Source organism: Brucella intermedia LMG 3301 (assembly GCF_000182645.1).
In the GTDB taxonomy this organism is placed as follows: domain Bacteria; phylum Pseudomonadota; class Alphaproteobacteria; order Rhizobiales; family Rhizobiaceae; genus Brucella; species Brucella intermedia.
Genome location: NZ_ACQA01000001.1, coordinates 628,562 through 1,089,934 on the forward strand (window position 1 = coordinate 628,562; position 461,373 = coordinate 1,089,934).

Genomic DNA, 461,373 nt, shown 5'->3' on the forward strand with positions numbered 1-461,373 from the left:
GATCAAATTTCATAAATCTCATGGTAAAATGGTAACGGTTACGGCCGTACGGCCGAGCGCGAGATTTGGTGAACTTCAGATTGAAGACGGACTTGTTACTGAATTCATGGAGAAACCACAAGCAACTCAGGGGTGGATAAATGGTGGCTACTTTGTCATGAATCCCGAGTTTCTGGACTTCATTGAGGGGGATGAGACAATTCTGGAAAAAGATCCATTGGAAAATGTGGCTCGCGCTGGTCAGCTTATGGCGTATCGACATGACGGTTTTTGGCAATGCATGGATACAAAAAGGGATGTAGAAGCCTTAGATGCTTTGGCTAAAGCAGGTGAAAAGGCGCCTTGGTATGTCTAAGGTCCTCGTGGTAGGGGGAACGGGATTCATAGGGCGGAGCCTGTGTCGCCACTTTGCAGAGAGAGATTTTGAAGTCTTTTCTTTATCTCGACGATCTCCTGATAACCCATTGCCTAAAGTGCGTTATCTCGTTGCTGATGTAAGGAATAACGAGAGTCTTAGAAGTGCGTTCGATATATCGGATGACCCTAGTATTGTAAGATTTGACTTTGTCATAAACTGCGGGGGAACTGTAGACCATAGGCTGTTCAGCAATGGCGGAACAGAAGTTATCGACCAGCACTTTGTTGGCGTTATTAATTTGCTGAATCTGCTTGATCGGTCGTCAGTTAAGCGGTGGGTGCAATTTGGTAGTAGCGACCAGTATGGAGCATTAAACGCTCCACAAAGGGAATCTGTACGCGAAGAGCCATTTTCGCCGTACTCGTTCGCTAAAACAGCGGCCGACCATTTTCTACAGATGCTTTGGCGCAGTGAGGGGTTCCCTGCTGCGTCTTTGCGACTTTTCTTAGCTTACGGACCAGGTCAGAACATACAGCGCTTTATCCCACAGATCATTACAGCCTGTTTGGCGGGAAGAGAGTTCCCAACTTCTGAAGGCGCGCAAATACGGGATTTTTGTTATGTTACAGATGTCGTGGCTGCTGTAGAGCGTTGTCTAATTCGTGATCAGTCAAATGGCGAGATATTGAATTTGGGTTCTGGTACTCCGGGAAGATCAATCCGGGAAGTTATTGAGACGATTCGATCGATTATAGGACGAGGTGAAGCAGATTTTGGAAGTGTTCCATATCGAAAGGGGGAAAATATGGAGCTAGTGGCTGATTTGAGTAAAATCCGTACAGTTCTCGATTGGGAGCCGACAGTGGATTTTGATGAGGGAATATTGAATTGTATAAATTACTATCGTGCTTAGTATACGACGTTTGCTCAGCGGGATTTGGAGGTTAAGACGTGTTTGTTTGGGTCTCTGAGTGTGCTTAATATCGGTGTGGATGCAAGAAATCTAATCGTACGCCCTACCGGTATAGGGCGCTATATAATAGAATCGTGTAAATCTCTTATCGACTTAGGGCATACTTTACATCTTTATCTTCCAAGCACGCCGGTTTCTTATGAAATATTACCTGATGGTGCGCAATTACATGTGTCTCATTGGCCCGGTTCAGTTTTGCGCATCATTTGGGGGGGGCTGAGGTAGGTCGTCTTGCCAGAAAAGATAATGTAGATGTTTTTTGGGGCCCCGCTCATAGATTGCCTCTTCGCGGGTTTGCTCCAATGCCAACAGTATTAACAATTCATGATCTTGTTTGGCTTGTGGCATCGGATACCATGAGGGCTAGGAATTACTACGCAGAAAAAGCTCTTATGCTGCCAGCTCTTCGAAATGCGACTAGAATAGTTTCGGTCTCTGAGGCAACGCGTAAAGATATTGTCACATATTTTCCAGAGGTGGCTTATAAGGTCCACCATGTTTATCCTGGATGGGTGTCCAACTTGGCTGGTGTTGGTTCCATTCCTGTGAAAAATTTTCTGTCCATGCCACGCTACGGACTATTCGTCGGTACATTAGAGCCTAGGAAGAATCTTCTCAATCTCCTTGAGGCTTATGCATTGTTGCCCGAAAAATTAAGGCACCAGAATGGGCTAGTTATTGCAGGCGGGCAAGGATGGCGGATGCCGAACTTGAGAAGAGAGATTGCACGTTTGGGTTTAACGGATTGTGTGCAGCTTCGAGGATATGTTACCGACGAGGAATTAGGCGAGCTATATAGACATGCTCGGTTTCTTGCCATGCCTTCTAGATTTGAAGGTTTCGGTTTGCCGATAATTGAGGCTAATAGCTTCGGGGTGCCTGTTATCACTTCCAATCGCTCTTCAATGCCAGAAGTAGTAGGAGAAGCCGGTTTGCTCGTTGATCCTGATAACGTGGACTCTATAAAGCAAGCGCTATTGAACATCATGATTGACGATGCCTTACACTCCTATCTTTGTGACAAAGCCAGAAAGAACATTTCCAGATTCGATTGGCAGAAGTGTGCAGAGGGGCTTACAGAGGTCTTTGAAAGGGCCATTTCGGAGTATAAGGGAGGACATTGATTTAGGTATCAGTTGTCCACCGTTTATCAGCCGGGTACAGCCCTGTCGTGACTGACCTGCCTCTGAATTTTCATCCAACGGCGATTAGAGCCTCAGCGTTTTTTGATACGCCATTTGGTGCGGTTGGAGCAACCGGCGGAAACGCGTAGCCTTCATCTTGCGCAGCGTTGGAGCCGGTTGCAGCGATGGTTCCGGCATAGCTGGCCGGGGTCTGATATCCGAGCGATGAGTGCGGCCGGGAATGGTTATAATCGTCGGCCCATTCGGCGATGGCGCTGCGGGCATGATCGAGACCGAAGAACAGGCTTTCGTTGAGCAATTCGTGTAAGCCCACGGTGAAGGCCGTCTTGCGATGACGGCCTTCTGACTGCCAGTCCTAGTGGTAACACTAGGAGTAGTCATATGACGAAGTATCCAGTTGAGGTGATCACGTCCGTAAAGCGCCGTCGTCGTTGGTCACGCGAAGACAAAGAGCGCCTCGTCGCGGCCTGCTTTGAGGCGGACGCGGTGGTCTCCGAGATTGCCCGTGCGGCCGGTATCCATGTCAGCCAGTTGTTCCGTTGGCGCAAGGAGCTGTGCCGGATCGAGGAACCGGAGACCGAGACGGCAACCACGTTGGTACCGGTGATCGTGTCGGAGACCGCGCCGGCAGTCTCTCCCCTTCAACCGGAACCGCCCACCACATCCCATCCTCGTCGGAAGCGCAGCGATGTAACGATTGAGCTGGGTCGGGGCCGTCGTGTCCGCGTGGACAGCGATATCGACACGGATGCGCTTGGCCGGATTCTCGATTGTGTGCTGGGGCTGCGATGATTCCGGTTCCTGCTGGCGTGAAGGTCTGGTTGGCGACAGGCCATACCGATATGCGCAAAGGCTTCCCCGGTCTGTCCTTGATGGTGCAGGAGGCGCTGAAGCGCGACCCGATGTGCGGTCACCTGTTCGTATTCCGTGGCCGAGGCGGCGGCCTGATCAAGGTGATCTGGCATGACGGCCAGGGAGCCTGTTTGTTTACAAAGAAGCTGGAGCGCGGCCGCTTCATCTGGCCATCAGCGGCCGATGGCACGGTGGTGATCACGCCTGCGCAGCTCGGTTATCTGCTGGAAGGTATCGACTGGCGGATGCCGCAAAAGACCTGGCGGCCGACGTCGGCCGGATAAGCAAAAACACTGGAATGACAGGGTCGAATGTGATTCCATCCCGTCATGAGTAATGCGACCGAAGAGCTTCCGGACGACCTTGCCAGTGCGCTCGCACTGCTGGGCCAGGAACGCGCTCGACGGATCGCAGCCGAAGCAGAAGCGGCGACCGCCAAGGCAGAAGCCGCCAGTGCAAAGGCACTCGTATCGCATTCCGAGGCGCTGATCGCGCGGCTAAAGCTGGAGATCGACAAGGTTCGCCGTGAACTCTACGGCAGTCGGTCCGAGCGTAAGGCGCTGCTCCTTGAGCAGATGGAACTGCAGCTCGAGGAGTTGGAAGCGGACGCCGGTGAAGATGAATTGGTCGCGGAAATCGCAGCCAAAGCCTCAGCCGTCAAAGCCTTCGAGCGCAAGCGCCCATCACGCAAACCGTTTCCTGAACATCTGCCGCGCGAACGCATCATTGTCGCCGCTCCCACGAATTGCGCCTGCTGCGGATCGGCTGAACTGTCAAAGCTCGGTGAGGACATTACCGAGACCCTGGAGGTCGTTCCGCGCCATTGGAAGGTTATCCAGACGGTGCGAGAGAAGTTCACCTGCCGCGAGTGCGAGAAGATTACGCAGCTACCAGCACCCTTCCATGTGACGCCCCGCGGTTTTGCAGGGCCGAACCTGCTGGCGATGATCCTGTTCGAGAAGTTTGCCCAGCACCAGCCGCTCAATCGCCAGAGCGAGCGCTACGCCCGCGAGGGCGTCGACCTCAGCTTATCGACGCTGGCCGATCAGGTTGGAGCATGTGCCGCGGCATTGAAGCCCATTCACTCCCTGATCGAGGCGCATGTCCTTGCTGCCGAACGTCTGCATGGTGATGACACAACCGTGCCGATCCTGGCCAAGGGAAAGACCGATACCGGTCGCATATGGACCTATGTCCGGGATGACCGACCATTCGGCGGGCTCTCACCGCCGGCCGCCCTTTATTATGCCTCGCGGGATCGACGGCAGGAGCATCCGGAGCGCCACCTGAAGACCTCCACCGGCATTCTGCAGGCGGACGCCTATGGCGGCTACAATCCGCTGTTCAAGGTTGATCGCGATCCCGATCCGCTGACCCAGGCACTCTGTTGGGCACACTCGCGGCGCAAGTTCTTCGTGCTCGCCGACATTGCCGCAAACGCCAGGCGTGGAAAGAACGCCGCGCCGATCTCACCCATGGCGCTCGAAGCTGTCAAACGGATCGACGGCCTGTTTGATATCGAGCGGGAGATCAACGCGCTTACGGCCGATCAACGCCTGGATCGTCGCCGCAAGGAAAGCCGGCCGCTCGTTGATGATCTTCAGGCCTGGCTTCAAGCCGAGCGGGCAAAACTCTCACGCAGTTCCCCGGTCGCTGAGGCGATTGATTACATGCTCAAGCGATGGGACGGCTTCACGTCATTCCTGGACGACGGCCGGATTTGCCTGACGAACAACGCCGCCGAGCGAGCGCTCAGAGGCTTTGCGCTCGGCAGAAAGTCGTGGCTCTTCACCGGATCAGACCGCGGTGCAGATCGTGCAGCCTTCATGGCCACGCTAATCATGACGGCAAAGCTCAACGACATCGATCCCCAGGCGTGGCTTGCCGATGTCCTTGCCCGTATCGCGGACACGCCGATGACCAAGCTGGAGCAACTGCTTCCTTGGAATTGGACGCCTCCGACAGTCAACGCTCAAGCGGCCTGACCTGCGGCCTTCACCGGAGGCTTACCAATTCGTCGCGCATCCGACCGTTGAAGGATTCAACATAGCCGTTCTGCATAGGCTTTCCTGGCGCGATATAGTGCCACTCAACCTTGTGATCCTTCGACCAGGCCAGGATGGCATTCGAGGTGAATTCCGTGCCGTTATCGGAGACAATCATTCCGGGCTTGCCGCGTCGTTCGATCAGTGTCGTCAGCTCCCGTGCGACACGACGGCCGGAGATTGAGGTGTCCGGGATTGCTGCCAGGCATTCCCGCGTCACATCATCAACGATATTGAGGATCCGGAACCGTCTCCCGCATGCAAACTGGTCGTGTACGAAATCGAGAGACCAACGGGCATTTGCTTTCGCCTCGACCAGGATCGGCGCACGCGTGCCGACGGCCCTTCGTCGAGCCTTCCGCTTGCGAACCGAAAGCCCTTCCTCGCGATACAGCCGATAGATGCGGTTGACGCCGGATGGCTCTCCGTCCCGCCTGAGCAGGACGAACAGCCGTCGGTAGCCGAAGCGCCGTCGCTCGTTGGCGAGATCGCGCAACTTTGCTCGCAATTCGACCTCCGGCGGTCGGCAGGACCGATAGCGGATCATCTTGCGATCAGCCGACACAATCTGGCAGGCCCGCCGCTCCGAAAGACCCATTATATCCTTCAGATGTGCAACTGCGTCACGCTTGGCGGCAGGCCCTACCATTTTTTTGCGAGAAGCTCGCGGAGTGCGGCGGCATCGAGCATCTGCTCGGCCAACAGCTTCTTAAGCTTGGCGTTCTCTTCTTCGAGTGCCTTCAGGCGCTTCGCCTCGGACACCTCCATACCGCCGTATTTGGCTTTCCAGTTATAAAATGTCGCGTCCGAAATCCCATGCTTGCGGCAGAGGTCGGCCACCTTCGCGCCAGCCTCCTGCTCCTTCAGCACCGCTATAATCTGCTCTTCAGTAAATCTCTGCTTCTTCATTCGTCCGTCCTTTGTGGGCCGGACTCTAATCCAATCTGGAGGAAATTACCCGTGGCAGGTCAATGGAACTCTCCTTCTCCCAGATAAGGGATCATAAGTGGAAAATTCCAGTTCTGAATGGCCTAATTTAACGGGGGCACGTCAGAACTTCAAAGCCTGCTCGCCGACATCAGTACGTGGGACGGCGGTATCCGCGAGTTTCTCATCGACACACAGTGCGATCCTAAAATAATCGACCGCATCATCGCCGATGAGATGAAACGCGGCCTAAAGTTTCTATCTCTCGACACCCGAAAAAAGCCTTCGCCGGACGCGCACTTTCGAAGCAAGTCCATATAACTTTCCAAACGATCTGACCATCGCGCAGTGTAGATCTTGGAGTGCTCCCCATTTCACCGGACAGGTCGGCTAGTTTGATTTAGCCCTGATGAACTGCCGAGGGGAAGCCATCTTGAGCGCGGAATGTGGATGGATTTCATTATAGTCCTCGATCCATCCGTCGATGAACTGGAGCGCTGTTTCTGCGTCCGGTAGTGCTGCGATGCGAATATAATCCCGCTTCAGGGTTTTGACGAAGGCCTCCGACATGCCGTTCGACTGCGGGCTGGCGACCGGCGTGAAGCAGGGTGTCAGATTGAGTGCTTGCGCAAACAGCCTCGTGTCCCTCGCGGTGTAAGCAGAGCCGTTGTCCGAGAGATGCTCGATTGCATGTGGGGCTCTGGTTCCATTGAAGCGTTTCTCGACCGCCTCCAGCATCATGTCGCGCACGTCTGAGCCGGAGATGCCCGCGTTGGCGACCGCCGTCCAGGCAATGATCTCGCGGTCGAAGGCGTCGATGATGAAGGCGAGACGGATGACCTCGCCGTTCCAGCAGGTGAACTCCAGCCCATCCGAGCACCAGCGCAGGTTGGAGCGCATGACCATGACCTTGCCATCGTGGAGGCGGCCCTTGCGAACGGCTGTGTGCTTTTCCAGCAGCATGGCGTGGTTGCCCATGATGCGATGGACCCGTTTGGCGTTGATGACAGGCTTATCGGCGGCTCGCCTTTCGCGATTGAGGAGCGCGGCGATCCGCCGATAGCCATAGGTTGGCCTTTGATCTACCAGCCTGCGAATGATGGGCAAAAGCTCTGCATCCTCGGCCTTGTGATAGGAGCCGCGCGGCTTCGATCTGCCTTTCAGCCGCTCGTTGAGGTTGGAACGGGATACGCCCAGCGTGTCTGCGACGGCCTTCATCGCGAACCGTCCTTCGGCAACAAGATCGGCCGCGATATCCGTTTTTTTGAGTCTGCTTTGGACAAGGCTTCCCGAAGGATTTCGACCTCCATCGTCTTGCGGCCGAGCATGCGCTCCAGCTCGCGGACGCGATCTTCCAGCTTCTTCACTTCCGAATTGCCGACCACCGGCTCGTCAGAATCCACAGCTGCAGCACCTCCCTCGCTCAAGAGCCTGCGCCACCGATAAAGCAGATTGGGCGCGACGCCATGGCGGCGAGCGGTGGACGATACCGTCTCGCCTGGTTCGAAACTCTGCTCAATGATTGTCAGCTTTTGCTCGGTTGTCCACCGCCTGCGGCGAACATCACCCGTCAGCAATTCAACGTGTCGATACTCGTTAGACATAAGCCTATACCCAAGCCTGTGCTTGAGCCTTTCTGCTTATGCCGACTGTCCGGTCGAAATGGGGGGCAGTTCAGGTACTAATCATCTCGGCGGCGGATCAATCGTGAAGCAACAATCTGCAACGTTTGATAGAAGCGTTGAAGTTTCTGTAAAGCGTCTTGATGATGTTCTGGCTGAGGTTGAAGCAGTCGATCTGATTAAGCTCGATGTTGAGGGTTTCGAGCCTCAGGTCTTGCGAGGTGCAGAAGCAATAATATCGCGCTCGCCAGATGCGGCTTTTCTGATTGAAATTTATCGCCGAGATTGGCTCCAGCACGGAGATATTGCTGAATTGACTATTCCATTAACCCACGGAAGAAGGATGTTCGCTGTTGAGATAGATGGAACGCTGATAGAAATTTCTCCTGCAATTCTCGAAAACTATCTCCTTTCCCGTTCTGATGAAATTGCTGACGTTTTCTTTTGTCCCGTCAGTCGAATTTGGCATGTTGAGCATTTAATAAGCGATCGCATCTTCTAAAAATGATGAACATTTCTGCCCACGCATGAGTAGGGGCAGGGAAGTTAGCAACTCGCGTCTTCCGATTGTAATGATCTACGTGCTATGGGTTTTGGCTCTGGCCCGGCACTCTTGTCGTAGTGTTTTCTCTCCAGTGGCATCCCAACTGAGGGCACACAAAATTTCAACACTCAACCCCTTCAAATTTCCCGAGCAGTTTTGCAAACTACTGGTCGTTGCGCCCCCGGTGATGATAAAGATACGGATCTAGGCTGGACGTCCGTTTTAAGAAATATTTTTTGGCGAATAATCTCACCAATTTTTCGCTCCAATACTACCGCACAAAAAACCGAAAATATCGTAACAATGATTGCTGCTGTAAATAACGAAAGAATGACCGGAACACCAGCATTAGTCATCCAAGCTACTAGCGGCATTCCGAGGGGCTCATGAATAAGGTACAACGGGTAAGTGGCAAGAGCGATATTTCTTACCCATTTGTGCATGGTTTCACCGCGTACAAAAAAAACATCTTTTTGATGCATAGAAATGTAAACTACCACCAATAATATCAATGCACTAACTGACTCTCTTTCAAAGATGAAATGGTTGCCGTTATATCTAGCTTGCAGTCTGACCCAGGCAATAGAGAATCCAAAAATAATAAGCGGAAGATTTTTTTTGAATTCTTTTGTAGATGATGTAATTCCTAGAATAATACCAAAGCAAAAATAAACACCATAATCCGGCATAACTAGAAAATTCATCTGTTGAGAATTCAGGTTTGGAGTTAAAATTAAAAAAATTGCCCATACTATTGCAATATTCTTCATCTTCCTAATATCGATGTCTCGGAATATTGCGATCATAATGGCAATCATAATATAAAATCGAATTTCAAAGAAAAGCGTCCAAGCTGGACCGACAATCGTAGGATAGCCATAGAACCATTGCAACCCCGTGAGGGACATGACTAACTGAGATATAGGTGGATGATCCAGCATGGTGATTGGAGCAACAGCAATCGCTAGCAGCGTTATAACAAAGTAAGCGGGAAACAGCCTAATAAATCGTGATTGAGAAAAATCTACCCAGTTTCGGTGTATAGCACTTTTACTTATAACGATGCCGCTCAAAATGAAGAAAATATCTACGCCGAGATAGCCGCCAGCCAATACCTCTTCTAATATAATCGGTAAATCAGGAATAGTATACTTCTGTTTCAGATGAATCATGAATCCGTCTGTGGCAGTCCAATGGTGAACGAGCACCCAATAGGCTGCGAAAATACGCATCAAATCAAGTAAAACGTAACGCGGTTTAGCCAACACAGATCCATCCTCGTGATAGCCTTGGTTATAGGCGAGTCTGCGAATACGCAAGCTTTAATCGAATAGAGGCCGCGTAAAGAAAAAAGAAACAATGCCAAAACCGCAATGCCGCGGCGATGGCTGAAGTGCTGTTGCTCCATGTGCATCGGGGCGTGGTCGTCAGTCCCAAACGGGTATATAATCGCCCACGCGAAGGTTAAGACTGATTTCGGCCGATGCAACTATCCTCGCGAAGTTCCAAGCCTCCAGCTCTCAACCGAAGGTCGGTGTATCGGACTCGGAAACGCTTGCGCTTCGACGGAAGGTTGCCAGCCAAACGCAGTTGGTCCGCCAGCGTTTCCGGAAGAAGAACCGGATCGAGTCGATCCTCCACGCCAACCTGTTCCCACCGTGTTTCGCTTGGCAATCTCGATTGGATCAGCGAGTGCAAACGGCTGGCGAGACTGATATTGCATGGTAACGAGCACGCAGCCATCGATCGTCATCTCAGCTTAATTGATTCGATCAACGAGGCGTTGAAGGTAGTTGATGGGGATGTAACTCTGCACGGCCTCTAGGATCCGACTGCCCGCAGCCCACAGCCCCAGGACGTCGCCAGGGTTCGACGTGAAACTGGCGAAGAGCAGTATGGAGGTGATTGGTAATATTCGCCTCATCAGCGGCCCACAACGACTTGTCGCCTATATTGGCTTCAAATCTCAGCGTACGGGAGTCGCGGTGAGGTTCCGGCCTATGAAGAACGTATTACGAAACCTGAAGCGGTCTTCTACCGCCGTGATGACACGATCCTGCGCATCTTCGCTCTTGATGCCTTCTGTCGTGGCCACATGAGCGGTTGCTTCCGGGCCACAGCAGTCGAGCGCCAAAGCAACGCGGACCTTTTCCCTGTTGTCGCACGTGATTTCGAAGCCGTCGGAGCACCATCTGGTATAGGAGCGCTCGACGGTGACTTGCCCGTCGTGTCTGCGTTCACCGGCAGCTCTGGGATGGCGCTGAAGGAGCAGATCATGCTGCTTCATCACGCGATAAACCCGCTTGGCATTTGGCCATGAACAGCCCTGTTCACGGGCCTTGCGCCTTAGAATGGCATGAACCGCCGATAGCCATAGGTCGACATTTCTTCAATGACCGCCTTGATCTGAGCAACCAGATCAGCGTCGGGAAGCGGAGGTCTCCCTCGGGCTCTGGAATGGTGCCTGTGGCGCGTGCAGCGATATTCGACCGGGCAACGCCTAGCGTCTCGCATACCGCCTTCATCGCAAACGTCCTTCGGCAGCGAGATTGAGTGCAGCAGTCATTTTTTTGGGCCGTTGGCGATTTCGAGGGCCTCCTTGAGGATTTCCCCTCCCATCGTCTTTTTGCCCAGCACGCGCTGTAATTCCTTCACCTGAGCCTGAAGCGCCCGGTATCCCGAGGCAAGGACAACCTCCTCTTTGGCTGCCGTTGCAACCAATGCACCCTGTGAGGCAAGTTTGCGCCACGCGAACAGCTGGTTAGGCGCAATGCCATGACGACGGGCGACCAGACTGACCGTAGCGTCCGTCTCGTAGGTTTCGTGGACAATCGCAAGCTTCTCCGCTGTACTCCAGCGTCGACGCCGCTCAGGGCCGGAAAGAATTTCCATCTTAATGCTATTACCAGTCATAATGTGAACAGTAGTCCTATCACTTATTTAAGTGGGAGAAACTGTCCGGGCAATTAGGGGGCTATTCCACAGGGCATGCGCGATGAATGCTGGTGGAAGTAGTATACTCGCTGCTGGCTCCTTGGGCCATCTGAGCCTTCTACCGGCGGATCGCCGCGCGTCGAGGAAACCATTTCACAGCTTTCGCGACCGTGCGGAAAGCTTGCGATGTTCATTTGGCATATGCTGAGCAAGGATGCCTAGACTACATCTAGGCCCGACCTGCTGGAAAGCCGTACGGTCTTACGGAGATTCACGTTATGAAGAGGTGTCTTCACGAGGGTGGATCCAATGCCTGATCGGTAGGTGTTGTAATTGCGGACAATTGTATATGGACATGTTTAGCTTTAAGCAACAAGGTGGTCTGAAAATGGCAGTTACTTTTGGAACGTCTGGTCTACGGGGCCCAGCAATTGACTTCACAGATGAGACTTGTGTTGCCTATGTCGTTGCCTTTTTGCAGCACATGTCGCGTAATTTCGAATTTCACCATGTCTATGTTGCCGCTGATTTGCGCGAATCCAGCCCTCGGATTGCTGCTTCCTGCGTGGCTGCAATCGAACTGGGCGGCAAGAATGCGATATGGGCCGGCAATATTCCGACGCCCGCACTCGCAGCTTACGCGATGGCTCGCAACGCGCCCGCCGTCATGATTACGGGAAGCCATATTCCGGAGGCCTACAACGGCATTAAATTCTACCGTCCTGACGGCGAGTTCTTGAAGGACGACGAGGCTCCTGTTCGCAGCTTTGCGGAAGAATTGTTGAACAAGGATATTGAGGGCCAGCCCATCGACATGCCTGCGCCTCTGATCGATGTGGCCGAGGAATATGTGGACCGCTCTATCAGTTCTTCAGGTTCAGACGCGCTGACCGGAATGAAAATCGGTATTGATCTTCATTCTGCCGTTGGGCGCGATCTTCTTGTTCGTATATTTAAAGGGCTCGGAGCGGAGGTTTATCCATTCCGCAGGATGGAAAAATTCGTCGCCGTCGATACAGAAGCGCTTGATCCCTCGGATCTATCTCGGGCGAGCGCGTTCATCGCCGAACATGGGCTGGATGCAGTTGTGTCGACAGATGGAGACGGTGATAGGCCTCTGGTCATCGATGATCAGGGAAGACAGGTAAATGGCGATATATTGGGTATCCTGACGGCTCACTATCTCGGCGCGAAAACAGTCGTAACGCCGCTTAGCACGACCAGCGCGCTGGAAGAAAGTGGCTGGTTCGAGAACATCCACAGGACACGGATTGGGTCGCCCTATGTCGTAGCCGAAATGGCGCGCGCCGGGGCGCATCCAGTTGTTGGTTTTGAGGCCAATGGCGGCTTTCTGCTTGGCGATGATGTGACGTTGAAGTCAGGCTTGTTGGGTCGCCTTCCAACGCGCGATTCCGTTTTGCCAGCGGTGGCTGTTCTAGTGCAGGCTAAAGAACAGGGGGTGAGGTTGAGTCAGTTGGTTGGAACACTGCCTGCTCGATGCATGAAGGCCGATAGGGTCAAGGAAGTTCCCGCAGATCGCGCCTCTTCATTTCTGCGCGCTATAGAAACGTCACAATCATTTCGTTCTAGTTTCTCCCCCTTGATTGCTGAGCCGGAATCAATTTCGACAGTCGATGGCGTGCGAATGGCGTTTGCCAATGGCGACACTGTTCATTTCCGTCAATCCGGCAATGCGCCGGAAATGCGGATTTATATTGAAACAGGTTCAGTGGAGAAAACAGATCAGATGCTGAGTGAGTTCGTTGCAAAACTCTCCGAGACGATCTGAATTCTGCTCATCGAAAGGAAGTTAAAGTGCGTGAAATGTTGATCAGGCCAGTGGTGTTGGCAGGCGGAAAAGGTACGAGATTGTGGCCGATGTCACGCTCGCAACGCCCAAAACAGTTTCTGGCTCTGACTGGCGAACTCAGCCTCTTTCAGATGACTTTGAAACGATTGTCGGACCCGAAGCGTTATTCCAAGCCGATTATCATAACGAACGCTGACTATCGGTTTTTGGTGGCGGAACAGGCATTGGAATGTGGCGTCGAACTTTCGGATGTTATCTTGGAACCAGTCGCTCGCAACACAGGGCCGGCAATTGCCGCTGCGGCTTTGATCGCTTCCATAGAGGAGCCGACCCTTATCCATGTCGTGGCATCTGACCACAACATTGAAATGGATGATGCATATTTTCAGGCTGTCGACACGGCGAGTAATGCAGCTCGTATGGGGCGTCTTGCCACTTTTGGCATTACGCCGACGGAACCGGCAACCGGTTTTGGTTACATCGAAGCAGGTCAGCTGGAAGAAAGCGGAGCCTGTGCAATTAAGCGCTTTGTTGAAAAGCCGAAGGAGGAAGTTGCGCGGGAAATGCTTGCTGCCGGCGGCTTCTACTGGAACTCAGGGATGTTTTTGTTCCGTTCGGACGTCTTCCTCGATGAATGCAAACGTCACGCACCAGCGGTATATGAAGCTGCTCAGGCATCCGTTGCGACTGCACAGCGGGATCTCGATTTTGTGCGTCTGAACAGCGCCGAATTTGAGAAGGCGCCGGATATTTCCGTCGACTATGCGATTTTCGAGAAGACAAAGCTCGCTTCTGTTGTTCCGTCACCAATCCACTGGTCGGATCTCGGCTCGTGGGATGCTGTCTGGAAGGAAAGCAAACAGGATCTGGCTGGAAACGTTGCACGCGGACCTGTCAGCTTGCACAACACCAATAATTCGCTGGTCTTGTCTGAAGGCGTTCATGTCGCGGTCAATGGTGTCGATGATCTGACGATTGTGGCCTCGGAAGATGCGTTCTATGTCGGCAAGCTCTCAGAAGCGCAAGGTGTAGGCGCGATCGTAAAGGCGCTGATGAAACAACCAGCTACGGCGAAGCTTGCCGAGGAGCACCGGACCATCTATCGCCCTTGGGGCGGCTACACCCATTTGCTTTCGGGCGATCGGTTCCAGGTAAAACGTCTGTTCATCAAGCCCGGTAAACAACTCTCGCTCCAAAAGCATCACCATCGTTCTGAGCATTGGGTGGTTGTTCGGGGCGTGGCCGAAATCGTGATCGATGACGAGAGCCTTTTCCTGTCAGAAAACGAATCGACATATATTTCTCAAGGTACGGTACACCGTGTCTCAAATCCGGGTAAAATTCTGCTTGAACTGATTGAAGTTCAAACTGGAGCTTATCTGGGCGAAGACGATATTGTGCGCTTCGAGGATGATTTCGGACGTGTTTGATCGTTTGATTATTTCAGCATGAAAGCCGTGCAATGAATGATGTGACACGTAAACTTCGGGCGGAAGTCGAACGCTTATCGTCGTGGCTCCATAACCACGCGTTGCCTCTTTGGTTGTCGGCCGGTGTGGATGCACCGAATAACGGCTTCTTTGAACGTATTGGCCAGGACGCCGTCGCAACGTATGCAGATAATCGTCGTTCTCGCGTGCATCCGAGACAGATTTATTGTTTCGCTAAGGCTGGTGCCACGGGCTGGCATGGCGAATGGAAGCAGACCGTTGAAGCCGGAATAGAATATTATGATCGCGTCTATCGGCGAGAAGACGGCTTTTATGGCAGTCTTGCCAGTCAAAATGGCGAGATGATCGATCACACGTTCGATCTCTACAACCAGGCTTTTTCCGTTTTTGCGGCCGCTCAGATCGCGGTTTCCATACCGGATCGGTTTGATGAAATGCGTCAACGAGCGCTTGGTCTGATGAATTCGCTCGTGGATGATTATCATCATCCTCTTGGTGGATTTGAGGAAGCCAATCCGCCAAAGCTTCCTTTGTGTTCAAATCCGCACATGCATTTGTTCGAAGCAATGCTTGCTTGGGAGGCAGTAGACCCACAAACAGAGTTCTGGTCGATATATGCTGATGAGATCGCAAATCTTGCATTAACGAAATTCATTGATGGTAAGACCGGTGCGTTGCGTGAATTCTTCGATCATGATTGGCAGCCATATCCAGGTGAAAAGGGTAGGGTGGTCGAACCGGGACATCAGTTCGAATGGTCCTGGCTGATGGGCCAGTGGGCGGATCGGCGACAGAATCACGATGGCATGCGGGCCGCCAAGCGTCTATTCCAGATTGCAATAGCTCGTGGTATATGCGAGCAGCGCAAAGTGGCCATCATGAGCTTGTATGACGATTTTTCGGTTCACGATGGTCTCGCGCGTCTGTGGCCACAAACTGAATGGATAAAATCGGCTCTGTTATTTGCTTCATTGAGCGAGGGCAAAGAGCGAAGTTTTTATCTGGAATCAGCATTGCGAGCCTTTGACGCCCTACGGCCATTTCTTGAAACGCCGATCAAAGGGTTATGGTACGACAAGTGGCCGGAAGGTGGTACGCTCATCAATGAGCCCGCGCCCGCGTCGACCTTTTACCATATTCTCTGCGCCTGTTATGAAGCAGAGAAAACAATATCCGCACTTTAGGCTGTCATGACATTTTAGTTGTCGTCGCTGATGACGAACGATCAGATGTGCCGATGATGATGTATATTGGAGAAACATGCGAGTTCTGCATTTTTTTAAGACCTATTGGCCAGATACATTCGGCGGTATCGAGCGAACCATTCATGCGATCGCAAAAGGCGCGGCTGAATACGGTATTGCATCGGACGTTTTGTCCTTGAGCGCAAAGCCGGAAGAAAATACCCGAAATTTTGATGGTCACATGGCATATAAGGCCAGGCTCGATTTTGAGTTTGCATCAACGGGATTGTCGCGTGATGTGTTTTCCCGGTTCAGGGAGTTGAGCAGTCAAGCTGATATAATACACTATCATTTCCCCTGGCCCATGAGCGATATCGTACAGGTCGGCGTTCGTCCGGAAAAGCCAACCATTGTGACCTATCATTCGGACATCGTTAAGCAGAAACTACTCCTTCAGCTCTATCGCCCTTTGATGAACCGCTTTCTCGGTAGTGTGGATAGGATCATTGCCACCTCTCCGAATTATCTGGCGACGAGCGATGTTCTGCAGCGGTTTAGCGATAAAACGGCGGTCATTCCACTCGGCTTGGACGAGGCCGATTATCCTGCTGCCGATGCCGCAACCAAGGCGCGCTGGCACGAGCGGTTTCCTCGCCCTTTCTTTCTCTTCGTCGGTGTGTTGCGCTATTACAAAGGTTTAAGAACGCTGCTGGCTGCAGCACGAACTTCCGATATTGATATTGTTATTGTCGGTGATGGCCCTATGAAACCCCAGCTCACCGCGTATGCGAACGAGCATGATCTGTCGCACGTTCATTTCGCCGGAGCGCTGCCGGATACGGACAAGACTGCGCTTTTGGAGTTGAGTTCCGGGCTGATTTTTCCCTCGCATCTACGTTCTGAAGCGTTTGGACTGTCGCTGGTGGAGGCGTCTATGTTCGGAAAGCCGATGATCTCGTGTGAAATCGGCACCGGTACAAGTTATGTCAATCTGAACGGACAAACGGGAATTGTGGTGCCGCCGCAGAACCCGGAAGCGCTGTCAGCTGCAATGCGAAGCATTGCACGCGACCCGGAGCACGCCAAAATTTTTGGAAGGAATGCGCGGGCGCGATATATCGAGCATTTCACAGCTGATAAAATGGCGCTAGAATATGTGAAAAATTATACCTCACTGGTGCAGTGACAAGAGGTTGTCACTGCTATTCGGACAAGCTTTACTGGCGCCGTTTTCAATACCTCGTACCTTCATGATGATGATGAAGTTAGTAATGGAGCGTAGATGAAAGGCATTATCCTGGCCGGTGGCAGTGGTACGCGTCTTTATCCCCTGACGATAGCCGTTTCGAAGCAACTTCTTCCGATCTATGATAAGCCGATGATCTATTACCCGCTGAGCGTATTGATGCTGGCGGGAATCAGAGATGTTCTGGTAATCTCGACGCCGCACGATCTGCCTCTTTTCCGCAAGTTGCTCGGAGATGGCAGTGAGTTCGGCATGGACTTTTCCTTTGCAGAACAACCGCAGCCAAACGGTCTGGCGGAAGCTTTCATCATCGGTCGCCATTTTATCGATAACGACCATGTAGCAATGATCCTCGGCGACAATATCTATTTCGGCGACGGCCTGTCGCAGTTGTGCGAAAGCGCTGCTTGTCTAGATAAGGGTGGCTCGGTATTCGCCTATCGGGTCGAAGACCCCCAACGCTATGGCGTGGTTGAGTTCGATAAGACAACCGGCAAGGCGATCTCCATCGAGGAGAAGCCGATTAAGCCCAAATCCTCCTGGGCGGTGACCGGACTGTATTTCTACGACAATGATGTCGTTGATATTGCTGCTTCCCTCAAGCCTTCTGCGCGCGGCGAATTGGAAATCACGGCCGTCAACAATATCTATCTTCAGCGCGGAGATTTGAAAGTCCACCAGTTGGGGCGGGGCTATGCCTGGCTCGATACCGGAACGCACGACAGTCTTCAGGATGCGTCGTCCTTTGTGCGCACGATCGAGAAGCGGCAAGGTATCAAGATTGCCTGTCCCGAGGAAATCGGGTTTGAAAAAGGCTGGATTGACGGAGATGCCGTGCTTGAACGGGCGGATAAACTGGGCCAGACCGAATATGCCGCCTATCTGCGGCGTCGCGTCGAGGAAATCGGCAACGAAAGATGATAGTTCGCCGGTTGGAACTCGATGGTCTGTTGGAAATCAGCCCGCGTAAATTCGGTGATGACCGTGGCTTTTTCTCCGAGACCTATAATGCGAAATCATTCGCCGAAGCCGGTATTGATCTGACTTTCGTTCAGGACAACCATTCCTATTCGGCGGCCAGGGGCGTTGTGCGCGGCCTTCATTATCAGTTGCCGCCATTTGCGCAGGACAAGCTGGTGCACGTCACGCGCGGTGCAATTCTGGACGTTGCAGTCGATATCCGCAAAGGCTCACCCACATTCGGCAAGTGGGTGGCGCTGGAAGTCTCGGCTGAAAAATGGAACCAGATTCTTGTGCCGAAGGGCTTCGCACATGGCTTCATGACGCTCGTTGAGCATACCGAAGTCATCTACAAGGTGACCAATTATTATTCCCCTGAGCACGACCGCTCGATCCGCTTTGATGACCCGGCAATAGGCATAGACTGGCCGATAGCCCCATCAGGCGTCCAGCTTTCGGACAAGGATCAGAAAGCGCCGATGCTAGCCGACGCAGACGTTTTTGCTTGAGGAAATGATATGAATATTCTCGTTACGGGTGGAGCGGGCTTCATTGGCTCTGCGGTATGCCGGCATCTGGCTTCCGATCCCAGGATCAATGTCGTCAATCTCGACAAGCTGACCTATGCAGGCAATCTGGCGTCTCTCCGGCAGATTGAAAATCATCCGAATTACAGCTTCCTCCAGGCTGATATCTGCGATGACACGAGCGTTCTGGATGCTCTGCGCGCCAACGAAATCGATGTGGTCATGCATCTGGCGGCAGAAAGCCATGTCGACCGTTCAATCGATGGTCCGGGTGCTTTCATTGAGACGAATATTGTCGGAACGTTTCGCCTGCTGAATGCGGCACTTGCCTATTGGCGGGAACTGCCGGAACCGCGCAAGTCCTGCTTCCGTTTCCACCATATTTCGACGGACGAAGTGTTTGGTGATCTGCCTTTCGACAGCGGTATTTTCACCGAGGAAACGCCCTATAAGCCTTCGTCGCCCTATTCGGCTTCAAAAGCGGCCTCCGACCATCTGGTGCGCGCCTGGCATGAAACCTATGGCCTGCCGGTTGTGCTATCGAATTGTTCGAACAATTACGGCCCGTTCCATTTCCCCGAAAAGCTGATCCCGCTCGTCATTCTCAATGCGCTCGATGAAAAGCCGCTGCCGGTTTACGGGGCTGGGGCGAATGTGCGCGACTGGCTCTATGTTGAAGACCATGCGCGGGCCCTCGCTCTGGTTGCGACGACGGGCAAGCTGGGCGAAAGCTACAATATCGGCGGGCGCGCGGAACGCACCAATCTGAATGTGGTGGAAACCATCTGCGCCATTCTGGACAAGAAGCGGCCTCGCGCAAACGGCAAGAGCCATGCCGACCTGATCACCTTCGTGACAGATCGCCCCGGTCATGATCGCCGCTATGCGATCGACGCTTCGAAGATCGAGCGCGAGTTGGGCTGGAAGCCGCAGGAAACTTTCGAGACCGGGCTGGAAAAAACCATTCAATGGTATCTGGATAATGCATGGTGGTGGGAGCCGATCCGCAGCGGTACCTATGCCGGTGAGCGCCTGGGCAGCACGGCAGTAAAAGAGGCCAAGGCATGAAAATCGCCGTCACCGGGAGGGAAGGGCAGGTTGTGCAGAGCCTTCTTGAGAAGGCGTCGCAGCGTGCGGACCTCGAGGTCATCGCGCTGGGCCGTCCGGAGCTGGATCTGGCAGAGCCGGGAACCGTGCGCAGTGCCATTGAAGCGATCAAGCCCGACGTCGTCGTCTCTGCCGCCGCTTATACGGCGGTGGATCTGGCCGAGGATGAGCAGGAACATGCCTTTGCGGTGAATGCAGCAGGCGCCGGGGCAGTTGCGCAGGCAGCGGAGAACTGCGGCGTTCCTGTCATTCATCTGTCCACGGATTATGTTTTCGCGGGCGACGCTGACAAACCCTATGTTGAAACGGACGCGACCGGCCCTCGCAGTGTCTACGGAAGCTCCAAGCTTGAAGGTGAGCGTCTCGTAGCGCAAGCCAACCCGCAGCACATCATTTTGCGGACAGCGTGGGTCTATAGTCCTTTCGGCAAGAATTTCGTCAAGACGATGCTGAAGCTCGCGGAGACGCGCGACGCTCTCTCGGTTGTTGCTGACCAGTGGGGCAATCCGACCAGCGCGCTTGATATCGCTGATGCAATTATCCGGGTGGCGGATCATCTGGCGGCGGCACCGGAGTTTTCAGCTTATGGTGTTTATCATCTGGCCGGAACGGGTGATACGAACTGGAGCGGCTTTGCGCGCGCCATATTCGGGGAAAGCGCCAGGCTTGGCGGGGCGACAGCGACCGTTACGGATATTGCGACCGCCGATTACCCGACCAAGGCCCGGCGCCCTGCCAACTCCCGCCTGTCGACGGCCAAATTCCAACAAGCGTTCAACTGGTCGGCACCCCATTGGCAGTCGTCGCTGCGGGACGTCGTGTCCCGGCTGGTATAGAGCATTTCCAGCAAAAGTGCGAAGCGGCTTTGCGTAGGAGAATGCGTGAAAACAAAGAGATGGAGCGGTTCCCCGATTCCGTTTCAACTGGAACCGCTCTAGTATTCAGCCAAAGAAGCAAAACAGCAATTATTAACGCAGTCTGCGTTAAGGATTTGATATTGCCCGCCTATATGCATTATGACCCACAATAAGGTGCATGGGATTGCACCATTGTGGAGATGATGATTTTCGGATTCACGTTATAAGATGGCAAGACTTTTAAGCCCGGCGGGCGCTTGCGGGCGTCGCCTCTTCGATACTGGAAAATCTGGCGGGAAGCATGAGCGGTACATCGCTTAAATTTGGCACGAGCGGTCTGAGGGGACTGGCGGACGAACTAAATGGCCTGCCTGCCTACGCCTATTCCCTTGCTTTCGTCGGAATGCTGTCGGAGGCCGGAAAGCTGCACAGGGGCGACAAGGTCTTCGTCGGTCGCGACCTTCGCCCGTCCAGCCCGGCCATCGCGGCGCTGTGCATGGCGGCAATCGAGGATGCGGGATTTCAGCCGGTTGATTGCGGCGTCTTGCCGACCCCGGCGCTGAGCAATTATGCAATCTCGCAGCAGGCGCCGAGCATTATGGTCACTGGCAGCCATATTCCAGTTGACCGCAACGGGCTCAAATTCTATCGCGCTGACGGTGAAATCGACAAGAATGACGAGAGCGCCATCAGTGCCGCCTATGCGGCCTTGCCTGCAAATCTTGCCTTTCGTCATCTGCGCGATGCACCCTATGGCAGCGATGCGATCGACCTTTATGTGAAACGCTATGTCGGATTTCTGGGGCATGAAAGCCTCCGGGGTTTGCGGGTCGGGGTCTACCAGCACTCGTCCGTAGCGCGTGATCTCATCGTTCGCATCCTTACCGAACTCGGTGCCGAAGCCGTACCGCTCGGACGGTCCGATGTGTTTGTGCCGGTCGACACCGAGGCCCTTCGTTCCGAAGATATTGAGCTTCTCGACCAATGGGCGAAGGAAAGCCGTTTTGACGCCATCGTGTCCACGGATGGGGATGCCGACCGCCCGTTGATCGCAGACGGGAAGGGCCGCTTTGTCCGGGGCGATCTGGTCGGGGCAATCACCCGCACGATGGCTTGGCGTCAAGACGATTGTAACGCCCGTGACATCCAATTCCGCGCTGGAAGAAAATTTCGAGCGTGTCATCAGAACTCGCGTGGGGTCGCCCTATGTCATCGAAGGCATGACGCAGGCTGTCGCCGGCGGCGCCCCGGCTGTGGTTGGGTTTGAGGCCAATGGTGGCGTGCTGCTCGGCACGGATATAAACCGGGGCGGTCATGTGCTGGCCGCGCTTTCGACCCGCGATGCGCTGCTGCCAATCCTGGGAAGTCTCGGTTCCATCAAGGAAACGGGGAAGCCGCTGTCTGATATCGCGGCAAGCTTTCATTTCCGCACTGCGCTGAGCGACAGGCTCCAGAACGTCCCGCAGGAAAAGAGCCTCGCCTTTCTGTCCCTCCTCAAGAACGATGCGACGCGAAGCGCATTGTTTCAGATGGACGAGCCGATCGTCCGGACCGAGGTCATTGACGGTGTGAAACTCTTCTTCCATTCAGGCAATGCCATCCACTATCGTGCTTCCGGCAACGCGCCGGAATTGCGGTGCTATGTGGAAGCCTCAGGCGAGAGCCAGGCAAAAACGCTTCTGGAAACGGGACTTGCCATCGCCCGCAACGCAACGAAGGACAACTGAGCAATGAGCTTTATTCCTGTCATCATCAGCGGCGGTTCCGGTTCAAGGCTATGGCCGCTTTCGCGCGATGCGCACCCGAAGCCATTCATCGAGCTGCCGGACGGCAGCACCCTAATAGGCAAGACCTACAAGCGCGCGGCGCGGCTGGGCGGTGTGGACCATATCCTCACCGTCACCAATCGCGACTTCCTGTTTCTGACGCTTGACGCCTATGCCGATGCGAAGGCGCCCAAGGTCGATAACGCATTTCTGCTGGAGCCGCTCGGACGCGATACGGCGCCTGCCGTTGCCGTCGCCGCACTCCATGCCGCCGCCACTTACGGCCCTGACGCCACATTGCTCGTCATGCCCGCCGATCATCTGATCGAGGATGAGGCCGCGTTCGCCGAGGCCGTTTCCAAGGCGCGCCCGCTTGCTGAAACGGGCCGCATCGTCACCTTCGGCATCGTGCCCGATCATCCGGAAACCGGCTTCGGCTACATCGAGGCCGAAGGCATCGACGTGCTGCGCTTTGTCGAAAAACCTGACGCCGAGACGGCACAGGCCTATGTCGAAAGCGGCCGCTATTTCTGGAACTCCGGCATGTTCTGTTTCACCGCCGGAACCATGCTCGCAACGATGCAGCGCCACGCGCCGGAAATCTTCGCCGCCGTTCAGGCTTCGCTCGAACATGCCCGGCGCGGCGTCAACGGCGAGACGAAGACGGTCGAAATCTCCAAGGACGATTTTGCGGCGGCGCCAGCGATTTCCATCGATTATGCCATCATGGAAAAGGCCGACAACATTGCCTGCATTCCGGTGTCCTGCGGCTGGTCCGATATTGGTTCCTGGGCGGCGATGGCGGATCTGATCACGCCCGACGACGAAGGCAACCGCCTGCGCGGCGAAACGGTCATCGAAGACACGACCAACAGTTTTGTCCTGTCTGAAACACGGTTGGTCAGCCTTGTCGGCGTCCACGACCTTCTTGTGGTCGACACGCCCGACGCGCTGTTGGTCGCCCATCGCGACAAGGCGCAGGAAGTGCGCAAGGTCTTCAACAAGCTGCGTGCCGATGGCCATGAAGCTGCCAAGCTTCACCGCACGGCCCATCGTCCATGGGGCACCTATACGGTGCTTGAGGAAGGTGACGGCTTCAAGATCAAGCGGATCGAAGTGAAACCGGGACGACGCTTGAGCCTTCAGGCACATCATCACCGTTCCGAGCACTGGATCGTCGTTTCCGGCACCGCGAAGGTGACCAATGGCGATCGCGAAATTCTGCTTACGACGAACCAGTCGACCTATATCCCCTGTGGCTTCCGTCATCGGCTGGAAAATCCGGGCATTCTGCCGCTCGTGCTCATCGAGGTGCAAAGCGGCGAATACCTCGGCGAAGACGACATCGTGCGTTTCGACGACGTCTATGGACGCACCTGATATCAAGGTCCTTGAGCGGAACTCGTTGGACTTTGATTAAGCCCGGATGGTGATTGAATTTTTTCAAGGCGCGGCGCGTCAGCATCCCGGCGCCTTGTCAATTACTCGGAAACCGCCGGGCGCGGCATTTAATCGGGAACCATTCGCCGCCGCGAATGTTTGCCTCCTATGCCCAGTAATGAACAGGATACGGCTACCGATCTGATCGGCATGCCGGTCGTCGATTTTCAGAACCACGCGCTTTTTTTCGACGTCGATGGAACGCTGCTCGATATCGCCGCCGATCCCGACGGCGTGGTCGTTTCGACCGGCTTGCAAAAATCCCTCTCGGTTATTTCCCGGCATTTGTCCGGTGCGATGGCGCTCGTCACGGGCAGGGCCATAAGCTTCATTGAGGAACGCTTTCCCGATTACCACGGGCCGATAGCCGCGCTGCATGGCGCTGAATTCCGGCACGCATCCGGGCTTGTCGAACTGATCGAGCCGGGCGAACAATTCCAGACCGCCAAGAATTTTCTGCGGCAGGCAGCGCTTCGCGTCAGCGGCCTTCGTGCCGAGGACAAGGGAAGTGCGGTTGCGCTTCATTATCGCGCCGCGCCCGAGAAAGCCGAACTTGCCCATGACCTCGTGGACAAGGCGTGGAAGCTCGCCGGGCCGGACTGGACCGTGCAGGGGGGCAAGATGGTTTTCGAGCTGCGCCCCGCGCTCAGCGACAAGGGCGCCGCCTTGCGCCGTTTCATGCGGGAAAAGCCGTTTGCGGGCAGGGTGCCGATCGCATTCGGCGACGATCTGACTGATTTGCCGATGCTCGAGGCGGCGGAACAACTGGGCGGAACGGCCGTGGTGATCGGACGAGCGATCGACCGTCCGGGAGCTGCGCGCTTTGCAAGCCCGGATGAGCTTCGCCTCTGGCTCTCCCGCATCCGGGACAATGGACAGCAACAGCAATGAAAGGATTTGGTGTATGGGTCGGCTGATCGTGGTCTCCAATCGTGTTCCCCTGCCTGATGAACAGGGCAAGGCACCAGCGGGCGGTCTGGCGGTCGCGTTGCAGGCGGCGCTCAACGAACGCGGCGGCATATGGCTCGGTTGGTCCGGCAAGACGCTTCCCGCGCGTCAGCCGCAGGAACTGACGATCCGGGACGAGGGGCCGATCCGCTATGCGCTGCTCGATCTCCACAAGAAGGATATCGACGAATATTATGCGGGCTTCGCCAACCGCATGCTCTGGCCGCTCTGCCACTATCGCCTTGATCTCATCGATTACACGCGCAAGGACATGGCGGGATATTTCCGGGTCAATCGCCTGTTTGCAAAGCATCTCCTTCCGATGATCCAGCCGGATGACCTCATCTGGATTCACGATTACCATCTCATTCCGCTGGCTGCGGAACTGCGCAATCTGGGCGTCACCAACCGCATCGGCTTCTTCCTGCACATTCCCTGGCCGCCCGCTGATATAGTTTTCACGCTTCCCGTGCACGAAACAATCATGCGCGGCCTTGCTTCCTACGATGTCGTCGGCTTCCAGACCGAAAACGATGTCGACAACTTCATCAGCTGCCTGCGGCGTGAAAAAATCGGCAAGCCGCTCAGCGATGACGGGCTGTTTGAGGCCTTCGGCCACCGGTTCCGCGCCGAGCGCTTCGGCATCGGTATCGAGACGGCCGCATTTGCAGAGATAGCCAACAAGGCGGACGGCCATTCGACAGTGCGGCGCATGCGCGAAAGCATGCTGGACCGCAGCCTCATCATCGGTGTCGACAGGCTCGACTACTCGAAGGGCATCACCAATCGCATGGAGGCTTTCGAGCAGTTTCTCAATGTCGATCCCGGCAATCGCGGCAAGGTTACCTTTCTGCAGGTCACGCCGAAATCCCGTTCCGAGGTGCCGGAATACAAGGACATGCAGCGCGCGGTGGCCGAACTGGCCGGGCGGGTGAACGGAGCGAACGCCACGGTGGACTGGACGCCGATACGCTACATCAACCGGTCCCTCAATCGCGACGTGCTGGCCGGACTCTATCGGCTCGCCGCCGTCGGTCTGGTCACGCCGTTGCGTGACGGCATGAACCTCGTCGCCAAGGAATATGTTGCCGCCCAGAACCCCGAAAATCCCGGCGTGCTGGTGCTCTCCCGCTTTGCCGGCGCCGCGCAGGAACTGGACGGCGCGCTTCTGGTCAATCCCTATGACACGGAAGCGATGGCCTATGCCATGGCCCGCGCGCTGGCTATGCCTCTGGAGGAGCGCAAGGAGCGGTTTGAAAGCATGATGGGCTTTCTCAACACCCACGACGTCAACCGCTGGTGCGACGACTTTCTGAAGCGCCTTGCATCGGGCTGATGTCGGCTCATGGCTTGATGATGCCCAGTTTGGCGACTTCTTCCGAAAGGTGAATCGTGTAGTCGAACTTGTCCAATACCGGCGTCAGCAGATCCGCCTCGCAATCGCGAGCGTCCCTCGGCAACATGCCGAAACGGGCCTTGAATGCCTTGGTGAATTTCGTGCCATCATGAAAGCCGAAACGATAGGCAATTTCCTTCAGCGATACGTGCCGCCCGCGTTCATCGACAAGAATGCGATAGGCACGGTCCAGCCTCTTGTCGCGGATGATCTTTGCAATTCCGCCTTCCATCTCGAATGTCCGGTAGAGGCTCGAGCGGGAAATGCGCAGGTTCTTGGTGATAAGGCATGGCCCCAGCACTGGATCGGAAAGGTTCTCGTCGATATAGGCGAGGATGCGCTTGCGCACTGGGAGGTTGGCTGGAAGGCTTTCAATGACGCCGCCCTCGGTGCCGTTGATGCTTGCGCCGAGAAGTATGAACATCGCATCCAGCGCTGATTGTGCTTCCACCCTGTCCAGTGTGCCGCTCAATGACTGTAGATTCTGGAGGTAGCTGAAGAGCACCCGTGTCATGGGGGCAGTTGCAGGCATAACGAGGCCGTGCAGATTGCGCCAGCCGACGATCCTCTCCAGCTCCTTACGCGGAATCAGCACGGTGATGCGGGAAGTTGGATGCGTGGCTTTCCTCCGTCTGGCTCAAATCGATAACGACGATATCGCCCTGTTTCGCTTCGACATCGACACCATTGAAATCGCCGTGCAGATCGCCGCCGGTGATGAGTTGCAGGACATAGTGATTCAGCCCGCTCTTGGCGATGAGCTTTCGCGCACGCGTGTAGCGCTGTGAATTGAAGGAGGTTGCTCCAATCTGAATGGAGCCTATGGAACGCGCAACGATTGATCCTGAAAACTGGTAATCGTCGCTGTCGCCCGTGATTTCATACATGGGCTACAGGATGGCGCGCCAGAATTCATTGCGCAGCCGGTCCTCTATCATGTCTGTTGAAATTGTTGTCTCGTTGCTCATTGCAAATCGTCAAGCCAAAGATCATGAACATTGATGTGGGGAATAATCATTCATTAGAAATAAATAATATATATCCATTGGCATATGCTCATTTGTTGCCAGCCAATAAATAGGAGTTGTATTCTTATTTCCGGTAAATAGGATTGTCTATATAACTTTCCATGATTACAGTTTCATTATTTTGTAATATATAATTGCAACCTAATATAATTGTAGTTTTTTCTATAAGGTCAGTTATGGTGCCGTCCTGCAAGGTCAGAAATCGTTTCACTAATAGCTATTAACAGGTAATCTCGCCAAATATGTTCGGCTCTTTCCGCAGGCTATTTCTATAGAGCATTCATTGAATATGAGAAGGTTTGAAACTATTTATTGTGTTTGAAAGTTATCGCAATATGAGGCTGGTTTTTACTTTTTTGCTCGCCCTGTTCGGCTGCACTCACGTTGCCTCCGCAACAGGGCTGCAGAGCGATTTCGGGCTGGAATGCCGGCGCGTGCCGATGCAGGGAACGGGCGCTCCAGATGCAGCTGCACGGCCCGGCTGGGCCATGCCCTTGGCAAACCCGGTGGGCCAGCCGTCACGGCGCGCCATCGTCTATCCGCGCGCGGTGCCATCGCCACAGCTCTACCGTTATGACTGCGCTCCCAAGTCCGCGGGACCGGTTTCGGTTCCACGGACCCGGTTCAGCGATCAATAAGGGCTGTCGACCTTGCCCATCTCCACATAGACGGTCTTGATCTGGCTGTAATGCGCCAGAGCGGCGATGCCGTTCTCGCGTCCGATGCCGGACTGCTTGTAGCCGCCGAAGGGCACTTCCACCGGCGTCAGGTTATAGGCGTTGATCCAGCATGTCCCGGCCTTGATCTGGCCGATGACGCGATGGCCCCGTGCAATGTCTGCGGTAAACACGCCCGCCGCCAGACCGAATTCGCTATCATTGGCGCGGGCAATCACCTCATCCTCATGGACAAATTCCAGCACGCTCATCACCGGCCCGAAGATTTCCTCGCGGGCGATGGTCATGTCGTCTGTCACATCCGTGAAGATGGTCGGCTCGATGAAATAGCCCTTATCGAAACCTTGCAGCTTCGGTATGCCGCCGCCATACGCAAGGGTTGCGCCTTCCGCCTTGCCCTTTTCGATATAGGAGAGAACCTTCTCGCGCTGGGCTGCATTGACGAGCGGCCCCATCTGGGTCGCTTCGTCCAGCGGGTCGCCAATGCGGATTTTGCGTGTACGTTCGACCAGCCGTTCGATAAAGCGTTCGCGCACGTTCTTGTGGACGAAGACGCGGGTGCCGTTCGAGCAGACCTGACCCGTCGAATAGAAATTGCCGAGCATCACGCCGCCAATGGCGCTTTCAAGGTCGGCATCGTCAAACACGATGATCGGGGACTTGCCGCCAAGTTCCATCGTGACGTTTTTCAGATGTTCGCCCGCTTGCGCCATGATGCGCTTGCCGGTCGGCACGGAGCCGGTCAGTGAAACCTTGGCCGTCAGGCGATGGTTGACGAGTGCGGCACCCACATCGCCGAAGCCCTGCACGACATTGAACAGCCCGTCGGGCAATCCGGCTTCCTTGTAGGCTTCGGCCAGCGCCAGAGCCGAAAGCGGCGTGTTTTCTGACGGCTTGAAGATGAAGGCATTGCCCATGGCAAGCGCAGGCGCGGATTTCCACGCGGCGATCTGGATGGGATAGTTCCACGCGCCGATGCCGACGCAGATGCCGAGCGCTTCGCGGCGCGTATAGGCAAACGAGCCGCCCAGTTCCACGAACTCGCCGTTGAAACCGGAAATGATGCCGCCGAAAAACTCCAGCGCATCGGCGGCTGAAGCAGCATCCGCCACCAGCGTTTCCTGAAGCGCCTTCCCAGTGTCGAGCGTTTCGAGCTTCGACAGTTTCTTGTTCTTCTCGCGCAGGATTTCCGCCGTGCGGCGCAGGATGCGTCCGCGCTCGACGGGCTTCAGCGCGGCCCATTCGCCTTGCGCTTTCAGCGCCGCCGCATAAGCTGCCTCGATCACGCCGGGCGTGGCGGAATAAAGCTTGGCGATCTCTTCACCCGTCGCCGGATAGATGACCGGCAAAGGCTTTCCTGCCTTGTCTTCCACGAATGCGCCGCCGATGAAGTGCGAGGCTTTGGGTTGTGCTTTCATTTCTGGTTCCTTGTTTAAGGGAATAGGGGGTAGGGCAGTAAGGCAGTAGGGCAGTATGTTGTTAAGCGCGGGAACACGAGCTGACATATTCCCCTACTGCCTTACTGCCCCACTCGTTGGACCGCGTCAGCGGTCCGCAACCTGCCACCTCGGGTTGATCCATGGTTCCTGATTGGAGCGCGCCAGCGGCGTGCGGCCAAGAATATGATCGGATGCCTTTTCGCCGACCATGATCGACGGGCCGTTGAGATTACCATTGGTGATGCGCGGGAAGATGGATGAATCCGCAACGCGCAAGCCTTCGACACCGATCACCTTGCATTCAGCATCGACTACGGCCATCGGATCGTCAACCGCACCCATTTTGCAGGTGCCGCACGGATGGAAGGCGCTTTCGACATGCTCGCGGATGAATTTGTCGATTTCATCGTCGCTCTGGACCTGCGCGCCCGGCTGGATTTCCGCGCCGCGATAAGGATCGAACGCCGCCTGTCCGAAGATTTCCCGCGTCAGCCGCACGCAATGGCGGAAATCGGCCCAGTCGTCCTCATGCGACATGTAGTTGAACTTGATGACCGGCTTTTCGCGCGGATTGGCCGAACGAAGCGTCACGCTGCCGCGTGATTTTGATCGCATCGGCCCGACATGGGCCTGAAAACCGTGCGACTGCGCTGCCGCCTTGCCGTCATAGCGGATGGCGACCGGCAGGAAATGATATTGGATATCGGGATATTCCACGCCGGCCTTCGAGCGCACGAAAGCTGCGGATTCGAAATGATTGGTCGCGCCGTCGCCCGTCTTGAAGAACAGCCATTCCGCGCCGATCCTGGCTTTCGAAAACAGGTTCAGCTTGGAATAGAGCGTGATCGGCTGCGTGCATTCCTGCTGGATATAGACTTCCAGATGGTCCTGCAGGTTCTGGCCGACGCCGGGACGGTCGGCAACCACTTCGATGCCATGGTCTTTCAGATGCGCGGCAGGCCCGATGCCGGAAAGCATCAAAAGCTTTGGCGAATTGATCGACGAGGCGGCAATGATGACCTCGCGCCGCGCACGGATGGTCGAAAAGGTGCGGCCTGCCTCGATCTCGACGCCAACCGCACGCTTGCCCTCAAGCACGATCTTGCGCGCCAACCCCTTGACCAGCCTGACATTCGGGCGCTTGAGCGCGGGCTTCAGATAGGCATTGGCGGCGGACCAGCGACGACCATTATGGATCGTCTGCTCCATCGGGCCGAAACCTTCCTGCTTCTCGCCATTATAATCTTCCGTCACTTCGAAACCCGCCTGATGACCGGCCTCGACAAAGGCATGAAACAGCGGATTGTCGCGCTTGCCGCGCTGGATATAGAGCGGGCCGCTGGTGCCGCGCCAGCCTTCCTGACCGCCGCTCGAATTTTCCATGCGCTTGAAATAGGGTAGCACATCGGCATAGGCCCAGCCGCGCGCACCGCTTTCCGACCAGTGGTCGTAGTCGCGGGCGTGGCCGCGCACATAGACCATGCCGTTGATCGAGGACGAACCGCCCAGCACCTTGCCGCGCGGCGTCACGAGGCTGCGCCCGCCAATATGCGGCTCCGGCTCGGTGGAAAAGCCCCAGTCATAGGTCTCCATGTTCATGGGGAAGGACAGCGCCGCCGGCATCTGGATCAGCGGCCCGACATCCGGTACGCCATATTCGATGACGATCACCGAATAGCGGCCGTCTTCCGACAGGCGATAGGCCATGGCCGATCCGGCGGAGCCGGAGCCGATGATGACGAAATCCGCTTCCATACTCATTTCCCCCCCGAAGGCCCTTCCAGAAGTGGGCTTGAAAGCTGAACCGCGATGTAATCTTCCACAAGTGCCGTGGCCCTGGCTGCATCCGGCGCATCGGCGCCGAGCGCATGGCGGATATAGAGGCCGTCGATCATCGCTCCCGCGCCCTCGGCGATGCGGTGCGCCTGTTCGCGGCTCGTGAGCTGCTCCAGCGCGAAAACCAGATTCGAATGAAGGCGGCGCGCATAGATGCGCAAGAGTCGCCGCGTATCTTCCGACTGCTGCGCATGCACATAGAAGGTCAGCCAGGCTGCAATCGTTTCCTGCGTGAACTGCGAGGCGGAAAAATTGACTGCGATGATGGCGGCGATACGCGCCTGCGGCGTCTCCGCCTGTCCGATGGCCGCGTTGAGATCCTGCCCCAGTTCGCGCAGCAGATGCCGCATCGTGGCCAGAATGAGCTTGTCCTTGCCGCCGAAATAATGATGCGCAAGCGCGGGCGAAACCCCCGCCTCATGCGCGATCTGCGCGACGGTCACATCCAGCGAACCGCGCTGGCCGATTGTGCGGATGGCGGCATCGATCAGCTCGCGCCGCCGCAAGGGCTCCATCCCGATCTTGGGCATAATTCTGGTCCGTTCTCAGGCTAATTCCAGTGCAGTCTATCTTTGATTGACTCATCAATCAATAAAAACCCGCCATGCAAATCATGCGTTTACGCGTCGCAGAAGCGGGCGGGTAATGGGGGAGGCTTGCCGGACGGGGTGCGCTTGCTTACATTGAAATGATGAGCAGAGCTTTCACCAAAGAACAGGATGATGCGCCGACCGACCTTGGCGAGCGCCCTGTAAGCCCGTATCGCAACCTCGTCACGCCGACGGGGCTGAAGATGATCGAGGATGAAATCGCCCGGCTGCAACGCGAGCTGGCGGATGCCAATGTCGCCGGCGAGCGTTCAGCGGTTGCGCGCATTTCGCGTGATCTGCGCTACTGGACGGCGCGGCGAGAAAACGCCGAGCTTTCGGTTCCCGCTGCCGATAGCGATGTCGTGCGTTTCGGCATGACCGTGGAACTGGAAAATCTGGATGATGGCAAGGTCCGTCGCTGGACCATCGTGGGCGAGGACGAGGCCGACCCGTCAAACGGCAAGATCTCCCATGTCGCGCCTGTCGCCATCCTGCTGTTCGGCAAGCCGGTCGGTGATGTCGTGAAAATCAACAATGTCGAATGGGAAATCCTGTCGCTGACGACAGTTTAGACTTCTTCTATCGCGACTGTATGGTCACGGAAAAAAGCGGTCGCGCCAGCTTCATCAATCTCGCCGGAAGCAATGCCCATCGTGAAACTGTAAAGCAATCCGTCGTCTGCGGTCAGTGCATAGCCATTGACGAGCAGAAACGTAACAGCGGTAACGATAGCGGTGCGCTTGTTGCCATCTACGAAAGCATGGTTGCGGCCTATTCCGAAAACATAGGCTGCTGCGATTTCCGCATGATCAGGTTGGCCATAAACCTGTTTGTTCTGCGCGCGAGCCAGGGCAGACTCAAGAGCATTCTCATCACGAAGCCCTTGAGCGCCGCCGTGGCGTTGCAGTTGTTCGATGTGGATTGCCTCAACGACGCGTCGCGAAAGAAAACGCCAGTTCATTCGGCGAGCTTTTGCAAGGCGACCTTGTACTTGTCCATCACTTTACGGGCAGCTTCCATCTGCCGCTCGAAAGTATCGTCAACAGGCTCCAGCGTCAGGCCGTTCGGTGTTTCGATCACCTGGAGCTTGTCTCCGGTCTGGAGGTTGAGCCGCTCCAGCACTTCCTTAGGCAGGATCACACCATCGGAATTGCCGATCTTGCGCAGGGTCACATTCATGGCGGTTCTCCTATGTTATAACGCTTGATATAACATGGCGTGCGCCTCTTGTCACTACAAGCTACAGCCAGCCTTTGCGGCGGAAATAATAGAGCGGTAGCAGGGCAGAGGCGACCATCAGGATAAGCGCCATCGGGTAGCCCCAAGGCGAATGCAGTTCCGGCATGAAGGAAAAGTTCATGCCGTAGATGGAAGCAACCAGCGTCGGCGGCATGAAGCCAACTGCCGCCACCGAGAAAATCTTGATGATGGCGTTTTGCTCGACCGAGATGAGGCCGACGATCGTATCGAGCAGGAAGGTAACCTTGTTGGATAGGAAATCCACATAGGCGGTCAGCGATTGGGTGTCGCGCTCCAGCGACTTGATCCAGCTGCGCGTTTCCTTCTTGCCCGAAGCCGGATTGCTGGTGGCCGACAGATAGACCAGCATGCGGCTGATGCCTGCAAGGCTTTCCCGCATCCGCGAGAGAAAGGTTCCCTGTCCGCCGATCTGGGTCAGTATATGCCGGAAGTCCTGCGTCGTCATCGGGCGCGCCTTGGGCTGGCGGCGGTAGATGGAATGCGAAGCCGCATCGATCTTGCCTGCCACGCCTTCCAGAATATCGGCCAGCCGGTTCGTCGTGGCTTCGGTGATCCCGAGCATGATCGAAAGGCCCGAGCATTTGGCTGAAATGAGGCCGTTGCCCGGTTTGGTCGAGCGCAGAATATAGGTGGTGAAGGATTTTGGATTGGCATAGCGCACGGTTATCAGTCGTGAGCCGTGTAGGATGAAGGTGACGGGCGCCAGCTCCCGATGATCGAGATCGACCGCGTGCAGGATCGGAACGGTCAGATATTGCGCGCCGGTTTCCATGTAGAAGCGGCTCGATTCCTCGATTTCCGTCATGTCCTCGCGCGTCGGGATCGAAATGCCCGTCCATGCTTCGACAATGCTGTCCTCGTTGACGCCGGGAGCGAACAGGTCGATCCAGATCACATTCTCGGGCAAGGGGGTGCCCGGCTCGACCTCCACTTGTTCGAGGTGGTCACCGGAAAGGCTGTAGAGTGTGATCATACTGGCACCTGGAGTCTGGCCCGAAATTTCGGGCAGCTGAATTATGGGCACTGTGCGCGAAAATTGTTAACGGAATGCGGCAGCGGTTTCCAGTCCGCAATCGGCTTTCTGCATGACGGTTGACAGCTTCCTTCCGCAGGTCTAATTCATCAAGTCATCAGATGACTTTGGTGGAGCTATGAAGGCAATATCCCGCAAGACCCTGACGGATTCGGCCACGCAGGCATTGCGTGCGGAAATCATGTCGGGACGCTGGTCGGTCGGCGACCAGCTGCCCAATGAAGCGGCACTTTCCGCAACGCTCGACGTCAGCCGCGGCACGGTGCGCGAGGCCGTGCGGGCGCTGGTCGCGCAGGGCATGCTGGAAACCCGGCAGGGCTCAGGAACTTATGTCCGCTCGACGGCGGACACGGCTCGCAGCCTGGACCGCATTCGCCACACCAGCCTGCGCGACCGTTTTGAGACCCGGGCAGTTCTGGAAACCGAAGCGGCCCGTCTTGCCGCCTTGCGCATCACGCGGAAGGGGCTTGCGCATCTTGAAAAAATGCTGGCGCAGCGGGGCAGTCGCGACGAACTCGACTGCGAAACTTTCGTGGCGCGAGACTTTGCCTTCCATGAAGCCATCGTCGCGGCCTCGGGCAATAACGCCCTCATCGAGGTCTATGCCTTTTTCTCCGCCTCCATTCGCGAATCCATAGAAGCCACGCTCAATGGCGAACTGCCCGAGCCGAGCGATGAAGCGCACCGCCAGATCGTCGAGGCCATCGCTTCGGGCGATCCCGACAAGGCCGGAGCAACCGTTCGCCGTTTCATGGCGCCCCTGATTGAAGAACTTGAAAGGTTGCTCGCATCATGAGCCACACAAATACAGCCCTGTCGGACACGGCAGAAAACGAGGCAATGCAGCCGGATGCGCTGGTCGATGCGGAGGCGGACAGCGTCCCGCCGCCGCCCGTCCAGCAGCCGCCCAGCAAGGCGATGCGCATCTTGCTGGGCTTGAGCCTCGTGCTCATCGCCGCCAATCTGCGGCCGGTATTCTCCAGCGTTTCCGTGCTCTTGCCAGAAATCATTGAGGCGACGGGCATGTCGTCGGTCGCAGCCGGCATATTGACCACGCTGCCGGTCATCTGTCTCGGTGTCTTCGCGCCGTTTGCGCCGCGGATGGCGCAGCGCTTCGGTGCGGAGCGTGTCCTGCTTGTCGTGCTGGCCGTGCTCACAATCGGCACCGCCATTCGCGGCTTCGGTCCCTTCTATTGGCTCTATATCGGCGCCGCGCTCGCTGGTGCCGCCATTGCCACAGGCAATGTTCTGCTGCCGGGCGTCGTCAAGCGCGACTTTCCGAAGACAGCCGCCATCATGACCGGCCTTTATACGATGGCATTGTGCGGCGGCGCTGCATCCGCAGCCGGTTTCACCATTCCCATCAAGGGGTTGCTCGGCGGCTCGTGGAACCTCGCTTTGGCATTCTGGGCCGTTCCGGCGGCACTTGTGCTGCTTCTGTGGCTGCCGCAGGCCTTGCGCGCCAGGCACAATGTGGCCCATTCGGGCTTCCGCGTGATCGGGCTCTGGAAGGACAGGCTGGCTTGGCAGGTGACGCTGTTCATGGGGTTGCAATCCTCCACCGCCTATATCGTTTTCGGATGGCTGGCGCCGATCCTGCGCGAGCAGGGCCTGAGCCCCAAGGCGGCAGGCGGCCTCGTTTCCTTTTCGATCATGGTGCAGGTGGTGACCTGTCTCGCCGTGCCTTCCATCGCCACGCGTCAGAAGAACCAGAGCTGGCTCAATGTCGCTCTCTGCGCTTGCGCAGCCTTGCCGCTGATCGGATTTCTCTACCTGCCGCAATGGACATACTGGGTGCTGGCGGTCATTCAGGGCATCGGGCAGGGCGGTCTCATCGCAGCCGCGATGATGGTGATCGTGCTGCGCGCCCCGGATTCGCACACGGCGGCACATCTGTCCGGCATGGCGCAATGCGTCGGCTATACGCTGGCCGCGATCGGTCCGCTGATCGTCGGCATGATCCACAGCGCGACTGGCAGCTTTGCTGCTTGCGGGGCGTTCTTCGCCCTGCTGGGACTGGGTGCCGCCATCGCCGGATGGGGTGCGGGACGCGCACGGCATGTGGGCGTGCAGGTGATCAAGGACTGAAGGCAACAAAAAACCCCGGCAAAACCGGGGTTTTTCTTATTCTCACAGGAAAGGCATCAGGCCTTTTCATACAGCTCTTCGACGAATTCCCAGTTGATGAGATTGTCGACGAAGGCTTCGAGGTATTTTGGACGCAGGTTGCGATAATCGACATAGTAGGAGTGTTCCCACACGTCGACGCCGAGGATCGGCGTTGCGCCGTGAACGAGCGGGTTTTCGCCGTTCGGGGTCTTGGAGATTTCGAGCTTGCCGTTCTTGACCGACAGCCAGGCCCAGCCCGAACCGAACTGGCCGACACCGGCGGCGATGAAATCTTCACGGAACTTGTCGTAGCCGCCAAGATCGGACTCGATTGCCTTTTCAAGCTTGCCCGGCAGCTTCTTGCCGCCGCCGCCCTTCTTCATCCATTTCCAGAACTGGATGTGGTTGTAGTGCTGGCCGGCATTGTTGAAGAGGCCCTGGTTCGTCCCGTAGCTTTCCTTGACGATCTCTTCCAGGCTCTTGCCTTCGAGGCCGGAGCCTTCGAGCAGCTTGTTGCCGTTTGTGACATAGGCCTGATGGTGCTTGTCGTGGTGAAGTTCAAGCGTCTCGCGCGACATGAAAGGCGCAAGGGCGTCGTAGTCATACGGCAGGGCGGGCAGTTCGAAAGCCATTGGAAACTCTCCTCTTGTCATTCGGCTTACATGGGCAGCCAGCGGCGGGCCGAACAGATGCTGCCTCAAAACTTGTGTGCGGAATCTACATAGGCCGCATCGGTGCGGGCGGCAATGGCGTGATTGAGCAATTCAGCTTCAAGACAATGAATTATTATTGAAATCACAGTAGGATGGCGTAATTCTCGATTTAGAGCGCATCCCGAAAAGTGTGAAACGGTTTTCGGATAAGATGCGGGTCAAAAACAATTGATTAGAGCGCCAGTCTGATCCAATCAGATCGAAACGCGCTCTAACGCTTCGCGATGCGGGCGGACCCTCACAGGAGGAAATGGTGTCCCACAGTTCTTATGTCTTCGACGCTTATGGCACATTGTTCGATGTCCATTCGGCGGTGCGGCGGCATGCGGAGAAGGCCGGGCCGGACGGACGGGCATTTTCCGAACTGTGGCGCGCAAAGCAGCTCGAATATTCCTGGGTGCTGAGCCTGATGGGCGCCTATAGCGATTTCTGGAAACTCACCGAGGATTCGCTTGATTTCGCATTTGCGCGCTACCCTTCCGTCGATCCCGGGCTACGCAATGACCTGCTCGATGCCTATTGGAAGCTTGATTGCTATCCGGAAGTGCCCGCGGCCCTCAAAGGCCTGAAAGAGAAGGGCGCAAGGCTCGCCATTCTCTCCAACGGATCGCCCGCAATGCTGGAATCCGCTGTCCGTTCGGCTGCGCTCGATGTTCTGCTCGACGACGTGATTTCGGTCGATGAAGTCAGGAAGTACAAGACCGCGCCGGCAGTCTATGAACTCATCACCCTCCACTGGCGGCTTTATCCGTCGGCCATCTCGTTCCAGTCTTCGAACCGCTGGGACGTGGCGGGCGCGGTGCGGTTCGGCATGCGCGGGGTCTGGATCAACCGTTCCAACCAGCCCGACGAATATAAGGAGTTCGCTCCGGCGCTCATTTTGCCAAGCCTCCAACTGCTCGATTGAGTTTTCACTAAAATTTGAACTTGCCGAATTTATCGAAAGCTGGCCGCTGCACCCAAAATTGTGTCGCGGCTGCAACACGAGCCATGCTGGTGGGCCTTCGCCACGATTAGGCCGCATTAAGAACGGGTGTACGCCACAATTTTCGGGCGTTTTCCGTGCAACCAAACACCGGAAACAGCCGTTTCAGGCCGTTTTCACCGCCCACTGCGTATCTGCCACAATTTGGTCGGGTCGCAATTCGTTAACCCTGAATGTGTATCTGTAACTCCTCCCGTCACTAAACTGGTTTTCATATGCAAACGACCCTTACCCGCCGTTCCTTTCTGACGGCAATGACAGCAACAGCGGCCGCCGGCCTGGCCGGTTGCGCTCAGTTGGGGCAGAATGTTCCAATTATCGATGTGGATCAGTCGGGCAACCCGATTAACCGCACCCCGCAGGCCAATGTCGATTCATCCTATGGCGGCTGGGCGCAGATGTACGCCGCCGTTGAAGATGGCGGCTTCATGCTTCCGGCAATCCCGATCCAGAAGATGGACAAGCGCTTCCTGCGCCAGGTGGTGCAGGATCCGACCGGCGAACTGCCGGGTACGATCGTCATCGATACGGCCAACCGCTTCTGCTATCTGGTCCTCGAAAACGGTCAGGCAATGCGCTACGGCGTCGGGATTGGCCGCGAAGGCTTTGCATGGTCGGGCCGCGCCGTGATCCAGTACAAGCGCCAGTGGCCGCGCTGGACTCCGCCGGATGAAATGGTCGCCCGCCAGCCGGAACTGGTGCAGTACAGCGCCAAGAATGGCGGCATGGCTCCGGGTCTCAAGAACCCGCTTGGCGCCCGCGCGCTCTATATTTTCCAGGACGGCAAGGACACGCTGTACCGCCTGCACGGCAACCCGGAATGGTGGTCAATCGGCAAGGCAGTCTCTTCGGGCTGCGTCCGCTTCCTGAACCAGGACATCATCGATCTCTATGATCGTGTTCCGGCAAAGGCACCCATTCTGGTGATGTAAGGTTAGGGGAATAGGGCAGTAAGGCAGTACGGCAATATGTTTGCTTGACTGAAACCTTCTGCCCTATTTCACTTACTGCCTTACTGCCTTACTGCCTTACTGCCTTAAATTACCTCTTGAAGCTGCCGAGGATCCCGCGCACGAGCGCACGCCCGAGCGAATTGCCGACCGAGCGGACGACGGATTTCATGGCTGCTTCCGCCACCGTCTGGCGGCCGGAGCGGCGACCGGTGCCGAGCACCGTACCGGCGAGCTCACCAAAGATGCCACTGCCGCCTTCTTCCTCTTCCTTGGTCTTTTGCTGGGCTGCCGCTGCATTCTGCGCCTTGCGGGCCAGCATTTCGAAAGCGGAATCGCGATCCACGGCCTGATCGTACTGTCCGGCGACCGGGCTCGCCGCGATGATCTTCGCACGTTCTTCCGGCGTCAGCGGCCCGATGCGTGAAGAGGGCGGGCGGATGAGCGTGCGCTGCACGATGGAAGGCACGCCTTTTTCCTGCAAGGTGGAAACCAGCGCTTCACCCGTGGCAAGATTGGTGATCGCCTGAAATGTGTTGAAATCCGGGTTCGGGCGGAACGTGTCTGCTGCGGTCTTCACGGCATTGGTCTCGCGCGGCGTATAGGCGCGAAGCGCGTGCTGCACGCGATTGCCAAGCTGCGCCAGGACGGTTTCCGGCACGTCGAGCGGGTTCTGCGTCACGAAATAGACGCCGACGCCCTTGGAACGGATCAGGCGCACGACCTGCTCCACGCGATCGATCAGCGCCTTGGGCGCTTCGTCGAACAGAAGGTGGGCTTCATCGAAGAAGAAGACCAGCCTCGGCTTGTCGGGATCGCCGATTTCGGGCAACTCCTCGAACAGTTCCGACATCAGCCAGAGCAGGAAGGTGGAATAAAGCCGCGGGCTCATCATCAGCTTGTCGGCGGCGAGCACGCTCACCACGCCGCGCCCGTCGGTGGTGGTGCGCATCAGGTCCGAAATCTTGAGCGCCGGTTCCCCGAAGAATTTCGAGCCGCCCTGCTGGTCGAGAACCAGAAGCGAACGCTGGATCGCGCCGACCGAGGTCTTGTTCACATTGCCGTACTTTCCGGAAAGCTCTGCCGAGCGCTCCGCCATCTCGGCAAGGATCGCCTGCAGGTCCTTGAGGTCCACAAGCAACAGGCCTTCTTCGTCCGCCAGACGGAAAGCGATGTTCAGCACGCCTTCCTGCGCGTCGGTCAGGTTCATCAGGCGAGACAGCAGCAGCGGTCCCATTTCGGAAATGGTTGCGCGGACAGGATGACCCTGTTCGCCGAAAATATCCCAGAAGATTACAGGGGCTGCGCGCATTTCATACGGGTCGAGCTTGATCTCCGCCGCACGCTTGAGGAGCCCGTCATTTTGAACGCCGACCGCGCCGATGCCGGAAAGGTCGCCCTTGATGTCGGCGCAGAAAACGGGCACGCCTGCCGCCGAAAAGCTTTCGGCCAGAACCTGCAGCGTGACCGTTTTGCCGGTGCCGGTAGCGCCGGTGACGAGGCCGTGACGGTTGCCGTATTTCAGCGCTAGATATTCCGGCTGCTGGTAAGAGTCGTCTGGCTTGCGGCTCGCGCCAAGAAAAATAGCGTCTTCGGCAGTCATCAGGCGGCTTGCTCCCTCTGTTCAACTCACTTTAGAGCATAATCCGATCGGAGTGAAACGAGGATCGATAAGATTATGCTTTCAATAAAAGAGTTTAGAGTTCGTTTCGATCTGATTCAATCAGATCGAAACGAGCTCAAGCATATAAACACCGCTTGTCGTCACGACAAGGAAAAGCCCTGAACGAACTGACGGGCGCAGCTTGCAATTGGACCTCAGCGGGCCGGATAGCCGTTCGGATGCGCCGGAATGGCTTTCAGATAGGCGGCAATGGCATTGCGATCCGCCTCGGCGAGATGGGCCATGTTCGCAACCACATCGGTCATCGATCCGCCGAGCGAATCGAAATCCGGGGTGAAGCCGCTCTGCAGCGCATAGGCGATGTCTTTCTCGCTCCAGCCGCCAATGCCTGCTTCGCCCGGCGTGATGTTCGGCACAACGCCTCTTTTCCCGTCGCTGCCGGTCTCGGGCGATAATGCCCCTGCGAGCCACTGGCCCTTGTCCAGCCCTCCGATGACATTGCGCGGCGTGTGGCATTCACCACAATGGCCAAGGGCCTCGGTCAGATACTGGCCGCGCTTCACCTGATCGGAGGCATTTGCGATTTCCACCACGGGCTGGTCTGACAGGTAAAGCTGTTTCCAGAGGCCCAGCCCGCGCCGGATATTGAACGGGAAAGAAAGCCTGTGCGGCGCCGTTGCATTGTCGGACGGCGGCAGCGTTTTCATGAAGGCGAAGAGATCGGCCACGTCCTGCGGCTGCATTCTGGTATAGGATGTGTAGGGGAAGGACGGATAAAGATGTTCGTTCTGCTTGCCGACGCCTTTCAGCATCGCATTGGCGAAATCATGGATCGTCCAGGTGCCGATCCCCTGCTCGGACGGGGAGATATTGGGCGCGATGAACGTCCCGAAATCCGAAACCAGTTCGTGCCCGCCCGCCAGAACCTTGCGCGCATCGCCGGTTGCACCGGGGGCCGCGTGGCAGGAGGCGCAGCCGCCCGCCCAGAAAACCTGTTCGCCCTTGACCGGATCGCCCGGTTCCATCGCATCCAGAACGGTTTGGCTCACCTTCTGCGGCGTGGTCAGAATCCAGAAAGCTGCGGCTCCAAGGACGACCACGGCGCCTGCGACATATGCCAGTTTTCGGACCATTTCATCCGTTCCCGTCTGGCGGTTCCGACGATTGCGGACCGCTCTTATGGCTGTCATTCAGCACGCCAGCCTCAATGCGCGAAGGCGCCGGAGCAGCACCGCGCTCTGCTGGAAATGCTTTTGCGCACCGAATGTTTCCGTCCGGTGCGCGCGGTGTCAACCGTGAAGATCAGTTCTTCTTGACGCGATAGACCTGATGGCAGGAACCGCAATTGGCTGCAACCTGCTGGAAGGCGGACTTCAGCGCATCCAGATCCTGCGGCTTGGCAGCCAATGCAGCCGCGGCGTCGGTGCGGAATTTTTCAACGTGCTTGACGAAATCGTCCTTGTTTTCCCAGATTTTTGGTGAGGCTTCCGTGTCGCCCTGATCCGAACCCGCAGGGAAAAGCGTGTCCACGTCCATTTTCTTGGCGTCGGCGTCGATCTTTTCCAGCGCGGCAAGTGCGGCGGCGGCGTCGAAAGGCTTCTCGCCCTTGACCATGGGAGCAATCGAGCCGACAGAACGGCCAAGGTCCTTCATGATTGCCTGACGATCGGCTGTGACGTCAGCCTGAGCTACACCGGCGACCAATACAGCAGCAGAACTGACAGTCAGGAAAAACAAACGCATGCGATCCTCCGCGTTTAAAAATTGAACAGATTTCGTCCCTTGGTTCAAATATCCGATACAATCCGGGACATTGCAATCATCGCACCGGTTAAATCGCCAATGCGGCAAGTATCATCCAGAATTTAGTGGGATTATTACATGGGCTTCACGTTATCGTGAAAAACATGACTTAATTACTATTGTTTTGTATTGGCGTGTGGAGATTGTGGGACCTGCGGCGAAGGATGGTTCTGCCGGGAGTAATGATGCAAAAAGGCCCCGGAAACCGGGGCCTTTATCGAAAAATGCAAGGTTGGTCAGACGAACTGGCCGAGGCCCGGGATCGCGCCGATAACGGCATCGACGGGTTCGTCGCCGGCCTTTTCCTTGGCAAAGCGGATGGTCTCCTTGGCGACGCCGGAAATCTCGCCCATGCCGAGGCCAGCGCCCATGAGCTGCGAGCCCAGACCCATCACGCCGCCCATCAGACCGGACAGGAAGCCGCCGCCCTTGACCTGCGAAATCGCTTCTTCAGCGCCCGGAAATGCTGCGAGAAGCTTCTGGACTTCTGCCTCCGGACCTTCCTTCTGCAGGAAGGCGAGGATCATGCCGACTGCCTTTTCTGCCGTTGCCGCATCGATGCCAACTTTGGAGGTGATGCGTGCGATCAGTTCTTCCATGGAAACTCTCCCAAAAATCTTACGTTTACGTAATATGCATTCTCGGTTTCGCTTTGCAAGCCGGCGGGAGCGAAAATATTAGAACATGGTTCCGAAAAAGTGGGAGCGGCTTCGGACATGATCATATTCAGACAAAACCTGGGAGCGGGACGGCGGGACAACTTACAAACATCCCGCTCCTGGAGAATATGACTCCGGACACGACGGCATAATTACGCCGTTCTAATTTCCTGCAGTTCCAGTTCTTCTATCATGGCCTGTCGCATGACGAATTTCTGGATTTTGCCGGTCACGGTCATCGGAAACTGATCCACGAAGCGGATATGCGCCGGAACCTTGTAATGCGCGATCCGCTGCCGGCAATATTCGCTGAGGTCCTCTTCGGACAGTTGTGCGTCCTTGTGCAGCTTGACCCAGGCGCAGATGATTTCGCCGAACTTCCGGTCCGGAATGCCGAATATCTGGACGTCGCTGATCGCCGGATGGGCAAACAGGAACTCTTCGATCTCACGCGGGTAGATATTCTCGCCGCCGCGAATGATGAGGTCCTTTATGCGCCCAACGATGTTGCAATAACCTTCCTCGTCTATGGTCGCGAGGTCTCCCGTGTGCATCCAGCCCGCATCGTCAATGGCGCCGGCTGAACTTTCCGCGTCGTTCCAGTAGCCGCGCATGACACTGTAGCCGCGCGTCAGCAATTCGCCCTTTTCGCCGCGCGGCACGACCTTGCCATCCGCATCCACGATCTTCACCTCCAGATGCGGGTGAATGCGCCCGACCGTGGAAACGCGCCGCTCCAGCGGATCGGACGTCGAACTCTGGAAACTGACCGGGCTCGTCTCGGTCATGCCGTAGGCGATGGTGATTTCGCCTTGATGCATCTCGCTCACGACACGCCGCATGACTTCGATGGGGCAGGGCGACCCGGCCATGATGCCGGTGCGCAGGCTCGAAAGGTCGAAGCGGCTGAAGTCCGGATGATCCAGCATCGCGATGAACATGGTCGGCACGCCATGCAGGCCGGTGCATTGCTCCTCCTCGACGGTCTGCAGCGTCAGGAAAGGGTCGAAACTGTCATTCGGGATTACCATGCAGGAGCCGTGAGTGACGCAGGCAAGATTGCCGAGCACCATGCCGAAGCAATGGTAGAACGGCACCGGGATGCAGAGCCGGTCCTGTTCGGAAAGTTGCATCGCCTCCCCAACGAAAAAGCCGTTGTTGAGGATATTGTGATGCGAGAGCGTCGCGCCCTTCGGGCTGCCGGTCGTGCCGCTGGTGAACTGGATATTGATGGGATCGTCGAATTGCAGTTCGTCCGCAAGCTGCGCCAGTTCCTGCCTGGTGACTTCATCGCCGGATTGGGCCACATCGTCGAAATTCAACATGCCCGGCGTCTGTTCCGTACCAAGCCGGATCACGCAGCGCAGCGAGGGAAGCCGCCCGGACATCAGATGCCCCGGCCGGGCCTCATCGAGTTGGGGCACGATGCTGCGCAGGATATCGATATAGTTGCTGCTCTTTAGCGACGGCGCGAGGATGAGCGCCGCGCATTCGACTTTCCCCAGCACATATTCCAGTTCATGCGCCCGGTAGGCGGGGTTGATGTTGACGAGGATCAGGCCCGCCTTGGCGCTCGCGAACTGGGTGAGAATCCATTCGAGATTGTTCGGCGACCAGATGCCGAGACGCTCGCCGGGGCGCAGCCCTATGGCGAGGAAGCCTTCGGCAAGCTCATCGGTCCGCTGCCTGAGTTCGGAATAGGTCAGCCGGATATTCTGGTGGCGGATGACGACTGCGGGACGTTCAGGATATTTTTCCGCGATTTGGTCCAGATGCCGGCCGATCGTATTGCCGATGAGAAGCTTGTCGCTCGCGCCATGCACATAACTGGGAACAGAGCTGGCCTGCTGCATTTCCGATCCTCCCAAACCGAAGATGACGCCCGAAGGCGATGCATCAAGTGGTGAGAGGATGCCATCCGCAGCGCTTCATGAAAACCGCAGATTTTTAAGGCCGGGTTCAGCGTTTCATGCAGCGCACCAGCGTGGCGGCTCCGGCATTGGTGTATTTGCTCTGCATCGTATAGAGCCAGCCCTTGCATTCGGACATGCTGCTGAAGCAGCGGATACGGTCGATCGGAACCAGCCCGTCGCCGCCGGTGATGAAGGGTGAATCGTCCACGCCGCTGAACTGGCCGACGATGATGCCGCTGCCTCTTCTCGGCACGCTGCAGCGCTGGCCGGCAAATTCACCGACATCCTTGCGCACCTGAGCCTCAGCCGACATGGGCAGCGCAACAAGGCCGGAAACCGCAAGCGATGCGGAAGTGAGGCAGACAGCAATGACCTGACGCAGCATCGAACTCTCCTTCAAAAGAATAGTTACAGAACAATAGTATAAGGGAAATGGCGCGTTCTTCCAGAGCATGCCTCCCGAAAGCGGGACCGGTCGGGAAAAGGCATGCGTAAGAGGAAGGCATCGCGCCCTTGAAAACTGGACGCGATGCTATCTGGCGGGAGCCGGAACAGGGCGGCTCTGGATGAGGCTCCTAGAGCGTGCCGCCCGCCTTGCCTGTCACCTTGAGCGCGAAAGCGTAAGTGTAGGCGACTTCTTCCAGCCGCGAGAACCGACCCGAGGCCCCGGCATGGCCTGCATCCATGTTGATGCGGAACAGGACAGGGTGGTCATCGGTCTTCAGTTCACGCAGCCGGGCGACCCATTTGGCGGGTTCCCAATAAGTCACGCGCGGATCGGTAAGCCCCGCCACCGCCAGAATGGCGGGATAGCCCTGACGGCTGACATTATCGTAGGGCGAATAGCCGGCAATGATCCGGTAATCCGTTTCCGATGTGATCGGGTTGCCCCATTCCGGCCATTCCGGCGGGGTGAGTGGCAATGTGTCGTCCAGCATCGTGTTGAGCACGTCGACGAAGGGCACTTCGGCGATGATGCCGCCGAAGGCGTCGGGCGCCATATTGACAATCGCGCCCATCAGCATGCCGCCCGCCGAACCGCCATGGGCGACGATGCGGTCATGGCTGGTAAAACCTTCGGCAACAAGGTGCCGTGAGGCGGCGATGAAATCGGTGAAGGTGTTCACCTTTTTGTCGCGCTTGCCGTTTTCATACCAGGCAAAACCCTTGTCCTTGCCGCCGCGGATATGGGCGATGGCATAGACGAAGCCGCGATCCACGAGCGACAGCCGCGAGGTGCTGAAGCTGGCCGGAATGGTGATGCCATAGGAACCATAGCCATAGAGCAGGCAGGGCGCGGAGCCGTCGAGCCGGGTGTCCTTGTGATAGAGCAGGGAGACCGGCACCAGTTCGCCATCCGATGCCCTGGCGAACACGCGGCGCGTGACGTAGTCCTGCGCATTGTGGCCGGACGGAACTTCCTGCGTCTTCAACAGCTTGCGCTCGCGCGTCCGCATATTGTAGTCGAAAAGCTGTTCCGGCGTCGTCATGGACGAATAGGAGAAGCGGATTAAATCCGTATCATATTCGGCGCTGCCATGAAGGCCGAGCGAATAGGCTTCCTCGTCAAAGGCAATGGCATGTTCCTCGCCGGTTTCGCGGTCGCGGATCACGATGCGCGGCAGGCCGTTATCGCGTTCCATCCAGACAAGGTGATGCTTGTAGGCCGAATGCGACAGGATCAGCCGTCCCGGCTTTTCCGCCACCACCTCGACCCAGTTTTCCGGCTGCGGGGCGCTGGCGGGCGCCTGGCAGATCTTGAAATCCTTGGCGCCGTCGGCATTGGTCAGGATGTAGAACACATCGCCGCCCGGCGCGATGTCGTATTCCGTGCCGGTCTTGCGCTTCATGACGAGCTGCGGCTTGGCCGCCGGGTCGCTGGCGGGAAGGAGCCAGCATTCCGATGTTTCATGGTCATGAATATCGATGAAGATATAGTCGTCCAGCGCCGAACCGCCGACCCCGAGGAAAAAGCCGGGGTCTTTCTCCTCATAGATCAGCCGGTCATCCGACTGCGCCGTGCCGATCCTATGATAGAAGACCTTGGATGGCCGATGGTTTTCATCAAGGCGCGTATAGAAGAAGCCCTCGCTTTGTGCATCCCACGCGCCGCCGCCATTCGTGTCGGTGACGATGTCCTCAAGGTCCTTCATCGAAGACAGGTCGCGGACCTTGAGCTTGTAGAATTCCGATCCCTTGTCGTCATAGCCCCAGATCAAAAGCTTGTGATCCGGCGCGTGATCGGCGGAAGCGAGGCGGAAATATGCCTTGTCCTTGCCCTCCACGTCACCGTCGAGAAGGATGGTCTCAGCGCCGCCATCGCGCGGCGTGCGGATGAAATAGGGCTGTTCACCGCCGGTGCGATAGGACACGCCATAGGCATAGGGACCATCCTTGGAAGGAACGGACGAGTCGTCTTCCTTGATGCGCGCGCGCATTTCGGCAAACAGGCTTTTCTGCAGCGCTTCCGTGTCCTTCATCAGCGCTGCCTGATAAGCGTTTTCCGCCTCCAGATGCGCGCGGATTTCGGAGGAGAGAACCGAGGGGTCCTTGAATACATCCTGCCAGTTATCTGCGCGCAGCCAGGCATAATCGTCGGTGCGGGTGATCCCGTGACGGGTGTCATTAACCGGATGTTTGGTTGCGTGCGGCGGTTGAATTTGCAAGAAGCTCTGAGACATCCACAATTCCAATGAATACTGTTTCGATTTGCTGCAAGGCAGGTAAGTAGTGCCTTCTAGTGGATTGATTTTGAGGATGAATCCCGGCTGACATAGATGCTGTTTCGAACGTCAAATTCGAAAAATCCACCAGATACATATACTTCCTGACGGTCTTTTGAATACCAACATTTGCTCAGCGCTTGAACCAGGGGAGGCAAATGTTGGAATCAGACCAAGAGCGGGTGACGGTGATATTTATATAGTCGGCTGAAAAGGCGAAAGCGAGTTCAATCCGTGGAAATATATTTGAACAATGCCATTTTGAGGCCCGATTCTGCGCCCAAAAGCTACGTTACGGAAGGCAGTTAGTCTTGAGTCGCGTACAAGAAAACTTGAGGGAGAAAACTATTGCTAACGATAGCTCGGCAAATTAAAGGAAGCAACGCAGTGAACTGCGGCTCCACCCATATCCTGTAATAAATGACAGGGGCGGCAACGCCAACACATTGTGATTCAAAGTTTCCATATGTTGGCGCGGTTGCGATCCGAATTTTTGTATTTGACGATTCAAGAAGAAAGACTTGGTATTAATGTAATGTGGTTTGACAATTCTATTGCAAATGACATTATCAACTGATATTCGCAGTCGGGAATGGATGGGGCAGAGTTGGAATACGTAACGGCGATGGCAGGCGGGGATCTCCAGTCGTCGATTGCGCAACAATAAGAAGTAAAAAAGGAAATCTGATGGAAAATCTGGACACGCACGACGAGAGCGCAGAACTGCTTCTGAGCCTTACTGCAGATGTTGTAGCTGCATATGTCGGCAATAATTCGATTCGCGCTGGCGAGTTGCCGCTGCTGATCGCCGAAGTACATGCCGCGTTCAAGCGTCACGTCGAACGCGAAGAAGCGCCTGTCGTCGTTGAGAAGCCGAAGCCTGCCGTCAACCCGAAGAAGTCGGTTCATGACGACTACATCATCTGCCTCGAAGACGGCAAGAAGTTCAAGTCGCTGAAGCGTCACCTCATGACCCATTACAACATGACGCCGGAACAGTACCGCGAAAAGTGGGATCTCGACCCGAACTATCCGATGGTCGCCCCCAACTACGCTGCTGCCCGTTCGCGTCTTGCGAAGAAGATGGGCCTCGGCCGCAAGCCGAAGGAAGCTTGAGCGCTCTGACTTTCGAGCGCACTGCGCTTTGCCACATCTATTCTTGAGCGTTTGTTGAAATGGCCGTTATCGTAAAGCGCAAGCTCGACGATAGCGGCCATTTTGCTTGGGGTGCCATTTCCGAAATGCTGGCCCCGTCAGCCGATCCGGTCGAAAGCCTGTTTCAATGCGATGTGTCGGTTCAGGTCATAACTCCAGTGACCGCACATTCCTTTCAGGCGCTCCCTTTCCATAAGGCGCGTCAGGCGCCGCTTGGTCCGTTCCTTTTCTTCCTGCGGCGCCTTGAGAACTTCATCCAGATCGATCCCGGCGATGATCTGCAAGGCGATGCGTTGCATCGCCGTCAGTTGATTCTCTTTTTTTCGGGCAAGGAATAATTTGCGGGCGTGTCTGATATCCGCATCCATCGTCACAATCCTCATTTCTCGGTGTGAACGAGCATGAACCTCGTGAGATGCCGTTGGATAATATTCCTAGATTTTGGCGCAGTTTTCTGTAAAATAGCGAGTAGCCGCACCCCTTTGGGTCCCGTTAATTCCACGCTTACAAGGCCTTAGCCTATCTTAGAAGTGTCGAAATTAACCGCGAAACACAATCCATTCTACAAAACTTATCCACTCTTGCATTTTTCTCCGTATAAGAAGATATTCCTATTCTGGCGAGGGAAGATGAATGTCTTTGGAACTATCGGATGTCATTCACACGCGGGCGGAAGCTTTCGAAGCATTGAAGCTGCTGGCAGCAAGGCATGGTCGGAACCTGAGCCTCACAATGGAGGAGGGCTGCGCCGACCGGTTGCGGCAACGGCGGAATGTGGCGCTGTGCGACGCACTGATCGATTTGCTTGTGGCCATGTTCGGGGTTTCCGGCACCGAATTGCGGTCCCCATTGCGTTGCAGGCGGGAGGTCGCGCGGGTCCGGCAGATCGGCATGTATGTCGCGCACACGGCTTTCGGGCTGGCCATGCGGGATGTGGCCGCGGGCTTTGCACGGGACCGCACCACGGTAATGCATGCCTGCCATCTGGTGGAAGACATGCGCGACGATACCGAATTCGATGCAATCGTCTCGACCTTCGAGCGCATTGCGCACAGTGCTTTTGTGGAGTGGAGGATGGCGGCATGACCACCCAACTGTCAGTGTCCGAAGCGAGGATCATGCGCTTTCTGAAAGGCGGAGCCTGCGAGGTTCAGGATTCGGTCCGCGCGACGCATGTATTGCTGGCGGCGGATCGCGGAACCATCGCCGCTTCCCGCGCCGAACTGGAATCCATGCATCGGAAGGGGTTGCTGCGCTGGGAGGATGAACGGCTTGTTCTGGCGCCGCACGGTAACAGATGCCTGAAGCAGAGGGGCAAGCCGCTGCCTAGCCCGGCAAGAGCCACGCTGACCGTCGAGTATGAGCAGGGCGAGAAGGTTGAAATCAACCCTGAAGAGTCGCCGCTTGCCATGCTTTACCGGCGCAAAACCGCAAGCGGTTCTTCGTTTATTTCGCAGAACGAGTTTCTTGCAGGTGAAAGATTGCGCGCCGACTTCACGCGCGGCTCGCTGATGCCTTCCATCACGATGCGTTGGGACAAAAGCGTCAGAAGCAGGGCGAGTGGGTCGGGCGGGCCGGGCGGCATGGCCGAACTGACGGATATTGCGCTTGCCAGCCGCATCCGGGTCGAGCGGGCGCTGGAAGCGGTAGGGCCGGAATTGAACGGCGTTCTGGTCGACGTCTGCTGCTTCCTGAAAGGTCTTGAAACCGTGGAGCGCGAGCGGCAATGGCCCGCGCGTTCGGCCAAGATGCTGCTCAAGGTCGGCCTGGCCGCGCTCCACCGGCACTATAATCCGCAACTCGAAAAAGAACGCGGCGGCGGCGCTGTCCTGCATTGGGGAGCCGACGACTATCGTCCCCGGATGCAGCCGCTGAACAAGTGAAGCAATCTCCCGGATTGACACTCCACTGGGGCGGGTCTATCGCCTGTGTCCCAAACAAGCCTGACAGGCCTGATGGGGAAGTGGGAGAAATCACATGAATTCGGTACGGGATCGGCTGGAAAGCATCCTGTCGCGGCTGGAAGCGCGGGCAGGCAACGAGCGCGTTTTCAGCAAGATTTATGCACGGCAGGCGCGTGCCGAGGCGGATGCCGCCGATGCGCGTCTGCGCGACGGAGGCGCTGTCGGCCCCCTCGACGGGCGCATCGTTTCGATCAAGGATCTCTTCGACATTGCCGGAGAACCGACGCTGGCCGGTTCGGTCATTCGCCGTGACGCGGCGCCCGCGACCAGAGATGCCGCGATTGTTCGCCGTCTGCGCGAGGCGGGTGCGGTCATCGTCGGCAAGACCCATATGACGGAATTCGCCTTCACGCCGGTCGGTCTCAATCCGCATTATGGCGAGCCGGGCAACGCCATTGATCCCACGCGCATTCCGGGCGGTTCGTCATCGGGCGCTGCCGTTTCGGCGGCGGAAGGCACCAGCGAAATCGCCATCGGCTCGGACACGGGCGGGTCGGTGCGCATACCGGCGGCCCTGAACGGCCTTGTCGGCTTCAAGCCGACGGCGCGGCGCATTCCGCTCGACGGTGCTTTTCCGCTGGCGCCATCGCTCGATTCCGTTGGTCCGCTGACCAGAACCGTCGCCGACGCCATTCTGACCGACGCGATCATGGCGGGCGAAACGCCGGTCCTGCCTGAAGCCCTGTCGCTGAAGGGCCTGCGCATCGCGCTGCCCAAGGGCTATCTTCTGGCCGATATGGAGCCGGACGTGGTGAAGCACTTCGAGGCAACGGTCGCGCTTCTTGAAAAGGCGGGTGCTGTCATTGCCGATCTGGGGGTCGATGACCTGATCCAGCGTCTGCGTGAGGCAACCCGCGTCGGCTCCATTGCCGGGATCGAGGCAAGCCATGTCCACGCATCGACCTGGCTTGGCGATCCCGATGCCAATGTCGATCTTCGCGTGAAGCGTCCGCTCGCCGTGCGCGTCAAGGTGCCGATGGAAACCTATCGCGGCATTATGGAAACGCGCGCGGCGCTGGTGCGGGAAATGGACGAACGCCTGAGCGAGTTCGACATGTTCGTGACACCCGCCACGCCGATCGTTGCCCCGACGATTGCTTCGGTCAGCAATGATGAGGCCGAATATGACCGTGTGGAAGGGCTTCTGCTGCGTGATACGCAGGTTGGAAACCAGTTCGACCTGTGCAGCATCACCGTGCCGATGCCGGGCATGACCCTGCCGACCGGCTTCATGCTCACCGCACGCGGCGGCAACGACAAAAGACTGCTGGCGGCTGCCTTGTCGGTTGAGAAACTTTTACGCTGATTCTTTCGCCAGCTCTGCCTCACGCCGTATGCGCGCCACCATGGCGCGCAGGCCGTTGGAGCGTTGCGGCGTCAGATGTTCATCGAGGCCGAGCTTTTTCAGAATGGCTTCCGGCTCAATCGTCAGGATTTCCGACGCCTTGCGGCCCGAATAAAGCGCCAGCACGATGGCCACCAGACCGCGCACGATATGCGCATCGGAATCGCCCAGAAACTCCATGACCGGATCGTTGCCGCCTTGCGGCAGCGTCTTCAGCCAGACCTGGCTGACACAGCCCTGCACCTTGTGCACGGCATCGCGCGCATCGTCGGGATAGGGCGGCAGTTCCTTGCCGAGATCGATGACATAGCGATAGCGGTCTTCCCAATCGTCGAGAAATTCGAAATCGGACATGATGCTATCGATGGTCGTGGTCATGGTACTCGCCTGAAAAAATTTCTTGCCGCTTATATAGTGATGAAACGCCGCGAGGTCACGGAAAACCAGAGCATGAATCCGAAAAGTGGCAACCGGTTTTCGGATTCATGCTCCAATAAAAGCTTGAACCATGATGACGTTTCAACTTGAAAAAATCCCGCTCTAACGCCTAATCGCGCCGGTCGAGCGGCGATCCAGTGCGCGAAGGGCTTCTTCCCGCGGTGTCGGGATGGGAATGCCGGTTGCCCCCTGCACGGCTGGGGATGCCGCCGGTTCCGCTTTCGCCGGCGGTTGCGGCTTGGTGCCGAAGCGGTCGCTCAGGTATTCGAGCGCAACCCGGCTTCCTTCCAGAAGGCCGCTTCCGGCGCTGGACACAAGCGACGTTCCGTTCTGGCAGAAGGAAGGATTGTCGATGCAAAGCTTGCCCAGTTCCACGGCGGTTTTGCCGTTGGCGAGAAGCTGGTCGATGGAATCCGGCTCCCGCCTGGTGCCCGTCATGGCGGGCTTTTCCTGCGGGGTGTTCTGCTTATCCGCGGGGAAGATGCGTGGCATCACGAGGAATGCCAGCGTCAGCCAGAATGCGGATTTGATGAGAAAACGGATCATTGCCTTGCTTCGGTTGCGATGTGTCGCCGTCAATGTCCGATGAATTCGAAAAGATTCCGTAACCGTTCGGTCTGAACGTTAAAATTGCATCGGCCAGCAATGGCGTCTCGCCGATTGCTACTCTCTGTTTACCATAGACAGAAAAGCAGACCCGGCATGTCACTTATCCGCTTTGGGCGCTCCCGCTTTATCGTTTCTTTAAAGCCTCCGCTGCAATCTGTTGCTGGCTGGGAATGCGTCGCCACGGCGAAGGGTTTCCAGTTCGGATCATGCAAGAGTATTGAGTGAGTAGGGCACGTTGAACGCCATTCTTTTGAAAACAGCCGATACCGTCCGCACGAGCGTGCAGGCGATCAGCCGTTTTTACGAACGTTTCTGCTGCCGCTGGGTGTCCACACCCGACGCGGCCTCCATACGTGTCATCGGCTCGGTTCTCACCGTGCCGGTCCTGCTTTGTGCTGCGGTGCTCGGCTCCGGTGTAACGCCGGGCTTCACGGAATTTGCCATTCTCGCCGCCAGCTTTGCAGGCGTGGCCATGATCCTGTGCGCGCTGTCGCTGATGGGCGTTGCCGCGCCCGTTCTGGCGGGCCTGAATTTCGCCGCCTATGGCGCGGGTCTCGCTGCCATTGGCGCCTTCTCGCATGGCAATGCGGTTCTGTGGCTGATGGCGGCAGGCCTGCCGCTTGAAGTCTGGTTTGCGACCCGCCGACCGGGCGCTGCCGCAGCAGGCGCTGCGTTCGCCGCCATGATTCTGGCTTTCCTCGCGACCGCAAGCGGCGGCGCTGTTTCCGGCGGCAGCTATGCGTCTGTCGCGGTTCTTGTCCTTTATGCCGCAAGCCTTGTGGCGCGTGGCTTTGTGAACGCTGCCAAACCTGCCGAGATCAAGGTCGGCGCACCGCAGATCGCGGTTGCTGCCGGTGACGTGCAGTTCAGCCTCGACATGGAAGGCGTGGTGTCTTCGGTCGATGCAAATTCTGCCAAGCTTCTGGGCGTGCAGCCGAAAATGCTGGAAGGCACGGCCCTGATCGACCGCGTGCATGTGGCCGACCGCGTGGAATATCTTTCGCTTCTGGCCGATCTACGCGCCGGTGCCACGGTACGCAAGATCGACGTGCGCCTGCGCTCCATCGAAAATGGCGAGACCATCTTCCGTACCTATCGTCTCGAAGGAGCTGCAAGCGCCCACGCTATCACGCTGATCGGCCGTTCGCTGGAAGGCGAGCAGAAGCTTCTGGAAGAGATTGCCACGCTGAAAGCGGAGCTGGAATCGGAGCGCATCGGCAAGGGCCGTCTGCTTGCCGCCGTCAGCCACGAACTGCGCACGCCGCTCAATTCCATCATAGGCTTTTCCGACATGCTGTCGCATGAAATGGGCGGCAAGCTCGCCAGTGAAAAGCAGCGCGAATATGCGGGCCTCATTCACCAGTCCGGCCATTATTTGCTGGAGCTTGTTAACGCCGTTCTCGACAATTCGCGTCTGGAGACCGGCAATTACAGCATCGATCCGCAGACGCTCGCTTTCCGCGAAGCAGCCGAAATGTGCACCGCCGTCATGCTGCCGCTGGCTGAAAAGAAAGGCGTCGCCTTCTGCCATCGCGTCGGCAACGGTATTGGCGAACTGGTGGCCGACCGCCGCGCCGTCCAGCAGATCCTGCTCAACCTTGCCGGAAATGCGGTGAAGTTCACGCAAAGCGGCGGCTGCGTCACCATCGATGCAGCGCGCGTTATGGCCGAAGGCCGTGCTATGCTGGAATTCAGCGTGTCGGATACCGGCATCGGCATCGAGCCGGAAGACATGCAGCGCATCGGCACGCCATTCGTGCGCGCCAACAACAATTATGCGCGCGCGCAGGAAGGTAGCGGCCTCGGCCTTTCGGTGGTCAAGGGGCTGGTGGAACTGCATCAGGGAACGATGCAGCTGAAAAGCTGCCCCGGCGAAGGCACGGTCGTCACGGTCCGCCTTCCGGTGGCGGGTCCGCAATTTGTGATGGGAGAAGACGAATATCAGGAGCTTGGCCCAGAGCTTGGCATGGTGATCGACATGCACCGTCACCACGGAGAAAGGCGTCATGACTGGCAGAACGACGAAATCCGGGAGCAGAAAAATGCGCAAACCCGCAAAACGGCGTAGTCTCGGATCGCGGCTCCTCCATTTCTTCTTCACCTCGGCCTCCGCGCTGGCAATTGCCGCCGGAGAGTTCATCGCGCGCAACCCCGTCCTCACCGGCGGGGCAACCGCGTTTCTGGTGGTCATGAGTTTCGTTTCGGCCAATGCGCTCTGGTATCAGCCGGAGGCGCATAATGCCGTGTTCTTCCGCACAAGGCCGGATTTCGTGTTCAACCCAACGCCGCGCGCGGTCCTGCCGGGAACGGCGGCGGCGAGCGACAACGCTCCGAAACCGACCGAAAGCGCTTCCGCAGCGGAGGTGAACAACGAGCCAGCCCAACCGCTGGGAACCCGCCAACCTGTCGGCTGACCGGCTGAATATGAACGCCTCGGTGGACGATATGCTGCCGGCGCTTGCGCCCAATGCCGATCTGGAAATCGCGCGGCTGCAGTATCGGCTTTCGACGCTTGGAATCTACAAGGGGCCGGTGGACGGTTTCACCGGGCCGCAGACCCGCGAAGCGGTGGAACGCTGGCGCGCCTTGCAGCAGAAGCTCGGCGTGCAGGAGGCCAACATCCCGCCGCAATTGCTGGCCGACACCCAAAACGGTAACCCGAACCGCACTCCGGCTCGGGACGATGTGGCAAAAGCCATCGAGGTCGCGGTTCCATCGCCGCGTCCGCAGCCCGCTGTCCTGAAATCGGAAACAGTTTCCAAACCGAAGCCGGATCTTGCTTCCTATGAAAAACCGGCGCCGAAAAAACAGGTCGCGGCAGCACCCGCCGGTCAGTCGGCGAAGGTGAGTTCGCAGGATATCATCCGCGTGCAGGCCGGGCTGAAGGCATTCGGCAACGACACGGTGCCGGTGAACGGACAGCCGGGCAAGTCGACACAGGAAGCGGTGCGCGAATTCCAGAAACTGTTCAGCCTGCCGGTGACGGGCGAAATCGATGGAACGCTCATCGCCAAGATGCGCGAGATCGGCCTGATCAGTTGATGGATTTGCGATGCGCCTGACATCCGATTTCTGGGTTTCAGCCTTGATCCGCAAGGTGCAGGGCGAGGGCGGCTTTGCCTATCTCGCCCGTCGCGGCTCGCCGGAAGCCGGCGCGATCTTCATCAAGGTAAGCTCGCGCTTCGGCACCTGCGATCTCTATTCGCCAGCGCCGCAAACCTCCTATGAAGAAGATCATGACGGGGAGCGCATGTTCCTGCGCATTCTTCATGACGCCGATGACATGGCGGCAAGTGACCGCATGGCGCGGGAAACCCGCTTCGACCCCGACCTGTGGCTGGTCGAACTGGAAGATATTGCCGATGCTTCGGCGCTGTTCTCGATTTCGCAGGACGGAGAGGCGTTCTGAATTTTTTGATGCGCTTATTTCGCCAGCCGCTGGCGGGAGGGATGATCGGAATTGGCCGCATCCACGAGCGGGGTATCGTCTTCGGCTTCCGCCATTTCGCGCAGTTTGCCGCGCAGCATGGCCGACATGTCTTCAGCCTTCCAGCGCCGCACGAGCGCCATCGCCTTTTCGCGGTCGATGGATCGGTAGATGTGGACGAACTCCCGCAGGCTGTCGCGATTGGTGTCGATCGGTCCCAGAATGGCTGTCATGGTGAGATAGCATTCCGCAGGCGACAATCCCAGCGCCTTGAGCGCAATCGGCAGATGTGAATCCGGCCACTGGCCGATGATCGCATCGGCCCGCTCGAACGAAATGTCGAGCGCATCGGCCAGCGCATTGCGAAAGAACTGGCTGTCGATCAGAAGCGCGGTATCGATGAGATGCTGCGCGCCGGTGGCCGCACCTGTCTCGTAGAAAGGCTGTTGCAGCGCGCGCGCCAGCCGCTCGGAACTGCCTTCCTTCATCAGCGGCGTTCTGGCGGCCGAAAGGTCGGGTACATCCGGCTTTTCCAGCGGTTCGGCTTCCATATTGGCGAGATTTTCCTGAAGCGCCAGCGTGCGGTCGATCACCGGATCGGCAAAACTGCGCAGCACGCCTTGCAGAAGCACATCGCCGGACTGACGCCGTGCAACAGCGCGCGCATGGGCAAGTCCGTTCCTGCCGATGATCTCGATCAGGTCGGACGGGCGCAGAAGGGGAGAGCGCAGGAGAATAGGCGCGGAGATTTCCACGGGCTGGTCGGCCAGCGCCAGAATGAGGCGGCGTGGCGCGTCTTCCAATTGCGCCAGTGCATTGGCTGCGTGGCGCTTGCCGCGGGTGGAAGCGCATTGCAGAAGGGGCATGGCAAGATCTTCGAGCTGCTGCATATCCTGCCGTCCGGGGCGCGTGATACCCGCGAATGCCGAAATGGCGGCCGCCAGAAGGTCGTCCGCCTTGCTGCTCCCCGCTTTTGAATTCGACGGGCTCCGGTGGCCTGAAATATCCTCCAGGGCGCGGAACTGATCATTTGTCACGCAGAATACTCCGGTAGGCACACAACTCACCCGCCCCAAATCGCAGATCACGCCTCCGGCAGCGGCCGGCTTGCGCGCAAATGCACCCCGCATGGGTCGGTGTTCCGGATAGTAGCGTTGAAGCGTTAGCAACTCATTAACCGTGCCAAAAAGAAACAGCATCGCTTCAGGCTTGGAGAGGTTCCAGTCGAACCGGGGTCGTCGGAAACGCATTAAGGCGGGACGCCGGGATGCCAACGCATCACGCGCTGAAAATGCCGGGCACGGGTATTAGAGACCCTCAAACGGCGCACAGCGCGCTTCGGTGAAGAAGCGCTGCACTTGCCTGTTCCACGTTCCATCGGGCACGAAAGCGCGCAGCACGGCGACGCCTTCGCCGATATTCTGCTCGATCAGGATCGAACGCGCATCAGCCTGCGAACCATCCGAGCGCAGACTTGCCATGCCGATGGGATCGGCAAGGATCAGGTCGAGCTTGCGTTCGTTGGAAACGCTGTCGTTGAGGCTGTAGAGATTGTCCCCGTTGGGCGCGTAGATCGAGAGCGACCAGTAAGGCACGTTTGCGCCTGTCGTGATGTGCACGGGGCCGTCGGCAAGATCAAAGCGGCAGGTGGCTTCCTGTATCAGCGGGTCGCTGTCGCTGACCGGACCGGTCTTTTGATCCAACCGCTGGAAGCGGTATGGCTCGCTTCCGGTTTCGATCCGCGACCAGGCATTCTTGTCGGAATAGAAGGGAACGAGGAAGAGAACCGCGATATGGACGATCGCCGCGCCGATGATGCCGAGAAGGACGAGGCGGAAAATTCTAGCCACGGCACGCTCCCGGATTTGCTCCCGCAATACGCACCAGCCCCGGCATGACCAGATCGGAAAGACCCGAGGATGATGCCGCAGGCGTGTCGTAGAGCGTCATGACGAGAACGAAATCGCCGCCGCCTTCGACGGGAAGCCAGTTGCCGGGCGCGGCATCCGGGCCGATGGTGATCGTGACGCTGCCGTCATCGCCATAAAGCACCTCGCGGGAATGCAGCGCTTCCAGCAATCCGTCGCGCGGCGTGATCGGCTCGAGATCGGGCGTGGCCGGATAGACCGTCCAGAAACGGGCGGGCGGGGTTAGGCCGCTGAGGCGATAAGTGCAGCCGCGCTGCAATGTGCGCCCGCCATTGTCGGTACGCGCATAGAAAGGCAGCCCTTCCGCCGTTCCAAGCGCGAGATAGGCTTTGCGGGCCGCACGGGCCTTGGAATAGGGATCGGCATCCGGCGTGCCAGCCGCCGGATAGGCGCTCCAGGCCCCGACGCGGAGTTCACCGAAACCCTCGAACCGGTCGAGCACCTTGTCGACGCTCCAGATGCCGCCGCCGAGCGCCAGCACAAGCACAATCGCCGTGTTGAATATCGTCTTGAACATCGCCCCTCAGAGTACCGATACTTTTGTGCGCCCGGCGATCTTAGGCAGAGGCGGTGCCGCAAGGAAGCGGTCATGCAGTTCCTTGATGACTTTTGTCGACATGGGCGAGAGCACGCGCGGCGGCGCGGCCATGACTTCTTCCGGCTTGGCGTTGGCCACTTGCGGCTCGCTCTTCTTGGGCGGCGCGGGGAAGGGCGGCGTCACGCCCGGTATGGGCTTCAGTTCGATGTTCTGATGCGCATAAGCCATCATCCGCTGCCAAGCCATGGCAGGCAGGACACCGCCGGTCATTTCCTTCATCGGGGTGAAATTGTCGTTGCCGAACCACACCGCCGCCGTGAAATTGCCGGTGAAACCGACAAACCATGCGTCGCGATAATTCTGCGTCGTGCCGGTCTTGCCGCCAACGCGCGTCGTCGGCAGTGCGGCGCGGCGTCCGGTGCCGCGTTCCGGCACCTGTACCAGCATGGAGTTCATCTCGAGCGCCGCTTTCTCCGACAACGCCCTGTGCGGCTTCGGTGCATCGCGACCGAAATCCCACAACACCTTGCCATCCGATGAAACGATCTGCGTGAAGGCGTGGCGGTTACCGGCCATGCCCGTATTTGGAAACACGTTGAAGCCGGTAGCCTGATCCATCACCGTCATTTCCGATGTGCCGAGCACCATGGTCTTGTGCGACGAGATCGGCGATTCCACGCCCATCGCCTTGGTCAGCGCAACGATGGGGGCCGTGGTCAGATAATCGCGCGCCAGCCGCACCGGCACGCTGTTCAGCGAACGGACAAGCGCGGTGGTCAGGTCGACGCGGCCCGCAAAGCTGCGGCCATAATTGCGGGGCGACCAGTTGCCCCAGCTGATTGGCGCGTCCGAGACTATGGTGCTGGGCGTCAGCCCCTTTTCCATCGCCGCCGCATAGACATAAGGTTTGAAGGACGAACCGGCCTGCCGCAATGCCTTGGTGGCGCGGTTGAACTGGCTTTCGCCATAGTCCCGCCCGCCGACCAGTGCGCGCACGGAGCCGTCATTGGCGATCACAACGGTCGCCGCTTCCGAGACATTATAATCCTTGCCGAACTGGCGCAGGTGATATTCCAGCGATTCCTCCGCCGCCTTTTGGATGTTGCGGTCCAGCGTCGTGCGCACGATCAGCGTGTGCTGAGGAATATTGGCGGCGACCTTCTTCACCTCCTCGAAAGCCCAGTCGAGAAAATAGTCGGGGCTCTCGTTCTTGGCGCGGTCGATGACGCTTGCCGGATGGCGGCGCGCAACGGCGACTTGCCCTTCGCTCAGGAAACCGCTTTCAACCATATTGGACAGCACGACATTGGCGCGTGCACGCGCCGCCGGCAGGTTGACATGCGGGGCGAATTTGGCAGGCGCCTTGAAAAGACCGGCCAGCATCGCGGCTTCCGCAAGCGAAATATCCTTCACGTTCTTGCCGAAATAGAATTCCGATGCGGCGGCAATACCGAAGGTTCCGCCACCCATATAGGCGCGGTCGAGATAAAGCTGCAGGATTTCCTTCTTGCTGAGATTGCTTTCCAGCCAGAGCGCGAGAAAGGCTTCCTTGATCTTGCGCTCGATGGTGCGCTCGTTGGAGAGAAACAGGTTCTTGGCAAGCTGCTGGGTGATGGTCGAGCCGCCCTGGACAACGCCATTGGCGCGCATGTTCTGGCTGAAAGCGCGGGTCAGGCCCCAGAAGTCGATGCCGTAATGATCGAAAAAGCGCCTGTCCTCGGTGCCGAGCACGGCCTTGATGACATGGTCCGGCAATTCATCGATGGGCACGGCCTGACGATGCAGGATGCCGCGCTGGCCGATCTCATTGCCGTAGCGATCAAGGAAGGTGACGGCATAATCGTCCTGCGCGCGCCAGTCCTTCTTGGTCTCCTCGAAGGCGGGCAAGGCCAGCACCAGCATCAGCACCGCTCCGGTAACCCCGAGCGTAAATCCCTCGTCGAGAACCTCGACGACGAAACGCCGGAACCCGCGCACGCGAAAACGCCGGGAGAAGATGGTGATGTTTTCCCACCACTCGCCGAGACTGTAGCGCAGGCTGTAGAGGGTGGAATCGATCCACGCGTCGAGCCCGATCAGGCGCGAAACCCTGAACGGTTTACGCTTCTCGCTTCCCGGTTCTTTTTCTGCCGTCTTACGCATTCACTAACTTCGGCACGGTTGGTTGTCGCAGACAGATGGAGTGTCTATCATAGCAGATAAATAAGCCACAGCTCATGTGAAATGGTTAAGGCCCTGGCAGCTTTATATGGATAGGAACAAAATCAAATTATAGGAAAATAGTCCTTGACGGCGTAACGGTGCTTTGCTAGGTTTTATCTACGGTCGACAAAGTGTGACTGTCGCCGGTCCCTGCTATATACCCGGCAGATACCGGTGTGCATAACCCTGAGAGGCTATAGCGGCTTTTCAGGGTTATGTCTTTTAGACAATTGTAAAAATTGTGATGGTACACCCTAAAATTGTGGATAAGTTAGCACGTGGCGAAGCACGCCTTCGTCTGACGCACCAATTGCAGGTTGCACACGGCATCGACCCCGCGGATATCGCGCTATTGCTGTCTGTTCCGGTAAGCCAGTATCTCAACCGTCTCAATCGCCTCAATCTGGACTGTTCATCCGCTGCGGCTGATTCGCAGGTGAAGACGCGCGATGCAATCCTGGCGCGTGCAAAAATTCGGGCGTGGGGGATCCTGGACGGCAGGCCTGACGCCGCAGCAAGTGGAAGCAGCGGAGGAGGAATGGCTGTTTCAGGCGCGTGATGCGCAATTGTCCCCTATGGTTACCTGGCGCACCTGAAGGAAACCTGGGGCATGCTGCAATTCGACTTGCGTCTGCGCGCTTCTCCAAGACAGGTCGTGACAATGACACCGCGAGCGGTTCCGCTGCTGAAAGCGTTGGTCCGCGACGCCTCGGTTTCGATGACGCCCATGCGCACGGACGAAAACTCCGCGAATCTGGCGCAAGGCTCATGCAGACGATCAGCGACCGCTATGGCGAGATGCCTCTGGGACGGCGGGAACTCGACGGCGCGCATTTTCGATGCCTCATTTCTCAGCGACGAAGAAGAAACGCGATGCGGTGGGCTACCAACCGCATTCAGCCAGGAGGTCATCATGACGAACTTCACCGATGCAGTATTTACCTCGGAGACGACGTGGATATGGTTCGCCAAGATGGTGGGCGCGATGGCAGGTTCTGCCGTATCGCTCGCCTATATGCTGCCGCATGGAAAGCGTGAAGCGGCCATTCGTTTCGCCGTCGGCATCATTTGCGGCATGGTTTTCGGAGGAGCGGCTGGCGTCAAGATTACCGATACCCTTGCTCTCAGCGGATTGCTTGGCCGGGCCGAGCTGATGCTGATGGGATCGGCTGCAGTAAGCATTACCGCCTGGTCGGCGCTTGGCATCTTCAAGCGCTTTTCTGAACGGCTGAAAAAGGCGCCGATCCCTGGAATCCTGACTGAGGAAAGGGAAAGCAATGGCGATGCTTGATATGCGGCCCGAAACGATGCAGCCCGCTCTCGCCATCGAGGATGTGGAGCTGGCCGGTAGCCTTTCCGGCTATGCCAGTGTCTTCGGCCTGTCCGCTCTGCGCAAAGACGTCGTCAAACGGGGGCGATCGCCCGCTCGCCCGCCAAGGCCGCGTGTCGGACGTGCGGATGCTCTGGCAAGCATGATGCGGCGGAGCCAATCGGCATGTGGACGGCAATCTGCGAGGATGCGCGCGGCCTTTATGTCGAGGGCAGGCTGGCGCGGATGCGCGATGCGCTGGAACTGATGCGCGGCGGCGGCTGGAAGGCTTGTCCATCGGCTTTCGCACCGTCAAGGCGCGCACGGATGCCCGCACTGGCCCGCGCCACATCATCAAAGCCGATCTTTGGGAAATCTCGGTCGTCACCTTTCCGATGCGGCCGCAGGCGTGTCAGCAGCGGCAAGGCGGGGACTGCCGACGATCCGTGAATTCGAACGCTGGCTCACGCGGAATACGGGGCTGAGCCGAACTGCCGCGAATACCGAATTTGCCACGGGCTTTGCGGCGTTCGCCGGTGAGGGAGAGGGACAGGGGCGGGACGCTCGCCTGTCGTGGCGGGAAACAAGCCTCGCCGAGAGCTGGTTCGACGTCGGCATGGTCTGGGGGCGGATCGAGCCGCTGTCTACGTCGCAGAAGGATTTCGGCACGATCCGCGGACCGTTTCAGATAACGGCGCCCGAACATGGTGGCAATCACGATGCCGAGGTGACCTTCGAGATCGCACTGGAATCGGCAAGCCAGGCGCTCCAAGGGGAAGGGTGGTGGAGGGGCAATCGGTTGAGGTCGCACTTCATTCCGACGAGATGCAATCGCGGCCAAGGGCGCAGATATTGAATGGCGCCAATACAGGCCTGCTGCTCGTCCAATGGAGAAGGGAGGGTGCTCCTGTTTTGGATGAGGAGGAAATCGGTCTAAATCGCTGGAAACTCACGCGCGCCTCACGCGGGCATTTTGAAACAGAGCAGGCCGCGTCGGTCGTGAAGAATGCCGAGACACCTTTCATATGGCTGGACGGTGCGGTTGTGGCTGCCAGTCTGCAAGCGTCGGAAGTCGGATTTGAACTCAATTGGCGTGTCGGCAACTGACAGGAAAAAATATGAACGCAGATAAATCATGGTATCTTTCGCGCACGGTCTGGGCTGGTCTGGTTGCGCTTTTTCTATCGCTTGCGGGCGTTTTCGGCGTGGCGACGGATCTTTTCGACCAGGGCGCGCTAACGGATGTTTTGCTGCAACTGGCGACCGCAATTGCCGGAATTGTTACGATTATCGGGCGCATCGGGGCAACATCACGCATTTCATAATTACACAAACCGTGATAGTCAGATGCTGATTTTTCCTTTGGGCCCGCAAGAAGTTTGGTTGTTCATGCATCATTCAGCTGTTGGGCGCTATATAAGGCGGCATGATGAAACAGAACCCTGCACTCAAAGTTTTCGCGCTTCTCGCCGTTAGTATTGGCTTGCTGCCGGTCAGTGCCGGTGCCTTGCCGATAACCGCGCCGCAGAAGTCCAATCTCATTGTCGCTGCCGCTGGTGATTGCGCCGCGGTCGGCGAACAGGTGGCCGCCCAGCAGGGTGGCCAGCTGGCCAAGGCAACTGCCACGACGCAGAATGGCCGCCCCATGTGTGTGGTCGTCGTGCTGGTGCCGGGCCGTGATGGCGAACGTCCGCGCCGCGTTGAAGTGGCTGTTCCCGCTCAATAGGGCGGTTTCGTCAGACTGAATCGTCGAAACCGCTCTGCCAGTTTGTCTTGACGCGCATCTTCCTCCGAAAACCGCTTCGCTTTTTCGGGATGCGCTCAATGACAACGGCTTTCACCGCCGTTCGGTTATGGATTGAGGGAGAATGTCCGCTTGCGTATCCTGATCGTTGAAGACGACAAGGACCTGAATCGGCAGCTTGCGGAAGCAATGGCTGCTGCCGGTTATGTGGTCGACCGCGCCTATGACGGCGAAGAAGGCCATCATCTGGGCGACACCGAGCCTTATGACGCGGTCGTGCTCGATATCGGCCTGCCACGCATGGACGGCATCAGCGTCGTGGAGCGCTGGCGGCGCAGTGGCCGCGCCATGCCCGTTCTCATGCTCACCGCCCGTGATCGCTGGAGCGACAAGGTTGCCGGCATCGACGCCGGTGCCGATGACTATGTAGCCAAGCCCTTCCATATCGAGGAAGTGCTGGCGCGGCTGCGCGCGCTGATCCGCCGTGCGGCTGGCCATGCATCGTCTGAGCTTGTCTGCGGGCCGCTTTATCTCGATACGAAAACATCGAAGGCCAGCATTAATGGCGTCGCGCTCAAGCTGACCTCGCATGAATACCGGCTTCTGTCCTATCTTATGCACCATATGGACGAAGTGGTGTCACGCACCGAACTGGTGGAACACCTTTACGATCAGGATTTCGACCGCGATTCCAACACGATCGAAGTCTTTGTCGGTCGCCTGCGCAAGAAGATGGGCGTGGACCTGATCGAGACCGTGCGCGGCATGGGCTACCGCATCCGTTCGGAAGGCGGGGGCGAAACGAAAGGCAACGACAGCTGAAGCTTCTTCGCGTCTTTCCTCCGCTGCGTTCGCTCGCGGTCCGCGTCGTCACCCTCTCAACGATCTGGGTCATCGTGGCCCTTGTGGTGGTCGCGACCTTTATCGGCTCCCTATACGGCGAAGCTGCGCGCAGCAACTTCGAGCGGCTCCTGACCGCCCATCTGTTCAGCCTTGTCGGCGCCGTCAGTACGTCGGGCGAAGGCTTTTTGCAGGGGCGGCCTGAACTGGGAGAACTGCGCTATTCCAGCCCGCTCTCTGGCTGGTACTGGTCTGTCGACCCCGTCACGCCGAACCTGTCCGGAAAACTGCAGTCACCTTCGCTGCTTGGTCGCATCGTGCCGGAAATGCCGGTCTCGCAGGCCCCTTTCGACAGTTCCTTCATGCGCAGCTACACCTTGCCCGGTCTCCATGGCGAGGAACTTTTCATCGTTGAAACCGAAGTGGTTCTGGACGCCGCCAATCGGGTTGCGCGTTTTCGCGTGATGGGCAATCTCAGCGAAGTCCTCAAGGAAATATCCGATTTCAGAACCAGCCTCGCGACCTATCTGGCGATCTTCGGCATCGGAAGCATTCTCATCAACGCGGCCGTGATCCTGTTCGGATTGCGCCCGCTCGACAAGGTGCGTCAGTCTTTAGCCGACATTCGCGAGGGGCGTTCGTCAAAGCTCGATACGTCGCTGCCTGTGGAGATCGCGCCGCTCGCCAGTGAAATGAATGCGCTGATCGAAAACAATCGCCGCATCATGGAACGGTCGCGAACACAGGTCGGCAATCTCGCCCACTCTCTCAAGACACCGCTTTCGGTGCTGGTCAATGAAGCACGAAGCATGGGCGGCGAACATGGGCGCATCGTCCAGGAACAAAGCGAGGCGATGCAGGTGCAGATACAGCATTATCTGCAACGCGCCCGCATTGCCGCGCAGCGCGACAGCGTTGTTTTCCGCACGCCTGTGACCCCGGTTCTCGAGCGCATACAGCGGGTAACGGCTAAGCTCAACCCGGCTTTCAAGGTCATGTTCCGCAACGATTTGCCTGACGCGGTCTTCGCGGGGGAACGGGAGGATTTGGAAGAAATCGTCGGCAACCTGCTGGAGAATGCGGGCAAATGGGGCCGCAAACGCATCAATATCGGGCTTTCCCCCGTTTCCGGCGAGCAACGCCAGTTCGAAATCCTGATCGAAGACGACGGGCCGGGGCTGGCATCGGACAAGATCGAGGCGGCGCTGAAACGTGGCAGCCGCGTCGACGAAACGAAACCGGGAACCGGGCTGGGACTGGCGATCGTGCAGGATACCGTCCGCGAATATGGCGGCGGCTTGCATCTGGGCAAGAGTTCGTTCGGCGGACTGGGAGTCCGTGTCCTGTTGCCCCTGACAGAAGATTGACGGTTGTTTTTGGCTGAAAGCGAACTAGAAGATAAATTGAAAAGCCGCATGCCGTTATAGTATGCGTGCTAATTGTTCATGAAGGCTGGTTGTTATGGTAATGGTATCCAGGTTGTCTTCTCACCCGGTTTCAGTTGCTTCGACGATGTTTGCCGTGGCGCTTGCATTGTCAGCTTGTGGCACGACCACCGGCAAGGGGATCGGGCTTGGCTCGCTAGGCGGCGGCTCTGCGGCGCAGAAGCCGGAAACCAGCCTGTTGACGCCGCTCGGCAATGGTCTTCTCGGCAGTTCGGCAAATCAGCTGAATGCAGCCGACCGAAAGAAGGCGCTTGAGGCCGAATATCGCGCGCTCGAATATTCGCCCGCGGGCAAGGTCGTATCCTGGAGCGGCAGCGGATCGAATTCCGGCGATGTGACTGCGGCGCAGCCTTATCAGGTCGGCTCCCAGAATTGCCGCCAGTATTCGCACAGCTTCACCATCGGCGGATCGCAGCAGACTTCGCGCGGAACGGCCTGTCGCAATCCGGATGGCAGCTGGACGCCATTGACCTGACATCCTTTGCGGCGAATTGCCCTAGGCAGCAACTTACTGCAGGTAGTGGTTGGTTTTTCCCTTGGCTGCGCTTAAGTCGTAGCCATGGGATTCTGGCTTATTGCAGCATTACTGACATTGGCAGCCACTCTGGTTGTTTTGTTGCCTCTCACGCGGCGCAGCAGGCGTTTTTGCCCGCTGAAAAGAACGACCTTGAGGTCTATCGGGACCAATTGCGCGAGGTCGAAGCCGACGCTGCCCGAGGCATGATCGACCCGCAAAGCGCCGAACAGGCGCGCATCGAAATTTCACGTCGCATTTTGAACGCCGAAAAGTCAGCGAGGGAAGCTGCCGAAGCCGCAGGCAAGACGACACCGGGCCGGTTGCTCGCTTTTCTGGCGGTGCTTGCAGTGCCGCTGGTCGCCTGGGGCGTCTACCCGCTGTTCGGAAAGCCGGACATGCCGTCCATGCCGCTCGCCGAGCGGCTTTCGGCAAGCGCGGATCGTGGCTCTGTCGATGAGCTGGTAGCGCGTGCCGAAGCGCATCTGGCACAAAATCCCGACGATGTGCGTGGATGGGATGTGCTGGCGCCGATTTACTTGCGGCTTGGCCGCGCTGCCGATGCCGTCAATGCATATCGCAGCTCCATTCGTATCGCGGGTGAGAATTTCCCGCGCGTTCTGGGGTTGGGTGAAGCACTGGCAACCGCTTCAGGCGGTACTGTTACCGCCGAGGCCGAAGGTTTCTTCAGGAAGGCTGCCGATCTCGAACCGAATGATGTGCGCCCGCAATTCTATCTCGCGCAGGGTGAGATGCAGGATGGTCGCATGGATCTGGCGGCCAACCGCCTGCAGGCGTTCCTCGACAAAGCCCCCGCCGACGCGCCGTGGCGCGGCCAGATTGAACAGGCCATCGCCCGGCTTCGCGATCCTGCTGCTGTTCAGCAGCAGCCGAAGGGGCCAACGGCTGACGATGTCGATGCCGCTTCGTCGATGAGCCCCGAAGACCGGCAGGCGATGATCGAAGGCATGGTTCAACGTCTCGATGAAAGTCTTCGCCAGAATAGCGGGGATGTCGAAGGCTGGAAGCGCCTTGTGCGCTCCTATATGATCCTCAACCGCCGCGATGCAGCGCTCGACGCTCTCAATCGCGGAATGACAGCCCTTGAAGGCGAAAGCCGGTCGAACCTTGAGAGTTTCGCAGCCGGTCTTGGACTAGATCTAAAGGCAGGGAACGCACAAAAATGAGCGCGACCGCAGACGACAACGCACGCAAAAGCAAACCAGCGGCCAATTTCGCCCGTACCGTAAGCCAGAGAAAGCGCAAGCGCCTGTTCCTGATCGGCGGCGCGCTGGCAGTTCTGGCTGTGGCGGTCGGGCTGATGCTGATGGCTTTCAGTCAGGACATTCGCTTTTTCCGCACGCCAGCCGACCTGACGGAACAGGACATGGCCTCAGGCGCGCGGTTCCGTCTCGGCGGTCTCGTCGAGGAAGGGTCGGTCAGCCGCCAGGGCAGCGAACTGCGTTTCACGGTGACCGATACGATCAAGACCGTGAAGGTCGTGTTCGAGGGCATTCCGCCTGATCTCTTCCGCGAAGGGCAGGGCGTCGTCGCCGAAGGGCGTTTCGGTGATGGCGGGGTTTTCCGCGCCGACAACGTGCTGGCGAAGCACGACGAAAATTACATTCCCAAGGACCTTGCCGACAGCCTAAAGGAAAAGGGCGTCTGGGAAGGCAAGTAACAGTTGGGGCACTCCAACCGGCGATGTCCGGTTGCGTGCCTGATGGAGACTGCAGATGAGCGTCGAGATAGGCCATTTTGCTCTGGTTCTGGCACTGGCACTGTCGATTGTCCAATCGATCGTGCCGGTGGTCGGCGCGCATCGTCGCGACCCACAGCTCATGTCAGTCGCCGCCCCGACTGCAATTGCAGTCTTTGCGCTGATCTGCCTTGCATCCGCCGTGCTTGTCCATGCCTATGTCGTGTCGGATTTCTCGGTCCTGAATGTGGTCGAGAATTCTCACTCGCAAAAGCCGCTTCTCTACAAGATCACCGGCGTCTGGGGTAATCACGAAGGCTCAATGCTGCTGTGGGTGTTTATTCTCACCTTCTTCAGTGCGCTGGTCGCGGCTTTTTCCGGCAACCTGCCTGAAACGCTGCGCGCCAATGTCCTCGCCGTGCAAGGCTGGATCGGGGTGGCTTTTCTGGCGTTCATCGTCTTCACCTCCAATCCTTTTACCCGTATTTTTCCGGCTCCGATGGAGGGCGGCGATCTCAACCCGATCCTTCAGGATATCGGCCTCGCGATCCACCCGCCGCTGCTCTATCTCGGCTATGTCGGGTTTTCGGTTTGTTTCTCCTTTGCCGTGGCGGCCCTGTTGGAGGGGCGCCTTGATGCTGCATGGGCGCGCTGGGTGCGCCCATGGGCGCTTGTCGCATGGATGTTCCTGACCGGCGGCATCGCCATGGGTTCCTACTGGGCCTATTACGAGCTTGGCTGGGGCGGCTGGTGGTTCTGGGACCCGGTTGAAAATGCATCCTTCATGCCTTGGCTGGTCGGCACCGCACTGCTCCATTCAGCACTCGTCATGGAAAAGCGCTCGGCGCTGAAAATCTGGACCGTGCTGCTGGCGATCCTCACCTTTTCGCTGTCGCTGCTCGGCACCTTCCTTGTCCGCTCCGGCGTTCTGACTTCGGTTCACAGCTTCGCCACCGATCCGGGGCGCGGCCTCTTCATTCTGGCCATCCTTGCAATCTTCATTGGCGGTTCGCTCTCGCTTTTCGCGCTCCGGGTGCAGAGCCTGACGGCAGGCGGCATCTTCCATCCGATTTCGCGCGAAGGTGCACTGGTCTTCAACAATCTGTTTTTGACGACCGCCGCTGCGACCGTGCTGATCGGCACGCTTTATCCGCTGCTGCTGGAAGTGATGACCGGCGACAAGATTTCCGTTGGCGCACCGTTCTTCAACATGACGTTCGGCCCCCTGATGATCCCGCTTCTGTTCGCGGTGCCCTTCGGCCCGCTGCTCGCCTGGAAACGCGGCGATCTTTACGGCGTCTCGCAGCGGCTGATGACGGCTTTCGCGCTCTCGCTCGTGGCTGCGGCAATCGTCCTGTGGAGCACATCGGCGAAATCGGTTCTCGCCGCCTGCGGGATCGGGCTTGCGGCATGGCTGATTTTCGGCAGCCTGACGGACCTCGTGCTCAAGGCTGGCATAGGCAAGGTCTCCGCGAGCAAGGCGTTTGCGCGCTTCAAGGGTTTGCCGCGCTCGGTTTTCGGTACCGCACTTGCCCATATCGGGCTCGGCGTGACACTGCTGGGCATCGTGAGCGTCACCACTTTCGGCACGGAAAATGTGCTGATCATGCGTCCGGGCGATACCGCCAGGGTACAGGATTACACGCTGCGCTTTGAAGGCCTGCGCCCGCTCACTGGCTCCAACTTCACCGAAAATCGCGGTACTTTCACGCTGCTCGATTCCAGCTCGCGCAGTCTTGGACAAATCGAACCGTCCAAGCGGTTTTTCCCGGCTCGCCAGATGCCGACAACTGAATCAGGCATCAAGACGCTATGGTTCAGCCAGGTCTATGTTGCGCTTGGCGACGAACCGGGGGACGGATCGGTCGTCGTCCGTATCTGGTGGAAGCCCGATGTGACACTGATATGGTACGGGGCTCTCGTCATGATGGTGGGTGCACTGTTTTCTCTGGCTGACCGGCGCCTGCGGGTGGGTGCGCCTTCGCGCAGCCGCAAATCGGCTCGCCAAGAGGCGGAGGCCGCGGCATGAAAACGCGCTCGGCATTTGCGGCACTTCTGCTTGGCGCAGCCCTGGCCTTTCAGGGAACTGCAGCGCTCGCCGTCAATCCGGACGAGGTTCTCTCCGATCCAGTGCTTGAAAAGCGCGCCCGCACCATTTCCGGCGAACTGCGCTGCATGGTTTGCCAGAATGAATCCATCGACGATTCCAATGCCGAGCTTGCCCGCGATCTCCGCATTCTTGTCCGTGACCGGCTGAAAGAAGGCGACAGTGACGAACAGGTGATGGACTTCATCGTCGACCGTTACGGAGAGTTCGTGCTTTTGAAGCCGCGTCTCAACGCGCGCACCGTACTCCTGTGGGGATTTCCGGTCGTCATATTGCTGATCGGTGCTGTAGCGCTGGTTTTCGCCTTTCGCGGACGCAAGCGGGTGGGGGAGGCGCCCCAGCCGCTTACCGAAAGCGAAAAGGCGGAATTATCACGCCTGCTCGACGGAAAATAGGCGCCGGTCGCCGGTATTTGTTATTCGTAACCTTACGAAACTTTCATGTGGTGGAAACGGAGCGGTAAGGTAGCCCTGACTATCTTACGCTCTATAAAGGTTTCACAGGTCCACGTTTCCTGAATGATCAGGACCGCGGCCGGATTACTGCTCGTAAGGAGAAATACATGTCCAGAGCCAGGATTTCCAACTATCGCAAGAGCGTTGCCGCGATCGCATTGTCGGCCGTTCTCGCCGGTGGTTTTGTCGCGACCGGTCCTATCGGTGCGCTCAATGACGCCCGTGCGGATGCCGTGCAGGTAACGCCGCCGCCGCAGGCTGCGGGTTTTGCCGATCTCGTTGAGAAGGTTCGTCCGGCTGTCGTCAGCGTCCGTGTCAAGAAGGACGTGCAGCAAACCGCTGATCGTGGGGGTGGCCAGTTCTCCGGCCCTCAGGGCTTCTATCAGCTTCCGGACGACCATCCGCTCAAGCGCTTCTTCCGTGATTTTGGCATGGACCCGCGCGGCGATGCACGTCCCGATGCGCGCCCTGATCGCCGCGGCCCCGGCAAGCGCGGTCCTCGTCCCGGCCACGAACGTCCGGTTGCCCAAGGTTCCGGCTTCTTCATCTCTGAAGACGGTTATGTCGTAACCAACAACCACGTTGTTTCCGACGGCGATGCCTATAGTGTGGTCATGGACGATGGCACGGAACTCGACGCCAAGCTGATCGGCACCGACCCGCGCACCGATCTGGCCGTGCTGAAGGTCAACGATCCGAAGCAGAAGTTCACCTATGTCGCATTCGGCGACGATAACAAGATCCGCGTCGGTGACTGGGTCGTGGCTGTCGGTAATCCGTTCGGTCTCGGCGGTACGGTGACCTCCGGTATCGTGTCGGCCCGTGGCCGTGATATCGGCGCTGGTCCTTACGACGACTTCATCCAGATCGACGCGGCCGTGAACAAGGGCAACTCCGGTGGTCCCGCCTTCAACCTGTCGGGTCAGGTCATCGGTATCAACACCGCCATCTTCTCGCCTTCGGGCGGCAGCGTGGGCATTGCCTTTGCAATCCCGGCCTCGACCGCAAAGCAGGTCGTTGACCAGCTCATCAAGAAGGGCTCGGTGGAACGTGGCTGGATTGGCGTACAGATCCAGCCGGTGACGAAGGATATCGCGGCTTCGCTCGGCCTTGCCGAAGAGAAGGGCGCACTCGTCGCTTCGCCGCAGAAGGATGGACCGGCTGCCAAGGCTGGCATCCAGTCCGGCGACGTGATCACGGCAGTCAACGGCGAAACCGTGCAGGACACTCGTGATCTGGCACGCAAGGTGGCGGGCGTTGCTCCCGGTGAAAAGGCGGCTCTGACCGTCTGGCGCAAGAATAAGGCCGAGGAAATCAGCGTCACCATCGAAGCTATGCCTGGCGATTTGGGCAAGTCGGCCAGCCCTTCGACCGACAATGGCGGCGGCCAGAACGAGACCCTCGACTCCTATGGCCTCACCGTGACCCCGTCCGAAGACGGTAACGGCGTGGTGGTGACCGATGTCGATCCCGACAGCGACGCCTCCGACCGCGGTATCCGTTCCGGCGACATCATCGTCAGTGTCAACAACCAGACGGTGAAGAGCGCCAAGGACATCAACAACGCCATCAGCGAAGCCGAAAAGTCGGGTCGCAAGGCGGTGCTGCTGCAATTGCAGAGCAACGACCAGAGCCGCTTCGTGGCCCTGCCGATCGATCAGGGATGATGACCGGCTGCTCAAGGCTCTGAGAAATTCGATGCCAGGCGGTGCACCGCCTGGCATCGCCTTATCCTCAAACACTATTATAGTAGCGCCATGAAGATTCTCGTTATCGAAGATGACCGCGAAGCGGCCCGCTATCTGGAGAAGGCCTTCACCGAGGCCGGACATTCCGCCGATATCGCCGGTGACGGCGAGACCGGCTATGCGCTGGCCGAAAATGGAAGCTACGATGTTCTCGTAGTCGACCGCATGCTGCCAAAGCGCGACGGCCTGTCCGTGGTGGCAGGTTTGCGCGCCAAGGGCATGGAAACGCCAGTCCTGGTTCTTTCCGCGCTGGGCGAAGTGGATGACCGCGTTACGGGCCTGCGCGCCGGCGGCGACGACTATCTGACCAAACCTTATGCATTTTCGGAACTGCTGGCCCGCGTCGAGGTTTTGCAGCGCCGTTCCAGCCCGCGTGAGGCGGATACGATCTACCGTGTCGGCGATCTGGAGCTTGACCGGCTTGCGCACACTGCGCGCCGTCAGGATGTGGACATCACCCTCCAGCCCCGCGAATTCCGCCTGCTCGAATATCTGATGCGCCACGCCGGACAGGTCGTGACGCGCACCATGCTGCTCGAAAATGTCTGGGATTACCACTTCGACCCGCAGACCAATGTGATCGATGTGCATATCTCGCGTTTGCGTTCGAAGATCGAGAAGGGCTTTGACGTTCCGTTGCTTCACACGGTGCGCGGCGCCGGTTACATGCTGAAGGCTGGCAAGTCGAAACAGTCCACAGGCACCAAGGTGGATTGAGCATGTCTCCCAAAAGTGGCAACCGGTTTTGGGATAAAGACATGCGTAAAAACAAAAGGATAGAGCGTGTCCTATGATTCAGTTTAAACAAGAAATGCTCTAATGGGCCGCTTTTCCGCGCTCATGCGCACCACCGCCGTTCGATTGTCGACGCTTTATCTGCTGCTCTTCATTGTGGGTGCGGTGGCGCTGGTCTTCTATATGACCAATCTGTCCGCCTCCATGCTGGCTGCACAGACCCAGCAGTCGCTCGGCGAGGAAATAGGCAGCATCGGCAAGAGCTATGCGCGAGGCGGCATTCCGCAGCTTGTGCGGACCATCGACTATCGCTCGCGACAGCCGGGCGCCTACCTCTATCTGGTCGCTGATCCGACGGGCCGCATCCTTGCGGGCAATGTCGAGAGCGTGGAACCCGGTGTTCTGGACACGAATGGCGTTATCGAACGTGATTTTAAATATCGGCGCTACGGCGAGCAGGGGCGCCGAGACGGAACACCGCGCCATTGCGGTCGTGATCGCCTTGCCGAACGGCATGCGGCTGCTGGTTGGCCGTGATCTTGGCGAACCGGAACGGTTCCGCGATGTGGTCCGCCGGTCGCTCATGCTGGCGCTGGGCATCATGGGAATCGGGGCGCTGCTGATATGGCTGTTCGTGGGGCGGCGCGCCTTGAAGCGCATCGATGAAGTATCGAAGGCCTCACAGCGCATCATGGATGGCGACCTGACGGGCAGGCTTCCGGTCAACGGTTCCGGCGATGAATTCGACCGCCTGTCGGGCAATCTCAATGTCATGCTCGGCAAGATTCTCGAACTGAACGAAGGGCTGAAACAGGTCTCCGACAATATCGCCCACGATCTCAAGACACCGCTTACGCGCCTGCGCAACCGTGCGGAAGAAGCCCTTTCCGGTAAGAAGGCTGGCCCGGAATATCGTGAGGCTCTGGAAGACATCATTGGCGAGTCGGATCAACTGATCCGTACCTTCAACGCAATCCTCATGATCTCGCGGCTTGAAGCGGGCTATTCATCGGAGAGTCTCGAAAACATGCCGGTGGCGCCCATTCTTCGGGACGTGGCCGAAATGTACGAACCGGTCGCCGAAGATGCGGGCGTGAATCTCACGCTTGGCGATCTTGATGAAGTTGCGCTTCACATCAACCGCGAACTGGTCGGGCAGACGATTTCGAATCTCGTTGATAATGCGATCAAATATGCGGGCGGTGATGAGCGGACCGCGACCGTCAGTCTTTCGATGGAACGTGATCCGAACTGGGTCCGCATCATCGTTGCCGATAACGGCCCCGGCATTCCGGAGGAAAAACGCGAACAGGCGACGGAACGTTTTGTTCGCCTTGAGGAAAGCCGCACACAACCCGGCTCTGGACTCGGTTTAAGCCTTGCCAAGGCTGTGATGAAATTGCACGGTGGCGCACTTCGACTTGAAGGCAACGATCCGGGCCTGCGCGCCGTTCTGGAGTTCCCGTTGCCGTCGGAGAAGGTGGAATAACGTGACGTAAGAGGGGATCATGGCGGCAGAAAACGCAAAGGCACAATTTTTCGGCAGAGATATTCGTGCTTTGACGCCGCTTGATCCCGCAAGGGCGGAAGGTTTTTTAGCCGACCTTGCAGCACGCGCCGGAGAAGAGGAGCTTACGGGCGTCGTTGCCTTGCTGCGAAAGGCGGAAGCCGCCCGTTTCCTTTCGGCTGTTCTCGATCTCTCACCGTTCATTCGCGAAGCTCTGACCCGCCATCCGCGCATTCTCGACCGCATCGTCGCAAAAACGCCCGAGGCGGCGTTGAAGGATATTCTGTCGGAAATATCGGCCAGCGCTGCAAGCGACGCCGTGACGGAAGCCTCGCTCATGACGAGCTTGCGCGTTTTGAAACGCGAAGCACATGTCCTGATCGCCCTCTGCGATCTCGCCGGTATCTGCGACACGCAGGCAACGACTGGTTGGCTCACCGATCTGGCGGAGGCCTGCACGGGCGCTGCCGTTCACTTCCTGCTGCTCGATGCGGATAGCGCGGGCAAGATCAAACTTCCTGACCGCAACCATCCCGACAAGGACAGTGGCTGGATCGTGCTCGGCATGGGCAAGTTCGGTGCGCGTGAACTCAACTACTCGTCCGATATTGATCTTATCGTCTTCATTGATGAAACCCGACCGGCTATCGGCGATCCTTATGAATGCGTCGAGACTTTTTCACGGCTGACGCGCCGCCTTGTCCGCATCCTGCAGGACCGGACGGGTGACGGCTATGTCTTCCGTGTCGATCTTCGCCTGCGCCCCGATCCCGGTTCCACGCCGCTGGCCATTCCTGTCGGCGCGGCACTTCACTATTACGAAGGGCGCGGCCAGAACTGGGAACGTGCTGCCATGATCAAGGCGCGGCCGGTTGCCGGTGATCGCGAATCCGGAAAGCAGGTGCTCGCGGAGCTTTCCCCCTACGTGTGGCGCAAATATCTCGACTATGCGGCCATTGCCGATGTGCACTCGATTAAGCGGCAGATTCACGCCCATAAGGGCCATGGGGATATTGCCGTGCGCGGCCACAATGTGAAGCTTGGACGCGGCGGCATCCGTGAAATCGAATTCTTCGTCCAGACGCAGCAGCTGATCGCTGGCGGGCGCTTTCCTGAACTGCGCGGCAACCAGACGGTGCCGATGCTGGCAAGACTGGCGGAGCGGGGCTGGATCACCGATAAGGCCCGCGATGCTCTGGCGAAGGAGTATTATTTCCTGCGCGATGTGGAGCATCGCATCCAGATGATTGCCGACGAACAGACGCACATACTGCCGGAAGACGATGAAGGCTTTGCGCGTGTCGCCCATATGATGGGCTATACTGATCCGGCAGTCTTCGCCGATGCATTTCTCGACGCGCTCAGGGTTGTTGAAAAGCACTACGCGGCGCTGTTCGAACAGGCTCCCGAACTTGGAAGCTCATCCGGCAATCTGGTCTTTACCGGCGATGTGGACGATCCGGGTACGCTGGAGACACTCGCCGCAATGGGCTATGAGCGTCCGAGCGATATATGCCGCGTGATCCGTACATGGCACTTCGGGCGTTATCGCGCGACCCAATCTGCCGAAGCGCGTGAGCGTCTGACCGAACTTACGCCGGCCCTGCTCAAGGCTTTTGCCGAGACCAAACGTGCCGACGAGGCGTTGCTGCGTTTCGATGGCTTTCTGAAAGGCCTGCCGGCGGGCATCCAGCTTTTCAGCCTGCTGCAATCCAATCCCCGCCTCCTGAACCTCCTCGTGATGATCATGAGCGCCGCACCCCGGCTTGCTGAAATCATCACGCGAAATCCGCATGTTTTCGACGGTTTGCTTGATCCGGCGATCTTTTCCGAAATGCCCACGCGTGCCTATCTGGAAGAGCGCCTTCGCGTGTTTCTGGGGGCTGCGACCGACTATGAGGAAGTTCTGGACCGACTGCGCATCTTTGCCGCCGAGCATCGCTTCCTGATCGGTATTCGCTTGCTCACAAGCGCCATTGACGGCGTGCGGGCTGGCCGCGCTTTTTCCGATCTGGCCGAACTGATGATCGGCAAGGCTTTCGAGGTTGTCGAGGCTGAACTGGAACGGCGACACGGCAGGGTGAAGGGCGCAAAAGTCGCCCTTCTGGCGATGGGCAAGCTTGGCAGTCGTGAGCTTACCGCTGGTTCTGATGTCGATCTGATCCTGCTTTACGATCACGACAAGGATACGGATGAATCCGACGGCGAAAAGCCGCTGGCTCCGTCACAATATTATATCCGCCTGACGCAGCGGCTCATTGCAGCACTTTCCGCGCCAACGGCGGAAGGGGTGCTTTACGAAGTCGATATGCGGCTGCGCCCTTCCGGCAACAAGGGACCGGTTGCGACCCATATCGAGTCCTTTGGCAAATATCAGCGCAGCGAAGCATGGACATGGGAGCATATGGCCCTGACCCGCGCGCGCCCGATCCACGGCGACGCGGCCTTTATGGAGCACATCAGGAGCGAGATAGACGAGGTCCTTTCAACGCAGCGTGATGTAAAGAAGATCGCCAAGGATGTGCGTGAGATGCGCGATCTCATCTATCAGGAAAAACCGCCTGCCGACGATTGGGATTTCAAGCTCAAGCCCGGTGGCATTGTCGATCTGGAGTTCATTGCCCAATTTGCCGTGCTGGCGAACAAGCTTGACCGGAAGCCGCGCCCCCTGGGTACAGAAGAAATCCTTTCAGCGCTCGACCCGTCCTTTGCCGATCCGGCGCTTGCCGACAATCTGGTGAGTGCACACCGCCTCTATACCAATCTGAGCCAGACGATCCGCCTGTGCCTTGGAAGCGACGCCAAGCGCGAGGAGTTCATTCCGGGCATGATCGATCTGTTATGCCGTGCGGCAGACATGCCCGATATAAAGCGTGTCGAGCATCATCTGGCGGAAGTTGCCACTGACGTACGGACAGGTTTCGAGAAGCTCTTGAATATCTGATCAAGCCGCGTGAGTTTCTGCGCCATTTCCAACGAGACCGCGCTTGCGGTCAGGAATGCAGACAGAAACCACGGTGCCGACGCCTTCGGTCGAGCGAATGCGAAGCCAGCCGCCGTGAAGTTCGGCGAGAGAGCGGGTGATGGCAAGCCCCAGACCGGAACCGGTGTGGGTCTTGGTGAACTGGTTCTCCACCTGCTCGAAGGGCTGTCCGATCTTCTTGATCGCCGATTTCGGAATGCCGACGCCGGTATCCTGAATGGTCATGAACAGGGCCGAGCCGGTCTTGCGTGCCCGCACCGTGATCTGCCCGCCATAGGACGTGAATTTCACCGCATTGGAAAGAAGATTGATCAGCACCTGCTTGATCGCACGCCGGTCGGCATAAAGCTGCATCGCGTCTTCAATGCGCGTATTGACCGCAATATTCTTCTCATCCGCCTGTAGCGAGATCATGCGCACTGTCTCGTTGATGAGCGGGCAGAGATCGATCTCCTCGCGGTCCAGCGAGAAATGTCCGGCCTCGATCTTCGACATGTCGAGAATGTCATTGATGACGTTGAGCAGGAAGTTGCCGCTCGTATGGATGTCGTTGATATATTCTTCGTAGCGATCGGAGCCGAGCGGGCCGAATGTACCCGCCTGGATCATTTCCGAGAAACCGATGATCGCGTTGAGCGGCGTGCGCAATTCGTGGGACATATTGGCGAGGAATTCGGACTTGGCGCGGTTGGCAGCCTCGGCGCGTTCCTTTTCCTGACCATATTTGCGCGCTAGCTCGGACAGCTCGCGCACACGGTCGCGCTCGCCCTTTCGCGCAATCGACAGGTCGTGAATGGTCGCCATCAGGCGGCGTTCGCTATCGACCAGACGTTCCTGATGCAGCTTGAGCTGGGTAATATCCGTGCCGATGGAGACAAGGCCGCCATCCTGCGTGCGCCGTTCGTTGACCTGAAGCCAGCGTCCATCGCTCAACTGCCGTTCAAATGTCTGGCCACCGGCGCGGTTATGCTCATTGGCCATGCGGCGCTCGAAGGTGAATGGGCGCGTATGGGCGTCGACTTCGTTGCGTGGCACGCCGGGTTTCAGCGTCCAGACCGGAAGGCCTGCATATTCGCTGAATTTGGAGTTCGCCATGACGAGGCGATTGTTGGAATCCCACAGGATGAAGGCTTCCGAAATGTTCTCGATGGCTTCGCGGATGCGCATGTCGGCTTCCGCCGTCTGCTGTGCAAAACGGTGCTGTTCGCTGACGTCGAAGGCAATGCCGACCAGATGGAGGTCGCCTTCGCTCGCAATTTCTGCGCGGACACGCATCCACACCCATGAACCATCGGCATGACGCATGCGGAACACACGATCAACATGCGAAATATCGCCCGCAGCTGCCTGTTCGGCGATGGAATAGAGGTCGCCGTCTTCCGTATTGATGATTGCAGCCACATCGCCGAATGGCAGCACTGCGTCCTGCGCTTCATAGCCCAGCATTTCATACATCGAGCGCGACCAGTAGATACGGCCCCGCGCCATGTCCCAATCCCACAGCCCGCAACGGCCGCGCGCCAGCGCCAGATCGATACGCCGCTGGATCTGGCCGGAAAGATCGTCGGCCTCGCGAGCGCGCGCCGCCTGGCTGAAATAGGCGTAGAGAATGGCGAACATGACGCCCGTCGTACCGGCAAAGAGTGTCACATTGAGCGACACGGCCCGGCGCCATTCCGCAAAGATCGTGCTTTCCGGTTCCACGGCGATAATGGAATAGGGCAGGGACAGCGGCTTCGACAGGGCGCCGAATGCCGGTTCGGCCTGCAGCGTGACTTTCAGCACACCTGCACGCTCTGCAAACAGGAACAGCGGCTGCGCATCCGACAGGATTGTGTCGAGTGGTTTGCCGGAAATATCAGGGCCCGGACCCGATGCCGCCACCACGGATGATTGCCCGTCAATGACTGCAAGCGTCATGCCCGGGGATGACAGCCCGCGAGAGCGAAACTCCGCCATCGTGTCCTGAATGTCCTTCGCGGATAACTGCGCACCGGCATCGGTGCCATTGGCGGCGCGTTCGATCATCTGTGCAAGATTGGCCGTTGCAGCCGACAGAAATGCCTTGTGCTGCTGCTCGATATCGTCGCGCCACGCCAGCATCGAAAAGACGCGCGCAACGCCGAGAATAATCAGGAAAATGATGATGAGTGCAGGTACGAGACGTCGCAGGATAGGCTCGATCGAGACGAATTTGCCATAGGCCGGACCAGCAAGAAGACTGACATGGCCCGAAAGCTTGCCCTTTCTTCTTTTCCGACCGGATTCGCAACGCGTCCCCGCCGGCGCGCCATACGCGTCGGTGCTCGCCATATAATGGTCCCTCGTGAATTCCCTGCGAGTGAAGTGATTCGGAATACGCCACCTCCGAATGATATCAATGAATCAAAAGTGATTCGCGCTGTCCAGCGAATTCGTTAACGAGGCGTAAAAATCGGAAATTCACCGGCCAATTTATTCATGAATCTCAAGCTGTTAAGTGGAATCTGCGTGGCATTTGATTCGGCTAAACGCATGAAAAGACTCATGAAAGCTGACTGCCTCGCCACCTTTGCCCTGGCCCGCATGAAAAGCTCCGTTCCGGTAGCATATCAGCAACCGGAACGGGCGAATCATCACGATGGCAGGATGGAACGCGAATCAGGCGAGAGTGCGGTCCACGATGTCGCGCAGGTCGGTCGACAATTTGCCCGCGCCGGAAATGCGCGCCAGCGCTGCCCTGGCATGTTCACGGCGGGTATCTTCGAGCGAGCGCCAGGAACGGAGCGCAGTCAGAAGCCGCGCCGCCAGTTGTGGGTTCTCCGGGTCGATGGACAGGATCGTGTCGGCAAAAAACTCGTAAGCCGCACCATCCTTGCGGTTGAAGCCGGTCGGGTTGGACGCGGAGAACGAACCGATCAATGAACGGACGCGGTTCGGATTGTCGAGCGAGAAGAGGGCGTGTTTCGTAAGGTCGCGCACGGCCTGCAAGGCTACTTCGCCGGGACGGCTCGCCTGCACGTTGAACCATTTGTCCATCACGAGCCCATCCTTGCCGAACTGCTGTTCGAAGCTTGCCAGTGCGTCCTTTGCTTCGCGCGTATCGCCAAAGCGATGCACCAGCACGGTCAGCGCCGCGAAGCGGTCGGTCATGTTATCGGCAAGGGCGAACTGGTCGGCGGCGCGTTGCTGGCTTTTTTCATGACGGCTCAGATAGTCGAGCAGCGCGTTTCGCAAGGCGCGCTTGCCCGCTGCATCGGCATCCGGCGAGAAGGCGCCATCCTGTTTGAGGGCATCGTAGAGCTTCGCAAATTCATCGGCATAGCGGGCGGCGATGGCATCGATGAAATGGTTCCGGCTGGCAAGGATCGCGTCCGGATCGACATTGCTGCCCATTTCGCGCGCGATATCGCTTTCGGTAGGCAGCGTCAGGCAGAGCGCGCGGAAGGCCGGATCAAGCGTCTCATCGGACGCCACCTTGCCCGCAAGTTCCACATTTCTCTCATCAATCGCCGGTGCATGATCGCCGCGAACGCGCTTGGCTCCTTCAAGCAGGACCTGGCTGAAAATTCCGGTCAATGCCTGCCAGCGTGCGACCGGGTCGCTGTCGTTCAGGGCAAGGAATGCGCGGTCATCATCCGATAACGGCGCCGTCAGGTTAACGGGAGCCGAGAACCCGCGCAGCAGCGATGGCACGGGGCGTTCCTTGATGCCATGAAAGACAATGGTTTCCGATGCGCGATGCAGATGGATGACATCGCCGCGCACATCACCGCCTTCAATGGAAGCTGGAGCCATGTCCTTGCCGTCTGGCCCGACAAGGCCGAAGGCGATCGGAATATGCATCGGCTTCTTGACCGATTGCCCCGGCGTGGCTCCAAGCGACTGCGAAAGTTCAATCGTGTAGGTTTCCTTTGCCGCATCATAGGCGAAGGCGGCTTCTACCTTCGGCGTTCCCGCCTGATCGTACCAGAGCGCGAACTGTGAAAAGTCCTGGCCGGAAACATCAGCGAAAACCTTGACGAAATCCTCGATGGTTGCAGCGTCTCCGTCATGACGCTCGAAATAGAGGTCCATGCCTTTGCGGAAGAGATCGGGTCCGATGATCGTGCGGATCATGCGCACCACTTCCGAGCCTTTTTCATAGACGGTCGCCGTATAGAAGTTGTTGATCTCACGATATTCACGCGGGCGCACCGGATGGGCGAGCGGCCCCGCATCTTCGGGAAATTGCTGCGCTTTCAGAATCTTCACTTCGGTAATGCGCTTGACCGGGCGCGAACGCTCGTCAGCGGAAAATTCGTGATCACGATAGACCGTCAGGCCTTCCTTGAGGCACAGCTGGAACCAGTCTCGGCAGGTGATGCGGTTTCCGGTCCAGTTATGGAAATATTCGTGCGCGATGACCGCCTCGATACCTGCATAGTCGATGTCGGTTGCTGTCTCTGGATCGGCCAGCACATATTTGTCATTGAAGACGTTGAGCCCTTTGTTCTCCATCGCGCCCATGTTGAAATCGGACACGGCAACGATGTTGAAGACATCGAGATCATATTCGCGACCGAACTTCTCCTCATCCCAGCGCATGGAGCGTTTCAATGCATCCATCGCATAGACTGCGCGGCTTTCCTTGCCATGTTCGACATAGATCGCCAGATCGACCGGTTTTCCCGACTGCGTGGTGAAGTGATCCTTCACGACGCCAAGCGATCCGGCAACGAGCGCGAAAAGATAGGAAGGTTTCGGGTGCGGATCTTGCCAGACGGCGAAATGCCTGTCGGGCTTGCCTTCGACCGATCCGCCATCGACCGGATTGCCGTTGGACAGAAGGATTGGAGCGGCTTGCCTGTCAGCGTCGATGTGGACCGTATAGACTGACAGTACGTCCGGGCGGTCGTAATAATAGGTGATGCGGCGGAAGCCTTCGGCTTCGCACTGGGTGCAATAGACACCGCTTGAGCGATAAAGGCCGGACAGCTGGCGGTTTGTCGTCGGATTGATTTCCGTCACGATTTCAAGCGTGAAGCGCTTTCCCTCCGGCAGGTCGCTGATTTCCAGCTGGTCGGGCGTTGCGACATAGCTGTTATCGGCGAGCGGCTTGCCATCAATGGCGATGCTGACGAGTTTCAGTTCGTCGCCATCCAGCACCAGAGGCGTACCGGCGGGGGTGCCATCGCGGCGTTCGATAGTGAGGGTCGCACGGACGATGGTTTTTTCCGGTTCCAGTGAGAAATCCAGTTTCGTCTCGGGTATGGCGTAAGGGGTCGGACGGTAATCTTCGAGACGAAATGTCTGGCCGGTTTCAGTACGCATAGTGGAAACTCTCTCCCTGAACTCACGTTGAACTCACGATGCTGGATTCGTACCCGGAATTGCTGCCGAGGGAAACTTAATTCCAGAACAACCAGCCCGGCTTTGCAGCAGGATGGATGTTTTACCAAATATTTTTCGACTTGACCTTTGAGCTACTGGTGCTGTGTCACAAACAGGAATAAGAAAGACGGGCACGCGAATATTTCGGGTGTAGCTGCGCATCATATTTTAAGGAATTGCGTTGTGAACGCTCATGCGAGCGCGCCTGTCGAGGCTGCCCATCTTGAAACGAACCCGATGCTTGGCATCGGTCTCAAAATCGCTTCCGTTGCTGTTTTCGTCGCCATGTCCACCTTGCTGAAGGCGACTGATGGCGTGCCGGTCGGGCAGTTGATCTTCTTCCGATCTTTCTTCGCAATCTTCGCGATATTGCTCTATCTGGCGTGGCGCGGGCAACTTTCGGGCGTATTCCGCACGCAGAACGGTTTCAGCCATTTCTGGCGCGGATTGGTCGGCGTCTGTTCCATGTCGATGAGCTTTTTCGCTCTGACCAAGTTGCCGTTGCCGGAAGCAATCGCCATCAATTACGCTTCGCCGCTGATCAGTGTCATTCTTGGCGCGGTCGTCCTGCACGAAGTGGTGCGGCTTTATCGCTGGAGCGCGGTGCTCATCGGGCTCGGCGGGGTAACGTTCATCTTATGGCCGCGGCTGACGGTGTTCTCTGGTGGCGATATAGGGTTTGAAGAGGCCGTAGGTGCCCTTGCCGCCCTCGGTGGAGCGGTCATGTCCGCAGTGGCCATGATGCTAGTGCGCCATCTCGTGCAGACGGAACGCACATCGACCATCGTGATCTATTTTTCCATATCCGCGAGCGTCATCTCCCTGGCGAGCTTTCCATTCGGCTGGATCGTACCAAGCTGGCCGCAGCTTGCCATGCTGATAGGGGCCGGCTTTGCCGGTGGGGTCGGGCAGATCCTTCTGACCGAATGTTATCGCCACGCGCCCATGTCGACCATTGCCCCTTTCGAATACACATCGATGCTGCTGGGGCTTGCCATCGGGTTCCTGCTGTTCGGCGATATCCCGACACTGGAAATGCTGGCAGGCAGCGCCATCGTCATGGCGGCTGGCGGTTTCATCATCTATCGCGAGCACAAGCTTTCCATAGCGCCGCACAAGGTGAATGCGCCGCAAACGCAGTAATCAACTCTGGCCAGGTGCGCCTTCTGCGCGAGGGTCGAGTTGCATGGTCTCCGGCGTGGACTGGCCGTCCGGCGTATGGAACTTGTATTCGGTCTTCTGGTCGCTGATGGCCGGACGCTCGAAGCGGCGGATGCGCCAGAACGCGTGCAGGCCATATAGGGCATAAGCGATAGCCATGGTCACGAAGAAGCCCGAAGCGCCGATCAGATCCATCAACGGGCCGGAAAGCGCGGGGCCGATGACACTGCCCCACGCCGTAGATGATCAGCAATCCACCGGAAACCTTCACGAATTCGCTGGCGTCTGCATAGTCGTTGGCATGGGCGACGTTGAGGCTGTAGATCGGATAAATCACCGAACCGAACAGAAACATCATGATGTAGAGCGCTGTGGGCGAAGTGGGATGGAACAGCACCATCACCAACGACAGGACAAAGCCGATGATCCCGGCTATCACCATCACATAGCGACGGTCCACGAAGTCTGATCCCCGGCCAAGCGGATACTGGAAGATCGCACCGCCGATCATGGCGCAGGCAAGCATGGTCGCAATGCCGAAGGTGGAAAGGCCATTCATCTCGCCGTAGATGGCGGCGAGGAAATTCCACGTGCCCGCAACGATACCGGCGATCAGCGAGCCGACCGCCGCAGCCGGCGACCGCCGGTAAAGCCCCTTGAGGTCAAGCGAAACCTGCGTCAGCGGATTGGGCGATTGCGCGCTTGAAAGGGCTGTTGGAAGCAGCGCGCTGGCATAGATGATGGCGCAGATGATGAAGAGCGTCTGGGTTCCTGCGTCGCCGAACGGCAGGATATACTGTCCGCAGAGCAGGCCGAGCATGGTGATGATCATATAGATCGAGAAGATGCGGCCGCGCGATTCATTGGTGACGCGCTCGTTCAGCCAGCTTTCGATAATCATGTAGCTGCCAGCGAGTGAAAAGCCGGCGACGCCGCGAAAGATCATCCATGCGACGGGGTTGACGAGCAGTGCATGCAAGAGAAGCGCCATCGAAAGCAGTGTCAGCAGCGCGGAGAAAACCCGAACATGCCCCACGCGCCGCACCAGATGCGGCACCACGATGCAGCCAATCGTGAAAGCGAAGGAGTAGCTCGTGCCCATCCAGCCGATGGTCGTGGTCGACCAGCCTTCAATGCCGCCGCGCAAAGGCAGAAGAATGCCCGCAAGACCGCCTGCAAGCAGCATGAGGAAGGTGCTTGCAAGCAAAGCGGCTATGGGCAGGAGCTGGCCAGCCATGAAAAACTCCACTCGAGCATTTCCAGCAAAAGTGCGAAGCGGCTTTGCGTCGGACAATGCATAAAACAAACAGATAGAGCGCTTTCCGCTCTATGAACCAGAATTTAGGGCTACATGTCGCCGATAGGCGCTTTGGCAAGCGGCGGAATAGACCATGTTTGCGGCATGTTGGTGACAATGCCGCCCGGGTCCTTGTCGATGCCACTGAAATATCCGGTTATCAACTCGTCAATTCGGCCAATTTCAGCTTCACGGCCAGAAAATCACGCCAGGCGAAACGTTTCTGCGCCGGAGTGCGCAGAAGATAGGCCGGATGCAGCGTCGGCATGACGGGGATTTCGATGCCGGATGGTGTCCGATGAATCTTCCAGTTGCCGCGCAGCCGCAGGATGCCTTCCGTCGCACCGGTGAGCGCCTTGCCCGCCGGTCCGCCCAGCGCAACCAGAACCTTGGGTGCGGCAAGCTCGATCTGCCTTTCAATGAAAGGCCGGCAAAGCTCTGTTTCAAGCGGCGTCGGTGTACGATTGCCCGGCGGACGCCACGGGATCGTGTTGGCGATATAGACGCTTTCCCGCTTCAGACCGATGGATTCGATCATACGATTGAGAAGCTGGCCGGATTTTCCGACGAACGGCAACCCTTCCATATCCTCATCCCGTCCGGGCGCTTCGCCGATGAACATGATGTCGGAGGATGGATCGCCGTCGGCAAAGCAAAGGTTCTTCGCCGTGAATTTCAGATTGCAGCCATCGAATGCGGCAAGCTTTTCCCGCAGTTCGTCCAGCGTTGAAGCCTGCGCCGCCGCTTCGCGCGCAAGCGCAATCTGGGCCGTATCGGGAAGATCGGCCGCAGCTTGAACAGGTCTGCTGGTGGGGGCAGGCGCTGGTGCGGGGCGAGGCTGCTGCCGGGGGCGTTCAGGCGGGCTTTGCGTCTGCATGGCGGGCTGGGCCGGGGCAGGGCGCTGCGGCTCGGCAAACCGATCTATCGGCGTTTCGGAAAGCGGCATGTCGACGCCCGCTTCTGCATAGAAGCGTAGCAAACCTTCAATATCCAGCGTTTCGCGATTTTCAGCCATTATCTACCTCACCTTTGAGGTGGCGAATTTTGCAGGTGAATGCAATAGCCGTGTTCAGATTTCGGGGGTGTTTGGCCCATTAGTTCCGGTTCGTACCCTGTTTCCTGCGCCGGCTTGATCAGAACCCTCAATATGACATGAAGTTATGCTTCCCTACCGTTCGGACAAATGCTCATCGCAGCTTCTTGAATGGAGTAGATTTGACGTTTACGTTAAGGTAAAGATAATTGAGGACGTAAGACGCCCGTTTTGGACAATTGGACGCATTTGCGACAGTCTCCAACTCTGCGACAGGGTAAGGCGGAATACGGGGAAACGGCAGGTCTTTCGTGTGCCGCCAGTGCTGACGGGCAGTCGGTTCATGGATATTCGCGATCAGATCATGCACAAAAACAATTGGATGTGTCGTCTGGGCTATCTTAGTGAGAAGACGATATTACACCGGACGGAGGGATGAATGTCTGAAGCCCCAGAATATGCAAATCAGGAGCTTCCCGAACGCGAGAGCATGGAGTTCGACGTTGTGATCGTCGGCGCAGGCCCGGCGGGCCTTGCTGCGGCAATCCGTTTGAAACAGGCGAATCCGGAGCTTTCCGTCGTTGTCCTCGAAAAGGGCGGGGAAGTCGGCGCGCATATTCTTTCCGGCGCTGTCGTCGATCCCGTGGGTATCGACCAGCTTCTGCCGGGCTGGCGCGAGGAGGAGGGACATCCGTTCAAGACGCCGGTGACGGCTGATCATTTCCTTGTTCTGGGGCCTGCTGGATCGGTGCGCCTGCCAAATTTTGCCATGCCGCCTTTGATGAACAATCACGGCAATTACATCGTGTCGCTCGGCAATGTCTGCCGCTGGCTTGGCACGAAGGCCGAAGAACTGGGCGTGGAAATCTATCCGGGCTTTGCGGCAACCGAAGTGCTTTATAATGATGAAGGCGCGGTCATCGGCGTCGCCACGGGCGATATGGGCGTTGAACGCGACGGAACGCACGGGCCGAACTATACGCGCGGCATGGCGCTGCTCGGCAAATATACGCTGGTCGGCGAGGGCGCACGCGGTTCGCTTGCCAAGCAGCTGATCTCGAAGTTCAAGCTTGATGAAGGTCGCGAACCGGCCAAATACGGTATCGGCCTCAAGGAATTGTGGCAGGTTGATCCTTCCAGGCACAAGCCGGGTCTGGTCCAACACTCATTCGGCTGGCCGCTCGACATGAAGACCGGCGGCGGCTCGTTCCTTTATCATCTGGAAGACAATATGGTTGCGGTCGGCTTCGTGCTGCACCTCAACTACAAAAACCCGTATCTGTCGCCATTTGAGGAATTCCAGCGCTTCAAGACGCATCCGGCTATTCGCGACGTATTCGAGGGCGGCAAACGTCTTTCCTACGGTGCACGTGCGATTACCGAAGGCGGTTTCCAGTCGGTGCCGAAGCTTTCGTTCCCGGGCGGTGCGCTCATCGGCTGCTCGGCTGGTCTGGTCAACGTGCCGCGCATCAAGGGCAGCCACAATGCAGTTCTGTCGGGCATTCTCGCCGCCGACAAGATCGCAGAAGCAATTGCAGCGGGCCGCGCCAATGACGAGCCGGTGGAGATCGAAAACAACTGGCGTTCGAGCCTGATCGGCAAGGATCTGAAGCGCGTGCGCAACGTCAAGCCGTTGTGGTCGAAGTTCGGCACGATTGTCGGCGTGGCGCTCGGCGGCCTCGACATGTGGACCAACCAGCTGTTCGGCTTCTCCATCTTCGGGACGCTGAAACACGGCAAGACCGATGCGCAGTCGCTGGAACCGGCCGCAAAGCACACGAAGATCGACTATCCGAAACCGGACGGTGTTCTGACGTTCGACCGGCTGTCGTCGGTGTTCCTGTCGAACACGAACCATGATGAGAACGAGCCCGTGCATCTCCAGGTCGCTGACATGAAACTGCAGCAGACTTCCGAGCACGATGTTTTTGCAGGTCCGTCGACACGCTACTGCCCTGCGGGCGTCTATGAGTGGGTGGATGCGGACGGTAACGCCGCTGCCGATCCGCAGGCAAAGGACGTGCGGTTCGTCATCAACGCGCAGAACTGCGTGCACTGTAAGACATGCGACATCAAGGACCCGAACCAGAACATCAACTGGGTACCGCCACAAGGCGGCGAAGGACCTGTTTACGTAAACATGTGATGTTTGCGGAAACGGCGTCCGTCTCGTCCGCCGGCCGGGCATTTCCAGCAAAAGTGGGTACCGGTTTTGCGTTTCGGAAATGCGTTTAAGGGAGTGTCGGCGAAGGACCGGTTTACGTGAACATGTAAAAGAAAAAGGCGGTCCCGGGCCACCTTTTTTATTGCAGCATCACGGATTGCGTTTCCGGTTCTTCTTCATCGGGGCGGACAGGCGGCGGAACGGAAAAATCGAGCCGCACCGGCAGGTGATCGGAGCCGGCGTCCTCGCGGGACGAAACCCTCGCCCCTCCGATTTCGGGGCTTACAAGTATCTGATCAATGGGTAAGCCAATATAAGGCGACAGCGAAACCGGCAGCAGGTGCGTCATCCAGGTGCCGCCGATACCGGTCAAGTGGCGGGTTCCGGAGGCGTACTCCACCCGGCGAACGGCATTGCTCCACGGAGCCGCATTGAAATCGCCGGCAATGATCATTGGACCGTTCAGCTTCTGCAATTCCGGTTCAATATAGCGGAGCTGATGCGGCTGCCAGCGCGGCCATGGCCATGAAAAGTGAATGGCGGCCACGTGCACGGTGGTTCCGCCGAAGTTGATCGGCGCGATTGCCAGCAAGCCGTCGCCGACGCAGGCCGTCTGCGCCTCTTCGCTGAAAGGTCGCTTGGATAGGATACCCACGCCCCAGGTATTGGGGTCGTCAGCGCAATTAAGATGATAGGGATAAGAACCCTGGAGGATGGTGAGCCATTTCGACCATTGGTCGCTCGCTTCCTCATAGGTGATGACGTCGGGCTTCTCCCGCGCGATCATCTGGAGAATGCGTTTCGGCTCAGGATTGTCTTCGCGCAGATTGATCTGGACGAGGCTATAGCGTGCGCCAGCCTGTTCGTCTGCCTGTGCGCCGGTGGACCCGCTGAGGAAATCGCGTGCGGCACCGATAGTCGTGCTGAGAGCCATGACCGCAAAAAGCAGGAGCATAGCCGCTTCACGCCGCATCCTGGTGAAAAGCAAGGGCAAGGTCAGCACTGCCAGCAGGACGGCGATATGGGCTCTGAAGTGCGAGAAGGAATCGAGAGCCGGATGCACTGCCCCCAGAAATCCAAGCACGAGCGGGACAGACAGCGCAACGGCAGCCAGCAGCAACAGGAATGAAAGGTTTTCACGGCTTTTCGACATGAAAATTCCCATAGGTGTCGATTGCGGCGTGATGATGAAGGCAAAGGGAAGGGAATAGGGGAATAGGGGAATAGGGGAATAGGGTGCTAAACGGATGTGGGCTAGGCAAGAAAATATTTGCCATGCACGACAATAATGATCCTCTTCCCTTACTCCCTTACTCCCTTACTCCCTTACTCCCTTACTCCCTTACTCGCCGGCCTCACTGGAAAGCCGTCTCATAGAAGCTGCGGAGCTTGCGGGAATGCAGCCGCTCATCCGGCATGGCCGCAATCTTTTCCATCGCCCGGATGCCGATGCGCAGATGCTGCGCCACTTGCCGCTTGTAGAATTCGGTCGCCATGCCCGGCAGTTTCAATTCGCCATGCAATGGCTTGTCGGAAACACAAAGCAAGGTGCCGTAAGGCACGCGGAAGCGGAACCCGTTCGCGGCAATCGTGGCAGACTCCATATCGAGTGCGACCGCGCGCGCTTGCGAAAGGCGCTGCACCGGGCCGCGCTGGTCGCGCAGTTCCCAGTTGCGATTGTCGATGGTCGCGACCGTGCCGGTGCGCATGATCTGTTTGAGGTCATAGCCTTGCAGGCCGGTGATTTCCTCTACGGCTTCTTCAAGTGCGACCTGAATTTCCGCAAGCGCCGGCAAAGGCACCCAGACCGGGAGGTCATCGTCCAGTACATGGTCTTCACGCATGTAGGCATGCGCCAGAACATAGTCGCCGAGTTGCTGGCTGTTGCGCAGTCCCGCGCAGTGACCAAGCATCAGCCACGCATGCGGGCGAAGCACCGCGATATGGTCGGTAATGGTTTTGGCATTGGACGGGCCGACACCGATATTGACCATTGTGATACCCGAATGGTCTGCCCGCTGCAGGTGATAAGCGGGCATCTGGGGCAGGCGCTGGAGCGGATTGCCGTTGCTGGGCGCGGTTTCTCCCGCCAGCGTGACGATGTTGCCCGGCTCCACGAAGCGTTCATAACCCCCGCCGCCCTCTGCCATCAATTCGCGGGCATAGGCGCAGAACTCGTCCATATAGAACTGGTAGTTGGTGAACAGCACGAAGTTCTGGAAATGCGCGGGGCTTGTCGCCGTATAATGCGCCAGCCGATGCAGCGAATAATCGACGCGCTGGGCGGTGAATGGCGCAAGCGGCATCGGTTCGCCCGGTGCGGGCTCGAAGTCTGCATTGACGATCTTGTCATCCGTTGCAGCCAGATCGGGTACGTCAAACAGATCACGCAGCGGATGCGTGAAGGCGCTCGCGACAGAAGCCTCGACATAGGTGCCTTCCTTGAAGGCGAAATGGATCGGGATTGGCGTCGAAGATTCCTTCACCGTCACGGTCACACCATGATTGCGCATCAGAAGGCGAATCTGTTCGTTCAGGTAATGATCGAACAGATCGGGGCGCGTGATGTTTGCGGAATAATCGCCCGGCGTCGAGACGTGCCCATAAGCCAGGCGCGAGTCCACATGCGCGAAGCTGGACGTCGACAGACATATTTCCGGATAATAGGCGCGGTAACGCTGCGCCGGGACCTCGCCGCGCGCAACCTTCTCGAACGCATCGCGCAGGAAGGCCGTGTTGCGATCATAGAGTTTTTGCAGGGCGGCAACCGCCGCACCGGCATCGGTGAAAACCTCCGGGTCAACCGTCGGCGGTGTTTTGATCTCGGTCAGAAATGGATGTTCGATTCGCTGTGTCATGGCCTGGTGTCGTGATCTCGAAGTTCGCCTGTGTTTCGATATCGTCGTCGCAACCGAACTTCGAGATCGAAACGACACTAGGAAACCACGCTGCTAGTGTCCCTTTGCTTCTGAAATTTGCATCCCGCTGGATATATCAGCCCAATGCAAATTTCAGAATCAGGATGCCAGTATAGCAAAGTCTGTGACCATGACATGACCCAGTTTATGCGGCGCGCTGCAGGCTAACGTAAAGTACGAGGCCGATGCCGCTCATCTGAGAATGTTGACCGATCTGCGTATAGGCGAAGGTGGCTGCCGGACCCGTGAAAATGGCCGTGAAAAGGAAAACACGAAGCGCGATTGCGGCGATGGCCCGGGTTCGCCTCATGGCCGTTCTCCGGCGTGCTTCTGGGTGAATGCGGCGACAGGCCCGATCACCGGCTGGTCCCGATACACATTGTATCGCTGGTCGACGAAAATGCTGGCGACAGCCGCAAAACCAGCGATCATCAGGCAGACAATTGTTAAACGACGAAGCATACCACTGACCCCAAAGCCGTTCTGATTTCCGTTCTCCCTTGCCAATTTAGCGACCACGCCTGAACCGCCCCTGAGAGCGTCGTTCATGCGGCGTTCAAAAATATTGATGTTCCGTTTATTGCGGCACGGCGCTCTTGTGCCTGTTCGAAAGGGTCTTATGTTTCCCATCATTGGAATGCGGGACCGTGTCCCGCGCAACTTCAGGATCAGCGGGAGAGAGCCCATGGCCCAACAGACCAAGCCCATCGAATTGTACTACTGGCCCACGCCGAATGGCTTCAAGATCAGCATCATGCTGGAAGAATTGGGCGTTCCCTATGAGGTTAAATATGTCAACATCGGCAAGGGTGATCAGTTTCAGCCCGACTTTTTGAAGATTGCTCCGAACAATCGCATGCCCGCCATCATCGACCCTGAAGGTCCGGGCGGCGAACCGATTTCGGTTTTCGAGTCCGGTGCAATCCTGCAATATCTCGGGCGCAAATTCGGCAAGTTCTATCCCACTGACGAGCGCAAGCGCGTGGCCGTCGATGAATGGCTGATGTGGCAGATGGGCGGCCTTGGCCCGATGTCGGGGCAGGCGGGGCATTTCCGTATCTACGCGCCGGAAAAGGTTCAGTACGGGATCGACCGCTATACCAACGAAGTCAATCGCCTCTATGGTGTGTTGAACAGGCAGCTGGAAGGCAAGGAATATATCGCGGGCGAATATTCGATTGCCGACATGGCCTCGATAGGCTGGATCAACGCCTATAAGAACTATGACCAGAACCTTGATGATTTCCCGAACCTGAAGCGCTGGCATGAGACGATGAACGCTCGTCCGGCAGTGCAGCGCGGCCTGCTTGTGGGAAAAGAGGAGCGGGAGAAATCCAATCTGGCAACCGACAAGGAAGCCCAGAAAATTCTCTTCGGCCAGAAGGCACGCTGAGGCGAACATAGAAAGGGCGGCCCCGGGCCGCCCTTTTCGATTCCGATGCCGCCATTACTGGCGCGTGAGGCTCTCGCTCTTGCAGATCAGCCCGCCCATCACGCAGCCGGAAAGTGAGAGCGTGTTGCCTTTGACACTGGCCTTGCCGGTATAGGTCTTGCCTTCGTCGAGCTTGTTGACTTCACCCTTGTAGCTGCCCCCGGTGCCGGACATCGTGCCGATGGACTTGCCCTTGTACTCGCCCGTCTGCACCGTACCGCAAAACTTGTTGGCGCCGCAGGATGCATAGCTGATGATCGTACCGTTGGGGCGCTTCCACGTGCCGACAATTCCCTCCTCGGCAAGGGCAGGAGCGGCAAAAGTAGCTGCAAGCGTCATTCCAAGAATAAATGTGCGGATCATTCGTTCCTCCCAAGTCGCCGCTGGCCCGGCATTGCCGGTTGCAGCGGTGAAACCGCTGTTCTGCGCTCTGAGGTTTGAAACAGAAGCCTCCTCGACCACCTGCCAAACTTACGCAAACGTAAACGTAATATAGTTTTAGACCGAGCGGAAGAGGATAGTTGCACCTGCAAATCATCCGTGAAACAGCCTGCTTCTATACGGATGGCTGCGTTTGAATGTTGTCTATAGTTAGCAACTGGTTTCGTTCGACGAAGAGCATTTGAATCGAATTTTTGCAAAAATCCAGCAATCGGCGGCACTTGCATGTTTAACAAAATCCCAAGTTTACCCCTTGTTCGGATTTTGTTGGTCGCTCGTTAAGCATCCGATTTAACGTGCATTTCAACCCTTTCCCGTAGATTTGAAAGCATGAACGGAACGACAGAGACGGCAGTTTCAAAGCAATGAAATCAAGCTTTGAAAATAAAGACCGGACGGTTCTCGGGATTTAACAGGGACAAAGAAAATGGCACAGTTTCAGAGCTTTACGAATAAGAACAGCGCAGTTGCACAGGATCGCATTCTTCTGGAAATGGGCATGAAATACGCTATCGGCCGTGATTGCGAGATCGACGTTGTGGAAGCCCACAAGTGGCTGAATATCGCCGCCATCCGCGGTAGCGAAAAGGCCGCCCGCATGCGCAATCAGGTAGCGGCCACGATGAGCAAGGGCGAACTGGCTGCAGCCCTGCGTGGCGCGCGCGAGTGGATGACCACCCACTGACGAGTTATCTTTCGTGACAAAAGCCGCCTTTCGGGCGGCTTTTTGTTGTTCAGCTTATGCCGAGATATCTACCGGGCTTGTGGTTGATCGCGATGATGAGGTTCATCGCAATGGCGCCGATCAGCGAAAGCAACATATTTTCCCACGGAATAAAGAACAGCGATGCCAGCATGATCACGCCATCGAGGCCGAGCTGAAACCAGCCTGCTCTTATCCCATAAGTATCCTGCAGATAGAGCGCGAGAATGTTGACGCCGCCGACGCCGGAACGATGCCGGAAAAGCGCCAGCACGCCCATGCCAATAAGCGTGCCGCCCATGAGTGCCGCGAAAAGCGGATGGACGCTTGAGAAATCGACGCTGAGCGGCATCAACCGGGCAAAGCCAGACATCATCGCCACCGCGACGAAAGTTCTGATGGTGAACGCCCAGCCCATCCGCCGCACGGCGAAATAATAAAACGGCAGATTGATCAGGAAATAAAGCAATCCGAATTCTGCGCCCGTCGCATACTGGATGAGCAATGCAATGCCGGCGGTGCTGCCGGTCATCAGCGTGGCCTGGCTGTAAAGTGTAATGCCGAGCGCGATGAAGGATGTGCCGATCAGCATCGCCATCGCATCTTCATAGAGACGGTGACGATCGGGCGCGGCGGATTTTGACGCATCGATGAGCGGGGCGGCGTTATCAGCGATATCGGCCACGGGTAAACTCCAGAACAGCGAAAAGCCGGCAGGCCGGCAAAAAGATTACGAGGCCGGAAAGAAATCCGGTGTGGCATGCATTCGCGCTGTGCAGATGGCGAGGCCGTGGCACGCAGCGTAAAGTCTTGGGAGACGGCCAAATATAACAGTCGCCTCGGCCCTTCGCACCGCTTGAAAAATTGTTATTTCGCGGTCGACTTTGTGGATTTGTCGCTATCGGAGGGGGCGTTTGTTTTATTTTATTTCGCGCTTCACCAGCGACAGAAAGCGTTCCACTTCACGCGGGCTGCGCAAATGGTGCTTGACGAGGTGTGGGGGCGCCTTGTCTAGAAAGGCGAGCGCACGAATGCGACCGTTCTTGCGATAGCCCGCCACCCATTTCAGGAAGTCCCAGTCGAAACGCTCCACGCAGCCTCGCGCCATATCCGGACGGGAGCGGCCATAATGCTTCAGCGTCCTTTTCACCACCCGCCACAGCCGCCGCCCGGTCGATATATCGAGAAAAATGAGCATATCCGCTCGTGAGGCTCGATAATTCATAGTTTCGCTATGATTTCCCTCGAATATCCATGCATCCCGATCTGCCGCTTCGATGGTGAGGCGACCGATCTCGTCACGCGGCCGCATCACCCAGCCGGGCTGCCAATAGAGGGTGTCGATATGAACGACCGGTAAGCCGGTAATGTCGCCGAGCGCACGCGCAAGGCTTGATTTTCCGGAACCGGCACCGCCAATGATCATGATCCGCTTCATCACCTGTCTCGTTCCCGGATTTTAACTCTGTTCGAATAAAAATCGGACATGAGGAGCGAAGTACTATAATTTTACTTCATGGCACCCGAATGACCATAACGAGCAAAGAAAGTCCGTTAGAAAATTTGTATTGGAGTTGAGGGTAATATTGCCCAGATGATTGACAGTCAACTTTGCGAGGCGCAATGTTGACGTATAAACGGAACGGGTCAGAGCAACGATGACGTCTGCCGTTTTTCTATATTAGCAAGATCGCAAGGCATGAAACATGCCGGGTGATTGCAAGAGCTGCATTCGACAGGAGTGACACGATGTCTATTCGATCCATCACAGCTATGGCCGGCACAGCCATTATCATGAGTGCCGCCGCATTCGCTTTTTCTTCGCCTGCCAATGCGCTGACGATGAAGGAATGTAGCGCAAAGTATCAATCGGCCAAGGATGCCGGTACGCTTGGCAACATGAAGTGGAACGATTTCCGCAAGGCTCAGTGCGGTGACGCCGCGGATGCCGCCGCAGCTCCGGCTGCGCCCGCAGCTGCTGCTCCAGCCAAAAAGGCCGCCGCTGCACCTGCAGCAGACGATAGCGCCAAGGGCCTGACGATGAAGCAGTGCAGTGCCAAGTATCAGGCGGCGAAGGATGCCGGCACGGACAATGGCGCGAAGTGGAACGATTTCCGCAAGGCCGAGTGCGGCCCGGGCGCCGATCCGGTTGCGCTCAGCACGGACGGTAATTCCGAACCTGCGGCGCCGACGGTTGCTGCGCCGAAGGGCGTGAAGTTCCCGACCGCCGTATCGGCGAAGTTTTCCAGTGAATCCGCTGGCAAGGCTCGTATGCACACCTGCCTCGAACAGTACCACGCTTTGAAGGACGCCAATGCGCTGGGTGGCCTGAAGTGGGTGCAGAAGGGCGGCGGTTATTACAGCCTCTGCAATGCACGCCTGAAGGGTAATTCCTGATTTTCGGCGCATGAGAACGAGAAGGGGCCTTTCGGCCCCTTTTTATTTGGTTCTTGAGAACCAACTGGCGACTGCGACGACCAGCCAACCAAGAATCATCAATGATCCACCGGTCGGTGCGGCCATCGGAAAAAGCCGGTCACCCGTCATGTCGCGCATGAAGAGGTCACCGCAGAACAAGGCGAGGCCGAGAGCGAGCAATGCCCCGCCCAGATAAGCGACGCGGCTTGCCGGTACAATCAGCGACAGCGCGAGGAAGGCAGGCGCATGGCCGAGAAGCAGCGGAGCAATAGTGCCCAGGTGGTTCTCTCCTCCGTGTGCAGCACCTGCATAAGCGGCAATCGCAAATGCGCCGCACAAGCCGGCAAGCGTGCTGAAAAGAATACTCTGAGGCCAGCTATCGGATCGTTTCTGCAATTTGGACCTCCACCGTTCGGGCAGTTTCGCGAATGTCTGCGTGCTTGCGGGCATCTTCCAAAGCTGCAGGAAGGGCAGCCTCGAAGAGATCGAGCTGCTCTTCAACGCCGACACTCACGCGAATGCAGCGTTCCAGAATCGGAGCTCCGGGTTTGCGGACAAAAATGTCCCGCGCAATGAGCCCGTTGAGAACTGCCGTGGCAAACGCTCCATCCCTGCCGCAATCGACGGCGACAAAATTGGTGGCGGATGGAATGGCTGAAAGGCCATTGGCCTCGGCGATTTGAGCGATACGGTCCCGCCCGGCCTGTATTCTCGCAACCACGACGTTCAGGTAGGCCTGATCCTTGAGGGCAGCTATAGCTGCCGTCTGTGCAAGCCGGTTCACCGCGAAATGATCGCGAATCTTATCGAAGGATTTGATGGCTTCGGCACTGCCCACAACATAGCCGCACCGAATCCCGGCAAGGCCATAGGCTTTGGAGAAGGTGCGCATACGAAGGACGTTCTGGCGGTCGGTTTCGAAGGGCGGGAAAGCGGATGCAGGCCCTGTTTCACAATAGGCCTCATCGAGAATGAGCAGCGTGCTTTCCGGCACACGCTCGATGAAGGACTGGATATCCGAACCCTCATGCCAGGTCCCCATCGGGTTATCAGGGTTGGCGAGATACAAAATCGCTGCATCTTGCTTGCGCGCCGCATCAAGCAGGCCGTCAAGGTCGGACTTGTCATCGATATAGGGAACAGTGACCAATTTGCCGCCATAACCGGCAACGTGGTAGTTGAAAGTCGGGTAGCCACCAAGCGAGTTGATGACCCTGTCGCCTTCCCGAACATATTGCCTGACCACAAGGCCAAGCAGAGCATCCACGCCGGCTCCCGGCATGATATTTTCGGGCTTTACACCGTGATGTGCCGCAATTGCGTGACGCAGCTCATAATTTTCAGGATCGCCGTACTTCCATATCTCGCCTGCTTCAGCTTGAATGGCTTCGAGAACGGAAGGCGCAGGCCCAAAACTGCTCTCATTCGCGCCGATTCGCGCTTTGAATGGCTTTCCACGCTGCAACTCAAGCGTCTCGGGACCTGTAAATGGAACGGTAGACGGCAGGTTTGCAACGAGCGGTGTAAGGAGAGGCGATCCCATGACGATTTCCAGTCGATTCTCAGTCCTGTAAATGCGGACAAGTCGAGCGACCGATAATGCTGTCAGTCACCGCGCCTGTTCCGGTGAGAAAGGCATAGCAACTTGTATTGGCCGGTGCCATCACAATGATTCTGCGTCGACTGAATTATCAAGCAACGATCAGGCTGGCAGTCGTTCGAACGGAGTGAACTCGAGATCCACCCAAACTGAATGATCCGGACGTGGGTCCGAATATGGGCATCGCCATTATCACTGCCGCACCAACCCAGTTGGCCGTCAAATCCCCCACAGTGTTGAAGTCGCACCGGACGCATTTTGATCAGTTCGACGGAATGAATTCCAGCCGATAGCCGTCTCACATCTTCCGAAAACCGTTTCGCAGCTTTCCAAGGTGTTTCAATGGACTTCGAGCACTTTCACGCATGAATCGAGATCGTGTGTCGCCAAATGCGCATAACGCATGGTCATCTGCAGGGTCTGATGGCCCAGCCACATCTGAACGCGACGGATATCGATCCCGCCCCGGACCAGACGGGAGGCACAGGTATGACGCAGAATATGCGGAACGACCTGATCGTCGGTGCCCAGCCCAACCTCCATCTTTGCTTCATTCCAGATCTGGCGGAACCGGACCTGATTGAGCATCGAGAAGGGACCTTTGAGCTTCTCATGCGGGATATGTGCTGCTTTTCGTGCACGCCGGGTGAGGGGGACAGTGCGACTACGATTCGACTTGGTGAGCCAGAAGGTAACCCGCTGATCCTGAACATCGTTCCAGGTAACGCCGATTGCTTCACCGAGACGGCAACCCGTGTCGACAAGGAATAGGGAAAGCCGGTAGCTATCTTCGCATCGCGATTTGATCGCGGCGAACAGGCGCTTCTCTTCCTCATATTCAAGGAATCGGATGCGTCCGACCCGTTCTTTCTGCCGGACGAACTCCGGTAAATTGAAGATATCTCCCATCTTATGCGCCTTTCGCAGCAGCTTGCTCAGCGCAGCCATCTTTCTATTGATGGTTGCATTGCTGTTGCCGCGCTCACGGAGCGAACCGATGACGGAGTCAAGCATTTCCTGATCGAAACCTGAAAAACGCTCGCCTTTCAGAATCTCGTCAATTTCGCCGAGAAACGACTTCACATTATACTTGTGTGATCCATCATCCCACAGGATGTTGATGTATTTCCCCGTCAGTTCCGCCACCGAAAATTGTTCGACAAGCCGGTGGTTCGGACTTTTGCTGGATGTGTACTTTAAGTGGTAGTCGACTATCGGCGTAAACTTGTCGCCCATGTCGATCTTCGTTTCCCCAACGACGATCATTGCACGCCCCCCATAGCTTTATGAGACGCACAATTAATGAAATAATTCTCAGAGCACAAGATAAGTGAGCTAACTTTATGCGGAGACATGCTCGGACCTTTCTAAAAGACCGTATTTGCCCCCAACTTTTTGTCGTCCCCCGTCACTCCCCTCGGTTTTCGATCCTTTTCGAAATCCCCATTTCTGAAGGATCAAAATTCACGCGTTCGTGAGCATCGTTTCAAATGAATGTGCGCCAACGGTTTCCCGTTGGCGCTTTTCGCCTAAGCGTCGACCTGATTAGAACGAGCGCTGGAAGCGAAGCATGCCCTGGAACGCATCTTTGGTGACACGCAGCGGATGGTCATCATCCCAACGGGTGTAGGAAACTTCAGGCGTAATGGTGAAGCCTGGAACCAGCTGATAGGCAACGTTTGCTGTAACTGCGGTCTTGCCCCAGTCTTCATATGCAGCCTGAACGTTGATGACAGCCTTTTCAGTGGCCTTGTACTTCAAGCCACCCCAGACGGCCCAGTCACCGCCCCACTGACCATACATCTGATCGTTAGACTCTTCCGAGGAATATCCAGCCTGCACCCAGACAGAGAACTGGTCGGTGAGGTTTACGTCACCGCGAACCTTGGCTGCCCATTCTTCAATTACGGAGTCATAAGCTACCACAGCTGCGATCGCGCCCCAGCCACCGGCGTACTTCACGCCACCAACGACATGCGGAACATAATCATTGACGACATAGCCTTCGCCGCCTTCTTCCAGAGCAACAGTCGCTGAGAAACCGTTGCCGCCGGTGAAGGTGTAAGAAATCTTGCCCGTACGATAAGCACCCGCAGCTACAACGTCGTCGTTGATGACATCGCCAAGATAGCCGGTGAAGGTATGGAACGACGATTCGTCGAGACCTACGCGCAGGCCGCCCAGTTCGATATAAGCGAATTGCAACGTCGTCGACTGACGGTCAGCGCCATAGCCTTCAAAGCCGGTGTCACCGAGATTGCCCGGAACAGCGTCCCACTGAAAGCGGTTCTCGGTAAACGTACGAAGAGTACCCAGTTCCGTTTCAGTCGCAGTATGGGTGCGCAGCGCGAAACGTGCACGCTTTACCCAACCACCCAGTTCAACGCCGGAGTAGGCATCATCGCCACCCTTTACGTCGTAACGAACGTAACCGGAAATACGCAGGCAGGTTTCGGTGCCTGGGATGTAGAAGTAGCCGGCGCCGTAAGCATCGCAGACGCGGACATATTCAACGGCTTCTGGCTCTGGTGCGACGATTGCGTCGGCAGCCTGAGCGCCGGAAGCTGCAACCAGAGCTGCAGCGGAGCCAAGGAGAAGGCTCTTGATGTTCATTTCTGACCTCCAGTCAAGAATCGGAGGTTTTGGAAATAAACTATATATTTCAAACGGTTGTCGGATTTCGGAAACCAAGGCGCAAAAAGTCAGGAAATCGGCTGCCAGTCGATCGCGCGGCTGATACGGTGCGAAAAGGCGCATAATCGCACGCGAGGAAGCGAATCTGGATCTGATCTTGTGAGGGAATGTGCGTGGAGCAACTGGCGGAGAGGATGGGATTCGAACCCACGAGACCCTTATGAGGTCTACTCCCTTAGCAGGGGAGCGCCTTCGACCACTCGGCCACCTCTCCGGTAAGGGCGAGATAGCCGGTACGCTTTGTCATTTCAAGCGAATTGCGCGCCAACTGGCAAAATTTCCTGCGAATTATCGCACTTTATATATACGCGATCAGGAATGTGCGTGGAATCATCGGCTTTCGTCCGGCCCGGCGCTGTCGTTTTGCCTCGCATAAGAAGGAAAGATTCGCCCTGGTTTCGACCAATGTGGCGGCCCATGACGATAGTCTGACATATTCTCCGCCTGGAACGCCAGAAGTCGTGGATTCGCTTCCCTGAAGTGGGGGCGATGCCAAAAAACGCGTGTTTTCAAGCGTTAAGACCCGTTAATTCCCATTTACTCATGTTAATAAACCCTAAACTCCCTGCCCGGAAACGGGCAATTTCGTGTCTTTTCTGCAACAGAGCTCCCTCATAGAAGCACCAGAAAGGTTGGGAGAGTGCATTCGATGTTGAAACGAGAAAGCGGGCGAGTATCTTCACATCCAGAAGAAGGAGCGCTTCGGGGTGACTTTTTCAAAAGGGGATGGGGACAGGTTGTCCTTCAGCCAAATCAGAATGCCCAGACCCATTTTTAACTTTGACTGGAGGTCAGAAATGAACATCAAGAGCCTTCTCCTTGGCTCCGCTGCAGCTCTGGTTGCAGCTTCCGGCGCTCAGGCTGCCGACGCAATCGTCGCGCCAGAGCCAGAAGCCGTTGAATATGTCCGCGTCTGCGATGCTTACGGCGCCGGCTACTTCTACATCCCAGGCACCGAAACCTGCCTGCGTATTCATGGCTATGTTCGTTACGACGCTACGGGCGGCGATCGCGTTTACGCTCGTTCGCTGGGCGACGTCGAGCGCGACACCTGGGGCAAGAACGCCCGTGCAACGCTTCGCTTCTCGACCGCTTCGGAAACCGAACTCGGCACCCTGAAGACCTTCACCGAACTGCGTTACAACTGGAACGGCGGCGGTGACGGCGAAGAATACGCTTACGGTTCGAACGAAAACAGCTCGCTGCGTTACGCTTACATCCAGCTCGGCGGCCTGCGCGTTGGTCTCGATGAATCGGCCTTCGTGACCTTCCCTGGTTACCTCGGCAACGTCATCAACGACGACGTGATCCTCGCTGGCGGCTACCGCACCAACCTCATCAGCTACACCTTCACCGGCGGCAACGGCTTCTCGGCCATCCTGTCGCTCGAAGAAGGCGGCAACGGCGACTCCGACGTTGACGTAACGCTCAAGGACTACACGCCGCACGTCGTTGGTGGCCTGAAGTACGCTGGCGGCTGGGGTTCGATCGCAGGTGTTGTCGCTTATGACGCCCGCAACGAAGAGTGGGCTGGTAAGGTCCGCGCTGACGTGAACATCACCGACCGTTTCTCGGTCTGGGTAATGGGTGGTTACAAGTCCAACGACGACAACTACTACGTCACGCAGGAATTTGCTGACGGCAGCTGGCGCGGTATTCGCCGCATCGACTCGTTCTACGGCACCTGGGGCGGCGATTGGGCCGTTTGGGGCGGCGCAGCGTTCAAGGCAACCGAAAAGGCTACCTTCAACGTTCAGGTCGCTTACGAAGATGCAGAAACCTTCGCTGCAACCGCAAACGTTGCTTACGAACTGGTTCCTGGCTTCACCATCACCCCGGAAGTTTCCTACACCAAGTGGAACGACAAGCACTCCGAACTCAAGGGTGAAGACGCCTGGCAGGGCATGGTTCGCTTCCAGCGCTCGTTCTAATCCTTCGGGATTGTTCAAAAAGAACCCGGCAGCATCGCTGCCGGGTTTTTTGTTTATTGATTTTCACGGTTGTGATCTTGCTTTCACCGAAAACTCGGTCTTTGTACGGAGAAGGAGACGATACGTGTTTCGTCGCTACACCTCCCATCATTCCCAGCGTGGAGATGCCCCGATATGTTCAAATGGTTTTGGCCCGGCATGACATGGACCGCAGCGCTGACAGCGCTTGCGCTCTGGTTCGGGGCCGACCGGGTCGAGACGGATATTGCGACGCGGACCGGCGCAGCACTTGCTCCATTCGTGTGGACGGGCTTGGATGTGGACGGCCGCGATGTGACGCTGAAGGGCATTGCTCCCGATCCAGAGGCTCAATCTGCGGCGCAGGATGCGCTGGCAAATGTATGGGGGATTCGCGAGATCACCGATCTGACGAGTGTTTTGCCGCTCGTGTCGCCCTATGCGTTGCAGATAAGGAAGAGTGCTGACGGAATAATCCTGTCCGGTTCAGTTCCAGATAATGATGTCAGAGACCGAATCATGACTGCCGCCGAAAGTGCGGCTCCGGGCATTCCGCTTGATGACCAAATGGCAATGGGTCGCGGCAGCCCACCGGACTTCGCTGATTCGGTGGAGTTTGCCTTGCAACTTCTGTCGGGATTGCGGGAAGGGGAGATCGGGATTTCTGATCGCAATATTTCGATCAAGGGCAGGGCAGCAGACACGGCGAGCTATCAAAAGCTCGAGTCCCGATTGAATTCGCCGCTCCCTTTCGGCCTGACGGCCGGACAGGTTGAGATTGGCGAAGCCGAGCTTCAGCAGTGAGGCAGGCTGATCTGATTTGGAGTTCATCTCCGCCAGTTTTCTGTTCGGAATTGACAGCTCGCCTGTTCGGGCCTTTCCTTTCGCACTATGAATAGACATAGCGGAGCATATGTTCCGTTTCCGGAATAGAAAGCGGACCTGACAATGCTTTATCTAGCTGTATCGTTTTGGCCGGTTCTCGTCGTGTCGGTTCTGATCGGCGCGGTCGTGGGCTGGCTGACCGGTTCGAAGTAATGGTTGCAAATTTGGGGCAGGGAAAATTGACGGCGACTATGTTCGTCGGGCTTGAGTAATTTGGAGTACGAGGAAACCATATGCCGTTGCTGATTGTTCAACTGGCTGTTCTTGTTGCCGTCGCTTTTATTATCGGGTGCCTTCTGGGCCGCTTTCTGAGGCGGAGAAACGCTGCTGTCCCGGATAGCGAACGCACAATCATTGCCGCAGCACGTGCTACATTGCCTGTCGACGAGAAGCCGGAAACGCCCAAGGAAGCTGCAGCACCGGCTGAAGCTGAAGAGCCCAAGGCTTCAACACAGCCGAGCGAGCCGGAGACGATTCCGGTCAAAGCTGTACCTGAGGCAGAAGTGGTTGGAAGTTGGCCCTTGGAGGCCGAAAGCCCTGACGCAGATGCGGAACCGGTTCTCGATCCGGGCCGTCCGGAGCTTCTTGAAGCTGCGCGTCGTGGAAAAGCCGACGATCTCACCGTCATAAAAGGTATCGGCAGGGCTGTTCAGGGTTTGCTCAACGGTATCGGCGTATTTCACTATGACCAGATTGCCAGCTGGAACGATGAAGAGTCGCGCTGGATTGAGCGAAATATTGGCTTCCCGCGCCGCGTGGAGCGCGAGGATTGGGTCGCGCAAGCTGCAAAACTGGCAAATGCAGCGAACAAAGCGAGCGCCAAGCAGGCGGACAAGCCCCGAAAGGCGCCGGCCAAACCCAGGCCGCGACGGACAAAAAAAGCAGGCGAATAGCCTGCTTTTTCTTTGTCTTGTATTTTCGCTTGGAGCATTTCCAGCAAAAGTGTGAAACGGTTTTGCGTTGGATAATGCGATACTTCCGGCGCTTCTGTTAAACAGGACCAACTCTAACGCCGACCGTGGATCAGGTCAGCCTGGATATCGGCGCTCCCGGTCAGGCGAGCCTTATATACCTCGTAGTTTTCCATCACGCGCTGAACATAGTTCCGCGTTTCCGAATAGGGAATGCGTTCAATCCAGTCCACGACCTGATCGATAGGCTTCCCACGCGGATCGCCATATTTCTCGACCCATTCCGATGCGCGGCGAGGGCCGGCATTGTAACCGGCGAAGGTGAGCACATAGGAACCGTTGAAGCGGTCGAGCTGTTCTCCGAGGAAGTGGGCGCCAAGCGTCGCGTTGTAGCCTGCATCCGTGGTTAGACGCGGCGCGGAGAAGCTCATACCGTTACGGGTCGCCACGCTTTTCGCTGTTGCGGGCATCAATTGCAGGAGGCCGCGTGCACCGGCCTTTGAAACGGCACCGACGTTGAATTCGCTTTCCTGTCGCGCGATTGCATAGGCGAGGGCCTTGCCGGACCCGCTTATATTGGCGGTAGCAGGAATTGCACCGAGCGGATGTGACAGAGCGCCGACATCGAGACCGCGCAATGCAGCGGTTTTGCCGACGCGCAGCGCCAGATAATGATTTTCGTTGCGTTCGGCCATGACCGCCAGCAGGGCCAGTTCGCCCACGCTGTCGAGTTCCTGCGAAAGCTGGTTAAAGAGCGCAGTTGCACGATTGCTGTAACCGACCTGTTCCAGCCGCTTGATTGCCTGCACAGCAGGGCGACCGGCAAAGCGCGTACGATCCGCGTCGGTCGGTTTCGGATAAATGAGTTCCGGTGCCCTTTCGTTCAGCTTGGCTGCTGAAAGTTGTCCGTAGAATGTCGTGCCGAAATGAGCGGAGCGACGATAAAAGTCGCGCGCATCGCCGCCGCTGCCCGCCTCAGCCGACCTTCCGAGCCAGTAGAAAGCCCGCGATGCGGAAATGGGACGCGAGGAAATTTCCGCGATCCTTGCGAAATGCGGTGCAGCAGTCTTTGGCTGGTTCAGGGCGCGGAGCGCATACCACCCGGCATGAAATTCAGCTTCTGCCGCCATTGTCGGGGATTCGGCTGCGTGGGTCGAAACCACCTTGTAGGCGAGTTGCGGCTTGCCCTGATCAAGCAGTTCCCGCGACAGGATACGCCGCTCCACCCACCAGGCATCCGGATCGACCAGTGCCGAGGCCTGACGCGGCGCTTTCAGCATGAGGTCCGTGGCTTCGTTGAAGCGTTCGGCGCGACGCAGATAGCGAATCTTCAGGAACTGGTAGGCGGCATTGCCCTGCCAGCTGCGGTCGACATCCGCTATCGCCTTGGCTGCGTTCGGAGATTTTTGTGCAACTGCCGCAAAGGCGTTGTAGAGCGATTGAGCCTGCGCCGGACCTGCAAGTAATTTTGCCGATTGCATACGGTCATTATAGAGCGAGCGCAGAATACGGCGCTGATGGTCCTCACGCGTCAGGACGCCCGAGAACTCTTTCAGGATCTTTTGCTCGTCATCGGCAGAAAGGCGCTGCGTAGCCCACCATGGTGAAAGTAGTTCACGCGCTTTGCCAGCATTGCCGGAGCCGACATAGGCGCGGGCGAGAACGATCATGCCTTCGGTCGTTTGTGGACGCCTGTTGCCAAACGTGGCGATGACCGTGGCGGGCGCCGGATTTTCCTTGAAGAGGGCCCGTTCCGAATTGCTGCGCAGAGCCGACATTCCGGGCCAGCCGCGAAGATCCGTCGCTGCTGCAGCGATTTCCGCACTCGGCACACCGTCGAGGCCCGAAGTGGCAATCGCCCAGGTCAGGATTTGACGGTCAAGCGACCCATGCGGCATGGCGTTGCGAAACGCGATCGCACTTGCTGCATCACGAGAAGAAAGAGCATCGAGCCCGCTTTTCAGCGTTCCGCCGATGGTGGCCGGATTTTCCATGCGTCCGACCGCCGATGTCACAACCGGGTCGGGCGTAGCCGGACGGGGTTTCGGCGTCACCAGATTCATCGGCGACTGATGTGTCGCGGTCGGTGCAAATGGGCGCGCGAGCGGGGTTGGAATATCCGACGGCAGCGACGATTGTGCAAGCGAAATCACCGGCTGCAAGGCAACCGCAATAAAGCAACTCGCGAGGAGTGCCTTTTTCGTCAGGGATATCGCTGCGGCTTGTTTTAACATTGGCTAACTAGAACAAAGACTTGGTTGATGCGCAATATGTTGTTGAAATCAGGCTTTTCTTAGCCGGGCTTTAGGCCGTCGATTTCTCCGTCGAGGTTAGGCTCAAGGAATGAATCTCTCCTTAACAAAGCGTTATCTACAACCTCTGCGGGGCGCGGCCACTGCGTGACGCTTGATGTTCCTTTAATCAATCCCGGCGTATCATTGGCAGCGCACGGAACCGGCAACAAATTTTGCCGCAAAACTGCCGCATTGCGCCTGTTTTGCCAGCATACCCCGCTTGCTCCACTCGTGCTGCAAGACTATTGTGCAACGCCTCGACCCGGTCACATGCCCAAGATGACTGCGGAATGAGGTCCCGTCTTTCTTTTTTCAGGAGTTCACTAATGCTGAAGGGCTCAATTACCGCGCTTGTCACGCCATTCGATTCCGAAGGAGCGTTCGACGAGAAAGCCTTTCGCGCATTTGTAAACTGGCAGATCGAAGAGGGTACCAAAGGACTGGTTCCGGTTGGCACGACCGGCGAAACGCCGACCCTTTCGCATGACGAGCACAAGCGCGTCATCGAGGTTTGCATCGAAGTTGCGGCTGGCCGCGTTCCGGTCATTGCCGGTGCCGGCTCCAACAATACGGTGGAAGCGATCGAACTGGCGCAGCATGCCGAAAAGGCCGGTGCCGATGCCGTTCTCGTCGTCACGCCTTATTACAACAAGCCGAACCAGCGGGGTCTTTACGAACATTTCTCGCGCGTGGCCCGCTCAATCTCTATTCCGCTCATCATCTACAACATTCCGGGGCGTTCGGTCATCGACATGACGCCGGAAACGATGGGCGCCCTTGTTCGCGACCACAAGAACATCGTGGGCGTCAAGGATGCTACCGGCAAGATTGAGCGCGTTTCGGAACAGCGCGCAGCCTGCGGCAAGGACTTCATCCAGCTTTCCGGCGAAGACGCCACTGCGCTCGGCTTCAACGCCCATGGTGGGGTAGGGTGCATTTCGGTGACGTCCAATATCGCGCCGCGTCTTTGCGCCGAATTTCAGGATGCATGTCAGGCGGGCGATTTCGCGAGGGCGCTTGAATTGCAGGATCGCCTCATGCCGTTGCACAAGGCGCTCTTCATCGAGCCGAATCCCTCGGGTCCGAAATATGCCCTGTCGCGACTTGGCCGCGTGGAAAATGCACTGCGCTCGCCGATGGTGACGGTGGAAGCCGCGACGGCAGAGAAGATCGATCAGGCCATGAAACATGCGGGTCTGGTCAACTGACCTGCAAACTTTGCCGCTTTCGCTGATTTTTACGCTCCCGTAGCTTCGGGAGCGTTTTCATTTCAGGCATTGCACATTATATGGTGCCATCATGAACAAGCCTAAGAATTCTCCCGTGCGCAAGATCATCGCGGAAAACCGCAAGGCGCGCTTCAATTTTGAAATCCTCGATACGCTCGAAGCCGGTCTCGTTTTGACAGGCACCGAGGTCAAGTCGTTGCGCGCCAATCAGTCCAACATAGCGGAAAGCTATGCGAGCTTTGAAAATGGCGAGTTCTGGCTCATCAATTCCTATATTCCGGAATATACGCAGGGCAATCGCTTCAATCATGAGCCGCGGCGCCTGCGCAAGCTGCTCATCAGCAAGCGTGAAATGTCCCGCCTCTTCAATTCCGTGTCCCGGGAGGGGATGACCGTGGTGCCGTTGAAGCTCTACTTCAATGATCGTGGCCGCGCGAAGCTGGAACTGGCGCTGGCGCGAGGCAAGAAGACTCACGACAAGCGCGAGACGGAAAAGAAGCGCGACTGGAATCGCGAAAAGGCTCGCTTGCTGCGGGACCGCGGTTGAGCACCGGAATGTAGAAAGAGCGCCTCAGGCGCTCTTTTGATTCAGATAATCCCGCACATTCCGGAACACGGTGCGGAACATGGCATCCGTCAGTCGCCCGGTATTCGTATTATAGCGTGAGCAGTGATAGCTGGAAAAAATACGCAAGGTGCCAATGTCGCTTGCCCTGTCGTGGCCGAAGGGGTGCCGCGCAACCGGCGCGCCGAGTGCACGAACGGTTGATTGATGCGCGATCGTTCCAAGCGTAACAACGGCTTGCAGATTGGGAAACCGGGTCAGCATTGGCGACAGGAACTGGCGGCAATTATTGATCTCGGAGCCGATTGGCTTGTTTTCCGGTGGGACGCAGCGTACCGCGTTGACGATGCTGGCATCCAGCAGCCGCAGGCTGTCGTCCGGACGCGCCTCGAACTTGCCGGTCGCAAATCCGAATTCGGACAGAGTGCTGTAGAGAAGATCGCCGGCATAATCGCCGGTAAAGGGACGCCCGGTCCGGTTGGCGCCGCGCAGGCCCGGTGCCAGTCCCACAATCAGGAGCCGGACATCGGTGTCATCTGCCGGAAGAAACGGAGGAACCGGGGCGTTGTGCCATGACGGCTCCTTGCGCCGCCATTCTTGCAGAAAGGCGTGCAGCCGCGGGCAGATGTGACAGTTGGGAGATGGTTCGGAAATCATGCCCTTGCATGAACCGGCTCGACGATGGCGTCAATAGCTCTCGTCGAGATCATCATCCTGGCGGCGCGGGGGACGTTCTGATGGATCGCGGCCGATCTCGGCCTTGAGCGAGACCAGATCGATGAAATGATCGGCCTGGCGGCGCAGCTCATCCGAAATCATGGCTGGCTGGGTGGTGAGGGTTGAGACGACCGAAACCTTGCGGCCCTTGCGCTGGAGAGCTTCAGCGAGCGACCGGAAATCGCCATCGCCGGAGAAAATAACGAAATGGTCGACTGTATCGGTGAGCTGCATGGCATCAACCGTCAGTTCGATATCCATGTTGCCCTTCACTTTGCGGCGTCCGGTGGAATCGGTGAATTCCTTGGCAGCCTTGGTGACGACCTTGTAGCCATTGTAATCCAGCCAGTCGATCAGCGGGCGGATCGAGGAATATTCCTGATCTTCAACAAGGGCAGTGTAATAATAAGCGCGGAGCAGATAGCCACGCTTTTGAAACGCCTTCAAAAGCTTCCGATAATCAATATCGAACCCCAAGGTCTTGGAGGCGGCGTATAAATTGGCGCCATCAATAAAAAGCGCAATCTTTTCACGAGAATCGAACATCGTGCAATATATCCACTCTACGGCCGGACGGGAGTGGACCGGCGACCGCTTATTCAGTTTGTTTTCTAAACGGCGGGTGGTATCGAAATTTACCAGTGCGTTTATTGCCTTCTAAGGACATATCACAGAAAAACAAGCAACCATTGGTTGTTATTTGCCCCCGCTAAATTACCAGTAAGGGAGTCTTGTCTCAGTAATCGCGTTCGAGATTATAAAATATTGTGCCGTTTTGACGCGCCGCCGTGTTTTATGAGGCGAATCCATGAAATTGACGTTGTTTTGGCAGATTTCATGCGGCGATGCACGAGCAATTCCGCTTTTGCTTGTAATTTGGCTCCACACGCGTTATGTGGGGAAAAATCCATTAAAGTTCGAGAAATGAAAGGGACCGCGCATGGCCCGCGTCACTGTTGAGGACTGCGTAGATAAGGTCGAGAACCGTTTTGAGCTGGTTCTGCTGGCTGGTCACCGTGCTCGCCAGATTTCCCAGGGTGCACAGATCACCATCGACCGCGACAACGACAAGAATCCCGTCGTTGCCCTGCGCGAAATCGCCGACGAAACCCTGTCGCCGGACGATCTGAAGGAAGACCTCATCCACTCGCTGCAGAAGCATGTGGAAGTCGATGAGCCGGAAGCGGCTGCACCTGCACAGATCGCCTCTTCGTCGGAAGACGTCGCGGAAGGCATTGCCGAAGCCGCTGAGGAAGATGTGGTTACTTTCGACCGCATGTCGGAAGAAGAGCTGCTCGCCGGTATCGAAGGCCTCGTTGCGCCAGAGAAGAACGACGATTTCTGATCGTCTTCTGGATTAATTCTTTTTGCATGCGCTGCGACTTTCCGGTCGTGGCGCATGTTTTTATGCGCCGGTGACAGCTTGAACTATCGGTTGCGATTTTCGGAAAGGCAGGCGCGCAGTTTCGGTGGGTGGAGGCATCCTTTGTGGGTCGAGTGGATGCGCACCCCTTTAATGACGGGCCATTTCCGCCGGAAATTAATATTGTCGGCAGAAAATCAAACCTGAATGTCGAGAATTGTTCGATTTTCGGCGATTTTGGGTCAGAATGCCCGATACGTTTGCCGCGTATGCATGCAAGTATCGGTTTCCAAAGGGAGTTTTCGTAGATGATGCGCCAATATGAGCTTGTGGAGCGTGTACAGCGATACAAGCCTGACGTGAATGAGGCGCTTCTTAATAAGGCATATGTCTATGCCATGCAAAAGCATGGCAGTCAGAAACGTGCTTCCGGCGATCCCTATTTTTCCCATCCTCTCGAAGTCGCCGCGATCCTCACCGATATGCATCTCGACGAAGCGACGATTGCGATCGCCCTTCTGCACGATACGATTGAAGACACGACAGCAACCCGACAGGAAATCGATCAGCTTTTCGGCCCCGAAATTGGCAAGCTCGTTGAAGGGCTGACCAAGCTCAAGAAGCTCGACCTCGTTTCAAAGAAGGCTGTGCAGGCGGAAAACCTCCGCAAGCTGCTTCTGGCGATTTCCGAAGATGTCCGCGTGCTTCTCGTCAAGCTGGCGGACCGTCTGCACAATATGCGCACGCTGGGCGTGATGCGGGAAGACAAGCGCCTGCGCATCGCCGAGGAAACGATGGATATCTATGCGCCGCTTGCTGGCCGCATGGGTATGCAGGACATGCGCGAAGAGCTTGAAGAACTTGCTTTCCGCTATATCAACCCGGATGCATGGCGCGCCGTTACGGATCGTCTGGCAGAACTTCTGGAAAAGAATCGCGGCCTGCTGCAGAAGATCGAGAAGGACCTGTCCGAGATTTTTGAAAAGCACGGCATCAAGGCCAGTGTGAAGAGCCGCCAGAAAAAGCCCTGGTCCGTCTTCCGCAAGATGGAAACAAAGGGGCTGTCGTTCGAGCAGCTTTCCGACATTTTCGGCTTCCGTGTCATGGTGGATACGGTGCAGGATTGCTATCGGGCGCTTGGTCTTATCCATACGACCTGGTCGATGGTCCCGGGCCGGTTCAAGGATTATATCTCCACGCCAAAGCAGAACGATTACCGGTCGATCCACACCACTATCATCGGTCCGTCGCGCCAACGTGTCGAGTTGCAGATTCGCACGCGCGAAATGGATGAGATCGCCGAATTCGGTGTCGCCGCCCACTCGATCTACAAGGATCGCGGCAGCGCGAACAATCCGCACAAGATCTCCACCGAGACCAATGCTTATGCATGGTTGCGTCAGACGATCGAACAGCTTTCCGAAGGCGACAATCCGGAAGAATTTCTCGAACACACCAAGCTTGAGCTTTTTCAGGATCAGGTCTTCTGCTTCACGCCGAAAGGCCGTCTCATCGCCTTGCCGCGCGGCGCGACCCCGATCGATTTCGCCTATGCCGTTCATACCGACATTGGCGACAGTTGCGTCGGGGCGAAGGTCAATGGCCGCATCATGCCGCTGATGACCGAGCTGAAGAACGGTGACGAAGTGGATATCATCCGTTCCAAGGCACAGGTTCCTCCTGCCGCCTGGGAATCGCTTGTCGCGACCGGCAAGGCGCGCGCCGCCATCCGCCGCGCAACGCGCTCGGCAGTCCGCAAGCAATATTCGGGACTGGGCATGCGCATTCTCGAACGCGCCTTCGAGCGCGCCGGAAAGCCATTCAGCAAGGATATCCTGAAGCCGGGGCTGCCCCGTCTGGCCCGCAAGGATGTCGAGGACGTGCTGGCCGCAGTCGGCCGCGGTGAACTGCCGTCGACCGATGTCGTCAAGGCTGTTTATCCCGACTACCAGGATACACGCGTGACCTCCCAGAACAACCCGGCCAAGACCGGCGAGAAGGGTTGGTTCAACATTCAGAATGCAGCCGGCATGATATTCAAGGTGCCGGAGGGCAGTGAGGACGCGACAAAGTCCGATGCCGACACCGCGCCGAAACCGGGGAAAAAGGCATTGCCGATTCGCGGTACCAATTCGGACCTGCCGGTGCGCTTCGCCCCGGAAGGTGCTGTGCCCGGCGACCGTATCGTCGGTATTCTTCAGCCGGGCGCCGGCATCACGATCTATCCGATCCAGTCGCCCGCGCTGACAGCCTATGACGATCAGCCGGAGCGCTGGATCGATGTGCGCTGGGACATTGACGAGCAGATGAGCGAGCGTTTCCCTGCGCGCGTCAGCGTGTCGGCCATCAACTCGCCGGGCTCGCTGGCCGAGATCGCGCAGATTGTGGCGGCCAACGACGCGAATATTCACAATCTTTCCATGGTGCGCACCGCACCGGATTTCACCGAGATGATTATCGATGTCGAGGTTTGGGACCTCAAGCATCTCAACCGTATCATTTCCCAATTGAAAGAAAGCGCGAGCGTCAGCGGCGCGAAACGCGTGAACGGATAGGACTAAGATGAACACCGAAGATGTGCTTGCCGTCTTCCGCGAAGCGGGAGCGATCCTTGAAGGCCACTTTATTCTCACATCAGGCCTGCGCAGCCCCGTTTTTCTTCAAAAGGCGCGCGTTTTCATGCACGCCGACAAGACGGAAAAGCTCTGCAAGGCACTGGCGGCAAAAATCGAGGCGGCCAATCTCGGGGCCATCGATTACGTGGTCGGCCCGGCGATTGGCGGCCTGATTCCTTCCTATGAGACCTCGCGTCATCTGCGCGTCCCGTCGGTCTGGGTGGAGCGCGAGAACGGGGTGTTCCGCCTGCGGCGTTTCGATGTGCCGAAAGGCGCGCGCGTCGTCATCGTGGAAGATATCGTCACGACAGGGCTTTCCATTCGCGAAACCATCGACTGCATGAAGAACCTCGGTATCGAAGTCGTGGCTGCGGCCTGCATCGTCGACCGCTCGGCGGGAAAGGCCGATGTCGGCACGAGGTTGATTTCGCTCGCCGAATATGAAGTTCCAGCCTATCCCGCGGATAAATTGCCGCCGGAGCTTGCTGCAATACCGGCTGTGAAGCCCGGTAGCCGCAACATTTAAGCAGGCCAGCCGACGGCTTTCCACACGCTGCAGGGGAGGATACACCCCTGCGGCGAAATTCCGCTTTGCGGGACGCGTTCTAGTTACCTATTTAGGGGGTGTCGCGAAGACACCCTTCCGGCCCCGTAAACAGGATTCCATCGTGAGTGTAGCGCCTATCATATTCGATCCCAGGTCGCCTTATCGTGCGCCATGTGGGGTATGCGTGGATTGCGATGTTCGGCGGATGGCGGTTTGTGCTGCGCTGGACGATGGGGATCTCGGCGCTCTGGAAGCAATCATGACCTCCAAGCGGCTTGATGCCAATGAGCAGCTGGTGGAGGAGGGCGAGCCGAAGCGTCGTGTCTTCAGCCTGACTTCCGGTATGCTGCGCATCTATACGTCGCTTCCCGATGGGCGTCGGCAGATTGCGGGTTTCCTGTTCCCCGGCGATTATCTCGGTCTGGCTGACGACGAGACTTACTCCCAGTCGGTCGAGGCTGTGGTGCCATCGGTCCTGTGCGCCTTTTCCACCAGGGAAATGGACGACCTGATGGAGCGTTTTCCCAGGCTGAAGGAGCGCCTGCATCAGATGACGCGGGCCGCACTTCGCACGGCGCGCGACAACCAACTGGTTCTCGGTCGCCTTGCGCCGGTGGAAAAGCTCGCGAGCTTCCTACTGGTTCTTTCCGCCCGTGCGGAAAAGCGCGGTGAGAAGCCCAACCCCGTTCATCTTTCGATGAACCGTACCGACATTGCCGACTATCTAGGCTTGACGATCGAAACCGTCAGCCGCAGCTTCACAAAGCTGAAAACCCAGGGCCTGATTCAGTTGATAGACGCCAATACGGTGGAAATCCTGTCCCGCCGGTCGCTGGCGGCTGTTGCGGGAATGGACCCGGAGAGCCTTTAGGGCTTTCCAGCAAAATTTCTGAGAAAATACTCTGATTTCGAGCCATCGCCGGGCCTATTTGCGTTGATTCAAATCAATGCGGAGTCCGGCGGAACAGCCTATTCCTGACCATGGAAGTTGACGCGGCCTTGAGGGTCGCGCCGTTCAGAATGGGGAAAACAGGTGCTGTTGTGGCTGGGAATTGCAATATCGGCTGTCATGCATGCGGGCTTCCTTGCCGCATCATGCCGTCTTGCCCCGCAGAATGTCGCCCCGGTTCGGGTGTGCGTATCCCCGGACGGGCTTCGCCGGAGCGCCCAACGCTTAAGGTGGACGCGCTATGCATGAAGAAGCGATAAGACGCTACGCGGCGTTGGCGGTTCCCAGATATACATCCTTTCCAACGGCTGCGGATTTCATACCGGTAGGTGTCGAGACGACGCATCGCTGGCTGCGCCAGATCGGGCCGGAGGAAAGTGTCTCCCTTTACATCCATGTGCCTTATTGTCGGCAGTTGTGCCATTACTGCGGTTGCCACGCAAAAATGGCTGTCCGCAACGATGTGGTCGAGAATTTCTGTACCGCTCTGCTGAGCGAAATCGAGACCGTCAGCAAGAGCTTGACCGCGCGGCCGAACGTCGTCCATCTTCATTGGGGCGGGGGGACGCCCTCGATCTTGAACCCGCGCCAGTTTACCAGCATTCTGGCTGCACTGCGCGTGGCGTTCGACTTTTCGCCCGAGATGGAACATGCCATCGAGCTTGATCCGCGCACCGTCACGCCACAGCTCGCCCGTACGCTTTCGCTCATGGGCGTCAATCGCGCCAGCCTCGGCGTGCAGGATATCGACGCCGAGGTTCAGAAAGCCATCGGTCGCATCCAGCCGATAGAGACGGTTGCCAAGGCCGCGAGCCTTCTGCGCGAAGTCGGTATCGATCGGCTCAACTTCGATCTCATCTATGGCCTGCCGTTGCAGACGGTGGAGACATTGCGCGAGACCTGCGAAAAGGTTGCCGCGCTCAAGCCTGATCGCGTTGCCTGCTACGGCTATGCGCATCTTCCGCAGCGCCGCGCCAATCAGCGCCTCATCGATGCGAGCCTCCTGCCGGATGCCGATGAACGCTTCGCGCAGGCGCGCGTCGTCGCGGAAAGCTTCATCGGTTTCGGTTATGAACCTGTGGGGATCGACCATTATGCATTGCCGGACGACAGTTTGGCCGTTGCCGCGCGCAACGGCACGCTGCACCGCAATTTCCAGGGCTATACGGATGATCGCTGCCAGACTTTGATCGGCCTGGGTCCGTCATCGATTTCGCAGTTCCCCGGCGGCTATGCCCAGAATATCTCGGACGTGACGCAATATTCAAAACGCGTCCAAGCGGGTGAACTTGCAACGGTTCGCGGCTATGCCATGCGCGAAAGCGACCGTATCCGCGCCGGTATCATCACAGCGTTGATGTGCAATTTCCGGGTCGATCTGAACATGACGGCGCCGGGCGTGGAGTTTTCCGACGAAATGGCCCTGTTGCGCCCTCTGGTCGCGGACGGATTGGTGGAAATCCGTGGCGGGGTCATCAGCGCGACAAGCGACGGCAAGCCGCTGATCCGTCTGGTTGCTGCTGCTTTTGATGAATTTCGCAGGGAGACGATGCACGGCTTCAGTTTTGCCGTCTGAACTTGCGCTGGAACAAAGAGGTAGAGCGAAAGAAGCTCTATCAAAAGAATGCTGCTGCACCGGGCCGTCAAAAGGTCAGTGGCATGGGAGCACCGCCGTTGGGGGACGTGCGGTGCTCCACTATTTTAGAGCACAGCCCGGAAGCCGGAGGGCTTTCGGGCTGTGCGTTTAAGGGTCAGGCTTTGCGGTTCTTTTCGAGCTTTGGCAGGAAAATCGTCAGCAACCCAAGCAGGGGCAGATACGAGCAGATGTTGTAAACATACTCGATGCCCTTCTGGTCAGCCACGACGCCGAGGACGGCGGCTGCAATACCGGCCATGCCGAATGCGAAGCCGAAGAACAGGCCCGACACCATGCCGACGCGTCCCGGCAGCAATTCCTGTGCGAATACCACGATGGCCGGGAAGGCCGAGGCGAGGATCAGGCCGATGATGACCGTCAGGACAGCCGTCATTTCGAGGTTGGCATAGGGCAGGGCAAGCGTGAACGGCAGGACGCCGAGGATCGATGCCCAGATCACCTTGCGCGCACCGATCTTGTCACCGATGGGGCCGCCGATGATCGTTCCTGCGGCAACCGCGCCGAGGAATAGGAACAGAAGCAACTGCGATGACTGCACCGACACGCCGAAGTGGCTGATGGTGTAGAAGGTGTAATAGCTCGTCAGGCTGGCCATGTAGATGTACTTGGTGAAGACCAGCATCGCCAGAACGCCAATCGAGACGAGAACCTTGTTGCGCGGCAGCGGAAGGGTCTTGTCCGGCTTTGCCTTGCTGGCATTGGCAATCCGGTAGCGATTGTACCAGTTGCTCACATACCAGAGCAGCATCATGCCGATCAGCGCGGCAACGGAGAACCAGGACACGCTGATCTGGCCGAACGGCAGAACGATGAACGCTGCCAGAAGAGGGCCGATCGACGAGCCGAAATTACCGCCCACCTGGAACAGGGACTGCGCAAAGCCATGTCGTCCACCCGAGGCGAGACGTGCGACACGGGCCGCTTCGGGATGGAAAACAGATGAGCCGAAGCCGACGAAGGCCGCACCCAGAAGCAGGATCGAATAATGATGCGCGGTCGCCAGAAAGACGAGGCCGACAAGCGTGCAACCCATGCCGAAGGGCAGGGAATAAGGCATCGGCTTGCGGTCTGTGTAGATACCCACCAGTGGCTGCAGGATCGATGCCGTCATCTGGAAGGTGAACGTCAGAAGTCCGATCTGCCAGAATGACAGGCTGTAATTGTCCTTCAGCATCGGATAGATGGCCGGAAGGAGCGACTGCATCATGTCGTTCAGGAAGTGGCCCATGCTAGTGGCCAGAATAATGGCGAGGACAGTATTGTCCGCGCCGCTGTTTGATGGCTGCTGTGCAGCACTCATGCTCATACTGCTACTCCGAAGATGGAAGTCAGTCTTCTGGTGTATTTCCTGCCGATACTATCTGACAGCTGGAAACGAGACCTCAAGGAAATTGCGGGGCTTTGATGAGAAACCAGCGAAAATTTGCGAATTTGATGTCTGAACAGGCACGTGTCCTGCTCAAACGTCAAATTCATTCCGCCAGCGAATGTCGCGACCCATTCTCAGCACGCTATTAATAGGACTATTGCCTCTCGCCCGCTTTCGTGATTTGGTCCAATAGTTTCGAGAGTGGGCCAAACAAGGGGCAGAGCTGCAATGAAACCGAAGTCGCCGCCGGGCCTGCTGCTTCCGGGAAGCGAGGAACTGCAGAAGTTCCACGAGCAGCGCATTGCCATGCTGGAAGGCATGAGCGGGCCAGTGATTGCCCTGCCGACGCGCTATCCCGATGGCTATTTCGTGCCGCGCCACCGTCACAGCCGGGCGCAGCTTCTTTGCGCTTCCCAGGGGGTGGTGCTGGTGACGACCGACGCTGGACGCTGGATGATCCCGAGCGATCACGCCATGTGGATACCGGCGGGTGTGGAGCATTCGGTCGAAATCCTCGGCGAAGTCTTCATGCGGTCGATCTATATCTGCGTCGATGCCGTGTCCGGCGTGCCGGATTATCTTCATGTGGTCGGGCTGACCGACCTGATGCGGTGCCTCATAACCGATGCAACGGCGCAGGACAGCACGCCGGAACCGGACAGTCGCGATGCTCTAGTGATCGAGCTTATATTGCGGGACCTTCACACATTGCCGCAGCGCTCGTTGGGGCTGCCTTTTCCATCCGATCCGCGCTTGCAGAAACTATGCCGGGAATTCGTGAAAAAGCCTTCTTCACGCGCCACAATTGACGACTGGGCGGACAGAATGGCGATGAGCCGACGCTCGTTCACCCGGCATTTCCAGCGGGAAACCGGCGTAAGCCTTTCGGTCTGGCGCCAGCAGGCATGCCTCTTCGCTGCGGTCCCACGCCTCACGGAAGGGGAAGCGGTGACGAGCGTGGCGCTGGATCTGGGATATGACAGCGTTTCCGCTTTCACGACGATGTTCCGCAGGATGCTCGGAGTTTCGCCGCGGTTCTATCTGCCGCGGCTGGATACTGTTCCGTTTGAACGCAGCGATAGCGTCGCGGCGGAATAATAACAATTGTCTCTGCGATTGGAGCGCATTAATAGGGCCACATGCTTTTTCAACGCCGTAATCCCCCGACCAGAAAAGAGCGCCTGAGGCTTCTGGTCTGGCCGCGCCGCTCCTTCTCCCGTTCCCTCCGGTACGGTGGCAAGCGGATTCTGCGCATCACTGCCTCGCCCCATGCCGTGGCCGCCGGCCTGGCAGTCGGCGTGTTCTCGGCCTTTACGCCCTTCTTCGGCTTCCATCTCATCATCGCAATCGTGCTGGCTTATGTCCTTGCCGGAAATATCGCGGCTGCGGCCCTTGGCACGACACTTGCCAACCCCCTGACGCTGCCGTTCATCTGGGGGAGCACGTTCGAGCTTGGCCGCTTCATCATGAATGGAAGCATCGATGATGCGCCGCCGATCCATCTGGGGCGGGCCCTGGAAACCATGCGTTTCGATGAAATCTGGACCCCGCTCCTGAAGCCCATGCTGTTCGGTTCCACCATTCTGGGTGCTGCATTCGCCGTCGTGGTCTATTTTGTCACCCGGTTTGCGGTTTCGGCTTTCCGTCGCCGCCGTATCGAACGTCTTGCGGAAAAGCACCGCCTGCACCGCGCACAGGAGCCCCAGAAAGTATGATTGTCGGGATTGGCAGCGACCTCATCGATATTCGCCGTGTCGAAAGTGCGCTTGAACGGCATGGCGACCGTTTCCGCAACCGGGTCTTTACAGAGGTCGAGCAGAAGAAATCGGATGGACGCAAGCAGCGCGCCGCATCTTATGCGAAGCGTTTCGCGGCGAAGGAAGCCTGCGCCAAGGCGCTGGGAACCGGAATAGCCCAGGGCGTGTTCTGGCGCGACATGGGCGTGGTCAACGCTCCTTCCGGAAAGCCCACGATGCATCTAACCGGCGGTGCGGCGAAACAGTTGCAAAAACTCTTGCCCGCTGGAACGCGCGCCGCCATACATCTGACAATTACCGATGATTTTCCTCTCGCTCAGGCCTTCGTTATCATCGAAGCCCTGCCTGAGACGGAATAATTGTGATTGTGGCAGATAACTCCTGCTCATAATCGTGCGATAAACCCGCGTTCTGCGGGCGGCGTGATTGCGTCATCCATTCATAGTCGTTATTAGATCGCGTTATCGGAAGCGGAGATACAATGAGCGTGTCCAGCAAGAGTGAGACAAAAAAATCCGGCGGCCTTGGCGAAACCATCAGCGTTATCGTGCAGGCGCTGCTGCTGGCACTGGTCATCCGCACCCTTCTTTTCCAGCCTTTCAGCATACCGTCCGGCTCGATGCGCCCAACGCTTCTGGAAGGCGATTATCTGTTCGTGTCGAAATATGCCTATGGCTATTCGCGCTATTCGCTTCCGTTCGGACTGGACCTGTTTTCGGGCCGTATCTGGAGCGCGGAGCCGAAGCGCGGCGACGTGGTGGTGTTCAAGCTGCCAAGCGACCCATCGGTCGATTATATCAAGCGCGTGATCGGCCTGCCGGGCGACCGCGTGCAGATGCGCGGCGGCGTGCTCTATATCAACGATCAGGCGGTCAAGCGCGAGCGGATCGGCACGATCGATAATCCCGATGTGACCGAGCAGAACCGTCCGGTCGATGTCTATCGGGAAACCCTGCCGGAAGGCGTGACCTATGATACGCTTGATCTCGCACCGAATTCCATCGGTGACGATACGCGCGTCTTTGAAGTTCCCGCCGGTCATTTCTTCATGATGGGCGACAACCGCGACAACTCGCTCGACAGCCGCTTCAGCGTTGGCTACGTGCCGTTTGAAAATCTTGTCGGACGCGCGAACATCATCTTCTTCTCCATCGCCGACAAGGCGAGCCCGCTTGAAATCTGGAAATGGCCGACTGAAGTACGCTTTGGCCGACTGTTCAGTTCAGTTGCAGGCACACCGCATACAGCCGTAACCGGAAATTGAAATGGCTTCGGCAAATCAGGCAGCAGCAATTCTGGAAGAGCGCACTGGACACCGTTTTCTCAACGTGAAGCGGCTGGATCGTGCGCTCACCCACTCAAGTGTGCAAGCGCCCTCGCGGGCAAATTATGAACGTCTCGAATTTCTCGGCGACCGCGTTCTGGGACTGACGGTCGCGGAAATGCTGTACGACGAGTTTCCGGAAGCGTCCGAAGGCGAATTGTCGGTTCGTCTCAATGCGCTGGTGAACGCGGAAACCTGTGCGGCGATTGCCGACGAGATCGGGCTTGCCGATCTCATCCATACGGGTTCCGATATAAAATCATTGAATGACAAACGCCTTTTGAACGTGCGCGCCGATGTCGTGGAGGCGCTGATCGCCACGATCTATCTGGATGGCGGACTGGACGCCGTGCGTCCCTTCGTCAAGCGCTTCTGGAAGAAACGGTCTTTGCAAACCGGGGCCGCCCGCCGCGACGCCAAGACGGAATTGCAGGAATGGGCGCATCAGCAGGGCAATGTCCACCCTGCCTATTCGATCATCAGCCGCACCGGCCCGGACCATGATCCGCTGTTCATGGTAGAGGTGACGGTCAAGGGCTTTGCTGCGGAAACGGGCGAGGGCCGTTCAAAACGGATAGCCGAGCAGCACGCGGCGGAAGCGATGCTTTATCGTGAAGGCGTCTGGAAGCGTGACAATCCGGCTTGATGCAAGAATTGGCAAATTTTAAATCGTGATCGGTTATAATGGTCTGATACGGATAATGCCGCTTTCACGAGCAGTTTTGTCGTATCTGGGACGTCGTGCGCTGGAGGACGGCGGCGTTCCGCAAGGAAATATCGTCTGGAAGGATAAACAATGAATAATCGGACGACGCCGGCTGACGGCGAAAACGAAGCAGGACAAACCCGTTCCGGCTTCGTGGCGTTGATAGGGGCGCCGAATGCGGGGAAATCCACACTGGTCAATCAGCTTGTGGGAACAAAGGTTTCTATCGTCACGCATAAGGTGCAGACCACACGCGCGCTCGTGCGCGGCATATTCATCGAAGGTCCGGCGCAGATCGTTCTGGTGGACACGCCGGGGATTTTCCGCCCGAAGCGCAGGCTCGACCGCGCCATGGTCACCACGGCCTGGGGCGGCGCCAAGGATGCCGACATCATTCTGGTCCTTCTCGATTCGCAAGGCGGCTTGAACGAGAATGCCGAAGCGCTGCTTTCGAGCATGAAGGATGTGCGCCAGAAGAAGGTTCTGGTGCTCAACAAGGTAGATCGCGTCGATCCGCCGGTTCTGCTGGATCTCGCCCGCAAGGCCAACGAGCTTGTCGCATTCGACCAGACTTTCATGGTCTCGGCCTTGAACGGCTCCGGCTGCAAGGATCTGGCGAAATATCTGGCCGACAATGTTCCGAATGGTCCATGGTACTATCCGGAAGACCAGATCTCCGACATGCCGATGCGCCAGCTCGCAGCCGAGATCACCCGCGAAAAGCTTTACCTGCGCCTGCACGAGGAACTTCCCTATGCGTCGACCGTGGAAACGGAGCGCTGGGAAGAACGCAAGGACGGTTCCGTTCGCATCGAGCAGGTCATCTATGTCGAGCGCGAGAGCCAGAAGAAGATCGTGCTCGGTCACAAGGGCGAGACGATCAAGGCGATCGGACAATCCGCACGCAAGGAAATCTCCGAAATACTGGAACAGACGGTTCATCTCTTCCTTTTCGTAAAAGTGCGTGAGAACTGGGGTAACGACCCGGAACGCTATCGCGAGATGGGTCTTGATTTCCCAACCTAGATTATAACACTGGTGACCATGGAATGGCGCGATGAAGGCATAATTCTCGGGACACGACGCCATGGCGAGACAAGCGCCATCGTGGAAGTGATGACCCGTGAGCATGGCCGCCATATGGGAATGGTGCGCGGCGGGCGTTCCCGCCGCATGCAGCCTCTGCTGCAACCGGGCAATCATGTGGATGTGACATGGTGGGCGCGGCTGGATGAGCATATGGGCAGCTTTACCATCGAACCGCTGGAGTTTGCTGCCGCCCGCCTCATCGAAACGCCAGTGGCGCTTTACGGCATCCAGCTTGCGGCTTCACACCTGCGTCTTTTGCCCGAGCGCGACCCGCATCGCGGTCTTTATGAGACGCTTCGGCTCATCATCGAACATTTCGACGATCCGCTTGCGTCAGGCGAACTGGTATTGCGCTTTGAAGTTATGATGCTGGAAGAGCTGGGCTTCGGCCTAGATCTGAAGGAATGCGCCGCGACCGGCGTCAAGGAAGACCTGATCTATGTCTCGCCAAAATCGGGGCGTGCGGTCTGCCGCGAAGTGGGTGCGCCTTGGGCCGACAAGCTCCTGCTTTTGCCGGGTTTCGTCAACAATACTGCCGTTCGCGCAGCATCCTATGACGACATAGACCATGCCTTTACGATGACAGGCTATTTTCTGATGCGGCACGTCTGGGAACCACGGGCGATAACGCCACCCGATGCGCGGGGCGGGTTCCTGAACGCCCTCGGTCGGGCGATCAATGCCTAGAGCATTTCCAGCAAAAGTGTGAAACGGCTTTGCGTTGGATAATGCGATAAAACAAATAGTTAGAGCGGTTCCGGCGATTCTGTTAGAACAGGAACCGCTCTAGTCGCCTGATTCCGACATTTGCATCCCTCGAATATGAGCGCTGAGCAAATGCCGGAATCAAAAAGACCACTAGTAACTTTATGAATCTGGTGGATTTACAGGCAGGCTGAAAACCTCGCCTTCAAAGGCATCTGCTCCGCGCCCGATCGCGCGTATGGCTGCAACCATCCGCCCCTGACGCCCCAAAATTTCGTCTGCGAGCGCCACCAGCCGGATATTTGGCGTCGCGGAAGGAGAGAGGCTGCGAATAATCGCGGCAAGCTCGTTTTCACCCAGTTCCGGGTTCAAAGCGGAAGCTGCGATGTAAGCCGCCGCCGTGGAACGGGAAATACCAGCATAACAGTGGATGAGCAACGGCGCATCCATGGGCCAGACCTTTGCGAAGTCGAGAAGCGCACGCACATGGCTTTCATCGGGGGCAACCAGTCCCTCGCGCGGTTCAACAATATCGTTGAATGTCAGCGTGAGACGGTTGGCATCATGGCCATCAGGCAAGGCTGCCGGGGCCTCGCTTCCCAGCGTCACGACATGGCTTGGCCGGTGCAATGCGAGTTGCGCCGCCAGTTGCGACAAGGGCGTCACGACGATCAGACTCATCGGTTCTGCCGTGCTTCTTCCAGTGCCGCAAACCGTGCGAGGAAATCCGTCTGCACCTCCTGTGTGGGGCGGGGTGTTATGTCCAGCCCTGCCGGATCGAAACCGCGCGGACGGCCGAAATATTTGACGGCTTCCGCCTCGGTGAAACCTGCGAGCCGCGTGGCCTCAAAGAAGGCTGCGACCTGATCGGCGCGCTTGATGAGCGTCTTGAGTTGGGCGGGAACGGTTATGGGTAGAGAAAAACGCAGGTGAATGGCGTTTTCCAGCCGCGTTTCGATCATCTTGTAGTTGCCGCCCATCACCGCCTTGAAGGGGGAAATCATGTCGCCGATCACATATTCCGGCGCGTCGTGCAGAAGCGAGAGTAGCTGCCACTCGATGCTGGCGTCAGGCACCAGTCGGGTGAATATCTGGTTCACCAGCAGCGAATGCTGGGCAACGGAAAATGCGTGTTCACCGACAGTCTGCCCGTTCCACCGCGCCACGCGGGCGAGACCATGGGCTATATCCTCTATCTCGACATCGAGCGGCGACGGGTCTAGCAGGTCAAGGCGCCGCCCCGACAACATGCGTTGCCAGGCGCGCGTCTTGCCGGAAGATCGGTCGGCGCTTGCCATCAGGCGTTACCTGCTTCGGCTTCCGGAAACCCGAACCGCACATGCGGCGGCAAGGTGAGCGTTACGGGCGTCTCGCCCGCCAGAACGGTGCTGCCGGCATCCATTGCATCCTTGACGCGATCAATGCGCACAAGTGCGATGCCGACCATATCGGCCGAACTTCCCATCGTGCCGATCTCGCGCCCGTCCACAGTAATCGGTGTGCCCATTGGCGGAAGAGGGACTTCGGAACGTGCCACCAGAACGCGCCGTCTGGCCGTGCCGCGATGCTGCATCCGGGAAACGACTTCCTGTCCGATGAAACAGCCTTTCGGAAAGGAGACGCCGCCCGTCTGGTCGAAATTGACGTCATGCGGGAAGACGTCATTGTAAGCGAAATCCGTTTCACCTTCCGCTATGCCATGTTCCGCCCGCAGCTTTGTCCACGCGCTCTGGTCGGTCGTGCCATCTGCGCGGCCATAAATCCGGCGGACATTCAGTTCAGCCGGAAAGCGGCTGTCGCGCTTGATTGAATCATCTTGTGAAGGCGGTGAATCACCTTGCCAGGAAACGCTGACAAGTGATTCTGGCTGCTGGGTTATCTCGGCTTTCGCGCGCAGCCTGTAGAGGGTGATCCGCTTGATGAAATCGGCGGCAACGCTTGCCGGAAGATCGAAGCGCAAGCCGCCATCGATGCGTGAAACGAGAAAATCGAACAGGATTTTCCCTTGTGGAATGAGCAATGCTCCGGGTTTCAGGTCGTCCGGTCCGAGTTTGTCGAGATCGGTGGTGATCACCGCCTGCAGGAATTTTTCCGCTTCCTCGCCCGTGATATGAACCAACGCCCTGTTGGAAAGATTTACCGTTTCAGCTGCCGTCGTCATCGCTTCGTCCTTGCCTTTCGCGCCCTCGTTACGTAAGCCCCAATGGACAGGCTCGCAAGTCCCATCAATCTGGCAGGAGACAACCATGGCCGAAACATTCGATACGATTTTGAAGGGTGCAACCATCGTCAACCACGACGGTATAGGCCAGCGAGACATCGGGATTCGGAATGGTCGCATTGCTGCCATAGGCTCCCTTTCCACCCATGCGGCGGGTGAGGTGATCGATTGCACCGGCCTGCATATCCTGCCCGGTGTGGTCGACAGTCAGGTGCATTTCCGCGAGCCGGGCCTTGAGCATAAGGAAGATCTCGAAACCGGTTCCCTTGCCGCCGTGCTGGGTGGCGTGACCTCTGTCTTCGAGATGCCGAACACCAAGCCCCTCACCACTTCCGCCGAGACGCTGGAAGACAAGGTGAGACGTGGCCGCCATCGCATGCACTGCGATTTTGCCTTCTGGGTTGGTGGCACGCGCGATAATGCGAAGGACGTTGCCGAACTGGAACGCCTGCCGGGTGCTGCCGGCATCAAGGTTTTCATGGGGTCGTCCACCGGCGATCTGCTGGTCGAGGATGACGACGGCGTTCGCTCTATCCTCAAGAACACGCGCCGTCGTGCGGCTTTTCACTCCGAGGACGAGTTCCGGTTGGAGGAGCGCAAGGGTCTGCGCGTAGAGGGCGATCCGTCGAGCCATCCGGTCTGGCGTGATGAAATTGCAGCGCTTCAGTGCACGGAACGCCTTGTGCGCATCGCACGCGACACTGGCGCACGCATCCATGTGCTGCATATCTCGACTGCCGAGGAAATCGACTTCCTGAAAGATCATAAGGATGTCGCGACGTGCGAAGCAACACCGCATCATCTCACCTTGTCGGCCGATGACTACAAGACGCTCGGCAATCTCATTCAGATGAACCCGCCCGTTCGCGACAAGCGCCACCGCGATGGCGTGTGGAAAGGGATCGATCAGGGTATTGTCGATGTGCTCGGTTCAGACCATGCTCCGCATACGCTGGAAGAAAAGCAGAAGCCCTATCCGGCTTCCCCGTCCGGCATGACGGGCGTGCAGACGCTGGTGCCGATCATGCTCGATCACATCAATGCGGGCAGGCTGACACTGGAGCGCTTCGTCGATCTTTCCAGCCATGGCCCGAACCGTATTTTCGGCATGGCCCGCAAGGGGCGCATCGCGATCGGCTACGATGCAGACCTGACCATCGTGGACATGAAGCGCCGCGAAACGATCACGCATGAACAGGCCGGTTCGAAAGCTGGCTGGACGCCCTATCACGGCAAGACCGTCACCGGATGGCCGGTAGGCACTTTCGTGCGCGGGATCAAGGTGATGTGGGAAGCGGAAATCGTGAACGCCAGCAAGGGCGAGCCGGTGGAGTTCCTCGAAGCGCTGCCGCATCGCTGAAGGTCGTCTCGTGTTCGTTGTCAACCTGACTTACAGCAAGCCTCTCGAAGAGATCGAGAGGCATCTCGAGGCGCATCGGGATTTTCTGAACCGGCAGTATGCGGAGGGTATTTTTCTCGCTTCCGGACCGAAAAATCCACGCGACGGCGGCGTGATCCTCGCAAGCGGCAAGATCAGCAGAAACGAGCTGGAAGCGATACTGAACCTGGATCCTTTCAGGCAGTACGGGCTGGCGACTTATGATGTTACCGAGTTCACCCCCGTGAAATATGCTCCGGCTCTGGCCGAGGGCTGCGGGCCCCGCGCGTTGGCGTGATCTGTCCGCTCTTTGTCCGCAAGGTGGCTTTCGGTCCGGGTTGCAAGGCGTATTTTCTCCCTATAGTTTTTTCATAGGGAGAACGAAAATGTCCGCTCACGATACAGCCCTGCTGGTTATCGACGCTCAGGAGTCATTCCGCCATCGGCCTTATTACCGGGACGAAGAGGTGGGTGCCTATATTGAACGCCAGCAGGCGCTTATAGACGGCGCGAAGCGTGCCGGCATTCCGGTGGTCCAGATTTTTCATGTCGAGAATGAAGGCCCGTTCTCAGAAGCCTCGGGTCTGGTGAAGCCGATTTCGCCGCTATCCATTGAACCCGATGCGGTTTTCCGCAAGCGTCGCCACAGCGCGCTGGTCGGAAGCGGGCTCGACGTCTGGCTGGTTGCCAATGGCATCCGCCGCGTGCTGGTTTCCGGCATTCGTACAGAACAGTGCTGCGAGACAACCACGCGGCAGGCATCGGATTTTGGATATCAGGTCGATTTCGTGAGCGAAGCGACGTTGACCTTCCCGATGACGGACGCAACTGGCCGGGAATGGAGCGCTGCGGAAATCAAGGCTCGTACCGAACTTGTGTTGGCCAATCGCTTTGCCCGTATCGTAACCGTGGAACAGGCGTTGGCCGCGCCCGGAGAACGGAAGGCGGCATGAGTGACCACGCGGACATTGCCCGGCTGATCCCGGTTTATGTCGTCATCCCGCCACGCGTGCTTCTGCTCGACGTGGCGGGACCGCTTGAGGTTCTGCGCAAGGCAAATCTTGAACAGAACAAGGTGCGGTTCGACGTTCATTATGTCGGGCCCGCACCGACTGCGATCAGTTCCATCGGCCTGTCGGTCGCGGGCGTGGAACCGTTGCCGCAGGCGCTGCCGGATGGCGCGCTGGTCATTGTTTCGGGTGCAGCCGATGTGCCGCTCGGAAATGCGGAGACTGACCGGTCTACCGATGCCGCGCTGGAAAAAGACATTGTTGTATGGCTTCGGCGGACGGTTCGTCCCGGCGTGCGGCTGGTGACGATCTGTTCCGGCGCGCTGCTTGCAGCGCGTGCGGGACTTCTCGACGGCTACTCATGCACCACCCACCACCTGACGATCGGCGAGCTTGAGAGGCTGGCGCCCGCCGCGCGGGTGCAGGAAAACAGGCTCTTCGTGGAAGACGGCGAGCGGCTGACGAGCGCCGGCATCACCGCCGGGATCGATCTGATGCTGCACATCGTTGCGGGGCTTGCCGATCACGCCACGGCGCTGGCGGTCGCGCGTTATCTGGTCGTCTATCTGCGCCGCAGCGGCAGTGATCCGCAGCTATCGCCCTGGCTTGAGGGGCGAAATCACATGAACCCCGTCGTGCACCGCGCACAGGATGCCATCGCCGATGATCCGGTGGCGGACTGGTCTGTGGAGCGGCTGGCGCATATCGGCGGGGCAAGCCCGCGCAACTTCTCGCGCCTGTTCAATGAATATGCCGGAATGACGGTGACGGATTACGTCAACAGGCTCAAGATCAGCCTCGCACGCGAGATGCTTCTGAATTCCGAACTCGATATCGAGAATGTGGCGACAAGGGCTGGCTTTGCCTCCGCGCGGCAATTTCGCCGGGTCTGGCAGCGCATCTACAACGAGCCGCCGAGCCGGGTCCGCCTTGCGGTCTGATTATTCGCCAGCGGTGAAAAAGCGCCAGCTCCCGTCCGGTCCGATGCCGATACTGTAGAAGATGTAGCCGCCCGCCTTCTTCATGTCCTCGAAATCGCCTGCGGTGACGATTTCGAACAGCTCGACGATCTGCGGCGGCGTCAGCCTGTCGAGCGGCATGGCGTAGAAATAGGGCCAGACATAGACCTCGTCGTCCTTGCCTGCATTCAGGTGCACATAGCCCGTATCCAGCAGATCGACAATGATCGCCAGCACCTCGCGGCCTGCCTCGTCGCCCGAAAGCGATTTGAGGAAATCGATGACATCTTCCTCGTGGTCTTCCAGCGACAGTTGTGTAGCCTTGTCCTCGATACCGAGAAGCGGACGCAATTGCTCTATGTCGCCGGAACGGGCGGCTTGCAACATGCGCTTGCGCATCAGCCTGACAGGCTCAGGTAGCTTGTCGAAGTCGCGGTGGATTTCCGGCATGGGCTTCGCGGATGCTGCCGGGGCAGGTGCGTTGTCCGGTGAAATTCTCGGCACAGCGCGGGGAAGCGCGCCGGGCAAGGGAATGGGGGAAGGGTTGTCGTCTTCATCCGCCGCAACGCGGGCGCCGGGACGTTGCAGGAAATCCGACTGATCCGCCAGCGCGACGTCGAATGCGTTTGCCGCCGCCGCGGGCAAGGCAATGCCGCAGGCAAGGAATATCCCTGCCAGTAGATTTCGGGGCGAGGCGGAGTTCCTGATCGAGAATGACATTTGGCGCTGGAATGGGGGACGCCGGAGGGAACCGCTGCGCCGGTCTGGTCCCGCGACCGGCGTTATATGGAATGTTTACTGAAGAACGCGCTGCGGCAGGAAGGTTCCCGCCACGATCTGTTCACGCATTTTCTCGATCAACTCCAGTGCACAGTCGTCACCGGCTTCGCGGATCAATTCGGTAAGCGCGGTCGTAAAGGCCGCTTCAGCAAGGATTTCCGGTTCGATACCTTCAGAGATACCGTCTGCCCAGGCCTCGTTATGATATTCGATTGCGACGAGCTTTTTCTCGCGCGCAATCATTTCGTCCAGATCGGCCGGTGCATGTTCCATAGACTTCATCCTGGCTTTCGCCTTTCTGTTGCGCTGTCGGTGTCTCACCGTTTTGCGGGAGCTCAACCACCTGGCAACGTGACTGCCTTCTTAAGACAGTGTTAACAGATTATCACGGATTTGAATGAACTAATCCTGTCAATCCGCACAAGAGTGAATGATTGGTTAATTTCCATAGCGTGAGATGATCTCGTTCGACAAGTCCCCGCCTTCCTTCATGTAGCGATCTATCGCCGCAAGCGCCGAGGGTGTGCAGCGGGTATAATTGTCGCTGAACACGCGATAGCCGTGGTTGAAGCTTGAAACGAGCCGCACCCGTTCGGCTTCGGAAGGCTTTTCCGCCGTCACTATCGCATCCATCCGATCGCGCCATTCACTGCCGGCTTCGCCGCACAGATTGCGCAGGTAATGAAGCGAACCGAGAATTTCGGCGAGCCGCAACATCTTCCCTTCATAGGGCGCGTCCTGAGCGAAGGCCGGAAATGCCGCCCCGACCCACAAAGCAATCGAGAAGCAGGCAGCCGGTCGAAAAAACGGAATGCTCTTCAATCGAAACCTCTCACCTGAAATGAGCTATTGCCACAAATAGGGGCCGCTTCAAGGCAGATCGCTAAACAGGATTAATATCCGGACATTTGTCTTCTGTCTCCGCCACCGACCGGGCGACATCGAGCGTGCTGTCCGTCACCTTCGCGACGGCCATTTCTTCTATCGTCAGCCAGTGGATGGAAGCGGCGTCGTCCCCCGCTATCTCCCGGCCCGACACGTGCAGGGCGCGGAAGACGGACAGGTAATAGCTCCTGGCATAGGCCTTGCCCTCAAGCGCCAGATCCACGGTTATGACATGCGACAGGGCCTTTGCATCGAGCGCGGTTTCTTCCTTCAGTTCACGAATTGCCGCTTGTTCCGGCGTTTCGCCTGCTTCGATACTGCCACCCGGAAAGGCGAGCCAGCCTTTCCACGGTTCTTTCCCGCGCTCGACCAGCAGGAAGCGCCCTTCGCGCCGGCAGATCAGCGACACACCATGAACCTTGGCGGGAATCGGAAATACGGGAACTGTTTTCATCATGCCCTAGCTATGATCGTGCAGACACTGGTTGGCAATGGCAAAGCGCCCCTTGACCGCTTACCAAAAAGCTTGAACATGCCCACTATGTGTGGACGTTTTTCATTGACTGCAAGCCGGGAAGAGCTGGAAGCCTTCGCGGCCGCATTGATCGCAGAGGATTTTCCTCCACGATATAATATCGCGCCAACGCAGCCCATATTGACAATTCTGGGCGGGGAAACGCCGCCCCCGGGCAGCAACAGGCCGGATCGCGTCGGGTTGCTGGTGCGTTGGGGATTTGTTCCGTCCTGGGTCAAGGACCCGAACGACTGGCCGCTCATGTTCAATATCCGCTCCGAGACCGCTGCGGAGAAGAATTCGTTTCGCGCAGCCCTGAACCACCGGCGCGTTTTGATCCCGGCATCGGGTTTCTACGAATGGCGTCGCGAGGGAAAGAACAAGGCGCAAGCCTATTGGGTGCGCCCGCGCGGGGGCGGTATGGTGGCTTTTGGGGGCCTGGTCGAGACGTGGAGCAGTGCGGACGGATCGCAGATCGATACCGGAGGCATATTGACCACGAGCGCAAACGGCCTGCTGCGACCGATCCATGAGAGGATGCCCGTTGTCGTGCAGCCCGAGGATTTTGCCCGCTGGCTGGACTGCAAGCGGTTCCTGCCGCGTGAAGTGGCGGATATAATGCGCCCGGCTCAGGATGATTTCTTTGAAGCCATTCCCGTGTCGGACAGGGTCAACAAGGTGGCCAACACGACGCCCGATTTGCAGGATCGCGTAGAGGAACAGCTAGCTTTGGAGCGTGCAGTGCCAAAGCGAAAGAGCAAGCCCGATTCCGATAACGGCAATGACGGGCAGCTTTCGATGTTCTGACAGCATTCGCCAGTCTTTCCGGACTGGCGCCGTTTATTACGCATCCACCAACTCCGGGCGCCTCACTTAAGGGCGCTCCGGGCGCTGAACCGGACCAGCTTTCTCAGCCTGTCTTCTTGACGGCGAGAATAGAACGCCGGCGATTGTCGTTGCGACCGTCGCTGCTGCGCCGCGTTGCGTTCAGCAATGCTGCAACAAGCACGGCAGGCCCGATCTCGCGGTATTTGTCAACCAGTCGGTCTTGGCGGGGTTGCAGTTCACTCTTAGACATTTGTCCTTCCTTTCGATAATGCCTGATCACCATTTTGTGATGGATTGAGACCGAATGAAGGCTGTTTGGAGCCGGTTTTGGGGTTTTCCGGTTAACGCCGGAAAGGACAGTCGCGGGTTGCAAAAATACAACATTTCCGGCGCTGTGATTGGGACCTGCGAGGACCTGGCTCCAAAACTGCTTCTCGGCAGACGCTAAACTATCAGTCATCTCGTGAAAGTTCTTGACGACGGCACCTCCACTGAGGATAAGTGCTGGCATGAAAACGCCGACCACGATCATTTGTATTTGTGCGATTATTATTGGCTAGCAGCTTGCTGGTCCGGCCGTTTTCGTCTCCCTTCATAAAAATTGGATGATAACGCCCCGGCCAGTCGGCTGCAGTCAGTCGCGCACTGATTTCACAGGTCTTTTTGGGGAATATTTACAATGGCTTATGCGCCGCAACTGCGTCTGTACAACACGCTGACCCGCACGAAGGAGGATTTCTCCCCCATCGATGCCGACAATGTGCGCATGTATGTCTGCGGCCCCACGGTTTATGATTTCGCGCATATAGGCAACGCCCGTCCGGTGATCGTTTTCGACGTGCTGTTCCGTCTGCTGCGCCATGTCTATGGCGCAGATCATGTCACCTATGCGCGCAACATCACGGACGTCGATGACAAGATCAACGCCCGCGCGGCCCGCGATTACCCTGACCTGCCGTTCAATGAAGCAATTCGCCGGGTGACGGAAAGCACCAATGCGCAGTTTCAGGCCGATGTGACGGCGCTGGGCAATCTGGCGCCAAGCGTGCAGCCGCGGGCGACCGAGCATATGGACGAGATGCGCGCCATGATTGACCGTCTGGTGAAGCTTGGCGTAGCCTATGTCGCCGAGGATCACGTCCTCTTCTCGCCATCCGCCATGAACGAGCGGAAGGGGCCGCGCTATGGCGCGCTTGCCCGCCGCTCGCTGGATGAGATGCTGGCCGGTGCTCGCGTCGACGTGGCATCCTACAAGCGGGACGAAATGGATTTCGTCTTATGGAAACCGTCGAAGGAAGGGGAGCCAGGCTGGCCGTCTCCTGCTGGTATCGCGGTATTGGGCCGCCCGGGCTGGCATATCGAGTGCTCGGCCATGTCGATGGCCAAACTGCTTGAGCCGTTTGGCGGTGGCCTCAAATGCGATGATCCGCTGAAGAACCAGTTCGACATTCATGGCGGCGGTATCGATCTCGTCTTCCCGCATCATGAGAACGAAATTGCGCAATCATGCTGCGCATTTGGGCACGGAGCGTATGGCGAGCATCTGGATGCATAACGGCTTCTTGCAGGTCGAAGGGCAGAAGATGTCGAAATCGCTTGGCAATTTCATCACCATTCGCGATGTGCTGAATGATGGCTTGCCGGAACTGGGTGTCTGGGACGATGTTGATGTGCGTGACCGCTGGGTCGGCCTGGCGGCGCGCCTGTCGATGTTGCAGACGCATTATCGCGAGCCGATCAACTGGACGGCGCAGCGGCTGGCGGAATCCGCCGAGGAGCTGCATCGCTGGTACGGCCTGCTGCGCGACAGGAATTTCACGGTGCCGGAAAAGCTGACGGCGGTCGGCGAAGTGGTCGAGGCTCTGTCTGACGACCTGAACAGCTGGACGGCTATCACGGCCTTGCGCAAGGCTTTCAAGGCGCGGGATGTCACCGGGTTGGGCGAGGGCATGGCGCTGCTGGGCTTTTTCGATCCGCATTTCGTGACGGCGGATGACGTTCCGGTCTTTGCAAAGGCAGAGGTGGATAGCGAAGCCGTCGAAGCACGTATCGCGGAGCGTTTGCGCTTCATAAATGAGAAGAACTGGGCCGAAGCTGACCGCATTCGCGATGAACTGCTCGGCGAAGGTATCCAGCTCAAGGATGGCAAGGACCCGGCAACGGGCGAACGCATAACCAGCTGGGATGTGGTAGGCTAATGCCTGGAGCGGTTCCCGCCATTCCGTCTTAACCGGAACCGCTCTGGCAGGCTTGTGGAACAGGGAGAATAATATGACGCTTGATATTAAACCGGTCTATACTGGCGGATGCCAGTGCGGTGCGGTTCGCTTTAGGGTCGACGGAGCGATGGGCTCCCCATCGATCTGTCACTGTCGCATGTGCCAGAAAGCGTTTGGCAATTTTTATGCGCCGCTGGTCTCCGTCAGCAAGGCGAAGCTCGAATGGACCCGCAACGAGCCGAAGCGCTTCCGTTCGTCCAATCACGTGCAGCGGGGTTTCTGCCCTGAATGCGGCACGCCGCTTACCTATGAAGCGCCCGACGGAATCGCGCTTGCCATCGGCGCTTTCGATGCCCCGGAGGAAATCGAGCCGACCATTCAATGGGGGATCGAGAAGCAACTGCCCTATGTGCCGAAGCTTGCGAGTCTTCCCGGCTATGTAACGGAACGCGATCCGGAGAGCATCGAGTTTGTGAGAACGATGGTTTCCTACCAGCATCCCGATCACGACACTGAAAGCTGGCCGCAACAGCAAGGTTGACCGGACCGCAGCATACCCACCGACAGGCAGGCACAATGGCACGCGAACGCATCTACATCTATGACACCACCCTGCGGGATGGGCAGCAAACACCCGGCGTTGATTTTTCCGTGGAGGACAAGAAGTCGATTGTCGTGCTGCTGGAAGAGCTGGGCGTCGACTATGTGGAAGGCGGCTATCCGGGTGCCAACCCGACCGATACGGCGTTTTTCAAGCGCCGCCAGACTGCTCGCGCCAAATTCGCCGCTTTTGGCATGACGAAGCGTGCAGGCGTTTCGGCGTCCAACGATCCCGGCCTGTCCAGCCTGCTACAGGCTTCCGCCGATGCCGTCTGCTTTGTTGCCAAGAGCTGGGACTATCATGTCCGGCTCGCGCTTGGCTGCACCAATGAGGAAAATCTCGATTCAATCACTGCCTCGGTCACTGCTGCGCGCATGGCGGGGCGGGAGGCGCTGGTCGATTGCGAGCATTTCTTCGATGGATACAAGGCCAATCCCGAATATGCGCTTGCCTGCGCAAAGGCCGCCTATTCGGCAGGCGCGCGCTGGGTCGTTCTTTGCGATACGAATGGCGGCACGCAGCCATCGGAGGTGGCCGAAATCATCGCTGCCGTGACGGCTGTGGTTCCCGGCGAGAGCCTTGGCATCCACGCTCATAACGATACGGAACAGGCGGTTGCCGTTTCGCTTGCTGCCATCGATGCGGGCGTGCGCCACGTGCAGGGGACGCTCAACGGCATCGGCGAGCGCTGCGGCAATGCCAATCTTGTTTCGCTGATCCCGACCCTTGCGCTGAAGTCCTATTGGGCGAAACGTTTTGAACTCGGTATCAAGCCCGCTGCACTGAAGAGCATCACGCGCATTTCGCGTGCCTTCGATGACATCCTGAATCGTCCCCCAACGGAGCAGGCGCCCTATACCGGCACTTCCGCTTTCGCGACCAAGGCCGGAATTCATGCCTCCGCGCTGCTCAAGGAGCCGCAGACTTATGAGCATGTGCCGCCGGAATCGGTTGGCAACAGCCGCCGCGTCATGGTGTCGGATCAGGGTGGAAAATCCAATTTCATCGCCGAACTCGAGCGCCGGGGCATTCGCGTCGCGAAGGACGATGTGCGCCTTGATACGCTGATCGCGCTGGTCAAGGAGCGCGAGGCGGAAGGCTATGCCTATGAAGGTGCTGATGCGAGTTTCGAGCTTCTGGCTCGCAACATGCTGACGCCGCAGCCGGAATTCTTCAAGGTCGACTCCTTCCGTTGCCTCGTCGAGCGGCGCTTCGATGCCAACGGCATGTTGAAGACCGTTTCGGAAGCGGTGGTCAAGGTGGAGGTCGATGGCGAGGTTCGCATGTCGGTGGCCGAAGGACACGGCCCCGTCAACGCGCTCGATATTGCATTGCGCAAGGATTTGGGGCGCTTTCAGGCCGAGATCGAGGATCTCGAGCTGGTGGACTTCAAGGTGCGCATCCTCAATGGCGGCACGGCGGCTATCACCCGCGTTCTGATAGAGTCCGGGGATGCCACAGGCGCGCGCTGGCGTACAGTGGGCGTGTCCGACAACATCATCGATGCGTCCTTCCAGGCGCTGATGGATTCGGTCAATTACAAGCTGATGAAGAACCGCTCGATGGCGGGGCTGGCCGCTGCCGAGTGAAGTCATCCGTTCACAACAATTGATGCTTCGATCAGTTTAATTGAATGGATTTTATGAATTGTTGGGCGCATAGCAGGTGAAGTTCGATGCTTCGCCTGCCTCATCCGGCGCGCGAACAATTGTGATTTCGCCGAGGAGAGAGGCATGTCCGACCAGACCATCACCGATATGCGCCTTTCTGACGGCGCGCGCGGATTCCTGATGGCGCTGGGAGCATACGGGCTCTGGGGCGCGCTGCCGTTCTATCTCAAGGCGCTCGGTCATATTCCGGCGATGGAAGTGGTTTCGCATCGCGTGATCTGGTCGGTTCCGGTCGCGCTTCTTCTTCTTCTGGCCCTTGGACAGTTCAGGGATATACTCAACGCCGTGCGCCAGCCGCGCATGCTGGCAATGGCTGCCCTGACAGCCGGGCTCATCACCATCAACTGGTCGATCTATGTCTGGGCCGTTGCCCATGATCAGGTGATGGGCGCCGCGCTTGGCTATTACATCAATCCGCTGTTCAACGTGGTTCTCGGTGGTCTTTTCCTCGGGGAAAGACTGACCAGGGTTCAATATGTCGCCGTCGGGTTTGCTTTCGCAGCGGTGCTGCTTCTGACCGTCAACGCTGGCGGTTTGCCCTGGGTATCGCTGGTGCTGCCGCTGACTTTCGGTCTCTATGGCTTCTTCCGCAAGTCACTGCCGATGCCGCCATTGCAGGGCTTCACGCTTGAAGTACTCATTCTGTGCATCCCGGCGCTGGGCTATGTGCTGTGGCTGGCGGCGACCGGTCAGGATCATTTCTTCACCGGCCCTGCATTCAACGTCTCAATGCTGCTTCTGGCGGGGCCTTTCACGGCCATCCCGCTGATCCTCTATGCTGGCGGCGCGAAGCTGCTGCGCTATACGACCCTGGGCCTCATGCAGTACATGACGCCGACGATGTTGTTTTTCTTTGCGATTTTCATCTTCAACGAACCGTTCTCGGCAGCACAGCTTGGTGCGTTCGCGCTGATCTGGGCAGGGCTTGCGCTCTATACCTGGTCGATGCTGGTCGAACATCGCCGGGGCCGGGCGAAGGCCTGATCTTCACAATTCGCTGAATGTGGTTCTCTTCCGGTGGATATCGCAACAGCGAGCCTTATTTTAGCCGCTCTCTCTCCCGCTTATCCGTCAATAATCCAGCGGTAGAGAAATATAAGAATGGTCTTCGGGTCAGCCCAACCAAGCGCCCCGGCAAGCGAAACGCAGTCTGCTGAAACGGCGGAGCGAGAACTTGCGGCCTTCGGCGTTGCCCTGAAGGGCGAACCGCTTTCCTCCAAAAGCCTCAAGCCATTCCGGCAGGTCCGTTTTTCCCTGCACACTCATCTGCGGTTTTGTCTGGCGCTGATGGCCGCTACCGCCATTGCCGGTGGGGGATTGCTGTTTGCGACAGGGCTTCTGGTACGTCACGGCCATGCCGCACAACCCGTCATGGTCAATCCGGCAACCCTGGTTCACACTCACGCCGCACCGAAAGAGGCGCGGCTGACGCCCGCAATGGGCGGTGATCCGGCGAGCAACGTATCGCGGCGTATCGATATCGCGGAAGGTGTCGAGGACGGCGACGCTCGCCTTTACACCTACCAGCATGTGGTTCTTGACCTGAAAGGCCAGAGCCGGGCCCAGATCGACGACACGCTTCGCGGTGCTGTTTCCACACAGAAATCTCTTCCAAAACGGCCCGAGGAAGAACTGGAGCGCGGCGTCCCAATCAATGTCAGCCTCGCCAAACCGGCTTCCGCTACCGGTGCAAAGGTTCACGAGATCATCGTCGCGCCGCAGTCACGTGAGCGGTTGGGCGCGTTGCTGCAAGCGGCCGGTATCGCAGTTGAAGACAGCAAGCGTCTGGAAGAAGCGCTGGCGCGGACGGAACTCGTGCCCGGCGACAATCTTGAACTGCTGGTCGATAAGTCCAGACAGCACACCAATGGAGAACAGCACATCGCTCTCGCCCGTTTCGAGCACGGTGATATCGGCAAGGCAATCTATGGACGGGCCGACGATGGCGTTTTTCGCGCCACGGGCGATGAACGTCTGTTTGCACGCCTCTCACGTGACGCCATGCTTACGGCCTATAGCCCGCAAGGTGCGCCGGACAGCAGCGGCTCCATTGCCTCGCGTCTGGGGCAAGCAGGAGCGCCGAAGGCGATCGTCGACGAAGTTGGGAAGCTGGCCGCGCAGAACGGCGTTTCGCTGGATGGCGCCGGAAAGCCGGATTTGATCGACCTGCTGTTCCGCAGGAGCGCCGAGACGGAACCGGAACTGGTTTTTGTCGAGTTCACGACCGGCGATAATAGTCGCCGCCTTTACCGTCATGAAAGCGAAAATGGCACCGGCTATTTCAATGAAGACGGTTCTTCCATGGCGAAATATCTCATGCCCAAGCCCCTGCCGAATGGCCGTCTCAACGATGGTTTCGGCTGGCGCGTTCATCCCGTTCTGCATGTGCGCAAGCACCACAATGGCGTCGACTACGACGCGCCAATCGGCTCGCCCATCGTGGCGGCGGGTGACGGTGTCGTGGAGCTGATTTCCTATCAAAAGGGATATGGAAAATATGTCCGCATACGCCATCAGGGCGGCTACAGCACGACCTATGCGCATCTTTCATCGGCACGAAAGGGCTTGAAGCCCGGCGAACATGTCAAGCAGGGGGATGTGATCGCCTATGTGGGATCGACGGGCTACTCGACCGGCCCGCATCTTTATTACGAACTCAAGGTCGGCGATCAGTATGTCAATCCGCTGACAGCGCGCCTCAATGCTGGCGAAAAACTGACGGGCTCGTCCCTGAACAGTTTCCGAGAGGAAATCGACCATGTTGGGCAGATCGTCAACGAAATGAAGCTGCCCGTCATTCCGAATGCGCCCGAATCCACGAAGCCAGCTCCAGGGAAGGGCAGCCGTCACCGCTGATTATCTTGGCGGGCGATAGGCATTTGCCAGGGCGACAAATTCTTCCACACTCAGCGTTTCAGCGCGGCGTGTCCCGTCGATGCCGGTCTTGGCCAGAAGCTCGGCACCGCCAACCGGTTTCAGGCTCTGGCGCAACATCTTGCGGCGCTGCCCGAAAGCGGCTTGCGTGATCTGACCAAGCGCATTTGCATCGCAGGGCAGCGGGTCTTCACGCGGGATGATATGGACGACCGACGACATGACTTTCGGCGGCGGCGTAAATGCCTGAGGCGGCACATCGAAGCTGATCTTTGAAACGGTTCTCCACCCGGCAAGCACGCCCAGGCGCCCGTAATGATCGGTGTCGGGCGTCGCGACGATACGTTCGGCGACCTCGCGCTGGAACATCAACGTCATGGACGAATAGAAGGGCGGCCAAGGCTCGACCAGAAGCCAGTTGAGCAGCAACTGCGTGCCGACATTGTAAGGCAGGTTGGCAACGATGCGCGGCTTCGGCCCGTCTGGAAACAAGGCCGAAAAATCCTGCTCAAGCGCGTCGCCGGAGATGATGCGCAGGCGACCCGGATAATGCGCCTCGATTTCCGCAAGCGCATCCAGGCATCGTTCGTCGCGTTCGATTGCGGTGACATAAGCGCCTTGTGCAAGGAGCGCGCGGGTCAGGCCACCGGGCCCCGGACCCACTTCGATCACGGGCTGCTCCTGCAAACTGCCGGCCTGTCGGGCAATCTTCGATGTCAGGTTGAGGTCGAAAAGGAAGTTCTGGCCGAGCGACTTCTTCGGCATCAGATCATGCCGCTCGATCACTTCGCGCAGTGGAGGAAGGTTGTCTATGCTCATGCGTTTCCGTTCGCTGCGTTTTCCGCCAGTCGCCGCGCCAGGCGAATCGCGGCCACGAGACTGTCTGGACGGGCAATGCCCTTGCCCGCAATATCGAAAGCCGTGCCGTGATCGGGCGATGTGCGAATGAAGGGCAGTCCGAGCGTCACATTCACCGTTTCGTCAAAAGCCAGCGCTTTGGCAGGAATAAGGGCCTGATCGTGATACATGCAGACCGCCGCGTCATAGGTTGCGCGGGCGGATGCATGAAACATCGTATCGGCGGGCAGGGGACCGCGAGCGTCAATCCCTGCGCGGCGCAGCACTTCGATTGCAGGCAGGATGATGGCGTCATCCTCCTGGCCCATTGCCCCGCCTTCACCCGCATGCGGGTTGAGGCCGGATATGGCTAGACGCGGTGCAGGAATGCCGAAGCGTTGCTTCAGTTCGGCGGCGGTGATCCGCGAAACTTCGATGATATCGGCAGTGCTCAGACGGACCGGCACTTCGGCTAGCGGGATATGGATAGTGACCGGAACGGCGCGGAGCTGCGGACCGGCCAGCATCATGACCGGCGTTACCGGTTTGCCCGTATGCTGGCTCGCGAGTTCCGCCAGAAATTCCGTATGGCCGGGATGCCGAAACCCGGCTTCATAAAGCGGCTTCTTCGAAATCGGGCAGGTAATGACCGCCGAAGCCTCACCTTTCAGCGTCAGTTCGACCGCTCGTTCTATAGCTTCGATGATGCCCGCAGCGTTTTCCGGCAAGGGCTTGCCGACGCTGTCCGTCAGTGTGTTATTGAGCGGAAGCACCGGCAAAGCATGCGCAAAGACGTCGTTTGCGGCAGAAATGGTTGGGATGACTTCGATCTGGACTTCAAGCCCCAGATGCCGCGCACGCGCGGCAAGCTGCTGTGGGTCCGCCAGCAGGGCGAAAGGCGGCAGTGAAAGCTCGTCCCGCCGCAGCCAGGCCGCAAGCGCAACATCGGGGCCGATACCGGACGGGTCGCCAATGCTGATGGCAAGAGGAGCAAGCGGTGCTGCGGACATCACTTCAATATTCCACTGAATACGGATGAGGGCGTCCAGAGCGCATCCCCAAAGCGGTAGTCCATTTTCGGGAAAAGATGCGCCCAAAACAAACAGTCAAAGCGGCAGTCAATCAGATCGAAAGATGCGCTGACTGTCAGCGATTGATGATTTTCGCCTTCTCGCGCAGTTCGCCCAGATATTTTTCGCTGAGCTGTTCGGCCTTCTTTTCCTGTCCGGCAGGGGAATCCGCCCCCTCCATGGAGAAAACCAGCTGCGCAACGCGATCGTCAGATACCTGTCGGGTCGAGCAGACAGCCAGGAATTCGACGCCCTTTTCGGTTTCCTGCGGGGGGGTGGTGCCGCCGACCGAAGTGGACTTGATCGCTTTCGACCATTCGTTCGGCAATTGCTGCTCGATGATGCGGCCGAGATCGCGAACGGTCACGTCAAGAATGCCCTTGGCCTGCTGGCGGGTAGCGTCGCAATTCTGGAAGCGCGAACGGAGCGCGTTGGCCTCCTGCTTGCGCTTGGCAAGCAAGGCAGGGGAGCGCTTCGAGGCAGGCACCACGAAAATGACCTGCTGCAGGCGATATTCGGTTGCGACAGGCTTCTTGCCGCCGTCCTTCAACATGCGCTGGACGGCTTCCTGCTCGCTGACCATGCCGGTTGCGCGGAAGCGTGCGCTGACGAGACGGCCCCAGCCCATCTGCACCATGATGTATTTCTTGAAATGATCCGGCGTCACGCCCGACTGATTCATCAACTGGTTCAGTTGCGCCAGGCTCATCTTGTTGCGGGTGGCAAATCCTGCATAGGCCTCGTCAACCTGCCGGTCGGAAATGTCGATGCCGCGCGACTTCATTTCGATGCGCTTAAGCATCTCGTCGGTCAGCTCTTGCTTGGCGACCTGAGCGAGATTGCCGCCCTTGCGCTGCAACTTCAAGAAGGCCACGCGGTGCTGGATATCGCTGTTGGTGATGGCATTGCCGGAAACGATGACCTTGACCTCAGAACCTGCGCCAGCCGCAAATGCGGGAGCTGCAACCGTCCCAAGCGTCGTCAGGCAGACTGCGGCGCTCAGCATGGAGGCGAAGAGAGGTCTTGCAATCATCATCTTTCTTTCCCGATTCCTTCCGGTCGACGAACGACAATCCTTACCGGACATATCCCATCATGGTCATTGCCGCTATCCAGCCGAGCAAAAATCATATCAGCGGCTGATCATAAGCTGCCTGTATAGATGAGCTAGTGCGGCGAAACAATGACCCAAAAACTATTTTGCGAAGCTTGCATCCTCTGAATACTGCAAAAAGGACGCCGGATTAAGCTGTGAAGTGTAAAATTTCTTTGTCGAATGAAATGGAAAGACCGGAAGCATTTCCAACGCTTCCGGTCCCTCAAGTTTAGAATGTCTGGTTACCGCTGCCTATATCACCCAATGTGCGCAGCGAAATATTGAACCCGACGCCATGGGACGCCTTGTCATCGCCCGGGTTACGGGTCTGGACGTAATTCATCGAGTAAGTGAAGCACTCGTCATCATAGGCAAGGCCAGACGATGCGCGCACCAGCGTTTCGGAAACCAGATCATAGGTGCCCGAACCGAAAACGCGCCAGTTCGTGTTGATGCGCGCTGTGGCCGCACCCGTGACTTCCTGACGGAGATCGTTATATCCGTAAGCAGGCTGAGGCGCGATATAGGCATATTGCGCGGAGATCGTCAGCTTTTGCCAGCTCTGCTGGGCTTCAAGTTCGCCGCGACGAACCGAGAAGCTGTCCTTGTCGAAGCGTCCGCGGGCAGCGAGGGCGAGACCCGTCGAGTTGGACGTGCCGATCATGGCAACATAGTCGGAGCGTGCATCCTGCAAGCCGGAATCTGCGCCGACATTCAGGAAGTCGCTTGTGCCAAACGAATTGACGCCACCCAGCTGGAACGACTGGCCGCCGAGGGCGTAAAGAGCCCAGTCGCTATTGTTGAAATTGCCCGAATAGCGCAGACCGAGATTGGCGCGCGTGCCACCTTCAACACGGTCATAACCGGAGAACTTGTCGCGCGAGAACAGGTTGGTCGCGTCGAAGACGAAGCTCTGGGCGTCTTCATTCGGCAACTCACCCGCATAGCGTTCGTTGTTGCGAACATAAAGCTGCGCGATCGGCTCGATAATGTGGGTCGAGCTGGTGGACGAGAACAGGATCGGCCAGCGCAGTTCAAGCCCGGCTGTCGCCATGGCGCGAAGCGCTTCCGAACGCACGACCGCATCCGTATAGCCGGCATCCGTCAGGTTGAAGTTCGTGTTCGCGCCAATCGCATCACCGCGCAGTGCCAGCAGGGGCGTGATGACCAGACCGGCAGGCGTGATGAAAGTGCGCTTCCATTCCGCTTCAGTGGTCAGGCGCGCATTGGTACCGTCAAAGCCGGGAACGCGGGGATACGGATTGGGTCGCTGAACCCAACGGCCATCTTCCAGAACGTTAATAAACCTTCCGGCGTAATTCGCATTCTGCCGATAGAGAACCTGCAGATTGGTATTGAAGTTCAACTCGCCGCCATAGACCGGTTCCGGCAATGTGTAGGAGTAATCGAGGCTCGGGAATACCCACGGCTGCTTCGAGTGCATCTCATTAGGATTGTTCGACAGCAGCGATTCCTGCACATTGAAGCGATAGAAGTTCAGGTCGAAATAATTGCGATTGCTGATCCCCTGCAGATAAATCTTGGAGACCTGCGTGCCTGCATTATAACCGTCAATGCTGTAGGTACGGCTGAAGTTGCGGTCGGTCTGCGCCATCACATCCCAACCGAAGCGCCAGCGCGAATTCAGCTCGAAATCACCCTTCGAGGCGACCATGCCACGATTGTCTTCTTCGCGGTCAACGGTGTTGACATCAAACTCACCCGGCTTGTTCTGATGAATGCCCGCGATGCGAAGATTGTAGGTGCCGTTTTCCAGGCGGTGACGCCATTCGGCTTCCGTCAGGAAGCCCTGCTTGGTGTAGCCAGTCGTGGAAAGCGTCAGGTCGTAATTCGGGGCGAGCGCCCAGAAATATGAATTCTTGATGCCGACGCCCAGATCGTCCTTGTAGGAGAAGCCCGGAAACAGGAAGCCGCTCTTGCGCTTCACCGTTGGGTCGGCCATTTCGAATGCCGGGAAATAGGCAAGTGGCATGCCGAAGAATTCAAAGCGGCCATGTTCGAAGCGGACCGTCTTGGTCGTGCTGTTCCAGATGATCTTGCGCGCCTTGATCTGCCAGAGAACAGGCTTGTCAGGATTTTTCGCGCAGGGTTCGCAGGCCGTATAGACGCCGTTGTTGAACGTCGTGATTTCGCCATTGCTGCGTTCGGCACTTTCGGCGGCGAAACGGGTGTTATCCGTCGTCTCGACGCGCAGGCCGTTCACGAAGCCGTCGCGGAAACTGTCGGTGACGTCCATATGGTCGGAGTAGATCTTGTTGCCGTCGCGTTCGACGATCTCGACATTGCCCGTCGCGGTCATGCGCCGCGTCTGCTGGTTGTAGGTCACCTTGTCGGCGACAAGATGATTGCCGTCATATTCGATGCGCACCTTGCCCTGAGCCGTGACGGTATTAACGTCACGATCATAGACGAGTTCGTCGGCCTGCAGGAGCATGCGCGCATTCGGATCGCTCTGGTAATTGGCGCCGAGAGCGTCCTGTGCCAATGCGGGTGAGGGCAGGGCTGCGACAGAAATGAAAGGTAAAGCAAGGACGCACGCCAAGGCCGTCCCGCGCGTCAGGCGTGAGAGCGAATGGGGCAATACCATGCGGGCGTTACTCGAACCCACTAACCATCCTCCTTATGCAACAAAAAGGAGACACCAAAAAATGTCGCGATAATAACCGGTACCCAGGCAGCCACGAATGGCGGAACGAATCCCGCATTCCCGAATGCCTTCACCAGCACCGAAACGACATAAAGCATGAAGCCTGCGATAACGCCACCCAGAATCATAGCTCCTGACTGACCAAATCGCACAAATTTCAACGACACTGTTGCAGCAATGAGAGTCATCGCCATCAGCAATGCCGGCAAAGCCAGAAGTGACTGGTATTGCATGTCAAATGCGTTTGCGGAGTACCCGAAGGAACGCGCGACCTCGATCTTGTGGCGCAACTGCGTGAACGGGATCGTGTCGGGCGTCGCGAGCTTCTCTTCCACATATTCGGGACGCAGCTGCGTCTCGATCTGGAAACTCGCCATTTTCTGTGGCTCTTCGCCGCGCGCGAATCGCGTCACGTCGGTAAGTTCCCAGTGACCGTCCCTGAGCTGCGCCCTGCGCGCGTCGAAACGTTCCCTGATGTTCTTTTTCTCATCGAACTGGATGAAAGTCGCGTCGGCCAGCGTCGCGCCCTGATCCAGAATGCTTTTCGCGCCGATGATGGTCTCGCCTTCATCGGTCTTCTGGCGCAGCCACGGATCGCGCAGCGCGGAAACGTCGGTAGTCTTACCGGTCTTCCATGTCGATGCGATTTCATCGGCCTTGGCGAAGCCATAGGCGGCGAAGGGATTGAGAATGAAGATCGTGGCGAGGCCGAACAGGAACGCGCCGAAACAGGCGGGCAGAAGGAACTGCCAGGCCGACACGCCGACGGAGCGTGCGACGACCAGCTCATATTTTCTGTTGAGCGAAATGAGCGTCGCCATTGCCGAGAACAGGGCGACGAAGGGGATCATCTGCTGCATGATGAAGGGCACGCGCATGGCGGAAAGGCCAAGCGCCGCCCACACGGAATAGTCCGGCAGGTTTGAAAGCTTGCTCGCATTCTCGGTGAAATCGAGCAGCAGCGACAAGGCGAAAATGCCGAGCAGAAAATAGAAGGTGATCTGCACATAGCGGATGAAGAAATAGCGCCCAAGCGTCCAGCCGATCATGCCTTTCCTCCGGCATTATTGCGCGAACGTCCGGTGAGGCGGGCATAGAGCGCCGAGCCCCGGCGCCTCAAACTGTCGAAACCGTCGAGAATGCGGTCGTTCCATTTGTCCGGCAGGCCGATCCGCCGCCCGGTGGCGAGCGCGAAGCCCGTCACGAGAATGACGGCGGCCGGAACCAGATACATGAGGACGATATAGCCTGCATCCTTGTCGGCGCGGTCAGAGGCGAAATAGCCTGCCCAATAGACGAGAAGAGCGGTGCTGATCGCCGAGAAGGACGCCGACACGCGGGCTTCGCGATGCGAGCGGGAATCGCCTGCGAACGCCAGCGCAATCATCGCAAACACAACCGGATAGAGCCATTGCGTCAGCCGCCGGTGCAATTCGGCCTTGTAGCGCAGCGGCCGCGTCTGAAGAATCGGGTCGTTCGGGTCCGGGTTCAGCAGATAGGAAAGCGGACGGTCCTTGGCATAGATGACGAAATCATCCCCGGCCGAGGCAAACTGGCTGAGGTCGAACGCATAGGAATTGAACTTGATAATCGAAACCGTGCCATCCGACACGTCACGGCGCTGCACCTCGCCGTTTTGCATCAGCAGCATGTCGCCGGTCGGCGTCGAAGCAATCGCGCCATCGGCGGCATAATAGATGAGATCGAGCGCCGGATCGCGGGAATCGGCGATGAAAAGCCCGCCAATGCTGCCATCGGCGCGTCGTTCCGCCACCTGGATATAGAGATTGTCGGCAAGTTTGCGGAAATTGCCTTCCTGAACGATGACATTCATGAGGTCGGCGCTGGCATTGGCGATCATGGCGCGCATGTTCATGCGCGCATAGGGATCGACATAGTTGGCGACCAGAAACGACACGACGGAAATGACGGCGGCAAGAATCAGGATCGGGCGCATGACCGCGCTGCGCGGTGCGCCGGACGCATTGATGACGACCAGCTCGGAATCCTGGTTCATGGTAGACAGCGTTTGCGTGATCGCAATGATCAGCGCAAACGGCATCACGAGCGGAATAGCCGATGGAATCAACAGCGAACTGAACTGAACGATCGTCTGGAATGTCTGGCCGCTTGTGGTCAGGAAGTCGATGCGCTGGAGCACCTGCACGGTCCAGGTGATCCCGACCGCAGCGCCAAGCACTGCGAGGAACATGATCGCCACCCGGCGCAGGATGTACAACTCGATCAATCGCATAGGTGGAGTCTACATCCCGGTTCCGTTGAAGGAGCGCGCATCCGAAAAAGGCTGCGGCACTCGTGACAATGACTAAACTTAATGACGCTTGGCTAAGATTGACCCAATAAACGCGGTTAACAGACTACTAAAACCATCACGAAGATGCCAGCTCTCGTGTTCCTGTTGACGGTCCCGTTAATGAGCGATGAGTCGGCTCAAGGCAACCAGTTTTTGCATGGAGCGGGTAAGACAGGCTCGCAATTGTGTCTTGCACGGTTTTCCTCGGCCTAAAACTGGAACAATCTTGGTTCCACTCTTGCTGTTTCGCCATATTCGTCTCACATGAGTGGGGAAAAGTCGCGACACAATCGTGTCATTCTTAAATCGACATCAGGTTTGGAGTTGTCATGTCTAAACGTCCTTCGATCTCTTTCAGCGAATTTGCAGTGCCGGAAAGAGGCGTGTCCATCGTCCTCGTCGCCAAGGGCGGCGGCTTTGCGGACGAGGCGGCCGCGGCTGCTGGCGGTGCGGAAAAGATCAAGCGTATTGCTGAAATTTCCGGGTTCACCGGTGCTTTGGGCAAGACGGCGGAAGCGATCGAGACGACTTCCAGCGGTGTCGACAAGATCGTTCTGGTCGGCGTCGGCGAGCCGGGCAAGCTTGGCAATGACGACTGGCTGAAGATCGGCGGCGCGGCATTTTCACGAATCGGCAAGGCGGAGCGCGCAACCGTGACGCTGGCACTGCCTGAAACCACCATCGCCGGTGATGAAGCTGCCGATCTGGCGCTGGGCATGATGCTGCGCTCCTACAAGTTCGAACGCTACAAGACGCGCAAGAACGATGAGGAAAACGGCGATCCGAAACACGCCGCGAAGATCAACATCTGCGTTGCGGATGCCCACACTGCGAAGCGGGCCCTCGAAGTCGCCGAAGCGGTGGCGGACGGCGTTATCCAGGCGCGCAATCTCGTCAACGAGCCTGCCAATATTCTGGGGCCTGTGGAGTTCGCGCAGGAAGCCGAAAAGCTCGAAAAGCTTGGCGTCAAGGTCGAAGTCCTCGGCGAAAAGGAAATGAAGAAGCTCGGCATGGGCGCGCTTCTCGGCGTGGCGCAGGGCTCTGTCCGCCCGCCGCGTCTTGTCGTCATGGAATGGCAGGGCGCGAAGAGCAAGGAAAAGCCGGTCGCGTTCGTCGGCAAGGGCGTGGTGTTCGATACGGGCGGCATTTCCATCAAGCCTGCCGCTGGCATGGAGGACATGAAGGGCGACATGGGAGGCGCGGCAGCCGTCACCGGATTGATGCGCGCCCTGGCTGGCCGCAAGGCGAAGGTCAATGCAATCGGCGTTATCGGTCTTGTGGAAAACATGCCTGACGGCAACGCCCAGCGTCCGGGCGACATCGTTACCTCGATGTCCGGACAGACGATTGAAGTCATCAATACTGATGCGGAGGGCCGTCTCGTCCTCGCCGACGCACTGCACTATACGAACGACCGTTTCAAGCCGCGCTTCATCATCAATCTGGCCACCCTCACGGGTGCGGTCATGGTCGCGCTCGGCCAGTATCATGCCGGTCTCTTCTCCAACGACGACGAGCTTGCGGACCAGCTTTACGATGCGGGTCAGTCGACGGGTGAAAAGCTGTGGCGCCTGCCGCTCGGCACCGAATACGACAAGATGATCGATTCGAAGTTCGCCGATATGAAGAACAGCGCTGGACGTTACGGCGGATCGATCACGGCGGCACAGTTCCTCAAGCGCTTTGTCGGTGAGACCCCTTGGGCGCATCTCGACGTTGCCGGAACGGCCATGGGTTCGCCTGCAAACGAATACAGCCAGACATGGGCTTCCGGCTATGGCGTCCGCCTGCTGGACCGCCTTGTCCGGGATCATTTCGAAAGCTAAAATCTTTTCTGAACAAAGGGATGGGTGGAGAAGCGGAATCAGTTTCTCCACCCGTTCGCGAAACGGATAGTGCATGGCGGAAATCCTCTTCTATCACCTGACGGAATCGACACTTGATGAAGCCTTGCCCGGCCTGGTCGAGCGGTCGCTCGCACGCGGCTGGCGCGTCACGATCCAGACCGTCAGCGAGGAAAGACGCGATGCGCTTGACGGCTTGCTCTGGACCTTTTCCGACACGTCCTTCGTGGCGCATGGCACCGACAAGGAGCCTCATCCCGAACACCAGCCGGTATTGCTGACCACCAGTGAAGCCAATCCGAATGGCGCGACTGTGCGCTTTCTCGTCGAAGGCGCCGGGCTGGAACAGGCGGACGCCTATGAACGCCTTGTGGTCATGTTCGACGGGCACGATCAGGAGCAACTCGATATTGCCCGGGGGCAATGGAAAAGTTTCAAGGCGGAGAACCACGATTTGACTTACTGGCAGCAGACGCCGGACCGCCGCTGGGAGCGCAAGGCATAATGAGGACGCTATTCATCTTGATGGCCGTCGCCGGCTTTGGTCTTGCCATTGGCTATCCGTGGTATGTGCGCCATTTCACCGGCAGCGAAATTGGCCGCTGGACCATGCTGGAAAACCGGCAGAGCGGTTTTAAGATTCAGGAAGTCAGGCTGTCGGCGGCTGATGGGCCGGTGCGCGTGTTCATCGATGCCACGCCTCTGCCGGGTTATGTGCCTGCGGAACGGCGCTCGGCGGTGACGCTTGCCGTCAGCCGTGACGGACAGCCGGTTCTCTCGCAGGGGCTCGACTTTGCCTCGACCACCGGTTCCATCAACACGGACCGCCCGCAGGATGGCAGTGTTCTGCGCCAGAGTGCCGGGGACATCGATCCCGTCATTCCGGGGCTTTATGCATTTCGTCTGGTGCAGGGAAATACAGACGGGCTTCAGATTTCAAAGGCCGATCTGGTGTTGCGGCGAGGGGCGGAAACGCCCAACGAGGTCTATACGACCATCGGCCTGATCCTCGGTGCCTTCGGGCTTTATGCATTGATGCGCACGCGCCTGCGTCCTCAAGGCTGAGGAAGCGCAGATGGGCGCTGCGATTTTCGACCGCATTCTGCTGTTGCTGCTGTCCGCACTTGCCGCCTTTGTCGCGCTCGTTCCGATGGCGGAATTGGGCTGGTTCGGTTCGTCCTTTGAGGGATCGAGCGGCTATCTGGCCATGTTCGTGGCTTTTCCGATTCTGACCGCCATTCTCGCAGTTCTTGCGGTGCGGTACGCACCGCGCCCGTTGCCGAAGGCACTGCGGATCGCTGGCGCGTCGATCATCGGTTTGGTCTATATAGTTTTCTTCGTGCTGTGATTGCCACTGCAGCGCAATGACTTGCCAGCGGTGGCGGATCAGTCCGCCATCGCTTCTTCATATTCGGTGGAGAGTTCCAGCCATTTGTCCTCTGCATCCGCAAGGGCGGAGCGTGCATCGCTCATCTTCTTGTTGATCCGGATCGCCTTTTGAGGCTCTTTCTCGTAAAGAGCCGGGTCTTCGAGCTGTGACGAGAAGACTTGAATCTGTTTCTGCAGCTTCTGGATCAAGGCTTCGGTTTCCTTGATCTTTTTTTGCAGCGGCGCCATGGCTTCGCGTTTCTGGGCGGCGAGTTTTCGCTGCTCGGCCTTGTTGACCCTGGCGTTGTCGTCGCGGTCGGAAACCGGTTCTCCCTTCGCGTCGGCCAGAACGATCTGCCGGTACTCGTCGAGATCGCCTTCAAACGTCTTCACGCCGCCCTCGCGGACCAGCCACAGCCGTTCCATTGTGGCTTCGATCAGATGGCGGTCGTGGGCGATCAGGATCACCGCGCCGTTGAAAGCGTTGAGCGCATGCACAAGCTCTTCGCGGCTGTCGATGTCGAGATGGTTGGTCGGTTCGTCGAGGATGAGCAGGTTCGGGCCGTGAAAGGTCGCAAGTCCCATCAGGAGGCGCGCTTTTTCACCACCGGAAAGATCCTTGGCTGGTGTCAGCATCTTTTCGGTCGAAAGGCCCATCTGCGCAACGCGCGCGCGGACCTTGGCCTCGGGTTCCGTCGGCATCAGCTTGCGCACATGCTCGATGGCGTTGTCCTCCGGAACCAGATCATCAAGCTGGTGCTGGGCGAAGAAGGCAACCTTCAGATTGGGCGAAACCGTGAGCGTGCCCTTTTCGGGCATCAGGCGACCGGCAATCAGCTTGGCCAGCGTCGACTTGCCGTTGCCGTTGGAACCGAGGAGCGCGATGCGGTCGTCATTGTCGATGCGCAGCGTCACATTGCGCAACACCGGCTTGCCCGGCACGTAGCCCACATCGGCATTGTCCAGCGCGATGATCGGGGAGGCGGCCTTCTTTTCCGCATCCGGGAAGCGGAACGGCTGCACATTGCTTTCGACATAAAGCTCGATTGGCTTGAGCTTTTCCAGCGCCTTCATGCGCGATTGCGCCTGACGGGCCTTGCTGGCCTTGGCGCGGAAACGCTCAACAAAGGATTCCATGTGCTTGCGGTGGGCTTCCTGCTTGGCATGGGCCTTCTGCTGCAATTCCAGCATCTCATGCCGCTGCCGCTCGAACTGGTCGTAATTGCCGCGCCAGAAGCTGATCTTCTTCTGGTCAAGATGCATGATCGACGACGTGGCCGAGTTCAGGAGATCGCGGTCATGGCTGATGATAATGACTGTGTACGGATAGCGCTTCACATAATCGACCAGCCAAAGCACGCCTTCAAGGTCGAGATAGTTGGTCGGTTCGTCGAGCAGCAACAGGTCCGGCTCGGCGAAGAGAACCGCAGCCAGTGCGACGCGCATGCGCCAGCCGCCGGAAAAGGCCGATGCCGGCTGGCGTTGCGCTTCCGCGCTGAAACCGAGGCCGGACAGAATGGCGCCGGCGCGCGCTTCCGCGGAATGGGCATTGATATCGGCAAGGCGCGTATGAATTTCGGCGATGCGATGCGGATCGGTCGCGGTGGCCGCTTCCTCCAGAAGCGCCGCGCGCTCCTTGTCCGCCTTCATGACGATTTCGATCAGCGCTTCGTCGGTGCCGGGCGCTTCCTGCGCGACCTGGCCGATACGAGTGTTCTTCGGCAGGGAGATGCTGCCGGTTTCGGGTGCGAGATCGCCCGTGATGACGCGAAACAGCGTGGATTTGCCGGTGCCGTTACGGCCGACGAAACCCGTCTTCGATCCCGCCGGCAGCGTTACGCTGGCGTGGTCGATAAGGAGGCGTCCGGCAATTCTTACGGAGATGTCGTCAAGGATAAGCATGATGAAAGCGCTTTTGCACGGCTTGAAGCGTTTCCGCAAGTATCAACATCAGTCAGGCGAAACGCCGCCCGCCTTCCGTCCGCAGGAAATGCATGAGATCGAGCGACGGCGCTTCCGTTCCCAGTCTGGTAAACGCGGTATGGATCTGTCCGCGATGGTGTGTCTGGTGGTTGAACATATGGGCAAGTGACGGCATGAGCCGCTGGCTTATCGTGCGCATTTTATTGAGTTTAGTATAGCTGAAGCGACCGCCGAGCTTCTGTGTGTCGAGGCCGTCCGCATAGCGGCATATGCGCGCGTCTTCCGCCTGCCGCAGATCGCGCAGCATGATGAAATTGTCGGAAACGATCGCATCAAGCGTCTTCGGATGATCGCCTTCCGTGGTGAAGCGTTTCATCCAGATGCGGTCGGCGACGAGCAGATGATTGAGTGTGCGATGGATGGAGCCGAAGAAGAGACCGAGATCGAGCCTGTATTCCTCGTCGCTCAACTGGGCAGCGGCGGCATAGACCAGTTCATTTGCCCATCGGTTGTAATAGGCGAACATTTGAAAATGCTGTTCCACGAGAACCCCCTGACCACCCGTCGGCGCCGCTTCTGCGAGGCTGAATCGGCGCGGCATCATCTATGCAATCAATTTTCTGTCGTCTCAAGGTGCTAATCGGTTCGCCTCTTGGCAATCGGGCCTATCGACGGTATAGAGCCTCACTTTTCTGAAAATTCCAGCACAAGGTGTCATAATGGCAATCGAACGTACCTTCTCCATGATCAAGCCCGATGCGACCCGCCGCAACCTGACCGGCGCAATCACCGCCAAGCTCGAAGCAGCTGGCCTGCGCGTCGTCGCTTCGAAGCGCGTCTGGATGAGCCTGCGTGAAGCTGAAGGCTTCTATGCTGTTCACAAGGATCGCCCTTTCTTCGGCGAACTGACCGAATTCATGTCTTCCGGCCCGACGGTCGTTCAGGTTCTGGAAGGCGAAAACGCCATCGCCAAGAACCGCGAAGTCATGGGTGCGACCAACCCGGCAAACGCTGACGAAGGCACCATCCGCAAGGAATTCGCCCTGTCGATCGGCGAAAACTCCGTACACGGTTCGGACGCTCCGGAAACCGCTGCGGAAGAAATCGCATACTGGTTCTCGGGCACCGAAATCGTCGGCTGATCCCAACGAGAATATAAAGAAAAAGCCCGCCTTCCCGGCGGGCTTTTTTGTTGTCTGGGCGATGCGTGGAAACAGGTTTCAAAGGCTCTGCGCGAGCCTTGCCACTTCCTTCCCTTCGTCGTCGAAGAGAACGAGCTTGCCCATATCGATCTTGTAGGACCGGGTCTTGCCGAGCACGTCGAGGAACTTGCGTTCCTGGTTCATGAGGGCAGGCGGGCACTGGACATAGGTCGATCCGATCTCGGCGAAGGAAATATTTTCCCCGGTCACGGTCGCCTTGCTGAAATAGCGGTTGCAGCCGCCCGACCCGCTGACCGCGCCATCGGTCGAAACCGTCAGGGTTGTCTGGGCATTGTCGATCACGCCGCCGCCTTGAATGTCCTCCGCGAGCCAGTCCTTGCCCTCGATGCCGATGGCAGCGCCTTCGTCACCGCTCTTGCGCACCATCACAACCTTTATTTCCGCAGGTTCGCCGGGGTTTTCCGGATCGATCGCATAGCGTTCGTCATTGACGAACCACAGCGTGTCGCCCGCCGAAATGCGCGCCTGCAAGGCATAGCTATGGCCGGGCTGGATCTGGTCCATATCGAAATTGATGGCAAACGGGATCGGCGATCCCTGAACGGATTCGATCCGCGTTTCGCCGATGACCTTCGAGGGGGCGTCGGCCAGCGAGACGTCGGAAAGCTGGACCGTCAGGCTTGCTTCCGGCGGCAGCGCGATCCGCTCGCGATACACGACCTTGCCGCTGACGGTCTTTTCCGCCGCCAGGCTGCTTGTCGGCATCGAGGTGGTCAGGAACAAGGCAGCGCCGCCAAGCGCGCCAATGCCGACCACAAGTGCCGCCGCAATTGAAAGGGTTTTCGCCAATCCATTTCGCATCGTTAAAGCCCGAAACTTCCGTTCCCGCATGCGTTGTTTGTTGCAAGACAGATGGCGCTGATGCGGATTCCAGTCTGTCTGTCATCATCGCCTGTCGGCATCTGATTCATGATATCGACAATAGCGAAATCTTCGTGTGAAAATTGTGGCGGCGCAAGAACACGCCAGCTAAATTACCCACTATTCTAGGGGGTTAAATAGTTAATTCGCGATTAAAATGAAAAATTGAGATCAATAGCGAACCCCCTGATCGGAAGATCATGACTGTTTCCAGCGTTCGCGTATCTTCTCGTCTTCCTCTTTGGACGATACCCATCCGCCGACAGAACCGTCGGCGAGATGCTCCCTTTTCCAGAACGGAGCATCGGTTTTCATGTAATCCATCAGGAACGACGCGGCCTCGAAAGCCGCGTGGCGATGCGACGAGGCCGCAGCCACCAGAACGATGTTCTCGCCGGGCCTGATAAGCCCGTAACGGTGAATGATCGTAAGCGCGGTTATCGGCCAGCGCGCGATGGCCTGTCGGGCGATGCGGGTGATTTCCGCTTCGGCCATGCCGGGATAGTACTCCAGTTCCAGCGCGGAAAGCGTGCCGCTTTCATCGCGGCAAAGACCGGTAAAGGTGACAATGGCGCCTATATCCGTGCGCCCCTGTTCGAGCTTGCGCAGTTCCGCCGCCGTGTCGAAATCTTCGCTTCTTATGCCGACGAACAGTGGGCATGGAGCTTGCCCGCTCATCTCATCCTCCCGTCATGGGCGGAAAGAGCGCGACTTCGTCGCCGTCATTCACCAGTTCATCATGCTCGGCATGTTCCTGATTGATCGCGGCGCGAATGACATGCTCATGCTCGAAAGCGGCATCATATTCCGGCCCAAGCGATTTCAGATGGCCGATGAGATCACCGACGGTCGTTTTGGGTGAGGGGAGTTCGATAGTCTCCTCGCCCTTGCCAATTTTCTCGCGCACCCATGCGAAATAGACGAGTTTTACCGCCACTGGATCAATCCATCACGTGTTTCAGGCCCGCCTTGAAGTAATCCCAGCCCGTGTAAAGCGTCAAAAGGGCCGATACCCAAAGCAGGACAATGCCTGTTTCCGTTACATAGGGCATGATCTTGTCACCGGCAGGGCCTGCCAGCAGGAATGCAAGCGCGATCATCTGTGCGGTCGTCTTCCATTTGGCGAGGCGCGAAACGGGCACGCTGACCTTCAGCTCGGCAAGATATTCGCGCAGGCCCGAAACCAGGATTTCGCGGCAAAGGATGATGATGGCGGCCCAGAGCGTCCAGCCGGCAATCGTGCCGTCAGCGGCGAGCAGCAGCAGGATGGCCGATACGAGAAGCTTGTCGGCGATCGGGTCGAGCATGCGGCCGATGGTCGATGTCTGTTTCCATATGCGGGCGAGATAGCCGTCGAAAAAGTCGGTGATGCTGGCGACGGCGAACAATCCGAGAGCTGTCCAGCGGGCGAAATCGCTCGACTCCAGCCGTCCCTCGATAAAGAAACACAACACCACAAGAGGCACGGCGATGATCCGGCCATAAGTGAGGATATTGGGTAGGGAGAGGGTATGATTCTTCTGCATTCGTTCCGCCGCATGTTTGTCAGTCGCACATCAACAGGGATATGACATAAAATCAACTCCCGCTAACATGTTCGCCCGCGACTTAGAGCGCGTTTCGATCTGATTGGATCAGATCGGCGCTCTAATCCTTTGTTTTGACGCGCATCTTATCGGAAACCGTTCCACACTTTTCAGGATGCGCTCTAATGACGCTTGTAGATGATTCCCGGACAAGTTTGTGTCATCGATCCCGGAAATGGTCGTGGATCGTCCGCGCCATGGCTTCCGAAATGCCGTCGATCTGCATGAGGTCCTCGACCGCAGCACGCGAAACCGCCTTTGCGGTCCCGAAATGATGCAGGAGCGCACGCTTGCGCGACGGGCCGATTCCCGCGATTTCATCGAGCGGATTCTTGACCATTTCCTTCTTGCGCCGGGCGCGGTGCGTGCCGATGGCGAACCGGTGGGCCTCGTCGCGCAGACGCTGGATGAAATAGAGCACCGGATCGCGCGGCGGCAGCGTGAACGCCTGCTTGCCTTCCACGAAGAAGCGTTCACGTCCCGCTTCGCGGTCGACGCCCTTCGCGATGCCGATGGCATTGACAAGATGGCTGATGCCAAGCTCGCCAAGAATTTGCCGCACGGCGCCCACCTGGCCTTGCCCGCCGTCGATCAGGATGACATCGGGCCAGGCTGGAAACGTATCCGTTACTTCGGTGTCGGCGGGTTCTTCCGGCGTGCCGTGTTCCTTGACCAGCCGCGAGAAGCGACGCTCGATCACTTCTCGCATCATGCCGAAATCGTCGCCCGGCGTAATGTCGGTCGAGCGGATGTTGAACTTGCGGTACTGATTTTTGACGAAACCTTCCGGCCCGGCGACGATCATGCCGCCGACAGCGTTCGTGCCCATGATGTGGGAGTTATCATAGACCTCGATCCGGCGCGGCGGTTGCGACAGGCCGAAGGTCTCGGCCATACCCTGCAAAAGACGGGCCTGCGACGATGTTTCGGCAAGCCGCCGCCCAAGCGCCTCGCGCGCATTGGTGAGCGCGTGATCGACAAGGTCCTTCTTCTCGCCGCGTTGCGGCACGTTGACCTGTACCTTATGGCCCGCGCGCGTCGAGAGTGCTTCGGCAATAAGCGATTGCTCCTCAACCGTCTCGGACAAGAGAACCAGCCGCGGACTTGGCTTGTCGTCATAGAACTGGGACAGGAATGCCCCCAGAACCTCCGCCGGGCCGAGCGAACTGTCCGCCTTGGGGAAATAAGCGCGATTGCCCCAGTTCTGGCCGGTACGGAAGAAGAAGACCTGAATGCAGGTCATGCCGCCTTCCTGATGGATGGCGAAGACGTCAGCCTCTTCAACCGTCTGCGGATTGATGCCCTGATGGGATTGCACATGAGAAAGCGCCGCCAGACGATCCCGGTAAACGGCTGCATGCTCAAAATCGAGGTCCGCCGACGCGGCCTGCATTGCCGTTGCGAGGTGGTCCTTTACCGACTGGCTCTTGCCGGACAGAAACGCCTTGGCCTCATTGACGAGTTCGGCATAGTCCTCATCGCTGATCTCGCGCGTGCAGGGGCCGGAACAACGCTTGATCTGAAAGAGAAGGCAGGGACGGGTGCGCGTTTCAAAAACCGAATCCGTGCAGGTCCGCAGCAGGAAGGCACGCTGAAGCGCGTTGATCGTGCGACCGACAGCACCGGCAGAGGCGAAGGGACCGAAATAGTCTCCCTTGCGGGACCGCGCACCGCGATGCTTGAAAATGCCGGGTGCCCGATGGTCGCCGGTCAGCAGAATATAGGGAAATGACTTGTCGTCGCGCATCAGCACGTTGAAGCGCGGACGCAACCTCTTGATGAGATTGGCTTCCAGCAACAAGGCTTCGGTTTCCGTCCGGGTGACGACGAATTCCATCGTCACCGTTTCGCGGATCATCCGCGTGATGCGATTCGAATGGCCGATCCCGCGCGCATAGTTGGACACCCGCTTCTTGAGATTGCGCGCCTTGCCGACATAGAGCACGTCACCATCGCCGTTGAACATGCGATAGACGCCCGGATTGTTCGGCAGGCGCTTCACGAAAGCATTGATGATGTCCTGACCGCTCAGGCCTTCAATATCCGGCAGGCCATCCGAGGAATCCCATTGAATGGAATCGGCAGCGGACGGAGAGGCCGGAACATCGGCTATATCGTCGGTCTCGTCATCCTCTTCGGTCTCCGCGTCGCCAATGATGATACCGGCCACATCCTGCTCGTCATCGGACGGCAGGTTTGCAACGGCATCCTCATTGTTCTTGCGGTTTCCAGTCATTCCGTAATTCCTGCAATATCCGGGGTTTCCCATGCCAGGTGCTGTCCGCCGTCAAGGGCGATCATCTGGCCGGTGACGGAGCGGCTTTCCCAGAAATAGCGAACAGTACGCCCAAATTCCGACAATTCCGGCGCGCGCTGCAAAAGAAGTTGTTCGACCTGCTGTTCAAAATCGCCCGGCTTCTGCCGTTCGCTCGGCAATGTGGGGCCCGGCGCGATTGCATTGACCCGGATACGCGGCGCGAGCGCCTGCGCCATGGTTCGGGTGGCATTCCACAGCGCCGTCTTCGAAAGCGTATAGGAAAAGAAGTTCGGATTGAGCTTCCATACGCGCTGGTCGATTACATTGACGACAAGCGCGTCCTCGCCGTCGGGCAGGGCATTCGCCATTTCCTCGGCCAGCAGGACCGGCGCCTTAAGGTGGATCGCAAAGTGCTTGTCCCACAGTGCCATGTCCAGTTGCCCGATACGGTCGTCTTCAAACAGCGATGCATTGTTGACCAGAAGCCGGATCGGCCCGAGCTGCTTCGCTGCATCCCGGACAAGGTTGCGGACATCGGTTTCCGAGGCAAGGTCGGCGCGCACGACACAGGCTTTTCCGCCTTGTTCGTTTATGGCTGCGGCAAGGGCCGCGCCGTCATCGACGGAGTGATTGCAGTGTATGGCGACCGGGAAGCCATGGGCGGCAAGGTCTTCGACGATTGCCTTTCCAATGCGCCGTGCGCCGCCGGTTACCAGAACCGGACATTTGGCAAGCAGGCGAGGCTCGTGATCATTCAACACGGTAAACACTTTCTTATCGAGATTCTTCAATCGATTTCATGCCACTTCGGTCGGAAAATTGCAGCTAAAAATAGCATCCGCAACATTCATAGCTGACAAAATTGTAGGGATTTCAGCGACTTCGTTTCGTCTGGCCGGGCGGCGTGCGGCGCCACCGACACCATCCTCCCACTATATAGGTGCCAGCAACGGGCGTTGCGATAATGCAACATCGCAATTTTGCCACGTTCTCGTCAGGTTCTCTCCACAGAAGCGGGCATTTCGTGCCGCAATTACCGTCGATATGTCGGTCCTGTCAGCGCGGCATGGACGATTACTCCCAATGTCGCCCGCCCGATAAGGGACCGCGCAAAAGGTAATTTGTGTAAGGAGAATGCTATGCGCACTCTTAAGTCTCTCGTAATCGCCTCGGCTGCGCTGCTGCCGTTCTCTGCGACTGCTTTCGCTGCTGACGCCATCCAGGAACAGCCTCCTGTTCCGGCTCCGGTCGAAATGGCTCCGCAGTACAGCTGGGCTGGCGGCTACACCGGTCTGTACCTCGGCTACGGCTGGAACAAGGTCAAGACCAACACCGACGGCAGCATCAAGCCGGACGACATGAAGGCTGGCGCTTACGCTGGCTGGAACTTCCAGCAGGACCAGTTCGTATACGGTGTTGAAGGCGACGCCGGCTACTCCTGGGCCAAGAAGTCCAAGAACGGCCTGGAAGTCAAGGAAGGCTTCGAAGGCTCGCTGCGTGGCCGTCTCGGCTACGACCTGAACCCGGTCATGCCATACATCACCGCCGGTGTTGCTGGTAAGCAGGTCAAGCTCGACAATGGCTTTGACGACGAAAGCAAGTTCCGCGTTGGTTGGACTGCTGGTGCAGGTCTGGAAGCCAAGCTCACGGACAACATCCTGGGCCGCGTTGAATACCGTTACACCCAGTTCGGCAACAAGACCTATGATCTTGGCACCGAGTCGGTCCGTAACAAGCTCGACACCCACGACATCCGCGTCGGCGTTGGCTACAAGTTCTAATTATCTGATAATTGAACACGGAAAACCGGGCAGGCAACTGCCCGGTTTTTTGTTGCGCCGTTTTTGGGCTCAGTTGGTCGCGGCATCTGTCAGCCAGCCGCGAAAAGCCGACATCGCTTCGGTTCCCGCCCGCGATTGCAGCCGCGTCAGCCAGTAACTGCCCATCGTCACCGTCGTTTCGAATGGCTGGACGATGGTTTCCGACAGCAATTGCCGGGAAAACATCAGCGGCGGCGCAAGCGCAATACCCGCTCCCTGCATGGCGGCTTCCATCATCGCAAGCGACGAATCGAACATGATGCTTCGGGGCAGGGGCATGTCGCCCGTGACGCCTGCCGCCAGAAACCACTGCGTCCATTCATCGGCACGGTAGGAGCGCAGCAACGTGTGGCGCGCAAGATCGGCCGGTGTTCGCAATTCGCGCGCAAGTTCGGGAATGCAAAGCGGCGACAAGGGTGCTTCCAGCAATCGCGTTGCATCGATGCCGTGCCAGGCGCCGCTGCCGAACCGGATGGCGTAATCCAGCCCCTCCGCCGCAATATCCACCCGGTTGTTGTTGGTCGAAAGCCGCAGGTCGATGAACGGATAGCTTTTCTGGAAATCTGGCAGGCGTGGCAGCAGCCAGCCCACCGCAAGCGTCCCCACCGCGCCAACCCGCAATATTTCCCGGTAATGCCCCGCCTCGAAACGTTCGAGCGTTCCGGCAATCCTGTCGAATGCGTCCTTCAATGTGGGGAGCAGCGTTTCCCCTTCGCTGGTCAGCATCAACCCGCGCGGCAGGCGCTCGAACAGCGTCACATTCAGCCGGGTCTCAAGGCTTTTGACCTGATGGCTCACAGCGGCCTGCGTGACGCAAAGCTCGATCGCGGCCTTGGTGAAGCTGAGGTGGCGCGCCGACGCTTCGAAGGCGCGTAGCGAATTGAGCGGGAGATGCGGACGAACCATGGAGACCCAAATTTTTCTAACGTCAAATGCTAGATAACGTCGTTTGTCGCCGCAGCGCAAGCATCGTATATCAGCAGGGCCTGAAAGGCTTATATCCCGTGGGAAACGGGTTTCAGTATAATGGATCGCGCAGCGACGGCTATGTCTCGGTTGAGAGGCAGCCGAATGCATAATCATGAGGTTTATTCATCTGTCATGAGAAAATATACGACGCTTTTGATTGGTTTCCTTGCTGGTTCAGCCATCATCCCCGCCGGCGGCGCGCTGGCGGCAGGCACTATAAATGATGAGGAACTTCGCCGCATTGTCGATGAAACCGTGCGCCCGCTCATGGCCGGGCAGAAAATCCCCGGCATGGGCGTTGCCATAAGCATCGATGGCAAAAGCCACTTCTTCGGTTACGGGGTGGCGTCGAAGGAAAGCGGGCAGAAAGTCGATGAGGATACGATTTTCGAAATTGGCTCGATCAGCAAGACCTTCACCGCGACGCTTGGCGGCTATGGATTGGCGACCGGCGCATTTTCCCCGTCCGATCCCGCGACCAGATGGGCTCCCGAACTTGCGGGCAGCAGTTTCGACAAGATCACCATGCTGGATCTTGGAACCTATACGCCGGGAGGATTGCCCTTGCAGTTCCCCGATGCTGTCACCGACGACAGTTCCATGCTGGCCTATTTCAGAAAGTGGAAACCGGGATTACCCGGCGGGCACCCAGCGCCGTTATTCGAACCCCAGCATCGGGCTGTTCGGTTATCTCGCAGCGCGCAGCATGGGCCAGCCGTTCGATGTGTTGATGGAGCAGAAGCTTCTGCCCGCATTGGGTCTGAAGAACACTTTCGTCCATGTGCCGGAAAGCCGGATGAAGGACTATGCCTATGGGTACGCCAAGGCCGACAAGCCGACCCGGGTGGCAAGCGGCACGCGGGATGCGGAGGCTTATGGCATCAAGACCACGGCGCCCGATCTCCTTCGCTTCGTGGAGCTGAATATCGACAGCGCCTCGCTTGCGCCCGACTTCCAGAAAGCCGTCGCCGCCACGCATACGGGTTATTACCGTGTCGGGGCGAACAATCAGGGCCTCGGCTGGGAAATCTATACCTATCCGGTCACGCTCAAGACGCTTCTCGCTGGCAATTCGTCGGATATGGCGTTGAAATCGCACAAGATCGAGAAATTCGATCCCCCACACGCGCCCTCGGCGGATATGTTCATCAACAAGACCGGCTCGACCAAGGGTTTTGGCGCCTATGCGGCCTTTGTCCCCGCGAAGAAGACCGGCATTGTTTTGCTCGCCAACCGGAATTATCCAAACGATGAGCGCATAAAGGCCGCTTACCGCATTTTGCAGGCGATCGATAAAAGCGAGTGATCCGCAAAAGAAAACCCCGGAAAATCCGGGGTTTTCTTCTTTTAAAACCAATCAGCCGCGCGGCAGAAGTTCGGTCAGTTCCGGGTGCAGTTCCTGAAAACGCTTCATCCAGCGCTTGAGCTTGGAGCGGTTGCGCTCCCACTTGCCTTCAAAGCGCAACGACAGATAGCCAAGCGCTGCGGCAACGGCGATATGTCCCACATGCAGCTTGCCCGCAAGGCGGGGCGGCGCTTCGTTCAGAAGGTCGAGCGCCCGCTCGGCCTTGCGCCATTGCAGGTCGAGCCAGGGCTGGTGGACCTTCTCTTCGGGGCGCATCCGCCGTTCATAGACATGGGCCAGCAGCACGTCGCAAAGACCATCGGCGATGGCTTCATAGCGCTCGGCATCGGTACGCTTTTCCGCATTGCGCGGGAAAAGCTTGTTGCCCGAAACCCGGTTCAGGTACTGGGTGATCGCGCGGCTGTCGAAGACGGCCTTGCCGTCATCCGTCAAAAGCGTCGGAATCTTTCCGAGCGGATTGGCCTGAATCAGATCCGCCGGTTCCGCCGAAGTGTTGACGATGACGCTTTCAAACGAAATGCCGGCGTGATGGGCGGCCATGCGAACCTTCGCGCTATAGGGCGAGGCGGGTGAATAGAGAATCTGTGTCATCGTAATTTCCTGAACAGGCTATGTAGGGTCTATTGCGTGGCGGGCATCATCACGGACCGGCTTGGGCAGGCATTGGCGTCCACCTCATCGCAGGAACGGAATTGCAGGTCCTTTGTCATGCAGATGCGGACTTCCTGCAGATAATTCCGCTTGCAGCTGATCGAAATACCGTCCGGCTTCATGCCGGGATTGGCTGCGATGAAGGCTTTTTCGACAAGGATAGGGTCCACGCGTCGCCCGCCCGCCGTCCCGCTGGCCAGACTGCGCAGGCTGGGCGGAATGTTGACCTGATCGAAAGCGTTGCGCAGCGTGGCGAAGTAATCATTCTGTGAAAGGCCCGAGCAACTGCCGTGCTTGCGCCATTGATAGGCGACGAGGCCCGCAGCAGGCATGATGTCCGACAGGCTGGAAATAATCCGCCGCGGCACATAACTGCCGCCGCTTCGGTTATTGTCCACCTGACAGTTCGCCGGATAACCCCATTCGTTCTGCGGCCAGAGGCCATGCACCACGAAACCGAATGGCCGGCTGGTGCCGCATTGCTGCTTGTTGGCGCGCGGACCTTCCGATGCGCAATAGCTTGGCGACCAGGAAAGGGCGAGGACGTAGAAATCGAACTCGCCCGGAATATCATCAGCGCGTGCAGGCAGAGCTGCCAGAACATTCGCCGTTGCCGCTGCAAGCAACGTAATCGCAGCAGCGCCAAACTTCCGCAGCATGTGCCCTCCACTCAATCGTTGCTCAAGGCGTCAGTGTCTGAATCAAAAAAGCGGGAGACCGGCATGGCGATTCCAAGAGCAGATACCAGTGGTCTTTTGGTTCCGACATTTGCTCAGCGCTCATATCCGAGGGATGCAAATGTCGGGATCAGACCACTAGCGAAGAACGCGGCACCGGGCGTCGTATACATACCAGCGGTCGAAACCGTCGACGCAGAACTCGACGTTGCGGCCCATGGAGGCAAAGCCCTGGCCTTCCTCGACCATATACCAGACCGAGCGATACTGACCGTCGCTCAGAACGGCGGTCGCCTTGCAATAGGTGCGCTCAATCTGGGCAGGGTTGGTCTTCGGCTCATACCGCGTCAGCTGAACGTCGCTCATGGCCGAAATGCCGACCTGCGGCAGGTTCGGGACGTGGCGCACCTGATAGCCGAAATCGGAAACCACGGAGCGCAGCACGCTCTGCTGGCTGCACGCACCCGCATCTGCAACACCTGCGGGTGCCGGGGCAAGATAGTCTGCGGCGCTCGCTGGCAGGGAAGCCAGCGTCAGGGGAAGGACGGCTGCGGCGAAAGCGGCTGCGCGTGAAAACTGTCCGATGCGATCCAGGGTTCGTTGCATATCTCTATCCTGTCCGAAATTGCGAGCCAGCTCGCTGAATTCTGTGATGACCGAAGCCTCGTCGAGGCGCAGTTTCTGCTAGCAATTTCTCCGGGTCAAGTGCGATCCGTCTCGCTGCGCACCCACTTGAGGCTGAAATTGCTCCCCTTTTCCTCGGCCAGAAGCTTGGTAAGGCAGGGAAGCAGGGTTTGCATCTCACTTTCGAGTGTAAAAGGCGGATTGACTACAATCATGCCCGTGCCATCGAGGCGCGGTTCTGCAGAAGGCGCGCGAATCGCAAGCTCGATCTGCATGATCTTGGGAATGCCGGTTTCACGCAGGCGTTTGGTGAACCGTTCGGTTTCCCTGCGGTCCTTCACCGGATACCACAGCGCATAGATGCCGCCGCCGAAACGCTTGTGCGCCTTGGCCAGCCCGTCGACCAGACGGTCGAATTCGCCTTCCTTTTCAAAAGGCGGATCAACCAGCACCATGCCGCGCTTTTCCTTCGGCGGAAGGTGCGCGCCAAGCGCCAGCCATCCGTCGAGTTCGGTCACGCGCACCTGATAGTCGCCATCGAAGAGTTTTGCCAGCCTGGCCGAATCCTGCGGATGCAGTTCCAGCGCGGACAAACGGTCCTGCTTGCGCAGAAGATGCCGCACGACAAGCGGCGAACCCGGATAATGACGAAGCTTTTCGCCTTCGTTGACGGCGCGGACGGCGGCGAGATAGGGCTCCAGCAATTCCAGCGCTGGCTGCTCGATCTGCCCTTTCTTCACCGCATCCACGATGCGGTCGATGCCACCTGTCCATTCGCCGGTCTTCCCAGCCTCGATACCTTTCAGGTCATAGAGGCCGATGCCCGCATGGGTGTCGATGACGCGAAAGGCCTGATCCTTGCGCTTCAGATATTCGACAAGACGGGTCAGGATGACGTGCTTGACGACATCCGCGAAATTTCCGGCGTGATAGGCGTGACGATAATTCATGGCTGCGCTTGTTTCATGTCGGCCTGTTTTCGGCAAGAGGCAGGGAATGGCAAAACGCCCCGGTGTCTCAATCAAAAAGCGGCAGGCCGGTTTGAAAATCGCGACTTCTGGAGCGGGTACTGCGTCGTTGCTGCAATATCTCTCCTGTCACAAATGTGACATACAACCTTCAACATCTGCTCCTTATCCTCTGAGTCGAGTCCCGAAATGTCTGGTGGCGTCCTTCTGATCGTCCTCTTTGGCGCGTTCCTCCACGCGAGCTGGAACGCAATCGTAAAGGGGAGCGGAGACAAGTTCTTCAGCGCCGCCAGCGTTACCGGCGCTGCCGGGCTGATCGCTCTTTTCATCGTGCCTTTTCTGCCGCTGCCGAACCCGGCGAGCTGGATTTACATGCTTCTGTCGACGGTAACGCAGACCTTTTATATGTCGCTGGTGGCAGCGGCCTATAAATCCGGCGACATGAGCGAAGCCTATCCGATCATGCGCGGCACGCCGCCCTTGCTGGTGGCGCTGGTGAGCGCGCCTCTGGTGGGCGAGATCATGGGCTGGCAAAGCTGGCTTGGCATCATCCTTATCTGTTCCGGCGTGCTGGCGATGGCGCTTGATGCCCGGCGCAGAAATCGCGGTGCTTCAAGCCGCACGGCCTTGCTGGCTCTCACCAATGCCGGTTTCATTGCCAGCTATACGATCATCGACGGCCTTGGCGTCCGCGTTTCGGGAGAGCCGATTTCCTATACGCTGTGGCTGTTCCTGATGAACGCCATACCGCTTGCCGGCTGGGCATTCTATCGCGAGCCGGACCGCTTCATCCATTACCTGCGCAATCACTGGCGACCGGCCATGATCGGCGGGGTGGGCACATTGGGGTCGTATGGCCTGGCGCTCTGGGCGATGACCATGGCCCCGATTGCCGTCGTGGCGGCACTGCGGGAGACGGCGATCCTCTTCGGCGTGCTCATTTCCTTCGTGGTACTGAAAGAAAAAGTCGGCCTGCCGCGCTTTGTAGCTGCCGGGCTTATTGTCTTCGGCGCGATTTCATTGCGCCTGTCGTGAAAATTTATTTCGTCACAGTTACAATCTTCCGGCAGAAATTCGTTTCTGCGGCAAGTGGCTTGAGCTAATAAAGTAGTATGAACCAGCACGCTCCCATTTCGAATATCAAGATCGGTCATTCGGCCTGTCCGCATGATTGCCCGTCAACCTGCGCACTCGACGTGGAAATTCTCGACGAGCGCACCATCGGGCGCGTGCGCGGCGCAAAGGACAACAGCTACACCGCTGGCGTCATCTGCGCCAAGGTGGCGCGCTATGCGGAGCGTGTGCATCACCCCGACCGCCTGAAGCACCCGCTGGTTCGCGCCGGTGCAAAAGGTGAGGGGCAGTGGAAGCAGGCTTCGTGGGAAGCAGCCCTTGATCTCATCGCAGAGCGTTTTTTGAAAGCCGAACAGGATTATGGCAGCGAAAGCGTCTGGCCCTATTATTATGCAGGCACGATGGGGCTGGTGCAGCGCGACTCGATCAATCGTCTGCGCTTTGCCAAGCGTTATTCCAACCAGTTCGACAGTTTCTGCACCAATATGGCTTGGACCGGCTATTTCGCCGGAACCGGCAGCCTGACCGGTCCCGATCCGCGTGAAATGGCCAAGGCCGATGTCGTGGTCATCTGGGGCACCAATGCCGCCGCAACGCAGGTCAATGTCATGACCCATGCGGTCCGCGCGCGCAAGGAACGCGGTGCCAAGATCGTCGTCATCGACGTTTATGCCAATGCGACAGTCCGGCAGGCGGATATGGGCATCGTGCTGAAGCCGGGAACCGATGGCGCCTTTGCCTGCGCGGTCATGCATGTGCTGTTCCCGCGACGGTCTGGCTGACTGGGATTATCTGGAGCGTTATACCGACGATCCGAAGGGGCTTGAAAAGCATCTTCAGACCCGCACGCCGGAATGGGCGGCTGCGATCACCGGCCTGTCCGTTGAAGAGATTGAGGCATTTGCTCATCTCGTCGGCAAGACCAAACGAACCTATTTCCGCCTCGGCTATGGTTTCACCCGCCAGCGCAATGGCGCGGTCAACATGCATGCTGCCGCTTCGATCGCCTGCGTGACGGGCGCTTTCCTTCATGAAGGCGGCGGGGCGTTTCATTCCAATTCCGGCATCTTCAAGATGGACAAGCGCGAGATCGAAGGTCGCGCCATGCAGGATGTGAGCCTCCGCTTTCTCGACCAGTCGAAGATCGGACGCATCCTGACCGGTGACCCGGAAGCGCTTTATGGCGGGCCGCCCGTCATGGCCATGCTGATCCAGAACACCAATCCGATGAATGTGACGCCGGAACAGCGGCTGGTCCGCAAGGGCTTCGCGCGCGAGGATTTGTTCGTTGCCGTGCATGAGCAGTTCATGACGGATACGGCGAAGATGGCCGATGTCGTCCTGCCTGCGACCACATTCCTCGAACACGACGATATCTATCGCGGCGGCGGGCAGCAGCATGTCGTGCTCGGGCCGAAGCTGATCGAGCCGCTTGCCGATGCGCGTCCGAACATCTTCGTCATCAACGAACTGGCGAAACGGCTTGGCGTAGGGCATCTGCCGGGCTTCGACCTGGACGAGCGCACGCTGATCGACAACATGAATGCCAATAGCGATCTGCCGCATTTCGACGAATTGAAGGAAAAGCGGTTTGTCGATCTGCAACCGCCCTTCGAGGAAGCGCATTATATCAACGGTTTCAAATGGCCGGACGGCAAGTTCCGCTTCCGCCCGGACTGGACGGGAAGCCCTTCGCCCAACAAGCCGCCGGAAGTCATGGGACTTCAGGGGCCTCATCATTCCATTCCGGAATTTCCGGACCATTGGGAAGTGATTGAAACGGCGGATTCCGAACATCCATTCCGCATGACGACCTCACCGGCCCATAATTTCCTGAACTCGACCTTTGCCGAGACGCCGACATCGCTTGCCAAGGAAATCCGGCCCGAACTACTGATCCATCCCGACGATGCGGCAGAGCTTGGCATAGAGGACGGCGAGCGCATCGAGATCGGCAATCATCGCGGCGAGCTGGTGCTTTATGCCGTGCTGCGCGCGGGGCAAAAACGCGGTGTCGTTGTTTCCGAGGGCATTTTCCCCAATTCCACCTTCGAGCGCGGCGAGGGGATCAACATCCTGATCGGCGCCGAACCGGCAGCTCCCTATGGCGGGCTTGCGGTGCACGATACCAAGATCTGGATACGCAAAATAAATGCATAAATATTAATCCAACAACGCCGGGGCGCATATATAAACTATATATGCGCCCCGGCGTTGTTGTTTATTCGCGCTGCCCGTTAGCCGGCGTAACGCAGTTTCAGCTTGGAAACACCCACGGCGGCATTCAGGCCGCGCTGGCCCTGAAGCGAAATCGGCTGAAGCGAAATCGTCTTCCACGAACCGCCCGTCAGGATATTGGTGCCGAAGCCGACGCCGATGGCTGCATTGGCGGAAGCACCGACATAACGGCCCTGAAGCGCGCCTTCCGGACGAACGCTCGGAGCCCATACGGCCCAGGCGACACGGCCACCATTGATGAAGCCGACATCGACGCCGAGCTTGGTGATGGTGCCGGTGTAATGCTCAATCGGGCCGCGACCGCGGGCAGGCCGGAATACGCAATCCACATCCTGCTGGCTGCCGATGATTACGCCGATAGCCGGGGAGATGTCGCAGGACAGCATACCGACTTCCGAGCGTGGCTGGGTACGACCCGAAGCGGGAGGAGCTACGAAGTCGGCTGCGAGAGCTGGAGCCGTAACCGCAAGGCCGGAAACCACGGCCATTGCCGAAAGGAAGGAAGTCGAGAAACGGAGAGACATGTCTTTGTCCTCTTCTGAAAACATATTGAAAGAATCGCTTTCCACGACTCTTAACGGGGTTTGCCGAAGCAAGTTCCGTTACGAGGGGGAATTAGAGCTTTTTGCGGGAAATTAAAGTTTTGTTAACAAAAAACTTCGTGTGTGATGATTTTGCCGCGGATCAGACGCTGACAATTACGCTATCTGCCTGAATCTCTGCCCGATCCCCTGCCTCTCCGGCGGCGAATTTGCGAAGGGCGGCGGCATAAAGCTGGTGCTCGGCCTTGAGGACGCGCGCTGCAAGTGTTTCAGCATCATCTCCGGCGCGCACCGGCACTGCGGCCTGCGCCAGGATTGGACCCTCATCCATCCCCTCGGTCACCAGATGAACGGTGCAGCCTGCGACTTTCATGCCCGCATCCAGCGCCCGCTGATGGGTGTGCAGTCCGGGGAAGAGCGGCAGCAGGGAAGGGTGAATGTTGAGAATGCGGCCTTCATAGGGAGCGATGAAGCGGCCCGACAGAAGGCGCATGTAACCGGCAAGGCAGATGATGTCCGGCTGCAACGCGGCAAGGGCTTCCAGAATGGCATCTTCATGCTCATCCTTCGAGGCGTAATCCTTGCGCTTGAAGACCTGCGTCGCAACGCCTGCGCCTTGCGCCCTGGCAAGACCGCCAGCTTCTGCCTTGTCGGAGAATACGGCCACTATTTCGGCTGGAAAATCCGCAGGTTGCGCGGCGCGGATCAGCGCTTCCATGTTGGAGCCGCCGCCCGAAATGAAGATGACGACCCGCTTGCGGCTCATAGCGCAAGCTGGCCCTTGTAGACGACGCCATCCTTTTCGCGCTTGACCATCTGGCCCAGCGTGACGACCTTTTCGCCTTCGGTGGCAAGCGCTGCCACGACTTCATCGACCTTTTCAGGCTTCACGACAGCGATCATGCCGACGCCGCAATTGAAGGTGCGCAGCATTTCGTTCGGCGCGACGCCGCCGGTTTTGGCAAGCCATGAGAAGACTGGCGGAACGGAAATGGAGGCAAGGTCGATTTCGGCGGCAAGACCTTCCGGCAGGACGCGCGGAATATTGTCGGGAAAACCACCGCCAGTGATGTGCGCCAGCGCCTTGATGCCGTCCGAAGCGCGGATCGCGGCGAGAAGCGGCTTCACATAGATACGCGTCGGGGTGAGCAGCGCTTCACCGAGCGTCGCGCCCGGCTGGAACGGCGCATCGGACTTCCAGCCGAGGCCGGAAAGCTCGACGATGCGGCGCACCAGCGAAAATCCGTTGGAATGAACGCCGGACGAAGCCAGACCGAGAATGACGTCACCTTCGGCAATGTCGCCGCGCGGCAGCAGGCGGTCGCGCTCAGCCGCGCCAACCGCGAAACCGGCAAGATCGTAATCGCCGTCGCGGTACATGCCCGGCATTTCAGCGGTTTCACCGCCGATCAGCGCAGAACCGGCCTGACGGCATCCTTCGGCAATGCCCGCAACGATGTCCACGCCCTGGTCCGGCGAAAGCTTGCCGGTCGCAAAATAATCGAGGAAGAAAAGTGGCTCGGCACCCTGAACAACGAGATCGTTGACGCACATGGCAACCAGATCGATGCCCACCGTGTCGTGCTTGTCGGCGTCGATGGCGATCTTCAGCTTGGTGCCGACGCCGTCATTGGCGGCAACGAGCACCGGGTCCTTGAAGCCTGCGGCCTTGAGGTCGAACAGGCCGCCAAAGCCGCCGATCTCTCCGTCCGCACCGGGGCGCCGCGTGGAACGCACGAGCGGCTTGATCTTCTCGACCATCAGGTTGCCGGCATCGATGTCGACGCCAGCCTGCGCATAGGTCAGGCCATTATGGGCGGCAGACTTGTCGGCGGGCTTATTGGCGGGCTTGTTTTCCATGGTCATGGCCTGCTCCTGAAATGGGCGCTTATCCACGCAGTTGTCTAATGCATTTTCGGCAAAAGCGTATAACGGTTTTGCTCAGGAAAAATGCGATAAACAGAGAATGTGCGCGCAATGCCATGAGACGGCGCTGCCTGCAAGGCCACAAGGCCCGAAAAGAGTGAAACAGCGCAGAATTCCGACTAAAATTGTAAAGCGCTGCCCATCATCCGACAGAAAGGTTGTGTTTCGTCAGGCCTTTCGCACAGACATTGCAATCCTCGGCAACCGTTCTAACTTGTCCGCGACTGCAATAAGACATCCGTAACGCCGTTCTGCTATCAGGACTGGTTCTATCCAACAGTTTTCCTTTAAAATGGACGCACATGGTCAAGAAACCGACACCCACGCGCACCACCGCCAGCCGAACGATCCGTCAATCGGAAGCGAAGGTTCGCGACGGCGACATTCACGTCAATGTGGAAGTCGGTGCGCTGACCGGCTCTTCGGTGCGCCGTCAGGCGATGTTCTGGGTGGGCGCAGTCGCGGTCTTCGTCCTGTTTCTCGTCGTGTTCAGTTCCGTCCTGCTGCCTTTCGTGGCCGGGATGGCGCTGGCCTACTTCCTCGATCCCGTTGCGGACCGGCTGGAGCGCCTCGGCCTTTCGCGGCTTGCCGCCACGGTCGTCATCCTGCTCATCTTCCTGATGGCGCTGGTCCTCGGCCTGATGATCGTCGTGCCGATCCTCGCAACGCAGCTTGCGGATTTCATTTCCAAAATCCCCGAATACATCACCCAGCTGCAATCGCTTCTGGCGAATGAGGATTCGCAGTGGCTGAAGAAATATATCGGCATTGACAGTTCCGTCATTCAGCAGAATCTGAGCTCGCTGCTCCAGCAAGGCGCCGGTTTCCTCTCGACCTTGCTTCAGTCCCTGTGGAATTCGGGGAAATCGCTGATCGATATTGCGGGCCTTTTCGTCGTCACACCGGTGGTCGCATTCTACATGCTTCTGGACTGGGACCGCATGGTCTCGAGCATCGATTCATGGGTACCGCGCCGCCAGCTTCACACCGTGCGCCGCATCGCACGCGAGATGAACGCCGCCGTTGCCGGTTTCATTCGCGGGCAGGGAACGCTCTGCCTCATTCTTGGAACCTATTACGCCATCGGCCTTACGCTGACGGGGCTCAATTTCGGCCTGCTGATCGGCTTTTTCGCCGGTCTCATCAGCTTTATTCCCTATATCGGCTCCTTTGTCGGGCTGGCGCTCGCCATCGGCGTGGCGCTGGTCCAGTTCTGGCCCGACTGGATCATGATCTGCGCCGTCGCGGGCGTGTTTTTCCTTGGCCAGTTCGTGGAAGGCAACATCCTCCAGCCGAAGCTCGTCGGCTCGTCCGTGGGCCTGCATCCGGTCTGGCTCATGTTTGCGCTTTTCGCCTTCGGCTCGCTGTTCGGCTTCACCGGAATGCTGGTGGCGGTGCCTGCCGCGGCGGCGGTCGGGGTGCTTGTGCGGTTCGCATTGAATAGCTATCTCCACTCACCGATGTATGATCCTGCCTACCATCAGCCGGACCCGGATGCGGGGCCGCTGATCGAGGCGGGCGAGAGTGCGGGCAGAGAGAAATGAAATTGGGTCGTGACGGGCCGGGCGTTACAACAGGATGTGCAGGAGGCTGCGATGCGTGAGGCACCGCGCCAGATTCCGTTGAACCTTGAGCATCAGCCCGGTTACCACCGGGAGGACCTGATCGTCACGGGCTCCAACCGGGCCGCCGTCGACCTCATCGACCGCTGGCCGAACTGGCTGTCGCCCGTCACCATCCTTGCCGGACCGACCGGCTCGGGCAAGACGCATCTGGCGGAAATCTGGCGGGCCGGAACGGGCGCGCTTCTGGTCGACCCTTCCAGCATCACCGAAGAAGCCGTGAATGGCGCTGCCGAATATCCCGTGCTGATCGACGATATTGGCGCCACGCCTTTCGATGAAACGGGGCTTTTCCACCTCATCAACAGCGTCCGGCAGAATGCGGCGCAGGGAATTGGACCTTCCTTGCTCATGACCTCACGGCTGTGGCCCGCGAACTGGAACGTCAAGCTTCCCGATCTTGCGTCGCGCCTCAAGGCTGCGACCGTCGTGGAAATCGCCGAACCGGACGACTTGCTGCTTTCAGGCGTCATTCACAAGCTCTTTGCTGACCGGCAGGTGAGCGTGGAGCCCCATGTCGTCGCCTACCTGGTCAGCCGGATAGAGCGCTCGCTTCTGTCTGCAATCCGCATCGTCGACAAGCTCGACCGCGCGGCGTTGGAGCAGAAAAGCCGCATCACGCGCACGCTCGCCGCACAGGTTCTGGCCGACAGCGAACAGCCGGAACGCTGAGGATGAGGATAGCGGTCACAGGGGCAGGCGGTTTCATCGGAAGCGCACTGACGCAAATGTTGGCCGGTGAGGGGCACGAAGTGCTGCCTCTGTCCCGAAACGCGCTGTCCGGTCCGGACCTTTCAGGCGTGGAAACAGTCGTCCATTGTGCGGCACTCGCGCATCGGACGGGCGCGGAACGTCCCGATGCCGCAACATTCGATGCGGTCAATCATCGGCTGGCGGTGGAACTTGCCGCCAGGGCAAAGGCGGCCGGTGTAAAGCGCTTCGTTTTCGTATCCACGATCTATACGGTCGCGGGAAACCCGTCGCCCTTGACGCCGGACATGCCGCTGAAGCCGCGTGACGATTATGGGCGCGCCAAGGCCAGGGCCGAAACCCGATCTGCGGGAACTAAGCGGGATAGAGATCGTCATCGCACGTCCGGTTCTGGTCTATGGCCCGAGAGCGCGGGCGAACCTGAAAGCGCTGATAAGGCTCTGCGACAGCGGATTGCCGCTGCCTTTCGGTCTGGCAAACAACCGGCGCAGCTTTGTGTCGCTGGAGAATGTCGCGCGCGCGCTGACATTTCTAAGCGTTGCGCCTGCGCAAAAGGTTGCCGGGCGCGTGTTTCACCTTGCTGAACCACAACCACGTTCCACGAAGGAACTGGTGACGAAGCTGCGGGCTGCCTTGGGAAAGCCTTCGCGGCTTGTGCCGGTTCCGCCGGTCGTCATGCGGCTCCTGCTTTCGGCAGCGGGCAAAAGCGGGCTTTACGACCAGCTTTATGGCGATCTGGTCGCGGACACTTCATCGCTGATTGAAGCAGGATTCGATTATCTGCCGGGTGACCGACAGCTTGAAGCAATGGCGCAGGCGGTCTGATCCAACATTCTGGATCAATTCTTCTGGCCGACAGCTTTTGGCGGCTCCATGCGGGAATGCGCTGGACGCGGAGCCTGTCTGGACGGCGCTACGGTCGCGGTTTGCTGCTTCTTGGCAATCGAGCCGGTTATCAGGCTGGCGCTGTCCGGCTTGTTGCGTCCGCCGATAAGCTGGTCCTCATGCACCCAGCCGATCATGTTCGTCTTCGGGACGATCACGCGATGCCAGCGTCCGGTCTTTCCATAAGAGCGCATCTCGCGGCCTTTTTCCACGACGCCGATGGATGGCGACTTGTCCCAGGCATTCTTGTGGATGGTGAGGCGCGCCTTGGCGTAGATCACCGAAGGCGAGCTTGCCGGTGTGTTGACGCCGCGCGGCGGCATTGAGCGCAACGCAGCCGCGGGCGGCTGGGGCGCAACGACCTGATTTGCGGGGCGCGGTGGGGTGGCGGTCTGGATTGCAGCCTGCTGCACCGGCTTTTGCGGAGCGGGCGCCGCAACGGGCGCGGACGGGCGTGGCACCGGGCCGACCGCAGCGCCATAATCCTTCGACGGTGACTTGCTTTCAGGGGCCTTGCTGGTGACGGTCGCCTTCGGTTCCGTTTTCGCGGCGGGCTGCGCAACCGGCCTGGACACAGGGCGCTGGAAGAGCGCTGTTATCGCAGCCTGTGGGCTCTTGTGCTGGGACGTCGCCCAGAGGCTGAAGGCACCGAGACCCAGAATGGCGGCCAGCGCGAGCAGGGGAGTGGACGAGCCCGAAGATTTGGCTGAACGCTTGGTGGAGCGCTTGGGCGAGCGGGTGGTGCGTTTGCGTGCAGCCATCGTCTGTCTCCTGTTCGAATCGCGATGGGGAGACGCTACCAATTGTTCCTTCGCATTTGGTTACCGGGGCTTGCCGCCGGTGCTGCCCGAGCGCTGCCCCAGCGCTGCCCGAGCGCTGAGACGGCAACAAAAAACGCCGCTTTCGCGGCGTTTCGAGGCAGGGTGGCAAGACTTACTGGTGGCCAGACGTCTTATGATCGCAGGAGGTCTGGCCGGAAGCCTTCTCCTGCTGCCGTTGGTTGGCTTCGCTTGCTTCAACCGCGTTGCGCAACTCCGCCCATTCGCGTTCATGACGACGATAAAGCTCATCGGAAACAGTCTGGATACCCATTTGGTCCTCCGTTTTATCTGGTGCCCCAAATAACATGGCGAGGGCGAAAACGTTGCATCACAAAGCGTAAGCGCTTGAAATCTTAATCGGTTTATATGTTTATAACTTGAATTCGATTTCAATTTTCCTGAATGGAAATGCCGCCTTCTCCGATTTTCATCTCGATCCCGGCGGGTTTGGTCTCTTCGCGATAGACATAGATCGCCAGACCTGCGGCCACGACGATCAGCGCGCCAATAATCAGATAAAGCCCGTTTCTGTTCACATTCAGTCTCCAGCTGGTTGGTAGTGAAGTGAGAACGCCAGCGCGTGGGGTTTGGTTCCGGAAGGAACTTTCTCAAAACAAAACCCACGCAAGCGGGGGCTCGCGTGGGTCTGCCTTCCGGTCGATCACGTCAATGCGTGATGGCCGGCAGTGTTTCTGTCGGGACCATGGAGGTAAATGGCGGCAGGTAGGCCTGTGCCATCACCAGAAGGCCGACGAGGGCGGCAAGCGCCACGGAATGGAAGAACACATAGCGCAGGATCTTCGATTCATGCCCGTACCACTGCGTTGCGGTGGAGGCGACGACGATGGACTGCGCGTCGATCATCTTGCCCATCACGCCGCCGGACGAGTTTGCCGCAGCCATCAGGACGGGTGACAGGCCGAGCTGTTCCGCCGTGATCTTCTGCAAGCCGCCGAACAGCACATTCGATGCCGTGTCGGAGCCCGTCAGCGCCACGCCGAGCCAGCCGAGCATCGCACCGAAGAACGGATAGACCCAGCCGGTCTGCGCGAAGGCGAGCCCGAGCGTCGCGTCGGTTCCCGAAAAGCGCGTGACATAGCCGAGCGCGAGCATGGCCGAGATCGTGATCAGCGAGAAGCGGACCACATAGGCCGTCCTGCCATATTCCTTCAGCAGCCGGAGCGGGTTGAAGCCCAGCACCAGCCCGCCCACCACTGCCGAGAGAAGGATGCCGGTGCCGGTGGCCGAAAGCAGGTTGAGCGTATAGATCGCGGCCTCCGAATGCGCTTCGGCCACCACCGGCGGAACCTTGAACACCATGTTATGCAGATAGGGGATCGGCATTTTCCACACCCACAGCGAATCGAGCCATGTCCGGAACTGCGGCGTGCCCCAGAGGAACACGAACACCGAAAGGATAAGCCACGGGGTCCATGCCCGGAAAACGGTTCCGGTGGAATGTTTCGGCGGTGCGGGCATGGGGCCTGCATCCACTTCGCCTTCCTGTCCCGTCGACGTCCATATCCGCTTCGGCTGCCAGACCCGCAGGAACCCCGCCAGCGCTGCCATCGAACAGATCGCAGCCACCACATCCACCAGCCATGGCCCGTGGAAATTGGAGACCAGATATTGCGGAATGGCGAAGGCCACGCCCGCCACCAGCAGCGCAGGCCAGACTTCCAGCATGCCCTTGCGCCCGGCAAAGGCCCAGATCAGCCAGAAAGGCACGAGGACGGAGAAGAACGGGAGCTGACGCCCGATCATCCCCGACAGCTGCATCAAGTCTATCCCCGTCACCGCCGAAAGCGCGATGACCGGCGTTCCAAGCGCGCCATAGGCGACCGGCGCGGTGTTGGCGATGAGCGAAAGCCCTGCTGCGGGCAGGGGCGCAAAACCCAGTCCCATCAGCATCGCGGCAGTCACAGCGACAGGCGTGCCGAAACCCGCGGCACCTTCAAAAAAGGCGCCGAACGAAAAGGCGATAAAGAGAAGCTGGAGACGGCGGTCCGGCGTGATGCCCGCAATGGAATCGCGCAGGATGTTGAACTGGCCGGTCTGTTCTGTCAGCCGATAAAGAAAGATGACGTTGAGAATGATCCAGCCAATGGGCAGAAGTCCGTAGGCGGCACCGTAAACGGCAGTGGCGCCTGCCATGTCGGCGGGCATCCCGAAGCCGACAACTGCAATCACAAGCGCTGTAAGAAGACCAAGTATGGCTGCGGTATGCGCCTTGATGTGAAAGAAGCCGATACCGCCCAGCAGGACGACAATCGGCAAGGCGGCAAGCAATGTCGACAAGAACATGCTTCCCAAAGGGTCATAAACTTGATTCCAGGGCATCAGTCCTCCCTTCCTGGATATGCGTTCCTTTCCTTGACATGAAATACGCCGCCGCAATTTCGCCGACGGTTATGCAATGAACGGCCATTCTCTCCCCGAACGGCAGTCATGTGGTGCGTTGCTAATTTATGTAGGCAGATAATTGGTAAGCTTACTTTACCAGCGCTGTCAATTCGGTGATTCTGCTACTTTCGGACGGAGAATGGCTTTATCCGTTGCAAGCGACCCGGTTTCTGCTGCCGGAGGTTGCGCTCATGCTGGCGGGACGTCGAGGGCGGCGAGCGAAATACTGCGAAAACCCGCTCTTCCCGCCATCCTGTTCGGATTGAAGGGAAAAAGCGCAATCTGACAATTTTGCCTCTTGCTTTATCTCGTTTGATTATCTAGTGAAGCCGCACCCGCTTGAAAGCGACGGAGCGTAGCGCAGTCTGGTAGCGCACCTGATTTGGGATCAGGGGGTCGCAGGTTCGAATCCTGCCGCTCCGACCATCTTCCCCAAGGTTTAAATGGTCGACACTTTGGATGCCCCGGCAGAGGCTGTGGCGTGCGTCTTTATCGCGTTGACATGCATTCACGTGTAAACTATTGCCTTGGTGGATTTTCAGCTCCCCGGCGGAGCAAAGCAGTTCAGGGTTCTTCAAATGGTTGCACGTATTTACCGTCCAGCTAAGACTGCCATGCAGTCCGGTCAGGCCAAGACAGACCAGTGGCTTCTGGAATATGAGCCGGAAAGCCCGCGCATGGTCGAGCCTTTGATGGGCTACACGTCTTCCGGCGATATGAAGAGCCAGATTCGTCTTTTCTTCGCCACCCGGGAGGAAGCCGTCGATTATGCGAAGCGCAATGGCATCGCCTATCGCGTTTTCGAGCCGAACGAGCAGAAGCGCCGCAAGGTTTCCTATTCTGACAATTTCCGGTTCGACCGGACGATGCCCTGGACGCACTGATTGCCTGTATGGCCTGACAATTGCATCAGGCCCGGCAATAGGTTAGTTCGGCAGGGCTTTGCCATCAAAGCCTTGCATTCATTGAATATCTTCGATCTTAATCGAAAGATCAGGTCCCGTAGCTCAGCTGGATAGAGCACCGGCCTTCTAAGCCGTAGGTCGCAGGTTCGAATCCTGCCGGGATCGCCATCTTCGCCTCATCAATTATTTGCTTGATCGCTTCCCTGCGGCACCTGTCGAGGGCGACGCTTTCCGTAATCCGATAATGCAGGTTTTAGCGCGAAACTCGACAAAACTGCGCGCAGACGCCGCGAAGTGGTTCGCTTCGCGGCGTTTGCCGTCTCTACGTGAATTGTCAGTCACTGACCGTGCGGGCCGTCCGGTCCGCGCTGCCTCAGGTAGACGCGCGGCCCGTGATTGCCATGCCAGCGCGGGCGGTCACGCCAGTCGCGACGATCCCAATGTCTGTTCCGGTAATAGCGACGGTCGCGATACCAGTAATCGTCACGATCATTGAGGGCCGAGCCTATGGCAAGGCCGGCGATCAGCGGAATGCCGATCAACGCAGCGGTTCGACCGAAATCATCGGAATATCCGCCGGAAGTTCCTTCCCTGAACGCGAGATAGCGTGACGAGGCCCAGCCAAAGGTCGGGCCATAGCTCACCTGACACCAGCCGTAGCCGGCTGTGCAGCCGCGCACCGTCACGGGCGCTCCGCTCGGGATGGAGCCCAGCGTCGCATAGCGCGTGCCGGGGCCGGTGCGGATATTGAGATTGGTGGTGGAAATGGCGTTCGCCGCCTGCGCTGCGCCCGCCGCAAACACGCCCAGGGCAACAAGGGCGGCTTTGAGAGCAAGCTTCATCGGAGTTCTCCCTGTCGTTATTTCCAGTAAAACGCCATCGGCGCGGGAAGGTTCCAGCGAGGGCAGGCGGGCCGCAATCCCCGAAAGCAAAAGCGCCGGAGAACCGGCGCTTTCGACAACCTTGCACGGTTTGGGGATTATCGCCGGCAGCGCGCCACATAGATGCGGCCATGACGGTCGCGATACTGGCAATTGCCGTTGCGCAGTTCACGCACCAGCAGGCCGCCCAGCGCACCCGCACCGGCGCCGATCAAGGCGCCGCGTCCGCCACCGGCAATGCCGCCGATGATGGCCCCGGCGCCCGTGCCGATGGAAAGATCCTTTTCCGTAGTGGTGCAGCCCGTTATGGCCAGAAGGGCAACCAGCCCAAGTGCTACTTTCCGCATCCCCATCTCCTCCAGAAAAAATACCAGACCATGTATGAACGATCGATCTCAAATTCGGTTGCGTCGGACCGGCAAGGTCCAGGCAAAAATATAGCGGTGCGAACCGGCGTCAGTGGCGGCGATGGCGCAGGATGACCGCGATGGCCAATGCGGCCAGTCCGAACGCGATAACGCCTTGCAGAATGAAAACCCAGTTCATCATGATCCAGTCCTCTGAGCCTTGCCCTTGCGGGTGCGCATGTATTCGGGCTTTACCTAGCGCATTTTGCACGGATGGGAAATGCGGGGCTGCTGCTTTGTGCCAGGCCGATGAAATCATTAAATTAATTTAATGGGCGCATTCACTTGGCATTCACATTGGCGGGCGCATTGTCCTCCCATCGAATGTAACAAAGGAAAGCCGATATGAAGCGGATCGTTATTGCTCTCACTGCCCTTTCATTTCTCGCCGCGCCTGCTGCGATGGCACAGTCTTATCCGTCGCATCACGGCAAGCCGTCTCACGGCCAGATGCACAAGGGCGGCCCGAAATATGATGCGCGCAGATATGACGACCGCCGTCATCAGAGCTGGAGGAAGGGCAACCGCCTGCCGCCGAACTATCGCGGTCACGTCGTGAACAACTATTCGCGCTACAAGCTGCGCCAGCCGCCGCGTGGTTATCACTGGGTCAAGGTCAACAACGATTACCTGCTGATCGGCATCGCAACCGGCATCATTTCGTCGATCGTCGCGGGTCGGTAAATCACTGGCGGAAATGAAAAAGGCGGCCACTGGCCGCCTTTTTTGCGTCTGCGCATCAGTTCTCGGGGCCGAAATATTTGGCTTTCAGCTTGGGGATTTCCTCATTCTCATGGGCACTGATGATCGCCACGCTCGCCGGTTTGACAAGTTCGCTCTGGCGCGGGAAGGCGAAGCCATATTTGTCCGGACTGAACACATTGCCGACGAGATCGATAGGCTGGTCGGCATGCTGATGGGCATAATAGTCGAGGACCGGACCGTCGCCGACGATTGCCGCAATCTCGTCGTTCACGAGCGCGCCGACGGCTTCAGGCAGGTGATCGAAAGGCACGGTCGCGATGGAGCGTGATTTCAGGAACTGCTCCGCGACACTGCCCGCGCGCACGCCCACGGATTTCCCTTGCAGGTCCGACAGGCTGGAAATGCTGTTGTCGATATGGGCGACCGTCATGACGCTGGTAACCGATGAAGTCACATAGGCGATGATCGCAATGCCGAACACCATCCAGAATGTCTGCCAGACGCGTCCCACCCAGCCGAACAGGTTTTTGCGCGAGGTTTTGCCCGAAGTGGCAATGGAAACGACGTGGTAGAAGCTCTCCGCAAGCCCCTCGCGCCACCGCTTTGGAAAACCTTCATCAAAACGCCGGTCGAAAATCGTCAGCACCACCGTAGCGGCGAGGAGGATGAACAATATCCACGCATAGGTCGCCAGATGCCCGGCATCATCCAGGCGATTGATCAGATCGTCCCAGCCGCTGCCCGCCTGGGTGTGGATCATGATGCGCAGGCCCGCATCGAACCATGGATGCGTGAAATCGATGATTTCAGCCCGGCTCTCCGTGATTGTGAGATTGGTGACGGCTGCTTCAACCTTGCCTTCGGAAACAGCTTTCACCAGCTCCCCATAGTTGGGATATTCCACATATTGCGAAGCAAGATTCATCCGCGTGGCGATATCGTGCCAGATGTCGATGGCCATGCCGGAGTAGGAATCGCCTTCCTTGTTGACGAAAGGCTCGCTTACATACACACCCACCTGAACAGGCCTCGGCGTTTGCTGGGCGTGTGCGAATGAAGAAGCCGCTACCAATAGTAGAGTAAGCAGAGCTTTCCATAAGTTGCGACTGATTAAGCTCGTTGCTGCCTTTAACGACACGGTATCCCCCATAACTTCCTGCAGATGCTTCAATCTGGCCGATTTCTGTATTTGAATTATATTAATATTGACTTCCATTGCAGGCAATTTATTCCGCGTAATATTATTATTAGTACCCGCTAATTAAATTTATTATATGTTCCCTCGTTCTATGGAACCGAACGCGCCTTTTGCAGTTACCCGGCTGACAAGCCGAAAGTCATAAAGCGGCAAAAGAGGGGTTCATGGAAAATATCGACAATCCGGATTCTGCCGTGCGGCCGATCACGTCGGCGCCGCCGCGTCTGCCCACCCTGGCAGCAATGGCGGTCACCGTCGCCATCCTTTACTTTGCAAAGGATGTGTTTCTGCCGCTTGCCATCGCGGTGTTGCTGACATTCGCGCTGGCGCCGATCGTCGCCTTTCTGCGCCGGGCGGGCCTTCCGCGCCTGTTCGCGGTGATTACCAGCGTGGCGGGCGGCTTCCTGATCGTGGCCGTTTTCAGCGCCGTGGTTGCCTTCCAGGTTTCCGAAGTCGCGCAGAATGTTACATACTATCAGTACAACATCATCGAGAAGATCAGGACACTCAAGGAAGCGGGTTCCGACAACAGTTTCTTCGACAGGCTGAACAGCTTCGCCGAGCGCATAGGCACGGAAATCAACCGGCCGGAACAGAAAACGCAGGCGCTCCCTTCCGATGAGCCCGAGGAAAAGCCGCTCCTTGTCCAGATATTCGCACCACGCCATCCGGTGGAAACGCTTAGGAGCATCATCGAACCGCTTATCGGACCGCTGGCGACGACGGGTCTCGTCGTTGTCGTGGTGATTTTCATGCTGCTCGAAAGGGAGGAACTGCGCGACCGCTTCATAAGGCTGGTGGGTTACGGCGATCTTCATCGAACGACCGAAGCCTTGCAGGATGCGGGAAAGCGGGTCGGCCAATATCTGCTGACGCAGCTCGTGGTGAATATAACCTATGGTGTGCCTCTCGCCTTCGGTCTCTGGATTCTCGGCATCCCCAACGCGGCCCTGTGGGGAATGCTGGCAATCGTCTTGCGGTTCGTGCCCTATATCGGCCCGGTCATCGCGGCCATCTTGCCGCTGTTCCTTGCCTTTGCCGTGGCGCCCGGCTGGAACCTGCTTCTCTGGACGATCGGGCTGTTCGTCGTCATCGAGCTTCTTATAAACAACGTGATCGAGCCGTGGCTTTATGGTTCACGCACCGGCCTGTCGCCGCTTGCCATCATCGTGTCGGCCATTTTCTGGGCGTGGCTGTGGGGGCCGGTCGGGCTCGTTCTGTCGACGCCTCTGACGGTCTGCCTCGTGGTGCTGGGCCGCCATGTACCGAAATTCGAGTTCCTGGAAATCCTCTTCGGCAACGAGCCTGTGCTTGACCCGAAGGAACGCCTCTATCAACGCCTCCTTGCAGGCGACCCGGATGAAGCCACTGACAATGCCGAGGAAATGCTGGAACAGAAATATCTGGTCGAGTTCTACGGCTCGGTTGCTGTTCCCGCACTTCTGATGGCGGAGCGCGACCGGCTTCGCAGCGTGCTGACAGAGCAGCAGTTGCAGATCGTCACTGAAAGCACGAAGACGCTGGTGGCCAATCTGGAGCAGATTGCAACCGAGGAGGAGGGCGACGATGAAGAGATCGCGATTGAAAATCCTGATGGCGATGGCAGCAAAACCGATCTGGAGCTTCCTTCCGGCGAAGGTCGGTCGCTCCTGACCTTCGGCGGGCGAAGGGGGCTCGATGACACGGCGGCGGTCATGCTGGCGCAGGTGCTTGCCGTGCAGGGCGCCTCGGCAGAGGCGGTCGCGCATGATGCGCTCACTCCCGCCAGATTGAAGGCGCTGGATATTTCCGGCAGGGATACGCTGATGATCTGTTTTCTGGACCGGCAGGCGGCGCGTCACGCCCGGTTTGCGGTGCGCCGTCTGCGGCGGCTGCAACCCGCTGTGAGGGTAGGCGTGGTGCTGTGGCATGAGCCGAACGAAGCACGATCTGTCGACCGGGAGGCATTGCGGGAGGAGATGCAGGCGGATTTCGTCGCCTGCACCATGATTGAGGCCGTCGTTGAAGGGCTGTCGGAAACAAAGCCGAAGCCGCTGAAGGCAGCGGGCAAGACGGCGCGCGCACAGTCGCGCAAGGCAACCGCTGCAAAGCCCGCATAGACAAAACGCGATGAGCCTGACTCATCGCGCTTTTGTTAAGCCCCTGCGGCGATTGAGTATCTCAGTGCCTCGGTATCAAATTGCCGCGAAACCTTTTTCGAGATCGGCAATGAGATCCGGCACGTCTTCCAGACCGATCTGCAGGCGGATCACCGGTCCCGGATAGTCGCCCCTGGCGATGGTCCGGTCATTGAGGCGGACATGAACCGCGAGGCTTTCATAGCCGCCCCAGGAATAGCCAAGGCCGAAAATCTCCAGCGCATCGAGGAAGGCATGGGCTTCCTTCTGCCCGCCGCCGGCAAGCACGATGGAGAAAATGCCGGAGGAGCCGGAAAAGTCCCGTTTCCAGATTTCATGGCCGGGATGGCTTTCCAGCGCTGGATGCAGCACGCGGTCAACCGCCGGATGGCCTTCAAGCCAGCGCGCGATTTCCAGCGCGTTCTTGCGGTGCTGTTCCAGCCGCACGCCCATGGTGCGCATGCCGCGCAATATCTGGTAGGTGTCGTCAGCCGAAGTGCAAAGACCGAGCGTTCCGTGCGTTTCCAGAAGCTGCGGCCAGCATTTTTCGTTGGCCGATACCGTGCCGAACAGAATATCGGAATGGCCGGACGGATACTTGGTCGAGGCGTGGATGGAAATATCCACGCCGAAATCGAGCGCCTTGAAGTAGAGCGCGGTGGCCCATGTATTGTCCATCATGACGATGGCGCCGCCCTTGTGCGCCTCTTCGACGATAGCGGGGATATCCTGCATCTCGAACGTGTTCGAGGCGGGCGATTCCGTGAACACGACCTTGGTGTTCGCACGCATCAACTTCGCGATGCCGGACCCGATCTCCGGATCGTAATATTCGACATCCACGCCCAAGCGCTTGAGGATCGTATCGGCGAAATGGCGGGTCGGATTGTAGATCGAATCGACGAACAGCGCATGGTCGCCGGGCGACAGGAAAGCGAGAAGCGGAACCGTGACGGCGGCAAGGCCGGACGGGACGCAGATCGTGCCCGCCGAACCTTCCAGCGCGTTGATCGCGGCGCAAAGGGCATCGCTGGTCGGCGTGCCGCGCGTGCCGTAGGTGTATTTCTGGCCGCCGGTCGCCATTGTTTCCGCATCGGGGAAAAGCACGGTTGAGGCACGGACAACGGGTGGGTTCACGAAGCCATGATAGTCGCGCGGCTGATAACCGTCGTGGGCGAGACGCGTGTTTATACCCAGCTTCTCTGTCTTGACCTGCTGCTTAGTCACGAAAATGCCTCCAGACCATGTTGCATGCTATCCCGCTGATTCTCGCCTGCCGATTCTCGAAAGAGAGGATTCTGCCGGGTCGCATCAAGGTCGGCTGCGGCAAAAAGATCTGCGATTCCGTCTGCGGCGGAAATTTTGAATACTTGGATAGGATGCGCGCGTTCCGGATGCAACCTCGCGTGCCATTTGTTGCGTAATAAGCTTGTGAAAGGACATTTCAGTATGGCGGCGTCAGGCACGGGAAGCACTTTTCTTTATCCCTTTCGCGCAGCGCTGGAACTCCTTCAAGCTCTTCTGCGTCCGGCCTATAAGGGCGCGCCGTCCTCGTGGACGCTGGAAATGACAGCAATCGTCGTGCTTCTGCCCTTCATCATTCTCGTGCTGCATCTGTGGGATGCGGACATCATTCGCGTGACCGCGCAAAGCACCAATTTCATCATGCAGCTCCTGCGGACGGTAACGGATGCGATTCGCACCGTCGTATGGCTTGCAATCGGCATCGTCGTATGGCTCGCCACGGCGATACTGCTCTCACCGAAATTGCGTTCCGGCGCCAGAGCGTGGCTGGTGAAGCTCCACGGCTGGGCAACGCTCATCCTGACCTCGATCATCGTCGCAAGTGTGCCGGTCGAAATCGGCAAGCTCGCGATTGGCCGGGCACGCCCGTTCCTGCTCGATGACGTCGGCGCAGCCTATTTCTCGCCTTTCAAGGGCCAGTTCCTCTATGAAAGCTTCCCTTCCGGCCATTCCATGATGGCTGGCGTCATGATGGTTTCGCTCTGGATATTCCTGCCGCGCTGGCGCATCCTTACCGTTATGATCTGCATTCTCTTCGGAATAAGCAGGCTCGCAGCCGGGGCGCACTACCCCACGGATGTGGTCGCCGGTCTGACAATCGGATTCGTCACGACCTGGTGGGTGGCTCGCTATATGGCCACGCGAAATATTATTTTTTCTCTGGACGACGAAAGCACGATGCCGCGCGTCTGATTTCTACCGGAAATTGCCGGAATCGCGGCCCATCTGGTATGGTAGTACTGCCTAACAATCTGTGTTTATTTGAAAAAACCTGTGCTCCGTCCTCGCGTGCAATGTGGGCTGCACCCGACGACCTTCCTACCCAGAAATCGGGAAATCGTGTAAATTTTCGAATATTTCTCCCTCATCTTTTTTGAAAGCCTTTTCGCTCGCCTGCGTTAAAGCCTTGACCAAAGACAAAATTTCGCCTTCGATAAGACCCGTGAAGGCGACAGGTTTGTCACTGCGCTCAAAAGAAAAATTGAAGACCGGATAGCGGTCTCGGGCGAGGGCAAGCTGTTGTAGGGCATGGGCTTGGGAGGTCACGCGACTTATCCAACGGGTTTATGCAAAAAATAAAGCAACAAGAGACGCCATGGGCCATAGGTCCGGCGCTCTCCAGGGAACGAAAAAGGTTGCAGGCCAGATGAAAAAAACTCTTATGACGGGTGTATTGGGTGCGGCGGCGCTGTTTTGCGTAGCTTCGGGAGCATCCGCTGACACGCTTTCCGATGTGAAGGCGAAAGGTTTTCTACAGTGCGGCGTTAATACGGGTCTGCTTGGATTCTCTTCCCCCAACGACAAGGGTGAGTGGTCCGGCTTCGACGTAGATTATTGCCGTGCCGTGGCTTCTGCGATTTTCGGTGATCCGGCGAAGGTGAAGTTTACGCCGCTCAACGCCAAGGAGCGCTTCACGGCCCTGCAGTCAGGCGAAATCGACGTCCTGATCCGTAACACGACCTGGACCATCAGCCGCGACACTGCGCTCGGCCTCGATTTTGCCGGCATCAATTACTTCGATGGTCAGGGCTTCATGATCAATTCGAAGAAGCTGTCGGGCATCAATTCCGCATTGCAGCTTTCCGGCGCTTCCATCTGCGTTCAGGCCGGTACGACGACCGAAATGAACATGGCCGACTATTTCCGCGCCAACAAGATGGAATATAATCCGGTGGTCTTCGAAAAGATCGAAGAAGCGAACGCCGCTTACGATTCCGGCCGTTGCGACGCCTATACGACCGACCAGTCCAGCCTTTACGGCGTTCGTCTGGCGCTCGCCAATCCCGACGATCATGTCATCCTGCCGGAAATCATCTCCAAGGAGCCGTTCGGCCTGACCGTTCGTCAGGGCGATTCCAAGTGGACGGACGTCGTTCGCTGGGTGCACAACGCGCTGCTCAACGCCGAGGAATATGGCATCACGCAGGCCAATGTCGAAGAGATGAAGAAGTCTGACAACCCGGACATCAAGCGTCTTCTCGGCGTGGAAGCGGACACCAAGATCGGCACCGATCTCGGTCTCGAGAACGATTGGGTGGTGAAGATCATCAAGGGCGTCGGCAATTACGGCGAAATTTTCGAGCGTAACATCGGCTCCGGCAGCCCGCTCAAGATTGCACGCGGCATCAATGCCCAGTGGAACAAGGGCGGCCTGCAATATGGCATCCCCGTCCGCTGACGGGCATTACTCTCCGGACTGATCATCGGCGGGTGCAGCAGCGCCCGCCGGATTTGTCGGCTTTGCAGTTTGTCCGTTTGCTGTCGATCCCGCATCTGCCGGGCATAGGATGCTGACAAGCTGCTTTTTGGAATTCAACCGCGTCTTGCAGTCCTCGAAGGCTCGAACCGAGCCCGGACAGGAACGGCAGGACCGAACGGTTCGGCATTCGATATTCCGATTTCAGGCGTTGCCCGCAAAGGCGGCCAAGTCAATTTTTCGGGTTTGATGCTGTCAGCCGAGAGGCACAGGAAACATATGGCTTCCTATTCTGCAACTGAACGCCGCCAAGATAGCGGCGGAACCTCGCTCCTGTATGATCCGCGGGTTCGCGGCATCTTCTATCAGGTGATCGTCTTCGGGGTGGTCATCGGGGCAATCTACTGGATCGTGGGCAACACGGTCACCAATTTGCAGCGTGCGAACATCGCGTCCGGTTTCGGTTTCCTCAGTGGCCGCGCCGGTTTTGATATCAGTCAGACGCTCATTCAATACAGCAGCGACTCGAACTATGGCCGGGCCTTTCTGGTCGGCCTGATGAATACGCTTTACGTCGCCGCGCTCGGTGTCGTGACGGCTTCAATCATCGGATTTCTGGTCGGTATCGGGCGGCTTTCGCGCAACTGGCTGATCCGCAAGATCTGCACGGTCTATGTCGAAGTCTTCCGCAACATTCCTCCGCTGCTCGTCATCTTCTTCTGGTATTTCGGCGTGCTTTCGGTGCTGCCGCAGGCTCGCGACAGCATCGCCCTGCCGCTCGGCACATACATGAACAATCGCGGCTTCTTCATGCCCGCGCCGGTATGGGGCGAGGGGGCATGGCTTCTGCCCGTGGCGCTGCTCATCGGCATCGTGGCTTCGATCGTCATTGCGCGCTGGGCAAAGCGCCGCCAGATGGCGACGGGCCAGCCTTTCCACACGATACGCGTGGCGGCGGCGCTCATCATCGGCCTGCCCGTCCTGGCGCTGATCGCGACCGGCTTTCCGATCTCGTTCGATTTGCCGAAACTGGGGACCTTCAATCTGACCGGCGGTGCGCAGGTCAAGCCGGAGTTCCTCGCCCTGTTCCTGGCGCTGTCCTTCTACACCGCGTCCTTCATCGCTGAGACGGTCCGCGCCGGTGTTCTGGGCGTCAACAAGGGGCAGACGGAAGCGGCCTATGCCGTTGGCCTGCGTCCCGGCCAGACGATGCGCCTCATCATTGTGCCGCAGGCGCTGCGCATCATCATCCCGCCGCTGTCGAGCCAGTATCTGAACCTTATCAAGAACTCGTCGCTCGCAATCGCCATCGGCTATCCCGATCTTGTCGCCGTCGGCGGAACGATCCTCAACCAGACGGGTCAATCGGTCGAGGTCGTGGCGATCTGGATGGTGATCTATCTCGGCATCAGCCTGATTACCTCGGGCCTCATGAACTGGTTCAATGCCAAGATGGCGCTGGTGGAGAGATGACAATGGAAAACGCAGATCTCCAATATGTACGCACGCAGATGGTGGATGGCGAAGCGCCACCGCGCTCGGTGCAGGGGCTTTCCCACTGGCTGCGCGTCAACCTGTTCGCAACGCCCGTCGATGCGGCGCTGACCATTCTCGGCCTGCTGGTCGTGGCCTGGTTTCTTCCGCCGATCATCGAATGGCTGTTCGTCAAGGCCGTGTGGACCGGTGCGGATCGCACCGCCTGCCTCACCGTCGCGCAGGGCGGCGCACAGCCGGAAGGCTGGTCGGGCGCATGCTGGGCTTTCGTGAATGCGAAATACGAGCAGTTTCTCTATGGCCGCTATCCGATTTCGGAGCGCTGGCGCGTCAACCTGACGGCGCTGATCTTCGCCGTTCTTCTGGTGCCGCTCCTGATTCCGAAGGCGCCGAAGAAGGGGCTCAACGCGATCCTGTTCTTCTTCGTCTTTCCGATTGTCGCCTTCTTCCTGCTGGTCGGCGGCTGGTTCGGCCTTCCCTATGTGGAAACGCCGCTGTGGGGCGGGCTGCTGGTCACGCTTGTCCTGTCCTTTGTCGGCATCGCCGTGTCGCTGCCGCTGGGGATCGTGCTGGCGCTCGGACGGCGTTCAAAGCTGCCGGTCATCAGGGCGTTCTCGATCATCTTCATCGAAATGGTGCGCGGCGTTCCGCTGGTGACGGTGCTATTCATGGCCAGCGTCATGCTGCCCCTGTTCCTGCCGCCGGGCGTGACTTTCGACAAGTTGCTGCGTGCCTTGATCGGCGTGGCGCTTTTCGCTTCGGCCTATATGGCGGAAGTGGTGCGCGGCGGCCTCCAGGCCATTCCGCGCGGGCAGTATGAAGGCGCGGATGCGCTTGGCCTCAGCTACTGGCAGAAAACGGGACTGATCATCCTGCCGCAGGCGCTGAAGCTGGTCATTCCGGGAATCGTCAACACCTTCATCGGTCTCTTCAAGGATACGAGCCTTGTCTACATCATCGGCATGTTCGACCTGTTGGGCATCGTCCGTCAGAACTTCGCCGACGCTAACTGGGCTTCTCCACAGACGCCTGCTACTGGTCTGATCTTTGCGGGCTTCGTTTTCTGGATTTTCTGTTTCGCAATGTCGCGATACTCTATATTCATGGAACGACGCCTCGATACGGGTCATAAACGATAAGAATAAAGGGAATAATGGAAATGAGTGCACAAAGCGCCCTCCCGCAATCCGAGCTCGGAGTGGAAGTTGACCGTTCAAAGATGCAGGTTTCCAAAACCGATGTCGCCATCGAAATCACCAACATGCACAAGTGGTACGGGGAGTTCCACGTTCTGCGCGACATCAATCTGAAGGTCATGCGCGGCGAGCGCATCGTTGTGGCCGGCCCGTCGGGCTCGGGCAAGTCGACCATGATCCGCTGCATCAACCGTCTGGAAGAACACCAGAAGGGCAAGATCGTCGTCGACAACATCGAGCTGACCAATGACCTGAAGAAGATCGACGAAGTGCGCCGCGAAGTAGGCATGGTGTTCCAGCACTTCAACCTCTTCCCGCACCTGACGATTCTGGAAAACTGCACGCTGGCGCCGATCTGGGTGCGCAAGATGCCGAAGAAGCAGGCGGAAGAAATCGCCATGCATTATCTGGCCCGTGTGAAGATTCCCGAACAGGCCAACAAATATCCGGGCCAGCTTTCCGGCGGCCAGCAGCAGCGCGTCGCCATTGCGCGCGCACTGTGCATGAACCCGAAAGTCATGCTGTTCGACGAGCCGACATCGGCTCTCGACCCGGAAATGGTCAAGGAAGTGCTGGATACGATGGTGAGCCTTGCCGCCGAAGGCATGACCATGATCTGCGTGACGCACGAAATGGGCTTTGCCCGTCAGGTCGCCAACCGCGTGATCTTCATGGATCAGGGCCAGATCGTCGAGCAGAACTCGCCGGACGAGTTCTTCGACAATCCGCAGCACGAACGCACCAAGCTGTTCCTCAGCCAGATCCTGCACTGATCAGGCTCATCGCTCGAAATTAAAACACCCGCCGGTCCGCCGGCGGGTGTTTTTACGAGAACAGCAGGGGGCATTGTGACGAATATTCAATGGATCGAAGAGCTTCCAGCCGAGCGCTATCAGGAGTTCCACACATTCTATTGCAACGAATGGGACCAGGGAGCGCAGCTTGGAAGACGTCACCCATATGCTGGCCCATTGCGACCTGCTGTTGTTCTGTCTGATGGCAATGACCGTATTGCGGGTTTTGCGCGCGTGCTGAGCGATTTCACCTTCAAGGCGATGATCTTCGATGTCATTGTGGCCGAAGATTATCGCGGGCAGGGCCTCGGACAGGCCCTTGTGGAGCGCATACTCCACCATGAAAAGCTGAAGCGCGTGAAAAGCTTCGAGCTTTACTGCCCGGATCGGCTTGTGCCCTTCTACGAGAAGCTTGGCTTCGTGAAGGGCACTTCGTCGCTTCTGTTCAGGCAACCCTAATCTTCGACAAACCGGCGCAGGCGCTGGAGTGCACCGTCCCACTGGCTGGAAACGCTCGCGAGATAGGCGCGGGCGTCGACAAGCGGGGCGGGATGCAGCCGAAACCGGCTTTCCCGGCCGACCTTTTCGCGTTCGACCAGATTTGCCTGCTCCAGCACGGACAGGTGCTTGGTGACGGCCTGCCGGGTGATGCTGCCATTCTGCGACAGAACCACGATCGAGCGGCTTTCGCCGTCGCTCAGGGTCTCGATGAGCGCCAGCCGGGTTGGATCGGCAAGCGCTGCGAAAACCATGGACATGTCCGTGCCGGTCATTTCTGGCCTATCGTCCATTTTCGGCGTGTCTCTTGATGTTGCCGACCTGTTCCTCCCAGCCGCCTTCGTTCATCCGCAGCGCCAGCGGCCGGCGTTCTGCGGGCAGGGCATCGAAACCGCTTTCGATCACCGTCAGCCGCGTTCCCGCCTCGATCGGTTCCAGCCTGAACTCCACCAGGGTCGGCGGCTCCTTGGAATAGTCAATGCTGTGGTCCACCGCGTAAGGATGCCATGTGAAGGCAAAATAGGACGGAGCCTTCATTTCCTTGATGAAGGATTCCCACGGTTCATGCTCGAAACCCGGATAGGTGATGTGTCCGGTCGACCTGGTGCCGACGATGAACGGGCCGTCGAGCTTGACCTGGAACCAGCTCCCGAATTCTTCATGGTCGGTGAGGGCGCGCCATACGCGGTCAATCCCCGCGCGGATGTCCACAGTCTTCACAATGCGGTCGGTATTGCTTTCAACGGTCATGATTGCATCCTCCGTAATTGGCAACTTCATGGTTGCCAATATAGGGGTAAGGGCGAAATAAGCAACCAAAAAGTTGCATATCTTATTCAGGCAGTGGGGCCTTGTCGGGAAGCGGGAACAGCGTCACGAATTTTTCTGCAAGCGCGCGGTCGCCCATGACCTTGAGAACACTGGCGCTTTCCAGCGCCGAAAGAGGTTGCCCGCCATAGATGGCAGCGGCGAGCATACGCGGTGAACTTTCGAAATGCAGGTCATATTCCTGCGCCGCGCCGCGTTCGATCCGAACCCCGGAATCGTCAAGATGAGCCGTGAAGTCTTCCGCCTCCAGACAAAGGCCGATCACCGCCCGCAGGCCCGCAGCCCTGTCATGATCGATCATGGTCCGCAGCGAAAGCAGGAAGGAAACGGTCGAAATCGGCAGGTTGGGATCATGTTTCGGCGAGCGCGCCGCCCATCGGCCCAGTGTCTGGAGAATAGGTTCGCTCTCATAACCCCACTCGGTCAACTCATAGACCTGGACCGAGGCGGGAGGGGGCAGTTTTTTCTTGCAAAGAATGCCTGCTTCTTCCAGCCCTTCAAGGCGTTGCGTGAGGACATTGGCGCTCACGCCCGGCAGGTCAGCCCGCAAATCACTGAAGCGTTTGGGGCCGAACATCAATTCGCGCATCACCAGAAGCGACCAGCGTTCCCCAATCAAATCAAGGGCATGGGCCGCCGCACAAGCATCGTCATAGCTGCGCTTCGCCGATGGTTTTTGCGAGTTGGTTATTTTTTCTAACTTCATGGTTGCTAATTATAACTTATATGCCATTATGTACAAGCGAACTTTGAGTTCTTCCGATGCCAATTGCGTGAGTTCTGCGCCGGAAGGCTCGACCTTGTTATCGCCGGGGAACCGGGCAGGCGATAGATAATCGAAAAAACAGGAGCGGGCCGCCGGCCCACCAACGGAGGAAATCCCATGCCGAAAATGATTTTCGTGAACCTGCCTGTGAAGAATGTCGCGAAGTCGACAAACTTCTACGAAGCCATCGGCGCCACCCGGAACCCAATGTTCTCGGACGAAACGGCTTCCGGCATGGTCTTTTCGGATACGATCCACGTGATGATCCTCGATCACGACAAGTTCAGCCAGTTCACGCCGAAGAAGATCGCCGATGCCAACACGGTCAGCGAGGTGCTGGTCTGTCTGTCGGCGGAAAGCAAGGCCGAAGTGGATGCGACTGTGGAGAAGGCGGTCAACGCTGGCGGAAAGGCCGACCCCGGCCCGAAGCAGGATTACGGCTTCATGTATGGACGCAGCTTCGAGGATCTCGACGGCCATATCTGGGAGATCATGTGGATGGACATGGAAGAAGCCAAAAAGGTCATGGGCTAGCATTCGGGAGAATGACTACCCCGGACAATGGAGGAGAAAATGTCAGGTTTGACGATTTGTCTCTGGTTCGACGGAAATGCTGAAGAAGCCGCCAACCACTATGTTTCGGTCTTCCGCGCGTGCGGAAGACCGGCTTCGATCGACGGGGCCATCCGTTTCAGGCATGGCCATCAGCAAAACGAGAACCAGCCGGTTGTGGTGAACTTTACGCTCGACGGGCAAAAAATATGCGGCCTGAACGGCGGACCCCAGTTCAAGTTTTCACCGGCAAGTTCGCTGATCGTGCGATGCAGGGACCAGGCGGAAGTGGATGCGTTCTGGGAAAAGCTGCTGGAAGGCGGCTCGCCGATGGAATGCAGCTGGCTGACCGACAAATACGGGTTTTCGTGGCAGATCGTGCCGGACATGCTGCTGGATATCCTGCAGGACGGTCCGCCGGACGTGCGCCAGCGCGTCGCCGATGCCATGATGAAGATGGTCAAGATCGATGTTGCAGCGCTGGAAGCCGCACGCGACGCGGCCTAGGGTCAGGACCTGCCTTGGTCCCGCATGGCCGCAATAGCGTCATAGCCATAAAGCCAGTCCAGATCCTTGAGGAAGCTGTCCGGGCTGCGCAGGGCGAAGAGCGTGTTGCGGCCAAGCGCAAAAATACCGGTGGCGTGATAGGCAAACCTGTTGAGCTGGCCCCGTTTGGCGACCGCAGCGATCCGCTCCTTGCGGACCGCATCGAAGCGCCTCAGCCCGGCTTCGCGGTCGCTGCCGTCCAGCGCCTGCGCCAGCGCCGCCGCATCCTCGATCGCCATGGCAGCGCCCTGCGCCGCAAAAGGCGTGACCGCGTGCGATGCGTCGCCGAGAAAAATCGTCCGGTCCGGCCCGACGAATTGAGCATCCGGCATTTCAAAAAGCGGCCAGTAGGTCCACTCATCGGCAGCCGCCAGCACGTCGCGAACGGGCGCGCCCCAATCGGCGTAGATGGAGCGCAGACGCGCGAGGTCGCCGGTTCTGGACCAGACTTCACCGGGATTCTCGCCGGTCGTGATGGCAACGAAATTGAAGAAACTGCCGCCCTTGACCGGATAGGCGATGAAATGCGCCTTGTTGCCGAGCCAGGCTGAGACGGCTTTGCGTTCCGGCATGGCGTTGAGGAAGGAAGCGGGCAGGGCGCTGGCGGCAAGCGTCGTGCGCCACGCAATATGCCCGCTGAACCGCGCCTTGCTGAAACCTGCCTTGGATCGTTCAGCCGACCAGACCCCGTCGCAGGCGATCAGATAGGCAGCGTCGGCAGGCTCTTCGGAATTGCCAAGGCGGACGGTGGCCACAACGGTCCCGTTCTCGACGTGATGATCTGTGATTTCTGCGCCGAGGCTGATCTCGATGCCCGGCTGTTCGCGGCAGGCGTCGAGCAGTGCCAATTGCAGGTCGGCGCGATGGCACACGGCGTAGGGATGGTGCCAGCGCTGGCGGGCCTTGTCGCCGAGCTTCATTTCCATCAGTGCGCGCGCCTTGCGCCCGTCCATGAGGTAGAGCGCTTCCGGCGTGACAGCCTGGGTGGAAAGACGGTCGGCCACGCCGAGCCGTTGCAGGTGGCGCATTGCATTGGGGGCAAGTTGCAGGCCAGCGCCGACTTCCGAAAGGGTTTCTGCCTTTTCGACGAGCCGGACGTTCCAGCCGCGTGCTGCCAGTTCCAGCGCTGCCGACAGGCCGGCAACTCCGGCCCCGGCAATCAATATGCGCCCTCTGCTCATGTCGGTGAGACCATCCGGAGTTCGGCCCGGATCAACAGCCGTGATCAGGCTGCCTTATCGGCAGGTGCTTCGTAGGCGCAGCCAGCCGGAACGGTTTCGTCGGCATGGAGCTCTGCATTGTAGCGATAGAGCGTCGAGCAATACGGGCAAACGGCTTCGCTTTCATCGCCCATGTCGAGAAACACGTGCGGATGATCGAAAGGCGGGTTGGCACCGACGCACATGAATTCCTTCACGCCGATTTCGATGGCAGCATGGCCGGCGTCGTTCTGAAAGTGAGGAATGATGTGATCGGACATAACATGCTCCGGTTCTGGTCGATGGGCGGTATGGGCATGGTCTTGCGCCGGGTGCCGGACAGGATCATGCTGGACATTGGCATGCGTGTACCGCGAAAGTCTTGTTTCCGGAAGCGTTTTCATCAATTCTGAGGACATTTCAAGCTATTTGCTATCAAACTGTCATATGACAGCCATAGGCTTATCGAGCGTCCGGAAAAGTGCGAAGCAATTTTCGATCAGGATGCGCGGAGAAACAGACAGACGGAGCCGGAATGTTCCGGTGGCGGTCGGGACAGGAAACATGAGCGAAAACAGCGTTATGGCGAGCGAAACCCCCAGCGTGACCGAAGGCGGGAACCACGAGATGACAGCCGGACTGGCCCCCAACCCAACCGTCGTTCCCGATATGGAAGCGGACCCCGAGGTTCACAAAGCTTTGAACGGCGAACTGATGCAGAGCGCCGACCGCTTCGTGAACCGCGAGTTTTCCTGGTTGCAGTTCAACCGCCGCGTTCTCGAAGAAGCCGCAAACATGCGCCAGCCTCTGCTCGAACGCCTGCGCTTCCTGTCCATCTCCGCCGCCAATCTCGATGAGTTCTTCATGGTTCGCATCGCCGGACTTGCCGCACAGGTGCGTGCTGGCGTGGCGCTGCGCAGTGCCGATGGGCGCACGCCGCAGGAACAGCTCGATTTCGTTCTGGACGAAGTGGGGCGGCTGCAGGAAGAACAGCAGGGGCGTCTGCGCGCGCTACGCGAGGAACTGGAACAGGAAAGCATCGAGATCGTCCGCCCCTCCGCGCTTTCCCGGCCCGAAAAGGAATGGCTTGAAAACCACTTCCTCGAAACGATTTTCCCGGTCCTGACGCCGCTCTCCATCGATCCTGCGCACCCGTTCCCGTTCATTCCGAATCTTGGCTTCTCCATCGCGTTGCAGCTTGCGCGCCGCGCCGACAATCATCCGATGACCGCGCTCCTGCGCATTCCGGTCGCGCTGAAGCGCTTTATCCAACTGCCGACCGAGCAGACCAACGACTATCGTTTCATCACCATCGAGGATGCGGTGAGCCTGTTCATCGGGCGGCTTTTCCCCGGTTATGAAGTGCGTGGCGCCGGTACGTTCCGCATCATCCGCGACAGCGATATCGAAGTGGAAGAAGAGGCCGAGGATCTGGTTCGTCTCTTTGAAACGGCGTTGAAGCGCCGCCGCCGCGGTCAGGTGATCCGCATCGAGTTCGACGGCGAAATGCCCGAAGCGTTGCGCATATTCGTGGCGACGGAACTGGGCGTTTCGGAAAACCGGATCAGCGTGCACGAAGGCCTGCTGGCGTTGAACATGATTTCGGAGATCGTTTCGATCCCGCGTGAAGACCTGAAATTCGTGTCCTACAATCCGCGCTTCCCCGAGCGCATTCGCGAACATGGCGGCGATTGCTTCGCTGCGATTCGCGAAAAGGACATCGTGGTCCATCATCCCTATGAATCCTTCGACGTTGTGGTGCAGTTCCTGCGGCAGGCCGCAGCCGACCCGGACGTGCTGGCCATCAAGCAGACGCTTTACCGCACTTCCAACGACAGCCCGATCGTGCGCGCGCTGGTCGATGCAGCCGAGGCAGGCAAGTCGGTGACGGCGCTGGTGGAGCTGAAAGCCCGTTTCGATGAGGAAGCCAACATTCGCTGGGCGCGCGATCTGGAACGCGCGGGCGTTCAGGTGGTGTTCGGCTTCATCGAGTTGAAAACACACGCCAAAATGTCGCTCGTGGTGCGCCGTGAAGACCAGAAGCTGCGCTCCTATGTGCATCTGGGCACCGGCAATTATCATCCGATCACGGCGCGCATCTATACCGACCTGTCGTTCTTCACCTCGGATGCGGATATTGCGCGCGATGTGGCGCATATCTTCAATTTCATTACCGGCTATGCCCAGCCTGCCGAGGAAATGAAGATCGCGATTTCACCCTTCACGCTGCGCGCCCGAATCCTCAAGCACATCGAGGATGAGGTGGCGCATGCGAAGGCTGGACGTCCGGCTGCGATCTGGATGAAGATGAACGCGCTGGTCGATCCACAGATAATTGACGCGCTCTACATGGCGAGCCAGGCTGGCGTGCAGATCGATCTCGTCGTGCGCGGCATCTGCTGCCTGCGTCCCGGCGTTCCGGGGCTCTCGGACAATATCCGCGCCAAGTCGATTGTCGGGCGTTTTCTGGAGCATAGCCGCGTTTTCTGCTTCGGAAACGGCAACGACCTGCCCTCCGACAAGGCAATCGTCTATATCGGTTCCGCCGACATGATGCCGCGCAACCTTGATCGCCGCGTGGAGACCCTCGTTCCGATCACAAATGCCACAGTGCATCAGCAAATCCTGTCGCAAATCATGTTTGCCAACATAATTGATAACCAACAGAGCTATCAGCTACTTGCGGACGGCACCTCTCGCCGGATAGAAAAAGAGGCAGGAGAGGAAGCTTTCAACGCGCAGGAATATTTCATGACCAATCCTAGCCTGTCGGGTCGCGGAAAGTCGCTGAAGTCTTCGGCCCCCCGCCTTATCGCGCATCGCAAGCGTGCGCAGGCGGAAAGAAAAACGACTGCATGAGTCCAGCTGTAGCACAAGGCCGCCTCAAGGGGCTGAAACCCGTTGCGGTCATCGACATTGGCTCGAACTCGATCCGTGTCGTCATTTATGAAGGCATCGTCCGTTCGCCGACGGTGCTTTTCAACGAAAAGATTCTCTGCGGCCTTGGCAAAGGCCTCGCAAAGACCGGCAAGCTCAACGAGAAATCCGTTGAGGCGGCGCTTCGCGCGCTGAAACGTTTTCGCGCCCTGGCCGAACAGGCGGGCGCGGTTTCCATTCATGCGCTGGCGACTGCCGCCGCGCGTGAAGCGAAGAACGGCCCCGACTTCATCGCTCAGGCGGAAGCCATTCTTGGCCGGCACATCGAGGTATTGTCCGGCAAGGAAGAAGCCTATTATTCGGCGCTCGGCATCATTTCCGGCTTCTACAAGCCGAAGGGCGTGACGGGCGACCTTGGCGGCGGCAGCCTAGAACTGGTCGCCGTGGATGACCACGAGGTGGGCGAGGGGATCACCTTGCCGCTCGGCGGCCTGCGCTTGCAGGATATGTCCAACGAGAAACTGCCCGAGGCGACGAAGATTGCGCGCGCGGAACTGGCGAAGGCGACGCTTCTGAAAGCTCATCAGGGACAGGTTTTCTATGCCGTAGGCGGCACGTGGCGTAACCTTGCCAAGCTGCATATGACGGCGAAGAATTATCCGCTGCACGTCATGCACGGCTACGAGATGAACCCGGTGGAGGCACAAAGCTTCCTGAAGCGCGTCGCCAAGGGCAATCTCGACACGATGCGCGGCATCGAGGCAGTTTCGAAGAACCGCCGCCAGCTCTTGTCCTACGGCGCGACGGTGCTGCTTGAGACGATCCGCCTGATGAAGCCTTCCAAGATCGTTTTCTCGGCGCTCGGCGTGCGCGAAGGCTATCTTTATTCGCTATTGCCCAAGAACGAGCAGCTTCTCGATCCGCTCCTGGCCTCGGCGGAAGAGTTTTCCATTCTGCGCTCGCGCTCTCCGCGCCATGCCCGTGAGCTGGCGACGTGGACGACATTGTCCCTGCCGGTACTCGGTTTTGACGAAACCGATGACGAGGCGCGCTACAGGCAGGCCGCCTGTCTCGTGGCCGACATAAGCTGGCGCGCGCATCCCGATTATCGCGGCTCGCAGGCGCTGAACATCATCGCCCATGGCTCGTTCGGCGGCATCGACCATAAAGGACGTTCCTTCATGGCGCTTGCCAATTACTATCGTCACGAAGGGCTGATCGAGGACGAAATCGCACCGGAGATCATGCAGCTCGCCACACCGCGTCTGCGCGAACGGGCCAAACTGCTCGGGGCGCTTCTGCGCGTGGTCTACCTTCTGTCGGCTTCGATGCCGGGCGTCATCCCGCGTCTTTTCTGGCGCGAGGAAGAAAACGGGATTGCGCTGGTCGTCCCCGGCGATCTCGCCGATCTGATTTCAGACCGCCCCGAAGGCCGGTTGCAGCAACTGGCGAAACTGACGGGCAAGAACATCTATTTCGCGGTCGGCGACGGCGCGATTGAGGGGACAAGGGAATAAGGCAGTAAGCGAGTAGGGCAGGAAGGCAGTATGTTCAGCGCGAGCATTCACATACTGCCTTACTGCCTTACTGCCTTATTGCCCTAACTCCACCGCCCTTATCCGCCGGTTCTCGAACTTGATGCCGATCTTGCCGTCGATGAGATCGAGAGCTTTCTGACCGAAAACCTCGCGGCGCCAGCCATGCAGGGCAGGCACGTTTGCATTGTCGCCTTCCGCGGCGATCTTGTCGATGTCGTCGGAACTCGCCACGATCTTTGCCGCGACGCCGTGTTCCTCTGTCACAAGCTTGAGCAGGACCTTGAGGATATCGGCTGCCGCTGCGCTGCCTTCCGGCGAATGCGACTGCTTTGGCAATTTCGGCAGGTCTTCCTTGGGGATTTCAAGCGCCGACTGGATCGCAGCGACCAGACCGGCAGCCTGAGCGGAACGCTCCCAGCCCTTGGGGATGGAACGAAGACGTCCAAGCGCTTCCGCGTCGCGCGGTTGCTGCTGGGCGATCTCGGCAATCGTGTCGTCCTTGATGATGCGTCCGCGCGGCACATTGCGTTCGCGGGCTTCGCGCTCGCGCCAGGCGGCAACGGCCTGCACGATCGCCTGCTCGATTGGCTTGCGAACGCGCGCCTTCACCCGCCGCCATGCGTCGTCGGGATGAAGGTCGTAGGTTTCGCGGGAAGTGAGCACCGCCATTTCCTCGTTCACCCACTCGCTGCGACCCTCTTTCTCAAGTTCCTGCTTCAGATAGAGATAGATGTCGCGCAGATAGGTCACGTCCGCCAGCGCGTAGTCGAGCTGCTTTTCGGAAAGGGGGCGGCGCCGCCAGTCGGTAAACCGCGATGACTTGTCGATGTGCTTGCCCGTAACCTTCTGGACGAGCTGGTCGTAGGAAATGGCGTCGCCAAACCCGCAGACCATTGCTGCCACCTGACTGTCGAAGACGGGAGAGGGGATCAGGTCGCCGAGGTGGAAGACGATTTCGATGTCCTGCCGCGCGGCGTGGAAAACCTTGACCACCTTTTCGTCGGCCATCAGGCTGAAGAAGGGTGCGAGGTCCAGTCCCGGCGCGAGAGCGTCCACGAGCGCCGTGTGGTTGGGCGAGGCCATCTGGATAAGGCACAATTCCGGCCAGAACGTCGTTTCGCGGATGAACTCCGTATCGACTGTGACGAAATCGGATTTGGCAAGGGCGGATACGGCCTCTTCGAGGGCCTCTGTCGTCGTAATAAGATGCATGGTTACCTTTTAGAGAAAGCGCGGCCGCTTGTCGCGAAAGAATGCGCAAAACGCGCCGTATAACAAGTGCAAATAGTGTTTTTTGTCGATACTTTGCGTCAAGGCGCCCGAACCTCGACGCTTGCAGAGAGTGCAGACTTGACAAAACCTGGTCAAAATGCGCTTTTCCGCCAGAATTTGCAGCGCTTTGCCTGCACTGATTTATCTTACCAAAAGGCAGAAATCATGCACCGTTACCGCAGCCATACCTGCGCAGCCCTTCGCAAGACGGACGTTGGTTCCAACGTTCGCCTTTCCGGCTGGGTTCACCGCGTCCGTGACCATGGCGGCATTCTCTTCATCGATCTTCGCGATCATTACGGCATTACCCAGATCGTGGCCGATCCCGATTCGCCCGCCTTCAAGGTTGCCGAAACCGTTCGCGGCGAATGGGTTATCCGTGTCGATGGTGAAGTGAAGGCCCGCGCAGACGATGCGGTCAACGCCAACCTGCCGACCGGCGAAGTCGAAATCTTCGCAACGGAAATCGAAGTGCTGGCGGCTGCCAAGGAACTGCCGCTGCCGGTCTTCGGCGAACCGGACTATCCGGAAGACATTCGCCTGAAGTACCGCTTCCTCGACCTGCGCCGCGAAACGCTGCACAAGAACATCATGAGCCGCACGAAGATCATTGCCGCGATGCGCCGCCGCATGACCGAGATCGGTTTCAACGAGTTCACCACGCCGATCCTGACGGCTTCCTCGCCGGAAGGCGCGCGCGACTTCCTCGTGCCGAGCCGTATTCATCCGGGCAAGTTCTACGCGCTGCCGCAGGCGCCGCAGCAGTACAAGCAGCTTCTGATGGTTGCTGGTTTCGACCGCTACTTCCAGATTGCGCCCTGCTTCCGCGACGAAGACCCGCGTGCCGACCGCCTGCCGGGCGAGTTCTACCAGCTCGACCTCGAAATGAGCTTCGTGACCCAGGAAGAAGTCTGGGAAACGATGGAGCCCGTCATGCGCGGCATCTTCGAAGAATTTGCCGAAGGCAAGCCGGTGACGCAGAAATTCCGCCGCATCGCCTATGACGATGCGATCCGCACCTATGGTTCGGACAAGCCGGACCTGCGCAACCCGATTGAAATGCAGGCCGTGACCGAACATTTTGCAGGGTCGGGCTTCAAGGTCTTCGCCAACATGATCGCCAACGATCCGAAGGTCGAAGTCTGGGCAATCCCGGCCAAGACCGGCGGAAGCCGCGCATTCTGCGACCGCATGAATTCCTGGGCGCAGGGTGAGGGCCAGCCGGGCCTCGGCTATATCTTCTGGCGCAAGGAAGGCGACAAGCTTGAAGGCGCCGGCCCGATTGCCAAGAACATCGGCGAAGAACGCACCGAAGCGCTGCGCAACCAGCTCGGCCTCGGCGATGGCGACGCCTGCTTCTTCGTGGCTGGCCTGCCGTCCAAGTTCTACAAGTTCGCGGGCGACGCCCGCACGCGCGCCGGTGAAGAACTGAACCTCGTCGATCGTGACCGTTTCGAACTGGCATGGATCATCGACTTCCCGTTCTACGAATGGGACGAGGACAACAAGAAGCTCGACTTCGCGCACAACCCGTTCTCCATGCCGCAGGGCGGTATGGACGCGCTGGAAAACCAGGACCCGCTGGCGATCAAGGCTTACCAGTACGATCTCGTCTGCAACGGCTTTGAAATTGCTTCCGGCTCGATCCGTAACCAGCTGCCGGACGTCATGGTCAAGGCATTCGAGAAGGTCGGCCTCAGCCAGCAGGACGTGGAAGAGCGCTTCGGCGGTCTCTATCGCGCATTCCAGTACGGCGCGCCTCCGCATGGCGGCATGGCCGCCGGCATCGACCGTGTCATCATGCTTCTGGTCGGCGCGAAGAACCTGCGCGAAATCTCGCTGTTCCCGATGAACCAGCAGGCGCTCGATCTCCTGATGAACGCGCCTTCGGATGTGACGCCCGCGCAGCTGCGCGACCTGCATATCCGGCTGGCTCCGGTACAGAAGAGCTGAGCGGTTTTACAGAAAGAAAAACCCGGCCTTGAGCCGGGTTTTTTATCAACTGAGAGAAAAGCCCGGTGGAAATGCACCGGGCTTTTTTCATTCTGGGGCGCTTCCGATTGAAACGGGATGGTCGGAATCGCTCCAAGTATTTGTTTTGCCGCATTATTCAGCGCAAAACCGCTTCGCGCTATTGCTGGAAATGCTCTAGTTGTTGGCGTCGACGCTGATTTTCAGAAGCTGGATGATCTTGGTCGGATCCAGCGATGCGGTCGCAACGATGGACGCGAAGGTCACCGGCTGATCCGGCGATGCGCTGATGGTCAGCGACTTCGGATCGGTGAAATACTTGTCGGCCGCGACCTTGAGCTGCTGGGCGAATTCCGGGTTCTTGAGCTGTGTCGCCATCAGCGGAACCATCATCTTCATCTGCTCGCCGAGCTGCTTGCCGTCCGCGCCCTGCTGCTTCGCATAATAATCCAGGACCTTCTGGGTCAGGGTATCGTTATCGAAGCGGATCGACAGGTTCTTTAGGTTGAGCTGTTCCGCCAGACCAAGAATGGCGAGACCGGCGGCGTCCTTGTCCGCATCGGCCTTGCTCATGTTTTCCTGCGTCTTCTGGACGGCTTCGAGGAATGCCAGATCATACCCGCCGAGGCTGCCGGTGATGTTGATCTTGCCGAGTTCCTTCGCCTCAAGCTCCAGCTGGTCCAGCGACGTGTCGCCGGAAGTCGGCGACCAGCTGCCCTTCGAGGTCAGCGAGCCGTTGAACGTGTTTCATGTCGAGCGGCGCCAGCGGGTTCTTGCCGCCCTTTTCAAATGTCGCGTCGATATTGGCGATGGTCCAGACATAGCCGATCTTCTCGGCCTTGTTGGTGGTGTCGAGCGACAGGTCGAAGCCCTTCACCGTGGCGCCGTCTTTGCCCGGCGTGCCGAACAGGATTTCATCGACCTTCAGCTTGTCATACATGACGACGCTGTCGAGCGGGCCCTTGGCCTTTTCCGACGGAATGTGCACGTTCTGCAGGGCAAGGCCCTTCATTTCGGCCTTGTCGTTCTTGTCGGTCTCACCGGCAAGCGCCAGGTCGGGCACGGTGACCTGCTCGATGCTGTAGCCGCCGTCCGGTGCATCCTGAACGTTCTGCAGCGTCACGTCACCGATGGCGGTTTCCTTTTCGCCGATGGTCGGCAGCTTGATCTTGGTGCCCTGAAGCACGATGTCGGAGCCGCTCGCCTGGACATTGGCGAAGCTCAGTTCGCCACCCTGTTTGGCATAGAGCGCCTTGATGCGCTCGGCGACTGCATTGGCGTCTGCGGCCATGGCAGCACTGCCGAATACCAGCGAAAGCGCTGTTCCGGCAGCCAGAACACGTGCCGCTGGCCTGATATTGACGAAAACCTGCATTCGAAGCTCCTGCCTGATCTTTAGAGCGCATCCCGAAAAGCGTGAAACGGCTTTCGGATGAGATGCGCATCAAAACAAAGGATCAGAGCGCCGATCTGTTCCAATCGGATCGGCGCTCTGATGTAGCGCGGCATTCATAGGCGGAAATCACTCGCAATAACAACATGATTTCCTCAGCCTGCGATTGCAGCGGGGGAAATTCACCCTGATAGCTCTATAGGACGCAAATGGCGGCAGGATTGCGACTATTGCACACTAATGTACTGGATTGGTTCTCCTGAACTCTTGCTGGCGAATCGCGCAGTTGGTACGAAGAGACATGGGAAAAAGTCTGATTCCGCCGGACGACGGCGAAGAACACATCGAGCGGGTCGATCTCAAATCGGCTCTCGAGGAACGTTACCTCGCTTATGCGCTGTCGACGATCATGCATCGCGCGCTGCCGGACGTGCGCGACGGCCTGAAGCCCGTGCATCGCCGCATCATGCATGCCATGCGCCTGCTGCGCCTCAATCCCGATCAGGCCTATGCGAAATGCGCCCGTATCGTCGGCGACGTGATGGGTAAGTTCCATCCGCATGGCGACGCATCGATTTATGATGCGCTGGTGCGTCTGGCGCAGGATTTCGCGGTGCGTTATCCGCTGGTGGACGGGCAGGGCAATTTCGGCAATATCGACGGCGATAATGCTGCCGCCATGCGTTACACAGAAGCGCGTATGACGGAAGTCGCGACGCTGCTGCTCGAAGGCATCAACGAAAACGCCATCGATTTCCGTCCGACCTATAATGAGGAAGACGAGGAACCCATCGTCCTTCCCGGCGCTTTCCCGAACCTGCTCGCCAACGGCTCCGCCGGTATCGCGGTCGGCATGGCGACCAACATTCCGCCGCACAATGTGGCGGAGCTTTGCTCGTCGGCGCTCTATCTGATCAATCATCCCGAAGCGCCGGTGGAGGAACTTGTTACCTCGCCCGAACAATGGGAAGAACTGAAGCGCGAAGCCGAGACCGATCCGGCAGCTCTGCTGAAATGCAAGGTGCGAGGCCCGGATTTCCCGACCGGCGGCATTCTTGTCGAAGAGCACGGCAATATCCTCGATGCCTATCGCACGGGCCGCGGCGCGTTTCGTGTCCGCGCGCGTTGGGAAAAGGAAGAGGGCAATCGCGGCACCTGGGTGATCGTCATCACCGAAATTCCCTATCAGGTGCAGAAGTCGCGCCTCATCGAAAAGATCGCCGAACTGCTTCTGGCAAAGAAGCTTCCATTGCTTGACGATGTTCGCGACGAGTCGGCGGAAGACATTCGCATCGTTCTGGAGCCGAAGAACCGGACGGTCGATCCCGAACTGTTGATGGAATCGCTGTTCAAGCTGACCGAGCTGGAAAGCCGCGTTTCGCTCAACATGAACGTGCTGTCGCACGGCAAGGTGCCGAATGTCCTGTCGCTGGGAGCCGTCCTGCGCGAGTGGCTCGACCATCGCAAGGAAGTGCTCGTCCGCCGTTCGCAATTCCGGCTGGCGGAAATAGAACGGCGCCTGGAAATTCTCGGCGGCCTGCTGATCGCCTATCTCAACCTTGATGAGGTGATCCGCATCATCCGTGAGGAGGATGAGCCGAAACAGGACCTGATGCGCACCTTTGAACTGACCGACGTTCAGGCCGAGTCGATCCTCAACATGCGCCTGCGTTCGTTGCGCAAGCTTGAGGAATTCGAAATCCGCAAGGAGTTCGATGACCTCACGGTGGAGAAGACGGACCTTGAAGGGCTGCTCGCTTCCGGCACGCGCCAATGGAAGAAGATCAGCGCCGAAATCAAGTCGGTACGCGAAAAGTTCGGCCCGAAGACCGAACTTGGTGCGCGCCGCACGACCTTCGCCGACGCGCCAACCCACGATCTGGAAGATATCCATCAGGCAATGATCGAGCGCGAGCCGGTCACGATCGTTGTATCCGAAAAGGGCTGGCTGCGGGCGATGAAGGGGCATCTGGCCGATTTCTCGACGCTCGCCTTCAAGGAGGGCGACAAGCTCAAGCTCGCTTTCCATGCCGAGACGACCGACAAGCTCCTGTTCTTCACGACAGGCGGCAAGTTCTTCACCATCGGCGCGAATACGCTTCCGGGCGGTCGCGGACATGGAGAGCCGATCCGCATCCTTGTCGATATGGAAAACGATCAGGACATTCTGACAGCCTTCGTGCACGATCCGGCGGCGAAACTGCTTCTCGTCAGCCACGAGGGTAACGGTTTTATCGTTCCCGAAAGCGAGGCTGTGGCCAATACCCGCAAGGGCAAGCAGGTGATGAACGTGAAGGCGCCGGACGAGGCGAAGCTTTGCCAGCGTGTTTCCGGCGATCATATCGCAGTGGTCGGCGAGAACCGCAAGATGGTGGTCTTCCCGCTTTCCGACATTCCGGAAATGACCCGCGGCAAGGGCGTGCGCCTGCAAAAATACAAGGATGGCGGTGTGTCCGACGTCCGCACCTTTGCAATTGCCGAAGGACTTTCCTGGCAGGATTCGGCAGAGCGCACGTTCAATCGCAGCAAGGAAGAGCTTGTGGAATGGATCGGCGCGCGCGCCTCTGCGGGCCGTCTGGTGCCAAAGGGCTTCCCGCGTTCAGGCAAGTTTTAAACTTGCAGTTGGAGGCTGCTCGAGAGCCTACAAGTTGTGATCGATTTTCGAGCTGATTGCGGCTTTACTTACAACACGACCCAGCGGGTCGTGTTGTAAGGAGAAAATCATGCAGGTTCGTCCGGCCTTACTCAATGACGCTGTACTCATTGCGAGATTTTAAGGCGTTCGATCAGTGAACTGTGCGAGGCAGATCACCATAATCGCGATGATATCCTCGCGCCGTGGCTAGCCAACAAGACGCCTGAAAACGTGTTCAAGTGGATTGAAGCTCCATCTCAACTGATGCTCGTTGCTGAAATAGGGAATGCCATAGCCGGTGTGGGGCTGGCGACGGATGAGGGAGAGATCCTGCTGAATTATGTTGCGCCGGAATTTCGCTTTCATGGTGTCAGCAAGGCGCTCATTTCAAAACTCGAGGAATATCTTTTATTTCGAAAGGTGGCTGTTGCGCGTCTTGTCAGTACCGAAACAGCGCGCCGTTTTTATGCCGGACGAGGGTATGTAGCGGTAGGCGAAGCGGAGATAAGGCGCGGCGGAGAGCTCTCATATCCCATGGAAAAACCGCTGGTAGGCTAGCCCTCGAACCGCTGCCAGCCGCGGGGGCCAAGGTGCTCCTGCGGTGTGAAGCGGATTTTATACTGCATCTTGCGTGATCCCTCGACCCAATAGCCGAGATAGACATGCGGCAGACCGGCGGCATGCGCGCGCTGGATATGATCGAGGATCATATAGGTGCCAAGCGACCGATCATGCATATGCGGTGAGAAGAACGAATAGACCATCGACAGACCATCGGCCATCACGTCGGTAAGTGCTACCGCGACCAGCTCTCCATCGCCCTTGGCGCTGATGAAGCTTTCCGGGCCGCGCTTGCGATATTCGATGATCTGCGTGTTCACATGCGTATCCTCGATCATCATCGCATAATCGAGAACCGTCATGTCCGACATGCCGCCCGAGCGATGGCGCGCATCGAGATAATCGCGGAAAAGCGCATATTGCTCGGTGCTGGGCTGGGCCTTGTGCACGCGTCCGATCAGATCGTTATTCTGCGTCCAGACGCGCCGCATGTTGCGCGTCATCTTGAACTCTCCGGCAAGGATGCGAACGGATATGCAGGCCCGGCACAATTCGCAGGCCGGACGATAGGCTATGTTCTGGGATCGGCGGAAACCGCCCTGCGTCAGGAGATCGTTGATTTCGTTCGCCTTGTCGCCGACCAGATGCGTAAAGACTTTTCGCTCCATCTGGCCTTCGAGATACGGGCAGGGAGACGGAGCTGTCAGAAAGAACTGCGGAGACTGTTGCGGTTGATGGGTCATTCAATATCCACGAAATGGCAATACCGAAACCATCACGATACTTTTTGTAAGGATTGAGCCGACCGCACAAAACGTCAATAGGCATTTTGCGCAGCCGGCTCTGAATTTTTTTGATCTGAAGCGCACCCCGAAAAGTGGGAGCCGGTTTTCGCGCCAGGATGGCCGATAAAAAAGCAGAGCATTTCCGGTGTTTCATGAAGAATCAGGAAATGCTCTGTCGTTTATCGATCAGAACGAATGACAGCCGTGCCGAGCAGAAGATCGTGCACGGTGCGCTTGCGGTCGAGAACCAGCGTTGCAAGCAGGATCAGCGGCGTCAGGACGACATTCAGACCCCAAAACAGGACCGTATGGACGATTGCGAGCATGGGATCGACCGTGCCGCCTTCAAGCCGGACGAGCTTGATATTCATCATCTGCATGCCCTTGGTGGCCTGCTGCGGCCCGCCCAGGGTCCGCGCGACATAAAACAGCGCCACCATCGGGAACATGATGCCGTAGAGCATCCAGCCGAGGCTGAGCGTGATTATGCCCAGGATTGCGATGACGATTGCTGCCGGGATGCAGAGCAGGAAAACAATCAGGTAATCGATGAGAAAAGCCATAATGCGGCGCGTGCGCACGCCTTCAAAAAATGCGCGGCTTTCATAACGCGGGCCCATGACTTCGCCGTGCAGGATATGGTCGGACATTTTTCCTTCCAGTCGTTTCAAAAGAAGCGCCCGGGGGGATTTGACAACCGGCGCTGCCCCGCCACCTCGGCGGAACAGTCATCAACATGGGAACCAAAACCGGCGGATTCAAGGAAATGTGATGATTTCCCGAAAGGGTGCCTTGCCGGTCAGCCTTGCTGTTTAAGCTTTTGAGCTGCTTCGATTGCGAAATAGGTGAGAATTCCATCACAGCCGGCGCGCTTGAAGGCGAGCAGGCTTTCCATCATCACCTTTTCTTCGTCGATCCAGCCGTTGATCCCGGCGGCCTTGATCATCGCATACTCGCCCGACACCTGATAGGCATAGGTGGGAAGGCGGAATTCGCTCTTCAGGCGATGGATGATGTCGAGATAGGGCAGGCCCGGCTTGACCATCAGCATGTCCGCGCCTTCGGCAATGTCCTGCTCGGCTTCGCGCACGGCTTCTTCCGGATTGGCCGGATCGAGATAATAGGTCTTCTTATCGCCTTTCAGCAGGCCCTGCGTGCCGATGGCGTCGCGATATGGACCGTAAAAGGCGGAAGCGAACTTGGTTGCATAGGACATGATGGGAATGTGGCAGAAGCCATGTTCGTCCAGCGCTTGGCGCACGGCGCCGACGCGACCGTCCATCATGTCGGAAGGTGCGATGATGTCGGCACCGGCTTCGGCTTGCGAAAGCGCGCCCCGAACCACCATGGCGACCGATTCGTCGTTGATGATTTCGCCGTTGCGCAGGATGCCGTCATGGCCATGCGTGGTGAACGGGTCGAGCGCCGCATCGGTGATAATGCCGATTTCCGGCACTTCCTTCTTGATTGCGCGCACGGCGCGATTGATCAGATTGTCCGGGCTTGCGACGAAAGCGCCGTCCTCGGTCTTCACTTCCAGCTTCTCGCGCGGGAAGGGCGCGATGGCGGGGATGCCGAGCTTGGCGGCTTTCTCCGCCATGCGCACTGCCATGTCGACCGAATAGCGCTCGACGCCGGGCATGGCTTCCACGGGCTCGGCAACGCCGGTGCCATAGGTCAGGAAGAACGGCAGGATAAGATCATCGACCGTCAGCCGGGTTTCCTGCACGAGCCTGCGCGACCAGTCGGCCTTGCGCATGCGGCGCAGGCGTCTGCTGCCGGTGACGTCATCGACATGCTGGCTGATATTGGCGGGCAGATATTTGGACTGGCGATCGGTCATGAGGCTATTCCCGAGAATGGAGGCCCTGGAACATGAAATCGCAGGGCTGGTCAAAAAGACCACCGGTAACTTTATGGATCTAGTGGATTTTCGAATTTGACGTTTGAAACGGGATTAATATCGGACGGATATCAAACGTCAAATTCAATCCACTAGTATCGGATGCGCTTCGTTTATCATGGGAAAAGTGCCGAAACCAAGAACATTGACCTGTGCAGGATTGACGCGGGGCGTCTCACTTTCTACCCATTTACAGGAACGGGAGACACGATATGCAGATTGACTTCGGCGGTGGCAGCGAAATCAGCTTTGAACGCAAGGGAAAAGCGGGGCTTGTGAAGCTTACGCGGACCGAAGCCCTCAATGCGCTCACGCATAAGATGATTCTGGCGCTCGACCGCGCATTGCAGTCCTGGGAAGACGACCCTGAAGTGGCATGCGTCATTCTCGAAGGCGAGGGGCGGGCCTTCTGTGCCGGCGGCGATGTGGTCGCTGCCTACAAGTCCGGTCAGGCCGGAACACCAGCTTACGAATTCTTCCGCGACGAATATCGGCTCAATGCGCGCATTGGCCGTTTTCCAAAACCTTATATCTCCCTGATCAACGGCATCGTCATGGGCGGCGGCGCGGGCATCTCCGTTCATGGTTCGCATCGCATCGTGACGGAAAACACCATGTTTGCCATGCCGGAAACCGGCATTGGCTTCTTCCCCGATGTAGGGGGTAGCGCATTTCTCCCGCATCTGCATGATAATTTCGGGTATTATCTGGCGCTCACCGGCAACCGCATCCGCTGGGGCGACTGCCTGCAGAGCGGGATCGCAACCCATGCGGTCGCCGCAAGCGATCTGCATGACCTGCGCGAAGACATCATCGCTACCGCCGACATCGACGCGGCGCTGACGCGCAGCCAGTACCCCGATTTTGAAACCTCCGTCGAAACCCGCCAGATCATTGCGGAGTGTTTTTCGGGCGCAACGCTTGCCGACTGCATGGCCGCGCTGGAAAAAGAAGCGGAAGCCGGCAACAAGGCCGCAATGGACATTGTGAAGGTGATCGCCACGCGCTCCCCGACCAGTGTCGCTGTCACTTTCCGCCAGATTGCCGATGGGCGCGCGCTCGATCTCGACGATTGCATGCGCATGGAATACCGCATCGCCAACCGCATGCTGGAAGGGCATGATTTCTATGAGGGCGTTCGCGCATTGCTTATCGACAAGGACGGCGCGCCGACATGGAAGCCTGCAACGCTCGATGACGTGAAGCCCGAACAGGTCAACGCCTATTTTGCAAATCTCGGCGACGGGGAACTGACCTTGTGAGGATCTCCTGATGCATATGAACGAGCTGCGCCAGCATATCCAGCCCAGCGGAACCGAATGGGCCTTCACATGGTTCATCCGGATACTCGCGCTCGTGGCGCTGGCCAGCGGTGTGTTCTACTGGGTCAGGCTGATCGGTATTCATCCCGGGCTTCTGTGGCGGTTCGACCTGATGCCATGGACCTGGCAGACGGCGGTCGTCGCTCTGGCTGTTCTGATGCCGGTCGCGGCAACGGGACTATGGATGCGGGCGCCCTGGGGGCCTGTGCTATGGTTCGTGGCAGCACTCGGCGAAATCGCCATCTATTCCGTTTTTTCGCGACATTTCGAGTACAAGCCGCTCACGGTCGGGTTCAACGCGGCCTGCATCGTCATATTTATCGCATTTCGCATTCTGCTCTTCTTTGAGAAGAAACGGCAGGCCCGCGCGAGCCTGCCGATATAGATTCTATAGCGGCTGCGTTCCTTCATAGCGGGCGAAGGGCTTCGTCATCTGGCCTTTGAAAAGCAGCACATCATAGGTTTGGGCCTTGCTGCCCGGCATATCCATGCCGGGCGAGCCCATGGGCATTCCGGGGGCGGTCAGCCCCGTTGCCTGCGGACGTTCCGCCAGAAGCCGCTTGACCGCGCCAGCCGGAACATGCCCCTCAATGACATATCCATCGACGACCGCCGTGTGGCACGAGGCAAGATTGGCGGCGACACCATGTTTTGCCTTTACGCTGTCCATCGCTTCCTCGACCTTCACGGTCACATTGAACCCGGCGGCTTTCATATGTTCGGCCCAGCCGTCGCAGCAGCCGCAATAAGGGTCCTTGTACATGGTCATTTGCGGAGCGGCGGAAACGGGTTCGGCATGAGCGAAATTCGTGAAGCCGGTAAAGCTTAACAGTCCGCCGACCACAAAATACTGTGCGAAACGAAGCGTCATGGTCCCTCCAATGGAATGTTGATAGCCGGTAACTAGCTCCTGTCCACATACTTCTCAAATGACGAAAGTTTAATGTGACGCGCTTTCCAAGGCCCGGAAAACCGGCATTTTACGCCAAAACAGCGCATTGCGGAGCAGGCTCAAGGTCGCCGCGGAGTAAGCAAACATTAAGCCTGAATGGCCAATTTTGCCGGTAAGTTACTGTTAAGGCTGACTTTTAAGTCGAATTTTATGCATCTCCCCTAAATTGCTCTCAAGACGGTGAGAAACAATACACCGCGTAAAACAGGACAGAGAGCTGCATCATGGTTTCATGGAATGCGGCTCCGGCAGAGAGGCAAAAGAAATGATCAACGCACAGCGCAAGACGGAGTTGTCCGTTCCGCTCACGACACCGGAAACCGCACTTCGCTCGCTCTATCTGGAAGCCCTCCAGCTGGTCGAGCGCCTGCATCGCCGCCTGCTCGACGTCGTCAAGGACGAGTTCGACCGCAACGGCCAGAGCGACATCAATGCGACGCAGGCGCTTCTGCTTTTCAACATCGGCAATTCGGAACTGACGGCAGGCGAACTGCGCTCGCGCGGTTACTATCTCGGCTCCAACGTTTCGTACAATCTGAAGAAGCTGGTCGAGATGGGCTTCATCCATCATCAGCGCTCGCGTGTCGACCGCCGTTCGGTGCGCGTCAGCCTGACGGACAAGGGCAATGCCATCGCCGATCAGGTGGCCGCGCTCTACGAACGCCATATCTCTTCCATCGAGCAGATTGGCGGTATTCAGGTCGATGAATTCATGGCGATGAACAAGTCGCTGCAGCGTCTCGACCGCTTCTGGAACGACAGCATCGCATACCGCCTCTGATCTCGGCTCGCCGCCTCTGGCTGACTGATGGTTTGTTGCAGAACTGTCACAACAGGCTGCCATTGAGAAGAATAAGGCGCTGTGAAGCTCTCAATCGTAAGGCGCGTGGCTTGAAATTCCGGCCATGCGACATGATTAAGCCATAAAAAACGACATAAGCGTTTTACAATGGCACGGGCAATATTGTGCCTCCTTCATTCAGGAATGGGCTCGAAAGTCGAATTTCGGATAAGCGGGCATCGTCGCATCGCTTTCTGTCCGGATATCGCCTTGCTGAACTATTGCTGATATTCTCTGGGAAGATCCCGCGCGAGCGGTTAGCCTTTTGGGACTACGCAAGATGACCAAGACCGACAGACCAGCCGATGCTTTCAAAGTAGATCGCCGCAGTTTCCTGCGCGGCGCGGCAACCGCCGGCCTTTCCGTGGCAGCCTCCGCCATGGTTTCCTCGGCCTATGCCCAGCAGGTTCTGACTGATGTTATCGCAGCGCCGCGGCGCGGCAACTGGGACGACCAGTTCGATGCCCGTGCAACGGGCGGACAACGCGTCGCGACCAACCAGCCGGTTCTGAGCCCCCAGACGGTCGGCAATCTCCAGACTGCCATCGCGCAGTATACCGACATTGCCGGTCGCGGCGGCTGGCCGAGCGTGCCGGGCAATGCAAAGCTCCAGATCGGCGTGACCGATCCCGCCGTGCAGGCGCTGCGCAAGCGTCTCATGATTTCCGGCGACCTGCCGCAGGAAGCCGGTCTTTCCAGCTCGTTCGACACCTATGTCGATGCTGCCGTCAAGCGCTTCCAGTCCCGTCACGGCCTGCCTGCCGATGGCGTCATGGGGCAGTTCACCTATGCCGCGATGAACGTGGACGCGAATACGCGCCTCGGACAGCTCCAGACCAATCTCCAGCGGCTTTCGCCACTGGCCGATCAGGGCATGCAGGAACAGCGTTTCGTGATGGTCAACATTCCGGCCGCGCGCATCGAAGCCGTTGAAGGCGGCAGCGTCGTGCAGCGTCATACGGCGGTTGTCGGCAAGATCGATCGCCAGACGCCGATCCTGAACTCAAAGATTCACGAAGTCATTCTCAATCCTTACTGGACCGCGCCCAAGTCGATCATCCAGAAGGACATCATTCCGCTGATGCGGAAGGATCCGCAATATCTGGCGAAGAACAAAATCCGTCTCTACGACCAGTCCGGTCAGGAAGTTGCGCCTGAAACCGTGGACTGGAACACGGATGATGCAGTGAAGCTGATGTTCCGTCAGGACCCGGGCAAGATCAACGCCATGTCCTCGACCAAGATCAACTTCCACAATCAGCATCAGGTCTATATGCACGACACGCCGCAGAAGAGCTATTTCAACAAGCTCATGCGCTTCGACTCTTCCGGCTGCGTCCGCGTCCAGAATGTCCGCGATCTCGACGTATGGCTGTTGAAGAACACGGCCGGTTGGGATCGCCAGACCATCGAAAATACGATCAAGTCGGGTACGAACACGCCGATCCAGGTTGCCGATCCGGTTCCGCTGCACTTCGTCTACATTTCCGCATGGTCCACCGGCGACGGCGTGGTGCAGTTCCGCGACGACATTTACAAGATGGACGGTGCAACGGCCCTCGCGCTTGGCACCGACACCTGATTCTCATCTCGACTGCGCGTTTCAAGCCGTCCGGACCCGTTCCGGGCGGCTTTTTCGTCTTGGCTCAATTATCAAATCGGTTTGCCGCATTTTGGAATAAGCTTTTCGCTTTGCGGCCATTGGCCTTGTGCGCTCAAGTGTGATAATGCGCCTCATCCATATAGCTTTTACCGGCTAACCCGGAGGGTGTGAAACATGTCTCAAGCCAACGCCGCCGCCAAGAACGCGTCTTCCGACGTTTTCTTCAATGCAAGCCTCGAGGACATCGATTCCGAGATTTTCGGTGCAATTCGCAACGAACTCGGTCGTCAGCGTCATGAAATCGAGCTGATCGCCTCGGAAAACATCGTTTCGCGCGCTGTTCTGGAAGCACAGGGTTCCATCCTTACCAACAAATATGCCGAAGGCTATCCGGGCAAGCGCTATTACGGCGGCTGCCAGTATGTCGACGTTGTGGAAGAACTGGCCATCGAACGCGCCAAAAAGCTCTTCGGCGCAGAATTTGCCAACGTTCAGCCGAATTCCGGCAGCCAGATGAACCAGGCCGTGTTCCTCGCGCTGCTCCAGCCGGGCGACACGTTCATGGGCCTCGACCTGAATTCCGGTGGCCACCTGACGCATGGTTCGCCGGTCAACATGTCCGGCAAGTGGTTCAATGTCGTTTCCTACGGCGTCCGCAAGGACGACCACCTGCTCGACATGGACGAAGTTGCCCGCCTTGCACGCGAAAACAAGCCGAAGCTCATCCTTGCCGGTGGCACCGCCTATTCGCGTATCTGGGACTGGAAGCGCTTCCGCGAGATTGCCGACGAAGTCGGCGCCTATCTCATGGTCGACATGGCGCATATCGCCGGGCTGGTTGCCGGTGGCGTTCATCCTTCGCCGGTCCCGCATGCGCATGTCTGCACCACGACGACGCACAAGTCGCTTCGCGGTCCGCGTGGCGGCATGATCCTCACCAACGATGCCGACATCGCCAAGAAGATCAATTCGGCTGTCTTCCCCGGCCTTCAGGGTGGCCCGCTGATGCACGTCATCGCTGGCAAGGCTGTCGCCTTCGCGGAAGCACTGAAGCCGGAGTTCAAGCTCTATGCGAAGAACGTCGTCGACAATGCGCGCGCACTGGCCGAAGAGCTGAAGTCCCACGGCCTCGACATTGTTTCGGGCGGCACCGACAACCACCTGATGCTGGTTGACCTGCGCCCGAAGAACGCGACGGGCAAGCGTGCAGAAGCTGCTCTTGGCCGCGCCAACATCACCTGCAACAAGAACGGCATTCCGTTCGACCCTGAAAAGCCGTTCGTCACGTCCGGCGTTCGTCTTGGCACGCCTGCCGGCACGACGCGTGGTTTCGGCGTTGCTGAATTCAAGGAAATCGGTTCGCTGATCGCCGAAGTTCTCGACGGCCTGAAGGTTGCCAATTCCGACGAAGGCAATGCCGCTGTCGAACAGGCCGTGAAGGAAAAGGTCATCGCGCTTACCGACCGTTTCCCGATGTACGGTTATCAGGGATAAGCCGGTTTCCATGATCGAGAGAAAACCCCGTTCAACCCTGTTGAGCGGGGTTTTTTTCATTCTCCCATCCGGTAGGTGGATTGCCACTAATCGGCTATGATCGGCAGGAATCGGCTACGGAGAGCGCGCTCTTGAGTTTTCAAGGGGAGTGACCCCACATATGAGCGGTCCATTGCCAGTGTTAAGGTTGCCAGTTTTGAAGCTGCCGATATTGAAATTGAAAGAGTTCCATGCGTTGTCCCTATTGCCAGTCTGAAGATACGCAAGTGAAGGATTCCCGCCCGGCGGAAGACGGTGCTGTCATCCGCCGGCGTCGTGTCTGCTCGGTTTGCGGCGGGCGTTTCACGACCTTCGAGCGCGTGCAGTTGCGCGACCTGATGGTCGTGAAGAAAAGCGGGCGTCGCGTTCCTTTCGATCGCGACAAGCTCACGCGGTCCATCGAGGTGGCGTTGCGCAAGCGCGATGTCGATAATGACCGGGTTGAACGGGCTATTTCAGGCATTGTCCGCCAGCTTGAAAGTTCAGGCGAAGCGGAAGTCACCTCCGACGAGATCGGGCGGCTGGCCATGGATGCGCTGAAAGGCATCGACGATATCGCCTATATCCGCTTTGCGTCAGTCTATCGCAATTTCAGCAAGGCCGTCGATTTCCACAATGTCATCGACGAGCTGACGGTTCCTGAAACCGAGGACGATCTGGACGCTTGAGCATGAGTGGCAGCAAGTTTCCGCATTCGGACGTGACTTCGGATGATGTTCGCTTCATGGAGGCGACGATCCGTTATGCGCGCCGTCACAAGGGGCTGACCGGCACCAATCCGTCCGTCGGCACGATCATTGTCAAGGATGGCGTCATCGTCGGGCGCGGCGTGACCGCGCTGGGCGGCAGGCCCCATGCGGAACCGCAGGCGCTGGCGGAGGCGGGAGACGCCGCGCGTGGCGCGACGGCTTATGTGACGCTGGAGCCATGCGCCCATCACGGGCGCACGCCGCCCTGCGCCGAAACGCTGGTGCGGGCAGGGGTGGCGCGTGTCGTGGCGGCGGCGACCGATCCGGACGAGCGGGTCAGCGGAAAGGGCTTCGCCATCCTGCGTGAAGCAGGGATAGAGGTCGTACCCGGCATTCTCGCCGATCAGGCTGCCGACGATCTGGCGGGCTATCTGAATCGATCTGCGAAGAAGCGCCCGGAAGTGATTCTGAAACTTGCGCTTTCCGCTGATGGCATGATCGGCAGGCGCGGCGAGGGACAGGTCGCGATAACGGGACCGATTGCGCGTGCGCAGTCCCATATCCTCCGCGCGCAGACAGATGTTATCCTGATCGGTATTGAAACAGCGCTTGCGGATGATCCCGTTCTGAACTGCCGCCTTCGGGGGCTGGGACAGCGTTCGCCGGTCCGCGTGGTGCTCGATGGCGGATTGCGCCTGCCGCTTTCGTCAAGACTCGTACAGACCACCGATGCCCAGCCCTTGTGGATCGCCTGCGGCGAGGAGGCGTCGCCCGAACGGCGTTATGAGTTGACGGCTGCCGGTTGCCGCATCCTCGCGACCGAAGCCGACGATTGCCGCATCGCATTGCCCGAGTTGATGGACGATCTTGCCGCGCAGGGCATTTCCTCGGTTCTCGTTGAAGGCGGCGCGGGCGTTGCAAAGAGCTTTCTCGACGAGGGGCTGGTGGACCGGCTTGCCATCTTCCGTTCGCCGGTTGAAATCGGCTCGGAACATGGGGTTGCCGTGGACGGCCTTGAAACCCATATCGCAGACGAATTCAAAATTCTGAGGCAGGCGCGCTATGGCGACGATGCCTATGCAGAATATGTAAGGAAGATTTGATGTTTACAGGCATTATCACCGATATAGGCAAGGTTGACCGGATCAAGCCGCTGAATGAAGGCGTCCTTCTGCGTATCGAGACCGCCTATGACCCGGAAACGATTGAACTGGGCGCGTCGATTGCCTGTTCCGGGGTCTGCCTGACGGTGGTGGCGCTGCCGGAAAAAGGCACCAATGCCCGCTGGTTCGAGGTGGAGGCATGGGAAGAGGCGCTGCGCCTCACCACGATCTCCGCTTGGCAGAACGGACGCAACATCAATCTGGAGCGTTCGCTGAAGCTTGGCGACGAAATGGGCGGTCATCTGGTTTCCGGCCATGTGGACGGACAGGCTGAAATCATCGACCGCAAGGAAGAGGGCGACGCCGTGCGTTTCACCTTGCGCGCGCCGGAAGAACTGGCACCGTTCATCGCCCAGAAGGGTTCGGTTGCCCTTGATGGTACGTCGCTGACGGTCAATGGTGTCGATGGAAACGAGTTCGATGTGCTCCTGATCCGCCACTCGCTGGAAGTCACAACATGGGGCGAGCGGAAAGCGGGCGATAAGGTAAATATCGAGATCGACCAGCTGGCACGATACGCAGCAAGGCTTGCGCAATATCAGAAATAGGCTTAGAGCCTAAAACTCTAAAGCTGTAACAGCATTTCCCGATTTTAAGCGTTGACCGCAATCGTTGCGGTCCGCAAGATTTGTCATGGAGTCTCTCATGTCCAAGCACGAGGCGCATGCGCCGCATTTGCTTATTGTTGAAGCGCGTTTCTACGATGATCTCGCCGACGCGCTTCTGGATGGCGCAAAGGCAGCCTTGGATGAGGCAGGGGCGACCTATGATGTCGTGACGGTTCCCGGCGCTCTCGAAATTCCGGCGACGATTTCCTTTGCGCTCGACGGTGAAGAAAATGGCGGCACGGAATATGATGGCTATGTCGCGCTGGGCACGGTCATCCGTGGTGAAACCTATCACTTCGATATCGTTGCCAATGAATCCTGTCGCGCGCTCACCGACCTTTCGGTCGAGGAGAGCATCGCCATCGGCAACGGCATCCTGACCGTCGAGAACGAAGAGCAGGCATGGGTTCGCGCCCGCCGCGCTGACAAGGACAAGGGCGGTTTTGCTGCCCGCGCCGCACTGACCATGATCGACCTGCGCAAGAAGTTCGGAGTCTGATCGTTATGAGTTCTTCTACCGGAGGCCGCCCGACTCCCAATGCCCCGCGCATGGCCAACAAGCGCGGCGTCGCCCGTCTTGCTGCCGTGCAAGCGCTCTATCAGATGGATGTGGCCGGGACGGGCGTCCTGGAAGTGGTGGCCGAATACGAAGCTTTCCGCCTCGGCAAGGAAGTGGACGGCACGCAGTATCTCGATGCCGATCCGCAATGGTTCCGCGCAATCGTAGCCGGCGTCGTGGATGAGCAGCTGAAGCTCGACCCGATGATCCATCAGGCGCTGACGGAGGACTGGCCGCTGTCGCGTCTCGATTCGACGCTGCGCGCCATTCTCCGCGCCGGTGCATGGGAATTGCAGACGCGCAAGGACGTGCCGACGGCAGTCATCGTGTCGGAATATGTCGATATCGCCAAGGCCTTCTATACGGAGGAAGAGCCGAAGCTGGTCAATGCCGTGCTCGATCGTCTGGCGTTTGTCATTCGTGGCGAGAGCCGTGGCGTGAAGCCGCGCTGATCCGGCTTCGCCGACGATAATCCTGAAAGAAGGGCTGTGAGAAATCGCAGCCCTTCTTTCATTGTACGCTGGCAAAGAACGACTTGACGTTTGTTAAACCGTTTCGCATGTTGGTCGCGCGGCATTGAGAATGCTGAAATGCAGGGAATCGCGCCAATTCATTGAATCCAAGGCGTAAGTTTCCTGGCGAATATACCGAAGAAGCCCGGTATCTTGCATTGGCTTCAGGCACTTCCATGCCGCTCAGTCGGGTCCGGGGAGGGGTTTTCGGGCCTATCCTGCGCACGTGTCTGCCGACATCGCGGCTCGCGGTCAGACGGCAGCCAGCGCGAGCTATGGAGCGCGTTCCGATCTGTTGCGGCAGGCCGGCGCTCCAATTGTCTGGGTGGCCGCGCATATTTTCCGAAAATCGTTTCACATTTTTCGGGATGCGCTCAATGGGAGTTGGCCTTTATGCAAATGGGAGTGGCAGTCTTAGTTCTCGTCATTGCCTGCGGCGTGCTTTCCGTTCTTTTCGCCATATGGGCGATCCGTTCGGTTCTCGCAGCCGATCAGGGGACGCAGCGCATGCAGGAAATTGCTGAAGCCATCCGCGAGGGTGCCTCAGCCTATCTCACAAGACAATATTCAACGATTGCCATCGTTGGCGTCGTGGTTTTTCTCGCCGCCTGGTATCTGCTGTCGATCAGTGCGGCAATCGGCTTTTTGATCGGTGCAGTTCTGTCGGGCGTCACCGGCTTCATCGGAATGCACGTTTCGGTTCGCGCCAATGTGCGCACTGCGCAGGCGGCATCGCTCAGCCTTGCCGGGGGGCTGGAATTGGCCTTCAAGTCCGGGGCCATTACCGGTCTTCTGGTGGCCGGGCTCGCGCTGCTCGGCGTCTCCGTCTACTATTTCATTCTCACCGTCTGGCTTGGTTACGCGCCCTCTGATCGCACCGTTATCGATGCGCTGGTGTCGCTCGGCTTCGGCGCTTCGCTTATTTCCATCTTTGCGCGTCTTGGCGGCGGCATCTTCACCAAGGGCGCAGACGTTGGCGGAGATCTCGTCGGCAAGGTGGAAGCCGGTATCCCGGAGGATGACCCGCGCAACCCCGCGACCATTGCGGACAATGTCGGCGATAATGTCGGCGATTGCGCAGGCATGGCCGCCGACCTGTTTGAAACCTATGCGGTGACAGTTGTTGCCACCATGGTTCTCGGCGCGATCTTCTTCAACGGATCGGATGTTCTTTCAAGCGTCATGCTCTATCCGCTGATGATCTGCGGCGCCTGCGTGATTACGTCGATCGTGGGCACTTTCTTCGTCAAGCTCAGCGTCGATGGCTCCATCATGGGCGCGCTCTACAAGGGGCTGATCGCAACGGGCCTGCTTTCCATTGTCGGGCTTGCCGTCGCCAACACGCTGACGATCGGCTGGGGCGAGATCGGAACGGTCGCCGGAAAAAGCATCACTGGCACCAATCTCTTCATCTGCGGGCTGATCGGCCTCATCGTTACCGGTCTGATCGTGGTGATTACGGAATATTATACCGGCACCAACAAGCGCCCGGTCAATTCCATCGCGCAGGCCTCTGTGACGGGGCACGGCACCAACGTCATCCAGGGGCTGGCGGTTTCGCTGGAATCGACCGCGCTTCCGGCAATCGTGATCGTTGGCGGCATTATCTCGACCTACCAGCTTGCGGGCCTGTTCGGGACCGCTATCGCCGTTACCGCCATGCTCGGCATTGCGGGCATGATCGTAGCGCTCGATGCTTTCGGCCCGGTTACCGACAATGCCGGCGGCATCGCGGAAATGGCCGGTCTCGACCCGGAAGTCCGCAAGGCCACCGATGCACTGGATGCCGTGGGCAACACAACCAAGGCTGTCACCAAGGGCTACGCCATCGGTTCGGCGGGGCTTGGTGCGCTGGTGCTGTTTGCGGCTTATTCCAACGATCTGGCCTATTTTGCCGCCAACGGGCAGACCTATCCCTATTTCGCGGATATGGGGCCTGTCTCCTTCGATCTCTCCAACCCCTATGTAGTTGCGGGACTGATCTTTGGCGGCCTTATCCCTTATCTGTTCGGTGGCATGGCGATGACCGCCGTGGGCCGGGCCGGGGGCGCGGTGGTTCAGGAGGTGCGCCGCCAGTTCCGCGAGAAGCCGGGCATCATGACCGGCAAGGAACGCCCGGATTATGCCCGTGCGGTCGATCTTCTGACGAAGGCGGCAATCCGCGAAATGATCATCCCGTCGCTCCTGCCTGTGCTGGCGCCGATTGTCGTCTATTTCGGCGTTTTGCTTATTTCAGGCTCCAAGGCTGCGGCCTTTGCAGCCCTTGGTGCATCGCTTCTGGGCGTCATCATCAATGGCCTGTTCGTCGCAATTTCCATGACATCTGGTGGCGGTGCATGGGACAACGCCAAGAAGAGCTTCGAGGACGGGTTTACCGATGCCGATGGCGTGAAGCACCTGAAAGGTTCGGAAGCGCACAAGGCATCGGTGACGGGCGATACGGTCGGCGATCCCTACAAGGATACTGCCGGTCCAGCCGTCAATCCGGCGATCAAGATCACCAACATCGTGGCCCTGCTGCTGCTGGCTGTGCTGGCGCATATGTCCTGACGGACTGAGCTTCAAACAAAGAAAACCCGCCGTGAAGGCGGGTTTTTCGTTTTGGAGGTATCGGCAGGATCAGTTGCTGGGGCCGCCTGCGGCGCCCGGCAAGGATGTCGGGGCCTTGGACACGCCCTGAATGATCTGGCCGAGGAAGCTCTGGTCCTTGCCGCCGGTCGGCGTCGTGCGCGACACGAAATCGAACAGCTTGCCGTCCTTCAGGCCGTAATTGGCGATGTGCTCGACCTTGCCGTCCTTGTCGAAATAGATGGCGAGGATCTGTCGCTCGATGATCTTCGGCTTCATGAACTGCGCGGCGCGGTAACGCTTCTGCGAAATGTAATAGAACACTTCATTGTCGAAGGTCGCGGTGGTGGACGGCGTGCCGAGCGCCAGAAGCACCTGCTCGCGGCTGGAGCCGACAGGGACCGAATCAAGCGCGTTCTGATCGAGTACGTAACCCTCTGTCAGAGTTTCGGACGGATTAAGCGTGGATGCAGTATTGCACCCCGCAAGCGCCACTGAGACGAGAATTGCCGTGCCTGCGAGAAGAGCACGCTGCGTGCGCATGCTTGGAAAAATTCGCTGCAACAAAGACCTCTCCATACATTCTAAATCAGCGCGGCACTTTCGCCGTCGGGAGAACTTCGGTAAACCACCTTGCTTATTTATGCAACTGGAACGGTCGTACGGACATGATTCTCCAACTTTTCCGCCGCAAATCCAAAGCAAACGAGGCAATTATGCTTCGCGTTTACGAGGTGATCGTGGCGGCGGCGCGGCAAAAACGGTTCTATGCACAATTTCAGGTGCCTGACACGCCGCTGGGCCGTTATGAAATGCTTTCCCTTCATATTTTCCTCGCGCTTCACCGCATGAGGGGAGAAAACAGGGCGCTTGCCGATCTCGCGCAGGAAATCGCCGACGAGTTTTTCAAGGATGTCGACCATTCGCTTCGCGAACTGGGCATCGGCGACCAGGGCGTGCCGAAGCGCATGAAAAAGCTTGCGCGCATGTTCTATGGCCGCGTCGGGGCTTATGGCGAGGCGCTCGACGCGAATGATGGCGATGCGCTGGCGGCGGCCCTGACGCGAAACATCCGCCCGGATCTCGAATTCTGGCCGCATGCCCACCATTTGGCTGAATATGTGCTGGCGTGCCGCGACCGGCTGCAAAAAATTGCAGACGACGCTTTGGTGGCAGGCGACATTTCCTATATGGATGCAGACTAAAGCATGTCTCCGAAAAGTGGGAACCGGTTTTGGGAGACATGCATGGGAACAAAACTTAAGAGCGCATCCTGAAAAGTGTAAAACAGTTTTCGGATAAGATGCGCGCCAAAGGCGACTTTGCGCCAACGAACAATGCTGAAAAAGGCCAATGAGAATGACTGATAAACCGGCGCTCACCTATCCTGTTCCGGTTCTTCACCTGCCGCAAAAGGGCGTAACGGTGAAAATAGGCACGGATGAGAAAGAGCGCGCAGCGCTCGCGGCAGACCATGGGCTTGAGGCCGTGAATGCCTTTGCCGCAGAGTTTCTGATTACGCCTTGGAAAAAGGATGGTATCCGGGTGCGTGGCCGTATCGACGCGGAAATCGTTCAATCCTGCGTCGTGACGCTGGAACCGCTGACCAACAGCATTGCCGAGGAAGTCGATACGATTTTCGTGCCGAAAAATTCACGGCTGGCGCGAATTCAGCTTGATGATAGCGGCGAAATGCTGCTCGATGCGGAAGGCGCGGACAGTCCGGAAGTTTTTGTCGGCGACAAGATCGATGTCGGTGCGATTGCGGAGGAATTCTTCGATCTCGCCATCGATCCCTATCCCCGCAAGCCAGGCTTGCCGGACGATAGCGAGCCGAAGGTTTTCGGGGACGATGATGGGGAAGAGAAGCCCGTTTCGCCATTTGCGAAACTTTCGGAATGGCAAAAGAAGCCGTAATTCACAGTGAGTTTGTCAGAATTTGGTTGTGTGGAAACGCAAAAGCACTATTTTCGCCGAAAACCTGTCTGCTGCAAAAGGCAGAGCAGGAGCAGGGTCGCACAGGAATAATCAAGAGTGATCAAAATTTCGATTGACGCGATGGGCGGTGATTTTGGCCCTGAAGTGGTCATCCCCGGCGCAGCGAAGGCGCTTGAGCGTCATCCTGACATCCGCTTCATATTCTTCGGTCTCCCCGCGCAGGTGGAGCCGGTGCTGGCACGCTATCCGAAGCTGAAGGCCGCATCGGAGTTCCGCGCGAGCGAGGTTGCCATCAGCATGGACGACAAGCCAAGCCAGGCCCTGCGCGCCGGTCGTGGCAAATCGTCCATGTGGCAGGCCATTGAGGCCGTAAAGACCGGCGACGCCCAGGCATGTATCTCCGCCGGCAATACCGGCGCGCTTATGGCCATGTCCAAGTTTTGCCTGCGTATGATGTCGGATGTCGAGCGTCCGGCGATTGCGGGCATCTGGCCAACGCTGCGCGGTGAAAGCATCGTCCTCGATATAGGCGCCACCATTGGCGCCGATGCGCGCCAGCTCGTCGACTATGCCGTCATGGGCGCGGGTATGGCGCGTGCCCTGTTCGAGGTGCGCAAGCCGACCGTCGGGCTTCTCAATGTCGGCACGGAAGAGGTCAAGGGCCTCGACGAGATCAAGGAAGCAGGCCAGATTCTGCGCGATACGCCGCTTGAAGGACTTGCCTATTCCGGTTTTGTTGAAGGCAACGACATCGGCAAGGGTACGGTGGATGTGGTCGTGACCGAAGGTTTCACCGGAAATATCGCGCTCAAGGCCGCGGAAGGCACGGCCCGCCAGATGGCGGAGCTGCTGCGTCAGGCCATGAGCCGCACGCTGCTTGCCAAGATTGGCTACGTTTTCGCCAAGGGCGCGTTCGACCGCCTGCGCGAGAAAATGGACCCGAACAAGGTCAATGGCGGCGTTTTCCTTGGCTTGAGCGGAATTGTTATCAAAAGTCATGGCAGCGCGAATGCCGAAGGCTTCTGTTCGGCGGTGGAAGTCGGCTATGACATGGTGAGAAATCGCCTTCTGGAAAAGATCGAGGCCGATCTGGCGCATTTCCACCACAGTCATCCGCATGTTTCGAGTGAAGGTGACGAGGCTGCGAAGGCTTGAATTCCGCAACGCCATCCAGGAAGTGCATTTGAAAGACTTGCGGATTGCCGGATATCCTTCGGCGCCGAAGCGGTGAAGTAACTTTTACCGGTTATGTGTAGGGCCAGAATTCTCGACTGCGCGCACGATGTTCGCCGCGCCGGTCGCATGTAAGGACAGGAAATAAGAGATGATAAGATCTGTCGTGCGGGGTATCGGTTCGGCATTGCCGAAGCGGGTCATGAAGAATACCGATTTCGAAGGTATCATCGAAACCTCGGACGAATGGATCGTGCAGCGCACGGGTATCCGTGAACGTCACATTGCGGGCGACGATGAAACCACGGTTTCGCTTGGCACCGCAGCAGCGCGCGCGGCGATCGAGAATGCAGGCTTGCAGCCGACCGATATCGATCTCGTCTTGCTGGCCACCTCCACACCCAACCATACGTTTCCGGCCAGTGCCGTGGAAATCCAGCGCGAGCTTGGAATCACCACCGGTTTTGCATTCGACATGCAGGCCGTGTGCAGCGGCTTCATCTATGCCATCACCACGGCGGACCTCTATATCCGCGGCGGCATGGCGAAGCGCGTTCTGGTCATTGGCGCGGAAACCTTTTCGCGTATTCTCGACTGGAGTGACCGCACGACCTGCGTTCTTTTCGGCGATGGCGCCGGTGCGCTCGTGCTGGAAGCCGCCGAGGGCAATGGCCTGACCTCGGATCGCGGCGTTCTCGCCGCCAACCTGCGTTCGGACGGCAATCACAAGGAAAAGCTCTTTGTCGATGGCGGCCCGTCCACGACGCAGACCGTCGGCCACCTGCGCATGGAAGGCCGCGAAGTCTTCAAGCACGCAGTCGGCATGATCACCGACGTTATCGAGGCCTCGTTCGATGAAACCGGCCTTACTGCCGAGGATATCGACTGGTTCGTCCCGCACCAGGCCAATAAGCGCATTATCGACGCTTCCGCCAAGAAGCTGAATATTGCGGAAAACAAGGTGGTCATCACCGTTGACCGTCATGGCAACACCTCTGCTGCCTCGGTTCCGCTGGCGCTCGCAACCGCTGTTGCGGACGGTCGCATCAAGAAGGGCGACCTCGTTCTTCTGGAGGCAATGGGCGGCGGATTCACCTGGGGCGCGGTTCTGTTGCGTTGGTAAGCGATAAATTTGATCTGCCGTGAGGAAACTCGCTGCTTGACCGTTGCGCTTTTATTTGTGTAACGTCCTGTCACGTAAGGATATTATCTGTTCAAACGCTAACCAGGCAGGTTCGGTCATGGGAGGTAAAACGGTCACGCGAGCTGATCTGGCAGAGGCTGTTTACCGGAAGGTAGGCCTTTCCAGAACGGAGTCGGCGGCTCTTGTCGAGATGATCCTCGACGAAGTCTGTGACGCTATCGTCAACGGCGAAACGGTGAAATTGTCGTCCTTCGCGACATTTCAGGTTCGCGACAAGAACGAGCGCATTGGCCGTAATCCGAAAACAGGCGAGGAAGTTCCAATTCTTCCCCGCCGTGTGATGACTTTCAAAGCTTCTAACGTTCTCAAGCAGCGTATTCTGCAGGAACATCAGAAGCGCGAAGCCAAAAGCCAGAAATAATTCCTGAAATGCTGCCCAACGGGCGGCATTTTTGTTTTTGCGCCATCATCTCAAACTGACATCGGTTCCTTCTGCGCCTGACCCCGGGTCAAGCGCAAAGGGACCGGCTTTTGCCTGATGCAGGTTGCCATTTGCATGGCTAGAGCATTTCCAGCAAAAGTGTGAAACGTCTACGCGGTGAAATCAGTTCACTGGACTGATTTCTTAACCCGCTTCGATGTGTTGGATAATGCGATAAAACAAGTAGTCAGAGCGGTTCCGGCGTTCCTGTTAGAACAGGAACCGCTCTAACTATGCGCCGGTGCCAGCCGCGCTGCCTTCCGTTCTGCGTGAAGGGATGCTTATAAAGCTCTGATATTATATAATGGATTTTGCAGGGCGAATCGCTTTGCTATATTGCAATCTGAAAAATGGCAGGTTTTTCAGAAAGAGTTTGCGTTGAGCGCCGTCCGGTTTTGAATGACGTTGAGCCGTGCCTTTTTGCATGCTGGAGATTGTTAACTCCCCGTCCTTTAAAATCCGATGCTGAAACGCCTTTTGTGTAGCAAGCGCGTTCGCGTTGGCGAGTTGAACTATCTGGATCGGCGAGGTTGCGCCGCGACGGCGAAACCCGAACCTCTGGAAAGGGCAAGTGGAATGGACAAGAGCCCTGATGCGTTCAGGACGATCAGCGAAGTAGCGGAGGACCTCGATCTTCCGCAGCATGTGCTGCGTTTCTGGGAAACACGCTTTACCCAGATCAAGCCAATGAAGCGTGGCGGTGGCCGCCGATATTATCGCCCGCTCGACGTGGAATTGCTGAAGGGCATTCGCCATCTCCTCTATGATCAGGGCTACACCATCAAGGGTGTGCAGCGTCTGCTCCGCGAAAACAATGCGCAGTTCATCATCGCGCTTGGCAATGGCGACGTGCAGGCCATAGAGGCGATCACGCGCCAGAAGCAGGCCGCCGCCGACAAGCGGGCTGCCGAAGAGGCGGCGGATAATGAAATGGCTTTGCCTAGCGGCATCAAGGCGCCGCAACCGGCCCGCAAGCTTTTCGGTCTCCTGAAGGGCGAGGAAGATGGTCCCATTGGCGCTGATGGAAGGCGTCCGTCGAAGGATAATCGCTCGCTGTTGCAGGAGGCATTATTCGACCTGCTCGAATGCAAGCGTCTTCTCGATCAGGTTCGCTGATCGACTCTAACCCATGAAAAAGGGAGGCTTTTGCCTCCCTTTTCTTTTGTAGGCGAACTGGATCAACTGGATGAGAGTTTCAATCCGATGATACCGGCGAGGATCAGCGTCACGCTTGCGACGCGGAAGAAGGTGGCCGCTTCGCCGAGGATGACGATCCCCACCACGAAAGCGCCCACCGCGCCGATACCCGTCCATATTGCATAGGCCGTGCCGAGCGGCAGGCTGCGCATGGCTATCGACAACAGAGCGAAGCTGCCGATCATCGTCACGATGGTGATGACGCTCGGTTTGAGAAGGGAAAACCCTTCCGATTTTTTCATGAAGAAGGCCCAGACAACTTCGAGAATCCCGGCCACGGCCAGATAAATCCATGCCATTTTAATGCTCCCTGATGAGGGTTCTGAACGGGCCGTCCCGTTCGTTGATGAGGGCAGGAAGGTCGTCCTTCCTGCGAAGTCCTTGATCAGTGCGACGGATGCAGTGCATCGTTGAGATACATGCAGGTCAGCATGGTGAAGACATAAGCCTGAATGATCGCCATCAGCAATTCGAGCGCCGTCAGCGCGACGGTCATGGCAAGCGGCAGTACGGCGGTCAATATGCCTAGCGTTCCAAGGCTGCCGAGCCCGATGACGAAGCCGGCAAAGACCTTCAGCGTGATGTGCCCCGCCAGCATGACGGCGAAGAGACGGACTGAATGACTGACCGGGCGCGAGATATAGGACATGATCTCTATCGGCACGATGATCGGTGCGAGCACGACCGGTACGCCCGCAGGCATGAACAGCCGGAAGAACCCGAAGCCGTGGCGCACAAGCCCGTAGATCGTCACTGTCAGAAAGACGAGCATGGCCAGCGCGAAGGTCACGATGATATGGCTGGTCACCGTGAATGCGTAGGGAAACATGCCGATCAGATTGGCGAACAGGATGAACAGAAACAGCGAGAAGACGAGGGGGAAGAAGGTCATGCCTTTCTCACCGGCATTCTCGCGCAATGTCTTCGACACGAATTCGTAGAGAATCTCGGCGGAGGACTGCCAGCGTCCCGGGACCACGCTGCCCCTTTTGGACGAGAGGAACATGAATGCAGCCGCGCTCAGCGCTGTCAGCATCATGAAAAGTGCGGAATTGGTGAAAGCAACCGGCTGTCCGCCGATTTCGCCAAGTTCAACGATGGGCTTGATTGCAAATTGTTCGATCGGTCCTGCCATAGGACTTCCTCCTATGGGGCCGTCCCCGATGCGAACACTGGCGCAGGTCGTCCCGCGCGGCATTTTAAATAGTGATTCTTGCTGGCAGAGGCAAGAGGATTGACGCTTCTGGAAAGCCCAACAGAAACTTGATCACGCATCCCATGTATCAGGGAGCTTTTTCGCGTATTCTACCGTTCTTAACCACAGATTATGCCGGGAGATCGATCCATGACCATCTCAAGACGTAATTTCATTGTTACAGCATCTGCTGCCGGGGCCGGACTGGCCTTGTCGCCGCTGGAGCTTGCCAGGGCAGCAGCCGAAACAGGCGGTTCCAAAGTGCCAAATCCTTCACAGGTAGAAAATCCGGGCTTCCATCGTTTCCAGTTCGGTGATTTCGAAATCACCACCCTTTCCGATGGGCGCAGGGCAGGCGAGGCGCCCGAAAAGACTTATGCGGTGGGACAGGACCCGAAGGCGGTCGCCGCACTTCTCGAGGAAAACCTTCTGCCCGCTGACCGTTTCGTCAACAGTTTCACACCGGTGCTCATCAATACAGGCAAGGAGCTTGTGCTGTTCGACACAGGCATGGGGGCTGGCGCTCGCGAGGCGGGGCTCGGCAGGCTGGCCAGCGCGCTGGAAGCCTCTGGTTACAAGACGGATGATGTCTCGCTGGTCGTGCTGAGCCATTTCCACCCCGATCATATCGGTGGGTTGATGGAAGACGGCAAGCCAGCCTTCGCCAATGCCCGATACGCGGCGGGACAGAAGGAGTTCTATTTCTGGACAGACCCCGCGCGGCTCGACAGTCCCGCGAAGACAGTTGCCGAAATGGTGGCAAAAAACGTCAAGCCTCTGGCCGACAAGATGACGTTTCTGGGGGATGACAGCGAGGTCGTATCCGGCATCCATTCCGTGGCCGCCTACGGCCACACGCCGGGTCACCTTGCTTTCCGGATCGAAACGGGCGGCAAGTCACTCATGCTCATCTCGGACACGGCAAACCATTTCGTCATCACCTTGCAGCGGCCCGAATGGCACGTTTCCTTCGATATCGACAAGGAGGCCGCCGTCCAGACCCGCAAGCGCATGTTCGACATGATCGCGACGGACAGGCTGCCCTTCATCGGCTATCATATGCCGTTTCCCGCCTTGGCCTATCTCAAGCGGGAAGGTGAGGGCTATCGCTACATCGCGGAAACCTATCAGCTCCGTGAGAAATAGTTTCGAGCGATGACCGCTCGTCCAGAGCATTTCCAGCAAAAATGCGAAGCGGTTTTGCGTTGGAAAACGCGGCAAACAAATACTTGGAGCGCTTCCGACGATTCCGTTTAAATCCGAAGCGCTCTAGCGTCCGCCGGCAACATCGATGAATGTGCCGGTGACATAAGCGGGAGCGTCGTTCAACAGCCAGAAAATGGCTTCGGCGACCTCCTCCGCCTTTCCGGCCCGCCCCACCGGCGTACCGGCGCCCAGTCGCGCCGCGCGATCCGGGTTGCCTCCGCTTGCATGAATATCGGTATCGATCAGGCCCGGTCGCACCGCATTGACCCGGATGCCCTTTGGCGCCAGTTCCTTCGACAGGCCGATCGTCAGCGTATCGAGTGCACCTTTCGCTCCGGCATAATCCACATATTCAAAGGGCGACCCGAGACGTGACGCCATGGACGAAACGATGACGATGGAGCTGTCCGGCTGCAAGCGTCGCGCCGCCTCGCGGGCGCACAGATATGTGCCATAAACATTCACGTCGAACATGGTTTTCAGGCGCTCGGCGCTCATGTCCGCAAGCGGCATAGTCTGGGCCACGATGCCGGCGTTCAGGACCACGCCTTTCAGCGGACCAAGCCCCGCTTCGGCCTTGTCGAACATGGCGATCACGTCCTCTTCGCTGGATATGTCGCCCTGGATGGCCAGCGCTTTCGCACCGAGCCTCGCTGCTTCGGCCGCTGTTTGCTGTGCAGCCCGTTCGTTCCCGGCATAATTCAAGGCCACGGACCAACCCTGCGCCGCACTGCGCAGGATAGCAGCGCGACCGATGCCGCGACTTCCACCGGTGACCAGAACGTTCCTCATGCTCTCCTCCATGCCAACCATGGCAGAGGTAATCCGATTTGCACTTTATGTGCAAAGGAAAGATCGTATGAAAATAAAGGTTTGGGGGGAGGAAAGGGTTGAAGCGGAGGGATTCGAACCCACGGCGTTCTACCCGGGACCGCCTCTGGGACGCGCGATCATTTCAATCACGTCATTTTGTTACGCATCCGAAATGAAAAATGCAATCGTTGGAAGGCGTGCTATTGGTTTCCCGCTTGAATGAAACACGGGGGCACCTCACGAGTTTTTCTCTCGTTCCGAATCTTTGTTTTAATTTACAATAGCCTGGCGAAATTCTTCTGCGCTGTTTCGGATACCGGCATTCCGTTATTTCTAAGAAACTCCTCAATGGCGAATTCCGGCGTGTGACCAAGGCCGATTTGGGTATTAGCCATAACCTTGCCATTGGAGCGAACAGCTCCAGCAATATAAATGGTCTTGCCTTCGGATTTCTTGATCGGGTCAAGTTTATAACCGACCCACGCGCCAAATCGTTCTGACGCAAATTCGCTGTACGTCCAATTGCAACGATTATTGTCACGCCTGGCGATCATTGGCCCCCTCCCAATAGTTCCCCAACGCGCTGCAAGTAACCGCAATCTTATAGTGTAGTCAAACTCCTCTTCACTCGTTCTGAACGAATTTCCCGTGTTCGGGGATTGGCTCCCCACATTCCCCCTGCCGGGCTAATTACTGGTAGTGGATTTTTCTTTTGAAACAGCGGAGAGTGAGTCGGGGAACTGTGCGGGAATTTTCAGTATTATTCCGGACTTCTGGCGCTCTTTACGGGACCTGGATTCCGTTTCGTTCCCTTCAATGCCATTGCAGTCCCGATTGAAAGGAATTGCAAGGCATTAAATTTTAAGGGGAAAAATGGTCGGAGCGGCGGGATTCGAACCCACGACCCCTTGACCCCCAGTCAAGTGCGCTACCGGGCTGCGCTACGCTCCGAGCCGGGGAAAGCCGTAGAATATAACGACTTGGTGCGCAAGGGATAATTTCTCGAAACTGTTAAATTGCACACGGACTTTGCGTCATGCGCGATATCGCAAACGTTGCTCCAATCCGGCAGCGGCGCATTGTGTCGAAATTGTGAAGAAATTGTGACAATCTGTCACCTTCGATAGCAGCTATGCCTCTCCTAATAAATTGGGGGAAGGAGGGTATCGTCGGATGAGAATCAGTCACCTTTTCAAGACGCTTGATTTCTGGCGGGCGCATCTGGCGGTCAATCGCGAGCCGGTCTGGGAGAATATATTGCCGTTGTTCTTCTTTCATCGCGACGGGGTGCTGGCGATCCAGAGATTGGCGCGCGAGTGGACCCGGCTTTACGGCCTTCGGCGGGTCGACGTGTTTCGGGGAAATGTCGTCCGTGAGAAATGGTCGAACCGCCGTATTGGTGAGCTTCTCGATCAGATGCAGAAAGTCAGCGATGCCCGATCAGCACAAAAGCAAGTGCGGACAGAGGAAGCGCCCCGTTATGTCGACGGGTGTCTGGTTGTGGTCCGCACGCAGGACACGGACATCCTGATTGACGGTCGTCGCCGGGCGAATGTCTGGTGTAACATGCCGGGCCAATATGCGGTCTGGGTAATCGAAGTAGAACCGCGTCCGTCCCGTCTCTCTAAGCTTATGGGCGGCGGCGAATTCCAGGCATCTCGCTTATAGGCGCGCTGCAGGTCTCAGCTTCGAAATCAGGAGCGCGGCGCGAACAGAATGATGCATGTACCGGCGAAGGCCGTGCATGCGCCGACGACATCCCAGCGATCGGGGCGGGCGCCCTCTGCGAACCAGATCCAAAGGATCGACGCGATGATATAGATGCCGCCATAAGCCGCGTAGGCGCGACCGGCGACATTGCTTTCAATCAGTGTCAGCAGATAGGCGAACAATGCGAGGCACACCATGCCGGGCGCCAGCCAGAGCGGTGACTTGTCGAGTTTCAACCATGCCCAGAAGGCGAAGCATCCGGCAATTTCAAAGAGGGCTGCGGCGGCGTATATCGCGAATTGCAAGGTTCTGCTCTCCTGAGCCTTCTTTGAGTTTGAGTGAAAGCTGATACTTGTATTCCAGCCCCGCACAACCCCAGATTATTCCGAAAAGCAGATAAAAATGACGCCAGTGATCGGTATCGATGACATTGCCGATCAGGACATGCCCGAGATAGGTTGCATAGGCCACCAATAGAAATGGCTGCCAGGGGCGATTGCGAAACAGCAGCTTGAAGCCGATCGCGAGTGTCAGAAATGTCAGTGTCAGAAAAGCCATGAAGCCGATCCAGCCATAGTCGAGCACGGCCTTGAGCCAGATATTGTGGGTGTCTTCGCCGAACATCGGCCCGAATTCCAGCGGCCCGATACCCAGAGGACGCTGCGTGGCCAGAACCATTCCAAGCCAATGCCGCGCGAAACGTCCAAGCCTTGCGCTGTCGTAGCTTTGTTCAAGACGTGCGCGCTCGCGAAAGAACTCGCCGACGCCGGGGATCTGCAGGATAATCAGGATCGCGAGAATGATGACCACAACGGCAAGGAGACCGATTGCGATCAGGCGAAGGCGGAAGCGATTGCTGTTGGTCTGTAGAAACAGCACCCCAAACAATACGACGAAAGACAGGGGGACCATCGCCCATGCCGCGCGCGAAAAGGACACCAGTACGCCAAGCGTGAGCAGGCAGCAGAGCGGCAGATAGACAGCCACATCGCGCAGGCTCCCGCGCATGATGCGATAAAGCGTCCAGGTCAGCGGCAATATCAGGAAGGGCCCATAGACATTGGGGTCCTGAAAAGCGCCTTGCGCGCGTCCATAACGCGTGAAGTTTTCCGCTCCCGGGAAAAGACCGAAATAACCTGCAATGCCGAGGAGGGACGAGAGCATGCCGACGAGAAGATAGGCGTTGAAGATGGTTCGCAGGCGCCGGTAGTCTGCTTCGATCACCGCCGCGAAGAATACCGATGTAAAAGCCAGAAACAGCGAAACGGCAATATAGAGCGGGGCTTTCTTGACGTCAGCCATCTGCATGACCGAGATCATGCCGCCGAAATTGAACACCGCGAGGATCGCCAGCAGCATCAGGCTGGTTCGCGTCAACCGCAGGCCGAACAGCAATGCCAGCGCGATAAGGCCAACCATGTAGAGTTCATACGGCGCAGGCTCGCTCATCACAAAGCCGAGCAGAAAGACGCCGAGGCCGATTGCGCTGTTGGCGATGAGGCGGTTGAGCGCGCGCTTGCGCGCCGCATCCGCCGGCAGCGTCAAAGCTGGACGCGGATTTCCGTCAAGCCTTTGCGCAACGCTGGTCAATAGGCGTTTTCCGTATTGAGGAGCCGTATCGGCGTCAGGAACAGAATCTTGAGATCAAGCCAGAGCGACCAGTTTTCGATGTAGTAGAGATCGAATTCCGTCCGCATACGGATCTTGTTTTCATTGTCGATTTCGCCGCGCCAGCCGTTGATCTGCGCCCACCCGGTGACGCCGGGCTTCACGCGGTGCCGTGCGAAATAGCCGTCGACCACTTCGTTATAGAGTACATTATGCGAATGGGCTGCGACCGCATGCGGGCGTGGGCCTACGAGAGACAGGGAGCCTGCCAGAACATTGAAGAACTGCGGCAGCTCGTCGATGGAAGCCTTGCGAATGAAACGCCCGACACGCGTGACGCGAGGGTCGTTTTTGGTAACGGCCTGCTTCGCAGAAGGGTCGCACATCTCGGTGTACATCGACCGGAACTTCCAGACATTGATGATTTCGTTGTTGAAGCCATGCCGCTTCTGCTTGAAGATCACAGGACCCTTGCTGTCCAGCTTGATGGCAATCGCCGTGCCGATCATGATGGGCGAAAGCAGAACGATGCCCAGAATGCTGAACACGACATCGAAGACGCGTTTGGCGACGGAGTCCCAATCGTTGATCGGCTTGTCGAAAATATCCAGCATTGGCACCGCGCCCACATAGGAATAGGCACGCGGGCGGAAACGCAGGTGATTGTTGAGGGCTGAAAGGCGAATATCGACAGGCAGGACCCAGAGCTTTTTCAACAGGGCCAGCACGCGGGCTTCGGCGCTGATCGGCAGCGACACGATCAGCATGTCGATACGGGCAATGCGGGCGAACTCGATCAATTCATTGATATTGCCGAGTTTGGGATAACCCGCGACGATGGGCGGCGAGCGCTTGTCATCGCGATCGTCGAAAATTCCGCAAATGCGGATATCGTTGTCGGGCTGCTGTTCCAGTGATCGAATGAGCAGTTCTGCATTGGGCCCCCCGCCAACGATGACGGCGCGGCGTTCCATCGTGCCGTTTCGTGCCCAGCGCTTGATTTTCCAGGCGATGAAGAGACGCGAGAGCACGAGTAGAACACAGGCGCTGAGCGCCCAGTAAAGGAACCAGCCGCGCGAGAAATCGGAGGAGGACTTCATCAGGAAGCCGGCGATGGCCAGCGTTCCCAGTACGGCAGCCCAGCTGATGAACAGCCGCCGCAGATAACGGCCTGGACTGCGCAGCACGTTGATCTGATAGCCGTCGTTGATCTCCATCATCAGGACGAAAAGCGCGCCCCCCGCGATGATTGTGAGTGGGTAATAGAAGATGAGATGCGTACCGAGGCCGACATAAAGCAGAAAGCTCGCAATGCCGGACAGGAAGACAAGCCCGAACTCCACCATGCGCATGACGCCGCTCAACATCAGCGGCGAAAATGTTTCGCGCTGATATTGCTCTGCCATCTGGCGCGCAAGGGGGCCGAGTTTCACGGGACCGTGTGTCCCGGCATCCTGCTTGCTGCTGGCTTCCATGGCTTTTCGGCCAAAAGGAGAAAGCGCATCATTATCTCGCACAACATTGCCCCTGATCATAAAATGACGCGTAGTGATTAGCCCCAAAGTCCTAAGCAGAATATAAACGTCGCCGGACAAGCTTATGGCTTAGGTAAACACTCGATTAAATACATGACTGAAAGCCGTTACTGTTAGCAACGGCTAAAATAAAAAGATTTCTGCCCGCACTGTTACAGCATTGGCAGCCGCTGCTGGTATGCGCCAGTTGTCGCAACCCAAGCAGCCGCAAGGCTTGCCTTGTCGGATTATATTGCCTAGGACGGTGATATGGAACCGTTGGAAGATAAAGCAGCAAGCGGCATTTTGCCGTCGAACTGTTCGGCGCATATTGCCGTCAACAGGCAGGCTCTCTTCCCACTCCTGATCGGCACCAGATCGGACGATGTCATGGGGTTGCTGCGCGCCTGACCGCACAGCGACCCAAAATCCTGATGAGAGCAATTCACGCTGCGACCTTTGAAGGTCGTATTAACTGTTTGTTTTGATGCGGTTTTGTCCGAGCCCTTAGCGGCATTCGACAAGGCGCGCTAGGGTTGATCATGACTATCTGGGCCGAACTGGCGAGAGCGGGCAATCATGCCGGCGATGAAATTCTGTTGCGAAAACGCGATCACATCTATGAAATCCGTTATAACGGCCTGGAATTGATGTCGAACGTCAACTTTCAGTCCGAGACCGTATTGGCAGAGAGGTCGCTTCGCCTGCACGGACGGGCGGTGTCACACATGCTGATCGGGGGGCTCGGCATGGGCTTCACGCTTCGGGCCGCGCTTGACTTGCTTGGACCCGACGCCAGGGTGACGGTGTGCGAGCTTGTTCCAGAGATCGTGGATTGGAACCGGACCCATATCGGCCATCTTGCCGATCATCCGCTGAACGATCCGCGGGTCGATGTCCGGGTTGCCGACGTGATGGATGTCCTTCGCGCTGAGCAGGACCGGTATGATGCCATACTGATGGATACGGATAATGGACCGGATTTTACCGTCCGCGCCGCCAACGGAGTCATCTACGAGGACGATGGGCTCAGGGTGGTGAAACGGGCATTGAAGCCGAACGGCGTCGCCGCGTTCTGGTCCGCAACCATATCCGACCCGTTTGAAGACAAGCTGGACATGCTGCCCTGGCAATGGCAACGCGAGGATATATCGTTGATCGGCGGGCGTGCCGACGCCTTCCACTATATCTATTTTGCGGCGCGGGGCGGATTTCGGTCACAGGTGGACAGAGCTGTGTCCGCCTCCGAACCCTTCGCCGCGATGGTTGGGTGAGGGGTATCCGTCAATCTTCCGGCACTGTCCGGTCGGGATGTGCCTCGTAATAGATCGTCTCGATCGAGTGGGCCATGGTTTGCAGGCTGAAACGCTCATGCAACCGCGCCGCGTCCGGCATCGCGGCGCGAAACGCTGCGGGATCATCCGCAACGCCCAGCATCTTATGCGCAAGCGCCTCCTCCTCCGGCTCCACCAGTGCGGGGGAGCGAGGCCCAAACACTTCGGGAATGCCGCCAACATTGCTGGCGATGACGGACTTTCCCGGCAGCGAGCGCCTCCAGAACGATATAGGGAAACGCTTCGGCGCGTGACGGAACCACCATTATACGCCCCAGGGCAAAGGCCTCGCGCGCAGCCATGCCGGGCAGAAAGCGGATTTGCCCGGAAAGGCCTAGTTCTTCGGCAAGGGCGATGAAGCCGGGCTTTTCCGCGCCGTCTCCCACCATGGTCGCGGTGAGGGCGCGCTGGTTCCGGTCGCGCAGGCGGGCAAGGGCGCGGATCATGACGTCCGGTCCCTTCAGTTCGCGCATCGTGCCCACGAACAGAAAATCGCTGGCACCGGCTGCGTCGGCGATGGGTATGAATTCATCTTCGGCCAGGCCGTTATAGATGACGGCATGAAGGCCATAGGGCCTCCCTACCTTTTCTTCGTAAATACGCTTTTCGAAGTTCGAGACGAACATCACCGCATCGGTCAGAGGGGCCAGCAACCTCTCGATCAGAAAGACGGCGCCGCCGCGGCGCGTCTTTCTGTCAAAATGCAGGCTTCCGCCATGCGGTGAATAGATACGGGCTACGCGAGACCTTAATACCCGTAAGACTGAGCCGAACAAACGCGCATAGACGCCGCCCTTGGCGCCATGTCCGTGCAATATGTCCGGCTGCAATTTCTTGATGATGCGATATGTTTTGTAGGCTGCCGCTGCATCGCCCAGTCCGACACGGCGCTGCATGGCAATGCGGTGAAGGCCGAGCGCGAGCTTTGGCCGCAATTCCTCCATAAGCGCGTCTTCGCGCGGACCGCCGGTCGTTGCGTCGCAGACAATGCCGACCGCGTGGCCTTTTTCCGCCTGCAGGCCCACCAGATCGCGGACGTGGCGGAAGAGCCCGCCGGTCGGTTCGCGGAAGCAGTGGAGGATGCGCAGCGGGGAGGCATTGGTATCATCAGCCATCAATCGCCATCAGAATAGACGTTCGCGCACATAGATCGTGTCGCCCGGCAGGATGGGATCGGAAATCAGCACGCGGCCCGTCAGGACCTTGCCGTTGAACTGGCGCGTGATATCGACATTCTCCTGATTGGCGCGCGGGCTGAAACCGCCCGCTGCGGCGATCGCTTTTTGCGCGGTCATACCCGGAACATAGGAATACTGGCCGGCAGCACCCACTTCGCCCATCACGAAAATCGGACGATAGCGGTCGATTTCAGCGCTGACGTCAGGGTCGCGCAGATAGCCGCCCCGCAGCTTGGATGCGATGACGCCCTCCAGCTGTTTGGATGTCTTGCCGCGTGCCGGAATGCTGCCCACGAGCGGGAAAGCGATATAGCCAGCCTGATCGACGCTATAGGTATTGGTAAGGCTCGGCTGCTCGAAAACCGTGATACGCACCCGGTCGCCGGCATCCAGCATATAGGGCTGGTTCAGCGCCTCGTGGAAAGCGGGCGGGGCAGGGCGATAGCTGGAGCAGGCAGAAAGCGTCATGGCGGCAAGGCCGAGTGCCACGAGCAGAGTGTGGCCTTTGCGCTTGTTCTGAATTGTCTTCGCCGTCATTTTCCGCCTCGGTTCTTCCGAAAAGCAATATTTCTCAACGCACGCAATCGACGCGGTACCGACAGCGCGATTACGAATATCGGTTGCAAGCGTTATCGATTGATTAGGGTTAATGGCTGGTAAAGAAGACAGGGTCCGGTGCAAAATCTTTATGCTTCGTCACGGTGGCGAACTTACCCTGCTTAACCCTCTGGTTACCTTGTTCCTTTACCTTCCGCCCAGATTCGGGGGTGTTTCATCCCACGCGGGCGAGAGCGATCACGCGCGCAAGCGCACTCGCGAAGTCCATGGAGAATGGGGAATGGCAGAAGTCGATCCGTTATCAAGGGACGCAGATATTGATATCGGTGCGCTGTTCTCCAGCCTGCGCCGTCACTGGCTGTTCATTGTGGGCGGCGCGCTTCTCATGGCGGCGCTTGCCTGGGCCATTTGCCTTCTCCTGACACCGGATTACCGCGCCGAAGCACGCCTCATGATCGAGGCCCGTGAATCCATCTATACCCGCCCCAACGGCGAGACTTCTGCCGAGCGTCCGCTTTTCGATGCCGAAGGGGTGAAGAGCCAGGTCGAGGTGTTCTCCTCCGGCGATCTTCTCAAGAAAGTTTCCGACGAGCTCAAGTTGACCAGCAATGAAGCCTTCACGACAACGGAAGTGAAGCCCTGGACCCGCGTTCTCATCATGCTTGGCATGCGGACCGATCCGGAGCGCCTGACCCCGGAAGAGCGCGTCTTGCAGAAACTGCGCAAGAACATGCAGGTTTTTGCCGTTACTGCTTCGCGCGTCATCGTGGTGCAATATACGTCGGCGAACCCGGAAACGGCAAAGAATGTCGCCAACGCGCTGGCCGATCAGTACATCCTGTTTCAACAGGCCGCGAAGCTTGAATCGAACGACGATGCGACCGGTTGGCTTGCCCCTGAAATTGACGACCTGCGCAACCGTGTCCGCGACGCGGAAAGGAAGGTTGCGGATTACCGTGCTTCGCGCGGGCTTCTGACCGGGCAGAGCAACAGCACCATCGCGACACAGCAGCTTTCTGAAGTCTCGACCGAACTCACCCGGGTTCGCACCAACCGCGCTTCTGCGGAAGCCAAGGCGGAAAGCATTCGCAAGGCGCTCGCCTCCGGTGCGCCCATCGACACGCTGCCGGATGTGTTGGCTTCCGGAATGATGCAGCGTCTTGCCGAAAGGCGCATCCAGCTCAATGCCCAGATTGCCGATTTTTCGACGACACTTCTCGATGGCCATCCGCGTATCAAGGCGCTGCGTTCGCAGCTCGCCGATCTCGACCAGCAGATCAGGAACGAAGGCCGCAAGCTCGTTGCCAGCCTCGACAATGAAGTCTCCGCAGCAAAGCTTCGCGAGGACGAACTCAATCGCGAACTGAACCGGGTGAAGGCACAGGCGGCACAGGCTGGCGATCAGGAAGTCGAGTTGCGCGCATTGGAGCGCGAAGCGGCGGCACAGCGCCAGCTTCTTGAAACCTATCTGACGCGCTATCGCGAAGCCGCGTCCCGTACCGACCGCAACTATGTGCCGGTCGATGCCCGCGTCTTTTCTTCGGCGGAAACCCCGGCGGTTCCCTATTATCCGATGATATTGCCGATCGTCGGTTCGACTTTCGTGGCGGGCCTGCTGCTGCTGTCTATTTTCGTTCTGCTGCGTGAATTGTTCAGCGGTCGGGCCTTCGTGACGACCGGTGGCCAGAGGGCTGCCGCAGTGGAGGAAATCGAGATGCCGGTTATTGCCGCTGCCGCCGAAGCTGCTGCTGTGCCGCCATCGAGAGCCGAAGGCGGCGATGCAGTTTCGAATGAAACAATTGTGGCACCGCGCCGTTCATGGAATATGCCGTTTGCGGTGAGGCCACCGGTTTCGGATGCACGGAAAACCGTGGAGGAGTTTCCCATGATCAGGCGGGACAAGACCAGCCAGCGCGAAACGCGCCAGCATAATCCCAATGGTGTGGAAGCTGTCGCCGATCTGCTTGCCAGCGGTAAGGAGAAGCGCATCGTGGTTGTTTCTCCCGAAGGTGACAAGGCATCGGCGGGGACGGTGCGTCTGTTGCGTGAATTCGCGGATCGCGGCAAGCGGGCGATTCTCGTGGATATGACTGCTCAGGGAATTGTAGGTCTGGCCATGCTGGACGGTACGCATCTGCCCGGCATTACCGAGCTTTTGTCCGGCGAGCGGCGTTTCAACGAGGTCATCCACAGCGACCGGTTCTCACAGGCTCACGTTGTGCCGCTAGGGGAGGCGGATCCCGAAATCGCCATGCGCTCCGCCGATCGCCTGCCGCTCATTCTCGACGCGCTGGAAACGGTCTATGATTTTGTCGTCGTAGAGTGCGGTCCGTCGTCTTCGGAACAGATCGGGCGCATTGCGGATGGACCCGCTTCCGTGGTGATGAGCATTGTCGATCCGGACGACAAGGGCGTCGCGCTCGCCGCGCTCGACCTCGACCAAGGTGGTTATGAAGACGTCGTCATTTTGATGGACGAACCGGCCTGATTGCCGGAATCTGATTCTGGAACAATGTCTTGCAACGGGTTCCTGAATCGGATCGCCAGCACGCTCTACCTTTTCGCGAACCTGCTGCGCAGCGCCTTGGCCATGCCCCAGAGACGCGGATTGCGCTTGAGGCTTCCGGCGACCGCGTTGCGGGCTGATTGCAGCGCCGTGAAAAACCTGCCCTTGGCTGATAGCGGCACCAGCGTGTCATAGATCGCAAGATCGATGTCGCACCATTCGCGCTTGTAGGGCTCGTCGCCAATGCCGAAACTGTAGACCGAATGGCCTTCACCGCAACTACGGCTGATATCCTCGAAGAAGAGGAATTCACCCGGACTTGCCGTCATCAGTTCATCTTGTGCGATTGCGCCGAACTCAACGGTCGGTCCTGCAACGCCGAACACCTTTCCGATGATCGAACGTATGGTCCCGCCCACCTCAAGAAAGCGCAATTCGTTCAACTGATGATCTTTCGTCAGGCCCGCGCAGAAAAAGACTTTGAAGAAATTGCGCACATTCTCGTCGGAGAATGGGTCGCTGATACCCATTTGCCGAAAACGCTGCGCCTTCATCGCGAAAAAGAGATCGAGAACCTTTTCTGACTCCGCAGGGCTTCGGGGTGCGTCAATTCTCCAGCCTCCGCTTTCCTCATAGCGGCGGTCGTGCTGGCGATGCTTTTTCAGCTTTCGCTTGCGATTGGCGCGATCAAGCACGGCATCGAAGCCGCCATTAAGAGAGACGGCGAGAACCGGATTTGGATTGGGCGCTTTTCCGAGAGCAAGCAGTGGGTTGACTGCACCCTGCATTTCAGAAAACTGGCGTGTCAGCGACAGTGCATCGATGTCCGGTCGCACCTTGCGGATGATGCCGAGTAGCTGATTGACTGCCTCGCGACCGGCAACGCCATCAAATTCCTTGCTGAGCCAGGGAAAATTGCAATTGGCGTGGCTTCCGCCGGGATAGCGCGCAATTTTTACACCCCTGTGGCTGACAGCTTCCAGCGGCACGAGCAGGATCGGCGTGGTTCCGTGAAAAAGCCCGACGACAAAACTGTCGGCATTGACGATGGCGCGCCAGTTATCGATCCATTCGAGCGATTGGGGCGCGCCGTGAACGGCCTCGGCATCTTTCCAGAGCCGCGCGATCTCGCTGAAATCCGTCAGAACGTGCGCTGCGACTTCACCCGCCATTGTCTGCAGCTTCCTCGGAGGGGATTAATGTTGTTTCTTGCGTGGTGGCTGCGCCATCCACCAGATGATGCCCATGGCTGGCAGAACCCACAGAATGCCGGTCACGAAGAAATAAAGGAGATGCACCCACGCGCTTGACTGGGCCAGATGCGCCACGGCGATAATGGTCGCGAATACCGCGTAGATGATAACCAGTGCAACCAGCAAAAAAGTGCCGATCAGTTTCTTCAGCCGAACGGGCATGGCGCAGTTCTCCTTTTCCCGTTTCTTCACTAACCGGTGAACGGTGACAGTGAAAGGGTAAAAACGCGGCGGCATGTCGCGTGACACCAACTTGTAACGGCTTCACCTATGCGGCATGTATCCTTCTCTTGTTATCGAAGGGTGAATGGCATGACGGCAGCAACGGCGCAGCGTGTAGGACAGGGCAGGTCATCGAAAGAGGACCGCGACCGTCGCCTCGTGCGTTATTGGCTTTATGCAGTTTTCGTCGTGCTGATTGCCATCGTCATGGTCGGCGGTGCCACACGCATGACGGGTTCTGGCCTTTCCATAACCGAATGGAAGCCCATTCACGGCGTCATTCCGCCGCTGAACCATGCCGAATGGGTGGAAGAGTTCGACAAGTATCGCCAGATTCCCCAGTATCAGCAGATCAACAAGGGCATGTCGCTGGAGGAATTCCAGTACATTTTCTGGTGGGAATGGGCGCATCGCCTGCTTGCGCGTTTTGTCGGGTTTCTGGTCGCCGTTCCGCTGGCCTTCTTCTGGGTGACGGGACGCCTCCGGGGTGGCCTCAAATACCGCATGCTGGGTCTGCTGGCGCTCGGCGGCCTGCAGGGCGCTATCGGCTGGTGGATGGTGGCCTCCGGCCTGAGCGAGCTGACGAGCGTCAGCCAGTATCGCCTGGCGATCCATCTGACGACGGCCTGCGTCATCATAACGGCGGTATTCTACATTGCGCGGGGCCTTGTCACCTATAGCGAACGACCGGCGGAACGGTCGGTCCAGCGCTTTGCGGGTTGGATCGTGTTCGCCGTGCTTGTGCAGATTTACCTGGGTGGGCTCGTGGCCGGGCTGCATGCCGGTCTGACCTATAACACATGGCCGCTGATGGATGGTGCTGTGGTGCCGTCGGATCTGTTCATCCAGTCGCCATGGTGGCGCAACCTGTTCGAGAACCCGAAAACGGTCCAGTTCGTGCACCGCGTGTTTGCCTATACGGTTCTTGTTCTGGCTGTGCTGCATTCGCTGCAGGTTTGGAATCAGGCTCCGGGCAGCACCCATGCGCGCCGCACCATTGTTCTCCTCGGTCTGATACTTGTGCAGGCTGTTATCGGTATTGCAACGCTTCTGATGAGCGTTCCGCTGCACCTGGGCCTGACGCATCAGTTCTTCGCGCTGATCGTTCTGGCGTTCGCGGTTGCGCACTGGCGCGCAACCAAGGGCGCTTACGAGGGGTAGCTGGTCCGACGCAATTGCCTGAGCGCGGAGGCGATCTTCAGTTCCCGCGCTTCATCCGCGTCGTTACCGTCTTCACGATGCCACGCGGCTGAGAGACAGCCATAGGCGAAGGCATAATCCAGAATATAGGCCGCATCTCGCCCGATGATCGGCGCGAAATGTTCGGCCATGCCCCGCGCACGTTCGAGATCCAGACAGAGATCGTCGCGATCGAGCGGATTGTAGAAGATGTTGGCCGCATCGAAGGCGGCGTCCCCAGCCACCCCGTGCGGATCGATGGCGAGCCAGCCGCGGGGTCCCTTGATGATGTTTTCATGGTGGATGTCGCCATGCAGCGGGATAGTTTCGTGTGGCGTGGCCAGCAAGCGCCTGGCGACCGCCGTGCCTTCTGCATAGAGCGGGCTTTCATCCGCCACCGCGAAAAGACCGGAAAAGTGTTTGTCGAGCGGTTGCAAGTCAACCGGTATCGGGGCGGGAGAGGGCGTATGCAGCGCGCTCAGCACCTCGCCGAAGATGAGCAGGCATTCGGCGTCGTTACCGCGCTTCAGGTGTTCATCGAGGTGGTAGTCGCCCGCATATTCGAGCAGCATCGACGCACCATCCAGGGCGTATAATCGCGCCGCACCATGCCCATTCTGCCAGGCAAGATAATGGGCTCCGCGCAATTCTTCCATTCCGGCCGGCTTCAATTGCTTGACGACAAAAACCTCGCCCGGATGATCGATGCGTTCGACCTTCCAGACGAGGCTTGAATGCTTATCCGCCAGTGGCTCGAACGAGCCGATATTCCATTCGACAGGAAACACCGGCTGCTTCGGCATCATGCCTTGCCGAGCATGAGGTTCATGTTCTGGACGGCGGCACCCGACGCGCCTTTGCCCAGATTGTCGAGCAGCGCCACGAGATTGACTTCTCCGTCGCCTACGGTGCCGAAGACGAAAAGCTTCATGCCATCCTTGCCCGCAAGCTCTTCCGCATCGACACGCGGAAGCTTCGCGCTTTCCTCAAGCGGCACGACTTCGACAATATCCTGACCGGCATAATGATCGGTCAGCGCAGCATGAATCTTTGCAAGCGACGGTGATCCTTCAAGTTCGCTCAGGAACAGGGGAACCTGTACGATCATGCCTTGCGGGAAGCGTCCCACGCTGGGTGAAAAGATCGGGCGGCGTTCCAGACGGCCATGCATTTGCAGTTCCGGCACGTGCTTATGCTTGAGCGGCAGGCCGTAAAGGAAATTGTTTGCCGCCAGATAGTCCAGATGGTCCTTGTCTTCCATCTGGGCGATCAGCTGCTTGCCGCCGCCGGTATAGCCGGAAACAGCATTGACGCTCACCGGGTAGTCGGCAGGCAGCAGGCCCGCATCGCGAAGCGGGCGAACAAGCGCAATCGCGCCGGTCGGGTAGCAACCCGGATTGGCGACGAGGCGCGCCTCGCTGATGCGTTCGCGCTGGCCTTTCGCCAGCTCGGCAAAACCATAGGCCCAGTCGGGGTGCACGCGATAAGCGGTCGACGTATCGATGATGCGGGTCGAGTTGTGACCTTCGAGCAGGGAAACCGCTTCCTTGGAGGCATCGTCCGGCAGGCAAAGGATCGCAATATCGGCAGCGCGCAGATAGTCGGCGCGCAAATCCTTGTTGCGCCGCTCGGCTTCCGGGATCGAGATCACTTCCAGATCGTCGCGCTCGGCCAGACGGGCGCGGATCTGCAGGCCGGTGGTGCCGTGTTCGCCATCGATGAAGATTTTCGGTTTCATGCGTTTTGCCTTTGAATTCAGAAAGTTACGACATTACGTGGAATCAGCGTTTGAGCTGTTTGAATCACTTTGTGAACAAGCGCCTCATCGTCGTTCTTTCCGTTCGGCCAGAAGGCCCAGATAGTACATTGCAATCGTCGCTCCCGCGATGGCTGTTATATCGGCATGATCATAGGCTGGTGCAACCTCGACCACATCAGCGCCCACGAAGTCAAGAGCTGCGAGCTTGCGCAGGACGGACAAAATCTTTGCCGATGACGGGCCACCAGCGACCGGCGTACCGGTTCCCGGCGCGAAGGCCGGATCAAGGCAGTCGATGTCGAAGGTGAGATAGGCCTTGGTGCCATTGGTGCGCTTCAGGATTTCATCGGCGATCGCCGCCGCCGACATGTCCTCCACCTCGTGGCCATAGATGATCTTGATGCCACAATCTTCCGGCGCGTGGGTGCGGATGCCGATCTGAATCGAGTGGTCGGGATCGATGATGCCATCGCGCACCGCACGGGCCACGAATGAACCGTGGTCGATCCGCTTGCCATCGTCGAACCATGTGTCCTGATGGGCATCGAACTGCACCAGCGCCAGCGGGCCATATTTTGCTGCATGGGCCTTGAGAAGTGGCCATGTGATGAAATGATCGCCGCCAAGTGTCAGCAGGAACGCATCGGATTTCAGAATTTTTGCCGCTTCGCGCTCGATAGTGGCGGGGGTCTTGTAGTGATTGCCGTAATCCAGCAGGCAGTCGCCATAGTCGATGACAGCGAGATTCTCGAAGAGGTCACGCTCGAACGGATATTGCGGGTCATTGTCGAAGATGGCCGAGGCCCGGCGGATCGCCTGTGGACCGAAGCGTGCGCCGGGCCGGTTGGAAACGGCGGCATCGAAGGGAATGCCCCAGACAACCGCTTCGGCTCCCTTGAGCGACTTCGTGTATATCCGCCGCATGAACGATAGCACGCCCGCATGGGTCGGGTCCGTGGCTGCGCTGGTCAGGCTGCGGGCAGTGATCGCGTGGTCGATGGTCTTTGCAGGCATGTCTGTCGTCCGGGATGATGGTCTGGCTTCTATAGCGTTTTCATTCGCTCTTGGCATCAAATCCATAGGCGCGCTCCACGCGTCCGATACGCACGCGATAGGCTTCATACCATTTCTGGCGCCCGAGTCTCTGCGCAACCAGATGGTCCACGTCGCGCTTCCACGCGCGGATGCTTTCTTCGTCGGCCCAGAAAGAATTGGTGATACCAAAGCCTTCCGCGTCGCGCGCGCTTTCAATACCGAGATAGCCGGGCTGTTTCGCCGCAAGTTCACCCATCTGAACTGCCATGTCGCCATAGCCATCGTCCTCGCCGCTGACACGCTGCGAAGCAAAGGTGACAATCAGGTAGGGCGGCTCCGGCGTGGCCGCGAAACGGTTTGATGCTACAGGCAGGGACATGGGGTTTATCCGCTAGTGAGTAGGGTCAGAGGTTCTTGGAATAGTCATGACTGCTATCGAACCGGCTTGCAACTGTGGCGAAGGCGCACTGCTACCTAACATCTTGAGGGCAAATAACAGCAATTGAGGTGCGGGAACCGTTAAGCGCTAATGGCTCTCATTTATGGAGGGACATCATGCGAAAAACGCTTCTTGCGATCTCGGCCATTCTTGTTTGTTCCGCTTCACTTGCGGGCTGTGCAACGAACCAACGCTCCGCCAGCTATCAATTGGAGCAGCAGAATGTAAGCGCAATCAACTGGATGCAACTGTCAGGCGAATATGACGCGCTGGCTTATCAGGCATTCAATGGCGCGCGTCGGGCCTTCGACGCAGCAAAACCGGCAAAGGGAAGAAAGAAGGCCGTAATCGTCGATCTCGACGAGACGATGATCGACAATACCGCCTATGCCGGATGGCGCGTCAGGCAGGGCGTACCCTTTACGGAGGAGGCATGGGCGCGCTGGATGGCCGCCGGGCAGGCACGTCCAATTGCGGGCGCTGTGGAGTTTGCAAGGCATGTGAACGCGAACGGCGGCACGATGTTCTACGTCACGAACCGCGATGCCCGGTCGTTTCAGTCTACCGCAGCCAACATTGAAAGGCTTGGCTTTCCGGGCGTGTCCGCAAAAACGCTTCTGCTGAACAGCGGTCAGTCCAACAAGCAGGAGCGTTTCGATAGTATCAAGGCTGAGGGATATGATGTCGTCATCTATATGGGGGACAATCTCAACGACTTCGGAGCTGCAACCTATCACAAGAACAACCAGCAGCGACGCGCATTCGTCGAAGCCAACCGGGAAGCATTCGGCACGAAGTTTTTCATGCTGCCCAATCCGAGCTACGGCGACTGGGTTTCAGGCATGGCGCAGGACTATTACAAACAGTCTCCGCAAAGGCAGCTTGAGATCAAACGCAAGTCCATCCGCAGTTGGGCAGGCTGAAATGCGGTGTGGAACGAAAACAAAAAAGCGGACCCGAAGGCCCGCTTTTCTGTAAATCCGAAGCGAAAAGATTATTAGCGCTTGGAGAACTGGAACGAACGGCGAGCCTTGGCCTTACCGTACTTCTTACGTTCGACAACGCGGCTGTCGCGGGTCAGGAAGCCACCCTTCTTGAGAACCGTGCGCAGGCCCGGCTCGTAGTAGGTGAGGGCCTTGGAGATGCCGTGACGAACGGCGCCGGCCTGACCGGAGAGACCGCCACCGGCAACGGTGGCAACGATGTCGAACTGACCAGCGCGATTCGAAGCGACGATCGGCTGCTGCAGGATCATCTGCAGAACCGGACGTGCGAAATACTTTTCGAATTCCTTGTCGTTGACGGTGATCTTGCCAGTGCCCGGCTTGACCCATACGCGTGCAACGGCGTCCTTGCGCTTGCCGGTGGCATAGGCGCGGCCCTGTGCGTCCAGCTTCTGGACATGAACCGGAGCGGCAGCTTCGGTCTTGGCAACGGTGCCGAGTTCTTCGAGCGAGTTGAGCTGCTCAGCCATGATTATGCATTCCCTTTGTTCTTGCGGTTCAGCGCTGCGACGTCGAGGACTTCCGGCTGCTGAGCTTCATGCTGATGGTTCGGGCCTGCATAAACGCGCAGGTTCTTCATCTGGCGACGGCCGAGTGGACCACGCGGGATCATGCGCTCGATTGCCTTCTCAAGAACGCGTTCCGGGAAACGGCCTTCGAGGATCTGGCGAGCAGTGCGCTCCTTGATGCCGCCCGGATGGCCGGTGTGCCAGTAATATTTCTTGTCGGCATACTTGTTGCCGGTCAGAACAACCTTGTCGGCATTGATGATGATGACATTGTCGCCATCGTCAACATGCGGGGTGAAGGTTGCTTTGTGCTTGCCACGCAGGCGATTGGCGACGAGCGATGCGAGACGGCCGACGACGAGACCTTCGGCGTCGATCAGCACCCACTTCTTCACCACTTCAGCCGGCTTCTGAGAGAAAGTTGCCATTGAAGTCTTCCTTGACTTGATCCCTGTCCTTGCGAACCGGGCTTTTTTTGTTGCTTGTGTTGGACTGATCCAACCCGAACGAGCGGGCAAAAGATCACTTCTGCTCGCTTCCGGCGGGTCGATATACAATGTTGACGCTTCCGTCAAGCCCTTTAATCCGAGCGCCCGTTTAAAAATTAAACAAAATCAATAAGTTATAGATTTGGTATTATAATACCATATAATTTTCCATCATTTTCAGCGCGGCGGGATCGAATAAGTGGCCGTCGCGTGGGCAACGAGTTCGCCGTTTGCAGCGTCGGTCAGGCTGATTTCGAGCACAGCGAGACGCTTCCCGAGTTTCAGGAGATGCGCCACGGCATCGATCGCTCCGGGAGATGGCTTGCGCAGGAAATTGATGTTCAGGCTGGTCGTCACCGCCAGGGCAACCGGACCAATATGGGCGAGTATGGCGGCATAGGCGGTTACGTCGGCTAGGGCAAAAAGCGAAGGGCCGGACACGGTGCCGCCCGGTCGCAGATGCTGCTCGTCGGCATGAAGGCGCATCGTTGCAGAACCATCGTCGATTGCCGTGATCTCGAATGTGTCGCCAAGCTGTGGGAACTCGCGTTTCATGAAAGCTTGCAGATCCCCGATTGTCATCACGGGGCCGACGCCTGTGCGATGCGTGGTATTGATATTCATGCGTTCCTCCCAACTTAAATACTCAATAAGGGGTGCATGTGCCTCTATGCAAGCACCGGCTCCAGCCATTCGAAGGGAACAGAGATGCAAAATCCTTCCGACGACCAGATTCGCGAAATTCTCCTTTCCGTCAGAACCATAGCGCTTCTCGGCGCTTCGCCGAAGCCGGAGCGCCCGAGCAATGGCGTCATGGAGTTCCTGCTTTCCAAGGGTTACCGCGTGATTCCGGTCAATCCGGGGCAGGCGGGCAAGGATATTCACGGCCAGCGCGTGGTGGCCCGGCTGGCGGATATCGATGAGCCGGTGGACATGATCGATGTCTTCCGCGAACCCTATTCGCTGCCGGGAATCGTCGATGAGGTGCTGGCCATGCAGCCGAGGCCGAAAATCCTGTGGACGCAGCTTGGTGTGGTGCACGAAGAAGCGGGAAACCGCGCCCGCGAAGCAGGTCTGACCGTGGTCATGGACCGTTGTCCAGCCATCGAATACCCCCGCCTGATCGCTGAATAGAAAGTTTTGGATTTAAATTCTGCGATTCCGCCATTTCGCGGAAAATCCGCCTTTGCTTTCCTGGCGGCAACGCCTAACGTCCTGTCATCATTGGGGCTTAGACGCTGGAGGAAATCATGTCGAAACGTTCGCCCGGAATTGAAACGCTGGCTGTCCACGCAGGCGCAAAGCCCGATCCAACGACGGGGGCGCGTGCAACGCCGATCTACCAGACCACATCTTTCGTGTTCGAGGACGCCGACCACGCGGCATCCCTGTTCGGCCTTCAGGCTTTCGGCAATATCTATACGCGCATCACCAACCCGACCACGGCGGTTCTGGAAGAACGCATTGCCGCGCTTGAAGGCGGTACGGCGGCGGTCGCGACCGCATCGGGCCATGCGGCACAGCTGCTCGTGTTCCACACGCTTCTGCGGCCGGGCGACAATTTCATCGCAGCACGGCAGCTCTATGGCGGCTCGATCAACCAGTTCGGCCAGTCGTTCAAGTCTTTCGACTGGCATGTGCGCTGGGCCGATGCTACCAATCCTACCGATTTCGCCAAGCAGATTGACGATCGGACCCGCGCCATCTTCATCGAAAGCTTCGCCAATCCGGGCGGTATTGTCGTGGATATCGAGGCGATTGCCGAAATCGCTCACAAGCACGGCCTGCCGCTGATCGTGGACAACACGCTCGCATCGCCCTATCTGGTGCGCCCGATCGAGCATGGCGCGGATATTGTGGTCCATTCGCTGACCAAGTTTATCGGCGGTCACGGCAATTCGATGGGCGGCATTCTGGTCGATGGCGGAACATTCGACTGGGCGAAGTCCGGCAATTACCCGCTGCTCACAGAACCGCGCCCAGACTATGCCGGCCTGGAACTGCACAAGACTTTCGGAAATATTTCCTTTGCTATCGCTGCCCGTGTTCTGGGCTTGCGGGATTTCGGGCCTGCCATTTCACCGTTCAATGCGTTCCAGATCCTGACGGGCGTGGAAACGCTGCCGCTGCGCATTCAGCGCCACAGCGACAACGCGTTGAAGGTTGCTTCCTGGCTGCACGGTCACGACAAGGTATCATGGGTCAATTATGCCGGATTGCCGCATGATAAATTCCACGCGCTCCAGCAGAAATACGCACCGAAGGGGGCCGGCTCGGTGTTCACTTTCGGCCTCAAGGGCGGATACGACGCTGGCGTGAAATTCGTCGACAGCCTCGACCTCTTCTCCCTGCTTGCCAATATTGGTGATACGCGCTCGCTGGTCATCCACCCGGCATCCACAACCCACCGTCAGCTGACCGACGAGCAGAAGGTGGCTGCGGGTGCGGGACCGGATGTGGTGCGCCTTTCCATCGGCATCGAGGATGCTGATGATATCATCGCCGATTTGGAACAGGCGCTGGCGAAGGTCTGATCGATGAGCCGGTTTCTCGATTTCAACCTTTCCGGCATCGAGCCGGAAGAAGGCGCTCCCCCACCGGAGCGCATTCTTTCAGGTAGCCCCGAATTCCGCACATGGAATTTGGAGGAGAACGCCGAAGGAACGCTTTTTGCAGGCATATGGGAGAGTACGCCGGGAAAATGGCGTATCGAATATGACGAATGGGAATTCTGCCACATTCTTTCCGGCCGCTCCATCGTCAGCGAGGAAGGCGGCGGGAGCCGGGAAGTCGGGGCCGGGGACAGTTTTGTCATCCGACCGGGCTTCAAGGGCAGCTGGGAGGTCATCGAGACTACCCGCAAGGAATATGTGATCAGGCTCTGACGCAAATGCCGCTATATCAAATAAAACACCCGCCGGATGTCGGCGGGTGTTTTGGTTGGTGGCATGCTGTCAGTTATGCGACTCGCGCCTGATCGGTCGGAAAACCGGAACCGTATTCGGTCCGGGCCGCTCTACGACAGGGGCTCCGGATGACGGACGTTCGGGCCGCGGCGGGCGAGGGCGGTCCGGCCTGTTGTAGCTTGGACGGTTCCTATCCCTGTCACGGTCGCGGTAACGATAACCGTCGCGATAGCGATAACCAGAATCCCGATAGTAACGCGGGTAACGACGATAATCGCGGTAATAGCCGCCGCTGTCATAAATGACCCCGGTGCCGATATAGCTGCCGCGCGAATAATAGGGATCGTAACCGTCGCCGTAATAGCCTTCGGACACGCAGCCGCTAAGCGTCAGACTGGCAGCGCCAATGCCAAGCGCCAGTAAAATGGATTTCAATGACATGTTCGCTACTCCGAAAGGCCGGGGTCAGCGCTGGAAACGCAATAACCACGCGGCGAACCACTATTTAGAGGGATTATGCGCGTTTCCATCTGAAGCCCATAATCAATAAAGATTGCAGAGCGTTAGCTTGGTCAGCTGCGATCAAGCCGCCGCAATAGGCCGTGAGTTATGCTCTACATATGTTCATTAAACGCTTAGGCGTTTCAAAAGTTGCGGCTGAAACGGCAAAAGGTTGTACCAAACAAAACCGCCCCGAAGGGCGGTTGTATTTTATCCAATAGATAGCGCTTGCTTAGGGCTTGGGGGTGGTACCAGCATTCTCCACCTTCGTTGCGATATCATCGAACTTATCGTTAATTGCACCTCCGAGTGTTTGCGCTCCGACGATGATAACGACGGCGATGAGGCCAGCGATCAGTGCGTATTCAATGGCGGTTGCGCCGGATTCATTTTTACGAAAGCGTGCGATTAACTTGGTCATGTGTTGCTCCTGAGATCATTTTTGTTTGTTTAGCGGTCGTTGTGACCTGCGAGCAAACTATCCGGCAATTATGTTCACCCTCTTAAGTTGCATGGTAAACGGAAGGTGAGTATTGCATATGCTTAATAAAGTGCTGAATACAAAATGAAATTCGAAACTTCGCCATGAAGGACATTGGAGAATTGCTGAATGCAGGGTTGCAGATAGCAAAGAGCCCCGCTTGCGCGAGGCTCCATTCTGATGTGGTTGTAGTCCAGCTTACTGCGGCAGCTGAGCGCCAGCCTGCTTAACGGCATCGGCCATGGTCTGGCAGAGCTTTTCCTCCGAGATGTTCTGCGCTTTTGCGCTCGTGGCAATATCCTGCTCCATACCCATCGCGGAAACCTTGCCCTGCTTGCCGGTTGCTTCGGCAGCTTCGGCCTTGGACGTGTCGGCTGGGGCTGGGATAAGCGCGATCATTTTCGTCTGGATTTCGATGGCGCCGCCATCGGTATAACCCTTTTCCTGGCAGTACTGGAGAACGCCAAGCTGATTGCGGGCGGCATTATAGGCCATTTCCATCTGCTCCGGCGTTGCCTGAGCGAAAGCCGTGGCAAGGTTTGCGCCGAGGAAAAGACCGGCCAAAGAAACACGTAACAGATTGCGCATGATAATTCATCTCCATGAGTCAAATACACGTTGTGATAGAGCGAAATTTTTCGGCGAAGGAAACTCAAGAAAAATTAAATAGTGAAATGAAAAATAAAGAAAAATAATTCCTCGCTGAAGGCGTGAGCGTCATGAATATTTCATGGGGGCGTCATACGCCAGTCATTCCGCAGGTTGCATAAGATTTGCGATCAAACGGAAAGCACCGGGGACAAGTTGGTCGAGCTGGTGGTGCAATACAAGACTCGTATGCGTATGACGGCCTTTGCCAATTCGGGCCGAAACAAGTGAGCCATAAAGCGGTTGTTCTCCATCATCATGCATTGAAAGCAGCGGCTGATAAGCATCGTCCCATGCGGAAGCGAAATAAAGCCCGCGCTCCTTGTGCCAGCCATCCCAATCCGCTTCAGTGATGACATTGGGGCCGACGAGCAGTGGGTGTTCAGGCTTAAGAACTGTAACCGCCGCATCGGGATTTGTAACGCGCCAGCGCAACGAGGGGGAGCCAATCGTCAGTTTTCGCGGCGGCGTTTGGTCGGGATGCCAACCATCGGATGGCCGATGATAGAGCGTCACGAGATGCCCGCCATCTTCTACGAAGCGGTGCAGCCTGGCTGTCGCTGCTGCGAGGTCGTCGCGTATGCCGAAGGCAAATATTCCGACCACGATTGTGGTGAATTGTGAAAGATCGCCCGCAAGATGGTGCGCTTCGAGGTCGGTCATGTCGAAACCCATGCGTTTCAACCAAAGGTCGACATTGTCGGCACCGCCGCCAATGTAGCCAATGCGTGCATTGGGCAGTTTCACATCAAGAACCAGCACCGGCAGCACTGCAGGCTCGCGCCACACGGTTCTGCCAATATGCGGATAGTCGGTAAACTGCATCTGCCAGGCGGGGTTTTCGTTGATCGCAGCTTGGAGGTTTGTCAGGCCCGGTTTCGGAGCGGAAGGCCCATGCAGCACGGCGCTCTGACCGTTCAGGCTTATATTCCAGCCGTTTTGCGATGTGAAAGCAATCCGGTCAGCCTTTCCGTCGACAGCAAGCCTGACCCGCAAATGTTCTTCCCCTCCGGATACAATGACGGCAGGCGGATCGAACTTCAGTGAAGCGGGGGGAACAATAGCGAATGGCTCTTCGAGATCGAAGCCGCACTCCGCCAGATGGTCGTCAAACTGCGCCCTTAGCCGGACAAAAGCTTGCCCGTTACCGCCCAGCGACCGCCATGCAGGCTCGAAAAGCGGGGAAGGTGGCGCGTCTTCCATGAGCGAAACGGTGAAAATCTTTCGTTCCGAGGTTTGCTGCTTGCAGGCGATAGAACAGGTTTCAGGCAGGACAGGTTCAGCCATTATTGCGATTTCTGCCGCTCCGGGACCATGCTCGATGACGAGCCTTGTCTCATCCCCCGACGCCAATATCGGTTTTTCCAGATAAGCACGCTCGAATAGCGAAGCCGCTTCCATCAGGGCAGCATCTATTTCCTGCCGCTTGCGCTCCAGCCTGTGGCCATGCAGCAGGAGAAAACCGTCAGGTGCGCTGGTCAGGACTGTTTTCAGACTTTTCGCCGCATCGGCAAGGTTTTTGATGATGGCTTCACGATCCGGAAACGCTGCAATGGCCTGTTCGACGGATTCATGAACATGAACAAGCTGCTTCCGATTTTCAAATGCCAGCCCATCGGCGAGAACGGCGAGGGTCTCCTGTAGTCCCTCAAGAATTGTCTTTTCCGAACGGCTATCCGGCAGTCTCAGATGCAGTGGCCATTCGACCTTTGGCTTTTCCGGCCATTGACCCATGCCTTGAGTGGCGTGGCAGGCACGCGACCACTCCCCAATGCGGTCAAAATCCGCGCCCGTTGCCTCTTCCCGGCCACTGGCATAAAGCGTCAATGTTGCGTCCGGCGGCGGAAGTTCGTCATCATATGTATCGCCACCGCCTGACCATGCAGGAAGATAGAATTTCGCTACCTGCCACGGCGTCAGCCCCTCAGCAAAATGTTCAGGAAAGGCATCGGGATCGGCGGCGAGCCGTATAGCCCGTTCGGCGGCCCGGGTCATGGCGCGATGGTGACCGTGCTGGCCGGGAACATCGAGAAAGGTAGGCAGCACGATATCCGGGCGCTCGGCGCGATAGGCGCGAACCAGCCGCTCGATGGTCTGCTCCTCTCCCCAATGGGCAAAGGTACCGTCACCATCCTTGGAAAAGCCGAAATCGTGGACGCAATCGTCAGGCCCGTGGCCAAGCCAATGCACGTCGCAATCGAGAATGCGCGCCGCTTCCTCAATCTCGCGGCCGCGGATGACGCCGAGCGCACCGCCGCGTTCAGGGCCGAGCGCGTTCTGTCCGCCTTCGCCCCGCGTCGAACAGGCGATCACCACCCGCACACCAAGTCCGAACCGCAAATAGGCCATGAGGCCGCTTTGCTCGTCGTCCGGATGCGCGCCCGTATGCATCAGCGTCACGGTGGAGCGGAGCCTGCCGAGCGCCCGATGCAGGCGGACGAGGGCGGGGGACGATTTCTGGCGCTCAATGCGCTGGTGGGCGGTCAGCATGATCAGACTTCCGAATTGGTATCGAGTTTCGGCGTCATGGCCTCGAACATCGGAAGGGACGCGGCACCCAGAGCAGCGGTAAACTGTCCCGTCTGTCCGCGAATGACGCGCGGCAATGCGCGGGCGCGGCGGCTCGCGACCGAAATCGGCAGGCCGCCCATATGCCAGATCAGGTCGTCGATAATCGCATCGGGCAACATGCCGCCCAATATGATCGTCTCGGGATCGAGGATATTTTCGATCATGGCGATCATTGGCGCCAGATGGTCGGCAGCCTCCTGCACCCAGCCCATCAGAACCGGATTGCGGGCTTCGTGCAGTTTCTGGAGTGCGTCGAAATCGGTTTCCCCGATGCCCGACGCATGAAGCTTTTCACGCAGGGCATGAAGCGAGGCATAGGTTTCAAGACAGCCCTTCTGGCCGCAGGCGCAGCCACGCCCATTGGGCGTAATGACGATATGGCCGATTTCGCCGGCATTGCCGAAAGCACCGCGAAATGGTGCACCTTCCTGGATCATGCCGAGCCCGATACCGGCCCCGAAATAGATCATGGCGAAGTTGGAAATGGCATGCCCCGCACCGAACAGGCGTTCGCCAACGGCGGCGGCATTGGCATCGTTTTCGACCAGGACGGATTCTCCGCAGGCTTCACTCAAAACCGCCGCCGCGTCGATTCCGGACCAGCCGGGCAGGGTGGTCGGTCCAACCGAACTCATGCCTTCAATGTCGAAAGGCCCCGGCATCACCACGCCTATGCCGAGGAGGCGCGCCGGAAACGAAGTCTTTACTGCATCGACTTCCTTTCGCAACTGCGCGGAAAGCTTGTCGGGGCTGACATCATGGATCGGGCGTACATGCTGCGTTCTTGGCTTGCCGGAAAGATCGAGGGCAGTCGTTACCATATGCGTCGATCCCATTTCGACGCCGATGGTCATCGCGCCTTCAGGATTGACCGCGAACTGGATCGGCGGCTGGCCGCGCCCTGTTTTCAGCCGCCCGAGCTGCATCAACAGGTTCTCTGAAACCAGTTCGTCGACGATATTGGCGATGGCCTGTGCGGTGAGGTGGGTCAGGCGGGCGATGTGCATACGGCCAAGCGGCCCATGCCGGCGCACGACGTCAAGCACCACGCGCCGGTTATGATCGCGGATTCGTTCGGGATTCTTGCCGAGGGTAACCGCAAGCGCCCCGTTTGCAGCGGTCGCAGATGCGGTGACCGGTTCGCCGTCCGATTTCGATGTCATGGTCCCTCCTGTCTCCCGTCAGAGAGATATCGCGGGCTGTTTCTAACAGCAATATATTAATTCAACTAAATTATCTTATTGACAAAACGCTCGCAACATTGAACCGTAAGAGAGGGTGGTGAAGACTGCTCTTGTTCATGTGGGGAAGTGGGTCCCTGCGTGAGGAAAATGGGCGCTGCGCACGACCTGCGCGGCATGTGGTGGAATAAGCGGATGATGCCAGGCATCTCCGTGGCCGTGCCTGGGACCGCATTCGTACCGGTGGGCGGGGCAATAGGGAGGTTTAAATGCGCAAGCTGTTATTGGCAGGTCTGGTTGCGGGGCTCAGCACCGTTGCAATCAATGCCGCACAGGCTGTCGAAATCGAATATTGGCAGTATGTCTTTGAGACACGCGTCAAGGCGATGGACAAGCTGATCGAGAATTTCGAAAAGGCCAATCCGGATATCAAGGTCAAGCAGGTCACGTTCCCTTACGACGATTATCAGACGCGCGTTATCGCAGCCAAGATGGCCGGTAAGAGCCCGGACGTGATGCAGCTCTTCTATGGCTGGCTCGACAAGTTCGTGGCTGGCGGCATTCTGCAGCCGCTGCCGCAGGATGCGTTCCCGCATGACAAGATCGAAAGCGAATTCTTCCCGATCGTTTCGGCGATGAAGCGCGGCGACGAATATTACGGTCTGCCGACCGCCGTGCGTTCGCTGGCGCTTTTCTACAACAAGAAGCTCTTCACCGAAGCTGGTCTCGATCCGAACAATCCGCCCAAGACGCTGGATGAAATGGTCGAAGCCGCCAAGAAGACGACGAAGCGCGACGCTTCCGGCAATCTTCTGGCCGAAGGCATCACGCTCGACATGCCGGGACAGGACCAGCATTGGTGGCGTGAGGTTCTGGTGCGCCAGTTCGGCGGTCAGCCTTACACCGACAACGACCGTAAGGTCGCCTATAATGACGCTGCCGGTGAAAAGGCGCTTGCCTTCTATACCGGTCTCCAGACCGAACATAAGGTCGGCGAAGTCAAGTTCATGGACGAAGGGCAGGCGGCTTTCCGTGCCGGCATGGCAGCCATGACCATCGACGGCACCTTCCGTCTCGGTTCGTTCCGCACCATCAAGGACTTCGAATGGGGTGTGACCGAGCTTCCGGCCAATGCGGAAGGCGTGCGCTCCAACTATGCCAGCTACTTCGCCAACGGCATCAGCGCCAAGGCAAGCGGTGAGAAACTCGAAGCTGCCAAGAAGTTCCTGAATTACATCTCCTCGCCGGAAGCCATGGAAATCTGGCTGAAGGACGTGGGTGAACTGCCTGCGCGCCGTTCGGCGGCCCTGACGGAAACGAACCTTGCCGATCCGATCTACGGTCCGTTCCTGAAAGGTCTGGAATATGCGCACACGACCATGTTCGTGGACGAACTGAAGCAGCGCCAGACTGCGGTCGACATGGCCAACCGCGTCATTCTGGAAAAGCAGCCGGTCAAGGAATCTCTCGAACAGGCCGCCAAGACCGAGCAGGAAGTGCTCGACGCAGCCAAGTAACAGGCTTTGAAATTGCGGCGAGGTACGGCCTCGCCGCAACCGAAGGATCTTGAAACATGACAACGACTGTAGCCGGGACGACTGCAACAGGCGGCACGGCGAAGGAGCCTTCGGGCAACCGCCTGACGGATCGCCTTTCCATGCGCACAAGACGGTTGATCTGGGTCTGGAGCTTTCTGGCTCTCCCGATCCTGTTCTATTCGGTCATCCGCTTTTACCCGACGATAGAGGCTTTCTGGCTGTCGCTTACCGATTGGGATCTGATGAACCCGCCAAAGTTCATCGGCTTCGCCAATTACCAGAAGCTTTTTGCCGATCCCGAATTCTGGAAAGTGTTCCGGAACACCTTCACCTATCTTCTGGTCGGCACACCGATCAGCCTCGTGGTGGCGTTTACGATCGCTTATTTTCTGGATCGTGTGCGCATCATGCACGGCTTTATCCGTGCTCTCTATTTCCTGCCTTATCTCACAACGGCGGCTGCCATGGCATGGGTCTGGCGCTGGTTCTACCAGCCTGCGCCTATCGGTTTCATCAATAATATCCTGAATGCACTGGGCCTTCCGCAGCAGGGTTTCCTGCGCTCGGTCGATCAGGGTCTCTATGCGATCATGGCGACGTCCATCTGGGCCGGCCTCGGTTTCCAGATCATCATCTTCATGGCGGGCCTGCGCGCTGTTCCTAACACTTTCTATGAAGCCGCACGCATCGACGGCCTCGGCGAATGGGCGATCCTGCGCAAGATCACGATCCCGCTTTTGAAGCCCACTACGGTATTCCTCGTCGTCTTCTCGTCCATCGGCTTCCTGCGCATCTTCGATCAGGTCTACAACATGACCACGAATGATCCAGGCGGGCCGCTCGGCTCCACCAAGCCGCTGGTGCTGATGATCTATCAGACCGCCTTCTCCTCCTATGCGATGGGCTATGCGGCTGCGCAAACCGTCGTTCTCTTCACCATCCTGCTTTGCGTCTCGCTGTTGCAGCTCTGGATCCTGAGGGAAAAGAAATGACAGCGTCCGCTCAAAACAAACCGCTCCCGTTCCAGAACCTGCGGCCCGGTCGCATCGTGACATGGACATTGCTGCTTATCGGCGGCCTCATCATGATCACGCCGCTGGCCTTCATGTTCTCCACCTCGCTCAAGACGGCAGGGCAGGTCTACGACCTGCGCCTGATACCGGCAGAGCCGACATTGCAGAACTATGTCACCATTCTCGCCGATGGCCGCTTCCTCCGCTGGTTCCTGAATTCGATGATCGTTGCAGTCGTGGTCACGCTGTCGAACGTGTTCTTCGACAGTCTCGTCGGCTATACGCTGGCGAAATTCCAGTTCCGCGGACGCTATTTCATCTTCCTCGCCATTTTGTCCACGCTGATGATCCCCACCGAAATGCTGGTGATCCCCTGGTATCTCATGTCGAGCAAGCTCGGCTGGCTGGACAGCTACTGGGGCATCATGTTCCCCGGCATGATGACGGCCTTCGGCACCTTCCTTATGAAGCAGTTCTTTGAAGGCGTTCCCAACGACTTTCTGGAAGCTGCCCGCGTCGATGGTCTCAACGAATTCCAGATATGGTGGAAAGTGGCCATGCCGCTTGTGACGCCTGCGCTCTCGGCGCTCGCAATCTTCACCTTCCTCGGCAACTGGACCGCATTCTTCTGGCCGCTGATCGTTGCCACCAGTCCGGAGCTTTACACGCTGCCGGTCGGGCTTTCGAGCTTCGCCGTCGAGCAGTCCATCCAATGGGAAATGATCATGACCGGCGCAGCCATCGCCACGCTTCCCACGCTCGTCGTCTTTCTTCTTCTCCAGCGTTACATCGTGCGCGGTGTCATGCTTGCTGGCCTCAAGGGTTGAACATGTCCGATCTTGATCCACGGCTGTCCGATAAAAGCGTCTTTCCCGATCCGGTTTACAAGAAAACCGTGCTTCGCCCGCTTTTTGACGGCGCCAAGACCCACCATGTCGATGGCTTTCGCCGCATCGACCGCGCCCATCTCGTCATGCTGGTTGAAACCGGCATTCTCGACCGCGAACAGGCTGCAGCCATTGCCGGTGCGCTGGAAGCAATCGACAGGGAAATCGATCCTGCGAAACTGACTTATACCGGTGAGGTGGAGGACTTTTTCTTCCTCATCGAGAAGGAGCTGAAAGCGCGGATCGGCGCCGATATTGCAGGCCGCCTTCACACGGCGCGTTCGCGCAACGATATCGACCATACGCTGTTCAAGCTCGGCCTGAAAGCCCGTATCGATACGTTGATGGCGCAGGCGCGCAACCTGCTGGATGCAATGATTGAAGCCGCGGAACGCGAAAAGCAGACACTGATCGTCGCCTATACGCACGGCCAGCCTGCGCAGCCATCGACTTTCGGCCATTATCTTTCGGCGGCAATCGAGGTTCTCATTCGCGATATGGAACGAATGGAAGCTGCGCGCGCCATCGTCAACATGTCGCCCATGGGGGCGGCGGCCATCACCACCTCAGGCTTCCCGATCGATCGCGCACAGGTCGCTGGCCTGCTGGGCTTTGCCGCCCCCTTGTCCAATTCCTATAGCTGCATCGCAGCGGTGGATTACATCACCTCGACCTACTCGGCGCTGGAACTGATGTTCGTCCATCTCGGGCGTCTCATTCAGGACTTCCAGTTCTGGACCAGTTTCGAGGTCGGCCAGATTTATGTGCCGAATGCCTTCGTGCAGATTTCATCGATCATGCCGCAGAAACGCAATCCGGTTCCGGTGGAACATATGCGCCATCTGGCAAGCCAGACCATGGGCCGCGCCCGCACTGTTCTGGATGTGATGCACAACACGCCCTTCACAGACATGAACGACAGTGAAGGCGAAACGCAGCAGATGGGCTATGAGGCATTCGCTTCCGCAGGCCGCGTGCTCGAACTTCTGGCCGCTTTCATCGGTGCGATCCGCATCGATCCGGCCCGTGTCGCGGAAAACATCCGCCGTTCCTGCATCACGATCACCGAACTGGCGGACTCACTGGTCCGTATCGAAAACCTCTCTTTCCGCCAGGCGCATGAAATCGCGGCCAAGGTTGCTCGCTCTGTCGTGTCGATGGGCGGCGGGCTGGAAAAGGATGGTTTCGAACCTTTCCTTGAAGCATTCCGCGAATCCGCCGGACGCGAGCCATCCTTCGGGCGTGAGAAGTTTGAAGAACTGGTGTCGCCGCAGCATTTCGTGGCTGTGCGTGATCGTCTCGGCGGTCCGGCACCGGCCGCGATGAATGCAGCGCTTGCGCGGCATAAGGCGGAAGCAGATCGCTTCAAGGCGGTGGCTTACGATCATGCAGCCGCAGAGGCCAAGGCTGCTCGCGAACTCAATGAAAAATTCAGTGCACTTGTGGAGGCACGCTGATGGCAACCATCGAACTTGAAAAGCTGGTCAAGCGTTATGGCAAGGTCGAGGCGGTCCGGGCAATCGATCTCCAGATCAAGGACGGCGAATTCGTCGTTTTTGTCGGGCCTTCAGGCTGTGGCAAGTCCACCACCTTGCGCATGATTGCAGGGCTTGAGGATATTTCTGGCGGTCATCTCAAGATCGGCGGTGAAGTCGTCAATGAACGTGACCCCAAACAACGCAACATCGCCATGGTGTTCCAGAACTATGCGATCTATCCGCATATGACCGTGCGCCAGAACATCGGTTTCGGGCTCTACACGTCGAAGCTGTCTAAAGCCGAGAAGGACAAGCGCATTGAGGAAACCGGCAAGGCGCTGGGGCTGGAACCCTATCTCGACCGTCGCCCGGCAGCGTTGTCCGGTGGCCAGCGCCAGCGCGTCGCCATCGGCCGCGCCATGGTGCGCAATCCGTCGGCCTTCCTGTTCGATGAGCCGCTGTCGAATCTCGATGCCCAGCTTCGCGCCCAAATGCGCATTGAAATCAAGCGCTTGCATCAGCGCCTCAAGACGACGACCGTTTATGTGACCCACGATCAGGTCGAGGCCATGACCATGGCCGACCGCATCGTCGTCATGCGGGATGGCCGTATTCTTCAGACCGGCACACCGACAGAGCTTTATGAAAACCCGACCGATGTGTTTACGGCACGCTTCATCGGCAGCCCGTCGATGAACCTGATTGCCGGCCGCCGAAGCGGTGCGGGCGTCGAACTTGCACCCGATGGCGACATTCTGATCGGCGTTCGCCCGCACGACCTCAAAGTCGAGGAGGGAACGGCCAATGGCCTGTCGCTTACCGGTACGGTGACGGCGGTTGAGCCGCTTGGTGCGGAAACGCTCGTGCATCTCGATGTCAACGGCGTTTCGGTCATTGCAACGGCGCCGGGCAAGGTCATTCCCGCAACGGGCGGCACGCTTTCCGTGTCTGCGCCAGCCGGAAGCCTTTATCTCTTCGATGCCAGGACCGAGAAGAGCCTGGGCCGCCTATGATGCCGCAACAGTTCAGGCGTCCGGCTGTCCTCAGCATCGGACGGATTTATTGCGACCTCATCTTCACCGGGCTGCAATCGCTGCCGCAGCCGGGACGCGAGGTCTTTGCAGAAAACATGAAGATGGCGGCGGGAGGCGGTGCTTTCATTTCCGCGGCGCATCTCGCCCATGCGGGAAGGGCGGTTGCGCTGGTTGCGCGGCTTGGCTTCGACGGACTGTCACGCGGGCTTGAGCCGGATCTGAAGATCGACGGTGTCGATCTGCGCTTTCTGGAGCGGGCCGACGATGCCGGGCCGCAGGTGACGGTGGCAAGCGTGATCGGCAATGACCGCGCATTTCTGTCGCGCCGCGCCGGTTCGGCGCTTCCCACAACCCTTTCTGCTGCCTTGCAATGGAAGGATGCAGGGCATTTGCATATTGCTGAATTTGCAACGCTGCACGAAATCCCTGACCTCGTGCGGCAGGCAAAGGCGGCGGGTCTGTCCGTCTCGCTCGACCCAAGTTGGGACGATGCGCGGATCCATGATCCAAGCCTGCTTGCCGCCTGTGAAGGCGTCGATATCTTCCTGCCAAACCGCGAGGAAGCGCAGGCCATCACCGGCTACGATGACCCCGCAAAGGCGCTCGATGCGCTGGCGGTCCATTTCCCGGTCGTCGCTCTCAAGGGGGGCGGCGAGGGCGCGTGGCTGCGCACTGCTGATTCCAATATTCATATGGCGGCAAAGGATGTGCCGGTTGTCGATACGACCGGGGCCGGCGATGCCTTCAATGCCGGTTTCATCGATTCCTGGCTCGAAGGTCACGATGTTCATCGTGCACTCGCTGCCGGTATCGAATATGGAAGCCTTGCAGTGCAGGCGGCGGGCGGCGCTTCCATCCTGCGTTCGCCTGACCGTCTGGCGGGATAAAATTCGGGGCGGCGGCTGAATGCTTGCCGCCCCCGACAATTTGTTTTCCTGCTTCGTTCAGCAATCATCAACACCGGGTGCCGACTTAGCCGACGCTTGGCTTGATGCGGTGTTTTTCGGGTGGCTGTCCTGCGTCTGACTGGTCCCTTGGCGGGAGGACGGAGGTGCTTGTAGAAAAATACAAGAAAGAAGCCAGATGCTGATTTTTGCACTTGCGCTCGTCGCGCGAATTGCCTAAACGGCTCTCACAACGACTGGCCAGACACTTGGCGAAGCAGTCGGGCGATTAGCTCAGTTGGTAGAGCGCTTCGTTTACACCGAAGATGTCGGGAGTTCGAGTCTCTCATCGCCCACCACTTACCCCCTTGAAATTGCTTGTAAATTTTGACTGAATAGATTGCGCGGTTGTTCGCGTTTTTCGCCTAGCAACAGCCTAGCAACAGCATTGCTGTAGCTACGGCAAACCCCTTGCGTGACGGCATGAGCATTCTTCCTCAAAACTCCCTAAAGTTCCCGCGGCATCATTCAATGAAATTTGGAATGATATCGGATATGCGCTCGAATATTGACACATGACGTCCTGGAAAATCCCGGTTCGCCCTAGTTGCCACGAATCAATGGATGAAGCGTCTTGGAGAACCGACCCTACGTTCGGGTCAGCATTTCGGGGAGCAACCTAAGCTGGTTTTCGAGTGCTGAAGGACCCGAGACCTGTCGAATGACAGCACAATGAAGAGTTCGTGATTTTCACGCGAAGCGAAGCAGAGGTACGGAGAGGGGCGGGAATGTTTGATATCCCGTCGTGCCGCGTGCCTCATGCGCCTGCTGCCCTTAGTGCTACAACTCGTGACGGGCTCCAAGCGCAGATTTCAAATCTCAGCGCTGAAAAAAACTCGGACGAAGCCAGAACAGCGGCGCATTACGCACTGGCAATCGCTGAGGAAGGATATTGGGGCGGTGAGTTGAGAAGTTTCGCCAACAGCTATCTTGCCTATGATAGCCTGCAGAAGGGTTTACCGCAGCAGGCGCTGTATTATCTCGACGGTGCCACTGACCGGTATAATTTATGCCGTCAGATAAGGGCTTTGCGCGGAGCGACCTTGGAAGCTCTCGGTGAAAAGGAGCGCGCTTTGCGAGAGTTCCAGGCTTCCAGGCGGACATATGGTTGCTCATCCACGGAAAGCGGCTTCTCATACGACGACGCCGATATCGATAATAGGATTGAAACGCTGGCAACAGAAACAGAAGCCCCAAGGCCCCTGTGAGTTCAACCCGTTGCGCTTCACCACGGCGACCGCCCTTGGTGAGCGAAGTGACCGGGCCCGCGAAGGGTGCCGGAACAATTGGTGCCGTTCATGAGTTGTCCTCCCTAGCAATCAGATGCCGTGACTGGCATCGCCAGCCGAGAGCGCAGGAGGGCAAATTGGGTGGATTCTTGTTTTGGATCGTCTTGATCGGACTGCCAGCACTTCTCGCAGGCGGGTTCGCCTATGCGCACTATCTCAAGCGTACCGGGGGAACGACCCGCCATGAAGATGGCGCCTGAGGGAAGCGAGACAATCGATGGCACCCCGTGCAAATTGGAAAGGCCAACTGAAGATCGAGCAGCTTTTGTGCCCTGTCGCACTCTACACGGCAGCATCGACTTCAGAGCGCGTTTCGTTTCATCTGATCAATCGCAAGACCGGAAACCGGCTCAGCCGGGAGTTCGTGGACAGCGACACGGGCAAGCCTGTGTCGCGCGATAACCAGGTCAAGGGTTACGAGGTTTCGTCCGGCTCCTATTTGAGTTTCGACGAAGAGGAAATCGCCTCGGCCATTCCCGAAAGCAACAAGACACTCAATGTCACCCGTTTCGTCAAATGCGACGAGATCGACGATGTCTATCTTGACCGGCCATATTATCTCGCACCTGCGGGAGATGACGAAAGTTTCACGCTCGTGCGTGAGGGCATGAAAGCTGAAAAGGTGGCGGCGATTGCAGAGGCTGTCCTTTTTCGCCGTGCGCGACAGGTTCTCATCCGTCCCGACAATCAGGGCTTGATCGCCACTACGCTCAATTTCCAGTACGAGGTGCGCGCCGCGGCGGAGGCATTCGCCGATCTTGGCTCCTTCAAGTTCGATCGGGAAATGCTCGATCTGGCGAAACACATCATCGATACCAAGATGGGCAGCTTTGACCCGGCCAGCTTCGACGACCGTTACGATGCCGCCCTGGCAGATTTGATCAAGGCAAAGATTGAAGGCAAGCCGCTCAGGAAACCGGCTGCGCCGAAGACCGCAGACGTTATCGATCTGAAGGAGGCCCTTCGCAGGAGCGCGGGCCTCGACGGGGGCGGGCGAACGTCAGCCAAAGCAAAAAAAGGCAAGCCGAAGTCGCGAACTGAATCTGGCGTGAAGTCTCGCAAGAGGGCAGGGTGATCATGGGACAGCCACTCGAAACCTACCGCAAGAAACGCGATTTCACCCTGACCAGCGAGCCGAGGGGCAAGTCTGCACGGGCGAAAGGTGATCTTTTCGTCGTGCAGAAACATGATGCGCGCAGGCTGCATTATGACTTTCGCCTCGAAATGGACGGCGTCCTGAAAAGCTGGGCCGTGACGCGGGGCCCAAGCCTCGTTCCCGGCGAAAAGCGCCTTGCGGTGCATGTCGAGGATCATCCTCTCGAATATGCGGGCTTCGAAGGCACGATACCCAAGGGCGAATATGGCGGCGGCACGGTAATCGTCTGGGATACGGGGCGTTGGAAATCCACCGGCGATGCACATAAGCAATACAAGAAAGGGCATCTGGAGTTTGAACTCACCGGAGAAAAACTCAAAGGGCGATGGCATCTGGTCCGTATGCACGGAAAGCCGGGCGAGAAGCGGGAGAATTGGCTTCTCATCAAGGGAGAGGATGATTTCGCCCGCGAACCCGATGAACCTGACATTCTCGAGGAAAAGCCTGAATCGGTGAAGACCGGTCGCGTGATCGCCGATGTTGAGGACGAAGAGCCGGGGTGGTCATCGAAAACCGGTCGCATCAAGAAGAAGAAGCCAGCCCCCGCAAAGAAACCTGCAGCCTCACGTCCCACGAACAGCCAGAAGCGAGCGATGCCGGATTTTATCGAGCCGGAACTCGCTACGCTCGTACCGGCTGCACCTGAAGGAGACCGCTGGCTCCACGAGATAAAGTTCGATGGCTATCGTATCCAGGCCCATGTTGCGCAGGGCGAGGTCAAGCTTTATTCGCGCAGCGGGCTGGATTGGACCGAAAAATTCGGTCAGCAGATCGTCGCCGATCTTGTAGGAACAGGCGTGGACGAAGCCATTTTCGATGGCGAGATAGTTGTCGAAAATCAGTCGGGACTGTCCGATTTTTCTGCCCTGCAGGAAGATTTGAGCGAGGGGCGGTCAGATCGTTTCACCTACTATCTCTTTGATCTTCTTCATGTGGACGGCAATGACCTTCGCCAGACACCGCTGGTTGAGCGCAAAAAGCTGCTCGAAAAACTGCTTTCCAAAGCGTCGTCCACTCTGCGTTTCAGCGAGGCTTTCGATGCCGATGGTGCGGCGGTATGGGAGAATGCGTGCGGACTTGGTCTCGAGGGGATTGTGTCGAAGCTCAAGAATGCAGCCTACAAAAGCGGACGCAGCAACGACTGGCGCAAGTCCAAATGCATTGGACGGCAGGAATTTGTAATTGCGGGCTATGTTCCTTCAACGGCAACAAGAGGGGCGATTGGCTCGCTGCTCCTGGGCGTACAGGATAAAAAGGGGCTGGTTCCGGTAGGGCGGGTTGGAACGGGCTTTTCGGTCAAGGTCGCCAAGGAACTCTACAAACGACTGTACGCCATGCGGTTGGACGAAAGCCCTTTCGCAGTGCCGTTGACAGCAGATGAAAGGCGCGGCGCGAAGTTCGTCAAGCCGCAGCTGGTGGCCGAGATCGAGTTTCGCGCCTGGACCGCCGACAAGCGATTGCGCCACGCTTCCTTCAGGGGGCTGCGTGAGGATAAGGCCGCCAGCGATGTCAGATGGGAGGAGCAAAACGTGCCAGCTCGTGTTTCCGACAAGGATACCCAGAAGATCGATGTGAAGCTTACTCATCCCGACCGGGTCTACTGGCCGGGCGAAGGTGTCACCAAGCAGGGGCTCGCCGATTATTATGCCGAGGTCTGGCCTCGCATCGAACCTTTCATCGTCAATCGCCCTTTGGCGTTGCTGCGCTGCCCGACCGGTATCGAGGGAGAATTCTTCTTTCAGAAACATGCATGGAAAGGGCTGAACGAGCATATTGTCGAAGTTCAGGACCCGAAGGACAAGGACGAGGAACCCTATATCAGCATCCGGGACTTCAATGGGCTGATCGGTCTGGTACAAGCCGGGACACTGGAAATTCACCCTTGGGGATCAACGCTCAAGAACTGGGAGCTGCCCGATACGCTGACGATGGATCTCGATCCGGGCGAAGGGGTATCCTGGCCGCGCGTGATTGAAGCTGCTACCGAGACCAGGGAACGTCTGGAAAAACTGGGATTGACGACCTTTGTCAAAACGTCCGGCGGGAAGGGCCTGCATGTGGTGGTGCCGCTGAAGCCGAAAGCTGACTGGGACACGCTGAAAAGCTTTACCAAGGCTATCGCCGACCAGATGGCTGCGGACAGCTCGGATCGTTATGTATCCACGATTTCCAAGGCCAAGCGCAAAGGCAAGATTCTTATCGATTATCTGCGCAATCAGCGCGGCATGACGGCCGTAGCCCCTTATTCTCCCCGCGCACGTCCCGGTGCCGGAGTTTCCATGCCGCTCGCCTGGGAGGAAGTCACTCCGGCAATTGGCCCTGCGCATTTTACCATTCTCAACACGCCGACCCGGCTGGCTGCGCTGAAAAGCGATCCCTGGCAGGATTTTCGCAGCGCGGAAACGCCGCTGCCGAAAATGAAGAAGCAAGGCGGGTGACGTCTAAGGGATGAAACGCGGCGGCCTTAGGATTTTTTGCCTACGATTTCTTGCCTTCCTTGGCGAGACTCTTGCGCAACGCGTCCATGATATTGATCACATTCCCCCCGCTTGCCGGTTCCGTCTTCCGGGATTTCGGACTTGTTGCCGGTTTCTTCTTCTTTTTGGCAGTGATCATGGACTGAAGGTTTTTCTGTACAGGGTCCTGAAGGAAGTCCGGGTTCCAGTCTTCCGTCTTGTCCTTGATGAGCTTGCGGACCATCGAAAGCAGCTTCGTGTCCAGTTTGCCTTCCTCAATCGCTGAAAAATAGTCGTCGGCATTGCGCACTTCATCGCCGAAACGCAATGTCCACAGGACAATTCCCGGACCCCGCGGTTCGAGCAGCACGGCTCTCTCACGCCGGTACATGACGAGGCGGGCGAGACCGGAGACCGAGCTTTTTTCCATCGCCTCCCGAATGACCGAAAAGGCTTCCTGGCCCACCTTGTCGGAAGGAGCGAGATAATGCGGCTTGTCGTACCAGATCCAGCCGATGCTGTCGCGCGGCACGAACTTGTCGATGTCGATCGTTCTGGTGCTCTCTAGCGCCACGGCCTCAAGCTCATCCTCCTCAAGGACGATATAGCTGCCATCCTCCTTCTCGAACCCCCTGACCTCGTCGTCGTCGCGCACGGGCTTGTGCGTGACCGAATCCACATATCGGCTTATCACCCGGTTCCCGGTCTCGGCATTGAGGGTGTGAAAGCGCACTTTCTCGCTTTCGCTGGTCGCAGGCGTCAGTTCCACCGCACAGGTGACGAGCGAAAGTTTGAGATAACCTTTCCAGAAACTGTGGGGCACGATCTGATCCTCCGGAGAACAGGATAACCGGCTGGCGGCCAGATGGTTCCGGACCGGATTTGTACAAGCCGGGAACCAGTCGAGGCTCATCGTGGTTATCCGGCTGGAAGAATAAGATCGGGGTTTCCCATTGCTTGAAAAATCTCCCACCATGCCGCGAGTTGAAACGGAGGTCGCTCGGAACGGGTTGCTTCATATCAGCGACGCCGCGCCGGGTATCAAACGCCTGCGTTGCGGGACGGGGTTTCGATACGTCCGCTTTGACAGAAAGACGATCACCGATGCGGATCGGGACAGGATCGTCCGGCTTGCCATTCCGCCGGCATGGACCGATGTCTGGATATGCTGCGATGAACGTGGACATATTCAGGCCACGGGCCGCGATGCGCGCGGAAGAAAGCAGTATCGTTATCATCCGTCATGGATGGCGATGCAGGACGAAACGAAATTCTCGAGCCTGCCGGATTTCGCTCGCGCCCTCAGCCGGCTGCGCAAGGCTGTCGATGCCGATATGCGACGGCGCTCGCTCTGTCGTGAAAAAGTTGTCGCCACCGTCATCTGGCTGATGGACCGGCTGCTGCTGCGTGTCGGAAATCCCGACTATGCGCGCAGCAACAACAGTTTCGGCGCAACCACGCTGCGCAACCGGCATCTGCGCGATGATGGCACGGGCCTGCGGCTGGTCTTCACCGGGAAGTCGGGCAAAATGTGGAGCCTGAAACTTTCCGACAAGCGGATCGCCCGTATTGTTCGCTCCATACAGGAACTGCCGGGACAGCAGCTGTTTCAATATGTCGATGATGCAGGAAACCGCTGTGCGGTTACTTCGCAGGATATCAACGACTACCTGCGAACGATCATGCAGGCTGACTTTACGTCCAAGCATTTCCGGACATGGGCTGCAACGGCAGCAGCGCTGGAGGCGCTTTGCTGCATTGAGCTGCCTGACAGTGAGAGTGGAAAAAAGCGGACGCTGAACGGTGAAATCGACAAGGTTGCGCAACGGCTCGGCAATACGAGGGCGGTGTGCAGGCAGTCCTATATCCATCCCGCCGTTCCCGAACACTGGCTGGCCGGTGGGTTGGCATCAGAGGTAGAGGCGGCTTCGGCCATCCGGCTGATGGCTCCCGAACTGAACAGTGCGGAACGACGCACCTTGAAGTGGCTGCTTTCCCTTGAGAAGGCACATCCATGACGCGCTCGGCCTGCCGCGTCGGGCTGGCGTCAAACCAGAATGCCGGACGTTGAAGCTGCCCGTTGGAAAGCGAGCCTTGCATCTTCTGTACTGGTAATGTCGTGCGAGCACAGAAGGCAGGCTTTGATAGCGGCCCCGAGGCTGTTCAGTTCAAACCGGTTCCATTGGGATAACAATATGTTCTCCGCATCCGCTACCGTTCGTACTGACTGCGTGATGCCGTCGGCAATTTCGATGATGACGGCGTCATCCCAGTGCACCTGTTCCATGGCGGGCTCCTTCATGCAATGAACCCGGCAGAAGTATGAAAGTTCCGTAATTTGCCGCTTTTATCGATATTGGCAGGGTTTTTCTCAAGGCGAACGGTACTTGATATTTTAAATAAGAGACTTGTTTATTTCTGCGATAAAGCTAATTTTCATCAGAGTTTCTTGGTTGCGGAAGAAGAAATTCAATCATTGCTATAAGGAGGGAATATTCATGACCTCGATAAAGCAGCGTATGATTCAATTCGCGTTGATGTTGGGGCTTGTTTCCCTTGGCTCCATTGATGTTTCAAATGCCCAGTTCCTGGACTCTTTCAGGCCGCGAAATACAGTAACGGCAGACGTCATTACCCGGACGCCGGTCGGCACCCGTGTCGAGCTTACGGGGTCGATCAAAAGCAATGTCCGAAGAGCCGAGTATGTTTTTCAGGACCGCACCGGAAGAACGAGGGTCCGGATTGAGCGGGAAGTCTGGCGCGGACGAGAAATAAGCACAAGGAATGTAATCGAAATCCGGGGCCGCGTCGAAAACGACGTCAGGGGCAGGTTCATCGACGTATATTATTTCAAGGTCATCAAATAGCTGCCTTCAACGGTGCCTCATGCAGGAGCTGCCATGTTTAGAATGGGTGGGAAGTATCAGCATTTTGTTCACGGCAACGGCTGCGGTTGCTCCAACCCGATATTGCAGCAGGTTTCCCGGCGGCTGGATCGGCTGTCCCGAAGGCATTTCCTGACGGGCGTGGCAGCGGCAGTCGGCGCAACGATGGTTGCGGATCGCTCCGTCGCGCAATCAGCGAAGGTTTTGCTGACGCGGGCAAGGCTTTTCGACGGCAAGGCGGATACGCTGAAGTCTGGGGTACAGGTTCTGGTCGAAGGCAATCGCATTGCGGCTGTCGATATGTCGAACAGCGCTCCGCCCGATGGAGCGACGGTCATCGATTGCGGCGACCGTGTGCTGATGCCGGGGCTGATCGATGCGCACTGGCATGCCATATATGCGGCGGTGCCGCTTCCGGTTCTGCTGGAAGGTGATCTTGGTATTATTTTCGCCGCATCGACGGCGGAGGCGGAAAGAACGCTTCTGCGCGGCTTCACGACGGTGCGCGATATGGGCGGGCCGACTTTCTCGTTCAAGCGCGCGATCGATACCGGCATTATCAGCGGGCCGCGTATCTTTCCGGCAGGCGCGATGATAACGACGACCGGTGGCCACGGCGATCTCCGGTTGCCCACGGAAATACCGCGTGATGGCGGCAAGCTCAGCACCAGCGAGTTGATGGGCGCTTCGGCCATAGTCGATGATGCAGGCAGCTTGAAACTTCGTGTGCGCGAACAATTGTTGCAGGGCGCATCGCAGATCAAGATCGTTGCTGGCGGCGGCGTGTCCTCGCCGCGCAGTCCGCTGGATATGTCCACATTCAGCGAAGACGAGATACGCGCTGCGGTCGATGTGGCAAGGGACTGGAACACCTATGTCACGGTTCATGCCTATGCGCCGAATACAGTCCAGCGATCCATACGTGCGGGTGTTTCCTGTGTTGAACACGCGCATCTGATGGACGAGGAAACCGCGCGGATGATTGCGGAAAAAAATGTCTGGTTGAGCACCCAGCCTTTCCTGACGATGGACGATGCTGCATCGCAGACAGGCCCCGGTGCCGAACGAATTCAGCAGCTTTTCGCAGGTACGCCGCGAATTTATGAATTTATCCGTAAATACGGGATCAAGACCGCCTGGGGTTCCGACGTTCTGTTTTCCCCCGAATTGACCCCGCGCCAGAATTTCATGCTGACTCACTTGAGCCGTTGGTACTCGAATGCAGAGGTGCTTCGTGCGGCCACATCGGTCAATGCCGAACTTCTCGCGCTTTCCAATCTGCGCAATCCCTATCCCGGCAAGCTCGGTCTTATAGAGCACGGTGCTTTTGCCGATCTTCTGGTGCTGAACGAGAATCCGCTCGACGACATTCATGTGCTGGAAAAGCCGGAAGAAACGCTGGCGATCATCATGAAGGATGGGCAGATTCACAAGAATACCCTGAAATCATAAGCTCGTTTCGTCCTCGGGTCAGGGAGGTCCTATGCTGAAAGCTGGCAATGCAGCCCTGATCCTGATCGCGGGATGCGTGCTGATTGCAATGCTCCATTATGGCAGCGCGGTCTTTGCGCCGGTCGTTTTCGCGCTGTTCATCATCATGCTCGTCTGGCCGATCCAGCGGGCACTTTCGTTGATCATGCCGCGCTATGTTGCATTGGCGATCACTTTTCTTCTGGTCGTCTGTCTTCTGCTCGGTTTTGGATGGCTGATCGCCTGGACAGTCGGGCAGGTGGGACGCCGGATAGTGATCGACGCAGTGCGATACCAGTTGCTCTATGAACAGCTCAGAACCTGGCTCGACGGGCATGGGATTGCCGCATCGGTCCTGTTGTCGGAGAATTTCAGCGTCAGCTGGACTTTGCGAACGCTCCAGACGATAGGAAGCCGCCTCAACAATACGTTCAGCTTCTGGATCGTGGCGCTGGTCTATGTACTGTTGGGGCTGGCGGAAACCGAGGAGTTCGGGGCGCGGATCAGGCAGTTGAAAGATCAGGCGGCTGCGACCGCGTTTCTGCGCGCCAGCCGGTCGGCAGCAGCCAAAATCCGGTTCTACATGGTGCTCAGGGCGCTGATGAGCATTGCGACGGGTTCCTTCGTCTGGCTCCTGACCTGGCTGGTCGGTCTGCCATTTGCCGAAACGTGGGGATTTGTAGCGTTCATTCTCAATTTCATCCCGTTTCTCGGGCCGCTGGTCGCCACCCTCTTGATTACCGCCTTTGCGTTCACGCATTTTGCCAACTGGCAGATGGCGCTCATGGTCTTTATCGGTCTGAACATCGTGCAGTCCGTCATTGGAAGCGTGATCGAGCCCCGGCTGACGGGAAAGACGATTTCCCTGTCCCCCTTCGCAACGCTCTTTTCCGTTTTCGCATGGGGTTCCCTGTGGGGCGTCTTCGGAGCGTTCATCGGCGTACCGATCACTATCGTTGCCCTGACTTTCTGCGCGCAATACTCCGCCACGAGCTGGTTTGCGGAAATATTCGGCTTTTCTCGCGAGCAGCTTTGAAAGTTGTGGGATAGAAATTGCTATCCGGCACCCGTCCCATATCTTGACCTTTCAAGATGCGGCCTATGTATTCTGCGGTAAAGCGCATCATCCAAATGGGAAGGATATTTCGATGAGAATGATCCTGTACAGCGTCGTGACGATGGCCGTAATAGGAGCCACCGCCAGCGGGTGCACGACAGATGAACGAAGAACAGCCGGCTATGGTCTCGGCGGCGCCGCTATTGGCGGTCTTGCCGGAGCGGCCATCGGTGGCGATACACGCGGCGCGCTGACCGGCGCAGCTATCGGTGCAGCAGCAGGCACGCTGGTGGGCGTCGCCCAGACCCGCAACGGTGTGCAGTACTGCCGTTATCGCGATCGCCACGGCCGCGTTTTTGAAGCACGCTGCCGCTAGAGCATATCTCCCGAAAGCGGGAACCGGAAATACTCCAGAACGCTATGAAACACTGATTTCCGGATCCGCCCTTGAGGGGACAAGGATGCTGCGCGGTCGCTCCGGCACCGTGCATCCGTTATGGAGCGCCTCTTGATCCGATTGCATCAAAAGGCGCTCCAAAAGACTGTTTGAATGGCATTTTTTCCCGAACCGTGTCGCCTGATCTTGTGGTGTCCGCATGGACCGCCAGACAGACATTGGCGAAGCGGTTTGGCTTGTGAGTTTGTGGTTCTTTGTTACTTGGAGGGAAACATGAAACTGCATTCATTAACCGCTATTCTTGCATTCACCGCCTTCTTTTCCGTCGCAACCGTTGCCGAGACTGTTCCCGCATTCAGCCAGAGCCGCTCGGCTACCGTAGGCGTGCGGATCAACAACGGTCACAGAATACGTTGCTCCGATGGCGTCAGACTCCTCAGGATGCGCGGCTTCCGCAATGTTCGCGCCCTGGATTGCCGCGGCAGCCACTTTCTTTACCGGGGTGACAGGCAGCGCAGAACCTACGACGTCACGGTTCGGGCCAGAGACGGCAGAATAACCAATGTTCGCCCTGTGAGATGGCGTCGCTGATCCTTGCGGCGTCATCATTTTTGGTTATCAAGAAAGGAACACTGCTGTGTCGGAACTGGTCGTTATTGGGTTTGATACCGTCGGAGAGGCGGACGCCGTGCTTTTGAAGCTCAACCAGCTTCAAAAGGAATATCTCGTCGATCTCGAAGACGCTGTGATCGTCGTTCGTGACGAACAAGGCAAGGTTCATCTCAAACAGAAGTACAATATGCTCGCCATGGGCGCAGGGTCGGGATTGCTTTCCGGTGCGATATGGGGCGGACTGGTCGGGCTTATATTCCTCAACCCGCTTGCCGGCATGGCTCTTGGCGGGGCGGTGGGAGCCGGGGCAGGAGCCTTGTCGGGTTCGCTCGCCGACTACGGGATCGATGACAAGTTCATCGTGTCGCTTGGTGAGACAATTCCGGAAAACTCGTCGGCCCTGTTTGTCCTCCTGCGCAAGATTCAGTGGGACAGGGTCATGGCGGATTTCCCTGACCTGCGGGGCAGGGTGTTGAAAACATCCTTGTCTGTTGAGCAGGAAAAACGCCTGAAGGAAGCGCTGGAAGGAGCGTTGCCGGCAACCTCGTAACATGGCGCTGCCGAGACCCGTCTTGACAGCATTTTGCAGTCAGGTGGAAACGCCCGACGCGGAAGAAATGCGAAAAGACAATCAGGTAGAGCGGAAGGGCGAACCCATGTGAGCGCATTCGGTTCTATCGAGCGAGGGCGTGAATTGAAGCAGGTTTTCATCCTCGCACTTGTTTTGCTTGCCACCGCGGGATGCGCCGGTAACAGGGCTGTCACCGGGCTGGGAAGGGATGTGGCGGGCGAGACCCATTCCGGCGCGGTGGTTCCCTTCGCTGTTGCGACGGTTCGGGAGCGTATAGACGATCCAGCTATTGCCTATTCCCGCGACAGATCCCAAACGCTGAAACTCTCGACCATAGACGTCCATATTCCTGAAATGCACCGTCCGGGAAATGTTGAAACATCATCGGTGAACCCCGATCCCCGCCGACATTTCATGGCGTCAAACTATGTGCCGTTGCCGGACCGGCGCGCAATGGTCGCCGAGCTGAACCGGCGTCTGGCGAACCGCCCCGCCGCGCAACGCGAAATATTCATTTTCGTCCACGGCTATAACAACAACTTTGCCGAAGGACTGTTTCGCAATGCGCAGATTGTTCACGACTATGGCGTCACATCGGTGCCGGTTCATTTTTCGTGGGCATCCGCCGCGTCGTTTACGCGATACCTGTATGACCGGGACAGCGCCATCATTGCGCGCAGGGGATTGGCGGAAACGTTAGCGCTGGCGGCGCAGACCAAAGCCAACGGCATCGTCATCGTCGGCCATTCCATGGGCGCGGTGGCCGTCATGGAAGCCTTGCGAACGCTATCTGGCGACAAGCGCCGCGACGTGCTGAAACGCATCAAGGGGGTGCTTCTTGCTGCCCCCGATCTCGATCCCGATCTTTTCCGCAGCCAGATTGACGATATCGATTATCTGCCCCAGCCCTTTACGATCATCGTATCCCGGCGCGACCGGGCGCTGGACCTCTCCCGCAGGTTGGCCGGTGGAGCGCCGCGGGTCGGCAGTGGATTCGACATCGCTTTCCTGCAGAACAAGAATATTCAGGTTCTTGATATTTCCGAAGTCGACAGCGGCGGCCACAGCCTGTTTGCAAGTTCAAATACGCTGATCAAGTTTCTGGGCTCGGGCCATCTGCTGCGCAGGCTTATCACGGACGAATATGCAGGCATGGACGATACATTCCTCGCAGCGGGCCAGGGTACTTTCGAGCAGGCCTCGCTGGCTCTTCACCTGCCTGCACGTGTGATTGACCGATTGGCTACCCGCTAGAGAAGATAATGCGGGGAAACAAATAGTTAGAGCGTTCTATTGTCCAGCGAAAATGCGGATTGCTCAAAAAATGAACACGCTCGCATCCGTCATGACCCTTTATCCATATGAACTCGACTATGGGTTATTTTACGGTGTTCTATTGAATCAAGTTGACGGACGTATCAATCAAGTCTCTAATTAAGCTTGTCTATGGTGATGTGCGGGGTTATCCTGCCTCAATATTGCATTCTGCCTTCGTTTTATTGCTCGACATCGATAACGCATCGAAATCTACGGGAACGCAGAGGTGGCAAGCATTCATGAGCAAGGGTTGGCATGCCGAGCTTGAACTGGGGTTCGAGCATAGTCATGAAGTGACGCGCCTGATGCGGCGCCGTCACGTTGGGCCGCTCGCGGTGCAGCAACCCTTCTATCCCGAAAAAGACGGAAGCGCACATGTCTATCTTCTTCATCCGCCCGGTGGTGTTGCGGGTGAGGATGTCCTTGATATTTCCTGTTTTCTGGGGCCGGGCTCCAAAGCCGTCCTGACGACGCCGGGCGCTACCAAGTTCTATCGCAGCGACCGGGGCCGCAGCATCCAGACCACGCGGATCAATGTGGGCGAGGGTGGCGTATGCGAATATCTCCCGCAGGAAACAATCGTTTTTGATGGCGCGAAGGCTTCCATAAGCACGCATGTCTCCCTGAGTGGAGACGCAGTTTATCTTGGGTGGGACATTGTCAGTCTCGGACGGCCCGCCTGTCGGGAGAATTTCGATGCGGGCGAGCTTCGCCAGAGGGTCGAAGTATTTCGGGACGGAAGGCCGATTTGGTTCGAGCAGTTTCGCCTTCAAGGTGCCGACCAGGCAATGAATGCGGCCTTTGCATTCTGCGCCAGGCCCATCGTCGCAACGATGGTTTATGCCGGTCCCGCGCATGAAAACACACTTCAGCGCATTCGCGAAGCACTCGGCGATGCAGGAAAAAATCTCTTTTCGGTATCGCAGCTCGAGCGGGTGATCGTCTGTCGCTATCTCGGTGGACGCATGTCGGAAGCCAAAGCACTGTTTCGCAAAGCCTGGGAAGTCATCCGCGAAACCGGATTGGGAAAACCGGCGGCTGCACCACGCATATGGGCAACATAATGACTTTGAGAGGGCCTACAAATGGAACTATTGCCACGTGAAAAGGACAAACTTCTGATTTTCACCGCAGCACTGGTTGCGGAACGACGAAGGGCCAGAGGGCTGAAACTCAATTATCCCGAAGTCGTGGCTTTCATCTCCGCCGAAATTCTGGAGGGAGCCCGCGACGGCAAGACGGTTGCGGAACTCATGTCCTACGGAGCCACCCTGCTCACCCGCGATGAGGTGATGGAGGGCGTGCCCGAAATGATCCATGACATTCAGGTGGAAGCCACCTTTCCGGACGGTACCAAGCTTGTGACCGTTCACAATCCAATTCCGTAGAACATCTCCCGCACTGCCGGGAACGTTTGGGCTTTTGCTTTAACGCGCATCTTGAAAATATCGGGATGCGCTTGAGGAGACGATCATGATACCGGGTGAATATTTCATCGAAGACGGGACGATCGAACTCAATGACGGTCGTGAAACCCGCGTCATCGCCGTGGCGAACACTGGCGACAGGCCGATACAGGTCGGGTCGCATTATCATTTCTACGAGACGAACGAGGCTCTTGACTTCGACCGGGAACGGGCGAGGGGCTTCCGCCTCAATATTCCGGCTGGGACCGCCGTGCGGTTCGAGCCCGGGCAGGACCGTGAAGTCGAACTGGTCGCGCTGGCTGGTGACCGCGAGGTCTACGGCTTCAATGCAAAAATCAACGGGAAGCTGTAGGAGGGGGAGATGGGGACCATCTCAAGACAAGCCTATGCAGAACTCTATGGCCCGACAAAGGGCGACCGTCTGCGGCTGGCCGATACGGAACTTATCATCGAGATCGAGGACGACCGCTGCATCTATGGCGAGGAAGTGACCTTCGGCGGCGGCAAGGTTATCCGCGATGGCATGGGGCAGGGACAGAGACCTGCTGCCGAAACAGCCGATCTCGTCATCACCAATGTCATCATCCTCGACTATTGGGGCATCATCAAAGCCGATGTCGGCATCAAGAACGGCCGTATTTCGGGGATCGGCAAGGCCGGAAATCCCGATATCCAGCCGGGCGTCGATATAGTCGTCGGTCCCGCCACAGATGTCATCGCGGGCGAGGGCAAGATCCTCACCGCCGGCGGGATAGACACGCATATTCACTTCATTGCGCCGCAGCAGGCCGAGGAAGCTCTGGCCAGCGGCACCACGACGCTCGTCGGCGGCGGAACGGGGCCGACGGTCGGCACGCTCGCAACCACGGTTACACCGGGGCCATGGGCCATCCACCGCATGTTGGAAGCCGTGGAGGCGCTCCCCATCAATGTGGGACTGCTGGGCAAAGGCAATGCCAGCAAGCCCGAACCCCTCCGCGAGCAGATAAGGGCCGGAGCTGTCGGCCTGAAGCTCCACGAGGACTGGGGAACGACGCCCGCCGCCATCGATAATTGCCTGAACGTGGCCGACGAGGAGGATATCCAGGTCGCCATCCATACGGATACGCTGAACGAAAGCGGGTTCGTCAAGGATACCTTTGCCGCGATGAAGGGCAGGACCATCCATAGTTTCCATACGGAAGGCGCCGGTGGCGGTCACGCGCCCGATATCATCACGGCGGCGGGCGAAGAAAACATCCTGCCGTCTTCAACAAATCCGACGCGTCCCTACACCATCAATACAGTCGACGAACATCTCGACATGCTGATGGTCTGTCACCACCTCAGCCCGAAAATTCCCGAGGACGTGGCTTTCGCTGAATCCCGTATCCGGCGTGAAACCATCGCGGCGGAAGACATTCTCCATGATCTGGGGGTCTTCTCGATGATGTCGTCGGATTCGCAGGCCATGGGCCGCATCGGGGAAACCACTCTGCGCTGCTGGCAGACGGCCCACAAGATGAAAGTGCAGCGCGGCCCGCTCGGCGAAGACAGCAGCCGGAATGATAATTTCCGCGCCAAGCGCTATGTCGCCAAATATACGATCAACCCGGCGATCACGCACGGTTTTGCGCATGAGATAGGCTCGATTGAAGTTGGAAAGCGGGCCGATCTCGTATTGTGGAAAACCGAATTCTTCGGCGTGAAGCCAAGCCTCGTCATGATCGGCGGCATGATTGCAACGGCCCCGATGGGCGATCCCAATGCATCGATCTCAACGCCGCAGCCGGTCCATTACCGGCCGATGTATGGGGTCCTGGGGCGCGCGCTCGGTTCCACCGGCGTGACTTTCGTGTCGAAATCGGCGCTGGATGACGGCATCGGCGAAAAGCTGAAGCTCAACAAGCAGCTCGTTGCCGTGAAGGGTATCCGGAATATCCGCAAGAAAGACATGATCCACAACGGGCTGACGCCCAAACTGGAGGTCGATCCGCAGAACTATCAGGTGCGGGTGGACGGTGAATTGATCACGTGTGAACCGGCTGACGTCCTGCCGATGGCACAACGCTATTTCCTGTTCTAGAGCGCCCTCGTGTCCCTCGGGACTACGCAAGGAAGCTCTACCTGTCGAAGCTGCGCATCGTGCTTCCGAAAATCGATTTCGATTTCGGGAGCCGATGCCGTAGCGGAGGAAATAGAGCATGTCTCCCGAAGGTGGAAACCGGTCTCGGGGTAAGGACATGCGTAGAAACAAACGGATGGAGCATTTCCGACGCTTCGATTGAACGGGGAAATGCTCTGGATCAATATAGAAGGGAATACGTCCATGCAGCTCAATGCAATGCGGGATCATCCTTCTCTGGGATTTATCGACTGGACGCTGCGCGGCATCGGGCAAGTGGTGTTCCAGAACAACCCGCTATCCGGATTGGTCATTCTGTTCGCCATTCTGGTGAACTCCTGGATTTACGCGCTTGTCTGCCTGCTCGGGGTTGTGTCCAGCACGCTGACGGCAATCATCCTCAAGGCTGACAAGGGCCTCATCCGCGACGGCCTGTTCGGGTTCAACGGCGTTCTGGTCGCCCTTGCGCTGGTCGCCTTCACCAGTGAGGATTTCCGCAGCGGCGCAGTGCCGTCGCCCGCCATGACGATTTATGTCATTTGTGCCGCTGCCTTGACCACCATGGCCTTCACCAGCATCGCCGCATTGTTGGGACCGCACAAGGTCGCGCCCCTGACAATGCCCTTCGTGCTGGTCGGCTGGCTGTTTCTGTTCGCCATTCTCAAGTTCGATGCCATAGATGCGGGGCCGATGGCGAAGCCGGTTTCACCGGAGCAGTTTTCCTACGCCATCCCCTATGACCTTCCGACCTGGTACATGGGGATCGGCACGGCCATCGGGCAGATATTCTTTCAGGATAACTGGATCACCGGCTACATCATGCTTGTCGGCATCGCCATCCACTCCCGGATAAGCGCCTTCATGGGCCTTCTGGGGGCGATAATAGGAGCGGTGATCGCCGCCACCTTCGGCGGTCCGGAAGGGGCCATTCGTGACGGGCTTTTCGGCTATAACGCGGCGTTGACGGCAATGGCGCTGGGCGGCTTCTTCCTTGTTTTCAACTGGAGCAGCTTCCTCTACGCCGTCTTCGGCGCCGTCGTGTCCACCTGGGTCTGGGCCTCGGTCGCGATATTCCTGAAACCGATTGGAATGCCGGTGCTGACCTCGACATTCGTGATCGTCACCTGGATCATGCTGATCGGCCAGTATGCTTTCAAGGCTCTGGTGCCGGTTGCTCCGGCGGATGCGACCACGGCGGAAGAAAATCTCAAACGATACAGGCAAACGCTCCGGTCACGACCGGAATAGGCGGCTGTATTGTGTTTCGTGCCAGGCGCTGGCCATGGCCAGCGCGGGTGCCGTGTTGCCGATTTCATCGTCATTCAGCGTGCGGGCCTTTTCGACGGCGCGCTCGATCTTCGCTGCGCCGGCGATAAGTATCCTCTGGCCTGCCGTATGACCGAGCGGCACGAGACGGATTGCGGCCATGATCTGGCTTTCAACCACGCTCCACATAAGGCCGCGCAGGGCATCGACGGGCGCGATATTCCAGTGACACGCTGCAATCGCAAAGGCCGCCGGATAGGTCGCGCGCTGGTCCGAAGCGAAGCTGCGGGCCCGCTCGACACCGAGTTCCGACAGCAATGTGAGCAGGGACTCGCCCATCCGGCGGTCCTCCAGTTCAAGTTCACTGCTTTCGCGGCTTGCTCCAAGCCAGTCGTTCAGACGATGGAATTCGGCCTCATTGTCCTGCATCAACGCCGAAACCATTCGCCAGAAAATAGCGCCGTCAAGCGCGGCGTAGCTATGTTCCAGAAGGCCGAATACCCATCCGGCACAGCTTTCCTCATTCGTGACCGTTCCCGAATGGACGGCCCATTCGAGGCCGCGTGAATAGGAAAAAGCACCCACGGGCTGGCTGGGACTGACCAGCCGCATGAGGTGCAGCATGGGCAGCGCCGGAGAATGCACGGGCATTTCCGGCACCGGCCCATCGTTTGGCATTTCAGGTTCAGTATTTCTCTTCGAATGATCCAGCAAGATGACGCTCACATCATCCTGCCATCAGGTAAAGTCCGCTGAGGGCCGCAAAGCCGCCAGCCACTCGCATTGCCATCTGCCCGCCGGATCCCTGCAGCGCGCGTCCGGCTGCAAGCCCTACGCCAATGCCCGCCGCGTGAAGCAATGCGGTCGCAAGCGCAAAACCGGCACCATAGGAAAGAAACGCAGCGCCGCCGATTTCTCCGCCATGCGCATAGCCATGGAAAAATGCGAAGAACCCGACGATAAGTGCAGCAGCCGGGGTCGATGCACGGAATGCCACGGCCACGAGAAGGCCGAGCACGATAACGGATGCGAGGATGACGGGTTCCACATAGGGGATCGGCACGCCGCTGAGAGCGGCTACGAAGCCCAGCAGCATGACGCCCACGAAACTCAACGGAACGGCGATGAGCGCGCGCCCGCCAAGCATGGAGGCCCAAAGACCGACGGCGACCATGGCAAGTATGTGATCGGCGCCGGACAGGGGATGAGTAAAGCCCGCCGCAAACGAACCGTGTTCGGCGGGGTTGAGATGCGCGAATGCGGGGCTTGCCATCACTGAAAACAGTGCGGCGGCAAGAAGAAATGTCCTTTTCATTTTCGCTTCCTTTCAACAACAATGATTATGCTTAGAAGGAACCAAACACAGACCCGAGCACGAAGACGACAGCGAGCGATATGATCACACCGACAATCACGGTCATGACCATGTCGAAATAGCTTGATGCGTGGGTCTGCTTGCTGATCTGCAGGAGCAGAAGCACCGTACCGTTATGAGGCAGAGCGTCCAGCGTGCCAGCGCTGAGCACGGTGAGGCGGTGCATGAGGTCGGGGCTTATCCCATACTGGATCGCAAGTCGCATATATTCATCGCCCAGCGCGTTGAGCGCTATGGCCATGCCGCCGGATGCGGTCCCGGTGAGAGCCGCGAGAGCATTCATGGCGACAATCAATGAGACGAGAGGACCGCCCGGCACCTCAAGCGCCGCATCCCGAACCACGGTAAAGGCGGGCATGGCGGCCACGACCGCACCAAAGCCGACGAGGCTTGCTATGGTGAGGATCGGCAGGACCGAGGAGTTGGCCCCGGCGTCGAGGCTTTCCCGGATTGCCCGCAGCCGGTTGAAATTGACCACCAACAACGTCACGATGGCCGCTGCCAGCGCAATAAGGACAGCCCACAAGCCGATCGAAGAACCGACGTCGATATTCCATGGCTCCTGCTCGAGAAACGAGAAATCGACACGGGGCAGGATAATCAGCGCCATCAGGAAATTCACGACGATGACAACGAGCAAGGGCAGGAGAGCAAAGAAGAAGGGTGGCAGCGCGGCCCGCGCGCGCTCCGTGTTCGAACTCGGCCGGGTCGAAGTCGCCCGAGAGGGTCGATTGTTCCCTGACTTTCTCTGTGATTTCGACATCGCCCGTGTCATCGACATAGTTTTCGCCCGCAGCCCGCGCCTTGGCTTCCGCGCGCTGCAGCCACCACATGCCGAAGACCAGCGTAATGATGGAGGCTATGATGCCCAGTCCCGGCGCCGCGAATGTCGTGGTTTCGAAATAGGGCATCGGAATGGCGTTGTTCGTGGAGGGCGTGCCCGGCATTGCCGACATGGTGAAGGTAAAGGCGCCAAGCCCGATGGCCGCAGGCATCAGGCGCGCCGGTATGTTGGCTGCCTTGAACATTTCCCGCGCCATGGGCACGAGAACGAAGAAGGCGACGAACACGCTGACGCCGCCATAGGTGACGACTGCCGATGCAAGCACGACGGAAAGCATCGTGCGCTTCACACCCAGTTTCTCCGTCAGATATCTTGCAATGGATGTAATGGAGCCGCTGTCATCCATCAGCTTTCCGAAAATGCCGCCAAGCAGGAAAAGCGGAAACCATCGGCTGACGAAGCTTGCCGTTCCGCCCATGAAATTCGATGTCCAGTTGGCCAGAAGGGGCTCGCCGGAGAGAAGCGCGACAAGCAGCGCCGCCACCGGCGAAAGCAGAATGACGCTCCAGCCGCGATAGGCAAACCACATGAGCAGGGCTAGTCCGAGTAGTATTCCAAGCAAACCCATGCAATCTGACCCCTCAGTCGATTTTGGAAAGAATGCGTCCGGAATTTTTCGATGAAACTACTTTAGATGAAATAATTCAAGCACTATAATAAAAATATGATATCGCACAGATGACAAGTCTTCCTAATCTGCACAAAGAATGCCTATACTGCCTCCTGTTCAGTTGAGCGGCCCTGCCTGCGCACAATCAGCTGTAATGCGGGTGTCTGGCGCAAGGGCGGACATCTCTGCTTCATGGGGCAATTGCCTGCCTGATCGCCCGAGACATAAAGGACCTGCATGACGGAAGTCGTCGCAATCCCGTCTATCATGATCAATCTCGGGCTGGCGCTTCTGCTCGGCTGCGTGATTGGTCTGGAGCGCCAGATCAAACAACGCCATTCCGGCCTTGTGACGCACGGCCTGGTGGCGCTGGGCGCTGCGGCCTATGCTTCGCTGCCCTATTCGCTCGGCCTTGGTAGCGACCTCCGAATGGGGTCGCAGGTTGTGACAGGCATCGGTTTTCTCGGCGCGGGGCTGATTATCAAGGACGGCGCGAGCATCAAGGGGCTGAGTACCGCAGCCACGGTCTGGAGCACTGGCGCGGTTGGCGTTCTGACCGGTTACGGGATGTGGCCGCTCGCCATCGAAACGGCCTTTTTCATCGTCTGCCTGAACATTTCGCTGCCAAGGATCGCGGTGCTCGTGAACCGCTATTCCTTCGTCGAACCCGAGAACGAGCAGTTTTATCTCGTGAAATTCCGGTGTCCTTCGGAAAGCGAAATTCCGGTGAGGGCGCTGCTGATCCAGACGCTCGATCTGAAGAAACTCCGCTTCCACGCGATCCGGAGCCATCACATCGAAGGAAGCAATGAGACCGAAATAGAGGCGACGCTGTTCGCGGGCAAGGAAGATGACCGGCTGGTCGAAGCGCTGGTAGCGCAGATGAGCCTGCGTTCCGGCATTACCTCAACGAGCTGGCTGAAACTGGAAGACGGCGATTGGTGATCCGCCCTCTGGTTTTATTGCAAGCGGACTATACTATTATATCGAAACATGCACATACTTTCACATTCGCAGTAACGTCCTCCTGTTGACATTGAGGGGTCCGCAATGGACATCCAGCAACTGCAATTAATGGAACGAAAGACAGTCGAACAGAGAAAATGGAAAGGTTTTCTCGGTATCGGCATTCTGCTTTTTGCGGGTGGAATACTCTGCCTGTTCTTGCCCGCAATCTCGGACTTTGCAGCCAGCACCATGTTCGGGCTGGTGCTGATGGCCATCGGCGTCGTCAAGATAATCCAGTCGCTCTGGATCAAGAGCTGGGCAGGTTTCGTCTGGCAGGAACTGTCCGGCGTGGTGGAGCTTATAGGCGGGATCATGATCTATCTGAACCCGCTCAAGGGCGCGCTCGCCATCACCCTGCTGATTGCAATCGTCGTGTTCGTCCATGGTTTCCTTCAACTGGCGCTGTCCTGGAAAATCAGGCCCGCAGGCGGCTGGTGGTGGTTTACCCTGTCCGGCCTCATTGCCTGGTCCGCCAGTGCGGCACTGGTGGCGAAATGGCCTTTGACGCGTGACCTGCCGTCCGGATCAATCGCTGGAATTGCGCTGATGATCGCGGGCGTTGCCTATATCGGAATAGCCCTGAGTACCCGAAATGCGTGAGTGATCGACCGATGCCGTCCCGGAGGGAGGACACGCAATTGAAGAAGTCTCTCGTTCGTCGTTCTGTTACCGCTGCCCTTGTAACGATGCTCTGGACCTTGCCGGTGCTGCCCGGTCTCGCCCAGCAGCCTCCGGCTGGGGGAGCGCCTCCCGTGGTCGTGCGCAAAGTGGAATTGGCGCCCGCAACCGCGCCGTTTCGTTTCAACGGGCAGGTGGAGGCGATTGAAGCGGTCGATATTCAGGCCCGGATCACGGGTTTCCTGAAGGAAAAGGCGTTTGAACAGGGATCGGCGGTCAAGGCAGGCGATCTCCTTTTCGAAATCGAGCCGGATCAGATGCAGGCGGCGGTCATGTCCGCGGAAGCACAGGTCGCGCGGGCGGAAGCCGCCCAGAATGCCGCCCGGCAAACACTCGCCCGAACGCGGACCCTCGCCAACCGGAATACCGTTTCGCAAGCCGCTCTCGATGATGCGCAGGCCGCGTTCGACATTGCCACGGCGGATGTGCGCAACGCCGAAGCCGCGCTCAACAATGCCCGGCTCAATCTCTCTTACACGCAGGTAAGATCGCCGATCGACGGGACGATAGGACGTTCGCTCTTCACAGTGGGCAATCTGGTCGGCCCGAGCATGGGGTCGCTTGCACGCATCGTGCAGCTTGATCCCGTGCGGGTTGTGTTTTCCATCCCGGACCGCGCGCTGATCGCCATTCGCCAGAAGGAAGCGGGAGGTGGCACGGTCAGCCCGGAAAGCTTCAAGGTGAGCCTGACGCTTGCCAATGGTACGCAATATGGCGAACGCGGGACCATCCAGTTCATCGACAATGAAGTGAGCGCGCAGACCGGCACAGTGGCGGTGCGGGCGCTGTTTGCCAATCCGAACCATATTCTGGTTCCGGGGCAGGTGGTTGCCGTCAATCTCATGGATGAAACGGCCGGTGAATTGCCGGTGGTCCCCATGGCGTCCGTGTTGCAGGACCGGCAGGGCAAATATGTCTACGTTCTCAACGAAGGAAACACGGTTTCCCGGCGACCCATCGTGACGGGCACACGCATCGACAATGGGTGGTCGGTCACGGATGGCCTCAAGGCCGGTGAAACGATTGTCGTCGAGGGCTTGCAGCGCATCGCAGACGGGCAGGCCGTATCTCCCCTTGACCCGATCCCCGGCAGTGCAGGGGTGGGGCAATGATTTCAGAGCTGTTCATCAGGCGAACCCGCCTCGCAATCGTCATCTCGATCATCATTTCCATCGCTGGTGCGATTGCGATCTTTTCATTGCCTATCCAGCAATATCCGCAGATCACGCCGCCGACGGTCAATGTATCGGCCTCCTATCCGGGCGCGAGCGCGGAAGTGATCGCCGATGTCGTCGGCGGACCGCTGGAAACGGCAATCAACGGTGTCGATGGCATGATGTATATGTCGTCCACCAGTTCCAATGCCGGGCAGTATTCGCTGTCCGTCACTTTTGAAGTGGGAACCGACCCTGAACTGGCGCAGATCAATGTCCAGAACCGCGCGCAGCTGGCGATCTCCCGTCTGCCCGCAGCGGTGGCACAGCAAGGCGTGTCGGTCCGGTCCCGCTCACCGGATTTCGTGTTGGGCATAGCGTTCTACTCACCGGACGACAGCCTGAACGCCCTTGAAATCACCAATTTCGCCACGACCACGATTGTCGATGCGCTGGCCCGCGTACCCGGCGTCGGCGAGGCGAATGTCGTGGGCGCGTCCGAATATTCGATGCGCGTCTGGCTCAATCCGCAGCGAATGGACGCGCTCGGCATAACGGTCGATGAGGTTTCGGCGGCGATCCAGCGCCAGAATATCCAGGCGACGCTCGGTCAGGCTGGCGCGCCGCCCATGCGCGTGGGGACCGAGCTTCAATATACGCTGGTAGCCGAGGGACGGCTTCGCGATACGGAGGAGTTTGGAAACATCGTCGTTCGTACCGGGGCCGACGGTGCGAAAGTGTTCCTGCGCGACATCGCGCGTCTGGAACTGGGCGCACGCAACTATGCTTCGAGAGCAAGTTTTGCCGGTCATGAATCGGCTATGCTGCAAATCAACCAGTCGCCCGGCGCCAATGCGATCCAGACCGCGACAGCCGTGGAGGCGGAGCTTGAACGCCTGTCATCGAGATTTCCGGCGGGGCTGCAATATCATGTCGTCTATGATGCGACACGGTTCGTCGAGGCGAGCCTGCAACTGACCACCCGAACATTGTTCGAGGCTTTCGTGATCGTGCTCGCGGTCACATTCATCTTCCTTCAGGACTGGCGGGCGACGCTGATCTCGGCGCTGGCCATACCGGTCTCCATGCTGGGTGCGGTGGCGGTGCTGTTTGCGGTCGGCTATTCGCTGAACATGATTTCGCTGCTGGCTCTCGTCCTTGCCATCGGGCTTGTGGTGGACGATGCAATCCTGGTCGTGGAAAACGTCAAGCATGTGCTGGAAGACGAGCCGGACATTCCGGTCATCGATGCGACGCGCAAGGCGATGCACCAGATCACCGGGCCGATTATTTCCACGACGCTCGTCCTGCTGGCGGTGGTCACGCCCACCGCTTTTCTGGAGGGCATCGGCGGACAGCTTTACAGGCAGTTCGCAGTCACGATCTCGTCGGCGCTGGTACTTTCCTCATTCGTGGCCCTGACGCTCAGTCCAGCGCTTGCGGCGTTTCTGCTCAGGCACGGCCAGCGCGGTTACCGCAGGGGTCCACTGGCGTGGTTCTCAAGCTCCATGGAAAAAACCCGCGAAGGCTACGGCAAGATCGTCGGCATTCTGGTGAAGCACTGGGTCATACCGGTTGCAGGCGTCGTCGCCTGTTTTGCACTGGCCTATTTCGTCTTTGTCAATCTTCCCGCAACCTTCCTGCCTGATGAAGATCAGGGCGCGCTCTTTGTCGACATACAGCTGCCGAGCGCGGCTTCGCTCGACCGCACGAACCTGATCGTCGAGAATGTGCGCAAGACGCTGAGCGAGACCGAAGGCGTTCAGGATGTCATAACGGTGGCGGGGTTCAGCATCCTGCAGTCAACGAGCACGCCCAATAGCGCCATGGCCGTTGCCGCGCTTACGCCATGGGCGGACCGCGAGACGAAGGCTTTGCAGCTCAACAGTATCGTCAACGGCCTGCGCGCTAAGTTCTCGCAGGTTCCGGGCGCAAATGTTGCCGTATTCGCGCCGCCCGCAATCGCGGGTATGGGAGCGGTTGGCGGTCTCGATTTCCGGCTGCAAGCCTTGCAGGGCCAGCCTCCGCAGGAGATCGCGCAGGTGGTTGCCTCCTTGCTGGGCTCCATCAATCAGCGTCCCGAAATCGCTGGTGCGGCAACCACTTTTAACGCGAATGTCCCGCAGATCTATGTCGATGTCGACCGTTCCCGCGCCGAAGCCCTTGGCCTCAGCGTATCGGATATATATGCGGCGATCGGTGCGAATTTCGGCTCGCGCTACGTCAATGATTTCACTCTGAACGGGCGCGTTTTCCAGGTCAACCTGCAGGCCGATTCCGACTTCCGCGCGCATAGCGAGGATATCCTCAAGCTTCACGTCCGCAACCGCAGCGGAGCCATGGTCCCGCTGCGAAGCGTTGTGTCGCTGACCACGGTTTTGGCGCCCTTCGTCATCACCCGATACAATCTTGCAGCTTCGGCGCAGGTCAACGCCGTAACCGCACCGGGTTCCAGCAGCGGGCAGGCCATGGCGGCGATGGAACAGGTCGCTTCGGAAGTCCTGCCGGAAGGCTATGGCTATGAATGGTCGGGACTATCCTTCCAGGAAAGAAGAAGCAGCGGTCAGGAGACGCTCATCTTCGCGCTTGCCTTCCTCTTTGCTTATCTCTTCCTTGTCGCCCAATACGAAAGCTGGGCCTTGCCGGCAGTCGTGATCCTGTCGCTGGGCGCCGCGCTTTTGGGGGCCGTCGCGGGTCTCACTTTCTTCGGGCTGCAGAACAGCCTCTATGTGCAGATCGCCATGGTGTTGCTGATCGGGCTTGCCGCAAAGAACGCCATCCTGATTGTGGAGTTCGCCAAGGAACAACGCGAGGCCGGTCTGACGGCGGGGGAGGCTGCCCGTGCCGGTGCCGAACAGCGTTTTCGTGCCGTCATGATGACAGCCGTTTCCTTTATCCTCGGCATTCTGCCCCTCATCCTGTCGTCGGGCGCAGGCGCTGGCGCGAGACAGGCTGTCGGCGTCACGATCTTTGGCGGGATGGTGGCCGCCACCAGTCTGGGATTGCTTCTCACCCCCGGTCTCTACTTCGTCATTCAGCGACTGGCCGAGCATCTGCCCGAGCGCCTGGGCGGGCGACCCGATGAGAAAAAGGATTCAGTTTCTGAAACCGTGCAAGAGTGAAATTTCCCACAGCTTCCGCTCCATTATTGCGATAGTGGGAACGCAACAGAAAACGAGAGCATGACCATGAAAGCCAGACAATTCTTGCAGATAGGGCTGATCGCAGCCAGTTTCGCCGTTCCCCAGGTCGCGAGCGCCGAGGGAAAGACCGAATCTGAAAGGAACCTGCAGGCTTTTCCGGCCGCGCCGTCCGGTTCCTACCGCTATGTCATCCATCTTCCGCCGCTTGAAAAGGAACAGGATGCGAAAGTGGAAATCATCGCGGGGCGCAACGCAACCGTGGACTGCAATATAAGCTGGTTCGGCGGAAGTCTGACCCCGAGTACCGTTGAAGGCTGGGGCTTCGACTATTTCACCCTCACGGCAAGCGACCGCATGTCCGGCACCCTGATGGCCTGCCCGGAAGACAGCAAGCGAACCGATTTCGTGCCGGTGCGCGGCGAGAACTTCATGCTCCGCTATAATAGCCGCCTCCCGATTGTCATCTATGCGAAGGACGGTTTCGAAATCCGCTATAGAATCTGGAAACCTTCGGAAGAAACCCACAATGCGGAGCGGGGATAGGCGTCGCGCTATCGAGTAAGTCGATCGACCCCGCTATCCCGTCATCACCCGGTAGATCGCGGGCAGAGCGAATGGCAGTTTCGACAGTCTGGCCACGAGCGCATAGTTTCTGCGGCCGAAAAGTGCGGGGAGATAGCTGCTGGCCTCGCGGTCGACCGTCACGGCAAAGACGTTGACGCCTCTGGCGCGCGCTTCTTGGACTGCCCTGCGGCTGTCCTCAAGGGCGAACCGGCCTTCATAATGATCGACATCGTTCGGCTTGCCGTCCGTCAGCACCAGCAGGAGCTTCTTGCGGTTGGGCTGTTCGGCAAGCTTTGCCGTAGAATGGCGGATGGCTGCTCCCATTCGCGTATAGAAGCCGGGTTTCAGCGCAGCAATCCGGTGTTCGACCGCCGGTCCGAAAGCTTCGTCAAAATCTTTCACTGTCTCGACCCGCACCCATGAACGGCGGCGCGAGGTGAAGGTCTGGATGGAACAGCGGTCGCCGCAGGCTGCAATGCCATTGGCCAGAACCAGAAGCGCCTCCTTTTCCACATCCAGCACGCGCCGATTGTCGATCCAGGCATCGGTGGATAGCGACACGTCCACCAGAATGGTGACCGCAAGGTCGTTGGCCTTGGGGCGGTTCATCAGGTGCACACGGTCGCTCCCCTGACCACCGGCGGCAAAGTCGCATCGCGAACGGACCACGGCATCAAGATCGAGATCATTGCCATCGAGCTGCGCCCGCATCAATTCGCGGCCCGGACGCAGGATTTCGAACTGGCGCCGCACGCGTCGTACAAGGCTCATTGCTTCATCATCGAGTTCCATTGGCACGTCACGAGCTTGCGCGGGGGTAGCCAGAACGTGGCAATGATCCTGAAGATAGCTTGCCTTGCGGTAGTCCCATTCCGGATAGGTCAGTCCGGCGGTGAGAGCCGTTCGGTCGATGGCTTCCGGCGGCAGGTCGAGGTCGAACCGGAAACGGGCAGCAGGTCTGCCCTTGCGCTCACCCAGTGTCAGATCGTCAAGCTCGTCGGCGGATTTGGCGTTCTGCTCGTCGCTATCGTCGGTTGGCCGGTCGACGCTCACCATTTCGGCCATGGCCAGGATTTTTTCGAAGCGGTTGAGAATGAACGGGCTTCTGTCGGCCAGTCTGGGGTCCTGCTTCTCGCGATTGGCGATCTGCCGTCCGGTTTCGACGCCTTCGACCTTGCTGCCGGGCACCGGCTGGTCGTCACTGTCGCGCGGGGCGGTTTCCTCGCGCCTTATCAATTCCGGCCATAGTGGGGCGGGCAGGGCAGGCAGATAGCTCGCGGGCGCGCAATGCGGAAAGATCGTGGGGAGGCTGTCGTCGGGCAGTCCCGCGCCCTGTTTCAGAAGTGCCAGAATCCGCTCTTCCACCTGTCGCTCCAGCCCATGGAGCGGGCGTTTGGGGCGTGCAGCCAGCACTGCTTCGCACAACCGCGCATAACGTTTCTGCAAGCCGGGAAATACCCGGCAAGTCTTCGCAACCGTTTCCGATGCGACAGCAAGTGATGCAAGATTGCGGCGCAGCGGATCGGTGGGAAGCTCGTTCACCTCAACCGGCATCACCGCCATGTAACCGGCAAGCCAGACGTAAAGATCGTAATTGAGCGTGCGGTCGGGAAAAAGCGCGATCTCTGGCGGCAGCATCAATGTCGCTTCATCCCGCAACGGCTGGCTGAGTTTTTCTTCACCCAGGGCCATTCGCTGCCGCAGGCCCAGCCTGTGCCCGGAGGTTCGCGCGCGGGCGGGGGCAATCTGCACGGCTACGTCGCCGCCAAAACCGCGAAAGCAGATAGCGAGCTTCTGGCGAATATCGCCAAGCTGCACGGCTTGCTCGGGATAATGCGGCCATGATCCCGTCTTGCCGATCAGGCGATGCCACGCCCGACCGACGGTTTCCTCCAGTTCCAGAAAATCCAGCATGGTGCGCCCGCCTATTTCAGCATTGCATCGGCAACTTCAATCAGCGCGGCCTTCACGTCCGGCTCGTCGGTTAGAGGCTCGATCATTGCGGCGCGCGCCGCTTCGCGTTGCGGCATGCCCCGCCTCGATCAGCGTGGCGCAGTAGACCAGCAGGCGGGTCGAAACACCTTCTTCCAGATCGTGGCCTTTCAACCCGCGCAGCCGGTGAGCCAGCGCCACCAGCGGCGCGACCTTCTGTGCGGCAAGTCCGCTTTCTTCACTCACCACCGCGATTTCCTGCTCTTTCGGCAGAAAGTCGAACTCGATGGCAACGAAGCGCTGTCGCGTACTGGGCTTCAGGGATTTCAGCAGGTTCTGGTAACCCGGATTGTAGGATACGACGAGCATGAAGCGGTCGGGCGCTTCGAGCAGCTCCCCGGTGCGCTCCAATGGCAGAAGGCGGCGGTCATCGGTCAGCGGATGCAGGACCACGGCCACGTCCTTGCGCGCTTCGACGATCTCGTCGAGATAGCAGATGCCGCCTTCGCGCACGGCGCGGGTCAGCGGGCCGTCAACCCATATGGTGTCGCCGCCCTTCAGCAGATAACGCCCGGTCAGGTCGGCGGCTGCCAGATCGTCATGGCAGGAAACCGTCGAGAGCGGCAGGCCGAGCTTTGCGGCCATATGGCTTACAAACCGCGTCTTGCCGCAGCCGGTCGGACCTTTCAGAAGCAATGGCAGCTTGCGCGTCCATGCCATTTCAAAAAGCGCGCATTCATTGCCCGATGGGCTGTAGGCAGGGATTGAGACACCGGTATTGTCGATATTTCTGAGAATGGAGTTCATGGCCGTTTTCCTTTGCATCAGGCGGTGAAGCCCCGCCTGATGGCGGGGCCTAGCGTCGATCATTCGGCGGGCTGTACGAAGCCGGAGGTGTTTTCGCGACGTTCCTTGCCCGGAACCAGCACGGCCCAGATGAACATGAAGGCCGAGATCACCACCACGACGCCGGAGCCGAGGCGTATCCAGTAGAATACGGCCAGCTGATCCTGCACGGTCATGAATGCTTCTCCGAGCACGCGCTGAAGGTGGGTCTGGACGACGCCCGCAAAGGTCAGGGCGAACGTCATCACGGACATGGCCGTGCACATCGCCCAGAAGCTCACCATGGAGAGCATCTGGTTGTATGGCGCCCGTCCACGCAGTTCAGGGATCGCATAGGCCATCACCGCAAGGTTGAGCATGACGTAGGCGCCGAAGAAGGCGAGGTGTCCGTGGGCGGCGGTAAGCTGCGTGCCGTGGGTGTAATAGTTGACCGACGACAGCGTGTGCAGGAACCCCCACACACCCGCTCCGAAGAAGGCCATCACCGAACAGCCGATGGACCAGAGAAGAGCCGCACGGTTTGGATGTTTGCGACCGGCTTTCCATGTCATCACGAAGGTGAAGATGACCATGGTGAAGAACGGGGCGACTTCGAGCGTCGAGAACAGCGAACCGATCCACTGCCAGTAACCGGGCGCGCCGATCCAGTAATAATGGTGACCGGTGCCGAGAATGCCGGAAAACAGGGCCAGCCCGACAATGACATAGAGCCATTTTTCGACGACCTCGCGGTCGATGCCGTTGAGCTTGATCATCAGGAAGGCGAGGATCGACGCCATGATCAGTTCCCACACGCCTTCAACCCACAGATGGATGACGTACCACCAGTAGAGCTTGTCGAGCGCGAGATTGATCGGGTTGTAAAAGGCGAAGAGGAAGAAAAGGGCAAGGCCCCACAGGCCGAACAGAAGGATGTTTGTTACGGTCGTCTTGCGGCCCTTGAGCGCCGTCAGTGTGATGTTGAACAGGAAGATCAGGCAGACGACGACAATGCCGACCTTGATGATGAATGGCTGTTCGAGAAATTCCCGCCCCTCATGAATATGGAACAGGTAACCGACAACGGCGATGCCTGCGGCGACGAAGAAAAGCCAGAACTGGATGACGGCGAGCCTGGTGCTGTAAAGCTCGGTTTCGGTCTCTTCCGGCAGCAGATAATAAGTCGAACCCATGAAGCCCATCAGCAGCCAGACCACCAGCGCATTGGTGTGGATCATGCGGACGATGTTGAAGGGCAGCAGCTCGGAGAGCGTGTTGGGCAGGACATAGATCGTACCGGCGAGAACGCCGAATGCGACCTGCGCGATGAACAGTACGAGCGCTCCATAAAAATAGAGCATCGCAACCTTTTGGCTTTCATATTTCATAATGTGTAACTCCGTTCATCCCGCGCTCAGCCTGCCTCGTTGGGCGGCCAGTCCTGCGTCTTGATGCGGCTGGTCCATTCAAGGAAATCAGCCAGATCGTTGAGTTCCTGTTCGCTCAGGTTGAACTGGGGCATCTGGCGACGCCCTTCGATCCCGGTGGGTTGTGCCTGCATCCACGCTTTCATTGTCTCGCGTGCGCCTTCGGGGTCTTCTTCCCCGCCCCAGCGCTTCCAGACATTGCCGAGCTCGGGCGCGAAATAGGCGCCTTCACCCAGCAGCGTGTGGCAGTTGATGCAGGAGTTTTTCTCCCAGATGTGCTTGCCGCGGGCGACGGATGCCGTCAGCGTCGATTCATCCGTGGACGTCGTTTTCATGTAGTAGTGGCTGTGCGCCGTCAGCCCCACGAAGATCGCGAAAAAGAAAATAGACCCGCCGTAGAAGACGTTTCGAGCGCCGGTCTTGGTTAGGCGTTCTGCCATCCCTTCGTCCTTTCATTGGCCGGGGTCAAAGCCCGGCAAATTCCCCCGTCGATAATGTGGCTGGTCATTTCCCCTCGCCAGCATCACGGGACAGGACCGTTCTATCGGTCGGGCAAAAGCCTTCTTTGCGATTTGGCAAAGACTGGAGCGTTTCCAGAAAAGCGCAGAACGGGAGATGGAACAGTTGTTTACAAGAGGATGCGGACAAGAATGGAACGTCCGAGCGCAAGCGCCAGCAGGAGCGCAGGCCAGGCCAGCAAGGCAGGCCTCAAAAGGCCGTCCGTCCCGCGCATCTCCATGAAGTCGAGGATGACGAACCAGCCCTTCGCGAAGGCGAGGATCAGAACGATGACGACGGCTGCGAGCATTCCTGCGCTGGTGGCTGCGATGAATGCGCCGCTCAGGGCAAGGAGAACGAGGACAATGAATGTTCGGGTGAGCGAAGAAGCGCGATCGGACACTGTGGGCCTCAGGCAAGGTAAAGGACAGGAAACATCACCAGCCATACGAGGTCGATGGCGTGCCAGAGCGTCGTGATCAGCAGGACATTGGATCGTGTCGGCCGCCATGCGACCAGCGCCAGCACCACCGACCCGAACAGCACATGCATCAGGTGAAAGCCGGTCAGCAGAAAATAAAGCTCGAAGAAGGAGCCCGCGGCATCATCGCCCGCGAACTCGATTTCATGCGAATATTCCACGAGCTTGATCGCCACGAAAACGAGACCGAAAAATGCGGCATATAAAAGCGGACGGCGAGCCTTGCTCAAATCGTTGCGCCTGCGCACGGCAATTGCCGCCTGCCAGCCGCTCATCAAAAGCACGACGGTGTTGGTTGCGGCGAGGGCTGGGCTCAGATGCGAACGCAGCTGCGTCACGCCTTCCACGTCGATGATCGACATCACCATGAAAGCGGTCAGCAGGATTGCGAAGGCGGCAAGCTCGCTCCACACCAGGATCCAGAGCAGGAGATCGTCTTCGGGGCGATCCTCCGAACCCGTTGCAACTATGGTCAAATCTTCGGTTCCAGACATGGAACATGCCTAGCGCCCGCAATCGGGAGCTTCTTTGCGTTTTGGCAAAGAACAAACGCACTGACCGGGCCAGTGTATCGCCACCATAGCAAAGGAAACTTCAATGACGGACGCACAGATCGGGCTCATCGTCGCGACACCGGCGATCATCGGTTTTTCACTGGTTCTCTATCGTATGGGAGCCTTGCAGGGCGCGGGCACCCTGTCCGCCGTTGCGGCTTCCATCGTAATTGCCGCCGTCCTTTTCCTCGGTCAGTAGGCGAGGGAGACGGGAGCCACGAATGCGCTGCCCGTCGTCCCGAATCTCTTTGAAAAGAAATATCTTTAAATATTTGTTTTGATTGAATTTTGCTTGGATTTCGGCGGCTGTTTTCGCTCGATTTTCAGGCGTTTTCCGCCGCCTTATCGCTCGCCATCGGCCAGCCGCCTGATGCCCGACATATTGAGAACGGTCAGTTTCTGGCGTCCGCCGCGAACAAATCCCTGTCCTTCCCAGCCGGTGAGAATGCGCGACACCGTATGCAGCGTCGTCCCGGTCATTTCGGCGATATCCTGCTTCGTGATCGGGAAATCGATGCGGATACCGTCTTCCTCTTTCCGTCCGGCCTGACGCGCGAGGCGCAGAACCGTGTGCGCGACACGCCGCTCGACTTCTTCCGTCGACATTTCGCGGATGCGCGTATGGGCTTCTTCCAGTCGCTTGCCGATGGTCTGGATCGCATTCATCGCCAGACCGGGATTCTGCTCGACGAAATAGTCCCAAAGCTCGGTTGGCCAGGCGAGAACGATGCTCTCCGCCACGGCGACCGCCGTGCCGGGATAATCGCTTCTCTGCAAGGCGCGCGCAAAGCCGAAAAGGTCGCCCGGATGCACCATGCGGACGATGATCTGCTGTCCGTCCGGCGTCACCTGATTGACCTTCAATCGCCCGTGCAGGAGCAGATAGAACAGGACGGCATCGTCGCCCTGTTCAAAAATCGCCTCTCCGGGCAGAACGCGCTTTGTGGTTGCATATGAAACAAGCTTGTCGAGTTCGCCATCACTCATTTTGGCGAACAGGGACAGTTTCCTGACAAGTCCGCGATCTATCATGGACATTGCATTTTCTCACACTCCAAGACCCATGTTCACCTTAGCACAGCACAGCGGGCTTGGAATTGTTTTCGCAGCCGGGGACCGGGCATTCACAGCTCATGCACCTATGTTCTGGATACGCTTCCACACCACGGCATACCAGCGGTTGTCACGCACCAGCCTGAAACCGAGATTGTCGGGCGGGACGCCGACGCTGCATCCTCCGGTTTTCGGGTTGCGGATAAACGAGCTCATCGCCGCGCGGTGCTTGCCATTGACCACATAAACCCCGCACGACGGCACTTCCGCAACCTGCTTGCCATAGGCATCGATATTGACGCGGCGGTGGCAGGTCTGCGTCCATTCCCACACATTGCCTGCAATGTCGGCTACTCCCAGTTCGTTGACGCCGAAGGCACCGGCGGGGCGTCGCGCGGGGCTTCTGTCCAGCTTGCGGGCGCTCTGTTTCTCATAATCCCTCAGCCAGCGGATTGCAGGATTGCTTGCGGCATCGTCCTCGATGCCAAGCGCATCGTCGGGAAAGCGCGACCCTGCGGCGAAAGCCCACTGCTCGTCCGTCGGCAGGTGCCAGTTTTCGCCGGTCTTGCGCGACAGCCAGTCGGCATAGGCCAGTGCATCATCGTAACTCACGCCGACGACCGGCGCCTCGGCAGCCGATGCATCGTGATTGTGCGGCAGGGCCTCGGCAGGCTGGCATGCGCCATCCTCCACACAAAGCTCGTAGTCGGCCGTGCCGACCTGATATTTCATGATCTCGAATGGCCGTGACAGCCTGCGCGTCGTCAACGGGGCATCGACGGGGTAATTGTTCTTCTGGAAGTCGCCATCGGCCCGATAGGTCATGGTGCGGGGCGTAATGACAACCGTTTCGGGACGCAGCGCGGATGCGCCCGGCAGCGATTGACCCGGACGTCCTACGGCGTCAACGACGAACAGCCCCGCCACAACTGCCAGCAGAACCGCCGGAACGGCCACCGCAAGCTCTCGCAGGCACTTCTTTCCTTTGCATTTGTTCATCGGATAACAGGGGACCGCATCCATCCGGGAGGCAGGCGGATGCAGCCCCGAGCCTTTCTTTGCAAAGCAACAGTTGGGGAAGATTTGCCAAAGGCGCTCCGGGAGGCGAAGCGCCTTCGTGCATTGGCCTTATGTGCCCGACGGGGCCAGAACCGATGTCATCAGGTCGTCGTTCCATTCACCCGTGACCTTGAAGTGGGCTGCTGCGCCAAGTTCAAAGGCCTCGATCAGGTTGTGGTTCACATAGGCATAGATGCCGGGCTGCTGGAACGTATAGAAAGCTGCTCCGGCTGCACCGCCCGGAATGAACCAGGTTTCCTGATCAACATCGGGCGGCGTGTTGAACTTGCCGGTCGACCAGACATAATCTCCGTGACCTCCGATGAGGTGCGGTCTGGTATCGCGATTGGCCTGCGAATGGACGATCAGGACCTTCTCGCCAACCGCCGCCGTCATCGCCTTGTCGCCCGTCAGTGCGCCGACCGCGCCGTTGAACACGACATGGGTCGGGGTGAGGGTGCGCATGACCTTGACGGTGTCTTCATATGCGTCGCCCGGCGCGTCATACTTCTTGAATTTCCCGTTCTCGTCACGCGGCACATAGAAATCCTGCTCCCCGACATAATAAATCTTGTCGTAGGTCAGGGCCTTGCCCTTGCCGTCATGCAATCCCTCGCGCGGCAGCACCATGATCGCGCCGTTCATGCCCGAGACGACATGCCAGGGAACCATTCCGGGAGGTGCGCAGTGATAGACGAAGACGCCGGGCTTGGTCGCCTTGAAGCGCAGGATGGTCTTTTCCCCCGGATTGATTTCCGTCAGCCCGCCGCCGCCAAGCGCACCCGTTGCGGCGTGGAAATCGATATTGTGCATCAGCGTGTTGGTTTCGGGGTTGATGAGCGTCAGCTCGACATAATCGTCCTGATGCACCACCATCAGCGGTCCCGGAACCGTGCCGTTGAATGCCATGGCGTGAACTTCGGTTCCCGCGTCATCGATGACGATCTTCTTTTCCTCGATCACCATGGTGAATTCAATCACCTTTGGGCCACCCTCGGCAACCTGGGTGTGGGCGTGCACGAAGGGAGGGTCCACCAACTCCACCTTCTGGCGCGGCAGCGCCGCAATCTCCGCAGCACTTGCCTTTCTCACCGCGCCCTGTCCCCAGGCCGATGTTGTTGCCAGCACCGGCGCAAGCGCCCCTGCGAGGGCGGCTCCCGCCAATATGCTGCGGCGGCTGATTTGCATCTGGTCGACCATCGATACTCTCCTTTACGATAGGACCGAGCATTTCCTGCTCTGTCATGCCGACTATAGAAAAGGCCGTGTGGATGGTCCTTGACTGCGATCAAGGTGATGCAGAAAATCGGGTAATATTAACCACACAATATCAATAGCTTATCTTCAGTTCTTGATTTATGTTCCGCCTTGTTTGCGCTGGCGCAAAGGCTTTTTGACAAAGGGTTCCGCCCAAAGAGAAACCAGCGAACAGTCTGGCGCCATTCGCTGGTTTCGATGAGGGGTTTGCGTGACCTTGGATTACTCGCCAAATCGGGCCTGTACTTCAGGCGCTGCCATCTCGGGCATCCACTCCGGTTCATAGGTCAGCTCGACATTCACCGCCCGAATGCCTTCGACAGATTCGACGCTGGCGCGCACGGCATCGGTCAGAAAACCGGCTGCGGGGCAACCGGGCGTCGTTGTCGTCATGCTGATATCGACCTTGCCGCCATCATCTATGTCGATGCTGTAGATCATGCCGAGATCGATCAGGTTGAAACCGAGTTCGGGATCGAGCACCAGACGCAGACTGTCGATGATCTGCTGCTCCAGCCGGGCATGGGCTATGTGCTGCATGGCATCTACCCCGGCTCTCCGACGCGGATCATGATGCGATAGGCATTGCCGGTTTCATCGAAATTGCCGACCCATGCATGGCCGCGTTTTTCAAGCTCGGGAAACAGGAACAAAGGCTCCCGGTGCAGGAGGGCGAACAGAACCGCACCGGCGGGCATATCCTCCACTTCGGCCAGAATGCGCACCATGGGTTCCGGCGGCTGCATGTCTGAGCAGTCGAGATAGCGCGATGGCTCCGGCCAGACATCCGGCGAAACGACGTTCTCGGAAAACTGCAACTCCGGCGCAGCATCCGCCGCCGGGCTGAAAAGCACCTGCCAGTCGCCGTTTTCCAGAGGCTCGGCCTTTGCCGAAAAGCCTTTCCGCTCCATGACGCTGAAAAGCGGTGCCGGTTTGAACGGCGCGATCAGCAGGAGGCCTTGTCCCGGCGCAAGGCCATCGACTGCTTCCATGATGGCGTTGAACGGTTCCACGCCGCCCTTGATCAGCGGGCGCACGTCCAGCACATGGTGTGCGATGTCCTGAACTGAGAGTGTCATTTCGATCTCCTGAAGATTGGTTCACCGGCATAGATCAGATGCGGCAGGGTTGCCCCTTTTGGCAGACGCAGGCCGTGCGGTACATCAAGAAGCCGCCGGGCGCGAAAGAATTGCACGGTCAATGCGAGTATGGCGGCGAGACTTAAGGCTACGGCAAGGCGAAACACGGTCGGATAACCGGCGATCAGGGCCAGCGTCGCGACAGCAACGCCGCTATAATAAAGAGCGAACCATTGGCGGGCGCGCCCCTCGCTGACCATATCCTGCACGCGCGGCGTCGGTGCGCGTCCCATCACTGGGCCATAACATTCGAGCCAGGTCAGGAAGGGTATGATCTTGTAGAGCTGGGCAAGGCTCAGGCCGGAGAGCCAGCCAAAGGTGAACAGATAGACCAGACCGGCAATCATCCGGTCGGAGACCTCTGTCCAGAAAAGGGCGATAGCCAGCAGCAGCGAAAGCCCCAGCGCGATGAAGGCCGGAATGCTGGCCGCGCTGTTCAGCTCAATCGTCTTGCGTTTGCGCTGCCGGTAGATCGCGCGGATATCGACGATATAAAGCGCGATGCAGGCAATGCCGGGAACGAGAGCCGCCGTGACGGCAATTTCGGTCGATCCCGTTTCCAGCGCTGCGATGACGATCCCGGCTGCAAGGATGGTCAGGGCGGCAGCGCCTTCCCACCATATGATTCTGGTTGTTTGCCGCACGGCGTCGGGCGACAGCATGAACATTGTCAAAAGCCTGTAGCTGACGCCCATGGCGGTAAAGGTCATCCAGCCGCCAAGACCAAGCGCGGCGTGAACCGGCAATGCCGATCCCGTAATATCGAGCAGGACGGCCTGCTCAGTAAAGCCGGACAGCGCGAAGGTGAAAATACTGCCAAGCAGTGCCGTTATCAGAAGACAACAGATGCCTGCCGCGACGAACCGCGCAGGCAGGGCGATCGGGCGGGCAAGCCAGAGCGTCATGCCCAATATTGCGAAAATGAGGGAAAATCCGCAGGTCAGCAACATGCCCGAGACCGGCAGCAGCCATGCCGGGCTTTCCGTCAGCCCCGCCATGCCCGCAAAGCCGACAAGCAGGCCGGAAAGGCCCGTCACCAGCAGAAGCAAGGCGGGGAGGCTTGCACCGCTTCCCCATAAGGGGCGGTTCACCAGAACCGGGACGAATTGCAGCAGTGCGCCGCTCATCAGCAGGGCCAGCCAGCCGATGGAAACGGCATGCACGACGATGAGCGTTTCGGCGGCGCGAATCCCATGAACCGGAAAGCCGAAACCACCCGCCATCAATCCAAGCCCGAAGACGAGGAAAGCCAGCGAAGCGGTAAAATAGGACAGGGTCCAACGGGAAAGCGTCGCGCCGATCATCTCAATTCGTCCCGGACATGGGTCTGCAAGACTTCAGTGATTGCCGCAGCTGCATTCATGGTCTGCGCCATGATGGATTTTCCGGCGGCCGATCTCGACGCGCCATAGTGGGCCGGTTTCCTTGTAGACCCAGGAGAAGGCGCCCGGATTGCGGGTTTCGAGCTGACGGTGCAGCGGCACCGGATCGTGATCGTTGACGATTTCCAGCGCTTCGCCGGGCTCAAGCGCGTCGATCATCGCGAAGATCGTCGCATGCCGCGAAATCGGCGGTATGGTGCGGACATCGATTACGGGGGAGAGGGAGACAGGTTCTGCCGACATCTTGTTGTTCCGTGGCTGTCAGGCTTCGAAGCATGATGACGACAGCCGCATCATCATTGGAGCCATTCTAGAGTGACAGGCGAGAACCGGATTTGTTGTATCTCAAAGAAGACGGGAAATTTTCTGTCCGATATTTCATTCGTTCGGTGATGCGGGGCAGCGGCCTCTGCCGCTAGCCCCGCGCGTGATCCCCGAAACGGGATTACTGGGTGATTTCAGCCTCGACCAGCTTCTTCAGCTTTTCGAGGGATTCCTGCCAGCCGAGATAGCAGGCTTCAGCCGGAATTATATCCGGCACACCCTGCTGTTCGATATTGATTTCGGTGCCGACCGATACGGCTTTCAGCGAGATCGTGACTTTCATTTCGCCCGGCAGGTTCGGATCGTCGAAACTGTCCGTATAGACGAGCCTTTCTCCCGGAACGAGTTCGACATATGTGCCGCCGAATGAATGGCTTTCGCCCGTCGTAAAGTTCCGGAAAGACATTCTGTGCTTGCCGCCGACCTTTGCCTCCAGCTCATGGACGGTGCAGACAAAGCCATAGGGCGGCAGCCAGCTTGCCATGGCATCCGGCTCGATGAATGCGCGATAGACCTTTTCCGGCTTGGTGGCGAATACGCGGTGCAGGCGGATAGTGCTGGGCATGGTTTCCTCCCATTGTCGCTTTCAGCGGGTGTTGGCGGGGTGTTTGAAAAGCAGGCTTATATATCGCTTGAGATGATCGATGCTTTCGACCGCACGCTGCGGATCGCCGCTTGCCTTGGCGATGATGAAGGCACCCTGAATAACCGCCTGCGTATGAAGCGCGAGGCTTTCGGCGGTGAAATCACTGGCAACCGGATAGCGCTCCATCGCGGCTGCAATGTCGGGGACAAGCGTGTCCGCATGGCCTGAAATGCTGGCCCAGCAGGCATCCCTGATGACGGAGTTGGTCTCATAGACCTCCTGCGTCATGGTGCCGACGAGGCAGGTGAAGTCAGGCAGTTCGCCCTGAACGAGCTGCTTGCGCAACTCGACATAGGCCAGCACGCGCTCAAGCGGGTCTTCGGGAGCGTGATAGGCGGCATCCGCAAAAAGCGCGCCCGTTGTCTCCGACCAGTAGTTGGCGGCGGCAACGGCCAGATCTTCCTTGCTGGAGAAATGGTGAAAGAATGCGCCTTTCGACAGCGATGCCCTGGCGCAGATGTCATCGACCGACGTTGCGGCATAACCCTTGGTGCGAATAACGCCGAGCGCTGCATCAAGCAGATTGGACCGGGTCGATGGGTTCTGTTTGCGTGCCATTTTCGTACTCCCTGACTATATCATACCAACTGGTCGGTATTAAATCAAGGGGAGAACGAATCTGGTCCTTCGGGGCTCTGGAAGCGGGGAGGGTGTGGGAGGTGGAATGACTGCCGGTATTGCACCCATGGCGCAATACCGGCAGCGAATAGGCGCGGGCGGTCAGTCGATCTGGACGTTGGCATCCTTGACGACCGGCGTCCATTTGGCGATTTCGGCCCTCACATGCGCGGCGAGTTCTTCCGGTGTCGAGCCGACGATGGTGGCGCTGAATTCCTTCATGCGCTCCTTCACGGTTGGATCTTCCATGGCCTTGTTCGCGGCTTCATTGAGCTTGGCCACGACCTCGGGTGGGGTTCCAGCAGGTGCGAACAGCGCGTTCCATGTATAGGTCTCATAACCGGGGATCGTCTCTGCGATCGTCGGCACATCGGGGAAGGACGGCGCGCGCTCCTTGGTGGTGACGCCGAGGGCCTTCAATGTACCGCCCTTCATATGCGACGAGGAGGAGGGCAGGTTGTCGAACATGATCGGAACCTGATTGCCGATGACGTCATTGAGAGCGGGGCCGGACCCTTTGTAGGGTATGTGCTGCATCGAAACGCCGGCCATCTTCTTGAAAAGCTCGCCCGACAGATGCAGCGGCGTGCCGTTGCCGGACGAGGCATAGCTGTATTTTTCCGGCTCGGCTTTCAGCAGGTCGACAAGTTCCTTGACGGAGTTCACCGGAAGCTCCGGATTGACCACCAGCACATTGGGAACGATCACCAGAAGCGAGATCGGAGCGAAGTCCTTTTCCGCGTCATAAGGCTTGGTCTTCAGAATCAGCGGATTGAGCGCGTGCGTCGCCACGGTGCCCATCAGAATCGTATAGCCGTCCGGGTCGGCCCGCGCGACATTCGCAGCGCCAAGGCTGCCACCGCCGCCGCCGACATTCTGGATAATGACCTGCTGGCCGAGAATCTCCGACATTTTTGCCGCGATGACGCGGGCAACCACGTCCGTCGAGCCGCCAGCCGCAAACGGCACGACCATGGTCACCACCCGGTCTGGAAATGTCTGTGAACGGGCAGGGCTGCCAAGTGCGAATGCTGACAGGATGGAAAGGCCGAGCGCGAGGCCCGCGCGCCGTGTGATCCGATAAGCCGACATATATTCTCCTCCCAATGTCGAAACTCAATTGAAATGTCCGAAAGTAGAAACCTGCTTCGGAAAAATGCGATGCGTACAAACAGAGAGATAAAGCGCCCGTCGAAGTAGTTTCCGGGCCGGGCATCTGGATATGACCGGGATCGATTGTCGGTATGATTGTCTTTTATTGAACTCCGGTCCGGTTTCAGTGAACTACGTCACTTGCCTGAAAGCAAGCAACGAGATTCTAGCGCTTTAGTAGCGGAGAAACAGGCACTCTCCGTCGCGGGTGGCGATGATTCTGGAAACCGGACTGATTCCGGGGCCATGGCGGCGCTTGTGGATAAGTTTGATGTCATTGAAAATGCCCGGAAAACAGGCGTTCCGCAGCAAAATCGAAAATTCTTATCCTTTCTTCATGACCCTTGCTTGACACTTGTCCGAGAACCCCTTAAACGACCGCTCACACCGGACGGAAACGCCGGTGCGACGCAGCCGCAAGGTTGCCGAGAAATGCGCGGGTGTAGCTCAGTTGGTTAGAGTGCCGGCCTGTCACGCCGGAGGTCGCGGGTTCGAGCCCCGTCACTCGCGCCACTTTCCTCTCAACAAATCGATAGATTGAACGTTGACACGAAAGTGGCGCCCACCGCCGTTTCACTTCTTTTCATCCAGCATTTTCAGCAAAAGTGCGAAGCGGTTTTGCGTAGGATAATGCGCAGAAAAAGAGCAAGCATTTCCAGCAAAAGTGCGAAGCGGTTTTGCGCGGGATAATGCGCAAGAGCAAGCATTTCCAGAAAAAGTGCGAAGCGGTTTTGCGCGGGATAATGCGCAGAAAAAGAACAAGCATTTCCATTGATTCAATTTAACTGGGAATGCTCGAAATTGCTGACATTGCACGGGCGTTGAAACGTCCTGTGAATGATTTTTCCAATATCGCAAATCTTCTCCAAACACGCGCTTGACACTTGTTCGAGAACCCCTTAAACGACCGCTCACACCGGACGGAAACGCCGGTGCGACGCAGCCTCAGGGCTGCCGAGAAATGCGCGGGTGTAGCTCAGTTGGTTAGAGTGCCGGCCTGTCACGCCGGAGGTCGCGGGTTCGAGCCCCGTCACTCGCGCCACTTTCCTCTCAACAAATCGATAGATTGAACGTTGACACGAAAGTGGCGCCGGACCGCCTTCTTCAGGAAAATCGTGGAATTGCCGAACCGTGGGCCTGCTACTTGGAAAATTGTTTCCAGGACAGATAGGCAACCGACAGGATGATCGCCGCAATGACAAGAAGATCGCCGCTGGCGAGCAGATAGTGGCTCATGCGTGATCTCCTTTCGCTGCTATGGCCGACAATGCATCCATGATAGCCGGGCATCCATGATAGCCGGTGCGAATGCGATCTGAAGGCATTGCTTCGCAAACCCATTGCCATCCGGCATGTTTCCATTCCAACTTTCACCGCAAACGCGAACGGAATTTTCCATCATTCACGCAAGCCGTCCTCCGCCTTAAATCGCGGCGGCGGAAAACCTGCCACCTGACCATGCATTGCCAAGGACCCGATTTCCTGTTTTCAATCGCGCGGAACCGGATGACAGGAACGGATCGCTGCGACGATGACCCGACACGCTCTTCTTGGTGTGCTTGCAACGTTTTTGATTCTTGCCGGCTGTGACACGCCGCGCGCCGTGTTGTGGCACGGTCCCAATTCGAGCCCGCAATCGGTGGCGGCGGCGGAAGCCGCCATTATCAAACCGGCGAAACCGGCGGCTGTGGTTCCCATCTATGTTGCGACGAGCCGCCAGCGCTCCGACGATTTCTCGCAGCCCTACAATTCAAATCGCTCCAAGACGCTCAATTTCGCGCAGGTCGATGTCGGCATTCCGGCGGCCCATGTGAAAGGGCAGGTGGAGTCGACCGGCTACAAGCCCGACCCGGCCAAAAATTTCGCGGCAACCGCATTCCAGCCATACGAGGATGCGGAGCAGTTTCTCGCACAATTGAATGCCGCCCTTGCGAGGCAGGGGCCGAAGGACAGGGAAATCCTGATCTTCGTGCATGGCTACAACAATAATTTTGCCGACAGCACATTCCGCACCGCGCAGTTCGTCCATGATTACAAGATGAAGTCGGTGGCGGTCGAATATGCCTGGCCGTCCGGCGGCGATCTGGGCCTTTATGTCTATGATCGAGACAGCGCGGACTTTGCGCGGGATGGTCTGGCCCGGTTGCTCGAACTTGTCGCCCGCAGCAAGGCCGAGCGCGTTGTGCTCGTCGGCCACTCGATGGGCGGCTTCGTCACCATGGAGGCTTTGAGAACCCTGTCCCTGCGTGGCGAAAAGCATGTGCTGCGCCGCATCACCGCGCTGTTGCTCGCGGCACCGGATATCGATCTCGACGTCTTTGAAAAGCAGATAAGGGACATCGACCCAATGCCGCGTCCGACAGCGGTAATGACATCGCGCAGCGATCGGGCGCTGGGCGTCTCGTCCTTCATCACGGGCGGCCATGCGCGGGTAGGGGACGGCACCAGCATTCCGATACTTCAGAAATACGGGATCGCGGTGATCGACGCGACCGATCTGGATGGCGGCGCGCATAATGTCTTTGCATCCTCGCCGTCGCTCATGGCTCTGGTCAGCGACGGCACGCTCTCGCTTAACGCCCTGAACGGGCGCGAGAACCGGACGACGGGGCAGGCGGTGCTGGCGGACGGCGCTTCGGCGATCAAGGGAGCCGCATCGCTCGTGCTCTATCTGCCGGGCCGGCTGGTGGGGGCGGCGGGCTCCGCTGGTCCGTAAACGCATTTTCAGGCGGGGGACTGGATCGCCGGTTTCCACCCACGAAGTCGTGGGCAATTGATTCTCGCGGAGGATTGCCGGACGGCGCGGACCGGGCGACTTTTCCTCACGAAATTATGATCTTTTCATGTTATAGGGGTTTTAAGGGGGATAAGCGGGCCGGATGCATGGCTTGTTAAGCATCTTGGTTCGACTTTGCCCAATAGATCGTGCCGGAGGGGTTGCGCTTGCGCACGCGCTGCGATAACCGTCCCGGCGAAAAGCGCTTAGTTCGCACGGCATGCCTTTTGAAGCTGCTTGGGGCGACGGGGTTGCAACAGATGCAATGTGTCGCATGGTCGTCAGCTCCAAAAAGCTTATGACAGGCGGCGCAGCCTCGTATTCAAGCCGGATAAAGGACCATGAACGAGCTTTTAAGTTCCTACCTGCCGATCGTCATCTTCCTCGGCATCGCGATGGTAATTGGCGTAGCCCTTCTGGTTGCGCCGTTTCTTGTCGCTTACAGACAGCCCGACCCCGAAAAGCTTTCTGCTTACGAGTGCGGCTTCAATGCCTTCGATGACGCCCGTATGAAGTTCGACATCCGTTTCTATCTGGTGTCGATTCTCTTCATTATCTTCGATCTGGAAGTCGCCTTCCTTTTCCCGTGGGCCGTGTCCTTCGGTGAAATCGGCTGGTTCGGCTTCGCGTCGATGATGGTGTTCCTTGGCGTTCTGACCATCGGCTTCATTTATGAATGGAAGAAGGGAGCGCTGGAATGGGATTGACCTCAGCCAACACAACGCTCGTGGCTCCGCAGCCGAAGGGCATTCTTGACCCGCGCACGGGCAAGCCTGTCGGTTCCGACGATGCATTCTTCAACGATCTGAACAGCGAGCTTTCCGACAAGGGATTCATCGTCACCTCCGCTGACGCTCTGATTACCTGGGCGCGTACCGGCTCGCTGATGTGGATGACCTTCGGTCTGGCATGCTGCGCCGTGGAAATGATGCACATTTCCATGCCGCGCTACGACGCCGAACGCTTCGGTATCGCTCCGCGCGCTTCACCGCGTCAGTCCGACGTGATGATCGTCGCCGGCACGCTGACCAACAAGATGGCGCCCGCCCTGCGCAAGGTCTACGACCAGATGCCGGAGCCGCGTTACGTTATCTCGATGGGTTCCTGCGCCAATGGCGGCGGCTACTACCACTATTCCTATTCGGTGGTGCGTGGCTGCGATCGCGTGGTTCCGGTCGATATCTACGTTCCGGGCTGCCCTCCGACCGCTGAGGCTCTGCTCTACGGCATTCTTATGCTGCAGAAGAAGATCCGCCGCACCGGCACCATTGAACGCTAAGGCCGAAGAAAAGGACATTTGATCATGAGCGAAGAAGCTCTCGGTGAACTTTCCGGCTACATCAAGGAACGTCTCGGCGATGCGATCGAAGAGGCGAAGCTTGCCTATGGCGAGCTGACCCTGTCGGTTCCGGTTGCCAGCATCATCAGCGTTCTGACCTTCCTGCGCGACGATGTGCAGTGCCAGTTCGTCAACCTGACGGATATTTCGGGCGTCGACTATCCGCAGCGCGCCAAGCGCTTCGATGTCGTCTACCAGCTCATGTCTCCGCGCCAGAACCAGCGCATCCGTGTCAAGGTTCAGGCTGATGAGGACACGCTGGTGCCGTCCGCGGTTCCGGTCTTCGTCGGCGCCGAATGGTTCGAGCGCGAAACCTACGACATGTACGGCGTCCTGTTCTCCGGCCATCCGGACCTGCGCCGCATCCTGACCGACTACGGTTTCGAAGGCCATCCGCTGCGCAAGGACTTCCCGCTCACCGGTTTCGTTGAAGTTCGTTACAACAACGAGCTGAAGCGCGTCGCCTACGAGCCTGTGCAGCTGCGTCAGGAGTTCCGCAACTTCGACTTCCTCTCGCCATGGGAAGGAACGGACTACGTTCTGCCGGGCGACGAGAAAGCCAAGGCGAACTGAGGACATACTCATGGGCGCAGGCGAGAGATTGAACGGTCAATGTCTTTGCGGAGCGGTGAAGTTCACCGCTGTTCCGGCAAAGATGGAAATGGATGTCTGCCATTGCAGCATGTGCCGGCGTTGGTCGGGCGGTGCTTTCATGGCCGTCAACTGCGGCACTTCGGTCGAAATCGAAGACGAAGCTGCCCTCTCGACCTATTCGTCTTCGGAATGGGGCGAACGCCGCTTCTGCTCGAAGTGCGGTTCGTCGCTGTTCTGGCGCGGTGTCCATGATGGAATGATGGTCGTTTCGATGCAGGCTTTTGCCGAACCGGAACGTTTTCATTTCGCCGAAGAAATCTTCATCGATAACAAGCCTGCGAATTACGATTTTGCCAACGACACCCACCGGATGACCGGCGAGGAGTTCTTGGCGGCTCTTGCAGCCAAACAGGAAGCTGAACATGGCTGAGACTCAGGTCCGCAATTTCAATATCAACTTCGGTCCGCAGCACCCTGCCGCGCACGGCGTGCTGCGTCTGGTGCTTGAGCTCGACGGCGAAGTGGTCGAGCGCGTCGATCCGCATATCGGTCTGCTGCATCGCGGCACCGAAAAGCTGATGGAAGCCAAGACCTATCTTCAGGCCCTGCCTTATCTCGACCGCCTCGACTACGTGGCGCCGATGAACCAGGAACACGCCTATGCGCTCGCCGTCGAACGCCTGCTGGGCATCGACGTGCCGAAGCGCGGCCAGCTCATCCGCGTTCTCTATTCGGAAATCGGCCGTATCCTGAACCACCTTCTCAACGTCACCACGCAGGCCATGGACGTTGGCGCGCTGACGCCGCCGCTCTGGGGCTTCGAGGAACGCGAAAAGCTGATGGTGTTCTACGAACGCGCCTGCGGCGCGCGCATGCACGCAGCCTATTTCCGTCCGGGCGGCGTCCATCAGGACCTGCCGGACCAGCTCGTCGAAGACATCGGCAAATGGATCGATCCATTCTTCAAGACGCTCAACAATCTCGACGACCTCATCACGCCGAACCGTATTTTCAAGCAGCGTAACGTCGATATCGGCGTCGTGAAGCTGGAAGACGCTTGGGCATGGGGCTTCTCGGGCGTCATGGTTCGCGGTTCGGGTGCAGCATGGGATCTGCGCAAGTCGCAGCCATATGAGTGCTACAACGAGATGGAATTCGACATTCCGGTCGGCAAGAACGGCGACTGCTATGACCGCTACCTGATCCGCATGGAAGAAATGCGCCAGTCGGCGAAGATCATGCGCCAGTGCGTTGACCTGCTCCTCGGCAAGGAACGCGTCGGTCCGGTTTCCAACGCCGACAACAAGATCGTGCCGCCGAAGCGCGGCGAGATGAAGCGCTCGATGGAAGCGCTCATCCATCACTTCAAGCTTTACACGGAAGGCTACCACGTGCCTGCCGGTGAAGTTTACGCAGCAGTTGAAGCGCCGAAGGGTGAATTTGGCGTCTTCCTCGTATCGGACGGCTCCAACAAGCCTTATCGCTGCAAGCTGCGCGCTCCGGGCTTTGCCCATCTTCAAGCCATGGATTTCCTGTGCCGCGGCCATATGCTGGCTGACGTGTCGGCAATTCTTGGCTCGCTCGATATCGTGTTTGGTGAGGTTGACCGCTGATGTCCGTTCGCCGTCTCGCAGATGATGCCGTCCAGCCAGCCGCTTTCGCGTTCAACGCGGAAAATCAGGCCTGGGCGCTCAAGACGATTGCAAAATTCCCCGAAGGCCGTCAGCAGTCGGCCGTCATTCCGTTGCTCATGCGTGCGCAGGAACAAGATGGCTGGGTCACGAAAGCTGCCATTGAACACGTTGCAGCCATGCTCGAAATGCCGCTGATCCGCGTTCTGGAAGTTGCGACCTTCTATACGCAGTTCCAGCTGAAGCCCGTCGGCACGCGCGCCCACATCCAGGTTTGCGGCACCACGCCTTGCATGCTGCGCGGTTCGGAAGCGCTGATGGATGTCTGCCGCCACAAGATCAACCACGACCCGTTCGAGCTCAACGCCGACGGCACGCTGTCGTGGGAAGAGGTGGAATGCCAGGGCGCCTGCGCCAATGCACCGATGGTCATGATCTTCAAGGACGCCTATGAAGACCTGACGCCGGAACGCCTTGCCGAAATCATCGACGCGTTTGAAGCCGGCAAGGGCGACACCGTCAAGCCGGGTCCGCAGATCGACCGTGAAACCTCAAATCCGCTCAATGGCCTGACGTCGCTGACGGAAGAGCTGGACTACAAGAAGATCGGCCTCGAAACCCGCAAGGCATCCGATGCCGCCGCTGCCAGGGCAAAGGCGGAAGCCGAAGCCAAGGCAAAGGCAGAAGCCGCGAATGTTCCGCCGTCCAACGCGGCAAAGCCCGTGACCAACGCGCCTGAAACCGCTCCGGCGCTCAAGTCGCCTTCGGAAGTCAAGGTTTCGAATGCAGCCGAAAAGGCCGCTTCCGTCGAAACCACGAAGGAATACAAGCTCGACGACAAGAACCGTCCCCAGCCCATGGAGCGGCCGGAAGTGGTCGACGACCTCAAGCTGATCTCGGGCGTCGGTCCGAAGATCGAGCAGACCCTGCACGAGCTTGGCATCTTCACCTTCAAGCAGGTCGCTGCATGGAAGAAGGCCGAGCGCGACTGGGTCGACGGCTATCTCAGCTTCCACGGTCGCATCGAGCGCGAAGACTGGATGAAGCAGGCCAAGGCTTTGGCCAAGGGCGGCGTCGAGGAATACATCAAGGTATTCGGAAAGAAGCCGGTATGATGACTTCGATATTGGCAAACACGAACGGAAACAGGTGAGACATGCTGGCTGATAAAGATCGCATCTTCACCAATATCTACGGCTTCAAGGATCGCTCCCTGAAGGGTGCAATGGCGCGCGGCCATTGGGACAACACCAGCGGGCTGATCGAAAAGGGCCGTGACTGGATCATCGAGGAGATGAAGGCGTCGGGCCTGCGCGGCCGCGGCGGCGCTGGCTTCCCGACGGGTCTCAAGTGGTCGTTCATGCCCAAGCAGAGCGACGGTCGCCCGCATTATCTGGTCGTCAACGCCGACGAATCCGAGCCCGGCACCTGCAAGGACCGCGAAATCCTGCGCCACGATCCGCATACGCTGATCGAAGGCTGCGTGATCGCCGGTTGCGCCATGGGCGCCCACACGGCCTATATCTATATCCGTGGCGAATTCATGCGCGAGCGTGAAGCCCTCCAGGCGGCAATTGACGAATGTTACGAAGCCGGTCTGCTGGGCAAGGGCAACAAGTGCGGCTGGGACATGGACATTTTCGTCACCCACGGCGCTGGCGCTTATATCTGCGGTGAAGAAACGGCTCTGCTCGAAAGCCTCGAAGGCAAGAAGGGCCAGCCGCGCCTCAAGCCGCCGTTTCCCGCGAATATGGGCCTCTATGGCTGCCCGACGACCGTGAACAACGTGGAATCGATCGCCGTTGCGCCGACGATCCTGCGTCGTGGCGCGGCATGGTTCTCGTCCATCGGACGCCCGAACAATGTCGGCACCAAGCTGTTCCAGATTTCCGGTCACGTGAACACGCCTTGCGTCGTGGAAGAAGGCCTCGGCATTCCGTTCCGCGAACTGATCGAAAAGCATGGCGGCGGCATTCGCGGCGGCTGGGACAATCTGCTGGCGGTCATTCCCGGCGGCGCGTCGTGCCCGGTCATCAAGGGCGAGGACATGATGGACGCCATCATGGATTTCGACGGCATGCGTGACAAGAAATCGTCGTTCGGCACCGGCGGCCTCATCGTCATGGACAAGTCCACCGACATCATCAAGGCGATTGCCCGTCTGGCGGCGTTCTTCAAGCATGAAAGCTGCGGCCAGTGCACGCCGTGCCGCGAAGGCACCGGCTGGATGTGGCGCGTGATGGAGCGCATGGTCAAGGGTAACGCGCAGAAGCGCGAGATCGACATGCTGTTCGACGTGACCAAGCAGATTGAAGGTCACACGATCTGCGCACTGGGTGATGCCGCTGCATGGCCTATTCAGGGCCTGATCCGCAATTTCCGTCCGGAAATTGAAAAGCGCATTGACGATTATACGCGCAACGCCGTTCAGAGCCGCAATATCCGTCTGGAAGCGGCTGAATAAGTTGTGTGAGCCTGCCCGGCAGGGCATGGCCCCGAAAAGTGCCTGGCGGTTTTCGGTAAAGGCCATGCCAAAAGTAAGGGCAGGGCAAGAGTTTGAGATCTGGAAGATGCGGCACAAGCCGCAGGTTTGGATAAGCGATGGCAAAGATCAAGGTTGACGGCACAGAGATCGAAGTACCCGATCACTATACGCTCCTTCAGGCTGCCGAAGCCGCGGGCGCGGAAGTCCCGCGTTTCTGTTTCCACGAACGGCTTTCCATCGCCGGAAACTGCCGTATGTGCCTGGTTGAAGTGAAGGGCGGACCGCCGAAGCCGGCGGCATCCTGCGCCATGGGCGTGCGCGATCTGCGTCCCGGCCCGAATGGCGAAGCGCCTGAAATCTTCACCAACACGCCGATGGTCAAGAAGGCCCGCGAAGGCGTGATGGAATTCCTGCTCATCAACCACCCGCTGGATTGCCCGATCTGCGATCAGGGCGGCGAGTGCGACCTGCAGGATCAGGCAATGGCCTTCGGCACCGACGGTTCCCGCTATCGCGAGAACAAGCGCGCCGTTGAAAACAAGTATATCGGTCCGCTCGTCAAGACGGTGATGACGCGCTGCATTCACTGCACGCGCTGCGTCCGCTTCACGACGGAAGTGGCAGGCATTTCGGAACTGGGCCTCATCGGCCGCGGTGAAGACGCCGAGATCACCACCTATCTCGAACGCGCCATGACGTCTGAATTGCAGGGCAACGTCATCGATCTTTGCCCGGTCGGCGCTCTGACCTCGCGTCCTTATGCATTCCAGGCCCGTCCGTGGGAACTGAGCAAGACCGAAACCATCGACGTGATGGATGCCGTCGGCTCGAACATCCGCGTCGATACCCGTGGTCGCGAAGTGATGCGCGTCATGCCGCGCGTCAATGAAGCGGTGAACGAGGAATGGATTTCCGACAAGACCCGCTTCATCTGGGATGGCCTGCGCACCCAGCGCCTCGACCGCCCATATGTTCGCAAGGATGGCCGTCTGGTTGCAGCATCGTGGCCGGAAGCATTCGCTGCCATCGCCGCCAAGGTCTCCGCAACGTCGGCTGAAAAGATCGGCGCGGTCGCTGGCGATCTGGCTTCGGTTGAAGAACTCTACGCGCTGAAGGGCCTGATGGCTTCGCTCGGCACCGCCAATATCGACAGCCGCCAGGATGGCGCAGCTCTCGATCCGGCTCTGGGCCGCGCAACCTATCTCTTCAACTCGACCATCGAAGGCATTGAAAACGCTGATGCTTTGCTCATCATCGGTTCCAATCCGCGTGTTGAAGCCGCTGTTCTGAACGCCCGCATCCGCAAGCGTCAGCGCATGGGCCATTTCCCGGTCGCCCTGATCGGTGAAAAGGCTGAACTGCGTTACGATTACGAATATCTGGGTGCTGGCGCTGAAACGCTGGGCCAGCTTGCTGCCGGCCAGAACGCATTCCGCGACGTATTGGCCAAGGCTGAACGTCCGCTGATCATCATCGGTCAGGGCGCGCTCACCGGCGAAAACGGTCGTGCGGTTCTGTCGGCCGCCGCCAAACTCGCTCAGGACGTCGGCGCGATCAAGGACGAGTGGAACGGCTTCTCCGTTCTGCACACCGCCGCTTCGCGCGTTGGCGCTCTGGATCTCGGTTTCGTGCCGGGTGAGGGCGGCAAGGCTGCTGGCGACATGCTCGGCAATCTGGATGTCGTGTTCCTGCTCGGCGCAGACGAACTCGACATGACCCGCAAGGGATCGAGCTTCATCGTTTACATCGGCACGCATGGCGATGCCGGTGCCCATGCCGCCGACGTTATCCTGCCGGGCGCAGCCTATACGGAAAAGTCGGGCACCTGGGTCAACACCGAGGGCCGCGTGCAGCTTGGCAACCGCGCCGGTTTCGCGCCGGGCGAGGCAAAGGAAGACTGGGCGATCCTGCGCGCTCTTTCCGACAGCCTTGGCAAGCGCCTGCCGTTCGATTCGCTGCAGCAGCTTCGCGCCCGGCTCTATGCGGACTATCCGCATATGGCGGCTATCGACACCATCGCGCCTGCTTCCGCCGACGATCTCGTCGCGCTGGCGGCCAAGGCAACAAACCCGGGCGGCGGCGCTGCGTTCGTCTCCCCGGTCAAGGACTTCTACCTGACGAACCCAATCGCGCGCGCTTCCGCCGTCATGGCCGAATGCTCGGCGCTCGCGGCCGGCGGCTTCCAACAGGCAGCTGAGTAAGCGAGAGAGAGACGGAACAATGGAAGGAATTTTTGCAGCTTACGTCTTGCCCGCGCTTATCATAGCGCTGAAGTCGGTCGTTCTGCTCGTCGTATTGCTGATCGTCGTCGCTTACCTGCTTTACGCGGATCGCAAGATCTGGGCAGCGGTGCAGCTTCGTCGCGGCCCGAACGTTGTCGGTCCCTGGGGTCTGTTCCAGGCCTTCGCCGACTTGTTGAAGTTCGTCTTCAAGGAACCGATCATCCCGTCGGGCGCAAACAAGGGTGTCTTCCTCCTTGCGCCTTTCGTTTCCGCCGTTCTCGCAATGGCGACCTGGGCGGTCATTCCGGTCAATGAAGGCTGGGCCATCGCCAATATCAATGTCGGCATACTCTATATCTTCGCCATTTCTTCGCTCGAAGTTTACGGCGTGATCATGGGCGGCTGGGCATCGAACTCGAAATACCCGTTCCTCGGCGCGCTTCGTTCTGCCGCGCAGATGGTTTCCTACGAAGTTTCCATCGGCTTCGTGATTGTCACGGTCCTGCTGACGGTTGGCTCGCTCAACCTCACCGACATCGTGCTTTCGCAGAATACCGGCCTCGGCACCATGCTTGGCCTGCCGGCTTCGTTCCTCGACTGGAACTGGCTCTGCCTGTTCCCGATGTTCGTGATCTTCTTCATTTCGGCGCTGGCCGAAACGAACCGTCCGCCTTTCGACCTTGTCGAAGCTGAATCCGAACTCGTGGCCGGTCACATGATCGAATATTCGTCCACGCCGTTCCTTCTGTTCTTCCTCGGCGAATATGTGGCGATCACGCTGATGTGCGCCCTGATGACGACGCTCTTCCTCGGCGGCTGGCTGCCTCCGGTGGATGTGTGGTTCCTCAACTGGGTTCCGGGCATCATCTGGTTCATGCTGAAGCTCTGCTTCTGCTTCTTCCTCTTCGCAATGGTGAAGGCTTTCGTTCCGCGTTATCGCTACGATCAGCTGATGCGCCTTGGCTGGAAAGTGTTCCTGCCGATCTCGCTCTTCATGGTCGTCGCAACCGCGACCTTCCTCAAAGTCTTCGGTCTGGCGTAAGGAGTAATCATCATGGCTTCATTCGCTCAAGCAGCCAAATCGCTCCTTCTCAAGGAATTCGTAGGCGCGTTCTTTCTTTCCATGCGCCAGTTCTTCGCGCCCAAGGCGACGTTGAACTACCCGCATGAAAAGGGCCCGGTCTCTCCGCGCTTCCGTGGCGAGCACGCACTGCGCCGTTATCCAAACGGCGAGGAACGCTGCATCGCCTGCAAGCTTTGCGAAGCGATCTGCCCGGCGCAGGCCATCACCATCGAGGCCGGTCCGCGCCGCAACGACGGCACCCGCCGCACGGTGCGTTACGACATCGACATGGTGAAGTGCATCTATTGCGGTTTCTGCCAGGAAGCATGCCCGGTGGACGCCATCGTGGAAGGTCCGAATTTCGAATTCGCGACCGAAACCCGCGAAGAACTCTACTATGACAAGGAAAAGCTCCTTGCCAATGGCGACCGTTGGGAACGCGAAATCGCGCGCAATATCGCGATGGATGCGCCATATCGCTGATTGGTCCTGCTGAAACCTGGTTTCGGCATCCGGTTTGAAAAGCGGCAACAGGAAGGGGCGGCCCATCTTGTTGCTGGAATTTAAGTTTCGCGATTATTCGCGGCAAACAAAGACTAAAGAGGGCAAGGCAATAAGGCTTTGCTCACGGAAAGGTGTTGGGGGATCCCCATGCTGACAGGTATTGCGGCAGCGTTTTTCTATCTGTTCGCCTTCATCATGATCGCATCCGCGTTCATGGTGATCGCGGCACGCAACCCCGTGCATTCGGTGCTGTTTCTGATCCTCACATTCTTCAATGCGGCAGCCTTGTTCCTGCTGACGGGGGCCGAGTTCCTCGCCATGATCCTGCTCGTCGTTTACGTCGGGGCAGTGGCGGTTCTCTTCCTCTTCGTCGTCATGATGCTGGATGTGGATTTCTCCGAGCTGAAGCGCGGCGCGCTGCAATATGCGCCGGTTGGCGCGCTCGTCGGCCTCATCCTGCTCGGCGAGCTGATCTTCGTGTTTGCAAGCAACATGTTTGCACCGAAGCTGGGGCAGGGCGCCGTGCCGATCCCGAATATCGCCGAGCGGAGCAATACCGCTGCTCTGGGTGACATTCTCTACACCGACTTCGTCTTCTACTTCCAGGTTGCTGGTCTCGTCCTTCTGGTCGCGATGATCGGCGCCATCGTTCTGACGCTGCGGCACAAGCCGAATGTCAAGCGCCAGTCCATTCCGGCCCAGGTTGCTCGCACGCCCGAAACGGCGATCGAGATCAAACAAGTCGAAACGGGCAAAGGCATCTGAGGATAAGCATATGGAAATCGGTATCGCCCACTATCTGACCGTTTCGGCCATCCTGTTCACGCTTGGCGTCTTCGGCATCTTCCTGAACCGCAAGAACGTCATCGTCATCCTGATGTCGATCGAATTGATCCTTCTTTCGGTCAATCTCAACTTCGTGGCGTTCTCCAGCCAGCTCGGCGACATGGTCGGGCAGGTGTTCGCCCTTTTCGTTCTGACCGTCGCGGCTGCGGAAGCGGCCATCGGTCTGGCAATTCTCGTTGTTTTCTTCCGTAATCGCGGCTCCATCGCGGTGGAAGACGTCAATGTTATGAAAGGTTGACGGGCAAATGCTCTACTACGCGATCGTCTTCCTTCCGCTTCTCGGCTTCCTGATTGCCGGTCTCTTCGGCAATCAGATCGGAGCCAAGGCGAGCGAATACATCACTTCCGGTTTCATGGTCGTCGTCGCGGTCCTGTCCTGGGTCGTGTTCTTCCAGATTCCGCTCGGCCACGACGCGGAAACCGTCCGCATCCCGGTTCTGCACTGGGTAACCTCGGGCGCGCTTTCCTTCGACTGGGCATTGCGCATCGACACGCTCACCGGCGTCATGCTGGTGGTGGTGAACTCGGTGTCGGCTCTCGTGCACATCTATTCCATCGGATATATGCATCACGATCCGCACCGTCCGCGCTTCTTCGCCTATCTGTCGCTCTTCACCTTCGCCATGCTCATGCTGGTCACGTCGGACAATCTGGTCCAGATGTTCTTCGGCTGGGAAGGCGTGGGTCTGGCCTCGTACCTCCTGATCGGCTTCTGGTTCCAGAAGCCTTCGGCAAACGCCGCCGCCATGAAGGCCTTCGTCGTCAACCGCGTTGGTGACTTTGGCTTCCTGCTCGGCATCTTCGGCGTGTTCGCGCTGTTCCAGTCGGTCGACTACAACACGATCTTCGCTGCTGCCGCCAATTTCCTCCCCGCTGAAGGCGCCGCCGATGCCAATCAGGTCGTTCTGAACTTCCTCGGCTATCAGCTCGACAAGCAGGGCGCGATCACGATCACCTGCCTGCTGCTCTTCATGGGCGCGATGGGCAAGTCGGCGCAGTTCCTGCTGCACACCTGGCTTCCGGACGCCATGGAGGGCCCGACCCCGGTTTCGGCGCTCATTCACGCCGCTACCATGGTTACCGCGGGCGTGTTCATGGTCGCCCGCATGTCGCCGATCTTTGAACTGTCGCAGACCGCGCTTCTGGTCGTGACCATCATCGGCGCGACGACTGCCTTCTTCGCGGCAACGGTCGCCCTCGTGCAGAACGACATCAAGCGCGTCATCGCCTATTCGACCTGCTCGCAGCTCGGCTACATGTTCGCTGCACTCGGTGTCGGTGCCTATGGCGCCGCCGTGTTCCACCTGTTCACGCACGCTTTCTTCAAGGCGCTTCTGTTCCTTTGCGCCGGTTCGGTCATCCATGCCGTTTCGGAAGAGCAGGACATGCGCCGCATGGGCGGTCTGCGCAAGCTGATCCCGATCACCTACTGGATGATGGTCATCGGCACGGTCGCCATTACCGGCCTCGGCATTCCGGGCACGGTCATCGGCACCGCCGGTTTCTTCTCCAAGGATGCGATCATCGAATCCGTCTTCGCTTCGCACAGTGCTGCCAGCGGCTACGCTTCGACGCTTCTCATCATCGCCGCGCTCTTCACGAGCTTCTATTCCTGGCGCCTGATTTTCATGACCTTCCACGGCAAGCCGCGCGCTTCGGCGGAAGTCATGCATCACGTCCATGAATCGCCTGCCGTCATGTTCGTTCCGCTGCTGATCCTCGGCGTCGGCGCGCTCTTTGCCGGTGTCGTGTTCAAGGAACTCTTCTTCGGCCACGAATATGCCGAGTTCTGGAAGGGCGCTCTGTTCACCTCGGCTGCCAACCAGATCCTCGAGGAATATCACCATGTTCCTCTTTGGGTGAAGCTGTCGCCGTTCGTTTCGATGGTTCTCGGCTTTATCGTCGCCTGGATCTTCTACATCCGTTCGCCGGAAACGCCGAAGGAACTGGCTGCCCGTCATCGTGGCCTCTACCAGTTCCTCTTGAACAAGTGGTACTTCGACGAGCTGTACGATTTCCTTTTCGTGCGTCCGGCTCGCTGGCTTGGCCGCGTGTTCTGGAAGGGTGGCGACGGCTGGCTTATTGACGGCTTCGGCCCGGATGGCGTCTCGGCCCGCGTGCTCGACGTTACCAACCGCGTCGTCAAGATGCAGTCCGGATACCTTTATCACTACGCATTCGCGATGCTGATCGGCGTCGCCGCGCTCGTCACTTGGATGATGCTCGGGAGCTCTTTCTGATGACCGACTGGCCAATTCTTTCAACGGTCACGTTTCTGCCGCTCGTCGGCGCGTTACTGATCCTTCTGATCAAGGACGACAGCGAGGCATCGCGTCGCAATATCCGCAACGTCGCTTTGCTGACGACGATATTCGTCTTCGCCCTGTCGCTCGTCGTCTGGGCCGGTTTCGACAATTCGAACCCCGGCTTCCAGATGGTCGAGCAGGTCGACTGGATGGGCGGCGGCATCAGCTACCACATGGGCGTGGACGGCATCTCCGTCCTGTTCGTGGTGCTTTCCGCTTTCCTCATGCCCTTCTGCATTCTGGCAAGCTGGGTGTCGGTGGAAAAGCGCGTCAAGGAATACATGATCGCGTTCCTCATTCTGGAAACGCTGATGATCGGCGTGTTCTGCGCGCTCGACCTGTTCCTGTTCTACGTGTTCTTCGAGGCAAGCCTTATCCCGATGTTCATCATCATCGGCGTGTGGGGCGGCAAGCGCCGCGTCTATGCGAGCCTGAAGTTCTTCCTCTACACGCTTCTGGGCTCGGTCCTGATGCTCATCGCCATCATGGCCATGTACTGGCAGGCTGGCACGATGAACATCGTGGAGCTGCTGAAATACGACTTCCCGGCCGGGATGCAGACATGGCTATGGCTCGCCTTCTTCGCGTCCTTCGCGGTGAAGATGCCGATGTGGCCGGTCCACACCTGGTTGCCGGATGCGCACGTTGAAGCACCGACGGCAGGCTCGGTCATTCTGGCCGGTATCCTGCTGAAGCTCGGCGGCTACGGTTTCATCCGCTTCTCGCTGCCGATGTTCCCGCTGGCTTCCGCTGATTTCGCTCCGTTCATCTTCGCGCTGTCGGTGATCGCAATCATCTACACCTCGCTCGTCGCGATGGTGCAGGAAGACATGAAGAAGCTGATCGCCTATTCGTCGGTTGCGCACATGGCCTATGTGACCATGGGTATCTTCGCGGCAAACGAGCAGGGCCTGCAGGGCGCAATCTTCCAGATGCTGTCGCACGGCATCGTGTCGGGCGCGCTCTTCCTCTGCGTCGGCGTGATCTATGACCGCATGCATACCCGTGAGATCGCGGCGTTTGGCGGTCTGGTGAACAACATGCCGAAATATGCGGTGGCCTTCCTCATCTTCACGATGGCGAATGTCGGTCTGCCGGGTACTTCGGGCTTCATCGGCGAGTTCCTGACGCTGTTCGGCGTGTTCCGGGTCAACACCTGGGTGGCGCTGTTCGCAACCACGGGCGTCATCCTCTCGGCGGCCTATGCGCTCTGGCTCTACCGTCAGGTGATCTTCGGCGCGCTGACCAAGGAAAGCCTCAAGGCGCTCCTCGACCTCAGCCCGCGTGAGAAGCTCATTCTGTACCCGCTTGTGGTGCTCACCATCTTCTTCGGCGTCTATCCGACCCCGGTCTTCAATGTGACCGCCGGTGCCGTGAACGCCCTGGTCCAACATTACGACGCAGCACTCGCGGGCTCCGCGAGCGCCGTGCTGGCACAGTAAGAAATAAAGGCGTAGGTCATGCAGACTGATCTGATAGCTCATCTGACCCTTGCAGCACCGGAGGTTCTCCTTGCTGTAGGCGCCTTGGCACTGCTCATGATTGGCGTGTTCTCCGGCGAACGGGCGGCCACGCTCGTCAACGGATTATCCGTCGCGGTGCTTATTGCAGCGCTGGCTCTGGTCATCCTTTTCCCGGCGAACGGCGCTGTTTTCGGCGGCGCCATCGTCAATGACGGTTTTGGCCGCTTCATGAAGGTGCTGACACTGGTCGGCTCCATCGTGACGCTGATCATGTCGGTCGGCTTCGCCAAGGCGGAGAAGTTCGACAAGTTCGAATTCCCGGTCCTGATCGTGATTTCCACGCTCGGCATGCTGCTGATGGTTTCCGCCTCCAACATGCTGTCGCTCTATCTCGGCCTCGAACTGCAATCGCTGGCGCTCTATGTTCTGGCAGCGTTCAACCGCGATAGCGTCCGTTCGACGGAAGCAGGCCTGAAATACTTCGTCCTCGGTTCGCTGTCCTCGGGCATGCTGCTTTACGGCATCTCGCTCGTCTACGGTTACACCGGTCATATCGGCTTTGCCGAAATCGCGCAGGCCGTCTCCGGCGGACAGCGCGAACTGGGCCTGGTCTTCGGTCTGGTCTTCATTCTGGCCGGCCTGGCATTCAAGATTTCCGCCGTTCCGTTCCACATGTGGACGCCGGACGTCTATGAAGGTGCGCCGACCCCGGTAACGGCATTCTTTGCCGCCGCTCCGAAGATGGCCGCCATGGCGCTCATCATCCGCGTCGTCTCGGAAGCCTTTGCCCCGGTCACCCATGACTGGCAGCAGGTCGTCATCTTCATCGCGCTTGCCTCGATGATCCTCGGCGCCTTTGCCGCCATCGGCCAGCGCAACATCAAGCGCCTGATGGCTTATTCCTCGATCAGCCACATGGGTTATGCGCTTGTTGGTCTGGCCGCAGGCACGGTGATCGGCGTGAAGGGCGTGATGATCTACATGGTGATCTACCTCGCCATGACGCTCGGCACCTTCGCGTTTATTCTTGCAATGCGCACCAAGGACGGCAATGTCGAGAACATCGATGATCTGGCCGGTCTGTCCCGCACCAATCCGGTGCTGGCAACCATCATGACCATCTTCCTGTTCTCGCTCGCCGGCATTCCGCCGCTCGCAGGCTTCTTCGGCAAGTGGTACACCTTCCTTGCCGCTGTGCAGGCCGGTCTCCTGCCGCTCGCCATCATCGGTATCGTGGCTTCGGTCGTGGGCGCGTTCTACTACCTGCGCATGATCAAGATCATGTGGTTCGATGAGCCGACCGGCGGTTTCGTTCCCGTCGCGGGCGAGCTTCGCCTGGTTCTCGGTGTAACCGGTGCCTTCGTGCTCTTCTACGTCTTCATTGCTGGCCCGATCGGTGGTTTTGCCGAAGCCGCAGCCAAGACGTTCTTCTGACAAATGCACGAGGCGGAAGCATAGATGAGTTTTGCGCTTTCGCCTGTTGCGAAAAATGAGGGCTACCGTCTCGAAAGCTTCGAGACGGTAGGTTCCACCAACGCCGTTGCCCTGGAACGGGCAGCCGCGGGTGATCCGGGCAGGCTCTGGCTTGTCACGAAGAAACAGGAAAGCGGTCGCGGAAGACGGGGCCGTGCCTGGTCCACGCCGGAAGGCAATCTTGCCTCCACGCTGCTTCTCGTTGAATCCTACGAAATGAAAACGGCGGCAACGCTCGGGTTTGTCGCGGGCCTGTCGCTCGCCGATGCGCTTGACGCGATATTCGCCGCGACCGGGCCTGCCGTGCCGCCGACAATCGGCCTCAAATGGCCGAACGATGTTCTGCTGAATGGCGCCAAACTGTCCGGCATCCTGCTGGAATCTTCCATTATGGGAAAAGGCCTGTTCGCCGTTGCCATCGGCATCGGAACCAATGTGGTCGCCTTTCCTGACGATCTGCCCTATGCGGCGACTTCCCTGCGCTCGCTTGGCAGCAAATGCGATGCCGAAACCTTGTTCGCGGCCCTGTCGGATGCATGGTCCGTCAATTATCGCGTCTGGAACGAGGGGCGCGGCCTTGATGACATTCGCAAGCGCTGGCTGGAGCGCGCCCATGGCCTCGGCCAGCGTGTGACGATGCAGGTCGAAGGCCGTATCGTCGAAGGTCATTTTGATACGATTGACGAGGCATGCCGTTTTGTTATTCGCGAAGACGATGGTTCGCGGGTTGCAGTAACGGCTGGCGATGTCTATTTCGGAACTGCTGCTACAATACGCAAATAATTTGCTTTGTTTTGTCTTGCCAGGGTTGCAACAGGACAACTTTGGGTTCAGTTGGTGCGGCAAGACCGCTCGATAGTCATAGAGGAAATTTCATGGCCCGATCCAATACTACGGAACTCGTCTTTCTGCCCCTTGGCGGCGTGGGCGAAATCGGCATGAATTTGGCCATGTACGGCTTTGGCCCAGCCGATAACCGCGAGTGGCTGGTGGTGGATATGGGTGTGAGCTTTGCCGGGCCGGAACAGCCGGGCGCCGACCTCATCCTGCCGGATATCCGCTATCTCGAAGCTGAAAAGCACAATCTGCGCGGCATCGTGATCACCCATGCGCATGAAGACCATTTCGGCGCCTTGCTCGACCTTTGGCCGCACCTGAAGGTGCCGGTCTATGCGACGCCCTTTACCGCCGGTCTGCTGGAAGCCAAGCGGCAGTCGGAGGATGGCGCGCCCGACATTCCGATCACCATCTACAAGGCTGGCGAAAAATTTGAGGTCGGGCCTTTCAAGATAGAGGCCGTGGCCGTCACCCACTCGATCCCGGAGCCGGTTTCGCTGGCCCTTACGACGCCGCTCGGCACGGTCGTGCATACGGGCGACTGGAAGATGGACCCGGAACCCTCGCTCGGCCCCGTCATCGATGAGGCGCGTTTCCGCGCCATCGGTGATGCTGGCGTGCTGGCGCTGATCTGCGACTCCACCAACGCCTTGCGCGAGGGTGAATCGCCTTCCGAACGTCAGGTGGGCGAAAGCCTGCGTGAGCTGATCGAAAATGCGCGTGGCCGTGTGGCCATCACCACCTTCTCGTCGAATGTCGGCCGTATCCGGTCGATTACCGAGGCGGCGCGTGACGCGGGCCGCCAGGTGCTGGTGGTCGGGCGTTCGATGAAGCGCGCCATCTCCGTTGCGACCGAGCTTGGTTATATGGAAGGCCTGCCGGAATATCTCAGCGAAGAAGATTACGGCTATATTCCCCGCGAGAACGTGGTGATGATCCTGACCGGCAGTCAGGGCGAGCCGCGTGCCGCACTCGCCAAGCTTGCGCGTGACGAAATGCGCAGCCTCGCTCTCACGGCGGGCGATACGGTCATCTACTCCTCGCGCGCCATTCCGGGCAATGAAAAGGCCATTCTCGATATCAAGAACCGCCTTATCGATCGCGGCATCAAGATCATCGGCGACGAGGATGCACTGGTCCATGTGTCCGGCCATCCACGCCGCAGCGAATTGCGCCGCATGTATTCCTGGGTTCGCCCGCAAATTCTGGTGCCGGTGCACGGCGAGGCAGCGCATCTTGTCGCGCAAGGCTCGCTTGGCGCGATGGAAGGCATCGAGCAGGTCGCGCAGGTGCGCGATGGCGACATGCTGCGTCTGGCGCCGGGCAAGGCCGAGATCATCGATGAAGCGCCGGTTGGCCGCATCTACAAGGACGGCAAGCTGATCGGCGACGAGGAAGAAATCGGCATGGTCGAGCGCCGCAAGCTTGCCTATGTCGGCCATGTCGCCGTTTCGGTGCTGCTCGACCGCGAGCACAAGATCATCGATGAGCCCGACCTCGTAACTTTCGGCGTGCCGGAGGAAAATGCGCAGGGCGACCTGCTGGAAGATATCCTTCTGGACGCGGCGATCGAGGCCATCGACAGCATTCCGCGTGTTCGCCGCAAGGATATCGAGCTGGTGCGGGAGTCCGTGCGCCGTGCCGTTCGCGCTGCGGCAAATGAAGCATGGGGCAAAAAGCCCGTGGTGACGGTGTTCGTGAATAGGATACGGTAATCGCATATATTTGCAGAATGACCGGCATGGGAGGTGCTGATGCTCGAACGCTTGAACCACGTGGCAATCGCCGTTCCGGATATTGACGCCGCCGCAGCGCTTTATCGCGGTAAGCTCGGTGCCAAAGTCACCGAGCCGCAGGCGCTGCCCGAACATGGCGTAACCGTGGTTTTCATCGACGTCGGCAACACCAAGATCGAATTGCTGGAACCTCTGGGCGAGGGGTCTCCCATCGCCGCCTTTCTGGAAAAGAACCCGTCCGGCGGCATGCACCATCTTTGCTACGAGGTTGCGGACATCATCGCCGCCCGTGATCGCCTCAAGGCGGAAGGCGCGCGCATCCTGGGTGACGGCGAGCCGAAAACCGGCGCGCATGGCAAGCCGGTCCTGTTCCTGCATCCCAAGGATTTCAACGGCACACTGATCGAACTGGAAGAGGTGTAATCATGTCTCTGGTTTCGGGTATCGCGATCTATTTCATCATCTGGTGGACCACGCTGTTCGCGCTGCTGCCGGTCGGCTTGCGTACACAGGCCGAAGAAAACGAAGTGACCCTGGGCACGGTCGCCAGCGCTCCGGCGAGGCCGCGCATCGGTCGGGCCTTCCTGCGCACGACGGTCGTCGCGACGCTCATCTTCCTGCTCTATTATTATCTGACGCAGGTCAGCGGTTACGGCCTCGACGATATCCCGCATTTCTTCCCGGATCTGACTTGACCCGACCGGGTTTCACGGGTCCGGTTCCGGCATGAATTTTGAGGCTGCCTAAAAATTAGGCAGCCTCTTTTTTGTATAAAGAAAAGTGGATGACTCCACCAAAAGTTGTAGTCTGTGGCAGCCCTTAAGCGTAACCCGTTGAATTTCCGACAGGCTACAACCCGCCGTCATTTGTGACAGCGAGGCCATTTCCTCGGCAATTGTGCATGAATAAATCGATTTATACTTAAGTGAAATTTAATACTTGGATGCGCAGAGGGCACCGGGATAAATCCCACAAAATCAATGTGTTATTCGCGCAAATAAAATAGCGAAACTGCGGAGACCAGAGCCGTCCCGCAAGTGCAAAAAAAAAGCAAGGCTTTCGCCTTGCTAATCAAATACGCGTTCGATCCGTTTCCATTTGACTGGCGGCTGCGAAAGTCGCGCCTGGATCCATCCTCCCAAGACTTTGACCGCGTGAAACCCAACGGTTTTATTCCGTTGTTGCTCTTATGATGAAAAAAATAGCGAACTGCACAGCTTTTGTCACGAAAAATCTTCTATCGCGTCATATTTCTTTCGCAAAATTTCCCCGGAGAGAGTGATATATCTGTAATATATTGAATTTGAATGTGAATCTGGATGCCCGATTTGGCGGAGGCAGTTCTTTCGGCAGGCGATCATGGCTGTGGATGGGGAAATCCGCCGCCGCGAAAGCTTTTCCAGGCGGGTTTCCAACCGATCTATAACCCGGTAAGAAACCGACGAATATGCTTAATTTTTGCCTGATTCTTGAAGCACTCAGGCAGTCCCTCTTGATTGGTGGTTACGATGCGTCTGTCGCGGTATTTTTTGCCTATTCTGAAGGAAAACCCCAAGGAGGCGGAAATCGTCTCCCACAGGCTGATGCTGCGTTCGGGCATGATCCGTCAACAGTCGGCCGGCATCTATGCCTGGCTGCCGATCGGCCTGAAGGTGCTCAACAAGGTCTGCGACATCATCCGCGAGGAGCAGAACCGCGCCGGCGCCAATGAAATCCTGATGCCGACCATCCAGTCCGCCGACCTGTGGCGCGAAAGCGGCCGCTACGACGCCTATGGCAAGGAAATGCTGCGCATCCAGGACCGTCAGGAGCGCGACATGCTCTTCGGCCCGACCAATGAGGAAATGGTCACCGACATTTTCCGCTCCTATGTGCGTTCCTACAAGGACCTGCCGCTCAATCTCTACCACATCCAGTGGAAGTTCCGCGACGAAGTGCGCCCGCGTTTCGGCGTCATGCGCTCACGCGAATTTCTGATGAAGGACGCCTATTCGTTCGACCTCGATTATGAGGGCGCGAAAATGGCTTACTACCGCATGTTTGTGTCCTATCTGCGCACTTTCGCCCGCGTCGGCCTGCAGGCTATCCCGATGCGCGCCGATACCGGCCCGATTGGCGGCGATCTTTCCCACGAATTCATCATTCTGGCCGAAACCGGCGAAAGCCAGGTTTTCTGCGACAAGGCCTATCTCGATCTGGCCGTGCCGGGCGCGGACACCGATTTCCGCAACGATGCGCAGCTGACCGACATCGTCCAGCGCTGGACGACGCCTTATGCTGCGACCGACGAAATGCACGACGAGGCCGACTGGGCCAAGGTCAAGCCTGAAGATCAGGTTTCCGCGCGCGGCATCGAAGTCGGCCACATCTTCCATTTCGGCACCAAATATTCCGAACCGATGGGCGCGAAAGTGCAGGGCCCGGATGGCAAGGAACATCTGGTTTCCATGGGTTCCTACGGCATCGGCCCGTCGCGCCTTGTCGCAGCCGCCATCGAGGCCTTCCACGATGATGCAGGCATCATCTGGCCGAAGGCCATCGCACCGTTCGGCGCTGGCATCGTCAACATGAAGCCGGGCGACGAAGGCTGCGACGCCGTGAGCGAGAAGCTCTACGAAGCGCTGACCAATGCAGGCGTCGATCCGCTGCTTGACGACACGGACGACCGTCCGGGCGCAAAGTTTGCCACGATGGACCTGATCGGCCTGCCGACGCAGGTGATCGTCGGACCGCGCGGCGTTGCCGCCGGTGAAGTCGAAATCAAGGATCGCAAGACCGGCGAACGCCAGAACCTGAGCGTCGAAGCTGCGATCAACCTGTTGACGGCAGAAGCATGAGCAACGCGGCGGCAGCAAAATCCGGGGACAAGGCAAAGGTAGCCCAGAAGGCTCCGAAGTCAGGTCCATTCTCGGCCTTTGAGCGGATGATCGCATGGCGATATCTGCGTGCGCGCCGCCGCGAGACCTTTATCTCGGTCATTGCCGGGTTTTCCTTCACCGGCATCATGCTGGGCGTGGCGACGCTCATCATCGTCATGGCGGTGATGAACGGCTTCCGTGCCGAGCTTCTTTCGCGAATCCTCGGCATCAACGGCCATCTCATCATGCAGCCGATTGACCGCCCGCTGGATGATTATGCCGATCTCATCAAGCGGATCGACGGTATTTCCGGCATCAGGTTCGCCATTCCCGTGGTGGAAGGGCAGGCGCTCGTGCAGGGCAATATCGGCGCAGGCAATGGCGCGCTGATCCGGGGCTTGCGTGAGGAAGACCTCGACAAGCTCAAGCTCGTTTCCGGCAATATCCGCCAGGGCACGCTGCAGGGCTTCGATCAGGCGGGCGGCGTCGCCATCGGCACCCGCATGGCGGAAAATCTCGGCCTGTCCATCGGCGATACGCTGCGCGTGATCTCGCCCGACGGCGATGTGACCCCGTTCGGCGTCAATCCGCGCGTGAAGGCCTATCCGATTGTCGCCATCTTCGAGATCGGCATGTCGGAATATGACTCGTCCATCGTCATGATGCCGCTTTCCGAGGCGCAGCTTTTCTTCAATCAGGAAGGCAAGGTGCAATCGCTTGAAATCTTTGTCGATAATCCCGACAAGGTGGATGCGATGCGCGCCCCGGTGGAAGAGGCGGCGGGGCGCCAGCTCTCGCTTGTCGACTGGCGCCAGCGCAACCAGACTTTCTTCTCGGCGCTGGAAGTCGAACGCAATGTCATGTTCATGATCCTGACGCTGATCGTGCTCGTGGCGGCGCTGAACATCATTTCCGGCCTCATCATGCTGGTGAAGGACAAGGGGCATGACATTGCGATCCTGCGCACCATGGGGGCAACCCGCGGCGCGGTGATGCGCATCTTCCTGATGACGGGCGCCGCCATCGGCGTCACCGGCACGGTGGCCGGTGTGGTTCTGGGCGTCGTCGTCTGCCTGAATGTCGAGCGAATCCGCGAGTTCTTCTCGTGGCTCTCCGGCACCACGCTCTTCAATCCGGAACTTTATTTCCTGAGCCAGCTGCCCGCGAAGATGGACCCCGGCGAGACGATTTCCGTCATCGTCATGGCTCTGGTGCTGTCGTTCATCGCCACCATTTTCCCGGCCTGGCGCGCTGCCAAGCTCGATCCGGTCGAAGCATTGAGGTATGAATAATGGCGGCTGAAATCATCATGCGGCTGCAACGCGTCGGCCGCGCCTACAAGGAGGCCGACCGCGAACTGGTGATCCTCAAGGATGCCGATTTCACGCTGCGTCGCGGCGAAATGGTTGCGCTTGTCGCGCCATCGGGTGCGGGCAAATCGACCTTGCTGCACACGGCTGGCCTTCTGGAACGTCCCGATGAGGGAGAGGTTTTCCTGGACGGACGCTCCTGCAGCAAGCTTTCCGATGACGAGCGCACGGCGGTGCGCCGCAACGACATCGGCTTCGTCTACCAGTTCCATCACCTCCTGCCGGAATTTTCCGCGCTGGAAAACGTGATGATGCCGCAGATGATCCGCGGACTGTCGAAGAAGCAGGCGGCGGAACGTGCGCAGCAGCTTCTTGAATATATGAAGATCGGCAAGCGCGCCTCCCATCGCCCCTCGGAGCTTTCCGGCGGTGAACAGCAGCGTGTCGCCATCGCGCGCGCCGTTGCCAACGCGCCGCTTGTTCTTCTGGCCGACGAACCGACGGGCAACCTCGACCCGACGACCTCGTCCTATGTCTTCGGTGCTCTGGAAGCGCTCGTGCGCCAGTCCGGGCTTGCAGCCCTGATCGCCACCCACAATCACGAACTGGCTGGCCGCATGGACCGCCGCGTGACGCTGAAGGACGGCAAGGTCGTCGACCTCTAAAACGTCCACATTATACAGTAGCACCTCATCCTGAGGAGCCGCCGCAGGCGGCGTCTCGAAGGGCGAGGTGCGGCTCTGCCGTCAGCGCGTTCCTGTCTGACCGAACAGCCGGTGCTCTCCCATCAGTTCTGCTGTGCGTTTGATCGGGCCGGGCCTCTGGGCCTGCCGGTATTCCAGTACCCCTTGTCTTGGTGGCCGGGGGCCATGGAATCCGCCTCCGCCAGCAGCACCTCATCCTGAGGAGCCGCCGCAGGCGGCGTCTCGAAGGGCGAGGTGCGGCACCGCTGCCAGCGCGTTCCCGTCTGACCGGACAGCCGGTGCTCTCCCATCTGTTCTCTTGTGCGTTTGATCGGGCCGAGCCTCTGGGCCTGCCTATATTCCCGTACCCCTTAGCGTTCGGGCGGCCATGGAACCCCGCCTCCGTCAGCACCTCGTCCTGAGGAGCCGCCGCAGGCGGCGTCTCGAAGGGCGAGGTGCGGCACCGCTGCCGGCGCGTTCCTGTCTGACCGGACAGGCCAGCGCTCTCTCATCTGTTCTCTTGTGCGTTTGATCGGGTCGGGCCTCTGGGCCTGCCGGTATTCCCGTACCCCTTGTCTTGGTGGCCGCGGGCCATGGAACCGCCTTCGCCGCCAGCACCTCATCCTGAGGAGCCGCCGCAGGCGGCGTCTCGAAGGGCGAGGTGCGGCTCTGCCGTCAGCGCGTTCCTGTCTGACCGGACAGGCCAGCGCTCTCACATCTGTTCTGCTTGCGTTTGATCGGGCGGGACGTCTTAGGCCTGCCTGTATTCCCGTACCCCTTGTCCTGATGGCCGGGCGGTCATGGAACCGCCTCCGCCCCCAGCACCTCATCCTGAGGAGCCACCGCAGGTGGCGTCTCGAAGGGCGAGGTGCGGCTCTGCCGTCAGCGCATTGCTGACCGGACAGCCGGTGCTCTCTCGGTTCCTGCCTGCGGTTGTGTATTCACTATTCGTAAACCCTAAAATGAATGCCGTTGCAAAACGGGTGTTGACTTTGGAACAAAAATAGAACAAAAAATAAACATACGTGAACACAGAGGAGTTTCCAACATGACCGATCTCGTCCACGACGTTCTGTCTTTCATTTCGGTAAGCCTGTTCATTGCAACTTTCGCCATCTGGGTGAGCGCTATTTGAAGGAAATAGCGGGTTCCTGTGAACCCGCGCCACGGGGGCGATAGTCTTACTGGACATCGCCACTTCATTCCCCGAAACTGATGCTTTCAGGCGACAGAGTCGCCAGCCGCGATGAATCACGAATGTGGTTCATGCTTGAAGCAATGTGCTATCAGGCGGCTATTGTATCGGCGCCAGGATCGAAATCGATTTTCGGAAAGTCCGATACATGGATTTGGAGCGCCGGATGTATGTCCATCCGGGTGGCTCGGCAGATGATCGGGGTCGATGGAATGAGTGATGCAGCAGCAGCCAATGCAGCAAATGACGGTGCTTTGACGCCACGTTTCGTGCATCTGCGGGTACACTCGGCCTATTCCTTGCTGGAAGGCGCATTGCCGCTCGGCAAGATCATCAAACAGGCGATTGCCGACGAGGCGCCGGCTATCGCAGTCACCGACACCAACAATCTGTTCGGTGCGCTTGAATTTGCGCAGAAGGCATCGAAGGACGGGTTGCAGCCGATTATCGGTTGCCAGATCGATGTTGCCTTTGGCGACCATGCCGACAATGGACGCAGCGCCAATCGCCGGGTTGCGCTGGACCTTGCCCCCATCGTGTTGCTCGCGACGACGGAAGAGGGCTATGGCAATATCGTGCGGCTCGTCAGCCGCGCGTTCCTGGACACTCCGGCGGGTGATCCGGTGCATGTCGAGGCGAGCTGGCTACCGTCCTTGGCGAAAGATGTCATTGTGCTTTCCGGCGGCGCATTGGGGCCGATCGGCCGCGCCTTTGCCGCCGACCGTCCGGACAGGGCGGAGGCACGGCTTGCTTTCCTGCGGGAAGCCTTTGGCGACCGGCTCTATGTCGAACTGCAGCGTCAGGCGGGCTATGACCGTGCGCTGGAAGCAAAGACCGTGGCGCTTGCCTATGAGATGGACCTGCCTCTGGTGGCCACCAATGAGGCGTTCTTTCTCAAGGCGGAAGACTTCGAGGCCCATGATGCGCTTCTGGCCATCGCGGAAGGGCAGATATTGTCCAACGATGATCGCCGCCGCCTGACGCCGGATCATCATCTGAAAAGCCGTGCGGAAATGGCAGCACTCTTTGCCGACCTGCCGGAAGCGCTCGAAAACACGGTTGAGATTGCCCAGCGCTGCAGCTGGTACACGCAGACGCGCAAGCCGATCCTGCCGCGCTTCACAGGCGAATCGGACGATCCGGAAGCGGCTCTTCAGGCGGAGGCCGACGAACTGGCGCGGCAGGCGCGCGAGGGCTTGAAGATGCGGCTCGAGACGGCGGGTCTCGCGGAAGGCTATACGGCGGAGCAATATGCCGAGCGTCTCGAATACGAGATCGGCATCATCACCCGCATGAAGTTCCCGGGCTACTTCCTGATCGTTGCCGACTTCATCAAATGGGCGAAGGCCCATGGCATTCCGGTCGGGCCGGGCCGTGGTTCCGGTGCAGGTTCCCTCGTCGCCTATGCGCTGACGATTACCGATGTCGATCCGCTGCGGTTCTCGCTGCTCTTCGAACGCTTCCTCAATCCGGACCGCGTTTCGATGCCCGACTTCGATATCGACTTCTGCCAGGATCGCCGTGAAGAGGTGATCCGCTATGTGCAGGAAAAATACGGGCGCGATCAGGTTGCGCAGATCATCACTTTCGGAACCTTGCAGGCGCGCGCCGTGCTGCGCGATGTGGGGCGCGTTCTGGAAATGCCCTACGGTCAGGTCGACCGTCTGTGCAAGCTGGTGCCGCAGAACCCGGCCAATCCCGTGTCGCTGGCGCAGGCCATCGAAACCGAGCCCAAGATCAACGAAGAGCGCGAGAAGGAGCCGGTTGTCGGGCGGCTTCTCGATATGGGCGCTCAAGCTCGAGGGGCTTTATCGCCACGCCTCGACCCACGCCGCCGGTATCGTGATCGGTGACCGTCCGCTGTCCGAACTGGTGCCCATGTATCGCGATCCGCGTTCCGACATGCCGGTCACCCAGTTCAACATGAAATGGGTAGAGCAGGCGGGACTGGTCAAGTTCGACTTTCTCGGCCTCAAGACGCTGACCGTTCTGGAAACGGCGGTCAAGCTGGTGGCGCGCAAAGGGATCGAGATCGATCTGTCCCATGTGCCGCTCGATGATCCGCTCACCTATGAAATGCTGTCGCGCGGCGAAACGGTCGGCGTGTTCCAGGTTGAAAGTGCCGGCATGCGAAAGGCGCTGCTCGGCATGCGCCCGGACCGGATCGAGGATATCATTGCGCTTGTGGCACTTTATCGTCCCGGCCCGATGGAGAACATCCCGACCTATAATGCGCGCAAGAACGGCGAGGAGGAGATCGCCTCCATTCACCCGAAGATCGATCACCTGATCAAGGAAACGCAGGGCGTTATCGTCTATCAGGAACAGGTGATGCAGATCGCGCAGGTGCTTTCCGGCTATTCGCTCGGTGAAGCTGACCTTCTGCGCCGCGCCATGGGCAAGAAGATCCGTGAGGAGATGGACAAGCAGCGCGTCCGTTTCGTGGATGGCGCCATCGAAGGCGGTGTCGACAAGGCGCAGGCCAACATGATCTTCGACCTGCTGGCCAAGTTCGCCGACTACGGCTTCAACAAGTCGCACGCCGCCGCCTATGCCATCGTCTCCTACCAGACGGCCTATATGAAGGCGCATTACCCGGTCGAGTTCCTCGCCGCGTCGATGACCTACGATATGTCGAACACCGACAAGCTCAACGATTTCCGCCGCGAGGCCAACCGTCTGGGCATCGAGGTCGTGCCGCCGTCGGTGATGACGTCGTTCCGTCCGTTTGAAGTGGGCGAGAAGCAGATTTTCTATTCGCTCGCCGCGATCAAGGGCGTGGGCGAGGCGGCGGTCGATCATATCGTCGAGGTGCGGGCCGAGAAGCCTTTTGAAAGCCTTGAGGATTTCTGCGAGCGGGTCGATCCGCGCATCGTCAACCGGCGGGTGCTGGAAAGCCTCATCAATGCCGGTGCGATGGATTGCTTCGGTCGCGAGCGCCCGGCCATGAGTGCGGGCATGGATCGCATCATGGGCTTTGCCCAGCGCACGCAGGAAAATGCCGCAAGCGGCCAGTCCGATATCTTCGGCCTGTCCGGCGCGCCCAAGGAAACGCTCATCCTGCCGCAGGCAGCGCCATGGCTGCCATCGGAAATGCTGCATCGCGAGTTTCAGGCGGTCGGCTTCTATCTGTCGGCCCACCCGCTCGATGAATATCGCGATGTGCTGAACCGGATGCGTGTTCAAAGCTGGGCGGATTTTTCCGCGGCCGTCAAGCGCGGCGCCAATGCCGGACGTCTGGCGGGCACCGTGACCGCCCGTCAGGAGCGCAAGACGCGAACCGGCAACAAGATGGGTATCGTGCAGCTGTCCGATGCCAGCGGCCAGTTCGAAGCAGTGCTGTTTTCTGAAGGGCTCGCGCAATATCGCGATCTTCTGGAAAGCGGCAAGTCGGTGGTGATTACTGTTCAGGCGGAAAACCGTCCCGAAGGCATCGGCCTGCGCATACAGACTGTGCAGTCCCTCGAAGACGAGGCCTGCCGGATGCAGAAGGCGATGCGGCTTTATCTGCGCTCCGCCGATGCGGTCCGTCATATCGCGCCGCATTTCAATACGCGCGGCGACGGGCAGGTGAGCCTCATCGTCATCAAGGACAACGGCCAGCGCGAAGTCGAGATCGAACTGCCGCACCGTTATCGCGTCAGCCCGCAGATCGCGAGCGCCATGAAAGCCATTCACGGTGTCGTGGACGTGGAACTGGTTTGAGGTAATTAAGGCAGAGCGGCGGCAAGCCCGTTTTGCGTCTTTTTGCACGAAAAACCGGTGGTGATGTGTGTATTTCACCACCGATTTTGTGGCGAACGCCCGTCAAAAATGTGGCGTTTCTGTGATTTGCCTCAGTAGGCGGCTGTGAAACGCTTACGAATATGCTGGCCTTTTTCAGCTTCATCCAGAATGGCGACCGCCAGATCGGCGACGGAAATCTTGCTTTCGCCCTTGTCGTCGAACACCGGTTCATCGCCGCCGAGACGGTATTTTCCGGTGCGTTCGCCCGGCTGGAGAATGATCGCCGGCGACACGAATGTCCATTCCAGTTGGTCCTCGCGGCGCAGATCTTCCAGTGCCTGACGGGCGCCGAGCGCGCCTTCCTTCCACTCGGCAGGAAACTCGGGTGAGTCTACCAGCTGCTTGCCATTGATCGAAAGACTGCCTGCGCCACCAATCGCTATAAGGCGCTTGATGCCGGCCTTTTTGGTGGCTTCCGTGATGGAGCGGCTGCCATTGATGTGATTTTCGCGGATATTCTCGTCGCTCCAGCCCGGATTGTAGGCCGAAATCACGATGTCATGCCCCGCAAGCTGGCTTGCAAGCGCATCGGTATCGAATACGTCAGCCTTTAACGCTGTGACATTGGCGAGCTTTTCCACTTTTTCCGGATGGCGAACCAGTGCGGTCACCTGGTCGCCGCGTGCTGCGGCTTCCTTGAGAATTGCGGCGCCCACAAAACCCGTTGCGCCGATCAGTGCGATTCTGGTCATGGCATTTTCCTTTCCGATCTTCTCGTATCGAATAAATTGAGGTACGTTTCGTAATCAGGTTATTTCTGATAACTACATAAGTGATGCTGCCATGCGTGTGAAGAACGCACTTTTACATGTTCAGGGTACATGGAAGTAACCGCGTCGAAGGCAAGTGTTCAGGGCGGTTTCGATGAAGCCGAAAGGCAAGGACCGCGCTAACGAATTGTTTTACCGGGATTTTGCCGCCAACATAGACCATGAGCGTTCGAAAGCGGCGAGGCTCGAAGAATAAAATGCGCGCCGGGCGGTGGACCGCCTGTCCGAGGAGAAGCAGATGACGATATCGACACGGCCTGACGGCAAGACGCCCTTGCTCTCATCTACTCCGGCCTTCAAAACCGATGGGGACGGCGCCTGTCCGATCCGCGAAGTGCTGGATCGGGTGGGCGACACGTGGAGCATTCTCGTCGTCTTCAATCTTCAGGAAGGTTCGATGCGCTTCAATGCCTTGCGGCGATCCATCGAAGGCATTTCGCAGCGCATGTTGACGGTGACGCTGCGGTCGCTGGAGCGCGACGGGCTGGTTTCGCGGCATGTTCGCCCGACATCCCCGCCGGAAGTGGAATATTCACTGACCGAGCTTGGCCATTCTCTGGCCGTGCCGATCGATGTGCTCGGCCAATGGGCAGTCAAGAACCGCGACCTGCTTCGCGATGCACGCGCACGTTTTGATGAGGGCAACGAATAAAAAGGGGAACCGGGCCGACTCGCCGTGCGTTTGTCTTGTCAGACAGGAGAGAAAGCCATGCCCGCTAAATCACAAGCCCAACAGAAGGCAGCCGGAGCTGCCCTTGCTGCCAAACGCGGCGAGATCAAGAAAAGCGAACTCATCGGCGCGTCGAAGGAAATGTATGAATCGATGACCGAAAAGGAACTGGAAGAGTTTGCCGAAACCAAGCGCAAAAGCCTGCCGGAGCACGTAGACGGCGGCAAGAAGCACTGAACAGGACAGGCGAGCGCCCTCTGGCACTCGCCATGTGATCTTTACTTGTCGGCCTTGTTCGGGGCGAGTTCGATTGCTTTCAGCTTGCCGTCGGTGATGCCGCAGCGCAGCGTGATGCTGTCCCACTTCGCGGAAACACCCTTGTTGCGCGCTTCACCGGGAACCGAAATCACCGCCGACACCTTGCGCGGGTCGCTGGAACTGAATTTCGATGATTTATCATCGGTTTGCGCGTCGGAAATATCGTCTTTGGTGAAGCCGAGACGATCATATTTCTTGCTCTTCTTCACATAGTCATAGCCGCTGGCGATACAGTCGGCGATCTGCGGCGCGACCCGCTGATCCTTGACGAGCGTCTGGTAATTTCCTGTAAAATCCTTCGAGCGCTTCGGAACGGCATCGGCATGAGCCGCAGCGCAAAAACCCAGTGTGAAAATTGCGGAAAGTACAAGTTTGGTCGATTTCATGCCCATGTCCTTCTGGAGACCCGTCTTTCACTGGCGATCAGGCGGGGTTAAATCGATAATGGAACCGAGATTACAGGCGCAATTCTGATTTTTTTATGAATTTCCAACGCTTACGATAGCTTATTGGCAAATCCGTGCAAGACAGGATTTGCCGTGGCAGCCCTGGTCGAGATGCATGTTGGTGCGGTGCGCGGCGTCGCCGTCCGGACCGATCACGGTCATGAAAAGCTTGCAGCTTGCACCGTGCACGGCGCGCCAGAACGCCTTTTCCTTGTCGTTGCCGTTCCAGCCGCTTTCCAGTTGCGTTTTGCTGCCGTCCGCAAATGTGAACGACATGATATCGAGCGCGTTGGCAAAGGCGTGTTCCGAAACCCGCCCCGACGAGGCTCCGTTTACCTTTCGGCATTGATAGTCCGAGCCGACGCCGATCTCCGTGATTTTTGAATCCGGGCCGTAAACATCCTTCGCGGCTTTCGTCACTTCACTGCTCCACTGCGCCAGCGTGACGGCCATTGCGCAATTCGTGGTCACTGCATTGGCGAATTTCAGCGGTTCGTCCTTGCCGATGGCAGTGAGGGACAGAGGGGAATGAACCCCGCATTGCTCGCCGTCCTTGATCGGAGGCAGGAGCTTGCCCTCGACCTGGCCGGAAATGAGAGCCGGGCAGGACACCTGATAGATTCGTTCTTCGATCTCCGGCATGGCGTCCTGCCGTTTCTCGTCAGCCTGTTTCGGGTTGTCTGCCGGTTCCGCAGGTCTTGCCGGTTTCTCCGGAGATGGAGCGGGGGCCGGGCGGGGCTGTTCCTGTGGTTCCGTACCCGCATTTTCCTCGGGAAGGGGCGTGGCTTCCGGCACCGGTTTCTTGTTTGCCGTTTCCTCCGGTCGCGGGATGGGAACAGGTATGGTGAAGCCGGGCGCCGGTTTTGCTTCGGCCTTCGGTGCGGAGCTCGCTTGTCTTGCCGTCTGTTGCTTTGCGGTCGGTTTTCTCTGGGTATGTCTTGCTGCCGGACGTTTGCGATGCTGCCTTGCCTTCTGGGCGTCCTGTTTGAGGATGCGTTCGATGAAAGTTTGCGCCTGCGCCTCGCCGGAAAGAAGGCCGGACAAAGACGGCATTGCAACGAGGCCAAGCGCGATCAGCGCGGTGAATGCACCCTTGCCGGACGGAGGAAAAGACAAAGCCATTGACGCCTCATGAGTAGCGGTTCCGTCAGGGCTAATGACGAAACAGGGAATGGCGTTCCTTCACGCTTGATGGCAGAGCGTAGCAAATGGTAGGAAATGCATGCCGAACACCGGTTTTTCCGGCTTTTTCAACCCTGCGCGCTTGACAAGATAACAGCTGGATGACTAAAAGCCGCCATCGCTGGCGCGTCATCGCGCTGGCGTTTCATTTGACGTGTCCCGTGGATGAAGATTGCGCTCGCGCGCTTCATCCTGTCAGTCCTCGAAAACGGAGGGCAGAGGAGGGCGCGTTTCCTCCAGCGCCTTCGGGCGCTATAACCTTTGAAGGAAATGCGATGAGCAAGCGCGAATCCGCTAAGTACAAAATTGATCGCCGTCTTGGCGAAAACATCTGGGGCCGTCCGAAGTCCCCGGTAAACCGTCGTGAATATGGCCCGGGCCAGCACGGCCAGCGCCGCAAGGGCAAGCTGTCGGACTTCGGTGTGCAGCTGCGCGCCAAGCAGAAGCTCAAGGGCTTCTACGGCGACATCTCCGAAAAGCAGTTCCGCAAGACCTACGAAGAAGCCGCTCGCCGCAAGGGCGACACCGGTGAAAACCTGATCGGTCTGCTGGAATCGCGCCTCGACGCAGTCGTGTACCGCGCCAAGTTCGTTCCGACGATCTTCGCTGCCCGCCAGTTCATCAACCACGGCCACGTGAATGTGAACGGTCGCCGCGTCAACATCCAGTCCTACCGCCTGAAGGCCGGTGACGTTGTTGAAGTTCGCGAAAAGTCGAAGCAGCTGGTTATCGTTCTGGAAGCTGTTCAGCTCGCAGAACGTGATGTTCCGGACTACATCGAAGTCGACCACAACAAGCTGGTTGCGACCTACTCCCGCGTTCCGACCCTGACGGATGTGCCTTACGCCGTTCAGATGGAACCGAACCTGGTCGTCGAATTCTATTCGCGTTAATTCCATGCGCGCTCTGGCGCGCTGGATATTTGCCGAAATCGAAAAGCCGCGCTGTCCATCAGCGCGGCTTTTTCGTTTAGCATTTCCAGCAAAAGTGCGAAGCGGTTTTGCGTCTTTCGCAAACAATTATGGTTTCCCGGTTTTCCCCGCGCCCGCTTTTCGGTATGAAGCCTGCAACATCCTCAATTTTCGGGAAGCACCATGAACGCTTTCGATCCAGATATTGCAGAAGATGCGGGCAGCGACGGCTGTCACCCGCTGTTCCGCGATGTGCCGACCACGGTTGAATTCAACAAACTGCGCAAACGCCTGTTGCGCCTGACGCGGCAGGCCATCGAGGATTTCTCGATGGTCAAACCCGGCGAACGCTGGATGGTTTGCCTTTCGGGCGGCAAGGACTCTTATGGGCTTCTGGCGCTGCTGCTGGATCTCAAATGGCGCGGCCTGCTGCCGGTCGAGCTGCTGGCGGTCAATCTGGATCAGGGCCAGCCGAATTTTCCCAAGCACATTCTGCCGGATTTCCTGAACCGCTACGAAATCGAGCATCGCATCGAATATCAGGACACCTATTCGATCGTCACCGACAAGCTGCCGGAAACGAGCACCTATTGCTCGCTTTGCTCACGCCTGCGCCGCGGCAACCTCTATCGGGTCGCGCGTGAGGAAGGCTGTTCGGCGGTGGTGCTCGGCCACCACCGGGAAGACATCCTCGAAACCTTCTTCATGAACCTGTTCCATGGCGGACGCCTTGCGGCAATGCCGCCGAAACTCGTCAATGACGAGGGCGACCTGATGGTGTTCCGTCCGCTGGCCTATGCGGCGGAGGACGATCTGGAGAAATTCGCGACCGCAATGCAGTTCCCGATCATTCCGTGCGACCTGTGCGGCAGTCAGGAAGGGCTGCAACGCAATGCGATGAAAGCCATGCTGACCGACATCGAGAAGCGCATGCCGGGCCGCAAGGACACGATGATCCGCGCCATGACGAATGTTCGTCCAAGCCATCTGCTGGATCGCAAGCTGTTCGATTTCGCAGGACTGACGCTGAACGATGCAGGAGAGGGCGATCATGCGCTTTGATGAAGGACAGATGGACTGGCTGGCCGATTTGCTGGCCGATGCGGCGCGTGAGGAGATCATGCCGCGATTCCGCAGGCTGGATGCGGGCGATATCAAGCAGAAGACATCTGCTGCCGATCTGGTCACGGAAGCGGATGTGAATGCGGAGCGCTACATCACAGCCAGGCTAAAGGAGCGGTTCGCCGACGCGGTGATCGTGGGCGAGGAAGCCTGCTCGGACAATCCGGCCTTGCTGGATGGTCTCAACGACGCGGAACTTGCTTTCACAATCGATCCCGTTGACGGCACCTTCAACTTCGCATCAGGCGTTCCGCTTTTTGGCGTGATGCTGGCGGTGGTGTCGAAGGGTGAAACGGTCGCCGGTATCATTCACGATCCCGTCGGCAATGACTGGATCATGGCGTCCAGGGGCGGCGGGAGTCATGTTCGCCATGCCAACGGCGATCTAAGCCGGGTGAGCGTTGCGAAGCCTGCTCCGATCGACCAGATGACTGGCTCGATTTCGTGGCAGTATACTGCCGAGCCGATACGGTCGCGGCTGGCGCGCAATCATACGAAATTCCTGTCGCAGATCGGTTATCGCTGCGCGGCGCACGAATATCGGATTATCGCGACCGGCGGGGCGCATTTTGCCGTCTACAACAAGCTTATGCCCTGGGACCATCTTCCCGGAGCGCTGATCCATCAGGAAGCGGGTGGTTATATCGCGCGCTGGGACGGCAGCGCGTACCTGCCGTCTCACACCGGCGGCGGGCTTATCATTGCGCCGAGCAAGGAGAGCTGGCAGTCCATTCAGGCCGCGCTCTGGGCAGAGTAGCCGGCCCGCTTGTGTTTTTGGCATGTGAATATTATATTGGCGGAGTGGGTTGGAAGCGCGAACTCCCAACCCGTTTCGCTTACGTAAAGAGTTGGACCCGCACGTAGCATTGCCAGCCCGTGCGGGTTTTCTTTATCGTCAGCGTGATACTCACAGGTATGAAACCCATTTGTGTCACTCCGGTGCGAGAGCAAAGCCCTTGCCAAAGTCGGGGTGGCTTATCCTCCCCGATGCGCCTGCTGGCTGACGCGTTCTGCTTTTGCCCCCGAAACCACCAATTGATAGCACGTGCATGGCATAAGAAAAGCCCGCTAACTATGAGCGGGCTTTGATTGTTTATCAGTGATATGCGATCAGATCACGTGTTCGGCGGGCGGGTTTTGTACCCTGAACAATCGCCCGCGTTCAGCGATCAGAACGCAGCCGAGCGCCACAAATCCGAGCACGCAATAGCCGGTTGCAACCGGCGTCGTGGTGCCGTCGAAGGCCTGGCCGATAACCGCGCCCAATGCCGCGCCGATCACCGTTTGGGCAAAGCCCAGAACGGAGGAGGCCGTGCCTGCGACTTCGCCGAGCGGCTCCATCGCCAGCGCGTTGAAATTGGCGGTCACGAGGCTGAACGAGAACATGATGGTCATGTAGATCGCCATCAGGAGCGGGAAGGGCACAGGCCCTTCCATCGTGACCGAAAGGACCATCCACAACAGGCTGAAACCGGTGAAGACCAGCAGCATCGACTGCGAAATGCGGCGCATGCCGAAGCGGCCGACAAGGCGCGAATTCATGAACGAGGCAAGTGCCAGCGTCATGGCAACGGCTGCGAAAGCCAGCGGAAACAGCGCGCCAAGCTCATAAATGCCGACGAAAATCTGCTGGGCCGAGTTGATATAGCCGAACAGCGCGCCGAGAATGAACGAGGTGCCGAGCATATAGAACAGGGCGACGCGGTTCGACAGAACGATCCCGAAGCCGCCGATGACGCTCCTGACCGTCAGCGGACGCCGGTTGGATGCGGGAAGGGTCTCGGGCAGGCGAAAGAAGGCCCACATGCCGACGATCAGCGCCATCAGCGCCATCGACAGGAAGATCAGGTGCCATTCGCCGAGCAGCATGATGAGCTGGCCTGTTGCAGGCGCGACGACGGGCAGGATCATGAAAACCATCATGACGAGCGACATGACTTCCGCCATCTGGCGTCCGGCGAACTTGTCGCGGACCACCGAGACGGCGATCACGCGCGTACCGGCTGCGCCAAGGCCCTGAAGGACGCGCAGGACGATCAGCGTCGTGAAATCGGTGACGACAGCCGACGCCAACGCGGCGAGAATGTAGATGACAAGCCCGCCGAACAGCGGCAGCCTGCGGCCGAAGCGGTCGCTCAACGGTCCGTAGAACAGCTGCGAAACGCCGAAGCCGAGCAGATAGGCGGTAATGACGAACTGGACGTGGTTTTCCGACTGCACGCCAAGGCTTGCGCCAATCTGCGGCAGGCCGGGCAGCATGATGTCGACCGCCAGCGCATTGATGGCCATGATGGCAGCGATGAGCGCGATGAATTCGCCGCGTCCGCGCATGGAGGTTTTCTGGTCCGGCGAACCGTTCTTGATGTCGAGCGGCATGACTGGCATTCCCTGGCAAAGTAGCGCATCGCGTCGGGGGACACGATACGAAAGACAAAATTTAGAAAGCAGAAGCAGACAGACGGAAATCCGTCGTTGAACATCTAGCAAAACGCAAAAGGCGCCGTGGAACGGCGCCTTCGGAAAAGGTGAGGCTGAAGCCGTATAACCGGCAATTAATCCTCAAGCCGCCTTGGTGGCAATACCTTTATCGGTAAAAAGTGCCTGCAATTCGTTCGATTGGAACATTTCACGCACGATATCGCAGCCGCCGACGAATTCGCCCTTCACATAAAGCTGAGGGATAGTGGGCCAGCTCGAATATTCCTTGATGCCCTGACGCAGTTCGTCCGAGGACAGAACGTTGACGCCCTTGTACTCAACACCGAGGTAATCGAGGATCTGGACGACCTGACCGGAGAAACCGCACTGCGGGAAACCCGGCGTGCCCTTCATGAAAAGCACGACGTCGTTGGTCTTCACTTCATTGTTGATGAAATCGTTGATGCCGGTCATTTGCGGTCCTTTCCAAGCATAACCCCGAAAAGTTGCCTGACTTTCCGGACAGGATCATGCGCTAAACAAATACGCCGAGGCAAATTCCGGCGTAAACTGGGGAGGTCTTCCCAATATAGTCGCTTTGAATGCTGGTAACCACCCGGATCGGGCGAAAGCAAGTCAAATGCGCGAGAATTCCGTCTCCGGGGGAGCTGCATCTTGCCGCAGCAGGGCTTGGTCCCCCGAAACGGCCGTCCGTTATTCCGGTACGCTTGTCTGCAAGGCGAGTGCATGCAGCACGCCGCCCATATTGCCCTTCAGCGCGTCATAGACCATCTGGTGCTGCTGCACGCGGGACTTGCCGCGGAAACTCTCCGCGACGACCTCGGCGGCATAATGGTCTCCGTCTCCGGCAAGGTCGCGGATCGTCACCTTTGCGTCGGGAATCCCCTCGCGTATCAGTTTTTCGATCTCATGTGCGTCCATAGCCATGCAAAATCTCCTGCCGTTTCCGGCCTTTTCTTATCGTTCGGTCGAATCGTAACGCACCATCGTGGAACGTCAACAACCATCTGTCTAACGCTTAAATCAAAGACAAGCAAACCGCCCGGACAGGCTTTCCATCCGGGCGGCAAAAGGTATCGACGATGCGGACCGAGGTCAGTTATCGGTTGCGGGCTCGCCGCTCATGAAGGCCGGGAACCAGCCTTCAAAAGCATCGGTCAGATCGACAACGCTGACATCGACCAGATCGCCGATCTTCAGGCGGTCGCCGCCGACGGTGCCGAGCACGCGGAACGGAACGCCAGCGCCTTCGGCATTGAGGGCGATGAGCTTTGCCATTTCAGCCGTGGCCGCGACGACATAACGCGCCTGATCTTCACCGAAAAGTGCGGCATGAGGTAGGCCGTCACCGGCATCGATCACGGCACCCTTGCCGGACTTGATTGCCATTTCGGCAACGGCAATCGCCAGGCCGCCATCTGAAAGGTCGTGGCAGGCCGTGACCTGACCGTTGCGGATGGCCGAGCGGACAAATTCGCCATTGCGCTTTTCAAGCGCAAGATCGACCGTCGGGGCAGGACCATCGGCGCGGTCGAACAGATCGCGCAGATAAACTGACTGGCCGAGATGGGTGCCGTCGCCGCCAAGCAGCACCAGCGTGTCGCCATCCTGCATGCCGCCGATCTTCGCCATTTGCGACCAATCCGGGATGAGCCCGACACCGGCAATGGTCGGCGTCGGCAGAATGGCCTGGCCGTTGGTCTCGTTGTAGAGCGAGACATTGCCGGAAACGATCGGGAAATCCAGCGCGCGGCAGGCTTCGCCGATGCCTTCGATGGCCTTGACGAGCTGGCCCATGATTTCCGGCTTTTCCGGGTTGCCGAAGTTCAGATTGTCGGTCGATGCCAGCGGCTCGGCACCGGTCGCGGTGATGTTGCGCCAGCATTCGGCAACCGCCTGCTTGCCGCCTTCAAACGGATCGGCTTCGCAATAACGCGGCGTCACGTCAGAGGAGAAGGCGAGAGCCTTGGTGTCGTGGCCTTCCACGCGGATCACGCCCGCGTCGCCGCCCGGAACCTGCAGCGAGTTGCCCTGAATGAGCGTGTCGTACTGTTCATAGACCCAGCGACGCGACGACAGGTCGGGCGAGCCGATGAGCTTGAGAAGGGCTGCGGAATAATCTTCCACCTGCGGCACATTGCTGGCCGGAAGCGGCGCGTGCTTGCCGGGTTCCATCCACGGACGATCATATTCCGGCGCTTCGTCGCCCAGATCCTTGATCGGCAAGTTGGCGACTTCCTCGCCCTGATGGATGACGCGGAAACGCAGATCGTCGGTCGTCTTGCCGACGATGGCGAAATCGAGGCCCCATTTGCGGAAAATGGCCTGCGCTTCGGCTTCCTTTTCCGGCTTCAGAACCATGAGCATGCGCTCCTGGCTTTCCGAAAGCATCATTTCATAGGCCGTCATGTTCTCTTCACGGACAGGAACATGGTCGAGGATGAGTTCGATGCCGAGGTCGCCCTTGGCGCCCATTTCGACAGCGGAACAGGTGAGGCCCGCCGCGCCCATGTCCTGAATCGCGATCACTGCGCCCGAAGCCATCAGTTCAAGGCAGGCTTCAAGCAGGCATTTTTCGGTGAAGGGATCGCCAACCTGAACGGTCGGGCGCTTTTCCTCGATCGACTCGTCGAATTCAGCCGATGCCATCGTCGCGCCGCCGACGCCGTCGCGACCCGTCTTCGCGCCGAGATAGACGACCGGCAGGCCGACGCCTTCCGCCTTGGAATAGAAAATGCCATCGGTTCTGGCGAGACCCGCCGCGAAAGCATTGACGAGGATATTGCCGTTATAGCGCTTGTCGAAATTCACTTCGCCGCCGACGGTCGGCACGCCGAAGGAATTGCCATAGCCGCCGACGCCGGAAACGACGCCCGAAACGAGGTGACGGGTCTTTGGATGATCCGGTTCGCCGAAGCGCAGCGCATTCATCGCCGCAACGGGACGCGCACCCATGGTGAAGACATCGCGCAGGATGCCGCCGACACCGGTCGCCGCACCCTGATAGGGTTCGATATAGGAGGGGTGATTGTGGCTTTCCATCTTGAAGACGATGCAATCGCCATCGCCAATATCCACGACGCCCGCATTTTCGCCCGGACCCTGAATGACGCGCGGTCCACTGGTCGGCAGCGTGCGCAGCCATTTCTTGGACGACTTGTAGGAGCAATGCTCGTTCCACATGGCCGAGAAAATCCCCAGCTCTGTGAAGGTGGGCTCGCGTCCGATCAGACCGAGAATGCGCTGATACTCGTCCGGCTTAAGACCATGCGCTTCGATCAATTCCGGCGTGATGTCTCGCGTATTGGAAATAGTCATGGAAATGGGGAACCCCGTCGCAGGCTGCGGTACCCGAAAACCTTCTGCCGAAGGCTGGATACCTAAGGTTTCAAGGCGCCTCTTTAACCTAAGTTTCCATGAAGTGCGACAGGAAAATGCCGCTTTCCCGGCCTCAATCGTACATCAGTAACGATAAAGAGAGGCCGGGCGCTTCAGACACTCCCTTCATATCCGGCCTGTTCGTTTTCGAGCAGGCGACGGAGCGTCAGGAAACAGTTTTCAACGACATTGCGATCGGAGGGGGAAGAGAAGGCGACGCGGACCCTGTGATAAATCTGGTCGACGCGTCCGGCCTTGAACTCGTCCTCGTCATCGATCAGGATTCCGCTTTCATAGGCCGCCGCCTTGAACGTTCCCGAAAGCCAGGGCTCGGGCAGGCCCATCCAGAGGAATGGAACGGATGGTTTCGATACGAAGTCGAACCCGTCGAAGATTCTGCGGGCCATTTCTTCGCGAATGACGGTTTCCTCGCGGCATTTGCTGTGAATGGCGTCTGCCTCGCCGGAAAGTACAAGCTGCGCGCCGGTCTCGGCGAGCAGGAAGGCTGCGCCGCCCGTGACCATCTTGTGCGTCACCTTCACGCGCTGCGCGCAATGGGCAGGGCAGGCGACCCAACCGCTGCGTATCCCTGCCGCTACGGCTTTCGACAGGCCGGAAACGACGAATGTGCGTTCCGGCGCAAAACTTGCCAAGGGCGGAATCTGGCTGTCGCACATGACGCCATAGATATCGTCTTCGATGAGCCAGACATTGTAACGCCGTGCAATGTCGGCAATGGCGCGGCGCCGTTCTTCCGGCATGACCGACAATGTGGGATTATGCAGCGTCGGCATCAGGAAGGCGAGGGTCGGGTGCTGCTGACGGCAGGCGCGTTCGAATTCTTCCGGAATGAGACCATATTCATCCAGACCGGCCTGAATGGTGCGCCGCCCCAGAAGGCGAACGGAACGGCTGATCTGCGCGTAAGTCAGGTTTTCAAACAGGATGCGGTCGCCGGGATTGGTGAAGGCCGTGATGATGGCAATGCTCGCAGCCTGCGCGCCGTTGGTGACGACGATGCTGTCGAGGTCTGGACGCCAGTCGGCCCGCGAAAGCCATCTTTGCCCGGCTTCCAGCCAGTGCTGCGGGAAATAGCGCGAATAGCTCGCTATATCCTGCGGAAAATCCCGATGAATGTCGGCATTTATCCGGGCCAGAACTTCGTGCTGGCCAACATCCGGTGCCGCCGTCGTGTCGAAGCGAATTTTACCGGACGGAACATCGGCGGGTTTGGTTCCGGCAATGCCTGAGGCGGTCAGCGCATTGTCGGCCGGTTCTTCACCGAGCACATAGGTTCCCCGACCCACTTCGCCCGTCACAAGGCCGCGCTCGTGTGCCAGGGCATAGGCGCGGCCGATTGTGCCGATTGTTACCTTGAGATCGAATGCGAGATTGCGCTGCGGCGGAAGCTTTGCGCCCGCAGGCAGCCCGCCGTTTCCGATTGCCTCTTCGATGGCATCGGCGAGTTGCAGGTAAAACGGGCCGGACTTGCCGGAAAGGTCTGGAATCCAATTTGTCATGGTGACAACTTATAAATTGTACCTATTGCCAAGTCAATTATAGAGTCAATTCGTCGCTGCCGGTGAATTGTAAATAGTCGGCGATCAAACGAACTGCTTGGAGCATCGTGTGCCCGTTCGCGTGGTTGAAGAGCGCTCCGACCAGTTGAATCCGGGCATCGTTCCGCTGGAAGTCGACTTCGATTTTCAGGTCGATGCCGTAGCAGCACTGGGCTCCCAACCGGCTCTGCTTATAAGGAATGGACCGAGACAATGTTTTACTTCAGGCCGCAGACCGAGACAATAGATACAATTCTTCCTGTTCCCGTGGCTGATACGGCGGCGGATTTGCCGAAAGGATTGCAGGCGCATCTGGCAACGGCCTCGCAACCGCGAGGCGGATATCTACGGCAGGTTTTGAATTGGCTGTCATATCGAATGATGCTGCGGCGCACCCGGATTGCTTTGGGCGAACTGACAGACGCCCAGTTGCGCGACATTGGACTGCGGCGCGGTGAAGCCGAGCGCGAAGCGCGGAAGGTGCGTTTTCACTTGCGTTGAAATGTGTCGCGGAAAGCCGGTTCCGGCGTTTCCGCGACACATCTGGTTGTTACTGGCAGCCGCTCTGGCCCGAAGCCCAGCGGTTGACGTCGGCGGCGATACGTCCGCCATGGCTTTCACCCATCATGGGGCCGAAAGTTTCGACGCGAGCCGGATTTCCCTGCGCCTGCACGACCAGCAGCGGGCGAGACGCCGGGTTGCGGGCCGGCACCACCAGAATGCGCGGCCGTCCGGTGAAGGAATTCAGTTCCGGTGCAAGCGAGTATCCACGGAAATCCTTGTCCTTGGATTTGAACCAGCAGCTATTCGCGGCCAGCGCAATGCGCTCCATGGTTGGTAATGCAGCCTTGCTGGCATCGACGGCAACGGGGCGCGTCGGCTTGCTGGAGGTGCAGGCTGCAAGCAATGCAATGGCCGGGAGGGCCAGAAGAGCGAAAGTCTTGGTCTTCAAGGAGGGGCTCCGAAAGGGCGTGCCTTTGAAAAGCACGCTGGGGGTGAGGTAGATCGGCAGAATCAGGCGAGTTGCGGCATGAAGGACTTCAGTCCATCGCTCATCTCGTTCCAGATGCGTTCAAAGACCGGGTGCTGTTTTGCCTTGGCCGCATATGCATCGAATTTCGGGAACGCGTCCAGCAAATCCGCTTTGCCGGATAGCTTCTTCAACGGTTCCATCAGAAAACGCACGGGCAGCAGCCAGCAATCCGCAAGTGTAGGTTCGTCTCCGGCGGCGAAAGCTTTGTCCGAAAGGCGGCTTTCGACCACTTTGAGGCCGGTATGCATCTTGTCGAACAGGCGCTCGATGCTTGCATCGTCGCGCTCGGGTTTGCTCGACAGGATGAAGAGCTTCATCGTCGGTCCGAGCACGTCGAGTTCCGTCACGCGCGCCAGCAGGCGGATGAGTGCACGCTCGCGCGGCGTGCCGGGCAATACGGGTGTTTCAGGAAAATGATCTTCCAGATATTCCGCGATGACGGCGGCTTCAAACAGCGTTTCTCCCGAACTGGTGATCAGCACCGGTATGCGGCGAAGCGGCGTGACATTGCCGAAATCGGCGGGAAACGGATAGGACAGGTTCATCGGCTTGAAAGGCAGGTCCTTCAGATAGAGGACGCCGCGCACGAAAGCTGAGTAGGGGGAGAGAGGCCTGGAATAAAGCTGCATGAATGAATTCCCCTGATTCTTTATCGCTAAAATCTGTGAGGCATTTCCAGCAAAAATATGGACGATTTGTGCCGGGAAAAATGCACGGACAAAAATGAGGAGACCCCGACGGTTTGTCTCTTGTCAAAGTCCTCCCGGAGCCAAGCTGCCACGAAACCCGGCGCTTTGCCAGTGCAGTTTTGAGGCGAGGCAGGCGCAACAAAAAAGGCGGCTCGCTTGGAGCCGCCTTTTCCGTTTATCTGTCTGCCAGCTCAGGCCGCGACGCCGAGTGCGCCTGCAAAAAGCGCCCGGCCATCGTCGCCGCCATGGGCTGCTTCGATCAGGTTTTCCGGGTGTGGCATCATGCCGAGCACATTGCCGCGTGCATTGACGATACCTGCAATGTCGTTGACCGATCCGTTCGGATTGGTGCCTTCGGCATAGCGGAACACGACCTGGCCTTCGCCTTCGATACGCTTCAGCGTTTCGGCATCTGCGAAATAATTGCCGTCATGATGCGCGACCGGGCAGCGGATGATCTGGCCCGGCTGGTAGCCGCGCGTGAACGAGGTGTTGGCGTTGGTCACTTCGAGCTTCACTTCGCGGCAGACGAATTTCAGCGAGGCATTGCGCATCAGCGCGCCCGGCAGAAGTCCGGCTTCGACGAGGATCTGGAAGCCGTTGCACACGCCCATGACCATCACGCCCTTTTCGGCCTTCTCGCGCACGGCCTGCATGACCGGCATGCGGGCGGCAATGGCGCCGCAACGCAGATAGTCGCCATAGGAGAAGCCGCCGGGGATGAGGATCAGGTCCACATCGTCGGGGATGCTGGTGTCAGTCTGCCAGACGGTCACCGGAGCCTGTCCGGTGATCTTGGTCAGCGCCGCGATCATGTCGCGATCGCGATTGAGACCGGGAAGGAGAATGACTGCGGATTTCATGGCGACTGCTTCCTTGTTGGGCTCAGGCGATGGCGATGGAATAATCTTCAATCACGGTGTTGGCGAGCAGCTTCTCGCACATGGCTTTCAGGTCTGCTTCGGCCTTGGCCTTGTCCGAGCCTTCCAGTTCCAGATCGAACACCTTGCCCTGACGGGCCGAATTGACGCCGTCGAAACCGAGGCTGCCGAGCGCGCCGACGATTGCCTTGCCCTGCGGGTCGAGAACGCCGTTTTTCAGTGTAACGGTGACGCGTGCCTTGATCACTCTGTAGTTCCTGCAATTTTAGAACGAATGAAACAGCCCGGAAGGCTTGTCTGGCTCGATCCCGAAAACCGGCTTCCACTTTTCGGGACCAGGCCCTTCCGGGCTGGGCGGATGATTACTTCACAAGCGTGGGGCCGGACGGGCGCGGCGTGTCGTTCTCGTTCATGATGCCGAGACGGCGCGCAACTTCCTGATAGGCCTCGACCAGACCGCCCATATCGCGGCGGAAACGGTCCTTGTCGAGCTTGTCATTGGTGGTGATGTCCCAAAGACGCGCAGAGTCCGGCGAAATTTCGTCGGCGACGACGATGCGCATCATGTCGCCTTCCCACAGGCGTCCGCATTCCATCTTGAAATCGACAAGCTGGATGCCGATGCCGAGGAACAGGCCGGTGAGGAAGTCGTTGACGCGGATGGCAAGCGCCATGATGTCGTCGATTTCCTGCGGGCTTGCCCAGCCGAAGGCCGTGATATGCTCTTCGGTGACCATCGGATCGTCGAGCGCATCGGCCTTGTAGTAGAACTCGATGATCGAGCGTGGCAGGATGGTGCCTTCTTCCAGGCCAAGGCGCTTGGCGAGCGAACCGGCTGCAACGTTGCGCACGACCACTTCAAGCGGAATGATTTCCACTTCCTTGATCAGCTGCTCACGCATGTTGAGGCGGCGGATGAAGTGCGTCGGAATGCCGATGCGGTTGAGCTGGGTGAAAATATGCTCGGAAATGCGGTTGTTCAGCACGCCTTTCCCGTCGATGACTTCATGCTTCTTTGCATTGAAGGCAGTTGCGTCATCTTTGAAGAATTGGACAAGCGTACCGGGTTCAGGGCCTTCATAAAGAATCTTGGCCTTGCCCTCGTAAATACGGCGGCGACGGTTCATGGCTTTTCTCGGATTTCCATATTTATGGTGATCGGCTCTAAGCCGCTATTCTCGCGGGCTACCTATAGCAATTGTGGGCTTTTAACAATCCTGCTTTGTGCCCGTTCCCCCGTTTTCGGCGTTTCTGACGCAAGTTTATGTATGAGTCGCAAGAAAGTGGTCTTTAAGCCCTTGTATAATCTTGCGCCCCTTGCCAGCTTTAGGCAAGAGAACGGATGACGATCTCTTCTAACTTGTAAGTCTGGGAGCTTTATGAATGACCACTGGCATGGATGATCGCCGCGACGCTTTTGAAAAGAAATTCGCGCTTGATGCGGAACTGCGCTTCAAGGCGGAGGCACGCCGCAACAAGCTTCTGGGACTCTGGGCCGCAGACCAGCTTGGCAAGAAGGACGCGGAGGCGGAAGCCTATGCCAAGGAAGTCGTTGCCGCCGACTTCGAGGAAGCTGGCGACGAGGATGTTTTCCGCAAGATCCGCGCCGATCTCGATGCTGCAGGCGTGAGCGTTGCAGACGAGGTCATCCGCGAGAAGATGTTTGCTTTCCTCGAAGAGGCAATCCGCCAGGTAAAGCAGGATTGATGCAGGTTTCGGGGCGCAAGGGCAGCTAGTGGTTTGATTGCGAACGAGTATCGAACGTCAAATTCAATCCACCAGCACTTCCGCCCCGATGCTTTGAAATGAAGGAAATTCGAATGTCGTTGTCTTCGCGCCTTCGCGCCGGGGAAACAGTGCTTTCCGCATGGTCCTCGCTTCCTGAACCCCTGACGGTCGAAATTCTCGCCCATAGCGCTTTCGACGCCGTAACGCTCGACATGCAACATGGCGGCCACGATGAGGCGAGCGTGCTTCGCTCGCTGGGCCTTATTCTGAATGCCGGCAAGCCCCCCGTCGTGCGCGTTCCCGTCGGCCGTTTCGACATGGCAAGCCGTGCGCTTGATTTCGGCGCGCAGGCGGTCATCGCTCCAATGATCAATTCCGTCGAGGATGCCCGCCGGTTTGCAGCCGCCATGAAATATCCACCGGTGGGCGAACGCTCATGGGGTGTGTTCAGGGCCAATGCGGATTACGGCACGCCGGGTTCCAACGATTATCTGACGACCGCAAATCACGACACGCTCGCCTTCGCGATGATCGAGACGCGGGACGCCTATGATGCGCTCGATGCCATCCTCGACGTTCGCGGCATCGACGGCGTTTTCGTCGGCCCTGCGGATTTCTCCATAGCCTGGAGCAACGGACGCGAGGCCAACCCGAATTCCGACGCGATTGTGGAGCCGATCGGCAACATTGCGCGCAAGGCGATTGCGGCTGGCAAGATTGCAGGCATCTATTCGCCGACCGCAGAATTCGCGCGGCGTTACATTCCGCTTGGCTTCCGCTTCCTGACGCTCAGCAACGACGGTGGTTACATCCGGCTGGCAGCCGAAACGCTGACGAAAGCGGTCCGCGATTAAGTCCGTTGCAAGGTATTGAACAAGAAAAGGCGGGCTCGTGACCCGCCTTTTCTTTTGCTTATGGTAGACCAGCCGGAATGTTTGGGCCCAAACAATTGCAACTGGCAGCCCGCTGGACGGATCGATAAGTTGGTTGAACTACTTCACTTTCACTACCCACGCGATTTCATCACAAATATCTCTTAGCCGAACGCTCATTCGAGGGGTGTGCATGTCTGAACTTGATGACCTTCTCCGTCAGAAAGCGGAAATTGAAGCGCGAATTCTGGAAGTTAAAAGCCAGGATATAGAACGGAAGAAACTTGACTTTGCGATCCTCGCCTACGAGTTGAGGGAGTTGAACGCTCTCCCAAAATCTGTCGCGGATGCTTTTACCGACAAAGCCAACACCTTCAACTCCTTCCGCGTAATGAAGGTGAAGAAAAAATAGCCTGTCGGTTTGTGCAATGGACTTAAGATATCTATCGCGAAATGCAGGTTCGGCGGAGCGTATACGCTCAAGGATACTCCGTTCCGGGTTCACGATCAGCGGGCATCGATTATGGACTCATGACGAAGACCGGGTATGTCGGTTTTTCTATCCCGATTATTTTGCGATTTGCCAAGTTCTGGATACCCGATCAAGAAAAGCAATACAGGCACGCTGCCAGAAACTGGGGCTTGTTCCCAAGAAGTTGTGTTGGGGATGGTCAGCGAAACAAAAACTGCGGAGACTTTATCCAGAAGCGACCAAGGAGGAAATATGCAGCGCCTTTCCCGGCGTTGAGTGGGGGAAAATTCAGGCCGCGGCCCGTTACTATAGTTACCGGCGCAAGAAAAAACCTTACAAAATCACCGGAGTCCTCTCACTCGATCAGTGTAGGAGCCGCTGCTACGAAATAAACTGGATTATGCGGGATTTGGATGATGAAGCCGGTACCGGGCGATATTTCCAAACACGCGGTTATCGTTGTGACTATCCTAACTTCAAGGCCATCAGCCGAGCAGTGCGAGCCTTGGGTGGGCGATTGGAAGTACGATGGGAGGAATGGTAGCAGACCCTACCATTCCGTTTCTTCTCAGATCAATGATGCTTCGGCGCCTGTAGCTGCGTCATGAACTCGGCGAACACCATCGAGCCTTCCGGCCAGGGTCCATGCCCGGATTCCGAATTGATGTGTCCGGCTTCACCTGCATCGATGAGCATGGCGCCCCAATCCTTCACCACGTCCTCCGCAGCCTCGAAGCTGGAGAACGGATCGTTGCGGCTGACGACGGTAATCGTGGGGAAAGGCAGGCGCTCGCGCGGGTAGGGACCGAACGTCATCAGGTGCTTGGGCCTGATCCTGTCGTTGGAAACATCCGGAGGCGCCACGAAAAAGGCTCCGGCGACCTTGTGCTGGATATGCGGCACGGCATGAACGGCTGTTGCAACGCCGAGCGAGTGCGCGACCAGAACGATTGGCCGGGTGGCCGCATTGGCAGCCTTGACGACTTCGCCGATCCAGTCTTCGCGAACAGGTTTGGACCACTCCGCCTGCTGCACGCGCCGCGCCGTGGAGAGTTTGTTCTCCCAGCGGGTCTGCCAGTGGTCGGGGCCGGAGTTGGTATAGCCGGGGATGATGAGGATATCTGCGTCTTTGACTTTCATGGCCTCCCATTTAGAGAGGCTTGCTCACTTCTTCAAGCGGTGCTTGCGGTATGCTCGGTCTGGAAGGCATGCGAATGATGAACAGCCTGTTCGCTGATCGCGATCTTGTGAAACATGTCGCAAATGGTGATGTTTAGGCAAGATTTGAAACGCGACGGAGATAACGACATGGCAATCAGCAGACGCAAGATGCTCGGCGCAGCCGGGACTGCTGTCATGGCCAACATTCTTCCTGTCCGCGCAGAAATGCCGTCGAAGGAGAGCGATATGACACAGAATTTGAAAGCGGCGGCAGCCGAAACCGGGCGTCCTGTCGCTCCGCTTCCTTTCGCGATGACCACGCCAATGCGTGTGGCGCGCGTCGGCCTCAAGGCGCGCGACGCCGAAACGCTGGCTGAATATTACCGTGATGTCGTGGGCTTGCGCGAGATGACCCGCCGTGGCGCGTCGATCGTTCTCGGCGCGGGCGACCGCGAACTGATGGAAATCGAGCAGTTTTCAGCAGCCCGTCCGGACGATCCGCGCAGCGCCGGTCTTTATCACACCGCATTCCTGCTACCGACCCGTGGCGATCTGGCGCGCTGGTCGCGCCGCGCCATCGACAAGCAATTGCCGGTCAGCGGGGCGTCGGACCATAAGGTGAGCGAAGCGATCTATCTGACCGACCCCGAAGGCAACGGCATCGAAATCTATTCAGATCGTCCCAACAGCCAGTGGCAGTGGAATGGTGATCGTGTGGCCATGAGCACCGATCCTCTGGATGTCGGCAATCTGCTCGATGTCATCAAGCAGGAAGGCGGAGAATGGACCTTTGCGCCGCAGAACACGGTCGTGGGCCATGTTCACCTGCGCGTTGGTAATGCCCATGAAGCCGAAACCTTCTGGCACAATGAACTCGGCCTCGAAACCGTCCAGACCTATGGAGATCGGGCGGTCTTCATGTCCACCGGGCGTTACCACCACCATATCGCGGCCAATGCCTGGCAGAGCGCCGGTGCTGGCAAGCGCGACGAGGATCGCACCGGCCTCGCATGGGTGGAGCTGGAAGATACGCGCGGGGGTAATGACAGCACCTTCGTGGACCCATGGGGCAATGTGGTCAACACGCTTAAAAAGAGCGCATGACGCTGCACAATAAAAGGAGCCTCCCGATTGGGAGGCTTCAAATACAGTTTCGGAACTATCCAGTTTCTGTTGTGTAGAGCCCATTCATCACAGCGGGACGCACTTCCAGGAAATGCCGTCAGAGCACACGGCGCATCCGTAATTTTGCGGCTGTCCGAGGCTGCATTTCGGGTCTTTTGAATAACATTCTTGCTCGCTGGCATACTGACATAGCCGCGCTCCCGTCATGCCTGCCTTCTGCGATATCAAAACCACCTTTCGATGGTCAAAAAGAGTGAGCTTTTGTGCAGGCGTACCAAGATAGCTGGCTGAAACCGGCGTAGTGGTCGGGCCGACGCCCGAACCGGCATATGCTCCGATTGCAGAAAGCGATGTAATACCAATCATTATAGGAAACAGATATTTCTTCATGAAAACCTCCCTTGGCGCCCCGATCTGATTGAATCATATCCAGTCGCCAGCAATTTGTTTTTTGCGCATCCTGTTTCCGAAAACCGTTTCGAAATTTTTCGGGATCGCGCTGGAGGCTTTCAATATGCGCTCATTAGCGCGGTTGCGCACCCGCAAGCCAGGAGGGGCAATTTATAGAACAGAAAAGCCCCCACGTTCAGAACATGGGGGCTTTTTGTTGTCTCCGTGCTCCCTCCCTCATCCTGAGGTGCGAAGCGAAGCGAAGCCTCGAAGGACGAGGGCATGCGGAGTGTTTCCCTCAGCCCTTCGAGACGCCGTTTTCAACGGCTCCTCAGGGTGAGGGAGGGTGGGCAGAGCCACTTCAACCAAAGACGCGCTTGAAAATCGTATCCACATGCTTGGTGTGGTAGCCGAGGTCGAACTTTTCGCGGATCTGGTCTTCGGAAAGAGCGGCGCGCACTTCCGTGTCGGCCAGCAGTTCCTCAAGGAAGTCGGCACCCTGTTCCCAGACCTTCATGGCATTGCGCTGTACGAGACGATAGGCATCCTCACGCGACACGCCGGCCTGCGTCAGCGCCAGCAGAACGCGCTGCGAATGCACCAGACCGCGGAACTTGTTCATGTTTTTCAGCATGTTGTCCGGGTAGATCACCAGCTTTTCAATCACACCGGCCAGACGGTTCAGCGCGAAATCGAGCGTGATGGTGGTGTCCGGACCGATGGCGCGTTCGACGCTCGAATGCGAAATATCGCGTTCGTGCCAGAGTGCCACGTTTTCCATCGCAGGCGTTACCGACATGCGCACCAGACGGGCAAGGCCGGTCAGGTTCTCGGTCAGAACCGGGTTGCGCTTGTGCGGCATGGCGGACGAACCCTTCTGGCCCGGCGAGAAGAATTCTTCTGCTTCCAGAACTTCGGTGCGCTGCATGTGGCGGATTTCGATGGCTATGTTTTCCATCGACGAGGCGATGACGCCAAGCGTTGCAAAGAACATCGCATGGCGGTCGCGCGGGATGACCTGCGTCGAAACCGGCTCTGCCTCAAGGCCGAGCTTGGCGCAGACATATTCTTCCACACGCGGGTCGATATTGGCGAAAGTGCCGACAGCGCCGGAAATGGCGCCGGTTGCGATTTCCGCACGCGCTGCAACGAGACGGGCGCGGCCGCGCGCCATCTCGGCATAGAAACGCGCAAAGGTGAGGCCCATCGTCGTCGGTTCGGCATGGATGCCATGGCTGCGGCCGATGCGCACCGTGTCCTTGTGCTCGAAAGCGCGCTTCTTCAGCGCTTCCAGAACGCGGTCCATGTCGGCGAGAAGCAGGTCGGCAGCGCGCACCAGCTGGACGTTGAGCGTGGTGTCGAGCACGTCCGATGAGGTCATGCCCTGATGCACGAAACGGCTGTCCGGGCCGATGAATTCGGCCAGATGCGTCAGGAAGGCGATGACGTCATGCTTCGTGACGGCCTCGATCTCATCGATGCGGGCGACGTCGAACTTTGCCACGCTGCCTTTTTCCCAGATCGTCTTTGCCGCATCCTTTGGAATGACGCCCAGTTGCGCGAGCGCCTCGCAGGCATAGGCTTCGATCTCGAACCAGATGCGGAACTTCGTTTCGGGCGACCAGATGGCGACCATTTCAGGCCGGGAATAGCGCGGGATCATGGGTGCATCCTGTAGAAAGAGGGGTGTTTAATTTTTGCGGGCAGCTTCGGCAGCGGCGCGGATCGCCTGGATATTGGCGCGGTAGCTCTCGACCGAATTGCCCTTGTAGACGGCCGAACCGGCCACGAGAATGTTGGCGCCAGCGGCAACGACCGAGCCTGCGGTTTCCGGCGTGATGCCGCCATCCACTTCAATGTCGATAGGGCGGTCGCCGACCATCTCGCGAACGCGCTTGATCTTGTCGAGCATCGGGGCAATGAATTTCTGCCCGCCAAAGCCCGGATTGACCGTCATGACGAGGACGAGATCGACATCTTCGATGACATTGGCCAGCGCTTCGGCAGGCGTTGCCGGGTTGAGCGCCAGACCGGCCTTCTTGCCGAGAGCGCGGATCGATTGCAGCGAACGGTGCGTATGCGGTCCGGCTTCGGCGTGAATTGTGATGAGATCGCAACCGGCATCGGCAAAAGGCGCCAGATAGGGATCGCAAGGCGCAATCATCAGATGGGCATCGAAGAATGCCTCGGTGCGCGGACGGATCGCCTTCACCACCTGCGGGCCGAAAGTGATGTTGGGCACAAAATGCCCGTCCATGACGTCGATATGCACCCAGTCGGCACCGGCTTCCAGCACGGCGTCGACTTCTTCGCCCAGACGGGCGAAATCGGCGGAAAGGATGGACGGGGCGATGGCGATGGGGCGCATATGTGATCTCCGTAACTTTGGCCAGCCCCTAGCACATGAGGGGCGGGAATCCTATCCCCAGCGCTTGTGGAACCACATCCACTGGCCGGGATATTCGCGCACCCATGTCTCGACGGTATCGTTCAGAAGCTGCGCAGTCGCCGCAACATCGATCTCGCCCTTGTCGTCACGCGGCAGTTCCATGCGTTCATAGAGTTCAAGCCGGTAGCGTCCGCCGGGAAGGCGGATGCAGCGTGCCGGGTAGACGTCGCAATCATACTGCCGTGCAAGCTTGGCCAGAAGCGGGTTGGTCTTTACCGGACGATTGAAGAAGGTCGACGGCACGCCACGGCGGAATTTCTGGTCCACCAGCATGCCGACATTGCCGCCTTCATCGAGGATATGCGCAAGCGACCATGCAGCACCGGCTTTCGACGGCACCAGATGGCCCATATTGGTGCGGCGGGCCTTCAGCACCTTGTCGGCGATATAGGGATTGTTCGGCGGGCGGAACAGCGCCGTGACGTTCAGGCCGAAAGTGGCGGCGCAGATGGGCAGCAACTCGAAATTGCCGGTATGGGCGGTGAAGAAGATGTGCGGCTTCTTCTCGTCGCGCAGCCGTTCGAAAATCGGGATGCCTTCCACTTCGATCAACCCCGGCTTGGTCGCATAGGGATCGAAATCGAAGACCGCGTCGAGGAAGATATATTCCGCGAAAAGGCGCGCCATCGAATCCCACATTTCGCGGGCGATGTCTTCGATTTCCGCGTCGCTTTTCTCTGGATAGGCTGCACGCAGATTATCAGTCGCCACCTTGTGGCGCGGCGTCAGCGGCCCGACCAGACGGGCCACCCTGGCTGAAAAGCTGATCGCTGCCTTCGCCGGGAACAGGCGCAGCAGGCCAAGCAGCAGAAACACGGCCTGTGCCCAGAGCCAGTAGTTGAACTGCTTCAGCTTGCGGGTCCAGCGGAAGAGCAGAAGTTTCAGCTTGAACATCATGGAATTACGGCTCAGTCGATCTCAAGAATGATCTTGCCGAACACGTCGCGGCCTTCCATGCGCTTCAGCGCCGTGTCGATATCGTTGAAGCCGACCACGGTGTCGATGACCGGATGCACGATGCCGCGCGCCATCTTCTGCATCGCATCGGCCATGTTTTCCATGCGGCAGCCGAAGGAACCGAAAATCTTGAGCTGCTGCTGGAAGAGCTGCATCAGGTTCATGTTGGTGGAAACGCCGGAGGTCGAGCCGCAGGTGACGAGACGCGCACCGCGCTTCATGCACAGCATCGAACCGGCCCATGTGTCCGCGCCCACATGCTCGAACACCACATCCACGCCCTTCTTCTTGGTTAGCTTGCGCACCACGCCTTCAAAGCGGTCTTCGCGATAATTGATGACGTGATCGGCGCCGAGCGCCTTGGCTTTCTCGATCTTGTCGTTGGAGCCGACGGTGGTGATGACCGTGCAGCCCATTTTCTTCGCAAGCTGGATCGCCGCCGTGCCGATGCCGGAACCGCCTGCCTGAACGAGCACGGTTTCGCCGGGCTCAAGCTTGGCATTGTCGAACAGCATGTGTTCGACGGTGCCGAACGTAACCGGTGCAACGGCAGCGCCGATGGCGTCCACGCCGGGAGGGGCGGGAACGAGCAAGCGGGCAGGCAGGTTCACGGCTTCGCAGGCAAAGCCGTCGAGATGGAAACCATGCACGCCGCCGACATGCTCGCACAGATTGTCACGGCCTTCGCGGCAGGCGCGGCAAAGACCGCAGGTGCGCGCACCATAGATCGACACAAGCTGGCCGGGCAGGAGATTGGAAACGCCGGGGCCGACGGCATCGACGATGCCGGAAGCTTCCGCGCCGATGACGAGCGGCATCTTGCGCTTGGCAAACGCCATGCCACGCCAGCCCCATACGTCGATGTGGTTGAGCGCGACGGCCTTGATGCGTACCGTCACCTCGCCGATGCCGGGGTCAGGCGGGGGTGTGATATCGGTGATTTCAAGGCGGCGATCATCAAGAAGCTGCAAGGCGCGCATGGGCTGTTCCTTTCATGGCATGATCCCGGAGAGCTTCCGCCTTCCGGGATCATCAGGAATTTAAGTTCGTTGCCGGACGGATTAATTCGGATTTGCCGCCAAAACAAGGCTCGTATTCTGTCCGCCGAAACCGAACGAGTTGGAAAGCACGGCAGAGACCTCCGCCTGGCGCTTCACATTCGGCACGACATCGAGCGGGATAGCCGGGTCCGGATTGTCGTAATTGATGGTCGGCGGCAATGTGCCGGTCTGGATCGTCAGAAGCGAGAAGACGGCTTCGATGGCACCCGCAGCGGTCAGCGTATGACCGATCATCGACTTGTTGGAAGAAACCGGGATGGAGGCAAGCCTTTCACCGAATACGGTCGAGAGCGCCAGATATTCCATCTTGTCGTTTTCCGGCGTCGAGGTGCCGTGGGGCGTTGATATAGGAAATCTGATCTTCGGTCAGGCCCGCATCTGCCAGCGCGGCGCGCACCGTGCCGATGGCAGGCGAGGCGTCCGGCTTGGAGCGTGTGCGATGGAAATCATCGGCCTTTTCGCCGCAACCGGCCAGAATGCCCAGAACCCTGGCTCCACGCGCAACTGCGCTTTCAAGCGATTCCATGACCAGTGCGCCGGAACCTTCCGACATGGCAAAGCCGTCGCGGTCCTTGGAGAAGGGCTTGGAAGCCTTTTCCGGCCTGTCGTTCTGCGTCGAAAGGGCTGACAGCAGCGAGAAGCGAATGAGCGCTTCGGCAGAGACGGAACCATCGGTTCCGATAGAGAGAACCCGGTCGCTTTCGCCGCGACGAATGGCTTCCACCCCGAGCTGGATCGCAGTCGCGCCCGAGGCGCAGGCAGTCGACAAGGTGATCGGCAGGCCGCGCGTGCCGAAAGCTTCCGACAGGCGTTCGGCGATATAGCCGAACTGGGTCGTGTTGAAGAGTTCGTCCTGACGCGCGCGACGGCAGGCTTCCAGCAGAAGCTGATAGCTTGCCGGGCCTTCATTCTTCACGGTTGCGTCGAGTGCAAAGCGGCTTTTCCAGTCGAGTTCGACCGGGGGTGCCGCCAGGAACAGCGGACCGCCGAAATCCGTCGACGAAAGCCCCGACTGGGCGAGGGCTTCCTCACCGGCGAGCCGGGCCAGCGCTTCGGAAAGCGCCGATGCGCCCACATCGCTTTCAGGCAGGAAATCAACCGTTCCGGAAAAGCGCGTATTGAGATTGTCGGTCGGAAAGCGGGTGATGGTGTGGATGCCCGATTTGCCGCTGGTCAATGCAGCCCAGTTGTCTTCCTTGCCCTGACCGAGCGAGGAAACCACGCCAGCGCCGGTGATGGCGACAATGGGACGGCCGAGATGGTCTGTATATTTCGTCATCTTATACTCTCACCAGCTTTGCTGCGCCTTCGGCACGCGTTGCGCCGACGATGGTGACAATTGCCTCGCTGACAGAGCCACCCGCGTCCTTTTCGGAGGCATCGAGCGGCGCGAAAGCCTCGCCCTTCCAGACCGAAATGGCTGCAAGCGCCAGCGCCAGCGGGAACTGCGCCTCGCGCATATGGCCGGTCATTCCGGAAATGCCGCGATAGGATGCCGAGAGAGCGTCCAGCGCGGCTTTCTCCGCTGCGGTCGCCGCATGGGCGCCGGAAGCACCGGAAACGACATAGGACGGGTTCTTGCCGTCATTGGCTGCAAGCACGAGTTCGCGCACGGCATTTGCAAGGTCGGCATTGTCGCGACGGATCTGCGCGCTTTCAATTCCGGCCACTTCCGCATAGGCGCGGGCGCCGCGCTTTGCGGCATGTTCGGCGTTTTCGAGAACGAGGAAGACGCCGCCGGAACCGGAGATCATGCCGCCGCCTGCCGAGCCGTCGCGCTGCCAGAGCGGCGCCCAGCCGTCATGCTTGAGCAGACCGCCAAGCTCATGGCCGAGAATCATGTCGAAATGTTCGGCATTGTACGAACCGCCAACCAGTGCATGGGTGCTCTGGCCGGTGCGGATGCGTGCGGCTGCGGTCTCGATGGCCGAAAGGCCGGAACCTTCCTCGCCCATGAAAGTGCGCGAGGAACCTGTGACCTTGTGCACGATGGAAATATTGCCCGCGAGCAGGTTGGAAAGCTGGGCCAGAAATAGCGTCGGGCGCAGTTCGGTCGAGAGCTTCTCGTTCAGCATGACGCCGCGGTCGTTGCGGACGCGGCCTTCGTCCAGAATCTGCATGTCGACGGCGATGTCGCGTTCGCCGCCACCTGCGCCCACGACCATGTCCATGGTCGCGCAGAGCGCTTCATCGTCCTTCATGCCTGCGTCCTGAAGCGCCAGCCCTGCGGCATAGGTGCCGAGGCGCTGCCAGGTTTCCATCTGACGCTGGTCGCCGCGCTTTGGAATTTGCAGGCTCCAGTCCACTTCGCCCAACGGGTGAACGGTGTAGGGCGCAAAGGCGTGCCTTTCGAGACGCGGTTCGGAACCGGCCTCCGAGAAAGCGTTCCAATGCGCATCGACCCCTTCGCCGAGCGAGGAGATGATGCCGATGCCTGTGATGACGACTTTATTGTTCTGCATGGGTGCCGTTTGTCCGTCGGTGCTGAGACTGCTCCAGAAACGGAATCAGGGCGAACATTTCTGTCCACCCCTCAATACCGCCATATAATGTGCCGGATCAGCCTTTCTTGGCTGCGACCAGCTCGTCGATTTTCGCGCAGAGGTTCTTGAGAACGAAGTATTCTTCGGTCGGAACCTTGCCTTCGTTCACTTCCTGGGTCCACTGCTCAAGCGGAATCTTGATGCCGAAAGCCTTGTCGATTGCAAAGACGATGTCGAGGAAGTCGAGGCTGTCGATGCCCAGATCGTCGATGGTGTGGCTGTCTGGCGTGATGGTGTCACGGTCGATTTCACTGGTTTCGGCGATGATGTCGGCGACTTTGTCAAAAGTAGAGGACAAGTTTCGATTCCTTTATTCATGGCGGTGCCACAGTTGGCACGCATCTGACTGTTTGCGCGTGTCTAGCGTTTTTCCGGTGATAGGGAAAGTCATAATACTTTCATAAGCACCGGTCTGTCGAAAGCGCATATAAGGCGCGCAACATGCGAAGCGCAACATAAAGGCAAACTCTTGTTTTGGAAATATTCTCAAAACCGAGTTATTGCGATGCGGTCAGGGCTCGTTCCTGACCCGCCTGATAAAGTACCACAGACCGACGGCGGCGCAGGCTAACATGACGATCGCCAGCGCATATTGAACCGGTCCGTTCCCCGATACGATCGCCGCGAGGCCCGATGCCGCGCTCCCCATCGTACCCAGCGCTTCCGGGTGCATCAACGCGGATGTGACCGCCGTATCGCCCTGACGTGCTTTCGTCGGCGCTACATCGTTCAGGGCGGCAACCGGGCGAGGGACCGGCGACTTCTCAGTCAGCGCCAGCGCGCGGGCCCGCACCCGCTCAACGCGCGCCAGCCAGCCTTTTCCGAAGGTGGAAGCCGTCGACAGGCCTTTCAGCCAGGATGCGCGGGCGTCGCATAATGCATTGATGATCTCGCCGGCAGGCCGGATGCTCGCAGCCGCAACCGTCTTCGCGCCAATCACGCCATCCTCCGGCACGCCCAGGACGCCTTGCAGCATCTTGGCCGCGCGCCCGGGGCCTGAATTGACTGCAAAGTCGAACACCGCATAGTCGATGCCGGAAGGCAGGTTGTCGCCGTCGATCTTGTTCCAGAACTGCGCCTGATAGATTTTCGTGGCGGTGGCCGCGGTCAGGTTCTGTACATCTTCCGGCGATACGCGATGCCCCTCCCATGCAGACAGGGTGGCGATGGTGATGCCCATATTGGTCGCCCCGCCGGGATCGGCGGGGTTGTTTGCATAACCGCCTTCTTCACTGAAAACATAAGGCATGACTTTCTGGAAATTCGACTTCATTTGAAAATCCTCTAAATTAGTCTTTAGCCATAATAATCAATAATTTACACGTCATGATAACATCAGTTTCCTGCGGGAAAACAGCCCGAAATTCATCTGTCATCTTGATCGATCAAGTTCTGTTCAAAATCATTATTTGATCATCTTGCATCTTGCGTCCCGCGCATGGATGCGGATTCATGGGCAACTCAACGCTGCATCATTTACAGGCGGGCAAACGTGAATTCGGAAATCTTTGGGTATGCACCGGACGGGCAGGCGGTTCACCGGCTCACTATCTCCAACGGCCCGCTGACGGCCAGGATCATAAGCTGGGGCGCGGCCATCCAGGATTTGCGCATGGAGGGCCACGAAGCCCCGCTGGTGATCGGTTATCGCGACTTTGCCGATTATCCGGCGCATTCCCCGCATTTGGGCGCGATTGCGGGCCGTTCGGCCAACCGTATCCGCAATGCCCGCTTTGAACTGGACGGAACGACCTATGAGGTCGAGCCGAATTTCCAGGGCCGTCACAACCTGCATGGCGGCCGCAAGGGATTGGGCAATCGCGTCTGGAAGATAACAGGGACGGGGCCGGATTTCGTGACGCTTGCCACGGTGGCCGCCGACGGCGAAATGGGCTTTCCCGGCAACCTGAATGTAAGCTGCACCTACATGCTGAACGCGGACGGAACGCTTATCGTTCGGCTGGAGGCAGTGACCGACAAGACGACCGTCTGCAACCTGTTGCATCACAGCTACTTCAATCTTGATGATGGCGGCGAAGGCGATATTCTCGATCACCAGCTTAAAATCGAGGCGGATGCCTATATGCCGGTCGATGAAGCTCTCATTCCGGACGGGCGCGTGCTGCCGGTCAAAGGGACTCCATATGATTTCCGGGATTTCCGCCCGATTCGCTTCGAGGAGAACGGCGCTCAGGTCCAGTATGACAGCAATTTCTGTCTGGCTGCGGCTCGCGGGCCCTTGCGTCCCTGCGCGTCAGTGAAGGGCGCGCGCTCCGGCATTCGCCTCGATATATCGACGACAGAGCCGGGCGTTCAGTTCTATGCGGGCAACACCATGGCCAATGACTGCATCGGCCTTATGGGCAAGCCCTACGGAAAACATGCAGGTTTCTGCCTGGAGCCGCAGATATGGCCCGGATCGCTGGAATATCCGTATTTCCCGCAGGCAATATTGCGTCCGGGCGAGATTTACGCCCAGACCAGCCATTTCAGCTTTTCACATGAAAGATAATCAAAGCGCATCCCGAAAAGTGTGAAGCGGTTTTCGGAAAAGATGCGCGTTAAAACAAAGGATTAGAGCGCATCCCGAAAAGTGTGAAGCGGTTTTCGGAAAAGATGCGCGTTAAAACAAAGGATTAGAGCGCATCCCGAAAAGTGTGAAACGGTTTTCGGAAAAGATGCGCGTTAAAACAAATGATTAGAGCGCATCCCGAAAAGTGTGAAACGGTTTTCGGAAAAGATGCGCGTCAAAACAAATGATTAGAGCGCCGATCTGATCCAGTCAGATCGAAACGCGCCCTAATCGGCAAAGGCGGCGCGTGCGGTTTCCATCGGGGCAAGCGCGCCGCGTATCTCGACCACGCGGGCTGCAACCAGATGCGCCTTGCGGGCTGCCTCCACCGGGGCAAGCCCGTTCAGCCGCGCCGCGAGATAGGCGCCGTTGAAGCTGTCGCCTGCGCCCGTCGTGTCCACCGCTTGCGCAACGACGGAAGGCACCAGCACTCTTTCCTCGCCGGTGACGACGAGCGCGGGTTCCGTGCCGTCCTTGACGACGATCTCTTTTACGCCAAGCCCGGCAAGGCGATCAGCGCAGGCGCTAGCGTCCTTGTCGCCGAAGAGCGCCTGTTCGTCCGGGAAGGTGGGCAGCGCAATATCGGCAATGCGCATTGCTTCGCTGATGATATCCTGCGCGGCCTTGCGGTCCGGCCACAGCTGGTGGCGGAAATTCGGGTCGAAGGCAATCCGCGAACCGGCGGCGCGGCATTGCCGCAGGACGTCGAAGAACGTGTCACGATGCTCGGGCAGGATGATGGCGACCGAAATACCCGAGAAATAGATGATGTCGCGGCCGGTCAGGCTCTTTTCCAGCGCTTCGCGGTCACTGGCCAGACGCCTTGCGGCGGCGTCGCTGCGCCAATAGGTGAAGGAGCGCTCGGCGCCGTTGAGCGTGATTGCATAAAGGCCGGGATGCAGCCCGTCGATGATGGGGCTATGGGCGATACCGATACCGTTGGAGGTCAGGAACACGCGCTGTTTCTGGGAGAAACTGTCCTCGCCGAAGGCGGTCACATATTCGACGGGATAGGATTTTTCCATCAGCGCCCGCATGTACCACGCAGTGTTGAGCGTATCGCCCGCAAAACCCATGCGCCACTGGTCGCCTTCATTGCCAGAAAGCTCGATCATGCATTCGCCGATAGACGCAAATCCGCCCATTTCAGTCTCCTCACTTCCAATGGGGCTAACGCCTATACTAATTTGCGGCTATGTAAAATTGGTTTGTCGGCATTTCGTCAGCTGTCATCCGGCCTTTATCGACTTGCCACATTCATTGTGTAAGCATCCGCCCACCGCATCGCTTCCCAAAGCGGGACAGCTCTTCAAAAGCGCGATGCATTGCCTGATATTCTGGAGTTCCGCTGACGTCGTGTCGCGAACCTCGCCTAAGGATTTGACATGCGTTATGCGATTTATTTCACGCCGCCATCCAACGATGCGCTTTTGAAGGTTGCCGCAAACTGGCTCGGACGCAATGCGTTCAGCGGCGAGCCGGTAAAGATGCCTGCGATTCGCTCGCTTGCCACCGATGAAATCGCCCAACTGACCGAAGAGCCGCGCCGCTACGGCTTTTCATGCGACGATGAAGGCTCCCTTCCGTCTGGATGAGAAGCACACGGAAAACGATCTGCTTTCCGCGTTGATGCATTTTGCTTCGTCGGCGTCGCCTGTCACGATTCCCCGCCTGAAACTTCACGCGATTGGGCCGTTCTTCGCGCTTGTGCCCGAAGAACCGGTGGCCGAGCTGAACCAACTCGCCAACGATGTCGTGGTTGCCTTCGACCGGTTTCGCGCCCCGCTCACCGAGGCGGAAATAGCCAGGCGACGGCCCGAACGTCTCAGCGAGGCGCAGCGGCACAATATCGAGCGCTGGGGGTATCCTTATGTTTTTGAGGAATTCCGCTTTCACATGACCCTGACCGGACCGGTGGAGGAGAAAGACCCCGCTCGCGTGGAGCGAACGCTGGATGAATTCTTCACGCCGCTGCTGGATGACGCCGTGGAGGTTGCGAATCTCGCCCTGTTCGTGGAACCTGAGAAAGGGGCGCCTTTCCAGATACATTCGCTGCATCCACTGACAGGCGGCAAGGCAGCGTCGGCTCGCGCCTCACGAGCGGTTGGGAGGCCATAACCAATGGGAAATGAAACGGTTCTGCGCAACGCACGCATCGTGCTCGCCGACGACGTTGTCCTCGGTTCCCTGAAGCTCGTGGACGGCAAGATCGCCGATATTTCCGCCGGTGCATCCAGTACCGGCGAGGATATGGAAGGCGACTTCCTGACGCCCGGTCTGGTCGAGCTGCATACGGATCATCTCGAAGGGCACTATGCGCCGCGCCCGAAAGTGCGCTGGAACCCGATTGCCGCCGTGCAGGCCCACGATGCACAGATTGCCGCCTCGGGAATCACCACCGTTTTCGATGCCCTGCGCATCGGCTTCGATGACGACGCCGAAACGGGTATCGATGATATGCGCAAGCTTTCTTCGGCAATTGCCGAGGGCCGCGCGGCGGGGCGCTTGCGCGCCGACCATTTCCTGCATCTGCGCTGCGAGGTTTCAGCACCCGATTGCCTTCCGGCCTTTGAAAAATTCGGCAACCAGCCGCTGGTCAGGCTGGTGTCCCTGATGGATCACGCGCCGGGGCAGCGCCAGTTTACCGATATCGAAAGCTACAAGACCTATTTCCTCCGCAAGCTGAAATTCTCGGAAGAGGAGTTCAGGCTCTATTGCGAGCGCCGTATCGGCCAGTCGCAGCAATATTCCGCGCCGACGCGCAAGGCGATTGCCGAACTGTGCCATCAGCGCGGGGTTATTCTCGCAAGCCACGACGACGCGACCGTGGAGCATGTGGCGGAGGCGCAGGCGCAGGGGATACGTGTCGCCGAATTTCCAACGACCCACACGGCCGCCAAGGCTTCAAAAGTTTCCGGCATGTCGGTTCTGATGGGCGCGCCGAATGTTGTGCGCGGCGGTTCGCATTCTGGAAATGTCTCCGCGCGTGAACTGGCCGAGGCCGGAAATCTCGACATCATATCGTCGGACTATATCCCGGCCAGCATGATGCAATCGGCCTTTTTCCTCGCCGATGTCGTGGAAAGCATCTCCTTGCCGCAGGCCATTCGTCTGGTTTCCGCCAATCCTGCGCGCGCGGTGGGGCTGGAGGATCGCGGCGAGATCGTTGCCGGCAAGCGGGCCGACCTCGTCCGCGTTCAGATCGCCGATCACGTTCCGATCATCCGCACCGTCTGGCGCGAGGGGCGGCGGGTTATCTAGCCTACAGGGTCTGGCGCTGTCGGTTCCAGCCCCAGCCTGCCGTCGCTCAGGATATCGAGCTGCAGATTGCGATAGCTCTGGATGCTGAGATGGGAAGTCTGGGGCGAATGCGGATGCGTCGCGGTTACCACGACAACGCTCGCACCGGCGGTTTCTCCGGCAACGATACCGGCTGGCGCATCCTCGAACACAAGGCAGTTGTGCGGGTCGAAGCCAAGCCGCTTCGCGCCAAGCTGGAAGCATTCGGGGCTCGGCTTGCCGCGCTCGACATCTTCGGCTGACACGATTGTCTTGGGCATCGGCAATCCCGCCGCCGCGACGCGACGGCGCGCCAGTTCGAGCGGCGCAGAGGTTACAATCGCCCAGCGGTCTTCCGGCAGCGCGCTCAGAAACTCATGCGCGCCATCGATGGGCGCGATGCCTTCCAGATCGGCCATTTCGGCCTGAAGCAATATTTCCGCCTCGCGGATCGGGTCGACGCCGGGCAGGGCAAGGCGGCGGACGGTTTCCACTGCCCGAACACCGTGGATGGTCGGCAGGAATGTAACCGGATCGATGCCATGGCGTATCGCCCATTCGCTCCACACCCGTTCGGTTGCTTCGATGGAACTCAATATCGTGCCGTCCATGTCGAACAGAAACGCATCGAATGATTTGCCGAAAGGGGAAAAGGAGGTCACGCCGAATTTCCTTGAATTACGCAGATGAGAATCGGGAATGCTTCTGCACTCAATCATAGTGCGTCTTGGACGAGAAGACAGTCGTGGAGCGACGAGAGTTTGTCTCTGGTGTGAAATTTTTCTGCGCCTCACTATATAAAGCGCTGGTGGCCGCGATAGCGGCGAAACTTGATCATTTCGATCAATTGTGGCTTTTGGCACGCTTCCGAACTTGAATAAATGTCGAAAGCGCCGACTGCGACTGAATCGCATTCTCAGGATTGTTGTATAAATGACTGAAATAAAATCAAAAAACCGCAACTATCCGAACGTTCGTTTTGCCGTCGCGCCGATGATCGATTGGTCGGACAGGCATTGCCGGTATTTTCACAGGCTCTTTTCCAGTCATGCATTGCTCTATACCGAAATGGTCGTGGCGGATGCCATCATCCATGGCCCGCGCGACCGGTTGCTGGGCTTCGACGCGGCCGAACATCCGGTTGCGCTGCAACTTGGCGGTTCCGACCCGGCAAAGCTGAAAGAGGCGGCGAAGATCGGCGCCGATTACGGCTATGATGAAATCAATCTCAATGTCGGCTGCCCGTCGGATCGCGTGCAGTCCGGTACATTCGGAGCCTGCCTCATGCAGACCCCGGATGTGGTGGCGCGCTGCGTTTCAGCCATGAAGGAGGCGGTTTCCGTGCCTGTCACAGTCAAATGCCGCACCGGCGTTGACGATCAGGATGTGGAGGTTGCGCTCGACACTTTGGCCGATATGACGCTTGACGCGGGAGCGGATGCGCTTTGGGTCCATGCCCGCAAGGCCTGGCTGAAAGGGCTCTCGCCGAAGGAGAACCGCGAGATTCCGCCGCTTGACTATGATCGCGTCTATCGCCTCAAGGCGCGGCTCGGCGATGTTTTCGTCGGCATTAACGGCGGCATCACTACGCTTGATGAGGCAGAGCAACACTTGCAGACGGTCGACGCGGTGATGCTCGGTCGCGCCGCTTATCACAATCCTGAACTTCTGGCAGAGGTGGATGTGCGCCTTTATGGCGGCGAACAGCGCGATACCTCGATGGCAGGCATCATCGACGAGATGTGCGCTTATATCGATCGCCATATCGCGGCGGGCGGCAGGCTGTCCCATGTGAGCCGCCATATGGTCGGACTTTTTACCGGGCAGCCGGGTGCACGGCGCTGGCGGCAAATCCTTTCGACGGATGCCACCAGGCCGGGGGCAACTAGCGATGTGCTGCGTCAGGCCCATGCCGTCGTGACCGAAGCGGCAGCAGAAGCAGCTTAATCGATCAGAATAAGCTGGTCGCCGCGGACGGTGAAACCGCCGAGCGTCTGCAGAAAATTCATGCCGAGCAGGCTGCCGGTCATCAGCCCTTCCTTCGTCACCATGGCGCGCACATTCTGGCGTTCGATATCGCCGATCTGCAAGGTGGCGATGGTGATGACTGCCGCGCTTGCCGTGCCATTGGCCGTCATGATCGGAACGGAATAGTTGAGCGAGGCCGTGTCTATGCCTGCGCGCTCCGCATCCTGCTGGGACAGGACGACCGAGGACGCGCCGGTATCGACCAGAAAATGAACGCGTGCTCCGTTCACACGTCCGTTCACCTCGAAATGGCCGTTGGCAGCCTTTGCAAGCGTTACGGTCAGCGCACCATCGGCATTGCGGCCCGAAATAGGGCTTCCCGGCACCAGCCCCGCCGTGACCCGGCTTGCAACGTCCTGCAACTCGTAACGGTACTGGTAGCCCGCAACGAGGGCGAGAATGATCACGGCCCAAACGGCCATGTTGCGCGCAAAGTCGGTCAGTTTGATACCGGAACCGAGCAGGCCGGCGGCAAGCACGACGCCCCATATGCCCAGATAGGCGGCGCGGGCAAACACGTCATTGTCCATGCCCAGCGTTGAGCCGCCGTCATTGTTGGACATCAGCAGCAGGACGACAACGGCGACTGCCGCAATAATGAGCCAGAAAAAGCGCCCCATCAGCCAATTCTCTTTTCTACGATGATTTCGTGCCTGTCGGCGAGAAGCGACAGGACGGCTGTTCGCTCTTCCGCGCTCATGCTGGACCAGCGTGCGATTTCATCAAGCGTCCGCGCGCAGCCGAGGCAGAAACCGGTTTCCGTGTCGATCGTGCATATCAATATGCACGGGGATTCGATGGTTGACATATCCATGGATGCAATGTGGTTGCATCAAAGGGCCATGACAAGCCCGGCGAGCACGGCAATCGAACCGATCTGCTGTGCCGCGCCCAGAGTATCTCCCGTCTGTCCGCCTATTTTTGCCATGCAAAGTCGGGCGAAGCCGAAAATCAGGACGGTCACCAACACCAGCGCATTGATGAGCGCCAGGAAACCGCCGGAAGGTAGCAGTGTAAGGACAAGAACGGCCAGCCCGATGCCGGAGCCGCAAACAACGGTCTCCCATTGCGGTTGGCCGACGCTGTCGGAAAGCCCGCCCGGACGCGCCGAGGGCAGCGCATGCCAGAACGCAAGCATGCCGGCGCGGCTTGCCGCTTCGCAGCCGATCAGCGCAAGCACTGCATATCCTGCGCCCGCGCGGTCGATGATCGCCATCAGGAAAGACGCTTTCACACCGACAATGACGATCAGGGCAAGCGCGGCGAAAGTCCCGATGCGGGAATCCTTCATGATATCCAGCCTGCGATCGGCGGAAGAGGCGCCGAAAAAGCCATCGGCAGTATCGCCCAGCCCATCTTCGTGTAGCGCGCCGGTCATCGCCGCCAGCGCGCCAATCGCGAGCAGCGCACAGGCAAGGGGCGGGAGATTCATTCCATGGGCCGCGTAAAGCACGATACCCGCCAGCAGTCCCAGCACGGCTCCCGCGAGCGGAAATGCCCGTGCATTGCGCGGCAACGAATCATCGCCGTTTTCAAACCAGCGTTGCGGAAGCGGCAGGCGGCTCAGAAAGCCGAGGCTGCGGATCGTGTCGCCAAGGAGACTATTTCGCTGCAAGTCACTGTTCCACTTTGTTTCCGGCCCGGATTTTCGCGATAATTCGCCTCAATGTTGCTTCAACTCAAAGAGGTGATTTGAAAATTCGCGTCAGTGCTTATAGGACGAGCCCCACGAATTTACATCTCCCATCTTTGATTGGACTGAACCTATGAGCGCCAGCGGCCTACCTTTTGACGATTTCCGGGAACTGATCCGCAATCTGCCGGGGCCTGATCTGGGGGCGGAAAGGGCCGTTCGCGAGCGTGAGGCTACGCTGACGAAGCCCGCAGGTTCGCTGGGGCGCATGGAAGAGATCGCGGCATGGCTTGCCGCATGGACCGGAAAGCGCACGCCGCAGATCAATCGCCCGCTGGTTGCGGTGTTTGCCGGCAATCATGGCGTGACGGCCAAGAACATCACGCCGTTTCCGCCGAGCGTGACGGCACAGATGGTCGAAAATTTTGCAGCCGGGGGCGCGGCCATCAATCAGATCTGTATCGCCAACGATCTTGGGCTGAAAGTTTTCGATCTGGCGCTGGAACATCCGACAGGCGACATAACGGAAGAGCCGGCCATGGATGAGCGCACCTGCGCCGCGACCATGGCCTTTGGCATGGAAGCGATTGCCGGTGGAACCGACCTCCTGTGCATCGGCGAAATGGGCATCGGCAATACCACGATTGCGGCGGCCATCGCGCTGGCGCTTTTCGGCGGAACAGCGGAAGACTGGGTTGGACCCGGCACGGGCTCGACGGGCGAACTGCTTGAGCGCAAGCTTGCCGCCGTGCGCAAGGCGGTTGCGCTCCATCAGGCGCATCTGCAGGACCCGCTGGAGGTTTTGAGCCGCCTCGGTGGCCGCGAAGTCGCGGCCATGGCTGGCGCAATCCTCGCGGCGCGCATGGAAAAAATCCCGGTCATCGTCGACGGCTTCGTGGCAAGCGCTGCGGCGGCGGTGCTCTATGCCGCCAATCCGGAAGCCATCGATCATTGCCTGTTCGGTCATGTTTCCGCCGAGCCGGGCCATCGCAAGCTTCTCGCGAAGATGGGCAAGCAGCCGCTGCTCGACATGGGAATGCGCCTCGGAGAAGGCACGGGCGCTGCGCTCGCAGCCGGTATCGTCAAGGCGGCGGCACTATGCCATGGCGGTATGGCGACGTTCGAACAGGCTGGAATATCCGGCTCGAAATAATGGTCGCCACGCCGTCAAAAAAGCCCGCTATCGAGCGGGCTTTTCTTTTAAACAAATGCTTGAATGCGACAAAACAAATATTTGGAGCGGTTCCACGATTCCGTTTTAACTGGAGCCGCCCTAGTTGTTGTCTTTGTCGAGCACCATGTAGTCGAGCGGCAGTTCGGTCGTGTATTTGATCTGCTCCATGGCGAAGGACGACGACACGTCGCGGATTTCGATCTTGCTGATCAGGCGCTTGTAGAAGGCGTCATAGGCGGCAATGTCCGGCACGGCCACGCGCAGCAGATAATCCACGTCACCGCTCATGCGATAGAATTCGATGACTTCAGGAAACTCCTGAACCACTTCGGAAAAGCGCTTCAGCCATTCGTGGCTGTGCGAACTTGTGCGCACCGATACGAACACCGTCACCCGCGCATTGACGCGAACCGGATCGAGAATGGCCACACGGCGCTTGATGACGCCATCTTCTTCCAGCTTCTGGATGCGGCGCCAGCACGGCGTCGTGGAAAGGCCAACTTTCTTGGCAACGTCTGCCACCGCAAGTGTCGCGTCTTCCTGCAATAAGCGCAGTATCTTCCTGTCGAGCCTGTCCATGCGTTTCCGTTCCCGGTTTTAGAAATCGTTTCCCGAACTTTGCGAATAGGTGAAACGTCATACCTTATGGTTTGCAATGACCGGAAGTTACAGGAAAAATATTCTGATGAAAACGAATGGAGTAAAAATTATTTATCGTCGCCGATGAGGTGTCGCACTTTTGCCTGAAGAACAGGCACCACTTCAGCGTCGAACCACGGATTTCGCTTGAGCCAGCCGGAGTTGCGCCAGGAAGGATGAGGCAGGGGCAGCGCGATTCGCCCCGCCTGATTGGGCGTCTCCATGAAATGCCGCCAGTTCCTGACGGTCTCGGTCAGATTGCGGCCCCGATAGTCGGGCAGGTGATAGGCAAGGGCGTATTGCCCGACCACCAGAATGAATTCCAGCTGCGGCATCGCGGCGAAAACGCGGTCATGCCACGTCTGGCGGCATTCGCGGCGCGGCGGAAGATCGCCGCCATGTTTGTCATAGCCTGGGAAGCAGAAGCCCATCGGTACGATGGCGAAGCGTGACGGATCATAAAACTCTTCGCGTGACACGCCGAGCCATTGCCGCAGGCGATCCCCGGATGGGTCGTTGAACGGCAACGATGTGTTATGGACTCGAATGCCGGGAGCCTGGCTGCAAATGCCGATTTTCGCGGTATCCGAGACGATACAGACGGGATTGGGCTCGTGCGGCAGGGGCGGTGGAAACCGCGGTGTGTCGCGACAGATACGGCAGGCCCGGATCGAGTGTTTGAGCTCGTCCAGTTTTTCCATGAATTCCATCAGCTCCGTGGATAGTTCATTGGGGATAGATCATTGGGGATAGATCATTTCATGAAGGTGCGAATGTGTTCCCTTATATAGGTAAATGCATCGCGGATTACAGCCAGGGGCGGTTTGTGTTCGGCTGGCTGTTCAACGTTCGGGCTGTGATGTTCCTTGCGCCACAGGGAGGGCTGCTCGAATTTTCCGGCCCATATGCCGCGCTGGCCGCGGCGGGCATCTCTTTCCTCTCGCTGATAATCGCCATAGGAAACGGCCCAGCCCTGTTCGACCATCCAGCCGTTGAGATCGGTTTCTCCAAGATAACAGCGGGCCAGTTCGCGGCCATACTGATCCCGTCCTTCCGTCTCGCAGCGAATCGAGGACTTGCCGATTCTGGATCGCAGAAGGTTACGGGCCTCCCTGCCGCAATCGTAAGGAGTTCCCGCCCGGATACATTGCTGCTGCATCTCCGGCGCGTCGATACCCTTGAGGCGTATATGAATCTTGCCAAGGATCACCGTGTCGCCGTCGATCACATAGACCGGGCCCGCCAATGCCTCCCTGGGTGCCGACCGGATCGGCAGATAGGCGATCAGCACGGCTAAAAAAGAAAAAAGCAATATAGTCAAAAGGATACTGCGAAAACTTATGCCATTGCTTTTGCGGGGCTGGCGATAGGGACGTCTGTAGGGACGGCGGTATCTGCTCATGGGTGCGCTCCCCGACTCCCTTGCATCCTTGATTGAGACAGACTGCGGGCTCGTGTCGATGGCGTCAACAGGAGCAGATTTTCGGCCACAACAACAGCCGGTTTGTTGTCAATTAGCAACAGTCTTTACCGATGCTTTAGGCTAGAAAGAGCTATGGTAGATTTTGCCCATTTCCCGCCACAAACAGGCGTCACCGATCATTGGAAAGGCAGAAGCCACCAAAATATTGGGAGCCGCAAGCTCCAACAGGACAGGCAGGAATGACGAAGGGCGCGTTGTTGCACGGCAAACGGATTGGGAACAGGGTGAACCCTGTTCACGCACCTTTTATTCTTTCCCGTCATGGCAAGGCTTTTTTCGGCCAAGATCGGGTCTCAGTCTTGACGAAAACAGCGTGCATTCTGTCCTCCATGAATGTTTCCTCCACTGAGTGTGAAAGACCAGCGTTGTGATGCGTATCCGCAGTTTTTCATATAGCGCCCTTGCCATGGCTCTCGGCTTCGCCATTGCCTGCAACAGCGCCTTTGCTTTCGATCTCAATGACGATTCAGAAAAGTCGAGAAGCCCGTTTGAACTGTTCAAGTTCGGCTTCTCCGCCTACAAGAACGGTCATAAGGACGAAGCGATCAAGGCGCTGCGCTATGCTGCGGATCGCGGTCATCAGGGCGCCAAGTGGAAACTGGCCCGCATGTATGCCGATGGCGACGGCGTGCCTGAAAACGATTACGAAGCCTACAAGATTTTTGAAAAGATCGTTCGCGAAGGTTCGGAGCCGGGTTCGGAAAACGACTCCTATGTGGCGGATGCCCTCGTGGCGCTCGCAGGCTATGTAAAGCGCGGCATCCCGGGGTCGCCGGTTAATGCCAATCCGAGCATGGCGCGCGATCTTTATGTGCAGGCTGCATCGAATTTCGGTGATTCCGCAGCCCAGTTCGAGCTTGGCAAGATGCTGCTCGATGGAGACGGCGGAGAACGCAATTCCGTCCAGGCAGCCCGCTGGTTCCAGCTTGCAGCCAAGAAAGGCAATGCCGGTGCGCAGGCCATGCTTGGAAACATGCTGTTTCAGGCCGGCAAGACCGTTCGCGGCCTTGCCATGATGACGGCGGCTTTCGAACGCTGCCCCGCCGAGGATTGCCCGTGGATACGCGATATGCAGGAACAGGCTTTCTCGATTGCCGGTGAAGCGGACCGCCGCAACGCGATCGCTCTCTCCGGCGATTACAAGGGCGATTTCTGATCGTCTTTGATTTGGGCCTTCTCAGACCGCAAGCCTTATCGTAACCGGCACATGGTCGGATGGCTTTTCCCAGGCACGGACGTGCTTTTCCACGTCACTCGATATGAAGCGGTTGGCCGCTTCCGGCGACAGCATCAGATGGTCGATGCGGATGCCGTTGTTCTTCTGCCATGCACCGGCCTGATAATCCCAGAACGAGTAAATCCCGGCTTCATCCGTTGACGCACGGATTGCATCGGTGAACCCCATATTCTCCAGCCTGCGGAATGCCTGGCGCGATTGGGGCTGGAAGAGCGCATCGCCAACCCACTGGCCCGGATTTCTGGCGTCTTCCGGTTCAGGAATGACGTTATAGTCACCGGCAAGCACGAGCGGTTCTTCAAGAGCGAGGCGGTCTCTGGCCCAAAGCTCCAGCCGCTGCATCCACGAAAGCTTGTAGGGAAACTTCTCGGTGTCCACCGGATTGCCATTCGGCAGGTAAAGCGAAACGACACGGACAACACCCTTGTCGGTCGAGTAGACGCCCTCGATGAAGCGCGCCTGTTCATCGCTATCGTCGCCGGGAAGGCCGCGATTGATCTCATCCGGCGATTTTTTCGACAGAAGGGCTACGCCGTTGAAGCCTTTCTGGCCGTGTGTTTCCACATGATAGCCGAGCGCTTCGATCTCCAGTCGCGGAAACTGGTCATCGACCGATTTGATTTCCTGCAGACAGACAATGTCGGGCGAGGACTCCTTCAGCCAGTGCAGGAGATTGTCGATGCGGGCTTTGACGCCGTTGATGTTCCAGGTCGCGATTTTCATACCGCTATGATTATGCGCTTGGGGAGGTGAGGGCAAGCAGCGTGCAATCGCGCGTCACAGCTTTTCATCGGCTGCAATTTCACTATCCGCTCATATTTCGGCGCGCGCCCCTTTGATTGGCGGTTTCGCATTCCTATCTGCTCTGGACAGGAGCCAAACAGGAGATATTCGAATGTTCGACGCCAAGAAACTTCTCGAACAGTTTCTGGGATCACAAATACCCGGTACGTCGGGAAGCGTCCGCGACAAGGCCGGGCAGGTGACCGATCTGGCAAAGAAGAACCCGCTTGCGACAGGCGCCATTGCCGCCGCCATTCTTGGCACGAAGACCGGGCGCAAGCTCGCGGGCAACGTGGCGACCGTGGGCGGCATCGCCGCCATCGCCGGTTTGGGATATCTTGCCTACAAGAATTACAAATCCGGTCAGGCGCCGCAGACGGCAGAACAGCCCGTTGCGAAGGAGCCTGAACTTCTTCCGCCGCCTCCGCCCGATTCTCCGTTTCACCCGCAATCTCCGGCAATGAGCAACAGTTTTGCGCTGACGCTTGTGCAGGCGATGATTGCCGCCGCCAAAGCCGACGGCCATATCGACGACGCCGAGCGCGCTCGCATCATGGAGAAGGTGAGGATTTCCGGTCTGGACGATGAGGCGGAAGCCTTCCTTGAGAAGGAACTTGCCGATCCGGTTGATCTCGATGTTCTGGTTTCAGCCGCGCAGACTGAGGAACAGAAGGTCGAGCTTTATACGGCTTCCCGACTTGCAATAGACCCGGATAACCGGGCCGAACGCGGATATCTGGATATGCTGGCCGGTCGTCTCGGCCTGCCGGATGCACTGGTGGACCACATCGAGGCGACGGTCGCTTCGGTCAAGGTTTGAGGCCGGTTGTTTTTCCGCAGCCATGAAAAAACCGGCCGCCCACATGGCAGCCGGTTTTAATTTTTTCGTGGGTGCCATTTAGATGGCGAAGCTGGTTCCGCAGCCGCAGGCCGAAGTGGCGTTCGGATTGCGGATCTGGAACGACTGCCCCATCAGGTCGTCGACGAAATCGATTTCCGAACCGTCCATATAGGGAACCGAAATGGAATCGATCAGCACTTTCGCGCCGAGCTTTTCGATAACGATGTCGTCGTCGGCCTGCTCGTCGACCAGATCGTACTTATAGGAGAAACCCGAACACCCGCCGCCTTCGACAGAAACGCGAAGGGCAGTCTTTCCCGGTTCCGAACCGAGAATCTTGGCGATCCGCTTTGCCGCGGAATCTGAAACGGTAATGCCTGTCATCTGCCTTGTTCCGTTTGCAAATGCGAATATCGAACCGGACGATTTCTCCAGAATTCCGATAGCCGCATACTTGCCTTCATGATTAGCTGATAGCTATGAACGCGAATAGCGGAAGTCAATGTCTGTACCGGGTCCGCACCGGTTTGTGTAATCATATTACAGTGAGGGATGCATCGCAATGTCGCTGGAAGGAATAGGCTTTGGTTATCGCAAACGCGCGCCCTATGCCTGTGATCCTGCGCGCAGCCGTGGCCGTCTGGTGCCGGAGCCGGAAAGCCCGACCCGCACGCCATTCCAGCGGGATCGCGACCGGATCATCCATTCCACCGCCTTTCGCCGCCTGAAGCACAAGACGCAGGTTTTCATCGCCCATGAGGGCGATCATTACCGCACGCGCCTCACGCACACGATAGAAGTTGCCCAGATTGCCCGCGCTCTGGCCCGCGCGTTGCGGCTCGATGAAGATCTGGCCGAAGCGGTGGCGCTTGTCCACGATTTCGGCCACACGCCATTCGGCCATACGGGCGAGGAGGCGCTCAACGAGCGCATGAAAGCCTTCGGCGGCTTTGATCACAATGCGCAGTCGCTCCGAATCGTGACCAAGCTTGAGCATCGCTACGCCGATTTCGATGGCCTTAATCTCTCATGGGAGACGCTGGAAGGGCTGGTCAAGCACAACGGCCCCTTGCTGGGCGCTCATGCGACGCATCCGGATATCCCGGTTCCGCTGCCGATTCTCGATTTCAACGAACGCTATGATCTGGAACTGACGCGATTTGCCAGTCTGGAAGCGCAGTGCGCAGCCATTGCCGACGATATCGCCTATAACGCCCATGATATAGATGACGGCTTGCGGGCAGGGCTTTTGAGCCTCGATGCACTGGACGAAGTGCCGTTGACGAAACGCCTGCTCGATCTGGTGCGGACGCGTTATCCCGATCTCGACCCCGTGCGAACCGGACATGAACTGGTGCGCCGGCAGATCACGATCATGGTGGAAGACGTGATCGAGGAAGCGCAGCGCCGTCTGGCTGCGGCAAAACCGAAGAGCGTGGATGACGTGCATGACCAATCGCGCGCGCTGGTGGCATTTTCCGACGCCATGCGAACCGATGAAAAAGTGCTGAAGCGGTTTCTCTTCAAGAATCTTTATTTCCACGACAGTGTCGTGGTGCGCAGGCACGCCGCCGACAAGATATTGCAGGACCTTTTTGATGTCTGTTTCACCAATCCGTCAAACATGCCGCCCGAGTGGCAATCGGACTGCGAGAGGCTGGATGAAGCGGCACGGGCGCGGCGGGTTGCCGACTATCTTGCCGGGATGACTGACAATTATGCCGTGCGAGAACACCGACGATTGTTTGACCGCACACCCGATTTAGCTTAATCGGGGCTAAACGAAGCGGCATTGTCGGCAAACCGGCTGGATTCCGCAGAAAATCAAGGCATTTTCGAGCCAAAAGTGCGAAGCGGTTTTGCATCGGACAATGCGACAAACAAAGCCCGGCGTAAGCCTGACAGGACAGACCATGAATATCTTTGCAGATTTCGACGCACGTATCAAAAAGACGTTGCAAGATATTGATCTGAAACCGAAAGACGGTAGCGAACTGGACCTCTCGCGCATTGGTGTCGAGCCGCCGCGAGATGCTTCCCATGGCGATATCGCCACCAATGCTGCAATGGTGCTTTCCAAGGCTGTCGGCCAGAACCCGCGTGAACTTGCCAGCCGCATCGCGGAAGCTCTTGCCTCGGACGAAGATGTGGAAACCGTCGATGTTGCCGGTCCGGGGTTCATCAATCTGCGTCTCAAGGCCAGCTACTGGCAGCGCGAACTCGCGGCGATGCTCAACGAAGGCACGGATTTCGGCCGTTCCAAGCTCGGCTCCGGCACGAAGGTCAATGTCGAATATGTTTCGGCGAACCCGACCGGCCCCATGCATGTGGGCCATTGCCGTGGCGCGGTCGTGGGCGACGTTCTGGCCAACCTGCTGAAATTTGCAGGCTATGATGTGGTCAAGGAATACTACATCAACGATGCGGGTGCGCAGATCGATGTGCTGGCGCGCTCCGTCATGGTGCGTTACCGCGAGGCGCTCGGCGAAGATATCGGCGAAATTCCGTCAGGCCTTTATCCCGGCGACTATCTCGTTCCGGTCGGTCAGGAACTTGCAAAGGAATTCGGCACCAGGCTTCTCGAAATGCCGGAAGCCGAAGCGCTTGCTCTGGTGAAGGATCGTACGATCGATGCCATGATGGCGATGATCCGCGCCGATCTCGATGCGCTCAATGTGCACCATGACGTGTTCTTCTCCGAACGCAAGCTGCATGTCGATCATGCCCGGGCGATTCGCAATGCAATCAACGACCTGACGCTCAAGGGCCATGTCTACAAGGGCAAGCTGCCGCCGCCGAAGGGCCAGCTTCCCGAGGACTGGGAAGATCGCGAGCAGACCTTGTTCCGTTCGACCGAAGTGGGTGACGACATTGACCGTCCGCTGATGAAATCTGACGGTGCCTTCACTTACTTTGCCGGCGACGTTGCCTATTTCAAGGACAAATACGACCGCGGCTTCAACGAGATGATCTATGTGCTGGGCGCCGATCATGGCGGCTACGTCAAGCGTCTGGAAGCGGTTGCAAGGGCTGTTTCCGACGGCAAGGCGAAGCTGACGGTGCTGCTCTGCCAGCTGGTGAAGCTTTTCCGCGACGGCGAGCCTGTGCGCATGTCGAAGCGGGCAGGCGAGTTCATCACGCTGCGCGACGTGGTGGACGAAGTCGGCCGCGATCCGGTCCGTTTCATGATGCTTTACCGGAAGAACGATGCGCCGCTGGACTTCGATTTTGCCAAGGTGACGGAACAGTCGAAGGACAATCCGGTCTTCTACGTGCAGTATGCTTCCGCACGTTGCCATTCGGTTTTCCGTCAGGCAGCCGATCAACTCGGGCTGGCCGATCTCGACCGGGTCGGCATGGCTGCGAATTTCGGCAAGCTTACCGATGAAAGCGAAATCGCGCTCGTTCGCAAGCTCGCGGAATATCCGCGCCTGATCGAGGCTGCGGCCATTCATCAGGAGCCGCACCGGCTTGCTTTCTACCTCTATGACCTCGCCAGCGCGTTCCATTCGCAATGGAATAGAGGCACGGAGAACCCGGACTTACGTTTTATTAAGGTTAACGATCCAGACTTGTCGCTAGCCAGGCTAGGGCTGGTACAGGTTGTTTCCGATGTGCTGACCTCCGGATTGACGATAATCGGTGCGGATGCTCCAACGGAAATGCGCTAGAGTATAGTTTGGAAGGTGAAGACCTTTTGAGACGGATTATACTCGAAGAATGGTCTCCGCAGTCTGCGGGCCGGGAATATGCGGCTCGAGATGATTCCGGAGACCAGGCGACTGTCATGAAGCTTTTCAGGTCGAAAGACTGATTGAAGGCAAAAGTTGGCAAGTCGAACGGGTGGAAGGCCATAATGAACGCAAGTCATTGGTCTTCCTTCTGGCGCAGGAAACTTCCGTCAACTTTTGCCCACATTGCCTCGCTAAAAAAGCAATGTATGGAGACGTCTTGCGGCGTCCAGGGTTTGAGTTAGGAACACGCTATGACGGACAGCAGTGCAAATCCCCGTAATTACGGCGAGCGTCCGTTGCACGAAGACGACCCGCTGATGGAACTGTCGCGGATCATGGACTTCGGCACGCCTGCTGATGACAACGTCGCTTGGAATGAGCGCCGCCCCACTCAGTTTGGGAATACTCATTTCGAGGACAGAACCGATCCCGGCTTTGATCCCTCTCTGGATCTGGAACGCGAGCTGCTCGGCGATTTCAGCGATTATTCCCAGCCTGTGGACCAGTCGCAGTTCGCAGCCGCACCGGCGCACGATGATTCTCATCAGTCTGGCGCACCTCTGATACATGAGGAAGAACTTGCTTCCGCTCTGGAAGACGAGCTCGATCTTCAGATGGATGAGGATGAGCTGGCTCCTGAAGTGGAAACGCCTTCCTTCGAGACGCTTGAGTTTGAGGAAGCCGATCGCACCGAGCCCGTGCCGCAATTCGACTATAACGACTATTCGGCTGCTCGCGATTCGAACGCGGATGACTTCACCGCGTCGTCTTCCGTGTATGGTCGCAGGGAAACTATCGAGCCCCTTCATATCGATCAGACCGATTACGATCCGACGATCTATCAGCCAGCTATCGAGCCGCATGAAGAGGCTTATCAGTCGGCACGTCACCATGACTGGAATGTTCAGGCTGTCGAGCCCGAACAGCCGTCCTATGCTGCAGTTTCCGCGCCGGTTTCGCTTGAAGACGAACTGGAAAATCTCCTGTTTGGCGACGAGCCGCAGCCCGCATCCCCTGAGCTTGCATCACATGACGAGACTTATTTCTCGCATGGGGCGCCTGCCGAATCGCCGGATGCCCATCACGATGTCGCACCGGTGCAGAATTCTGGATATCAGGATGCGCCCGAGCTGGACGACTTTCATTTCGATGATTTGCAGCTCGATGAGCCGGCCCATGACAGCGCAGCGGAAGCCGTCGCGCCGTCGGAGCAGGGATACGGCTACACGCCGCAGGCAACTCCTTCCGCATACCCGTATTATACCCGGAGCAATTTCGCTTCGGGAGTTGCAGGGCAGGATGCGGTAGCAAGGGCGCCGCAGGCCGATTACGCGCCCGCAGTGGAATCGGCATCATCTGTCGACAACGAAGACGATTTCTCCTTCGACGACGATTTTTCTTTCGATGCCGAGGAAGGCGCGGCTCCAATTGCTGCCGAGGGAACCGACGACGATCTGTCTGAACTGGATGAAATCAGCCTCTCGGAAGATGATTTCGGCTTCGAGCCATCGGGCGACGTTTCCCGGCTGCCGGACGAGAACGCTTTCACCGAAGAGGATTTCTTCACGGAAGATGATCTTGATCTGAGCGCGGAACCCGAAGCAGAAGCAACGGCTTATGCGCATGCTGTGCGTTCGGATGATGATTACCGGGCTTCTCCGGCTCCGTTCTCGCCGTTCGGGACGGCTCACGGGGCTGCGGTCAGCGCACCTGCGCCGGAAGTTGAAACGCTGAGCGTGGCCGAAGAAAAGGTCGAGCAGACACATTCCCTCGATCTGCCGGAAATCAATTACGGCGAAGAAGAAAACAATGCCGGACTGACGGATCTCGAAGCGGAATTTGCAGAGGTCTTCAATACGGTTGGCGTCGATGAAGCGGCGAAATCCGATGCACAGAGCGAAGCTGACAGGGCTTTCGAGGATATATTCCGCGAAAGCGCCTCCAGCTATCTGCCGGACTCCGGCGCAAGCCTCGGTGCCGCCGTGGGTGCTGCCGCGTTGGGCGTTGGCGCTGCCGCGGCTGCGGGGGCATATGGCCGCTCGCAGGCGACGACGCAGGCTCCGGCGCAGTCCTCCGGCCAGTTGGGCAATGAGGACGATTTCTACAATCATTGGGCCGCTCAGGGCGCACAGCCGCTCGAAGCTGGCGACTATGGCGAACGCGCCGCGATGCAGGCGGAAGATGACCTTGGCAGCGCTGCCGAAGCCTATCGCAATCGCCCGGTTCGCGGTCGTCGCGGCCTTATCCTGGCAAGCGTGGCCGGTGTGGCCGTGCTGCTTGGCGGGATCGGCTACCATTTCATCGGCGGCAGCGGTTCCGGTGAACCGGTCGTGATTCGCGCCGACAATCAGCCGATCAAGATGCAGCCGGAAAATCCGGGCGGTGCAACGGTTCCGAACCAGGACAAGGCGGTTTATGACCGCGTTGCCGGTACGCTGCCGAACAATCCGGAACAAAAGTCGCTGATCACGTCCGGCGAAGAGCCCGTCGATATTTCGGGTACGGATGACAGCGAGAACATGGTGGACAACACCCCTGACGAGCAGCCGGTGGCGAATAATGCTCCGGCCGTGAATCAGGACAGCAACCGCAATGCGCCGCTGGTTCAGCCGCGCGAAGTGGAAACCATGATCGTGCGGCCGGATGGCTCCATCGTTCAGCCTTCTTCGGCACCGGAAGAAACCGCTTCGCAAATGCCTCCGGCAAACAGCGCGCAGCCCGCTGCGCCTGCTGGTGGCGACGAAATCGCCGCGCTTGCAGCAGGCAATGCGCCTGCGGCACCCGCCGCCCAGACACAGACAGAGACACAAGCACCGGCTCCGCAGCCACAGCCTGCGGCCGAAGCTCCGCGTCTGCCCGTCCGTGCTCCGGTGGTGCCGTCGCGTCCTGCTGAACAGCCGGTCAATATCGTCGGCAACGTGCCGCAGCGCACGCAGGCCCCGGCTGCTGCCAACCCGGCTCCTGCACCGGCTGCGCCGCAGGTTGCATCCGCGGCAGGTGCAGGCGGTTATTTCATCCAGATCGCTTCGCAGCCATCGGCTGAACTGGCCCAGAAGTCCTATGCGAACATGGCCCAGAAGTTTGGCAGCGTGATCGGCGGTCGCAGCGTGGACATCAAGCGGGCCGACATTCCGGGCAAGGGCACTTACTATCGTGTCCGCGTGCAGGGCGGCTCGAAGGAAGACGCATCCGCGCTGTGCGCACGCCTCAAATCCGCTGGCGGCAGCTGCTTCGTCACGCAGTGATCGATCAGGCACTGAGTATCGAAAGGGCGGCTTAGGTCGCCCTTTTTTATGGTCCACTACCAAGCCCCGATTTTTTCAGTTAAACCGGGGCAGGGTTGTTCGAGTACAGCATTTCCAGACAATTTTGGGGAAGAGCGCATGAAAGACTGCAAGGCATGGATTGCCGGTGTGTCGGGAACGAAACTGACGGAAGACGAGATCGCGTTCTTCCGTGATGAAAGGCCCTGGGGCTTCATTCTTTTTGCGCGCAACGTCGAAAGTCTGGAACAGGTTTCCGAGCTGACGGCGCATATGCGTGACCTGACGGGACGCGACCAGACCCCTGTTTTCATCGATCAGGAAGGTGGCCGCGTGCAGCGCCTCCGCCCGCCGCTTGTGCCGAACTACCCCTCAGCCTCGGAAGTGGGCGCGATTTACGCGCGCGACCGCGAGGCAGGCCTGCGTGCTGCATGGCTTCATGCCCGCCTGCATGCATTCGACTTGCTCAGGGTCGGCGTCAATGTGGATTGCCTGCCGGTGCTGGACGTGCCTGTGGAAGGCGCGCATGACGTCATCGGCGCACGCGCCTATTCCAAGAATCCGCATGCGGTAGCCGAAATGGGCCGGGCCGCTGCGGAAGGCTTGCTGGCTGGCGGCATGCTGCCGGTGGTCAAGCATATGCCCGGACATGGCCGTGCATTTGCCGACACGCACAAGGAACTTGCCCGCGTCACCGTTCCTCTCAACGAGCTGGTCGCGCATGATTTCGTGCCGTTCAAGGCGCTCAACGATCTGCCGATGGCAATGACGGCTCACGTCGTTTTCGATTGCATCGATCCGCAACGCCCATCGACATTGTCGCCAACCGTCATCAACACCATCATTCGCGATGTGATCCAGTTCGATGGACTTGTCATGAGCGACGACATTTCCATGAAGGCGCTCTCGGGCAGCCTCGGCGACATTGCGGACGGCATCATCGGCGCGGACTGCGATGTGGTTCTCTATTGCGCAGGCGTGATGGAAGAACTGAAGGAAGTTGCAGCGCGGGTGCCGGTTCTTGAAGGCAAGGCAAAGCGCCGCGCCGACCTGGCTGAAGTCTACGCGGGCGACCCCGATCTTTCCGACGAGGAAGAACTGCGTGCGGAATTCAGCGCCATGTTCGAACTGATAGCGTAATCGTCAAAACTTGGTAAACTGACATCATCGGCGGATTGATCTGCCGGTGACCTTATCGGCAGGGAAACGGGCTTGGCAGCATCGGGAGCAGACACAGACGGCAAAGACGGCACGCTCGTGCCGATGGAAGCGCTGTGGCAGGGCGACACCGAACGCAGCGAAAGCGAACCGTCGCTGCTCATCGATGTGCAGGGATTTGAAGGGCCGCTCGATCTGCTGCTCCATCTCGCACGGAGCCAACGTGTCGATCTTGCCCGTATTTCCGTTCTGGCGCTTGCCGAGCAGTATCTGGTGTTCGTGGAGCAGGCGCGCGCGTTGCGCCTTGAACTTGCTGCCGATTATCTCGTCATGGCTGCCTGGCTTGCCTATCTCAAGTCGAAGCTGCTGATCCCGAAGCAGCAGGGGGATGACGGGGCGACCGGTGAAGAACTTGCCGCTTCGCTGCATTATCGTTTGAAGCGACTTGAAGCCATGCGCGACGCGGCGGCCAAGCTCGTCAACCGCAACCGGTTGGGGCGGGACGTCTTTGCGCGCGGCATGCCGGAAATGGTCATGGTCGACAGGACCAGCCAGTTTTCCGCGACCTTATATGATCTTCTTACCGCCTATGCTTCCCAACGGCAGCGGCAGGCGGTTTCACAGGTGCAGATCGCCAAGCGGGCTGTCTGGTCGCTGAAAGAAGCGCGCGTGGCGCTTGTGCGCCTGATGGGATCGGTGGGGGACTGGATATCGCTGGATCGCTTCCTGATCGATTATGCCCTTTCACCGCGCGAAAGGGCTTCGGCACTTGCCAGTTCCTTCGCCGCCAGTCTCGAACTTGTTCGCGAAGGCAAGCTGGAAGTAAGGCAGAACGCTCCTTTCGAGCCGATCTATATAAGGGCGACGGGCGACCTGAGCGAATTGGATGAGGATGAGGATGTCTGAGGCGGAACGTCGAAATCTGGCTGAAATCGATAGCGACGACGATCAGATCGAAACGGAGGTTTCAGTCTCGACGCAGGGGCTGGCCGAGCTTGCGCGCATTGTCGAGGCGATTGTCTTTGCGTCTTCGGAACCCGTTTCCGAACGCGCACTATCGGAGCGTCTGCCCGCCAATGTGGACATTGCCCCGGTTTTGAAGCATCTGCAGAAGATATATGAAACGCGCGGCGTGCATCTGGTTCAGGTCGGCGGCGCATGGGCGTTTCGCACCGCCCCCGACCTTGCCTTTCTCATGAGCCGCGAAGCCGTGCAGCAGCGCAAGCTTTCGCGCGCTGCAATGGAAGTGCTGGCCATCATTGCCTATCATCAGCCCGTCACGCGCGCCGAGCTGGAAGACATTCGCGGTGTCGAAACCTCGAAGGGTACGCTTGACGTTCTGATGGAGACCGGCTGGATCAAGTTGCGCGGGCGCCGCCGCACGCCCGGCCGCCCGGTCACCTATGGGACGACGGATGCTTTTCTCGACCATTTTGGCCTTCCGGAGATCCGCGATCTGCCCGGATTGGAAGAATTGCGCGGGGCAGGGCTTCTCTCTGCGCGCATGCCGTCGAGTTTCGCCGTTCCCGTGCCGAACATCGACCCGGACGAACTGACGGAAGACGAAGAGCCGCTTGAAGATATCGATCTGGAAAGCCTTGGCTTGCTCGCCCCACGCGGTGAATAGTCCCAGTCTGGCCTTTGCAGCCAATTTTATTTGTCGCAAAGCCGTTCACCGTCACACTTCTGTTTGAAAGATTTGTTGAAAGCGCTTAAATCGTAACTGGCATTGCAGGAACATGCCGCGCTCGCGGCAATGAGAGGAATAAAATGGGTAGCTTTTCCATCTGGCACTGGCTGATCGTCCTGGCGGTTGTGCTTCTTCTGTTCGGCCGCGGCAAGATTCCCGAGCTGATGGGCGATGTTGCCAAGGGCATCAAGAACTTCAAGCAGGGCATGTCCGACGAAGACGCCAAGGATGAAGCCAGGGATTCAGGTCGTACGATCGACGCCAAGGCTGATGAAACCGTCAACGACGTCAAGAAAACCACCAAGTCCTGATCTGACGGATAAAGCATGCTGCGTGCGGGAAAGCGCGCGCAGCATATTTTGCCATTTAAAAGTGCGGTTTTCCGCCGAAAGACGGGACGCGCGCGCGAATTGCGCGGGGTATCAAGAATATGTTCGACATCGGTTGGTCTGAACTTCTGATTATTGCGATCGTGATGATCGTGGTGGTCGGTCCCAAGGATTTGCCGAAGATGCTGAGGGCATTTGGCAAGGCAACCGCGCGCATGCGCGCTACCGCCAACGAGTTCAAGCAGCAGTTCGACGAAGCCTTGAAAGAGGCCGAGCTTGAGGACGTCAAGAACATCATCGACGAGACCCGCAAGCTGGACCCGCGCTCGAAGATCACGCAGGTGTTCGATCCGATTCGCAGCGCCGGTGATGATTTGCGCGCAGGCCTTCAGTCCACGACTTCCATGTCTCCGGCTACGCCTGAAAAAGTCGCCGAAGTGACCACCCCGGTTGATGCCGGTGGCGCACCGGTTCCGCCTGCTGCGGAGCCAGCCGCTGAAAAAGCCGTAGCGCCGAAGAAAACCACCCGCAAGGCTGCACCGAAGGCAGAGAACAAGGCGACCGAAACAGCCAAAGCGAAAGCGGCCCCGAAGGCGGTTTCCGCCGCAAAGCCTGCTGCCAAAAAGTCCGCAGCGGCGAAACCGGAAACTGCAAAGGCTGCTGCCGCACCTGCCAGGAAGACCACGAAGAAGACAGGAACCAAAGCGTGAAACGCGACGAGGACGAAATCGAACAGAGCGCAGCGCCTCTGCTTGAGCACCTGATCGAACTGCGCCGCCGCCTGATCTGGGCAATTCTGGCATTTTTCGTGGCATTTGTTTTCTGTTTCGCTTTCGCCAAACAGCTCTTCAACCTGCTTGTCGTGCCCTATCAGTGGGCGCTCGACTGGGCGGGCATGGACCGCTCGAAGGCAGAACTGATCTATACTGCGCCACAGGAATTCTTCTTCACACAGGTGAAGGTCGCAATGTTCGGCGGCATCGTGCTGGCGTTTCCGATCATTGCCGCGCAGATTTACAAGTTTGTTGCGCCGGGCCTCTACAAGCATGAACGCATGGCGTTCCTGCCATTCCTGATTGCTTCGCCGATCCTGTTTTTAATGGGCGGCGCACTCGTCTATTTCTTCTTCACGCCGATGGTGATGTGGTTCTTCCTCGCCATGCAGCAGACCGGCGGCAGCGGCGAAGTGCAGATTTCACTCCTGCCGAAAGTATCGGAATATCTGAGCCTCATCATGACGCTCATCTTTGCGTTTGGCCTGGTCTTCCAGCTGCCGGTCGTGACCAGCCTGATGGCACGCGTCGGGCTGGTGACTTCGGCGGGCCTCAAAGACAAGCGCAAATACGCAATCGTCATTGCTTTCATCGTCGCGGCTGTGCTGACGCCGCCTGATCCGGCGAGCCAGATCGGCCTTGCCTTGCCGACGATCCTTCTCTACGAGATTTCAATCATCGTGGCTCGCATGATCGAGAAGAAGCGGGATGAGGCGCAGGAAGCTTCCGACGCCGAGAACAACGCTTCATCATCCTGATTTGTCACGTTGATTCTGTGAGGTCGCAGTTTGTGCGGCCTCGCTCCTGTTCAATTTCACGAAACGGCTTTTCCCATGCTCGACATCAAATGGATACGCGAAAACCCTGAAACCCTCGACAAAGCGCTCGCCAAGCGTGGGGGCTCAGTCGCTGTCGTCCGAACTGATGGCGCTGGACGAGAAACGTCGCGAATATGTCGGCAAGGTTCAGGCCGCGCAGGAGCGCCGCAACGCCGCCTCGAAGGAAATCGGCAAGGCCATGGCCGCGAAGGATGCAGCAACGGCTGACAAGCTGAAGGCGGAAGTTGCCGAGTTGAAGGATTTTCTTGCTCAGGCCGAAGACGAAGAACGTCGCCTGACCAGGGAGTTGAACGACGCGCTGTCGTCCATCCCCAATATTCCGCTCGAAGACGTGCCGCTCGGCAAGGATGAAAGCGACAATGTCGAAATCCGCCGCATCGGCAACCAGCGCAATTTCGCCTTCCAGCCGAAAGAACATTTCGAGTTGGGCGAGGCGCTCGGCTACATGGATTTCGAGCGCGCTGCGAAGCTCGCAGGTTCGCGCTTCACGGTGCTGAAAGGGCCGCTTGCGCGTCTTGAACGGGCGCTCGGTCAGTTCATGCTTGATCTCCACACGACAGAGCACGGCTACACCGAAACGATGCCGCCGCTGATGGTGCGCGACGAAGCTGTCTATGGAACCGGCCAACTGCCAAAATTCTCGGAAGACCTTTTCCGCACCACGGATGGCCGCTGGCTCATTCCGACCGCCGAAGTTCCGCTGACCAATCTGGTCGCCGACGAAATCGTCGACGCGAAGTCGCTTCCCCAGCGTTATACGGCGCTGACGCCATGCTTCCGCTCGGAAGCGGGCTCCGCGGGCCGCGACACGCGCGGCATGCTGCGCCAGCATCAGTTCCTGAAAGTGGAAATGGTGTCGATCACCGATGCCGACAGCTCGATCGAAGAACACGAGCGCATGACTGCCTGTGCCGAGGAAGTGCTGAAGCGCCTCGGTCTGCCGTTCCGTACAGTCGTGCTCTGCACCGGCGACATGGGCTTCGGCGCGCAGAAGACCTATGACATCGAAGTGTGGCTGCCTGGCCAGAATACCTATCGCGAAATCTCCAGCTGCTCGGTCTGCGGCGATTTCCAGGGCCGGCGCATGAATGCCCGCTATCGCCCGGAAGGCGAAAAGTCGACCCGTTTCGTGCATACGCTGAACGGTTCGGGTGTCGCCGTCGGTCGTGCGCTTATCGCCGTGATGGAAAATTATCAGGAAGAAGACGGCAGCATTCATATTCCTGAAGCATTGCAGCCATACATGGGCGGCCTCACGCGGATCGAGAAAGCTGCGTGAATCAGAATCATTGATAAATGAAGGAGTGACGACGTGCGAATTCTGCTGACGAACGATGATGGTATCCACGCTGAAGGCCTCGCAGTTCTGGAGCGGATCGCACGCAAGCTCTCCGACGATGTTTGGGTCGTCGCTCCCGAAACCGATCAGAGCGGCCTCGCGCATTCGCTGACCCTGTCGGAGCCGCTCCGTCTCCGGCAGATCGATGATCGCCATTTCGCATTGCGCGGCACGCCGACCGATTGCGTCATCATGGGCGTGCGCCACGTGCTGCCGGGCGCGCCCGATCTCGTCCTCTCCGGCGTCAATTCCGGTGCGAACATGGCCGACGACGTAACCTATTCGGGCACGGTTGCCGGGGCGATGGAAGGAACCTTGCTGGGTGTACGCGCCATCGCGCTGTCGCAGGAATATGAATATGAAGGCGATCGCCGTATCGTTCCGTGGGAAACGGCAGAAGCTCACGCGCCGGACCTTATCAAAAAGCTGATGGAGGCCGGCTGGCCGGAAGGGGTTCTTCTGAACCTGAATTTCCCCAATTGCGGGCCGGAGGAAGTGCAGGGCGTGCGCGTCACGGCGCAGGGCAAGCTCAGCCACGATGCGCGCCTCGATGAGCGCCGCGACGGACGCGGCTTCCCTTATTTCTGGCTGCACTTCGGCCGCGGCAAGGCGCCGGTGGCCGACGACAGCGACATAGCGGCCATTCGTTCCGATTGCATTTCGGTCACCCCGTTGCACCTTGATCTGACCGCGCATAAGGTTCGGGCAGAATTGAGTGCAGCACTTGGGGTTGAAGCATGAGGCAGGCAGCGTCTGAGCGCCCACGGCTTTCGGACAGGGAAGGATTTGCATCCTTCGTCATGCGGATGCGCGGATACGGTATTGACGATCCGCGTCTCTTCGCAGCCATTGAGGCCACGCCCCGCCAGAGTTTTCTGGCCTCCGCATGGTCTCATCTCGCCTACAGCCCCCGCACTGCGCCGCTCGACTGCGGCGAGTACATGGAGGGCATCGATGAGCAGGCCCGCGCCATCGCTGCGCTGAAATTGGAGCCCGGTCATCGGGTTCTGGAAATCGGAACCGGCTCCGGTTTCACAGCGGCTGTCATGTCTTCGCTTTCCGGTCGTGTCACGACCGTCGAGCGCTACCGCAAGCTTTGCGACCACGCCTTGCAGCAATTCGTGTCGCTGAAGCGTGAAAACATCATGGTCAAGCATGCCGATGGCCGTCATGGAATGCCGGGCGGTCCGTTTGATCGTATCCTGATCTGGCTCGCTTTCGACGAGGTGCCGCGTCACTTCGTTGATCTGCTGGCGACGCATGGGGTGTTGATTGCCCCCATTGGTCCGGGCGATGGCCCGCAGGTCATGACACGCATTGCCAAGGTGGGCAGCCGATTCGAGCAGGAGGACCTGATGGCGGTTCGCTACCAGCCTTTCATCGAAGGGGTATCGTCGGTTCTGTGACCGACGCGTATTGATTCGTCAAAAAGAAGGCTCTTTGGCTCTTTCCGACCTCGCCGGGGAGGGCCTCCGGCCGCTTTGTGCGCTTATGGTATTTAATTGGTGAATCTTTTTTCGAAGATTTGTCGTTCTTAACCAGAGAGTAACATTAACGCGATTTAATCACCTTACTGAGTTTCGAGTATGGGCGAGTTGAACATGCGTTTACAAATTTTGCAGCACACGTCTGAACGTCTCCTGCGGAATGTCGCGATCGTTCTGATTGCCGGTTTTGGTGCCGGGTGCAGTGCCGATACGATGCGCTTCACTGATGGTATCAGTACGGGCTCTACGTCCAGTCAGCGTGTCGCACAGCAGCCGGCTGGCGATCTTTATGCATCCGCGGCTCCTGTAGCTCCCGCTTCCAGCGGTTCGGTCCAGCGCAATTCGCTGCCGCCGGTGACGTCGGCGCCGATGGCCGCGCCTGTCGCGGCAGCGCGCCAGTCCGTTCAGGCTCCGGTTGCAGCGGCATCCAATCACATCCAGAACCAAGTCGGGCAGGCGCAGGACATGGCCGCAAACCGTGTAAACAACACGGTCAACGCAGCCGAAACCAAGGTTGCCAGCGCAGCCACTGCTACGCGCAATACCGTGAACGGCGCGCAGGAAAAGGTTCTGGGCCAGCTTCCAGCTGCCCCGGCTGCACCACGGCCGACGGATAACAATATCGCGGTCGTGCCGCAGGCGCCTGCCGTCAACGGCAAGAAGCCTTCGGCAACCGACATGGCCTCGGCGGGGGCAAATGCTACCACGCCGCCAGCACCGAACGGCACCTATACTGTCAAGAGCGGCGATTCACTCTTCTCCATCGCGCAGAAGCACAATGTGCCTGTCGAGCAGTTGAAGAAGGCCAACGGGCTGTCGAACGGCGCCATCCGCGTCGGTCAGGCCCTCGTAATTCCGTCTGCCGCAGCAGGCAACGCGACACAGGTCGCAGCTGTTTCGCAGCCGCCGGAAAACCCGGCTAAGGCTGCTGTTGCGCCAGCCGCCAATGCCGATGTCAAGCCTTATACGCCGCCGCAGGCGAGCAACAAGGTGATCGAGGATGCCGAAAAGGATCAGGCGGCAGCGCCTTCCTCAACCGGCATTTCCCAGATGCGCTGGCCGGTCCGTGGCCGTATTCTGGCGAGCTTTGGCCAGCGTGACGGCACATCGGTGAGCGACGGCATCGACATAATGGTTCCGGAAGGAACTTCGGTGAAGGCTGCCGAAAATGGCGTCGTCATCTATGCCGGTGACGGCCTCAAGGAGTTCGGTCAGACGGTTCTGATCCGCCACGACAACGGCCTTGTTACCGTTTACGGTCACAACAGCCAGATACTGGTTCAGCGCGGACAGAAAGTCCGTCGCGGCGAAGAAGTTGCAAAGTCGGGCATGAGCGGCAACGCGAAATCTCCGAAGCTGCACTTCGAGGTGCGCAAGAACTCCGCTCCGGTCAATCCGAACAAATATCTGGAATCCTGATCGAGAAGACGGTTCCCGGAGCGCGGTGACAGTTCAACTTGAGAACCTCCCGCTTTAAAAACCACCGAGATAAAAAAGAAGGCGGGCCCCAAGGCCCGCCTTTCTAGTCATGGTGGTATCGTGGTTTCACATCGCTATGCCGAGGCGACCCGCCAGATCCTGTATATATTGCCATGCAACACGGCCCGAGCGGTTTCCGCGTGTGGTGGACCATTCCAGCGCTTCGGCGTGCATCTTTTCGGAATCGTAAGCCAGCTTGAAATAGGCCGCATAGCCATCGACCATGGCGAGATAATCGTCCTGGCTGCATTTATGGAAACCGAGCCAGAGACCGAAGCGGTCAGATAGCGAAACCTTTTCCTCAATGGCTTCCGAAGGGTTGATTGCCGTCGAGCGCTCATTGTCGATCATGTCGCGCGGCATCAGGTGGCGCCGGTTCGAGGTGGCATAGAAGATCACATTGGCTGGACGACCTTCCACGCCGCCTTCGAGCGCCGCCTTGAGCGATTTGTACGACGTGTCGTCGTGATCGAAGGAGAGGTCGTCGCAGAACAGGATGAAGCGATAGTCCGTGTCCTTGATGAGATTCATCAAGGTAGGAAGGCTATCAATGTCCTCGCGGTGGATTTCGATCAGCTTGAGCGGTACCCGCTCCGGCATTTCCGCGTTGACGCTTGCCTGCGCAGCCTTGACGAGCGAGGATTTGCCCATGCCGCGCGCGCCCCAGAGCAGCACATTGTTGGCCGGGAAACCTTTTGCAAAGCGTCGGGTATTGTCCACCAGCTGGTCACGCACCAAATCTACGCCACGGATCAGCGCGATATCCACTCGGTTGACACGCTTGACCGGATCAAGGGTCAGTCGTTCCGGTGCCCAGACGAAGCAGTCTGCGGCATCGAGATCGGGTGTTTTGGCTTCCGGCGGCGCAATGCGTTCCAGAGTGGCGATCAAACGGTCCAGTTTCTGGCTGAGTATGTCTTCGGTCGTCATTTCTTGTCCCTGATGATAGGAATATGGACTTAACATGCCACAGCGGAGGCGAAAAGTGTGCGACCTTGGCACAGGCTGGGTCATCGCCGGTTGCATTTGGCGCGCTAACCATTGTAATGCCGATAATAATTTGTCTTCGAGACTTCAGAGGAGTTCCTAATGTTCGTAACACCGGCTTTCGCTCAGGCATCCGGCGGCGCTGCTGGGCCAGACATGCTCATGAGCATTCTGCCGTTCATCCTGATCTTCGTGATCATGTACTTCCTCATCATCCGCCCGCAGCGGACCCAGATGAAGAAGCGTCAGGAAATGCTGTCTCAGGTTCGTCGCGGCGATACCGTTGTCACCGGCGGCGGCATTGTCGGCAAGGTTCAGAAGGTCGTTGATGACAACGAACTCGAAGTCGAAATTGCTGAAGGCGTTCGCATCCGCGTCATGCGCAGCACCCTGATGGATGTTCGCGTGAAGGGCGAACCTGTCGCCGACAACAAGAACAAGTAATTCTTTTACGACAAGCAGGCCCCGGTAAGATTTCCATAACCGGGGCCTGTGCATTATTCGGCAAGCGCCAGAACGTGCGCGCCACGACGCCGGAGAGCGGTTCGCAACAGGTGAACTCCGGCCTGCTCTATCCAAGCTGATACGGAATTGCTGCTCTATGCTCTATTTTTCACGCTGGAAATCTGCCCTGATCTGGCTCGCGGTTCTCGTGAGCTTCATCATCGCTTCCCCCAACTTTTTCTCGCGTGAAACGCTGGCCAAACTGCCAGGCTTCCTGCCAAAGCAGCAGATCGCCCTCGGGCTGGATCTCTCCGGCGGCTCGCGCCTGGTCCTGCAAGTGCAGAATCCGGGACGAGGGGAACTCGAGCTCACGGCGAACATCATGCGCCAGCGCCTCGAGGAACTGGGATATGGCAAGCCCTTCGTCGAAACGGAAAACCGCAATCAGATTCGGGTTGAAGTTCCTGGCGTCTACGACGCGCAGCTTCTGAAGGACATTCTCAGCGTTCGTGGCAATTTCTCTTTCCGCGCCGTCGACAGCACGATGGGGCCGGATGACGCCATTCGTGGAACGCCGCCGGCCGACAGTGAGGTCATCTACTCCTATGACGATCCGCCTGTCGGTTACCTCGTCAAGAAACAGCCGATCCTGACCGGCGCCAATGTGACCGACGCCAAGGCGACGCTGGCGGACGACGATACGGAACCCGTCATTACGCTGACGCTGGACGATGCGGGCCGAAAGAATCTCGCCGAAGCAACCTCGCAACTGGTTGGCGGAAGCTTTGCCATCGTTGTCGATAACCAGATCGTATCCGCGCCTGCCGTGGATGAAAAGCTCGACACGAATGAGCTGCAGATTTCCGGCGCTTTCGATCTTCAGGCGGCCAACAATATGGCGGTCGTGCTGCGTTCGGGCGCTCTGCCGCAAAACGTGACGGTTCTGGAAGAACGCACGATTGCATCCGCTCTGGGCGAAGATTACGCCAGCGCCGCAGCATTGGCCGCTTTGCTGGCCGCGCTGCTCGTCGGTCTGTTCATGGTCTTGTCCTATGGCATCCTTGGTGTGATCGCGATGATCGCGCTCGCCGTCAACATCATCATCCTTACAGCCATACTTTCGCTGATCGGCGCATCGATCAGCCTTGCAAGTATCGCCGGTCTGGTGCTGACCATAGGTCTGGCCGTTGACGCTCACATCCTGATCTATGAACGTGTGCGCGAAGATCGCCGCAAGGGCTATTCCGTCGTCCAGGCAATGGAATCGGGCTTTTATCGCGCTCTTTTCAACCATCATCGATGCGAACCTTACCACGCTGATTGCGGCGCTCGTCCTGTTCCTGCTCGGCTCGGGAACAGTGCATGGTTTCGCGCTGACGGTCGCGGTCGGTATCGGCACGACGCTCTTCACCACGCTCACCTTCACGCGCCTGCTGATCGCGCAATGGGTGCGCACGGCCAAGCCGAAGGAAGTGCCGAAGCGGCGCCTGAAACTGGTCCCGACGGTAACGCACATTCCCTTCATGCGTCTCCAATTCGTCACGCTTGGCATTTCGGTCCTTGCCTGCGCGATTGTTGTCGCCTTGTTCGTCAATATCGGCTTCAACTATGGCATCGATTTCCGTGGCGGCTCGATGGTCGAACTGCAGGCGCGCAGCGGCGACGCCAATCTGGAGGATATCACCGAGCGGCTTACCGAGCTCAACATCGACAGCGCCCGTGTCCTGCCGGCAAAATCTCCGCGCTCCGCGCTCGTCATCATCGGCAGTCAGGAAGTCGGCGACGATGCAGAACAAACCGTCGCCGTGAAGCTGCGCGGTGAGTTCGAGCAGGATTATTCATTCCAGCGCGTCGAAGTCGTTGGACCGACCGTTTCGGAACAGCTATCCCGCGCCGGCATTCTGGCGGTCATTCTGTCGCTGATCGGCATCTTCATTTACGTGTGGGTCCGGTTCCGCTGGCAGCTTGCGCTTGGTGCGGTGCTGTCTACCCTGCACGACGTCATCATTCTGGCGGGCATGTTCATCGTGTTCCGCATGGAATTCAATCTGTGGAGCGTCGCGGCAATCCTGACCATCATCGGCTATTCGCTGAACGATACGGTGGTGATCTACGACCGCGTGCGCGAGAACCTGCGCGTCTATAAAAGCGCGCCGCTGCCTGCCATCATCGACGCCTCGATCAACCAGACGCTGTCGCGTACCTTGCTGACGTCCTTCGTGACATTCCTCGCACATATCCCGCTTTATGCCTTTGGCGGCGCGGATATTCGCAGTTTCGCGCTGGCATTGAGCGTGGGTATTATAGTGGCAAGCTACTCGTCGATCTTCATCGCGGCTCCTTTGCTGGTCCAGTTCGGCCTCAAGCCGCGCGGACCGAATGAGTCCAGCGATTCCATGGACGACGAATTGGCGCAATCGCTGAATTTGGAAAGCTGACAATGGCCCATGGGATAGAGATAAGAGAGGCCCATTTTCCCGGCCGCGCGCCCATTGATGCCTATGGCAATGGGGGCTTTCGCTTTGCGGAAATGTCGCATCGCGGATCGATCCTGTGTCTCCCCTCGGGAATTCACGGCTGGGAACCCGCCACGCCGCCCTTGCTGGCTAAAGCCGATCTGGAAATGATCCTGGAACAGGCATCCGATATTGAAATCCTGCTGGTAGGCACGGGCATGGATCTGCGCCGGATTCCCGAAGACGTTCGCGCCATCTTGCGCGACCATCGCATTTCTTCCGATCCAATGAGCACCGGCGCTGCCGTTCGCACCTATAATGTGCTTCTGGCCGAAGATCGTGCGGTTGCGGCGGCGCTGATTGCTGTAGATTGATACCATGAACGAGAATGAGGCACATTGCCTGGCACTGCTTCGCGAAGCTGACCGGGATCGCTACCTTTCGGTACTTTACGCGCCGGAAGACCGTCGCGGCGGTCTGGCTGCACTATACGCGTTCAATGCCGAAATTGCGCGTATTCGCGAACTGGTCCACGAACCGCTGCCGGGAGAGGTGCGCCTGCAATGGTGGCGTGATCTGATCAACGGCGAGGCGAGGGGCAGCGCAGAAGCGCATCCCGTTGCCGCAGCCCTTATCGGAACAATCGACAAATATGAATTGCCCCGAGCAGCCTTCGACAATTACTGCGAAGCGCGCATCTTTGATCTTTATGACGATCCGATGCCGAGCCGCAACGATCTGGAAGGTTATTGCGGGGAAACCGCTTCGGCGATCATCCAGCTGGCCGGTTTTATACTGGACCGGGACGCGGCGCAGGCACAGACCGAGACAACCGGCCATGCCGGCGTCGCGCAGGCCGTGACCGGTTTGCTTCGTCTCATGCCCATTCATCGGCGGCGTGGGCAACTCTATGTCCCGGCGGATATGTTGCAGGCGGTGGGTGTGACTCGCGAGGTCTTCCTTGCCGGTGAAGACAAAGCGGCCACCGGACGCGTCATCAGCATCATGCTGGCTTTCGCGCGGGAGCATCTGGCGATTTTTGAGAAAAGCAAGTCGCAACTGCCGAAGAGCCTTGCTCCGGCATTTTTGCCTTTGGCGCTTGTCCCGGCCTATCTGCGAGCAATCGAGCGCCTTGGCACCGAGACTGTGGAGAAGGTGGCGGACATTTCGGCTATTCGGAAACAATGGCTGATGTTCAGAGCCAGTTTCTAAGCATTCAAAAAGGAGAGGCTTCAGTCCATTCGAACTGAAGCCCATCGCAATATCACTCGGCCAACCCAAGCCATTGCCTACAATCAGCCAGAGCACGCGCGGAAAGCGCACGCTTCTTGGCAATTGTCTTTTCCTTGCCGCGCAGGCGCTTGCCTTCAGGCTTGGGAACATCAACAGGCGGGAACAGGCCGAAATTGACATTCATCGGCTGGAACGAACGTTTACCGGGTTCGTCATCCGCCACGATATGCCCACCCGTAATATGCCCGAGCAGGGCACCGAATGCGGTGGTTCCCGGAGGCGGCGTCAGTGTCTGTCCAAGCTTTTCCGCAGCAGTGAAACGGCCTGCCAGCAAGCCGATCGCTGACGATTCCACATAGCCTTCGCAGCCCGTAACCTGACCGGCAAAGCGCAGTGTCTCGCGTGATTTCAGTCGAAGCGTAGCGTCGAGCAGCACGGGAGAATTCAGATAAGTGTTGCGGTGAAGGCCGCCGAGACGCGCAAATTCCGCATTTTCCAGACCCGGAATCATTTTGAAGATGCCTGTCTGCGAGCCATATTTCAGCTTCGTCTGGAAGCCGACCATGTTGTAGAGCGTGCCGAGCGCATTGTCCTGGCGAAGCTGCACGACAGCATAGGGCTTTACAGTCGGGTTATGCGCATTGGTAAGGCCCATCGGCTTCATCGGGCCGTGGCGCAAGGTTTCCGGCCCCCGTTCGGCCATGACCTCGATCGGCAGGCAGCCATCGAAATAGGGTGTGCCTTCCCACTCCTTGAAGTCGGTCTTGTCGCCTTCAACCAGTGCGGCGACGAAGGCCTCATACTGCTCCTTGTCCATCGGGCAGTTGATATAGTCCTTGCCGGTGCCGCCGGGGCCAACCTTGTCATAGCGGGACTGGAACCAGCACACATCCATATTGATCGAATCAAAATGGATGATCGGCGCAATGGCATCGAAGAAGGCCAGAGCGTCCGCGCCGGTTTGCGCCTGAATGGCCTCCGCCAGTGAAGGCGCGGTCAGGGGGCCAGTGGCAACGATGGTCGTGCCCCATTCCGCCGGAGGCAGGCCGGTGACTTCTTCCCGAACAATGGTAATCAGCGGATGGGCTTCAAGCCTGGCCGTGACGGCTTGCGAAAAGCCTTCGCGGTCGACGGCCAGCGCACCGCCAGCTGGAACCTGATGTGCATCGGCGCAAGCCATGATGAGCGAACCGGCGAGGCGCATCTCGGCATGAAGGACGCCGACGGCATTGGTTTCGGCATCATCCGAGCGGAATGAATTGGAACAGACCAGCTCGGCAAGCTGCTCGGTCTTGTGGGCATCGGTGCCGCGCACGGGGCGCATTTCGTGCAGTATGACGGGCACGCCCGCCTGCGCGAGCTGCCATGCAGCTTCAGAACCGGCAAGGCCGCCGCCGACGACGTGAACGGGAGTAAGATCGGATGTGTTTGACATGGCCATTCCCATATCGCCTTTGCAGGGCGCCTTCAATGGAGAAGGCTGGCTAGACGGGAAAGGAGCCGCAAAAAGAAATGGCATCCGTCGCGGGAGGAGGAGCGACGGATGCCATTATAGTAAGACCGGTGTTGGGAGGAGGAGAACCGGTCTTGTTATCGCCAAACCTGGGAGGAGGATGGTTTGGCGATGAACCAAGTCTGGTGGGAGGAGGAGCCAGACTTGGAGAAATCCCTATCGGGAAAATTATGAGGCCCGTTGAATTAGCGAGCCTTGGTCTGGCGAGCCACGAACGGAATGTCCGCGCGGGAGATGCCAAGATCGTTCAGCTCACGGGTGGAGAGCTGGCTGAGTTCATTGACGGTGTCGCGGTAACGGCGCCAGTTGTTGTAAGAGCGAAGCAGGTTCATCGTGCTATTCCTTCATCGTTGAGGAACTGGAGTTCTGTTCAATTCATCTCGTTTGTTGCCCATGATATAAGCTATTGTTTTCGCAGGTTGCAGACCCGACTTTGCATAGCTGCCTTGCGGGCTCTGCACGTCACCCTAAATCGATTAGAGTGGCAGGGCACAAAATTGCCGCAAAGCGATTTGATCCACTCTTTGCCGGCTGCGCGGTTTCCTATATGTTCTCAACCGCTTACGGTTGCGGCAGCAACAACTGACGGAATGAGCAGGAGCTAATTTGTCATTTTCCATTTCTGTTGAACGCCTGATAGAGCGATGGCAGCGGGACGGCCTGATCGATGCGGAGACTGCATCGAAACTGAATGCCGACCTTGAAAAACGAGCTTCGGTCTTCAGTCTCGGTTCCGTTCTGGCCACCCTTGGCGGGCTGCTCCTTGGTGCAGCCGTTATCATGCTCGTCGCCGCCAACTGGCAGGAAATGCCGCGTCTTATGCGCATCGGCCTCATATTCGTTCTTATATGGGCAAGCTATCTCGGTGGTGCGTGGCGGCAAGCGCGGGGTGACAAGCTGTTTCCGCCAGTATGCTATATTGTAGGCGCTGCATCCTTCGGAGCGGGGCTGGCGCTTGTAGGGCAAATGTATCATTTGTCCGGCGACATCCATTCCGCGGCAATCTACTGGTCTGTCGGTGTCCTGATTTCGGCCTTTCTTCTGCGCGCCCCGGTGCTGGCTGCATTTGGGGCAGCCGTCGCCTGCTTCTATCTTTCGACATATGTGTTCGACACGTCATCTTATGATGACTTGACCTATCGCTGGGTCGGACCGCTGCTATTGGCGTTCGGTGCCGCTGCGGCGTTGTTCACGCACTCGCGGCATGCGGCGCACCTGTGGGCGATGTTCTCCATAGGCTGGGCTTTGCTCATCTATGCGGAGCGCGAAAGCAATACCGTGCTGGTGCTTATGCTGATCGTGGGTATTGGTCTCATACTGGCCGACGGTTTTGCCCATGCAACAATGCAGAGACTGACCCGCTTCGCTCATCCGCTCGCGGCCTATGGCCTGCTTCTGGCGCTGCTGTCGCTCGTCACGCTTCAACTCAACCAGATGTTTTCCTATTCCAGCATTTCCGCAGGTCTGGACAGGGATATAGTATATAGCATCTTCATTCTGGCGCTTGCGATCGGAGCGATTGCGGTAGCCGGGCGGAACAATGGCGGGTTGCGCTCCATCGCCTATGCCGCATTTTCGATCCAGGTTCTCTATCTGGCTTTCGAAACGGTCGGCACGATGATCGGCACCTCCGGCTTCTTCCTGACTGCGGGCATTCTGGTCCTGCTGCTGGCGGCATTCGTGCGGCGCATGGAGAACCGGTTCGGAAGGAAAAGCAGCGTGGAGGTGCATCCATGACCACCCGGTTCAGATGGCTCTATGTAGGGGCGGCCATAACCGCATTGCTGCAAACGGGCATTCTTTATGCCGCCATTGAAAAGCGCGCCTCGATCCTGCGCTCCGGCGCGGAAGTGACGCTCCAGACGGAGCCTTTCGACCCGCGTGATCTGATGCGTGGTGACTATGTCGTTCTTGCCTACGAGATTTCCAGCCTCGCGAGGAAGGAGATCGGCGGTACGCCTTCCGCCGGTTCGCGAGCCGTCTATGTGGCGGTAAAGCCCGACGCCAACGGCATAGCGCGGATTTCACGCGCTTCATTCGCTCCTCTTTCGGACCTTGCTGCGGACGAAGTGCAGATTCGCGGCGAAGCCGCATCCTCCATATCCGATGATCCGCAATCGAATGTTCGTCTCAATTTCGGCATCGAACGATATTATGTACCTGAAGGGCAGGGACGGGCGATCGAGGACAGCCAGCGAGAGCGTCGCATCACCGCCGTTGTTGCGGTCGATCCGAAAGGCGCGCCGGTCATCAAAGCCCTGCAAGACGATGGAAGGCAGCTCTATCAGGAGCCGCTATATTGACCCTGACGGCACCTCCTTTTTGAAAAGGGTTGGCTGATGTCACAGGATCGCTATATAGAGGCGGAAAAGGGCAGCCAGAGCGAACCCGGTAATTCTCTCCGGGAAGGTGGCTTTTTTCCTTTGAACCGGGAAAATTGGATGATATAGAGACGCGCGCTTTCGAGGGGCGGTTCAATATCTGAGACGAATAATGGTGTGTTCTGAGGAACGCGCTTCGGTTCAGAAGCGGATGTGGCGAAATTGGTAGACGCACCAGATTTAGGTTCTGGCGGGAGACCGTGGGGGTTCGAGTCCCTCCATCCGCACCAACTGCCATAAGGCAAAAGAATTTCTCTCCCGCGACAAGGCAAGAAAGCCGGTGACGGCGGGACAATGACAAGAAGTGAAGGTTTGAACATGCAGGTTACCGAAACGCTCAATGAAGGGCTGAAGCGCGAGATCAAAGTCGTGGTTCCGGCCAAGGACCTCGAAGCCAAGCTCTCGGAGCGGCTCGAAACTGCGCGCGGTCGCGCCAAGATCAACGGCTTCCGTCCGGGCAAGGTTCCTGCAGGTCATCTGCGCAAGATGTACGGCAAGTCCTTCATGGCCGAGATCGTCAACGAAATCCTCAACGATTCGTCGCGCTCGATTCTCGCTGACCGTAACGAAAAGTCGGCCACCCAGCCTGAAGTCATCATGTCTGAAGACGAAAAAGAGGCCGAAAAGGTTCTCGACGGCAAGGCCGATTTCGTTTTCTCGCTGAACTACGAAGTTCTGCCGGCAATCGAAGTCAAGGACTTCTCCAAGATCGCCGTTACCCGTGAAGTCGTCGATATTTCCGATGAGGAAGTCGACGAGCAGGTCAAGCGCATCGCTTCTTCGACCCGCACCTTCGAAACCAAGAAGGGCAAGGCAGAAAACGAAGATCGCGTTACCATCGATTACCTGGGCAAGCTCGACGGCGAGCCGTTCGAAGGCGGCGCCGACAACGACGCGCAGCTTGTTCTCGGTTCCGGCCAGTTCATTCCGGGCTTCGAAGAGCAGCTCGTTGGCCTCAAGGCTGGCGACGAGAAGGTCATCAACGTTACGTTCCCTGCTGAATACGGTGCCGCTCACCTGGCTGGCAAGGAAGCTACCTTTGACATCAAGGTCAAGGAAGTTGCCAAGCCGAACGAACTCGTTCTTGATGACGAAGCCGCAAAGAAGCTCGGCATCGAATCGCTTGAGCGTCTGCGTCAGGTTGTTCGCGAACAGATCGAAAGCCAGTACGGCCAGATCACCCGCCAGAAGGTAAAGCGTCAGATTCTCGATGCGCTGGACGGTGACTACCAGTTCGAAACGCCGCAGAAGCTTGTTGACGCTGAGTTCAACAACATCTGGCAGCAGATCAACTTCGACCTGCAGCAGGCTGGCCGCACGTTCGAAGACGAAGAGACCACCGAAGAAGCTGCTCGCGAAGAATATCGCAAGCTCGCTGAACGTCGCGTTCGTCTTGGCCTCGTTCTCTCCGAAATCGGCGAGAAGGCAGGCGTGGAAGTGACGGAAGAAGAACTGCAGCGCGCTGTTTACGACCAGGTTCGTCGCTATCCGGGCCAGGAAAAGGAAATCTACGAATTCCTGCGCAAGACGCCGGATGCCGTTGCCAACCTGCGCGCCCCGATCTTCGAAGAAAAGGTCGTCGACCATCTGCTCGCCAACATCAGCGTGACCGACAAGAAGGTTTCGAAGGAAGAGCTGACGGCTGAAGACGAAGATGCAGCTTCGGAAGCAAAGCCTGCCAAGAAGGCTGCCGCGAAGAAGAAGGCTGCTCCCAAGAAGAAGGCCGACGAAGACAAGTCCGAAGAGGCTTAATTCTTCCTGGTTTGATTTATATGAAAAGGCCGCGCACTGCGCGGCCTTTTCATTTCAAGTGCAATTCGCGGTCGAGGGTGTGACATGAATGGACTGTCATATCTCCATCTGGAACTGACGATGCACGAAGAGCCACGCCAACCTGCATGGCCAGCCGATGTCAGCATAGCCGCGTTCTCTCACGAATATGCACGCGCCACCCATGATTTGCTGGTTCGTGCCTATGCCAATGGAGGCGGCTCGGTTGCCGGTTTCGACAACTGGTACAATGGGCTGATAACCGATAATGAGTACGATCCCGAGCTGGCCGTTCTGGTTCTCGATCAGGCCCATCGGTCTGTCGATTTGTGCAGTGCTGGAATAGCGCTTTCATTAAGGATCTGGTTGTCGATCCAGGCAGGCGGCGGGAAGGTTTGGGGGAAGCGCTTTTGGTTCATGTGCTTCGCCTTTTCTGCCACCGCAGTCAGACAACAGTTAGTTTGAAAGTGGAGCGGGATAACCCTTCTGGCGCCGAAAAACTTTACAGGCGTCTAGGTTTTAGCGAAGTCCCGGCTGCGAAGCTGCATACGAAAGCTTGAGCAAATCACGCTGAAGGGCAGAGAAGGCTTGCCAGTCTTCGCCGTTTGTTTTAGCCAAAGTCAGGTAGAATTTTTGCTGCGCATTGCGTTGCACAGGAAGAGATAGACGAGTTACTATGACCCTTATTGATACGCGCACGCCGGAACCGAAACGCTTCATTTCCGGCGCGACGGGCGACTGGGAAGTCGTCATCGGCATGGAAGTCCATGCGCAGGTCACGTCAGAATCCAAGCTGTTTTCCGGCGCCTCCACTTCGTTTGGTGCGGAGCCTAATTCCAATGTTTCTCTGGTTGATGCGGCCATGCCGGGCATGTTGCCGGTCATCAATCTGGAATGCGTCAAGCAGGCGGTACGCACGGGCATCGGGCTCAATGCCCAGATCAATCTGAAGTCGGTTTTCGATCGCAAGAACTATTTCTATCCGGATTTGCCGCAGGGCTATCAGATTTCGCAGTTCAAGCAGCCGATCGTCGGCGAGGGCAAGATCATGATTTCGGTCGGCCCGGACAATAAGGGCCAGTTCGAAGACGTGGAAATCGGCATCGAGCGCCTGCATCTGGAGCAGGATGCGGGCAAGTCCATGCACGACCAGCATCCGACCATGTCCTATGTCGACTTGAACCGTTCAGGCGTGGCGCTGATGGAAATCGTGTCGAAGCCGGACCTGCGCTCGTCGGATGAAGCGCGCGCCTATCTCACCAAGCTGCGCACGATTGTCCGTTATCTTGGCACTTGCGACGGCAATATGGACGAAGGCTCGATGCGCGCCGACGTGAACGTTTCCGTTCGTCGTCCCGGTGGCGAATTCGGCACGCGCTGCGAAATCAAGAACGTCAACTCGATCCGTTTCGTCGGACAGGCCATCGAGTATGAAGCGCGCCGCCAGATAGCGATTCTTGAGGATGGCGGTTCCATCGATCAGGAAACACGCCTGTTCGATCCGGTTAAGGGTGAAACACGTTCGATGCGCTCCAAGGAAGAAGCGCATGACTACCGCTATTTCCCCGACCCCGATCTGCTGCCGCTCGAGTTCGATCAGGCCTTCGTCGACGCGTTGGCCGCAGAACTGCCGGAATTGCCGGACGTCAAGAAGCAGCGCCTCGTGGAAACGCAAGGCATTTCCGTTTACGACGCCTCCATCCTCGTGACCGAGAAGGCGATTGCTGACTACTATGAGGCAGTTGCTGCCGGTCGCGACGGGAAGGCTGCTGCAAACTGGGTCATCAACGATCTCCTTGGCGCGCTGAACCGGGCGGGCAAGGATATCGAGGAATCGCCGATTACTCCTGATCAGCTCGGCGCGATCATCGATCTCATCAAGGAAGGCACGATTTCCGGCAAGATCGCTAAAGACCTTTTCGAGATCGTCTGGAATGAAGGCGGAGACCCGAAGAAGCTCGTTGAAGAACGCGGCATGAAGCAGGTCACGGATACCGGCGCCATCGAAAAGGCCGTCGACGACGTTATCGCCGCCAACCCGGAAAAGGTCGAGCAGGCGAAAGCCAAGCCGACACTGGCTGGCTGGTTCGTCGGTCAGGTCATGAAGGCAACGGGCGGCAAGGCCAACCCGCAATCCGTCAATGAACTGGTCAAGGCCAAGCTCGGGATCGAAGAGTAATGTGGGTCAGGAGCGCGACAGAATCCGATCTCAAGGCAGTAAATGACCTGCTCGTATCGACCTGGCACGCGACCTTCGATGATCTTCTCGGGCGGGAAATGGTGAATGCCGTTACCGCCCAGTGGCACAGCATCGCCGTGCTGAAGGCCAATCTCAAGAAGCCTTACTCGGAGTTCATTGTTACCGATAATGGCAATGGCGGTATCGACGGAATGGCTTTTGCCAGTCAGTCGGAAGAAAGCAAGGCTTCGCTGCATCAGCTTTATGTTCGCCCCGATGCACAGGTTCAGGGTATCGGGACGATGCTTCTCGCTGAAATCGAGATGGCTTTTCCGGGTGTCCGGACGATGAAGCTCGAAGTGATCGAGAGAAACACCAAAGCGGTGACTTTCTATGAGCGCAAGGGCTACAGCAAGGTCGGCCGTAATGAAGATTGGGGCGATCCCAATTGCAAGGAACCTGTGCTGGTGATGGAAAAGTCACTCGAAGGCTGGAGCATGTAAAGCGTGTCACTTCAAGCGGGGACCGTTTTGGGGATCAAGACATGCGGAAATATAAAAGCCTGAAGCGCGCAGCGCTTTGGCTCTTCATACTCTTGTGACAGCGGCAACTTGACCCTTGCCATGGCCGGGCGATAGGGCCATAAGCAAGAAAACCCGGTGGTTCCGATCACCCGTGGCAATGATGGATCTGGAATAGGTCATGAAGAAATTTATTACGCAAGTTTTCACCTGGTGGAACGGTCAGACGCTCGGTACGCGGTTTCATACGTGGCGCAAGGGCGAGCGGGTCGGCGAGGACGAGTTCGGCAATATCTATTATCAGGGCGGCAAGGATTCCGAAGGCCGCACGCGCCGCTGGGTAATCTTCAATGGCTATGCGGAAGCAAGCGCTATTCCTCCCGGCTGGCACGGCTGGATGCATCATCGGGTCGATACGCCGCCGTCCAAGGAAGACTATCGTCCGCGCGAATGGCAGAAGCCGCATCTGCAGAACCTTACCGGTTCTCCTCTGGCTTATCGTCCGAAGGGCGCTATTGCCCGTCCGGGTGCGGAGCCTGCGGAACGTCCGCGTGTGACCGGCGAGTACGATGCCTGGACGCCGGGCAACTGATAATCTGTTTCGGTTCTTCTCCGGCGCGTTAATCCGCGCCGGATTTCTTATGTCCGCCTTTTGACGCCATCGCGAAAAGGCTTGAGGATAGATGGTTTGCTTCACGCCCCGGGGCTGCATTGCGGCTTGCGACAGGGCAACGAATCGTCACAATTCATGCTTAGGAATTGTTCCAGCTTAATTTAACCCTTTGGATGCGGATCTCCGTTTTGACGAAGCAATCTCCCGGCAACGGAAAAAACTCGATCAAAAGGGCTGTTCAGCTTGCCCTGATCTCGTTCATGGCGACTGCCAGCTGCTTTCAGGCAGCGATGGCCGAACGCATTACCAATCCGGTTGCGGAGTTCTCGGGTCTCGACAAAATCACAGGCCGCATCACAACCTTTGATGTGTACATCAATGAGACCGTTCAGTTCGGCGCGCTCCAGGTGACGCCGAAAGTCTGTTATTCGCGTACGGAGAATGAAGCGCCACGCACGGACGGCTTCGTTCAGGTCGATGAGATTACGCTGGATCGGAAAATACGCCGTATCTTTACCGGCTGGATGTTTGCCGATAGCCCCGGCCTCAATGCTGTCGAGCACCCAATCTATGACGTCTGGCTGAAGGACTGCAAGCAGAAGTCGGAAGTGCCTCCGCCCGATCAGCGCAAATAAACCAGCCTTTTGTTGCGCATCATTCTCTGCAAGCCGTAGGCAGTGTGCTCTAGAAACGCGCTATTCCGTCGAGCGCCGTTTCCAGCAGTTTCTCGTATTTCTTCCTTGGAACTTCCACGGCGCCGAATCTCTCAAGATGCGGCGTGGTGAACTGGGTGTCGAGAAGAACGAAGCCTCGGCTGACCAGATGCTGGACCAGATAGGCCAGACAGACCTTGGACGCATCCCGCTTGCGCGTAAACATGCTCTCGCCGAAAAAGGCGCGTCCGAGCGTGACGCCGTAAAGTCCGCCGACAAGCTTGCCGTCATGCCACGCTTCGACTGTATGGCAATGCCCGATCTCGAACAGTTTTCGGTAGGCCTCGCGGATTGGACCATTGATCCACGTGCGCGCGCGCTCGCCAGTTCCGCTGGCGCACCCTTCGATCACGCCATCGAAATCGCTATCGAGCTTTATGTCGAAAATGCCCTGTCGGATCGTTTTCTGGAGGCTTTTGGGAATATGGAAGCCATCAAGGGGGATAACGCCACGCCTCTCGGGACGAACCCAGAAGACTTCCGGATCGTGGGCTTCTTCGGCCATGGGAAATATTCCCGTGGCGTAGGCCCGCAGGAGCAGCTCCGGTTCGATTGAATAGTCGTCCGGGGACACTCCTGCGGTCACTTTCGTCAGGCGCTTTCGCTCTTGGTTTTCTTGGCCAGGTATTTTTCCAGCCAATGAATGTCGTAGTCGCCGTTGGCAATATCCTGATTGGCAATCAGATCCTGGAAGAGAGGCAGGGTGGTTTTCACGCCATCCACCACGAACTCGTCCAGCGCACGGCGCAGGCGCATCATGCATTCAACGCGGTTGCGACCATGCACGATGAGCTTGCCGATAAGGCTGTCGTAATATGGCGGAATGCGATAACCGGAATAGACGCCCGAATCCACGCGGATGCCGAGGCCGCCCGGCGTGTGATAATGGGTGATCAAGCCCGGCGAGGGCGCAAATGTCAGCGGATCTTCCGCGTTGATACGGCACTCGATTGCATGGCCGGAGAAGCGGATATCCTTCTGCTTTACCGACAGGCCGAGACCGGCAGCAACGCGAATCTGTTCGTGAACAAGATCGATGCCGGTGATGGCTTCCGTGATCGGATGCTCCACCTGAAGACGCGTGTTCATTTCAATGAAATAGAATTCGCCGTCTTCATAGAGGAACTCGATCGTTCCCGCACCGCGATAGCCCAGTTCCGCACAGGCATTGGCGCAGACCATGCCGATCTTGTCGCGTGCCTCGGCATTGAGCGCCGGTGAGTTGGCTTCTTCCCATACTTTCTGGTGGCGGCGCTGCAGCGAGCAGTCGCGTTCGCCCAGATGGATGGCATTGCCAGCCCCGTCACCCATGACCTGGACTTCGATGTGACGCGGCTTTTCGAGATACTTCTCGATGTAAACTGCGTCATCGCCGAAGGCTGCGCCAGCTTCGGAGCGGGCGGTTGCAAGAGCGATGGAAAGATCTTCCTCGCTGCGGGCAACCTTCATGCCGCGTCCGCCACCACCGGCCGAAGCCTTGATGATGACCGGATAGCCGATTTCCTTGGCGATGCGGGCAGCTTCCACGTCGTCCGTCACACCGCCATCGGAACCCGGAACGACCGGAATGCCGAGGCGCTTTGCAGTGCGCTTGGCTTCGATCTTGTCGCCCATGATACGGATATGCGAAGCGGTGGGGCCGATGAAGGTGATGCCGTGTGCTTCGAGAATTTCCGCAAACTTGGCGTTTTCCGACAGGAAGCCGTAACCCGGATGGATTGCGTCGGCGCCGGTGATCTCGCAGGCAGCAACAATCTGATGGATGTTCAGATAGCTGTCGCGCGACGGCGGCGGGCCGATGCACACACTTTCGTCTGCCAGGCGCACATGCATCGCGTCGGCGTCGGCCGTGGAGTGGACGGCGACGGTCTTGATGCCCAGTTCCTTGCAAGCCCTGAGCACGCGAAGAGCGATTTCGCCACGATTGGCTATGAGTATCTTTTGAAACATTGCGCTTTGCTGCCCGTTCATTGAATAAGCCGTAATCTGCTATCTTATTCGATTACGACGAGCGGCTCACCGAATTCAACCGGCTGAGCGTCTTCGATGAGGATGGCCTTCACAGTGCCGGCGCGCGGGGCCGGAATCTGGTTCATCGTCTTCATGGCTTCGATGATGAGGAGGGTCTGGCCTTCCTTCACCTGCGCGCCAACCTCGATGAAGTTGCGGGCGCCCGGAGCCGGAGCGAGATAGGCGGTGCCAACCATCGGTGACGGAACGGCGTTCTTCGACAGATCGGCCTTTGTCGGCTCGGCGGCGGCTGCAACCGGCGCAGGAGCGGCTGCAACAGGTGCTGCGGCAGGCATAACAGTCGCTGCGGCCTGGACCGTAACCTTGCGTGAAACGCGGATACGCAGGTCACCGTGCTCGACTTCGATGTCGGTCAGGTCGGTTTCATTGAGGATATCCGCCAGGTCGCGGATCGTTTCCTTGTCGATGACGGAGTTTTTGCTGGACATATCAGGCCCCTTTAACGCTTTGCCCGTTGTTTTCTTCTTCTTTGGCAATTGCCGCAAGCGCGCGCAGACCGAGCAGGTATCCTTCCGCGCCAAAGCCGCAAATAACGCCTTTGGCGACTGCGGATACATAGGAGTGATGCCGGAAAGCCTCACGCGCATGTATGTTCGAAAGATGCACTTCCACAGCCTTTACCTTGGCCGAGCGGATTGCATCATGAATAGCAACCGAAGTGTGGCTATAGGCGGCCGGATTGATGAGGACATAGGCGTCTTTATCGCCCGCTTCCTGAATCCAGGTCACCAGATCGCCTTCGTAATTGGACTGACGGAAATCGACATCAAGTCCGAGTTGTTCAGCCTCACGCTTGCAACTCGCTTCGATATCCTCGAGCGTTGCAACACCGTATATCCCCGGTTCTCGTTTGCCGAGAAGGTTGAGATTGGGGCCGTTCAAAACAAAAACCGTTTTTGCCATATCCGTCCGCGACTGATAACGCACTACCACGAAATTTCGGTATACTTCGCATTCCATATAGAGGGCTTGGACGCAAGCTGAAACCCTCTAAATCATTGCAGATGTTTTGCCGAACCGGTTTTTCCCGCTATTCTTTGCAAAATAAGGCAGGCAACACGGCAATTCTCTTCGTCTGATACAGCTGTCGAATGCCGCAGCTTAAACTGTTTCACAAATGTGATCCGTCAAGCCGCGAACCCGCTGCCTAGTTTTTCGCGCCAGCACGCGCAGCGGCGATTCTCTCGACCAGTCCATCCACGCCGATTGCGCCGGGAACCAGTTCATCGCCGATGATGTAGGATGGCGTGCCGGTGATGTTCAACTGCTGAGCCAACTGATAGGTCTGCTGGAATGCGCCGGTAATGGCCGGGTCCTTCATCTTTTCGCGCAGCTGTGTTTCATCGGCTCCCAGTTTCACGGCATCGGCGATGGCGGAATCTTCCGTAGCGCGCTCTTGCGCGCCCAACAGTACTTCGTGGAACTCAGCATATTTTTCCGGCATCAACGCTCTGAACGCCTGTGCCACGACATGCGCCTTGGCGGAATCCGGTCCGAGGATGGGGAATTCCTTCATGACGAACCGCACATTCTTGTCGGTTTTCAGGATCGCTTCCATGTCGGGCAGGGCCCGCTTGCAGTAACCGCAATTGTAGTCGAAGAACTCGTAGACAGTCACGTCGCCGTCCGGATTACCGAAGACCGCATCATGCTTCGGATCGTAAAGGGAGCTGCGATTGGCGGCCAATACCTGCTTGATCTGTTCCTGGGCTGCACGTGCCTGCTTGGTTTCAAGCGCACTTTGCACTTCCAGCATCAGTTCCGGGTTCTGGATCAGATAATTGCGCACGACATTCTCGATCGCCTGCTGGTTCATCGCCACAGGCGCCGCGGCAGGGATTTCCACCGGGGCAGCCGCCGGAGCTTGCCGGGCGGTTCCCGCGTAATAACCCAATGCAAGGGCGGCAATGCCCGCAATGCCACTGGCAACTGTTATGGAAACTGCGTTCTTCATTCCAAATTCCAATCTGTCTTGAATATCGGCGTCAGGCGTAAATTGCCGCCTTACTTGCTTTTCTTGGCATTGATGATGTCCTGCGCACGAAGCCACTCCGGAGAGCGGGGCTTCATCTGCTTTTGCGCGCGGATGGCGAATATCTGGGCCTGCTGAAGCTTGCCAGAATAATAGTTCATGTCGGCGGTGGCGAGGTCTGCGAGCGCCATATCCCCTTGCTGGCCATATGCCTGCGCGAGATAGGCATAGCCGCCTGGAAACTCCGGATCGGATGCGATGCCGGCCTTGATCTCCTTGATCGCCGTCGGCATGTTCGCCTTGGCGCCGGTGAGCATAAGGGCGCGCCCATAGCTCATGCGCAACAGCGGCGATTTACGCGGATCGAGCGAAACAGCCTTCTGGAAAGCCTTTGCCGCTCCCGAAGCATCGTTTGCTTTCAGCAGGACTTCGCCGCGCATTTCCTGGAAATATGGGCTCTTCGGCTGCTCCTTGACCAAGGCATCGAACTTGGGCAATGCGGCGCGGGCCGAGCCGTTCAGGAATGTCGTGATGGCATTGCCATAACGGGCAGGGAGGCCGCCGGGATTATTGCGGAACATGCGTTGAAGCGCGCCCATATTGCCCGAATAAGCGGCGATCTTCGCGCGCGCCATATCGTGGCGCAGCTGAAGGGCCGGTGAATCGGTCTTGTTGAAATAGGGGCTCTTTCTCGCAAGCTCTTCCAGATTGGCAATGCGCTCACGCGGCAATGGGTGGCTGATGCGGTACTGATCGATCTGTGTGCCGGTGAGCGACAAGGCCGATGCAAAGCGCTCGAAAGTGTCGAGCATTCCCTTGGTGGATTGCCCGGTGGCATTGAGATAGTTCACGGCGAGGCGATCGGCCGTCATTTCCTCGGTGCGCTGATAGTTGAGCACACTGCGCATGGCCATTTCGCCCGAACCCATTGCGATACCCGCGCCGGCACCTGCCGCGTTGCCGCTACCGCTTGCGGCACCGGCCACACCCGCGCCAACGCCCAGCAGCATGCCGATGATCGCCATATTGCGAGCCCGGCTCAATTGTTCGCGCAGGCGCTCCTGATGGCCGCCCGCGAGGTGGCCCGATTCGTGCGCGATCACACCGATGATTTCATTGGGTGTTTCCGCCTGCATGATTGCGCCCGTGTTGATGAAAATACGGCGGCCATCAACGAAGGCATTGAAACTCGGCGAATTGACCAGGATGACGCGAACGCCGCGGCCGCCCAGTCCGGCCGCCTTGAGGATCGGTGCGGCATAATCGGCAACAAGGGCCTCGATTTCCGCGTCTCGAACGATGGGAACGCCACCCCCGCGCGACTGCGCGAATGCGGGCAGGGCACTGGTGACGGCTATGGACGCCGCGGCCATTACAGCGACCGAACGTCTGACCATCCTATGGAAAGAAAATCTTCTGGCTGGGAAAGGTGAAGTCATCATCCCCATCGTGCTGCTCTTCCTTCTTCAAACCGGCGCGAATCTTATAGCCTTTGCTTTCAATCACCGATAGGCGGAGGTTGGGATAATCTATTTGGTCGTATTTTCTCGAAAGGTGCTGTTGCTTTAGCAATCCGGCGATTATACGGCGGGTTCAGAAAGCGACATTCGCAATTTTTTGGAGGTAATGGTGGTTACTCTTTCCAGCCGCAGCGCAGTTGAGCCCTTTCACGCCATGGACGTTCTGGCAGAGGCCAACCGCCGTCGTGCAGCCGGGCATCCGATCATTTCCATGGCGGTAGGCCAGCCAGCCGATCCCGCACCCGCCGCTGTCCGGCAAGCTGCCGAACGCGCCTTGAAGGACGGGCGCATCGGCTATACGGACGCTCTGGGGCTGATTGAACTGCGGGAGGCGATTGCTGCGCATTATGCCGATCACTACGGGATTTCGGTCTCGCCGGAACGCATTGCCGTAACCACTGGCTCATCCGCTGCCTTCAATCTGGCCTTTGTCGTCTATTTCGATCCGGGCGACCGGGTTGCCATTACACGCCCCGGCTATCCCGCCTACCGCAACATATTGACCGCGCTTGGCCTTGAGGTCGTGGAGATACCGACGGGCAATGGAACCTCGGCGTCATTGACCGCCGAAGCGCTTGCGGCGGCGCATGCCGAGAAACCTTTGAAGGGCGTTCTGTTTGCAAGCCCGGCCAATCCGACCGGCGCTGTCATCGACAAGCCGGAACTCAAGGCGATCATTGAAACGGCTCGCGATCTGGGTATCCGGGTGATCTCGGACGAAATCTATCACCGGCTTTCCTACGAGGCGGATGATGTCACCGCGTTGGAGATTTCCAATGATGTGACCGTCATCAACTCATTCTCAAAATATTACTGCATGACCGGCTGGCGTATCGGCTGGATGGTTTTGCCCGAAAGCGATACGCGCGCCATCGAGCGACTGAGCCAGAGCCTTTATATCTCCGCACCGGAGCTTTCGCAGCGCGCCGCCATCGAAGCCTTCCATGCAACGGCGGAACTTGAACGGGTGAAGGATCGCTATCGCCAGAACCGGCTGATCCTGCTGGATCATCTCCCACGTATCGGCCTCAGCCTTGCTGCGCCGATGGACGGGGCCTTTTATGCTTATTGCGATGTATCGCGTTTCACCAATGACAGTATGGAATTTGCCCGCCGGATGATCGCCGAAATCAACATTGCAGCAACCCCGGGACGCGATTTCGATCCGCTGGACGGCCATCGGACGATGCGCTTTTCCTATGCGGGCAAGATCGAGGAAATGGAAGAGGCTGTTCGCCGGTTAGAAGACTGGTTGCCACAGCAGAGAGCCTGAACCCCGGCTCGGGCCCTGGAAAACTAAGCTTCTGGAGCATTTCCAGCAAAAGCGTGAAACGTCTACGCGGGGAAATCAGTTCACTGGACTGATTTCTTAACCCGCTTCGATGCGTTGGATAATGCGATAAAACAAATAGTTAGAGCGGCTCCCGGCGACTCTGTCAGAGCAGGAACTGCTCTAAAGCAAAGAAAAACCGGCGTTTCCGCCGGTTTTTTCATTTCAATCCTGAAGCGGTTCTCAGAAGAAGCCCTTCTTCTGCCACCAGCCGGCGCGCTTGGGCTTCTGCTCTTCGCTTTCGCTTGAGGTTACAACAGGTTCCGCATTCTTCTCCGGTTCGGCAATCGTCGCCACGTCAGCTTCAATCGCCACCGTGTCTTCGACTTCGGCCGCTGGCTTTGCCGCTGCTCGGCGGGTACGACGCTTGGGCTTTTCCGCTTCTGCTTCGGGTTCGTCGGTGGCTTCAACCGCCACCGGTTCGGCAGGAGCCTCTTCGACCGCCTTCTTGCGAGCGCGGGTCTTGCGGGCGGGCTTCGCAGGCTTTTCTTCAGCCTCAGCTGCAACAACCTCCTCAGCCGCATCTTCAGTCTTGGCAGACTTGCGGGCGCGGGGCTTGCGTGCAGGCTTGGCTGGCTTCTCTTCGGCCACCGGTTCTACCGCTGGAGCAGGCGTTTCCGCGGCTTCTGCGGCTGGTTCGACCGCTACGGCTGCTATTTCTTCGACTACTGTTTCCTCGATCTTTACCGGCAGGACCGGCGTGTATCCGACAAACTCGGGATCAGGAACCTTGCGCGCACGCGGTTCATCGTCGCGACGATTCTTGCGACCGCCCCGGCGACCGCGGCGGCGCTTCTTGCGACGATCTTCCTCGCTCAAGGAAGCATTGGAAGATGTTTGTTGAGACTCATCGGCATCATCGTCTTCGTCAGACGATTCTTCCGAGACGGAATCGGACTTCGCGGACTGCTCCTGGCCCTCGCGATCACGACCGCCGCGACGACGGCGACGGCGACGGCGCTTGCGGTCACCTTCTTCACCGCGCTCTTCAGAAGCCTGAACATCAGCCTTCGTTTCTTCTTCGGCTTCGTCCTCATCGACCGGGATTTCCGGATCTTCGATATCGTCCTCGATATAGGCCATCGGCTGCACCGGCGGCTGGGTGATAGGCCGTGTGGATGGCGCACCCTTGTCGATGACGAAATGCTGATAGCCGACGCTCTCATCGGCATCAATGCTGATCGCTACACCAAAGCGTCCTTCCAGATCAGCCAGAAGCTGACGCTTGTGATTGAGGACATAAAGCGCCGACGAAGCCGGTGTGCGGACGTGAATGTCGAAACCGGAATGACGCAGCAGATAATCCTCGATGCCGCGAATGATGTGCAGCGCCATGGAGGAATCCGAGCGGATATGGCCGGTGCCGCCGCAATGCGGGCAGACCTGCATCGTGCTTTCAAGCACGGATGCACGGATACGCTGGCGCGACATTTCCAGAAGGCCGAAATGCGAGATGCGGCCCACCTGAATGCGGGCGCGATCATCCTTCAGGCAGTCCTTCATCTTCTTTTCGACAGCGCGATTGTTGCGCTTTTCTTCCATGTCGATGAAGTCGACGACGATCAGGCCGGCAAGGTCGCGCAGGCGCAGCTGGCGCGCAACCTCTTCGGCAGCTTCCAGATTGGTCTGGAGCGCCGTGTCCTCGATGGAATGCTCTCGTGTCGAGCGACCCGAATTGACGTCGATGGCAACCAGCGCTTCCGTCTGGTTGATGATCAGGTAGCCGCCCGATTTGAGCGTGACCTGCGGCAGCAACATGCGGTCGAGCTGGGCTTCCACGCCGTTGCGTGTGAAGATTGGCACCTGCTCACGGTAAGGCTGGACGACCTTGGCATGGCTCGGCATGAGCATGCGCATAAAGTCTTTGGCCTCGCGGTAGCCGTTTTCGCCGGAAACGAGGATTTCCGAAATGTCCTTGTTGTAAAGGTCACGGATCGAACGCTTGATCAGGCTGCCTTCCTCATAGACGAGGGCAGGCGCCGTCGATTGCAGCGTCAGCGTGCGCACATTTTCCCAAAGACGCATCAGATATTCGTAGTCGCGCTTGACTTCGGCCTTGGTCCGGTTTGCGCCAGCCGTGCGCAGGATCACACCCATGCCCTGCGGCACTTCGAGTTCCTTTACGATCTCCTTGAGGCGCTTGCGGTCCTGAGGGTTGGTGATCTTGCGCGAAATGCCGCCGCCGCGCGCAGTGTTCGGCATCAGAACCGAATAGCGTCCCGCAAGCGAGAGATAGGTGGTGAGAGCCGCGCCCTTGTTGCCGCGCTCTTCCTTGACGACCTGAACCAGAAGAATCTGGCGACGCTTGATCACTTCCTGAATGTTGTACTGGCGGCGATTGGTGCGCGCATGCGTCGGAAGCTCTTCAAGCGCGTCTTCCGAACCAACGGATTCGACCATGTCCTCTTCATGTTCAATGTCATCCTCATCCCCGTTATCGAGGGCTTCTGAGATCACATCGCTTTTTTGCGAGAGGGCCATGGCCGGTGTGCCGGGCACGTAATTTTCAAATGCCGGACCGACCGGCTCAGCCGCCGGCAATCCGTTGTCGGACGCATTGGCCTGCGCGTCGCCGTTCTGGCCGTCACGGCGTCCGCGACGCCGGTTACGGCGAGACCTGTCATTCCGATCATTCCGCTCGCTCCGCTCACTCTTGGCGCGCGGCTCGTCTTCGTCGTCTTCCGCACGTGCGGCTTTGGCTTCCGCCTCAAGCAGCGCGAGACGATCAGCTACCGGGATCTGGTAGTAGTCGGGATGAATTTCCGAAAATGCGAGGAAGCCATGACGGTTGCCGCCATATTCCACGAACGCAGCCTGAAGCGAAGGTTCGACGCGGGTTACGCGTGCGAGGTAGATGTTGCCTTTCAGCTGCTTCTTATGTTCCGACTCGAAGTCGAATTCTTCAATCTTGTTGCCCCGAGTAACGATGACCCGGGTCTCCTCCGGGTGGGAGGCATCTATAAGCATTTTGTTGGACATTATTGTCTTTCCTGCCGGCGCGAAGACGCAAAACGCGTGCGCCGGACGAAACCCTGCGGGCTGTCGTGCTCATTGCGTTGCATCTGCCGGATGGTTCTGGGTTCGTCGGAATAAAAGCTGCTGCCTCCGCGCGCGATGGCCTCGTGGCGATCACGGTCTTCAGGCTCGCAATGGTCAGTCTTGCTTGACCCATAGCTGTTCCGAACGAAACGACCTCATATATGACCCGGGAAAGCCGGGTCGACCTCTTTGCTCTTTTCGAGCGTTGGCGACAGCACGTAAAGATGCGCAGTCGGCCGATGGAAACGGAGGGCGGGGGAGCCACATCTCCGCTGAATTCTGTGCCGGTTATTGGGAGCGACGAATGAATATGCCGCTGTTTTCGCTACCATTCCTTGCGGTTCGTTTAGAGAACCGGCAAACGATTCTGATAGTTCACCCAAAACCTTCCATAGCTTTTATGGCGTCGTTTGAACGATGACAAGTGCGAATATCATTTGACTTTCGCATCGCAATTTCGCCGAAAGCTGAGTATAGGCCCGATTCAAGGTCGAAATACGGCTGGAAATCCTTCATTAACTGTAGTTCTGTACGAGTGTTTCAATGGGTATTCGAGCGAGAGGGTGCAGGACAAGCGTGCCGGTATCGCGATTATTGATACCAGTCATCCAAATGATGTTCCTGATTGTGGCAGCCGATGCATTTTCGAAGCGCTGAAAACGCGATGACACGATTGCTGAATTTGCGATGCCTTCTGGCGTTGTTGGCCCTTTTGTCGGTTCTGCCGTTCCAGTCCGCCTCCGTCTATGCGGCCGATCGCGTGACTTCGCCGCTGGCTGCGCTGACTTTCCGGATGGCGGGCGACGATTTGCGGACGCGCATCGTCGTCATGTTCGACAGGGAGCCCAAGCTGTCGACCCTGCTTCTCGACAATCCGCATCGGCTTGTCGTCGATCTGCCTGAAACACGCTTCGGTTTCGATGAAAAGAGTATGGAGCCTCGGGGCCTCGTGTCTCGCGTTCGCTACGGCCTCGTGGGCAAGGGGCGTTCGCGCCTCATCCTGACACTCCGCGGTCCGTTCAAGGTGGCGGATCTGCGCGTTCTGAAAAATGAAAGCGCATCAGGCTATCGCCTTGTGGCGGATATTGTTGCGACCTCAGACCGGGAATTTGCGGATCAGTTGCAGGGCCGCAAGGAAATAACCAGTTCCACCGATCGCGATGAAAAGCCGGTTCGGGCCGCGTCGCAGAATGGGACGGCTCGCCCGTTCACGATCATGATCGATCCCGGGCACGGTGGAATTGACAGTGGCGCGGAAAGCCTTAGCGGCATCAAGGAAAAAGACCTGACGCTCGCTTTCGGGCAGGAACTCAGAGATCGTCTGGCGCAGGACAAGAACATCAAGGTTCTCATGACGCGCGAGGACGACACTTTTCTGCGGCTTTCCGAAAGGGTGAGGATCGCCCGCCAGCATGAAGCGGATTTGTTCATCTCCATCCATGCCGATACGATCAACCAGCACGATATTCGCGGCGCGACGGTTTATACGATTTCCGACAAGGCATCGGACTCTGTTGCGCGCGCCATGGCTGAGCGGGAAAACAAGTCCGACACCCTTGCAGGTGCGGCGCCCGAGGAGCAGCCCGAGGTTACCGACATTCTTCTCGATCTGACCAGGCGGGAAACGCACACATTTTCGCTGAGCTTTGCCGAAAAGGTGATTCACTCCCTGCAAGGGCAGGTGAACCTCATCAACAATCCGCATCGCTTTGCCGGTTTTCAGGTGCTGCGCGCGCCGGACGTGCCATCCGTGTTGATCGAAATCGGATATTTGTCCAATGCCGAGGACGAAAAGCTTATCAGCAACCCCGAGTGGCGCAAGAAGCTCGCGGACAGGCTTGCGATTGCGATCAAGGCGTTTGAAGCGCTGAAACATCCCGCAAGCCTCAGCAAAGGGTAGGGACCCTGAAATATGGAGAACTGTGGCGATGTCTCTTAAATGCGCTACATCTTATAAGATGCAGGCATGCAACAGTTTAACGGATTTTCGTCATGCAGGCGAAAGCAGCAGCGTTAAATTGGTAAAAACACGTAAACCATCTTGCCTTTGACTCATTTGCTGGTCACTAAGCCAGTGATTGCCTCATGGCATAATTGGGTTAAAGGGTTGGCTGTTCGTGCTTTGACCCTTATCATGTGAATAATCTGAAGGCAGGATTCCGCATTTATGGTAAGGCTTATCGGATATTTCTTCGGGATCGGAACGGTGCTGATGCTCCTCGTGGCAGGTGGCGTCGCCCTTTACGTCGGAAGTCTCACGAAGGATCTGCCAGATTACGAGGTGCTCGCAAAATACGAGCCGCCTGTAATGACGCGCGTTCATGCCTCGGATGGTAGCCTCATGGCGGAGTTTGCCCGTGAGCGCCGTCTTTATATTCCCATTCAGGCGGTGCCGAACCGCGTGAAGGCCGCTTTCGTTTCGGCTGAAGACAAGACCTTCTATGAGCATCATGGTCTTGATTTCGCCGGCCTTGCCCGCGCCATGTTGACGAACGTCAAGAATATGGGGTCCGGTCGCCGTCCGGTAGGCGCGTCCACCATCACGCAGCAGGTTGCAAAGAACTTCCTCCTGACGTCCAAGCAGACCTATGATCGCAAGATCAAGGAAGCCATCCTCGCGATGCGCATCGAGCAGGCCTATTCCAAGGACCGTATTCTCGAGCTTTACCTCAACGAAATCTTCTTCGGCCTTGGTTCCTACGGTATTGCCAGCGCGGCTCTGACTTATTTCGACAAATCGGTCGGCGAACTTTCCATCGCCGAAAGCGCATATCTTGCCGCCTTGCCGAAGGGCCCGAACAATTATCACCCCTTCCGCCAGCCAGAGCGCGCTATCGAGCGCCGCAACTGGGTCATCGACCGGATGAGTGAAAACGGCTACATCACCGCGGAAGAAGCGACCGAAGCCAAGAAGCAGCCGCTGGGCGTGAAGGAGCGTTCGGACGCCCATTACGTGTTTGCCTCGGAATATTTCACCGAAGAAGTTCGCCGCCAGATCATCCAGAAATATGGTGTCGATGCGCTTTATGAAGGCGGTCTTTCCGTTCGCACCACGCTGAACCCGACGCTGCAGGTCGAGGCGCGCAAGTCCTTGCAGGCTGCGCTGCTGCGCTATGACGAGGCTCGCGGCTGGCGTGGCCCCATGAAGAATGTCGAACTTGGCAACGACTGGGGTACGGCATTCGGCGACATGCAGTCCTATACGGATGTGCCCGAGTGGCAGCTTGCGATCGTGCTCAATGTTTCCGCCGCTGGCGCAGATATCGGTCTGCAGCCGCCGCTTGAGGCATCGGGCTCGCGCAGCAAGGAACGCAAGCGCGCATTCATCGCGGCCGATGACATGAAGTGGGCGATGCGCATCGTGAATATCGGTGGCAAGCGCACCAGCGCCAAATCACCGGAAGGCGTGCTGAAAACGGGCGACATTATCTATGTCTCCAAGACCGGCGAATCTCGTTTCCGTCTCCAGCAGCCGCCGAAGCTCGAAGGTGCGCTCGTTGCCATGGACCCGCACACAGGCCGTGTTCTGGCCATGGTCGGCGGCTTTTCCTACGCGGAATCGGAGTTCAACCGCGCAACGCAGGCCTATCGCCAGCCCGGTTCGTCGTTCAAGCCGTTCGTCTATGCTGCGGCCCTCGATAATGGCTATACGCCTGCTTCCGTGGTTCTGGACGGCCCGCTGGAAGTCAATCAGGGCGGTACGCTGGGCGTCTGGGCACCGAAGAACTATTCGGGCAAGTTCTCGGGCCCGTCCACGCTGCGCTACGGTATCGAACAGTCACGTAACGTCATGACCGTGCGTCTCGCGCAGGACATGGGCATGAAGCTCGTCGCTGAATATGCGGAACGCTTTGGCATCTACGACAAGATGCTGCCCGTTCTCTCCATGGCGCTTGGTGCCGGTGAAACGACCGTTCTGCGCATGGTGACGGCCTATTCCATCATGGCGAATGGCGGCCAGAGCATAACGCCGTCAATGATCGACCGTATTCAGGATCGTTACGGCAAGACCGTGTTCAAGCACGATGCGCGCCAGTGCGAAGGCTGCAATGCACAGGACTGGGCCAATCAGGACGAGCCGACGCTGATCGATAACCGGGATCAGGTACTCGATCCCATGACGGCTTATCAGATCACCTCGATGATGGAAGGCGTCGTTCAGCGCGGCACGGCTCAGATTTTGAAGAGCCTCGACCGCCCGATGGCTGGCAAGACCGGTACGACCAACGATGAGAAGGACGCTTGGTTCGTTGGTTTCACGCCCGATCTCGTAGTCGGCGTGTTCATGGGCTATGATACGCCCACACCGCTTGGCCGTGGCAATACGGGCGGCGGTCTCGCAGCGCCTGTGTTCAAGTCCTTCATGGAGCAGGCTCTGGCCGGAACGCCGAAAGTGGATTTCCGCGTGCCTGAGGGCATGACGGTCATCGCTATCAACCGCAAGACCGGTATGCGTGCCAATCAGGGCGATCCGAATGTGATTATGGAAGCTTTCAAGCCGGGTACGGGACCATCAGACAGCTATTCTGTCATCGGCATGGATTCCTTCCGCGAAGGTTCTCCGGTTGCGCCGCAGTCGCCGCAGGCAACCCGCGCTATCAACTCAGGATCAGGCGGACTTTACTGACCGGGAAAAACGGGGCTTTACCCTTTACACTGCGCCGCGTGCTCACTATGGTCCGCGGCGCCTGGACTGTCTGTCCATGCCCGAAAGTCTGGGCCTCTTAACGACCGGCTCAGCTTCTCAATTGAATAGAATGATATTGAAGGAACGATTTGCCCATGCGCGCGGAAATCGAGACGCTGGTTGACGAAATCCAGCAGGCCATAAGCCTGCTGAGGAGGCATCTTTGACTGGGATCAGGCGATAAAACGTCTCGGCTATCTCAACCAGAAAGCTGAAGATCCCACACTCTGGAATGATGCCCAGGAGGCCCAGAAGCTGATGCGCGAGCGCCAGCAGCTGGAAGACAGCATCAATGGCATCAATCATCTGACCCAGACGCTGAACGACAGCATCGAACTGATCGCCATGGGCGAGGAAGAAAATGACAAGTCGATCATTCAGGATGCGGAAAACACCATCCGCGAACTGAAGGAAGAGATCGACCGTCGCCAGATCGATATGCTCCTGTCGGGCGAAGCCGATGCGAACGACACCTATGTCGAAGTGCACGCCGGTGCCGGTGGCACCGAAAGCCAGGACTGGGCGTCGATGCTGCTGCGCATGTATACGCGCTGGGCGGAACGCAATGGCCGCAAGGTCGAAGTGATGGAAGTGCACGAAGGCGAAGAAGCGGGCATCAAGTCCGCGACCATTCTCGTCAAGGGGCACAACTCATATGGCATGATGAAGACCGAATCGGGCGTCCATCGTCTGGTCCGTATTTCGCCTTATGACTCCAACGCCCGTCGCCATACGTCTTTCGCCAGCATCTGGGTATATCCTGTCATCGATGACAATATCGACGTGCAGGTCACGGAAGCAGATGTTCGCATCGATACCTACCGCGCTTCGGGTGCTGGCGGCCAGCACGTCAATACGACCGACTCGGCAGTGCGTATCACGCATATTGCGACCGGGATCGTGGTGCAGTGCCAGGCGGAACGCTCTCAGCACAAGAACCGCGAAAAGGCATGGTCGATGCTGCGCGCTCGCCTTTATGAAGAGGAACTGAAAAAGCGCGAAGCGGCGACGGATGCTGCGAATGCCACCAAGACCGATATCGGTTGGGGACACCAGATTCGCTCCTACGTCCTGCAGCCCTATCAGCTGGTCAAGGACCTGCGCACCGGTGTGGAAAGCACCAACCCGCAGGAAGTGCTGGATGGTTCCGTCACGCCGTTCATGGAAGCGGCGCTCGCGCACCGTATTCAGGGCGGCGGTGAACTGATCGACGATATCGATTGATTGCTCACTATCTGCACGGCATAGAAAACAAAACCCGGCTTCGGCCGGGTTTTTCGTTGCAGAAACTCAGAGTAACGGCTCGATCTGTTTTCCGACCTTGAGAAAATTGACCGGATTGATTGCACGTCCGTTTTCACGGACTTCATAATGCAGGTGGCTGCCGGTCGAACGTCCGGAGCTTCCCGCTTCGCCGACAACAACTCCGGCGGCAACCTGCTGCCCGTCGCGTACAAGGACCCGGCTTAGATGCGCAAAACGGGTCGAGAAGCCGTTACCATGATCGATCTCGACCATATTGCCATACCCGCCGAAGCGGCCCGCCTTCACGACCTTGCCCGCTGCGGTGGACTTTACGGTCTGGCCGTAGGCTGCGCGAAAATCGATGCCGGAATGAAAAGCAGCCGTACCGAGAAACGGATCACGGCGCACGCCGAACAGGCTGGTTAGGGGGTTCCCTGGAGCCGGATTGGCAAGGGGAAGGGCGCTCACACGCTTGCGGACCTGATCGAGCCGGTCAAGCGCGCTATCGAGATTACGCAACTGCATGTCGAAATCATTAACCACTGTGCCGGGCGACGAAACCGGGATAAGCGGTCCGCCCATCGCCACAGATGCGTTGCCGGGCGTTTCGATACGCAGTCCGGCGGCGTTCAAAGTGTCGAGAATGCTGTCTGCTTTTTCATAGGCGGCATCGGCCAGCACTCGCACCTTGCCATTCTGCTCGCTTTCGATGCGATGAAGGTTATGGGTGATGGTGGCAAGTATCTTGTCGGAAGTTTCAAGCGTTGATTCACCCGAAATCCCGCCAGAAAGGCGCAATCCTGCCGAACCGGCATCCGCACGGCGATCAGGCTTTCCAGCCGGCAATTTTCCGGGCACAGGACCGGTGATGATTGGATCGATGCCGGGGAAATCGCGTCCGGCAAGGGCTTCATTGGGGATATACTGGCTGTGCTGCTCAATATCCGGCGCCGTTTCCGCAGGCATTTCCGGCATTGGCTGCAATTGCGAAGCCCGTTCCAGCAGTGGCGCAAGTTTGCCGTCACGTGCGCTCAATGTCTGCTGACGCTGCATCAGTTCAGCAACCTTGTTCTCCATCACCTGCTGATCCAGCATCTGTCGGCTGGTGATACGGTCAACTTCGGTGCGAAGCGCTGAAATGCGGTCTTCATAAAGCTGCTGGTTGCGGGCATGGCGCGCGATGCCGGCACTCATGAGATCATCGCGAAGCACCAGGTAAGCCGTCGCGCCAAGGTACCCTGCTGAGAGAGCGAGAAAAACCGCGCCGCCAAGAACTGTCATCCAGGGGCGCAACGTGAAATGGCTGATCTTTTCGCCGCGCGCAATGATCAGGACAGGCGGTTCCTTGCGCTCTCCGAACACCTTTTTCGTGGATGTTTTCGCCTGATTCCCAGTCATGCCAACCGCATGCCCCTTCTCGATTCCCTTACCTGATTACAACTTATTAGGGTTAACAGACCTTTACATTCGGAGCTTGCGCGGACCGTGCGACGAGGTTTGTTTTTACCGAAGGGACTGGCGGGATAAGGGCTAGATGGATACCGGGGACAGCGAACGATAAAAGGACGGGGTCAAGCCCGCTTCGGCACGTGCCAGTTCGTTGAAGGGCGGCTTCAAGTCGGCGCGGAAGTTTGCACGCACCAGCTCCTGAAATCTCGCGACCGGGTCGATTCTGTTCCGGGCACAGAAAAAACGAAACCATTTGGCGCCGACGGCGACATGCGTTTTCTCGTCATTGTAGATGACGTCCAGAATTGCAGCGGTCTCATGATCGCCAGTCTCGATCATTTTCTCCAGCAAGGATGGGGTCACATCGAGCCCACGAGCCTCGAGAATAAGCGGTACAACAGCGAGACGGGCTTCGAGATCGTTGCGGGTCTGGTGGGCGGATTGCCAGAGCCCATCATGGGCGGGCATGTCACCGTAATCCGCACCCAACGACTTGAGGCGATCGCGCAGCAGTGTGAAATGCCGGGCTTCATCATCGGCGACTTTCATCCAGCCGTCGAAGAAACTGCGTGGTATCGGTTTGGCGGCGAAACGGGCAACAATGTCCAGCGCAAGATCGATGGCGTTCAACTCGATATGGGCGAGGGCGTGCATCAAGGCGATGCGCCCGTGTTCCGTGTTGAGCGATCGCTTCTTCAGCATCCGCGGAGGTACGAGTTCCGGCTTTTCAGGCCGTCCGGGACGCTCGGGCAAGGGCGGATCGAGCGGACTGCGAACCGACAGTGTGCGGCCAAACCAACGGGCGGCAGTTTCTCGTGTCAGCCGGACCTTTTCGTCAAGATCGCTGGCGGATATGGCGCGGATGGCATTGCCGCGCAGCGTCTGTTCGTGAGATGGCTTTTTTGTCATCGTTCAAAGCGCGCGTGCAGCCTCGAGAACCGCATCGGCATGACCATCTACTTTCACCTTGTTCCAGACCTGAGCGATTTTTCCTTGCGCATCGATCAGGAACGTTGTGCGTTCAACGCCCATATATTTGCGGCCGTACATGTTTTTTTCCACCCATACGCCATAGGCTTCAAGCGCTACCCGGTCTTCATCCGCAGCAAGATCCACGGTCAGGTCGTGCTTCTTGCGAAATTTCGCGTGTTTCGTCGCGCTGTCGGGAGAAAGGCCGATGACGCGAGCCCCAATCTTGTCGAATTCCGGCTTCAGTTGGGAGAAGGCAATCGCTTCCTTGGTGCAGCCGGAAGTGTCGTCTTTCGGATAAAAGTAGATGACCACCGGCTTGCCTCTTAGGGACGACAGGGAGATTTCGCCATTATCCGAAGGCAGAGTGAAATCGGGTGCCGGATCGCCAACTTGGGGATGAGCCATATCTGCGCCTTTCTTTTATGGATTAGGATGGAAACCACCTGTTACAGTCTGAGCTATCGCATTCAGGCAAGGCTTGTGCAACCATTCGCGGCGTCATCGTGACGGTAGTTGATATGCGCAAGGCTGCCAGTTCATGCATGTCGCGCAGGTAACAAACTGCTTTTAAAACAGGTGATTACGATCACTTAATAAAGTAAATTCTAAGGGATCGTTTGGCATGGCACTCTTTTTCTGGCTGGGTTGTTGACAGAGAAACCGCAGAAGATCCGCTTCAGCAAGCGGGAGATGAAAAGAATCGAGCGTCTCGCCGCTGATGGCGAGGGAGGCTTTTTGCCCGGCCCGACACGTTCGAGCCGCTCTTTTCTGTCGCGCTGTTCCCATGCAGTTTTATCGGTCTGCATTCTTCTGGTTCTCATCACGGGCGCCGGTTTCGTCATCCTTCGCAGCGGCGTTGACAGCAATCTTTTGCGTGACGAAGCGCAGAAAAGCCTGACGCATATTCTCGGAGAAGGCGCATCGGCCTCCATCGGTAGTGCGGCGCTGTCGCTGGATCAGGACAGCCATGTTGCGCTCGAGGCTCGGGATGTGTCGATCGCCGATCCAAAGCAGGGTGTTGAAATCAGCGGAATTAAATCGGTGCGTCTCGGATTGGCCCCGCTGCCGCTTTTGACCGGCAAGGTGCGCGTCGCCCAGCTTGAAGTGGATGGTGTGTCCTTTGAAATGCCGGAAACGGAGGGGCCGGGTTTCTGGAAGTCGCTGCCTTACGATGAAAACGGCATTCTCGATTTCGACGCGGTTTCAGGCGAGCTTTTTGCTGCCATGCGCCGCAGCCTGGAGCTTTTGCGCGCCCAGGACACGCATGTCATCGGCATCTTCAACAGTACCGTCGCTTTCAAGGTTGGCGATGAGCAGCAGGTTCTGGACATCGAGGAGGCCCGCCTGATCGAAGAAGGCGGGAAGATCGGCATTACCGGCAGCGTCATCTGGAAGGGCAAGAAAATTGCGCTGGATGGCAAGATTGACCAGCATGCAGGCGATAACAGCCTGGCAGGCTTTGAGCTGAACATCCGCGACATTCCCATTGCACTGGGCTCTCCGCCGGAAGTTGCTCCCCTCATAAACGGCAACCGTGTCAATCCGGCCCATTTCGAACTTGAGGCATCGGCCCGCTTGTCCCTGATGGGGTCAGCTGCAGATGGCGACAAGCCCGAACGTCTCACGACTGAACTCGCCATTGATGATCTGGATATGCAACTTGGCAAGGTCGAGGACGTGCGCGGGGGTGTTCGCCTTAATCTTGAGCATGCGGTTGGAAGCCGTAAAATCGAGATCAAGTCATCCCGCCTGCAGCTTGGCGGTTTGCAGGCACAGTTCAACGGTGCTTTTGGACCGGAGCCGGAAACCGAAAACAATACGGGCGGGCCTGCATATCGCTTTGAGGTTCTGACCACTTCGGCGACGAGCATGCCGTCGGAATCCACCGATCCGCCGCTATCCTTCGCAACACGGATAGCGGGACGCTACATGGCCGATCAGCAACGCATCCAGTTTGCAAATCTCGATGTGCAGACGGAGAACGGTCAGCTCTTTGGTCAGGGAAGCATGGCATTCGGGGCTGGTTCGCCGGAAATGATCTTCTTGCTGCGCATTCCCAAGATGCCTGTGCCCGACGCCAAGCATCTCTGGCCTATCGATGTTGCGGACGGCGCCCGAGAATGGGTGCTGAAAAACCTTTTCGGGGGAACGCTCAAGGATAGCCGCATCGATATTTCGCTTGCGGGCGGCCGTTTCAACGGGCCGGGCCTTCCGCCGCCATTGACGGGCGATGAAATCAAGGCGGATTTCAAGGTCGTCGACACACGCTTCGATGTGGTGGGAGAACTGCCCCCCGTGCGGGACGCCGAGGGTGAAATATCGGTCCGTGGGGCCTATACGACGATCAAGCTTTTGAAAGGTGTGGCCTATACGCCGAACAACCGCAAGGTTGATGTGTCGGACGGTATGCTCATCATTCCCTGGGGGCCGCAACGTCCGGTTATCGCCGAACTGGATCTCGGTGTCTCCGGCGAAGCGGCGGCCATTGCCGAAATAGCCGGGAACAAGCCCATCGACGTCCTGAAGAGTGTGCCTTTTCAGCCCGGCGATGTGACCGGCGATGTGAAATCGCGCGTCAAAGTAAACTTTGCCGTGTCCAAGGACCCACCGCCCGGCACACTTCGCTGGAATGCCGATATTGGCTTTACAGGTCTCGATATTTCGAAGCCGATAGCGGGCTCGTCCGTCACCGATGCGACGGGCAGCATCAAGGTCGATCAGTCAGCCGCCAATATTACCGCCGATGCGATGCTCGACGGTGTTCCTGCAAAGATCAATCTGGTCGAGCCGGTCGATCGGTCCGGTCCGGTCAAGCGCGAGCAGAAGGTCCGGCTGGATATTGACGACAAGACCCGGAACGCGGTCTTTCCGGGGCTGAACTCCATCTTCTCCGGCCCGATGTCGGTTGACCTCGGAATGGAGGACGGCGGGAAGCGCCATGTTTCGGCCGATCTAGGCAAGACCCAGATCGACCTTCCCTGGCTCGGATGGCGCAAGGGTGCGGGCATACCCGCGAAAGCCACCTTCGATTTGGTCCAGAGCCCTGACGACAAAAGCAAGATGGACATCCATAATCTTGTTTTTTCCGGGGATGCCTTCGGCGCAAAGGGCGATCTATCGATCGCGAGAGGCGACTTCCAGTCCGCGAATTTCAGCGAGATACGCCTGAACAGAAACGATAGCCTGGCGGTCAAGGCGACGAAGAGCGGCAACAGCTATCGTGTCAATGTGCGCGGCTCGCAATTTGATGCGCGCGCCCTGATCAAACAGGTCTCGGACCTTGGGGGAAAAAGCGGAAGCGGCAGCAAATCCAGCAACCCACGCGTGGTTGTAAGCGCCCAGATCGACGAGGTCGGGGGCTTTAACGGCGAAACGCTGCGCAATGTCAATGTTTCCTATGAAAGTGCTGGCAGCAAGGTTTCGGGCGTATCGGTCAACGCTGTTACATCATCCGGTGAATCATTCGTGGCGACGAACAACGATCAGGGCGATGCGCGCTCCATTTCGCTTCAGTCGAACGATGCTGGCGCGGTTCTTCGCTTTTTCGACTTCTATGACAAGATGCGCGGCGGCAAGATCACAGTCGGGCTTGCAGCACAGGGCAACGGTCCTTTGCGCGGCCAGATCGACGCACGCAACTTTGCCATTATCAACGAACCGCGTCTGGCCAAGATCGTTTCCAGTCCACCCTCGGATGGGGGCACAAGTCTCAATCAGGCAGTAAAACGCGATATCGACGTATCACGTGTTGACGTGGAGCGCGGTTTCTCGCTGATCGAAAAGGGCAATGGCTACCTGAACCTGTCGAAGGGAGTGGTGCGAGGACCCGCCGTCGGTACGACCTTCCAGGGAACGCTCTATGACCAGCAAGGCAACATGTCCATCACCGGCACATTCATGCCAGCTTACGGCGTCAACCGGCTGTTCGGCGAACTTCCTATCGTGGGTGCGCTGCTCGGCAACGGACGCGACCGTGGCTTAATCGGGATTACCTACAAGCTTGCTGGCAGCGCCAAGCAGCCCCAGGTGATCGTCAACCCGATTTCAGTCATCGCTCCCGGCATATTCCGCTCCATATTCGAGTTCTAACGCAAAACGACCGATCTGAACGAGGTTGCGCACGATGAAACGTCTCTTTCTGACACTGGCTTTCTTGCTGCCGGCGGTGCATGCGAATGCGGACTCTCTCTACGACAAATGCATTCAACAGTCCGATGGAACAAACTCCGCTTGGGCGGAGTGTGGCGGCGCTTGGGTGAAGCGGGCCGACAGTGCGCTGAACGCGGCATGGAAGAAGACCTACGGTCAGGCTGATGGGCAGACAAAGACTGATTTGCTGGCCGAACAGCGCCTTTGGAACAGCTACAAGGAAGCGTCCTGCAAATTCTACGCGAATGGCGATTGGGGACGTGAAGGACAGGTGCTTTCGTTTCCGGCTTGCCGGGCGAAAGTCATAGAAGCACGTACCAAGCAATTGCTCGGATATAACGAACGGTGATCCGCCGACAAGCTTTCCCGCTTTAACGATGCCCCTCACAACAAAGCCGGGCGCAAGGCCCGGCTATGTTCATTCCATGATCGTCAGGCTTATGCTGGACGGATCAGCACGTGACGCTTCTTGCCCAGCGACAGCTTGATGACGCCTTGATCATTCAGAGCACCGGCGTCGACCATCATGCGGGGATCACTGACCGGCTCGTCATTGATGCGCACCGCGCCGCCTTCCACATGGCGACGGGCTTCGCCATTGGTCGTGCACAGTTCAGCGAGAACCATCAACGCCAGAACACCGATGCCACCGTTCAACGTTGCCTTGTGAACGCCGACCGTCGGGAGGTTTTCCGACAGTTCGCCATCCTCGAAGGTCTTGCGCGCCGTTTCCGCGGCTTCCTCGGCTGCGTCACGACCATGCAGCATGGCCGTTACTTCCGTCGCGAGGATTTTCTTCGCCTCGTTGATTTCAACACCTTCAAGAGTGGCCAGCTTGGCGATCTCGTCCAGCGGTAGTGTCGTGTAGAGCTTCAGGAACCGCTCCACGTCCGCATCTTCCGTGTTGCGCCAGTATTGCCAGAAATCATAGGCGCTCAGCATTTCGGCGTTCAGCCAGATGGCGCCGCCAAGCGACTTGCCCATCTTCTGGCCAGATGCCGTCGTCAGCAGCGGCGAGGTGAGGGCGTAGAGCTGTGGCGTTCCCATGCGGTGACCGAGATCGATACCGTTGATGATATTGCCCCACTGATCCGAACCGCCCATCTGGAGGCGAATGTCGTGGCGCTTGTTCAGTTCCACGAAATCGTAGGCCTGAAGGATCATGTAGTTGAATTCGAGGAATGACAGCGACTGCTCACGATCGAGGCGCGTCTTCACCGAATCGAACGAAAGCATGCGATTGACCGAGAAATGACGGCCGACATCGCGCAGGAATTCCAGATAGTTGATGTTGCGCAGCCAGTCGGCATTGTTGACCATCAGGGCGTCGGTCGGGCCATCACCAAAGGTAAGGTAGTTGGCGAAGACACGCTTTATGCCGGCGATGTTCTCGACAATCGTGTCCTCTGTCATCAGCTTGCGGGCTTCGTCCTTGAAGGACGGGTCGCCAACCATGCCAGTGCCGCCGCCCATCAGCGCGACGGGCCTGTGGCCGGTCTGCTGGAGCCAGTGCAGCATCATGATCTGGATCAGTCCGCCTGCATGAAGGCTCGGAGCCGTGGGGTCGAAGCCGATATAGGCCGTCACGGTTTCCTTGGCCAACAATTCGTCGAGGCCACTTTCATCGGAAATCTGATGAATGAAGCCACGCTCGGAAAGCGTGCGAAGAAAATCGGATTTGAAACCGGACATTCCTTTTCCCTGACTGATAAGGCGAAGTTGAAACTGGTCGCAAGCGGCTGCTTACACCCATGTGATAAGTCCGCCTTTAGCACCAATCAACCGCCAATAACAAGGAAACTCCCGAATTGGCGGATTGGAAACCGGTAATTTGGCTTCATCTATTGGGGGGAACTGGCGTTGGCCTCAGTGTTGTGCGGTGCTTGAAAACAGATTGAGCACAATGACACCGGCAATGATCAATCCCATGCCCAGCACGGCGGCGAGGTCGAGCTTCTGGCCGAACAGCAGCCACCCGATCAGGGCCACGAGCGTCACGCCTATTCCAGACCATACCGCATAGGCGATACCGACGGGGATGCTCTTCAGCGTCAGGGAAAGAAAATAGAAGGCCAGTCCATAAGCGACGATGACGATCATGGATGGTCCCAGCCGGGTAAAGCCTTCGGACGCCTTGAGGCTGAGCGTTCCGATGACTTCGGACACGATGGCGATAGCGAGGATAGCATAAACCGGCATGTCACGCTCGTGAGATGGAGATGAAAGGACGAATCATTTGGCGGCGATCGTAGCATCGCATGAAAAATCCGGCGGGAGACCCGCCGGATGAGACGCTGCAAATCTGGAAAACGACTTGCCGGATCGTTTGTTAGCGAAGGCGCTTCGGACGCGCTTCCACCAGTTCGCCAGCCAAACGGCGATCAAGATATTCGGCGCAATCCTCGATGAGTTCATCGCCCTGACCGGTGAAGAAGTGGTTTGCTCCCGGAATCGTGGTCTGGGTTATCGTGATGCCCTTCTGGGTCTTCAGCTTGTCGACCAGAGCCTGCACGTCCTTCGGCGGCGCGACCTTGTCGTTATCGCCATGGATGATGAGGCCGGACGACGGGCAGGGCGCCAGGAAGGAGAAATCATAGGTATTCGGCTGCGGGGCGACAGAAATGAAACCTTCGATTTCCGGGCGGCGCATCAGAAGCTGCATGCCGATCCACGCGCCGAACGAGTAACCGGCGACCCAGCACGTCTTGGAGTCGGGGTGAAGCGCCTGCACCCAGTCGAGAGCGCTTGCCGCGTCCGACAGTTCGCCCGCACCGTGGTCGAATTCGCCCTGGCTGCGTCCAATACCGCGGAAGTTGAAGCGCAACGTCGTGAAGCCGCGCTGCTGGAACATGTAGAAAAGATCATAGACGATCTTGTTGTTCATCGTGCCGCCGAACTGCGGATGCGGATGAAGGATGAGCGCGATTGGAGCATTCTTTTCTTTGGAAGGCTGATAGCGACCTTCGAGGCGTCCGGCAGGGGCCGTTGAAAATGACTTCTGGCATGTGTACTCCGCTCGTAACGGGAAGACCGGATCTGGACGGCGAAACTTGACGTTGTTGGACGCCGCTTCTAGAACCGGTTTGAAATTTCGACAGACTGAAAGCGAGTTTCAGTTCCTATGGGGGCTTAATAGGCTTTTCTTGATTGAAAATTCAAGAAAATTGCGCTTCCAGAATTTTGTTTAGGAGATAGGTACAGTGAACGGGAGCGGCAAGAGGCTCTATCTGGACTATAATGCCAGTGCTCCGTTGCTTGAAGAGGCACGGGATGCGGTCGTCAACGCACTCGGCATTACCGGAAATCCATCCTCCGTGCATCGTGAAGGCCGGGCCGCACGCGCGCTCGTTGAAGCAGCGCGTCGCAGCGTTGCCGCGCTCATCAATGCCAGGCCGGACCATGTTTTCTTTACATCAGGTGCAACAGAAGCCGCTTCGACGCTGCTGACGCCGCACTACATGATGGGGCGGTCGCCGGTCCGCCTGTCGCATCTCTATGTGAGCGGGACGGAGCACCCATGCATGCTGTCCGGTGGCCAGTTTGCCCCGCAGGACGTCACGCTGCTGCCGGTCGACGCAAGCGGCATCGTGGAGCTTGATTCCCTGAAGGCTGCCCTCGGCCGTCACGACAAAAGCGCCGGGCTGCCGCTCGTGGCGATACAGGCTGCCAATAATGAAACGGGGATCATCCAGCCGGTTGCGGAAATCGCCGCTATCGTGAAAGCTGCTGGCGGTATTTACGTTGTCGATGCCGTGCAAGCTGCGGGACGCATTAAATTAGACATTTCAGTTAATTGCGGTGATTATCTCATAATCTCCTCACACAAGATCGGCGGGCCGAAAGGTGTCGGTGCCATCATTGCCATTTCCGATCTCATGATGCCGCGCGCGCTTGTTCGCGGTGGGGGGCAGGAGAAGGGGCATAGAGCAGGAACCGAAGCCCTGCCGCTGATCGCCGGTTTCGGGGCTGCGGCTGATGTCGCCAAAGCGCGGCTGGACGGGGATGGCTGGTCTCCGGCAATGCGGGACAGGCTGGAAGCAGGGCTGACCGCAATTGCTCCAGACGCGGTGATCTATGGCCAATCGGTCGATAGACTGCCGAACACGACATTCTTTTCCCTTGAAGGACAGAAGGCCGAAACCGTGCAGATCGCATTTGATCTTGGCGGGGTCGCTCTTTCAGCGGGTTCGGCCTGCTCGTCTGGCAAAGTCGGTCCCAGTCATGTGCTGTCGGCAATGGGATACGGAGACAGTCTTGGGGCGATCCGCGTCTCACTGGAGCCGACGGCAACGCCCGATCAGGTCGATGCGTTTCTCGAAGTGTTCCGCAAAATTGTCGAGCGCCGCGCGAAAAGAGCCTGACCCCAAGCCGAAATTGAAGTTCCGCCCCGGAAACGTATGTTACCTGCAAGCGCCGTTTCCCGGGGTGTTTTAATAAGTTGATTGTTTTAATCGGCATTTTTTCGGGCAAATTTGCACCCGGCGCTTGAAATTCAGTTTAGAGAGGTTTTAAAGAAGGGCCACGCACACTATATCGAGACGGTAATCAAGACTATTATCGCCTTGACGTTTGCAACTGTCGGGCCTTGACCCCGACGAGGATGGAGAACGCCGATGCCTGCAGTGCAGGAGACCATTGATCAGGTCCGCGGCCTTGACGTGGACCAGTACAAGTATGGCTTCGAGACGACGATCGAAGCTGAGAAGGCCCCCAAGGGCCTTAACGAAGATATCATCCGCTTCATTTCCGCCAAGAAAAACGAGCCGGAATGGATGCTGGAATGGCGTTTGAAGGCCTATGAACGCTGGCTCACCATGGAAGAGCCGACCTGGGCTCGTGTCGATTACCCGAAGATCGATTTCCAGGACGCATATTACTATGCGGCGCCGAAAAACCAGTCCGGTCCGAAGTCGCTCGATGAAGTCGATCCGGAACTGCTGAAGACCTATGAAAAGCTTGGTATTCCGCTGCGCGAGCAGGAAATTCTTGCTGGCGTGCGTAAGCAGGGCGAGCCGAGCGAAATCGACGGCAATCCGTCCGATAATGTCTATGCGTCGGGCCGTGTGGCCGTTGATGCCGTGTTCGACAGCGTTTCGGTCGTCACGACCTTCAAGGAAGAACTCGCCAAGGCTGGCGTGATTTTCTGCTCGATTTCCGAAGCGATCCGCGAGCATCCCGAACTGGTGCAGAAGTATCTGGCTTCTGTGGTTCCCGTTTCGGACAACTATTATGCAACGCTGAATTCGGCTGTCTTCACGGACGGTTCGTTTGTCTATGTTCCGAAGGGCGTTCGCTGCCCGATGGAGCTTTCGACCTATTTCCGCATCAACGAAAAGAACACCGGTCAGTTCGAACGGACGCTCATCATCGCCGATGAAGGCGCGTATGTTTCTTATCTCGAAGGTTGCACCGCACCTCAGCGCGACGAAAACCAGCTGCACGCGGCTGTCGTTGAGCTGATTGCGCTCGAAAACGCCGAAATCAAGTACTCGACGGTCCAGAACTGGTTCCCCGGCGACAAGGATGGCAAGGGCGGCATCTACAACTTCGTTACCAAGCGTGGCGATTGCCGGGGCGATAATTCCAAGATTTCGTGGACCCAGGTAGAAACCGGTTCCGCAATCACGTGGAAATATCCGTCCTGCATTCTGCGTGGCGACAATTCGCGCGGCGAGTTCTATTCGATTGCCGTTTCCAACGGCCATCAGCAGATAGACTCCGGCACCAAGATGCTGCACCTCGGCAAGAACACGTCGAGCCGCATCATCTCCAAGGGTATTTCGGCCGGCAAGTCGAACAACACCTATCGCGGACAGGTTTCGGCCCATCGCAAGGCTGAGAATGCCCGTAACTTTACCCAGTGCGACTCGCTCCTGATCGGCAATGATTGCGGCGCGCATACGGTGCCGTATATCGAGGCGAAAAACGCCACGGCGCAGTTCGAACACGAGGCAACCACCTCCAAGATTTCGGAAGACCAGCTGTTCTATGTGATGCAGCGCGGCATTCCGGAAGAGGAGGCAATCGCTCTCATCGTCAATGGCTTCGTGAAGGAAGTCATTCAGGAACTGCCGATGGAATTCGCCGTCGAAGCCCAGAAGCTTATCGGCATTTCGCTTGAGGGCAGCGTCGGTTAACCGACGCGCCCATTCCATCTCGCATCAGATTTTCTGGCCAGCCTTTTCCTGGCATTAGAACAAGGTTTACATTCATGCTTGAGATCAAGAACCTCCATGCAAAGATCGCCGACACGGATACAGAGATCATCCGTGGCCTGAACCTCACCGTGAACAAGGGTGAAGTTGCTGCGATCATGGGTCCGAACGGTTCGGGCAAGTCCACGCTTTCCTATATCCTCGCCGGTCGCGAGGACTATGAAGTGACGGAAGGCGACATTCTCTATAACGGCGAGTCGATCCTCGAGCTCGACCCGGCCGAACGCGCCGCCAAGGGCATCTTCCTGGCTTTCCAGTACCCGATGGAAATTCCGGGCGTTGCCACGATGGAATTCCTGAAGGTTGCGATGAACAGCCAGCGCAAGGCGCGTGGCGAGCCGGAACTGAAGATTCCTGAATTCATCAAGCGCGTGAAGGACGCCGCTGGCGGCCTCAACATCGACATGAACATGCTCAAGCGCCCGCTTAACGTTGGCTTCTCGGGCGGCGAAAAGAAGCGCGCTGAAATTCTGCAGATGCAGCTTCTGGAGCCAAGTCTTTGCGTCCTCGACGAAACCGATTCAGGTCTCGACATCGATGCGCTGAAGATCGTTTCGGAAGGCGTGAACGCGCTGCGTTCGCCAGATCGCGCCGTGGTCGTCATTACGCACTATCAGCGCCTGCTCGAGCATATCGTTCCGGACAGCGTGCACGTTCTGTACAAGGGCCAGGTCATCAAGTCCGGTGACAAGAGCCTTGCGTTGCATCTTGAAGAAAATGGTTATGCCGACGTAATCGGCGAAGCTGCCTGAGGAGGGATGGATCATGAATATCCAGACCGCCCCGGCTGCCAAGCCGCGAACGCCGGCTGAAACTGCGCTGATCGACAGCTTTGCCGACCGCATGGGCGACCTGCCGGGCAATGGCGACGTTGTCGTTGCACGTGATGCGGCCCTTGAATCGCTCAAGGAAAACGGCATTCCGTCCCGTCGCGTCGAAAGCTGGCACTACACCGATTTCCGTACGCTTCTGAAAGGCGTGGCGCCCTTCGATACCTCCGCGGGAACGCAGGCATTGCCCGCGCTGATCGCCGGTTCGTCGATTGTCGCTGCGAGCAACGGCGTTGCTCTTGCTGCGAATGCACCCCAAGGCGTGTCGCTGACGCCGGTCCGCGAAGCACTGGCTGACGGCTCGCTCGTCACCCAGCTCCGGTCACGGGGCTTCGACGATACGATTGGCCAGATCAACGCTGCCTATGTCAGCGATGGCTGGATGGTTTCGATTGCAGATGGCACCGAACTGGAAGCTCCGCTGGAACTCCAGAATATCCAGAAGGCCGGACAGGGACACACACGTTTCCCGGTTCGCATTGGTGCCAATGTCAAGGCCACGATCGTGGAACGCCAGAACGGCGGCGAGGGCGATGCCTTCTCCACTTCTGTCAACCATGTAACCGTTGGCGATGGCGCCGAAATTCTCTGGGTTATCCTGCGAGATTTCGGTCAGGCAACGCAGCTCTCGCAGTTCAATGCGACCATGGGCAAGGGTTCCCGCCTGACGCTTTACATCATCAATGCGGGCGGCAAGCTCGTGCGTCAGGAAGTGCACGTCAACGTGGCCGGAGAAGATTCCGACTTCGAATTGCGCGGCCTCAATCTGCTGGCTGACGACAGCCATACCGACGTGACCATGACGGTCGGCCATCTTGTGGAGAACACCCGTTCGACCGAGATCGTCCGCAATGTGGTCAAGGACCGCGCGCGTGGCGTTTTCCAGGGGATGATCCGCGTTGCGCAGATCGCCCAGAAGACCGACGCCCGCATGGCCTGCAACACGCTGCTGCTGTCGGATGAAGGCGAGTTCGATGCCAAGCCGGAACTCGAAATCTTTGCCGATGACGTGGCCTGCGGCCATGGTGCGACGGTTACCGAATTGTCGAAGGACTATCTGTTTTACCTGATGGCCCGAGGCATTCCGGAAAACGAGGCTCGTGGCCTGCTGATCAAGGCGTTCATCGCCGAGATTATCGAAGAGCTGGAAGACGAAACGCTGGTTGAGGCACTGGAAGAAGTGCTGTCCAACTGGCTCGCCAGCCATGCCTGATTGATTGAGGCGGAGCGTGTGAATATGCGCTCCGCCTTTTCCTGCCGAAACGGCAAGAGGAACGATCATGGACCATAAGAATCCGCTTTTAGCGCGCTATGACGTCGAAGCCATCCGCCGGGATTTTCCGATCCTTTCGCGCGAAGTGCACGGCAAGCCGCTCGTCTATCTCGACAATGGCGCATCGGCGCAGAAGCCACAGAGCGTCATCGACGCGGTTGCTCACGCTTATTCCAACGAATATGCCAATGTTCATCGCGGGCTGCATTTTTTGTCGAATGCGGCAACCGATGCCTATGAAAAATCGCGTGAGACGGTGCGCCGCTTCCTGAACGCCGGTTCGGTTGACGAAATCGTCTTCACGAAAAACGCGACCGAGGCGATCAACACGGTCGCCTATGGCTATGGCATGCCGAATATCAGCGAGGGTGATGAAATTCTGCTGTCGATCATGGAGCATCACTCCAACATCGTTCCGTGGCATTTCATTCGCGAAAGACAGGGGGCGAAGCTCGTATTCGCGCCGGTGGACGACGAAGGCACCTTCCACATCGAAGAATTCGAGAAACGCCTGACGGAACGCACCAGGCTCGTCGCGATCACGCATATGTCGAATGCGCTTGGCACGGTTACGCCGATCAAAAAGATCGTGGAACTCGCCCATGCGCGCGGTATTCCCGTTCTGGTCGATGGCAGCCAGGGCGCTGTGCACCTGCCTGTCGACGTGCAGGATCTCGGCTGCGATTGGTATGTCTTTACCGGCCATAAGGTTTACGGCCCATCCGGCATTGGTGTGCTCTATGGCCGGTCGGAAATGCTCGAGAAGATGCGTCCTTTCCAGGGCGGCGGTGAAATGATCGAAGAGGTGACGGAAGAATACGTCACCTATAATCATCCGCCGCACCGTTTCGAGGCAGGCACGCCTCCGATTGTTCAGGCTATCGGTCTTGGCGCAGCACTTGAATATATGGAAAAGATCGGCCGTCACGCGATCCTCGCTCATGAGGAGGACTTGCGTGATTACGCCCACGAACAGCTTGGACGCATCAACAGCTTGCGCATTTTTGGCAATGCGCCGGGCAAGGGAGCCATCATCTCGTTTGCGCTTGAAGGAATTCATGCGCATGACGTGTCGATGGTGATCGACCGGGCAGGGGTCGCGGTGCGTGCAGGAACGCATTGCGCGCAGCCGCTCTTGAAACGCTTCGGCGTTACATCTACATGCCGTGCATCCTTCGCCCTGTACAATACCCGCGCTGAAGTGGATGCATTGGCGGAAGCCTTGGAAAAGGCAAGGAAGTTTTTCGGATGACCGACATGGAACAGAAAACTGAGGATCGAACCGCCTTTTCTGCCTCCGCCATCCCGCAGGAAGAACTCCTGCGCATGACGGATGACATCATTGCGGCCTTGAAAACGGTCTATGATCCGGAGATTCCAGCCGATATCTACGAGCTGGGCCTCGTCTACAAGATCGACATCGAAGATGATCGCACCGTGAAGATCGAGATGACGCTGACGGCTCCCGGCTGCCCTGTGGCGGGCGAGATGCCCGGCTGGGTCGAGAATGCCGTCGGCGCGGTCGAAGGTGTGTCAATGGTAGAAGTCACCATGACGTTCGATCCGCCATGGACCGCGGACCGTATGTCCGAAGAGGCACAGGTAGCCGTCGGCTGGTACTGAAATCAGTCTGTCTTCCTCCCGAAGTCGAGAGCCGGCTCCGGGAGGAACGCTTTCAAAAGCCGGTTGTCTTCGAATAATGCAGGGATTGCTTGCCCCAGCATGCCTGAAGCAGCCCGGCAACGCCTCCCAATGCCGTAGCGAATGAAACCAGTCCCTGTCCACCCTTGAAGGGCAGGGTAAAGGTTGCACTCAGCAGTTTCCATAATCGGCTAAGAAACCTGACTGGGAACTGCTTTATTGCCCGCCAGCGGTTCATTCTGTATTGGAGTGCGAACTCGCTGGCATTATGGTCCCTGTTCCTACGGAAATGGTAAGAAAAGCTAATCCGGCAGCAGGGAACGGTTTCATAGACAATCGCGTCGGGCGCCCAGCCGGTCCTGGCGCCAAGTTTTTTGGCTTTAAGCCACAGGTTCCAGTCTTCTCCGCCCGTCAGACCCAATTGCGAATCAAACCGTAACCCCGTTCTTCGAAAGAAGTCGAGCCTTCCCATCCAGCTGCCGGTTGCAACCTTGATGGCGTCGGCCTTGTTTTCCTGCCACTTCTGACGCGCACGCAGTTCAGCTTTGACGCTGTTCTTCTCAACGCCGGACCAGATCAGGTTTTGCCAGATACTCAGTTGCGGATTGAACGGCCTTGGCCGTACCGGCGAGCCAAGGATATCGAGATTCATGCGCTGCTGCTCGGCCAGCAGTTGCTTCAGCCAATCGGTTGCGACAGTCTCGTCATCGTCTACAAAAACAAGAAAATCCGCTCCCGCCTGTTCAGCAAATTCAAGGGCGCGATTACGTGCAGACGAAATGCCGATGCGTGTTTCGAGCAAATAAAGCACCGGGTATGGGTAAATTTTCAGCCTCATTTCGGCCAGCCAGCCATCCAAGGTGCTGACCGTATGGAGTGCTCCCCATTTCACCGGACAGGTCGGCTAGTTTGATTTAGCCCTGATGAACTGCCGAGGGGAAGCCATCTTGAGCGCGGAATGTGGATGGATTTCATTATAGTCCTCGATCCATCCGTCGATGAACTGGAGCGCTGTTTCTGCGTCCGGTAGTGCTGCGATGCGAATATAATCCCGCTTCAGGGTTTTGACGAAGGCCTCCGACATGCCGTTCGACTGCGGGCTGGCGACCGGCGTGAAGCAGGGTGTCAGATTGAGTGCTTGCGCAAACAGCCTCGTGTCCCTCGCGGTGTAAGCAGAGCCGTTGTCCGAGAGATGCTCGATTGCATGTGGGGCTCTGGTTCCATTGAAGCGTTTCTCGACCGCCTCCAGCATCATGTCGCGCACGTCTGAGCCGGAGATGCCCGCGTTGGCGACCGCCGTCCAGGCAATGATCTCGCGGTCGAAGGCGTCGATGATGAAGGCGAGACGGATGACCTCGCCGTTCCAGCAGGTGAACTCCAGCCCATCCGAGCACCAGCGCAGGTTGGAGCGCATGACCATGACCTTGCCATCGTGGAGGCGGCCCTTGCGAACGGCTGTGTGCTTTTCCAGCAGCATGGCGTGGTTGCCCATGATGCGATGGACCCGTTTGGCGTTGATGACAGGCTTATCGGCGGCTCGCCTTTCGCGATTGAGGAGCGCGGCGATCCGCCGATAGCCATAGGTTGGCCTTTGATCTACCAGCCTGCGAATGATGGGCAAAAGCTCTGCATCCTCGGCCTTGTGATAGGAGCCGCGCGGCTTCGATCTGCCTTTCAGCCGCTCGTTGAGGTTGGAACGGGATACGCCCAGCGTGTCTGCGACGGCCTTCATCGCGAACCGTCCTTCGGCAACAAGATCGGCCGCGATATCCGTTTTTTTGAGTCTGCTTTGGACAAGGCTTCCCGAAGGATTTCGACCTCCATCGTCTTGCGGCCGAGCATGCGCTCCAGCTCGCGGACGCGATCTTCCAGCTTCTTCACTTCCGAATTGCCGACCACCGGCTCGTCAGAATCCACAGCTGCAGCACCTCCCTCGCTCAAGAGCCTGCGCCACCGATAAAGCAGATTGGGCGCGACGCCATGGCGGCGAGCGGTGGACGATACCGTCTCGCCTGGTTCGAAACTCTGCTCAATGATTGTCAGCTTTTGCTCGGTTGTCCACCGCCTGCGGCGAACATCACCCGTCAGCAATTCAACGTGTCGATACTCGTTAGACATAAGCCTATACCCAAGCCTGTGCTTGAGCCTTTCTGCTTATGCCGACTGTCCGGTCGAAATGGGGGGCAGTTCACCGTATTATTCTCGACAACCAGAAATTCGATTTTTAAAGAATCCGGAAAGCTCATATCGCATAAAGACAAATAAAGATTTGCAAGCATTCTTGGTCTATTGCGCGTAATAGTCGCAATAATAATACTAACTTTTTCCATTATAAATCTCTATTATAGATATATGTAAATATTTTATGGAATGGAAATATAATAAAGAAATATTCAGTATTACTATGGTTAAAGTTGGGCAGAATTAAGTAAGCGAAATTGCGCAGAAATCCTGCACGGAGACCTTGTGTAACCGGCAGTAATCAAGCTCGAAGCGAAGGCGCACTCGAATCCAAAAATCAGAAATGTGGCCAGATGTGGAGGATGTTCCACAATGAACACTCCGCCTTGCGGCGCGCTGTAATGATAACGGTGAGGACTTATGCGAATGATGATTTGCAGGCAGCAGATCGTGATCAATCATGGCCTGAAGGTGACAATGGAAGTGGCGATTTAGGGTTGCGTTCCCAAAATCCGTTCCCAGTCTTCAAAAAGCAGCGGAGATGTGACGCGAAGCAACTGCTCGTGTATCGCCTCGAGTTCAGCAATGAATGTCTCTGCTGCTTCAGGTACTTTGAGATAACGATTTTTCTCATCCAACTCTCTCGTCTGGATGAGATAGCAACCATCGCGAATTATTTCTCTCGTATCTCGATGCCTTTTCATTGTAAGCACGGGTACACCATGGACAAAACCGTCCCGCCTGTCGTTCATTTTTTTTAATTTTGAAAGCGCTGCGAGAGCATCGGCGCTGCGCTGCGCGTCCACATCAGCCAATTTTGGTTCATGCTTGAGAAGTTTGGAGAGATAGGCCACTCGTGAGGCGTCGCCGTTGATCTGGGCAAGTCCGAGCTGGATAGCTTCAGGGTTAGAAAAGCCAAGTGCTTCCGGCAGGCGATAGACAAGGCCCATTATATCGCCCCACAACATTAGGATCTTGCCGAGCAGTTCCTGCGTTTTGGCTCTTTCTTCTTTCCATCGATCTGAAGCCGCCCCAGCACTCACCTCATTCATCCTCCCTTACTTATGGAATCAGTTACCGGCTTTGTAACATTCCAATTCGACCTTGTTGCGGAACGTACCAATTGCTCGCTGTTGGCCTTCTTCTGAAACGTAAGCGGGCTGCTCATATGCATCCATGATTATTGCGCGGCTGATTTTAGAAATCGATGCATCTGCTGGCTTTTTCATCAGGTCGCTCATTGGCGTGTTGTTCTGCCGGTGCTTCATGATGCTGGTCGCTAATGAACCCAAAGCCTTGCAGAATTCATCTCTTTCCGCCTCAGTGTCTGCAGCGGCAGAGGTCGCAGTTAATACCGCGGTTATGTACGAAATAAGAACTAATCGCTTCATCTTTGCCCCCTATTTCTCGGAATAATTGGCAGAGGCTTTAGAGGCGGTCAAGTCAGCAGAATCTCCGGATAGGGTTGGGTTATGGATGCACCTCATACGAGTTTCGTACGATGTTGGAACGAAATCTATATCGACCCCGCTACATTTTCAGCGACCGTCATTGCTGAAAAATTTGGCATTCAACTATGAACGTCGGTAGCGACATAACCCGATTGTCGGGTAGTTCAAATTTGGGGCGAGGCCATAGTATGGGAAACTCCCAAAGTAACGATCGTGTCCAAACTTCGGCCGCTCGTCCCATGTTTGCTATTCTTAAATTGCATGTCATGTCGCATCCAGTAGCCGAGCCAATTTAAGTCATTGTAATTGCTTGCACGTAGTTGCAGCACAATGCGACATAGATTTTAAGAAATCTGGGACCGTCGAATTACTCAATATACTGAATTTATTGAGATTTTTTTGGTGCCCCCAGAGAGACTCGAACTCCCGACCCCCTGATTACAAATCAGGTGCTCTACCAACTGAGCTATAAGGGCACTTGCGCCCGATTAGCACAAATGCAGCGACTGTAAAACGAAAATTCGTCGCAAGCAGGTCATGGCAACCGGGTTTTTCATGTGATAGCCAATAGCGGGTTGAGAAAACAGTGGCAAACTTGTCAGAGTTGGGCCGGATTCGGGACTGTAAACATGGAAGATAAATCGCTCGCGCTGCATTTTCTGTCATCAGGAACCGAAGAATCACTGCTCGCACAAAAGGATTTGGTGGCTCGCTACGGCCATGTGGCGGCGGAAGATGCCGACATCATTGTCGCGCTTGGCGGTGATGGAACCATGTTGCAAGCCTTGCGCGACTTCATGAGCAGCGGCACTCCGATCTATGGCATGAATCGCGGGTCAGTCGGCTTTCTCATGAACGAGTTCAGCGTGGACGACCTGCCAGCCCGTATTCTGGCCGCTCAGATGGAAACCATTCGCCCGCTTGTCATGGTCGCAGAAACGGAATCCGGACAATCGTTCGAAGCATTGGCGATCAACGAAGTTTCCCTGTTCCGCCAGTCCTATCAGGCCGCCAAGATCAGGATAACGATCGATGGCAAGGTGCGGCTCGATGAACTTGTTTGTGATGGTGTGATGGTCGCGACGCCAGCAGGCTCCACCGCCTACAATCTCTCGGCGCAAGGCCCTATCCTGCCGCTTGAGGCGCCGCTTCTGGCGTTGACCCCGGTAAGCCCGTTTCGCCCGCGTCGGTGGGGCGGGGCGCTGCTGCCCAAGCATGTGACCGTTCGTATGGATCTGCTGGAAACCGAAAAGCGTCCCGTCAACGCAGTCGCGGACAATAATGAAGTCAAGTCGGTTCGCTCCGTCACGGTGCGGGAAGCGCCGAACAGCCAGGTCGCCATTCTTTTCGATCGCAATCATTCATGGGGATGAGCGCATCCTGACGGAACAGTTCAGACATTAGCTCTGGCAGGAAAAGGGCGCGCGACCTGAGCAGTGCCGATTGCTTTTTAGCTTTTGATAATTTGAATAAATTTGTTCATGTTCGACGTTGATTTCGATTGTTGCAGCATGATTGAAGCAATTTGATATCTTTCGATGGTATTTTAGTTGACTTTTGCACGCTGTAGACGTAGGCGATGCTGCAAGAAAACGCATATTGCGTTGCAGACGCCTTATTCTGCCTTGGTTCCTGCGCCCGATGACGCGGCTGCAATGACAGGATGGGTGGAAACCATTTCCAAACCAGAGAGCTGCGCCTCCATTGACGACATTTGCCGAACTCGGTCTTTCCCCGAAAGTGCTCGCCGCTGTTGAAGCGGCGGGTTATACTGCGCCTACACCCATTCAGGCAGGGGCCATTCCTCCAGCCCTTGAACGCAAGGATGTTCTGGGCATCGCGCAGACGGGAACCGGAAAGACGGCCTCTTTCGTGCTTCCCATGCTGACGCTTCTGGAAAAGGGCCGGGCGCGGGCGCGCATGCCTCGCACGCTCATTCTGGAGCCGACCCGTGAACTCGCCGCGCAGGTCGAGGAAAACTTCGCCAAATACGGCATCAATCAGCGGCTGAATGTGGCTCTTCTGATTGGTGGCGTTTCATTCGATGACCAGGAACGCAAGCTGGAGCGCGGTGCGGACGTCCTCATCGCGACACCTGGCCGCCTGCTCGACCATTTCGAGCGCGGCAAGCTGCTCCTGACCGGTGTCGAAATTCTCGTCATCGATGAAGCCGACCGCATGCTCGACATGGGCTTCATTCCAGACATCGAGCGCATCTGCAAGCTCATCCCGTTCACGCGTCAGACGCTTTTCTTCTCGGCCACCATGCCGCCGGAAATCACCAAGTTGACCGAACAGTTCCTGCATTCTCCCACGCGCGTCGAGGTCGCAAAGGCTTCATCGACGGCCAAGACCGTCACCCAGCGCCTAGTGAAATCCACCAAGAAGGATTGGGACAAGCGCGCGGTGCTGCGCGATCTCATCCGCGCCGAAGGCGATACGCTCAAGAACGCAATTATCTTCTGCAACCGCAAGAAGGACGTATCGGAGCTGTTCCGCTCGCTGACGCGGCATGAATTCAACGCCGGAGCCCTGCATGGGGACATGGATCAGCGCGCGCGCATGACCATGCTGTCCAATTTCAAGGACGGCAAATTGCAGTTGCTGGTCGCGTCCGACGTGGCTGCCCGTGGTCTCGATATTCCTGATGTGAGCCACGTTTTCAATTTTGATATTCCGATCCATTCGGAAGACTATGTTCACCGCATCGGCCGCACCGGTCGCGCGGGCCGTTCCGGCAAGGCCTTCACCATCGTGACGCCTTCGGATACGAAATATCTGGCTGCTATCGAAGACATGATCGGTGAAAAGATCGAATGGCTGGACGGTGATCTGTCCACCCTGCCGGCCTCCGACGAGGCGGACGATCCGCGCAAGGGCAAGAATGCGCGCGGCAAAGGCAAGGACGCCAAGGGCAAGGAAAAGCCGAAGGACAAGGCGAAGGCCAAGCCTGCGGAAATCGTTGATCCTGCCGAGCAGCCCCAGCCGGTCATTGAAACCAGTGACCGCCGCGATGCGATCCGCGCTTCCAATGACGAGCGCCGCGGCAAGCCGCAGCACGAACAGAAGCGCCGTCGTGATCGTGACGATGACGGTCCTTCGCCTGTTGGCTTCGGCAACGATATTCCTGCCTTCATGCTGATTCCCACCGGAATCTGACGGAAGAAAACTGAGAATGTTCAATCGGCTGCAAGCGAGCGCTTTGCAGCCGATTTCTTTTTGGGCTTGGTTTTTTCGCTTCGCAAGGCCGCGTCATAGGCGAGGCGGGCCCAGCGCGTCATCACTTCCGGATCATCGAAAGCTTCACTTGGCACGCTCCAGTAGGGCATGGCGACAGGTTCGCCGCCTTTGCGTCCTTCGTAGGTCCACTGGGTCGCGCCAGCGTCAATAAATTGAGGAATGGTTGCTTCGTCAGCCTTGAAGAGCAGCTCGTCGCGAACAACGAGCGCAAAAATCAGGCCCTGATGATAGATGCCCTTGCCGCCGAACATGCGGCGGATGGTGACGGGACCAAAGTCCTGCAACAGATCGCGGAGAACTTCGTCATCCATCGGCAGGCGGACCTTTGTCTGGCGTCAGGCTGCGCCCTGCATCTGGCGCAGGCTTTCCGGAGAGGCGGCTTTGATTTCAACAGACTCACCGCATCCGCAAGCCGAGGTCTGGTTCGGATTGTTGAAGACAAAACCCGTGCGCAGGGTCGTCACCTCGAAGTCCATCTGGGTGCCGAGCAGGAAAAGAACGGCCTCCGGCGCGATGTAAACCCTCGCACCATCCTTTTCGATGACATCGTCGCCAGCCTTGGCTTCGGTGACGAGATCGATGGTATATTCCATCCCGGCGCAGCCGCCCTTTTTCACGCCTACCCGGATACCCAGGGCGCCATCCCGCGATGCGATGATCTCGCGGACGCGATCAGCTGCTTTGTCGGTTAGCGTCATGACTGCGAAACGGCCCATTTTCTCTCTTCCGGTATCGTGCTGGCATATGGACGGAGAATCGTCCAGTCTTGTCGCAACAGGCTGAGTTTCCTCTGCGATTGCCACGTTTTCACTATAGTTAGTGTTGTAACATCATTACTGCAATACACCAAATCGGGAGCGTCCCGAAGCGCTCTGCAAAATATTGCTCGGAAGAGGAGAAGCGTATGTCGAATGACCGGATGAAACCTCTCATGCTCGCTGCCGTGATCGGCCTTCTGGGTGCAGGGGCAGCAGGCTTTGCAGCCGGAGGCGCCCTGGCGCAGAATCCGCCGAAGGGCGCGCCTGAAGAAACGCCGAGAAATGTCCAGGAAAAGCACGATAATGCTCCCGAGCCAGTTCAGGAAACCAAGCCTTCCGAACAGACGCAGGACGCCGCGGGAGGCGTGACGGTTCCGGACTATCGCGACGATCGTTCCACTCCACAGGCGCTCATCGAATCCTATTACAATGCGATCAACCGCAAGGAATATGCGCGGGCCTATGGCTATTATTCCGAAGAGGGACGGGAACCGGACTTCAAGACCTTCCTGAAAGGTTATGAAAACACCAAGAGCGTGAAGGTGGCGTTGCGAAAGACCGATCCCGACCCGGGGGCGGGGCAGATTTACTGGAGCCAGCCGGTGGCCATCGAAGCGGAAACGGCGGATGGCAAGAAGGAAGTCTTTACAGGCTGTTATACGATTCACCTTACAAATCCTGCCATGCAGGAGGATCCGCCCTTCAAGTCGATGCAGATCATGACGGGCTCGCTCACCAAGTCCCCGCTGGAACTGGAAAAAAGCGTGCCGGAGACCTGCGAAGCGCCTTGAATCGAAATGTCAAAAAGGCCCTTGACCTTGCCACGATGGGAAGCTCCATCTTATGGCCATCCCTAGAAGGAGTGACTGATTTGATGAAGTTTTCCATTCCCAAGATGAAATGTGGCGGTTGCGCCGATAGCGTTACAGCCGCCTTGCGCGGACTTGATGCAACGGCGCCCATCGAAATCGACCTCGAAAAGAAGGAAGTCGAGTTCGGCGGCAACGTTCCCCAGGATAGAGTGCTCTCCGCCCTGGCTGCAGCCGGGTTTCCAGCGGCAAACGTTCAATAATGTGATTTCGGCTGCGCTTGTTTCAATGCGCTGCAGAAGATAGAGCCATCCCCGGAAGCATGATGCAGTTCCGGCTAGGCTGTGCGTCGAGAACAGATGCCGGGAAGCGAAGGGCTTTCCGCCATTTTCATGTCCCGACGCGCCGTAGCACTCATATGGAGTGACCTCGGGCGCGCCCGGTGAACTCCCGGCGCTCTGATCGGGTAACAGTGAGCATAAATGCCGCAAATGCTGTGTTTCATTGACTGGACCCGCGATTTTTGCCACATCAACGGCAAATCTCGTTTATGGTGCTCCGGCAGGATGCAGGGCGCTCCGATGGCATGAAACATCGCACTTCGCGATAAGGAAGGGTTTAGGGCTATGGCAGCCGATTTCCAGGATCTTCGCACAAAGATGGTCGACAACCAGATCCGCACGACGGACGTAACCGATCTGGCAGTGATCGATGCTTTCCTGACCGTCCCGCGTGAGGCGTTCGTTCCGGCGGCACGTCAGGTCCTTGCCTATATTGACGAAGACCAGCTTCTTGAAAGCGAAGGCAAGCAGCCTCGCTATCTGATGGAGCCTTCGCCTTTCGCCAAGCTGGTGCAGCTCGCAAGCATCAAGAACACGGACGTCGTTCTCGATGTCGGCTGCGGCACCGGATATTCCGCCGCCATCCTTTCCAAGCTGGCCGGTTCGGTCATCGGCCTCGAAAGTGATTCCGTATTGTCGGCTGCTGCCACTGCCCGTCTCGCAGAATTGGGCTATGACAATGTTGTGATCGTTTCAGGCGAACTGCAGGCAGGCTATCCTTCGGAAGCACCTTATGACGTGATCGTCATTGAGGGCGCCGTCGACTTCATCCCGGACGCACTTCTCGCCCAGTTGAGGGACGGCGGACGTCTCGTTGCCGTTGAAGGGCGCGGGAATGCCGGAGTTGCGCGGATTTACGTTAAAGAAAATGGTGTTGCATCAGGACGCGGTGTGTTCAACACTGCGGTTCGTCCGCTACCGGGCTTTGAACGGATTCCGCAGTTCGAGTTTTAATTTTAGCGGATGATACAATTCTGCAACGCTGTGGAATTTGTTTGTGCAAGCTCTGGCGGGGGCAATGGAAATAACCGAATTTAGAGGTTATTAGGATTTGCCCGAACCAATCGGTTCGATAGTTGGATTCGTTTGTTCTTATAATGAGGTACCCGGTGTTCAAAACGTGCAAAGGACTGGTAGCGGCCGCAGCATTGTTGTCTGGCACCATTTTAACGGGGCAGGCGGCGTTCTCGGAGACGTTGACCGGCGCTCTCGTCAAGGCCTACAAGAACAATGCTAACCTGAACTACTCCCGCGCAGGCGTCCGCGTTACGGATGAAGGCGTGGCGATTGCCAAGTCCGGTTATCGCCCGCAGATTACGGGTTCTTATAACGTAGGGCGCGGCAAGACCCCTTCAAGCCGGGGATATCGTACGACAGGCACATTCGGCATTGAGCTGAATCAGATGCTGTTCGATGGATTTCAAACCAAGAACAATGTCGCCGCCGCCGAGACACAGGTCTTTGCCCAGCGCGAGAACCTCCGCAATGAAGAGCAAAACAGACTCTATGAGGCGGTGACCGCCTATATGGATGTCTATCGAGCTCGCCAGATCGCGGCCCTGCGTGAACGCAACCTCGCAGCCCTGAACGAACAGGTTCGTGCAGCCCGCGCTCGCCTCGACGTGGGCGAGGGTACGCGCACCGACGTTGCCCAGGCAGACGCCAGCCGCTCGAATGCGGTTGCTGCGCTCAATTCTGCACGTGCGGATGTCAAGTCGGCAGAAGCAACCTATGTGCAGGTGATCGGCGTTCAGCCGGACAAGCTTGCAGCGGCTGCGGCGGCCAAGAATCTGCCGGCCTCTCCGGATCAGGCCTTCTCCATTGCGATTGCTGGCCACCCGGGCATCCTCGCGACGCAGTACGCCGTCAACGCTGCCGGATATAACGTAAAGGCCAGGGAAGGCGCTCTGCTTCCTTCCGTCGGGCTTACGGCAAGCGCCAGCCGCCTCGATACTTATGCCGGTGAGGGCGGTTCGCAGACCGATGGTAATTCGGCTTCCATCGGTGTTGGTGTGAGCATTCCGATCTATACCGGTGGCCGCACTTCGGCACAGGTCCGCCAGTCCAAGGAGCAACTTGGTCAGGCGCGTATCGAAGTCGATGTGGTTCGCGATCAGGTTCGGCAGGCAATCGGTGTGGCGTGGTCGCAGCTTGAAGCTGCCCGCGCGTCGGTCAAGGCAAATCGGGACGGTATTTCTGCCGCACAGCTTGCTCTCGATGGCGTCATCGAGGAACGCAAGGTGGGGCAGCGCACCACGCTCGATGTGTTGAATGCGCAAAACGATCTCATCACGGCGCAGATCGCTCTGGTCGAATCCGAGCGTAACGTCATTGTTGCCAGCTATGCGCTCCTGAACGCGACCGGTCGCATGACCGCCACCCAGATGGGACTGCAGGTTGCCGAGTACAAGCCGGAAGAGCACTACAACGCCGTCAAGGACAAGTGGTTCGGCCTGCGCACGCCGGACAGCCGCTGATCCTTTGTGTTGAATGAGAATTGAAAGGCACCTTCGGGTGCCTTTTATTTTGCCGTCGATTCGGGATCTCGCGGCATCGTCAATCCTTAACAAATCCATAAAGCTGTGAGTTTGAGAGCCCGTGTCCTGTGCGGGGATTCTCAAACGGGGGATCGTCCGCTACCCTTAATCCATTGATTCTCTGTCTTTTGCAGACAATGTCGCAATACAGGAAAGCGGATTAGCCATGGCACAGACATCCAGCGCAGCACGTGAACCGTCGATGGAAGAGATTCTCGCGTCCATCCGCAGGATCATTGAAGACAGCGATGTCACCCGCCAGCCCGCGCCGATGGCATCTCAGGTTCGCGGAGAGGTTGCCGAGTTCCGTCGTCCTGTCACCGAGCAACCCGTTGCGCAGCCGGAGAGGCCCGCAATGATGCGCAATGTGTTCCAGGACGAACCGACATTGCGCGGCCCGATCAGCGAGCCGGTGCCACCAGCGCCCGAACCGGCAATCGAGGCCGAGGACGAGGATGAAGTTGTTCTCAACGCCGAGAATGACGATCATTCCAACCCCGAGGCTCTGGCACATCCGCAACAGCCCGCCGCAACGGATATTTCGCTGGAAGAAATGGACCTTTCGGTTGAGGCGGAGATTGCAAAGGCGGTCGATACCTTGCTGGAACCGGAACCCGATGCGGAAATCGAGCAGGAAGTTCCTGTCCAGCCCAAGGCTGCCGCCCCGGTTACAGAAGCCGTTGCAAAGCCGCAGCCTTCTGCCCATATGTTGTCGCAGATCGCTGAACGTCAGGTAGCTGCTGCGTTTCAGGATTTGAATCATGCGGTCAGGGCCGAACCGCGCCGCTCGTTCGACGATATTGCTGCGGAACTGCTGCGCCCGATGCTGCAGGACTGGCTCGACAACAATTTGCCGACGCTCGTCGAGCGGCTTGTGCGGGAAGAGATCGAGCGCGTGGTACGCGGCGAGCGATAAGCGTACCGGCCCGATCCGTTGAAATCTTACCCGTCTGTGCAGCAGGCGGGTTTTCACTTTTAGAATGACCGACGGAGGCGCGGTCACTTTTAAAGTGATTTGTCAGCTGTTAGTTGCTATTGAGCCTTCAATTCATTCATCGCGCATAAAGACCGGATAATTCCATGCTTGAGAAGACCTATGACGCCGCGGCGATAGAGCCGAAAATTGCTGAACGCTGGGAAGAAGCGGGTGCATTCAAGGCGGGTGCAGGCGCGAAGCCGGGAGCCGATCCGTTTGCCGTGGTTATTCCGCCGCCGAACGTCACCGGATCGCTGCATATGGGCCACGCGCTCAACAACACGATCCAGGACATCATGGTCCGCTTCGAACGAATGCGCGGCAAGAATGTGCTGTGGCAGCCCGGCATGGACCACGCAGGCATTGCAACCCAGATGGTTGTCGAGCGCCAGCTGGCTGAACGGCAGGAACCAAACCGTCATGCCATGGGCCGCGAGAAGTTCATCGAACGGATCTGGCAGTGGAAGGCTGAATCGGGCGGCATGATTTCCAACCAGCTGCGCCGTCTTGGTGCCTCGTGTGACTGGTCGCGCGAGCGCTTCACCATGGACGAAGGGCTTTCGCGCGCGGTTCTGGAAGTTTTCGTCTCGCTCTACAAGCAGGGCCTCATCTATCGCGACAAGCGCCTGGTCAACTGGGACCCGAAGCTGCTGACGGCGATTTCCGACATTGAAGTCGAGTCTCGCGAAACGAAAGGCCATCTGTGGCATTTCCGTTATCCGCTTGAGAACGTCCCGTTCGACCCGGAAAACCCGCACACTTACATCGTCGTGGCGACAACGCGGCCGGAAACCATGCTGGGCGACACCGGTGTCGCGGTCAACCCGAAGGACGGGCGTTACCATGCTCTGGTCGGAAACGACGTGGTGCTCCCGCTCGTCGGTCGCCACATTCCGATCGTTGCAGACGATTATGCCGATCCGGAAGCCGGTTCTGGCGCGGTCAAGATTACGCCTGCGCATGACTTCAACGATTTTGAGGTCGGCAAGCGCAACGATCTGCGCGCCATCAATATCCTGACGCCCGAGGCCGCAGTTACGCTCAAGGGCAACAATGACTTCCTGGAAGGCCTTGAGCTGACGCCCGAACTGAAGGCGCTCATCAACGAGCTGGATGGGCAGGATCGCTTTGCGGTTCGCAAGCGCATCGTCGAATTGATGGACGAGCGCGGCTATCTCGAAAAGATCGAGGACCACACGCACGCCGTTCCGCACGGTGACCGCGGTGGCGTGCCGATCGAACCCTACCTGACCGACCAGTGGTATGTGAACGCTGCCGAACTTGCCAAGCCTGCAATGGCAGCTGTTCGCGACGGAACCACGCAGATCGTTCCAAAGAACTGGGAAAAGACCTATTTCGACTGGATGGAAAACATCCAGCCGTGGTGCGTCTCGCGCCAGCTTTGGTGGGGACACCAGATCCCGGCCTGGTATGGCCCGGACGGCAAATGCTTTGTCGAAAAGAGCGAAGAAGAGGCGAAGGCCTCTGCGCGCGCCCACTATGGCGAAGATGTTGTGCTCGAGCGTGATACCGACGTTCTCGATACATGGTTTTCGTCTGCGCTGTGGCCGTTCTCGACGCTCGGCTGGCCGGACAAGACGCCGGAACTCGCAACTTATTATCCAACCAGCGTTCTGGTTACCGGGTTCGATATCCTGTTCTTCTGGGTTGCCCGCATGATGATGATGGGTCTCCATTTCATGGAGGAAATCCCGTTCCATACGGTTTATCTGCATGCTCTGGTTCGCGACAAGCATGGCGCGAAGATGTCGAAGTCGAAGGGCAATGTCATCGATCCGCTGGAGCTGATGGACGAATACGGCGCCGACGCGCTGCGGTTCACCCTTGCGATCATGGCCGCACAGGGGCGTGACGTTAAGCTCGATCCGGCTCGTATTGCAGGCTATCGCAATTTCGGCACCAAGCTCTGGAATGCGACGCGCTTTGCGCAGATGAATGGCGTAAAGCTCGACGCCGGTTTCAAGCCGGAAAACGCCAGGCTTGCCGTCAATCGCTGGATACTGACGGAGCTGACCAAGGCCACGCGCGCCGTCACCGAGGGCATCGACAACTATCGCTTCAATGAAGCAGCGGGCGCTGCATATCGTTTTGTCTGGAACCAGTTCTGCGATTGGTATCTGGAACTGCTGAAGCCGATCTTCATGGGCGACGATGAAGCTGCGAAGGCTGAAGCCCAGGCCACTGCAGCCTATTGCCTCGATCAGATCTACAAGCTTCTGCACCCGTTCATGCCTTTCATGACGGAGGAACTCTGGACCCTGACCGCAGGCGAGGGGCAGAAGCGCGATACGGTGCTGGCGCTTGCAGCCTGGCCGGAACTGTCGTTCGAGGACGAGGAAGCAGCGGCTGACATCAACTGGCTGGTTGATCTCGTCACCGGGATTCGTTCGGTTCGCGCGGAAATGAATGTGCCTGCTGGGGCGATTGCTCCTGTTGTCGTTCTGGATGCGAATGCGGCAAGTATCGACCGCTTTGCCCGTCACGATGCTGCGATCAAGCGTCTTGCGCGTGTCGAAAGCGTTTCGTTCGAGGCACAGGCTCCAAAAGGTTCGGCACAGATGCTGTTGGGTGAGGCGACAATCTGCATCCCGCTTGGCAATCTGATCGACCTGAAGGCGGAATCCGCACGCCTCGCCAAGGAAGCTGGCAAGATTGCCGCCGAAATGGATCGCATCGAGAAAAAGCTTTCCAACGAGAAATTCGTTGCGAATGCGCGTGAAGAAGTCGTTGAAGCGGAGCGTGAGCGGCTTGCGGAACTGAAGGAAGCCGCGCAGCGTGTGGCAACGGCCGAGTCACGCATCCGTGATGCAGGCTGAATTGACCTGACGTAAGAAAACAGATTTCGGTCGAATCAAACACCCGGCAGCCTCCGCTGTCGGGTGTTTTGTTGCGCGGTAGTCGCATTTCGGCGCGTTTCAAGCGGCAGAGGGAGTGATCGAACTGGCGTTTCGATTGTTTTTGAGCAATGTTGCGCTTTCGCAACAAGGCGAAAAAGCGGCCGAAAATTGGCCGATTCAGGCATGTTTTGCCATGTGCTTGGTCTAATTTTACTAATGAAACGGCGATAAGATCGGTGTTTTAGCCATTTTCCGCATATGCGTCGAAAGTTCCATAACGCTAATCCAAATTAATGCATCTTGCGGGCTGAATCCTTCCTGATTTACGTTTTCGTC

At 58.0% G+C, this 461,373-nt stretch carries 426 protein-coding genes, 9 tRNA genes and 26 pseudogenes (1 of these 461 running past the window's edge); 257 read left to right on the forward strand and 204 right to left on the reverse strand.

Annotation, left to right across the window (positions count from 1 at the left end):
• The 3 genes from rfbF to OINT_RS02905 all read left to right on the forward strand — a co-directional run.
• Positions 1-355: the 3' portion of a glucose-1-phosphate cytidylyltransferase gene (gene rfbF / locus OINT_RS02900; protein WP_039852371.1), read on the forward strand. It extends 413 nt beyond the left edge of the window; the window shows 355 of its 768 coding nt (coding positions 414-768); the start codon falls outside the window, past its left edge; the stop codon is at positions 353-355.
• Entirely contained in the window at positions 348-1,271 is a 924-nt protein-coding gene (locus OINT_RS22730; RefSeq protein ID WP_080556933.1) for an NAD-dependent epimerase/dehydratase family protein, read from the forward strand. The genes rfbF and OINT_RS22730 overlap by 8 nt, the downstream gene beginning before the upstream one ends.
• A 338-nt stretch (positions 1,272-1,609) precedes the next feature.
• Positions 1,610-2,455: a glycosyltransferase family 4 protein gene (locus OINT_RS02905; protein ID WP_235691666.1), complete on the forward strand. Its 846-nt coding sequence runs from the start codon at positions 1,610-1,612 to the stop codon at positions 2,453-2,455.
• Positions 2,456-2,525: 70 nt separating this feature from the next.
• Here OINT_RS02905 and OINT_RS02910 read toward each other — a convergent pair.
• Positions 2,526-2,777 (reverse strand): annotated as a pseudogene (locus tag OINT_RS02910) (integrase core domain-containing protein); the annotation flags it as partial.
• A gap of 80 nt (positions 2,778-2,857) precedes the next feature.
• Here OINT_RS02910 and tnpA point away from each other — a divergent pair.
• The 3 genes from tnpA to tnpC are packed head-to-tail and all read left to right on the forward strand — an operon-like array spanning position 2,858 to position 5,313.
• Positions 2,858-3,268: an IS66-like element accessory protein TnpA gene (gene tnpA, locus OINT_RS02915; protein ID WP_006466283.1), complete on the forward strand. Its 411-nt coding sequence runs from the start codon at positions 2,858-2,860 to the stop codon at positions 3,266-3,268.
• Complete coding sequence (gene tnpB / locus OINT_RS02920; protein ID WP_034498055.1) at positions 3,265-3,612, forward strand: IS66 family insertion sequence element accessory protein TnpB; 348 nt, start codon at positions 3,265-3,267, stop codon at positions 3,610-3,612. Before tnpA ends, tnpB begins: the two co-directional genes overlap by 4 nt.
• Before the next feature lie 45 nt (positions 3,613-3,657).
• On the forward strand, positions 3,658-5,313 hold the full coding sequence (gene tnpC / locus OINT_RS02925; RefSeq protein WP_006466285.1) for an IS66 family transposase: 1,656 nt from the start codon (positions 3,658-3,660) through the stop codon (positions 5,311-5,313).
• Between the two features lie 19 nt (positions 5,314-5,332).
• Here the strand turns inward: tnpC and OINT_RS02930 are convergent.
• The 3 genes and pseudogenes from OINT_RS02930 to OINT_RS02940 all read right to left on the reverse strand — a co-directional run.
• Positions 5,333-6,282 (reverse strand): annotated as a pseudogene (locus OINT_RS02930) (IS3 family transposase); the annotation flags it as partial.
• A gap of 149 nt (positions 6,283-6,431) precedes the next feature.
• Positions 6,432-6,578: pseudogene (locus OINT_RS23755) on the reverse strand (IS5/IS1182 family transposase); the annotation flags it as partial.
• A gap of 112 nt (positions 6,579-6,690) precedes the next feature.
• Positions 6,691-7,904, reverse strand: a protein-coding gene (locus OINT_RS02940; protein ID WP_115168607.1) for an IS3 family transposase whose coding sequence is annotated in 2 segments (ribosomal slippage) — positions 6,691-7,568 and positions 7,568-7,904 — 1,215 coding nt in all. Because the reading frame shifts where the segments join, the coding sequence is not laid out codon by codon here.
• A 22-nt stretch (positions 7,905-7,926) separates the two neighbouring features.
• Between OINT_RS02940 and OINT_RS22735 the strand changes: the two genes are divergently transcribed.
• Complete coding sequence (locus OINT_RS22735) at positions 7,927-8,424, forward strand: FkbM family methyltransferase (RefSeq protein ID WP_138920913.1); 498 nt, start codon at positions 7,927-7,929, stop codon at positions 8,422-8,424.
• 179 nt (positions 8,425-8,603) lie between these two features.
• Here OINT_RS22735 and OINT_RS02955 read toward each other — a convergent pair whose 3' ends face one another.
• Both OINT_RS02955 and OINT_RS22740 read right to left on the reverse strand, forming a co-directional pair.
• A complete protein-coding gene (locus OINT_RS02955; RefSeq protein ID WP_138920914.1) occupies positions 8,604-9,731 on the reverse strand; it encodes an acyltransferase family protein in 1,128 nt (375 codons plus the stop codon).
• A gap of 758 nt (positions 9,732-10,489) precedes the next feature.
• Positions 10,490-11,379, reverse strand: a pseudogene (locus tag OINT_RS22740) (transposase); the annotation flags it as partial.
• 409 nt (positions 11,380-11,788) lie between these two features.
• Between OINT_RS22740 and OINT_RS02975 the strand changes: the two are divergent.
• From OINT_RS02975 to otsA, 12 genes and pseudogenes are all read left to right on the forward strand, one after another.
• Positions 11,789-13,189, forward strand: a complete 1,401-nt coding sequence (locus tag OINT_RS02975; RefSeq protein WP_039852886.1) for a phosphomannomutase — start codon at positions 11,789-11,791, stop codon at positions 13,187-13,189.
• 26 nt (positions 13,190-13,215) lie between these two features.
• The gene (locus OINT_RS02980) at positions 13,216-14,640 is read left to right on the forward strand and encodes a mannose-1-phosphate guanylyltransferase/mannose-6-phosphate isomerase (RefSeq protein WP_006466294.1); all 1,425 of its coding nucleotides are present in this window, start codon (positions 13,216-13,218) and stop codon (positions 14,638-14,640) included.
• Positions 14,641-14,672: 32 nt separating this feature from the next.
• On the forward strand, positions 14,673-15,845 hold the full coding sequence (locus OINT_RS02985; protein WP_006466295.1) for an AGE family epimerase/isomerase: 1,173 nt from the start codon (positions 14,673-14,675) through the stop codon (positions 15,843-15,845).
• A 76-nt stretch (positions 15,846-15,921) separates the two neighbouring features.
• Positions 15,922-17,031 carry a glycosyltransferase family 4 protein gene (locus OINT_RS02990; protein WP_006466296.1) on the forward strand — a complete coding sequence of 370 codons (1,110 nt, stop codon included), beginning with the start codon at positions 15,922-15,924 and terminating at the stop codon, positions 17,029-17,031.
• 96 nt (positions 17,032-17,127) lie between these two features.
• Positions 17,128-18,012 carry a glucose-1-phosphate thymidylyltransferase RfbA gene (gene rfbA, locus OINT_RS02995; RefSeq protein WP_006466297.1) on the forward strand — a complete coding sequence of 295 codons (885 nt, stop codon included), beginning with the start codon at positions 17,128-17,130 and terminating at the stop codon, positions 18,010-18,012.
• A complete protein-coding gene (gene rfbC / locus OINT_RS03000; RefSeq protein WP_006466298.1) occupies positions 18,009-18,560 on the forward strand; it encodes a dTDP-4-dehydrorhamnose 3,5-epimerase in 552 nt (183 codons plus the stop codon). The genes rfbA and rfbC overlap by 4 nt, the downstream gene beginning before the upstream one ends.
• A 9-nt stretch (positions 18,561-18,569) precedes the next feature.
• Positions 18,570-19,646: a dTDP-glucose 4,6-dehydratase gene (gene rfbB / locus OINT_RS03005; RefSeq protein WP_006466299.1), complete on the forward strand. Its 1,077-nt coding sequence runs from the start codon at positions 18,570-18,572 to the stop codon at positions 19,644-19,646.
• Positions 19,643-20,521, forward strand: coding sequence for a dTDP-4-dehydrorhamnose reductase (gene rfbD / locus OINT_RS03010; RefSeq protein ID WP_006466300.1), 879 nt, complete (start codon positions 19,643-19,645; stop codon positions 20,519-20,521). Before rfbB ends, rfbD begins: the two co-directional genes overlap by 4 nt.
• A gap of 322 nt (positions 20,522-20,843) precedes the next feature.
• Positions 20,844-22,269: pseudogene (locus OINT_RS03015) on the forward strand (phosphomannomutase).
• A 3-nt stretch (positions 22,270-22,272) separates the two neighbouring features.
• Positions 22,273-23,688 (forward strand): mannose-1-phosphate guanylyltransferase/mannose-6-phosphate isomerase, encoded by a 1,416-nt coding sequence (locus OINT_RS03020; protein ID WP_006466302.1) that lies wholly within the window; start codon positions 22,273-22,275, stop codon positions 23,686-23,688.
• Positions 23,689-23,856: 168 nt separating this feature from the next.
• Positions 23,857-24,639: a trehalose-phosphatase gene (gene otsB / locus OINT_RS03025; RefSeq protein WP_039852388.1), complete on the forward strand. Its 783-nt coding sequence runs from the start codon at positions 23,857-23,859 to the stop codon at positions 24,637-24,639.
• A gap of 13 nt (positions 24,640-24,652) precedes the next feature.
• Complete coding sequence (gene otsA, locus OINT_RS03030) at positions 24,653-26,032, forward strand: alpha,alpha-trehalose-phosphate synthase (UDP-forming) (protein WP_039852391.1); 1,380 nt, start codon at positions 24,653-24,655, stop codon at positions 26,030-26,032.
• Positions 26,033-26,039: 7 nt separating this feature from the next.
• On the opposite strand, the gene OINT_RS24490 is transcribed toward otsA, so the two are convergent.
• The 6 genes from OINT_RS24490 to betI all read right to left on the reverse strand — a co-directional run bounded on the left by OINT_RS24490 (position 26,040) and on the right by betI (position 31,602).
• Positions 26,040-26,606 (reverse strand): helix-turn-helix domain-containing protein, encoded by a 567-nt coding sequence (locus OINT_RS24490; protein WP_235691653.1) that lies wholly within the window; start codon positions 26,604-26,606, stop codon positions 26,040-26,042.
• Between the two features lie 64 nt (positions 26,607-26,670).
• Entirely contained in the window at positions 26,671-26,979 is a 309-nt protein-coding gene (locus OINT_RS24495) for a cupin domain-containing protein (protein WP_235691654.1), read from the reverse strand.
• Between the two features lie 520 nt (positions 26,980-27,499).
• Positions 27,500-27,652 carry a hypothetical protein gene (locus OINT_RS23760; RefSeq protein WP_162750377.1) on the reverse strand — a complete coding sequence of 51 codons (153 nt, stop codon included), beginning with the start codon at positions 27,650-27,652 and terminating at the stop codon, positions 27,500-27,502.
• 99 nt (positions 27,653-27,751) lie between these two features.
• The gene (gene betB, locus OINT_RS03045; protein ID WP_039852396.1) at positions 27,752-29,215 is read right to left on the reverse strand and encodes a betaine-aldehyde dehydrogenase; all 1,464 of its coding nucleotides are present in this window, start codon (positions 29,213-29,215) and stop codon (positions 27,752-27,754) included.
• 126 nt (positions 29,216-29,341) lie between these two features.
• Positions 29,342-30,991 carry a choline dehydrogenase gene (gene betA / locus OINT_RS03050; RefSeq protein WP_039852399.1) on the reverse strand — a complete coding sequence of 550 codons (1,650 nt, stop codon included), beginning with the start codon at positions 30,989-30,991 and terminating at the stop codon, positions 29,342-29,344.
• Positions 30,992-30,993: 2 nt separating this feature from the next.
• Positions 30,994-31,602, reverse strand: coding sequence for a transcriptional regulator BetI (betI, locus tag OINT_RS03055; RefSeq protein ID WP_006466307.1), 609 nt, complete (start codon positions 31,600-31,602; stop codon positions 30,994-30,996).
• 161 nt (positions 31,603-31,763) lie between these two features.
• Here betI and OINT_RS03060 point away from each other — a divergent pair, with 161 nt between their 5' ends.
• On the forward strand, positions 31,764-32,234 hold the full coding sequence (locus tag OINT_RS03060; protein ID WP_039852402.1) for a GreA/GreB family elongation factor: 471 nt from the start codon (positions 31,764-31,766) through the stop codon (positions 32,232-32,234).
• Here OINT_RS03060 and OINT_RS03065 read toward each other — a convergent pair.
• From OINT_RS03065 to OINT_RS03075, 3 genes are all read right to left on the reverse strand, one after another.
• Entirely contained in the window at positions 32,231-32,623 is a 393-nt protein-coding gene (locus tag OINT_RS03065) for a type II toxin-antitoxin system death-on-curing family toxin (protein WP_006466309.1), read from the reverse strand. The genes OINT_RS03060 and OINT_RS03065 overlap by 4 nt on opposite strands.
• A complete protein-coding gene (locus OINT_RS03070) occupies positions 32,620-32,841 on the reverse strand; it encodes an AbrB/MazE/SpoVT family DNA-binding domain-containing protein (protein ID WP_006466310.1) in 222 nt (73 codons plus the stop codon). Before OINT_RS03070 ends, OINT_RS03065 begins: the two co-directional genes overlap by 4 nt.
• A 61-nt stretch (positions 32,842-32,902) precedes the next feature.
• A complete protein-coding gene (locus OINT_RS03075) occupies positions 32,903-33,895 on the reverse strand; it encodes a magnesium transporter CorA family protein (RefSeq protein WP_006471134.1) in 993 nt (330 codons plus the stop codon).
• A gap of 178 nt (positions 33,896-34,073) precedes the next feature.
• On the opposite strand from OINT_RS03075, the gene OINT_RS03080 reads away from it, so the two are divergent.
• Together OINT_RS03080 and OINT_RS03085 are read left to right on the forward strand one after the other, a co-directional pair.
• The gene (locus OINT_RS03080) at positions 34,074-34,751 is read left to right on the forward strand and encodes a FadR/GntR family transcriptional regulator (RefSeq protein WP_006466312.1); all 678 of its coding nucleotides are present in this window, start codon (positions 34,074-34,076) and stop codon (positions 34,749-34,751) included.
• Positions 34,752-34,795: 44 nt separating this feature from the next.
• Positions 34,796-36,043 carry a CynX/NimT family MFS transporter gene (locus OINT_RS03085; protein WP_412766472.1) on the forward strand — a complete coding sequence of 416 codons (1,248 nt, stop codon included), beginning with the start codon at positions 34,796-34,798 and terminating at the stop codon, positions 36,041-36,043.
• Positions 36,044-36,099: 56 nt separating this feature from the next.
• Here the strand turns inward: OINT_RS03085 and OINT_RS03090 are convergent, their stop codons facing one another.
• A complete protein-coding gene (locus OINT_RS03090) occupies positions 36,100-36,696 on the reverse strand; it encodes a superoxide dismutase (RefSeq protein ID WP_039852405.1) in 597 nt (198 codons plus the stop codon).
• A 334-nt stretch (positions 36,697-37,030) separates the two neighbouring features.
• Between OINT_RS03090 and OINT_RS03095 the strand changes: the two genes are divergently transcribed.
• Positions 37,031-37,684: a haloacid dehalogenase type II gene (locus OINT_RS03095; protein ID WP_039852888.1), complete on the forward strand. Its 654-nt coding sequence runs from the start codon at positions 37,031-37,033 to the stop codon at positions 37,682-37,684.
• Positions 37,685-37,977: 293 nt separating this feature from the next.
• The gene (locus tag OINT_RS03100) at positions 37,978-38,694 is read left to right on the forward strand and encodes a L,D-transpeptidase (RefSeq protein ID WP_006466316.1); all 717 of its coding nucleotides are present in this window, start codon (positions 37,978-37,980) and stop codon (positions 38,692-38,694) included.
• Positions 38,695-38,803: 109 nt separating this feature from the next.
• Here OINT_RS03100 and OINT_RS03105 read toward each other — a convergent pair whose 3' ends face one another.
• From OINT_RS03105 to OINT_RS03135, 7 genes are all read right to left on the reverse strand, one after another.
• A complete protein-coding gene (locus OINT_RS03105) occupies positions 38,804-40,315 on the reverse strand; it encodes a helicase HerA-like C-terminal domain-containing protein (RefSeq protein ID WP_006466317.1) in 1,512 nt (503 codons plus the stop codon).
• A 215-nt stretch (positions 40,316-40,530) separates the two neighbouring features.
• On the reverse strand, positions 40,531-41,469 hold the full coding sequence (locus tag OINT_RS03110) for a cytochrome c (protein WP_039852408.1): 939 nt from the start codon (positions 41,467-41,469) through the stop codon (positions 40,531-40,533).
• 169 nt (positions 41,470-41,638) lie between these two features.
• The gene (locus OINT_RS03115; RefSeq protein WP_021587924.1) at positions 41,639-42,079 is read right to left on the reverse strand and encodes a c-type cytochrome; all 441 of its coding nucleotides are present in this window, start codon (positions 42,077-42,079) and stop codon (positions 41,639-41,641) included.
• Between the two features lie 296 nt (positions 42,080-42,375).
• The gene (locus OINT_RS03120; RefSeq protein WP_006466320.1) at positions 42,376-42,738 is read right to left on the reverse strand and encodes a DUF2267 domain-containing protein; all 363 of its coding nucleotides are present in this window, start codon (positions 42,736-42,738) and stop codon (positions 42,376-42,378) included.
• Positions 42,739-42,950: 212 nt separating this feature from the next.
• On the reverse strand, positions 42,951-44,651 hold the full coding sequence (locus OINT_RS03125; protein ID WP_039852415.1) for an AMP-binding protein: 1,701 nt from the start codon (positions 44,649-44,651) through the stop codon (positions 42,951-42,953).
• A gap of 106 nt (positions 44,652-44,757) precedes the next feature.
• Positions 44,758-45,096 carry a hypothetical protein gene (locus tag OINT_RS03130; protein ID WP_039852416.1) on the reverse strand — a complete coding sequence of 113 codons (339 nt, stop codon included), beginning with the start codon at positions 45,094-45,096 and terminating at the stop codon, positions 44,758-44,760.
• A 190-nt stretch (positions 45,097-45,286) separates the two neighbouring features.
• Positions 45,287-47,392 (reverse strand): S9 family peptidase, encoded by a 2,106-nt coding sequence (locus OINT_RS03135; RefSeq protein WP_039852417.1) that lies wholly within the window; start codon positions 47,390-47,392, stop codon positions 45,287-45,289.
• Positions 47,393-48,121: 729 nt separating this feature from the next.
• Here OINT_RS03135 and OINT_RS03140 point away from each other — a divergent pair.
• Positions 48,122-48,550, forward strand: a complete 429-nt coding sequence (locus tag OINT_RS03140; RefSeq protein WP_006466324.1) for a Ros/MucR family transcriptional regulator — start codon at positions 48,122-48,124, stop codon at positions 48,548-48,550.
• Positions 48,551-48,687: 137 nt separating this feature from the next.
• Here the strand turns inward: OINT_RS03140 and OINT_RS22750 are convergent, their stop codons facing one another.
• Positions 48,688-48,957, reverse strand: coding sequence for a hypothetical protein (locus OINT_RS22750; RefSeq protein ID WP_022570218.1), 270 nt, complete (start codon positions 48,955-48,957; stop codon positions 48,688-48,690).
• 271 nt (positions 48,958-49,228) lie between these two features.
• On the opposite strand from OINT_RS22750, the gene OINT_RS03150 reads away from it, so the two are divergent.
• The 3 genes from OINT_RS03150 to OINT_RS03160 all read left to right on the forward strand — a co-directional run bounded on the left by OINT_RS03150 (position 49,229) and on the right by OINT_RS03160 (position 51,859).
• The gene (locus OINT_RS03150) at positions 49,229-49,675 is read left to right on the forward strand and encodes a helix-turn-helix domain-containing protein (RefSeq protein WP_039852890.1); all 447 of its coding nucleotides are present in this window, start codon (positions 49,229-49,231) and stop codon (positions 49,673-49,675) included.
• The gene (locus OINT_RS03155) at positions 49,672-50,472 is read left to right on the forward strand and encodes a DUF6456 domain-containing protein (RefSeq protein ID WP_039852420.1); all 801 of its coding nucleotides are present in this window, start codon (positions 49,672-49,674) and stop codon (positions 50,470-50,472) included. The genes OINT_RS03150 and OINT_RS03155 overlap by 4 nt, the downstream gene beginning before the upstream one ends.
• 94 nt (positions 50,473-50,566) lie before the next feature.
• On the forward strand, positions 50,567-51,859 hold the full coding sequence (locus tag OINT_RS03160) for an amidase (protein ID WP_006466327.1): 1,293 nt from the start codon (positions 50,567-50,569) through the stop codon (positions 51,857-51,859).
• Here the strand turns inward: OINT_RS03160 and OINT_RS03165 are convergent.
• A complete protein-coding gene (locus OINT_RS03165; RefSeq protein ID WP_006466328.1) occupies positions 51,851-52,276 on the reverse strand; it encodes a SufE family protein in 426 nt (141 codons plus the stop codon). The two genes, OINT_RS03160 and OINT_RS03165, sit on opposite strands and share 9 nt — an antisense overlap.
• Positions 52,277-52,438: 162 nt before the next feature.
• Positions 52,439-52,882 carry a hypothetical protein gene (locus OINT_RS03170; RefSeq protein WP_039852422.1) on the reverse strand — a complete coding sequence of 148 codons (444 nt, stop codon included), beginning with the start codon at positions 52,880-52,882 and terminating at the stop codon, positions 52,439-52,441.
• A gap of 298 nt (positions 52,883-53,180) precedes the next feature.
• Between OINT_RS03170 and OINT_RS03175 the strand changes: the two genes are divergently transcribed.
• From OINT_RS03175 to OINT_RS03185, 3 genes and pseudogenes are all read left to right on the forward strand, one after another.
• Positions 53,181-55,013 (forward strand): sensor histidine kinase, encoded by a 1,833-nt coding sequence (locus OINT_RS03175; RefSeq protein ID WP_006466330.1) that lies wholly within the window; start codon positions 53,181-53,183, stop codon positions 55,011-55,013.
• Positions 54,988-55,987 (forward strand): annotated as a pseudogene (locus OINT_RS03180) (peptidoglycan-binding domain-containing protein). The gene OINT_RS03175 and the pseudogene OINT_RS03180 overlap by 26 nt, the downstream one beginning before the upstream one ends.
• Before the next feature lie 10 nt (positions 55,988-55,997).
• Positions 55,998-56,354: a DUF1491 family protein gene (locus OINT_RS03185; RefSeq protein ID WP_006466333.1), complete on the forward strand. Its 357-nt coding sequence runs from the start codon at positions 55,998-56,000 to the stop codon at positions 56,352-56,354.
• A 14-nt stretch (positions 56,355-56,368) separates the two neighbouring features.
• Here OINT_RS03185 and OINT_RS03190 read toward each other — a convergent pair whose 3' ends face one another.
• The 4 genes from OINT_RS03190 to OINT_RS03205 form a co-directional block, all read right to left on the reverse strand.
• Positions 56,369-57,409, reverse strand: coding sequence for a DUF2336 domain-containing protein (locus OINT_RS03190; RefSeq protein ID WP_039852892.1), 1,041 nt, complete (start codon positions 57,407-57,409; stop codon positions 56,369-56,371).
• Between the two features lie 270 nt (positions 57,410-57,679).
• Positions 57,680-58,222: a DUF1254 domain-containing protein gene (locus OINT_RS03195; protein WP_039852424.1), complete on the reverse strand. Its 543-nt coding sequence runs from the start codon at positions 58,220-58,222 to the stop codon at positions 57,680-57,682.
• Positions 58,215-58,817, reverse strand: coding sequence for a DUF1214 domain-containing protein (locus tag OINT_RS03200; RefSeq protein WP_006466336.1), 603 nt, complete (start codon positions 58,815-58,817; stop codon positions 58,215-58,217). The genes OINT_RS03195 and OINT_RS03200 overlap by 8 nt, the downstream gene beginning before the upstream one ends.
• Before the next feature lie 6 nt (positions 58,818-58,823).
• Positions 58,824-60,980: a penicillin-binding protein 1A gene (locus tag OINT_RS03205; RefSeq protein ID WP_006466337.1), complete on the reverse strand. Its 2,157-nt coding sequence runs from the start codon at positions 60,978-60,980 to the stop codon at positions 58,824-58,826.
• Positions 60,981-61,302: 322 nt separating this feature from the next.
• Here OINT_RS03205 and OINT_RS03210 point away from each other — a divergent pair, with 322 nt between their 5' ends.
• From OINT_RS03210 to OINT_RS03295, 18 genes and pseudogenes are all read left to right on the forward strand, one after another.
• Positions 61,303-61,599: a hypothetical protein gene (locus tag OINT_RS03210; protein WP_138920915.1), complete on the forward strand. Its 297-nt coding sequence runs from the start codon at positions 61,303-61,305 to the stop codon at positions 61,597-61,599.
• Between the two features lie 354 nt (positions 61,600-61,953).
• Positions 61,954-62,331, forward strand: coding sequence for a DUF6107 family protein (locus OINT_RS03215; RefSeq protein WP_039852893.1), 378 nt, complete (start codon positions 61,954-61,956; stop codon positions 62,329-62,331).
• Positions 62,318-62,902 (forward strand): annotated as a pseudogene (locus tag OINT_RS22755) (HK97 family phage prohead protease); the annotation flags it as partial. The gene OINT_RS03215 and the pseudogene OINT_RS22755, both read left to right, overlap by 14 nt.
• A 90-nt stretch (positions 62,903-62,992) precedes the next feature.
• Positions 62,993-63,127: pseudogene (locus OINT_RS03225) on the forward strand (phage tail tube protein); the annotation flags it as partial.
• Between the two features lie 5 nt (positions 63,128-63,132).
• Positions 63,133-63,456 (forward strand): GTA baseplate fiber-binding domain-containing protein, encoded by a 324-nt coding sequence (locus OINT_RS03230; RefSeq protein WP_420808394.1) that lies wholly within the window; start codon positions 63,133-63,135, stop codon positions 63,454-63,456.
• Positions 63,457-63,467: 11 nt separating this feature from the next.
• Positions 63,468-63,674: a hypothetical protein gene (locus OINT_RS03235; protein ID WP_022568935.1), complete on the forward strand. Its 207-nt coding sequence runs from the start codon at positions 63,468-63,470 to the stop codon at positions 63,672-63,674.
• A gap of 104 nt (positions 63,675-63,778) precedes the next feature.
• Positions 63,779-64,075 (forward strand): hypothetical protein, encoded by a 297-nt coding sequence (locus OINT_RS03240; RefSeq protein ID WP_006472696.1) that lies wholly within the window; start codon positions 63,779-63,781, stop codon positions 64,073-64,075.
• Positions 64,076-64,225: 150 nt separating this feature from the next.
• On the forward strand, positions 64,226-64,915 hold the full coding sequence (locus OINT_RS03245; protein ID WP_025091278.1) for a response regulator transcription factor: 690 nt from the start codon (positions 64,226-64,228) through the stop codon (positions 64,913-64,915).
• Positions 64,916-64,989: 74 nt separating this feature from the next.
• On the forward strand, positions 64,990-66,300 hold the full coding sequence (locus OINT_RS03250) for an ATP-binding protein (protein WP_006466342.1): 1,311 nt from the start codon (positions 64,990-64,992) through the stop codon (positions 66,298-66,300).
• Positions 66,301-66,394: 94 nt separating this feature from the next.
• Positions 66,395-66,853 carry a hypothetical protein gene (locus OINT_RS03255; protein ID WP_006466343.1) on the forward strand — a complete coding sequence of 153 codons (459 nt, stop codon included), beginning with the start codon at positions 66,395-66,397 and terminating at the stop codon, positions 66,851-66,853.
• A gap of 84 nt (positions 66,854-66,937) precedes the next feature.
• Positions 66,938-68,079, forward strand: a pseudogene (gene ccmI / locus OINT_RS03260) (c-type cytochrome biogenesis protein CcmI).
• Positions 68,076-68,573: a cytochrome c maturation protein CcmE gene (gene ccmE / locus OINT_RS03265; RefSeq protein ID WP_006466345.1), complete on the forward strand. Its 498-nt coding sequence runs from the start codon at positions 68,076-68,078 to the stop codon at positions 68,571-68,573. Before ccmI ends, ccmE begins: the two are co-directional and overlap by 4 nt.
• A 55-nt stretch (positions 68,574-68,628) precedes the next feature.
• Positions 68,629-70,620, forward strand: coding sequence for a heme lyase CcmF/NrfE family subunit (locus OINT_RS03270; protein WP_006466346.1), 1,992 nt, complete (start codon positions 68,629-68,631; stop codon positions 70,618-70,620).
• Complete coding sequence (locus OINT_RS03275; protein ID WP_006466347.1) at positions 70,617-71,093, forward strand: cytochrome c-type biogenesis protein; 477 nt, start codon at positions 70,617-70,619, stop codon at positions 71,091-71,093. Before OINT_RS03270 ends, OINT_RS03275 begins: the two co-directional genes overlap by 4 nt.
• 167 nt (positions 71,094-71,260) lie before the next feature.
• Positions 71,261-72,820 carry a Do family serine endopeptidase gene (locus OINT_RS03280; RefSeq protein ID WP_006466348.1) on the forward strand — a complete coding sequence of 520 codons (1,560 nt, stop codon included), beginning with the start codon at positions 71,261-71,263 and terminating at the stop codon, positions 72,818-72,820.
• Between the two features lie 90 nt (positions 72,821-72,910).
• Positions 72,911-73,618 (forward strand): response regulator transcription factor, encoded by a 708-nt coding sequence (locus OINT_RS03285; RefSeq protein ID WP_006466349.1) that lies wholly within the window; start codon positions 72,911-72,913, stop codon positions 73,616-73,618.
• 102 nt (positions 73,619-73,720) lie between these two features.
• A pseudogene (locus tag OINT_RS03290) lies at positions 73,721-75,125 on the forward strand (sensor histidine kinase).
• 19 nt (positions 75,126-75,144) lie between these two features.
• Entirely contained in the window at positions 75,145-78,087 is a 2,943-nt protein-coding gene (locus OINT_RS03295) for a bifunctional [glutamine synthetase] adenylyltransferase/[glutamine synthetase]-adenylyl-L-tyrosine phosphorylase (protein WP_006466350.1), read from the forward strand.
• Here OINT_RS03295 and OINT_RS03300 read toward each other — a convergent pair whose 3' ends face one another.
• Both OINT_RS03300 and pepN read right to left on the reverse strand, forming a co-directional pair.
• Positions 78,088-80,439 carry a PAS domain-containing sensor histidine kinase gene (locus OINT_RS03300; RefSeq protein WP_006466351.1) on the reverse strand — a complete coding sequence of 784 codons (2,352 nt, stop codon included), beginning with the start codon at positions 80,437-80,439 and terminating at the stop codon, positions 78,088-78,090.
• 327 nt (positions 80,440-80,766) lie between these two features.
• Entirely contained in the window at positions 80,767-83,418 is a 2,652-nt protein-coding gene (gene pepN, locus OINT_RS03305; protein WP_006466352.1) for an aminopeptidase N, read from the reverse strand.
• A 243-nt stretch (positions 83,419-83,661) separates the two neighbouring features.
• Between pepN and OINT_RS03310 the strand changes: the two genes are divergently transcribed.
• Positions 83,662-84,621, forward strand: coding sequence for a DMT family transporter (locus OINT_RS03310; protein ID WP_006472682.1), 960 nt, complete (start codon positions 83,662-83,664; stop codon positions 84,619-84,621).
• On the opposite strand, the pseudogene OINT_RS03315 reads toward OINT_RS03310, so the two are convergent.
• Both OINT_RS03315 and OINT_RS03320 read right to left on the reverse strand, forming a co-directional pair.
• Positions 84,622-85,876, reverse strand: a pseudogene (locus OINT_RS03315) (MFS transporter). It abuts the gene before it with no gap.
• Positions 85,877-86,096: 220 nt separating this feature from the next.
• Positions 86,097-86,951, reverse strand: coding sequence for a uracil-DNA glycosylase (locus tag OINT_RS03320; protein ID WP_006466355.1), 855 nt, complete (start codon positions 86,949-86,951; stop codon positions 86,097-86,099).
• Positions 86,952-87,408: 457 nt separating this feature from the next.
• Here OINT_RS03320 and OINT_RS03330 point away from each other — a divergent pair, with 457 nt between their 5' ends.
• The gene (locus OINT_RS03330; protein WP_006466356.1) at positions 87,409-89,115 is read left to right on the forward strand and encodes an electron transfer flavoprotein-ubiquinone oxidoreductase; all 1,707 of its coding nucleotides are present in this window, start codon (positions 87,409-87,411) and stop codon (positions 89,113-89,115) included.
• A gap of 157 nt (positions 89,116-89,272) precedes the next feature.
• Here the strand turns inward: OINT_RS03330 and OINT_RS03335 are convergent, their stop codons facing one another.
• The 4 genes from OINT_RS03335 to OINT_RS03345 all read right to left on the reverse strand — a co-directional run bounded on the left by OINT_RS03335 (position 89,273) and on the right by OINT_RS03345 (position 92,600).
• Entirely contained in the window at positions 89,273-90,286 is a 1,014-nt protein-coding gene (locus OINT_RS03335) for an endonuclease/exonuclease/phosphatase family protein (RefSeq protein WP_235691655.1), read from the reverse strand.
• A 202-nt stretch (positions 90,287-90,488) separates the two neighbouring features.
• The gene (locus OINT_RS03340; RefSeq protein ID WP_039852436.1) at positions 90,489-91,991 is read right to left on the reverse strand and encodes an AMP nucleosidase; all 1,503 of its coding nucleotides are present in this window, start codon (positions 91,989-91,991) and stop codon (positions 90,489-90,491) included.
• 205 nt (positions 91,992-92,196) lie between these two features.
• Entirely contained in the window at positions 92,197-92,361 is a 165-nt protein-coding gene (locus tag OINT_RS23765) for a hypothetical protein (RefSeq protein WP_006466359.1), read from the reverse strand.
• Complete coding sequence (locus tag OINT_RS03345; protein WP_039852438.1) at positions 92,358-92,600, reverse strand: hypothetical protein; 243 nt, start codon at positions 92,598-92,600, stop codon at positions 92,358-92,360. The genes OINT_RS23765 and OINT_RS03345 overlap by 4 nt, the downstream gene beginning before the upstream one ends.
• Before the next feature lie 136 nt (positions 92,601-92,736).
• Between OINT_RS03345 and OINT_RS03350 the strand changes: the two genes are divergently transcribed.
• Positions 92,737-93,444 (forward strand): glutathione binding-like protein, encoded by a 708-nt coding sequence (locus tag OINT_RS03350; RefSeq protein WP_021587888.1) that lies wholly within the window; start codon positions 92,737-92,739, stop codon positions 93,442-93,444.
• A 54-nt stretch (positions 93,445-93,498) separates the two neighbouring features.
• Here the strand turns inward: OINT_RS03350 and OINT_RS03355 are convergent, their stop codons facing one another.
• Positions 93,499-93,846 (reverse strand): DUF2147 domain-containing protein, encoded by a 348-nt coding sequence (locus OINT_RS03355; protein ID WP_006472674.1) that lies wholly within the window; start codon positions 93,844-93,846, stop codon positions 93,499-93,501.
• 505 nt (positions 93,847-94,351) lie between these two features.
• Here OINT_RS03355 and OINT_RS03360 point away from each other — a divergent pair.
• A complete protein-coding gene (locus tag OINT_RS03360) occupies positions 94,352-94,609 on the forward strand; it encodes a sel1 repeat family protein (protein ID WP_006466362.1) in 258 nt (85 codons plus the stop codon).
• Between the two features lie 49 nt (positions 94,610-94,658).
• On the opposite strand, the gene OINT_RS03365 is transcribed toward OINT_RS03360, so the two are convergent.
• Positions 94,659-95,312: a YitT family protein gene (locus tag OINT_RS03365; protein ID WP_006466363.1), complete on the reverse strand. Its 654-nt coding sequence runs from the start codon at positions 95,310-95,312 to the stop codon at positions 94,659-94,661.
• 234 nt (positions 95,313-95,546) lie between these two features.
• A complete protein-coding gene (locus OINT_RS03370) occupies positions 95,547-96,065 on the reverse strand; it encodes a P-loop NTPase family protein (protein WP_039852442.1) in 519 nt (172 codons plus the stop codon).
• A 311-nt stretch (positions 96,066-96,376) separates the two neighbouring features.
• On the opposite strand from OINT_RS03370, the gene OINT_RS03375 reads away from it, so the two are divergent.
• Positions 96,377-97,024, forward strand: a complete 648-nt coding sequence (locus OINT_RS03375) for a hypothetical protein (RefSeq protein WP_039852444.1) — start codon at positions 96,377-96,379, stop codon at positions 97,022-97,024.
• 42 nt (positions 97,025-97,066) lie between these two features.
• Here the strand turns inward: OINT_RS03375 and OINT_RS03380 are convergent, their stop codons facing one another.
• The 5 genes from OINT_RS03380 to OINT_RS03400 all read right to left on the reverse strand — a co-directional run bounded on the left by OINT_RS03380 (position 97,067) and on the right by OINT_RS03400 (position 101,553).
• Complete coding sequence (locus tag OINT_RS03380) at positions 97,067-97,441, reverse strand: DUF423 domain-containing protein (RefSeq protein WP_006466366.1); 375 nt, start codon at positions 97,439-97,441, stop codon at positions 97,067-97,069.
• Positions 97,422-98,588: a pyridoxal phosphate-dependent aminotransferase gene (locus tag OINT_RS03385; RefSeq protein WP_006466367.1), complete on the reverse strand. Its 1,167-nt coding sequence runs from the start codon at positions 98,586-98,588 to the stop codon at positions 97,422-97,424. The genes OINT_RS03380 and OINT_RS03385 overlap by 20 nt, the downstream gene beginning before the upstream one ends.
• Before the next feature lie 396 nt (positions 98,589-98,984).
• Complete coding sequence (locus OINT_RS03390; protein ID WP_006466368.1) at positions 98,985-99,911, reverse strand: tyrosine-type recombinase/integrase; 927 nt, start codon at positions 99,909-99,911, stop codon at positions 98,985-98,987.
• Positions 99,912-100,190: 279 nt separating this feature from the next.
• Entirely contained in the window at positions 100,191-101,258 is a 1,068-nt protein-coding gene (locus OINT_RS03395) for a porin (RefSeq protein WP_021587881.1), read from the reverse strand.
• Positions 101,259-101,462: 204 nt separating this feature from the next.
• A tRNA-Ser gene (locus OINT_RS03400) sits at positions 101,463-101,553 on the reverse strand.
• 583 nt (positions 101,554-102,136) lie between these two features.
• On the opposite strand from OINT_RS03400, the gene OINT_RS03405 reads away from it, so the two are divergent.
• The 3 genes from OINT_RS03405 (at position 102,137) to OINT_RS03415 (ending at position 105,066) form a co-directional block, all read left to right on the forward strand.
• Positions 102,137-103,270, forward strand: coding sequence for a porin (locus OINT_RS03405; RefSeq protein WP_006466371.1), 1,134 nt, complete (start codon positions 102,137-102,139; stop codon positions 103,268-103,270).
• Positions 103,271-103,444: 174 nt separating this feature from the next.
• Positions 103,445-104,092 (forward strand): BON domain-containing protein, encoded by a 648-nt coding sequence (locus tag OINT_RS03410; protein WP_006466372.1) that lies wholly within the window; start codon positions 103,445-103,447, stop codon positions 104,090-104,092.
• A 314-nt stretch (positions 104,093-104,406) separates the two neighbouring features.
• A complete protein-coding gene (locus tag OINT_RS03415) occupies positions 104,407-105,066 on the forward strand; it encodes a hypothetical protein (RefSeq protein ID WP_006466373.1) in 660 nt (219 codons plus the stop codon).
• A gap of 113 nt (positions 105,067-105,179) precedes the next feature.
• On the opposite strand, the gene OINT_RS03420 is transcribed toward OINT_RS03415, so the two are convergent.
• On the reverse strand, positions 105,180-107,318 hold the full coding sequence (locus tag OINT_RS03420; protein ID WP_006466374.1) for a lytic transglycosylase domain-containing protein: 2,139 nt from the start codon (positions 107,316-107,318) through the stop codon (positions 105,180-105,182).
• 386 nt (positions 107,319-107,704) lie between these two features.
• Here OINT_RS03420 and dapA point away from each other — a divergent pair, with 386 nt between their 5' ends.
• Both dapA and smpB read left to right on the forward strand, forming a co-directional pair.
• Positions 107,705-108,586, forward strand: coding sequence for a 4-hydroxy-tetrahydrodipicolinate synthase (gene dapA, locus OINT_RS03425; RefSeq protein ID WP_006472309.1), 882 nt, complete (start codon positions 107,705-107,707; stop codon positions 108,584-108,586).
• Between the two features lie 91 nt (positions 108,587-108,677).
• Entirely contained in the window at positions 108,678-109,154 is a 477-nt protein-coding gene (gene smpB / locus OINT_RS03430) for an SsrA-binding protein SmpB (protein WP_006466376.1), read from the forward strand.
• 24 nt (positions 109,155-109,178) lie between these two features.
• Here smpB and OINT_RS03435 read toward each other — a convergent pair whose 3' ends face one another.
• Together OINT_RS03435 and OINT_RS03440 are read right to left on the reverse strand one after the other, a co-directional pair.
• Positions 109,179-109,829, reverse strand: a complete 651-nt coding sequence (locus tag OINT_RS03435) for a uracil-DNA glycosylase (RefSeq protein ID WP_006466377.1) — start codon at positions 109,827-109,829, stop codon at positions 109,179-109,181.
• Positions 109,830-109,859: 30 nt separating this feature from the next.
• Positions 109,860-110,435 carry a LabA-like NYN domain-containing protein gene (locus OINT_RS03440; protein WP_006466378.1) on the reverse strand — a complete coding sequence of 192 codons (576 nt, stop codon included), beginning with the start codon at positions 110,433-110,435 and terminating at the stop codon, positions 109,860-109,862.
• A gap of 394 nt (positions 110,436-110,829) precedes the next feature.
• Here OINT_RS03440 and rpoZ point away from each other — a divergent pair, with 394 nt between their 5' ends.
• The 5 genes from rpoZ (at position 110,830) to hemN (ending at position 116,939) form a co-directional block, all read left to right on the forward strand.
• Entirely contained in the window at positions 110,830-111,234 is a 405-nt protein-coding gene (rpoZ, locus tag OINT_RS03445; protein WP_006466379.1) for a DNA-directed RNA polymerase subunit omega, read from the forward strand.
• 326 nt (positions 111,235-111,560) lie between these two features.
• A complete protein-coding gene (locus OINT_RS03450) occupies positions 111,561-113,807 on the forward strand; it encodes a RelA/SpoT family protein (RefSeq protein ID WP_006466380.1) in 2,247 nt (748 codons plus the stop codon).
• A 7-nt stretch (positions 113,808-113,814) separates the two neighbouring features.
• Positions 113,815-114,393 carry an orotate phosphoribosyltransferase gene (gene pyrE, locus OINT_RS03455; RefSeq protein ID WP_006466381.1) on the forward strand — a complete coding sequence of 193 codons (579 nt, stop codon included), beginning with the start codon at positions 113,815-113,817 and terminating at the stop codon, positions 114,391-114,393.
• Positions 114,394-114,619: 226 nt separating this feature from the next.
• A complete protein-coding gene (locus OINT_RS03460) occupies positions 114,620-115,285 on the forward strand; it encodes a helix-turn-helix domain-containing protein (RefSeq protein ID WP_210268934.1) in 666 nt (221 codons plus the stop codon).
• Positions 115,286-115,604: 319 nt separating this feature from the next.
• Positions 115,605-116,939 (forward strand): oxygen-independent coproporphyrinogen III oxidase, encoded by a 1,335-nt coding sequence (hemN, locus tag OINT_RS03465; RefSeq protein ID WP_006466383.1) that lies wholly within the window; start codon positions 115,605-115,607, stop codon positions 116,937-116,939.
• A 175-nt stretch (positions 116,940-117,114) separates the two neighbouring features.
• Here hemN and OINT_RS03470 read toward each other — a convergent pair whose 3' ends face one another.
• Positions 117,115-118,326, reverse strand: a complete 1,212-nt coding sequence (locus OINT_RS03470) for an MFS transporter (RefSeq protein ID WP_006466384.1) — start codon at positions 118,324-118,326, stop codon at positions 117,115-117,117.
• Between the two features lie 291 nt (positions 118,327-118,617).
• On the opposite strand from OINT_RS03470, the gene OINT_RS03475 reads away from it, so the two are divergent.
• The 7 genes from OINT_RS03475 (at position 118,618) to recO (ending at position 123,952) form a co-directional block, all read left to right on the forward strand.
• A complete protein-coding gene (locus OINT_RS03475) occupies positions 118,618-119,487 on the forward strand; it encodes an AraC family transcriptional regulator (RefSeq protein WP_006472322.1) in 870 nt (289 codons plus the stop codon).
• A gap of 41 nt (positions 119,488-119,528) precedes the next feature.
• Positions 119,529-120,104, forward strand: coding sequence for a type IV secretion system effector BspA (gene bspA, locus OINT_RS03480; RefSeq protein WP_006466386.1), 576 nt, complete (start codon positions 119,529-119,531; stop codon positions 120,102-120,104).
• Positions 120,101-120,505: a holo-ACP synthase gene (acpS, locus tag OINT_RS03485; RefSeq protein ID WP_006466387.1), complete on the forward strand. Its 405-nt coding sequence runs from the start codon at positions 120,101-120,103 to the stop codon at positions 120,503-120,505. Before bspA ends, acpS begins: the two co-directional genes overlap by 4 nt.
• Positions 120,506-120,627: 122 nt before the next feature.
• A complete protein-coding gene (gene lepB, locus OINT_RS03490) occupies positions 120,628-121,410 on the forward strand; it encodes a signal peptidase I (protein ID WP_006466388.1) in 783 nt (260 codons plus the stop codon).
• A gap of 1 nt (position 121,411) precedes the next feature.
• On the forward strand, positions 121,412-122,116 hold the full coding sequence (rnc, locus tag OINT_RS03495; RefSeq protein WP_006466389.1) for a ribonuclease III: 705 nt from the start codon (positions 121,412-121,414) through the stop codon (positions 122,114-122,116).
• A gap of 150 nt (positions 122,117-122,266) precedes the next feature.
• A complete protein-coding gene (gene era / locus OINT_RS03500; protein WP_006466390.1) occupies positions 122,267-123,202 on the forward strand; it encodes a GTPase Era in 936 nt (311 codons plus the stop codon).
• Between the two features lie 18 nt (positions 123,203-123,220).
• Entirely contained in the window at positions 123,221-123,952 is a 732-nt protein-coding gene (gene recO, locus OINT_RS03505) for a DNA repair protein RecO (RefSeq protein ID WP_006472327.1), read from the forward strand.
• 180 nt (positions 123,953-124,132) lie between these two features.
• Here recO and OINT_RS03510 read toward each other — a convergent pair whose 3' ends face one another.
• The 3 genes from OINT_RS03510 to ygfZ are packed head-to-tail and all read right to left on the reverse strand — an operon-like array spanning position 124,133 to position 126,131.
• Positions 124,133-124,651, reverse strand: a complete 519-nt coding sequence (locus OINT_RS03510) for a tyrosine phosphatase family protein (protein WP_006466392.1) — start codon at positions 124,649-124,651, stop codon at positions 124,133-124,135.
• A complete protein-coding gene (locus tag OINT_RS03515; RefSeq protein WP_006466393.1) occupies positions 124,648-125,268 on the reverse strand; it encodes a YfbR-like 5'-deoxynucleotidase in 621 nt (206 codons plus the stop codon). The genes OINT_RS03510 and OINT_RS03515 overlap by 4 nt, the downstream gene beginning before the upstream one ends.
• The gene (gene ygfZ / locus OINT_RS03520; RefSeq protein ID WP_039852454.1) at positions 125,268-126,131 is read right to left on the reverse strand and encodes a CAF17-like 4Fe-4S cluster assembly/insertion protein YgfZ; all 864 of its coding nucleotides are present in this window, start codon (positions 126,129-126,131) and stop codon (positions 125,268-125,270) included. Before ygfZ ends, OINT_RS03515 begins: the two co-directional genes overlap by 1 nt.
• Before the next feature lie 85 nt (positions 126,132-126,216).
• On the opposite strand from ygfZ, the gene OINT_RS03525 reads away from it, so the two are divergent.
• The 4 genes from OINT_RS03525 to OINT_RS03540 all read left to right on the forward strand — a co-directional run bounded on the left by OINT_RS03525 (position 126,217) and on the right by OINT_RS03540 (position 129,520).
• Positions 126,217-127,551 (forward strand): dihydroorotase, encoded by a 1,335-nt coding sequence (locus OINT_RS03525; protein WP_006466396.1) that lies wholly within the window; start codon positions 126,217-126,219, stop codon positions 127,549-127,551.
• A 10-nt stretch (positions 127,552-127,561) separates the two neighbouring features.
• Complete coding sequence (locus tag OINT_RS03530) at positions 127,562-127,867, forward strand: YciI family protein (RefSeq protein ID WP_006466397.1); 306 nt, start codon at positions 127,562-127,564, stop codon at positions 127,865-127,867.
• Between the two features lie 88 nt (positions 127,868-127,955).
• Positions 127,956-128,522 (forward strand): isochorismatase family protein, encoded by a 567-nt coding sequence (locus OINT_RS03535; protein WP_025091309.1) that lies wholly within the window; start codon positions 127,956-127,958, stop codon positions 128,520-128,522.
• Positions 128,519-129,520 (forward strand): GlxA family transcriptional regulator, encoded by a 1,002-nt coding sequence (locus tag OINT_RS03540; protein ID WP_006466399.1) that lies wholly within the window; start codon positions 128,519-128,521, stop codon positions 129,518-129,520. Before OINT_RS03535 ends, OINT_RS03540 begins: the two co-directional genes overlap by 4 nt.
• On the opposite strand, the gene OINT_RS03545 is transcribed toward OINT_RS03540, so the two are convergent.
• From OINT_RS03545 to OINT_RS03560, 4 genes are all read right to left on the reverse strand, one after another.
• Positions 129,521-130,258: a hypothetical protein gene (locus tag OINT_RS03545; protein ID WP_006466400.1), complete on the reverse strand. Its 738-nt coding sequence runs from the start codon at positions 130,256-130,258 to the stop codon at positions 129,521-129,523. It lies immediately after the preceding gene.
• Between the two features lie 75 nt (positions 130,259-130,333).
• The gene (locus tag OINT_RS03550; RefSeq protein WP_022568172.1) at positions 130,334-130,591 is read right to left on the reverse strand and encodes a hypothetical protein; all 258 of its coding nucleotides are present in this window, start codon (positions 130,589-130,591) and stop codon (positions 130,334-130,336) included.
• Between the two features lie 165 nt (positions 130,592-130,756).
• Positions 130,757-131,131 carry a TIGR02301 family protein gene (locus OINT_RS03555; RefSeq protein ID WP_374846156.1) on the reverse strand — a complete coding sequence of 125 codons (375 nt, stop codon included), beginning with the start codon at positions 131,129-131,131 and terminating at the stop codon, positions 130,757-130,759.
• Positions 131,132-131,201: 70 nt separating this feature from the next.
• On the reverse strand, positions 131,202-131,657 hold the full coding sequence (locus OINT_RS03560; protein ID WP_036565537.1) for an NUDIX hydrolase: 456 nt from the start codon (positions 131,655-131,657) through the stop codon (positions 131,202-131,204).
• An 87-nt stretch (positions 131,658-131,744) separates the two neighbouring features.
• On the opposite strand from OINT_RS03560, the gene OINT_RS03565 reads away from it, so the two are divergent.
• Positions 131,745-132,524 carry an SOS response-associated peptidase gene (locus OINT_RS03565; protein ID WP_039852905.1) on the forward strand — a complete coding sequence of 260 codons (780 nt, stop codon included), beginning with the start codon at positions 131,745-131,747 and terminating at the stop codon, positions 132,522-132,524.
• 103 nt (positions 132,525-132,627) lie between these two features.
• Here OINT_RS03565 and OINT_RS24350 read toward each other — a convergent pair whose 3' ends face one another.
• Positions 132,628-132,795 (reverse strand): hypothetical protein, encoded by a 168-nt coding sequence (locus OINT_RS24350; RefSeq protein WP_010661656.1) that lies wholly within the window; start codon positions 132,793-132,795, stop codon positions 132,628-132,630.
• Positions 132,796-133,224: 429 nt separating this feature from the next.
• Here OINT_RS24350 and cysS point away from each other — a divergent pair.
• The 5 genes and pseudogenes from cysS (at position 133,225) to OINT_RS03595 (ending at position 139,891) form a co-directional block, all read left to right on the forward strand.
• Positions 133,225-134,743 (forward strand): annotated as a pseudogene (cysS, locus tag OINT_RS03575) (cysteine--tRNA ligase).
• Between the two features lie 73 nt (positions 134,744-134,816).
• A complete protein-coding gene (locus OINT_RS03580) occupies positions 134,817-135,305 on the forward strand; it encodes a GFA family protein (protein WP_039852458.1) in 489 nt (162 codons plus the stop codon).
• 35 nt (positions 135,306-135,340) lie between these two features.
• On the forward strand, positions 135,341-136,954 hold the full coding sequence (cimA, locus tag OINT_RS03585; RefSeq protein ID WP_039852460.1) for a citramalate synthase: 1,614 nt from the start codon (positions 135,341-135,343) through the stop codon (positions 136,952-136,954).
• Positions 136,955-137,098: 144 nt separating this feature from the next.
• Entirely contained in the window at positions 137,099-138,019 is a 921-nt protein-coding gene (gene rarD / locus OINT_RS03590) for an EamA family transporter RarD (protein ID WP_006466408.1), read from the forward strand.
• Between the two features lie 117 nt (positions 138,020-138,136).
• The gene (locus OINT_RS03595) at positions 138,137-139,891 is read left to right on the forward strand and encodes a M23 family metallopeptidase (protein ID WP_006466409.1); all 1,755 of its coding nucleotides are present in this window, start codon (positions 138,137-138,139) and stop codon (positions 139,889-139,891) included.
• Here OINT_RS03595 and rsmA read toward each other — a convergent pair whose 3' ends face one another.
• The 6 genes from rsmA to lptF all read right to left on the reverse strand — a co-directional run bounded on the left by rsmA (position 139,892) and on the right by lptF (position 147,834).
• The gene (gene rsmA, locus OINT_RS03600; RefSeq protein ID WP_006466410.1) at positions 139,892-140,728 is read right to left on the reverse strand and encodes a 16S rRNA (adenine(1518)-N(6)/adenine(1519)-N(6))-dimethyltransferase RsmA; all 837 of its coding nucleotides are present in this window, start codon (positions 140,726-140,728) and stop codon (positions 139,892-139,894) included.
• Entirely contained in the window at positions 140,725-141,756 is a 1,032-nt protein-coding gene (pdxA, locus tag OINT_RS03605; protein WP_039852462.1) for a 4-hydroxythreonine-4-phosphate dehydrogenase PdxA, read from the reverse strand. Before pdxA ends, rsmA begins: the two co-directional genes overlap by 4 nt.
• A 136-nt stretch (positions 141,757-141,892) precedes the next feature.
• Positions 141,893-142,852, reverse strand: a complete 960-nt coding sequence (locus OINT_RS03610) for a peptidylprolyl isomerase (RefSeq protein ID WP_039852464.1) — start codon at positions 142,850-142,852, stop codon at positions 141,893-141,895.
• A 289-nt stretch (positions 142,853-143,141) separates the two neighbouring features.
• The gene (locus OINT_RS03615; protein WP_039852466.1) at positions 143,142-145,520 is read right to left on the reverse strand and encodes an LPS-assembly protein LptD; all 2,379 of its coding nucleotides are present in this window, start codon (positions 145,518-145,520) and stop codon (positions 143,142-143,144) included.
• A 20-nt stretch (positions 145,521-145,540) separates the two neighbouring features.
• Positions 145,541-146,629: an LPS export ABC transporter permease LptG gene (lptG, locus tag OINT_RS03620; protein ID WP_006466414.1), complete on the reverse strand. Its 1,089-nt coding sequence runs from the start codon at positions 146,627-146,629 to the stop codon at positions 145,541-145,543.
• Positions 146,626-147,834 carry an LPS export ABC transporter permease LptF gene (gene lptF / locus OINT_RS03625; protein WP_006466415.1) on the reverse strand — a complete coding sequence of 403 codons (1,209 nt, stop codon included), beginning with the start codon at positions 147,832-147,834 and terminating at the stop codon, positions 146,626-146,628. Before lptF ends, lptG begins: the two co-directional genes overlap by 4 nt.
• Positions 147,835-148,223: 389 nt before the next feature.
• Between lptF and OINT_RS03630 the strand changes: the two genes are divergently transcribed.
• The 4 genes from OINT_RS03630 to OINT_RS03645 all read left to right on the forward strand — a co-directional run bounded on the left by OINT_RS03630 (position 148,224) and on the right by OINT_RS03645 (position 151,086).
• Positions 148,224-149,720 (forward strand): leucyl aminopeptidase, encoded by a 1,497-nt coding sequence (locus OINT_RS03630; RefSeq protein ID WP_006466416.1) that lies wholly within the window; start codon positions 148,224-148,226, stop codon positions 149,718-149,720.
• A 73-nt stretch (positions 149,721-149,793) separates the two neighbouring features.
• Positions 149,794-150,243: a DNA polymerase III subunit chi gene (locus tag OINT_RS03635; protein ID WP_006466417.1), complete on the forward strand. Its 450-nt coding sequence runs from the start codon at positions 149,794-149,796 to the stop codon at positions 150,241-150,243.
• Positions 150,243-150,803, forward strand: a complete 561-nt coding sequence (bspB, locus tag OINT_RS03640) for a type IV secretion system effector BspB (RefSeq protein WP_006466418.1) — start codon at positions 150,243-150,245, stop codon at positions 150,801-150,803. Before OINT_RS03635 ends, bspB begins: the two co-directional genes overlap by 1 nt.
• 10 nt (positions 150,804-150,813) lie before the next feature.
• Positions 150,814-151,086 carry a hypothetical protein gene (locus OINT_RS03645; protein WP_039852468.1) on the forward strand — a complete coding sequence of 91 codons (273 nt, stop codon included), beginning with the start codon at positions 150,814-150,816 and terminating at the stop codon, positions 151,084-151,086.
• 38 nt (positions 151,087-151,124) lie between these two features.
• Here the strand turns inward: OINT_RS03645 and OINT_RS03650 are convergent, their stop codons facing one another.
• Both OINT_RS03650 and OINT_RS03655 read right to left on the reverse strand, forming a co-directional pair.
• A complete protein-coding gene (locus tag OINT_RS03650; protein WP_039852910.1) occupies positions 151,125-153,008 on the reverse strand; it encodes an ABC-F family ATP-binding cassette domain-containing protein in 1,884 nt (627 codons plus the stop codon).
• Between the two features lie 52 nt (positions 153,009-153,060).
• Complete coding sequence (locus tag OINT_RS03655) at positions 153,061-153,573, reverse strand: DinB family protein (protein WP_039852912.1); 513 nt, start codon at positions 153,571-153,573, stop codon at positions 153,061-153,063.
• Positions 153,574-153,748: 175 nt separating this feature from the next.
• Here OINT_RS03655 and ndk point away from each other — a divergent pair, with 175 nt between their 5' ends.
• Positions 153,749-154,171 carry a nucleoside-diphosphate kinase gene (gene ndk / locus OINT_RS03660; RefSeq protein ID WP_006466421.1) on the forward strand — a complete coding sequence of 141 codons (423 nt, stop codon included), beginning with the start codon at positions 153,749-153,751 and terminating at the stop codon, positions 154,169-154,171.
• 78 nt (positions 154,172-154,249) lie between these two features.
• On the opposite strand, the gene OINT_RS03665 is transcribed toward ndk, so the two are convergent.
• From OINT_RS03665 to OINT_RS03690, 6 genes are all read right to left on the reverse strand, one after another.
• The gene (locus OINT_RS03665) at positions 154,250-155,053 is read right to left on the reverse strand and encodes a YbaY family lipoprotein (protein WP_021587839.1); all 804 of its coding nucleotides are present in this window, start codon (positions 155,051-155,053) and stop codon (positions 154,250-154,252) included.
• 258 nt (positions 155,054-155,311) lie between these two features.
• Positions 155,312-155,791, reverse strand: a complete 480-nt coding sequence (locus tag OINT_RS03670; protein ID WP_006466424.1) for a molybdenum cofactor biosynthesis protein MoaE — start codon at positions 155,789-155,791, stop codon at positions 155,312-155,314.
• Position 155,792: 1 nt separating this feature from the next.
• Complete coding sequence (gene moaD, locus OINT_RS03675; protein ID WP_006466425.1) at positions 155,793-156,050, reverse strand: molybdopterin converting factor subunit 1; 258 nt, start codon at positions 156,048-156,050, stop codon at positions 155,793-155,795.
• Positions 156,051-156,054: 4 nt separating this feature from the next.
• Positions 156,055-156,639 carry a CDP-diacylglycerol--glycerol-3-phosphate 3-phosphatidyltransferase gene (gene pgsA, locus OINT_RS03680; protein ID WP_006466426.1) on the reverse strand — a complete coding sequence of 195 codons (585 nt, stop codon included), beginning with the start codon at positions 156,637-156,639 and terminating at the stop codon, positions 156,055-156,057.
• A gap of 220 nt (positions 156,640-156,859) precedes the next feature.
• Positions 156,860-158,935, reverse strand: coding sequence for an excinuclease ABC subunit UvrC (gene uvrC, locus OINT_RS03685; protein ID WP_039852471.1), 2,076 nt, complete (start codon positions 158,933-158,935; stop codon positions 156,860-156,862).
• Positions 158,932-159,747 (reverse strand): SDR family oxidoreductase, encoded by an 816-nt coding sequence (locus OINT_RS03690; RefSeq protein ID WP_006466428.1) that lies wholly within the window; start codon positions 159,745-159,747, stop codon positions 158,932-158,934. Before OINT_RS03690 ends, uvrC begins: the two co-directional genes overlap by 4 nt.
• A gap of 348 nt (positions 159,748-160,095) precedes the next feature.
• Between OINT_RS03690 and omp25 the strand changes: the two genes are divergently transcribed.
• Positions 160,096-160,737: an outer membrane protein Omp25 gene (gene omp25 / locus OINT_RS03695; RefSeq protein WP_006472445.1), complete on the forward strand. Its 642-nt coding sequence runs from the start codon at positions 160,096-160,098 to the stop codon at positions 160,735-160,737.
• Positions 160,738-160,806: 69 nt separating this feature from the next.
• Here the strand turns inward: omp25 and OINT_RS03700 are convergent, their stop codons facing one another.
• Entirely contained in the window at positions 160,807-161,682 is an 876-nt protein-coding gene (locus tag OINT_RS03700) for a LysR family transcriptional regulator (protein WP_006472444.1), read from the reverse strand.
• A gap of 195 nt (positions 161,683-161,877) precedes the next feature.
• Between OINT_RS03700 and blaOCH the strand changes: the two are divergent.
• Positions 161,878-163,051 (forward strand): annotated as a pseudogene (gene blaOCH, locus OINT_RS03705) (OCH family extended-spectrum class C beta-lactamase).
• A 51-nt stretch (positions 163,052-163,102) separates the two neighbouring features.
• Here the strand turns inward: blaOCH and OINT_RS03710 are convergent.
• The 4 genes from OINT_RS03710 to OINT_RS03725 all read right to left on the reverse strand — a co-directional run bounded on the left by OINT_RS03710 (position 163,103) and on the right by OINT_RS03725 (position 166,013).
• Positions 163,103-163,702, reverse strand: a complete 600-nt coding sequence (locus OINT_RS03710) for a glutathione S-transferase (protein ID WP_006466432.1) — start codon at positions 163,700-163,702, stop codon at positions 163,103-163,105.
• Positions 163,703-163,731: 29 nt separating this feature from the next.
• Entirely contained in the window at positions 163,732-164,421 is a 690-nt protein-coding gene (locus OINT_RS03715) for a ribonuclease T2 family protein (protein ID WP_006472442.1), read from the reverse strand.
• Between the two features lie 156 nt (positions 164,422-164,577).
• Positions 164,578-165,045, reverse strand: coding sequence for a phage portal protein (locus OINT_RS03720; protein ID WP_006466434.1), 468 nt, complete (start codon positions 165,043-165,045; stop codon positions 164,578-164,580).
• A 95-nt stretch (positions 165,046-165,140) separates the two neighbouring features.
• On the reverse strand, positions 165,141-166,013 hold the full coding sequence (locus OINT_RS03725) for a 23S rRNA (adenine(2030)-N(6))-methyltransferase RlmJ (RefSeq protein WP_039852475.1): 873 nt from the start codon (positions 166,011-166,013) through the stop codon (positions 165,141-165,143).
• 207 nt (positions 166,014-166,220) lie between these two features.
• Here OINT_RS03725 and OINT_RS03730 point away from each other — a divergent pair, with 207 nt between their 5' ends.
• The gene (locus OINT_RS03730; RefSeq protein ID WP_006466436.1) at positions 166,221-167,066 is read left to right on the forward strand and encodes a DMT family transporter; all 846 of its coding nucleotides are present in this window, start codon (positions 166,221-166,223) and stop codon (positions 167,064-167,066) included.
• Positions 167,067-167,143: 77 nt separating this feature from the next.
• Positions 167,144-169,265, forward strand: a pseudogene (locus OINT_RS03735) (molybdopterin oxidoreductase family protein).
• Between the two features lie 77 nt (positions 169,266-169,342).
• On the opposite strand, the gene OINT_RS03740 reads toward OINT_RS03735, so the two are convergent.
• From OINT_RS03740 to purM, 3 genes are all read right to left on the reverse strand, one after another.
• Positions 169,343-169,867: a DUF992 domain-containing protein gene (locus OINT_RS03740; protein ID WP_039852914.1), complete on the reverse strand. Its 525-nt coding sequence runs from the start codon at positions 169,865-169,867 to the stop codon at positions 169,343-169,345.
• Positions 169,868-170,027: 160 nt separating this feature from the next.
• The gene (purN, locus tag OINT_RS03745) at positions 170,028-170,651 is read right to left on the reverse strand and encodes a phosphoribosylglycinamide formyltransferase (protein ID WP_006466438.1); all 624 of its coding nucleotides are present in this window, start codon (positions 170,649-170,651) and stop codon (positions 170,028-170,030) included.
• A complete protein-coding gene (purM, locus tag OINT_RS03750; protein ID WP_050790995.1) occupies positions 170,648-171,751 on the reverse strand; it encodes a phosphoribosylformylglycinamidine cyclo-ligase in 1,104 nt (367 codons plus the stop codon). Before purM ends, purN begins: the two co-directional genes overlap by 4 nt.
• Before the next feature lie 362 nt (positions 171,752-172,113).
• Here purM and OINT_RS03755 point away from each other — a divergent pair, with 362 nt between their 5' ends.
• From OINT_RS03755 to OINT_RS03765, 3 genes and pseudogenes are all read left to right on the forward strand, one after another.
• On the forward strand, positions 172,114-173,355 hold the full coding sequence (locus tag OINT_RS03755) for an AI-2E family transporter (protein WP_006466441.1): 1,242 nt from the start codon (positions 172,114-172,116) through the stop codon (positions 173,353-173,355).
• A gap of 51 nt (positions 173,356-173,406) precedes the next feature.
• The gene (gene hdaA / locus OINT_RS03760; RefSeq protein ID WP_006472435.1) at positions 173,407-174,105 is read left to right on the forward strand and encodes a DnaA regulatory inactivator HdaA; all 699 of its coding nucleotides are present in this window, start codon (positions 173,407-173,409) and stop codon (positions 174,103-174,105) included.
• A gap of 2 nt (positions 174,106-174,107) precedes the next feature.
• Positions 174,108-174,969: pseudogene (locus tag OINT_RS03765) on the forward strand (NAD-dependent epimerase/dehydratase family protein).
• 14 nt (positions 174,970-174,983) lie between these two features.
• Here OINT_RS03765 and OINT_RS03770 read toward each other — a convergent pair.
• The 4 genes from OINT_RS03770 to OINT_RS03780 form a co-directional block, all read right to left on the reverse strand.
• Entirely contained in the window at positions 174,984-175,790 is an 807-nt protein-coding gene (locus OINT_RS03770; RefSeq protein ID WP_039852477.1) for a hypothetical protein, read from the reverse strand.
• A 172-nt stretch (positions 175,791-175,962) separates the two neighbouring features.
• Positions 175,963-176,121, reverse strand: a complete 159-nt coding sequence (locus tag OINT_RS23775; protein ID WP_006472432.1) for a hypothetical protein — start codon at positions 176,119-176,121, stop codon at positions 175,963-175,965.
• A 118-nt stretch (positions 176,122-176,239) separates the two neighbouring features.
• Entirely contained in the window at positions 176,240-176,386 is a 147-nt protein-coding gene (locus tag OINT_RS23360; protein ID WP_006466447.1) for a hypothetical protein, read from the reverse strand.
• A gap of 130 nt (positions 176,387-176,516) precedes the next feature.
• Entirely contained in the window at positions 176,517-178,190 is a 1,674-nt protein-coding gene (locus OINT_RS03780) for an L-lactate permease (RefSeq protein WP_039852479.1), read from the reverse strand.
• Between the two features lie 412 nt (positions 178,191-178,602).
• Between OINT_RS03780 and OINT_RS03785 the strand changes: the two genes are divergently transcribed.
• The 3 genes from OINT_RS03785 (at position 178,603) to OINT_RS03795 (ending at position 179,326) form a co-directional block, all read left to right on the forward strand.
• Positions 178,603-178,679 (forward strand) — tRNA-Pro (locus OINT_RS03785).
• Between the two features lie 152 nt (positions 178,680-178,831).
• On the forward strand, positions 178,832-179,137 hold the full coding sequence (locus OINT_RS03790; protein ID WP_039852481.1) for an ETC complex I subunit: 306 nt from the start codon (positions 178,832-178,834) through the stop codon (positions 179,135-179,137).
• 112 nt (positions 179,138-179,249) lie between these two features.
• A tRNA-Arg gene (locus tag OINT_RS03795) sits at positions 179,250-179,326 on the forward strand.
• A 170-nt stretch (positions 179,327-179,496) separates the two neighbouring features.
• On the opposite strand, the gene OINT_RS03800 is transcribed toward OINT_RS03795, so the two are convergent.
• Together OINT_RS03800 and OINT_RS03805 are read right to left on the reverse strand one after the other, a co-directional pair.
• Positions 179,497-180,000, reverse strand: a complete 504-nt coding sequence (locus OINT_RS03800) for an SH3 domain-containing protein (RefSeq protein ID WP_006472428.1) — start codon at positions 179,998-180,000, stop codon at positions 179,497-179,499.
• A 137-nt stretch (positions 180,001-180,137) separates the two neighbouring features.
• Entirely contained in the window at positions 180,138-180,386 is a 249-nt protein-coding gene (locus OINT_RS03805) for a YMGG-like glycine zipper-containing protein (RefSeq protein ID WP_021587819.1), read from the reverse strand.
• A gap of 405 nt (positions 180,387-180,791) precedes the next feature.
• Between OINT_RS03805 and OINT_RS03810 the strand changes: the two genes are divergently transcribed.
• Entirely contained in the window at positions 180,792-181,130 is a 339-nt protein-coding gene (locus OINT_RS03810; RefSeq protein ID WP_006466452.1) for an RcnB family protein, read from the forward strand.
• Positions 181,131-181,185: 55 nt separating this feature from the next.
• On the opposite strand, the gene OINT_RS03815 is transcribed toward OINT_RS03810, so the two are convergent.
• On the reverse strand, positions 181,186-182,169 hold the full coding sequence (locus OINT_RS03815; RefSeq protein ID WP_050791011.1) for a transporter substrate-binding domain-containing protein: 984 nt from the start codon (positions 182,167-182,169) through the stop codon (positions 181,186-181,188).
• A gap of 344 nt (positions 182,170-182,513) precedes the next feature.
• Between OINT_RS03815 and OINT_RS03820 the strand changes: the two genes are divergently transcribed.
• Positions 182,514-184,448, forward strand: a complete 1,935-nt coding sequence (locus OINT_RS03820; protein WP_006466454.1) for an AI-2E family transporter — start codon at positions 182,514-182,516, stop codon at positions 184,446-184,448.
• A 75-nt stretch (positions 184,449-184,523) separates the two neighbouring features.
• On the opposite strand, the gene OINT_RS03825 is transcribed toward OINT_RS03820, so the two are convergent.
• Positions 184,524-185,693, reverse strand: coding sequence for a cystathionine beta-lyase (locus OINT_RS03825; protein ID WP_006466455.1), 1,170 nt, complete (start codon positions 185,691-185,693; stop codon positions 184,524-184,526).
• 222 nt (positions 185,694-185,915) lie between these two features.
• Between OINT_RS03825 and lpxE the strand changes: the two genes are divergently transcribed.
• Entirely contained in the window at positions 185,916-186,683 is a 768-nt protein-coding gene (lpxE, locus tag OINT_RS03830) for a lipid A 1-phosphatase LpxE (protein ID WP_039852485.1), read from the forward strand.
• Between the two features lie 126 nt (positions 186,684-186,809).
• Here the strand turns inward: lpxE and OINT_RS03835 are convergent, their stop codons facing one another.
• Entirely contained in the window at positions 186,810-187,037 is a 228-nt protein-coding gene (locus OINT_RS03835; protein ID WP_006466457.1) for a hypothetical protein, read from the reverse strand.
• A 100-nt stretch (positions 187,038-187,137) separates the two neighbouring features.
• Here OINT_RS03835 and OINT_RS03840 point away from each other — a divergent pair, with 100 nt between their 5' ends.
• The 5 genes from OINT_RS03840 (at position 187,138) to OINT_RS03860 (ending at position 192,130) form a co-directional block, all read left to right on the forward strand.
• Entirely contained in the window at positions 187,138-188,169 is a 1,032-nt protein-coding gene (locus OINT_RS03840; protein WP_006472421.1) for an amino acid ABC transporter substrate-binding protein, read from the forward strand.
• A 297-nt stretch (positions 188,170-188,466) separates the two neighbouring features.
• On the forward strand, positions 188,467-189,660 hold the full coding sequence (locus tag OINT_RS03845) for an amino acid ABC transporter permease (RefSeq protein WP_039852488.1): 1,194 nt from the start codon (positions 188,467-188,469) through the stop codon (positions 189,658-189,660).
• 2 nt (positions 189,661-189,662) lie between these two features.
• Positions 189,663-190,820: an amino acid ABC transporter permease gene (locus OINT_RS03850; protein WP_039852490.1), complete on the forward strand. Its 1,158-nt coding sequence runs from the start codon at positions 189,663-189,665 to the stop codon at positions 190,818-190,820.
• A 20-nt stretch (positions 190,821-190,840) separates the two neighbouring features.
• A complete protein-coding gene (locus OINT_RS03855; RefSeq protein ID WP_021587807.1) occupies positions 190,841-191,650 on the forward strand; it encodes an amino acid ABC transporter ATP-binding protein in 810 nt (269 codons plus the stop codon).
• A gap of 75 nt (positions 191,651-191,725) precedes the next feature.
• Complete coding sequence (locus OINT_RS03860; RefSeq protein ID WP_235691656.1) at positions 191,726-192,130, forward strand: GNAT family N-acetyltransferase; 405 nt, start codon at positions 191,726-191,728, stop codon at positions 192,128-192,130.
• On the opposite strand, the gene OINT_RS03865 is transcribed toward OINT_RS03860, so the two are convergent.
• The 3 genes from OINT_RS03865 to OINT_RS03875 all read right to left on the reverse strand — a co-directional run bounded on the left by OINT_RS03865 (position 192,127) and on the right by OINT_RS03875 (position 193,703).
• Positions 192,127-192,444, reverse strand: a complete 318-nt coding sequence (locus OINT_RS03865) for an ArsR/SmtB family transcription factor (protein WP_006466463.1) — start codon at positions 192,442-192,444, stop codon at positions 192,127-192,129. The genes OINT_RS03860 and OINT_RS03865 overlap by 4 nt on opposite strands.
• 7 nt (positions 192,445-192,451) lie before the next feature.
• A complete protein-coding gene (locus OINT_RS03870) occupies positions 192,452-192,919 on the reverse strand; it encodes an SRPBCC family protein (RefSeq protein ID WP_039852923.1) in 468 nt (155 codons plus the stop codon).
• Positions 192,920-193,001: 82 nt separating this feature from the next.
• The gene (locus OINT_RS03875) at positions 193,002-193,703 is read right to left on the reverse strand and encodes a winged helix-turn-helix transcriptional regulator (RefSeq protein ID WP_006466465.1); all 702 of its coding nucleotides are present in this window, start codon (positions 193,701-193,703) and stop codon (positions 193,002-193,004) included.
• Between the two features lie 177 nt (positions 193,704-193,880).
• Here OINT_RS03875 and OINT_RS03880 point away from each other — a divergent pair, with 177 nt between their 5' ends.
• Both OINT_RS03880 and OINT_RS03885 read left to right on the forward strand, forming a co-directional pair.
• Positions 193,881-194,297: a VOC family protein gene (locus OINT_RS03880; RefSeq protein ID WP_006466466.1), complete on the forward strand. Its 417-nt coding sequence runs from the start codon at positions 193,881-193,883 to the stop codon at positions 194,295-194,297.
• A 39-nt stretch (positions 194,298-194,336) separates the two neighbouring features.
• Positions 194,337-194,822 carry a VOC family protein gene (locus OINT_RS03885; protein ID WP_039852925.1) on the forward strand — a complete coding sequence of 162 codons (486 nt, stop codon included), beginning with the start codon at positions 194,337-194,339 and terminating at the stop codon, positions 194,820-194,822.
• Between the two features lie 2 nt (positions 194,823-194,824).
• On the opposite strand, the gene OINT_RS03890 is transcribed toward OINT_RS03885, so the two are convergent.
• Entirely contained in the window at positions 194,825-196,042 is a 1,218-nt protein-coding gene (locus OINT_RS03890) for an FAD-binding protein (protein WP_006466468.1), read from the reverse strand.
• A gap of 44 nt (positions 196,043-196,086) precedes the next feature.
• A complete protein-coding gene (locus OINT_RS03895; protein ID WP_021587801.1) occupies positions 196,087-196,341 on the reverse strand; it encodes a zinc-finger domain-containing protein in 255 nt (84 codons plus the stop codon).
• A gap of 346 nt (positions 196,342-196,687) precedes the next feature.
• On the opposite strand from OINT_RS03895, the gene OINT_RS03900 reads away from it, so the two are divergent.
• Positions 196,688-198,919: an RNA degradosome polyphosphate kinase gene (locus tag OINT_RS03900; RefSeq protein ID WP_050791012.1), complete on the forward strand. Its 2,232-nt coding sequence runs from the start codon at positions 196,688-196,690 to the stop codon at positions 198,917-198,919.
• Positions 198,916-200,454, forward strand: coding sequence for an exopolyphosphatase (ppx, locus tag OINT_RS03905; protein ID WP_006466471.1), 1,539 nt, complete (start codon positions 198,916-198,918; stop codon positions 200,452-200,454). Before OINT_RS03900 ends, ppx begins: the two co-directional genes overlap by 4 nt.
• A 75-nt stretch (positions 200,455-200,529) precedes the next feature.
• Here ppx and rnd read toward each other — a convergent pair whose 3' ends face one another.
• A complete protein-coding gene (gene rnd, locus OINT_RS03910; RefSeq protein ID WP_006466472.1) occupies positions 200,530-201,687 on the reverse strand; it encodes a ribonuclease D in 1,158 nt (385 codons plus the stop codon).
• A 225-nt stretch (positions 201,688-201,912) separates the two neighbouring features.
• On the opposite strand from rnd, the gene aspS reads away from it, so the two are divergent.
• Positions 201,913-203,700, forward strand: coding sequence for an aspartate--tRNA ligase (aspS, locus tag OINT_RS03915; protein WP_006472405.1), 1,788 nt, complete (start codon positions 201,913-201,915; stop codon positions 203,698-203,700).
• Positions 203,701-203,895: 195 nt separating this feature from the next.
• On the opposite strand, the pseudogene OINT_RS03920 reads toward aspS, so the two are convergent.
• Positions 203,896-205,093 (reverse strand): annotated as a pseudogene (locus OINT_RS03920) (hypothetical protein).
• A gap of 319 nt (positions 205,094-205,412) precedes the next feature.
• On the opposite strand from OINT_RS03920, the gene OINT_RS03925 reads away from it, so the two are divergent.
• Positions 205,413-207,725: a DNA topoisomerase IV subunit A gene (locus OINT_RS03925; RefSeq protein ID WP_039852494.1), complete on the forward strand. Its 2,313-nt coding sequence runs from the start codon at positions 205,413-205,415 to the stop codon at positions 207,723-207,725.
• Positions 207,726-207,938: 213 nt separating this feature from the next.
• Entirely contained in the window at positions 207,939-208,304 is a 366-nt protein-coding gene (locus OINT_RS22480) for a GNAT family N-acetyltransferase (protein WP_266035533.1), read from the forward strand.
• On the opposite strand, the gene OINT_RS03935 is transcribed toward OINT_RS22480, so the two are convergent.
• The 3 genes from OINT_RS03935 to hemB all read right to left on the reverse strand — a co-directional run bounded on the left by OINT_RS03935 (position 208,301) and on the right by hemB (position 210,935).
• A complete protein-coding gene (locus OINT_RS03935; protein ID WP_006466476.1) occupies positions 208,301-209,050 on the reverse strand; it encodes an arginyltransferase in 750 nt (249 codons plus the stop codon). The two genes, OINT_RS22480 and OINT_RS03935, sit on opposite strands and share 4 nt — an antisense overlap.
• 221 nt (positions 209,051-209,271) lie before the next feature.
• Complete coding sequence (locus OINT_RS03940) at positions 209,272-209,742, reverse strand: RDD family protein (protein WP_006472776.1); 471 nt, start codon at positions 209,740-209,742, stop codon at positions 209,272-209,274.
• A gap of 149 nt (positions 209,743-209,891) precedes the next feature.
• The gene (hemB, locus tag OINT_RS03945; protein ID WP_025091367.1) at positions 209,892-210,935 is read right to left on the reverse strand and encodes a porphobilinogen synthase; all 1,044 of its coding nucleotides are present in this window, start codon (positions 210,933-210,935) and stop codon (positions 209,892-209,894) included.
• A 272-nt stretch (positions 210,936-211,207) separates the two neighbouring features.
• On the opposite strand from hemB, the gene OINT_RS03950 reads away from it, so the two are divergent.
• Together OINT_RS03950 and OINT_RS03955 are read left to right on the forward strand one after the other, a co-directional pair.
• The gene (locus tag OINT_RS03950; protein ID WP_006466479.1) at positions 211,208-212,257 is read left to right on the forward strand and encodes an enoyl-CoA hydratase/isomerase family protein; all 1,050 of its coding nucleotides are present in this window, start codon (positions 211,208-211,210) and stop codon (positions 212,255-212,257) included.
• A gap of 10 nt (positions 212,258-212,267) precedes the next feature.
• Positions 212,268-212,702, forward strand: coding sequence for a DUF6163 family protein (locus tag OINT_RS03955; protein WP_006466480.1), 435 nt, complete (start codon positions 212,268-212,270; stop codon positions 212,700-212,702).
• A 3-nt stretch (positions 212,703-212,705) separates the two neighbouring features.
• Here OINT_RS03955 and OINT_RS03960 read toward each other — a convergent pair whose 3' ends face one another.
• A complete protein-coding gene (locus tag OINT_RS03960; RefSeq protein WP_006466481.1) occupies positions 212,706-213,188 on the reverse strand; it encodes a DUF411 domain-containing protein in 483 nt (160 codons plus the stop codon).
• Between the two features lie 346 nt (positions 213,189-213,534).
• Between OINT_RS03960 and ldtR the strand changes: the two genes are divergently transcribed.
• The 9 genes from ldtR to OINT_RS04005 all read left to right on the forward strand — a co-directional run bounded on the left by ldtR (position 213,535) and on the right by OINT_RS04005 (position 223,327).
• Positions 213,535-214,050: a transcriptional regulator LdtR gene (gene ldtR / locus OINT_RS03965; protein WP_025091369.1), complete on the forward strand. Its 516-nt coding sequence runs from the start codon at positions 213,535-213,537 to the stop codon at positions 214,048-214,050.
• A gap of 340 nt (positions 214,051-214,390) precedes the next feature.
• Positions 214,391-215,692, forward strand: a complete 1,302-nt coding sequence (locus OINT_RS03970) for a L,D-transpeptidase family protein (RefSeq protein WP_025091370.1) — start codon at positions 214,391-214,393, stop codon at positions 215,690-215,692.
• Between the two features lie 195 nt (positions 215,693-215,887).
• A complete protein-coding gene (glyA, locus tag OINT_RS03975; RefSeq protein ID WP_006466484.1) occupies positions 215,888-217,207 on the forward strand; it encodes a serine hydroxymethyltransferase in 1,320 nt (439 codons plus the stop codon).
• A gap of 230 nt (positions 217,208-217,437) precedes the next feature.
• The gene (nrdR, locus tag OINT_RS03980; protein WP_006466485.1) at positions 217,438-217,914 is read left to right on the forward strand and encodes a transcriptional regulator NrdR; all 477 of its coding nucleotides are present in this window, start codon (positions 217,438-217,440) and stop codon (positions 217,912-217,914) included.
• Between the two features lie 2 nt (positions 217,915-217,916).
• Complete coding sequence (gene ribD / locus OINT_RS03985) at positions 217,917-219,038, forward strand: bifunctional diaminohydroxyphosphoribosylaminopyrimidine deaminase/5-amino-6-(5-phosphoribosylamino)uracil reductase RibD (protein WP_025091371.1); 1,122 nt, start codon at positions 217,917-217,919, stop codon at positions 219,036-219,038.
• On the forward strand, positions 219,038-219,646 hold the full coding sequence (locus OINT_RS03990; protein ID WP_006472784.1) for a riboflavin synthase: 609 nt from the start codon (positions 219,038-219,040) through the stop codon (positions 219,644-219,646). The genes ribD and OINT_RS03990 overlap by 1 nt, the downstream gene beginning before the upstream one ends.
• 97 nt (positions 219,647-219,743) lie before the next feature.
• Positions 219,744-220,205 carry a 6,7-dimethyl-8-ribityllumazine synthase gene (locus tag OINT_RS03995; RefSeq protein WP_006472785.1) on the forward strand — a complete coding sequence of 154 codons (462 nt, stop codon included), beginning with the start codon at positions 219,744-219,746 and terminating at the stop codon, positions 220,203-220,205.
• 5 nt (positions 220,206-220,210) lie between these two features.
• Positions 220,211-220,717 carry a transcription antitermination factor NusB gene (gene nusB / locus OINT_RS04000; RefSeq protein ID WP_006466489.1) on the forward strand — a complete coding sequence of 169 codons (507 nt, stop codon included), beginning with the start codon at positions 220,211-220,213 and terminating at the stop codon, positions 220,715-220,717.
• Positions 220,718-221,170: 453 nt separating this feature from the next.
• On the forward strand, positions 221,171-223,327 hold the full coding sequence (locus OINT_RS04005; RefSeq protein ID WP_021587783.1) for a sodium-translocating pyrophosphatase: 2,157 nt from the start codon (positions 221,171-221,173) through the stop codon (positions 223,325-223,327).
• 69 nt (positions 223,328-223,396) lie between these two features.
• Here the strand turns inward: OINT_RS04005 and OINT_RS04010 are convergent, their stop codons facing one another.
• Positions 223,397-223,912 (reverse strand): outer membrane protein assembly factor BamE, encoded by a 516-nt coding sequence (locus tag OINT_RS04010; protein ID WP_006466492.1) that lies wholly within the window; start codon positions 223,910-223,912, stop codon positions 223,397-223,399.
• Between the two features lie 101 nt (positions 223,913-224,013).
• On the opposite strand from OINT_RS04010, the gene OINT_RS04015 reads away from it, so the two are divergent.
• The 6 genes from OINT_RS04015 (at position 224,014) to OINT_RS04040 (ending at position 229,197) form a co-directional block, all read left to right on the forward strand.
• A complete protein-coding gene (locus OINT_RS04015) occupies positions 224,014-224,550 on the forward strand; it encodes a ubiquinol-cytochrome C chaperone family protein (protein WP_039852501.1) in 537 nt (178 codons plus the stop codon).
• Between the two features lie 154 nt (positions 224,551-224,704).
• A complete protein-coding gene (locus tag OINT_RS04020; protein ID WP_025091373.1) occupies positions 224,705-225,262 on the forward strand; it encodes a YceD family protein in 558 nt (185 codons plus the stop codon).
• 117 nt (positions 225,263-225,379) lie between these two features.
• Positions 225,380-226,438, forward strand: coding sequence for a phosphate acyltransferase PlsX (gene plsX, locus OINT_RS04025; protein WP_006466495.1), 1,059 nt, complete (start codon positions 225,380-225,382; stop codon positions 226,436-226,438).
• Positions 226,439-226,607: 169 nt separating this feature from the next.
• Positions 226,608-227,579, forward strand: coding sequence for a beta-ketoacyl-ACP synthase III (locus OINT_RS04030; RefSeq protein ID WP_025091374.1), 972 nt, complete (start codon positions 226,608-226,610; stop codon positions 227,577-227,579).
• A gap of 118 nt (positions 227,580-227,697) precedes the next feature.
• Entirely contained in the window at positions 227,698-228,021 is a 324-nt protein-coding gene (locus tag OINT_RS04035) for an integration host factor subunit alpha (protein WP_006472791.1), read from the forward strand.
• A gap of 636 nt (positions 228,022-228,657) precedes the next feature.
• The gene (locus tag OINT_RS04040; RefSeq protein WP_021587780.1) at positions 228,658-229,197 is read left to right on the forward strand and encodes a MerR family transcriptional regulator; all 540 of its coding nucleotides are present in this window, start codon (positions 228,658-228,660) and stop codon (positions 229,195-229,197) included.
• A gap of 62 nt (positions 229,198-229,259) precedes the next feature.
• Here the strand turns inward: OINT_RS04040 and sugE are convergent, their stop codons facing one another.
• Together sugE and OINT_RS04050 are read right to left on the reverse strand one after the other, a co-directional pair.
• Positions 229,260-229,577 carry a quaternary ammonium compound efflux SMR transporter SugE gene (gene sugE, locus OINT_RS04045; protein ID WP_006466500.1) on the reverse strand — a complete coding sequence of 106 codons (318 nt, stop codon included), beginning with the start codon at positions 229,575-229,577 and terminating at the stop codon, positions 229,260-229,262.
• Between the two features lie 86 nt (positions 229,578-229,663).
• Entirely contained in the window at positions 229,664-230,413 is a 750-nt protein-coding gene (locus tag OINT_RS04050; protein WP_025091375.1) for a F0F1 ATP synthase subunit A, read from the reverse strand.
• Between the two features lie 210 nt (positions 230,414-230,623).
• Between OINT_RS04050 and OINT_RS04055 the strand changes: the two genes are divergently transcribed.
• Complete coding sequence (locus tag OINT_RS04055; RefSeq protein ID WP_039852505.1) at positions 230,624-231,619, forward strand: MBL fold metallo-hydrolase; 996 nt, start codon at positions 230,624-230,626, stop codon at positions 231,617-231,619.
• Between the two features lie 123 nt (positions 231,620-231,742).
• On the opposite strand, the gene OINT_RS04060 is transcribed toward OINT_RS04055, so the two are convergent.
• From OINT_RS04060 to OINT_RS04070, 3 genes are all read right to left on the reverse strand, one after another.
• Positions 231,743-232,471 (reverse strand): SDR family oxidoreductase, encoded by a 729-nt coding sequence (locus OINT_RS04060; protein ID WP_025091377.1) that lies wholly within the window; start codon positions 232,469-232,471, stop codon positions 231,743-231,745.
• 296 nt (positions 232,472-232,767) lie between these two features.
• Positions 232,768-233,046: a hypothetical protein gene (locus OINT_RS04065; RefSeq protein WP_006466504.1), complete on the reverse strand. Its 279-nt coding sequence runs from the start codon at positions 233,044-233,046 to the stop codon at positions 232,768-232,770.
• Between the two features lie 320 nt (positions 233,047-233,366).
• Positions 233,367-233,443: transfer RNA gene (locus OINT_RS04070), tRNA-Pro, on the reverse strand.
• Positions 233,444-233,665: 222 nt separating this feature from the next.
• Between OINT_RS04070 and OINT_RS04075 the strand changes: the two genes are divergently transcribed.
• A complete protein-coding gene (locus OINT_RS04075; protein ID WP_025091378.1) occupies positions 233,666-234,160 on the forward strand; it encodes a hypothetical protein in 495 nt (164 codons plus the stop codon).
• A 26-nt stretch (positions 234,161-234,186) separates the two neighbouring features.
• Here OINT_RS04075 and OINT_RS04080 read toward each other — a convergent pair whose 3' ends face one another.
• Genes OINT_RS04080 through OINT_RS04090 form a run of 3 tightly spaced genes read right to left on the reverse strand, consistent with a single transcriptional unit; the run spans position 234,187 to position 237,345 of the window.
• The gene (locus tag OINT_RS04080) at positions 234,187-234,507 is read right to left on the reverse strand and encodes a YnfA family protein (protein WP_006466505.1); all 321 of its coding nucleotides are present in this window, start codon (positions 234,505-234,507) and stop codon (positions 234,187-234,189) included.
• Positions 234,470-235,792: an O-antigen ligase family protein gene (locus OINT_RS04085; RefSeq protein ID WP_006466506.1), complete on the reverse strand. Its 1,323-nt coding sequence runs from the start codon at positions 235,790-235,792 to the stop codon at positions 234,470-234,472. Before OINT_RS04085 ends, OINT_RS04080 begins: the two co-directional genes overlap by 38 nt.
• On the reverse strand, positions 235,789-237,345 hold the full coding sequence (locus tag OINT_RS04090; protein ID WP_152848912.1) for an undecaprenyl-phosphate glucose phosphotransferase: 1,557 nt from the start codon (positions 237,343-237,345) through the stop codon (positions 235,789-235,791). Before OINT_RS04090 ends, OINT_RS04085 begins: the two co-directional genes overlap by 4 nt.
• Before the next feature lie 249 nt (positions 237,346-237,594).
• Here OINT_RS04090 and OINT_RS23780 point away from each other — a divergent pair, with 249 nt between their 5' ends.
• Entirely contained in the window at positions 237,595-237,735 is a 141-nt protein-coding gene (locus OINT_RS23780) for a hypothetical protein (RefSeq protein ID WP_021587771.1), read from the forward strand.
• 131 nt (positions 237,736-237,866) lie between these two features.
• Positions 237,867-238,598: a spermidine synthase gene (locus OINT_RS04095; RefSeq protein WP_025091381.1), complete on the forward strand. Its 732-nt coding sequence runs from the start codon at positions 237,867-237,869 to the stop codon at positions 238,596-238,598.
• 10 nt (positions 238,599-238,608) lie between these two features.
• On the opposite strand, the pseudogene OINT_RS04100 reads toward OINT_RS04095, so the two are convergent.
• Positions 238,609-239,773: pseudogene (locus OINT_RS04100) on the reverse strand (glycosyltransferase family 4 protein).
• 9 nt (positions 239,774-239,782) lie between these two features.
• Positions 239,783-240,373, reverse strand: coding sequence for a polysaccharide biosynthesis/export family protein (locus OINT_RS04105; RefSeq protein WP_025091383.1), 591 nt, complete (start codon positions 240,371-240,373; stop codon positions 239,783-239,785).
• 301 nt (positions 240,374-240,674) lie between these two features.
• Here OINT_RS04105 and OINT_RS04110 point away from each other — a divergent pair, with 301 nt between their 5' ends.
• Positions 240,675-242,882 (forward strand): GumC family protein, encoded by a 2,208-nt coding sequence (locus tag OINT_RS04110; protein ID WP_039852509.1) that lies wholly within the window; start codon positions 240,675-240,677, stop codon positions 242,880-242,882.
• A gap of 65 nt (positions 242,883-242,947) precedes the next feature.
• On the opposite strand, the gene OINT_RS04115 is transcribed toward OINT_RS04110, so the two are convergent.
• Complete coding sequence (locus OINT_RS04115; RefSeq protein ID WP_006466511.1) at positions 242,948-244,072, reverse strand: GNAT family N-acetyltransferase; 1,125 nt, start codon at positions 244,070-244,072, stop codon at positions 242,948-242,950.
• Between the two features lie 24 nt (positions 244,073-244,096).
• A complete protein-coding gene (locus tag OINT_RS04120; RefSeq protein WP_021587765.1) occupies positions 244,097-244,315 on the reverse strand; it encodes a DUF2842 domain-containing protein in 219 nt (72 codons plus the stop codon).
• A 150-nt stretch (positions 244,316-244,465) separates the two neighbouring features.
• On the opposite strand from OINT_RS04120, the gene OINT_RS04125 reads away from it, so the two are divergent.
• Positions 244,466-245,536 carry a COX15/CtaA family protein gene (locus tag OINT_RS04125; protein ID WP_025091385.1) on the forward strand — a complete coding sequence of 357 codons (1,071 nt, stop codon included), beginning with the start codon at positions 244,466-244,468 and terminating at the stop codon, positions 245,534-245,536.
• Here OINT_RS04125 and OINT_RS04130 read toward each other — a convergent pair.
• The 4 genes from OINT_RS04130 to OINT_RS04145 all read right to left on the reverse strand — a co-directional run bounded on the left by OINT_RS04130 (position 245,524) and on the right by OINT_RS04145 (position 248,727).
• Complete coding sequence (locus OINT_RS04130; RefSeq protein ID WP_039852513.1) at positions 245,524-246,357, reverse strand: aminoglycoside phosphotransferase family protein; 834 nt, start codon at positions 246,355-246,357, stop codon at positions 245,524-245,526. The genes OINT_RS04125 and OINT_RS04130 overlap by 13 nt on opposite strands.
• On the reverse strand, positions 246,357-247,292 hold the full coding sequence (argC, locus tag OINT_RS04135; RefSeq protein ID WP_006466515.1) for an N-acetyl-gamma-glutamyl-phosphate reductase: 936 nt from the start codon (positions 247,290-247,292) through the stop codon (positions 246,357-246,359). The genes OINT_RS04130 and argC overlap by 1 nt, the downstream gene beginning before the upstream one ends.
• A gap of 84 nt (positions 247,293-247,376) precedes the next feature.
• Complete coding sequence (gene speB / locus OINT_RS04140; RefSeq protein WP_006466516.1) at positions 247,377-248,327, reverse strand: agmatinase; 951 nt, start codon at positions 248,325-248,327, stop codon at positions 247,377-247,379.
• A 40-nt stretch (positions 248,328-248,367) separates the two neighbouring features.
• Positions 248,368-248,727: an antibiotic biosynthesis monooxygenase family protein gene (locus OINT_RS04145; RefSeq protein WP_006466517.1), complete on the reverse strand. Its 360-nt coding sequence runs from the start codon at positions 248,725-248,727 to the stop codon at positions 248,368-248,370.
• A 176-nt stretch (positions 248,728-248,903) separates the two neighbouring features.
• Here OINT_RS04145 and OINT_RS04150 point away from each other — a divergent pair, with 176 nt between their 5' ends.
• Positions 248,904-249,710, forward strand: a complete 807-nt coding sequence (locus OINT_RS04150) for a 5'-nucleotidase, lipoprotein e(P4) family (protein ID WP_025091388.1) — start codon at positions 248,904-248,906, stop codon at positions 249,708-249,710.
• A 74-nt stretch (positions 249,711-249,784) separates the two neighbouring features.
• Here OINT_RS04150 and rpsI read toward each other — a convergent pair whose 3' ends face one another.
• The 3 genes from rpsI to OINT_RS04165 form a co-directional block, all read right to left on the reverse strand.
• Positions 249,785-250,261, reverse strand: a complete 477-nt coding sequence (gene rpsI, locus OINT_RS04155) for a 30S ribosomal protein S9 (RefSeq protein WP_006466519.1) — start codon at positions 250,259-250,261, stop codon at positions 249,785-249,787.
• A 2-nt stretch (positions 250,262-250,263) separates the two neighbouring features.
• The gene (gene rplM, locus OINT_RS04160; protein WP_006472812.1) at positions 250,264-250,728 is read right to left on the reverse strand and encodes a 50S ribosomal protein L13; all 465 of its coding nucleotides are present in this window, start codon (positions 250,726-250,728) and stop codon (positions 250,264-250,266) included.
• Between the two features lie 237 nt (positions 250,729-250,965).
• Positions 250,966-251,412, reverse strand: a complete 447-nt coding sequence (locus OINT_RS04165; protein WP_025091389.1) for a PaaI family thioesterase — start codon at positions 251,410-251,412, stop codon at positions 250,966-250,968.
• Between the two features lie 84 nt (positions 251,413-251,496).
• On the opposite strand from OINT_RS04165, the gene OINT_RS04170 reads away from it, so the two are divergent.
• The 3 genes from OINT_RS04170 (at position 251,497) to OINT_RS04180 (ending at position 253,673) form a co-directional block, all read left to right on the forward strand.
• Positions 251,497-251,922, forward strand: coding sequence for a CoA-binding protein (locus OINT_RS04170; RefSeq protein ID WP_025091390.1), 426 nt, complete (start codon positions 251,497-251,499; stop codon positions 251,920-251,922).
• A gap of 116 nt (positions 251,923-252,038) precedes the next feature.
• Entirely contained in the window at positions 252,039-253,322 is a 1,284-nt protein-coding gene (locus tag OINT_RS04175) for an O-acetylhomoserine aminocarboxypropyltransferase (RefSeq protein ID WP_006466523.1), read from the forward strand.
• A 3-nt stretch (positions 253,323-253,325) separates the two neighbouring features.
• Positions 253,326-253,673, forward strand: coding sequence for a cupin domain-containing protein (locus OINT_RS04180; protein WP_006466524.1), 348 nt, complete (start codon positions 253,326-253,328; stop codon positions 253,671-253,673).
• A 69-nt stretch (positions 253,674-253,742) separates the two neighbouring features.
• On the opposite strand, the gene OINT_RS04185 is transcribed toward OINT_RS04180, so the two are convergent.
• The 5 genes from OINT_RS04185 to OINT_RS04205 form a co-directional block, all read right to left on the reverse strand.
• Complete coding sequence (locus OINT_RS04185; protein WP_006466525.1) at positions 253,743-254,135, reverse strand: hypothetical protein; 393 nt, start codon at positions 254,133-254,135, stop codon at positions 253,743-253,745.
• 292 nt (positions 254,136-254,427) lie between these two features.
• A complete protein-coding gene (locus OINT_RS04190) occupies positions 254,428-254,616 on the reverse strand; it encodes a Flp family type IVb pilin (protein WP_006466526.1) in 189 nt (62 codons plus the stop codon).
• A 258-nt stretch (positions 254,617-254,874) separates the two neighbouring features.
• Positions 254,875-255,264 (reverse strand): pore-forming ESAT-6 family protein, encoded by a 390-nt coding sequence (locus OINT_RS04195; protein WP_006466527.1) that lies wholly within the window; start codon positions 255,262-255,264, stop codon positions 254,875-254,877.
• A 162-nt stretch (positions 255,265-255,426) separates the two neighbouring features.
• Entirely contained in the window at positions 255,427-257,814 is a 2,388-nt protein-coding gene (locus OINT_RS04200; RefSeq protein WP_006466528.1) for a PIG-L family deacetylase, read from the reverse strand.
• A 2-nt stretch (positions 257,815-257,816) separates the two neighbouring features.
• Positions 257,817-259,058, reverse strand: a complete 1,242-nt coding sequence (locus OINT_RS04205) for an ROK family protein (RefSeq protein WP_006466529.1) — start codon at positions 259,056-259,058, stop codon at positions 257,817-257,819.
• 287 nt (positions 259,059-259,345) lie between these two features.
• Here OINT_RS04205 and OINT_RS04210 point away from each other — a divergent pair, with 287 nt between their 5' ends.
• From OINT_RS04210 to ligD, 11 genes are all read left to right on the forward strand, one after another.
• Positions 259,346-260,593 (forward strand): extracellular solute-binding protein, encoded by a 1,248-nt coding sequence (locus OINT_RS04210; protein ID WP_006466530.1) that lies wholly within the window; start codon positions 259,346-259,348, stop codon positions 260,591-260,593.
• 140 nt (positions 260,594-260,733) lie between these two features.
• Positions 260,734-261,606: a carbohydrate ABC transporter permease gene (locus OINT_RS04215; protein ID WP_036565766.1), complete on the forward strand. Its 873-nt coding sequence runs from the start codon at positions 260,734-260,736 to the stop codon at positions 261,604-261,606.
• The gene (locus tag OINT_RS04220; RefSeq protein WP_006472820.1) at positions 261,603-262,454 is read left to right on the forward strand and encodes a carbohydrate ABC transporter permease; all 852 of its coding nucleotides are present in this window, start codon (positions 261,603-261,605) and stop codon (positions 262,452-262,454) included. Before OINT_RS04215 ends, OINT_RS04220 begins: the two co-directional genes overlap by 4 nt.
• Positions 262,455-262,456: 2 nt before the next feature.
• Entirely contained in the window at positions 262,457-263,971 is a 1,515-nt protein-coding gene (argH, locus tag OINT_RS04225) for an argininosuccinate lyase (protein ID WP_006472821.1), read from the forward strand.
• Positions 263,971-265,005: an ABC transporter ATP-binding protein gene (locus OINT_RS04230; protein WP_006466534.1), complete on the forward strand. Its 1,035-nt coding sequence runs from the start codon at positions 263,971-263,973 to the stop codon at positions 265,003-265,005. The genes argH and OINT_RS04230 overlap by 1 nt, the downstream gene beginning before the upstream one ends.
• Positions 265,002-265,913 carry a carbohydrate kinase family protein gene (locus OINT_RS04235; protein ID WP_006466535.1) on the forward strand — a complete coding sequence of 304 codons (912 nt, stop codon included), beginning with the start codon at positions 265,002-265,004 and terminating at the stop codon, positions 265,911-265,913. Before OINT_RS04230 ends, OINT_RS04235 begins: the two co-directional genes overlap by 4 nt.
• A gap of 280 nt (positions 265,914-266,193) precedes the next feature.
• Positions 266,194-266,269, forward strand: a tRNA-Val gene (locus OINT_RS04240).
• A gap of 429 nt (positions 266,270-266,698) precedes the next feature.
• Positions 266,699-267,178: a hypothetical protein gene (locus OINT_RS04245; protein WP_022567420.1), complete on the forward strand. Its 480-nt coding sequence runs from the start codon at positions 266,699-266,701 to the stop codon at positions 267,176-267,178.
• A gap of 158 nt (positions 267,179-267,336) precedes the next feature.
• Positions 267,337-267,459: a hypothetical protein gene (locus OINT_RS24275; protein WP_021584956.1), complete on the forward strand. Its 123-nt coding sequence runs from the start codon at positions 267,337-267,339 to the stop codon at positions 267,457-267,459.
• A gap of 17 nt (positions 267,460-267,476) precedes the next feature.
• Positions 267,477-268,334, forward strand: coding sequence for a non-homologous end joining protein Ku (gene ku / locus OINT_RS04250; RefSeq protein ID WP_006466536.1), 858 nt, complete (start codon positions 267,477-267,479; stop codon positions 268,332-268,334).
• A 2-nt stretch (positions 268,335-268,336) separates the two neighbouring features.
• Positions 268,337-270,853, forward strand: a complete 2,517-nt coding sequence (ligD, locus tag OINT_RS04255) for a DNA ligase D (RefSeq protein WP_039852521.1) — start codon at positions 268,337-268,339, stop codon at positions 270,851-270,853.
• Positions 270,854-270,893: 40 nt separating this feature from the next.
• Here the strand turns inward: ligD and ku (OINT_RS04260) are convergent, their stop codons facing one another.
• Positions 270,894-271,694: a non-homologous end joining protein Ku gene (gene ku / locus OINT_RS04260; protein WP_006472824.1), complete on the reverse strand. Its 801-nt coding sequence runs from the start codon at positions 271,692-271,694 to the stop codon at positions 270,894-270,896.
• A gap of 187 nt (positions 271,695-271,881) precedes the next feature.
• Here ku (OINT_RS04260) and OINT_RS04265 point away from each other — a divergent pair, with 187 nt between their 5' ends.
• Positions 271,882-272,889, forward strand: coding sequence for a DNA topoisomerase IB (locus tag OINT_RS04265; RefSeq protein ID WP_235691657.1), 1,008 nt, complete (start codon positions 271,882-271,884; stop codon positions 272,887-272,889).
• A gap of 29 nt (positions 272,890-272,918) precedes the next feature.
• Here the strand turns inward: OINT_RS04265 and OINT_RS04270 are convergent, their stop codons facing one another.
• Positions 272,919-273,158: a DUF982 domain-containing protein gene (locus OINT_RS04270; RefSeq protein WP_006472826.1), complete on the reverse strand. Its 240-nt coding sequence runs from the start codon at positions 273,156-273,158 to the stop codon at positions 272,919-272,921.
• A 211-nt stretch (positions 273,159-273,369) separates the two neighbouring features.
• On the opposite strand from OINT_RS04270, the gene OINT_RS04275 reads away from it, so the two are divergent.
• The 11 genes from OINT_RS04275 to OINT_RS04330 all read left to right on the forward strand — a co-directional run bounded on the left by OINT_RS04275 (position 273,370) and on the right by OINT_RS04330 (position 283,959).
• Positions 273,370-273,738, forward strand: a complete 369-nt coding sequence (locus OINT_RS04275) for a NirD/YgiW/YdeI family stress tolerance protein (RefSeq protein ID WP_006472827.1) — start codon at positions 273,370-273,372, stop codon at positions 273,736-273,738.
• A gap of 33 nt (positions 273,739-273,771) precedes the next feature.
• Positions 273,772-275,208 (forward strand): metal-dependent hydrolase family protein, encoded by a 1,437-nt coding sequence (locus OINT_RS04280; protein ID WP_025091391.1) that lies wholly within the window; start codon positions 273,772-273,774, stop codon positions 275,206-275,208.
• 31 nt (positions 275,209-275,239) lie between these two features.
• A complete protein-coding gene (locus tag OINT_RS04285; protein ID WP_006466543.1) occupies positions 275,240-276,262 on the forward strand; it encodes an AI-2E family transporter in 1,023 nt (340 codons plus the stop codon).
• Between the two features lie 112 nt (positions 276,263-276,374).
• Positions 276,375-276,659 (forward strand): glycine zipper 2TM domain-containing protein, encoded by a 285-nt coding sequence (locus OINT_RS04290; protein WP_006472829.1) that lies wholly within the window; start codon positions 276,375-276,377, stop codon positions 276,657-276,659.
• A gap of 658 nt (positions 276,660-277,317) precedes the next feature.
• Positions 277,318-277,842: a DUF1269 domain-containing protein gene (locus OINT_RS04300; protein WP_006466545.1), complete on the forward strand. Its 525-nt coding sequence runs from the start codon at positions 277,318-277,320 to the stop codon at positions 277,840-277,842.
• 108 nt (positions 277,843-277,950) lie between these two features.
• The gene (locus tag OINT_RS04305) at positions 277,951-279,117 is read left to right on the forward strand and encodes an alpha/beta hydrolase (RefSeq protein WP_006472831.1); all 1,167 of its coding nucleotides are present in this window, start codon (positions 277,951-277,953) and stop codon (positions 279,115-279,117) included.
• 302 nt (positions 279,118-279,419) lie between these two features.
• Entirely contained in the window at positions 279,420-280,244 is an 825-nt protein-coding gene (locus OINT_RS04310; protein WP_006472832.1) for an urease accessory protein UreD, read from the forward strand.
• Positions 280,245-280,265: 21 nt separating this feature from the next.
• A complete protein-coding gene (ureA, locus tag OINT_RS04315; protein WP_006466548.1) occupies positions 280,266-280,568 on the forward strand; it encodes an urease subunit gamma in 303 nt (100 codons plus the stop codon).
• 85 nt (positions 280,569-280,653) lie between these two features.
• The gene (locus OINT_RS04320) at positions 280,654-280,959 is read left to right on the forward strand and encodes an urease subunit beta (protein WP_006466549.1); all 306 of its coding nucleotides are present in this window, start codon (positions 280,654-280,656) and stop codon (positions 280,957-280,959) included.
• Between the two features lie 9 nt (positions 280,960-280,968).
• A complete protein-coding gene (gene ureC, locus OINT_RS04325) occupies positions 280,969-282,672 on the forward strand; it encodes an urease subunit alpha (RefSeq protein WP_006466550.1) in 1,704 nt (567 codons plus the stop codon).
• 243 nt (positions 282,673-282,915) lie between these two features.
• Positions 282,916-283,959, forward strand: coding sequence for an urea transporter (locus tag OINT_RS04330; RefSeq protein WP_006472833.1), 1,044 nt, complete (start codon positions 282,916-282,918; stop codon positions 283,957-283,959).
• Here OINT_RS04330 and OINT_RS04335 read toward each other — a convergent pair.
• From OINT_RS04335 to OINT_RS04345, 3 genes and pseudogenes are all read right to left on the reverse strand, one after another.
• The gene (locus OINT_RS04335) at positions 283,945-284,655 is read right to left on the reverse strand and encodes an urease accessory protein UreF (RefSeq protein ID WP_152848841.1); all 711 of its coding nucleotides are present in this window, start codon (positions 284,653-284,655) and stop codon (positions 283,945-283,947) included. The two genes, OINT_RS04330 and OINT_RS04335, sit on opposite strands and share 15 nt — an antisense overlap.
• A 49-nt stretch (positions 284,656-284,704) precedes the next feature.
• Positions 284,705-285,292, reverse strand: a complete 588-nt coding sequence (locus OINT_RS04340; RefSeq protein WP_006466553.1) for a HupE/UreJ family protein — start codon at positions 285,290-285,292, stop codon at positions 284,705-284,707.
• A gap of 31 nt (positions 285,293-285,323) precedes the next feature.
• Positions 285,324-286,764: pseudogene (locus tag OINT_RS04345) on the reverse strand (GntP family permease).
• A 279-nt stretch (positions 286,765-287,043) separates the two neighbouring features.
• Here OINT_RS04345 and OINT_RS04350 point away from each other — a divergent pair.
• From OINT_RS04350 to eco, 5 genes are all read left to right on the forward strand, one after another.
• Complete coding sequence (locus tag OINT_RS04350; protein WP_006466554.1) at positions 287,044-287,751, forward strand: MgtC/SapB family protein; 708 nt, start codon at positions 287,044-287,046, stop codon at positions 287,749-287,751.
• 129 nt (positions 287,752-287,880) lie between these two features.
• Positions 287,881-288,414, forward strand: a complete 534-nt coding sequence (locus tag OINT_RS04355) for an HdeD family acid-resistance protein (RefSeq protein ID WP_022568324.1) — start codon at positions 287,881-287,883, stop codon at positions 288,412-288,414.
• 38 nt (positions 288,415-288,452) lie between these two features.
• The gene (locus tag OINT_RS04360) at positions 288,453-289,604 is read left to right on the forward strand and encodes an efflux RND transporter periplasmic adaptor subunit (protein ID WP_006471818.1); all 1,152 of its coding nucleotides are present in this window, start codon (positions 288,453-288,455) and stop codon (positions 289,602-289,604) included.
• Positions 289,601-292,768, forward strand: coding sequence for an efflux RND transporter permease subunit (locus OINT_RS04365; RefSeq protein WP_006466557.1), 3,168 nt, complete (start codon positions 289,601-289,603; stop codon positions 292,766-292,768). The genes OINT_RS04360 and OINT_RS04365 overlap by 4 nt, the downstream gene beginning before the upstream one ends.
• 66 nt (positions 292,769-292,834) lie before the next feature.
• Entirely contained in the window at positions 292,835-293,332 is a 498-nt protein-coding gene (gene eco, locus OINT_RS04370) for a serine protease inhibitor ecotin (protein ID WP_235691658.1), read from the forward strand.
• Positions 293,333-293,365: 33 nt separating this feature from the next.
• On the opposite strand, the gene OINT_RS04375 is transcribed toward eco, so the two are convergent.
• The 6 genes and pseudogenes from OINT_RS04375 to OINT_RS04400 all read right to left on the reverse strand — a co-directional run bounded on the left by OINT_RS04375 (position 293,366) and on the right by OINT_RS04400 (position 299,010).
• Entirely contained in the window at positions 293,366-295,267 is a 1,902-nt protein-coding gene (locus OINT_RS04375; protein ID WP_006466559.1) for a nitric oxide reductase activation protein NorD, read from the reverse strand.
• 11 nt (positions 295,268-295,278) lie between these two features.
• Positions 295,279-296,092 (reverse strand): annotated as a pseudogene (locus tag OINT_RS04380) (AAA family ATPase).
• 59 nt (positions 296,093-296,151) lie between these two features.
• Positions 296,152-297,498, reverse strand: coding sequence for a nitric-oxide reductase large subunit (locus OINT_RS04385; RefSeq protein ID WP_006466560.1), 1,347 nt, complete (start codon positions 297,496-297,498; stop codon positions 296,152-296,154).
• A gap of 26 nt (positions 297,499-297,524) precedes the next feature.
• On the reverse strand, positions 297,525-297,977 hold the full coding sequence (locus OINT_RS04390) for a c-type cytochrome (RefSeq protein ID WP_006466562.1): 453 nt from the start codon (positions 297,975-297,977) through the stop codon (positions 297,525-297,527).
• A gap of 188 nt (positions 297,978-298,165) precedes the next feature.
• On the reverse strand, positions 298,166-298,438 hold the full coding sequence (locus OINT_RS04395; protein WP_006466564.1) for a cytochrome C oxidase subunit IV family protein: 273 nt from the start codon (positions 298,436-298,438) through the stop codon (positions 298,166-298,168).
• Positions 298,439-298,446: 8 nt separating this feature from the next.
• Positions 298,447-299,010: a cytochrome c oxidase subunit 3 family protein gene (locus OINT_RS04400; RefSeq protein WP_006466565.1), complete on the reverse strand. Its 564-nt coding sequence runs from the start codon at positions 299,008-299,010 to the stop codon at positions 298,447-298,449.
• Positions 299,011-299,113: 103 nt separating this feature from the next.
• On the opposite strand from OINT_RS04400, the gene OINT_RS23785 reads away from it, so the two are divergent.
• Complete coding sequence (locus tag OINT_RS23785; protein WP_006466567.1) at positions 299,114-299,269, forward strand: hypothetical protein; 156 nt, start codon at positions 299,114-299,116, stop codon at positions 299,267-299,269.
• 143 nt (positions 299,270-299,412) lie between these two features.
• On the opposite strand, the gene OINT_RS04405 is transcribed toward OINT_RS23785, so the two are convergent.
• The 10 genes from OINT_RS04405 to OINT_RS04450 form a co-directional block, all read right to left on the reverse strand.
• Positions 299,413-300,108, reverse strand: a complete 696-nt coding sequence (locus tag OINT_RS04405; protein ID WP_006466568.1) for a Crp/Fnr family transcriptional regulator — start codon at positions 300,106-300,108, stop codon at positions 299,413-299,415.
• Between the two features lie 93 nt (positions 300,109-300,201).
• Entirely contained in the window at positions 300,202-301,122 is a 921-nt protein-coding gene (locus OINT_RS04410) for an SUMF1/EgtB/PvdO family nonheme iron enzyme (protein ID WP_006471815.1), read from the reverse strand.
• A gap of 129 nt (positions 301,123-301,251) precedes the next feature.
• Entirely contained in the window at positions 301,252-302,382 is a 1,131-nt protein-coding gene (gene nirK, locus OINT_RS04415) for a copper-containing nitrite reductase (RefSeq protein WP_006466572.1), read from the reverse strand.
• Between the two features lie 279 nt (positions 302,383-302,661).
• Positions 302,662-302,979, reverse strand: a complete 318-nt coding sequence (locus OINT_RS04420; RefSeq protein WP_006466574.1) for a metal-sulfur cluster assembly factor — start codon at positions 302,977-302,979, stop codon at positions 302,662-302,664.
• Between the two features lie 5 nt (positions 302,980-302,984).
• Positions 302,985-303,518, reverse strand: a complete 534-nt coding sequence (locus OINT_RS04425; protein ID WP_006466576.1) for a DUF2249 domain-containing protein — start codon at positions 303,516-303,518, stop codon at positions 302,985-302,987.
• Positions 303,515-304,882: a hypothetical protein gene (locus OINT_RS04430; RefSeq protein ID WP_006466578.1), complete on the reverse strand. Its 1,368-nt coding sequence runs from the start codon at positions 304,880-304,882 to the stop codon at positions 303,515-303,517. The genes OINT_RS04425 and OINT_RS04430 overlap by 4 nt, the downstream gene beginning before the upstream one ends.
• Positions 304,883-304,915: 33 nt before the next feature.
• On the reverse strand, positions 304,916-305,203 hold the full coding sequence (locus tag OINT_RS04435) for a DUF2249 domain-containing protein (protein ID WP_006466579.1): 288 nt from the start codon (positions 305,201-305,203) through the stop codon (positions 304,916-304,918).
• A 202-nt stretch (positions 305,204-305,405) separates the two neighbouring features.
• Positions 305,406-305,849 carry an SRPBCC family protein gene (locus OINT_RS04440; protein ID WP_006466580.1) on the reverse strand — a complete coding sequence of 148 codons (444 nt, stop codon included), beginning with the start codon at positions 305,847-305,849 and terminating at the stop codon, positions 305,406-305,408.
• Positions 305,850-305,870: 21 nt separating this feature from the next.
• Positions 305,871-306,488: a TetR/AcrR family transcriptional regulator gene (locus OINT_RS04445; protein ID WP_006466581.1), complete on the reverse strand. Its 618-nt coding sequence runs from the start codon at positions 306,486-306,488 to the stop codon at positions 305,871-305,873.
• 162 nt (positions 306,489-306,650) lie between these two features.
• A complete protein-coding gene (locus tag OINT_RS04450; RefSeq protein WP_039852526.1) occupies positions 306,651-307,640 on the reverse strand; it encodes a Bug family tripartite tricarboxylate transporter substrate binding protein in 990 nt (329 codons plus the stop codon).
• A 496-nt stretch (positions 307,641-308,136) separates the two neighbouring features.
• On the opposite strand from OINT_RS04450, the gene OINT_RS04455 reads away from it, so the two are divergent.
• The 26 genes and pseudogenes from OINT_RS04455 to dnaE all read left to right on the forward strand — a co-directional run bounded on the left by OINT_RS04455 (position 308,137) and on the right by dnaE (position 338,726).
• A tRNA-Asp gene (locus tag OINT_RS04455) sits at positions 308,137-308,213 on the forward strand.
• Positions 308,214-308,665: 452 nt separating this feature from the next.
• A tRNA-Asp gene (locus OINT_RS04465) sits at positions 308,666-308,742 on the forward strand.
• Positions 308,743-309,231: 489 nt separating this feature from the next.
• The gene (locus OINT_RS04470) at positions 309,232-310,416 is read left to right on the forward strand and encodes an alpha/beta hydrolase (protein ID WP_006466587.1); all 1,185 of its coding nucleotides are present in this window, start codon (positions 309,232-309,234) and stop codon (positions 310,414-310,416) included.
• Positions 310,417-310,817: 401 nt separating this feature from the next.
• The gene (locus tag OINT_RS04475; RefSeq protein ID WP_006466588.1) at positions 310,818-311,183 is read left to right on the forward strand and encodes an NADH-quinone oxidoreductase subunit A; all 366 of its coding nucleotides are present in this window, start codon (positions 310,818-310,820) and stop codon (positions 311,181-311,183) included.
• Complete coding sequence (locus OINT_RS04480; protein WP_006466589.1) at positions 311,174-311,755, forward strand: NuoB/complex I 20 kDa subunit family protein; 582 nt, start codon at positions 311,174-311,176, stop codon at positions 311,753-311,755. Before OINT_RS04475 ends, OINT_RS04480 begins: the two co-directional genes overlap by 10 nt.
• A gap of 24 nt (positions 311,756-311,779) precedes the next feature.
• Complete coding sequence (locus OINT_RS04485) at positions 311,780-312,388, forward strand: NADH-quinone oxidoreductase subunit C (RefSeq protein WP_006471810.1); 609 nt, start codon at positions 311,780-311,782, stop codon at positions 312,386-312,388.
• A 10-nt stretch (positions 312,389-312,398) separates the two neighbouring features.
• Positions 312,399-312,839: a GFA family protein gene (locus OINT_RS04490; protein ID WP_006471809.1), complete on the forward strand. Its 441-nt coding sequence runs from the start codon at positions 312,399-312,401 to the stop codon at positions 312,837-312,839.
• The gene (locus tag OINT_RS04495) at positions 312,832-314,022 is read left to right on the forward strand and encodes an NADH-quinone oxidoreductase subunit D (RefSeq protein ID WP_006471808.1); all 1,191 of its coding nucleotides are present in this window, start codon (positions 312,832-312,834) and stop codon (positions 314,020-314,022) included. The genes OINT_RS04490 and OINT_RS04495 overlap by 8 nt, the downstream gene beginning before the upstream one ends.
• Entirely contained in the window at positions 314,022-315,155 is a 1,134-nt protein-coding gene (locus OINT_RS04500) for an NADH-quinone oxidoreductase subunit E (RefSeq protein WP_006466592.1), read from the forward strand. Before OINT_RS04495 ends, OINT_RS04500 begins: the two co-directional genes overlap by 1 nt.
• Positions 315,156-315,196: 41 nt before the next feature.
• Positions 315,197-316,504, forward strand: coding sequence for an NADH-quinone oxidoreductase subunit NuoF (nuoF, locus tag OINT_RS04505; RefSeq protein ID WP_006466593.1), 1,308 nt, complete (start codon positions 315,197-315,199; stop codon positions 316,502-316,504).
• A gap of 137 nt (positions 316,505-316,641) precedes the next feature.
• The gene (nuoG, locus tag OINT_RS04510) at positions 316,642-318,726 is read left to right on the forward strand and encodes an NADH-quinone oxidoreductase subunit NuoG (protein WP_006466594.1); all 2,085 of its coding nucleotides are present in this window, start codon (positions 316,642-316,644) and stop codon (positions 318,724-318,726) included.
• A gap of 19 nt (positions 318,727-318,745) precedes the next feature.
• Complete coding sequence (gene nuoH, locus OINT_RS04515) at positions 318,746-319,789, forward strand: NADH-quinone oxidoreductase subunit NuoH (RefSeq protein ID WP_006466595.1); 1,044 nt, start codon at positions 318,746-318,748, stop codon at positions 319,787-319,789.
• A gap of 12 nt (positions 319,790-319,801) precedes the next feature.
• Complete coding sequence (nuoI, locus tag OINT_RS04520) at positions 319,802-320,293, forward strand: NADH-quinone oxidoreductase subunit NuoI (RefSeq protein WP_006466596.1); 492 nt, start codon at positions 319,802-319,804, stop codon at positions 320,291-320,293.
• A gap of 168 nt (positions 320,294-320,461) precedes the next feature.
• Entirely contained in the window at positions 320,462-321,079 is a 618-nt protein-coding gene (locus OINT_RS04525) for an NADH-quinone oxidoreductase subunit J (protein ID WP_006471807.1), read from the forward strand.
• Positions 321,080-321,089: 10 nt separating this feature from the next.
• Positions 321,090-321,398: an NADH-quinone oxidoreductase subunit NuoK gene (gene nuoK, locus OINT_RS04530; RefSeq protein WP_006466598.1), complete on the forward strand. Its 309-nt coding sequence runs from the start codon at positions 321,090-321,092 to the stop codon at positions 321,396-321,398.
• 7 nt (positions 321,399-321,405) lie between these two features.
• Positions 321,406-323,400 (forward strand): NADH-quinone oxidoreductase subunit L, encoded by a 1,995-nt coding sequence (gene nuoL / locus OINT_RS04535; RefSeq protein WP_006466599.1) that lies wholly within the window; start codon positions 321,406-321,408, stop codon positions 323,398-323,400.
• A complete protein-coding gene (locus OINT_RS04540) occupies positions 323,400-324,908 on the forward strand; it encodes an NADH-quinone oxidoreductase subunit M (RefSeq protein ID WP_006471805.1) in 1,509 nt (502 codons plus the stop codon). Before nuoL ends, OINT_RS04540 begins: the two co-directional genes overlap by 1 nt.
• A gap of 18 nt (positions 324,909-324,926) precedes the next feature.
• The gene (gene nuoN / locus OINT_RS04545) at positions 324,927-326,363 is read left to right on the forward strand and encodes an NADH-quinone oxidoreductase subunit NuoN (RefSeq protein ID WP_006466601.1); all 1,437 of its coding nucleotides are present in this window, start codon (positions 324,927-324,929) and stop codon (positions 326,361-326,363) included.
• Positions 326,364-326,387: 24 nt separating this feature from the next.
• The gene (locus OINT_RS04550; RefSeq protein ID WP_006466602.1) at positions 326,388-327,185 is read left to right on the forward strand and encodes a biotin--[acetyl-CoA-carboxylase] ligase; all 798 of its coding nucleotides are present in this window, start codon (positions 326,388-326,390) and stop codon (positions 327,183-327,185) included.
• A 92-nt stretch (positions 327,186-327,277) separates the two neighbouring features.
• On the forward strand, positions 327,278-328,954 hold the full coding sequence (locus OINT_RS04555; RefSeq protein WP_039852530.1) for a ribonuclease J: 1,677 nt from the start codon (positions 327,278-327,280) through the stop codon (positions 328,952-328,954).
• 39 nt (positions 328,955-328,993) lie between these two features.
• Positions 328,994-329,398 (forward strand): methylmalonyl-CoA epimerase, encoded by a 405-nt coding sequence (gene mce, locus OINT_RS04560; protein WP_006471802.1) that lies wholly within the window; start codon positions 328,994-328,996, stop codon positions 329,396-329,398.
• 2 nt (positions 329,399-329,400) lie between these two features.
• Entirely contained in the window at positions 329,401-329,670 is a 270-nt protein-coding gene (locus OINT_RS04565; RefSeq protein ID WP_006466605.1) for a DUF1467 family protein, read from the forward strand.
• 813 nt (positions 329,671-330,483) lie between these two features.
• Positions 330,484-331,812 carry a proline--tRNA ligase gene (gene proS / locus OINT_RS04570; RefSeq protein WP_006471801.1) on the forward strand — a complete coding sequence of 443 codons (1,329 nt, stop codon included), beginning with the start codon at positions 330,484-330,486 and terminating at the stop codon, positions 331,810-331,812.
• Entirely contained in the window at positions 331,809-333,125 is a 1,317-nt protein-coding gene (locus OINT_RS04575) for a lipoprotein-releasing ABC transporter permease subunit (protein WP_006466607.1), read from the forward strand. Before proS ends, OINT_RS04575 begins: the two co-directional genes overlap by 4 nt.
• Positions 333,125-333,808, forward strand: coding sequence for an ABC transporter ATP-binding protein (locus tag OINT_RS04580; protein WP_006466608.1), 684 nt, complete (start codon positions 333,125-333,127; stop codon positions 333,806-333,808). Before OINT_RS04575 ends, OINT_RS04580 begins: the two co-directional genes overlap by 1 nt.
• Positions 333,809-335,233: 1,425 nt before the next feature.
• Positions 335,234-338,726, forward strand: a pseudogene (gene dnaE, locus OINT_RS04585) (DNA polymerase III subunit alpha).
• Positions 338,727-338,857: 131 nt separating this feature from the next.
• On the opposite strand, the gene OINT_RS04590 reads toward dnaE, so the two are convergent.
• A complete protein-coding gene (locus tag OINT_RS04590) occupies positions 338,858-339,499 on the reverse strand; it encodes an NAD(P)-dependent oxidoreductase (RefSeq protein ID WP_006466610.1) in 642 nt (213 codons plus the stop codon).
• 316 nt (positions 339,500-339,815) lie between these two features.
• Here OINT_RS04590 and OINT_RS04595 point away from each other — a divergent pair, with 316 nt between their 5' ends.
• Positions 339,816-340,229: a winged helix-turn-helix transcriptional regulator gene (locus tag OINT_RS04595; protein ID WP_021585015.1), complete on the forward strand. Its 414-nt coding sequence runs from the start codon at positions 339,816-339,818 to the stop codon at positions 340,227-340,229.
• Positions 340,230-340,286: 57 nt separating this feature from the next.
• Positions 340,287-340,484: a DUF3008 family protein gene (locus OINT_RS04600; protein WP_021585016.1), complete on the forward strand. Its 198-nt coding sequence runs from the start codon at positions 340,287-340,289 to the stop codon at positions 340,482-340,484.
• A 41-nt stretch (positions 340,485-340,525) separates the two neighbouring features.
• Here OINT_RS04600 and bspC read toward each other — a convergent pair whose 3' ends face one another.
• Positions 340,526-340,951, reverse strand: a complete 426-nt coding sequence (bspC, locus tag OINT_RS04605) for a type IV secretion system effector BspC (protein ID WP_039852929.1) — start codon at positions 340,949-340,951, stop codon at positions 340,526-340,528.
• Between the two features lie 120 nt (positions 340,952-341,071).
• Positions 341,072-342,133 (reverse strand): extensin-like domain-containing protein, encoded by a 1,062-nt coding sequence (locus tag OINT_RS04610; RefSeq protein WP_006466614.1) that lies wholly within the window; start codon positions 342,131-342,133, stop codon positions 341,072-341,074.
• A 335-nt stretch (positions 342,134-342,468) separates the two neighbouring features.
• On the opposite strand from OINT_RS04610, the gene rpsD reads away from it, so the two are divergent.
• The 3 genes from rpsD (at position 342,469) to OINT_RS04630 (ending at position 344,983) form a co-directional block, all read left to right on the forward strand.
• Positions 342,469-343,086 carry a 30S ribosomal protein S4 gene (gene rpsD, locus OINT_RS04615; protein ID WP_031345968.1) on the forward strand — a complete coding sequence of 206 codons (618 nt, stop codon included), beginning with the start codon at positions 342,469-342,471 and terminating at the stop codon, positions 343,084-343,086.
• A gap of 201 nt (positions 343,087-343,287) precedes the next feature.
• Positions 343,288-344,166: a tRNA 2-thiocytidine(32) synthetase TtcA gene (gene ttcA / locus OINT_RS04625; protein ID WP_006466616.1), complete on the forward strand. Its 879-nt coding sequence runs from the start codon at positions 343,288-343,290 to the stop codon at positions 344,164-344,166.
• Positions 344,156-344,983: an inositol monophosphatase family protein gene (locus OINT_RS04630; RefSeq protein WP_021585021.1), complete on the forward strand. Its 828-nt coding sequence runs from the start codon at positions 344,156-344,158 to the stop codon at positions 344,981-344,983. Before ttcA ends, OINT_RS04630 begins: the two co-directional genes overlap by 11 nt.
• 353 nt (positions 344,984-345,336) lie before the next feature.
• Here OINT_RS04630 and OINT_RS04635 read toward each other — a convergent pair whose 3' ends face one another.
• The 6 genes from OINT_RS04635 to OINT_RS04660 form a co-directional block, all read right to left on the reverse strand.
• Positions 345,337-346,602 carry a multidrug effflux MFS transporter gene (locus OINT_RS04635; protein WP_006471791.1) on the reverse strand — a complete coding sequence of 422 codons (1,266 nt, stop codon included), beginning with the start codon at positions 346,600-346,602 and terminating at the stop codon, positions 345,337-345,339.
• Between the two features lie 183 nt (positions 346,603-346,785).
• Positions 346,786-347,118: a Grx4 family monothiol glutaredoxin gene (gene grxD / locus OINT_RS04640; RefSeq protein WP_006466619.1), complete on the reverse strand. Its 333-nt coding sequence runs from the start codon at positions 347,116-347,118 to the stop codon at positions 346,786-346,788.
• 240 nt (positions 347,119-347,358) lie between these two features.
• Positions 347,359-347,592, reverse strand: a complete 234-nt coding sequence (locus OINT_RS04645; protein ID WP_006466620.1) for a BolA/IbaG family iron-sulfur metabolism protein — start codon at positions 347,590-347,592, stop codon at positions 347,359-347,361.
• 168 nt (positions 347,593-347,760) lie between these two features.
• Positions 347,761-349,983 (reverse strand): phosphoribosylformylglycinamidine synthase subunit PurL, encoded by a 2,223-nt coding sequence (gene purL, locus OINT_RS04650; RefSeq protein ID WP_006466621.1) that lies wholly within the window; start codon positions 349,981-349,983, stop codon positions 347,761-347,763.
• 173 nt (positions 349,984-350,156) lie between these two features.
• Positions 350,157-351,563, reverse strand: a complete 1,407-nt coding sequence (locus OINT_RS04655) for an aminotransferase-like domain-containing protein (protein ID WP_006466622.1) — start codon at positions 351,561-351,563, stop codon at positions 350,157-350,159.
• Between the two features lie 37 nt (positions 351,564-351,600).
• Positions 351,601-351,816 carry a hypothetical protein gene (locus tag OINT_RS04660; protein ID WP_006466623.1) on the reverse strand — a complete coding sequence of 72 codons (216 nt, stop codon included), beginning with the start codon at positions 351,814-351,816 and terminating at the stop codon, positions 351,601-351,603.
• Between OINT_RS04660 and OINT_RS24280 the strand changes: the two genes are divergently transcribed.
• The gene (locus OINT_RS24280) at positions 351,816-352,103 is read left to right on the forward strand and encodes a DUF1127 domain-containing protein (protein ID WP_006471787.1); all 288 of its coding nucleotides are present in this window, start codon (positions 351,816-351,818) and stop codon (positions 352,101-352,103) included. The genes OINT_RS04660 and OINT_RS24280 overlap by 1 nt on opposite strands.
• A 49-nt stretch (positions 352,104-352,152) precedes the next feature.
• On the opposite strand, the gene OINT_RS04670 is transcribed toward OINT_RS24280, so the two are convergent.
• The 5 genes from OINT_RS04670 to purC all read right to left on the reverse strand — a co-directional run bounded on the left by OINT_RS04670 (position 352,153) and on the right by purC (position 355,332).
• Complete coding sequence (locus OINT_RS04670) at positions 352,153-352,554, reverse strand: hypothetical protein (protein WP_021585026.1); 402 nt, start codon at positions 352,552-352,554, stop codon at positions 352,153-352,155.
• Between the two features lie 62 nt (positions 352,555-352,616).
• On the reverse strand, positions 352,617-353,264 hold the full coding sequence (locus tag OINT_RS04675) for a glutathione S-transferase family protein (RefSeq protein WP_006466625.1): 648 nt from the start codon (positions 353,262-353,264) through the stop codon (positions 352,617-352,619).
• Positions 353,265-353,515: 251 nt separating this feature from the next.
• The gene (purQ, locus tag OINT_RS04680; RefSeq protein ID WP_022568500.1) at positions 353,516-354,187 is read right to left on the reverse strand and encodes a phosphoribosylformylglycinamidine synthase subunit PurQ; all 672 of its coding nucleotides are present in this window, start codon (positions 354,185-354,187) and stop codon (positions 353,516-353,518) included.
• Between the two features lie 22 nt (positions 354,188-354,209).
• Entirely contained in the window at positions 354,210-354,452 is a 243-nt protein-coding gene (purS, locus tag OINT_RS04685) for a phosphoribosylformylglycinamidine synthase subunit PurS (protein ID WP_006466627.1), read from the reverse strand.
• A gap of 115 nt (positions 354,453-354,567) precedes the next feature.
• Positions 354,568-355,332 carry a phosphoribosylaminoimidazolesuccinocarboxamide synthase gene (purC, locus tag OINT_RS04690; RefSeq protein ID WP_004688254.1) on the reverse strand — a complete coding sequence of 255 codons (765 nt, stop codon included), beginning with the start codon at positions 355,330-355,332 and terminating at the stop codon, positions 354,568-354,570.
• A 256-nt stretch (positions 355,333-355,588) separates the two neighbouring features.
• Here purC and OINT_RS04695 point away from each other — a divergent pair, with 256 nt between their 5' ends.
• The 3 genes from OINT_RS04695 (at position 355,589) to OINT_RS04705 (ending at position 357,217) form a co-directional block, all read left to right on the forward strand.
• Positions 355,589-355,912 carry a DUF1476 domain-containing protein gene (locus OINT_RS04695; RefSeq protein WP_006466628.1) on the forward strand — a complete coding sequence of 108 codons (324 nt, stop codon included), beginning with the start codon at positions 355,589-355,591 and terminating at the stop codon, positions 355,910-355,912.
• 107 nt (positions 355,913-356,019) lie between these two features.
• A complete protein-coding gene (locus OINT_RS04700; RefSeq protein WP_025091402.1) occupies positions 356,020-356,787 on the forward strand; it encodes an HpcH/HpaI aldolase family protein in 768 nt (255 codons plus the stop codon).
• 211 nt (positions 356,788-356,998) lie between these two features.
• On the forward strand, positions 356,999-357,217 hold the full coding sequence (locus OINT_RS04705; RefSeq protein ID WP_006471782.1) for a hypothetical protein: 219 nt from the start codon (positions 356,999-357,001) through the stop codon (positions 357,215-357,217).
• Between the two features lie 633 nt (positions 357,218-357,850).
• Here the strand turns inward: OINT_RS04705 and OINT_RS04710 are convergent.
• Positions 357,851-358,417 (reverse strand): alpha/beta hydrolase, encoded by a 567-nt coding sequence (locus OINT_RS04710; protein ID WP_006466630.1) that lies wholly within the window; start codon positions 358,415-358,417, stop codon positions 357,851-357,853.
• 168 nt (positions 358,418-358,585) lie between these two features.
• On the opposite strand from OINT_RS04710, the gene OINT_RS04715 reads away from it, so the two are divergent.
• Entirely contained in the window at positions 358,586-359,542 is a 957-nt protein-coding gene (locus OINT_RS04715) for a VOC family protein (protein ID WP_376781896.1), read from the forward strand.
• Positions 359,543-359,629: 87 nt separating this feature from the next.
• On the opposite strand, the gene OINT_RS04720 is transcribed toward OINT_RS04715, so the two are convergent.
• From OINT_RS04720 to OINT_RS04760, 9 genes and pseudogenes are all read right to left on the reverse strand, one after another.
• Complete coding sequence (locus tag OINT_RS04720) at positions 359,630-359,953, reverse strand: hypothetical protein (protein WP_006466632.1); 324 nt, start codon at positions 359,951-359,953, stop codon at positions 359,630-359,632.
• 361 nt (positions 359,954-360,314) lie between these two features.
• Positions 360,315-361,616 carry an adenylosuccinate lyase gene (gene purB / locus OINT_RS04725; protein ID WP_006466633.1) on the reverse strand — a complete coding sequence of 434 codons (1,302 nt, stop codon included), beginning with the start codon at positions 361,614-361,616 and terminating at the stop codon, positions 360,315-360,317.
• A gap of 27 nt (positions 361,617-361,643) precedes the next feature.
• Positions 361,644-362,321, reverse strand: a complete 678-nt coding sequence (rpe, locus tag OINT_RS04730; protein WP_006466634.1) for a ribulose-phosphate 3-epimerase — start codon at positions 362,319-362,321, stop codon at positions 361,644-361,646.
• 51 nt (positions 362,322-362,372) lie between these two features.
• Positions 362,373-363,299: a lipid A biosynthesis lauroyl acyltransferase gene (locus OINT_RS04735; protein WP_006466635.1), complete on the reverse strand. Its 927-nt coding sequence runs from the start codon at positions 363,297-363,299 to the stop codon at positions 362,373-362,375.
• 11 nt (positions 363,300-363,310) lie between these two features.
• Positions 363,311-364,339, reverse strand: coding sequence for a zinc-binding dehydrogenase (locus OINT_RS04740; RefSeq protein ID WP_006466636.1), 1,029 nt, complete (start codon positions 364,337-364,339; stop codon positions 363,311-363,313).
• Positions 364,340-364,420: 81 nt separating this feature from the next.
• A pseudogene (locus OINT_RS04745) lies at positions 364,421-365,699 on the reverse strand (beta-ketoacyl-ACP synthase).
• Between the two features lies 1 nt (position 365,700).
• On the reverse strand, positions 365,701-366,882 hold the full coding sequence (locus tag OINT_RS04750; RefSeq protein WP_006466637.1) for a beta-ketoacyl-ACP synthase: 1,182 nt from the start codon (positions 366,880-366,882) through the stop codon (positions 365,701-365,703).
• A 97-nt stretch (positions 366,883-366,979) separates the two neighbouring features.
• Complete coding sequence (locus OINT_RS04755) at positions 366,980-367,261, reverse strand: acyl carrier protein (protein WP_006466638.1); 282 nt, start codon at positions 367,259-367,261, stop codon at positions 366,980-366,982.
• A 213-nt stretch (positions 367,262-367,474) separates the two neighbouring features.
• The gene (locus OINT_RS04760; RefSeq protein WP_006466639.1) at positions 367,475-368,236 is read right to left on the reverse strand and encodes a glycoside hydrolase family 108 protein; all 762 of its coding nucleotides are present in this window, start codon (positions 368,234-368,236) and stop codon (positions 367,475-367,477) included.
• A gap of 219 nt (positions 368,237-368,455) precedes the next feature.
• Here OINT_RS04760 and OINT_RS04765 point away from each other — a divergent pair, with 219 nt between their 5' ends.
• Complete coding sequence (locus OINT_RS04765) at positions 368,456-369,475, forward strand: aldose epimerase family protein (protein WP_039852537.1); 1,020 nt, start codon at positions 368,456-368,458, stop codon at positions 369,473-369,475.
• A 287-nt stretch (positions 369,476-369,762) separates the two neighbouring features.
• On the opposite strand, the gene OINT_RS04770 is transcribed toward OINT_RS04765, so the two are convergent.
• On the reverse strand, positions 369,763-370,680 hold the full coding sequence (locus OINT_RS04770; protein WP_006466641.1) for a sugar kinase: 918 nt from the start codon (positions 370,678-370,680) through the stop codon (positions 369,763-369,765).
• A 240-nt stretch (positions 370,681-370,920) separates the two neighbouring features.
• Here OINT_RS04770 and OINT_RS04775 point away from each other — a divergent pair.
• A pseudogene (locus OINT_RS04775) lies at positions 370,921-371,653 on the forward strand (DUF1045 domain-containing protein).
• Between the two features lie 3 nt (positions 371,654-371,656).
• Positions 371,657-372,796, forward strand: coding sequence for an alpha-D-ribose 1-methylphosphonate 5-triphosphate diphosphatase (locus tag OINT_RS04780; RefSeq protein ID WP_006466642.1), 1,140 nt, complete (start codon positions 371,657-371,659; stop codon positions 372,794-372,796).
• Here the strand turns inward: OINT_RS04780 and OINT_RS04785 are convergent.
• A complete protein-coding gene (locus OINT_RS04785; protein ID WP_021585040.1) occupies positions 372,793-373,476 on the reverse strand; it encodes an HAD family hydrolase in 684 nt (227 codons plus the stop codon). The two genes, OINT_RS04780 and OINT_RS04785, sit on opposite strands and share 4 nt — an antisense overlap.
• A gap of 271 nt (positions 373,477-373,747) precedes the next feature.
• Between OINT_RS04785 and dusA the strand changes: the two genes are divergently transcribed.
• The gene (gene dusA / locus OINT_RS04790) at positions 373,748-374,761 is read left to right on the forward strand and encodes a tRNA dihydrouridine(20/20a) synthase DusA (RefSeq protein WP_006466644.1); all 1,014 of its coding nucleotides are present in this window, start codon (positions 373,748-373,750) and stop codon (positions 374,759-374,761) included.
• Here the strand turns inward: dusA and OINT_RS04795 are convergent.
• Genes OINT_RS04795 through OINT_RS04805 form a run of 3 tightly spaced genes read right to left on the reverse strand, consistent with a single transcriptional unit; the run spans position 374,758 to position 376,457 of the window.
• Positions 374,758-375,462, reverse strand: a complete 705-nt coding sequence (locus OINT_RS04795) for a TIGR02281 family clan AA aspartic protease (protein WP_006466645.1) — start codon at positions 375,460-375,462, stop codon at positions 374,758-374,760. The two genes, dusA and OINT_RS04795, sit on opposite strands and share 4 nt — an antisense overlap.
• Entirely contained in the window at positions 375,462-375,656 is a 195-nt protein-coding gene (locus tag OINT_RS04800; protein WP_006466646.1) for a DUF1289 domain-containing protein, read from the reverse strand. Before OINT_RS04800 ends, OINT_RS04795 begins: the two co-directional genes overlap by 1 nt.
• Positions 375,657-375,674: 18 nt before the next feature.
• On the reverse strand, positions 375,675-376,457 hold the full coding sequence (locus OINT_RS04805) for an adenosylcobinamide-GDP ribazoletransferase (RefSeq protein WP_006466647.1): 783 nt from the start codon (positions 376,455-376,457) through the stop codon (positions 375,675-375,677).
• A 151-nt stretch (positions 376,458-376,608) separates the two neighbouring features.
• Between OINT_RS04805 and cobT the strand changes: the two genes are divergently transcribed.
• Complete coding sequence (gene cobT / locus OINT_RS04810) at positions 376,609-377,628, forward strand: nicotinate-nucleotide--dimethylbenzimidazole phosphoribosyltransferase (protein ID WP_006466648.1); 1,020 nt, start codon at positions 376,609-376,611, stop codon at positions 377,626-377,628.
• A 120-nt stretch (positions 377,629-377,748) separates the two neighbouring features.
• Here cobT and OINT_RS04815 read toward each other — a convergent pair whose 3' ends face one another.
• The 3 genes from OINT_RS04815 to OINT_RS04825 form a co-directional block, all read right to left on the reverse strand.
• A complete protein-coding gene (locus OINT_RS04815; protein ID WP_006466649.1) occupies positions 377,749-378,228 on the reverse strand; it encodes an Lrp/AsnC family transcriptional regulator in 480 nt (159 codons plus the stop codon).
• Between the two features lie 128 nt (positions 378,229-378,356).
• A complete protein-coding gene (locus tag OINT_RS04820; protein ID WP_006466650.1) occupies positions 378,357-378,998 on the reverse strand; it encodes a uracil-DNA glycosylase family protein in 642 nt (213 codons plus the stop codon).
• Between the two features lie 44 nt (positions 378,999-379,042).
• Positions 379,043-379,690: a thermonuclease family protein gene (locus OINT_RS04825; protein ID WP_006466651.1), complete on the reverse strand. Its 648-nt coding sequence runs from the start codon at positions 379,688-379,690 to the stop codon at positions 379,043-379,045.
• Positions 379,691-380,141: 451 nt separating this feature from the next.
• On the opposite strand from OINT_RS04825, the gene OINT_RS04830 reads away from it, so the two are divergent.
• On the forward strand, positions 380,142-380,927 hold the full coding sequence (locus tag OINT_RS04830) for a tetratricopeptide repeat protein (protein WP_039852538.1): 786 nt from the start codon (positions 380,142-380,144) through the stop codon (positions 380,925-380,927).
• A gap of 21 nt (positions 380,928-380,948) precedes the next feature.
• Here OINT_RS04830 and xth read toward each other — a convergent pair whose 3' ends face one another.
• The gene (gene xth / locus OINT_RS04835) at positions 380,949-381,731 is read right to left on the reverse strand and encodes an exodeoxyribonuclease III (RefSeq protein ID WP_025091413.1); all 783 of its coding nucleotides are present in this window, start codon (positions 381,729-381,731) and stop codon (positions 380,949-380,951) included.
• A 172-nt stretch (positions 381,732-381,903) separates the two neighbouring features.
• On the opposite strand from xth, the gene OINT_RS04840 reads away from it, so the two are divergent.
• Positions 381,904-382,611, forward strand: coding sequence for a tellurite resistance TerB family protein (locus OINT_RS04840; protein ID WP_022570165.1), 708 nt, complete (start codon positions 381,904-381,906; stop codon positions 382,609-382,611).
• A gap of 78 nt (positions 382,612-382,689) precedes the next feature.
• Here OINT_RS04840 and erpA read toward each other — a convergent pair whose 3' ends face one another.
• Positions 382,690-383,016 carry an iron-sulfur cluster insertion protein ErpA gene (gene erpA / locus OINT_RS04845; protein ID WP_006466655.1) on the reverse strand — a complete coding sequence of 109 codons (327 nt, stop codon included), beginning with the start codon at positions 383,014-383,016 and terminating at the stop codon, positions 382,690-382,692.
• A 178-nt stretch (positions 383,017-383,194) separates the two neighbouring features.
• Here erpA and OINT_RS04850 point away from each other — a divergent pair, with 178 nt between their 5' ends.
• The 13 genes and pseudogenes from OINT_RS04850 (at position 383,195) to dipM (ending at position 398,663) form a co-directional block, all read left to right on the forward strand.
• Positions 383,195-384,403: a deoxyguanosinetriphosphate triphosphohydrolase gene (locus tag OINT_RS04850; protein WP_006466656.1), complete on the forward strand. Its 1,209-nt coding sequence runs from the start codon at positions 383,195-383,197 to the stop codon at positions 384,401-384,403.
• 142 nt (positions 384,404-384,545) lie between these two features.
• Positions 384,546-386,303, forward strand: coding sequence for an arginine--tRNA ligase (argS, locus tag OINT_RS04855; RefSeq protein WP_039852539.1), 1,758 nt, complete (start codon positions 384,546-384,548; stop codon positions 386,301-386,303).
• Between the two features lie 314 nt (positions 386,304-386,617).
• On the forward strand, positions 386,618-389,611 hold the full coding sequence (locus OINT_RS04860) for an SPOR domain-containing protein (RefSeq protein WP_006466658.1): 2,994 nt from the start codon (positions 386,618-386,620) through the stop codon (positions 389,609-389,611).
• A gap of 138 nt (positions 389,612-389,749) precedes the next feature.
• Entirely contained in the window at positions 389,750-390,769 is a 1,020-nt protein-coding gene (gene nagZ, locus OINT_RS04865; protein ID WP_039852540.1) for a beta-N-acetylhexosaminidase, read from the forward strand.
• Positions 390,770-390,841: 72 nt separating this feature from the next.
• Positions 390,842-391,693, forward strand: coding sequence for a segregation and condensation protein A (locus OINT_RS04870; protein WP_006466660.1), 852 nt, complete (start codon positions 390,842-390,844; stop codon positions 391,691-391,693).
• Positions 391,686-392,414, forward strand: coding sequence for an SMC-Scp complex subunit ScpB (scpB, locus tag OINT_RS04875; RefSeq protein WP_039852542.1), 729 nt, complete (start codon positions 391,686-391,688; stop codon positions 392,412-392,414). The genes OINT_RS04870 and scpB overlap by 8 nt, the downstream gene beginning before the upstream one ends.
• A 143-nt stretch (positions 392,415-392,557) precedes the next feature.
• Positions 392,558-392,788 carry a twin-arginine translocase TatA/TatE family subunit gene (locus OINT_RS04880; RefSeq protein WP_006466664.1) on the forward strand — a complete coding sequence of 77 codons (231 nt, stop codon included), beginning with the start codon at positions 392,558-392,560 and terminating at the stop codon, positions 392,786-392,788.
• Between the two features lie 119 nt (positions 392,789-392,907).
• The gene (gene tatB, locus OINT_RS04885; protein WP_006466665.1) at positions 392,908-393,516 is read left to right on the forward strand and encodes a Sec-independent protein translocase protein TatB; all 609 of its coding nucleotides are present in this window, start codon (positions 392,908-392,910) and stop codon (positions 393,514-393,516) included.
• Complete coding sequence (gene tatC / locus OINT_RS04890; RefSeq protein ID WP_006466666.1) at positions 393,513-394,337, forward strand: twin-arginine translocase subunit TatC; 825 nt, start codon at positions 393,513-393,515, stop codon at positions 394,335-394,337. The genes tatB and tatC overlap by 4 nt, the downstream gene beginning before the upstream one ends.
• 75 nt (positions 394,338-394,412) lie before the next feature.
• Positions 394,413-395,697: pseudogene (gene serS / locus OINT_RS04895) on the forward strand (serine--tRNA ligase).
• A 33-nt stretch (positions 395,698-395,730) separates the two neighbouring features.
• Complete coding sequence (gene surE, locus OINT_RS04900; RefSeq protein WP_006466668.1) at positions 395,731-396,498, forward strand: 5'/3'-nucleotidase SurE; 768 nt, start codon at positions 395,731-395,733, stop codon at positions 396,496-396,498.
• Positions 396,495-397,163: a protein-L-isoaspartate(D-aspartate) O-methyltransferase gene (locus tag OINT_RS04905; protein ID WP_006466669.1), complete on the forward strand. Its 669-nt coding sequence runs from the start codon at positions 396,495-396,497 to the stop codon at positions 397,161-397,163. The genes surE and OINT_RS04905 overlap by 4 nt, the downstream gene beginning before the upstream one ends.
• A 180-nt stretch (positions 397,164-397,343) precedes the next feature.
• Entirely contained in the window at positions 397,344-398,663 is a 1,320-nt protein-coding gene (gene dipM, locus OINT_RS04910) for a cell division endopeptidase DipM (RefSeq protein ID WP_006466670.1), read from the forward strand.
• Positions 398,664-398,789: 126 nt separating this feature from the next.
• On the opposite strand, the gene OINT_RS04915 is transcribed toward dipM, so the two are convergent.
• Entirely contained in the window at positions 398,790-399,653 is an 864-nt protein-coding gene (locus OINT_RS04915) for an ATP-binding protein (protein ID WP_021585059.1), read from the reverse strand.
• 159 nt (positions 399,654-399,812) lie between these two features.
• Here OINT_RS04915 and yajC point away from each other — a divergent pair, with 159 nt between their 5' ends.
• The 4 genes and pseudogenes from yajC to OINT_RS04935 all read left to right on the forward strand — a co-directional run bounded on the left by yajC (position 399,813) and on the right by OINT_RS04935 (position 403,822).
• On the forward strand, positions 399,813-400,154 hold the full coding sequence (gene yajC, locus OINT_RS04920) for a preprotein translocase subunit YajC (protein WP_006466672.1): 342 nt from the start codon (positions 399,813-399,815) through the stop codon (positions 400,152-400,154).
• Between the two features lie 157 nt (positions 400,155-400,311).
• Positions 400,312-402,592, forward strand: a pseudogene (gene secDF / locus OINT_RS04925) (protein translocase subunit SecDF).
• Between the two features lie 2 nt (positions 402,593-402,594).
• The gene (locus tag OINT_RS04930) at positions 402,595-402,984 is read left to right on the forward strand and encodes an Mth938-like domain-containing protein (protein ID WP_006466673.1); all 390 of its coding nucleotides are present in this window, start codon (positions 402,595-402,597) and stop codon (positions 402,982-402,984) included.
• A gap of 4 nt (positions 402,985-402,988) precedes the next feature.
• Entirely contained in the window at positions 402,989-403,822 is an 834-nt protein-coding gene (locus OINT_RS04935) for a phytoene/squalene synthase family protein (protein WP_006466674.1), read from the forward strand.
• 52 nt (positions 403,823-403,874) lie between these two features.
• On the opposite strand, the gene trmFO is transcribed toward OINT_RS04935, so the two are convergent.
• Both trmFO and OINT_RS22800 read right to left on the reverse strand, forming a co-directional pair.
• Positions 403,875-405,278, reverse strand: a complete 1,404-nt coding sequence (gene trmFO, locus OINT_RS04940; RefSeq protein WP_006472116.1) for a methylenetetrahydrofolate--tRNA-(uracil(54)-C(5))-methyltransferase (FADH(2)-oxidizing) TrmFO — start codon at positions 405,276-405,278, stop codon at positions 403,875-403,877.
• Positions 405,279-405,541: 263 nt separating this feature from the next.
• Positions 405,542-405,688, reverse strand: coding sequence for a DUF1127 domain-containing protein (locus tag OINT_RS22800; RefSeq protein ID WP_006466676.1), 147 nt, complete (start codon positions 405,686-405,688; stop codon positions 405,542-405,544).
• Between the two features lie 274 nt (positions 405,689-405,962).
• Here OINT_RS22800 and OINT_RS04945 point away from each other — a divergent pair, with 274 nt between their 5' ends.
• The 4 genes from OINT_RS04945 to tig all read left to right on the forward strand — a co-directional run bounded on the left by OINT_RS04945 (position 405,963) and on the right by tig (position 409,489).
• A complete protein-coding gene (locus OINT_RS04945; protein ID WP_006466677.1) occupies positions 405,963-407,093 on the forward strand; it encodes a DUF2157 domain-containing protein in 1,131 nt (376 codons plus the stop codon).
• Entirely contained in the window at positions 407,090-407,659 is a 570-nt protein-coding gene (locus OINT_RS04950; protein WP_006466678.1) for a GDYXXLXY domain-containing protein, read from the forward strand. The genes OINT_RS04945 and OINT_RS04950 overlap by 4 nt, the downstream gene beginning before the upstream one ends.
• Positions 407,660-407,884: 225 nt before the next feature.
• A tRNA-Leu gene (locus tag OINT_RS04955) sits at positions 407,885-407,967 on the forward strand.
• Between the two features lie 88 nt (positions 407,968-408,055).
• Positions 408,056-409,489, forward strand: coding sequence for a trigger factor (tig, locus tag OINT_RS04960; RefSeq protein WP_031352424.1), 1,434 nt, complete (start codon positions 408,056-408,058; stop codon positions 409,487-409,489).
• A 96-nt stretch (positions 409,490-409,585) separates the two neighbouring features.
• Here the strand turns inward: tig and OINT_RS24355 are convergent, their stop codons facing one another.
• The gene (locus OINT_RS24355; RefSeq protein WP_022567806.1) at positions 409,586-409,822 is read right to left on the reverse strand and encodes a hypothetical protein; all 237 of its coding nucleotides are present in this window, start codon (positions 409,820-409,822) and stop codon (positions 409,586-409,588) included.
• A 14-nt stretch (positions 409,823-409,836) separates the two neighbouring features.
• Here OINT_RS24355 and OINT_RS24045 point away from each other — a divergent pair, with 14 nt between their 5' ends.
• The 5 genes from OINT_RS24045 to OINT_RS04985 all read left to right on the forward strand — a co-directional run bounded on the left by OINT_RS24045 (position 409,837) and on the right by OINT_RS04985 (position 413,455).
• Entirely contained in the window at positions 409,837-410,067 is a 231-nt protein-coding gene (locus OINT_RS24045) for a GNAT family N-acetyltransferase (RefSeq protein ID WP_328284836.1), read from the forward strand.
• Between the two features lie 116 nt (positions 410,068-410,183).
• Positions 410,184-411,686 (forward strand): Asp-tRNA(Asn)/Glu-tRNA(Gln) amidotransferase subunit GatB, encoded by a 1,503-nt coding sequence (gene gatB, locus OINT_RS04970; RefSeq protein WP_006472121.1) that lies wholly within the window; start codon positions 410,184-410,186, stop codon positions 411,684-411,686.
• Positions 411,686-412,189 (forward strand): GNAT family N-acetyltransferase, encoded by a 504-nt coding sequence (locus tag OINT_RS04975; RefSeq protein ID WP_006466682.1) that lies wholly within the window; start codon positions 411,686-411,688, stop codon positions 412,187-412,189. Before gatB ends, OINT_RS04975 begins: the two co-directional genes overlap by 1 nt.
• A gap of 199 nt (positions 412,190-412,388) precedes the next feature.
• Complete coding sequence (locus tag OINT_RS04980; protein ID WP_006466683.1) at positions 412,389-412,799, forward strand: NADH:ubiquinone oxidoreductase subunit NDUFA12; 411 nt, start codon at positions 412,389-412,391, stop codon at positions 412,797-412,799.
• 194 nt (positions 412,800-412,993) lie between these two features.
• Positions 412,994-413,455 carry a DUF2155 domain-containing protein gene (locus tag OINT_RS04985; protein WP_021585073.1) on the forward strand — a complete coding sequence of 154 codons (462 nt, stop codon included), beginning with the start codon at positions 412,994-412,996 and terminating at the stop codon, positions 413,453-413,455.
• 49 nt (positions 413,456-413,504) lie between these two features.
• Here OINT_RS04985 and aat read toward each other — a convergent pair whose 3' ends face one another.
• From aat to OINT_RS05015, 6 genes are all read right to left on the reverse strand, one after another.
• Entirely contained in the window at positions 413,505-414,074 is a 570-nt protein-coding gene (gene aat / locus OINT_RS04990; protein WP_031352423.1) for a leucyl/phenylalanyl-tRNA--protein transferase, read from the reverse strand.
• 50 nt (positions 414,075-414,124) lie between these two features.
• Positions 414,125-415,483 carry an acetyl-CoA carboxylase biotin carboxylase subunit gene (accC, locus tag OINT_RS04995; protein WP_006472125.1) on the reverse strand — a complete coding sequence of 453 codons (1,359 nt, stop codon included), beginning with the start codon at positions 415,481-415,483 and terminating at the stop codon, positions 414,125-414,127.
• Between the two features lie 44 nt (positions 415,484-415,527).
• Positions 415,528-415,992 carry an acetyl-CoA carboxylase biotin carboxyl carrier protein gene (gene accB / locus OINT_RS05000; RefSeq protein WP_006466687.1) on the reverse strand — a complete coding sequence of 155 codons (465 nt, stop codon included), beginning with the start codon at positions 415,990-415,992 and terminating at the stop codon, positions 415,528-415,530.
• 1 nt (position 415,993) lies between these two features.
• Complete coding sequence (gene aroQ, locus OINT_RS05005) at positions 415,994-416,467, reverse strand: type II 3-dehydroquinate dehydratase (protein ID WP_006472126.1); 474 nt, start codon at positions 416,465-416,467, stop codon at positions 415,994-415,996.
• Between the two features lie 244 nt (positions 416,468-416,711).
• Positions 416,712-417,518: a DsbA family protein gene (locus OINT_RS05010; protein WP_022567802.1), complete on the reverse strand. Its 807-nt coding sequence runs from the start codon at positions 417,516-417,518 to the stop codon at positions 416,712-416,714.
• Between the two features lie 50 nt (positions 417,519-417,568).
• Positions 417,569-418,984 (reverse strand): M48 family metalloprotease, encoded by a 1,416-nt coding sequence (locus tag OINT_RS05015; RefSeq protein ID WP_039852546.1) that lies wholly within the window; start codon positions 418,982-418,984, stop codon positions 417,569-417,571.
• A 181-nt stretch (positions 418,985-419,165) separates the two neighbouring features.
• Here OINT_RS05015 and OINT_RS05020 point away from each other — a divergent pair, with 181 nt between their 5' ends.
• A complete protein-coding gene (locus OINT_RS05020) occupies positions 419,166-420,329 on the forward strand; it encodes a pyridoxal phosphate-dependent aminotransferase (RefSeq protein ID WP_039852934.1) in 1,164 nt (387 codons plus the stop codon).
• Between the two features lie 240 nt (positions 420,330-420,569).
• Here OINT_RS05020 and OINT_RS05025 read toward each other — a convergent pair whose 3' ends face one another.
• The gene (locus OINT_RS05025; RefSeq protein ID WP_006466694.1) at positions 420,570-423,365 is read right to left on the reverse strand and encodes an Rne/Rng family ribonuclease; all 2,796 of its coding nucleotides are present in this window, start codon (positions 423,363-423,365) and stop codon (positions 420,570-420,572) included.
• A gap of 2 nt (positions 423,366-423,367) precedes the next feature.
• Here OINT_RS05025 and OINT_RS05030 point away from each other — a divergent pair, with 2 nt between their 5' ends.
• From OINT_RS05030 to prfB, 4 genes are all read left to right on the forward strand, one after another.
• The gene (locus OINT_RS05030) at positions 423,368-423,553 is read left to right on the forward strand and encodes a hypothetical protein (protein WP_006466695.1); all 186 of its coding nucleotides are present in this window, start codon (positions 423,368-423,370) and stop codon (positions 423,551-423,553) included.
• Positions 423,554-424,089: 536 nt separating this feature from the next.
• A complete protein-coding gene (locus OINT_RS05035) occupies positions 424,090-425,325 on the forward strand; it encodes an N-acetylmuramoyl-L-alanine amidase (RefSeq protein ID WP_031352776.1) in 1,236 nt (411 codons plus the stop codon).
• A 267-nt stretch (positions 425,326-425,592) separates the two neighbouring features.
• A complete protein-coding gene (locus OINT_RS05040; RefSeq protein WP_006466698.1) occupies positions 425,593-428,052 on the forward strand; it encodes a penicillin-binding protein 1A in 2,460 nt (819 codons plus the stop codon).
• Positions 428,053-428,207: 155 nt separating this feature from the next.
• Positions 428,208-429,336 (forward strand): peptide chain release factor 2 gene (gene prfB / locus OINT_RS05045; RefSeq protein ID WP_100647369.1). Its coding sequence is split into 2 segments (ribosomal slippage): positions 428,208-428,276 and positions 428,278-429,336, totalling 1,128 coding nucleotides; the frame shifts between segments, so codons are not numbered across the junction.
• Positions 429,337-429,402: 66 nt separating this feature from the next.
• Here the strand turns inward: prfB and OINT_RS05050 are convergent.
• The 3 genes from OINT_RS05050 to bcp form a co-directional block, all read right to left on the reverse strand.
• On the reverse strand, positions 429,403-430,755 hold the full coding sequence (locus OINT_RS05050) for a M23 family metallopeptidase (protein ID WP_006466700.1): 1,353 nt from the start codon (positions 430,753-430,755) through the stop codon (positions 429,403-429,405).
• Between the two features lie 132 nt (positions 430,756-430,887).
• On the reverse strand, positions 430,888-431,715 hold the full coding sequence (locus OINT_RS05055; protein WP_006466701.1) for a ferritin-like domain-containing protein: 828 nt from the start codon (positions 431,713-431,715) through the stop codon (positions 430,888-430,890).
• A 3-nt stretch (positions 431,716-431,718) separates the two neighbouring features.
• Positions 431,719-432,183 carry a thioredoxin-dependent thiol peroxidase gene (gene bcp, locus OINT_RS05060; protein WP_006466702.1) on the reverse strand — a complete coding sequence of 155 codons (465 nt, stop codon included), beginning with the start codon at positions 432,181-432,183 and terminating at the stop codon, positions 431,719-431,721.
• Between the two features lie 285 nt (positions 432,184-432,468).
• On the opposite strand from bcp, the gene OINT_RS05065 reads away from it, so the two are divergent.
• Both OINT_RS05065 and OINT_RS05070 read left to right on the forward strand, forming a co-directional pair.
• Positions 432,469-435,867, forward strand: coding sequence for an AsmA family protein (locus tag OINT_RS05065; RefSeq protein WP_039852936.1), 3,399 nt, complete (start codon positions 432,469-432,471; stop codon positions 435,865-435,867).
• Between the two features lie 34 nt (positions 435,868-435,901).
• Positions 435,902-436,276, forward strand: coding sequence for a lysozyme inhibitor LprI family protein (locus tag OINT_RS05070; RefSeq protein WP_039852547.1), 375 nt, complete (start codon positions 435,902-435,904; stop codon positions 436,274-436,276).
• Between the two features lie 89 nt (positions 436,277-436,365).
• Here the strand turns inward: OINT_RS05070 and tyrS are convergent, their stop codons facing one another.
• From tyrS to OINT_RS05085, 3 genes and pseudogenes are all read right to left on the reverse strand, one after another.
• Positions 436,366-437,619 (reverse strand): tyrosine--tRNA ligase, encoded by a 1,254-nt coding sequence (tyrS, locus tag OINT_RS05075; RefSeq protein ID WP_006466704.1) that lies wholly within the window; start codon positions 437,617-437,619, stop codon positions 436,366-436,368.
• A gap of 174 nt (positions 437,620-437,793) precedes the next feature.
• Entirely contained in the window at positions 437,794-438,126 is a 333-nt protein-coding gene (locus OINT_RS05080) for a DMT family transporter (protein WP_006466705.1), read from the reverse strand.
• 130 nt (positions 438,127-438,256) lie between these two features.
• Positions 438,257-438,932 (reverse strand): annotated as a pseudogene (locus OINT_RS05085) (alpha/beta hydrolase).
• Positions 438,933-439,127: 195 nt separating this feature from the next.
• On the opposite strand from OINT_RS05085, the gene OINT_RS05090 reads away from it, so the two are divergent.
• The 6 genes from OINT_RS05090 to OINT_RS05115 all read left to right on the forward strand — a co-directional run bounded on the left by OINT_RS05090 (position 439,128) and on the right by OINT_RS05115 (position 445,868).
• The gene (locus tag OINT_RS05090; RefSeq protein ID WP_006466707.1) at positions 439,128-440,288 is read left to right on the forward strand and encodes a cysteine desulfurase family protein; all 1,161 of its coding nucleotides are present in this window, start codon (positions 439,128-439,130) and stop codon (positions 440,286-440,288) included.
• Between the two features lie 252 nt (positions 440,289-440,540).
• The gene (sufB, locus tag OINT_RS05095; RefSeq protein WP_006466708.1) at positions 440,541-442,064 is read left to right on the forward strand and encodes a Fe-S cluster assembly protein SufB; all 1,524 of its coding nucleotides are present in this window, start codon (positions 440,541-440,543) and stop codon (positions 442,062-442,064) included.
• 74 nt (positions 442,065-442,138) lie between these two features.
• The gene (gene sufC / locus OINT_RS05100; protein WP_006466709.1) at positions 442,139-442,894 is read left to right on the forward strand and encodes a Fe-S cluster assembly ATPase SufC; all 756 of its coding nucleotides are present in this window, start codon (positions 442,139-442,141) and stop codon (positions 442,892-442,894) included.
• Positions 442,895-442,907: 13 nt separating this feature from the next.
• Complete coding sequence (gene sufD / locus OINT_RS05105; protein WP_006466710.1) at positions 442,908-444,185, forward strand: Fe-S cluster assembly protein SufD; 1,278 nt, start codon at positions 442,908-442,910, stop codon at positions 444,183-444,185.
• 67 nt (positions 444,186-444,252) lie between these two features.
• Positions 444,253-445,497, forward strand: a complete 1,245-nt coding sequence (locus tag OINT_RS05110; protein WP_006466711.1) for a cysteine desulfurase — start codon at positions 444,253-444,255, stop codon at positions 445,495-445,497.
• Entirely contained in the window at positions 445,494-445,868 is a 375-nt protein-coding gene (locus OINT_RS05115) for an SUF system Fe-S cluster assembly protein (protein ID WP_006466712.1), read from the forward strand. Before OINT_RS05110 ends, OINT_RS05115 begins: the two co-directional genes overlap by 4 nt.
• Positions 445,869-445,920: 52 nt before the next feature.
• On the opposite strand, the gene OINT_RS05120 is transcribed toward OINT_RS05115, so the two are convergent.
• From OINT_RS05120 to OINT_RS05145, 5 genes are all read right to left on the reverse strand, one after another.
• On the reverse strand, positions 445,921-446,724 hold the full coding sequence (locus tag OINT_RS05120; RefSeq protein ID WP_412766473.1) for a glycosyltransferase family 2 protein: 804 nt from the start codon (positions 446,722-446,724) through the stop codon (positions 445,921-445,923).
• A 66-nt stretch (positions 446,725-446,790) separates the two neighbouring features.
• A protein-coding gene (locus OINT_RS05125) for an IS3 family transposase (RefSeq protein WP_115168607.1) occupies positions 446,791-448,004 on the reverse strand; the annotation gives its coding sequence in 2 pieces (ribosomal slippage) (positions 446,791-447,668 and positions 447,668-448,004; 1,215 coding nt in all).
• A gap of 554 nt (positions 448,005-448,558) precedes the next feature.
• Positions 448,559-449,110 carry a hypothetical protein gene (locus tag OINT_RS05135; RefSeq protein ID WP_039852549.1) on the reverse strand — a complete coding sequence of 184 codons (552 nt, stop codon included), beginning with the start codon at positions 449,108-449,110 and terminating at the stop codon, positions 448,559-448,561.
• A 27-nt stretch (positions 449,111-449,137) separates the two neighbouring features.
• Complete coding sequence (locus OINT_RS05140) at positions 449,138-449,458, reverse strand: hypothetical protein (protein ID WP_006466715.1); 321 nt, start codon at positions 449,456-449,458, stop codon at positions 449,138-449,140.
• Between the two features lie 460 nt (positions 449,459-449,918).
• Positions 449,919-449,994: transfer RNA gene (locus OINT_RS05145), tRNA-Thr, on the reverse strand.
• Between the two features lie 153 nt (positions 449,995-450,147).
• On the opposite strand from OINT_RS05145, the pseudogene OINT_RS05150 reads away from it, so the two are divergent.
• Positions 450,148-450,922, forward strand: a pseudogene (locus OINT_RS05150) (NAD kinase).
• Between the two features lie 300 nt (positions 450,923-451,222).
• Positions 451,223-452,677: a DEAD/DEAH box helicase gene (locus OINT_RS05155; RefSeq protein ID WP_006466717.1), complete on the forward strand. Its 1,455-nt coding sequence runs from the start codon at positions 451,223-451,225 to the stop codon at positions 452,675-452,677.
• Between the two features lie 20 nt (positions 452,678-452,697).
• On the opposite strand, the gene OINT_RS05160 is transcribed toward OINT_RS05155, so the two are convergent.
• Positions 452,698-453,069, reverse strand: coding sequence for a TfoX/Sxy family protein (locus OINT_RS05160; protein ID WP_006466719.1), 372 nt, complete (start codon positions 453,067-453,069; stop codon positions 452,698-452,700).
• A 24-nt stretch (positions 453,070-453,093) separates the two neighbouring features.
• On the reverse strand, positions 453,094-453,474 hold the full coding sequence (gene sufA / locus OINT_RS05165; RefSeq protein ID WP_006472150.1) for a Fe-S cluster assembly scaffold SufA: 381 nt from the start codon (positions 453,472-453,474) through the stop codon (positions 453,094-453,096).
• Between the two features lie 188 nt (positions 453,475-453,662).
• On the opposite strand from sufA, the gene OINT_RS05170 reads away from it, so the two are divergent.
• The 6 genes from OINT_RS05170 (at position 453,663) to OINT_RS05195 (ending at position 461,016) form a co-directional block, all read left to right on the forward strand.
• Positions 453,663-454,307: a hypothetical protein gene (locus tag OINT_RS05170; RefSeq protein ID WP_006466723.1), complete on the forward strand. Its 645-nt coding sequence runs from the start codon at positions 453,663-453,665 to the stop codon at positions 454,305-454,307.
• Between the two features lie 80 nt (positions 454,308-454,387).
• Positions 454,388-454,588, forward strand: a complete 201-nt coding sequence (locus OINT_RS05175; protein ID WP_077684256.1) for a heavy-metal-associated domain-containing protein — start codon at positions 454,388-454,390, stop codon at positions 454,586-454,588.
• A gap of 363 nt (positions 454,589-454,951) precedes the next feature.
• Entirely contained in the window at positions 454,952-455,620 is a 669-nt protein-coding gene (locus OINT_RS05180) for a protein-L-isoaspartate O-methyltransferase family protein (protein ID WP_006466725.1), read from the forward strand.
• A 143-nt stretch (positions 455,621-455,763) separates the two neighbouring features.
• Complete coding sequence (locus OINT_RS05185; RefSeq protein ID WP_039852554.1) at positions 455,764-457,143, forward strand: TolC family outer membrane protein; 1,380 nt, start codon at positions 455,764-455,766, stop codon at positions 457,141-457,143.
• A gap of 226 nt (positions 457,144-457,369) precedes the next feature.
• The gene (locus OINT_RS05190; RefSeq protein ID WP_006466727.1) at positions 457,370-458,119 is read left to right on the forward strand and encodes a PopZ family protein; all 750 of its coding nucleotides are present in this window, start codon (positions 457,370-457,372) and stop codon (positions 458,117-458,119) included.
• 164 nt (positions 458,120-458,283) lie between these two features.
• On the forward strand, positions 458,284-461,016 hold the full coding sequence (locus tag OINT_RS05195) for a valine--tRNA ligase (RefSeq protein WP_006466728.1): 2,733 nt from the start codon (positions 458,284-458,286) through the stop codon (positions 461,014-461,016).
• Positions 461,017-461,373 lie beyond the last annotated feature (357 nt).

Coding starts and splice junctions, on each gene's coding strand:
- OINT_RS04150 (WP_025091388.1), top strand. CDS start 248,904: ATGCGAAAAACGCTTCTTGCGATCTCGGCCATTCTTGTTTGTTCCGCT.
- accB (WP_006466687.1), bottom strand. CDS start 415,992: ATGTCCAGCAAAAACTCCGTCATCGACAAGGAAACGATCCGCGACCTG.
- OINT_RS04320 (WP_006466549.1), top strand. CDS start 280,654: ATGATACCGGGTGAATATTTCATCGAAGACGGGACGATCGAACTCAAT.
- OINT_RS04400 (WP_006466565.1), bottom strand. CDS start 299,010: ATGTCTGGAACCGAAGATTTGACCATAGTTGCAACGGGTTCGGAGGAT.
- OINT_RS03950 (WP_006466479.1), top strand. CDS start 211,208: ATGCAGATTGACTTCGGCGGTGGCAGCGAAATCAGCTTTGAACGCAAG.
- OINT_RS23765 (WP_006466359.1), bottom strand. CDS start 92,361: ATGAGGCGAACCCGGGCCATCGCCGCAATCGCGCTTCGTGTTTTCCTT.
- OINT_RS03615 (WP_039852466.1), bottom strand. CDS start 145,520: ATGGTATTGCCCCATTCGCTCTCACGCCTGACGCGCGGGACGGCCTTG.
- OINT_RS05170 (WP_006466723.1), top strand. CDS start 453,663: ATGTCGAATGACCGGATGAAACCTCTCATGCTCGCTGCCGTGATCGGC.
- OINT_RS04005 (WP_021587783.1), top strand. CDS start 221,171: ATGCAAATGGGAGTGGCAGTCTTAGTTCTCGTCATTGCCTGCGGCGTG.
- ku (WP_006466536.1), top strand. CDS start 267,477: ATGGCACCCCGTGCAAATTGGAAAGGCCAACTGAAGATCGAGCAGCTT.
- aroQ (WP_006472126.1), bottom strand. CDS start 416,467: ATGGCAAAAACGGTTTTTGTTTTGAACGGCCCCAATCTCAACCTTCTC.
- eco (WP_235691658.1), top strand. CDS start 292,835: ATGAAAGCCAGACAATTCTTGCAGATAGGGCTGATCGCAGCCAGTTTC.
- OINT_RS03900 (WP_050791012.1), top strand. CDS start 196,688: ATGACAGCCGGACTGGCCCCCAACCCAACCGTCGTTCCCGATATGGAA.
- OINT_RS03080 (WP_006466312.1), top strand. CDS start 34,074: ATGAAGGCAATATCCCGCAAGACCCTGACGGATTCGGCCACGCAGGCA.
- OINT_RS03205 (WP_006466337.1), bottom strand. CDS start 60,980: ATGCGTAAGACGGCAGAAAAAGAACCGGGAAGCGAGAAGCGTAAACCG.
- OINT_RS04445 (WP_006466581.1), bottom strand. CDS start 306,488: ATGGCACGCAAACAGAACCCATCGACCCGGTCCAATCTGCTTGATGCA.
- recO (WP_006472327.1), top strand. CDS start 123,221: ATGGAATGGCGCGATGAAGGCATAATTCTCGGGACACGACGCCATGGC.
- OINT_RS04020 (WP_025091373.1), top strand. CDS start 224,705: ATGACTGATAAACCGGCGCTCACCTATCCTGTTCCGGTTCTTCACCTG.
- OINT_RS04215 (WP_036565766.1), top strand. CDS start 260,734: ATGCGCACAAGACGGTTGATCTGGGTCTGGAGCTTTCTGGCTCTCCCG.
- OINT_RS03855 (WP_021587807.1), top strand. CDS start 190,841: ATGAGTGCACAAAGCGCCCTCCCGCAATCCGAGCTCGGAGTGGAAGTT.
- OINT_RS04040 (WP_021587780.1), top strand. CDS start 228,658: ATGGACAAGAGCCCTGATGCGTTCAGGACGATCAGCGAAGTAGCGGAG.
- OINT_RS03125 (WP_039852415.1), bottom strand. CDS start 44,651: ATGCAGCAGGCCAGCTCTGTTCCCAGTTATGTGCATGGCGCGAGCGAC.
- OINT_RS04435 (WP_006466579.1), bottom strand. CDS start 305,203: ATGTCGGCAGAACCTGTCTCCCTCTCCCCCGTAATCGATGTCCGCACC.
- OINT_RS04350 (WP_006466554.1), top strand. CDS start 287,044: ATGACGGAAGTCGTCGCAATCCCGTCTATCATGATCAATCTCGGGCTG.
- OINT_RS03460 (WP_210268934.1), top strand. CDS start 114,620: ATGGCGGTTTGTGCTGCGCTGGACGATGGGGATCTCGGCGCTCTGGAA.
- OINT_RS05015 (WP_039852546.1), bottom strand. CDS start 418,984: ATGGGGATGATGACTTCACCTTTCCCAGCCAGAAGATTTTCTTTCCAT.
- OINT_RS03135 (WP_039852417.1), bottom strand. CDS start 47,392: ATGTCTCAGAGCTTCTTGCAAATTCAACCGCCGCACGCAACCAAACAT.
- betB (WP_039852396.1), bottom strand. CDS start 29,215: ATGAAAGCACAACCCAAAGCCTCGCACTTCATCGGCGGCGCATTCGTG.
- OINT_RS04170 (WP_025091390.1), top strand. CDS start 251,497: ATGCAAAATCCTTCCGACGACCAGATTCGCGAAATTCTCCTTTCCGTC.
- pdxA (WP_039852462.1), bottom strand. CDS start 141,756: ATGTCCGCAGCACCGCTTGCTCCTCTTGCCATCAGCATTGGCGACCCG.
- purC (WP_004688254.1), bottom strand. CDS start 355,332: ATGAACCGTCGCCGCCGTATTTACGAGGGCAAGGCCAAGATTCTTTAT.
- otsB (WP_039852388.1), top strand. CDS start 23,857: ATGCCCAGTAATGAACAGGATACGGCTACCGATCTGATCGGCATGCCG.
- OINT_RS03770 (WP_039852477.1), bottom strand. CDS start 175,790: ATGGCTGCACGCAAACGCACCACCCGCTCGCCCAAGCGCTCCACCAAG.
- OINT_RS04280 (WP_025091391.1), top strand. CDS start 273,772: ATGTTTAGAATGGGTGGGAAGTATCAGCATTTTGTTCACGGCAACGGC.
- OINT_RS04180 (WP_006466524.1), top strand. CDS start 253,326: ATGAGCCGGTTTCTCGATTTCAACCTTTCCGGCATCGAGCCGGAAGAA.
- rsmA (WP_006466410.1), bottom strand. CDS start 140,728: ATGAGCATAGACAACCTTCCTCCACTGCGCGAAGTGATCGAGCGGCAT.
- rfbD (WP_006466300.1), top strand. CDS start 19,643: ATGAAAATCGCCGTCACCGGGAGGGAAGGGCAGGTTGTGCAGAGCCTT.
- nuoI (WP_006466596.1), top strand. CDS start 319,802: ATGGCTTCATTCGCTCAAGCAGCCAAATCGCTCCTTCTCAAGGAATTC.
- sufA (WP_006472150.1), bottom strand. CDS start 453,474: ATGGGCCGTTTCGCAGTCATGACGCTAACCGACAAAGCAGCTGATCGC.
- purN (WP_006466438.1), bottom strand. CDS start 170,651: ATGAGCCGCAAGCGGGTCGTCATCTTCATTTCGGGCGGCGGCTCCAAC.
- OINT_RS03140 (WP_006466324.1), top strand. CDS start 48,122: ATGGAAAATCTGGACACGCACGACGAGAGCGCAGAACTGCTTCTGAGC.
- OINT_RS03440 (WP_006466378.1), bottom strand. CDS start 110,435: ATGTTCGATTCTCGTGAAAAGATTGCGCTTTTTATTGATGGCGCCAAT.
- OINT_RS04385 (WP_006466560.1), bottom strand. CDS start 297,498: ATGAAATATGAAAGCCAAAAGGTTGCGATGCTCTATTTTTATGGAGCG.
- OINT_RS04540 (WP_006471805.1), top strand. CDS start 323,400: ATGACCGACTGGCCAATTCTTTCAACGGTCACGTTTCTGCCGCTCGTC.
- OINT_RS03525 (WP_006466396.1), top strand. CDS start 126,217: ATGGCCGAAACATTCGATACGATTTTGAAGGGTGCAACCATCGTCAAC.
- OINT_RS03715 (WP_006472442.1), bottom strand. CDS start 164,421: ATGCTGCGGAAGTTTGGCGCTGCTGCGATTACGTTGCTTGCAGCGGCA.
- OINT_RS03540 (WP_006466399.1), top strand. CDS start 128,519: ATGAGTGACCACGCGGACATTGCCCGGCTGATCCCGGTTTATGTCGTC.
- sufD (WP_006466710.1), top strand. CDS start 442,908: ATGAATATCCAGACCGCCCCGGCTGCCAAGCCGCGAACGCCGGCTGAA.
- OINT_RS04060 (WP_025091377.1), bottom strand. CDS start 232,471: ATGAGGAACGTTCTGGTCACCGGTGGAAGTCGCGGCATCGGTCGCGCT.
- OINT_RS03395 (WP_021587881.1), bottom strand. CDS start 101,258: ATGAACATCAAGAGCCTTCTCCTTGGCTCCGCTGCAGCTCTGGTTGCA.
- OINT_RS03060 (WP_039852402.1), top strand. CDS start 31,764: ATGAGCAGAGCTTTCACCAAAGAACAGGATGATGCGCCGACCGACCTT.
- tnpC (WP_006466285.1), top strand. CDS start 3,658: ATGAGTAATGCGACCGAAGAGCTTCCGGACGACCTTGCCAGTGCGCTC.
- OINT_RS05190 (WP_006466727.1), top strand. CDS start 457,370: ATGGCACAGACATCCAGCGCAGCACGTGAACCGTCGATGGAAGAGATT.
- OINT_RS03320 (WP_006466355.1), bottom strand. CDS start 86,951: ATGGCTGAAAATCGCGAAACGCTGGATATTGAAGGTTTGCTACGCTTC.
- bcp (WP_006466702.1), bottom strand. CDS start 432,183: ATGGCTCATCCCCAAGTTGGCGATCCGGCACCCGATTTCACTCTGCCT.
- ygfZ (WP_039852454.1), bottom strand. CDS start 126,131: ATGACGACGGCAGCTGAAACGGTAAATCTTTCCAACAGGGCGTTGGTT.
- OINT_RS04565 (WP_006466605.1), top strand. CDS start 329,401: ATGTCTCTGGTTTCGGGTATCGCGATCTATTTCATCATCTGGTGGACC.
- OINT_RS03120 (WP_006466320.1), bottom strand. CDS start 42,738: ATGGAAGAACTGATCGCACGCATCACCTCCAAAGTTGGCATCGATGCG.
- OINT_RS04330 (WP_006472833.1), top strand. CDS start 282,916: ATGCAGCTCAATGCAATGCGGGATCATCCTTCTCTGGGATTTATCGAC.
- OINT_RS03170 (WP_039852422.1), bottom strand. CDS start 52,882: ATGATCCGTTTTCTCATCAAATCCGCATTCTGGCTGACGCTGGCATTC.
- OINT_RS04490 (WP_006471809.1), top strand. CDS start 312,399: ATGGGCGCAGGCGAGAGATTGAACGGTCAATGTCTTTGCGGAGCGGTG.
- OINT_RS03510 (WP_006466392.1), bottom strand. CDS start 124,651: ATGAGTCTGATCGTCGTGACGCCCTTGTCGCAACTGGCGGCGCAACTC.
- OINT_RS04075 (WP_025091378.1), top strand. CDS start 233,666: ATGAGAATCAGTCACCTTTTCAAGACGCTTGATTTCTGGCGGGCGCAT.
- rarD (WP_006466408.1), top strand. CDS start 137,099: ATGTCCGACCAGACCATCACCGATATGCGCCTTTCTGACGGCGCGCGC.
- era (WP_006466390.1), top strand. CDS start 122,267: ATGAATAATCGGACGACGCCGGCTGACGGCGAAAACGAAGCAGGACAA.
- OINT_RS23760 (WP_162750377.1), bottom strand. CDS start 27,652: ATGGCGCGCCGTGACGGCTGGCCCACCGGGTTTGCCAAGGGCATGGCC.
- OINT_RS03110 (WP_039852408.1), bottom strand. CDS start 41,469: ATGGTCCGAAAACTGGCATATGTCGCAGGCGCCGTGGTCGTCCTTGGA.
- OINT_RS04825 (WP_006466651.1), bottom strand. CDS start 379,690: ATGAGCAGATACCGCCGTCCCTACAGACGTCCCTATCGCCAGCCCCGC.
- OINT_RS03435 (WP_006466377.1), bottom strand. CDS start 109,829: ATGATTTCCGAACCATCTCCCAACTGTCACATCTGCCCGCGGCTGCAC.
- tnpB (WP_034498055.1), top strand. CDS start 3,265: ATGATTCCGGTTCCTGCTGGCGTGAAGGTCTGGTTGGCGACAGGCCAT.
- hemN (WP_006466383.1), top strand. CDS start 115,605: ATGCATGAAGAAGCGATAAGACGCTACGCGGCGTTGGCGGTTCCCAGA.
- OINT_RS04975 (WP_006466682.1), top strand. CDS start 411,686: ATGTGGGTCAGGAGCGCGACAGAATCCGATCTCAAGGCAGTAAATGAC.
- OINT_RS04740 (WP_006466636.1), bottom strand. CDS start 364,339: ATGCGCGCCTTGCAGCTTCTTGATGATCGCCGCCTTGAAATCACCGAT.
- lptF (WP_006466415.1), bottom strand. CDS start 147,834: ATGCGATTGATCGAGTTGTACATCCTGCGCCGGGTGGCGATCATGTTC.
- nuoF (WP_006466593.1), top strand. CDS start 315,197: ATGCTGGCTGATAAAGATCGCATCTTCACCAATATCTACGGCTTCAAG.
- OINT_RS04335 (WP_152848841.1), bottom strand. CDS start 284,655: ATGCCAAACGATGGGCCGGTGCCGGAAATGCCCGTGCATTCTCCGGCG.
- nusB (WP_006466489.1), top strand. CDS start 220,211: ATGAGTTCTTCTACCGGAGGCCGCCCGACTCCCAATGCCCCGCGCATG.
- OINT_RS04090 (WP_152848912.1), bottom strand. CDS start 237,345: ATGATCAGGGGCAATGTTGTGCGAGATAATGATGCGCTTTCTCCTTTT.
- ureC (WP_006466550.1), top strand. CDS start 280,969: ATGGGGACCATCTCAAGACAAGCCTATGCAGAACTCTATGGCCCGACA.
- rnc (WP_006466389.1), top strand. CDS start 121,412: ATGGCTTCGGCAAATCAGGCAGCAGCAATTCTGGAAGAGCGCACTGGA.
- OINT_RS05040 (WP_006466698.1), top strand. CDS start 425,593: ATGGTAAGGCTTATCGGATATTTCTTCGGGATCGGAACGGTGCTGATG.
- OINT_RS04405 (WP_006466568.1), bottom strand. CDS start 300,108: ATGTCCATGATAGATCGCGGACTTGTCAGGAAACTGTCCCTGTTCGCC.
- OINT_RS23775 (WP_006472432.1), bottom strand. CDS start 176,121: ATGGGTATCCAGACTGTTTCCGATGAGCTTTATCGTCGTCATGAACGC.
- OINT_RS05050 (WP_006466700.1), bottom strand. CDS start 430,755: ATGACTGGGAATCAGGCGAAAACATCCACGAAAAAGGTGTTCGGAGAG.
- OINT_RS04065 (WP_006466504.1), bottom strand. CDS start 233,046: ATGATCGCCAGGCGTGACAATAATCGTTGCAATTGGACGTACAGCGAA.
- nuoK (WP_006466598.1), top strand. CDS start 321,090: ATGGAAATCGGTATCGCCCACTATCTGACCGTTTCGGCCATCCTGTTC.
- OINT_RS22750 (WP_022570218.1), bottom strand. CDS start 48,957: ATGGATGCGGATATCAGACACGCCCGCAAATTATTCCTTGCCCGAAAA.
- acpS (WP_006466387.1), top strand. CDS start 120,101: ATGATTGTCGGGATTGGCAGCGACCTCATCGATATTCGCCGTGTCGAA.
- pepN (WP_006466352.1), bottom strand. CDS start 83,418: ATGCGTACTGAAACCGGCCAGACATTTCGTCTCGAAGATTACCGTCCG.
- OINT_RS03940 (WP_006472776.1), bottom strand. CDS start 209,742: ATGTCCGACCATATCCTGCACGGCGAAGTCATGGGCCCGCGTTATGAA.
- OINT_RS03300 (WP_006466351.1), bottom strand. CDS start 80,439: ATGGCGAGCACCGACGCGTATGGCGCGCCGGCGGGGACGCGTTGCGAA.
- OINT_RS03405 (WP_006466371.1), top strand. CDS start 102,137: ATGAACATCAAGAGCCTTCTCCTTGGCTCCGCTGCAGCTCTGGTTGCA.
- OINT_RS03800 (WP_006472428.1), bottom strand. CDS start 180,000: ATGAAGCTTGCTCTCAAAGCCGCCCTTGTTGCCCTGGGCGTGTTTGCG.
- OINT_RS03075 (WP_006471134.1), bottom strand. CDS start 33,895: ATGATCACACTCTACAGCCTTTCCGGTGACCACCTCGAACAAGTGGAG.
- OINT_RS04480 (WP_006466589.1), top strand. CDS start 311,174: ATGGGATTGACCTCAGCCAACACAACGCTCGTGGCTCCGCAGCCGAAG.
- OINT_RS04175 (WP_006466523.1), top strand. CDS start 252,039: ATGTCGAAACGTTCGCCCGGAATTGAAACGCTGGCTGTCCACGCAGGC.
- OINT_RS04635 (WP_006471791.1), bottom strand. CDS start 346,602: ATGCCGCTCGACATCAAGAACGGTTCGCCGGACCAGAAAACCTCCATG.
- OINT_RS03085 (WP_412766472.1), top strand. CDS start 34,796: ATGCAGCCGGATGCGCTGGTCGATGCGGAGGCGGACAGCGTCCCGCCG.
- OINT_RS04230 (WP_006466534.1), top strand. CDS start 263,971: ATGGCAACCATCGAACTTGAAAAGCTGGTCAAGCGTTATGGCAAGGTC.
- OINT_RS04130 (WP_039852513.1), bottom strand. CDS start 246,357: ATGCCGAAGCAGCCGGTGTTTCCTGTCGAATGGAATATCGGCTCGTTC.
- OINT_RS03550 (WP_022568172.1), bottom strand. CDS start 130,591: ATGGAACATGCACCGGCCGATCTGGACGAAATGATTGCGCGCGAGAAA.
- ndk (WP_006466421.1), top strand. CDS start 153,749: ATGGCAATCGAACGTACCTTCTCCATGATCAAGCCCGATGCGACCCGC.
- OINT_RS05110 (WP_006466711.1), top strand. CDS start 444,253: ATGGACCATAAGAATCCGCTTTTAGCGCGCTATGACGTCGAAGCCATC.
- OINT_RS24280 (WP_006471787.1), top strand. CDS start 351,816: ATGTTTTACTTCAGGCCGCAGACCGAGACAATAGATACAATTCTTCCT.
- yajC (WP_006466672.1), top strand. CDS start 399,813: ATGTTCGTAACACCGGCTTTCGCTCAGGCATCCGGCGGCGCTGCTGGG.
- OINT_RS03740 (WP_039852914.1), bottom strand. CDS start 169,867: ATGTCTCTCCGTTTCTCGACTTCCTTCCTTTCGGCAATGGCCGTGGTT.
- nrdR (WP_006466485.1), top strand. CDS start 217,438: ATGCGTTGTCCCTATTGCCAGTCTGAAGATACGCAAGTGAAGGATTCC.
- OINT_RS04470 (WP_006466587.1), top strand. CDS start 309,232: ATGACCCGACACGCTCTTCTTGGTGTGCTTGCAACGTTTTTGATTCTT.
- OINT_RS03810 (WP_006466452.1), top strand. CDS start 180,792: ATGAAGCGGATCGTTATTGCTCTCACTGCCCTTTCATTTCTCGCCGCG.
- tnpA (WP_006466283.1), top strand. CDS start 2,858: ATGACGAAGTATCCAGTTGAGGTGATCACGTCCGTAAAGCGCCGTCGT.
- dusA (WP_006466644.1), top strand. CDS start 373,748: ATGACTGAAATAAAATCAAAAAACCGCAACTATCCGAACGTTCGTTTT.
- OINT_RS03020 (WP_006466302.1), top strand. CDS start 22,273: ATGAGCTTTATTCCTGTCATCATCAGCGGCGGTTCCGGTTCAAGGCTA.
- OINT_RS04035 (WP_006472791.1), top strand. CDS start 227,698: ATGGGAGGTAAAACGGTCACGCGAGCTGATCTGGCAGAGGCTGTTTAC.
- OINT_RS04055 (WP_039852505.1), top strand. CDS start 230,624: ATGACCATCTCAAGACGTAATTTCATTGTTACAGCATCTGCTGCCGGG.
- OINT_RS24495 (WP_235691654.1), bottom strand. CDS start 26,979: ATGTATGAAATCACGGGCGACAGCGACGATTACCAGTTTTCAGGATCA.
- OINT_RS05025 (WP_006466694.1), bottom strand. CDS start 423,365: ATGTCCAACAAAATGCTTATAGATGCCTCCCACCCGGAGGAGACCCGG.
- OINT_RS03105 (WP_006466317.1), bottom strand. CDS start 40,315: ATGACTGCCGAAGACGCTATTTTTCTTGGCGCGAGCCGCAAGCCAGAC.
- OINT_RS04425 (WP_006466576.1), bottom strand. CDS start 303,518: ATGACACTCTCAGTTCAGGACATCGCACACCATGTGCTGGACGTGCGC.
- nirK (WP_006466572.1), bottom strand. CDS start 302,382: ATGGTCGACCAGATGCAAATCAGCCGCCGCAGCATATTGGCGGGAGCC.
- OINT_RS04430 (WP_006466578.1), bottom strand. CDS start 304,882: ATGATCGGCGCGACGCTTTCCCGTTGGACCCTGTCCTATTTTACCGCT.
- OINT_RS04715 (WP_376781896.1), top strand. CDS start 358,586: ATGGCAATCAGCAGACGCAAGATGCTCGGCGCAGCCGGGACTGCTGTC.
- OINT_RS03895 (WP_021587801.1), bottom strand. CDS start 196,341: ATGTCCGATCACATCATTCCTCACTTTCAGAACGACGCCGGCCATGCT.
- OINT_RS03670 (WP_006466424.1), bottom strand. CDS start 155,791: ATGAGCGGGCAAGCTCCATGCCCACTGTTCGTCGGCATAAGAAGCGAA.
- OINT_RS03275 (WP_006466347.1), top strand. CDS start 70,617: ATGAAAACGCGCTCGGCATTTGCGGCACTTCTGCTTGGCGCAGCCCTG.
- OINT_RS04980 (WP_006466683.1), top strand. CDS start 412,389: ATGAAGAAATTTATTACGCAAGTTTTCACCTGGTGGAACGGTCAGACG.
- OINT_RS03935 (WP_006466476.1), bottom strand. CDS start 209,050: ATGACCCATCAACCGCAACAGTCTCCGCAGTTCTTTCTGACAGCTCCG.
- OINT_RS04440 (WP_006466580.1), bottom strand. CDS start 305,849: ATGCCCAGCACTATCCGCCTGCACCGCGTATTCGCCACCAAGCCGGAA.
- OINT_RS03345 (WP_039852438.1), bottom strand. CDS start 92,600: ATGAACGACGCTCTCAGGGGCGGTTCAGGCGTGGTCGCTAAATTGGCA.
- ldtR (WP_025091369.1), top strand. CDS start 213,535: ATGATCAACGCACAGCGCAAGACGGAGTTGTCCGTTCCGCTCACGACA.
- dapA (WP_006472309.1), top strand. CDS start 107,705: ATGCTGAAGGGCTCAATTACCGCGCTTGTCACGCCATTCGATTCCGAA.
- OINT_RS04205 (WP_006466529.1), bottom strand. CDS start 259,058: ATGACATCGAAATCGGACGGCGAACCGGTCACCGCATCTGCGACCGCT.
- OINT_RS03650 (WP_039852910.1), bottom strand. CDS start 153,008: ATGCTTATCCTTGACGACATCTCCGTAAGAATTGCCGGACGCCTCCTT.
- ppx (WP_006466471.1), top strand. CDS start 198,916: ATGAGTCCAGCTGTAGCACAAGGCCGCCTCAAGGGGCTGAAACCCGTT.
- OINT_RS04595 (WP_021585015.1), top strand. CDS start 339,816: ATGACGATATCGACACGGCCTGACGGCAAGACGCCCTTGCTCTCATCT.
- OINT_RS04915 (WP_021585059.1), bottom strand. CDS start 399,653: ATGACGACCGAAGACATACTCAGCCAGAAACTGGACCGTTTGATCGCC.
- OINT_RS22800 (WP_006466676.1), bottom strand. CDS start 405,688: ATGAACCTGCTTCGCTCTTACAACAACTGGCGCCGTTACCGCGACACC.
- OINT_RS05070 (WP_039852547.1), top strand. CDS start 435,902: ATGAAACGTCTCTTTCTGACACTGGCTTTCTTGCTGCCGGCGGTGCAT.
- OINT_RS04200 (WP_006466528.1), bottom strand. CDS start 257,814: ATGCTGACCGCCCACCAGCGCATTGAGCGCCAGAAATCGTCCCCCGCC.
- OINT_RS04290 (WP_006472829.1), top strand. CDS start 276,375: ATGAGAATGATCCTGTACAGCGTCGTGACGATGGCCGTAATAGGAGCC.
- OINT_RS03710 (WP_006466432.1), bottom strand. CDS start 163,702: ATGACACAGATTCTCTATTCACCCGCCTCGCCCTATAGCGCGAAGGTT.
- argH (WP_006472821.1), top strand. CDS start 262,457: ATGTCCGATCTTGATCCACGGCTGTCCGATAAAAGCGTCTTTCCCGAT.
- OINT_RS04770 (WP_006466641.1), bottom strand. CDS start 370,680: ATGGGCGGATTTGCGTCTATCGGCGAATGCATGATCGAGCTTTCTGGC.
- OINT_RS04365 (WP_006466557.1), top strand. CDS start 289,601: ATGATTTCAGAGCTGTTCATCAGGCGAACCCGCCTCGCAATCGTCATC.
- OINT_RS03350 (WP_021587888.1), top strand. CDS start 92,737: ATGGCCCAACAGACCAAGCCCATCGAATTGTACTACTGGCCCACGCCG.
- OINT_RS03410 (WP_006466372.1), top strand. CDS start 103,445: ATGTTCAAATGGTTTTGGCCCGGCATGACATGGACCGCAGCGCTGACA.
- OINT_RS24350 (WP_010661656.1), bottom strand. CDS start 132,795: ATGTCTAAGAGTGAACTGCAACCCCGCCAAGACCGACTGGTTGACAAA.
- proS (WP_006471801.1), top strand. CDS start 330,484: ATGCGTCTGTCGCGGTATTTTTTGCCTATTCTGAAGGAAAACCCCAAG.
- smpB (WP_006466376.1), top strand. CDS start 108,678: ATGAACAAGCCTAAGAATTCTCCCGTGCGCAAGATCATCGCGGAAAAC.
- purQ (WP_022568500.1), bottom strand. CDS start 354,187: ATGAAATCCGCAGTCATTCTCCTTCCCGGTCTCAATCGCGATCGCGAC.
- rpe (WP_006466634.1), bottom strand. CDS start 362,321: ATGCGCCCCATCGCCATCGCCCCGTCCATCCTTTCCGCCGATTTCGCC.
- OINT_RS23780 (WP_021587771.1), top strand. CDS start 237,595: ATGGAACCGTTGGAAGATAAAGCAGCAAGCGGCATTTTGCCGTCGAAC.
- sufB (WP_006466708.1), top strand. CDS start 440,541: ATGCCTGCAGTGCAGGAGACCATTGATCAGGTCCGCGGCCTTGACGTG.
- OINT_RS03880 (WP_006466466.1), top strand. CDS start 193,881: ATGCCGAAAATGATTTTCGTGAACCTGCCTGTGAAGAATGTCGCGAAG.
- purB (WP_006466633.1), bottom strand. CDS start 361,616: ATGATCCCGCGCTATTCCCGGCCTGAAATGGTCGCCATCTGGTCGCCC.
- betA (WP_039852399.1), bottom strand. CDS start 30,991: ATGGAAGCGGATTTCGTCATCATCGGCTCCGGCTCCGCCGGATCGGCC.
- OINT_RS05195 (WP_006466728.1), top strand. CDS start 458,284: ATGCTTGAGAAGACCTATGACGCCGCGGCGATAGAGCCGAAAATTGCT.
- bspB (WP_006466418.1), top strand. CDS start 150,243: ATGAGGACGCTATTCATCTTGATGGCCGTCGCCGGCTTTGGTCTTGCC.
- OINT_RS04710 (WP_006466630.1), bottom strand. CDS start 358,417: ATGAAAGTCAAAGACGCAGATATCCTCATCATCCCCGGCTATACCAAC.
- tatB (WP_006466665.1), top strand. CDS start 392,908: ATGTTCGACATCGGTTGGTCTGAACTTCTGATTATTGCGATCGTGATG.
- OINT_RS04950 (WP_006466678.1), top strand. CDS start 407,090: ATGACCACCCGGTTCAGATGGCTCTATGTAGGGGCGGCCATAACCGCA.
- OINT_RS03595 (WP_006466409.1), top strand. CDS start 138,137: ATGGTCTTCGGGTCAGCCCAACCAAGCGCCCCGGCAAGCGAAACGCAG.
- OINT_RS03240 (WP_006472696.1), top strand. CDS start 63,779: ATGAAACAGAACCCTGCACTCAAAGTTTTCGCGCTTCTCGCCGTTAGT.
- OINT_RS04930 (WP_006466673.1), top strand. CDS start 402,595: ATGGCCCATGGGATAGAGATAAGAGAGGCCCATTTTCCCGGCCGCGCG.
- OINT_RS03925 (WP_039852494.1), top strand. CDS start 205,413: ATGGGAAAAAGTCTGATTCCGCCGGACGACGGCGAAGAACACATCGAG.
- OINT_RS05140 (WP_006466715.1), bottom strand. CDS start 449,458: ATGAAGCGATTAGTTCTTATTTCGTACATAACCGCGGTATTAACTGCG.
- OINT_RS03890 (WP_006466468.1), bottom strand. CDS start 196,042: ATGAGCAGAGGGCGCATATTGATTGCCGGGGCCGGAGTTGCCGGCCTG.
- OINT_RS04210 (WP_006466530.1), top strand. CDS start 259,346: ATGCGCAAGCTGTTATTGGCAGGTCTGGTTGCGGGGCTCAGCACCGTT.
- OINT_RS04550 (WP_006466602.1), top strand. CDS start 326,388: ATGAGTTTTGCGCTTTCGCCTGTTGCGAAAAATGAGGGCTACCGTCTC.
- OINT_RS04485 (WP_006471810.1), top strand. CDS start 311,780: ATGAGCGAAGAAGCTCTCGGTGAACTTTCCGGCTACATCAAGGAACGT.
- rplM (WP_006472812.1), bottom strand. CDS start 250,728: ATGGCAACTTTCTCTCAGAAGCCGGCTGAAGTGGTGAAGAAGTGGGTG.
- mce (WP_006471802.1), top strand. CDS start 328,994: ATGCTCGAACGCTTGAACCACGTGGCAATCGCCGTTCCGGATATTGAC.
- OINT_RS03755 (WP_006466441.1), top strand. CDS start 172,114: ATGGTCAAGAAACCGACACCCACGCGCACCACCGCCAGCCGAACGATC.
- pyrE (WP_006466381.1), top strand. CDS start 113,815: ATGAACACCGAAGATGTGCTTGCCGTCTTCCGCGAAGCGGGAGCGATC.
- OINT_RS05010 (WP_022567802.1), bottom strand. CDS start 417,518: ATGAAGAACGCAGTTTCCATAACAGTTGCCAGTGGCATTGCGGGCATT.
- OINT_RS03340 (WP_039852436.1), bottom strand. CDS start 91,991: ATGACACAGCGAATCGAACATCCATTTCTGACCGAGATCAAAACACCG.
- OINT_RS03580 (WP_039852458.1), top strand. CDS start 134,817: ATGACGCTTGATATTAAACCGGTCTATACTGGCGGATGCCAGTGCGGT.
- ureA (WP_006466548.1), top strand. CDS start 280,266: ATGGAACTATTGCCACGTGAAAAGGACAAACTTCTGATTTTCACCGCA.
- pgsA (WP_006466426.1), bottom strand. CDS start 156,639: ATGCAGAAGAATCATACCCTCTCCCTACCCAATATCCTCACTTATGGC.
- OINT_RS03375 (WP_039852444.1), top strand. CDS start 96,377: ATGTCTATTCGATCCATCACAGCTATGGCCGGCACAGCCATTATCATG.
- otsA (WP_039852391.1), top strand. CDS start 24,653: ATGGGTCGGCTGATCGTGGTCTCCAATCGTGTTCCCCTGCCTGATGAA.
- OINT_RS04275 (WP_006472827.1), top strand. CDS start 273,370: ATGACCTCGATAAAGCAGCGTATGATTCAATTCGCGTTGATGTTGGGG.
- OINT_RS03130 (WP_039852416.1), bottom strand. CDS start 45,096: ATGCTGCGTCAGGTCATTGCTGTCTGCCTCACTTCCGCATCGCTTGCG.
- nagZ (WP_039852540.1), top strand. CDS start 389,750: ATGAAAGACTGCAAGGCATGGATTGCCGGTGTGTCGGGAACGAAACTG.
- OINT_RS03235 (WP_022568935.1), top strand. CDS start 63,468: ATGAACGCAGATAAATCATGGTATCTTTCGCGCACGGTCTGGGCTGGT.
- OINT_RS05160 (WP_006466719.1), bottom strand. CDS start 453,069: ATGGATGACGAAGTTCTCCGCGATCTGTTGCAGGACTTTGGTCCCGTC.
- bspC (WP_039852929.1), bottom strand. CDS start 340,951: ATGAAATCGACCAAACTTGTACTTTCCGCAATTTTCACACTGGGTTTT.
- OINT_RS03280 (WP_006466348.1), top strand. CDS start 71,261: ATGTCCAGAGCCAGGATTTCCAACTATCGCAAGAGCGTTGCCGCGATC.
- OINT_RS04195 (WP_006466527.1), bottom strand. CDS start 255,264: ATGCGCAATCTGTTACGTGTTTCTTTGGCCGGTCTTTTCCTCGGCGCA.
- OINT_RS04185 (WP_006466525.1), bottom strand. CDS start 254,135: ATGTCATTGAAATCCATTTTACTGGCGCTTGGCATTGGCGCTGCCAGT.
- OINT_RS03565 (WP_039852905.1), top strand. CDS start 131,745: ATGTGTGGACGTTTTTCATTGACTGCAAGCCGGGAAGAGCTGGAAGCC.
- OINT_RS04815 (WP_006466649.1), bottom strand. CDS start 378,228: ATGGACAGGCTCGACAGGAAGATACTGCGCTTATTGCAGGAAGACGCG.
- OINT_RS04495 (WP_006471808.1), top strand. CDS start 312,832: ATGGCTGAGACTCAGGTCCGCAATTTCAATATCAACTTCGGTCCGCAG.
- rpsD (WP_031345968.1), top strand. CDS start 342,469: ATGAGCAAGCGCGAATCCGCTAAGTACAAAATTGATCGCCGTCTTGGC.
- OINT_RS04750 (WP_006466637.1), bottom strand. CDS start 366,882: ATGCAGAACAATAAAGTCGTCATCACAGGCATCGGCATCATCTCCTCG.
- OINT_RS03215 (WP_039852893.1), top strand. CDS start 61,954: ATGACGAACTTCACCGATGCAGTATTTACCTCGGAGACGACGTGGATA.
- rfbC (WP_006466298.1), top strand. CDS start 18,009: ATGATAGTTCGCCGGTTGGAACTCGATGGTCTGTTGGAAATCAGCCCG.
- ttcA (WP_006466616.1), top strand. CDS start 343,288: ATGAACGCTTTCGATCCAGATATTGCAGAAGATGCGGGCAGCGACGGC.
- OINT_RS04410 (WP_006471815.1), bottom strand. CDS start 301,122: ATGAACAAATGCAAAGGAAAGAAGTGCCTGCGAGAGCTTGCGGTGGCC.
- OINT_RS04880 (WP_006466664.1), top strand. CDS start 392,558: ATGGGTAGCTTTTCCATCTGGCACTGGCTGATCGTCCTGGCGGTTGTG.
- OINT_RS03840 (WP_006472421.1), top strand. CDS start 187,138: ATGAAAAAAACTCTTATGACGGGTGTATTGGGTGCGGCGGCGCTGTTT.
- OINT_RS04500 (WP_006466592.1), top strand. CDS start 314,022: ATGTCCGTTCGCCGTCTCGCAGATGATGCCGTCCAGCCAGCCGCTTTC.
- OINT_RS04840 (WP_022570165.1), top strand. CDS start 381,904: ATGTTCGACGCCAAGAAACTTCTCGAACAGTTTCTGGGATCACAAATA.
- OINT_RS03360 (WP_006466362.1), top strand. CDS start 94,352: ATGGCACAGTTTCAGAGCTTTACGAATAAGAACAGCGCAGTTGCACAG.
- grxD (WP_006466619.1), bottom strand. CDS start 347,118: ATGACCGGCATCAACGATTTCATCAACAATGAAGTGAAGACCAACGAC.
- OINT_RS04575 (WP_006466607.1), top strand. CDS start 331,809: ATGAGCAACGCGGCGGCAGCAAAATCCGGGGACAAGGCAAAGGTAGCC.
- OINT_RS03700 (WP_006472444.1), bottom strand. CDS start 161,682: ATGGTTCGTCCGCATCTCCCGCTCAATTCGCTACGCGCCTTCGAAGCG.
- OINT_RS03475 (WP_006472322.1), top strand. CDS start 118,618: ATGAAACCGAAGTCGCCGCCGGGCCTGCTGCTTCCGGGAAGCGAGGAA.
- OINT_RS05055 (WP_006466701.1), bottom strand. CDS start 431,715: ATGACAAAAAAGCCATCTCACGAACAGACGCTGCGCGGCAATGCCATC.
- OINT_RS03355 (WP_006472674.1), bottom strand. CDS start 93,846: ATGATCCGCACATTTATTCTTGGAATGACGCTTGCAGCTACTTTTGCC.
- speB (WP_006466516.1), bottom strand. CDS start 248,327: ATGCCTGCAAAGACCATCGACCACGCGATCACTGCCCGCAGCCTGACC.
- OINT_RS04145 (WP_006466517.1), bottom strand. CDS start 248,727: ATGTCCCTGCCTGTAGCATCAAACCGTTTCGCGGCCACGCCGGAGCCG.
- OINT_RS03090 (WP_039852405.1), bottom strand. CDS start 36,696: ATGGCTTTCGAACTGCCCGCCCTGCCGTATGACTACGACGCCCTTGCG.
- OINT_RS04820 (WP_006466650.1), bottom strand. CDS start 378,998: ATGGAATTCATGGAAAAACTGGACGAGCTCAAACACTCGATCCGGGCC.
- OINT_RS04015 (WP_039852501.1), top strand. CDS start 224,014: ATGATTCTCCAACTTTTCCGCCGCAAATCCAAAGCAAACGAGGCAATT.
- OINT_RS03885 (WP_039852925.1), top strand. CDS start 194,337: ATGTCAGGTTTGACGATTTGTCTCTGGTTCGACGGAAATGCTGAAGAA.
- lpxE (WP_039852485.1), top strand. CDS start 185,916: ATGGCGGCGTCAGGCACGGGAAGCACTTTTCTTTATCCCTTTCGCGCA.
- OINT_RS03845 (WP_039852488.1), top strand. CDS start 188,467: ATGGCTTCCTATTCTGCAACTGAACGCCGCCAAGATAGCGGCGGAACC.
- OINT_RS04580 (WP_006466608.1), top strand. CDS start 333,125: ATGGCGGCTGAAATCATCATGCGGCTGCAACGCGTCGGCCGCGCCTAC.
- OINT_RS03865 (WP_006466463.1), bottom strand. CDS start 192,444: ATGACCGGCACGGACATGTCCATGGTTTTCGCAGCGCTTGCCGATCCA.
- bspA (WP_006466386.1), top strand. CDS start 119,529: ATGCTTTTTCAACGCCGTAATCCCCCGACCAGAAAAGAGCGCCTGAGG.
- OINT_RS04030 (WP_025091374.1), top strand. CDS start 226,608: ATGATAAGATCTGTCGTGCGGGGTATCGGTTCGGCATTGCCGAAGCGG.
- accC (WP_006472125.1), bottom strand. CDS start 415,483: ATGTTTCAAAAGATACTCATAGCCAATCGTGGCGAAATCGCTCTTCGC.
- OINT_RS03200 (WP_006466336.1), bottom strand. CDS start 58,817: ATGTTCAAGACGATATTCAACACGGCGATTGTGCTTGTGCTGGCGCTC.
- OINT_RS04120 (WP_021587765.1), bottom strand. CDS start 244,315: ATGCCCGTTCGGCTGAAGAAACTGATCGGCACTTTTTTGCTGGTTGCA.
- OINT_RS03545 (WP_006466400.1), bottom strand. CDS start 130,258: ATGTCATTCTCGATCAGGAACTCCGCCTCGCCCCGAAATCTACTGGCA.
- cimA (WP_039852460.1), top strand. CDS start 135,341: ATGGCACGCGAACGCATCTACATCTATGACACCACCCTGCGGGATGGG.
- OINT_RS03070 (WP_006466310.1), bottom strand. CDS start 32,841: ATGAATGTGACCCTGCGCAAGATCGGCAATTCCGATGGTGTGATCCTG.
- OINT_RS04795 (WP_006466645.1), bottom strand. CDS start 375,462: ATGGGGCGCTTTTTCTGGCTCATTATTGCGGCAGTCGCCGTTGTCGTC.
- OINT_RS04450 (WP_039852526.1), bottom strand. CDS start 307,640: ATGTCGGCTTATCGGATCACACGGCGCGCGGGCCTCGCGCTCGGCCTT.
- OINT_RS03960 (WP_006466481.1), bottom strand. CDS start 213,188: ATGACGCTTCGTTTCGCACAGTATTTTGTGGTCGGCGGACTGTTAAGC.
- erpA (WP_006466655.1), bottom strand. CDS start 383,016: ATGACAGGCATTACCGTTTCAGATTCCGCGGCAAAGCGGATCGCCAAG.
- OINT_RS05080 (WP_006466705.1), bottom strand. CDS start 438,126: ATGCCGGTTTATGCTATCCTCGCTATCGCCATCGTGTCCGAAGTCATC.
- OINT_RS04245 (WP_022567420.1), top strand. CDS start 266,699: ATGTTTGATATCCCGTCGTGCCGCGTGCCTCATGCGCCTGCTGCCCTT.
- OINT_RS05035 (WP_031352776.1), top strand. CDS start 424,090: ATGACACGATTGCTGAATTTGCGATGCCTTCTGGCGTTGTTGGCCCTT.
- OINT_RS04830 (WP_039852538.1), top strand. CDS start 380,142: ATGCGTATCCGCAGTTTTTCATATAGCGCCCTTGCCATGGCTCTCGGC.
- OINT_RS04675 (WP_006466625.1), bottom strand. CDS start 353,264: ATGCAGCTTTATTCCAGGCCTCTCTCCCCCTACTCAGCTTTCGTGCGC.
- OINT_RS05065 (WP_039852936.1), top strand. CDS start 432,469: ATGAAAAGAATCGAGCGTCTCGCCGCTGATGGCGAGGGAGGCTTTTTG.
- OINT_RS04705 (WP_006471782.1), top strand. CDS start 356,999: ATGTCTGAACTTGATGACCTTCTCCGTCAGAAAGCGGAAATTGAAGCG.
- purL (WP_006466621.1), bottom strand. CDS start 349,983: ATGACTATTTCCAATACGCGAGACATCACGCCGGAATTGATCGAAGCG.
- OINT_RS03335 (WP_235691655.1), bottom strand. CDS start 90,286: ATGTCGAAAAGCCGTGAAAACCTTTCATTCCTGTTGCTGCTGGCTGCC.
- OINT_RS03155 (WP_039852420.1), top strand. CDS start 49,672: ATGACCACCCAACTGTCAGTGTCCGAAGCGAGGATCATGCGCTTTCTG.
- OINT_RS04780 (WP_006466642.1), top strand. CDS start 371,657: ATGGGAAATGAAACGGTTCTGCGCAACGCACGCATCGTGCTCGCCGAC.
- cobT (WP_006466648.1), top strand. CDS start 376,609: ATGAGCGCCAGCGGCCTACCTTTTGACGATTTCCGGGAACTGATCCGC.
- OINT_RS03100 (WP_006466316.1), top strand. CDS start 37,978: ATGCAAACGACCCTTACCCGCCGTTCCTTTCTGACGGCAATGACAGCA.
- OINT_RS03255 (WP_006466343.1), top strand. CDS start 66,395: ATGGTAATGGTATCCAGGTTGTCTTCTCACCCGGTTTCAGTTGCTTCG.
- OINT_RS04600 (WP_021585016.1), top strand. CDS start 340,287: ATGCCCGCTAAATCACAAGCCCAACAGAAGGCAGCCGGAGCTGCCCTT.
- OINT_RS03450 (WP_006466380.1), top strand. CDS start 111,561: ATGATGCGCCAATATGAGCTTGTGGAGCGTGTACAGCGATACAAGCCT.
- aspS (WP_006472405.1), top strand. CDS start 201,913: ATGCACCGTTACCGCAGCCATACCTGCGCAGCCCTTCGCAAGACGGAC.
- OINT_RS03160 (WP_006466327.1), top strand. CDS start 50,567: ATGAATTCGGTACGGGATCGGCTGGAAAGCATCCTGTCGCGGCTGGAA.
- ccmE (WP_006466345.1), top strand. CDS start 68,076: ATGAGCGCGACCGCAGACGACAACGCACGCAAAAGCAAACCAGCGGCC.
- OINT_RS02985 (WP_006466295.1), top strand. CDS start 14,673: ATGAATGATGTGACACGTAAACTTCGGGCGGAAGTCGAACGCTTATCG.
- OINT_RS24355 (WP_022567806.1), bottom strand. CDS start 409,822: ATGGGCCTGATCGAGAACCAGAACGGCCAGCTCGGGATCGTACTCATT.
- nuoG (WP_006466594.1), top strand. CDS start 316,642: ATGGCAAAGATCAAGGTTGACGGCACAGAGATCGAAGTACCCGATCAC.
- OINT_RS24490 (WP_235691653.1), bottom strand. CDS start 26,606: ATGACACGGGTGCTCTTCAGCTACCTCCAGAATCTACAGTCATTGAGC.
- OINT_RS04590 (WP_006466610.1), bottom strand. CDS start 339,499: ATGACCAGAATCGCACTGATCGGCGCAACGGGTTTTGTGGGCGCCGCA.
- OINT_RS05115 (WP_006466712.1), top strand. CDS start 445,494: ATGACCGACATGGAACAGAAAACTGAGGATCGAACCGCCTTTTCTGCC.
- OINT_RS04720 (WP_006466632.1), bottom strand. CDS start 359,953: ATGAAGAAATATCTGTTTCCTATAATGATTGGTATTACATCGCTTTCT.
- OINT_RS04735 (WP_006466635.1), bottom strand. CDS start 363,299: ATGATGTTCAAGCTGAAACTTCTGCTCTTCCGCTGGACCCGCAAGCTG.
- OINT_RS04985 (WP_021585073.1), top strand. CDS start 412,994: ATGCGGATCTCCGTTTTGACGAAGCAATCTCCCGGCAACGGAAAAAAC.
- OINT_RS03270 (WP_006466346.1), top strand. CDS start 68,629: ATGAGCGTCGAGATAGGCCATTTTGCTCTGGTTCTGGCACTGGCACTG.
- OINT_RS04285 (WP_006466543.1), top strand. CDS start 275,240: ATGCTGAAAGCTGGCAATGCAGCCCTGATCCTGATCGCGGGATGCGTG.
- OINT_RS05180 (WP_006466725.1), top strand. CDS start 454,952: ATGGCAGCCGATTTCCAGGATCTTCGCACAAAGATGGTCGACAACCAG.
- OINT_RS04110 (WP_039852509.1), top strand. CDS start 240,675: ATGGCAGAAGTCGATCCGTTATCAAGGGACGCAGATATTGATATCGGT.
- OINT_RS04355 (WP_022568324.1), top strand. CDS start 287,881: ATGGAACGAAAGACAGTCGAACAGAGAAAATGGAAAGGTTTTCTCGGT.
- OINT_RS03995 (WP_006472785.1), top strand. CDS start 219,744: ATGTCCAAGCACGAGGCGCATGCGCCGCATTTGCTTATTGTTGAAGCG.
- hdaA (WP_006472435.1), top strand. CDS start 173,407: ATGCGTGAGGCACCGCGCCAGATTCCGTTGAACCTTGAGCATCAGCCC.
- OINT_RS03630 (WP_006466416.1), top strand. CDS start 148,224: ATGTCTAAACGTCCTTCGATCTCTTTCAGCGAATTTGCAGTGCCGGAA.
- OINT_RS03820 (WP_006466454.1), top strand. CDS start 182,514: ATGGAAAATATCGACAATCCGGATTCTGCCGTGCGGCCGATCACGTCG.
- nuoH (WP_006466595.1), top strand. CDS start 318,746: ATGGAAGGAATTTTTGCAGCTTACGTCTTGCCCGCGCTTATCATAGCG.
- OINT_RS04420 (WP_006466574.1), bottom strand. CDS start 302,979: ATGCAGCACATAGCCCATGCCCGGCTGGAGCAGCAGATCATCGACAGT.
- OINT_RS03415 (WP_006466373.1), top strand. CDS start 104,407: ATGCCGTTGCTGATTGTTCAACTGGCTGTTCTTGTTGCCGTCGCTTTT.
- OINT_RS04475 (WP_006466588.1), top strand. CDS start 310,818: ATGAACGAGCTTTTAAGTTCCTACCTGCCGATCGTCATCTTCCTCGGC.
- lepB (WP_006466388.1), top strand. CDS start 120,628: ATGAGCGTGTCCAGCAAGAGTGAGACAAAAAAATCCGGCGGCCTTGGC.
- OINT_RS03185 (WP_006466333.1), top strand. CDS start 55,998: ATGCGCCTGACATCCGATTTCTGGGTTTCAGCCTTGATCCGCAAGGTG.
- OINT_RS03725 (WP_039852475.1), bottom strand. CDS start 166,013: ATGAATTATCGTCACGCCTATCACGCCGGAAATTTCGCGGATGTCGTC.
- OINT_RS04125 (WP_025091385.1), top strand. CDS start 244,466: ATGACGGCAGCAACGGCGCAGCGTGTAGGACAGGGCAGGTCATCGAAA.
- OINT_RS04800 (WP_006466646.1), bottom strand. CDS start 375,656: ATGGATATGTCAACCATCGAATCCCCGTGCATATTGATATGCACGATC.
- OINT_RS03165 (WP_006466328.1), bottom strand. CDS start 52,276: ATGACCACGACCATCGATAGCATCATGTCCGATTTCGAATTTCTCGAC.
- OINT_RS03875 (WP_006466465.1), bottom strand. CDS start 193,703: ATGAAGTTAGAAAAAATAACCAACTCGCAAAAACCATCGGCGAAGCGC.
- tyrS (WP_006466704.1), bottom strand. CDS start 437,619: ATGTCCGGTTTCAAATCCGATTTTCTTCGCACGCTTTCCGAGCGTGGC.
- OINT_RS03610 (WP_039852464.1), bottom strand. CDS start 142,852: ATGATGATTGCAAGACCTCTCTTCGCCTCCATGCTGAGCGCCGCAGTC.
- OINT_RS03470 (WP_006466384.1), bottom strand. CDS start 118,326: ATGAGCATGAGTGCTGCACAGCAGCCATCAAACAGCGGCGCGGACAAT.
- OINT_RS04115 (WP_006466511.1), bottom strand. CDS start 244,072: ATGGCGGGTGAAGTCGCAGCGCACGTTCTGACGGATTTCAGCGAGATC.
- OINT_RS03850 (WP_039852490.1), top strand. CDS start 189,663: ATGGAAAACGCAGATCTCCAATATGTACGCACGCAGATGGTGGATGGC.
- OINT_RS04390 (WP_006466562.1), bottom strand. CDS start 297,977: ATGGCAGAACGCCTAACCAAGACCGGCGCTCGAAACGTCTTCTACGGC.
- OINT_RS04375 (WP_006466559.1), bottom strand. CDS start 295,267: ATGCTGGATTTTCTGGAACTGGAGGAAACCGTCGGTCGGGCGTGGCAT.
- OINT_RS03955 (WP_006466480.1), top strand. CDS start 212,268: ATGCATATGAACGAGCTGCGCCAGCATATCCAGCCCAGCGGAACCGAA.
- OINT_RS04190 (WP_006466526.1), bottom strand. CDS start 254,616: ATGACCAAGTTAATCGCACGCTTTCGTAAAAATGAATCCGGCGCAACC.
- trmFO (WP_006472116.1), bottom strand. CDS start 405,278: ATGTCAAACACATCCGATCTTACTCCCGTTCACGTCGTCGGCGGCGGC.
- OINT_RS03665 (WP_021587839.1), bottom strand. CDS start 155,053: ATGCGAAATGGATTGGCGAAAACCCTTTCAATTGCGGCGGCACTTGTG.
- betI (WP_006466307.1), bottom strand. CDS start 31,602: ATGCCCAAGATCGGGATGGAGCCCTTGCGGCGGCGCGAGCTGATCGAT.
- OINT_RS04905 (WP_006466669.1), top strand. CDS start 396,495: ATGAGGCAGGCAGCGTCTGAGCGCCCACGGCTTTCGGACAGGGAAGGA.
- OINT_RS03390 (WP_006466368.1), bottom strand. CDS start 99,911: ATGATCGTCGTTGGGGAAACGAAGATCGACATGGGCGACAAGTTTACG.
- scpB (WP_039852542.1), top strand. CDS start 391,686: ATGTCTGAGGCGGAACGTCGAAATCTGGCTGAAATCGATAGCGACGAC.
- rnd (WP_006466472.1), bottom strand. CDS start 201,687: ATGCATCTTATTACGACGACAGAGGCCCTCGAAGAGGCCGTATCCGCC.
- OINT_RS03990 (WP_006472784.1), top strand. CDS start 219,038: ATGTTTACAGGCATTATCACCGATATAGGCAAGGTTGACCGGATCAAG.
- OINT_RS04310 (WP_006472832.1), top strand. CDS start 279,420: ATGAGCAAGGGTTGGCATGCCGAGCTTGAACTGGGGTTCGAGCATAGT.
- OINT_RS04645 (WP_006466620.1), bottom strand. CDS start 347,592: ATGGCTATGGACGCACATGAGATCGAAAAACTGATACGCGAGGGGATT.
- nuoL (WP_006466599.1), top strand. CDS start 321,406: ATGCTCTACTACGCGATCGTCTTCCTTCCGCTTCTCGGCTTCCTGATT.
- OINT_RS03295 (WP_006466350.1), top strand. CDS start 75,145: ATGGCGGCAGAAAACGCAAAGGCACAATTTTTCGGCAGAGATATTCGT.
- OINT_RS03730 (WP_006466436.1), top strand. CDS start 166,221: ATGTCTGGTGGCGTCCTTCTGATCGTCCTCTTTGGCGCGTTCCTCCAC.
- OINT_RS03330 (WP_006466356.1), top strand. CDS start 87,409: ATGTCTGAAGCCCCAGAATATGCAAATCAGGAGCTTCCCGAACGCGAG.
- purM (WP_050790995.1), bottom strand. CDS start 171,751: ATGACCATGGAAAACAAGCCCGCCAATAAGCCCGCCGACAAGTCTGCC.
- OINT_RS03780 (WP_039852479.1), bottom strand. CDS start 178,190: ATGCCCTGGAATCAAGTTTATGACCCTTTGGGAAGCATGTTCTTGTCG.
- OINT_RS04695 (WP_006466628.1), top strand. CDS start 355,589: ATGACCACTGGCATGGATGATCGCCGCGACGCTTTTGAAAAGAAATTC.
- OINT_RS04105 (WP_025091383.1), bottom strand. CDS start 240,373: ATGACGGCGAAGACAATTCAGAACAAGCGCAAAGGCCACACTCTGCTC.
- OINT_RS04610 (WP_006466614.1), bottom strand. CDS start 342,133: ATGGCTTTGTCTTTTCCTCCGTCCGGCAAGGGTGCATTCACCGCGCTG.
- OINT_RS03645 (WP_039852468.1), top strand. CDS start 150,814: ATGGGCGCTGCGATTTTCGACCGCATTCTGCTGTTGCTGCTGTCCGCA.
- OINT_RS03370 (WP_039852442.1), bottom strand. CDS start 96,065: ATGAAGCGGATCATGATCATTGGCGGTGCCGGTTCCGGAAAATCAAGC.
- sufC (WP_006466709.1), top strand. CDS start 442,139: ATGCTTGAGATCAAGAACCTCCATGCAAAGATCGCCGACACGGATACA.
- rpoZ (WP_006466379.1), top strand. CDS start 110,830: ATGGCCCGCGTCACTGTTGAGGACTGCGTAGATAAGGTCGAGAACCGT.
- dipM (WP_006466670.1), top strand. CDS start 397,344: ATGGGCGAGTTGAACATGCGTTTACAAATTTTGCAGCACACGTCTGAA.
- OINT_RS04555 (WP_039852530.1), top strand. CDS start 327,278: ATGGCCCGATCCAATACTACGGAACTCGTCTTTCTGCCCCTTGGCGGC.
- OINT_RS04235 (WP_006466535.1), top strand. CDS start 265,002: ATGATGCCGCAACAGTTCAGGCGTCCGGCTGTCCTCAGCATCGGACGG.
- OINT_RS03970 (WP_025091370.1), top strand. CDS start 214,391: ATGACCAAGACCGACAGACCAGCCGATGCTTTCAAAGTAGATCGCCGC.
- OINT_RS05185 (WP_039852554.1), top strand. CDS start 455,764: ATGAGGTACCCGGTGTTCAAAACGTGCAAAGGACTGGTAGCGGCCGCA.
- omp25 (WP_006472445.1), top strand. CDS start 160,096: ATGCGCACTCTTAAGTCTCTCGTAATCGCCTCGGCTGCGCTGCTGCCG.
- OINT_RS04270 (WP_006472826.1), bottom strand. CDS start 273,158: ATGGAACAGGTGCACTGGGATGACGCCGTCATCATCGAAATTGCCGAC.
- OINT_RS04630 (WP_021585021.1), top strand. CDS start 344,156: ATGCGCTTTGATGAAGGACAGATGGACTGGCTGGCCGATTTGCTGGCC.
- OINT_RS03635 (WP_006466417.1), top strand. CDS start 149,794: ATGGCGGAAATCCTCTTCTATCACCTGACGGAATCGACACTTGATGAA.
- rpsI (WP_006466519.1), bottom strand. CDS start 250,261: ATGGCTGAGCAGCTCAACTCGCTCGAAGAACTCGGCACCGTTGCCAAG.
- OINT_RS03115 (WP_021587924.1), bottom strand. CDS start 42,079: ATGCGTTTGTTTTTCCTGACTGTCAGTTCTGCTGCTGTATTGGTCGCC.
- OINT_RS03385 (WP_006466367.1), bottom strand. CDS start 98,588: ATGGGATCGCCTCTCCTTACACCGCTCGTTGCAAACCTGCCGTCTACC.
- tig (WP_031352424.1), top strand. CDS start 408,056: ATGCAGGTTACCGAAACGCTCAATGAAGGGCTGAAGCGCGAGATCAAA.
- OINT_RS04220 (WP_006472820.1), top strand. CDS start 261,603: ATGACAGCGTCCGCTCAAAACAAACCGCTCCCGTTCCAGAACCTGCGG.
- OINT_RS04860 (WP_006466658.1), top strand. CDS start 386,618: ATGACGGACAGCAGTGCAAATCCCCGTAATTACGGCGAGCGTCCGTTG.
- glyA (WP_006466484.1), top strand. CDS start 215,888: ATGTCTCAAGCCAACGCCGCCGCCAAGAACGCGTCTTCCGACGTTTTC.
- ligD (WP_039852521.1), top strand. CDS start 268,337: ATGGGACAGCCACTCGAAACCTACCGCAAGAAACGCGATTTCACCCTG.
- OINT_RS05120 (WP_412766473.1), bottom strand. CDS start 446,724: ATGAGGCTGAAAATTTACCCATACCCGGTGCTTTATTTGCTCGAAACA.
- sugE (WP_006466500.1), bottom strand. CDS start 229,577: ATGGCATGGATTTATCTGGCCGTGGCCGGGATTCTCGAAGTTGTCTGG.
- OINT_RS04655 (WP_006466622.1), bottom strand. CDS start 351,563: ATGACAAATTGGATTCCAGACCTTTCCGGCAAGTCCGGCCCGTTTTAC.
- xth (WP_025091413.1), bottom strand. CDS start 381,731: ATGAAAATCGCGACCTGGAACATCAACGGCGTCAAAGCCCGCATCGAC.
- OINT_RS03535 (WP_025091309.1), top strand. CDS start 127,956: ATGTCCGCTCACGATACAGCCCTGCTGGTTATCGACGCTCAGGAGTCA.
- OINT_RS03065 (WP_006466309.1), bottom strand. CDS start 32,623: ATGAACTGGCGTTTTCTTTCGCGACGCGTCGTTGAGGCAATCCACATC.
- rfbA (WP_006466297.1), top strand. CDS start 17,128: ATGAAAGGCATTATCCTGGCCGGTGGCAGTGGTACGCGTCTTTATCCC.
- lptG (WP_006466414.1), bottom strand. CDS start 146,629: ATGATCGGCTGGACGCTTGGGCGCTATTTCTTCATCCGCTATGTGCAG.
- OINT_RS22730 (WP_080556933.1), top strand. CDS start 348: ATGTCTAAGGTCCTCGTGGTAGGGGGAACGGGATTCATAGGGCGGAGC.
- OINT_RS04760 (WP_006466639.1), bottom strand. CDS start 368,236: ATGAAGTCGAATTTCCAGAAAGTCATGCCTTATGTTTTCAGTGAAGAA.
- OINT_RS23785 (WP_006466567.1), top strand. CDS start 299,114: ATGACGGACGCACAGATCGGGCTCATCGTCGCGACACCGGCGATCATC.
- rfbB (WP_006466299.1), top strand. CDS start 18,570: ATGAATATTCTCGTTACGGGTGGAGCGGGCTTCATTGGCTCTGCGGTA.
- OINT_RS03420 (WP_006466374.1), bottom strand. CDS start 107,318: ATGTTAAAACAAGCCGCAGCGATATCCCTGACGAAAAAGGCACTCCTC.
- OINT_RS04850 (WP_006466656.1), top strand. CDS start 383,195: ATGTCGCTGGAAGGAATAGGCTTTGGTTATCGCAAACGCGCGCCCTAT.
- hemB (WP_025091367.1), bottom strand. CDS start 210,935: ATGACCGATCGCCAGTCCAAATATCTGCCCGCCAATATCAGCCAGCAT.
- argC (WP_006466515.1), bottom strand. CDS start 247,292: ATGAAACCGAAAATCTTCATCGATGGCGAACACGGCACCACCGGCCTG.
- gatB (WP_006472121.1), top strand. CDS start 410,184: ATGACCCTTATTGATACGCGCACGCCGGAACCGAAACGCTTCATTTCC.
- OINT_RS04935 (WP_006466674.1), top strand. CDS start 402,989: ATGAACGAGAATGAGGCACATTGCCTGGCACTGCTTCGCGAAGCTGAC.
- uvrC (WP_039852471.1), bottom strand. CDS start 158,935: ATGACTGGAAACCGCAAGAACAATGAGGATGCCGTTGCAAACCTGCCG.
- OINT_RS04050 (WP_025091375.1), bottom strand. CDS start 230,413: ATGGCAGGACCGATCGAACAATTTGCAATCAAGCCCATCGTTGAACTT.
- OINT_RS03560 (WP_036565537.1), bottom strand. CDS start 131,657: ATGAAAACAGTTCCCGTATTTCCGATTCCCGCCAAGGTTCATGGTGTG.
- OINT_RS02990 (WP_006466296.1), top strand. CDS start 15,922: ATGCGAGTTCTGCATTTTTTTAAGACCTATTGGCCAGATACATTCGGC.
- OINT_RS04165 (WP_025091389.1), bottom strand. CDS start 251,412: ATGAATATCAATACCACGCATCGCACAGGCGTCGGCCCCGTGATGACA.
- nuoN (WP_006466601.1), top strand. CDS start 324,927: ATGCAGACTGATCTGATAGCTCATCTGACCCTTGCAGCACCGGAGGTT.
- OINT_RS03515 (WP_006466393.1), bottom strand. CDS start 125,268: ATGGCAAGCGCCGACCGATCTTCCGGCAAGACGCGCGCCTGGCAACGC.
- OINT_RS03870 (WP_039852923.1), bottom strand. CDS start 192,919: ATGACCGTTGAAAGCAATACCGACCGCATTGTGAAGACTGTGGACATC.
- OINT_RS04525 (WP_006471807.1), top strand. CDS start 320,462: ATGCTGACAGGTATTGCGGCAGCGTTTTTCTATCTGTTCGCCTTCATC.
- OINT_RS03285 (WP_006466349.1), top strand. CDS start 72,911: ATGAAGATTCTCGTTATCGAAGATGACCGCGAAGCGGCCCGCTATCTG.
- OINT_RS04095 (WP_025091381.1), top strand. CDS start 237,867: ATGACTATCTGGGCCGAACTGGCGAGAGCGGGCAATCATGCCGGCGAT.
- OINT_RS02975 (WP_039852886.1), top strand. CDS start 11,789: ATGGCAGTTACTTTTGGAACGTCTGGTCTACGGGGCCCAGCAATTGAC.
- argS (WP_039852539.1), top strand. CDS start 384,546: ATGAATATCTTTGCAGATTTCGACGCACGTATCAAAAAGACGTTGCAA.
- OINT_RS03720 (WP_006466434.1), bottom strand. CDS start 165,045: ATGCAACGAACCCTGGATCGCATCGGACAGTTTTCACGCGCAGCCGCT.
- ribD (WP_025091371.1), top strand. CDS start 217,917: ATGAGTGGCAGCAAGTTTCCGCATTCGGACGTGACTTCGGATGATGTT.
- OINT_RS03790 (WP_039852481.1), top strand. CDS start 178,832: ATGGTTGCACGTATTTACCGTCCAGCTAAGACTGCCATGCAGTCCGGT.
- OINT_RS03805 (WP_021587819.1), bottom strand. CDS start 180,386: ATGCGGAAAGTAGCACTTGGGCTGGTTGCCCTTCTGGCCATAACGGGC.
- OINT_RS04340 (WP_006466553.1), bottom strand. CDS start 285,292: ATGAAAAGGACATTTCTTCTTGCCGCCGCACTGTTTTCAGTGATGGCA.